This window comes from Streptomyces sp. ITFR-21 (assembly GCF_031844685.1).
Taxonomy (GTDB): domain Bacteria; phylum Actinomycetota; class Actinomycetes; order Streptomycetales; family Streptomycetaceae; genus Actinacidiphila.
On record NZ_CP134605.1, the window covers coordinates 6005507 to 6466879 of the forward strand.

The window sequence follows — 461373 nt, forward strand, 5'->3', positions numbered from 1 at the left end:
CGCTCCCCGCCTGCCCGCCCCCCCCTGAAACGAGGACCGGCCACCATGCGTACGCGTTGGCGTAGACGAGCTTCGATCACCGCCGTCGCCCTGACCTTCCTCGCCCTCGGGCTGTCCGGTGCCCCGGCATCCGCGCAGTCCAAGGCCCAAGCCCAGCCGACGGTGCGGATCAACGAGGTCGAGTCGAGCGGCGGCAGCCCGGGTGACTGGGTCGAGCTGGTCAGCACCGGGACCGCCGCGGTCGACGTGTCGAAATGGGTCGTGAAGGACAGCGACGACTCCCACTCGTACAAGATCGCCAAGAACACGTCGATCGCCCCGGGCGCTTTCCTGGCGTTGGACGTCGATCCGTCGTACGGGCTCGGCGACGAGGACTCGGCACGGCTGTTCGCCGCGGACGGTTCGCTGGTCGACTCCTACTCCTGGACCAACCACGCCGCGACCACGTACGGCCGTTGCCCCGACGTTACGGGCGCGTTACTCCCGGGTGCAGGCGGCGATGCACTCGGCGGCGCCGGCAATCAGCGGCTGCTCGTCGGCGCAGAGCTCGCACGGTGACGCGGCGGCGCGGGCGACTTCGACGTGCTCGGGTCCGGGGCGGTGGGGCGACAGCGCCGGGCCGGGTTCCGCTCCGCGACGCGGGAGCTCCGGCGGCGCGGACGCCGCCTTCGACGGCGGTCCGAGGGCAGCGGACCCGGCCGCCGGAACTCCCGCGTCGCGGAGGGTGAGGCGGCCGGAAACGTCGCCCGCGGGCGGGAGGCCGGGCCGCGGGGCAAGGTGTACCCGCGGGGGTGTTCCGTGGAGCGCAGGTGGCGGGCCGGTTCCCCGCGTTCCGCTCGAACGGGTGGCCGAAAGGCATCCCACGGATCCTGTGACTTTTCGAAACCCGGGGGCAAGGAGATATCCGATACATCCGGTTCGAGCCACCGCGTGTCGACCGCCGGAACATTACGGACAACTCGCGTGGTCGTGCCGACCCGTTCCCCGCGTGCTTTCGGGCGCGCGCCCCGAAGCCGGTCCTGACCTGTCCCGATAGCCCTTGCCGGCGGTCGGCGCAACGTGCGGCGGACACCCCCGGCCCGCTTCCCCGGCTGCGGTGCAATCGGGCCGCGCGGACCCGGAATTCACAACAGATCCGTTGGCTAAGGGGGCGCCCAACGTGTCCAAAAAAGGTCATTCTATTGACAGGTATATGTTGCGGGCGGTTGACTTGGGCTCCCTTCGAGGGAACGGCGAGGACGAGGTGCCCCAAAGCGCTATTCGTGACAGCGCGTTTACGACCGCCGCAAAAGGCGGTACGGTTCGATTCGTGCCATTGCAGTGGAGCAGGCGGACAATCGGCTGCACGGTAGCGGAAAGCGCCGGCGGCACGTAGCACAACCGGCTCCGGACGGCCGTATCCGGGGCAGTGGACAAGCACTGCGCGTCTCGCCGGTCGGCGACGCACTTCACCGCGAACCATCCGCGTACGGCATTTCACCACCGCGGAGCGCCATCTGCCGCCAGGAGAATCGCTTTCGCCTGCACGCGCTCTATCGAAGGTCGGCCGATGCCTTGTCGGGCATCAGTTTTCCCTGCCGTCTTCGGCTGCTCTCTCAGGTTCCCCGACCCGGACACAAGGAGACAGAGTTGCCTACCACAGAAGTTGCTCGCGGCGCATCTCGCGGCCGTGACTGGCTGCGCAGCAGCGACCTGCCCTACAGCGACGAGATCCCGCTCGTGGCCTCCACCAGTGAGTTCCAGGGCGGCGGCCAGTACGGCGTCGAGATCCCGGTGATCAACTCCTTCAAGGTCCTGGAGCAGACGCTCGAACTGCTCCAACGCGAAGGGCTTCCCGTCACCCGCTTCAACGAGACCCTGGGGGCCTTCCTTTTATCAGACAGCGAGGTCAGCGACATGCTGGACCTCTGCCGGGAGAACGGCGTGGGCATGGTGTTCGCCCTCGGCCCGCGTCCTGAGTACGACCGCAAGGCCGCCTTCTACCGGGGCGGCTTCGGCGGCTCCCAGGGCCGGCGCGTCAACAACAACGACGCGCTCGCCGTCTCGGCGGACGAGGCGATCCGGCTCACCGAGCTGGGCTGCCGCGGCCTGATCGCCTACGACCTCGGCGTCATGCGGATGCTCAAGACCATGCGCGACCAGGGCGTCATCCCCGCGGAGACGCAGTTCAAGGCGTCCTCGCACTGCATCGTGTCCAACCCCTTCACCTCGAAGATCTACGAGGAGAACGGCTCCGACAGCGTCACCACCATTCACGACCTCGGACTGCCGGTGTTCCAGGAGATGCGCAGGCAGTCTCCGGGCCTGGTCCTGGACATCCCGACGGACGTCTACGGCCAGAAGGGCGGCTTCATCCGCTTCACCGAGGTCCCCGAGCTGGTGCAGATCGGCGCGCCGATGATGCTCAAGATGGGCGCCAGCGCCCAGGGCCACCCGTCCGACCCGGTCACCCAGTCCACCGTCGAGAAGCGCGTCCAGCGGGTCGCCCTCGGGATGGAGTACCTCAACAAGTCGGGCATCGACGCCACGTACATCGGTGAGAGCTCGCTGCAGCGCGCCCTGCCCGTCAAGGTCTGACAACGCCCTCGGGCACCACGGCCTTCCGTCCCCGGGGCCTCGCGCCCCGGGGACGGAGGGCCCGGCCGCGTCCACCGTCCGCACCGCAGCGAAGGAGCCCGCTGTCGCCATGGAATTCACGTTGACCGAAGAGCAGCAGCAGTTGAGGAGCGAGGGCCTGAGTCTGGCCGAGCTGGTGCCCGCGCCCGTCGCGGGTCGGCCGGTCCGCGACGACGAGGTGGTGTTCGCGGCACTCGCCGGCAAGGGGGTGGCCGGCGCCCTGCTGCCGGCACAGGACGGCGGCCGCGGACTCGGCATTGCGGACGTCTGCGCCCTCTGGGAGGGCCTCGGCGAGGGCACCACCGACGCCTCCGCCCTGCTGGCACTCAGCGCCCACGCGCTGCTGACCGCCGTCCCGCTGTGGAAGCTCGGCACCGGGCAGCAGCGGCAGCGCTACCTCCCGCGGGTCGCCGACGGACAGTGGGTGGGGGCGCTGTCGCTGCACGAGCTGGCGGGCGGCTCCTCGCCCGCCAACCGTGCCGTGACGGCGCGCCCGGCCGAAGACGGCGGTTGGCTGCTCGACGGCGCCAAGTCCCAGGTCGTGAACGGTCGTCAGGCGCACCACGTGCTGATCACGGCCGCCACCGGCGACGGGACCGCGTCCGCGTTCGTCCTCGACCACGACCTGCCCGGACTGCGGTTCGAGCAGACGCCCGACGGCCTCGACCGGGTCGTGCTGGACGGCGCGTCCGTCCCCGCGCGGGCCCTGCTGGGGGCGCCCGACGCCGCCTACCGCGAACTGGTCCCGCTGGCGCTGGCACTGGACGCCACCGCCGTCCTGGCGCCCTGGCTGGGCATCATGCGCGCGCTGTCCGACCGGGCACTGGCCGCCGCGCTGGACGGCCGCCTCTTCGGCCGGCCGGTCGGCCGGTTCCAGAACGTCCGGTTCGCCGTCGCCGACATGCGCGCCCAACTCGAACTGAGCACCGGAGTGCTGTACCGGGCCGCGTGGGAGCTGGACGCGGTGGACCGCCCCGGGCGGCAGGACGCGGCGGTCTCCCGGCTGTTCGTCACCCGCGCCGCGCGCTCGGTCGTGGACGCGGCCACCGAGGTGCTCGCCCTGGCCGGCCGGTTCCCGGACCCGGTCGCCGAACAGGCGGCGCGCGACGTCGCCTGGCTGGAGCACGCGGGCGGCGGCGTCGACCAGGCGCGTTCCGCGGTCGCCGCCTCGCTGGCCGGCCTCGGCTGACGGCGGCGCCCGTCCGGCACCCGTCCGGACCTGACGGCACCTGACGAGAACCGACGGCGCCGGGCGGTGCCGGACGGGCGCCGGACGGCGTGGACGACGTTCACCGGGCACGACCCGACCAGGACCCACAATGACTCAAGGAGCAGGCATGGACTTCTCGCCCAGCGGCGTGGACGCCGGTCTGGTGGAGGATCTCGACCGGCGTTTCCAGTCCGGGATCGCGGTGCGCGCGGCCGAGGCCGACGCCACCGGCCGGCTGTCACCCGAGAGCTGGCAGGACATCGTGGACAGCGGCTACCTGCGCGTCTTCCACCCCAAGGAGATCGGCGGCCTGGGGGTGGACGGGGTCACCCAGGCGCAGGCGATGGAGACCCTGGCCCGCGCGTGCGCCGGCACGTACTGGTCGGCCACGATGTCGACGCTGCTGTGCGGCAAGCTGATCAGCACCTACGGCAACATCGCCGAGCACCAGCGGCTCCTCACCCCGATCCTCAGCGGCGAGCAGGTCGGCTGCTTCGCCGTGGTGGAGCGGACCTCCGGCAGCGACGCGGGCACCTACCGCACCCGCGTGTCGCGGGCGCCGCAGGGCGACGGCTACATCATCAACGGTGAGAAGGCGCGCATCACCAACGCGCCCAACGCCGACCTCGCCGTGGTGCTGGCCCGCTTCGACGGCGACGACTCCGAGCAGACCGGCGCGCAGGCCGGCCACGACTGGTGCTTCGCCTTCGTCGACCTGCGCCAGGCCGGCGTGGGCCGCTACGACATGCCGCACATGGGTCTGCGGGCAATGCCGTGGGGCGGCGTGACCTTCGAGAACGTGCCCATCCGGCGCGAGGACGTCGTACCCGTGCCGTACACGGAGTTCGCCCAGGGCATGGCCTGGGGATGGCTGTTCATCTCGGTGGCCGCGATCGCCACCGCGGAGAACGCGCTGCGGGAGACCGTCCGGCACGCCTCCCAGCAGGTCGCCTTCGGCCGCCCGCTGATCCACATGGAAGGCGTACAGGCGCAACTCGCCCAGGCGCGGGCCGAGATCGACGCCGCCCGGCTGCTGGCCTGGCGCACCTCCTGGCACCGGGCGGAGGGCCGGTCGGTGCACGAACTGATCGCCATACTCAAGGCGACCTCCACCGAGACGGCGGTCCGGGTGACCCAGGCCGCGGTCCAGATCCACGGCTCCTGGGCGCTCGGCCCCGGCCACCCGGTCGAACGGTACTACCGGGACGCGCCGATGAACGTGATCGGCGGATTCACCTCCAACCGGCTGCGGGAACTCGTCGCCGAGTCCCAGGGCATGGACATCCAGACCTACCAGGACTTCGACTGGCTCGCACCGGCCGGCCTGACCGCCGGCCCCGGCGAGGACCCGGCCACCTCGCTGGTCGCCGTCGGCGGGGAGGCGGGAGCGTGAGCCGGGAGCCGTACCGCATCGTGCTGCTCCCGGGCGACGGTATCGGCGCGGAGGTCACCGCGGACGCGGTCCGGGTGCTCACCGAGGCCGGGCGGCTGACCGGGACGCGGTTCGCGTTCGAGGAGATTCCCGCGGGCGCGGAGTACTACCGGCAGCACGGGCGCGACTGGCCCGAGGGAAGCGAGCAGCGCTGCGCCGACGCCGACGCCATCCTGCTCGGCGCCATCGGCCTGCCCGCCTCGGAGGACGCGCACGGCAGCCTGCTGCGGGCGGACGGCCGGATGGCGGGCTGGTCGGCGATCGTCGGCAACCGGCTGAAGCTGGACCTGTTCGCCAACGTACGTCCGGTCAGGCTCTTCCCCGGCGTCCAGCACCTCATCTCCGGCACGCACAAGCAGGTGTGGGAGCCGGAGAACGTCGACATGGTCTTCATCCGGGAGAACACCGAGGACCTGTACGCCGGTTCGGGCGGCCTCCTGGCACCGGGCGGTGTGGGCCAGGTCGCCACCGACACCCGTATCGTTACCCGGGCCTCATCCGAACGGGTGATTCGGCTCGCCTTCGAGACCGCGATGCGGCGCGAGGGCGCTCCGGAGGACAAGGCCCGCCGGGTGACCTGCGTCGTCAAGGACAACATCCTGCACGGCTGCCGGCTGTTCGTGTCGGTGTTCGACGAGATCGGCGCCGAGTACCCGGAGGTCCAGCGGGAGACCATCCTGGTGGACGCGTTCACCCAGTGGCTGCTGCGTCGTCCTGAGCACTATGATGTGGTGGTTACGACCAACATGTTCGGCGACATCGTCACCGAACTGGCCTCCGCCCTGCAGGGCGGCATGGGCATCTCGGTAGGGTGCAACGTGGGGACCAGGCACGGCATGTTCGAACCCATTCACGGCTCTGCCCCCAAGCATGTCGGGCACGACCGGGTGAACCCCCTCGCCGCCGTCCTCAGCGCCGCCGAGGCCGCCCGCTGGCTCGGCGCGCAGCACACCGACCCCGACGCGACCCGGGCCGGCGACCTCATCGAAGCGGCGGTGGCGAACCTGCTGGCCGCCGGTCGGCCGCTGACCTACGACATGGTCGGCTACGAGCACGCGGCGCCCCGGTCGGCGGTCACCGACGCGGTCGTCGAGCGGCTCGCGGCCGGCCGTACGCCCGCGGAGGCCGAGCCGCTCGGGGCGTCATGATCGTCGATGCCCAACTGCACCTGTGGGGAGCCGACAGTGCCGGGCGGCCGTGGCCGCCCGGCACGTCCGCGCTCGCCCACCGCGCCGAGCCCTACGGCGCCGAGGAACTGCTCGTCGCCATGGACGACGCGGGTGTGGAGCGGGCCGTGCTGGTGCCCCCCTCCTGGGAGGGCGACCGCAACGACCTCGCCCTCGGCGCGGCCCGGCGGTATCCGGACCGCTTCTCGGTGATGGGCCGGCTGTCGCTCGCCGATCCGCCGGCCGCCCTGGCCTGGTTAGCGGAGCAGTCCGCCGACCGGGGCCCCGCCGGGCGCTCCGGCCTGCTCGGACTGCGCTTCACCTTCCATCGGCCGCCGCTGTCCGACCAGCTCAAGGCGGGCCGGCTCGACTGGTTATGGCCGGCACTGGCCCGCGCGGGCCTGCCGGTCGCGCTGTATCCCCCGGGGGGCCTGCGCGCGCTCGGCGCGGTCGCCGAGCGGCACCCGGACCTGCGCCTGGCCGTCGACCACCTGGCGCTGCCGGTGAACGTGACCGGCCCCGCCGCCTTCGCCGAACTCGACGACCTGCTCGCCCTGGCCGACCTGCCCAACGTGGCGGTCAAGGCCACCTGCCTGCCGGCCGCTTCGGCCCGGCCCTACCCCTTCGCGGACCTGACGGCCGCGGTGCACCGGGTTTTCGACGCCTTCGGCCCCGACCGGATGTTCTGGGGCTCGGACCTCACCCGGCTGCCGTGCACCTACCGCGAGTGCGTGGAGCACTTCACGCACTCCCTTCCCTTCCTGACCGGACGCGATCGCGAACGCGTCATGGGCGGGGCGCTGCTGGACTGGGCCGGGTGGCCCGCCTGACCTGATCCGACACCGCGCGGCCACCGCCGGCGCGGGCGAACCACAGCGCTCCGAGCACCTGACCCATCATGAGAGGAACAGCAGAAACATGTCACTCACCGTGCGCTTCCACGAGTTCGGCGGACCGGACGTCCTCACCATCGAGGACCTGCCGGTGCCCGAGCCGGGGCCCGGCGAGGTCCTGGTCCGGGTCGAGACCATCGGGCTCAACCGCGCGGAGGTCAACTTCCGCAAGGGCCGCTACATCGAGCAGCCCCGCGAGCTTCCGTCGCTGATCGGCTACGAGTGCGCCGGAACGGTGGAGTCCGCCGGCCCCGGCGTGACCGGGCTCGCGGCCGGACAGCCGGTCAGCGTGGTGCCCGCCTTCTCCATGAGGGAGTACGGGGTCTACGGCGAGCGGGTGATCGTCCCGGCCGCGGCGGTCGTCGTCCGCCCCGAACGCGTCGACGCCACCACCGGCGCGGCGGCCTGGATGGCCCTGCTGACCGTCTACGGCGCGCTGGTGGACATCGGCGGCATCCGGGCCGGCGACGCGGTCGTCATCAACGCCGCCTCCAGCAGCGTGGGACTGTCCGCCATCCGGCTCGTCAACCACGTCGGCGGGCAGCCGATCGCGGTCACCCGCAGCAGCGCCAAAAGGGACGAACTGGCCGGCTTCGGCGCCGCCGCGGTCGTCGCCACCGACAAGGAGGACCTGGTGGAGGGGGTACTGGAGGCGACCGGCGGCGCCGGGGCCCGCTTCGTCTTCGACGCGGTCGCCGGGCCGGGCGTGCGGGACCTGGCCCGCACCGTGGCACCCGGCGGCCTCCACGTCATCCACGGCACGCTCAGCGGCCAGCCCACCCCGTTCCCCGGCGTGGAGAGGATGAGCGCCTACAGCATGCGCAGCTACACCCTCTTCGAGATCACCAAGGACCCGGCCCGGCTGGAGAAGGCGAAGGGTTTCATCACGGCCGGCCTGGTCTCGGGAGCGCTCGCCCCGGTGGTCGACCGGACGTTCCCGTTCTCCGGCATCGCCGACGCCCACCGCTACCTGGAGACCGGCACCCAGGTCGGCAAGGTGGTCGTCAACGTCGGCTGACGGCCGCCGCTCCTTCCGCCGCCCCGGCACTTTTCGTCTTTTCCTCTTTTTTCGTCTTTCTCGGCCGTATCTTCGTTTCCTTCCGCTAGCCACCCCAGGAGATCTCTCAACCATGAAGTTCGGATTCATCATGTTCCCGTCCAAGGACGCCATCCGCCCGGGCGACTTCGGCCGGTTGCTGGAGGACCGCGGGTACCACTCGCTGTTCTACCCCGACCACACGCACATCCCGGCCCACACTCCCGAGCGCTACGACGTGGCGGGACTGGCGGAGGAGTTCAAGATCGGCATGGATCCGTTCGTGGCCCTGGGCGCCGCGGCCGAGGCCACCACCACCCTGCAACTGGGCACCGCCGTCGTGCTGGTGCCCGAACGGGACCCGATCGTCACCGCGAAGCAGGTCGCCTCGGTGGACGTGCTGTCGGAGGGCCGGATGAACTTCGGCATCGGTCCGGGCTGGATCAACCAGGAGATGCGCAACCACGGCGTCGACCCCGACGACCGCTGGGAGGTCATGCGGGAACGCACCGAGGCGATGCGTGAGATCTGGACCAAGGACGTCGCCACGTACCACGGCAAGTTCGTGAACTTCGACGCCATCACCTCGTGGCCCAAGCCGGTGCAGCGGCCCTACCCGCCGATCCTCGTCGCGGGCAACGGCCCGAACGTCGCCCGGCGCGTGGTCGCCTACGGCGACGAGTGGATTCCGATGGTCCGGCCGACGGTGCTCCAGGACATCGTCACCTTCAAGCGCGAGGTCCGCAAGCCCGGCTCCGACCAGCCGATCCCGGTCACCCTGTTCGGCGGCATGCCCGAGGACGTCGCGGCCTACGAGCGCGCCGGTATCGACCGCGTCCTGTTCTGGACCCGGCCGCTCCCGTACGACGCGGCCGTCGAGATGACCGCCGACATCGCCGCCCTGCTCGGCGCCCGCCTCAAGGGGGAGTAGCGCGGGGGCCCGCCCCCACCGGTCGGTGGGGGCGGGCCGTCGGCACGGGCGGTGCCGGGGGAGTGCGCAAATCAGGCGTTGAAGAGCAGCGCGTACGCCCCCATCGCCAGAGCGATGTCCGCCTGCGCCCAGAAGCGGTGGTAGGTGAAGGACGGCGCCGTGCCTCCGTTCAGATACGCCTGGACCTTCGACCAGTTGGGGTCGTTCTTGTAGAAGGAGCGGAGCTCGGCGAAGGTGGACGCGGAGCTGATCTTGTCGCCGTTGGGCATGGTGCCGGTCCACCCGGACGGGACGTAGACCGGGTCGTTGAACCGGCTGTAGTCCGTACGGGTCTCCGGCGTGGCGATGCCCAGCGGGTCCTGGTAGTTGTTCCACATGCCGTCCAGGAGCGCCTTGGCCGTGCTCTGCGCCTCGGCGTTGCCGGACTTGGCGGCGTAGTAGGCCAGCGTCTTGGCGTAGGCCGCCGCGACGCCCAGGTCGTCACCGTACGCGGAGACGGTCACGTGCAGACCGGTGTTGGCCCCGGGGCTGGCGGCATCCCAGGTGTCGGGCGCGCCGGTCCACTGCAGTTCGGACGGGATCAGGAAGGTGCCGTCCGACTTGATAGTGGTCTGCGAGATCGCCCAGGTCACCCACTTGTCCAGGATCGCCTTGGCCTTGGCGTCCCCGGTCTGCTGGTAGTACTCCGCGACCCGCTCCATCGACCACGCCTGCATGCCGAACCACTGGTTCGACGGCGGGTCGTGGTAGACCGGCTCCCAGTCGTACGCCATCCCGTAGAAGGTCGGCGTGCCGGCCGGCGGCTGCTCGTAGGCCCCGTTCCAGCTGTTGGTGGCCCCGCCGGCGATCGCGCCCTCGCTCGACTGCAACCAGCGGTAGAACTCCAGCTGCCGGCTCAGACTGGTGCTCCAGTCCGCCTTGCCGGTCGCCGACTTGGGCGCCATGGCCGGGTCGGTGGTCAGCGCGTAGGCGGCCAGCGGGTTCTGGTAGCCGAAGTGCGAGGCGCCGTCGCCGATCCGCCAAGCCCATCCGGCCGAGGTGTCGCTCGCGCCGCCCCAGGCGTAGTACCAGGACAGCAGGTAGTGCTCGCTGTCCTTGCCGGTGCCCGCCGGGCAGGACGGACTCGTGCAGTTCCCGATCTTCTTGAAGTACTTGTCGAAGAACGAGTACCGCAGGTAGTCACCCATCTCGCCGGCCTTCGCCACGGTGGCCGCCACGTCCGCGCCCTTGCCCTGCGCCTTGGCCCAGGTGTCCGCCCAGTACGCGGCCTGCACGGCGCGGGCGTCGGCGTCGGGAGCGTCGGTGAACTTCCACTGCTTGGCGTAGTTCGAGTCGCCGGTGAACAGGTCGAGGTAACCGTTCTTGCCGCCGTAGGTGAAGGCGTCGCAGGTCGGCTGCGGCACGGTCTCCCACACCGACTCCTGCGCGCCGCGCTGGAAGGTGTTGATGAACGACGGCCCGGCCGCCGTCGGACCGGCCTCGCAGCCGCCGCCGGGGGTGTCACCGAAGCCGTAGACGTTGTCCACGTCCTCCAGCCAGTGCATGCCGTAGATGTCGGAGGTCCCGTAGGCCGACTTCAGCTCGGCCGCGATCGGGTCGACACCGACCGACACCCCGCCGTCCAGCTGCGACGGGTAGTCCGACGGCAGCGGGTGCTCCGGGGCGTAGGTGGCCGGCTTGCTCGGGTCGTAGAAGCTGCTCGTCGCCTGGTCGGCGTGCTGGGGGATCATGTACTTCTCCATGGTCGCCCAGGCCGCGTTGAACTCCGTCCAGTCGCCGGCTACCTGGCCGTACATCGCCTGCAGCCAGATCATGTACGAGTACGCCTCCGAGGTGGTCTCGTGACCGTAGTCCGGGGCCTCCACGATGAGCGTCTCCACCGAGTGGTACGGGATGCCCTCGGGGGAGAAGTAGCCGCTGGCCGGGTCGGTGATCTTCCCGTAAAGCGTCAGGAACCGGGCGTCGTAGTCACTGGTCGCGGCGATCTCGGTGACCGTGACACTGGCCGCCGCGTAGCCGGTGGCGGTCGCCGTGAAGGCGGCCGCCCCGGTGCCGGTGGCCGCGGCGGCGACCGTGACGGTCTGCGCGGTGTTCCAGTTGGCCGGGGTGAAGACCAGGCTCGCGCCGGACTGCACCGACAGCGAGCTGTTGCCCGACGCCCGCGCCACGGTGACCGTCACGTTGGCGGCGGGCGCCTCGGACAGCTGCACCGCGAACGTGCCCGTCTTGCCCTGCTGTACCGCGACCGAGGCGGGGCTGGCCACGATCGAGGGTCCGGCGGCCACGTGCAGGCCGACCGGGGTGGACTCGGCCGAGGCGTCGAGGCTGTCGTACGCCTTCGCGTAGACCGAGTAGTCGCCCGCCGGGACGGCCGACCAGTCGAAGGAGTACGGCGCGGTGGTGTCGGTGGCCAGCAGGGTGCTGTCGCTGTAGAACTCCACCTTGGTGATCGTGGCGCTGTCCGCCGCGACCGCGGTCGCGGCCAGCGGGACGGTGGCGCCCGCGCTGTAGGCCGCCCCGGCCACCGGGCTGGTCAGCACCGGCAGCGGCGGCTGGTGAGCGCCCCCGCAGACGGTGCCGTTCACCGCGAAGGCGGTGGGGGCGGTGTTGGTGCCGCTGTAGCCGAAGTTGGCGCTGGCGGTGACGTTACCACCGGCCGCGACGGTCTTGTTCCAGTCGGCCGCGACGACGGTGACGTTGTGGCCGGACTGCGACCAGGTGCCGTTCCAGCCGTTCTGCAGCGTCTGGTTGCCCGCGTACGTGTAGGTCAGCGTCCAGCCGCTGAGGGCGGTGGTGCCGAGGTTGGTGATCTTGGCGTTGGCGGTGAAGCCGGAGCCCCAGTCAGAGGTCGTGTAGTCGACGCTGCACTGGACGGCCGCGGCGTGCGCCACCGGGCCGCCTCCGGCGGCCGTCATGGCCAGGGGCAGGGCCAGCGCGGCGGCGAACGCCGTGGCCAGCCGTCGTATCCGCTTTCCGAACGGTCTTCCTCGAGGCATGCGAGAGGTCCTCCTCGCGGTTCGTGGTGGGGGGATGGATAACTGAACCAGTGGGAGCGCTCCCACGATCGATCCACGCGGTCATGCTGTCAAGGCGTCAGATGGACCGCTTTCCAGCCCAGTTGAAAGCATGTCTTCTCAAATGGGTCAACGCCTCACCCCTATCGGGCGCGTGGGCTTGCCGCTATGGTTCCGGCGGACCAGTGGGAGCGCGTCCATTCATCGATCCCCCCACTTTCTGAGGAGTCGCACATGCGACGACCAACGCGCGCCGCGGTACTCGCGATCGGCGCCATGACCACCGCAGCGGCCGCGGCGGCCCTGCTGCCGGCCCTGGGCACCACCGCCTCGGGCGCGGCGCCGGCCTGCGCGGTCTCCTATTCCGTGGTCAGCCAATGGGACTCGGGCTTCCAGGGTGATGTGACCATCACCAACAACGCGGCGGCCACCACCAGTTGGAATCTGACCTTCGACTTCCCCGGCAACCAGCACGTCACCCAGGGCTGGAACGGGGACTGGACGCAGTCCGGCGGCACGGTGACCGTGGCGAGCCTGTCCTACAACGGCACCATCGCCACCGGGGGCACGCTGAGCACGGGCTTCCTGGCGAACTGGTCCGGGAGCAACCCCGCGCCGACGTCGTTCCGGCTCAACGGGACGCTGTGCAACGCCGACTCGACCACCCCGCCGACCACCCCGCCGACGACACCCCCCACCACGCCGCCGACCACGCCTCCCACGACGCCTCCCACCACGTCGCCCGGCGGCGACCAGGCTCCGCCCCGACTCCACGTCTCCGGCAACAAGTTGGTCGACTCGACCGGCAAGCAGGTCGTGCTGCACGGCGTCAACCGCTCGGGCACCGAGTTCATGTGCGCCCAAGGGCGGGGCATCTTCGACGGCCCGGTGGACGACGCCTCGATCGACGCCATCAAGAGCTGGCAGGGCGTCACCGCGGTCCGGGTGCCGCTCAACGAGGACTGCTGGGAGGGGCTGTCGTACGTGCCGACCGCCGACGCCGGCGCCAACTACATCGCGGCGATCACCGATTACGTCGACCGCCTGGTCGCTCACGGCATCACGCCCATCCTCGAACTGCACTGGACGCACGGCACCTACACCGGCAACTCGGCGGGCTGCTCGGACGTCAACGCCACCTGCCAGAAGCCGATGCCGGACGCGCAGTACGCGATCCCGTTCTGGACCGGCGTGGCCGACGCCTTCAAGGCCGACTCCTCGGTGGTCTTCGAGATGTTCAACGAGCCGTATCCGGACCGGGCCACCTCCACCGCGGAGCAGGCCTGGACCTGCTGGCGGGACGGCGGCACCTGCCCCGGTATCGACTACCAGGTGGCGGGCATGCAGTCCCTGGTCGACGCGGTACGCGGCACCGGCGCGCAGAACGTGATCCTGCTCGGCGGCGTGGCCTACTCCAACGACCTGACCGGCTGGCTGACCCACAAGCCGGTCGACCCCACCGGCAACCTGGGCGCGGTCGTGCACGTGTACAACTTCAACACCTGCTCGTCCGCCTCTTGCTGGGACACCCAGCTGGCACCGGTCGCGGCCCAGGTGCCGCTGGCGGCCACCGAGATTGGTGAGAACACCTGCTCGCACGGCTTCACCGACCAGTTCATGAACTGGCTGGACGCACACCAGCTGTCCTACCTCGGCTGGACCTGGAACACCTGGGACTGCTCCTCCGGTCCCTCGCTGATCTCGTCCTACGACGGCACACCGACGGCGTACGGGATCGGGCTGCGCGACCACCTCGCGGCCCTGGGCTGACCGTCCGTCACGCCGGGGCGTTCCCGGCCGCGAACGACGTGGCCGGGAACGCCACCGCGCCGGTCGTCCGGCGGGGTTGGCGGGTGCGGCGGAGGGCGGTGGGCACCGGCCCGCCGGACGCCACGTGCGGGACATGACGGTGTTCTATCCGGTGCCGTCGGCCGGGGGAAGACTCCCCCTTCCTCCGGCCGGCGGCAGGCGGGCGACGGCCGGGCGACAGGGCGCTCGGCGCATCGAAAGTTTCGATGCTCATGCGAATGTTTCGGGAAACACAGGACCGCCCGGCGAGGGCGTCAAGGAATTCCGCAGCGTCGGCCGCAATGGCTGCTGCGGACGGGGAGGTTCGCCGATAGCCCGGGATTCCCTCATGGGGGCGGCTCCCAGGTGGCGAAGGGTGTGCGGTGAGTCGGGTGAGCCGAAGAGTGTGGTGATCGAAATGTCTCGACAACGGGGCCTTGACGTTTCGATGACCTGGGTTCATCGTTGCCAACGATCCACCTCCCGCCCAGCCACGCCGCACCCGCGGCTCCACCTCCCGTGGCTGCCGAGGCCCTCGCGAATGGCCCCCCACCTGTCCGGTCGGCGCGTACTGCGCCCCGCCGGACTGCCAGAGGAAGAGGTCGGAAGTGATCGAGCCATCCCCCCACGGCCGTATCCAGGCCACCCGACGCCGTCGCCACGGCGTACGGTTCGCTCTCGCCACCGCCGTGACCGGCGCGCTGGCCGCCGTCAGCCTGGTCGCGCTGACCGGCACCGCCCACGCGGCCGACACGCTGGGCGCGTCGGCCGCCGCCGACGGCCGGTACTTCGGCACCGCGGTCGCGGCGAACCACCTCGGCGAGGCGCCGTACGCGGCCACGCTGGACGCCGAGTTCAACGCGGTCACCCCGGAGAACGAGATGAAGTGGGACGCCGTGGAGGCGTCCCGCAACACCTTCACCTTCGGCTCCGCCGACCAGATCGTCGGCCACGCGCAGAGCCAGGGCATGAAGATCCGCGGCCACACGCTGGTGTGGCACTCCCAACTTCCGAGCTGGGTCGGCGGGCTGGGAGCCACCGACCTCAAGTCGGCAATGGACAACCACATCACCCAGGTCGTGCAGCACTACAAGGGCGAGATCTACTCCTGGGACGTGGTCAACGAGGCGTTCCAGGACGGCGGCAGCGGCGCCCGGCGCAGCTCCCCGTTCCAGGACGAGCTCGGCGACGGCTACATCGAGGAGGCGTTCCGCACCGCCCGTGCCGCCGACCCGGACGCCGAACTCTGCTACAACGACTACAACATCGACGGGGTCAACGCCAAGAGCAACGCCGTCTACGCCATGGTCGAGGACTTCAAGGCCCGCGGCGTGCCGATCGACTGCGTCGGCCTGCAAGGCCACTTCAACAGCCAGTCGCCGGTGCCCGGCGACTACCAGCAGAACCTGCAGCGCTTCGCCGACCTCGGCGTTGACGTGCAGATCACCGAACTGGACGTCGCCGGTTCCGGCACCGCCCAGGCCGACAGCTACACCTCGGTGGTCAACGCCTGCCTGGCCGTGTCCCGTTGCGCGGGGATCACGGTGTGGGGCATCACCGACAAGTACTCCTGGCGCAGCGGTGACACCCCGCTGCTCTTCGACGGCAACTACGCGAAGAAGCCGGCCTACGCGGCCGTGCTCACCGCGCTGAACGCGTCGTCGGGCGGGACGGTGGGTGGTACGTCCTCGGGTACGTCCGCCGGGACCTCGGCGGGTACGTCCGCCGGGACCTCGGCGGGCTCGTCGGGCGGTTCCGGCGGTGCGGGGTGTTCTGCGGTGTTCCGGTTGGTGGGTTCGTGGTCGGGGGGCTACCAGGTTGAGGTGTCGGTGGTGAACTCGGGTTCCGCGGCGTTGTCGGGGTGGACGGTCGGGTGGGCTCTGCCGGCGGGTCATTCGGTGGCGAGTTCGTGGAACGCGGTGCTGTCGGTGTCGGGTGAGCAGTTGTCGGGGGTGAACGAGCCGTACAACGGCCAGTTGGCGGTGGGTGCGTCGACGACGTTCGGTTTTGTGGCGTCCGGCGGGCCGGCCCCGACCACCCTTCCCCTCACCTGCCAACCCCGCTGAACCACCATCACGACCGGGCGGACGGACGACTGATCGGCCGCTGACCGGCCGCTGACCGGCGGCCCGGCGGCCGGCCGGCGGCGCAGCAACCGGCCGGCGGCGCGGCGGACCCCGCGCCGCCGGCCGACCCCGGGCAGCCGCCGCCGGCGCCGTCTGCTGCGGGCGCAGGGCCGGGAACCACTGCCGGTCCGGCACCCGCGGGGCCGGCCCCCGGTCCGCTGTCCGCCGGGCCCGTCACACCCGCGCGCCGTCCAGGCGGCGCAGGGTCGCCAGCAGGGCACGGGTGCCGGCGACAATCTGGGGGGTCAGGGTGAACTCCTCGGGGACGTGGCTGAGACCGCCGTGGCTGGGGACGAAGAGGAGGGCGGTGGGGATGATGCGGCCGATCTGCTGGGCGTCGTGGCTCGCGCCGCTGGGGAGGACGCGGTGGGGGAGGCCGAGGTCCGCGCAGGCGGCTCTGGCGTGGGCGGAGACCCGGTCGGGGAGGACGACCGGCGCGGTGTCGGCGATCGTCTCCGTGGCCAGCCGGACGCCGCGGGCGTCGGCCGCCCCGGCGAAGTCCGCGGCCAGGGCGCGGGCGGCGGCGCGTTGGCGGACGGGGTCGGTGTCGCGGATGTCGACGTAGAACTCGGCGGCGCCCGGCACCGTGGTGATCGAGCCGGGTTCCACGGTGAGGCGGCCGACGGTGACCCGGACGCCGTCGTGGGCCGGGTCGCGGGCCAGCCGGTCGCCGAGGAGGACGCACTCGGCGGCGGTGACGAGGGCGTCGCGGCGCAGGTGCATGGGGGTGCCGCCGGAGTGGGTGGCGCGGCCTTCGGCCCGGACCCGCAGTCGGGTGCTGCCGGAGATGACGTCGACCACGCCGAGGCCCACGCCGCTGGAGTGGAGCACCTCGCCCTGTTCGATGTGGAGTTCGACGAAGGCGGACCATTCCTCGGGCCGCCAGCGGGAGGCGTCCACCAGGTCGGGGCGCAGACCGGCCGCGGCCATCGCCGCCGCCATGGTCGTGCCGCCGGCGTCGGTGAAGCCGGCCAGGTCGGCGGCGCCGGTCAGCCCGGCGGCCATCCGGCTGCCGTTGCACGCCTGGCCGAAGCGGGCGCCCTCCTCGGCGGCGAAGGCCACGAACCGCCACGGCCTGCGGTGCGGTACGCCCTGCCGGACCATAACCTCGGCGACCTCCATCGCCGCGACGACGCCCACGATGCCGTCGAAGCCGCCGCCGGACGGCACGGTGTCGAGGTGGGAGCCGGTGCCGATGGCCCGGCTGTCCCCGCCCCCGTCCCCGTCTCCGCCGTCTCCGCGGTCCTTGCCGGCGCCGGCGCCGGGGAGCTCGGCCAGCGTGTTGCCCGCGTGGTCGGTGCGGACGCGCAGGCCCAGCGCCGCCATGTGGGCGGCGAACACGGCGTGCGCCGCGCGTTCCAGCGGGCTGTAGGCGAGCCGGGTGCAGCCGGGCCCCGGCTCGCTCAGCTCGGCGAAGGCGGCCAGGTGTGCGTCGATCCGGCCGCCGTCCACCGCCTGGTCGGCGGCCCCGGAGGCCCGGGTGGTCACGCGGCCCCCTGCGGGCTGATCATGTCCACGCTGGCAACGTCCGCGGGGCGCTGGGTGTCCGCCGGGGGCGCGGTGAGCGAGCAGACGGCGACGACCCGCCCGCCGTGGCCGTGCACCGCGCGGATCAGCGGCGTCAGGTCCCCGGCCCCGCCGGCCCCGGCGCCCCCGGTCACCACGACCGTCCGCTCGCCGGGCCGTACGTCCTCGATGATCAGCCGGCCGAGGTCCTCCACCAGCACCCGCCGGCGGGCCCGGAGCGTACGGGCGACCACGTGCGCGAGCAGGACGTCGGCGGTGCCGTTCCAGCTCACCACCGCGTCCGGCCGGTACGGGGCGGCCAGTTCGGCCAGTGCGGCACCGGCCCGCTCAACGGCCGACGGGTCGTCGCCGCGGAACGGGCCGCCGTCGGACGGGTGGTCGCCGCGGAACGGGCCGCCGCCTCCCACGCCGCCCGCACCGGGGGCCGGTGTCGCCGCCGGCCTCACGACCGCTCCCCGCCCGCGAACGACGCCCGCGCGGTGAAGGGATCCGGCGCCGCGTCGGCCGCCGTGAGGAGGGCGGTGAGCTGGTCCTGGGTCGGGTCCGGGTCGAAGGGGCCGTCGTAGCCCTGTTCCCGGGACAGCGCCTGCGCGGCGTCGAGGACTATGCGGGCCGCGTCCGCCCGGTCAGCGGGGTCGGCGACGCGGGACCAGGCCGCGCACACGGTGACGGCCGTGCTGACCCGCCCGGCCGGGCCGACCCGGACCGGCGCGGAGACCGCCCAGACGCCCTCGTCCAACTCGTTGTCGCAGACGTCGAAGCCGCGTTTGCGGACGACCGCCAGGTGGTCGATGAGCCGGTTGATCTCCCGTACCGTCCCGGACGTGAAGGAGGCCCGGGGGTAGGACGAGAGCAGCGTCTCCACGAACGCCGGGTCCTGGTAGGCGAGGATCGCGCGGGCCGAGGCCGCGGCGTGCAGCGGGACCTCCTGGCCGAGGCGGACGAAGAGCCGGAGCGGGCGCTTGGTGCCGGCGATGGAGACGGCGACCACCCGGCCGTCGATGAGCTGGGTGAGGACGACGCTCTCGCCACACCGCCGTTCGGCCTCGATCAGCGGCGCGGGCGGTTGGATGACGAACGGCTCGTAGTCCTCGACGTGCCCGAGGCTGACGGCGCTCGGCCCGAGGACGTACCGCTTGGTGGTGGGTGAGCGGCTGACGAAGCCGGTGTGCTCCAGGGTGCTCATCACCCGGTGCATGCTGCCGACGGGGATCTCCAGCTGCTGGTGGAGCTGCTGCAGGGTCAGGCCCTGCCGGTACGCGGACAGGTGGGTGAGCACCGACAGCGCCCGCACCACCACGTGCATCGGCTTGTCGGCGCTGCCCTTGTCCGCGCCGCCCCGGTCCGCAGCCACCCGCTCGGCGCCGGGCCGTTCGCCGCCGCTCTTGTCCATCGCGTGTCCTCATCCCGTTAGGTTTCGCCGTGGTTACGTCGGAACTTGTTTCCGTAATACGGAATCCATAATTCGGCTCTATACCTCAGGAGTATCGGATCCGGTTCGGCCGCTGTCAATGACGGCCCCTCATGCTGGGCCATTGGCTCAGCAATGTGCGAGGTCATCGAGCTCGGGGCCCTTGACGGCCAGCCCCGGGCATTCCAATACTGTCGAATCCGCTTTACGGAATGTGCGTTTCCGTCTCACGGAAACAAGGGAAGGAGGGGTGATGGTTGTAACTGATGTGGCGGCGGCCGGAGCGGCCGCCGATCCGCCCGGGGGACCGCCCGGCGGGCCGTCCCCCGCGGGAGGTTCCCACCAGCCGCCCGCCACCACCCGGCCGCACACCCCGTCCCATGGCCGACTGCCCCGCGGCGCCCTGCTCCTGGTCGCCCGCAAGCTGGGCGGCGCGCTGCTGGTGGTCTGGGGCGTGGTCACCTTCACGTTCGTCGTCGCACGTGTCGTGGCACCGGATCCGACGGGCCTGCTGGTGCCGCCGGGGGCCACAGCCGAGGCCCGTGCCCAGGTGCGTTCCTCGCTCGGCCTGGACCGCTCGGTGCCCCGGCAGTACCTCATCTATCTACGGGACCTGCTGCACGGCGACCTGGGCACGTCCTTCGGCACCGGCCGGCCGGTCGGCGCCGACCTGACCGGCCGGCTGCCCGCCACGCTCGAACTCGCCGTCCCCGCACTGGTCGTCGGCGTACTGCTGGGCACCGCGCTCGGTGTGCTCAGCGCGGTGCGCCGCGGCAAGGCCGCCGACCACGCGATCCGCGTCGTCACCGTGGCGGCGCTCGCCATGCCGCAGTTCTGGCTCGGCCTGGTGCTGCTGTCGCTGTTCTACGTGCGCCTCGGCTGGCTGCCCGGCCCCATCGGCCGGCTGCCGGCCGGCGTCCCGCCACCGCCCGGCGTCACCGGCAGCTACGTCCTCGACGCGCTGCTGTCCGGCCGCTGGCAGACCGCCCGCCAGGCCGTACTCCAACTCGTGCTGCCCTGCGCCGTCCTGACCTGCGGCATCTTCGCGCCGATCACCCGGGTCGCCCGGTCCGGGATGGTCGAGGCACTGCGCAGCGAGTACGTCAGGACCGCCCACGCCTACGGTTTCAGCCGGACCCGCGTCCATCGCACCCACGCACTGCGCAACGCGCTGCTCCCGGTGATCACCATGATCGCGGGCGGCGTCGCCTTCGCCTTCACCGGCGCGGTGCTGGTGGAGGGCGTCTTCGGCTGGCCCGGCATCGGGCAGTACGCGCTGACCGCCGTCCAGCAGTCCGACTTCCCCGCGCTCCAGGGGTTCGTGCTCTACGCCGCCGTCGTGTACGTCGCCCTGTACGCCCTCGTCGATCTCGCGTACTCGCTGGCCGACCCGAGGATCCGCTCATGACCGCACCCGCGCCGGCGCCCGTACCGCGGCCCGCCTCGGCCGCCGCCGCTCCCGGCGGCTCCTCCTCCGAACTGCCCGCCGAACCTTCCGCGGAGCTTTCCGCCGCGTCGTCCGCCGCGGGAGGCCCGCGGACCCGGACCCGCCCCCTGCTGCCCTTCGGCGGCCCGCCGACCGCCCGGCTCGGCGGCTGCCTGATGGCGCTGCTGGTGCTGGCCGCCGTGGTCGGCCGGATCTGGACACCGTTCGACCCGCAGGCGCCCGGCGTCGGCCTGCCCTACCTGCCGCCGGGCGGCCGGTACTGGTTCGGCACCGACCAGGCCGGCTCCGACGTCTTCTCCAAGACGGTCGCCGCGACCTGGACCGACCTGTGGCTCACCCTGGTCGCGGTGGCGATCGCCTTCGTGCTGGGCAGTCTGCTCGGCGCGATCGCCGGGTACTGGGGCGGCTGGGCGGACGCGGTGATCATGCGCGTCACCGAGGTGCTCCAGTCCTTCCCGGCGCTGCTGCTGGCGCTGCTGCTGGTCACCACCCTCGGCTCCGGGCTGCTCAACGTGATCGTGGTGGTCGCCTTCGTCGGCCTGCCCGGCTATCTGCGGCTGCTGCGGGCGGAGGTCAAGGGCCGCAGGACATGGGAGTTCACCGAGGCGGCCGTCCTGGCCGGCAACAGCGGACCCCGGGTGCTCGCCCGCCACCTGGTGCCCAACGGGCTGGCCCCGCTGGTGTCCTACGCCGCGGTCAACGCCGCGTGGGTGGCGATCGTGGTATCCAGCCTCGGCTTCGTCGGCGTCGGCATCGAACCGGGTAGCCCGGAGTGGGGCTCGATGATCGCCGGCGGCAAGGACGCCCCGGACGCCTACTGGATCTCGCTCTTCCCCGGGCTCGGCATCCTGCTGCTCGCCGCGGCCTTCTATCTGCTCGGCGACGGCCTGATCGAACGGGAGGACCACCGATGACCGCCGGCACGACCGCGGCCGGCCGGGCCGTACCGCCGCCCGCTGCCACCGAGGCTCCGCTGCTCACCGTCCGCGCCCTGTCCGGCGCCTTCCGCACCGCGCGGGGCGAGCGGACCCAGGTGCTGCGCGACGTGAGCTTCGAGCTGCCGGCCGGCGCCATCACCGCGGTGGTCGGCGAGACCGGCAGCGGCAAGTCGCTCACCGCGCTCTCCGTGCTGGGGCTGCTGCCGCCCGGTCTCACCGTCGAGGGGTCCATCACCTTCGACGGCCGCGAGCTGATCGGCCTGGACGAGGCCGGCTACCGCGAACTGCGCGGCCGGCAGATCGCCATGGTCTTCCAGGACGCCCGCTCCTCCCTCAACCCGGTGCTCACCGTCGGCCGCCAACTCACCGACGTGGCCCGGCTCCACCACGGACTGCGCAAACCGGCCGCCCGCGCGCTGGCCGCCGAGGCACTGGCCCGGGTCCGCATCCCCGACCCGGCCCGCCGGATGGCCCAGTACCCGCACCAGTTCTCCGGTGGCATGGCCCAGCGGGCGATGATCGCGATGGCCCTGCTCTGCCGTCCCCGGCTGCTGCTCCTGGACGAGCCGACCACCGGCCTCGACGTCACCACCCAGGCGGACGTGATGGACCTCGTGGTCGAACTCGCCCGCCAGGACGGCCTGACCGCGTGCCTGGTCACCCACGACCTGGGTGTGGTCGGCGAAACCTGCGACCGGGTGGTGGTGATGCGGCGGGGCACGGTGGTCGAACAGGCCACGGCGGAGGCGTTCTTCCGCGCACCGCGGGCCGACTACTCCCGTGCCCTGCTGGCGGCCAACCGGCTGGACGAGGCCGCGTCGCCCATCGCCGCGCCGCCCGCCGACCCCCGCGACGACGACGCCCCTGGGAGTACGTCATGATCCCGCCTGCCGAGCCCGTAGCCGAGCCCGTAGCCGAGCCCGTAGCCGAGCCCACCGCCGGCCGCCCGGCCGGCACCGCGCCCGCGGCGCAGCCCGGCTCCGTACCAGACCCCGCTCCCGCTCCGGATTCCGCCCCCGGCCCCGCCCCTGTCCTCGAAGTCCGCGCCCTGCAGGTTGAGTTCACCGTCCGTAGCCGCGGGCTGCGGCACACCCTGAGGGCCGTGGACGGGGTGGACCTCGTGCTGCGGACCGGGGAGACGCTCGCCGTCGTGGGGGAGAGCGGGTCGGGCAAGTCGACGCTGGCCCGGTCGATCCTGCGGCTGGTCGAGCCGGCCGCGGGCAGTGTCACGCTGGGCGGCCGTCCGGTCGGCTCGTTCCGGGACCGGCGCGAGGTGTACCGGGACGTGCAGATGGTCTTCCAGGACCCGCGCTCCTGCCTCGACCCCCGGCAGCGGGTCCGGTCCATCCTGGACGAGCCGCTGCGCCTGCACCTGCGCCTGCCCGCCGAGCAGCGCGAGCGCCGGGTACGGGAGCTGCTCGCCGACGTGGAACTGCCCGCGGCCGTGCTCGACCGGCGGCCGGCCGAACTGTCCGGCGGCCAGCGGCAGCGCGTCGGGATCGCCCGCGCGCTCGCCGTGCAGCCGAAGGCGGTCATCCTCGACGAGCCGACCGCCTCGCTGGACGCGTCCACCCGCGGCGTCGTACTGGACCTGCTCGCCCGGCTGCAGCGCGAGCATGGCATCGCCTACCTGCTGATCTCGCACGACCTCCAGGCGGTACGGCGGATCGCGCACCGGGTGCAGGTGATGTACGGGGGGCGGGTGGTCGAATCCGGCACGACCGAGGACGTGCTGCGGTGCCCCGCGCACCCAACACCCGCGCGCTGCTGGACGCCGCGCCGGTCGCCGCGTACGGCGGCCACACCAGGACCGTCCGGCTCAGCGGCGAGAACCCGGGCCCCTTCGACCTCCCGGTCGGCTGCGCGCTGGCTCCCCGCTGCCCGTTGGCGGAGGACTCCTGCACGGTCGCCCGACCCCCCCGACTGTCGTTCGGCGGCACGCACGAAGCCGCCTGCCCCATCACCCACCGGCAGGTCAGCGTCGACCTCTCGGCCGCGCGTAGAGAGAAGGAACACTCCGATGACCAGTGAATCTCCGCGCCGCGCCCGCCTGTTGGCGTGCGCCGCCGCGGTCGCCCTCGCCTCGCTGCTGGCTGGCTGCTCGTCGTCGGCCGGCGGCACCACCCGGCAGGGCGGCGCCAAGGCCCCCGCCTCGCTGGTGGCCGCCTGGCCGAGCGACATCTCCACCATGGACCCGGGCAACGTCAACACCGACCAGGACAAGGAGCTGGCGATGAACGTCTACCAGACCCTGGTGGGCTACAAGACCTCGGCGCAGGGCGGCCACACGGTCTCCGACGGCCTCGACGCCACCCCGGCGGTCGCCTCCTCCTGGACGCTGTCCGGCGACACCGCCACCTTCACCATCCGGCCGGGCCTGAGGTTCTACCCGAGCGGCAACCCGGTCACCGCCGCCGACGCGGTCTGGTCGCTCCAGCGCGCGCTCCAGCTCAACGGCGCGGTCGAGCTGAACAACAGCGGCGTGTTCACCGCCGACCAGATCACCGCCCCCGACGCCTCCCACGTCGCCATCCGCTACCAGGACGGCGACGGCAAGCCGGTCAACGCCAGCGACGTCAACGTGGCGACACTGCGCACCTGTTGGTACGGCATCGTGGACTCCGTCGCCGCCCGCGCGCACGCCACCGCGAGCGACCCGATCGCCGCCGACTGGCTGAAGGGCAACGCGGCCGGCAGCGGGCCGTACTACGTCAAGAGCCGCCAGGCCGGCCAGTCCCTCGACCTGGCCGCGGTGCCCGGCGCGGCCCTGGACGCGCCCAAGTTCGCCGCGGTGACCCTCCGGGTCGTCAACGACGGCAACGTGGCGGCCCTGCTGCGCGGCGGCAGCGTCAACGTCGCCCAGTACGGCCTGAGCCCGCGCGACACCAACGTGCTGAAGTCGGCCGGCTTCCGGGTCGAGCACGCCGACACCTCCAGCTACCTCTACCTGCAACTCGCCTCCGACGTCGGCCCGTTCAAGGACCCGCTGGTGCGGAAGGCGGTCGCCGAGGCGCTGCCGTACGACGCGCTGGTGAGGAACGTCTACTACGGCCAGGCGTCCCGCGCCGACTCGTACGTCACCGCCGGCGCCCCCGGCTACGCCCCGGCCTGGAAGTCCTACGGCGACCAGGCGAAGGCCACCGCGCTGATGGCGCAGGCCGGCCACCCGAAGATCTCCACCAAGCTCCGCTACCCCAGTGAGAACGCCGACTTCGCCACCGCCGCCCAGCTGATCAAGAGCGCGCTCAAGCCGCTCGGCATCGACGTCACCATCCAGCCGCAGACCTCGGCCGCGCTGATCACCTCCATCATCGGCCGCGCCACCGCCCGGTCCGCCGGCGGTCCCGACGACGGCATGGTGCTGAACACCCTGTCGACGTACGTGGAGGACGCCAAGACCCCGGTCAAGCTGTGGAGCGTGACCGGCGGCGTGGTCAACTTCTCCCGCACCAGCGTCCCGGAGATCGACCGGCTGCAGAACCGGTACGCGATGGCGGCGCCCGGCCCCGCCCGTGACCAGGCGTACCTGCGGATCCAGCAACTCGCCGCACAGGACGCCTCGTTCCTGCCGCTGGTGCTCACCGGCCGCACCCTCGTCGCCGCCTCCGGTGTCACCGGGCTGACCTTCACCCCGGAACCGGTCACCCTCTACTGGACGCTGGAGCCCGCCAAGTGACCGCCGGGCCCGCGGGGGAGCCCGGCGCCGGGTCCGGACCGGAGCCGCTGTGGCACCGGTCGGCCGGGCAGCTCGCCGCCGCCTACGCCGAGGGTTCGGCGACGCCCGCCGACGTGCTGGAGGCGGTGATCGAGCGTGCCGAGCAGGTCGACGAGCGGCTCAACGTCTTCGCCCACCGCGCCTTCGACGAAGCCCGCCGGGCCGCCGCCGCCAGCGGTGAACGGTGGCGGCGCGGCACCCCCGCGGGCCCCTACGACGGCGTGCCCGTCACCGTCAAGGACAACATCCCGGTCGCCGGAATGCCCTGTGCCTGGGGCAGCCGGGTCTTCGCCGCCCGGACGCCCGACCGGGACGAACTGTGCGTGACCCGGCTGCGGGCGGGCGGCTGGGTGATCCTCGGCAAGACCAACGTCTCGGAGTTCACCCTCGGCCTCGGCAACGTCGACACCCTGCTGCACGGCACCACCCGCAACCCGTGGGACCCCCGCCTCACCACCGGCGCCTCCACCGGCGGCGGTGCGGCGGCGGTCGCCGCGGGCGTCGGCCCGGTGGCGCTCGGCACCGACGGCGGCGGCTCCATCCGCTGGCCGGCCGCGTACTGCGGGCTGGTCGGCCTCAAGCCCACCGTGGGCCGGATCGCCCGCCACGACGGTCTGCCGGTGGTGCTGCACGACCTGGAAGTGGTCGCGCCCGCCGCCCGTACCGTCGCCGACCTGGCCGCGCTGCTGGACGCCGTGGCCGGCCCGGACCCGCGCGACCGCGCCTCGCTCGGCGTACCGGACCCGCCCGGGGCCGGCGGCCGGCCGCTGCGGATCAGGCTGGTCGGGCGGTTCGGCGACCATCCGGTGGAGCCGGCCGTGACCGCCTCGCTCACCGCCGCCGCCGACCGGCTCACCGCGCTGGGCCACGTGGTCACGGCGGGCCCGGTCCCCTTCGACTTCGCCCGCTTCGACCGGCACTGGCGGACCATCGGCACCACCGGGCTCGCCTGGCTGCTGCGCGACCACGACGGCTGGCGGCAGCAGGTCGGCGCCATCTACCCGCCGATGGTCGAGCACGGGCGGTCGCTCACCGCGGTCGACTACGTGGCCGCGCTCACCACCTTCCGCGAGTTGTTCGTCCAGCTCGCGGACTTCTTCACCGGCACCGACCTGCTGCTCACCCCGACGGCCGGCGCGATGCCCTGGCCCGCTGACCAGCTCGCACCGCCCTACCAGCGGGTTTTCACCGGCATCGCCAACGCCACCGGAGTCCCCGCGATCACCCTCCCCGGCCCGCCGTCCCCCGACGGCCTGCCCGTCGGCTTCCAGCTCCTCGCCCGCTACGGCGCGGACCGCCTGCTCCTGGACGTCGCCCGCGACTACGAGTCCGGCTTTCCCTGGGCCGACCGCCGGCCCGTCCCCCACCCCCCGAAAGGCGCCTGAGCATGCCCGTCAGGATCACTTCCTTCGACACCGCGTCCCCGGGCGACACCGCCGAACTCTCCTTCCGGCTGGCCGGATACGCTCCGCACCGGATCCGCCGGCTCGCCCTGCTGGTGAAGACCGAAGGCAGCGCCGACGTCAACGACTTCTCCCGTGAACTGGCGTCCTGGCGTGCCCGGGAGGCCGTACTCGCCCACGGGGGGCCGAAGCTGCTCGACCGTACGGTCTTCCTGCACTCGACGGGCGCGGAGGGGGCGATGACGCCGTTCGGATACCTGCTGGTCGACCTGCTGGAGGAGGGCCGGGGGGAGGGGCCGGGACAGGATCCGGACGGCGGGCCGGACGAGGCGGCGGCCGTCCGGCCCGCGGCGGGGGAGAGCGCCGCCGCCGCGGCGGCGGCCGAGGCACCGGGACGAAAGGCAGCCGGCGGCGGCACGCTGGCCCTGGGGGTCGGGCGGAGCCGGACGATCCGCGGCGGGGAGATCGGGTCCGCGCGGCATGTCGGGCTGGCCGAGCAGGCGGTCGCCGAAGCGGCGGCGGACGCCGGACTGGCCCCCGCCGACGTGGCGCTCGCCGTCGTCAAGACCCCGCTGACCGGCCACGACGAACCCGTCCGGGTCACCTCCGCCGAGGCGAAGGCGGTCGGGGCACTCGGCGCGGCGCTCGCGCTGGGCGAGGTGGCCCGCGCCGACGTCGTACCCGCCGCCTTCGGCCGCGACCTGTCGCTCCACTCCGCTCGCACGATGGTCTTCTCCAGCTCGGAGGCGGCCCGCGTCGAAGTCCTGGTGCTCGGCAACCGCCCCGGCGCGGGCGGCGACCTGCGGATAGTCTCCGGCCCGCTGGCCGACGTCCTCGACGCGCCCGGCATCCGCCGCGTCCTCGCCGCCGCGGGCGCCGACCTGACGCCCGACGGCACGGTCCGCGAACCGGCCCGCGTCGCCGCCCTGCTGATCAAGGTCGGCCACCGCCACGACGGCACCCTGCGCGGCGCCCGCACCACCGTCCTGACCAGCCAACTCGACCCCGACAAACACGTCAGGTCGGTGATGAGCGGAGTGGCCGGCTCGGTCCTGGGCACCGGCCGGCTCTTCATCTCCGCCAACTCCGTCCACCAGGCCCCGGACGGCGGCGGCCTGTGCGCGGCGATCACGACCGCGGCGCCGGCCCCGGCCGCGACCCCTGCTCCGGCGGCCGGTGCGGCGGTCGACACGGCAGGCGGCGGGGCGGACGCGGTCTCCGCCGGCGCGGCCCCCGGCGCGGCCGTGACGGGCGGCACCGTATGAGCCTGTCCGCCCTCCCCATGGTTTCCGACGCCGACGTGCGGTCGGTGATCACCGTCGGCGACGCGGTGGAGGTCGTCCAGCGGACCTACGCCGACTTCGGGCAGGCGCGGTTGTCGTTGTCCCGCCCGGCGATCACCCGGATCGGGGACGGCACCCGGGGATTCGGCCTGAAGGGCGCGCTGCTCGACCGGTACGGGGTCGCCGGGGTGCGGGTCACGCCGACGCACGCGAGCGGTGGCAACAGCTGGTGCCTGGTGCTGGAGAGCGAGTCGGGGCGGCCACTGGTCGCGGTCGAGGAGACGTGGCTGCACCGGTTGCGTACGGCGGCCTCCGCCGCGGTGGCCGCGCGGCTGCTGGCGCGGCCGGACAGCCGGGTGCTGACGCTGGTGGGGGCCGGGCGGATCGCCCGCTTCGTACCGGCCGCGTTCGCCGCGGCCTTCGAGCTGACCGAGATCCGGGTGGTGGCCACCAGCGCCGGGAGCGCCGCCTCGTTCGCCGCCGGGCAGTCCGTCCCCGGGGTGACCCTCACCTCGGGGACCGACCTGGACGCCGCCGCTCCCGGCTCGGACGTCGTCGTCGCGATCACCTCCGCGCGGCGGCCGGCGGTCCGGCCGCGCCATCTCCTCCCGGGCGGCACGCTGATCGGGCTGGGCGGCGGCGCGGAGATCGCCGCCGAGGTGCTGACCGCGACGGCCGACCGCTTCTTCGTCGACGACCTCGGCTACGCCCGCGAGACGGGTTCGGTCGCCTCCTGGCTCGGCGGCGGCCTCTCCCCTGACGCCGTGGACGGCCACCTCACCGGCACCCTCCCCGCCGTGGCCGCCGGCCTCCTGCCGGGCCGCGTCGCCCCCGCCGACCGCATCCTCGCCGTGGTCCAGGGCGTCGCCGCCTGCGACGTGGCCCTCGCCTGCCTGACCATGCGCCGCCTGGGTATCGCCTGACCGGCGCGTCGGCGCGCGGGCCCGGCACCGGCATCGCGCGCGGCCCGCGCCTTCGGCCGGGCCTGGGCGGGACCGCGCGGGCCGCGGCGCCGGGGCGGGCACGCCGGTACCGCGCCGGCCCGGCCCGCGCGGGCGGCGCCGTACCGCCGGGGTGGCGCAGAAAACGACGGGCAACGGCACGAATGTGCGTTGCCCGTCCGGCGGGCCGCGGCTGGGTTCTGCTCAGCGATCCGGCGGCACACCGTCGGGTGACCCGCAGCACGTCCGTTCCCGGCCCGCCCGGCGGCGGGAGCGGAGCAGGGCCCCTCGTTCCACCCACGTCGAGGAGTGCCCGGTGCGCCTGTTGCGTTCGCTTGTCGTTCTCGCCCTGACCCCGGCTCTCACGCTGGCGGGAACCGCCGCCGCGAGAGCCGCCTCCCCCTCCGCCTCCCCTTCCGCCGCCGGGTCCGGACCCCGCTCCGCGCCGGCCGGCCGGCCGGTCCCTGATCGGGTCCCGGCCCCTGGCCGCCGCGCCCGCGCCCGTCCGGCAGGCCGCCCGCCCCGGCGGCGTCGTCAACGGCAACCACGTATCCGGCAACTGGTCCGGCTACGCGCGGGGCACCGGCAACGACGGCGTCACAGCGGTGACGTCCAACTGGGTCCAGCCATGGGTGGACTGCCGGCCCGGCGGCGCGTGGCCGTCTGGGTCGGGATCGACAACCTCCAGGGTGCCCTCTTCTTCCCCAGCGTGGAGCAGACCGGCACACCGTCGACTGCCGCAGCGGCACCCCGCACTACCTCGCCTGGTACGCGATGTTCCCGAGCGCGCCGGTCTCCCACGGCGACTACGTCGCACCCATCGCCGCCGCGCCCGACGGCACCTTCGCGGTGGTTTTCCAGGCCGACAGCGGGCAGCTGTGGAAATGCACCCCGCAGACCGGCGGGACACCGCTCGGCTACGCGATGGCGGCGGGCACCGGCCCGAGCATCACCGCCTTGGCCCACGGCGGCTACGAGGTCGCCTTCCAGGCCGGTACCGGGCTGCTGTGGGAGATCGGCGACTACATCAACTTCAACACGCAGCCGGGCATGCGCGCCGGCACCAGCCGGAGCGTCACGGCGGTACCCGGCATCATCCTGCAGGTGGCGTTCCAGGCCAGCTCGGGCATTCTGTGGACCCAGGACCTCGCCCCCGGCGGCGTCTCGCAGGGGCAGGGCATGGCCCTGAACAGCAGCCCGGCGATCGCCACCTGACGCCGGGTCCCCCCACGGGCGGAGGGACAGCGGCCCGGGGCCGGGAGCGCTGAAGTGCTCCCGGCCCCGCCAGGTCGGCGTAAACCGTTCAGCAGTCGGGAACCGCCGGGTCCATGTACGGGGTTCCGACCAGGCTTCCCGAGGTCGCGCCGTTGTTGTAGAAGGCGTCGGCGGAGGCGTAGTAGGTATCGCTCCACGGGTAGGAACCGATGCGGTACCACCAGGTGTTGCCGTCCTGTACGGCGAATCCGGGGAGTTTGCAGGAGACGCGGACCGTGGTGCCGCCGCTCATGACCGGCCCCGGACGACCGCCGGCGTCGGTGTAGTCGGTCCAGGTGTGGGTCTCGCCTCCGGTGGTCTCGTCGCGGCCGGCGGGTGGCGGAGCCGGCGTCGGGGGCGGGGGAGGGGGAGGCGGGGGAGGGGCAGGGGCAGGGGTGGTCGGCGCGGCGGAGGGGCCGGGCGGCTGCGTACCGGGGGTCACGGTGGGCGTTCGGGGCGGTGTCGGGTCGCTGCTCCTGGCGAGCACCGAGAACCCGGATCCCAAACCGCCGGAGTCACCCACCACGTCATCGGCCCACAGGTCGGCCAGCCGCCACCAGATCCCGTAGATCTGCCACGCCTTTCCCACCACCGACGCGGTCTTGAGCCCGGCGAGCGTGGCGGCGAGCTGGTCGACGGGGGCGTGGTCGAGCTTCCCCGCGGCGACCTCCTGCCGGAAGGAGTCCTCCAGGCAGTCGCCGGCCGAGACGATGGTGTCGCGCAGTGCGCCGGCGGAGACGCTCGGGACCCACCCGGCCAGCAGGGAGCCGCACGCGCCGATGTCCGGGACCGCGCCCAGGACCTGGTCGGCGGCGTCGCTGAGGAAGTCGAGGAAGACCGATGCCGCCGTCGGCTTGATGACGAACTGCGCGACGGACGTGGCAGACGTACGGTAGACGCCGACCGACGCCCTGCCGAGCGGCGGAAGATAGAGCTGGTGCGGGCCCATGCGGGAGTCGGCCGCCGCGTACAGCGCCTTGTCCGCGGCGGTGTCGCCGGCCTGGTGCCATCCCCACTTCACCGCCGACCCGTAGCCGAGCACCATTCCGTAGGGGCGGTTGTTGACCAGTTCCACGTCGAGCACGTCGTTCTGCGCGGTGGCGCAGGACCGCACGGCGACCGCGGCGTCGCCGCTGATCCCGGCCAGCGACGCGACCCAGGACGGCGGACCGGACGTGCACGAGGGCGCCGCGGCCCGGCGGCCGACGAGTTGGCCGATGTCCTGGTTGGCGCGGGCGAAGATCCCGGCCCAGTCCCAGGAGAACGGGTTCCACCAGGAGAAGTGCGGAATCTGCGCGACCACCTTTCCGCGCGCCTCGTCGTACGTCGACCGGTACGGGGTCCAGCTGCCCGTGGCCTTGTCGAAGGTGGAGATGCCGTACAGGGCCGCGGGGTCCGCGCCGGGCGGCGGCTTGGGAACGGGGAACTCGAGCGTCAGCAGACCGTGGATCGCGTCGGGCGGGCTCGACACCAACTGCACGGGCGCGGACGTCGGTTTGATGCCGCCCCACGTGCCGTCGGGGGTGCCGGAGTAGGTGGCCCTGACGGTGGCCCCCGGCGTCATCGCCCCCGGCGGAATGATCAGGTCCGCGCCGTTGCCCAGGTCCACGGTCGTGGCCTGGCCGGCCTTGACGCTCACCGGCGCCGGGTCATGTGCCGGGGAGGCCGCGCCGGCGCTGTCGGGCTTCGGTGGACTTCCGCACCCGCCCAGCGTGAGGACCAGTGCCGCGGCCACCCCGGCGGCTGATCCCCACCACCCCCGTCGGGACCCGCGCATGTCCGCTGACATACATCCACCACCCCTGGCTCGCTCTGCGCGCGACCGCGGCAGAGTGCAAGCGTGCCAGCCGATCCGTGCCGGGGCGCGGGGTTTTCCGCGATCTGCGCCGTACACCCGCCCGGCGGGACCTCACGGCTCCCGGACGAGACCGCGGGGAGGCGTACGGCTCGTCGAGTGCCAGGCGGCGAAGGCCAATTCCAGTTGGCCGCCCGGGAGGGCGCACGCGGAGACCTCCGCCGCCTCGCAGTTCAGCCACCGGGGCTCGCTCGCCCGGTCGAACCGCCCGCGGTCCCCGGGGCCGAGCAGCGCGCGCAGCCCCTCGGTGAACAGACCGCCGTGGCCGACCACGACCGCCGCGCCGGCGCCGGGCTCGGACACGACGGCCCGCAGCGCGCCCGCCAGCCGGGCGGTGGCCTCGGTGTGGCTCTCGCCACCGGGGAAGCCGGTCCGGGCGGAGCCCGCGCGCCAGGCTCCGATCACCCGGTCGTAGGCGGCGCGGGCGTCCGGGCGCCCGGAGCCGTCGAGATCGCCCACGTCCAACTCGCGCAGCGCTTCGACGACCCGCACCGCGGTGCCGGGCGGCGCCAGCAGCTCGGCGGTGTGCCGGGCACGCCGCAGCGGCGAGGACCACCACGCCGCGTCGCCGACGCCGGGCAGCGCGCGCAGCAGCCGCCCCATGCCCTCGGCCTGTCCGACACCGTGGGCGGTGAGCCGGAAGTCGGCTTTGCGGTAGGAGAGGATGTGGTGCACGTTCGCCGGGTTCTCCCCGTGCCGCACCAGGTACAGGCGCATGTCGCACCGTCCTCTTCCCGCTCGTGTGATCGCGCGGCCGGGCCGGGAACCGGCCGCCGTTCCTCCCGGCCCGGCCACCCGATCTTCCCGCGGTCAGCCCAGGTGCGCCAGCGCGGCGTCGTTGTCGACCCGGCCCTCGGTCTCCAGCTGGCGGACGGCGTCCTCCAGGAAGAGCACCCCGTAGAGGTAGTGGCCGGCGGCGAGGTCCACCGGGTCGAGCTGGTCCTCGGAGTCCTCGCCGGTGCGCTTCTTGATGTCGGAGAGCCTGCAGGCCGCCTCGCCGAGCAAGTGGAAGGCGTGGCCGAGGAGATAGCGGCTCTCCCACCCGGGGTCGTGCTCGGTCAGCTCCTGGAAGGCGGGCAGACCGCGCATCAGGCCGAGGAGCCGGCGGGCCGCGGCGTCGTAGGACGGGTAGTTGCCGCCGTCGATCGCCACCTGCCATGCGGCGCCCTGGTTGTCCAGCCGGAATCCCTTGCGCAGACCGGCGTCCCAGACGGTGAAGCTGAAGAGAATCTTCGACAGGTCGTACGCCGGGTCCCAGTGGCCGAGCGTGCCGCGCGGGTCGATAATGCGGTACCCGCCGGTGCCGGCGGCGAGCTCCCGGTCATCGGTGACCAGGATGTTGCGCGTGTTGAGGTCGCCGTGCACCGGGTAGTACAGGCGTCTGGCGTCCACGTGGGCGGTGAGCCGCGGATCGTCCAGCAGCGTCTGGGCCAGCTTCAGCGGATTCCGGCACTCCACGCCGTTGACCACGATCGTGTCGGCGTCCACGAGCGCGCCGGGCAGATACCTCTGGAGCAGCCAGAAGCGCCGGACGAGCCGGTCCCCGTGGACGTCCGCGATGTTCCCGGGCCCGGTCTCCTCGTCGCTGTGCAGATAGCCCGCACCGATCAGGTCGGTGAGGATACGGCGCAACTGCGGCGCGTACCGCTTCTCGATGTCCTCGTTGTCGCGCAGCGGCGCGGCGATGTCCCGGTTGGGGTAGTAGGGCATGGTGTACGCCGCCCAGTTGTCGCCGTGGAACTCGTGCGAGAGGTCGGTGTAGACCCCGTGCAGCGCCGGCAGGTCGGTGCGGATCTTCTCGATCTGCCGGATCTTGACCCGGAAGGACTCCAGGTCGTGCCCGTCGACGGCGCCGGGTATGTCGACCAGCAGCTTGAGGACCTGCGGGTCGCGGCCGGGAAGTTCCAGGCGGGACAGCCGCGCCGGAGAACCCCCCTCGGTGAGTTCCTCCGCCAGGCTCCCGCCGAGTCGGCCCGCCAGTTCTTCCAGCAGTGTCTCTTCGACCGCGCCCACGTCTGCCGCGGGCGTCGGCTGGATCTCGTGCTGAGTGCTCATGGGGTGTCAACCTCGCGTAGGCGTACGGAAAGGGAGGAGATCAGCCGGCCAGCGCGGACGCGGACGCGGACGCCGTGCTGGGCAGGGCGGCGTCGGGAAGCGCGGCGGCGTAGTGGTCGATGGAGCGGGCGACCGCGTCCCGGAGCCGGGCGTCGATGTCGATGCCCCGCTTCGCCGCGGCGTTCGCCGCGACCTCCTTGAGCGCGTGGAAACCCTCGGTGGCGAAGGTGTAGTGCCCCGCGATCACCGCTCGGTCGGTGTCGCCCGCGGTGGTCGCCGGGTGCATCCACTTCTCCCAGGAACGGCTGGCGTAGGCCGCTTCGAGGAAGCGCTCGCGCAGGACGGGCAGACCGAGTTCGTCCAGCAGCGCCAGGAAGGCGCGCGTCTCCACGACGCCGAACTCGGGCGCCACGTTCAGCGCGTCCACACCGGCCGCGTTCAGGTAGCTCAACTGCTCGCCGCTGAGGTAGTCGCAGTTGTGCGCCTTCAGGGCGGTGCCGTGCCGGCGGGTGACGCGGACCAGGGAGCGCACCGCGGCCGCGACGGCGAACGGCGCGACGGTGAGCGCGCCCACGTTGCGGGTCTCCATGACCTTCGTCGCCGTCTGCGCGACGATGAAGGTCGGCTGGGGCAGCCCGACGCTCTCCAGCCGGCCCAGCGCGGTGGCCACCTGCTCCTCGAACTCGACGGGGTCGTTGGTGTCGGCGCCCTGGTCCTCGAAGCCGATCTCGAAGAGCGGCTCCTTGCCCAGCGACCTCGCCGTCTCGACGGCCTGGCCGTACAGCTCGACGGCCCGGTCGATGGCGGCCTCCAGCGGGGCGACACCGCCGAGGTCCACGGAGGTGTCGATGTGCAGGAGGTCGAAACCCTGCCGGATGTCGTCCTCGTACGACTGGGCCGCGGACTTCAGTGCCGCGCCGAGGGAGTAGCGCTGGCGCTTCTCCTCCGGGTTCTGGTAGGGGCCGCCGTGGTCCCGGCAGAGCAGCACCAGGCCGTCGGGGTCCTGGGAGTGGACGTAGTCCGCGAACGACTCGGTGGTCCAGCCCTCCACGTAGCCGCCGCCCTGGGCGGCCGTCTCCACCTGGCGGCGGCTGGGGATGAGCATGATCCGGCGCCGGCGCCGGTACGCCACATTGATCGCGGCGTCCACGGCGTTCTTCGACATGGGGCCCACACCCAACCGGGAGGGCACCGGAATTCCTTCAGGACGGGGAGAGTTGCTCACGCTGATTCCTCCGCGCTCGGGAAAGTCGTGCGCACCGCACGGTGTGCGTCACGGACTACGATGACGAAGGGCGCTTTCCTTGCACCTTCCTCCCCCTTTCGCGTAGTTCGGCCACACGGCGGCGGGTTCCGCCGCAGGCGCGGCCTTTCGCGCGGGCGCGCCGCGAAAGGCCGCGGTGACCGCTCCCGCGCGGCTACGTCCGGTCGGGTCCGCAGAACACCGGCAGCACGTACGCGGCGATCTCCTTCAGCGCGTCCTCCACCGGGCGCTCGCTGAACCGGAAGTTGAGCGCGACGTGGGCCACGCCGCACTTCTGCAGGCCGGTCAGGTAGTCGGTGAGCGCGTCCCGTCCGAGCCGGGCGCCGAAGCGGATCGGCCGGACGGGAGCGCCGGGGTCCTCCGCGAGGTCGACGAACATGGTGGTCAGCAGTGGGCGGGGAGTGTCCCCGCACACCTCCAGCCAGCGTTCGGCCACCGGCCGCATGTCGGCGGGCCGCCGGTGATAGGTGAAGTGACCGTCGAGATGGGCCGCCAGCCACTGCGGGGACTGCCGGCCGTGTCCGGCCATCAGCAGCGGAACGGTCGGCTGGGCGGGAGTGGGCAGTACCCGTACGGTGGGCCCGCCGTCCTGCTCCGGCACCGGCCGCCACGCCTCCCGCATGATCCGTACGGCGTCGCGTACCGCCTGGCCGCGCTCGGCGTAGTCCACGCCGAAGGCCGGGTATTCCAAGGGCCGGTCCCCGGAGGCGATGCCGAGGAGCAGCCGGCCGTCGCTGAGCCGGTCGACGCTGGCCGCCATCTTCGCCACGTGCAGCGGGTGGCGCAGGGGCAGGGCGATCGCGGCGGTACCCAGCAGGATCCGGCTGGTGGCCGCCGCGAGATGGCCGAGGTACGGGAAGGGGTCGTACACCTGTCCGGCGTCGCCGAAGCCGGGGTCCCACAGCGGGACGTCGCGCAACCACAGGGCGGTGTACCCGAGGCGGTCCGCGAGCGCGGCGCGTTCGCGGTGGTGGCGCAGGTCGGGTACGCCCGAGGGCCGGCCGGCCGCGCGGGTCCGCTGCCGGCCGGCCGTCGACCAGTCGTTGTCGAGGGGGAGTTCGACGCCGAGGGTGAGGGTTCCCGGCCCGGGGGCCAGGAGGGCGAGGGCGGACCCGCCCCCGGGTGCCGGCCCGCTCATCGGGCTTCGACCGACGGGGAGGCGAGGCCGGCCTCGAGCGCCTGTTCCGGGGCGGCGGGCACCGCGCGGTCGCCCGGTTTGCCGTGGGTGTCGAGCCAGCCGGAGTAGGCCGCGACGGCCAGGCCGACGAAGGACACCACGGCGGCGACCGGGCCCAAGGCGGGCAGTCCGAGGCCGGCCGCGATGACCCGGCCGCCGATGAAGGAGCCGCCGGCGTTGGCCACGTTGAACGCGGAGATGTTGAACGCGCTGGCCACGGCGGGCGCGTCGCTGGCCTTCTGCAGGACCCGGATCTGCAGCGGCGGTACGGTGCCGAACGCCGTGGCGCCCAGCAGGAGTACCGAGACGGCGGCGGCGGCCTTGTTGTGGCTGGTGTAGCCGAACACGAGCAGGACCAGGCTGAGCGCCGCCAGCACCACGTAGATGGTGGGCATCAGGTACCGGTCGGCGGCCTTGCCGGCCAGGAGGTTGCCGAGGAACAGGCCGGTGCCGAAGAGCACCAGCAGCCAGCTCACGGTGGACGGGGCGTAGCCGGTGACGTCGGTGAGCAGCGGTGTGATGAACGTGAAAAGGGTGAAGACGCCGCCGTAGCCGAACACGGTGATGAGCAGGGCCAGCAGTACCTGGCGGCGCTTGAGGACGTTCATCTCGGCGCGGAAGCTGGGCGGGTTCTGCCGCTGGATGGTCGGGACGAGCAGGGCGGTGCCGATGGTGGCCAGCAGCGCGATCACGGTCACCGCCCAGAAGGTCGAGCGCCAGCCGAAGTTCTGGCCGAGAAAGGTACCCAGGGGGACACCGAGCACGTTGGCCACGGTGGACCCGGTGAAGACCATCGCGATGGCGCTGGCCTGCTTTTCCCTGCTGACCAGGTCGGCCGCCACGACCGAGGCGATGCCGAAGAAGGCGCCGTGCGCGCAGGCGGTGAGGAAGCGGGCGGCCATTAGGGTGCCGTAGCTGGGGGCCACGGCGCACAGCAGGTTGCCGACCAGGAAGATGCCGCTCAGCAGCAGGATGGCGTTCTTGCGGGGGAGCCGTCCGAAGAAGGCGGTGAGGACGGGGGCCCCGATGACGACCCCGAGGGCGTAGCCGGTCACGAGTAGCCCGGCGGAGGTGATGCTGACGTGCAGGTCGTCGGCGACGTTGGGCAGCAGGCCCATGATCACGAATTCGGTGGTCCCGATGGCGAACGCGCTCAGCGCGAGCGCGAACAGGGCGATGGGCATCGCGGTGTCCTCTGGTGTCTTGCAGCCGGCGGGCTGCGTCCGGGGCCCGGGTGCGGGAGAGCACGCGGGCCCCAGTAATTATGCACAAGCATAAAGCGCTGATGCATCACATGCTTACACATGTCATGTTGGCGCATGCTATCCTGGTCTGTGGCCCTTGCGCGCTCCCGAGGAGAAGGAGGGAAACAGTGCCGCTCATCAACCAGGTGAGGCCCCTCATCGAGCTGCCGACCGCGCTCGAACACCGGTGGCAGACGCTGCGCCTCCTTGAAGCGCGTATCGAAGAGGCGCTCTCGCGGGCGCTCCAGACGGAGCACCAGCTGTCGGTGACCGAGTACGCCGCGCTGGCCGCGCTCGGCTTCTCCGACGACGGCGGGCACCTCAGACAGCAGTTCCTGGCCGACTCGATCCCGCTCAACCAGAGTTCCGTCAGCCGGCTGGTCGGTCGGCTGGAGAAGCTCGGGCTGACCGAGCGCTACCTGTGCCCGCAGGACCGCCGCGGTGTGTACACCCAGATCAGTGACAAGGGCCGGGAGCGGCTGGCGGCCGCCCGGGAGACCTGGGTCCGCGTGCTGCGGGAGGCACTGGGCCAGGCGGCCGAGGACCCGGAGCTCGCCCCGGCCGCCGTCTGGCTCAGTGAGGAAGCCGGTCTGTCGCAGAGCCGATGAGCCCGAGCAGCTCGGCCGGGCTCGCCACGGTCAGGTCCACGGCGCCGGCCGAGGCCCCCAGACCGTAGCCCGCGATCCCCACCACCCGGGTGCCCGCCGCCCTGGCCGCCCGGACGCCCGCGTCGGCGTCCTCCACCACCAGGCACTCCCCGGGCGGCACCCCCAGCCGCCGCGCCGCCGCCAGATAGCCCTCGGGATGCGGCTTTCCCAGCGTCACGTCGTCGGCCGTGACCAGCACCTCGGGCACCCGGAGCCCGGTCGCCCGCAGCCGGGTCGTCGCGGTGGCGCGGCTTCCGGAGGTCACGATCGCCCACGGAAACCCGGTCAGCTCGGCGAGCAGCGGTACGGCTCCCGGGCACGCGGAGACGCCCGCCAGGTCGGCGGACTGCACTCGTTCGAGTTCACGTCCCTCGGCGTCCGAGTCCAGTTCCGGCGCCAGCAGCGCGACCGTCTCGCTCGCGCGGCGGCCCGGCAGCAGCGGACGCACCGCCTCCCAGGCGATCGCGTGCCGGCCGGCCCAGTCGCGCCACACCCTGTCGATCACCGGCGAGGAGTCCACCAGGACCCCGTCCAGGTCGAACAGGACGGCACGCGCGGTCGTGACCGCGGACATTCCCCCGGGCAGGCCCTCGGGCAGATCAGACACAGACATGCGTTCCCCTCCTTCTCGGCGTGCGTGGCAGTCGGCTGATCGGGCGGGATCCCTGTCAGGCCGCCAGAAGCGTCTGGAACAGGCTCCGCAGCTGGGTTCCCGGTTCCACGCCCAGCTCGGTCGCGAACACCTCGCGGGCGGTGCTGAAGGCGGCGACCGCCTCCGCGCCGCGCCCGTCCGCCTCCAGCGCCTTCATCAGCAGGAACCAGGCGCTCTCGCGGAGCGGGTGGGCCGCGACGATGCGGCGCAGGCTCCGCACCGCGCTGGTGTACTCACCGGCCCGGATCTGCAGTTCGTGCAGTCGCTCGGTCAGATCCAGGTTGTACTCCTGCAGCTGGCGACGTCTGGCGGTGTACACCCGCCCGGTCGGCAGGTCCTCCAGCAGATCGCCCCGCCACAGCGCGATGGCCTCCTCGATGTGCCGGCGCTCCGCGGCGGCGTCCCCGCCGCGCCGACTCGCCTGGGCACTGGCGTACGCGCTGTGGTAGGCGGCCAGATCCACGTACAGCCCACCGCACACCAGGCGGTAGGAGTCGTTCTCGGTGCGGATGACGTCGGTCAGCCGCGGATCGGTCCACGCCAGGAGCCGGCGCAGCCGCGTCATGTGGATGTGCAGGGCGGCCCGTTCGTTGCCGGGGCGGCGGTTGTCCCACAGTTCCTGGATCAACAGCGGCGCGGGTACCCGACGTGGTGCCTCGGCGAGCAGGAGGGCCAGCAACATCCGCTGTCTGAGCGGCGGGACGGGCATGCGCTGCCCGTCGACGGTGACCCCGAACTCCCCGAGAAGGGTCGCCCGGATGAATGCGCCCACGTGATTCCTCGTTTCCTGAAATCCCCGACGGGTTGCGGGGATTTCCCATCCATCTGAGAGGGGGCAGAAGAAGCTACGGCGGATCCGCGCAGCGGATCGGGGCGGAGGTCAACGACATGCCCAGGCGATCCCCTGGCGCAGGAGACGGGCGGCGTCGGGCTGTTGCAGGTCCTTGGGGTAGTGGCCGACGGAGCTGTAGAAGACCCGGCCGGCGCCCCAGGTCCGTACCCAGGCGACCGGCATGCGCGAGCCCGCTATCCACGGCAGGTGCTCCCCGCTGAACTCGGTCTCCGCCAGCACGTGGTTGGTCGGGTCGACATGCATGTAGTACTGCTCGGAGGCGACCGGGAAGTCCGCCACCCGGTCGGTCACCTTGTGCGCGGGATCGACGATCCGCACCGTGTACGGGACCTCGACGCCCTCGCCACCGGGGTGGGAGACGCAGTTGCCGCCGATCAGCTGGTTGTAGCGCAGGCTCGCGCGGAACGAGGCGGCCATGCCGTGCCAGCCGGCCACCCCGGTCCCGTTCTCGACGGCGTGCAGCAGGCTGTCCTCCTGGCGTGTCGTGAGGTTCTCGGTGGTGTGGGCCTGGGTCCAGCCGATGATGATCAGGTCGTAGCCGGTCAGGTCCTGTTCGAGGCGGTAGGGATCGTTGACGGTGTCGACGTCCAGCCCGAGCTCCTTCGTTTCGGTCAGGACCCATTCCGCGACGTCGTAGGGCCGGTGACCGGGCCATCCTCCGTACAGGTACAGGGCGCGCGTCACGACTGCTCCTTCGGGTCAGAGGCCGAGGTTCCGGTAGACGGCCACGACCGGGTTGTCGGCCAGGAAGTAACCGGGTGTGTAGTAACCGGTGGTGGCGAAGTCCAGGGCTCCGTCGCCGTTGAAGTCGGCGACCGCGATCCGGGCCGCGGAGTCCTGCGACACCCGCTTCTTCGTCCACAGGCCCGCGGCCACGTCCACCGCCTTGTAGTAGAAGACGCCCTGCCAGGGCATCGGCCCGCGCAGGGCGACCAGGAACTCGTCCTCTCCGTCGCCGTCGAAGTCGGCGGCCACGACGTGGTGGCCCGGCCCCTCTCCCACGTCGTTCGGGTCGCCGTACACGTCGAGGACGGTCCGCCGCCACATCCCCGCGTCCGGGGACTCCACGTACACCGCGACCGTGTTGCCGTGGAACGGCTCGATCGTCGCCGCGTAGCGCGCGCCCTGGGCGGGCAGTCCGCCCAGCGCGACACTGCTGCTCCCGCGGAACCCCGTCCGGGCCTGCTGGCCGTCCTCCCCGCCGCCGAACCGGCGCGCGGTCCAGGCGTCCGCGCCGCCGTCCCACCCGTAGCTGCTCAGGCCCTCGCGGCTCGCCACGACGAACCTCTCCAGACCCGACCCGGACGTCCCGGCGGGCACGTAGTCGTGCAGGATCCGGAAGGAGGCGTCGTCCACGGCCGCCACCTCCCACTCGGGCGCCGCCAGCACGTCGTCCGGCCGGTTCAGCACGGTCACCACGGCCGGCTGCTCCATGCCGGCGCGTCCGCCGATTCCGCCCACCACCGGCAGGGCGAGGAGCTGGAGCCGCTCCGCGCTGGTGAAGTGCCCCAGCCGCAGGCGGTGCGCGGAGACCAGGCCGCCGATCCGGCGCACCTCCCAGGGGCTGCCGAGCAGGCCGGGGCCCGGGTTGCGCAACCAGGAGATGGATCCGTCGTCGGGCGTGTGCGCGTACATGCTCTTGCCGTAGTCGTGGCACACGGCGAGGTCGAGCGTTCCGTCGCCGGTGATGTCGGCTGCCGCCCAGGCCACCGGCTGACTCATCCGTGCGATGACGTGCGGGGTCCAGCCCGGGTTCTCGTACCAGCGGACCACGCCCTCGGCCAGACCCGACGTCAGCAGCCCCGGACGGCCGGAGCCGTTGAGGTCGACCGCCTGGATCCAATACCCGTCGGTGAGGCCGTCCGCCAGCACTTCGCGCTCGAAGTACGGAACCTGCACTCCGGTTCTCCTCTTGGACATATATGTGCACGAACATAAAATGTCCCAGCAGAGATTACTCGGGGGCGGGCCGCGCGAATATGACTCACCTCACCTAATATCTATATAGACTTATAAGTTGATTTGTGATACAAAGTCGGGGGTCAGGGCATGATCCACCGCGATACGCCGGATCGTGAACGCGTCCCCGCGGTCCGGCGTTCCGGCAGGTCACGGCAATCCCCCGGGTCGTATGCCAGCGGCCCTGCCCGGCGCCCGGCGTCCGGCACCCGTCCGGGCCGCATGCGCGGCCCTGATTGAGCCAATCTCCGGACACCCTTGCCTCGATCTTTCGTGGCGCCCCCGCGCCCCCGCGCCCTCTCCGCGGTGACGGCTCAGGCCGTACGGCCCGGCGGACCGGACCTGCCCGCCGCCCCGCGCCGGCTCGCAGGACCGGGCCACACCTCCATCACCCGCCCGAGCCACCCCACGATCATCAGCGAGAACGCCGAAAGTCGGCGGCCTGCCGGCGGGAGCGTTCGGGTGAGGCGTGCTGGGCGTTGAACAGCAGGACGCTGGCCTGGCCGGCGGAACCCGCCGGGTACGAGGCCGTGGCGGCCGTCAAGGAGAGCTGCCGGGCGGTGGTCATCGCGCCCCCTTCTCGTCGAGGAAGACCTCACCGTAGGCGTCCAGCGCTTGTTGGAGGCGACCTGCGGTCCGGCGGACGAAGGCGGACTCCCCGGCGGAGAGCGGGTCGTCCACGGCGGAGAGGTTCTCGGCTACCTGCTCGGGGCGGGTGAAGCCGACCAGGACGGCCGCGTTGTCCGCCGGCCGGGTCGCGGGTGATCGGGGAGTCCGTACGGGAGGCGAGGTCGGCGCGGTTGGCGGCGATCTGCGCGGCGATGGCGCCGGTGCCCTCGGCCAGTCCCCCGGCCAGGGTGACGATCTCGGCGGTCTTCTGCCGGGCGAAGGCGAGCCAGCGGCGGACCCGCGGGTCGATGTCCTGTTCGGCCGCCGCGTCGAGCGGCACCTACAGGAGGGAGCAGGACGCGGCGACATCGACCCGGCCGGCCAGGCCGGGGAGGGTGGCGAGGACGGACAGCGACTTCTCGTAGCCGTTGATCCAGATGTTGCGGCCGTTGACGACGCCCGCGACGAGCCGCTTGCCGGGCAGGCCGCCGACGGCCGCGAGGTCGTCGAGGTTGGCGGCGGCGGCATCGGTGAAGTCGAGGGCGAGGCCCTCGACCGGGGCCTTCGCCAGGACCGCGAGCGCCTCGCCGAGCCGGTCGAAGTACGAGGCGACGAGCAGCTTGGGCCGGCTGCCGTGGCCGCCGAGCCCGCGGTAAGCGTGGGCGGTGGCGGCCAGCTCGGCCGGAGTGCGGTCCTGGACCAGCGCGGGCTCGTCGAGCTGGACCCACTCGGCGCCGGCGGCCCGCAGGTCGGCGAGCACCTCGGCGTAGACGGGCAGCAGCCGGTCCAGCAGGGTCAGCGGGTCGGAGTCCGGGTCGGCGCCGGGGGCGGGCTTGGCGAGGAGGAGATAGGCGACGGGGCCGACGAGCACCGGGCGGGCGGCATGACCGAGGGCGAGGGCCTCGGTCAGTTCGGCCACCTGCCGGGTCGAGTCGGCGGTGAAGTCGGTGTCGGGGCCGGTTTCGGGGACGAGGTAGTGGTAGTTGGTGTCGAACCACTTGGTCATCTCCAGCGGGGCCGCGTCCTGCGTACCGCGGGCCATCGCGAAGTAGCCGTCCAAGGCGTCCTTCCCGACCGCCGCGCGGTGCCGGGCCGGGATCGCGCCGACCATCACACTGGTGTCCCGCACATGGTCGTAGTACGAGAAGTCGCCGGTCGGCACCTCGTGGACACCGGCGCCCGCCAACTGCTCCCAGTTGGTCCTGCGCAGGCCGGCCGCCGTCTCCCGGAGGGCATCGGCGGTGACACGGCCCTTCCCGTAGCCCTCGACGGCCTTCTTCAGCCCCCGGTTCCGCCCCTGCCGGGGGTAGCCGTACACGGTGGCCCGTGCTGCCGCGGCTGCGGACTTCGCCGTCACGGAAATCTCCTTCGCGAGACATCTCCCTGGATCCCGGGGCGGGACGCGAGCGCGAAGGTATGACGAACCCGACGGAACGGCCGTGCGCCACGCACACGTTCGCCCGTTCGGTGGATACGCCGACCCGCCCACGAGGTCACCGGGACTCCGTACGCGATCGGTCGCGTACGGGCAACGGGCAGGTCTTCGGACTCGCGGGCACGTCCGCCCGAGGCGGACACCTACTGGCCGTCGCTTCCCGGGCCCCACGGGCCCAGTGCGTATGACGGCGGTCGTTCCCCCTCACCGCTGCGGGGCAGTCCCGGAATCCCACCGGGTTCCCTCTTGCGACTCCCCGCCTGGCGGACGGGGTGAACCGGCTGCTCCGCCAGGCTAGGGCGTGTCCGGCTCCCCGGTCACCTCCGCCCGTATCCCGGGACGCGGGTGGGGCCGGCGGGGTGGCCCGGGGCGGCGGGGTGGTCCCGGGCGGCGGCACGCAGCCGCGGGCTCCCGGCGGGGGCAGCCGGCGGGGGCAGCCGGGGTCAGGACCGTCCCTCCGGGAGCCGCACAAGGCGGGAGTAGGCGTGCGCGGTGAAGAAGGCCGGCAGCTCCCTCGCCAGGGCGGTCCGCTCGAACAGCGCGCGGACCTCGCCGAGGTCGACCCCGGGAGACTCCGCGCCGAGCACGGCGAGTTCGGCCGCCAGCACCTCCGCGACCTTCGCCCGGTCGACGACGCGGTGCCGCAGCCACTGCCAGATCTGCGCCCTGGCGATCTCGGCGGTGGCGGCGTCAGCCATCAGCCCGTACAGGGGGACCGCTCCCCGCCCGTCCAGCCAGGCGGCGAAGTAGCGCAGGGCGACCGCGACGGTGGTGCGGACGCCCTCCGCCGAGGGCGGGGCGCCGGCGCGCCGCACCGACAGCAGGTCCGCGGCGGTCACCGCGACGTCGGCGCGGGTGCGTCCGAGCTGGTGCGGACGCTCGCCGAGAACGCCGTCGAAGACCTCCCGGCAGACGGGGACGAGGCCGGGGTGGGCGACCCAGGAGCCGTCGAAGCCGTCCTCGGCCTCGCGTTCCTTGTCCAGCCGCACCTCGGTGAGGGCGGCGCGGTCGGTGTCGACGCTCCCGCCGGGCACATGGGCGGCCATGCCGCCGATGGCGTGGGCGCCGCGCCGGTGGCAGGTGCGGACCAGCAGATCGGTGTAGGCGCGCAGGAACGGCGCGGACATGGTGATCCCGGCGCGGTCGGGCAGCAGGAAGTCCGCCCGGTGGCCGAACGTCTTGATCAGGCTGAAGAGGTAGTCCCAGCGGCCCGCGTTGAGCCCGGAACTGTGCTCGCGGAGCTCGTGGAGGATCTCCTCCATCTCGACGGCCGCGGTGACGGTCTCGATCAGGACGGTGGCCCGCACGGTGCCCCGCGGGATGCCGAGGAGGTCCTGGGCCAGGACGAACACGTCGTTCCACAGCCGTGCCTCGTGGCGGTTCTCCAGCTTCGGCAAGGAGAAGTACGGGCCGCGGCCCGCGTCGATCTGCCGCTGCGCGCAGTGGAAGAAGTACAGCCCGAAGTCCACAAGGGAGGCGGGCGAGGGGCGGCCGTCGACCCGCAGGTGGTCCTCGGCCAGGTGCCAGCCGCGGGGGCGGACGGCGATGGTCGCCGGATGCCCGCCGGGCCGGTACTCCCCGCTCTCCGGCGTGGTGAAGCCGATCCGTTGCCGGACGGCGTCGGCGAGGGTCAGCTGGCCGCCGACGATGTTGTGCCAGGTCGGAGAGGTGGCGTCCTCGAAGTCGGCCGTCCAGACGTTCGCGCCCGAAGTGAGGGCGTCGACGGCCGACCCGCGGTCCGCAGGGCCAATGATCTCCACCCGGCGGTCGACCAGCCCCGGCGCCGGGGCGGCGACCTGCCATGAGCCGTCCGCGCGGACGGCCGCGGTGGTCAGGGGGAAGTCCAGCACGGAGCCCGAGGCCAGCCGGTCCGCCACCCGCCTGCGCTCCTTGAGGACGCGGAGCCGGCGGTGCGCGAAGGCGTCGACGAGGCGGCCGACGAACTCCAGGGCTTCGGGGGTGAGGATCTCGTCGTGGCGGTCGCCGGGCGCGCCGAGGACCTGGACCCGGCCGGTGAGAGCGGTGGTGGACATGGGGGTTCTCCTCAGCGGGAGCGGCCGGAGGCCGGACGGGGGGAGCGGGGGGGCCCGGGCGGATCCCCGGCGCCGGGGGAACGGGGGCGACCCGTCCCCCCGGCGCGGACGCGGGACCGGCCGGGGGAGTGTCGCCGGAGGCGGTGGGCGGTGGGCGGTGGGCGGTGGGCGGTGGGTCGTGGACGGCGGACGGCGGACGGCGCGGTCGGCCGGTCGGGCGGTCCGGCGGCCGGGCGGCCGGGCGGCCGGGCGGGCGGGCGGGCGGCCGGGCGGCCGCGGCCTAGTGGAACTGCTCCTCCTCCGTGGAGCCGGTCAGCGCGGTGGTGGAGGAGGAGGGGTTGACGGCGGTGGACACCAGGTCGAAGTAGCCGGTGCCGACCTCGCGCTGGTGCCTGACCGCGGTGAAGCCCTGCTGCTGCGCGGCGAACTCCTTTTCCTGGAGGTCCACGTACGCGGTCATCCCGTGCTCGGCGTAACCGCGGGCCAGCTCGAACATGCCGTGGTTGAGGGAGTGGAAGCCGGCCAGGGTGATGAACTGGAAGCGGTACCCCATCGCGCCCAGCTCCCGCTGGAACTTCGCGATCTGGTCGTCATCCAGCGCGGCGCGCCAGTTGAAGGACGGCGAGCAGTTGTACGCCAGCATCCGCTCCGGGTGCCGCGCGTGGATCGCCTCGGCGAACCCGCGGGCCTGGGCCAGGTCCGGGGTGCCGGTCTCGACCCAGATGAGGTCGGCGTAGGGGGCGTACGCGAGTCCGCGGGCGATGACGGGCTCCATGCCGCCCCGCACCCGGTAGAAGCCCTCGGCGGTGCGCTCGCCGGTGACGAAGGGGGCGTCCCGCTCGTCGACGTCGCTGGTGAGCAGCGTCGCGGCGAGCGCGTCGGTGCGCGCCACGATCAGCGTCGGCACATCGGCGATGTCGGCCGCCAGCCGGGCCGCGTTGAGGGTGCGGATGTGCTGGCCGGTGGGGACCAGCACCTTGCCTCCGAGGTGGCCGCACTTCTTCTCCGCGGCCAACTGGTCCTCGTAGTGGATGCCGGCGGCGCCCGCGTCGATCATCGCCTTGGTCAGCTCGAAGGCGTTGAGCGGCCCGCCGAAGCCGGCCTCGGCGTCGGCGACGATCGGCGCGAGCCAGTCGGTGGTGTCCCCGGCGCCCTCGGCGGTCGCGATCTGGTCCGCGCGCAGCAGCGCGTTGTTGATCCGGCGGACCACCTGCGGCACCGAGTTGGCCGGGTAGAGCGACTGGTCGGGGTATGTCTGCCCGGCCTGGTTGGCGTCGGCGGCGACCTGCCAGCCGGACAGGTAGATCGCCTGCAGGCCGGCCTTGACCTGCTGCACCGCCTGGCCGCCGGTCAGGGCGCCGAGCGCGTGCACGTAGTCCCGCTCGTGCAGTTGGCGCCACAGGCGCTCGGCGCCGCGCCGGGCCAGGGTGTGCTCCTCGCGGACGCTGCCGGAGAGCCTGACCACGTCCTGCGCGGTGTACGTGCGCTCGATCCCCTTCCAGCGCCGGTCGGTCGCCCACCGCCGGGCCAGGTCCTCGGCTGCTGCTGTCGTCGTCCTCGTCGGTGCCATGAGCGTCTCCCGGGGTGTCGCGGACTGGGCGCGCGAACTGTGCGAATGATTGACACTCAGTGCCAAACTGAGTGCGAGTGCGGCCTGCTGGCTCCGGTGCGAGTAGGGAGAGACGACGTCGCCGAGCCAGGCGGAAGGCCGAAATCTCCCACGTCAGAGCGGATTCATGACCGATGCCGGGTGCGTGGCCGCCGCAGTCCGGCGGGCCGCACTACGACTGTGGCAGTGGCACGGAGTGCCATCAAGGCGGTATGATTGCCAACTTCGGCGGATCTTCCGGTGCCGATCGGCCAACGTTGCGAAGGGCCGGCACCGGGAGGCGCGGTGCGGATCACGAGCGGGTCCACGGCGGGCGGGACGGGAGTCCGGGATGAGCAAGACGTACGCGGGAGCGCGACTGCGGCGGCTGCGCGAGGAGCGGCGGCTGAGCCAGGCCGAGCTGGCCCGGGTCCTCGCCGTCTCCCCCAGCTACCTGAACCAGATGGAGCACGACTCCCGCCCGCTGACCGTGCCGGTGCTGCTGAGGCTGACCGAGGCGTTCGGCATCGACCCGGGCTTCTTCTCCGAGCGCGATACCGGCCGGCTGGTGGCCGACCTGCGCGAGGCTCTGTCGGACGAGGTGGCCGCGGGCCGGGTGTCGGCGTCCGACCTGTCCGATCTGGCCTCCCGGACACCGGCGGTGGCGGCGCTGTTCGTGGACCTCGGCCGACGCAACCAGCAGCTCACCGAGCGGCTCTCCGAGGCGGCGGAGGGCCGGGGGCGGAAGGCGGCGGCGGTGCCCCGCTCCGCGCACGAGGAGATCCGCGAGTTCTTCTACCGGCGGCAGAACTACCTGCACGACACCGACCTCGCGGCCGAACGCCTCGCCGCCGAGATCGGCGTGCGGCCGGGGGCGGTCCTCGCGGCGCTGGCCGCGCGGCTCGCCGACCGCCACGGGGTGCGGCTGGCCGCGGACTGCGAACTGCTCCACCGCTACGACCCCGCGACCCGGGTCCTCCACCTCTCCAGCCGGCTGCGCCCCGGCCAGCAGGCGTTCCGGATGGCCACCCAGCTCGCGCTGCTGGAGTACGCGGACGGCCTGTCCGCCCTGGCCGCCGAGGACTTCGCCCCCGACTCCGCCGCGTGGCCGCTGGCCCGTATCGGCGTGGCCACCTACTTCGCCGCCGCGCTGATCCTGCCGTACCGCCGCTTCCACCGGGCCGCGGAGGAGTTCCGCTACGACATCGAGCGACTGGCCGACCACTTCGGCCTCGGCTACGAGACCGTCTGCCACCGGCTCAGCACCCTTCAGCGCCCGAGGTCGCGCGGTGTGCCCTTCTCCTTCGTCCGTGTCGACCGGGCCGGCAACATGTCCAAACGCCAGTCCGCGACGGCGTTCCACTTCTCCCGCGCCGGCGGTACCTGCCCGCTGTGGAACGTCTACGAGGCGTTCGCCGTCCCGGGCCGGATCCAGGTCCAGATCGCCGCCATGCCCGACGGGCGACGCTATCTGTGGACCGCCCGCACGGTGACCCGGCACCGCGGCAGCTGGGGCGAGCCCGGCAAGACCTTCGCCATCGGGCTCGGCTGCGAGATCAGGCATGCCTCCCGGCTCGTCTACTCCGACGGCCTCGACCTCGGCAACACCTCCGCCGCCGTTCCCATCGGCATGGGGTGCCGGCTCTGCGAACGCACCGACTGCCCCCAGCGGGCCCAGCCGCCGCTGGACCGGCGGCTGGCGATCGACGAGAACACCAGCACCTTCGTGCCCTATCCCGTCGCCGACGAGGACTCTCGTACCGACTGACCGACTGACCGACTGACCGACTGACCGGGGCGCGGGCGCCGGACGCGCCGGACGCGCGGGGAGCGGGAAGCGGGGAGCAGCCGGCCGTCTTCGCGGCGGCCCGCCGCGCCTTCGAGGCGGCCCCGGACATCACCGGCAAGCAGCTCCACGCCGAGGTCGAGCGGCTCGCCGCCGACGCGGGCTGGGAGCTGGGCGGCTGGCACGCCGGCCACCTGGTGGGCGAGTTCCCGCCCGAGTACGACACCTGGGAGGACGTCGACTCCCACATCGTGCCCGCCAACGACAGACGGCTGCGGCGCACGGACGAGGCGGGGCGGCGGCTGCACTGGATCCTGGAGATCCACCTTGTCGACCGCGGCCGGGGCTTCGGCGGCTTCTACGAGGAGCTGCTCGACCTCTGACACCCGCGAGCGGGGGCCGGGGCGTGTCGCCCGGCCGGCGGCGGACCGGCGGCGGACCGGTGAGCGGCCCTGCCGGAGGCGGCGGCGCGCGCGGCCGGCGCAGCGCTTCACCGCCCCGGCCGCCGCGCACACCCCGCCGGGGGAGGTCCGCTGCCATGACTCGCCTTCGTCTCACCGACGGCCGGACGCTGGACTACACGGTGGCCGGCCCCGCCGACGGGATCCTCCTGGTGCTGCACAACGGCACGCCGTCGGCGGCGCGGCTCTACCGGTGGTCGCCACCGCCGCGCGGCACGGCTTGCGGGGGGTGGTCCACAGCCGGCCCGGCTACGCCGGTTCGACACCGATGCCGGCCGTACGGTCGCCTCGGTCGCCGCCGACGTCGCCGCGGTCCTGGACGTGTCGGGCGCCGACCGGTTCGTCAGCGCCGGCTGGTCCGGTGGCGCTCCGCACGCGCCGGCGTGCGCCGCCCTGCTGCCCGACCGGTGCCTGGCCGCGGCCACCGTGGCGGGCCCGGCGCCGTTCGCCGCCGAGGGCCTGGACTGGCTGGACGGCATGGGCCCGGAGAACATGGCGGAGTTCGGGGCGGCCGTGGCCGGAGCGGAGCCACTGACCGCCTTCCTGCACACGCAGCTCCCCGTCCTGGCCGAGGTGCGCGCCGACCAGATCGCGGCCGCGCTGGGCGGCCTGGTCTCGGACGTGGACCGCGCGGCGCTCACCGAGGAGTTCGCGGAGCACACGGCGGAGGCGTTCCGGACCGTGACGTCCGGCGGGATCGCCGGCTGGCGCGACGACGACCTGGCCTTCGTCGGCGACTGGGGCCTCGACCTCGGCGCCGTCCGGACACCCGTGTCCGTCCGGCACGGCGCGCAGGACCGGATGGTGCCCTTCGCCCACGGCCGCTGGCTGGCCGACCGGCTGCCCGCGGCCGCCGTCCACCTGGAACCCGCCGAAGGACACCTGAGCTTGCTGCTCAACGTGTTCGACGACAGCGTCGCCGAACTGACGACGCGCCTGAACTGACGACGCGTCCGGCCTGACGCGTCCCGGCAGGACCGGCGCCGCGGGCCGGCCGCCGCCGGAGCGGGACGCCGGCGCTCAGGAGACGGGGGCACCGTCGGGGTGCCGGCCGTCACGAAGCCGTCTGAGCCGGGCGGTCAGCACCCTGATCACCGGCGTACGGCTCCTGTGCGCGCGTTCGTACCGCAGGACGGTCTCCACCTCCTCTTTGGCCAAGTCGTGGGAGAACCCCTCGATCGCCAGCTTGGGAAGGTGGTTGTAGTCCACTATGGGAAGTTCCCTGGTGGCAGGGCTCGGGCCCTCGCCGTCGGACAGCTCCACTGAGATCACCTCGAAGGTCAACGGTTCGACTGCCCCGGCGCGAACGGGCAAAACCCCCGGAACGGCGACGCATCCGGCGGGATCGCGCGGCGCGGCCCGAACGGGGGCAACGGATGGATCGGGCCGGCCCCGGTGCGGTTGTCCGGGTCGGCCGCGGCCGACCCGTCGCCGACGGCGTAGCGGTGTTCCGGAGCGGCACAGGGGCCGCCGAAACCGGGTGGTGGTCCGCGGACACCGGTCAGCGGCCGCGGGTGCCGGGTGCGGTGTCGTGGGAGCGCGGTGGACGGATCGTCCGACCCCGACCCCGACCCCGACCCCGGTGCGGGGGCGCCGCGGGTCCGGCGGGGCGGTCATGCCGCCGTCCCCACGGCGAGGTGCGTGCGTTCGGCCTCCTTGGCTGCCGACCTCCCGGCCGCCCGCCTCCCACCGGCCCCGCACAGCCGTCCCACAGCCTCCGCACTGCCTCCGACCTGCGCCGACCCGGGTCCGGCCGACCGGCCAACGCAGCATGCGGGACGCCCTGTTATTGCCGTTGCACGCTTATTGACGCTGCATACCCGCGATGATTCACTTCGTCCCTGAGAGCGCTCTCTCGCGGTTGAGGACCAGCCGCGGTCCTTCCATCCACCACCTCCAGGGAGAGCCGTGTCCGTGATTCCCACTCGCCGTGCCGTGCTCCGCGGGGCGGCCGTCGCCGCCGCCGTGCCACTGGTCGGCGGCATCTCCGCAGGATCCGCCCTTGCGTCGGCGCCCGCGTCCGCGGCGTCCGCACACGGCCACGACGCCACCGGTCTCGGCCCGAACGTCCTGGTCTTCGAGCCGTCCATGGGCGACGCGGCGATCCAGGCCCGGGTCGACGCCGTCTTCGCCACCCAGCAGTCGAACCAGTTCGGCACCGAGCGGTACGCGCTGGCCTTCAAGCCGGGCACGTACCACGTCGACATCAACGTGGGGTTCTACACCCACGTCCTCGGACTCGGCGACAGTCCCGACGACGTCGTGATCAAGGGCCATGTCACGGTCGACGCCCAGTGGCTGGAGGGCAACGGCACGCAGAACTTCTGGCGGGCGGCGGAGAACCTGAGCATCGAGCCGCCCGACGGGCTGGAGCGCTGGGCAGTCGCCCAGGCCGGCCCGATGCGCCGCGTCCACGTCAAGGGCAACATGACCCTGTGGCCGAGCCCGCCCGGCAACCAGTGGTCCAGCGGCGGATTCCTGGCCGACAGCGTGGTGGACGGGCAGGTGGAGTCGGGCTCGCAGCAGCAGTGGCTGTCGCGCAACGACACCTTCGGCAGCTGGACCGGCGCCAACTGGAACATGGTCTTCGTCGGCGTCCAGGGCGCTCCGGCCCAGTCCTTCCCCACGCCCCCGTACACCACCGTCGACCGGACGCCCGTGGTGCGGGAGAAGCCGTTTCTGACCGTCGACCGGCACGGCTCGTACCAGGTCTTCGTGCCCGCGCTCCGCCGTCACAGCACCGGCACCACCTGGGCCCAGGGGCGGGCCAAGGGCCGCAGCATCCCGCTGTCCGGCTTCCACGTGGCCCGGCCGGGCGACTCGGCCGCCACCCTCAACCAGGCCCTGGCCCGCGGCAAGCACCTCCTGGTCACCCCCGGCGTCTACCGCGTCTCCGCGCCCCTGCGCGTGACCCGCCCGGGTACCGTCGTCCTGGGCCTCGGGCTCGCCACGCTCCAGTCCACGCACGGCGACACCGTGCTGGAGGTCGCCGACGTCAGCGGCGTCACCGTCGCCGGTGTGCTCTTCGAGGCCGCCTCGGCCCACACCCCCGTGCTGCTCCGCGTCGGCCACGGCACGAGCCGGCTGCGGCACACGGCCGACCCCACCGCGCTCTTCGACGTCTACGCCCGTATCGGCGGCGCGCTGCCCGGTGGCGCGGGCGTCAGCGTCCAGGTCGACAGCAACGACGTGATCTGCGACAACCTGTGGCTCTGGCGCGCCGACCACGGCCTGGACGGCAGCGTGGGCTGGTCGGTCAACCCGGCCGAGACCGGCATCCTCGTCAACGGCGACCACGTCACCGCGTACGCGCTGGCCGTTGAGCACTACCAGAAGTACGAGGTGCTCTGGAAGGGCAACCACGGCAGCACCTACTTCTTCCAGAACGAGCACCCCTACGACGTCCCCACCCAGAGCGCGTGGGCGCACGGCGCCACCAGGGGGTACGCCGCCTACAAGGTCGCCGACCACGTCACCGACCACCACGCCTGGGGCCTGGGCAGCTACTGCTTCTTCAACCTCAGCGCCGACATCTACACCGACCGCGCCTACGAGGTCCCCGACACCCGCGGCGTCGTCTTCACCGACCTGATGACCGTCTGCCTCAACGGCGCGGGCGGCGGCGGCATCCTGCACTGCATCAACGACACCGGCGACCCGGTCCAGAACGGCTTCGGCACGTTCAACATGAAGTCCTACGCGAACGGCACCGGCACCGTCTGATCCCCCCGCCTCCGCCGAGACCGGTCGGGTGGGTCCCGCGGGCCCCGCCCGACCGGCGCGCGCCCCACACCGCGCCGGGCCCGGTCCCGCGGGGCCGGCCGGCCGCCGCAGCGCTCCCGCCGGCCGTGCCCGCCCGGTCCACGGATCCACGCGCTGCGCTACGGTGGCCAGGTGAGTCGGGATAGCGAACCAACGAACCCGGGGGCGCCCCGGGTCTGCTCCATCGCCGACGCGCTCGAGGTCGTGGGCGAGCGGTGGATCCTGCTGGTACTCCGCAAGCTGGGCTTCGGCGTCAACCGGTTCAACGACATCCGGACCAACACCGGCGCGCCCCGCGAGACCCTCGCGCCGCGGCTGCGCAAGCTCGAGGCGGCCGGACTCGTCGAGCGCCGCCAGTACTCGCGGCACCCGCCCCGCGACGAGTACCTGCTCACCCCCGCGGGCGAGGAGATCGCCCCCGTCCTCGGGTCCCTGCGGCAGTGGGGCGAGCGCCATGTCACCCCGCTGCTCGGTAGGTCCTGAGCCACCCGGCCCGCACCCGCGCGCCCGCGTTCCGGGCGGCGCCCGGCCCCGGCCGCCGTCCGGTCAGGATCCGGGAACGAAGGGGACGCCGTCGGGCGCCGCCGGCGGGCCGCGAGGATCGTGTCGGCCGCCTCGCCGATCGGCAGCCGCAGCGGCGGCGCGTCCGGCTCCGCGGCGTCGGCGACGGCGGTGGCGACCTGCTCCGGGGTGATGGCGGCACCGCGGTCCAGGCTGTCGGCGGCCAGCGCGGTGTAGGGGTCGTCCGGCAGCCGGTGGACCAGCGGGGCGTCGAGTGCGCCCGAGCTCACCGAACCCGGCTCCAGCAGGGTGGCGTGGATTCCGAACCGGCCGGTCTCGATGGCGAGCGACTCGGCCAGCGACTCCAGGGCCCACTTGCTGGCCGTGGAGGCGGCGTTCCCCGAGAAGACGATGCGGCCCACCACGCTGGACACGAACAGCAAATGCCCGCTGCGGCGCTCGCGCATCTGCGGCAGCAGCGTCTGCGCGACCCGGATCGATCCGGCGGTGTTCCGCGCGAACAGCCGCTCGATCTCGGCCACCGGGCTGGTCTCGACCGCGCCCAGGAAGATCACGCCCGCGGCGGCCACCGGGACGTCGACCTCGCCCGCGGCGGCCACCGCGTCGTCGACGGTGGTTTGGTCGGTGACGTCGAGGCGCAGCCGCTGCGCCACGTCGAGGCCCGCCAGCGCGCGGGGGTCGCGGGCGGTGGCGACGACGTGGCGGCCGCGGGCGGCGAACTCGGTGGCGGTGGCGCGGCCGATGCCCTTGGAAGTCCCGGTGATCAGGACGGACGGCATGGACGCCCTGTCGGTTCGAGAACCGAACTTACATGACGCCGCCCACGCTAGTGCTGTGACCGGGATGGTTCACCGTGGTCGGGAGACGGCTCACGGGACGAGCGCGGTCCGCGAGGTGACTGGTATTACTGGTGCATGCAGGAAGAAACCGCCCGGTCCGCGATCGACACGTTCATCTCCGCGTTCAATGCCTCGGACGACGGCTATGTGACTGCGCTGCTCTCCCAGGCCCTCACCTCGGACGTGGTCTTCTGGGGACCGTTGGGCCGCAGTGAGGGGATCGAGGCGGTCGAGCGGTTCGTGCTGGACATCCGGCGCCACCCCGCGGGGACCGGCACGATGGTGCGCTGTTCGGCGGTGGACATGCCGGACGAGTGGGCCCGGTACCGGTGGGTCTTCACGACGCCGGACGGAGGCCCCCGCCTGGCGGGAACGGACGTCGTCCATCTGCGGCGGAGCCTCATCGACCAGGTCATCGTCTTCGCGGGGGAGATCGAGCCGTCCGCCTCCTGAGTCATTCTCCTCCGGCGCCGTCCTTCTCCTGAACCGGCCCCGTTCGGGGCTCCGGGTCTGCCCAGCCGAGATTATCCGCACAACGCTTCGGTCGTCCGCGCTTGGCCACGAGCGGACCGATTTCGCCCCTCGGCCGGGGTCGGGGTCGGGGCCGGAGTCGGGGTCGGGGTCGGTGGATTCCCCAGGTCTTGGTGTGCTGGAAGGTGACTCCACTTCGACCAGCGGTTTTCGTGTCCGCGGCTCGCCGTGGGGGGCGGTGGCGGGCGCGGTCCGCGGCGCCGCGCGCCGCCCGTCGGCGATCTTGCCGGGCCGGGCCCCGGAGGCGACGGCGGACAGGGCCGGCGCCCCGCCGGGCGGGACCTTCTTCGCGAGGTAGGGGTCGGCGGCGGCCGGGCCGCCCGGCGGATCGGCGAGCCCGGAGACGGAGGACCCGATCGCGCCCGCCGCACGGTAAAATGGCACGGCGTCCGCCGGCTTCCCGCGCACGGCGACCACGGGGACGCGCAGCCGCGGGGACGGTGGAGCCGCACGGATCCGGGCCGGGAAGGTCCCCTCGACTTCCGGTGCGGACGGGCGCCCGTCGGAAGAAGGGGACCGATCGTGTCTTCGAGGACCGGTGCCGACCGCCTGGTGCCGTCGCCCGTGTTCATCCTGAGCCCGATCCGTTCCGGGTCGACGCTCCTGCGGTGCATCCTGGACACGCACAGCAGGATCCGCGCGCCCCACGAACTGCATCTGGCCGACGTCGCGGTCCGGCTGTCCAGCCCGCACGCCGAGTTGGCGGTGAAGACCTCCGGGCTCACCGTCCCGGAGATCGAGCACCTGCTGTGGGACCGCATGCTCCACCGCGAACTGGTCCTCAGCGGCAAGGACGTCGTCGTCGACAAGACGCCCGACAACCTGATGCTGTGGCGCCGGCTCGCCGAGTGCTGGCCGCGGGCCCGGTACGTCTTCCTGGTCCGCCACCCGCTGCACATCCTGGAGTCGGCCCTGGCCGGAATACCCGACCAGAGCCCGGCCGAGATCGAGAAAATGGTGGCGGCGTACCTGCGGGAGCTCGCGGCGGCCCGCCGTGAACTGCCCGGACCCACTGTGCGGTACGAGGACCTGACGGCCGACACGGAGACCGTGGTCCGCCGGGTCTGCGCCCACCTGGACGTGCCGTGGGAGCCCGGGATGCTCGCCTACGGCACCGTGGACCACGGTCCGTTCGTGCCGGGGATCGGCGACTTCACCGAGAAGATCAGGAGCGGTGTGGTGCTCCCGGGCCGCGGACTGCCCGCCGACTCCGAGGTGCCGCCGGGCCTGATCGCCGCGTGCCGGGCGTTCGGGTACCTGGCGGCCCCCGGCTGACCGTCCGGCCGGCGGCGCGCCCGGCTCCGGCGAGGACGCGGGGCATCCGCCCCGAGGCCGCCGGCTCCCGGCCGGCGCCGGGGTGACCTTCCGATCCGACAGGGCCTGTGCGATGGAGGACGACCGGTGGATGCGAGCGCTGACGGCGTGGTCCTGTGCTTCGACTCCGCCTACGTCTGGCCGGCGTGCGTGGCCGTCCACTCGGTCGTCCGCACCTGGTCGTCCCCCGGGCCCCTGAACATCTACTGCCTGTGCGACTCCGGCGTCACCGCGGCGGACCGGCTCGCCGTCGAGTCGGTGGCGCGAGGGGCGAACACCCGGCTGCGGTTCATCGACGTGGAGATAGCGGTCCCGGAACTGCGCGTCGGGCACGTCAGCGCGATGACGTACGCGCGCCTCCTCGCCCCGGAACTGATCGACGCCGCCCGACTGGTGTACCTCGACTGCGACATCGTCGCCTGCGCCAGCGTCTCCGCGCTGCTGCGCCCGATCGCCGCGGACTATCCGATCGCCGCGGCCCGGGACGTCTACGGACCCGAACTCGACGCACCGCACATCGCCGCCGCCCGGTTCCCCTTCGGGCGCCGGTCGGGGGCGTTCCCCTACTTCAACGCGGGCGTGCTGGTGGTCGACGTCGAACGATGGCGGCGGCAGGGGATCACCCGGCGGGCCACGGCCCTCATGCGCGACCCGGACTGGCGTCCGGTGCTGGAGGACCAGGACACCCTCAACCACGTGGTCGACGGCCGGTTCGAGATGCTCGACCCGCGTTGGAACGTCGTACCGGTCGACTTCATCAAGCGGAGCTTCGGCCGGACGGCCATCCCGGGGGACCGCTATGTGCCGGCGGAGTACCAGCGCGATCTTGAGGACGCTCCGTGGATCGTCCACTACCTGACCGACCGCAAGCCGTGGCTGGTGGACTTCGGGGACGACCCGCTGGGCCGGCTGTGGCACGAGACCGCGGCCGGGACGGCGGACGTGCTCGCCGGGGCCCGCGTCCCGCATCCGGCGCCGCGGTCGCGTGAGCGGTGATGGTGTGACCGGTGACCGGTGACCGGTGACCGGTGACCGGTGACAGCCCGGACCGCCGGCCACCGCCGTATCGCCCCGTCGCCGTACTGCCGTACTGCCGTACTGCCGTACTGCCGTACTGCCGTACTGCCGTACTGCCGTACTGCCGTACTGCCGTACTGCCGTATCGCCGGGCGCCTCCGTGCCCGTCCCGGCGACGCGTGCCGCCCGGGGCCGGCGGTTCCCCCTTCGGAGGACGGTCGGCGCTGTCTCGGTCCGCACCGTGATGTGCGGTTCCGTCCCGCTCGCCACCATGGACGCGGGAGGTGCGGCGATGACTTTTCGCATCAGCAAGGAGTTCCACTTCTCGGCCAGCCACCGGCTCGACGGACTCGCCGACGGGCACCCGTGCAGCCGGCTGCACGGCCACAACTACGTCGTGGAGCTGGAACTCTCCGCGGCGGCGGACGCTCTGAACGACGTCGGCTTCGTACGCGACTACGGCGAGCTGGGCGAGTTCGGCGCATGGCTCGACCGCGAGGTCGACCACCGGCACCTCAACGACGTCCTGGCCGACCGCAACCCGTCGGCGGAGAACCTCTCGCGCTGGCTGTACGAGCGGTGGCAGCCGCGCTACCCCGAGCTGAGCTCCGTGCGGGTCTCCGAGACGCCGAAGACCTGGGCGGAGTACCGCCCGTGACGGCGCGCCCGGCGGCGAACAGCGCGGGAGGTGATGCCGCCGCAGGACCGAAGCTCGTGGTGAACGAGATCTTCGGCCCCACTTGACCGTCCAGGGAGAGGGCCCCTCGGCCGGGCAGCGCTGCGCGTTCGTACGCCTCGGCGGCTGCAACCTGTCCTGCCGGTGGTGCGACACCCCGTACACCTGGGACTGGACCGGCGTCGGCGACTCCGGCGTGGCCTACGACCCGCGCCGGGAACTCCACCCGCTGCCCTGGCGCGAGGTGTTCGGACGGCTGCTGGCCTACCGGGTGCCGATGGTCGTCGTCTCCGGCGGCGAACCGCTCAGCCAGCAGAGCCGGCTGGTCCCGCTGGTGCGCGCGCTCGCCGGGACCGGGCACCGGATCGAGATCGAGACCAACGGGACCATCGCGCCCCGGCCGGAACTCGTCGGCGCCGTACGGTTCAACGTCTCGCCCAAACTGGCCCACTCCGGCGACCCGCAGGCACGCCGGCTGGTCCCCGGGGCACTCGCCGCGCTGGCCGCCGCACCCGGTACCGCGTTCAAGTTCGTCTGCCGGACCGCGGCCGACCTCGACGAAGTGGCCTCGATCGTCGAACGCCACGGCATCGGCCCGGTGTGGATCATGCCCGAGGGGCGGGTACCGCAGGAGCTGGACCGCAACCTGCGCGCACTCGCCGACGAGGTGGTCGCCCGTGGCTGGAACCTGACGACCAGACTGCACATCGCCGCATGGGGAAACCGGAGGGGTATATGACAACGACGACGGGTGAGCCCGAGGAGGGGCGGCTGGCCCGCGACCCGCTGGAGGAGGTGGCCCGCCGACTCCTGGTGGAGATAGGCGAGGACCCGGACCGGGACGGCCTGAAGGAGACCCCCGGCAGGTTCGCCCGCTGGTGGCGGGAGTTCAGCCAGTACGACGCGGGCGCCGCCGACACCCGCTTCCCGCTGCACACCCAGGGGCAGATCGTCGTGGTCTCCGACATCAACGTCTGGTCGCTGTGCGAACACCACCTGCTGCCCTTCTCCTGCGCCCTCACCATCGCCTACAAACCGGACGGCGACGTGCTGGGCCTGTCCAAGTTCGCCCGTATCGCCCACCGCCACGCGCACCGGCTCCAGGTCCAGGAACGCCTCATCCAGGACATCGCCCAGGAGCTGACCGCCGTGACCGGCTCGCCCGATGTCGCGGTGATCGGCCAGGGCGAGCACCTGTGCATGAGCATGCGGGGCGTACGCACCCCGGCGCTGGTGACCTCCTCGGTGTTCAAGGGGATCTTCGAGGAGTACGGCCCGGCCCGCCAGGAACTCATCGCCACCGCCTTCCCGCGACGATGACGCGACAGGAGCGCCCGTGAAGCCCGTGACCATCGCCCTCGTCCTGCTGACCCACAACCCCGACGAACCCGCCGGGGTGGAGCGCGCCGTCGCCTCCCTCGCCGAGGGACTGCGCGAACTCGGCCACCGCGCGGTGATCGTCGCCGCCGGTCCGGCCACCGCCTCCGACGGCCCCGACCTGGTCCGCCTGACCACCCTGTCGCTGCCCAGGCCGATGCTCTTCGACGACCTGCCACGGCTGCTGGCCGACCCCGAGCCCGTCCGGCGCGAGGTCCTCGGCCTGCTCACCGGCATCGGCGCCGACGTGGCCTGCTGGACCGACGCGGTGGTGGGCCTGGGATACCTCAACCCCGCCCCGCCCGGGACGCGCACCGCGCTGATGCTCCACTTCCTGCGGGTCGACGAGCCCATCGCGCAGAGCCTGGCCCACCGTCCCGACACCGTCATCACCCCCAGCCCGTTCCTCACCGGGGAGGCGGCCCGCGCGGGACTGGACACCAACGGCTGGCACGCGCTGCCCAACGCCCTGCTGTGCCGTACCGCCCCGCCGGCCGCGGACGAGCGCGAACGGCTCCGGCGCACCGGCCCGGTACGGATCCTGGGGCGCGCCGACCCGTCGAAGGGCATCGCGGAACTGCTCAGGGCCTGCCCGCCGGACCTGGGGCGGCCGGTGGAGATCGTGCTCGCGGCGGCCGGATTCGAGCTGTGGCCCGGTATGCAGGACGAAGTGCTGCGCGAATGCCGGGCGCTGGCCGCGCGGCTGGCGAACGTCGAGATCCTGCCCGCCGTCCCGTGGTCCGAGGTGCAGCCCTTCCTCGCGGGCGCCGCCCTCGCCCTGGTCCCCTCCACCAGCCCGGAGACGTTCGGCAACGTCGCCGCCGAGGCGCTGTCGGTGGGCACCCCCGTCGTCGGCTACGGCTTCGGCCACCTCCCCGTGCTCACCGGCACGGCGGGACGTATGGTCCCCCTGGACGTGGCCGGCGGCTTCGGCCATCTGCCGCCGCTCACCGGCTCCACCCGGAAGGTGATCGACTTCGAGGAAGGCGCGGCCCGGCTGTGGCGGGCCACGACGGATCTGCTCGCCGACGCCGACGCCTACCACGCCGCCGCGCGGCAGGCGCCCCTGCAGGTCGCCGCGCACACACCCGCCGAGGTGGCGCGGGAGTTCCTCCGGATCACCCTCGGCCCGGAGGAACGGCCGGCCGCCGACGCGTGACCGGGGCGCCCGCTCGCCGCGGGTCCTCCCGCCCCCGGCGGGCCGCGGTCAGCGTGTCTCGCCGGGAGCGGTGAACACCGTCACGTCGTCGCGGTACTCCGTCGGATCGGTCAGCCCCGCCAGCTGGAAGGCCTCGCGCCGCTCGTAACAGGTCCCGCACACCCCGCAGTGCACCTCACCGCCCTTGTAGCACGACCAGCTGCGCTCCAGCGGCGCCCCCAGCCGGGTGCCGTGCGTGGCGATGTCGGCCTTGGACCAGTCCATGAACGGCGCCTGGACCAGCGGGGTGGCGAAGCCCTCGTTGGCCACCGCGACCAGCTCCCGCAGCGCGGCCACGAAGGGCGGGCGGCAGTCGGGGTAGATGAAGTGGTCACCGGAGTGCATCCCCAGCGCCACCGTGCCCGCCCGCACCGCGACCCCGACCGACACCGCGACGCTGGCCAGTACCGCGTTCCTGTTGGGTACGACCGTGGCCCGCATCGACTGCTCCGCGTAGTGCCCGTCGGGAACCGAGACGCTGTCGTCGGTCAGCGCCGATCCGCCGAGCAGCGCCCCGAACCCGCTGAAGTCGACGACATGGTGCGCGGCGCCGTAGTGCGCCGCGATCTGCCGGGCCGAGTCGATCTCCCGGCGGTGCCGCTGCCCGTAGTCCACGGTCACGGCGACGAGAGCGAACCGCAGTGCCGCGTAGTGCGCCATCAGCACGGTGGAGTCCATGCCTCCGGACAGGACCACCACAGCGGTGAACGGATCCGACGTACTGGTGTCGTGCTGCTCCATCACAGGCCTCCGGGGTGAGTTCCGGGTGGGTGCGGTGTCGGGGACGGCCGCCGGCCCGACGCGCGCGCCCAGTGTGCCGCCGGGCGTGCCGCCCGCACATCCCGGCCGGATGCCGAAGGATGCCGGGCGGCGGTCCGAAGCGCGGGCGCCCGGCCTCGGACCGCCGCCCGGCGGGCCGGCGTCACCGGGCGACCGGGGTCCCGTCGGTGAGCAGCGTCCACAGCCCCGGGTTGCGGAACGCCAGCGGGAAGTCGCCGCGTCCGCCGATGCCGAGCTTGCGGTACGCGCTGGACAGGTGCAGCTCGACCGTGCGGCGGGTGATCTGCCGGGTCGCGGCGATCCGCTTGTTGGTCAGGCCGCGCATCGCGTCGACCAGGATCTGCCGCTCGCGCGGGGTCAGCGCCAGCACACCGCGCAGCGAGACGTACTGCGGGGCGCGCTCGTCCGTGCTGAGCAGCTGCTGTCTGACCCGGGCGGCCAGGGCGCCGGCCCCGCACCGCTCGGCCAGCCGCGCGGCCCGGGTCAGGGCGGCCACCGCCTCCCGGGGCCGGTCCAGCGCGGTCAGCAGGCAGCCCAGGTCGCCCAGGGCGTGCGCCAGGTCGTACGGGCCCGGCACCGTTTCGAGCAGTTCGACCGCCTCGCGCAGCAGCCGCTCGCCCTCGGCGCCGCCCGACACGCCCCCCAGAACCCGCAGGGCCCGGCCGCGTTCGTACGCGGACTCCGTCGCCTCGGCGTACCGCAGCTGCTCTAAGGCCAGCCGCCGGGCCTCCTCGGCCCGGCCCACCTGGTCGAGCAGCTGGACCCCGTGCATCCGCCACGCCACGGTGCCGGTGGCCCGCAGCCCCGCCTCCTCGCCGCGGGCGCGCAGCTCGGCCAGATCCCGCCCGGCGGCCGGGAGGTCGCCGGCGGCGGCCCACAGCCGGGCCCTGGCCAGCAGCACGCTCCGGTAGTACCACCCGGCCGGCAGCTCACCCAGCTGCCGGTGGCGGCGCAGCAGCGCCTCGGCCCCAGGGGCGTCGCCCCGGCTGAGCAGGGTGTCGGCCAGCAGCCCCACGGCGCTCACCAGCAGCGGGTCGTGCGGGTGCGCCCCCCGGACTGCGGTGGTCTCCAGTGCTTCGGCCAGGAGCCGCTGGGCGGCGGGCAGACCTCCCTCGGCCAGTGCGATCCGCGCCCGCGCCAGCAGCAGCGCCGTGCGCCGGGGCTCGGGCCGGCCGTGCGCGGCGGCGCCGAGGCGGCGCGCCTGGGCGGCGGCCTCCGCATGCCGGCCGGCTTCCGCGAGTACGGTCAGCGCGGCCGGCAGCGCGGGCGGCTGCAGGTCCAGTTCGTCGATATCCCGGCCGAGCGCCCACCGCGCCCGGCGTACGGACTCCCGCGGGTCCTCGTCGACGAGCCAGTGACAGAAGGCACCGACGGCGGTCGCCGCCGCGTGCAGTTCACCGCCGCCGGCGGGAACGTGCCCGGTGCCGGTGCCGGTGCCGGTGCCGGTGGCGGTGGCGGTGGCGGGAGTGTGCCCGTCGGGCGGCGGGGGGAGCGCGGGCAGGTCCTCGACGAGCTTGGCGGTGGAGGCCGGCGGTGACTCGAACAGCCGCGAGACGACGTCGTGCAGCCGCGGCCAGCCGTGGAACCCCGTCCCCTCGACGACCGCCGCCACCCGGTCCAGTACCCGCTGCCCGTTCCCGGCCGGACCCACCCCGTACAGGGCGTCGCTGATCCGGCCCAGCAGACGGCGGCGCGTGGTGTCGTCGGTGGCGCGCGCGAGCATGGCGACGGCCGAGCCGAGTCCGGCCGCCGGGTCGATACAAATGTGGACGTCGGCGAGTTCGAGGGCGGCCCGCAGGTGCTCGGCGCCGGAGGCCGTCTGCACGGCGAGCCGGAGGCAGCGCAGCGCGCGGGCGTCGTCGCCGGCGGCCCGCGCGGACCCGGCGGCCCGCCGCAGCACCCCGGCGGCCCACGCGCCCTCCGGCGGGACGGTCGAGGCGACCAGGTGGTCGGCGATCCACTCCGCCGGCGCCTGGCGCTCGTACAGGTACGCGGCGGTGGCCAGGTGCGCCGCGTTGCGGGCCATCAGCGTCATGCCCCCGGTGAGGGCGTTGCGCAGCAGCGGGTGGCGCAGCCGCAGCGCGTTGTCGTCCTCCACCAGCCGCATCCGCACCAGCAGGTCGAGGGCGGCCAGCGTGCCGGTCAGCTCGACGCCGCTGAGCCGCGCGACCAGCGGGGTGTCCGCGCTGCCGTGGGTCTGCGCCACCGCGATCGTCCCGGCCAGTCGCGCGGCGGCCGGGTCCAGCCGGCCGGCCCGCCCGGTCATGAGGCCGGCCACGGCGGGCAGCACGGCCGTCTCCAGCCGCGCCGGGTCCCGGGCCTCGTGCGGGTGCTCCCGCATCCAGCCGGCCAGTTCGCCCAGCAGGAACGGGTTTCCGGCCGTCAGCCGGTGACACGCGGCGGCGAGTCCGGCCGCCGGTCCGCGCGGCAGCACGGTACGCAGCAGCAAAGCCGTCTCCCGCTCCGACAGCCCGCTGAGCGCCGCCTGATCCGCGTCCAGCAGCAACTCGGCCAGTTCCGCCGGTGCTTCTGGCGGCTCACCGAGCCGCAGCGACACCGCCAGCACCACCGGGTGCTGCGCGCACACCTCCACCACCCGCTGCAGGAAGGCCAGCGACCCCGCGTCCGCCCAGTCGGCGTCGTCCACGGTCAGAACCAGGGGCGCGCCGGACGTCAGCGCCGCGACCGCGCCGCCCACCGCCGCCAGCAGCCCGGGATCCGGCTCCGGGCGGGCGTCCGGGGTCCGCAGCCGGTCACGGGCGTGGCGCAGGCGCGCCTCCTGCGGGCTGCCCGGCGCAAGCCGGCCGGCGAGCGCCCCGGCCAGCTGGCCGACCAGCGCCGCCGGGGTGTGGCGGTCCTGCCTGCGGCACACCAGCGCGACAGTGGCGCTTCCCCGCTCGCGCGACGCGCGGGCGAAGGCGCCGAGCAGGGCGGTACGGCCCACCCCCGGCTCGCCCGTCACCACGTACCGGACCGGGCCGGCCTGGGTGCTCACCCGGCAGGCGTCGTGCAGCGCGCGCAGCTGTTCGAGCCGGCCCACGAACGGCGGCCTCGTCCCGGCGCGCGTCACGAGGCCGTGCCCGGACGGGCGACCAGCACCGTGCCCTGGTCGCCGACGGCGTGCGGGCGGTGCGCGAAGTGCCGGCGCAGCTCGGGCCGGAGCGCGTCGCGCATCTCCGCGACGCGGGGATGGTCCGCGTACCAGAAGTCGGCCATCATCGTGGCCGCGGCGTTGATCCTGGCGTCCGGCGAGACCTCGGGAAAGTGCAGAGCGGCCTCCGTCCGGTACAGCGAGAAACGACCGAACCCGTTTTCGGACAGTGTTGTCGCCGCGGCCGAGAGGAGATACCCCTGGTGGTCCTCGGGCTCGCCGGCGACCGGCACGCAGGCGCGGTTGAGCAGGCTCACCAGTTCGTTGCCGGGGCCGCCGCCGATCAGCAGGATCCTGGCCCGCGGGCTGGCGGCGTCGCACACCCGGGCCAGCTCGCGCACGGATGCCTCCAGGTCGTCCACGTAGGGCAGCACCCACGCCGCGAAGACCGCGTCGAACGACGCGTCGGGAAACGGCAGCGACTCGGCGTGGCCGGGGATGACGTCGATCGAGCCCGTTCCGCCGGTCTCCGCCCCGGTGGCCAGCGTGGCGACCCGGCTGCCGTGGGGCTCGATCGTCGTGCAGTGCCCCACCTCGGCCGCCACGGCGCGGGTCAGCTCGCCCGTCCCGCCGCCGACGTCCAGCACCCGGCGGTTGGCGGCGGTCGCGCCGCGCACCAGGGCGATCTCCTCGCGGCGCTCCAGCCGGCCGGTGAAGTTCAGCCACCCGTCGTGGCTCAGCCGGTGCGGCCCCCGGTACCGGGTGGGCATGCGGTCGGCCGGCCCGCATAACGGGTGGTTGCGCACCTGGAGTGCGTCGAGTGCCGGTGTGCCGTCGGTCGGGCTGGTTTTCCCTGTCACAGCGATGTCCTTAGGCGGGAGGGGTATGCCTGGCCGCGCTGCCGGGCGGGCCCGGCGCGAACGGTCAAGATGGCATGGTCATGACATGAATGGCGTCGGTCGGCACCGGGTCCCACGGGGCTGTTCGCGGCGCCCGGAACTTCGCCGCTCGACGCGTACGGGCGGGGCCTTCCCCGGTACCGGAGGGCGGCCTACGGGAGCCGGCGGGCCCGCGCGGCGCCCGGGAGGACGTCCGGCGTGCGGGGAGGGCCGGGCGGTACGGCGGCGCCTGCGGGACGTCCGGGGATTCTTCGTTGGCGGCGCAGACCGCCGCCGGGTGACCGCCGAGGAATCCGCATATCCACTTCCATTCCGCCTCTGCCGGCTCCACGGCTGAACCGGGCCGGGGCCCGGTTCGCAGCCCTGGCCCGGCAGCCGAACCGTCGCGGCACGTTCTCCCATGTCAGCGCCCTGATCAAGCGGGCTCGCGGGTGCGCCGACCCGCGAACGCGAACGAGGCACGGCGTACCCAATGGGAGCTACCCAGGCACCACGGCATCAAACTTCCATAACACCCGTCCCACGGCCACCCGCGGGACGGGCCGGCGGCGGGCGATCCGGTCCGCGGGCCGGACGCACCGGCCCCCGTGGCCCGCCCTCCGCACCGCCCGGCCCGGAGGACGGCCGGGCGCGGGCCGGGCGGCTGATCGGGCGTCAGGCCCCCTCGGACGGGCTCAACCCCCGTAGCGCGGACAAACGGTGTCGCGCCGAGATGGACCGTGGTGCCGCGGGCGGGCGTGACGGCCGTGGAGCCGTCGAGAGCGGACTTCCAGGTCGTGGTACCGGTGTCGGCCTTGCCGTTCAGCGCCGTGACGGTGCCGGTGCCGGACGCGGGGGTGACGGCGGTGACGCAGCCGCCCGGGGTCGCGGAGGCCGTGGCCGCGTCCGGCACCGCGCCCAGGGTCGTGGTGGCGCCGGTCGCGGTGACGGGCACGGAGCACACCTTCAGCGAGCCGCTGCCGTCGTCGACGACAAGCGCGAACTTGCCGGTGGTGCCGCTGGTGAGGCCGGTCGTGGTCACCCAGGCGGGCGCGCCGGGGGTGACCGGGACCGGGGGAGCGGCGGTGAAGCCGCCGCCGGTGACGGTGCGGAGGGCGTCGATGGAGGCGTACGCCGAGGGACCGGTGTCGGTGGGCAGGTAGCGCAAGCCGCCGCCGGGGCTGAACTGCTGGGCGATCAGGAAGTCGATCGGCGTCTTGTGCGCCGCGCTGGTGAAGTCGGTGCCCGGCGGGTTGAGTCCGCAGGCGTTCAGACCGGAGACGGCCCAGGCGTTGGAGTCGGTGTCGGCGCCCAACAGCGAGTTGAAGCGCTGGTGGCGTTGACCGGTTTGCCCTTGAGGAAGTTCTTTCCCGCCTCCACCGCCGGGTCGGTGCCCGGCACCCCGGCGGCGCACAGCGAGGTCAGGGTGGCGCCGGTCATGTCGATGCCGCCGGCAGCGGCGGGCTGGGTCGGGTTGCCCGCGGCCCGGGAGTAGTCCCAGCCGCCGTCGGTGTGCTCGTTGGCGCGCACCGCGGCGATGGAGGAGTCGGGCAGGGACTGGGGCACGCGCTGACCGCCGTCCTGGGTCTTCGCCCCCGCCAGGGCGAGCAGCGCGAAGACCGTGCCGTTGCAGTCGGCGGGCGGCCCGTAGCAGCCGGGGGAGGCGGGCTGCCAGTACGAGGCGATGTCCGCGATCAGGTTGCGGCCGGTGCCGACCCGGGCCGGGTCGATGCCGGCCGCGTAGGCGTTGAGCGTGCCGCGCTCGTAGTCGGTGACGACCGGGGAGGCGGACGGCCGGCCCGAGGAGGCCAGCAGGTCGCGGTAGACGGTGCGGGCGTTCTTGGCGGTGTCGCCGCCGGGGTGGACGTCGACGGCCGCGGTACCGGCGGCGGCGAAGGCGCTGAACGCCCATTCGCCGGACCGTCTGCCGCCCGTGTGAGAGCCGTCGGCCGCCTGAAGGGTCTTCAGGTAGGCGACACCGCTGGCCTTGGCGGTGGCGATCCGCGCCAGGGCCGAGGTCGCCCGCGCAAACGAGGTCGCGGCGAACAGCAGGGCGCCGGCGGCCAGGGGTACGGTCAGGGCCAGGGCCCGCCTGCGGTGGTTGCGTGCGGTCGGGGGTATCGAAGTCGCCGGGGGGGTCACGGGGGTCACGGGGGTCACGGGAATCACGGGACGAGGACTCTCCTCGGGTGGGACGGCTCGCGCCCCGGACCCCGGGTGTCCTGGTGACCGGTCCGTGCCGGAGCGGTCGCCGCCCGATCGCGTGCTCAGGCTTCCGCACGTGCTGTGTCGCCGAACCGGTGATCGGGCTCGGACCGCGGGGAAGGGCGGTCCACACCGTTGCGCGTCAGTCCCGGAAGCCCACCGGGTTCCCCGGTCGACGACATGGATGAGGCTGAGGTCCGTCGCTCCGGGATCCCCGGTCCACCGTCTACGGGAGATCCGAACGACCGACCCCAGCGCAGGACGCGAGTTCCGTAAGGGGCGCGCGCGAGTGGCGAAGGCAACTGCGCACGGCGTTGACGCCACGGCGGGTGACGTGGTGCCATGAACCCGCAATCCGACGCATTTCCGATTCAGCAGCCAGGGGAAGCCGGTCGAAGTCCGGCGCTGACCCGCAACCGTAGGCCCGCCGCCCGGCGGGCGAGCCGGACCGCCTGCGCTGAACGCGCAAGTCACGATCGCCGTCGAGGACTACGGCACGGACGACAGGACGGCCCGCGCCACCCGCCCGGCCGCCCCGACCTCCGCGGCCCGCCCTCCCCGCCGGCCGACCCGGGGGGCCACCCGTGCTTCGTCCCGCCCCGCGCCGCCGTCACCGACAGCCGCGCGCCGCCGCCCTGCTCACCGCCGCGGCTCTGGTCCTCGCCGGCCTCGCGGCGGGGCTGTTCCCGGTGGCGGCGCCGGCCCACGCGGACCCGATCGGCGCCTGTACGCCGACGACCGGGGCGATCGTCGCGGTGGACTTCGGCCACTGGGGCGGGCCCGTGCTGCGCGGCTGCGACGCGCACCCCACCACCGGGATGAACCTGCTGCACAACGCCGGGTTCACCACCACCGGCACCGTGCACGACGGCCCCGGCTTCGTCTGCCGGATCGGCGACGACGGCTTCGACGGCGGCACCCCGTACCCCACCACGGCCGACGAGGCGTGCGTACCGACCCCGTCGGCGGACGCCTACTGGTCCTTCTGGACAGCCCCCGCCGGCCAGGACACCTGGAGCCACAGCCCGCTCGGCGCGCAAGGCGACCAGCCGCGCGACGGCGAGGTCGAAGCCTGGACCTACGGCTCCACCGACGCCGGCGGCACCACCGGCGGCCCGGCCTTCACTCCCGGCTCGGTCCGCGCGCAGGGAACTCCCACCACGCCGCCCACCACGCCTGCCACCACCGGGCCGACGACCCCGCCCACCCCACCCGGCGGCGGACCGGCCGACGTGCCCGCGGCGGCGGCCCCGACCACCCCCGCGGACAGCGGCCCGCCGGAACCGGCCGCGACGACGCCCGACCTGGCCAAGGGCGTCGCCTACCTGATCAACCGCGGCAACCTGGTGGGCGGCCGCTACTACTCCGCCGCGGGGCAGCACACCGGCTTCGCCGACTTCGGCCTGACCGTCGACGGCCTCTTCGCCCTGGCCGCGACCGGCGGCGCGGACACCACCCTGGCCGCCGTCACCGACTTCCTCCAGCACGGCAAGGACGGCACCGGCCGTACCGCCGACGACTGGACCCTGATCGGGACCTCCTCCGCGCAGGGCGGCTCGCTGGCCAAGGAAGCGCTGGCGGCCGAGGTCACCGGCGGCGACCCGCGCTCCTTCGGCGGGCACGACCTCATCAGGGCGCTGGACGGCACGGTCTGCGCGGCGGCGGACACCGCCAAGGGATGCGCGGCCAAGGGCAACTACGCCTACGCGGGCTCGGTGTTCTCCCAGTCCCTCGGTGTCATAGCCCAACTGCGCGCCGCCGACTCCGCCGGGGCCGCAGGACCGCTCGCGTACCTGGAGAGCCTCCAGGACCCCGACGGCGCCTGGCCGAGCCTGATCCCCTCCGGCAAGGACCAGGACGTCGACAGCACCGCCATGGCGATGATGGCCCTCGACCTGGTGCCGGGCGACGCCGCCGCCCGCGCGGTGGCCAAGGGCGCGGCCTGGATCGCCGGCCGGCAGCTCGCCGACGGCGGCTTCCACGGCGCGGCCGGCGATTCCGTCACCTCCGCCGCCCTCGCCGTCCAGGGCCTCGGCCTGGACGCGGTGCGGTACCGGGACCGGATCGCCGCGGCACGCCGCTTCCTGGCGGAGCAGCAGAACCCCGACGGCGGCTTCCGCGTCGCCTCCGACAGCGACCAGACGCTGTCCGACGTCCGCGCCTCCGCCCAGGCCGTCGGCGGCAGCACCGGCACCTCCTTCGGCACGCTGCTGCGGGACCTCGCCGACCAGAAGGCCGCCGCCGCCGGATCCGCGTACCTGGTCGGTCGGCTCGCCGGCGGCGACCACCTGTCCAACGCCTACGGCCCGGACTACGGCCTGACCGCCGACCTCGCACTCGCGCTGGCCGCGACCGGCCGCCAGGACACCGCGCTGACGAAGGTGACCGGCTACCTCGCCGGACACACCGCCGACTACGCCGACCCGGCCGGCACCTCCGACTACCCCGGCCCGTACAGCGGCGCCACCGCCAAACTCGCCCTGCTCGCCGAGGTGATGGGCCAGGACCCGCACCGCTTCGGCGGCTTCGACCTGCTCGCGACCCTCACCGGCCACGTCTGCGCGACCGCCACCGACGACGGCGCCTGCACCGCGCCGGGCGACTTCAGCCAGGCGTACTCCACCGTCTCCCAGGCCCTGGGCGTCCTCGCCCTGGCACGGGCCGGCCAGACCCCGCCGCCCGCCGCCGTCGACCGGCTGCTCCATCTCCAGTGCGCCGACGGCGGCTTCTCCTCCACCCTCGCCGCCGCGGGCGCCGACTGCGCCTCGGACGTCGACACCACCGGCTACGCCCTCCAGGCCATCACCCTCGTCCCCGGCCACGCGGACGCCGTGGCCGCGGCCCGCGCCTATCTGGTCGGGGCCCAGCAGAAGAACGGCGGTTACCGGGGCGCGGCAGGCGTCAGCAGCAACTCCACCGCCCTGGCCGCCCAGGCCCTGCTGGCCACCGACCGGATCCGCCCCGCGGCGGCCCGCGGCGGACAGGAGTTCCTGCGCTCGGCGCAGAACAGGGACGGCGGCTTCCGGATCACCGACACGGCCGGCGCCTCCGACACCCGCTCCACCACCCAGGCCGTCCCGGCGCTGGCCGGCACCCCGCTGACGACCCTCACCCACGCACTCGCCCCCATCGCCCCGACCGGCAGCGGCGGCACCGGACCCTCCTCGGGCGGCTCGCCGGGCACCCCGCCGGGCGGTTCGGACTCCGGCGGCGGCTCGCTGGCCGCCACCGGCAGCGACGCGCTGACCGCGGCCGGTGGCGCCGTACTCCTGCTGGCCGCGGGCGGCGTGCTCACCGCGGCGCGGCGCCGCACCGGACAGGGCACCGGGAGGCACCAGTGACACGGCTCCTCCGGCTCACCGCCCGGCGCGCCGAACTCCCCCCGCCGGCCCGGTCCGCCGACCGGGCGGCCGGGCGGAGCAGGCGGTCGGCCGCCGGCCGCGCCGCCGCCGCGTCGGCCCTGCTGCTCGCCGCGGTGTGCGGCGGCCTCAGCACGGGCGCCGGCCGCGCCGCCGCCGCCCCGCAGCCGATGAGCGCGTGCACGACCACCTCCGGGGTCGTGCTCGCGGTGGACTTCAGCCACTGGGGCGGCCCGCTGCTGCGCTCCTGCGGCACCACGCCCACCACCGGCTACACCCTGCTCAACCAGGGCGGCTGGACCACCACCGGCACCCAGCACGACGGCCCGGCCTTCATCTGCCGCATCGGTTACGCCGGCTACCAGGGCGGCAGGCAGTACCCCGCGGCCAAGGACGAGCCCTGCGTGGTGACCCCGCCGACGACCGCGTACTGGTCGTACTGGCACGCGGACGCGGGGAAGAACACCTGGTCCTACAGCCAGCTCGGCGCCATGAGCTACCGCCCGAGGCCCGGCAGCGTGGACCTGTGGACCTTCGGCGCCACCGACGTCGCCGGCGGCCGGGGACGGCCGACCGTGTCCCCTGACACCGTCCGGGCCCGCAACACGGCCCCCGGCCCCGGCACCTCACCGCCGCTCAGGCACGGCGGGCCGAGCCCCCACAAGACGGCGGGCACGGCGCCGGGCACGCCCGCCCCCACCACGGCCCCGGGCGCCCCCGCCCCGGCGACGACGCCCCCCGCTCCCGCGACCCCCGCTCCCGCGACCACCGCTCCCGCGACCACCGCTCCGGCGACCACCGGGACACCGGCCGGCGCGGCCGCCACGACCGCGGCGCCGACATCGCCGGCCGCCGGGCCGACCGCCCAGGACGCCGAACCGGCCGCGGCCGCCGGCCACTCCTCGGGGTCGGTCCTCCCGTTCGCCGTCACCGCCGCCGTCCTCGCCGTCATCGCGGGACTGATCGTTCTGCGGGCCCGGCAGCGGCGACGTGCGGAGTAGGCCGGCGCCCACGGGTCCGCCCGGCACCGGCGGCGACACCCAGGGCGGCCCGCGCGGGCCCCGGCCGGGGCCCGCGCGCCGACCGCTCGGGAGCCCGGGGCGCGGGCTGCCGCGCACCCTGCACCCGGTCGCCTGGTGGATCTGGGGCATCGGCCTGGCCACCGCGGTCAGCCGCACCACCAACCCGCTGCTGCTCGCCCTGGTCCTGGCCGTCCTCGGCTACGTCGTCACCGAACGCCGCACCGACGCGCCCTGGGCCAAGGGCTTCACGTACTACCTGTGGCTCGCCCTGACCGTCGTCGCCGTCCGGGTCGTCTTCCGCTGCGTGTTCGCCTCCGGCATCACCCCCGCGGACCACATCCTGTTCTCCCTGCCGCGGATCCCCACCCCGCACTGGTACGCGGGGATCCGGCTCGGCGGCCCGGTCTCCCTGGAGGCGGCCCTGTCCGCCGCCGTCGACGGACTGCGGCTGGCCTGCCTGCTGTGCTGCGTCGGCGCCGCCAACACCCTCGCCAACCCCAAGCGGGCGCTGCGGGTGCTGCCCGGCGCGCTGTACGAACTCGGCGTCGCCGTCACCGTGTCCATGAGCGTCGCCCCCCAACTCGTCGAGAGCGTCCAGCGCGTCGCCCGCGCCCGGCGGCTGCGGGCGGACCGGGCCGCCGGGCCGCGGGCGGTACGGGCGCTGGGCGCTCCGCGGGCGCTGCGCAGCATCCTCGTCCCCGTCCTCGAAGACGCCCTGGAGCGCTCGCTCCACCTGGCCGCCGCCATGGACTCGCGCGGCTACGGCCGGGCGGGCACCGCCACCCGCGCCTCGCGCCGGACCACCGCGGCGCTGATGCTGGGCGGCATGCTCGGCCTGTGCACCGGCGTCTACGGACTGCTCGACGGCACCACCCCCCGCGCCCTCGGCCTGCCCGCCCTGCTCGGCGGATCGCTGCTGTGCTGCGCCGGGCTCGCCCTCGGCGGACGCCGGGTGCGGCGCACCAGCTACCGCCCCGACCCCTGGCGGGCCCCGGAGTGGGCGGTAGCGCTGTGCGGCGGCGTCACGGCCACCGTGTTCTTCCTGACCGCCGGCTACGACGCGGCCGACCTGAACCCCGGCCTGTATCCGCTGAGCTGGCCGTCCCTTCCGTGGCTGCCCGCCGCGGCGATCCTGCTGGCCGGCACGGCCGCCTTCGCCGCGCCGCCCCCGGTCCGTACCCCGGCACCCACCCCGGCACCCACCCCGGCACCCACCCCGGCACGCACGCCGGTCGCGCGGACGGCCGCGCCGCCGCGTGCCGCCGGGGCGGCCGGCGTGCGTGCCGGGGCCATCAGGGTCGCCGGGGCCGCCCGGGCAGCTGAGGTCACCGGGGCAGCTGAGACTGCCGGGGCTGCCGATGCCGCCGGGGCCGCCGACCAGCCCGGCGAGGTCCCGCCGTGATCCGACCCCGCCGGGCCGGCCTCCGCGGTGACGGCCCCGCCCCGGCCCGAGCCCGAGCCGGGCAGCCCGCCGACACCGGCCGGGCGTCCGGTCCGGCCGGCGCCGGCGCCGACCGCGGGACCCGGCGTGCCACCGCCGCCCGGATGCACGCCGCGGCCGTGGCCACCGTCGTGCTAGCCGCCTTCATCGGACTGGTCGCGTTCTTCTGGCCGTTCGTCGTCGCCCCCGGCCGCTTCGGTTCGTCCTACGCGCCCCCGCTGATCTTCGGCGTCCTGCTCGTCCTCGTCCTGGCCGTCGTCCTCGCCCAGATCGCCGACGGCGGCATCGACGCCAAGGCCCTGGCCATGCTCGGCGTCCTGTCCGCCGTCAACGCCGCCCTGCGCCCGCTCGGCGCCGGAACCGCCGGCATCGAGACCGTCTTCTTCGTCCTGGTGCTGGCCGGCCGCGTCTTCGGCCCCGGCTTCGGCTTCACCCTCGGCTGCACGTCCCTGTTCGCCTCCGGCCTGCTCACCGGCGGCGTCGGCCCCTGGATGCCGTACCAGATGTTCGGCTGCGCCTTCGTCGGCATGCTCGCCGGGCTGCTCCCGCGCGCCCGGGGCAAGGCCGAGATCCTGCTGCTGGCCGCCTACGGCTCCGCCTCCGGCTACCTCTTCGGCTTCCTGCTCAACCTCTCCTTCTGGCCCTTCTCCCTCGACCCGGGCAGCTCCATCGCCTACCTCCCCGGCCTCCCCTTCACCGAGCAGTGGCACCGCTACCTCGCCTTCGACGCCGCCACCTCCCTGGGCTGGGACACCGGCCGCGCCGTCACCAACTTCGCCGCCGTCCTCGTGGCCGGCCCCGCCGCCCTCACCACTTTCCGCCGCGCCGCCCGCCGCGCCAACTTCACCGCCCCCGTTGTCTTCACCCCCGCCGCCGGGCAGCCGGCGCAGCCCCGGAACAACCCCGACCCGCCGCGCTGAACCGGCCTCCGCGGCCACCCGCCTCCGCGCACCGCCGAGCCGGCTGCGGCGGGTGGCGGAGGTGGCGGGTTCGGCGCCGTTGCCCCCGGCCAACCGCCGGTGCCATGGTCTCATCAGCCCGCCCTCCGGCGGGCACCTGCGCCACCACAGCACGCCCAGCCCGCGAACGGTCCTATCCGATCGGCGACAAGGACGTCATCATGCGAAGCAGAATCCCCGGCCTCAGGGCCCTCGTGATCCCCGCAGCCATCGCTGCCGGCTTGTCCGGTCTGGCCACCGCCGGGCCGGCGCAGGCCGAGACCGCGGCGAACGCCGCCCCCTCGGTCTCGACGCGCGTGGCGGCGTACCAGACGGAACCGGGCGAGCCCGACGTGACCAGCCCGAACCTGTTGAGCGCAGGATCCTTCGAGCAGAGCATCGCCGGCTGGCAGCGGCTGGCCCCCTCCGGCGGGACCGTCAACTGGGCCGACTACAACACGGCGTTCGGCGCCCCGGCGCCGGCCTACGACGGCACCGGGTACCTGGCCGTCAACACCGACACCGCCGGCGGCTCCGTCTATCAGGATGTGCCGGCCTACGGCGCCGGCGGGGTGTACCAGGCTTCGGTGTGGCTCTCCTCGCAGTCCGGCTCCGCAAGCGGCGTCTTCTGCCTCTGGAGCCTGAGCAGCACCAATACCAGCCTCTGCAGCCCCTACAGCGTCGACTCCGCGACCGGCTACCAGAATTACGTGCTGATCTTCGGCGTGCCGCTGCAGGCGGGCACGCTGCGGTTCCAGGTCTACCCGACGGCGAACGGCGGGACCACCGACATGGACGCCGCGAGCCTCGTCCGGATCGCCTGACCCGTCGAGCGGCCGTGGTGCACCGCGCCACGGCCGCAGCCGCGCTCCGCAGCCGCGCTCCGCGGCCTCGCGGTGGCCGACCGGATCACCGGTGCCTCCGACTCCGTCGAACCGCTCGTCGAGCACGTCCGCATTTCCGTTCGCCTTTCCGTTGTCTTCCACCGAGCCGGCCGGCCGCCGCGCACCCCCGCACCGCCGTCCCGGGCGTCCGCGACTGCTCCGCCGGTCCCACCACCGGTCCGGCGCCGCCGCGTCTCCCGTGCGCCGACGGCAACAGCCGCCCACCGGGCCCCCGTTCGCGCGGGTTGTGGCACCGGCCGCTGGTTCTGCGCCGTCACCGGGGCCTTGCGGCAAGCCCCCCGCCGCGCTATAACGTGAAAGTGGCGAGGAGCGGATTCTCCTTGCCTCTGTCTTTTCGCCGCCCCGTCGAACCGACACCCTTCCCGCGAAGCGGTGGCGCGGTGGGACGCTTCGCCCTGGGGGCGAGCGCGCCCTGCGGCCCGGCCGGCCCTGCTCCCAGCGGGAACTCCTTGTCGCCGCGTGCCTCCAGCGGCTGCGGGTCTGGTCTTTCGCGTACCGGCGCGCCTTTGACACCATGGCTTGCCCGTACGTTCGAGCAGGCCGCCGAACACCATCGCACGGAGCCGGGAGACGCCGTTGCACGGATCCGAGTTCGCAACCGCCGGCGCGTCAGGCGGCGGTGACGGCTGATGGCCGTGTCGGCGGTGCTGGAAGCGGTGGCGGGGATCGCCACGCCGGGGGCCGTGGTGTGGCAGACACGGATCCAGGCCGCGGCGCGGCGCGGGCGCCTTCGGGACGCTTCGGCCGGCGGCCCGATGACATCGGTGGCACCGCCGGTCGGTGCGGTCCCGGAACTGGTGCGCGGCCGGGGCCAGGTGATGGGTCAACTGAAGCGGTGGCACCGCAGGCCGCCAAGCGCCGTGGTCGTACTCGCCGGCATGGGCGGTGCGGGGAAGCCGACCGTGGCGGCGGCGCTGGCCCGCCACACCGCGCGAAGGCGGAGGGTCTCACGCCCGCCGGGGCGTGTGTGGTGGATCTGGGCCGCCGACCGCCTCAGCCTTGCCGCGGGACTGGCTTCGGTGGCCCGGCAACTGGGCGCCGGACGCGTCGACCTGGAGGCGATCCCACCGGCGCCGCCGACGGCCCGGACCGCTTCTGGGAGCTTCTGGACAAGGCGCCGCCGGGCTGGCTGCTGGTCTTCGACAACGCCGACACCCTTGAGGTCCTGGCCGGCCCCCGCCGTGACGCCGACCAGAAGACGTGGGGATGGCACGCGCGGGTGGTGTACCTCAGACCCCTCGACCCGGCCGACGCCGCCCTCGTCCTGCGGGACCTCGCCCCCGGGGCGGGCGACGGGGCCAAGGCGCGCGCGCTCGCCCAGGACCTGGGCGGACTGCCGCTGGCACTCCACCTGGCCGGGATGTACCTGAGGTCCACCGTCGTCCGCCGGTCGACCTTCGCCGCCTACGGCGAGGCACTCGCCGGCGGCGGGCTGCACCTGCTCGACGAGCCGGGGGCACCGACCGGGCACTCGTGACGCGGACCTGGGAGATCTCGCTGGACGACCTGGTCCGGGACGGCATACCGCACGCGAGGACTGTGCTGCGCCTGCTGTCGTGCTACGCGGCCGACGCCGCGATCCCGCGGTACCTGCTCGACGACCACCGCCTCTCCGGGCTGCTGGCGCCATCACAGCCGTCGGAGTCGTCGGGCCGTACCGGCGGGCCACCCGGACCTCCTGCTGGACCACGCATTGCGGGGGCTGGAAAGGCTCGGCCTGATCGAGAGCCGGCCGGCCCGGAGCGGGCCGTCATACTCCACCCACTGGTGGTGGAGACGAACCGGATGTACCTGCGGGCGGGGACCGCGCGGCCCGCCGAACTCATGGTCGGCGCGCTGTCCGGTCTGCCCGTCGACTCGCACGCCGCCTGGCCGCGCTACCGGATGCTCGGCGTCCATCTGCACGCCCGGCTCGACACCGTGGCCGCCCACCTCGACCAGGACTGTCTGACGGCGCTCCGCGATCCGACGTGGATGACGGTTTGCGCCCTGGACGAGAGCGGAGCGTACGACGCCGCCGAACGCCTGTGCCGCGCCGCGCTGGCCCGCGTGCCCGGTCCGGACCACCGGGCCGGCCTCCGCCTGCGCCGCCAGCTCGCCTGGGAGCTCGCCGTGCAAGGCGAGTTCACGGGCGCCGAGGCGATGTTCGCCGAAGTGGCGGCGCGCCGCGCGCGACTACTGGGTGACGACCATCCGTCCGCCTGCTGGCCGAGCGCGGCGGCGCCGCCCTGCTGATCGGGGTCGGACTGAACCGGATGACCGCGCTGCACCACGCCGAGCAGCTGTCCGGCCGGCGGCTTCTCGTCCGGTGGGCACGGGACGCGGGCGGCCGGGTGTTGATGGTGAAGACAGGGTCGTGCTTCGAGGGGTTCCCACGGCTGGAGCCGGCGCTGCGGCCGCTGGTCCGCACCGCGCGGGTGGGGGAGTCCCGCTGGACGGCCTACCCGGTCGAGGAGGCGCTCTCGGCCGCGTGCGGGGCCATGTCCGCCGACCAGCCGGTGACCCACTGCGCCGACGAGGGCTGCCCGCGCTGCCGTGACTCGATAGCCGGCGGTCCGATCGGCCCCGCCCCGCTCCGCTGACCGGCCCGGTGCCGGGGGCGGCGCGTTCCCGGTCGGCGGTGGAATCCCTGCGGCGGTGTCCGGCCGGCCCGGTGCGGGATCGCGCTCGGCCCGGTGCGGCGCCGGGGAGGCGAAGGCGGTACGGTTTCGCGACGTTCACACCCCGGACACGGGTGACGCCCTGCGCGGACGCCGTTGTGTGCGATGGTGTGGACCGGACCGCCGGGCGCACCCGAAAGCGCGCCTACGCACGCGTGGTCCCGGTCGGTACGGCACCACGTCCGAAATGGCTTGAGCACCGGCGAGGAACCGATGAACCCGAGGGACGCCGACCGCCTCGAACAGGCGGCCACCACCAACGACGCCGACACCGCCGGCGGGATCAAACCGATGCTGGACGCGCCGCAGACGGCCGCCGCCGCGGCGACGATGTGGGCCTTCGTCGTCGGCCCACCGCTCGGCCTGATCGCCGCGGTGCCGTTCGTGTGGGGATGGGGCCTGTCCGCGTTGGACGTCGGCATGGCGGTGACCGCCTACCTCGTGTCCGGCTTCGGCCTCACGGTCGGCTACCACCGTCTCTTCACGCACCGCTCGTTCAAGGCGCGGCGGGGCCTGCGGATCGCGCTGGCCGTCGCGGGTTCGCTGGGCGTCGAGGGCTCCCCGGTCCAGTGGGTGGCCAACCACCGCCGGCACCACGCCTTCGCCGACCGCGAGGGCGACCCGCACTCGCCCTGGCGCTACGGGACCGACACCCGCGCGCTGCTCAAGGGGCTGCTGCACGCGCACGTGGGGTGGATGCTGAAGCGCGAGCTGAGCAACCGCGCCAGGTTCGCGCCCGACATCGCCGCCGATCCCGACCTGCGGCTCGTCGGCCGGCTCTTCGGGCCGCTGACGGCCGTCTCGCTGCTGTTCCCGGCGCTGGCCGGCGGCCTCGTCACCGGCAGTTGGGCCGGGGCGCTGACCGGGTTCTTCTGGGCCGGTGTGATCCGGATGGCGCTGCTGCACCACGTCACCTGGTCGGTGAACTCGGTCTGCCACGTCGCCGGCCGGCGCCCGTTCGCCAGCCGCGACAAGGCCACCAACTTCTGGCCGCTCGCGCTGCTGTCCTTCGGCGAGAGCTGGCACAACTCGCACCACGCCGACCCCACGGGCGCGCGCCACGGCGTGCTGCCGGGCCAGTTGGACCCGGCCGCCCGCCTCATCTGGGTGTTCGAGAGGCTGCGCTGGGTCCACGACGTGCGCTGGCCGAGTGCGGAGCGGCTCGTCGCCCGAGCGCTGCCCGAACCGGCCGCGTCGCAGGAGTCCGCCGCCTGACATGCCGGCCGGCGGCGGACCGCCGCGGGTCCCGCCGGCCGGCGGCGGCCTCAGCAGGCGCCGTTGTCGGCCCAGACCGCCCAGGACGCGGGATCGCCGGGTACGGCGCCGGTCGAGTAGTAGCTGGCGGTGTACCGGTGGCCTCCGTACGCCGCGGTGTCGCCCGGGACGTAGGACGTGGCGGCGTTCCAGGGGGCGGGGCAGCCCGTACCGCCCCCGCCGCCGGCGGTCGTCGCGGGGACGGCCGCCGAGGGCGCGCCGACCGTACCGGCGGAGTCGGCTGCGGCCACCGTGTAGCTGTAGGCGGTGCCCGCGGCGAGGCCGGTGTCGGTCAGCGAGGTGGCCGCGGTGGAGCCGACACGGGCGCCGCCCCGGTAGACGACGTACGACGCCGCGCCGCTGACGCCCGACCAGGACAGCGAGACCGAGGTCTGCGTGGTGCCGGTGGCCCGCAGACCGGTGGGCGCGGGCAGCGGCGGGGGTGTGCCGCCCGATCCGGTGAACTGCCAGCTGATACCGGTGACGACGCCGACGGTGAGCGGGGCGAACTCGGCGAAGGCCGGCTGGCTCAGGTCGATGTGGGTCGCGTCGCAGACGGGGCACTTGTCCACCACCGGCAGGGTGAGGGTCCTGCCGTTGTAGGTGACCTGGACAAAGGTCCCCTTGCACAGGTCGTCGTTGTTGGGGTTGGCGGCCGTCCACCACTGGTGGGACACCGCGACGAGATACTGCGTGGACGCGTCAATAGGGGTTCCGCACGCCCCGTAGCCGACGTCGTTGTAGTAGGTCATCTCGCCGGCCATGGGCCGGCCGATCGGAACGGCCGCGGCAGTCGGTCCGCCGGCGAGCAGGACGAGCGCCGACGCGCCCGCCGCACCGCCGATCCAGCGCCCGACACGTCGTGGGATGCGCACGGTGCCCCTCCTGTACGACAGCGCAGCGGGAATAACTGAGCAGGACGGTGCTGAGCAGGGCATGCGAAAATGACGGTACACGAACAAGTCTGCGTGAGTGAGGGGCGCGCGGGCCGTTCCCGGTCGATGGCCGGGAAGGCCCGGCCGGCGGTAGCCCGACGGGGGCGACGGAGGGGGCCGCGCGATGGTGCTCTGGAACGGCGTCAACTTCACCGCGGACGGCCGGGAGCCGGCCACGGCGGACGAGTTCTACCAGATCGGCCTGCGCTGCTGGAAGAGCTCGCAGTACCGCCCGGCGGCGCCGTTCTTCCTGGAGCACGCCGCGGTCGCCGGCCACGCCCTGGCGGCGGAGTTCCTCGGGCATGTGTGCTTCCTGCAGGGGGACCACGCCAAGGCCGTACCGTGGTTGCGGCGGAGCACCGCCTCGCCCAGGGCCGGGTACTACCTGGGATGCCTCTGCCAGCGGGGCTTCCCGGAGGCCGGCATCGCGCAGTCCTTCGACGCCGCAGCCCAGTGGTACCGGCACGCCGTCTCGCTCGGCGAACCGGAGGCGATGCTGGCGCTGGGCGACCTGTACCTGGAACGGCTGCTGCCGGTCAGCCGCGCCCCGATGGCGCACGCGCTGGAGTACTTCCTGCTGGCCGCCGGGCAGGGGCACTCCTACGGGGCAGTTCCGGGCCGCCGAGGTGTACCGGACGCTGTACGAGGACCTCGACCGTGCCGCGCTGTACTACGAGCAGTGCCTGGCCAACCCCGGCCGGCACAGCCACGCGCTGAACACCTTGATGACCCTGGAGAGCGAGGCGGCCCTCAGCCGGATCAGATGGACCCTGGCCCAGCGGAACCTGCACCTGCGGCGCGACACGGCCAACCCCCCGCCGCCGCACAACCCCGCCTACCAGGACCGGCCGCCGGCGCCGCCGTCAGCTGAGGGTCGGCTCGCGGAGGAGCTCCGACCGGTGGATCCTGATGACCCTGCACGCGGGCCCGACCCGGCTGATCCGCATGCCCGGGTCGCTGGCGACCCAGAGGGCCACCGTCCGGGTGGACGCCCCGTAGTGGTCGGCGAACTCCTGGAGCGTCAGCCACTCGGGCCGCGCCGCATCCTGCGGGTCCTGGAGATCCTGGCCCTGTTCCTCCACCAGCGTCCTTTCTGTGTCGGACCGGGTGACGGGACGGACCCGCTGGGGCCGGTGGGCAGCACGGGACGCCGTGTCCCGTGGACGACGGGCCCATGGGTGACGGGCCGGGGGACGAGGATCCGGGCAGACGGGTCCGGCCGCGCTCCGGCCGCACCGGCCGGCACCGGACGCGCCGCCGGCGTGCCACCGCCTGCGCCGCGGCGCGCTCAGAGCGCCGCGATGACCTCGGCCGACCCCATGGGCAGCGAGAACATCGGGTAGTCGTAGGTAATCGCGTTGTCGTGCTCCTCCTGGGAGGTGGCGGCGACGCAGTCCGGCACGGTGATGACGCGGAAGCCGTTCTCGTACCCCGTGCGCATCGTCGACTCCACGCAGCAGTTGGTGAGGAAGCCGCTGAGGACGATCGTGTCGATCCCTTTGCTCCGCAGGATGAAGTCGAGGTTCGTGCTCGCGAACGTGTCGAGGCCGCGCTTGCCCTCGATCACGATGTCGCCCTCGGCCGGGGCGAGTTCGTCCACGATCGCCGCACCCCAGGTGTTCTTGACGAAGGCCGAGCCCTCCACGACCCCCTTGAGGATGCCGTACGGGTGCCGTGTCAGTTCGCCGTAGCCGGGGGCGAAGGTGATGGGCGCGTGCATGACGGTGACGCCGGCAGCGCGGGCGGCGTCGGCCAGGGCCACGGTGTTCGCGAGCATTCCGGTCTTCGCCATCACCCCGGCCACGGCGCCGTGGAGCACTCCGCCCTCGCTGGCGAACTCGTTCTGGTACTCGATCAGGACGAGTGCGGTCTTCGCCGGATCGAGGCGGAAAGTCTCGGACATGGCGGCTCCTCGGTGAGCTGGGACACATCAACGGCATTGAACAGTCTGCCCGACAGGGGAGTCAATCGGCCGCCCGGAAACGGCAACACGCATGGTGACCACCGTGTCCGCGCGGGACAAACGGCAGGCGCGGACCGGTGGCGGGAACCCGCCGGGCGCGGATCAGTACGAAGCTGGGTTGCGGGGCCGGATTTCCGGACGCGACGGACGGCATAGGCGAGGGACCGGGTCCGGCGGCCGATAGCGCGAATGCGGGTGGCACGCACCACGCGATAACAGGGCACGGTCCCAGGACAGAACCCACCACCCCCCGGAGTGCACGCCGCTTTCGCTTTCCCGTTCACGATCCGGACACCCGGCCCGCCGAAACGCGGGGGAGAAGGCAACATCAAACTGCCGGTCGCCCGGGTCGCGCGCGCCGTTAGGCCGCTGCGCCGGTCGGCGCGAAGCGGCACACGTGAAGTGAACTCTGTGTCGCTGTCATCTGTCGCTGTCGGAAAGGCACAGGTCAGGGGCGCAGAAGAGAAAAAGTCGCGACGGGCGGCGACTTTGGCCGGTCAGGGTTCCGGGAGTGGTCGCGGGCGCGGTCGGCGGCAGCCGGCGGGACCGGCGCGTGCATCACATCTGGCCATGATCGCCACGGACGTCCCCGCTTCTCCGTGAAACTCCGCTGACCAGCACCGATACGGCCGGGAAAGCACATCGCGGCTGCTCGCAGCCCCGGCCCCGGCGACCTGGCGTATTCCCTGCGCCCCCAGAGGTCGCCTTCCTGAACTCGGGTAACATCCGCTTTCCCTCCCTTCCTGACCAGGTCACATGCCTCGGCTGGGGCTTTGGTGCATGATCGGGAAGGTTTGTGGCGGCTTTGTGACGCGGTTGCGACAGGGATTTACAGCGGGCCGCATCTGGCTTAGAGTCGCGGCCGGTGAGAGGTAGCTGGACCTATGTCGGCAGTCAGTGGCCTGTGCTTTCACCAGGCGTGGCTGTCCCGACGCAAGGCCAAACCGGCCGATAGAGAATCAGAGGCGTTGAAGGTGTACCTGCACGGGGAACGTCGGCCGCTCTGTTGCCGGATGCTCGCATGCCAAGAGTGTCCGTAGGACACTGTCCGGCGATGCGCAATTCATGAGGGACAACAGCCGCTCGGGTAACCGTCACGCGATTCCTGTCGTCTGCGCGTAAGATCCCTCTCATTATTCTGCTGTCCTGCTCGCCCATGTTCGCTGCCTTGCCGCGGTAAATGCGCGGCGGGCGGTCAGCTATGGTCGCTGCCTGTTGTGTCGGTCGGATCAGCGGTAAACCCTTACTGGCGATGCACTCGAAAAAAATGAATTCGAGGGGTGATGATGGCGAAATTCGTGGTGCCCGGCGACCTTGACTTAACCCTGTCGGACATGCTGCGCGCGGCCACGCTCGCCAGCCCGACCGGACCGCCGTCTCGTGCGGCACGGAGCGTCTGACCTTCCGCCAGCTCGACGAGCGCAGCACGGACATAGCCGACCACCTGCGGCGACTCGGGGTGCTGCCCGATGAGCCGGTCGGCATCTTCATGGAGCCGTCCGTCGATCTCATGACCGGGGTCTGGGGCGTCCTGCACGCGGGTGCCGCCTATCTGCCGCTGTCGCCCGAGTACCCGGAAGACCGCGTGCGCTACATGGTGCTGGACTCGCACGCCGCGGTCATCCTGGCCGACGAGGCCCTGGTGCCCCGGCTGGCCGCGATGACGCCACCGGAAACGCGCATCGTCACGCTCGCCCAGGCGCGCGCCCACCGGGCGGACACCCGCGGGGGACGGGCCCGCCGGGATACCGGGCAGGACGAGCGGCGCGGGCGGGCCGCCGACGGCGCACCGGCCCACGCCCGGTCGGACAGCCTCGCGTACGTCATCTACACCTCCGGGAGCACGGGCAACCCGAAGGGCATCGGCATCGAGCACCGCAGCATCGTCAACCAGATGCGCTGGCTGGCCGACGCGCAGGGGCTGGACCGGCGCCGGACGGTGCTGCAGAAGACACCGCTCAGTTTCGACGCCGCCCAGTGGGAGGTCCTCGCGCCGGCCGTCGGCAGCGGCGTCGTGATGAGCGAGCCGGGTGCCTACGGCGACCCCGGCCGGATCGTCGAACTGGTCGTGGCACACGAGGTGACCACCCTTCAGGGCGTGCCCACCTTGCTCCAAGCCCTCGTCGACACCGGCGAGTTGTCCCGCTGCACCTCGCTCACCCAGCTGTTCAGCGGTGGTGAGGCGCTCACCAGGAGCCTGGCGGTCGAGCTGCTGGCGGCCCTGCCCGGCTGCGAACTGGTCAACCTGTACGGCCCGAGCGAGTGCACGATCAACGCCTCGGCCCACCCGGTCGACCGGGACACCGTCGGGCAGGGACCGGACATCGTCCCGATCGGACGCCCGGTGCGGGAGACGAGCCTGCACATCCTCGACGCCGCCCTGCGGCCGGTCGCACCCGGCGAGTCCGGCGAGCTCCACATCGCCGGCCGCCAGGTCGCCCGCGGCTATCTGCACCGCCCCGACCTGACCGCCGAACGGTTCGTCGCCAACCCGTTCTCCACCGATCCCGGGCACGCCCGCCTCTACCGCACCGGCGACCTGGCCCGCTGGAACGAGGACGGCACCGCGCAGTTCCTCGGCCGTACCGACAGCCAGGTCAAGCTGCGCGGCTTCCGGGTCGAGCTGGACGAGATCAAGGTGGCCATCGAGGCCCGCGACTGGGTCAAGCGCGCCGCCGTCCTGGTCCGGGACGACCCGAGAACCGGCGCCAACCTGATCGCCTTCGTCGAACTCGATCCGAACGAGGCCGCGCTGATGGACCAGGGCAACCACGGCGCCCACCATCAGTCGAAGCAGAGCAAACTGCAACTACGGGCACAGCTGGCCAACCTGGGAGTGCGCGAGGAGGCCGGGCTGCCGGCCGTCGACCTGCCGGGACGGTCGCCGACCGCCGAGCAGCGGAGCACGGTGTTCGCCCGCAAGACGTACCGGTTCTTCGAGGGCGGCGAGGTCACCCGGGACGACATCCTGCGCCTGCTCGCCCAGCCCACCGGGCAACCGGCCGCGCCCCGCCGCCCGCAGACCCTGACCCGGGCCGAGCTCGGCTCACTGCTCCGCTACTTCGGCCAGTTTCCCAGCGCCGAGCGGCTGTTGCCCAAGTACGGTTACGCCTCGCCCGGTTCGCTGTACAGCACCCAGCTGTACCTGGAGCTGTCCGGTGTCGCGGACCTCGACCCCGGCTACTACTACTACCACCCGATCGGCCACCGGCTCACGCTGATCAGCCCCGCCCCGGCCGGCGCGCCCAGGCTCCGCATCCACTTCGTCGGGCGCAGGTCGGCCATCGAGCCGGTCTACCGCAACAACATCCGCGAGGTGCTGCAGTTCGAGGCCGGGCACATGGTCGGCCTGTTCGACGCGGTGCTGCCCCGGTACGGGCTGCGGATCGGCGCCCCCGTCCCGGCACCGGCGGCCAAGGACGCCCTGCGCTGCCCGGACGAGGACTACTACCTGGCCGCGTACGAGGTGGAGACCTCCGCCGCCCCGGCCCGGCCGGACCCGGTCGAGACGTACGTGCAGGCCCACCCGGGCCGGATCGCCGACCTGCCCGGCGGCCAGTACCGCTATACCGGCGCCGACCTGGTGCGCGTCTCCGACGAGCTGGTCCGCAAGCGGCACGTCATCGCCATCAACCAGGAGGTCTACCAGCGGGCGAGCTTCGGGATCAGCCTGATCGGCGGCGCGGCCGACCCGTGGCAGCGCTACACCGACCTCGGCCGGGAACTGCAACGCCTCCAGATGAACGACATCGGCCTCGGGCTGATGTCCTCCGGCTACAGCTCGGAGACCGGCAACGACCTGCCGTCGGCCCGGCGCATCGCGGAGATCGCCGCCCTCGGCCCCGGCACCGCCTCCTACTTCGCCGTCGGCGGCCGGACCAGCGCGGACCAGCGACTGAGCGAGGGCATGAAGGAGGACTCCGTCCACATGCGCGGCCCGGCCGAGATGATCAAGGACGACCTCGCCGACGGCCTGCCGCGCTACATGCTGCCCAACCGGATCGCCGTACTGGACTCCTTCCCGCTCACCCCCAACGGCAAGATCGACCACCAGGCGTTGCGGGCGATGGACGAGGCCACCGTGGACGACACCGAAACACCGGTCGTCGCGCCGCGCACGCCCACCGAGGAAGCGATCGCCGCGCTGTGGCAGAAGGCGCTGCGGCGGCCGACGGTCTCCACCCAGGAGGACTTCTTCGCCGTCGGCGGCCACTCGCTGACCGCGGTCAACCTGGTCAGCCGGATCAACCGGGAACTCGGCAGCTCCCTGCCGCTCCAGGTGCTGTTCGAGTCGCCGACCATCGCCGGGCTGGCCCGGCGCGTGGACCGCGAACCCACGACCGCGCTGTCCCGGCTGGTGCGGCTGCGCGGCGACGGCGGCGGCCGGCCGAGCTTCTGCTGGCCGGGGCTGGGCGGCTACCCGATGAGCCTGCGGCTGCTGGCCAGCAGGCTGCACCTGGAGCGGCCGTTCTTCGGCGTCCAGGCGCACGGCATCAACGCGGGCGAGGTGGCGTACCCGACCTTCGACGAGATGGTCGCCAGGGACATCGACATCATCAGACGGGTCCAGCCGGCCGGCCCCTACGTGCTGTGGGGGTATTCCTTCGGCGCCCGGGTCGCCTTCGAGGCGGCCTACCAACTGGAGCGCGCCGGCGAACAGGTCGAGGAAGTGGTCCTGATCGCGCCGGGCAAACCGCGGGTGGAGGTCCGCGAGGCCGGGCGGGCCGGCGCGGCGGTCAGTTTCGCCGACACCACCTTCGTGTCGATCCTGTACTCGGTGTTCGCCGGAAACCTCGCCCAGGAGGCGGTCGACGCCTGCCTGGAAGCCACCCACGACGAGGACTCCTTCGTCGACTTCGTCTGCGGCCGGTTCGAGCACCTGGACCGTGAACTGGTCCGCAGGATCGTCGGCGTGGTGTGGCGGACGTTCCTGTTCGAGTACGCGCCCGGCGAACTGGCCGAACGCAGCATCAAGGCACCGATCACCGTGTTCCGGGCCGCGGGGGACCAGGACTCCTTCCTCGACTCCGGCCACGCGCTGTCCCGTACGCCGCCCACGACCACCCGGCTCGCGGCCGACCACTACGGTCTGCTGCGCGCGTCCGGAATAGACGAACTCGTCACCGCCATCCAGTCCGCACGGCTCACCAGAAAGGCCACCGAAGTGCCGCACGTCAACATCAAGCATTTCCCGAGCGACCTCGACGCCGCCCAGATCTCCACCCTGGTCGACGCGATCACCAGCGCGGTCCGTACCGCCTTCTCCGTCGACGACGGGGCCGTGTCGATAGCCCTCGAACCGGTGGCCCAGGAGGTCTGGAATGAGCGGGTGTACATCCCGGAGATCGTCAAGGGCACCGGGAACCTGGTCAAGGTCCCCAACTACTGAGCCGGCCCACCGCATCCGACGGGGCCACCGGTCGACCACGCCGCCACAGAAGGAGGACCGCATGCGCAGGACGATCGCCAGGGCGAAGGAGGATCTCGCCATGATCGTCGCGCGAGACCCGTCCATCGGCAATCGCGCGGAGGCACTGCTGCACCCGGCGCTGCCGGCGCTGTGGACCCACCGGCTGGCCCACGGCCTGCACACCCGTGGCCACCGCCGGATCGCGCGGCTCCTGGCCTACCTGGCGCGCGCCGCGACCGGCGGCATCGAGATCCATCCGGGCGCGAGCCTGGGCCGCCGCGTGTTCATCGACCACGGGGCCGCGGTGGTGATCGGGGAGACCGCCGAGATCGGCGACGACGTCACGATCTTCCACCAGGTCACGCTCGGGGCGGTCGGCTGGTGGCGGGACAACCGGCGCGAGCCCGCCGCCCGCCGGCACCCCAGGGTCGGCGACCGGGTGGTGATCGGCACCAACGCGATCGTGCTCGGCCCGGTCACCGTCGGCGACGACGCGCTGGTCGGCGCCGGTTCGCTGGTCGTCACCGATGTCCCGGCCGGCGCCCGGGTGCTGGCCCCCGTCGCCGAGATCGTGCCGCGGCCGGCCCCCGAGGACCGCGTGGAGCCGGCGCCATCGCTCCGCGCCCTGGCCACCTTCGGGTGCTGGTAACGACCGCCCCGTCCCTAGTCCGTCGCAGCTCAGCCCGGCCGCGTGCCGGTACGCCATTGGAGATACAGATGATCCACGTCGGTGTCCTGGAGAGCAATCTCTCCGGTTCCGGGTTCGAAGGTCTGCAGATCATCAAGGAACTCGACTGCCGCGTCACCTTCTTCACCCGTGACCTGGACCGCTACCTCGAAGTGCCGGGCGGCCCGGCCTACTTCGACGCCTACGTCGACGAGATCGTGCACTGCGAGACGAACATCCTTGAGGAACTCCTCCCGCATGTACACGAGATCGCGGCCAAGCAGCCCTTCGACGCGTTCCTGACCCTGGCCGAGTACGACGTCGTGGTGGCCGCCGAGGTGGCGGTCCTGCTCGGACTGCCCACGGTCAGCGTCGACGGCGTCGCGCAGGCCCGCAACAAGGCCTTCATGCGCCGCCGCTGCGCCGCGGCCGGCGTGCCGATGCCGGCGTTCCGCGCGGTGCAGACCCCGGCCCAGGCGGAGTCGGCCGCGCTGGAGATCGGCCTGCCCTGCGTGGTGAAGCCGGCCGACGAGACCAGCAGCGCCGACGTCCGGCGGGTGGCGACCGCGGCGCAGGCCGCCGAGCACGTCGCGCTGATCCGGTCCCGAGTGGAGAACACCCGCGGCCAGAGCCGCTACCACGAGCTGCTGGTCGAGGAATACCTGAGCGGCCCCGAGGTCAGCGTCGAGGTGCTCGCCGAGGGCGACCGGTTCGAGGTGCTCGGCGTGACCGACAAGTCGGTGGGCGGCCAGGGCTACTTCGTCGAGATGGGCCACAGCTTCCCCTCCGGCCTGCCCGAGCCGGTCGTACGCGCCTGCGGCGAACTGGCGGTGGACGCGCTGCGCGCGGTCGGGTTCGACCTCGGCATGGCCCATGTCGAGATCAAGGTGACCGGGTCGGGACCCAAGCTCATCGAGATCAACCCGCGGCCCGCCGGCGGCAAGATCACCTACCTGGTCGACCGCGCCCTCGGCATCAGCTCGCTGGAGTTCGTGATCCGGCAGTACCTCGGCCAGCCGCTGCCGGCCGAGGTGGTGCCCGCCGAGCCGGTCGGCGGCGCCGCCATCCGCTACCTGACCGCCCCGCCCGGCCGGGTGGTGTCCGTCAGCGGCCAGGACCGGGCCGCCGCGCTGCCGGGCGTACTGGAGGTCACCCTCAAGCCCAAGCCGGGCGACGTGCTGCGGGAACTGCGGCGCAACGGCGACCGGGCCGGGCACGTGCTCGTGGTGGCCGAGACCGCCCAGCTGGCCCAGCGCACCGCGGAGGCCGCCGCGCACGAGATCGTCATCGCGACCGAGCCGGTCCGCCGGCGCCCGGTCGCCGACGCGCTGGTCGACCTGATCGGCGGTACGCCGCTGCTGCGGCTGCCGCTGGACCGGGTCCTGGACGAGGCACTCGGCGACGCCACCGTGCTGGCGAAGCTGGAGCTGTTCAACCCGTGGTCCAGCAGCAAGGACCGGGCCGCCCTGTCGATGCTGCGCGGCGCCGAGGAGAACGGGCTGCTCACCCCGGGCAGCGGCACCGTCATCGAGGCGACCTCGGGCAACACCGGTATCTCGCTCGCTGCGTTGGCGGCGGCCCGCGGCTACCGGTGCCTCATCGTGCTGCCGGACAACGCCACCCCCGAGCGGGTGGGCATCCTGCGCTCGCTCGGCGCCGAGGTGGTGCGGACACCGCACACCGGAGGGTACGCCGCCGCGGTCGAGAAGGCCGAGGAGATCCACCGGGAGACCCCCGGGTCGTGGTTCTGCCGCCAGCACGACAACCCGGACAACGTACGGGCGCACTACGAGTCGACCGGCCCGGAGATCTGGGCGGACGCCGAGGGGCGGATCGACGTGTTCGTCTGCGGGGTCGGTACCGGCGGCACGCTCAGCGGCGCGGGCCGGTTCCTGCGCGAGCGCAACCCCGCGGTCCGCATCGTGGCGGTCGAACCCGAGGGGTCGCCGCTGCTGTCCGGCGGCGACCCCGGCCCGCACGGCATCCCCGGGTTCAACGGCGGCTTCATCGCGCCGACCACCGACCGGGACCTCATTGACGAGGTGATCACGGTCTCCGACGCCGACGCGCTGCACACCACCCGGCGGCTCGCGCTGCGGGCCGGCCTCATGGTCGGTGTCTCGGCCGGCGCGGCCGTGCACGCGAGCGGTGTCGTGGCCGGCCGTCCCGAGTACCGGGGCAAGCGTGTGGTGACCCTGCTGCCCGACACCGGCGAGCGCTACCTGAGCCTGCTGGGCCGCGAGGCCGAGCCGGTGCTGACCGGCGCCACCGACAGCGGCGGCGCCCGGTGACCGCCTCCGCCCCCGCACCTGACTCCGCTCTCGCCCCCACACCTGCCCCCGTCCCCGCCCCGACCCCCGCCTCCGTCCCCGCCTCTGTCCCCGCCCCGACCCCCGCCTCCGTCACCGCCTCCGCCGACGACCGGCCCCGCCTGCTCATGGTGATGCCGTACCGGCAGTTCGTACGGAAGGCGAAGGCGGCGGGCTTCTGGGTCGGCGCGATCTGGGACACCCGACTGGAGACCCCCGACTACCTCGACGACGTACGCGAACTGGCGGACGTCTTCGTACTGACCGACTTCCGGGACGAGGAACTCCTGCGGGACACCGTCCGGACGGTGGCGACCGAGCACCACGCCTCGGTGATCTACCACATCGGCCGCGAGGAGACCATGGTCAGCGCCTACGAGGTCGCCGAGGAACTGCACGCCGAGCTCAACCCGTCCGCCGCGATCCGGCTGCTGGCCGACAAGCACGCCATGCGCGAACTCCTCGCCGAGCACGGCCTGTCCGCGGTGTCGTACGCGCTGGCGCCGACCCGGGACGAGGTGCCGGACGCCGTCCTGCGGGTCGGCTGCCCGGTCGTCGTCAAGCCCACCGCGCTCGCCGGCAGCCGCGGGGTGTTCCTGTGGCGGGGGCCGCAGGACCGCGCCGCCTGGACCGAACTGGTCGACCGGTACGGGTACGACGGCCCGTTCCTGGTCGAGGAGTACCTGCGCGGCCCCGAGTACAGTGTGGAGACGCTGAGCAGGGACGGCGGGCACCGGGTCGTCGGTATCACCGAGAAGCTGCTCGGACCGCCGCCGCTGTTCGTGGAGATCGGCCACGTCCATCCGGCGCCGCTGCCGGCCGACCGCGAGCGCGCCATCGCCGACCTGACGACCCGGTTCCTCACCGTGTGCGGGTACCGGTTCGGCCCCGCGCACACGGAGGTGATCTGGACGCCGCGGGGCCCGCGCATCGTCGAGTCGCAGGCCCGGCTCGGCGGGGACCGGATACCCAGGCTCGTCGAACTGGCCACCGGTCTTGACATCGAGCAGGCGATCTTCACCGGCCTGGCCGGCAGGCCCGCCGAGCCGCCCGCGCCGACGGCGACGGCCATCGTACGGTTCTTCACCTTCCCGCCCGGCCGGGTCGACGAGCTGCGCGGCCTGGAGGCGGCCGGTCGGCTCGGCTACGTCGACGAGCTGACCGTACGGCTGCGGCCCGGTGACACCGCGCCGGCGGTCGTCGACTCCAAGAGCAGGCACGGGCACGTCATCGTCTCCGGCGCCTCCGCGCAGGAGGCGCGGGCCCGCTGCGAGCAGGTGCTCACCACCATCGAGGCCGTCATCGACGGAACGCCCGCACGGGCGGACGGCCGGGCCGAGCCGCTCAGGACACCCGCGTAGGCCGTCAGCCGCGAGGTTCCCCACCACGGAGAAAGGCAGTGATCATGCAGTGGTCCGTCCCATCAACCAGGAGGTCGGCATGACCGCCCCCGGCACGGACGCACAGGTGCTGTTCGTCGGCTACAACGCGGCCTACCTGCGCGCGATCGACGGGAGGGTGCCCAGCGGATCCGTCGTGGTGATCGAGGAACCCGACATCATCCGCAAGCGGAACCTGCGCGACGCGCCGACCGGCTTCGACTGCCTGGAGCGGATCGTCCCGGCCCGGTACCAGCAGTCGGCCGAAGCCCTCGACACCGCCGTCGAACTGGCCGCCGTACGGCCGGTGGCCGCCGTCGTCCCGGGGCTGGAGTACGCGGTGCCGGCGACGGCCGCACTGGCCGCGAAGCTCGGGCTGCCCGGCGCGACCGAGCCGGCCGCGCAGGCGCTGCGGGACAAGGTGCGGCTGCGCGAGGTCGCCGGGGCCGGCGGTGTCCGCAACCCGCGCTGGCGGGAGGTGCACGGGCCCGAGGACATCCTCGCCTTCGCCGGCGACGGCCCGGTGGTGGTCAAGCCGGCCAACCGGCAGGCGAGCGTCGGCGTACAGCTGCTGGACTCCGTGGACGCCGAGACCGCCGCGCGGGCGTGGGCGCGGACCTCGACGGCCGCCGAGTACGAACAGGTGCCCGACCGGGAGCTGACGTGGCGGTTCCTGGCCGAGGAACGCCTGCGCGGCCCCGAGTACAGCGTCGAGGCACTGGTGCGGCGCGGCGAGATCATCTTCGAGAACGTCACGGCCAAGACGGTCATCGAGGGGCCGTACCCGGTCGAACTCGGCCATCTGCTGCCCGCCCCGCTCGACCGGGACGCGCAGGAGGCCTTCGGGACGGCCATCCGGGCGCTGGTCACCGCGATCGGCTTCCGGACCGGCATCCTGCACGCCGAGTGGATCCTGACCGACGCCGGCCCGACGCTGGTCGAATGCGCCGGCCGCTGCCCCGGCGACTACCTGATCGACCTGATCGACCTGGCCTACGACACCCGGATCAGGGTGGACCTGATCGACCTGCTCGCCGACCGCCCGGTCACGCTGCCCCGCTCGCCGCGGCGGACATCCGCGATCCGGTTCCTGGCCGCCGCGCCGGGCACGGTGACCGAGGTGGCCGGCGTGGACACCGCGCAGGCGCTGCCCGGGGTCCACGCCGCCGAGGTGGACGTCGAGGCCGGGCAGGAGGTCCGGCCGTGGGCGTCCTCCTGGGACCGGGCCGGCCACGTCATCGCGACCGGGCCGGACGCGGCCGCCACCCGGCAGCGCGTCCTGGACGCCGACGCGGCCATCCGCATCACCACCGGCTGAGGAGGACCTGTGTCTGCTCTGTGGCAGCGCGTCCGCGGTCTGCGCGGATCCATACCGGGCGGCCCGGTCGGACTGCGGCTGGCCGTCATGGCGATCATCGACGCGGTGGGCACGGGCGCCTTCCTGGCCGTCTCGGTGCCCTTCGTCACCACGTCGGTCCACCTGTCGTCGGGTGACCTCGGCGCCGGCCTGGCGCTGGCCGCCGCCATCGCCCTCGGCACCGCGATCCCGATCGGGATGGTGGCCGACCGGATCGGCCCGAAGAAGGTCCTGATCGGGGTGAGCCTGTGGCGCTGCGGCTGCTTCCTGGCGTACCCGTTCATCCGGAACCTGTGGCAGTTCCTGCTGGTGGTGTGCCTGCTCGGCCTGGTCGACAAGGCGGCGGCGCCGATGGAACAGGCCCTGGTCGGGCAGGCGGTGCCCACCACGGAACGGGTCAAGGTGATCGCGGTGCTGCGCTCGATGCGCAACGTCGGCTTCACCCTCGGCGCCCTGCTGGGCGGCGTCGGGCTGCTGATCGGCACCAGGACCGGGTACGCGGTGATCCTGCTGCTCAACGCGGCCTCGTTCGCCGTGCTCGCGACGCTGGCCTCCCGGCTGCCGCTGCTCAACGCCCCGGCGGCGAACCTGCGCCGGCGCTTCTCGGCCAGCGTGCTGCGCGACGGGTCGTTCCTGTCGTTCTCCGGGATCAACGCCGTACTCACCATGCACATGACCCTGCTCAGTATCGGCATCCCGCTGTGGATCGTCGGACACACCGACGTCTCGGCCGCGCTGATCGCCCCGCTGCTGGCGGTCAACACCGTGCTCGCGGTGGTCCTGCAGGTGCGGGCCAGCCGGGGGACCGAGACCATCCCCGGCGCCGCGCGGGCACTGGTGCGGGCCGGGGTCTCGCTGGCGGCCTGCTGCCTGCTGCTCGTCGCGGCGCCGAAACTGCCGGTCGCCGCCGCGGTCGGGGTGCTGCTGCTGGCCATGATCGCGCTGACCGGCGGCGAGCTGTGGCAGTCCGCCGGCGGCTGGGGCGGGTCCTATCTGCTCGCGGTGCCCGGCCAGGAGGGGGTGTACCTCTCGGTCTTCTGGCTCGGGGTGAGCGTGCAGCAGATCGCGGCACCGGTGGTGCTCAGCCTGGTGGTCACCGTCGGTACCACGGCGTGGATCGTGCTGGCCGCGGTGTTCGCCGCCAGCGGCCTGGTGGCGCCGGCCATCGGCCGGTGGGCGCAGGCACAGGAAGCCGGCCGGGCGGAGCAGGATCCGAGCCTGACGCCCGCCTCGTAACCGCCGGCGTACGCAGACCCGTCGCCGGCCGCCGCTTGTCAACAACCAAGGAGAGACATGTCGATTCCACTGTTCGTTCCGCCGGGCGAGGGCGAGTTCGTCAACATCCGCGACACCAAGCGGACCTACCTCAAGCTCACCACGCCCGACAGCGACGGCGAGTTCGGCTTCTTCGAGCACCACATGGCCCCGGAGGCGTCCGGCGCCAGCCCGCACGTGCACAAGAAGGCCACCGAGATGTTCTACGTGGTCCAGGGCGAGATCGAGTTCACCATCGGGGACCGCAAGGAGGTGGGCACGCCGGGCGCGTTCGCCTACGTCCCCAAGAACGCGCCGCACGGTTTCACGAACGTGGGCTCGGAGGCCGCGACGCTGCTCATCATGTTCTACCCGATGAACAACCGCGACGACTACTTCCGCGGTCTGGAGCGCCTCACCCGCAACGGGCGCAACCCGAGCCTGGAGGAGCTGCAGGAGCACATGGCCACGTACGACCAGTACATGGTCTGATCCGCCAGGGGCCTGATCCGCCGATCCGCGCCACCGCACGAACAGGGTCCGGGCCCGGCCGCGACAACCGCCGCCGGGCCCGGGTGCCGCGCGCTCGGCGCGGTCAGTCGGCCGTAACCGCCCCGGTACGGAACCGGCGGTGCAACGCACGGATTTCGTCGGCGAGTTCGGGGACGGGACCGGCCACATCGAGGCCGGGGGCGACCTCCTGGACGGACAGCGCGGCAACCGGCGAGCCGCCGGACACGCCCAGTTCGGCCAGCCAGCCGCGGGCCTGCCGGGACGAGCTCACGTACACGATCCGGCCCAGGCCCACCCATCCGTGCGCCGCCGCGCACATCGGGCAGTGCTCACCCGAGGTGTAGACGGTCGCCTGGGCCCGCTCCTTCGGGCCCAGGTTGGTCGCCGCCCACCGGGCGAGTTCGAACTCCGGGTGGCGGGTGGGGTCTCCGCTGGTACGTTCGCGGTTGCGCTCCTCGGCCAGGACCGTGCCGTCCGCGTCGACCAGCACGGAACCGAACGGCTCGTCCCCGGCGTCCACCGCCTCGGCCGCCAGCTCCACACAGCGGCGCAGATACGGCAGGTCGGCCTCGCTGACGGCGGCCGCGCGGTCGGCGTCGCCCTGGGAAAGGTCGTGGTCGTCGAGGGTCACTGCTGCTCCGTATCTCTGCGTGTCTCCGTGTGTCCCCGCGGATCCCGTCGGATCTGTGGGGCGCCGGCGCGCCCGGCGCTCGGCCGCGGCGGCAAGGCGCCCACCGGGCCGCCGCGGGAGCGCCGGTCGGGCCGTTCCGGGCCCGGGGGAGACTCTAGGGCCTGTCGCTCGGATTTGCGGGGGGCGGCGGAGCGGGGTCCGGTGCGTTCGGCTGCACGGTGGAGGAGGGCGGCGGTGTGGTGTGTCGCCGACCGGCGCGAACGCGGCGGACGCGCGGGCCGGGGCCCGCGACGCCGCGCGGATCCCGCCGGCAGACCCTGGGCCCCGCTTGCGGCCGGGGACCTGCTGTCGGCCGGGCTGCGGCCGGCCCCCGGGGCCGGGCCGCTCCGGCCCGCGGGACTCGGGCGACCGGAGCGGCTCCGCGGCGGGCCCGCGGGATCAGTGCGCCCGGCCGGCGTCGACCGGCGGAGCGGGGCGGAAGTCCGTCAGGTGCAGGGGGCCGTCACCCGTCAGCCGTTTGGCGAAGGGGAGCGGACCGCCCAGGGACTCCGGGTCGGCGGCGAGGTCGAACAGCGCGGTGTAACCGGTGGACAGGTACAGCGCCTTGGCCTCCGGCTGGCGCGGCCCGGTGGTCAGGAAGACCCGTGTGTATCCGGCCGCGGCGGCGGCCTGCTCCAACTCGGTGACGACCCGGCGGGCCAGACCGCCGCGGCGGTGCGCGCTGTGCGTCCAGATCCGCTTCAGCTCGGCGGTCTGCCCGTCGAACCGGCGGTACGCGCCGCCCGCGACCGGCTCGCCGTCCCGCAGCAGCAGGAGCAGCAGCCCGCCGCCCCGCGGCTCGAACTCCTCGGCGGGGTAGCGGGCCATCTCCCGGCCGACCCCGTCGAACGAGGGGTAGCGGGTGCTGTACTCGTATTCCAGTTCACGCAGCAGCGGCTGCGTCAGCGGATCGGTCAGCGTGGCCGTCCGCACCTCGTAGCGGGGGGTCGTGGTGGTCATCGGCGGGTTCCCTCCGCGTCGCGCTTGGCGACCTCCTCGCGGACCAGCGGGATGACGTGCCGGCCGAAGTCGATGGCGTCGCCCAGCAGGTCGTAGCCGCGGGCGGAGATGATGTCCACGCCCAGGTCGTAGTAGTCCAGCAGGGCCTGCGCCACCGTCTCGGGGGTGCCGACCAGGGCGTTGGAGTTGCCGGCGCCGCCGGTCGCCGCGGCGGTCGGGGTCCACAGCGCGCGGTCGTAGCGCTCGCCCCGCTCCGCGATGGCGATCAGCCGCTGCGAGCCGGTGTTCTCCGGCGCCGCGCCGGCCCGGCGCTTCCAGGCGCCGGACGCGCGGCGCTCCCCGATGGCGGCGACCGTGCGGTGCGCCTTCTCCCAGGCCAGTTCCTCGGTGGCGGCGATGATCGGCCGGAAGGCCACCTGGATACGCGGCGGGGTGTCGCGCCCGGCGGCGAGCGCCGCCGCCTTGACCGCCTCGATCTGCCGCGCGGTCTCGGCCAGCGGCTCGCCCCACAGCGCGTAGATGTCGGCCACGGCGCCGCCCGCCGCGTAGGCGGCGGGGGAGGAGCCGCCGAAGGAGATGTCCGGCCAGGGCTGCCGCACCGGGAAGACGTCGGACACGTAGTCGTTGAAGCGGTAGTGGGCGCCCTCGTGGTCGAAGGGCTCGTGCTCGGTCCACACCCGCTTGACGATCTCGATGTACTCCCGGGTGCGGGAGTAGCGCTCGTCCTTGGTCAGGAAGTCGCCCTCGCGCTGCTGCTCGTGGTCGTTGCCGCCGGTGATGAAGTGGACGGCGAGCCGGCCGTCGCTGATCCGGTCGAGGGTGGCGAACTCCCGTGCGGCGAACGTCGGATACGACACGTTCGGCCGGTGCGCCAGCAGGATCTGCAACCGTGCGGTGTGCGCGGCGATGTACGCGGCGGCGGTGCCCGGTTCGGGCGAGCCGGAACCGTAGGCGAACAGCACCCGGTCCCAGCCGTGGTCCTCGTGGGCGCGGGCGAGCTTGAGCGTGTACTCCTTGTCGAAGGACGCCCCGCTGCGGGGGCTGGTCTCCGAGCCGTCGTTGGTGGCGGCGATACCGAGGAACTCGATGGGCATGACGGGCCTTTCCGTGCGGAGACGGTGTCGGAAGCGCGGGTGGCGGGCTCGGGGCGGGGGCGGGCGTGCGGTGCGGTGGCGGACGGCGGGCGCGGCACGGTCACTCATGGCCGGCCCGCCGGGTCGGGAGCCGGTCGCCGCCGGGCGGCTCAGCCGCGGGCCGCTCGGCCGCAGCCCGGTCGCCCGCGACCGCACGGCCCACCGAAGCCGCCGGGGGCGCGGCGGTCCGGCCGGCCACCGCCCGTGGCGGCGACAGCGCCGGCAGCGGCCCGGCGGCGGGCCGGCGCCGCAGCCAGAGCGCCACGGCCAGGGCCGACAGCACCGCCGCGCCCCCGCCCGCCGCCAGCCCCCAGCGCACCCCCGCGTGCTGGCTGAGCCAGCCGATCACCGGGCCGCCGAGCGGCGTACCGCCCATGGAGATCACCGTGTAGACGGCCATCACCCGGCCCCGCACACCGTCGCGCACCTCCGTCTGGACGAAGGCGCTGACCGCCGTGTTGAGGATCATCAGGGTGAACCCGACCGGTACCAGCAGGGCCAGATACGTCAGGTAGGACGGCGACAGCGCGGTCAGCGCCTCGCTCGCCCCGAACAGCACCGCCCCGGCCACCACGGTCCGCACCCGCGGCGCGACCCGCCGGGTGGCCACGATCGTGCCGGCGATGGTGCCCACCGACAGGGCCGTCGACATCAGGCCGAGCCCGCCGGCCCCGACATCGAAGACCCGGCCGGCGAAGAGCGTCATCGTGGTCGGGAAGTTCACCGCGAAGGTCGAGACCATGCCGAAGATCGCGAACGCGCCGAGCAGTTCGGGCCGCTGGGCGACGTACCGCAGCCCGTCGGCGCCGGCCCCGGCCCACGGCGTCCGTACGGCGGGCGCCGGCCGCCGCCGCGGACGGATCGACAGCAGGCCGATCAGGACCACCAGGAAGGACACCGCGTTCACCGCGAACACCCAGCCGGTGCCGACCGCGCCGATCAGCACACCGGCGACGGCCGGCCCGACCAGCCGGGCCACGTTCAGCGACAGGATGTTCAGCCCGGCCGCCTTCGGGATCAGCCGGACGCCGACGAGTTCGGTCACGAAGGACAGCCGGGCCGGGTTCTCCACCGTGAACACGCAGCCCAGGCAGAACGCCAGGGTGTACAGCAGCCACAGCGGCGGGTGTCCTGCCAGTACCGCGACGGCGAGCACCAGCGCCTGCACCGCGTACAGCGACTGCGCCACCAGCAGCAGCCTGCGCCGGTCGCAGCGGTCGGCGAGCACACCGCCCCACAGGCCGAACAGCAGCACCGGAGCGAACTGCAGCCCCGCGGTCCAGCCGACCGCGGTCCCGCTGCCGGTGACGGTGAGCACCAGCCAGTCCAGCGCCACCCCCTGCATCGCGCTGCCGGTGTTGGAGACCAGGCCCGTACTCCAGTAGACCCGGTAGTCGCGCACCCGCAGCGCGGCGAACACCCCTTGCGGGGCGGTGCTCTCGAACACCGTACGTCCCCTCTCGTCGAGTTCCGCCGGACGCCGTCGAGCGGCGCCGGATCCGGGCGGGGCGGTGCGCCGCGGGGCGGGGATGCCCGGCGGGCGGTCCCCGCGGTCGCGGTGACCTGGTGGCAGGGGAGAGGGCACACCACCGGGCCGTCACGGCGACGGTGCGGCGATGAGCCGGGGGGAGGGTGCGGCGGGGGCGGGCGACCGGCCTCAGCGGGTCCGGCGCGCCCCGGGACACAGCGCGCTGCTCACCCGGAGCAGATCGACGTGGATCCGCGCGGCGCCCAGTTCGAAGGACCCGTACGGGCGACACGCGCTGCCGGAGCGTCGTACCCGCACGTACCCACCTCGCGCTCATCCGGTCCGGTGGGCCTGGTGTCCACCGGACGGTCCGTCCTGTCCTGTCGGGCCGTCACCTGGCGGACAGCGGCCACACCGGGGGCGGGGAACCGCCGGTCAGCGGGCCGGGGCCGGGCGTCGACACGCACAGCCGTCGATCACGCTAACCGCTCGGCGGATATTGGGCAATGCCTGCCGCGGGGTGGACGGGGGCGCCCCCGGTGTCGCCGGGGGCGCCCCCGCCGGGGCTCACGGGCGGTTCAGCGGCGCAGCGCCCGGCGCGCGAGCCAGTTGCCGAGGAACTGGCCGGCCTGCACGATCACCACGATCGTGGCGACGGTGATGTACACGACCGGCCAGTTGTACCGCTGGGAGCCGTAGGTGATGGCGAAGTCGCCGAGCCCGCCGCCGCCGAACAGGCCGGCCTGCGCGGACATGTCGACGACGGCGACGAAGATGAACGTGTAGCCGAGGATGATCGGGCCCAGCGCCTCGGGGATCAGCACGGTCACCAGGATGCCGAGCCGCCGGGCGCCGGCCGCGCGGGCCGCCTCGATGACCCCGGGGTCGACGGTGAGCAGGCTCTGCTCGACGATCCGGCTGACCGCGAAGGCGGCGGCCAGCGACAGCGCGAAGGTCACGGCGTTGGTGCCGATCGTGGTGCCGATGGTGTGCAGCATCACCGGCTGGATGGCGGTGAGGAAGATCACGAACGGCACCGGGCGCACCACGTTGACCAGGACGTTGACCGCGATGAACACCGCGCGGTTGGCCAGCAGGTTCCCCGGCCTGGTCGCGTACAGCACCAGGCCGAGGCCGAGACCGAGCACGCCGCCGGCCAGCACGGAGATGAGGACGATGTAGAACGTCTGCCGGATCGCCTCCCGGTAGACCGGCAGGTTGGTGACGAACTCGTGCATGTCAGGAGTCCTCCTCGATCAGGTCGACGCCGTCGGCGCGCAGCGCCGCCAGTGCCGCGTCCACGGCGGCGGCCGTGCCGACGAGGTCGAAGGTGAGACTGCCGACAGGCCGTTCCTGGAGTTCGCCGATGCCGCCGAAGACGATCTCGGCGGCCACCTTGTGGTCCAGGAACACCCGGGCGAGGTCGGTCTGGAACCCGGTACGGTCCTGGACCCGGACGGAGACGATCCGGCCGGTGTGCCGCTGGCGCAGCCGGGCCAGCGTCGCCGCGGAGGGGCGTTCGCGCAGAGCGGCGCCGATCAGCCGCGCGGCGGCGCCGCTCTGCGGATGGGCGAACACGTCGTAGACGCTGCCGTGCTCGACGACACGTCCGGCGTCGAGCACGGCCACCCGGTCGGCGACCGCCCGGATCACGTCCAGCTCGTGGGTGATGATCACCACCGTGACGCCGAGGTCGCGGTTGACCCGGCGCAGCAGCGCCAGCACCTCGCCGGTGGTCTGCGGATCCAGCGCGCTGGTCGCCTCGTCCACCAGCAGCAGCGAGGGCTCGGTGGCCAGCGCGCGGGCGATGCCCACCCGCTGCTTCTGCCCGCCGGACAGCTGTTCGGGGTGGTCGTGCGCCCGGTCGAGCAGGCCCACGAAGTCCAGCAGCACCGCGACCCTGCGGTCCCGCTCGGGCTGGCCGACCCCGGCCACCTTGAGCGGGTAGGCGACGTTGCCGGCCACCGTGCGGGACCGGAACAGGTTGAACTGCTGGAAGACCATCCCGATGTCGCGCCGCACCTGCCGGCGGTCCCGCTCGGCCAGCGCGGTGAGATCGTGGTCGCCCACCCGCACCGTGCCGGACGTCGGCGTCTCCAGGCCGTTGATGAGCCGCACCAGGGTGCTCTTGCCGGCGCCCGAGTGCCCGATGATCCCGAAGACCTCCCCCTTCCTGATCTCCAGGTCGACGCCGTCGAGCGCGACGAAGGGGGTGCCGCGCCGGCCCTTGCCGGGGAAGGTCTTGCGCACGCCGTCCAGCCGGACGTGCACCTTCCCCGGCGTGCCCGACGACTCGCTGCCGGCCATCGACTCCCTTTCCCGCACGGCTACTTCTTCGCCGCCTCGGCCTGCTTCTGCACCGTCGCCAGCTCGGCCTGCAACTCCGCGGGGGACACCGTGCGGAACACCGCGGTGCCGCTGTTGGAGGTCTGCACGCCCTTCTCCACCGAGGGGTCGTGGTAGAGCGCGGCGAGCTTGAGGTACGTCTCGTTGTCCTTGTCGGCGGCGCGGGAGACGAAGATGTTCACGTACGGCGCGGCGGCGGAGCTCGCCGGGTCGTCCTGGAAGATCGCGTTGGACTGGGCGAGCTTCGCGCTGGTGGCGTAGTTGTTGTTCACGATCGCGGCGGCGACCGAGCCGCTCTGCAGCGCGCCCGCGGTCTGCGAGGCGTCCAGGGTCACCACGTCGACCTTGTGCGTCTCGATGTCCGAGGTGCTGGAGAACGCCGTTCCGCCGTCCTTGAGCGTCAGCAGCTTCGCCGCCTGGAGCACCAGCAGGCCGCGGGCCTCGTTGATCGCGTCGTTCGGGATCGCCACCTTCACCCCGTCCGGCAGCGCCGACGGCGAGCTGTACTTGAGCGCGTACAGCGGCAGCGGGTAGACGGCGGTCGCGCCGATCGGCTGGAGGTCGTCGTGCGCCGTGACGTTGTAGTTCGCCAGGTACTGGATGTGCTGGAACTCGTTGAGGTCGAGCTGCTTCTCCTTCAGCGCCGGGTTCGGCTGGCTGTAGTCGTTGAAGTTGACGTACTTCACGGTCACGCCCAGCTTCTTCTTCGCCAGCGACGCGAACGTCTTCCAGTACGGCTGGGAGGCGTCGGTGACACCGATGCTCACCGTCTTGGCGTCCGACCCGCCGCCGAACGACAGCACCAGGCCGACGACCAGTCCGGCGACCAGGACCACCGCGACGGACGCCAGCCAGGTGACCCGCCGACGGTTCCAGCGGCGCGGCGGCAGCTGCGGCTCGTTCGACGGCTCATCCGCTACGGACGATTCGGACATGACAAAACCTCCAGAGAAACGCACTGGTGCGCAGAAGGGGGAAGGACGGGGAAAGGGCGGAGCGGAGGAACCGGACGGTGCGGATGGGGACGCCGACCGGACCACGGCGCCGGGCACGCGGGCGCGGGCCGGGACCGGGGCTGTCGGCTATGGGTTGCGGCGATCCGCGCACGCGGCGGCCGGGACCCCCTCAGGGGGTCGACGCCTCAGTGAGCGGTCCGCGGTGACTGCTCGTCAGTGACAGAGACAGCTGGCGACTCGCGCGTAGTCGATCGTGCGTCGACTCGTCAGATACGCGGTGTCCATGCCATCACCCTAACAGCCCAGCGACGTGGAACGGGACGCGTTGGGTAGCCGCGCGGTCACGGCGGGGCGGCAGAAACGCCGAAACAGGCAAGTAGCGGGTCCGGCCCGAGGTGCCGGGCGGCTCCGGGCGGCAGCCCGGATGGCTGGACCGGTGGCCGGACCGGTAACTAGACCGGTGCCCGGGTCAGGGGATCGGCGGGGGACCGGCGGGGGACCGGCGCCCGACCCGCCGGACCGCATCCCGGTGCCGGATCCCCGGCCCGGAGGTCTCCCGGAAGCCGGCTTCTGCCGAACGCATCGGGCGAGCCTGCGGGGCGGTGGCTCGGAAATCAGCTCGGGCCCTACTGCTTCACATCCGGTGTCCCACGGGGGGGCGCCGTGGAGTGATATCCAGGGAAGGCCCCGTATGAGCTCGCGTAAGGCTCTCAAAATGAGCCCAAGTGCCGTTCGCCGCCACCCAATCCGGGTCGACCCGAACGTGGGTGTGATATACCATTTTCATAGCCTATGTACGTCACATGATGATTCCTGTCCAGGTTCGTATCGGCCGGACGGCACGGCCCACGGCACTGATCGAATGAGTACCGCATGGACTCCTCTTCACCGGGCGGCACCCCCGGCACCCCCGGGCTCGACATGAACGCGGTCAGCGAGGCACTCGCCGGCCTGATCCCGAGGCCCGGCCGGGAGTCGGAGGACAAGGAGCAGATCCTGGGGGCGATCACCGTCGACCGGGACCTGCGGATCGTCAGCGCCAACCTCGCCCCCCGCTGCTTCGACGGGCTCAACGCCGTCCCGGGCACACCGTTCGTGGATTTGCTCCCGCCGAGCGACGTGCCCGCGGTCACCCGCCGGCTGCGCCGCGTCGTCCAGACCCGCGACCCGCATGTGGCCCGCCTCCAGCGGCTTCCCAGGTCGGACGGCTCGGAACTGCTCGTCTCGCTGAGCATCCTGCCGTCCCCGCCGCCCGACGAGGGCCTCACCATCTCCTTCATCGACATGGCACGGCGCTTCCACCTCTACGCCGCCGCCTCGTCCATCGGCACCACGCTCGACATCGGGGACACCGCCCGCGCGCTCGCGACCTCGCTGCTGCCGTGGGGCGACGTCGTGGCGGTCTCCCTGGACTACAACGTCTGGACCGGGGAGCAGGTCGAGGACCGTATGCGGCTGCGCCGCGCCGCGCTGGCCCCCGAGCGCGACTGGCCGCCGGGATTCCTGACCCCCGGCGAGGAGCTGCCGCAGCAGGCCCGGGTGTTCCTGGGCCAGAGCGAGGGAAGCCACGACGTGCAGGGCACCGTCGTGCTGCCCGACCGGGCCGCGATCGAGCGGGCCCTGGGCGGGGACGCCGAACTGGTACGGGCCCTGGTGCCCGAGGACGGCCCGCTGTGCATGGCCGGCGTCCCGCTGGTCGTGGACGGGCCGGACGGGGAGGGCCCGATCGTGCTGGGCGTGGCGGAGACCTGGCGGCGCCCGGACGGGCCGCTGGGCCCGTTCGCCGAGGACCTGATCGACATGCAGGAGCTGGTCTCCAGAACGGCCGGGAGCGTCGACAACGCGCGCCGGCACCAGCGCGAGCACGCCCAGGTGCTGGCTCTTCAGCCCCGGCTGCTGCCGCCGTCGACGACCGGCACGATAGAGGTCGCCAGCGCCTACGAGCCCACCGCTCCCGACAGCGCCGGGGTGGGCGGGGACTGGGTCTCCAGTTTCCCGCTGCCCGGCGGCCGTACCGCGCTGGTGGTCGGCGACGTGGTCGGGCACGGTCTCGGCGCGGCGGCGGCCATGGGCCAGCTCAGCATGGAGGCGCGCGCCCACCTGTCGGCCGGTCTGCCGCCGGACCAGGTGCTGGCCCGCCTGGACGAGACGGTGGCGCTCCTGGACGACTCCGAGGCGGGTCTGCCGGACGGCTACAGCGCGCTGAACAGCACGTGCTGCATCGTGTGCTACGACCCGGTGGCGCACCGGTGCGTCATGAGCAGCGCCGGGCACATGCCCCCGGTCCTCGTGCACCCCGACGGCCGGGTGGAGATCGTCAACCCCCGCCCGCACCCGGGGCTCGGCACCGCCTTCGTCTCCGAAGAGCCGTTCGAGGCCAGCGCGTTCACCGCGGAACCCGGTTCGCTGATGGCGCTGTACACCGACGGGCTGGTCGAGAGCGCCTCGGTGTCGATCGAGGAGGGCATCGGCGCGCTGGCGCGGGCGCTCGCCCGGATACGTCCCGGGGACGACCTCAAGGCGGCGGTCGCCCGCACCGTGGCCGGCCTCGACCCGCGGGGGCAGGGCCCGCGCGACGACGTGACGCTGATGATCGCCCGGCTGGTCGGCAGGCCCGTCCGGGACGTGGCCACGCTGCCGCTGTCCCAGGGCGACGTGCGCGGCGTCCGCCGCGCACGGTCCCTGGTGTCCGCCCGGCTGCGCGGCTGGGGGCAGCCCGGGCGGGTGGACGACGCCATGCTGGTGGCCGACGAGCTGGTCGCCAACGCCCTGCGCCACGGCGGCGGGCAGGTCACGCTGCGGCTGATCCGCACCGGACCCGGCAGCGTCGTGTGCGAGGTCGGCGACGGCGGCAACGCCCGGCCGTGGCGGCGCCGCACCGGCTCCCTGGACGAGCGCGGGCGCGGTCTGTCGGTCGTGGAGACGGTCGCCGACCGGTGGGGCGTCCGCTGGGAGGACGACGGCGGCAAGACCGTCTGGGCCGAACTGAACTCCTGACGCCGCCGCACACGGCGGCCGGAGGCGGGAACCCACCGGGAGGGGTGGGGAAGGGGCGGAGGGCGGCGGCAGGGAGGGCTACAGCCACTCCGCCTCCAGGGCCGTGGCCGTCAGTCCGGGCGCGGCCGCGTAGAGCACGGTACGGGAGCCGGCTTTGGGGCCGGAGCGGTGGGCCCGCTCGACGATGTCGAACACGGCGGCGCCGCCGCGGTTGCCGGTGCCGTAGCTGTCCCGGCTGTGCGCCAGCAGGCCGGCGGGCCAGCTTTCGGGCATGGTCTGCTGCATGTACTCCAGCACCCGGGTCCCGCCGGGGTGCGCGAGCAGCAGGTCGGGGTGCCAGTCCGGATCCGGGTGCCGGGCGCGCAGCCACTCCCACATGGCCAGGACCGTACGCTGCACGGCCCGCGGCCCGGACCGGTCCATCAGGAAGTGCACGCCGTCGTGGCGGGTCTCCAGCCGGTGCAGGCCCATGGTGTCGGGCAGCGTGTGGTGCCAGGCGGCGTCCAGCCGCAGGCACACGCCGGGGCGCGGGCGGCCGGTGACCACCGCGGCGACCGCGGTGTCCGCGAACAGCAGCCGGGTGATCAGCGACTCCAGGGTGTCGTCGGCCGACTGGTAGGTGGTGCTCAGCGCCTCGGATACGACCACCAGCACCTTGCGGTCGGGGTCCGCGGCCACCAGGTCGGCGGCCAGCGCGAGCGACCGGGTGCCGGCTATGCAGGCCCACTGGCTGGCCGGCAGCAGCAGGACGTCGTCCCTCAGCCGCAGCCGGTTGGACAGCGCCACGTCCAGGCCGGGCAGCGCGGGGGTGGTGGAGTGGCTGGTGATCAGGCAGTCCACGTCGGCCGGCGCCAGCCCGGCCACCTCCAGCGCCTGACGGGCCGCGCGTTCCCCGTACGCCTGCACCGCCTCCCACGCGGGGGCGTTGCGTTCCTCGATGGTGCGGGGCGCGGGTATGGCGCTCAGCGCGGCCACGGCCCGGTCGACGTCGCCGTCGGTGAAGCCGCCGGCGGCCAGCGCGTGCCGGGCCAGGGGCTCGTCCGGCATCCGCAGTCCGGTGGCGGCCGGTGCGGACGCCTCTTCCAGGCTGCGCATCCAGCGGCGGGTACGGATCCCGGTGGCGGCGGCGATCGATTCGATCCGCGACAGCCAGGGCGCGAGCGGGTGGCGGGCCCGCACCTCCGCGAGGATGTCGACGGTTTCCACGGTGTGTTCCCCGGCGACCACGGCCGGAGGAAAGAGATAAGCAGGCACAGAACCCTCCAGATTGCCCGGCCATGGTACGGCCGATGTGGGGCAGCGTAATACCGTATGACGCGATTGTTCCGCCGCGTGCGGGGTCGGGGCCCGGTGCCGGCGGACGCCCGGCGGCCGGGCCGGGCACCGGACGGGCCGGAACGGCGCGGACGCGGGCGCCGGACCGGCCCGTGCACCCGATCGGTCCCGCGGGGGTGGCATCGCCCGCCGCGGCGGGCACCGATCAGCTGTCCGCCGGCCGCCGGCACCGTCGCGGCCCGCCATCGCAGCAGCAGGAGGAGTACGCCGTGACCGCATGGACGAACGACGAGCTGTCCCGGATCGAGCACGCCGACGAACTGGAGATCGCCCCGCTGGGCGGTGACGGCACACCGGGCCGGCCGGTGCCGATCTGGGTGGTCCGTGACGGAGACCACCTCTATGTCCGCTCCTACCGGGGCGAGGGCGGCGCCTGGTTCCGCGCCGCGCGGGCGAGCCGCGCCGGCCGCATCCGGGCCGGCGGCGTCGCCAAGGACGTCGCCCTCGTCGAGGAGAACGACCCGGCCCTCGGCGACCGCCTGGACGCGGCCTATCGCACCAAGTACAGCCGCTACGACGCCACGTACGTGGACCCGATGGTCGCCGAGGGCGCCCGCCACGCCACCCTCAGGCTCCTCCCGCGCTGAACCGCTGCCGCGACCCGCCCGCCCGCGCGTGGGGGCGGGCGGGCGGTGGCCCGGGGCGAGGCCGGGACGGGGACGGAAGAAGGATCCGGGGGGACCCGGGAGGACCCGGGGGAGGGATGGAAAGCGGCCGGTACAGCCCCGCGGGTGCGGGGCCGCCGGCCGAGCGGGTGGACGAGGGGTCAGAGTGCGACGGCCGGGGGCTGGGCCGGCTCGACGACCTGGGGGGGCAGCTCCTTGAGCCGGGTGACCGGCGACAGGACGAGCGCCACGATGACGGCGGCCGAGAAGACCGCCGCCACGATCAGGGCGTTCCTGGCGCCGATGGCGCCGGCGATGAGGCCGGCGGCCAGACCGCCGAGCGAGCCGCCGCCGAAGAGCAGCGTGCGGAAGCACGCGGTCATCCGGCTCATCATCGACTGCGGGGTCGTGGTCTGCCGCAGGCTGACGATGATGACGTTGGCGATGCCCAGGCCCAGGTAGGTGGTGAAGAACGACACGACGGCCAGCACGACCGCCACCGCTTTGTGGGACGTGCCGGCCACCACGATGACCGTCGGGCCCAGCAGCAGCGCGGTCTGCGCCACGAAGTAGGTGCGGCCCAGGTGGAAGCGGGCGATCACCCGGTGCGAGAGCATCGCGCCGATCAGCCCGCCGATGGAGGACATCGCGAAGATGGCGCCCAGCGTGGACGAGCTCAGGTGCAGGTCGTGCGTCCCGTACAGCAGGAACATGGTCCACACGGTGATCATCGAGAAGTTGCAGCAGAAGCCGACCATGGCCAGCCAGCGCAGCACCGGGTTGCGGAACACCCAGTCCAGTCCCTGCCGCAGCTCGATCAGGATGTTCCGCTTGGGCGGCGTCGGCGGCAGCGGCTCGCGGGTGCGCACCAGCAGCAGCGAGACCACCGACGCGGCGTAGGAGAACGAGTCGACGAGCAGCGCCACCGGCGCGGTCAGCGCCGCCACGAGCACGCCGGCCAGCCCCGGGCCGGCCACGTCGGAGACCGAGGAGCTGACCCCCATCTTGGCGTTGGCCTCGACGTACTGGCGGGAGTCCTTCACCAGGGTGGGCACGTACGGCATCCAGCTGACGTCGAACAACACGGAGGAGACGCCGACGGCGCAGGCGATGACGAGCAGCGCGGCCATGTTGAGCGAATCGGTCCAGTTGAGCACAGTCACCAGCGCGATCAGCGCCATCCGCACCAGGTTGGTGCCCAGCATCACGCTGCGCCGCCGGTGCCGGTCCACCCACACGCCGAACAGCAGCGACAGCCCGATGTAGGGGACGAGTTGGAGGAAGCGAAGCAGTCCCACCTGCTCGTCGGTGGCGTTGAAGGCGTAGATCGCGGTGAGCGGCAGTGCCAGGTTGGTGACCTGGGTGCCGAGCAGGGACAGGGTCTCGCCGAGCCAGAACTTCAGGAAGTCCCGGTTGCCCCACAGGCTGGGCACGGCGGCGTCGGAGGCCGGTTCGGTCTCCGGTTCGGTGATGGACAACGTCTCTCCTAAGCCCGGCTGCTTGGCGCGCCGAGTTCCGTGCGGACGATCTGGGCCAGGGTGTCCAGGTGGTCTCCCGTCCAGATGGAGTGGTGGGTCGCTCCGGTGACGCCGAACTCCCGCAGGTCCGTCAGCAGCCGCCCCCAGCGCATGTCCTCCTGCGCCGAGAACTCGGCCAGGACGTGCACGGCGGGGCCGTCGTAAGGGCCCTGCAGACGGGTGGAGTAGAAGCCCTCGAGGTGCGCGCGGAAGACCCGGTACTGCTGGTCGAGCAGGTCGGCGTCGAACTCCTCGGGCAGGATCGCGGACTTCTCCACGGCGGGGAAGACGGCTTCCGGCCGTGCGTCCGGCGGCCACGGCGCGAACAGCCCGGTCAGCTCCGGCGGGGTGCTGTCGGACAGCCCCATCATGTCGCGCACGAAGCGCAGCAGGATGTCCCGCTCCGGCGGCAGCGGCATCACTTCCGGCAGCCCGGCGTCCACCAGGATCAGGTGCGCTACCCGCGCCCCGGCGCCGGTGAGCCGCTTGGCCATCTCGAAGGCGAGCAGCCCGCCCAGCGACCAGCCCAGCAGCTGGTAGGGGCCCTCCGGCTGCGCCTCGCGCAGGATCGCGGTGTACTCATCGGCCAGGGCCGGCAGGTCGCTCACCGGCGTGCGGTCGTTGTCGAAGCCCGGCGCCTCGAAGCCGTAGAGCGGCTGGTCGTCGCCGAGCTGCCGGGCCAGCCCCGCGTACGAGTACGCCGACCCGGACACCGCGTGCACGCAGTACAGCGGTGTCCGGGTGCCCTTCGGCTGGAGCGGTACCAGGCGGTCGAGATCCAGGGCCACCTCAGCCACGCGCCTTTTCGATCAGCTCGTCCACCACGGCGGAGATCTCGCTGAGCTTGGCGTTGCCGTACAGCAGCCGCACGCTGACCCGGATCTTGAAGGTCTTGTTGATCCGGCTGACCGCCCTCAGCGCCTGCAGCGAGTTGCCGCCGATGTCGAAGAAGCTGTCGTCGGCGCCCACCCGGTTCAGCGACAGCACCTCGGCGAACGCGGCGGCCAGGGTCTCCTCGGTCGCGGTGCGCGGCGCGACGTAGTCGCGGTCGTCGTCGCCGGCCGGCTCGGGCAGCGCGTTGCGGTTGATCTTCCAGCCGTCGTTGTTCATCGGGAAGGCGTCCAGCGCCACCCAGGCTGTGGGCACCATGTAGTCGGGCAGCGACGCGGCCAGGTGCCGGCGCAGTGCCTCCGGCGCCGGCACCCGGCCGACCGAGGTGTAGTAGCCGACGAGCTGGTTCTCGCCCTGTCGGTCCGGGCGCATCAGCACCACGGCCCGCAGCACGTCGGGGTGGCCCTGCAGGACGGTCTCGATCTCGCCGAGCTCGATGCGCAGGCCCCGGAGCTTGACCTGGTTGTCGATGCGGCCCAGGAACTCGATCTGCCCGTCGCTGCTCCAGCGCACCAGGTCACCGCTGCGGTAGACCCTGCTGTCGGGGTCGAACGGGTCCTGGACGAACTTCTGCGCCGTCATCTCCGGCTGGTTGAGGTAGCCGCGGGCCAGGCCGCCCTCGGCGCCGCCGATGAGCAGTTCGCCGGGCACGCCCTTGGGCACCAGGTTGTCCCACCGGTCCACGACGTAGACCTGCCGGTTCAGCTGCGGGCGACCGATGGGCGGCGGCGTGGTCCACTCCCGCTGCTCCACCACGTAGGAGGTCTGGCCGATGGCGCACTCGGTCGGGCCGTACAGGTTCAGGTAGGTGCGGCCCGGCAGGTTCCACTTGTTGACCAGTTCCGGAGGCAGCACCTCGGCGCCGCCCATCACGTACTTCAGGTCCGGGTAGGGCTCGGCCTCCATCACCGACTGCATCGCCGGCGGCAGGCCCGCGTAGGTGACCCGCTGGTCGCGCAGCAGCGCGGTGAGCGCCTCCGGTGACTGGGCGTCCTCCGGGGAGACCGCCACCACCCGGGCGCCGACGAGGAAGGCGGTCCAGATCTCGCCCTGCGACATGTCAAAGTTGAGAGCCGGCAGCTGCAGCAGCCGGTCGGCCGGCCCGAGGTCGAACGTGCGCCGGTACGCCTCGCAGAAGTAGGAGACCGCCCGGTGGGCGATCATCACCCCCTTGGGCGCGCCGGTCGAACCGGAGGTGTACAGGACGTAGGCGAGCGATTCGCGGGTGGTCCACTCCTCCAGCGGCTCGTCGGCCGGGTTCCGCTCGATCAGCGGCCAGTCGGTGTCGATCAGCAGCGGCTGCCAGCCCTGCGGCTCGGGCAACTGCCCGGCCAGGCCCGAGCGGGTGAGGACGACGGCCGCGCCGGTGTCGCGGATCATGTAGTCCAGCCGGCCGGCCGGCAGCTTCGGGTCCATCATGGCGAAGGCGCCGCCGGCCTTGAGGACGCCGGCCATGGCCACGTAGGCGTCCAGGTCGCGGTCGATGACCGTGGCGACGATGTCGCCGTGCTTCAGGCCCATGCCGCGCAGGTGGCGGGCGAGCAGGTCGGCGCGCCGGTCCAGTTCGCCGTAGCTGAGCTCGTTGCCCCGGCAGACCACGGCGACCGCGTCCGGGGTGCGGCGGGCCACCTCCGCGAGGCTGACGTGCAGCGGCTCCTCGGCGTACGCCGCCTCCTCGCCCTTGCCCAGCGCCAGCAGTTCGGCGCGCTCGGCGGAGCTGAGCAGCCGCAGCCGGGAGACGGTGCGCGAGCTGTCCTGGACGGCGTCGGTGAGCACCGACTCGACGTGGTCCAGCAACGCCCGCACCCGCCAGTCGTCGAACAGGTCGCGGGAGTACTCGACGTTGGCGCGCAGGGTGTCGCCGGACTCGATGAAGTCGATGGCCATGTCGAAGCGCGAGCCGGTGGACGCCGATGCGACCGGCTCGCTGCTGATGTGCGGCAGCGCCAGGCTGCCGCCGGAGTTGGCGTCGCCGAGCAGCTGCAGGGACACCTGGAACAGCGGGTTGCGGCCGGCCACCCGGACCGGCTGGAGCCGGTCGACGATCAGGTGGAACGGCACCTCCTGGTACTCGTACAGGTCGAGGTTGGCGTCCAGGGTGCGCGCCAGCACCTCCTCGAAGGTGGGGTCGCCGGACAGGTCGGAGCGCAGCACCACCATGTTCACGAAGAGGCCGACCACGCTCTCCAGGTCCTCGTCGGGCCGGCTGAGCATCGGCACGCCGATGGGGATGTCCTCCTGGCCGGTGTAGCGGCTGAGGACCACGTTGAGGGCCGCGGCGAGCACCATGTACAGCGAGACGCCGTGCTCCTTGGCCAGCGCGCGCGCCTGCCGCAGCAGTTCCGGCGAATACGGCCGTACCAGCGATGTCGCGCCCCGGACGGCCAGCGCGGGCCGGGGCCGGTCGGTGGGCATCTCCAGTGTCGGCAGGTCCGCCAGCTTGCCGGTCCAGAACTCCAGGCCCTCGCGGAGCGCGTCGCCGGCCAGCTGCTCGCGCTGCGCGGCGGCGTACTCCAGGTAGCCGGCGCCGGGCGTGCCGAACTCCGGCTCGCGCCCGTCCAGCAGCGCCGTGTACGCGGTGGCGAGTTCGGCGTTGACGATTCCCGAGGACCAGCCGTCGGTGACGATGTGGTGCAGGTTCTGGAAGAGCACATGGTCGTCGTCGGCGAGCCGCAGCACCCGGTAGCGGTAGAGCGGGCCCTGCTCGAGGTCGAACGGCAGCCCGGACAGCTCGTCCAGCACCTCCCGTACGGCCCGGTCCTGCGCGGCCGCGTCCAGCCCGGTCCGCTCGGTCACCGTCAGGTCGACCTCGCCGGGCGGCGACACCAGCTGGAAGGGGGTGCCCTCCTCGGCGTGGACGGTCACCCGCAGGGCCTCGTGCCGGGCCACGACGAGGGTCAGGGCGCGCTGGAGCAGGTCGACGCGGAGCGGCCCGCGCAGACGCGCGGCCAGGAGGATGTTGTACACCGTGGCGCCCGGGGTCAACTGGTCGAGGAACCAGAGTTGCTCCTGGCCGAAGGAGAGCGGCGCGCGGGTACGGGCTTCGGTGGACGTGGTCATGAGGCGACTTCCTGATCGGTTGGCTGGTCGGTGGGGCGGTGGTGGTAGGGGGGAGCGGCCGCCGTGGGCCCGTCTGCGCGGGACGGGCCCCGCCGCGGCCGGGCGCCGGCCGCGGCGGTGCGCTCACGCCTGCCGGGGGGTGACGAAGGTGTCGTTGATGACGTAGCCGTCCAGGCCGTGCTCCTCCCCGTAGGCGAGCAGGTCGCTGGTGGTGTTGATGAAGCCCCGGCCGTTGAAGTTCAGGGAGGTGTTGCACAGCACGCTGAACCCCGTCAGGTCCCGGAACGCCTCCAGCAGGTCGGCGATGCCGGCGTTGCGCTCACGGGTCACCGTCTGGGTGCGGGCCGACCCGTCCACGTGGGTGACGGCCTTCAGCTCCTCGGAGGTGACCCGGTTGAAGAACAGCATGTAGGGGTCCTGCACCGAGCCGACGAACCAGCGGTGCGCGTCCTCCTCCAGCGCGATCGGCGCGATCGGCCGGTAGTCCTCCCGGCCCTTGATCGTGTTGAGCCGCACCGTGGTCTCCTCGGTGAAGGGCGCCGCCAGGATCGAGCGGTTGCCCAGCGCCCGCGGCCCCATCTCGTACCGCCCGCGCGCCCAGCCGATGATGCGCCCCTGCTCCAGGTAGCGGGCCACCTCGGCGGCCACCAGCGGCCTGGTCTCGTACCGGGCGGCGTCGGGCACCACGTCCTCGACGAACTCCTCGCCGGAGTAGACGTCCCACTCGATCGCCGCGGACCCGGTGTGGAACCACTGGGCGTCGATCGCGGTGCCCAGCGCGGCGCCGCTGTCGTTGGGGCAGGGCGGCACAAAGACGTCCTCGAACAGGCCGCTCTCGCGCAGCTGGGCGTTCCAGTTGCAGTTCAGCCCGCAGCCGCCGGAGACCAGCAGCGGCAGTCCCTCGGTGAGGTTCTTGGCCGCGTAGCCGTAGAAGGCGTCGAAGATGGCGTCGGAGTGCCGCTTGGCCAGGTCGCGGTACACCTGCGACTCGACGCCGGCGTTGTACACCGGCGACCAGGACATCTCGTCCTTCGACAGGCCCAGCACGATGCCGTCCTGGGCCAGGATGAAGTTGATGGTCTCCTGCTCCTCCTTGCTGATGTTCCGGTCGGACGCGAAGGCGGTCAGCGCCATCTGCTTGCCGGCGTGGCTGTAGTTGAAGTAGCCCTTGCCGCCGGGGTGCTTGGGGTCGGCCAGCGCGAACAGGTAGGCGTACTTGTTGCCGGGGTCGGTCATCACGTGCTTGAGGTGGGTGATCCGGCCGCTCTCGTCGACCCGGTAGAAGTCGCCGATGTTGCCCTCCCACACCAGCGAGTAGTGCGGCCGGCCGGCCGCGCCCGGAGCCATCCCGTAGGCCGTCATGATGTGCGAGCGCTCGTGGGTGGAGGAGAAGATCCGGACGTCCTTGCCGAAGAACTTCCCCGCGTCGTCCTGGATCGAGCCGTCGCCGACGCCGAAGTAGCCGGCCCGCGACGGCGGTTCGACGGAGTGGAAGCCCTTGACCCAGCCGCTCAGCGACACCACGTCGGGCAGCCGCGGCAGCAGCCCGGCCGCCCGGGTGACGACCTCGGCGGTCAGCCGGTCGTACCGCGGGTAGTTGTCCTTCTCCGCCTCCAGGGCGAAGAGCAGCTTGCCGTCCTCGATGGCGACGACGCCGCCGTCGTGTCCCTCTTTGAAACCCAGGATCAACATCTCGTGGTGCCTTTCCGTGTGGTCGGCTCGGGGCATGGTGCGAGCGTGGATGGGGGCGGCCTGGTCAGCCGGTGGTCGCGGGGGCGCCGAGTACGGGCGCGAGCACCCGGTCGACGTCGGTGAGCGCACGGGAGCGGACACCGGGTGAGGGCACGTAGTGGTTGTAGTAGCTCGCGCCCTCGGCCGGCGGCCCGAGCACGGCGACCGTGCGGCCCGCCGCCCCCGCCCCCGGGCGCGGCACGACGAAGCCGTCGCGGTCCAGCCGCAGCGCCCCGCCCTGGCCGGGCGCGGCCCACTCCCTGAGCGCCTGCCCGAGCGGGTCGGTCAGCGGGTCGGGGGCCGGCCAGCCGAGGTTGGCCCGTACCACCAGGTCGACGGCCATCCGGTGCGGCCGGCGCAGCCTGGTGGAGCTGAGCGTCCAGCCGTCGCCGTCGCGGTCCAGCCGCGGGGCGGGGCCGGGGCCGGGCCGTACGACGCCGGCCGCCATCAGCCGCAGCACCTCGTCGACGCGCTCCTTCTGCGGGCCGATCACCGTCCGGTTGACCAGCGCCGCGTACTCGGTCATGAAGTACCGGTGGGACGCGTCGGTCAGGCCCGGCGGGTCGAGGGCGGCCCGCAGGCTGTCGCGGTGGTCGCGCAGCACCTCCAGCGCCTCCTTGACCGGGCTGGCGCCCAGACCCCGCCGCGCCTCGGCGAGGTCGGCGCGGGCCTGTTCGAGCAGCGCGGCGGTGTAGGCGGCGTAGTCCTCCGGGCGCTCGCCGCCGCCGGCCAGCGCCCGCTCGACGGTGGCCGCCGCGTCGGCTCCGGCGTCCGCGCCCAGCCGGGCCAGCGCCTCCCGCAGGATCAGCGGTTCCACGTCCCGGCGGAAGTCCAGCCGCCCGTCCGGGGTGCGCTCCCGCAGGGCGGCCACCGCCGCCGGGGTGAAGTGCGCGGCCGGCGCGGACCGGCGCTGGCGGGTGGTGTTCGGCCGGGCGCGGGGCAGCGGGCCGGCGCGGTTGGCGAGCACGATCCGCGGCTCCCGGCCCGAGGCCCGGTAGCCGTCGCCGGTGAACACCCCGCCGCGCCCCACCGTCAGGCAGGCCACGACGTCCATCGCGGTCAGGCCCGTCCCCAGCACGGCCACGGCGGCCCCGTCGGGGATGCCGTCGAGCTGGTCGGGCAGCGGGTACGGCGTCTCGATCCACCCGTCGGCGGGACCGGGCGGCCGGACGGCCAGGCCGTGGCCGGTGGTGACCACCGCCAGGTCGACCCGGTGCTCGGTGCCGTCAGCGAGGGTGACCGTCGCACCGTCGCCGCCGGGCCGTACCCGGGTGGCCACCGCGGGGATGTGCCGCACGGTCAGCCGCTCGGGCGCGGCGGCCAGCAGCTCGCCGGTCGCCCACTGGAGGTACTCCCCGAGCAGCCGGCGCGGCAGGAAGGCGTCGAAGGCGGCGGGAACGCCGCGCGCCGCGCACCACTCGTCGAAGGCCGGGCCCGGGGTGACCGGGGCGCCCGGGACCATCTCGGTGTCGGAGAACACCGTCAGCTGCGAGGCGATGGTGTTGAGCAGCAGGTAGTCCGGCTGCTTGGACCGGTGGACGCCGATGCCGGGCTCGTCCGGCTCGACCAGCAGCAGTTCCACCGGCGGCCCGGCCCGGCGGGTGTGGCTCACCACCCGCTCCAGGACGGACAGCCCGCGCGGACCGACGCCGATCACGGCTATGCGTAAGGGCTTCACCAGCGTCTCGTCTCGCCGAAGAAGTCCGGGACCTCCAGCGACAGGCCCTGCTCGCGGGCGGTGGCGAGCACGTGGTGCCCCACCGCCAGGTCGAGCACGCCCAGGCCGAAGGGTGAGAAGACCAGCCCGCGGCCGGCGTCCGGCCTCGCACTGCCGTTGAGCACGTCGGCGAGCGTACCGTCCACGAAGTCCCGCCCGCCGGTGGCCTGTTCGGCCAGGTGCGGAGAGGTGTCCGCCTTCATGCAGTGCTCGACGTCGTCGAAGTAGTTCTGCGCGCCCAGGATCACCTCGGGGGCGAAGTCGCGCAGCGAGATGTTGAGCGCCACCTGTCCGGGGCGCAGCGCGCGGTCGATGTACGGGGTCGCGGCGGTCGTCGCGGTGACCACCGTGCCCGCGCCGAGCACGTCCTCGATGTCCGCGGCCGGCCGGGCGGCCAGGCCGAGTTCGTCGGCGGCGAAGCGCACCAGGCTGCCGGCCGACGCCTGGTCCGGGTCCAGGACGCGCAGCTCCTCGATCGGGTAGCCGGTGGCCGCCAGGTACCGCAGGACGGTGCGGGCGATGACGCCGGCGCCGACCACCGCCAGCCGTCCGTCGGGGGGGAGGTGCCGGGCGAAGGCCCGCGCGGCGACCGCGGCGGAGGCCGCCGTGCGGGCCGCGCTGATGCCGGCCGCCTCCAGCAGCGCCACCGGGTAGCCGGTGGCGCCGTCGTTGAGGACCAGCACGGCCGAGGCGCGCGGTATCCCCGCCGTCACGTTGCCCGGGAAGCTGGAGATCCACTTGATGCCCACGGTCCGCTCGTCCGCCAGGTCGATGGCGGCCGGCAGCGCGATGATCCGGGCGTCGGGCCGGTCGGGGAAGCGCAGGAAGTAGCTGTCGGGGTTGACGGTGCGCCCGGCGTCGTGCCGCAGGTACGCGTCCTCGACCAGCGCCACGACCGCGTCGACCGACGTGTCGAGGATGTCCTTGGCGACCTTCCCCGACACCACGTCAAACGAGAACATGCAGTTCCTCCTCCAGAGGGTCGTTTCCGGCGGGGCGCGCCCGGTCCAGACCGTGGTCGGCCACCCAGCCGTCGTCGTAGACGGAGTCGAGATAGCGCTCACCCATGTCCGGGGCGATGGCCACGACGGTGGCGTCCTGCGGGATGGCCTCGGCCAGCCGGCGGACGGCCGCCAGCACGGTGCCGGTCGAGCCACCGGCGAGCAGCCCGGTGTGCCGGGCCAGCCAGCGGCATTCGCGTACCGTCTCCCACTCCGGCACCAGGACGACGTCGTCGGGCACCTGCTGGTCCAGCAGCGGCGGCCGTTTGCTGGTGCCGAGCCCCGGGATGTGCCGGGCGGCGGCGATCGGCGCGAAGTTCACCGAGCCCTCGGCGTCCACCCCGACGATGCGTGTCCGCGGGCTGCGGCGCCGGAAGTAGTCGACGCTGCCCATCAGGGTGCCGCCGGTGCCCACCCCGAGGAACAGGTAGTCGACCCGGCCGAACGCCTTGAGCACCGCGGGTCCGGTCGTCTGCTCGTGCGCGGCCGGATTGCTCGGGTTCTCGTACTGGTTGAGCCAGTGCAGGTCCGGTTCGGTGGACAGCCGCCGCTCGATGTACGCGACCCGGGTGCCGAGAAAGCCGCCGTTGGCGTCCCTCCGGGTGACCGTCACCACCTCGGCGCCGAGCGCCCGCATGATGGCCAGCGCCGCCGGGTTGGAGTTCGGGTCCGTGACACAGGTGAGCCGGTAGCCCTTCGCCGCGCAGATCGTGGCGAGCGCGATACCGAGGTTCCCCGACGTCGACTCGATCAGCCGCAGCCCGGACAGGTCCCTGCGGGTGTACTCCGCCGCCTGGATCAGGCTGCGCGCGGTTTTCATCTTGATCGAGCCGCCCGGGTTCAGACCCTCGACCTTGAGATAGAAGTCCTGCAAGGCGCCGACGCCGGAAACCCGGAGGAACACGTCGTCCTGAATCAGATCGTAAACATGATCGGCGATCAACGTCGTCTCCATGGTGGTGGAAGGTGTGCCCTGGACGGTGTGGTGGCCGCGGCTCCCGGCCCGGCCGCCCGGCGGGTTCCGGCAGCGGCGCCTCAGCCGGTGGGACCGCCGCGGCGGTCCCGGCCGTAGGTCTCCTGTAAGGAGGACACCTCGAAATCCGCCCGGTTCCTGGCGCGGATCGCCCGGATGCCGGCGATCAGGGCGGACGGTGTGGTCACATAGGCGGCCCGGTGCTGTGCCGCCGCGGTGCGGACGGCCCGCTGCCAGGGCCGGCCGCCGCCCTCGGACAGCACCACCAGGAAGGCGAAGTCGCCGTCACGGACGCGCTCGGCGACATCCGCGGCCGAGCAGGCGAGCACGGTGGCGGCGGTGAAGCCGGCGCCGGCCAGCAGCGCGGCCGTCTCCTCGTCGGCGACCAGCTCGAAGCCGAAGCCGTTCAGGGTGCGCACGGCCGGCACCAGCTGCCGGACGTAGCGCGCCGCGGACGACACCAGCACCCGCCCCGACAGCGGCACGTCGAGGCCGGCCGCCGCCTGCGCCTTGGCGAACGCCACGTCGAAGCTGGCGCCGATCCCCATCACCTCACCGGTCGAGCGCATCTCCGGGCCCAGCAGGCTGTCCACTCCGTCGCCGGCCGGGGTGCGGAAGCGGTGGAAGGGCAGGACCGCCTCCTTGACCGCGACGGGCGCGCCCGGCCGGGGGGAGGCCCCGTCGCCGACGGCCAACAGGACGCCCTCCGCCCGCAGCTCGGCGATGCCCGCGCCGAGGATGATCCGGGCCCCGGCCCTGGCCAGCGCGACGTCGGTGGCCTTGGACACGTACGGTACGGTCCTGCTGGCCCGCGGGTTGGCCTCCAGCACGTAAAAGGTGCCGTCCTTGAGGGCGAACTGCACGTTCAGCATGCCGCGCACCCCCAGACCGTGGGCTATCGCCTCGGTCTGCCGGCGCAGTTCGGCGATGTCCTGCCGGTCCAGGGTGATCGGCGGCAGTACGCAGGAGGAGTCGCCCGAGTGCACCCCGGCCTCCTCGGTGTGCTCCATGACGCCGCCGAGGTAGACCTCCCGCCCGTCGCAGAGGGCGTCGACGTCGATCTCGATCGCCTCCTGGAGGAACTCGTCCACCAGCAGCGGGTGGTCGGGGGTGACGGCCGCGGCCCGCCGCAAATAGTCGCCGAGCGCCGCCTCGTCGCCGGCGACCTCCATGCCCTGACCGCCCAGCACGTACGAGGGGCGCAGCAGCACCGGGTAGCCGATCCGGGCGGCCACCGCGACCGCCGCGCCCGGCGACTTGGCGATGCCGTGCCGGGGCGCGACCAGGCCGGCGGCGGCCAGCGTGGCGGAGAACGCCTCGCGGTCCTCGGCCAGGTGGATGGCCTCGGGCGAGGTGCCGCGGACCGGCAGGCCGGCCGCGGCCAGCCGCCGGGCGAGCCGGAGCGGGGTCTGGCCGCCCAGCTGCACCACCACCGACGCCACCTCGCCGCAGGCGCGCTCGGCCTCGTAGACCTCCAGCAGGTCCTCGAACGTCAGCGGCTCGAAGTACAGCCGGTCGGAGACGTCGTAGTCGGTGGAGACGGTCTCCGGGTTGCAGTTGACCATCACCGTCTCGTAGCCCGCCGCGCGCAGCCCGGCCGAGGCGTGCACGCAGGAGTAGTCGAACTCGATGCCCTGGCCGATCCGGTTCGGGCCGGACCCGATGATCAGCACCTTCGGCACCGGTACGGACTGCGGCGCGACCTCCGACTCCGCGTCCGGGTCGGACTCGTAGGTGGAGTAGTGGTACGGGGTGGCCGCGGCGAACTCCGCGGCGCAGGTGTCGACGGTCTTGAACACCGGCCGGACGCCGAGCCGGTGCCGGAGCCCGCGTACGCCGTCCTCGCCGCCCAGTTCCGGGCGCAGCGCGGCCAGCTGCCGGTCGGACAGCCCGCTGCGCTTGGCGTGGCGCAGCAGCGGCTCGTCCAGGCCGTCGGCCGCGGCGAGTTCGGCGCGCAGCTCCACCAGGGCGAGGACCTGGTCCACGAACCACGGGTCGATGCCGGAGGCGTCGTGCGCCTGCTCGGGACTGGCGCCCAGGCGCAGCGCCCGCTCCAGGGTGTAGAGCCGCGCCTCGTGCGGGGTGCGCAACTCCTCCAGCGCGGCGGCCGCCGCCTCGGCGCGCCCGGTGCCCGCCGCGGACCCCGACGGGTCGGGCACCGTCCAGAAGCCGGCCGCCGGGGTCTCCAGCGACCGCATGCCCTTGCCCAGCGCCTCGGCGAAGCTGCGACCGATGGCCATGGCCTCACCGACCGACTTCATCGTGGTGGTCAGGGCCGGGTCCGCCTGCGGGAACTTGTCGAAGGCGAAGCGCGGCAGCTTGACCACCACGTAGTCCAGGGCGGGCTCGAAACTGGCCGGCGTCCGGCCGGTGATGTCGTTGGTGATCTCGTCGAGGGTGTAGCCGATGGCGAGCTTGGCGGCGATCTTGGCGATCGGGAAGCCGGTCGCCTTCGACGCCAGGGCCGAGGACCGCGACACCCGCGGGTTCATCTCGATGACCACCAGCTCGCCGTTGCGCGGGTCGACCGCGAACTGGATGTTGCAGCCGCCGGTGTCGACGCCGACCGCGCGCAGCACCGCGATGCCCACGTCCCGCATCCGCTGGTACTCGCGGTCGGTGAGGGTCATCGCCGGGGCCACCGTGACGGAGTCGCCGGTGTGCACGCCCATCGGGTCGAGGTTCTCGATGGAGCAGACCACCACGACGTTGTCCTTGTGGTCCCGCATCAGTTCGAGCTCGTACTCCTTCCAGCCGAGCACGCTCTGCTCGACCAGCACCTGCCCCATCGGGCTCTCCGCCAGGCCGGACCGGGCGAGCCGCTCCAGCTCCGCCGCGGTGGTGGCCAGCCCCGAGCCGAGGCCGCCCATGGTGAACGACGGCCTGATCACCACCGGCAGGCCCAGCTCGGCGGCGCAGGCGCGGACCTCCTCCAGCGACCGGCACACCGCGCTCGCGGGGGTGCGGGCCCCGACCGAGGCGACGATCTCCTTGAACAGCTGCCGGTCCTCGCCGCGGGCGATCGCGGCGATGTCGGCGCCGATCAGCTCCACGCCGTACTTCTCCAGCACGTTGTTCTCGTGCAGCGCGACGGCGCAGTTCAGCGCGGTCTGCCCGCCGAGGGTGGCCAGGACGGCGTCCGGCCGCTCCCGCGCGATGACCTTCTCCACGAACTCCGGGGTGACGGGCTCGATGTAGGTGGCGTCGGCCAGCTCCGGGTCCGTCATGATCGTGGCCGGGTTGGAGTTGACCAGGCTGACCCGGATGCCCTCCTCGCGCAGCACCCGGCACGCCTGGGTGCCGGAGTAGTCGAACTCGCACGCCTGCCCGATGACGATCGGGCCGGAGCCGATGACCAGGACGTGGCCGATGTCGGTGCGTCGGGGCATCAGCGCCGCCCTCCGGGTCTCAGGGAGCCGACGAAGGCGCTGAAGAGCGCGGACGCGTCGTGCGGACCGGCCGCGGCCTCGGGGTGGTACTGCACGGAGAAGGCCGGTACCTCCAGGCAGCGCAGACCCTCGACCGTCCCGTCGTTGGGGCAGTGGTGGGACACCACCGCGGGCCCGTACGGGGTCTCGAACCGCTCGCCGGGCTCGCCGCGTACCGCGAAGCCGTGGTTGTGCGAGGTGATGGCGACCCGGCCGTCGGCGGCGTCCACCACCGGGACGTTGATCCCCCGGTGGCTGTAGCGCATCTTGTACGTGTCGCGGCCCAGGGCCCGCCCGAGGATCTGGTTGCCGAAGCAGATGCCGAACAGCGGCAGCCGGCGTTCCAGCACGCTCCGGGTCAGCGCCACCACATGGTCCATCGCCGCCGGGTCCCCGGGGCCGTTGGACAGCAGCACTCCGTCGGGCTCGGTCGCGAGCAGTCCGTCCGCCCCGGTGGCGTCGGGCAGAACGTGGGACTCGACGCCCAGCGCGGCCAGCATCCGCAGGGTGCCGGTCTTCAGGCCCAGGTCCACCACGGCCACCCGGAAGCGCCGGGGGCCGGCGGCGGGGTACACGTAAGGCCGCCGCGTGCTCACCCGCGAGGCGAGTTCGGCTCCGGTCATCGCCGGCCCGTTCAGCACCGCCGCGGTCATCCCGGCGGGGTCGGCGAGCGCGTCGCCGGAGAAGACGCCGGCGCGCATCACGCCGTGCTCGCGCAGGTGCCGGGTCAGGGACCGGGTGTCGACCCCGGCCAGTCCGACCACGCCCTGCCGCACCAGTTCCGCCTCGAGCGGCCGTACGGAGCGCCAGTGCGGAACGGCTCGGGAGGGGTCACGGACGACATAGCCGGCCACCTGGATGGCCGACGACTCGCCGTCCTCGTCGTTCCATCCCGTGTTACCGATCTGTGTCGCGGTCTGGACGACGATCTGCCCGCGGTAAGACGGGTCGGTCAACGTCTCCTGATACCCGGTCATTCCGGTCTGAAAGACGACCTCCCCGAGAGAGGTACCCGTCGCCCCGAATATTCGGCCAGGGAAGAACCTGCCGTTTTCCAGGGCCAGGACGGCAGGTATCGCTAATAGAGGCACGATTCCTCCGGTGCGAAGTCCAAAATGAATTGGAACCTGGATCGGCAGCCTGGGGCATCCCCTCCCCGCGCCGGAGAGGACAGTACGGGGCACGCCAGCCGGACGGCAAGGGGCGTCGCCGGCGGCCGCTGAGGGGCCGTCCGTGCCGGAATAAACATCGGCGCGGATATTTGTCCTGTTTTAGCGACTGAAGTGGCTTCCGGAAACGCTGTACACGCTCGGTTCCGGCGCGCGCCTCCGGAACGGGCACGCATTCTGTCGACGCGGGCCTGGCCGTTCGCGGGTAGGCGGCGCGTACGCGGGGCGTGTGCCGCGCGCCGCGTCGTATACCAACCGGAGTCGCCCCCCGGCCCCGGCGGACTCCGCCCCGACCATGATGGGCACGGGGGAGCGGACCGGGAAGACGCTTTCCGGGCTGTTGCGCGACCGGCTCGATCGTGGCACTTGACGCCGGGGCGGCGGACACCGGGGTGCCGGCCGCGGGAGGGGCGCCGGGGCGGCCCGGCGGACCGGGGCCGGTGGTCGGCGGCGGGCCGCGGCGCGGGCGGGCGCGGGCGGGCGCGGGCGGGCGCGGGCGGGCGCGGCGGATTCAGTACTGCCCGGCCACCCAGTCGTACCAGAGGTCCATCCCCTCGCCGGTGGTCGCGGAGACCGTCAGCACCCGGACGTCCGGATTGACCGAGCGGGCGTACGCGGTGCACCGGGCGACGTCGAAGTCCACATAGGGGAGCAGGTCGAGCTTGTTGATGACGACCAGATCGGCGCCGGCGAACATGTAGGGGTACTTCAGCGGCTTGTCGGTGCCCTCGGTGACGGAGATGATCACGACCTTGCTGCGCTCGCCCAGGTCGAACAGGGCGGGGCAGACGAGGTTGCCGACGTTCTCGACCAGGATCAGCGAACCGGCCGCCGGGGACAGGGCGGTGAGGGCGCCGTGCATCATCTCGGCGTCGAGGTGGCAGCCGGCGCCGGTGTTGACCTGCACCACGGGGGAGCCGGCCCGCTTGATCCGGTCGGCGTCGAGCATCGTCTCCTGGTCGCCCTCGACCACGCCGACGGGGCGGCGGCCGGCGAGGTCCCTGATGGTCCGTTCGAGCAGGGTGGTCTTGCCCGCGCCCGGTGAGCTCATCAGGTTGACGGCCACGATGCCGTGGGCGGCCAGCCAGCTCCGGTTGCGTGCGGCGAGGTCCTCGTTCTTGGCCAGGATCCGCTCCTCGACGCTGACCGTCACACCGCCGGCGGTGTCCGCGGGCACGTGGCCGCCGGGGCGTACGGGGCCCTCCGGAAACGCGCGGTCGGCCGGGAGCGGGGTGCGGTCGGCGGGGCCCGAGCCGTCCTCCTCGTACGGACTGCCGTACGGGTGGCCGCGCGGGCGGTCGAGATCGCCGGGGTGGACGTGCGCGTGGGGGCGGGGGTGGTCGTGGCCGTGCGCGCGGCCGTCGGTGCGGTCGTGGGCGTGGTCACGGGTGTGGCCGTCGGCCGGCGCTCCGTCGTCGGCCGACGGCACGGCGATCCGCGTCCCGCCGCCGCTGTCGCCCGCTCCGCCGCAACCGCAGGTACCGCACATGGTCAGCCCACTTTCATCGAGATGATCTGGAGTTCCTGCCCCGAGGTGACCGCCACATCCGCGCTGCCGCACGGACACAGCAGCACCAGATCGGTCGGCGCCACATCGCCGCCGCAGCTGCGGCAGTGCCCCGCGCCCGGCGGCCGGTCGATCTCCAGCCGGGCGCCTTCGGCGACCGTTCCCTCGGCGACCAGGTCGAAGCAGAAGCGCAGGGAGTCGGCCACCACCGCGGTCAACATGCCCACCCGCACCTGAACCGCGTACACCGGCCGGCCGGCCGCGCGTTCGCACACCGCGTCGACAATGCTCTGGGTGATCGACAGTTCGTGCATCGGCGCCCCGTCCTCGGGTGGAATCCCCGCTCGCAGGATCTCAACCGGTCCGTTCTCCCGTCCTGATCGCCGCCGCGACAGCCGGGCACCCGGCCCAGGATCACTCTCCCGGCCTATTCCGCGATATTGCCGATGTCCGCCGATCGGGCTGTGACGGCGCGGTCGGACGGCAATTCCCGTGTTGACGGCGTGCCGGGGCCGAGCCTAGATGGTAGCAATATGAGCGACACCACAATCGCGGCTCGAAAGCCGGGCCCCGGGAACTTCGGGACCGACCCTCGACCCCGAAAGGCGGCTGCACCATGCCGACGGAAAATGCGGTCAAAGCCGAGGACACACTGATCCACGTGCTCTGGATCAATGCCGGTCTCAGCTGCGACGGCGATTCGGTGGCGCTCACCGCCGCCACTCAGCCCAGTATCGAGGAGATCGCGCTCGGCGCGCTGCCCGGCCTTCCGCAGGTCGCCGTGCACTGGCCGCTGATCGACTTCGAGTGCGGCCCCACCGGCGGCGCCGACGACTTCCTCGAATGGTTCTTCAGGGCCGACCGGGGCGAGCTGGACCCGTTCGTCCTGGTCGTGGAGGGCTCGATCCCCAACGAGCGGCTCCACGACGAGGGCTACTGGTCCGGTTTCGGCAACGACCCGGCCACCGGCCAGCCGGTGACCACCAGCGAGTGGCTCGACCGGCTGGCGCCGAAGGCCACCGCGATCGTCGCGGTCGGCACCTGCGCCACCTACGGCGGCATCCACGCCATGGCCGGCAACCCGACCGGCGCCATGGGGGTGCCGGACTATCTGGGCTGGGACTGGAAGTCCAAGGCCGGCATCCCGATCGTCTGCGTGCCCGGCTGCCCGATCCAGCCGGACAACCTGTCGGAGACCCTGACCTACCTGCTCTACATGGCCACCGACCAGGCCCCCATGATCCCGCTGGACGAGGCACTGCGCCCGACCTGGCTGTTCGGCCGGACCGTGCACGAGGGCTGCGACCGGGCCGGCTACTACGAGCAGGCCGACTTCGCCACCGAGTACGGCTCGCCCAAGTGCATCGTCAAACTCGGCTGCTGGGGCCCCACCGTCAAGTGCAACGTGCCCAAGCGCGGCTGGATGAACGGCATCGGCGGCTGCCCCAACGTCGGCGGCATCTGCATCGGCTGCACCATGCCCGGCTTCCCGGACAAGTTCATGCCGTTCATGGACGAGCCGCCCGGCGGAAAGCTCTCCACGAACGCCGCGGCCGGCTACGGGTCCACCATGCGGCGGCTGCGCCGGATCACCACCCACACGCTCGACCGGGAACCGAAGTGGCGCAAGCGCGGAACGACCCTCACGACCGGTGCCACCCGCACCTGGTGACCCACACGACAGCACAGGAAGACGAGGCGGCGCAATGACGGCGACGCAGGCCAAGGGTGGCAGCCGCAGCCAGGGCGGCAAGCAGGAACTGGTGGAGATGGCGTGGGACCCCATCACCCGTATCGTCGGCAGCCTCGGCATCTACACGAAGATCGACTTCAAGCAGCGGGTGGTGGCCGAATGCCACAGCACCAGTTCCATCTTCCGCGGCTATTCGGTCTTCATGAAGGGCAAGGACCCGCGCGACGCGCATTTCATCACCAGTCGCATCTGCGGTATCTGCGGCGACAACCACGCCACCTGTTCGTGCTACGCGCAGAACATGGCGTACGGAGTGAAGCCGCCGCACATCGCCGAATGGATCGTCAACCTCGGTGAAGCCGCGGAGTACATGTTCGACCACAACATCTTCCAGGAGAACCTGGTCGGGGTCGACTACTGCGAGAAAATGGTCGCCGAGACCAATCCCGGGGTGCTGGAGAAGGCCAACCGCACCGCCTCTCCGCACGCGGACGCCCACGGATACCGGACCATCGGCGACATCATGCGTTCGCTGAACCCGTTCACCGGCGAGTTCTACCGCGAGGCACTCCAGGTCAGCCGGATGACCCGGGAGATGTTCTGCCTCATGGAGGGCCGGCACGTCCACCCCTCCACGCTCTACCCCGGTGGTGTGGGCACCGTCGCCACCATCCAGCTCATGACGGACTACATCACCCGCCTCCAGCGCTACGTGGAGTTCATGAAGAAGGTCGTGCCGATGCACGACGACCTCTTCGACTTCTTCTACGAGGCGCTGCCCGGCTACGAACTGGTCGGCAACCGGCGCATCCTGCTCGGCTGCTGGGGCTCCTTCCAGGATCCGGAGCACTGCAACTTCGCGTACAAGGACATGACCGCCTGGGGCCGCAAGATGTACGTCACCCCGGGCGTCGTCGTCGACGGGAAGCTGGTCACCACCGACCTGGTGAAGATCAACCTCGGCATCCGGATCCTGCTCGGCTCGTCGTACTACGGCGACTGGCAGGACCAGGAGACGTTCGTCACCCACGACCCGCTGGGCAACCCGGTGGACCGCCGCCACCCGTGGAACCAGCACACCAACCCCCGCCCCCAGAAGCGCGATCTGGACGACAAGTACAGCTGGGTGATGTCGCCGCGCTGGTACGACGGCAAGGACTACCTCGCGCTGGACACCGGCGGCGGCCCGCTGGCGCGGCTGTGGACGACCGCGCTGGCCGGCCTGGTCGACATCGGCTACATCAAGGCCACCGGCCACAGCGTGCAGATCAACCTGCCCAAGACCGCGCTCAGGGGACCGGTCGAGCTGGAGTGGCACATCCCGCAGTGGAGCAACACCCTGGAGCGCAACCGGGCCCGCACCTACTTCCAGGCCTACGCGGCAGCCTGCGCGCTGCACTTCGCGGAGAAGGCGCTGGTCGAGATCCGGGCCGGGCGCACCACGACCTGGGAGAAGTTCGAGGTCCCCGAGGAGGGCGTCGGCTGCGGCTTCACCGAGGCGGTACGCGGCGTGCTGTCCCATCACATGGTGATCCGCGACGGCAAGATCGCCAACTACCACCCCTACCCGCCGACCCCGTGGAACGCCAGCCCGCGCGACACCTACGGCACCCCAGGGCCGTACGAGGACGCGGTGCAGGGCCAGCCGATCTTCGAGGAGAACGACCGGGAGCACTTCAAGGGCATCGACATCATGCGCACGGTCCGCAGCTTCGACCCGTGCCTGCCGTGCGGTGTGCACATGTACCTCGGCGAAGGCCGGAAGCTGGAACTCCTGCACTCCCCGACGCAGTCGGCGGGTGCGTGAGGTGACCGGCCACCGCCACGCCGGCGGGCGCCCGCCCGCCGGCACCGGCCGCCCCGGGGCCACCGGCCCCGAGCAGCCCGCCGGCCGCCCGGCGCCCGCCGACTGGCGTACGACCGGTGAGCGGCTGGACACCCTGATCGCCGCCGGCGCCTCCGCCGGCCCCGCCGCCCGCGAACGCGGCGAGGAACTGGTCCGGCTGGTCACCGACTTCTACGGCGCCGGCCTGGAACGGCTGCTGGACACGCTGCACGAGCACGGCCGGCTGGACGACGGCGTGCTGGCCGCGCTCGCCGCCGACGAGCTGACGGCCGGCATGCTGCTGGTGCACGGGCTGCACCCGTACAGCGTGGAGACCCGGGTGGAGCAGGCGCTCGAAAGCGTCCGCCCCTACCTCGGCTCGCACGGCGGCGACGTGGAGCTGCTCGGCGTCAGCGACGACGGGGTCGTCGCACTGCGGCTGCTGGGCAGCTGCGACGGCTGTCCGTCGTCAGCGGCCACGCTGCAACTCGCCGTGCGCAGCGCTGTCGAGGCCGCCGCGCCGGAGACCACCGCGATCGAGGTGGACACGCGGTCCGAGGCGGCGTCCGGCCCGGTGGTCGCGGTCGACGCGCTGTTCTCCCGGCTGCGCCCGCCCGCCCCCGAACCGGCCGGCGGGTCGTGGCGGCCGGTGCCGGAACTGGCCGCGCTGGAGAACGGGGCCGTCACCCGCTTCACCGCCGGCGGTGTGCCGGTGCTGGCCTGCCGGATCGGCGCGGACCGGTTCGCCTTCCGGGACCGCTGCGCCCGCTGCGAGCGGCCGATGGCGGGCGCGGTGCTGGCCCGGCGGCTCGGCGGGGCGGCCGGCGGCGGACTGCTGACCTGCCCCGGCTGCCACGCGCACTACGACGTCCGGCGCGCGGGCGCCTGCGCCGACGAGGACGGCCCGCACCTGGACCCGCTGCCGCTGCTCGCCGACGGCGCGACCTGGTCGGTCGCCGTCCCGGCCCCGGTGGCGACGTGATCGGCCACGGCCGCCCGTCCTCTCCGGCGGCCGCCCTGCTGCGCATCGCCCGCACCCGCCCGCACGCCCCCGCCGGGGAACGCTGCGAGATGTGCGCCGCCCCGGTCGGGCCGGCCGAACACGCGCACGTGGTGGACCTGGACAGCCGCGCGCTGATGTGCGCGTGCCGCCCCTGCTACCTGCTGTTCGCCGACCAGGACGCGCGGCTGCGCTACCGGGCGGTGCCCGAACGGTATCTGCGCTTCGACGGCTTCACCCCGGACGAACGGACCTGGGACGAACTGCAGATCCCGGTCGGTTTGGTGTTCCTGTTCCGCAACTCCCCCCAGGGGCGCACCATCGCGTTCTACCCGGGGCCCGCCGGCGCCACCGAGTCCGAACTGCCGTTGGACGCCTGGGACACCATCGTCGCCGCCAACCCCGCGCTGGCGGTGCTGCTGCCGGACGTCGAGGCGCTGCTGGTGCGCCGCTCGCCCGGCCAGGACGGCTCCTGCCATCTGGTGCCCATCGACGCCTGCTACGAACTGGTCGGCCGGCTGCGCACGGTGTGGCGCGGCTTCGACGGCGGCCGGCAGGCGCACGACGCCATCGACGCGTTCTTCGCCCGGGTACGGCAGCTCAGCCGCCCCGCCGCCGCGGCCGGTGCGCCATGACCGGTCTCGCCTTCTCGGTCCTCGACGTCATCGCCGAGCCGTACACCGTGGCACCGCAGCTGACCGCCCGGCTGCGGATCGAGGAGGACAGCGGCGAGCGGATCCACGCGATCGTGCTGCGCTGCCAGGTCCGCATCGAGCCGCAGCGGCGCCCCTACGACGACGCCGAACAGCAGGGCCTGCGCGGGCTGTTCGGCGGGCGGGAGCGGTGGTCGCAGACGCTGCGGCCGTTCCAGTGGATGCAGTGCGGCACGACGGTACAGGGCTTCGCGGGCGCCACCGAGGTCGACCTGGCACTGCCGTGCACCTATGACTTCGACGTGATCGGCTCCCGCTACCTGCACGCCCTCGGCGACGGCGAGGTGCCGCTCACGCTGCTGTTCTCCGGCACCGTCTTCACCAGGGGCGCCGCCGGCTTCGGGGTGCGCCAGGTGCCCTGGGACTGCGAGGCCCGGTACCGGATGCCGGTCGCGGTCTGGCGCCGGATGATCGGCCACCACTACCCCAACTCCGGCTGGATCAGGCTCGATCAGGACGTGCTCGACACCATCGCGGACTTCCGCGCCCGGCGCGGGCTGATCAGCTGGGACGAGACGGTACGGACGCTGCTGGCCGACATGGGCGAGGTGGTCCCGTGAGCCGCGTCGAACCGGCGGAGCCGGCGGGCGCGTCGGACCTGGACCACGTCCGGGCCGTCGCCGACGCGGTGCTCTACGAGGGCTATCTGCTGTACCCGTACCGGGCCGGCTCGTCCAAGAACCGGTCGCGCTGGCAGTTCGGCGTGCTCGGCCCGCCGTCCGCCGCGCCGGCCGGCTTCGCGGAGGAGCCGGGCATGGCGATGCAGTGCCTGCTGACGGACCCCGGCCCCGGGCCGGCCACGGTCACGGTCCGGCTGCGCTTCCTCCAGGTGCAGGTCCGCGAGGTCCAGCGGCGTGAGCCGGACGGCGGCCACACCCCGGTCGGCGCGCTCACCGTGGCCGGCGTCCCCGTACTGAGCTGGGACGAGGCGGTCGAGCGGGAGATCACGCTGTCCGTGCCGGCACCGGCCGCCGCGTACGACCGGCTGCACACCGTCCCGGGCGGCGAGGAGGCCGAGCCGCTCACCGACGCCGGCGGCAGCCCGGTCGGCCGGGTGGTCCGGCGCCGCGAACCGCTCGCGGTCCGGATCCGGATCGGCGCGGCGGCCGACGACGGCTTCGTCCGGCTGACGGTGGCGGTGGACAACGAGCACCCCGATACCGCCGCCGACAAGGACGCCGCGGTCCGCGCCTCGCTCATCGGCGCGCATCTCGTCCTGCGGTGCCGCGGCGCCCGGTTCGTCTCGCTGCTCGAACCGCCGGCCGAGGCGGCGGGCGCGGCCGGCCGCTGCCGGCAGCGGCGCTGCTGGCCCGTGCTGGCCGGGCCGAAGGGGACGGCCGACACGGTACTGGGCGCGCCGATCATCCTGTACGACCACCCGGAGGTGGCCGAACAGAGCCCCGGCGCGCTGTTCGACTCCACCGAGATCGACGAGATCCTCACGCTGCGGGTGATGACCATGACGGACGTGGAGAAGGCGGAGGCACGCGCCACCGACCCCCGCGCCGCGGAGATCATCGACCGCTGCGACGGCATGTCCCCGGCGGATCTGCAACGGCTCCACGGCCTGCTGCGCGACCCGCACGGGCCGCGGGAGGACCCGGGGGCGCCCGCCTCCCCCGCCCCGCCCGCGCCCGCCCCGCCCGCGCCCGCCCCGCCCGCGCCCGCCCCGCACCCGCCCGCCCCGGGCGCCCGCCCCGGCCACGACCTGCCCGGCTACCCCGACTTCCCCGACTTCCCCGGTCCCGACGGCCGCACCGGCGTCACCGACCTGCGCGATGCCGAGCCGCCCTCCTTCGCCACCGGCGGCGCGCCCTGGTGGGACCCGGAGGCCGACGCCGCCGTGCGGCCGGGGTCCGACGCGGTGGTGATCGACGGGGTCCGGGTCGTCAAGGGCAGCCTGGTCCGGGTGCACCCCTCGCGCCGCGCGGACGCGCAGGACCTGTTCTTCGCCGGCCAGGTGGCGCGGGTGACGGCCGTGCTGGCCGACGTCGACGGCGCGACACACGTAGCGGTCGTCCTGGTCGACGACCCGGCGGCCGACTTGCACGACTGGTACGGCCGGTACTTCTACTTCGCACCCGAGGAGTTGGCACCGCTGCCCGCCGGCACGCCCGGCACGCCCGGCGCCGCCGGCGCCCCCGACCGTCTTGGCGGCCGTCAGAGCCGCCGGGGCCCCCGAGAGGAGAACCGACCATGAGGACCGTGGGTCTCATCACCACCGCCGTGGCCGCGGCCGCGGCGGCTGCCGCCCTGGCCGTCGGCGTGATCTCGATTCCCGACATCCGCCGCTATTTGAAGATGCGCTCGATGCGGTCGACGCGCTGCCTGTAGTAGCCCGCCGTACGCGAAAAAGTCGCATCCCATGACCGGCAGGCCGGGACCGGACGCCGGGGAGGAGCCGCAGGAGGCGCGCGGGCCCGAGCGGCCGCCCGCCGGACCGGCCGCCCGCCGGACCGGCCGCCCGCGGCGGCGGAGCCGTCGGCGAGACGTCCGGCGGCCCCGTCCGGACGCGCCCCACCCGCGCCCCGGCGACCGAGCGGCACCGTTCCCGGCGCATCCCGTGGCAGGAGCAGAGCGTGAGCAGTGAACCGACCAGCGCCGCCGCCGACGTCGGCACCGGGACCGGACCTGACACCGGCGACGCGCCGCCGCCGTCCGAGTGCCACCGTCCGCCGGTGGCGGGCCCGCCCCCGACTCCGGGAGTGACGGCGGCTCCGGGCCCGACTCCGGCTCCGGTGGTGGTTACGGGACCGGGACCGGGACGGGGACCGGCTCGGGTACCGCCGCTGTCCGACGTGCGGCGGACCGGCGTCGGCGCTGTGGCGGACGTGCTGGTCGCGGGCATCGGCAACCTCTTCCTCGGCGACGACGGCTTCGGCCCCGAGGTCGTCCGGCGGCTGGCCGCGGCCGGCGGACTGCCGCCACGGGTCCGGGTGGTCGACTACGGCATCCGCGGCGTGCACCTCGCCTACGACCTCCTCGACGGCTGCGCCGCGCTGATCCTGGTCGACGCGTACCCGGGCGGCGGCCCGCCCGGTGAGCTGACCCTGCTCGAAGTGGGGCCGGGCGACCTGGGCAGCGGCGAATTCGATGCACACGGGATGAATCCGGTCGCAGTACTGGCAAATCTGGACCAACTGGGCGGTACGCTTCCCCTGACCTACCTCGTGGGATGCACCCCCGCCGAGGTCGGCGAGGGGATCGGCCTCAGCGTGCCGGTCGCCGCCGCGGTGCCCGAAGCGGTCGCCGCGGTCCGCACCTTGGCCGCGCGGCTGGTGCCCGCGCAACCCGCAGCACCCAGGAGCCGTTGACCATGTGCCTTGGTATTCCCGGCCGGGTGGTGGAGACCGTGGCCGGATACGCCGGCCAGCTCGCGCTCGTCGACGTGGAGGGCGCGCGGCGGCGCGTCAACATCGGCATGCTGGAGACGCCCCCGGCCGCCGGTGACTGGGTGCTGCTGCACATGGGCTTCGCGCTGGAGGTCATCGACGAGGCCGCGGCCCGTACCGCGCTGTCCGGCCTGGAGATGATGGGACGCGCCCGCGACGGCCGGATCCGGCGCCGGTTCGAGGTGCGCGGTGTCGTCCAGGGTGTCGGCTTCCGGCCGTTCGTCTACGTCACCGCCTCGGAGCTGGCGCTGGCCGGCTCGGTGGTGAACACCGGCGGCGGCGTGGTCGCCGAGGTCGAGGGCGACCCCGACGCGGTGGCGGAGTTCGGCCGCCGGCTGCGCGCGGACCCGCCGCCGCTCGCCGTGGTGGAGTCCGTCCGGGAGTCGGAGCAGCCCACCGCGGGCGGCACCGGGTTCACCATCGCGGACTCCCGCGCGGGCGACCCGGCGGCCCGCACCCTGGTGTCGCCCGACATCGCCACCTGCCGGGACTGCCTGGCCGAGCTGGCCGACCCGGCCGACCGGCGCTACCGGCACCCCTTCGTCAGCTGCGCCCACTGCGGCCCCCGGTTCACCATCGTCACCGGCACGCCGTACGACCGGGCCGCCACCACGATGGCGGCCTTCCCGCTGTGCGACCGCTGCCGGGCGGAGTACGAGGACCCCGCAGACCGGCGCTTCCACGCCCAGCCGATCTCCTGCCACGACTGCGGGCCCCGGCTGGAACTGGTCGACGCGGCGGACCCGGCCGGCCGGGCCCCGGCGGCCGGCCAGGACGCGCTGCGGGCAGCGCGGGAGCTGCTCGCGGCTGGCCGGATCGTCGCGGTCAAGGGCCTGGGCGGCTACCACCTCGCCTGCGACGCCCGCGACGACGCCGCCGTCGCCGAACTGCGCCGACGCAAGCGCCGCGGCGGCAAGCCGTTCGCGGTGATGGTGGCGAGCCTCGACGTCGCCGCGGAACTGGTGACGCTGACCGCCGACGAGGAGCAGCTCCTCACCGGCGTCCGCCGGCCGATCGTGCTGCTTCCCCGGCGGCCGGCGGCCCCCGGGGCCGGGGTGTCCGACGCCGTGGCGCCGGGGAACCCCGACCTCGGCCTGATGCTCCCGTACACCCCGCTGCACGCCCTGCTGTTCGGGATCGGCGACGACCGGCCGGGGCCCGACGCGCTGGTCCTCACCTCCGGCAACCTGGCCGGTGAGCCGATCGTCACCGACGACGTACGCGCCCGGACCGTACTCGCCCCGCTCGCCGACGCGTGGCTGCGGCACGACCGGGAGATCCACGTTCCGTGCGACGACTCGGTCAGCCGCTTCGTCGCGGGCGCCGAACTGCCGGTCCGCAGGTCCCGCGGACACGCGCCGCTGCCGCTCGCGCTGCCCTTCGACGTACCGCCGACGCTCGCGGTGGGCGCGGACCTGAAGAACACCTGCGCGCTCGCCGAGGGCCGCTACGCCTGGGTCAGCCAGCACATCGGCGACATGGACGACCTCGCCACCGTCGAGGCGCTCACCCGTACCGAGGCACACCTGGAGCAGCTCACCGGCGTCGCCCCGCGGCAGCTGGTGGCCGACGCGCACCCGGCCTACCGGTCCGCCGGCTGGGCCCGCGCGCACGCGGCCGGCCGGGAGGTGCGCACGGTGCAGCACCACCACGCGCACATCGCCTCCGTGATGGGCGAGCACGGACTCGGCGCCGACGAGAGCGTCATCGGCATCGCCTTCGACGGCACCGGCCACGGGACCGACCGGGCGGCCTGGGGCGGCGAGGCACTGGTCGCCGGCTACAAGTCCTTCCGGCGGGCGGCGCACCTGGCGTACGTGCCGCTGGCCGGCGGCGACGCGAGCGTGCGGCGCCCGTACCGGATGGCCCTCGCCCACCTGCACGCCGCCGGCGTTCCCTGGGACGGGGCGCTGCCGGCCGTCCGCGCCTGCCCGGCCGGGGAACGGGACGTGCTCGCCCACCAGTTCGCCACGGGCTTCGGCTGCGTGCCCACCTCCAGCATGGGCCGGCTCTTCGACGCGGTCGCCTCGATCGCCGGGGTACGGCAGTCGGTGGACTACGAGGCGGAGGCCGCCGTCGCGCTGGAGGGACTGGCCCGGTCCGCCGGCCGCGGTCCCGTGGCGGGTGGATACGCGTTCCGGGTCGGCCGGGCGACGGACGGGGAACCGGCGGTCGCCGACCCCGGTCCTGTGGTCCGCGCGGTGGCCGCCGACGTGCGGGCCGGTGTCGGCGCCGAGTCGGTCGCCGCGCGGTTCCACACCGCCGTCGCGGTGCTGGTGGCCGACCTCGCGGAGCTCTGCCGGGCCGGTACCGGCCTGGACGTGGTGGCGCTCGGCGGCGGTGTCTTCCAGAACGCCCTCCTGCTCACCGCGGCCCAGCGCCTTCTGACCGAGCGGGGGTTCACCGTGCTGCGGCCCCGGCTGCTGCCGCCGAACGACGGCGGGATCGCGTTCGGGCAGCTGCTGATCGCCGCCGCGGGCTGACCGCGGGAACCCGGGCGGCGCGCCGGACCGGGCGGACGGTCCCGCGTCGGGCGCCACGGGCCGGGCGCCACGGGCCGGGCGCCACGGGCCGGGCGCCACGGGCCGCGCGACTCATCGAAGAGGGAACGAACAGGGAAGAGAGCCCATGTGTCTGGCAGTTCCGGGGCGGGTCCTCAGTACCGCCGTCGTCGACGGCGCCTTGATGGCCGAGGTGGACTTCGGCGGGGTGCGCAAAGAGGTGTGCCTCCAGTACATCCCCGACGCGGTGGCCGGTGAATACGTCATCGTGCACGTCGGGTTCGCCATCCAGCGGCTCGACGAACGGTCGGCGCTGGCCACCCTCGCCGACTTCGACCGGCTCGGCCTGCTCGCCGAGGAGTTCGGCGACGGATCCGAACCGGCGCCCCGGCAGGAGCGGCCCACCGAAGGAGCGGCCCGGTGAAGTACCTCGACGAGTTCAGCGACCCGCGGGCGGCGCGGCGGCTGCTGGCGGAGATCCACGCCGTGACCACGCGCCCGTGGGCGCTGATGGAGGTCTGCGGCGGCCAGACGCACTCGATCATCCGGCACGGCATCGACCAGCTCCTGCCGGCCGGCGTGGAGATGATCCACGGACCCGGCTGCCCGGTGTGCGTGACACCGCTGGAGACCATCGACCGGGCACTGGCGATCGCCGCCCGCCCCGGGGTCGTCTTCTGCTCGTTCGGCGACATGCTGCGGGTGCCGGGCAGCGGCCAGGACCTGTTCTCCGTCAAGAGCGCCGGCGGTGACGTCCGGGTGGTGTACTCGCCGCTCGACGCGCTGCGGCTGGCCCGGGAGAACCCCGACCGCGAAGTGGTCTTCTTCGGCATCGGGTTCGAGACCACCGCGCCCGCCAACGCGATGGCCGTCCACCAGGCCGCGCGGCTGGGCGTGCGGAACTTCTCGCTGCTGGTGTCGCATGTGCTGGTGCCGCCCGCGATGGCCGCGGTGATGGAGTCCGTCACCTGCCGGGTCCAGGCGTTCCTCGCCGCCGGGCACGTGTGCAGCGTGATGGGCACCTCGCAGTACCCGCCGCTGGCCGCCAGGTACCGGGTGCCCGTCGTGGTCACCGGCTTCGAGCCGCTGGACATCCTGGAGGGCGTCCGCCGCGCCGTCGTCCAACTGGAGGCGGGCCGCCACGAGGTGGAGAACGCCTACCCCCGCGCGGTGCGCGAGGAGGGCAACGTGCCGGCGCTGGAGATGCTGCGGGACGTCTTCGAGGTCACCGACCGGACCTGGCGCGGAATCGGCGTGATCCCGCGCAGCGGCTGGCGACTGGCGGACAGGTACCGGGAGTTCGACGCCGAGCAGCGCTTCGACGTGGCCGGCATCCGTACCGCCGAGTCGGAGCTGTGCCGCTCGGGCGAGGTGCTGCAGGGACTGATCAAGCCGTACGAGTGCGCGGCCTTCGGCAAGGAGTGCACCCCGCGCAGTCCGCTCGGCGCGACGATGGTCTCCTCCGAGGGTGCCTGCGCCGCCTATCACGCCTACCGCCGACTGGAACTGGCCGATGCGAAGTGACTGACGTGACACTGCCTCCCGACGACAGGGTGTCGCGGCCCGGCGGGACACCCGCCGGCGGCCTCGACTTCGACAGCTGGGTCTGCCCGGCGCCGCTGCGGGACACCCCGACGGTGGTGATGGGCCACGGCGGCGGCGGAGCCATGTCCGGCGAACTGGTCGAGCACCTGTTCCTGCCGGCCTTCGGCCCGGCCGCCGATGCCGCCGAACTCGGCGACAGCGCCGTGCTGCCGGTCGGTGGCGGCACCCGACTCGCCTTCTCCACCGACTCGTTCGTGGTCAAGCCGATGTTCTTCCCCGGCGGCTCGATCGGCGACCTGGCGGTGAACGGGACGGTCAACGACCTCGCGATGTCGGGGGCGGTCCCGCTGTTCCTGTCGACCGCGTTCATCCTCCAGGAGGGCACCGGACTGGCCGAACTCGGCCGTATCGCCCAGGCGATGGGCGCCGCCGCGCGGAACGCCGGGGTGCGGCTGGTCACCGGGGACACCAAGGTCGTCGACAGCGCGGCCGGTGACGGCGTCTACGTCAACACCTCCGGCATCGGCGTGGTGCCGGCCGGCGTCGACATCCACCCGCGGCGGGCGCGCCCCGGCGACGCCGTGCTGGTCAGCGGCGACATCGGCGCGCACGGCGTGGCCGTGCTGAGCTGCCGGGAGGGCCTGGAGTTCGGCACCGCGGTCGAGAGCGACACCGCGCCGCTGCACGGCCTGGTCGCCGCCATGACGGCCACCGGCGCCGATCTGCACGTACTGCGCGACCCCACCCGCGGCGGTGTCGCCGCCTCGCTCAACGAGATCGCCCGCGCCGCCGGCGTCGGCGTCGAACTGGTGGAGCGGCTGCTGCCCGTCCCGGAGACGGTCCGGGACGCGTGCAGCCTGCTCGGCCTCGACCCGCTCCAGGTGGCGAACGAGGGCAAGCTGCTGGTGTTCGTGCCCGCCGCCGACTGCGACCGGGTGCTGGCCGCGATGCGCGCGCACCCGCTCGGCCGCTCGTCGGCCCGGATCGGCACCTGCGTGGCCGACCACCCCGGGATGGTGGTCGCCAGGACCGCGCTGGGCGGCACCCGGGTGGTCGGCCTGCCGATCGGTGAACAGCTCCCGAGGATCTGCTGAATGAGCGCCGAGGGCGCGCTGCTGTTCGCGCGATACGCCTACCCGCCCAACGAGCTCGGCTACTGCGGCCCGCCGGACCCGGCCGCGCTGCTGCGGCCGGACGCGGCCGCCGGCCTCCGGGAGCGGGCCCGGCGGTTCGAGGGCGCCTGGTGCTACCTGGAGTTCCTCGCCGAGGCGGCCGGCCTTCCCGACCCGCTCGACGCGCGGGTCGTCGAGGCGTACTGGATCGGCAACGACCTGCTGGACCGGGTGGACCCCGCCGCTCTGGTGGACCGCTTGGCGGACCGCTTCCGCGGCCAGTGCGGCGGTACGTGGCGGGAGGCGGCCGGCCGCGCGCTGGCCCACCACAGCTTCCAGGTGTTCGAGGTCTACCCGTGGGCCCGGCTGCTGGGCGCCGGAGGCCATCCGACGGCGCTGTCCGTACTCGACCGGTGCCGTATCCGTACCGGCGTGGTGCTCGGCGTGGACGGCGGGACGGCGACCGTGGAGTCCCGCCCGCTGGCCTGGGACGGCGGTGCGCCGGCGCCAGGACCGGCCCGCCGGGAGACGGTCCGGTGGTCGGCCGGCGGCCTGGCGCTCATCGACGCGCCCGCGCCGGGCGACCGGGTCGCACTGCACTGGGACTGGGTGTGCGACGTCGTCACCGCGGAGCAGGCGGCCCGGCTGGAGGCGCTGGAGGCCGGCCAGCGGGCCCGGCTCGGCGGGCTGCCGTCCCCGGCGGGCTGAGGCGGCGAAGGCCCGGGGCCGCGCGGCGGGAAGCGGGCGGCGGCGCGGCCGGCCGGCGGGGTCCGCCCGGGTCGGACCGGGTCGGACGGAATAGGACGGGGCCGGGACGGGCCGGCTTGGTTGTCCGGCCGGAGGCGGCCGGGCGGGCCCGCGCGGGTGCCCGGTCGCGGACGACAGCCGCCCCCGGCCGGTCCGCTCCCGCCGTACCCGGAGCGGCCGGCCGGGGGCGGCCGCGCGGGTGGTCGCCGGGGCCGGACGCTCGGCCCCGTACGAGGGATCGCCGCCGGGTCAGCGGCGGTAGACCAGCGGACCGCCGAGCAGGTACTGCCCGACCGTCTCGAAGTGCGAGGAGGAGACGGTGATGTGCTTGGTCGAGGAGTTGACGTCCCGGAAGCACCTCTCCAGCCGGCTCTTGGCGAACAGCGAGCTCGACCCGGCCAGCTGGTAGAGGCCGTTGACGGCCGCCACCGCGTGCTCGGCGACGCTCGCGGCGGTCACCCGGACCAGGGCGCTGAGCGACTCGCCGCCGTTCTCGCCGTGCTCGCTGACCTCGTGCACGGCGTCGGCGAGCAGCAGCTCCGCGATGCGGACCTGCATCTCCAGCCGGGCGAGCTTCTCCTGGGTGGTGTGGCTGGCTGCCAGACCGGTGGCGGACCCGGTCGGCGTCTTCGCCGCGGCCAGTTCCTTGAACGAGGCCAGCGCGTCCTGGGCGATGCCCAGCGCGACAGCCGGCGCGCCGACGCCGAAGTCGTAGTAGGCCGCCGCGTGGGCGCGCGAGGGCCGGGCCGGCGGCGAGGCGAACAGGTCCGTGTTCGAGACGGTGAACTCCCGGGGCACGAACGTCTCGGGCACCGAGAAGTCGTTGCTGCCGGTGCCTTTCAGGCCGATGGTGTACCAGGTGTCGTACACCTGGGTCTCGGACTTGGGGATGAACAGCATCCGGATCTCGGGGACGCCGGCCGCCGAGACGACCCGCTCGCCGCCCTCGGTGACGAACGCCGTACAGATGATCCAGTCGGCGTGCGCGTAACCGCTGGCGTTGCTCCACCGGCCGCTCAGCCGGAACCCGCCGTCGACGATCTCGGCCGCGCCCGCCGGGTTGACCCCGCCGATGACCAGGCCGGAGCTCTCCTGGAAGAGCTTGCGGGAGGTGGGCTCCGGCAGGTAGTCCGAGATCCTGCTGATGGCGCCCTGGACGGCAATCTGCCAGGCGAGCGAGCCGTCGAGCCGGCCCAGGGCCTGGATCACGGCGGACCCGGTGGCGACGCTGACCTGGCCGCCGCCGAACTCGCGGGAGACCCACATCCGGTGGAGTCCGGCCGCGCGCAGCGCGTCCATCACCACGGGCGGGGTGAAGCGCTGTTCCTCGCCGGCCTTGCGGTGCTCTTCGACGAGCGGGGCGAGGGCGTCGACCCGGGCGACCCACTCGGTCGTCTCCGCGGTCTCGGGCGCGCGCAAAAGGGCGTGTTGCGGCTCCGTGGCGATTGACATCTGGCTCCCCAATTCGATGCCAGCTTGACGCTGGTGGTCCGAGGCTGGATGAACGATGTGCTGGGACGGGATCGTACAAGTGCGCCGTGTCGCGCCCGGCGGGTTTGCCGAAGATGGCCGGACGCGACGACGGATGGGGAAAGGGCGCGGTCAGGAAACCGGCAGACCCTCTTGGGGGGCCGCGAGACGGAAACGGAAGCCCTTGAACAATTCCGTCTCCTTCCGCTCGGCGCCGCGCAGGCGGAGGGCGTAGCTGATCAGGGCATGGTCGACCATGTTGATCCGGGTGCCCTCGGCGAGGGCGTTCTCGGAAAAGTGGTCGATGACCCAGGCGATCGCCGAACTGCCCTCGTAGCGGGCTCTGGGGGTGAAGAAGCGTTCCGAGGCGCCGATCTCCCCCAGAGCGTTCAGGCCGTAGCTCAGCGGATAGGCGCGATTGAGCCGGTCCTGCTCGGTCCGGTCCAGATACGGCAGGCAATCCGCCACCCGGTCGAGGATGTCGTCGCTGACCAGATCCAGTCGGCCGGTGATCATGGCGGTCTCGATCAGGTAGGGGAAGGAGACCCCGTTGATGAAGAAGTCCTCGGCCGGGTCCACGTGCTGCCACCGGCCCACCAGGTGCTCCACGAAGGCGTCCAGGTCAGGCAGCTGGTCCTGCAGCCGGCCCAGGTTGTGCAGGGCCACGATGTAGTACAGGCCCATGTGCGTTCTCTCCTCCGCGGAGATCCCGGCCATCAGCTCTTTCGCCTCGGCCAGCCGGTCTCCGCCGTGGTTCAGGTATTCGGGCCGGCCGGACACCGCGATGGCGTTCAGCAGCGTGAGGAGGGGATAGGTCTTCGGGAAGACCGCCGTCGCGGGCTGTGGAAAGGTGGGCGGTTCGTTGAGTTCGGTGTCCCGGTCCAGGTGGTCCAGGAGTTCCTTCATGTAGTCGCGGTCCCCGTCGAAGATCAGCGCGTCGTATCCCAGCAGCGAGATCACCGACAGGAGCGTGGAGCCGCCGCGGACCCGGAAGAAAGACGACGGGACCCGTTCCAACAGGTCCAGCGATTCGCGGAGGTAATTGCGCGGGCCGACGACCAGCCGGTCTTTCAGGCCCAGTTCGCCGAAGGCGAGGAAGACCGCGGAGCAGGCCGAGAGCCGCTCGTAGGCGCCGTGTCCCCCGCTGTATCCGTCCTTCACCTGGTCCGGCTCGATCTCGTCGGTCATGGCCAGGACCTCACCGGGGAAGTCCAGCTCCTCGTTGACCAACAGCGACAGATCCAGTTCCAGTTTGGCGAAGGCGTCCAGCAGAATGGAACCGGCTATGACCCGGTAGTACGGGTTCTTCTCCGACCGCACCGCGTCGGCGACGGGCCCGAGCGCCTGCTCGATCGCGGCGCGCGGCAGATCCGCGGCGGGATCCGCCACTTTCAGGATCAGATCCGTCAGCAGCCGGGAGAACAGGGTGTACGCGTTGGACGCCGGCACCTTGGCCGCCAGCAGGTCGAACGCGTGCCGGATCCGCGCGGCGACGATGGGGTCGTACTCCACCGGGTACTGGCCGAGGCCGATGCCGCGCACCATGCGGCTCCACGGCGTCGCGATCATACGGGACTCGTTCGACAGGTCCTGCAGCCCCGCCACGGGCACGGGGGTCGAAGCAGTGGCCATGAGTTGATCCTTCCGCTGGGACGATCACGGGATGGCTGACGACAAGGCGGCGTGCTCGGTCCGACCGGCTGATCGGGCGTGTACCGGTCGGCGGCCTGTCGGCCGCCTGGTTCCCGGACGGGTCCGTGGTCGCGGCGGTCGGCGGACCGAAGCCCGGGAGCGGCGCAACCGTGCGCCGGCATCGGGCCTATGACGTACTTCGCGTGCGGCTGGACTTCGGCAGGTGTACGTGGGTACGGGTTCTGACCGGTCTGCCGGTGGCGCCCGCGAAGGGCGCGCGGAGACCGGGGTGCGTATGCGGCGCCGACCGCCGGCTGGTCTCCCCGGCCCGGCCCGTGGACGCCGGCCGTTCCGGTCGGCAGCGGCCGGCCTTGGAGCCGCCGGCGGGGTTCCGCGCCCACCGGATCGGGACGCAGCGGGTGTCCGGGCGCCGGCGGGGCGGCCGACGCGTCGCCCGGTGGCTCGCGGGCTCAGAGGGCCGGGCTGAGCCGCGCGGCGCGCCGGACCGCCCATGGCCCGGGGCCTGGCCGGCGGAACCCGGCGGGCGGTTTCCGCGCGGATGGGAAGGCGGGTGGGAGAAAGGCCGGTCCGGTCGCGTCGCCGGGGCAGTGGCACGGATCCGGCCCCGACCGGATCCCCGCCGTGGGGGGCGCCGGTGGTGTGCCGTCGCGGTCCCCGTCCCGCGCGGCTGGGCCTGTGGAGTTGTCCGGCTGCGATCCGGCAGTCATGGGCTTTCCCGAATCCTCTCTCCGCATCACTGGTCCGCGACCGACATGAAGCCGTCGGACGGACGGAGACAGAACCGGCTCACCGTTCAGGGTGGGTGGGGCCCCGGGCGCTCGCGAAGGGAGTCCCGCGTACCGTTCTCACTGCGGTGGGCCGGAAATGGAGAAATACCTCGACGCTGAGGTACCGGTCGGTACGTATGCGAGCTGAAGAGCTGTGCGAGGCAGGTGGCTTAACTGTAGGAGGTAGACAAGAGTTCACTCAAGGGGGAACGCCTCGTATGGCTGGAAGCAGTCTAAACCTCTCCCCAGAGCTTGCGGGCACCCCAGCTCGGAGCGGTTGCGAGTGACTGATCACCAAGTGGCGAGTTGCCGAAAAATATTGGTCCCCCGGAGGTGTTCTGATCATTTCGGGCCGGCCCGATCTTGATTCTCGTTACTGCGGGAGTGGAGTTCCCCGGCTTTCCCCGGCGTTCTCCCCGCGCGGCTTTCACAGCAGCCCCATGCGTATACACGCAAGCTGATCTAGAAAAAGATTCCAGTGGATCAATGGGCCGACCGGTGGGGATGCCGTGAGGTGAGGGGAAGGAGGGGGTGCTACCGCTTTCCGCGCGGCGAGTGGCCACGCCATTGATCGAATTCACCGGCGCGCCGCCCGGCGGTGTCGCGCAACCGGCGCGGCGGCGGCCGGAAGCCGGCGGTCCGGCGCCGGACCGCCGGGTGCCGGGTCCCGTTCGGCGCGACGGTGCCGGGCGCCGTGGGCGGGGCGGCGGGGTGGCCGTGTCCGGGATCCGGCCGGTCGGTTTCGGCGGGGCGGTCCCGGCGTGGCCGGAAACCCCGGCTGTTGCGGGGGTGGTCGCAGATGCCGTCGTGGCCGGTCTTCGCCCATGCGGTCGGAGGTGCCTGTGGGGATACCGGGGCTTTGCTGATCAATTGTGATAAATGATACCTGAGTGGCTTGCGTTGATGGCTGAATGTACTTTCTTTGTGACCGACTGTTTCCGGGCGAGGCGCGCGTAACGGATTGCCTTGATCCGTATGCCCCCGCACCCTGGGGAATTGATCGCTGTGCCAAGGGGACTGACTCTTCACCGCGGAGGAAACGATCATGGGGGATGCGCCGAATCACCGGGCAGGTGACCGGCAGCGGGTCCGCTGCCCCGGCTGCCGCGACGATCGGGGGCGGTCGGCGGTCCGTGTCCGCTGCCGGGCCGCGTCCCCCGCCCGACGGGAGCCCGCGCGGCTTTGTCCGGTCCCTCCCGGCGGACGGGAGCACGGGCCCTGCGCCCGGCCGACGCTGCGCTGACCGCCCGCCCCGGCCGCCGAGCACGGCGCCCCCCGTCCGCACACCCCTGCCGTCCATGCTCCCGCCCGGCGCGGGCACCCGCCCCTGCCCGCGTGGACCCCGCGGGGGACATCCGTGCGCCGCGCCGCGGCCGGACCGCCAGGAAGCCGCACGCGTGAACCGGCCGATTCGCGCCGCTTCGCGGACGCAGTACCGCACGGCACCCGCACCACGTCAGCAATGTCGAGGCAGGAGGCACCATGAGCACGAGCGCGCAGCCCCGCCAGCACCCGGGTACGACCGGCGGCGTCCAGGCTCTGCTGTACCACGCCAGTCAGGTGAGCGAGATAGCCCGGTTCCTCAACGGCCAGCAAGGCGATCCGCGGCTCCAGAACACCGCGGCGGGCGCTGGCGTCACCGTCGACCAGCTCATCCAGCAGATACGCAGGCGGCCGGTCAGATCGCGGATCAGCCTGGACACGGCGCTCTCCGAAGTGCCGTCCGATCCGCTGGACGTCCTCTACAGCTTATTGCTGGAGACCCCCGGCCGGGCGCAACTTCTGGTCTCGCGCTCACTGCTCGACGACGACGCGGGCCAGCGGCAGGTCTCGGCGCACGCCGGCGAGGGCACGGCGGTGTACGTCGCGGGCGAGGCGATACCGCGGATGGCGCTGATCGACGGCGCGGTCGCCGTACTGGGCGACTTCTCGGCCCGCCCGACGGTGGTGCGGGACAGGTCGGTGGTCCGGACCCTGGAGGCGCTGTTCGACACGGTGTGGGAGGGCGCCGTCGACTCCGGCGTCTTCGCCCGCGCCGACACCTCACTGCGCTGGGACATCGAGCAGGGCGGCCCGCTGGCCCAGGTCCTGCCGCTGCTGGGGTCGGGCTGGACGGACACGGCCGCCGCCCGTGAGCTGGGCTGGTCGGTGCGCACCTACCGGCGGCACGTCGCCGACCTGATGAGGAGGGTCGAGGCCAGATCCCGCTTCCAGGCCGGGATGCGCACGGCCCTGCTACGGCTCGACCCGCGCAGCGACTGACCGGGCCGCGGCCGGCCGCACCGCGTCGGCCGGCGCCCGCCGGGTCCGCGGCACCGGCGCCGCGGACCCGCCCGTCGCCGGGCCGCCTCCGGAGCGCCCGCGCGCCGCCGCCGGCTCCCCCAGGACGGTGAACAGCGCGTCCAGGGCCGAGGAGTAGGCGTGGGCCGCGGGGGTCGCGTAGCCGACGACCAGGCGGGGGGCCGCGGCCGGGACCTGCGCCCTGCGGTAGGCGCTGAGCGGGTGCACCCGTACCGACGCGGCCGTCAGGGCCGCCATGACCTCTTCCTCCGGCGGCGTGCCCGGCGGGAGTTCGAGGATGGCGTGCAGACCCGCCGCGATGCCCGTGACGCGGGCGCCGGGCAGCCGGACGGCGGTCGCGGCGGTCAGCTCGTCCCGCCGCCGCCGGTAGCGCTGCCGCATGGTGCGCAGATGCCGGTCGTAGCCGCCCGAGGCGATCAGGCCCGCCAGCGCGAGCTGGTCCAGCGGGCTGGTCACCCGGTCGGCCAGGCTCTTGGCCTCGACCAGCGGTTCCAGCAGCCGCGGCGGGCAGGCGATCCAGCCGATCCGCACCCCGGGCCCCAGCGACTTGCTGGTCGTCCCGACGTAGACCACCCGCGCGGGGTTGTGCGCCTGGAGGGCGCCGACGGGCCGCCTGTCGTAGCGGAACTCGCCGTCGTAGTCGTCCTCGACGATCCAGCCGTCACGCTCCCGGGCCCAGGACAGCAGCGCCGCCCGGCGCGCGGGCGACAGGCTCACCCCGACCGGGAACTGGTGCGCCGGGGTGCAGGCCACCGCGTCGGCGGCGGACCGCGCCAGCGCCGACACGCGCATCCCCTCGCCGTCCACCGGCACGTCGACCACCGTGAGCCGCCGCCGGGCGACCGCGACGTGGTCGCCCAGCGCCGGGTCCTCCATGCCGACGCACCCGGCCCCGAGGTCGGCCAGGACCGCGGTGAGCAGTCCGAGGGCCTGGGTGTAGCCGGAGCACACCACGATGTGGGCCGGGTCGACGCGCACCCCGCGGGCCCGGCCCAGGTATCCGGCCAGCGCCGTCCGCAGTTCGGGCCGGCCTCGGGGGTCGCCGTACCCGAACGCCTCGGCGGGGGCGTCCCGCAGCGCCTGGCGGGTGGCCCTGAGCCACTCGGCCCGCGGGAACGAGGCGACGTCCGGGCGGCCGGGCGCCAGGTCGTGCCGGGGCTCCGGCCGTACCACCGCAGCGGGCGCGGGCGCGGCCGCCTCCGGGCGGGGCTGCTCCGCCACCCGGGTCCCGGCCCGCCCCGGGGCGGTCGTCAGCCAGCCCTCGCCGGCCAGTTGGGCGTACGCCTGGTTCACCGTGCCGCGGGACAGGCCGAGTTCGGCGGCCAGGCTCCGGGTGGGGGGCAGCCGGGTGCCGGCGGGCAGCCGCCCCTCGCGGATCGCCGTGCGCAGCGCCTCCTCCACCGCCCGCGCCCGGCTGCCCCGGGCGGGCAGCTCCAGCCACAGGTCGAGGCCGGACGCGGTACCCGTCATCTTTGGTCCAATCTCCCGTACCGTTCTTGGCCCATGCTTGCGGACGCCGCGCTTCCTAGTCTGATGACATGATCTCCCGCAGACCTCAGTTCGGTGGCTCCGCGTCCGGACCCGTACTGCCGGGGTCGGGCGTGTCCCGTGCACTGGTGCTGTTCCTGTCGCTCTCATGCGGCCTGGTGGTGGCCAACAACTACTACGCCCAGCCGCTGCTGCCGGAGCTGCGCACCAGCCTGCACGCCTCCTCCGGGCTCGTGGGGCTGTGCGTGACGCTCAACCAGCTCGGCTACGCGCTGGGGCTGGTCCTCCTGGTGCCGCTCGGCGACCTGCTGGCCCGGCGCCCGCTGATCGTCACCATGCTCACCCTCGACGCCGTGGCGCTGGCCGCGGCGGCCGCCGCTCCCGGCGTGTGGCCGCTGGTGGCGCTCCTGACGGTCGTGGGCGTCACCGGCACGGTGATCAACATCCTGATCCCGATGGCCACCACGCTCGCCAGGGAGGACCAGCGCGGGCAGGTCGTGGGCACCTTGATGACCGGACTGCTGCTCGGCATCCTGCTGGCCCGTACGGTGGCCGGGGCGCTGGACCAGCTCGCGAGCTGGCGGCTGGTGTACGCGGTGGCCGCCGTCCTCATCGCGGTGCTCGCGGTCATGGTCCGCCTGGTACTCCCCGACCTGCCCGCGACCCCCGGCCAGAGCTATCCGCGGCTGCTGGCCTCGGTGACCTCGCTGATCACCGGCGAACCGTTCCTGCGCCGCCGGATGGCGACCGGGGCACTCGGCTTCGGGGTCTTCCAGCTGCTGTGGACGGCGCTGCCGCTCATGCTGTCCGACGCTCCGTACGGCTACTCGCCGGCCGTCATCGGCCTGTTCGGCCTGCTCGGCGCCGCCGGGGCGGCCTGCGCCCGGCCCGCCGGCCGGCTCCAGGACAAGGGGGTGGCCCACGCGGCGACCGGGGTGCTGCTCGGCATCATCGCCGTCGCCTGGGCGCTGCTGACCGGCGGCACCGTACTGCCGCTGGTGATCGCCGGCATTCTGGTGCTCGACGTGGGAGTGCAGGGGGTCCACGTACTGAACCAGGCGCGGATCTACGCCTACCCGCCGCAGATCAGGTCGCGCATCACCACCGCGTACGTCTCCGCCTACTTCCTGGGCGGCTCGGCGGGCGGCGCGCTGGCCGTGCTGCTCTACCCGCGGTGGGGCTGGCCGGGGGTGTGCCTGGTCGGCGGGCTGCTCACCGCGGTGGCCCTCCTGCTGTGGGTCACCGACCGCACCCGCGGACCGGCGCCCGCCGCCGCCCCCGCCGCGGCACCGCGGCCCCTGGCCGCCGGGCCGGGCGTGCCGCAGCCCAGCACGCACGACTAGGGCCGGTCGTGCGGATCTCCGCGGCGTCGCGGGCCCCGGCCCGCACACCTGCCGCGTTCCCGCCGGTCGACGACACACCACGCCGCCCCCCTCCCGGCCGTGCACGCGCGCGCACCGGACCCCGCCCCGCCACCCACAAAGACCCCGACGACCGATCCCGGCACGCTCCGCGACCCGGCGGGCACGACCGACCCGCCCCCGGGCCCGGCCCGGGGCCCGTCCCCTTCCGGGGCGCCCCGATTTCCGCTGTCACGATCCTTACGAGTTTCACTTCCCGCGGCGTCCGCAGCGGACGCCGCGGGGGACTGGAGAACCCACCCATGACGCGCATCTTCGTCGCAGGAGCCACCGGAGCCGTCGGGCGGCTTCTGGTGCCGCTGCTGGTCGAGGCCGGCCACCAGGTCACGGCCGCCACCCGTACCGCCGAGGGGGTGGAACGACTGCGTGCCCAGGGCGCCGAGGGCGTCCGCCTCGACGTCTTCGACCGCGCCGCGGTGGCCGACGCGCTGGCCGCCGCCGCGCCCGAGGCGGTGGTCCACCAGCTCACCGCGCTGTCCGGCGGCAACCCGGTCGACAACGCCCGCATCCGCCGGGAGGGCACCCGCAACCTGGTGGACGCGGCGAAGAAGGCCGGCGTGCGCCGGATCGTCGCCCAGTCCATCTCCTGGGCGTACGAGGCCGGCGACGTCCCCGCCGACGAGGCGACCGCGCTGGACACCGGCGCGCCCGAGCCGCGCGCCACCAGCGTCGGCGGCGTCGTCGCGCTGGAGGAGGCGGTGGCGGAGATCGACGAGCACGTCGTGCTGCGCTACGGGACCTTCTACGGGCCGGGCACCTGGTACGCGCCGGGCGGCTTCATCGCCGGCAAGCTCGCCGACGGCGCGCTGCCCGCCAACTCCGGCGTCTCCTCGTTCGTGCACGTCGACGACGCCGCTCGGGCCGCCGTGCTGGCCCTCGGCTGGCCGAGCGGCCCGGTCAACATCGTCGACGACGAGCCGGCGCCGGCCCGTGCGTGGGTGCCGGTGCTGGCCGCCGCGCTGGACCGGCCCGCGCCCGAGCCGTCCGAGGGCGGCGCTGGCTGGGAGCGCGGGGCGGCCAACGGCAAGGCGGCGGGCCTGGGGTGGCAGCCCCGGCACCGCACCTGGCGCACCGGGTTCAGCGACCAGGGATGAGCCCGGCGCGCGGGGCCCGACGGCACGTCCCCCGTACACCGGGCCGGTGTACGGGGGACGGTCGGCGGCCATGCGGCGCGCTCAACCGCGCAGCAACTCGGCGACGGCGTCGGACAGCTCCAGCGCCTGGCCGCGGTTCAGCCGGGGGTCGCAGGCGGTCTCGTAACGCGACGGCAGGTCCGCCAGCCGCGGGCCGTCCGTACCGCCGACGCACTCGGTGACGTACTCGCCGGTGAACTCGATGTGCAGTCCGCCGGGATGGGTGCCGAGCGAGCGGTGCACCTCGAAGAAGCCCCGGACCTCGTCCAGGACCGTCCCGTAGGCGCGGGTCTTGTAACCGTTGGGCGCCTGGAAGGTGTTGCCGTGCATCGGGTCGCACACCCATCCCACCTGGGCGCCGCCCGCGGTCACCTTCTCCACCAGGTCGGGCAGCAGGTCGCGGACCCGGTCCGCCCCCATCCGGGTGATCAGGGTCAGCCGGCCCGGCTCGCGGTGCGGATCGACCCGGTCGACCAGGGCGAGGACCTCGTCGGCGGTGGTGGTGGGGCCGAGCTTGACGCCGATCGGGTTCGCGATCCGGGCGGCGAAGGCGACGTGGGCGCCGTCGAGTCCCCTGGTACGCTCACCGATCCACAGCATGTGTCCGGACAACCCGTAGGGGCGGCCGGTGCGCGGGTCGCGACGGGTCATGGCGTTCTCGTACTCCAGGAGCAGCGCCTCGTGGCTGGTGAAGAACTCCTGGGCGCCGGTCGAAGCGGTGCCGGTGCCGGAGCCGGCGGTGAGGGAGCGGATCAGCTCCACCGTGGCCGCCGAGGCGCGGTGGACGCGCCTGAGCCGCTCCGGGTCAGCGGCGCGGGCACGGGCGGTGAACTCCAGGCCGTTGACGGCGTCACCCCGGTAGGAGGGGAGGGTGACGCCGTCACGGGTCTCGGTGGGCCGGGAGCGGGGCTTGGCGTACTGCCCGGCGATCCGGCCCACCTCGACCACCGGCAGCGAGCCGGCCCGGCCGACCGCCGTGGCCATCCGGTGGAGGGTGTCGAGCTTGCCGCGCACCCGGTCGGCGCCGCTGCCCTCCAAGGTCTCCGCGCAGTCGCCGCCCTGGAGCAGGAACGCCTCGCCGCGGGCGACGGCGGCCAAACGGTCGAGGAGCCGGTCGCTCTCGGCGGGCAGCGTCAGGGGCGGTGCGGCCGACAGGTCGGCGAGGACGTGGCGCAGCGCGGTCGGGTCCGGCCACTGCGGTTGCTGTGCGGCCGGGACGACGTCCTGGCGGGCTGAGCCGAGTTCGGTGGCGGTCATGGCTTTCGTACGCGACGTCCGGCCGGTCATCGCGTTCCTTCCGTTAGCGGGGAGGAGTGGCCGAAGGGGGAGCCGCCGTCGGTGCGGCTCCCGCGGGGCGTGACGGGGACGCGCCGGACGCGAGAAGGGGCGGGGGAGGGGACACGGAAAGGGGTGCGGGACAGGTGGGCTGCCGGGGCCGCGGGGGATGCGGGGGCTACGGGCGGACCGGCGTACCGGGTACGGGTCCTGGCCGCGCTGCCGGCCGTGGTGCCGGCCGTGGTGCCGGCCGTGGTGCCGGTCACGCGGCCGGTCACGCGGCCGGTCACGGTGTCGGGGACCGTCGCCGGAGCGCGCGGTCCACCAGCGGACCGGCCGCGCCGGTGTAGCCGGCCGGGTCGAGCAGGGCGTCGAGTTCGGCGGCCGGCAGCCTGCCCTTCACCGCCGGGTCCTCGCCGAGCACCGCGCCCAGCGGACGCCCGTCCCTGGCGGCGCGCGCGGAGGCACGGGTGAGCAGCTGCCGGGCGGCCTGGCGGCCGAGCCGCCCGGTGAAGCGGGCGGCGAGCCGTTCGGCGACCACCTGGCCGCCGGTCGCGCCGAGGTTGTCCCGCATCCGGTCAACGCGGATCTCCAGCCCCTCCAGGAGTTCCACCGCGGTGTGCGCGGCACCGCCGGTCAGCCGCAGGCACTCGCGCAGCGGTTGCCACTCGGCGTGCCAGACGCCCGCCGAGCGCTCGTCCTCGGTGACCAGGGACTGCGTCAGCACCACGGCGTAGGCGGGCACCTGGAGCGCGGCGCTGCGGATGAGGGTGGTCAGGACGGGATTGCGCTTGTGCGGCATGGCCGAGGAGGCGCCGCGCCCGGCGGGCCCCGGCTCGGCGAGTTCCCCGACCTCGGTGCGGGCCAGGGTCTGGACGTCGATCGCGATCTTGCCCAGCGCGCCGGTGGTCGTGGACAGCGCCGCCGCGAGGTCGGCCATCGGGGTGCGCAGGGCGTGCCAGGGCAGCGCGGGGCGGCCCAGGCCCGTCTCGCGGGCGAACGCGTCGGCCAGCCGGTCGAGGTAGGCGCCGCCGTCCGCGCGCGGCCCCGGGCCGCGGTCGGCCGCGGGGGAGGCGCCGGCCGGTCCGGCGTACTCCAGGTCCGCGTACTCCAGATAGCCGGCGCAGGTGCCGGCCGCGCCGCCGAGCGCGACGGGCAGCCCGCCGTCCAGCAGTCGGTCGGTCCGCTCCAGCGCGTCCAGGACCAGCGCCCGCCAGCCCGCGGCCTTCAGGCCGAAGGTGGTGGGCACGGCGTGCAGCGCCAGCGTCCGGCCGGCCATCACGGTGTCGCGGTGGGCGGCCGCGAGCCGGGCCAGCGCCTCGGCCGCCCGCGCGAGGTCGGCCCGGATGACGCGCAGCGCCCCGGCGGCGACCAGCATGGCGCCGGTGTCGAAGATGTCCTGGCTGGTGGAGCCGCGGTGCACGTACTCGGCGGCCTCCGGCGTGTGGGCGGCGACGGCCAGGGTGAGTTCCCGGACCAGGCCGACCACGGGGTTGGCGGTCTCCCGCGCGGCCAGCGCGATCTGCCGCAGGTCCAGCCGGCCGGCCAGGGCGACCTCGGTGATCACCCGGGCCGCCGCCTCCGGTACGGTGCCCAGCCCCGCCTGCGCGCGGGCCAGCGCCGCCTCGGCCGCCAGCATCGCCCGCAGCCACGCGGCGTCGCTGACCGCCGCCTCGGCCGGCGTCCCGGCCCGCACCGGTGAGAGCAGCCCCGCGTCGAGCCCGCCGGCCAGGTCGCCGGCCACGTCGCCGCCCAGGCCGTCGCCCGGCCCGCCGCCCGGGTCGCCGCCGGGCCCGCCGTCCGCGCGCGCGCCGCCCTTCCCCGCCTCCGGCGCGCCCGCCCCCGTGTCCGTACCGTCGGCCGGGGCCGCGGGGCGTTCGGTCGGTCCGTTCATGCCCTCACTCCGCTCAGGTCGCTGTCCGCGAGGTCCTCGTCGGTGCCGTCGTGCGGGGAGGTACTGCCGGCCAGCACCGCGCGGGCGATGGCGTCGGAGTCGCCCAGGGTGACCGAGTCGACGCCGGGACGGATGCCTGCGGCGGTGACCCAGTGGACCGCCTCGGTCGGGATGCCGTAGGCGTAGCGGCGCGGGTGGGCCCGGCCGGCCGCGTCCAGCAGCCGGTACGGCCGCTCGGTGACGGCCAGCCCGCCGCTCTCGTACGGCTCGCCGGGGCCGGCCGCGATGGTGTACGGGCGGCACTGGCCCGCTGTCAGCAGGTGCCGCATCAGGGGGTCCTCGGTGCGGCGCAGGTCCGGCTCGGGCAGCCGCGCCTCGATCAGCACCCCGGCCCGCACCCGGCTGCCGGGCACGTCGGACTCGGCGACGAAGGCCGGGCCGTCAGCGTCCACCCGCACCCGGACGCCGGGACCGAGCACGGTCAGCACGCCCGCCTCGACCAGGGCCGCCATCTCCTCGATCCGGGAGGCGGGCGGCCCGATGGACAGGAAGGCGTTGAGCGGCGTGTACCAGCTCTGCAGCTCGGCCCGGTAGGAGTCGCCGTCGATACCCCCGTGGTCGACCGCCAGCCGCACTTCGTTGCGCAGGTCGCGCAGTACGTCCAGGGCGGCTTTGAGGGGGCTGCTGACGTTGCCGGCCCGCGCCTCGCGGGCGTCGCGCCGCAGCCGCTCCAGCAGCCAGCCGTGGAAGTCGTCGGGCCCGGTGAACGCGCGGCCGGCGTACGGGCGGGCCAGCAGCTCCCAGTCCCAGCGGTCGGCGGCGGCGATTCCGTAGGAGTCCAGCAGCTCCTCCCGGCCGGGCCCCGGCGGCGTCTCCAGGTAGCGCCGGACCAGCTCGGCCCGCTCCCCGTCGCGCCCCCGGGAGGTGAGCAGGGTGCCGTAGTAGACGCTCTCCACCTCGGCGGAGACCAGCGGCCACAGGTCCGTACCGAACGTGACCCGGGCGCCGCCGCGGGCCCGCTCCCGTAGCCGTTCGACGGCCTCGGCGGTCAGCAGCGCGGGGTGGTGGCGGCCGTGCGGGCCCTTCTCGTTCTCCCCCCGGGCGTGGTAGGGCACACCGCGCCGCGACCCGGCGTACAGCCGCGGTTCGCGGCCCGAGGCGCGGTAGACCAGGCGGCCGTCGCCGGCCGGCCGGAAGGAGCCGCCGCGGCCGACGGTGAACAGCGCCATGTAGTCGAAGAAGTTCAGGCCCAGGCCCCGCAGCAGCACCGCGGTCCCCGCGCCGATCCCGGAGACGTCCACGTCGGTGGGGTTGGCCGGCAGGATGTGCGGCAGCCCGGCCTGCCGGGACAGCGCCGACAGCGCCTGCTCCTCGGCGGTGGGACGGCACGGGACGTGGCCCTGGGCGAGCACCACCGCGTGCAGCCCGGCGATGCGGGTGCCGTCCTCCAGGGTGAGCACCTGGTGGCCCTCGTCGGTGCCGTCGTCGTCCAGCGCCAGCGCGCGCGTCCGGTGCGTGACGACGGTCAGATGGCCGGGGGCGCCGGTGACGACCTGCCGGTGGACGGCCTCCAGGTAGTGGCCGTAGAAGGCGCGGGTCGGGTAGTCGTCCGGGCCCAGGTCGCGGGCCTCGGCCAGCGTCTGGTCGTCGTAGCGCCACAGGGCGTCCCCGATCGGCGCCATCAGGGCCACCGTGCGGGCCCAATCGTACAGGCTGGGTCCGGTCTCGACCGGCCCCTCGATGCGGACGCTGTCGTCGGTGAAGAGGGTGATCTGCGAGGCGACGGTGTTCATCAGCAGGTGGCGGGACTGGTCGGTGCGCCACACCTGTCCGGGACCAGGCCGGTACGGGTCGACGATGTGGACGGTGACGGTCTCGTGGGAGGGCGACTTGCGTTCGTTGGCGCACAGCCGTTCCAGCGCGGAGAGCCCCCGCGGTCCCATGCCGACGAGCGCTATCCGCAGGTGCGGGCCGGTCATCCGAGCTCTCCTTTTCCCCAGCTCCCCGGGCCCGGCCTGGCCTGGGGCCGGGAGGTGGTCGACGTGGTGCGCGTACGCGTCACAGCCGGCCCGCCCCGGCCGGGCGGACCAGCGAGGTCACGGCGTTGGCGATGACCAGACGGCCGGCGCCGCCGCGGGTCGTCATGATCGATTCGGGGTGGAACTGGACCGCGGCCAGCGGCCGTTCGCGGTGCTCGACGACCATGGCCACGCCGTCCTCGGTCTGCGCGGTCACCCGCAGCTGCTCGGGCACGTCGCGGGCGGCGGTGTACAGCGAGTGGTAGCGGCCGACGTCGAAGTGCTCGGGCAGCCCGGCCAGCAGCGCGCTGTCGGGCGCGGTGACCCGTACCCGCGACGGCTTGCCGTGCACCGGGTGGTCCAGGACGGACAGCGCGCCGCCGCAGTACTCCACCAGCCCCTGCAGGCCCAGGCACACACCGAACACCGGGATGTCCCGCGCCTGCGCCTCGGCGATGGTGCCGGCCACGTCGAAGTCGGCCGGCCGGCCGGGGCCCGGTGACAGCACCACCAGGTCGGGCCGGTCGCGGGCCAGCATCGGCAGGTGGCTGCCGGCCCGGTAGGTGGTGACGCGGGCGCCGGTCTGCCGCAGGTAGTCGGCCAGGGTGTGGGCGAAGGAGTCGCGGTGGTCGACCATCAGCACCCGCAGTCCCTCGGCCGGCCGGGGATCGGCCGGGCCGGGGGCGGCCGGCCGGCGCGGCGCCGGGCCCGCGGCCGGCTCGTCGAGCACCCGCAGCAGCGCCTTCGCCTTCAGCTCGGTCTCGGCCTCCTCCGCCTGCGGCGACGAGTCGTACAGCAGGGTCGCGCCGACCCGCACGGTGGCCACGCCGTCGCGTACCTGGATGGTGCGCAGCGTCAGCACCGTGTCCAGCGTCCCGTCGAAGGCCAGTACGCCGGCCGCGCCGCCGTACCAGCGCCGCGGGGAGCGCTCGGCGCGCTCGATGAACTCCACCGCGGCCAGCTTGGGCGCGCCGGTGACGGTGACCGCCCACAGGTGGGCGAGGAAGCCGTCCAGCGCGTCCCGGCCGGCCGCGAGCACGCCCTCGACGCGGTCCACGGTGTGGATCAGCGTCGAGTACAGCTCGATCCGGCGGCGCGCGGTGACGCGGACCGTCCCGGGCACGCACACCCGGGCCTTGTCGTTGCGGTCGACGTCGGTGCACATGGTCAGCTCGGACTCGTCCTTGACGGACGCCAGCAGCTCACGGGTCCGCTCGGCGTCCTCCAGCGCGTCGGCGCCGCGGGCGATCGTGCCGCTGATCGGGGCGGACTCCACGACCAGGTGCTCGCCCCCGGCGCCGGCCGCGCCGCGCCGCACCCGGACGAACATCTCGGGGGAGGCGCCCACCAGGAACTCGCCCTCGCCGAGGTTGGCCAGCAGGTTGTACGGGGCCGGGTTGGACGCGCGCAGCCGCCGGAACAGCGCGGACGGCGGCTGGAGGCAGCCGCGCCGGAACACCTGCCCCGGCACGGCCTCGAACAGGTCGCCGGCCCGGAACAGCTCCCTGGCCCGCGTCACCACCTGCGCGTACTCGCCCGGCGCGTGGTCGCGCGGCTCGGCCGGGACGCCGGGGACGAAGGGGCGCGCGGCGGTGGCGCGGGGCAGGCCCTCGGTGGACTCGCCCCGCACCGCGAACTCGTAGCGGTGGCGCACCGCGCGGCCGCGGCGCAGGTCGAGTTCGACCAGCTCGTCCGGCAGGTGCAGGACCAGGTCGCGGTCGTCCTCGGCGCGCCGCCGGCGCAGCGGGACGGCTTCGAGCTGGAAGACCAGGTCGTAGCCGAACGCCCCGTACAGGCCGAGCAGTCCGTCCTCGTCGCCGGCCATCGCCGCGAGCAGGGCGCGGACCGCGGTGAACGCGCCCGCGTGGCGGGTGCGGTCCTCCTCGGCGAAGACCTCGCCGCCGCCGGCCACCCGGCCGTGGACGGCGTCGGGTCCCTCGCCGGTGACCATCACCGAACGGGCCAGCAGCGGGCCGAGAGCGCGCAGCAGCACCCGCCCGCGGGAGTTGAGGGCCGAGACGGCGACCCGGTCGCCGCGCACGGTGACCTCCAGCGGCGGGTCGACGTAGCCGAGGGCCCGGTCCTGGCCGCGGAAGAGCAGCATCCCGCGCCGCTGGTCGAGGGCGTTCTCCAGGCTGTCGCGGATCAGGTGGGCGTCGCCGGCCGGCTCGCTGGTGCGGTGGACGAGCACCCCGGCGGGAGTGGTCCACTGCCGCCGCGCGGGCAGGTCGGCGGACAGGGCGGGTGCTGCCTCCATCAGAGACATGTGAGCGGGCCTCCAGTGCACGGATGTCGGAAGGGGTCGGCGAGGGGCGGCGGGCGGCCGGGCAGCGGTCGCCGCCCGGCCGCCGCGGGCCGGGCGGTGGCACGGCAGACCGGTGCAGGCCGGTCGGTGGCGCGGCCGGCCGCCCGGTGCGGGCCCGGTCGGCGGCGTGGCGGGCCGGTGGAGCGGGCCGGCGGCGCCCGCCCCGCGGGCGGCGGGTCAGCCGGTCTCGGCCAGCACCGACTCCCGCAGCGCGTGGCGCTGCAGCTTCCCGGTGGCGCTGGCCGGAAGGGAGGAGACGAACTCCACCAGCCGGGGGTACTTGTAGGGCGCGATCGTCTGCTTGACGAACTCCTGGATCTGCGCGGCGAGCAGGTCGGAGGGGGTGTAGCCGGGGGCGAGCACCACATAGGACTTGACCAGCGCCCCGCGGGCGCCGTCGGGGACGCCGATGACTCCGCAGTCGGCCACCGCGGGGTGCCGGATGACGGCCTGCTCCACCTCGGGGGCGGCCACGTTGTAGCCGGAGGTGACGATCATGTCGTCGGCGCGCGCCTGGTACCAGAAGTAGCCGTCCGCGTCCCGCACGTAGACGTCCCCGGTGATGTTCCAGCCGTCCTGCACCTGCTGGAGCTGCCGGTCGTCGGACAGGTAGCGGCAGCCGGTCGGGCCCTGGACGGCGAGCCGGCCGGGCGTGCCGTCGGGCACCTCGGCGCCGTCGTCGTCCACGACCCGGGCCCGGAAGCCCGGCACGGGCCGGCCGGTGGCGCCCACCCGGATGTCGTCGTCCGCGGCGGAGATGAAGACGTGCAGCATCTCGGTGGAGCCGATGCCGTCGATCACCCGCTGCCCGGTGGCCTCGTGGAAGGCGTGCCACACCCACGCGGGCAGCGGCTCGCCCGCCGAGACGCAGCGGCGCAGCGAGGACAGGTCCCGCTCCCGCACGGTGTCCAGGGCCGCGCGGTACGCGGTGGGCGCGGTGAACAGCACCGTGGCCCGGTGCCGCTCCACGGCCCGGAAGAGCACGTCGGGCGCGGCCCGCTCCAGCAGTACGGCGGCGGCCCCGGCCCGCAGCGGGAAGACCAGCAGCCCGCCCAGGCCGAAGGTGAAGGCCAGCGGCGGGCTGCCGATGAACACGTCGTCCGGGCGGGGGCGCAGCACGTGCGCGCTGAAGGTGTCGGCGATGCTGAGCACGTCCCGGTGGAAGTGCAGGGTGGCCTTGGGCCGGCCGCTGGTGCCGGAGGTGAAGGCGATCAGCGCCACGTCGTCCGCCGCGGTCGCGACCGCCGTGAAGCGGTCCGGCTTGGCCGCCGCCAGCCGCAGCAGCTCGCTTTCGGCCCCCTGCCCGCCGGTGTAGGTCACGGTGCGCGCCGCGGGGAAGCCGGCCTCGGCCAGCTCGTCCACCAGCCCCCGCTCGCACACCGCGAGCTGCACCCGGGCCAGGTCGGTGATCTGCCGCAGCTCGGTGGCCCGCAGCAGCGGCATGGTGGTCACCACGACGGCGCCGGCCTTCAGCGCCGCCAGCCAGCAGGCTGCCAGCCACGGGGAGTTGGGACCGCGCAGCAGTACCCGGTTGCCGGGCACCAGCCCGTAGTCCGCCACCAGTACGTGCGCCAGGCGGTTCACGTGGTCGCGCAGTTCCGCGTAACTCCACCGCCACCCGTCCTGGTCGACGAGGGCGGGACGGTCGGCGCCGTACCGGGCGATGGCGCCGTCGAGCAGTTCCTCGGCGCAGTTGAGCCGCTCCGGGTAGCGCAGTTCCGGCAGGTCGGCGATCAGGGCGGGCCACTGCCCGGCGGGCGGCAGGCCGTCGCGGGCGAAGGTGTCCCGGTGGGCGGAAGGTGACAGCGGCGCCATGGGGTGGTGGTCTCCTCGGTCTCTCAGGCCCGCGAACGCACGCAGGTCATCCGGGCGCTGCACACCCGGCGGCCCTGTTCGTCCTCGATGGCGATCTCGTACGTGGCGTGGGTGCGGCCCAGTCGTACGGCGGTGGCCACGCCCCTGACCCGACCGGCGGACACCGGCCGGTGGTGGCTGGCGCTGATCTCGGTGCCCACCCCGATGCCGCCGTCCGCCCCGAAGTGCAGGCAGGCGCCGATCGAGGCCAGCGACTCGGCGAGCACGCACGAGGCCCCGCCGTGCAGCACGCCGAAGGGCTGGGTGTTGCCGTCCACGGGCATCGAGCCGACGACCCGGCCGGGCTCGGCCGACACCAGTTCGATCCCCAGGCGCGCGCCCAGCTCCCCGGCGCCCACCGGCACGGGGACGCCGCCGGCGGCCGGCGCGGTGGCCGCGGCGGCGGTCTCAGCCACGGATGCCGTCCTTTTCCAGCATCCTGATCAGGTCCGGGCGGCGTACCTTCCAGGTGGAGGTGCGCGGCACCCGGTCGAAGGGCAGCTCCACCACGCCGGCCAGCTCCGGCAGGCCCGACAGGGCCAGCTGCCAGCGCTCGGCGTCCAGCGGCTCGTCCCCGCGGGTGCACACCACCGGCACCGGCCTGGCGCCCAGGCCGCCGAGCACCACGACCTCGCGCAGCTCCGGCAGCCGCTCCATCAGGGTGTCCTCGATCTCCAGGTTGGAGCCGACGCTGTCGATGGAGTCGATCTCCCGGTCCAGCATGTGCAGCCGGCCCCACCGGTCCATGAAGCCCAGGTCGCCCATCCGCCACCAGGAGCCGTTCTGCTGCTCGGCGAAGCGGGCGTCCTCCTTGAGGTACGTCACGGCGCGGGTGCGGCTCCTGACCTCGATGTGGCCCACCGTGCCGGCCCGCACCGCCCGTCCGTCGTCGCCGGTGACGCGCATCCGGATCACCCCGGGCAGCGGCCAGCCCACGCACCGGCCGTCCATGCCGACCGCGCCGCGCGCGGTGTAGAACCGGCCGGCCACCGGGCCGGTCTCGGTCTGCCCGTACAGCTGGATGAACTTGGGGGAGCGGCGCACGGAGGCGCCCAGCAGGTTCTGGATGGTGCGCGGGTGCATCGCGTCGAAGGTGGCGCTGTAGTAGCGGACGCTGGACAGCGGCCGGCCGTCGGCCTCGGCCAGCGTCTCCCAGTCGATGAAGGTGTTCGGCTGGGTCTCCACCGCGCCGGGCCGGTGCCGGGCGAAGAACGGCCCGATGTTCTCCGGGCTGCCGTCCACCGCGACCAGCAGCGGGTTGCCGAAGGACATGCCCAGGTCCAGTGCGCTGTAGAACCGGGCGTGCACGAAGCTGACGCACAGCGCGACCGTCTCGCGCCGCCACACCCAGGAGGCGACCAGCCTCTGCAGCCGCAGCCGCTGGTAGAGGGCGTCGGGCGTCTGCACCACCAGCTTGGGCAGTCCGGTCGTCCCCGAGGTGTGGCTGATGAACGCCGGCGCGTCGGGCGCGGGCACCGAGGCGCCTCGCAGCGAGGCGACCGGGTGCCGGGACAGTGACTCGGTGCCGGGCAGTTCGTCACCGGCGACCAGCAGGATGCGGCGCGCGGCCGTGCCGTCGACGCCGGAGGCGGTGTACTTCTCGGCGTCGGTCAGCAGCCAGGGCGAGTCCAGCCGCGCCAGCAGCCCGGAGGCGGTCTCACCGGTCAGCATCGGCGAGAAGAGGGCCGGGACGGCGCCGACGCGCTGCACCGCGGCGGACACCAGCGCGATGTCGAAGTTGTTGGTCTTGTAGACCGCCACCCGGTCGCCGGGCCGCACACCGGCGGTCACCAGCCGGCCCGCCACCTCCCGTACCAGCTCCGAGAGTCGGCCGACCGTCACGCTGGTGCCGTCCTCGGGCGACAGCTGCAACGGGGTGTCCAGCACGACCGGTGCCGAACGGTGCCGGGCCGCGGCGTGATCGAACATCAGGCCTATGTAGAAGCCCTTCGTCGTGGGCACGTCGGCCACTCCTCTCATCCACTCTCACCGACTCCTTCGGTGCTCACATGCTGGGCAGCGTTCCGGGGCCGGCCCGGGGCGCTGACACCTTCCTGCCGCCCGTCCGCCCGGCGCTGACAGCTAGTGGACGACCCCGCCCGCCCCGCCCGGGGGCCGGCCATACAGTGCGGCCACTGGAGGAAGGAGACCGGTGGTGGCCGAACGACCAACCCAGACGCCCCCGATCCCGGGGAGCGCCCAGCTGCTGGCGGAGGTGGCGGCGGCCGAGTCGGCGCTGGCGGGAGCCCCGCGGCCCTCGCCGCAAAGCCCGTCAGCCGACCACGGTCCGTCAGCCGACGAGGACGCCCTGACAGCCCTGTTCGAAGCCGTCCTCGCGGCCGACGGGAAGATCGAACCGCGCGACTGGATGCCCGAGGCGTACCGCAGATCGCTGGTACGCCAGCTCGCCCAGCACGCCCACTCCGAGATCGTCGGCATGCAGCCGGAGGCGCACTGGATCAGCCGCGCCCCCTCCCTGCACCGCAAGACCGTCCTGCTGGCCAAGGTGCAGGACGAGGCCGGCCACGGCCTGTACCTCTACGCGGCCGCCGAGACGCTCGGCGTGCGGCGCGCGGACCTGCTCGACGCCCTGCACGAAGGCCGTCAGGGCTATCTGTCCTTCATCAACTACCCCACGCTGACCTGGGCGGACACCGGGGCACTGGCCTGGCTGACGGACGGCGCGGCGATCATCAACCAGGTCCCGCTGTGCCGCACCTCCTACGGGCCCTACGCACGGGCGATGGTGCGGGTGTGCAAGGAGGAGTCCTTCCACCACCGGCAGGGCTTCGACTCCCTGTGGGCGCTGACCCACGGCTCCCCGCGGCAGCGGGCGATGGCACAGGAGGCGGTGGACCGCTGGTGGTACCCGGCCCTGGCGATGTTCGGCCCGCCGCACGACTCCTCCACCCACTCCGCGCAGTCCATGGCCTGGCGGATCAAGCGGTTCACCAACGACGAGCTGCGGCAGCGCTTCGTGGACGTCTGCGTCCCGCAGGCCGAGGCGCTGGGCGTGACCCTGCCGGACCCGGACCTGCGGTGGAACGCCGAACGCGGCCACTACGACTTCACCGCGCCGGACTTCGAGGAACTGCGCCGCGTCATCAAGGGCGACGGCCCCTGCAACCGCGACCGGCTGGCCCACCGCCGGCGGGTCCACGAAGAGGGCGCCTGGGTGCGCGACGCCGCCTCCGCGTACGCCGCCAAACGACGGGCGGCGGCCGGCGGACCGGGCGACCCGACCGGCGCGGGACAGGAGGCGGCGGCATGAGCGAACGCGACTGGCCCCTGTGGGAGGTCTTCGTCCGCGCCCGGCGCGGGCTCGCGCACACCCACGCCGGCAGCCTGCACGCCCCCGACGCGCGGCTCGCCCTGCGCAACGCCCGCGACCTGTACACCCGGCGCGGCGAAGGAGTGTCGCTGTGGGTCGTGCCGGCCCACGCCGTCACCGCCTCCAGCCCCGACGAGAAGGACCCCTTCTTCGACCCGGCCGCCGACAAGACCTACCGCCACCCCACCTTCTTCACCCTGCCCGAGGGGGTCGAGCACCTGTGACGCCGTCCGCGCCGCCCACCGGGGCGGGTCCGGGACCCACCCGCGCCCGCACCCCGTACGCCTACGTGCTGCGGCTGGCCGACGACGCGCTGATCGCCGCCCAGCGGATGGCCGAATGGTGCGCCGGCGCACCCCAGTTGGAGGAGGACGTGGCCCTGGCCAACATCGCGCTGGACCTGCTCGGCCAGGCCCGCGCCCTGCTGACCCACGCCGGCGAGCTGGAGGGGCGCGGCCGGGACGAGGACGCGCTGGCCTTCCAACGCGAGGAGAGCGACTTCGGCAACGTCCAGCTGGTGGAACTGCCCAACGGCGACTTCGCGTACTCCATGGCCAAACTGCTGTTCCTGGCCGCCTACCAGGAACTGCTGTACGAGGGCCTGTCCGGCTCGCAGGACCCGACGCTCGCCGCCGTCGCCGCCAAGGCCGTCAAGGAGAGCGCGTACCACCTCGACCACGCCGCGACCTGGACCGAGCGACTGGGCGACGGCACCGAGGAGTCCCACCGGCGGATGCGGACGGCGGTCGCCGAGCTCTGGCCGTACACCCACGCGCTGTTCGCCGCCGACCCGCTGTCGGCCCGGGTGGCGGCCGACGGCGTCGGCGTGGACCCGGCGGCCCTGCGCCCGGCATGGCTGCGCACGGTCGGCCGGGTCCTGGAACGGGCCACGCTGGCCGTCCCGGACGACGGCTGGGCGCCGGCCGGCGGGCGCGAGGGCGTGCACACCGAGAGCTTCAGCCTGCTGCTGATGGAGATGCAGTCGCTGCACCGCGCCCATCCGGGGGTGGCCTGGTGACCGGGACGCCGAAGCGGCCCGCGGCCCCGGCCGCCGAGGCCGGACCCGGCGCCCCGGCCCGGCTGCGGACCGCCCCCGCGCGGCTGCGGGCCGCGCTGGCCACCGTTTGCGACCCGGAGATCCGCGTGCTGTCCCTGGAGGAGCTCGGCGTCCTGCGCTCGGCCCGGATCGCCGCCGACGGCACACCGGTGGTCACCGTCACCCCCACCTACGTCGGCTGCCCGGCCATGGACGTCATCCGCGCGGACATCGAGGCCGCCGTGCTGGCCGCCGGATACCGGGACGTCCGCGTCGAGACGGTGTGGTCGCCGGCCTGGAGCACCGACTGGATTGGCCCGCGGGCGCGCGCCAAGCTCGAAGCCGCGGGCATCGCCCCGCCCGCCCGCGGCCCCGCGCCCGCCGGCCACACCGCCGCGGCGCCGGCCGGCCGCCGCCTGCTGCCGCTGTCGACGGCCGCGCCGCGCTGCCCCCGGTGCGGCGCGGCGGACACCGAGGAGGTCACCCGCTTCGGCTCCACCGCCTGCAAGGCCCTGTGGCGCTGCCGGTCCTGCCTGGAACCCTTCGACCACCTCAAGGAGCACTGATGAGCGCCCCGACGGCCCCGACGGCGACCGCACCGCTGCGACCGCGCACCGGCTTCCACGCCCTGGAGGTCGCCGGGACCGCGCCCGCGGCGGACGACGGGAGCGCGGTGGCCGTCACCCTGCGGGTGCCCGACGGGCTGCTGGACCACTTCGCCTTCACCCCGGGCCAGCACGTCACCGTACGCGCCGACCTGGACGGCACCGAGGTCCGCCGCTCGTACTCGCTGTGCTCGACCCCGCGGGAGCTGCGCCGCGAGGGCCTGCTGCGGCTCGGCGTGCGGGCGGTGACCGGTGGCGTGTTCTCCGGCTACGCCCGCGAGCGGCTCTCGCCCGGCGACCTGCTGGAACTCGGCCCGCCCGAGGGCCGCTTCACCACCGCCGCGACCGCGGGCCGGAGCCGCCGGTACGCGGCGGCCGTCGCCGGGTCGGGCATCACCCCGGTGCTGTCCCTGGTGGGCCATGTCCTGGCGGAGGAGCCGGAGAGCCTCTTCACCGTGCTGTACGGCAACCGCACCGCGCGCTCGGCGATGTTCCTGGACGAGCTGGCCGACCTCAAGGACCGCCACGGCGCCCGGCTGCAACTACTGCACTTCTTCTCCCGCGACGCCCAGCGGATCGGCCCGGCCGGCCGCCGGCTGGACGCCGAGGTGCTCCGCGGAGTGCTCACCTCGCCGCTGCCGCCGACGCTGGTGGACGAGTGGTTCGTCTGCGGACCGCGGGAGATGGTGCGCGGCGCCCGGCAAGCCCTGGAGCTGGCGGGCGTCCCGGCCGCGGCGGTGCGCACCGAGCTGTTCCACACCGGGCCGCCGCCCGCCGCCACCGGGGATCCCGGCGCGGACGACACGGCGCCGGCCGGGGGCACCCGCCTGGAGGTGCGGCTGGCGGGCCGGACCTCCACGGTCCGGATGGCCCCCGGCCAGACGGTCCTCGACGCGGCCCTGTCGGTCCGCCCCGAGCTGCCGTTCTCCTGCCGCTCCGGGGTGTGCGCGACCTGCCGCGCCAAGGTCGTGTCCGGCGGCGCGTCCATGCGGACGAACTTCACCCTCACCGCCGAGGAGACCTCCGCGCGCTACGTCCTCACCTGCCAGGCCCACCCGACCACTCCCGCGGTCACCGTCGACTACGACGTCGCCTGAGGCGCGGGCCCGGTCCGTGCGCGGGCCCGGTCCGCGGACGGCCGCGCCCGGCGCCGGTGGCGGGTCGTGTCGGGCCAGTTCAGTTCAGCTCGGCTCAGGTCAAGGCGACTTTGGGCGCCGCTGCCGTTGCGATCCAGATCCGGAGCCGGGTGCCGTTCGCGGTGCTGGAGCCGTTGTCGCTGCGGAACATGCCGTTCTCCGGGTCGGCCTCGACCCACGGCCGGGGTGGGACGACGCCGGGGTCAGGCCCTGGCGGCCTCGGCCAGCGTGCCGAGCAGCGCCAGGTCGGCGTCCTCCAGGCTGGTCAGGATCCGGACGCCGGGGGAGGGCGTGATCGGCGCGGTGGACGGTACCGCCAGGACCGGGCAGCCGGCCGCCAGGGCGGAGGCCACCCCGACCGGGCTGTCCTCCACCGCGACACAGCTCTCCGGCCGGGCACCGAGCCGGGCCGCCGCCGCCAGGTAGGGGTCGGGCGCGGGCTTGCCGTGCGGGGTGTCCTCGCCCGCCACGGTCACCGTGAACCACTCGGCGCCGAGCATGCCCACCACCAGGTCGACGATCCGGCGCGGCGACGCCGACACCACCGCCGTCGGTACCCCGGCGTCCCGCAGCTCGGCCAGCAGCCGCGGCACACCGGGCCGGGGCCGTATCCCGGAGCCGATCCGGTCGCCGAACGCCCGGTCGAGGTCCCCTGCCAGCTCCCGCACGTCGCGGGAGCTGCCGGTGACGCGGCGCAGATACGCGGCGGCGTGGGCGATCGGGCGGCCGAGGATGTCCGGCAGATCGGCGTCGGTGAGCCGGCCGCCGAGCCCCTCGGCGACCTCGGAGGCGGCGTACCACCACAGCCGTTCGGTGTCGACGAGCGTGCCGTCCATGTCGAACAGCACGGCGGCGGGGCGGGCGGGGCGGGTGTTCGGCACGTGGGGATCCTTGGCGGGGAGAGGGACGGGCGGCGGCCGGTGGTCCGGACGGGTCGCCGCGCGGTCGGCGGGCGGGGCGGTGCCGGGCTGTTCCGCCGGGAGGTCCGGCGCGGCCCGAGGTGCTGCCCTCGGGCCGGCGGTCCTGCGGAGTGCCTCCGGACGTACCGGCGGGTCCGGGTTGCCTGCCGCGGGCGGCGCCCCGGCCGCCGGTCGCCTCCACCGCGTCGCGGCCGGCCCGGACCGCCGGGGTACGGCTCATCGTACCGGCGGACGCGGAGGTGAACGCGGCGGCGGACCCGGTTGCCGGCTGCGCCGGCCGAGGGCTCCGGGGCGGACGCAAGGGCGCCCCATCACCCCCCTCCGCGTGATGGGACGCCCATGCCTCCGCCCCGGAGCCCTCGGCTTCCTTTCTGCGTGCCGCCGACGCCTTGACGTTCTCGATTCCACCGGCTGCGGCGTTGGATGACAGCCCGTTCCGATCGGGCGGATCAACGATTTCGCCACCGTCCGCCGTTCCGAACCGCGTCCTGCGCCGTCACCACCGGGACGGCCCCCCGGTCCTGCGGGGCCCGTCGTCCGGCATCCACAGACTAGGTCGCGCCCGCGGCCCACCGCCTTAGCACCGAGTGCCTTGCTTCTTGGCACTGAGTACCCTTCTTGTGCCGCCTTCTCGCCTCCGGGCCCACCTCCTTGTGCCGCCTTCTCGCCTCCGGGCCCACCTCCTTGTGCCGCCTTCTCGCCTCCGGGCGCTTCGGTCCGGTGTCGACGGTCGACCGTGCTCACTCGCTCGTTCCTCGCTCACTGCGCGCGCTCTCCCTTTCGACACCGGCGCGCCCTTCGGCTCACCGGCTACACGACCGGACGTCGGGCGTGAGGTGGACGCGGGGGTGGGGCGTCGGACGCAGGGGCACCGTGGAATGGGGGTACCCACGGGGGGTGCTGTTGGGTGTCAGGTGGGGAGGGGCTGGTTCGGCGGGTTGTGGCGGTAGTCCTTGGGGGCGGTGCCGTAGGCCGTGCGGAAGGCGCGGGTGAAGGTGGGGTGGTCACGGAAACCCCAGCGGGCGGCGATCCGGTGGACCGGGACGCCGTGCAGCGCCGGGTCGGTGAGCTCGCGGCGCGCGTGTTCGAGGCGCTGGTGGCGGATCCAGGCCGCGACGGTGGTGTCACGGGTCACGAAAAGCCGGTGCAGGTGGCCGACGGAGATGTGGTGGGCGGCGGCTATGGTCGCCGGCGACAGGTCCGGGTCGTGCAGGTGCTGCCGCACGAAGCTGTCGATCCGCATCAGCAGCGTGCGTCGGCGGGAGTCGTCCGGCACCGCGCTGTCGGCGTCGAGGTGGTGGGCCACCAGCGCCGTCAGCAGATCGCGGGCGACGGTGCCCAGCCGGGGGAGGTCGGGCGGCCGGTAGGCGGCCGAACCGGCGGTCGCGCTGACGAGGAACTGGCTCAGCAGTCCCCCCACGCCCGCCGCCCCCGGCAGCGACCTCCCCAGCAGCGGCTCGACGTGGTCGGCGGACAGCCCCAGGAACTCCCGGGGCATGTGCGCGCGCACCATCGTCATCGCCTCGCCGCCCGCCGCGAGCCCCAGCCGGAAGGGCCGCGAACTGTCGTACAGGGCGAGTTCCCCCGCGTTCAGCACGGCGTCCCGACCTGACTGGCTCACGGCGAACCCGCCCTGGACCGCCATGACGACGCAGAGCAGTTCAGGGTCGTACCGCCGGATCAGCCGGGGCGTGCGCAGCACCTCGGACGTCGAGCACGTCAGCTCCACCACGTCCACCGCCGCCAGATCCAGCCCCCGCGCCGTCGCCCGGAAGTCCTCGGGCTCCGCGCTGAGGATCCGCATCGGATGCACACTGTTGACGAAGATCTCGTTGAGGGACGCCAACCGGTCCTGCGGCGGCAGGTCCTCGCTGCGGAACATGGTCTGGATCATTCTTCTCCCTGACGTAACTCTAACGGCCGCCGGCCACACCCGGTCCGCGCACCGGCCACTTCCGGTCAGCACCCGAAACCCCGGCACGTGTCGGCGGGGCGGCCCGCGGTGGCCTGTGTGCTTCGTGGAACCCGATCGCGGCCCGTTGGTGCCGGGGCGCGCTGCGTAATTACCCTTGCCCACCGTGCCCTCACGCCCTACGTCCGGCCGGGTAGCCGGTGAGCCGAAGGGCGCGCCGGTGTCGAAAGGGAGAGCGCGCGGAGCGAGCGAGGTACGAGCGAGTGAGCACGGTCGACCGTCGACACCGGACCCAAGCGCCCGGAGGCGAGAAGGCGGCAAAAAAAGGGGGCCCGGAGGCGAGAAGGCGGCAAAAAAAGGGGCGTGCGGTGCCGGGATGTGCGCGGGGTGAGCTTCCGGGAGCCGGGGGGAGGGCGGCTTGGGGGTGGGGGCCGGTGGGGAGGCTGGGGTCGGGCGTGGGGGTGCGGCCGGACGGGTCGGGGGACGCGGTCCGCGGCCCCACGCACGGAGTCGCCGATCGCGAGGGGACAGAGCCCATGAATCCGCTTCACCGCAGGGCACGCCGCCGGGTGGCCGGGACCGCGGCGGTGCTGGCCGCGCTGGCCGCCGCCGTCCTGGCCGGGCCGGCCGCGCCGATACCGGCCGCGGCGAACGCGCCCGGCGACGCGGGTACGCCCGCCGCGCCCGTGACCGTGTTCGCCGAAAACTTCGAGAACGGCCAGGGCGCCCGGCCCACCCTGCTCACCGACTACACCGGCGCCCCACCCGTGCATGAGACGTACACCGCGGACCCGGCGTGGCTGCGCTACTGCAACGGCTATGTGACGTCGCGCGCCGCGCCCGGCACGGAACCGGCGGGCAGCAACTGCGGGGCCGCCGCCTGGTCGACCGTGAAGAACCTCGCCGCGACCCTCGGCACCTGGTCCGGCGCCGACCCGGCCACCAACCACGCCGTCACCGCGTACACCCAGAGCGACCCCGGCGCCGGAAAGGTGCAGCTGGAGACGGCCGAACCGATTCCGCTGACCGCCGCCGACCGGTTCCTGACCTTCTCGGTGGACGTCGCCGCGACCAGTTGCTGGGCCACCCACCCGCTGCTGTCCTTCTATCTGCTCGACGGACAGACCGCGCGGCCCACCTCCACCTCGCCGATCGACGCCTGCGCCCATCCCGGGGCCGTGGTCGACGGTGTCTCGGTCGGCACCTACGCCAGCAACGGATCGGTGCTGTTCAGCGGCTCGTCGGCCGGCATCCGGCTGGTCAACGACCAGGCGAGCGGCTACGGCAACGACGGCGCCTTTGACAACGTCCGTCTGCTGGACGCCACTCCGCAGCTCGACCTGGGCTTCAGCCCGGCCACGGTGCCGGTCGGCGCGCCCGCCACCCTGACCTTCACCCTCACCAACACCGCCGAACTGGCCGCCAAGAACGGCTGGTCGTTCACCACCCGACTGCCCCCGGGGCTGCGACTGGCGGCCGGCGCGACCACCACGACCTGCGGCAACGGCACTCTGACCGTCGGCAGCGGCAACACCCTGGCGGTCGGTGGCGACCTCGCCGCCGGGCAGCCGTCCTGCACGGTGACCGCCGACGTCACGTCTGTGGCCGGCGGGTCGTACCGGCTGTGCGCCGCGGACGTCACCGACCGCGTCGGCGTCGACCCGCCCGGCTGCGCGTCGGTCACCTTCACCGCCCCGGTCTTCGACGCGCGCGCCGACGCCGCACGGGCGGTGACGCCGCCGCTGGTCCTCGGGCCGATCGCGCCGTCCGCCCACTCCTGCACCACCGAGCCCGGCACCGACGGCCACGGTGTGGCGGACTCCCTGCTCGGCGGCCTGGGTTCGCTCGGCCTGCTCACCACCGACGCCTCCGGCGCCGTCGCGTCCGACGGCGCCCGTACGGCGTCCGCGCACGCCGGCATCGCCGGGGTCAGCCTGCTCGGCGGCCTGGTCACCGCCGACGCGGTCGACACCGCAGCGCGGGCCACGTCCGCGCTCACCCCGACCGGTCCGGGACCCGTCGTGGTGCGGGGGGCGAGCGTCCTCACCGGGTTGCGGGTGGCCGGTGTCGCGATCGCGGCCGACCCCGCGCCCAACACCACCGTCTCCGTACCTCTGGTCGGCTCCGTGGTGCTCAACGAGCAGCGCTCCGTCGCCGGCGGCAGGGGGATCACCGTCAACGCCCTCCACATCACCTTGCTGACCGGCGTCCACATCACCCTGGGCAGCGCGACCGCGGCCCTGCTGACCGGTACCGAGCCCTGCCCGGCCGGCTGACCCGCCTCCGGCACCGCGGAGGCCCGGCGCCCGGTCGCCGGCTCCGGCGGCCCGCCGCGTCCACCCGGTCCGGGTGCACGCGGCGGGCCCGTCCGGCACCCCGGGGGGCGTACGCGGGCGGCCCGCGGCGCGCCGGAGCACGTTCCCGCGCACGGTGCCGCATTGTGTTCGTATACGTGGGTAGCATCGCGCTGGCTCCCGGACAGGCGTATGCCCGGGCCCGCCGTCCGGCGACGAAGCCGGTCGTAACCTGCCGAGGAGGGGGAGCATGTTTCGTCAGCCCAACCGACGCACTGTCCTGCACGGTCTGGCGGCGGGAGCGGGGGTGATCGCCTTCGACCCGCTGACCCGGTCCTGGGTCACCGGCCCGGCCCGTCCGCACACCGGGTCCGGGGCGTCCGACGGGTCCGACGCCGGGAACGGGTCCGGCCCGTCCGACAGCCGGGCCCGTATTCCGAGGCTGGACGGCACCCTGCTGACCGACCCCGCCTCGCTCACCGCCGCCGCGGACGACTTCGGCCACATCGTGCACCGCCGCCCGGTCGCCGTGCTGCGTCCGGGCTCGGTCGCCGACATCGTGGCCATGGTCCGGTTCAGCGGCATCCACCGCATCCAGGTCGCCGCCCGCGGCCAGGGCCACGCCACCAACGGCCAGGCGCAGGTGAGCGGCGGACTGATCATCGAGACCACCCCGTTGGACACCATCGGAACGGTCGGCCCCGACACCGTGACGGTCGGCGCCGGGGCGGTGTGGAGCGCGGTCGTGCAGGCCACCCTCGCGCACGGCCTCACCCCGCCGGTCTTCACCGACTACCTGGAGCTGTCCGTCGGTGGCACCCTCTCGGTCGGCGGCCTCGGCGGCCAGTCGCACCGCCGCGGCGCCCAGGTGGACAACGTCACCGCGCTCCAGGTCGTCACCGGTACCGGAGAGCTGGTCACCTGCTCGGCCACCCGCCGCGCCGACCTCTTCCGGGCCGTTCTGGCCGGGCTCGGCCAGTGCGCGGTCATCGTCTCGGCGACCCTGCGGCTGGTGCCCGCGCCCACCTCCGTACGGCACTTCCTGCTGCCGTACGGCGACCTGGCCACCTTCCTCGACGACCAGCGGCGGCTGGCCCTGGACGGACGCTTCGACTATGTGGAGGGCCAGGCCGTCCCCGACGCCGAGGGCGCTTTCACCGGCTACGTCCTCGAAGCGGTGGCCTACGGGCCGCCCGCCGGACCCGAGCCGGACGACACCGCGCTGCTCAGCGGCCTGCGCTACGACCGTTCGGGCCCGGTCACCGCCGAGACCCTCGGCTACTTCGACTTCCTCGACCGTTTGGCCGCGGGTGTGGCGGCCCTGCAGGAAGCCGGCCTGTGGTCGTGGACGCACCCGTGGCTGAACCTGCTGCTGCCCGGCGACCGCGCCGCCGAGCTGTCCCGGGCCCTGCTGGACCAGCTGGATGGCCAGGACCTCGGCCCCGGCGGAGTCGCCCTGCTCTACCCGTTGACGCACCGCCGGCTGCACACCCCGCTGCTGCGGGTACCGGACGATCCGGTGCCGTACCTGCTGGCCGTCCTGTGGACGCTGGACCCGGCCGATCCGGCGGCCGTGGCGGCCCGGGTGGCCGTCAACCGGACGATGTTCGCGACCGTACGGGCGGCGGGCGGCACGCAGTACCCGGTGGGCACCATCCCGATGACCCCCGCCGACTGGCACCGCCAGTACGGCCGGGCCTGGGACGAGTTCGCCGCCGCCAAGCGCCGCTACGACCCGCACGGTCTGCTGGCCCCCGGCCAGAACGTCTTCCCCGGCTGACCGGGAGCCGCCGGGCACGGATCCGCCCGCCCGCCGGATCCGCGCCGGACCCTGGGCGGCACCTGGTCCTGATCCCTGCCGCGCCCTGACCCGGTCCCGCCCCGCCCCGGAGCCCGGCCGGCCTCTGCCCGCACCCCCGCCTCGGCAACGGCGGCAGCTACGACGACACGGAGACCGGCGACTCCCTGTACTGAGTCGGCGCGCCCGGCACGGGGACCCGCTCCCGTACCGGGCCTTCCGCCGCCTTCCACTGCCCCCGCCGGGAGACCCCACTGCCCCCACCGGGAGCACCCGCGGACCATACCGGGGGCTCCCGGCGTCGAAGCGGGCGGGCGGCGACGGGGGAGGCTCCGCCGCCGCCAGGCGTTGGTGGTGCGGTCCCGGATCTGCGGGCGGGCGGCGTTCGCGCTGCCGCCGCCCGGGTCACCGCGACGCCTGCCTTCGTGCCGCCGGAGCCGGGCCCGCCGGGGTGCTCCGCGCGGCCGGGCGGGGTGGGCAGGGCGGGCCTACGGAGGCCACGATCGCCTCGGAGATCCGGCCGAGGTCCTGGAGCTGCTCGGGGCCGATCGCGTCCAGGACGAGGCGGCGGACGGTGTCGACATGGCCGGGCGCGGTGGCGACGAGCTTGGCGTGGCCGTCGTCGGTGAGGCTCGCGACGGTGACCCGGCGGTTGCCCGGACAGGGGCCGCGCCGGACCCAGCCGCGCTTCTCCAGCACCGTCACGGCGTGCGAGAGCCGGGACAGCGACCCGTTGGCCAGCACCGCCAGGTCGCTCATCGGCAGGGTGCGGTCGGGTGCGTCGGACAGCCCGGCCATCACCAGATAGCCGAACAGGCTCAGCTTGGCGTCGCGCTGGAGTTGCGCGTCCAGCGCGCTGACGACGCTGAGCAGCATTCCGCTGAACGGCATCCACGCGTCGAGTTCGGTACTGCTCAGCCACCGGGTGCCGCCGGTCGGCTCGGTCCGCTCCGTCATGACACCCCATAGTAGGCGCTTCACTTGAGACTTCACGTGTGAGCACGATGCCTGGCTCTCGACACCACTCCCGACCAGGTGGCCGGCGCTTCGCCGCGCTGCGCACGGTCCGGGTGGGCGCCTGACCCGGGCCGGGGCGGACAGCGGACGGCCGTGCCCGGTACGCCGGTTCGGCGTACCGGGCACGGCCCGAGGAATGACGCGCGTAGCTAGGCCGCGCTCGTGTGGTGCTCCGGCACCGCGACCAGCATGTCCCAGCCGAGGTGGTCGTCGGTGGCGTCGAGGGCGACCAGGACGTTTATCAGCATGCCGCAGGACATGAACTCGGTGATCACCGACTCCGGGACCCCGGTCAGCCGGCCGAGCAGGGCCCACAGCTCGTGCCACCACTGGATGACCTCGCGCCGGATCTCCTCGTCGGAGCTCGCGGCCACGTAGAGCTGCATCTGCATCAGCAGCAGCTCGCGGTCCTCGGCGAACTGCTGGTACGCCTGCCGCATCGCGTCGAGCGCCTCGTGGCCGTCCAGCCCCTGCGCCGCGATCCGGAAGGCTTCGTAGGTCCGCTGGAAGCAGTGGTGCCCGGCCGCGATGAAGATGTCCCGTTTTGTAGGGTACAACCTGAACAAGTAAGGCTGTGAGACGCCCACAGCACGGGCGATGGTGTCGGTCGATGTTCCGTACAGTCCGAACCGAGAGAATTCCTTCAGAGCCGCGCGCACTACGTCGGCTCTCCGCTGATCAGCGGTTTTCCTCATGGCGTCACCCTTTGGTGAGGGGCGGGCAGGCAGCGAACGGAAGGGCGGCAGACCTGGGTGCAGGTCGGCCGAGCCGTGGAGAAGCCGGACCGCGCGGCCACGCCCCCGGGAAGGTGTGGGGGCGGCGCGCGGCCCGGAGCCGGGGTCAGGTGCCGACGGCGGCCGAGTGCTGGTGGTCCTGGTCCGCGCTGGACGTCGGCCCGGCGGATTTCACCGGGCCGGGGATGGCCAGCGCCGCGACCGCACCGACCAGGACGATGGCGACGCCCACCCAGATCGCGGGATGCAGGCCGGCCACGAACTCGGTGGGGCCGCGGTCGCTGCCGTGGGCCACGAAGACGCTGCTCAGCACGGCGATGCCGAGGGCGCCGCCGATCTCCCGGACGGTGGTGTTGGCCCCTGACGCCTTGCCCGCGTGTTCTCTGCTGACCGCGCCGAGCACCACCGCGGCGGTGGGCGCGAAGACCAGCCCCATACCGGCACCCGCGATCACCATCGGGCCGGCCAGGTGGCTGTAGGGGGTGTTGGAGGTGGCCTCCAGGTTGATCCAGGCCAGGCCGATCGCCTGGAGGAAGAGGCCGCCGGCCATCAGCCGGCCGCCGCCGACCCGGTCGGTGAGCGCACCGGCCACGGGGGCGACGAACATGGGCACCAGGGTCCATGTCAGGGTCAGGACGCCGGCCCGCAGCGGGGTGCGCTCGGGGGCGATCTGCAGGAACTGGGCCAGCAGGAAGATCGAGCCGAAGACGCCGAAGTACATGCTGGCGGAAACGATGTTGCTGAGGGTGAAGGCGCGCTTGCGGTAGAAGGACAGCGGCAGCAGCGGGTGCGTGCTGCGCCGCTCCCACAGCACGAAGGCGGTGAGCAGGACCACGCCGACCGCGAAGGCGCCGAGCACCTGCGCGGAGCTCCAGCCGTCGGTGTCGCCGTGCACGATGCCCCAGACGACGGCGAGCAGGCCGCCGGCCGCCAGCACCATGCCCACCAGGTCCAGCGAACCCTCGGGCAGCCGGCTCTCGTCGAGCGTCAGCAGTACCAGCGGCACCGCGATGATGCCGACCGGCACGTTGATCCAGAAGATCCATTCCCAGGCCAGGCCGCCGACCACGGCGCCGCCGACCACCGGGCCGCAGGCGATGGCCGCGCCGCTGACCGCGGACCACAGGCCGAGTGCGAGGCTGCGCATACGGTCCGGCACCGCCTGCGACAGCAGGGTCAGCGACAGCGGCATGACCGCCGCCGCGCCGAAGCCCTGGACCACCCGGGCGGTGATCAGCTGGCTGCTGGTGTCGGACAGCCCGCAGCCGATCGAGGCCAGCGTGAACAGGATGATGCCGAGGACGAAGACCCGGCGGCGGCCGAAGCGGTCGCCGAGCGCCGCGCCGGTCAGCAGCAGGCAGGCGAAGCTCAGCACGTAGGCGTTGACGAACCACTGCAACTGCTGGGTGTCGGCGTGCAGGTCCCCGGCGAGGGTGCGCAGCGCCGTGGAGACCACCAGGTTGTCGAGCGCGACCATGAACATCGGGAGGCTGCACGCCACGATGGCCAGCCACAGCGGGGCCCTGCGCCCTCCGGAAGCCGCGGGTGGAGCACCGGTCAGGCCCGGTGCGGCGTCTGGCGTTGTCATCGTTGCTCTTCCTTGCTCGGGGGGCGAGAGGAGGGGGAACGCACTGCTGGTGGCCTAGTGGCTGTTCGCCTGACCGTCGTTCTCGGCCTGTTCGGCGAGCCGGCGCCTGGCGTCGTCCCAGGTGATCGGCAGCTCCTCGGCGGGGACCTCCCAGAAGGTGAAGGTCGAATCCCGCATGGTGGGCCGCAGACCGTTCATGATGCCGCGGTGCGGTTCGGTGCCCGCGTACACGTAGAGGGCGTCCCTGCTCTCCCAGGCGGACAGCGTCCAGAAGGTGCGCTTCAGCGGCTGGGCGATGAGTGAGGCGCCGAAGGCGCCGGGGGCCTTGCGTACCTGGCTCCAGGCGGCCAGGGACTTGACGAAGAAGCGGGGTACGTCCTTGAACGAGCGCACTTCGAGCCTGGACGCCATGACCAGCGCCTGGGTATGCGGGGTGGCTGGATTCGGTACGGTCCAGGGCAGCGTTGGCACAGGGGGCCTTCTTCGGAGTGCACGAACTGAGGAAATACCGGACAAAAACGGTCGATACGGCAAGGAATCAGGAAAGTGGTCGGCGGGACACTTCCCATTCCCTCAACTGGCGAGTTCTACTATCCATAATAGACAGTGGCACTCTCCAATGCCAGTGGTGAAGGGCGGGAAGTCAAGCGCGATGCGCATCTCCGAACTCAGTCGCCTCAGCGGCGTGTCCGTTGCGACGATCAAGTACTACATCCGCGAAGGTCTTCTGCCGGTGGGGCGCCCGACGGGCGTCAAGCAGGCGGAGTACGACGAGGACCACGTCCGGCGGCTGCGCCTGGTGCGGGCCCTGATCAGCGTGCGCGGATTGTCGGTGCACACCACGGCGGAGATCCTGCGCGCGATCGCCGACAGCGACGCGAACATCCACCGCACCCTGGGGCTGGTGCTGGGCGCGCTCGACGCCGGCGCCAGGGAGCAGCGCGGGATGCCACCGCCCAAGGAGGGCGAGGTGGACCGGCTCATCGAGGAGATGGGCTGGCGGGTGCACGCCTCCTCCACCGCGCCGCGCACCCTCGGCGACGCCCTGACCAGCCTTCAGCAGCTCGGCGTCGACCTGGACTGGCAGACGCTGCTGCCCTACGCCCGACTGGCCGAGCAGATCGCCGAGGTGGACCTCGGGCAGCTCGGCGACTCCGACGAACCGCTGGAGCTGGCCGAGCGCGCGGTCCTGATGACCGTGCTGCTGGAGCCGGCCCTGATGGCCCTGCGCCGGATGGCCCAGGAGCACCTGTCCGCGGCGAAGCACCGCCTCTGACGAGGAATTTCCCCCCGCAGAGGCGGTGCCATGGTCCGCACCCGGCCGGCGGGCCGGGTTCCCGACCCCGGTCCGCTACGCGCCGGGCAGCTCCCGCAGCAGCTGGGCGGCCGCCTCCATACCGGAGGAGAAGCCGGCCTCGTGGGAGCCGATCTGGTCGTAGTGCAGCTGCTTGGAGTGGAAGTAGGAGCCGGCCAGCTTCAGCCGGGTGCCCTCGTTGACGGAGTAGATGTCCTTCTGCACGTTGCGCAGGTCCATGTCGATGACCGGGTGGTGGTAGGTCATCTCCCGGATGATCGACTCCTCCTGCAGCGGGAGCGGGTAGTCCATCGTGACGAAGTAGTCGCGGCGGGCGTTGAGCCGGTGCAGCCGGTTCATGTAGTACGCCACGTACGGCCGCAGCTCGCCGTCCACCGCGACCTTGCCGTAGTTCCAGTTCTCCCAGCGCTCCCGGTCGGCCGGCATCACCGAGCGGTCGGTGTGCAGCACGACCGACGCGGGGTTGTACCGCATCCGGCTCAGGATCCGCTGCTGTACCGGGTTGGGGTTGTCGAGCAGCTCACGGGCCTGGTCGCCGTGCACCGCCAGCACCGCGTAGTCGAAGCGCTCCGGGCCGGACGCGGTGGCCACCACCACGCCGTCGTCCTCCTGCCGGACGCCGGTCACCTTCTCGCCCAGCCGCAGCTTGGGGCTGATCGCGTCGAGCGCCTTGCGCACGTACGAGATCGAACCGCCGGTCACCGTGCGCCACTCCACCTGCTCGCCGCCCAGGCCGCCCTCGTCGTGGGCCATGAAGAAGGCGATCACCGTGGTGGCCGGCATCTCCCACACCAGGTGGGCCGGCACCGACCAGACCGCCGTGGACAGCAGGATCACGTAGCCGTTGCGGAACTCCTCGCTGTAGCCGCCCCGGTCCAGGTACTCGCCGAGCGGCATGTCGGTGCGCTTGCGCAGGAAGTCGTGCCGGCCCTCGGCGTGGAAGCGGCGCGCCTCGGCCCGGATCCGCAGGAACTCCGGCGGGAGTCCGGCCGCGCTGGCCTCCTCGTCCGACATCGCCATCTCCCGGGTGCTGAACTGCAGCCCGCTGTCGACGTCGAAGAAGGTGAAGCCGCCGCTGTGGCGGAGCGTGTCGACCTGCAACTCGTCGAAGAAGCGCGACATGTTGGGGTAGCTGGGCCGGTTGAACACCACGAACGCGGTGTCGATGCCCAGGACCTCCCCGTCCTCCTCCTCGACGGTGATGGTGTTGGCGTGTCCGCCAACCCGGCCCTCCTCGTCGAAGAGGGTGATGTCGGCGTGCTGCCGGAGGTGGTAGGCGGCGGACACGCCGGACACGCCGGCGCCGATGATGGCGACGGAGGGCAGCGGACCGGCGTTGGGGGTCTGAGCGGACATGACAGTCCCTTCGGTTCAGAGGTGGTGACGGCGACGGGTGACGGGGGGTACGGGCGGGGGAGGGCCCCGGTCTCAGGTACGGGCCGCGGGCAGGTCCCCCCGTTCCGCCAGGGGCAGCTGCCAGTGGGAGAAGAGCCGGTTGTCGTAGTGGAGCCGGCGCAGGACCCGCATCACCTCGTCGACCACCGCCTGGTCCGTGACCTGTTCCGTCGGCCGGGTCCAGCGGCGCAGCCGCTCCAGCTGGAGCAGCAGCAGGGCGCCGCTGGGCAGCGGGTCCTCCATGACGCCGTGCGAGTGCACGAAGGTGTGCAGGCACGCGGCCGTCGCGTGCAGCACGGAGTACTCCTTGGCCAGCTCGAAGAGCTCGGCCGACTGTGCGTAGGCCCGGCCCAGCCGCTCACGCAGCTGCGAGGTCCTGGCCAGCAGCGGCTCGGCCTGCGCCAGCAGTTCGGCGCCGACGGCGACCGCGCGGGTCAGCCAGTCGTGCTCCTCCTCCTTGGCCGCCGACGCCAGTTCGCGCAGCTTCGCCAGCGCCTGCGGGGCCGCCAGCACCGCGTCGTCCAGACCGCGGCTGTGCAGCTCCTGCCGCCACGGCTGGAACATCGGCAGCTCCCGGCCCATACCGAAGAGCACCGGCGCCCGCTCCTCGGCCGCCGCCCGCGGCTCGGGCCGGTCACCGGTCGCGGTGGTGAGCAGCCCCTCCAGTTGGGAGGCGAGCGCCTTGAGGTTGACCACGGTGTTGCCGTCGGCGAAGTTCGCCACCGGCAGGTCCCGCAGCATCTTCTGGTGGATGCCGAAGTGCGGGTGGTCCCGCAGGTAGAACCGCGCCCCCAGCACCACGTTGAGCTGGGAGACGGTGCGCTCCAGCAGCGTCGGCACGAAGTACTTGACCGCCGAGGACCAGGTGCCGGACTGCTCGGGCACCACCTGGAGGCTGCGGACCGCGCCCAGGCACATCGCGTCGGCCACCATCAGGTCCGCGAAGCACTCGGTGATCTGGCGGCGGGAGTACGGGATGTCGCTGACCGTCTTGTCGAAGACCGTCCGGTGCTCGGTGAAGTCGAGGGTGACCCGCAGCGCGGTGTCGGTGGCCGACAGCGCGATGGCGTTGATCAGCGCCCGAGCCACCTGCGAGCTCTTCAGCGCGATCTCCAGGCCCTGACCCTCGTGGCCCAGCCGGGCCGACTCCGGCACGAAGACCCGCTCCAGCCGGAAGCCGCTCATGTCCAGCGCGCGCAGCCCGTGCAGCCGCTCCCGCGGGAGCTCGTCCACCGTGCCCGCCGGCACGCTCCGCTTGTCCAGTACGAACACCGAGTAACCCGCGGGACCGCCCTTGGGGTTGGTCCTGGCCAGTACGGTCAGCCCGTCGGCGACCCGGCCGTTGCCGATCAGCCACTTCTCGCCGCTGAGCAGGTAGCCGCCGTCGGCCGGTTCCGCGACGGTCTCGTTGTTGAGCAGGTCGCTGCCGTGCATGCGCTCGGACAGGCCCCAGGCGTAGCGGGTGCCCAGCCGGATCGCGTCCACCATGACCTGCCGCTGGGCGTCGCTGCCGGCGATCCAGGCCGGCATGAAGCTGAGGTTGGTGATGATCAGCGCGGTGGCGGTGGTCGGGTCGCGCCGCGCGATCAGCCGCAGCAGGTTGAAGCCCACCTCCACGTCACCGGCCCTGCCGCCCTGGGCGCGCGGCACGGCGTACTCGTGCACACCCCAGCGCTGGAGCAGGTTGATGAAGGGGTACGGATACTCCTCGCGCTCGTCGAAGTCCAGGACCCGAGCGAACGACATCGGGACGGACGGGTCGTGCGGGTCGCCCAAGTGGCGTTCGAGCCGGTCGGCCAGCTCGGTCAGATCGGTTTTCGGCACGGCTCCTCCTCCTGTTGCGGTGTCGGGTGGCTCATCGGCCGTCGGCGGGCAGCGGTGTACCCGGGCTTCCGGCCAGCCGGACCGGCAGGGCGGAGAACAGCTGGTGTGCGGCGTGCAGATTGGCCGTGACGTCCAGCGCCGGGTACAGCGCCCCGGCCTCGCGCCGGGGGTCGATGCCCTCGGCCCGGCACAGCAGATAGGCCAGGCACGCGCCCAGCCAGCCGGTGGAGCCGGGCTTGTCCCCGTACAGCGGCGTGTCCGGGTTGGCCCACCACAGCAGCAGGCAGCAGCCGGCGGCGTGCAGCCAGGCGAACCGCTCGGCCAGGTCGGCCGGTTCGGGCCGGCCCGCCGCGGGCTGCCCGCCGGCGCCGACCGCCTCTTCGGCCAGCTCGGTCAGCGCCGCGGCCAGCCGGGAGGCCCACGAGGCCGCCTCCGCGGCGCCGGGCCGTTCGCCGGTGCCGGCGGCCAGTTCGGCGGCCACGGCCAGCGCGCCGGTGGTCGCCAGGTCGCGGCCGCGGGCGTTGAGGTCCAGCCGGGACGGCTCGTACGGGGGCAGCTCGGCGTCCAGGGCGAACACCGTCCGCAGCGCGGCAAAGTCCGCGGCGGCGGGGCCGGAGCCGGCCGCGCCGGGGGCGGTCAGCGCCTTGGCCAGCGCCGGGAGCTGCCCGGCGAAGGAGCGCAGGTTGGCCAGCGCGCTGGTGTCCACCACCCGGACCAGCTCGGCGTCCCGGCGCACCTTCTGGAACATGCCCGCGCCCGGACCCTCGCCGCGCAGCACCGACCGGGTGGCCAGCACCCCGCCCAGCCGCCCGATCAGGTCCTCGGTGGCCTCGGCCACCACGTGCTTGGCGGCGCAGCCCCACACGCTGTAGGTCTCCGGCGCCACGTGCAGCCCGCGGGCGGCGACCAGGGCCACGGCGTCGGCGGCCAGCAGCGCCGCCGAGGCCAGGGCCACCTCCCGGCGCGGGTAGGACGCCTGGAGCAGCGGGGTGCGGCCGACCGCGCGGCCGGCCGCGAAGTCCAGGGTGACCCGCAGCGCGGTGTCCGCGCAGCCGAGACTGCCGGCCGTGCTCATCACCCGGACGATCTGCTGCGCCCGTACCGCCGCCTCCAGCGCCTGCCCGGTGTGCCCGACCAGGGCGTCGGCCGGCACCGGGAACCCCGCGAAGTCCAGGTGGGCGAAGTCGATGCCGCGCATTCCGGTGGTCCGCACCGGTGCCCCGCGGTCCAGACCGGAGCCCTCGGCGCCGTCCCGGTCCGGCAGGTCGAGCAGCACCGCGGAGAAGGCGGCGGGACCGCGCTCACCGGTCCTGGCCGCGACATAGGCCAGTTCGCAGCGCTGCCCGAGCCCGACCATCCACTTGCGGCCGGTCAGCGACCAGCCCCCGCCGTCCGCCGCCGGGGTCAGCCGGGCGGTGTTGGCGAGCAGGTCGCTGCCGTGGTCGGCCTCCGACAGCGCGAAGCCGATCGAGCCGCCGCGCCGCAGCACCGCCGCCGCCTTCTGCTGCTGCTCGGCCGAGCCGTGCAGCAGCAGACAGGTCAGCGCGGTGATGCTGAACATCGTGGCCGGCATGACGTTGAGGTCGCGCCGGGCCGCGGTGCGCACCAGCGTCAGACTGTCCGCGAAACCGGTGAACCCGCCACCCAGCTCCTCGGGCAGGTAGTTGAGGTGGAAGCCGGTCTCCCGCAGGGTCGCGGCCAGCTCGGTGGGGAACACGTCGTGCTCGTCGCGGGCGACGGCCGCGGCGAAACCCGCCGGGCCGTCGCCGGCGGTGCTGCCCAGCAGCCGCTCCAGCTCCTCGGCCGCGGCGACCCCGTTCACAGCGTCACCTCGGAGGAGCCGACCGTGGCCGCCGGCTCCAGGGGGGCCGGCCGGTAGTCCGACGCGGTGGCCGGGATGTGCACCCCGGCGGTGGCCAGCTGCGCCACCCGGGTGTGGAAGGCGGCCCCGGCCATCAGGTGATGGGCCACGTCCGCCACCCGGCGGTTGCCGGGCGCCTTCAGGTAGCTGGCCGTCACCCAGTCGTTGAAGCTGCCCATCGCCGGGCCGCACCAGATCTGGTAGTCGCCGGTGCGGTCGGCCGCGCCGGTCGCCGCCCAGCGCGAGGCCAGGCCCAGGTACGAGCGGAAGACCAGCGCCATCCGCCGCTTGGGGTTCTCCGCCGCACGGACCAGCTGCTCCGGGTCACGCCGTTCGAAGTACTCCACGCAGTCCTGCCAGACCTCCTCCAGCGGCTTGCGGAAGATCCGGGCCTCCAGCTGCTGCCGTTCGGCGGCCGGGATCGCGTCGAGGCCGGGGTACCGCTGGTACAGCTCGTACAGCCGCTTGGCCCGCATCGCGAACAGGGTGCCCTTCTTGAGCACCTGGAGTTCCACGCCCATCTCGAACATGTCCGCGGCCGGCGCCATCTCGCAGTCCGCGATACCGGCCTCGGCGAGCATCGCCTTGGCCTCCTTGGACGTGCCCGACTCCACGCAGGACTGGTTGACCGACCCGGTCACCACGTACGCGGCGCCCATCGCGAAGGCGGCGGACACCGCCAGCGGCGTACCGAGGCCGCCGGCCGCGCCGACCCGGATCGTGTTCGGGTAGCGGTGCTCGTTCTGCACCAGGTCGCGCAGCCGCAGCACGCTCGGCAGCAGCGCCGGCAGCGGGCGCCGGTCGGTGTGGCCGCCGGAGTCGGCCTCCACGGTGATGTCGTCGGCCATCGGCAGGTACTTGGCCAGGTCCGCCTGCTCGGGGGTGATGAGCCCCTGGGCGAGCAGCGAGCTGACCAGGGTGGCCGGCGCGGGCCGCATGAAGCGCTCGGCGGTCTCGGTCCTGGACACCTTCGCGATGACCCGGTTGCCGGCCACCGGGCGGCCCGCGGCGTCCCGGGTCAGGCCGCTCAGCCGGTAGCGCACCACGTGCGGCGTGAGGTCCATGAAGGCGGACGCCTCCACGCAGCGCACCTGGTAGCGCAGGAAGAGGTTGACGGCCTCGCGCTCCAGCCGCTCCTCGCTCGGGCTGTGGATCAGGTTGACGGCGTACGGCAGGCCGGGGATCTCGGCGGCGAACCGCCGGAGCGCCTCCTCGATGGACTCCGGCAGCTGGCCGCCGGCGCCGTACGACGCCAGGAAGCCGGCTCGGGCCAGCGAGATCACCATGTCGGCGGAGGCGATGCCGCCGGCCATGGCGCCGGCCAGGTAGGCGTGCCGCACACCGTGCGCGGCGCGGAAGGCGGGGGAGCCGAGGCGGTCGGGCGGCAGCGCCGGCACGGCGGCCAGCAGCGGCAGCCCGGGGGAGGCGGACGGGCTGCCGGTGACCGACACCCGGCCGCCGCTGACCGCGGCGATGCCCTCAGGGGTGCGGACGACGAAGCAGGGCTGCCGCAGGTCGGCCAGCGCCTGGTAGATGCCGGCCGGGGTGGCTTCCGGGTAGTGCTCTCCCCGCCACTGGAGCGGGGTGGTTGCGGTGTTCATGCTGTTGACGTCTCCTAGGGCGTCGCGGGAGCTGACGGTCGGTACACCGGAAGGTCACGGGGCAGGGCGGACCTCGATCGCCACGTCGGTGAGTTCGTAGATCCGCAGGCCCGGCTTCGCCAGGAAGGCGTCCGCGACCAGGACCAGCCGTCCTTCGGTGCGGCGCACGTCCTTGACGTGCACGTCGAACCGGAGTTCGCCGTCGCCGCGCAGGATCTGGCCGCGGTACTTCCAGCCCATCCGCACGTCGGTGGCCAGGGCGAAGCGGGGCCGCTCGATGCCCTCGGCCAGGTTCTGGTCCAGGACGAACAGCCGCATGGCCTGGAGGATGGCCTCCACACCGAGCGAGCCGGGCATCACCGGGTCGCGGTGGAAGTGGCAGTCGAAGTACCACTCGTCGTCGCGGACCTCGCGGTAGCCGTGCAGGTAGCCGGCGCCGTGCAGGCCGCCGTCGGCCACCAGGTCCACCCAGTCGACCAGGTCGAAGTGGTCGCCGGGCAGCCGCAGCAGCCCGCCGGCCGGGTCGGTGAACGCCGCGGCGCCCGCGCCCAGTTCGATCCGCCGCACCCGGGAGGGGTCGGGCTTCTCGCTCTCCAGCCAGGACGGCACGTAGGTGCCGTTGTCCAGGCCGACCTGGTTGGCCAGCGCCGCGTCGCTGAAGTAGCCGAACAGCGACTCGCCGACGTAGAACACCTCGCCGTCGGCCGACAGCTCGTAGGAGAACCGCTGCAGGACCGCGCCGGACACCGCGCTGGTCATCAGCAGTTTGGAGTGGTGGCGGATGGTCTTGTCCCGCAGGTCCACGTCCTTGACGACGGTGGCGTGCCCGTCGAGGTTGCGGATGCGGTACTCGGTGGTGGGCTGCGCCAGCGTGGCGCCCAGGTAGTAGCCGAGCAGGATGGCGGCCTGCAGCGAGGTCTCCATCAGCACGGCGTTCGGCAGGTGCGGGTACGGCGTCTGCCGGTAGTACCAGGCGTCGGCCGGCGAGTCGTACTCGGTGACCATCTCCGACCCGGGCGACAGGTCGCCGCGGGTGCCGGACAGGCTCATGATCCGGTCCACGAACTGGAAGTCGCCGTTGGGGATGTACGGGGCGCGCACGTTGCGGTAGATGTCGAACTCCGGGCCCATCGCGGTGCCCAGGTCGCCCTTGGCGGCGTGCGCCAGGTGCAGTTCGTTGATCATCGCCGGCTCGCCCAGCCGGTTGCGCCGGCCGAGGAAGACCGGTATCCCGCCGACACCCGGGCGGTACGGCGCGCCCTCCCGCTCACGGATCTGGATGCCGAAGTTCCGCATCCGGATGACCGCCTTGATGCCCAGGTACACCAGCACGTCCGCGACCACCGACGGGCGCGGCAGCATCGTCAGCTCCATCACCTCGATCTCGTAGCGGATCGAGGAGTGCTCGGGGGTGATCTGCCCGCGGACCTGCACCTCGGTCTGCAGACCGATGATGGTCTGGAACCGCGCGTCCGGCAGCACCAGGTGCATGCCCTGGTGCAGCAGGTACGTCTGGAGCGCCTGCACGGCGCCCTCGGCGACCATGGAGCCGGCCAGGACCGGGTCGTCGGAGAAGTGGCACTCGAAGTACCACGCCTGCGGGTCGAGGTTCTTGACCGCGGTGATCAGGCCGATGCCGCGCGGGCCGCCGGTGCGGTCCACGTCGACCTCGTCGATCATCCGCAGCTTCGCGTCCGGCATCCGCAGGGCCGAGTTCATGCCCGGGTCCTGGGCGTGCTCCGGGCCGAACACCTCGGCCACCCGGCCCTGGGCCAGCAGCTCCAGGTCCTCGGCGGTCAGGTGGTTGCGGTCGGTGCGGGCCAGCGGCTTGAACCAGGTGCGGGTCAGTTTCGCGCGCTGCGCCTTCTCCCGCTCGCTCTCCACCACGCCCAGCGGCGTGGCCAGTTCCTCGGCGTTGAAGAACCCGGCGCAGGCGTCCTTGAGCTCCAGGATCAGCTCGCCGTCGGCGTAGCAGAGGTAGCTGAAGAAGAACAGCGTGACCTCGCCCTGCCGGACGAAGCGGTTGATCGAGATGTCGTAGCGCAGCGTCTGACCGGTCTTCGGCAGGTCGCCGTGGAAGACCAGGGTGCTGTCCAGCAGGCGGTACATCCGCTTGCCCTGGTTGCGGAAGTCGATGCCCAGGTAGCTGATCAGCAGCAGGTCGCACTGCCCGGCCTCGATCGCCACGGCCGGCGGCACCCCGCCGTCCACCGCGTACCAGGCGTCCTCGGGGACGTCGTACTCGGTACGGATGAAGGACGGCCGGTAGTTGCCGGTCTCGGCGTCCAGCGCGGTGACGCGGGTGACGAAGTGGTACGGCGGCGCGGGCAGCCGGACCCGCTTGGCGTAGCCGTCGATCTCGGCGAACTCCGGGCCGAAGACGGCCGCGAGGCTGCCGGTGGCGAACTCCAGCAGGTCCTGCTGGTCCCACAGCACACCGTCCGGCTTGGCCCGTCCGACGATCTGCCCGGTGATCGGCTCGGCGGGGGGCGCGGCAGTAGGCGCGGCAGAAGGCGCGACGGGAGAGGCGATCGGAGGTGCGGCGGGCGGGGCGGGCGGCGCGGCCGGCGGCAGCGCCGCGACGGGTGGCGGCGGCTGGATCGCGGGGACGGCCGGTACCGGCGCTGCCGGCAGCGGGGCCGCCGGTACGGGCGCGGCGGGCGTGGGCGCGGCCGGCGCGGCGGCCGGGCCGAGCAGCGAACGCACCGCGGACAGCGCGCTGTCCTGGAGGACCTGCTGGGTCTCCATCACCACCAGATGGGTGTCGATCATCTGCCGCCGCATGTCGCGGACCAGGTCGGCGACGGCCGACGGCACCTCGCCCGGCGCGGCCGGCGTGGGCACGGCCGGCGTGGGCGCGGCCGGCGGCCGGGCGGCGGCCGGGTTCACCGCGGGACCGGCGAGCGGGGCGGCGGGAGCCGGTACGGGGGCGGGCGCCGCCGCGGGCGACCCGGCGGCGGGCGCCGCGGGGAGCGGTGCCGGCGCGACGGGCTCGTGCACCGCCCACGGCAGGAAGGAGACCGGCTCACCGTCGAAGACGATGGCCTCGGGCTCGGCGAGCGAGGGGTCGGCGGGCATCTGCTCTGGTTCCTCCCTGGAGGCGGCGGGCCGCTGGGGTACCGGCGGCGGGTCGAAGCGGTCGCCGCCGCCCGCCGGGCCGAGGGCGGCGGAGGTCAGGACCGGCGCGGCGCTGCGGCCGGCCGGCGCCGTGCGCGGTGCGGCGGCGGCCGCCGCGAGCAGCGGCCGGGCGCGTTCGGCGATCCGCTCCGGGATCGACTCGCCGCCGCCGACCGCGAAGGCCGGGCGGGCCGGCGCGGCGGCGGTCTGCGGCGCCTGGTCGAACAGCGCGGACAGGTCGACGGGCAGCCCGTGCGCGACGAGCCGGGCGACGAGCCCGGCGAGGCTGCGGGTGGACGACACACCGCGGCGGTCCACCCCCATCGCCACGTGCGCCCGCTCGCCCAGGGTGTCGTGCACCCAGCGCGTGCAGGTGGCGCCGGGGCCGACCTCGATGAAGTAGCGGTAGCCGCGGTCGTAGGCGGTCTCCACCAGCCGGGGAAAGTCGATGGTGTCCCGCAGCGTCCGGGCGATCCGCTCCGCCACGGTGGCCCGGTCCAGCGAACCGATCCGCCGGTAGTCGTACGCGCTGAACAGTTCGAGGTCGCCGGTGGAGCCGACCGGGTGGTCGTTGAGCTCGGCCAGGCCGGCCAGTTCGCCGTCCACCACCGAGCAGTGCATCACCGAGTTGACCGGCGAGCGGGCCGCCGGGCAGTCCAACTCCTTGATCAGCGCCCGGCACTGGCCGGGATCGCCCGCGATCACCACCTCGGCGGGGGTGTTGACGTGGGTGAGGAACACCCGCTCGTACCGGTCCACCGCCTCGCGCGCCCGGACCGGGTCGGTGAGCAGCACATGGCAGGCCCACACCGCGTCGTCGGGAGTGTCCTCCGGCAGCTCCCACAGCTCGCGGACGGTACGCCGCGGGCCCAGCAGCCGGTCGCGGAACAGCGGGGTGCTGCTGATCCGGTCGTCGCGGCGGGCGGCGCGCTCCCAGCCGCCGGTGGCGAAGAGCATGCTGCTCTCGCCGAGGCTGTAGCCGAACGCGCCGTGCGCGCGCACGCCCAGGATGTCGCGGACCAGGTCGGTGTAGAGGTTGGCGAAGGTGGTGCCGGTGGCCAGCATGAACGGCAGGTCGTCGCCGAGCCTGGCCTCCAGCTGCATCAGGTCGCGGCGCCCGGGGGTGACCTGGGTGCGCGGGTAGAGGTCGGCGGCCCGGAAGGTCCGGTCCGGTTCCGCCGCCTCCTCCTCGAAGCGGGCCAGCAGCTCGGGGAAGGCCCGGAACAGGTCCTGGCCGAGGCCGGGATAGGTGTTGAACGCTCCCGGGTAGACCAGCGCCACCTTGGCATCCGGTCCGATCGGCTGCCCGGTGAAGAAGCTCCCGGCCGGGGTGCTCCACTCCTTGCCCGCGGCGTGCGCCGCGGCCAGCCCGCCGACCGCCAGTTCCGCCTGCCGCAGCAGCTCGTCGCGGCCGGCGCCCACCAGCACGACCCGCAGCGCGGACCCGCCGCCGGCCGGCAGCCGGCGCACCGCTTCCAGCGAAAGCTGCCGGGCGTCCGCGCCGGCCGTCAACTCCTCGACGTGACGCCGGAGCTCGCCCAGCAACTGGTCCACGGACCCGCCGGCGAGCGGCAGCAGCAGCGGCCCGTCGGCCCGCTCCCAGGCCGGGTGGTACGGCTGCTGCCGGGTCTGCTCGGCGGAGACGACCAGCTGGCCGTGCGCCCCGCTGTCACCGACGAAGGTGACGGCCGCGAACCGCCGGGTGTCGCGGGTGCGGCGCAGCCACGGCCGGGAGGCGTCCGGTATGTACAGCGAGGAGGCGGCCAGCAGCGGCGCCGCCTCGTCGCTCGGGCGCTGCCAGGACGGGGTGCCCGGCAGGTAGCCGAGGTGCGCGCTGAGCACGGCGCGCAGCAGGCCGGCCATCTCGGCGGCGCCGCCGGCGTGCCCGATGTGCGCCTTGGCGCTGCCCAGCGCGACACTGCCGGAGCCGGCCGGGTACACCTCGGCCAGCGCGGTGAGTTCGGCCAGGTCGGTCGGCGTGTGGCCGGTGGCGCCCGCCTCGAGGTAGCCGATGTCGGCCGCGGTGATGCCGGCCTGGGCCAGCGACTCGGCCGCGGCGGCGGCCAGCAGCTTGGCGTCGGGCTGCGGCAGCCCCCCGGCCGCGGCGGCACCGTACCGTACGGCGACCGACTCCAGCCGGGCGTAGGCGGTGCGTTCGCCGCTGCCCGGCCGGGTGACGACCACAGCTCCGGCGCCCTCGCCGACCCGGGTGGCGGCCTGGCCGGCGCCGAAGGCGAGGCCGCTTTCGGCCGGGGTTGCCCGGCCGCCGTCGCGGGCGGCGCGCAGCAGCAGGTTCTCCGGCGAGCCGGCCAGGTCGACCGAGCCGACCAGGACGGCCTCCACGGTGTCGTCCAGCAGCAGCAGCCGGGCCACCCGCAGCGCCTCCGCGGTACCGGCGCCGTCGGCGGAGATGGTGAACGACGGGCCGGTGAAGTTCCACAGCGAGGAGATCCGGCTGGTCATGATGTTGCCGATGTAGCTCAGCACCTCGTTGGCGACGATCGGCTGGTGCACACCGTCGCGGGCGATCCGGAACAGCTCGGCGCGCTGCTCGTCGGTCAGCGTCAGACCGGAGCCGTCGTACGCCGCGCGCAGGAAGGAGTCCAGTCCGTAGCGCGCCAGGTGCAGATGGGCGCTGGGCTCGATCTCCATGGCGATGACCACCGCGATCCGGCGCGGGGCCGGCGAGGTGCGGCCGGCGGCCGGGGCGCGGGAGTACCCCGCGTCGCGCAGCGCCTCGTCGGCCACCTGGGAGACCAGGGCGTGCTGGAGGTTGTAGTTGCGCAGGTCGGCCGGCGGGATGCGGTGGTCGATCGGGTCGAGCGGGACGGTGTCGGTGAACGCCCCGGTCGGCACCGTGGCACCCGCGAGCGAGGCCGCGGCCAGCACACCGTCGCCGGTCCGCTCCAGACCCCGCCAGCGGCGGGCCGGCAGCGGGCCGTACGCGTCACGCCCGTCGAACAGCGCCCGCTCGAAGGCGTCGGCGCTGTCCAGTGGCCCGAAGTGGGCGCCGATCCCGACCACGTCGAGAGCCGCGGGGGCCGGCTCGCCGCCGTCCCCGGCCGCCAGGGCGGTGCCGGGGTCCGCCGGGGGAGAGGAGAGCACCACGTGCGCGTTGGTGCCGCCGAAGCCGAACGCGGAGACCGCGGCCCGGCGGACCTCGCCGCGCTGCGGCCAGTCCCGGCCGCTGCGCACCATGATGTCGTCGCCGACCCCGCCGCTGGGCGCCAGCGGCTTGGCGACGCCGGGCGTGGGCGGGATGTAGCCGTGCTGCATGGCCAGGATGACCTTGATCATGCTGCTCAGCCCGGCGACGGTCAGCAGGTGGCCGATGTTGCCCTTGACCGAGCCGATCGGCGGCACCTGGCCGTGGGCGCCGAAGAAGTCCACCACCGAGTCCAGCTCGGTGCGGTCGCCGACCGGGGTGCCGGTGGCGTGGCACTCCAGGTAGTCGATGTCGGACGGCGCGACACCGGCCTGGGCGTAGGCGTGTTCGTACGCCCGGCGCTGGCCGTCCGGGTTGGGGAGCAGCAGATGGCGGCCGGCGCCGTCGTTGGACAGCCCGATGCCGTCGACGATCGCGTAGATCCGGTCGCCGTCGGCGACCGCGTCGGCCAGTCGGCGGACCGCCAGCATGCCGGCGCCCTGGCCGGTGAGGATGCCGCCGGAGGCGGCGTCGAAGGGCTGGCTGAAACCGTTCTCCGGGTACGCGTGCAGGTCGGAGAACGACAGGTGGATGAGGGTCGGGTCCGGGGCGCACACCCCGCCGGCCAGTGCCAGGTCGGCCTGCCCGGACTCCAGGTGGTCGCAGGCCAGCTTCAGCGCGTACAGCGCGGAGGAGCAGGCGGCGTCCAGCGCGTACCGGGGGCCGCCCAGGCCCAGCGCGGCGGCGGCGACCGCCGCCGGGGCGCCGCTGACCCGGATGTCCTCGGCGGCCGGTCCGGCCGCCGCCCAGTCCGGGTCGGCGGGCACCGGCCCGGAGCCGGGCAGCCCGGCGGTCCGCAGCCCGTGCAGCACGGCCTGTTCGACCAGCGGCAGGCTGACCCGGGCCGAGGCGGGCGTCGGGAAGGAGTAGTTGCCGAAGACCAGCGCGGTACGGTCCAGCAGGTCCGTCCGCTCGGCGTGGCCGCTGTCGCGCAGCGCCTCGCGCCCGGTGTGCAGGGTCCAGTGGTAGAGGCGGTCGAGCCGGCTCAGGTAGTCCGCGTCGAGCCGGTAGCCGGCGGGGTCGAAGGCGAAGTCGGTGACGAAGCCGCCCCGCGCGCAGTAGATCCGGTGGTCCGGGTCGGCGTCGCCCGGCGGGGGCGGCGGTCCGAAGACCTCTTCGCCGCCCTCACGGCGGCTGTCGGTTCCGGCCCGCAGGTTCTCCCAGAAGCTGGCCGGGGAGGTCGCACCAGGGAAAAGGCAGGAAAGGCCGACGATGGCGAACTTGCTCATGCGGACTGTGGTTCCCTCCATGCTGGGTGCCGGGGCCGGGCGCGGCAGCGCCCGGCCCCGGCGGGGCGACATCGTCAGCTGTTCACGAACTTGGCGGCCAGCTGCGGAGCCGCGGCCACCGACACACCGCCGAACCGGGCGAGGACCTGCCCGTCGGGAGCGCACGCGGTCACCGTGAGCTTGGTGATCGCGGAGTTCGGGTCGGCTGCGGGGTCCACGGGCTCGACCACCACCAGGAAGGGGCCACCGTCGGGCAGCACCTCGTACAGCTCGGCCTCGGCCACCGCCAGCGGCAGGCTCGCCGTGCCGCGGTGCAGCCGGGTCCAGACCAGTGCGGCCTGGAGCAGCAGGTCGGCCGTGCCGGGGCCGTACAGCGTGCCGGCGAACGCGCCGCCGGCCGCGGCCGGTTCGGCCAGCTCGCACTCCAGCACCAGACGGTTGCCGTCCTCGGCCGCCACCTTGCGGATGCCGCGCAGCGCGGGCCCGTGGAACAGCGTCCCGTCCTGGTACAGCCCCGCCGCGTCGCGGCCGGAGCCCAGGGCGGGCAGCCCGGTCAGCCGGGGCCGGTCGGGACCGGCCGCGGACAGCTCCACCTTCGCCGAGTACCGCGGCCGGGCCGCGCCCTCGCCGTCACCGGACTCGATGAGCACCTCGGCGCCCGAGCCGTCGGCGGTGGCCTGGGCCCGCAGCCGCAGCCGGTCGTGCTCGTCGGTGCCGAGCACGACGCCCTTGAGGACGGCGAAGTCCCGTACCCGGCCGACGCTCGCGCCGGTGACGCGCTCCACCGCGCCGATCGCCCAGCCGAGGGCGAGGGCCGCCGGCAGCACCGGCGTGTCACCGATGACGTGGTCGGTCACCAGCGGGGTGTCGGCCAGCGTGGACAGCTCCCGCTGCACCACGACCGGGGTCGGCGGGACCACCACCGGCCGGGATGACAGCGGGGTGGTCGGCCCGAGCACGGTCACCACGTCGCCGCCGCGGTCCGCCGCGAACTGCTCGGTGAACAGGCGCGGGCCGGTCCGGGCGCCGATCAGCGCGATGCCCCGCTCGGCGAACACCTCCTTGATCTGCGGTGACACCATGCCGCTGTCCCAGGCACCCCAGTTCACCGAGGTGACCCGGCTGTCGGGGTGGCGCAGCTTGAAGGACGACGCCCAGGTGTTCAGCACCTCGTTGGCCATGGCGTAGTCCGACTGCCCGCGGTTGCCGAAGAAGCCGGCCACCGAGGAGAACAGCACCACGTGCCGCAGCCGCTCCTCGGGCAGCGCCTGCACGACGGCCCGCAGACCGTCCAGCTTCGGCGCGAACACCCGCTCGATCTCGGCGGCCTTCTTCTGCTCGATGAGCTGGTCGGCCAGCACCCCGGCGCCGTGCACCAGACCGGTGACCCGGTCGGCGTACGGGGCCAGCGCCGCCTTCAGCGCCGCGCCGTCGGTGATGTCCACCGCCAGGTACTCGGCGGTGCCGCCGGCCGCGTGCACCTCGTCGAGGGTGTGCCGGATCTCGCGAACCGCGACCACCGACTGGTACAGCTGCTCCACGCGCTTGGGCACCGGCTTCTCGCCCTGCTCGCGCAGGTGGCCGACGGCGGCGGCCTTCAGGTCGGCCGGGCCGTACAGGCCGGCCGCCCAACCGGGCTCCTCCGCCAGCGGGGTGCGGCCGAGCAGCAGCAGCCCCGTGTGGTAGCGGCCGGCCAGGTCCACCACGCAGCTCGCCGTGATGCCCCGGCCGCCACCGGTGACCACCAGCAGGTCGTCGGCGGTCGGTTCGGGCGGCAGCGCGCCGGCGTGCCCGGCCCGCTCGGCGAACGGGGTGCCGGCCAGCGACAGGGCCGCGCGTCCGACGCCGTCCCGGGCGACCTGCACCGGGCCGACCGCCGCGTCGAGGAGTTCCGCGATCACCAGGGCGGCGGCCTCGGCCGGGTCCAGACCCGGCGCGAGGTCGACACCTCGGGTGAACACCTCGGGCGCCTCGATGGCGAGCGTCTTGACCAGGCCGCCGTATCCGCCGGCCGGGGCCAGCTGCTCGGCGACACCGCGCAGGCCGAAGGCGCCGTCCAGGGCGGTGACGGTGACGAAGGCGGTCCGACCGGTCGCGGCGGCCTCGCGCAGCGGCGCCACCACGTGCTTGGCGATCAGCAGGCCGTGCGCCAGCCGGCGTACGCCCTCCCGCCAGTCCAGGTCCTGCCGGGTGGCGGGCAGCAGCACCAGGCGCGGCTGCCGGTCGGTGATCTCCTTGGTCCGGGCGGCCAGTTCTGCCGTGCCCCAGCCGGACAGCGCGTGGTCCGTGCCGTCCGTCAGCCGCGCGGTCACCTCGGGCAGCCGCAGTACGGCGATCTGCCAGCCGTCGGCGGTCAGCCGCTGGGCGAGCGCCGGTACGAGGTCGCTCCCGTCGTCCACCAGCAGCGCCGTGGAGCCCTCGGGGAAGGCCCCGACCAGCTGGTCCGGCTCGGGCAGCGGCGTCAGCACCGCCTGGCCCCGGCCGATCCCCGCCTGGTCCGCGGACCCGTCGGGCGTGACCGCCGTCTCCGGCGCGGCCGTGGCCGGCTCGGCGGCCGCGGCACCGCTCAGGTCGGCGATGAAATTGGTGATGTCGCTCAGCGTGCGGAGCTCGGCGAGCTGCTCGGGACCGGCCGACGAGGAGGTCGGGAAGCGTTCTTGGAGGGTGCCCATGATTTCGACGCGCTTGATGGAGTCGATGCCGAGGTCGGCTTCGATGTCCATGCCGAGGTCGAGCATGTCGGTGGGGTAGCCGGTTTTCTCGGCGACGACTTCGAGCAGTGCGGCCTGTACGGCGGCCGGGTCGACGGCCCCACCGGGCGCCGTCGGAGCGGCTTCCGGAGCGCCGCCGGCGGCGGCACCGGTGCTGTTGCTGATGAAGTTGGTGATGTCGCTGAGGGTGCGGAGTTCGGCGAGTGCTTCGGGGCCGGCGTGGGAGTCGGTGGGGAAGCGTTCTTGGAGGGTGCCCATGATTTCGACGCGCTTGATGGAGTCGATGCCGAGGTCGGCTTCGATGTCCATGCCGGGGTCGAGCATGTCGGTGGGGTAGCCGGTTTTCTCGGCGACGACTTCGAGCAGTGCGGCCTGTACGGCGGCCGGGTCGATCGCCGCGGTTGCCGTCGCCGTCGCCGTTGCCGCCACGGTGGGTGCGGCGCTCGGGACGGCTGCGGTGGTGGGGGCGGAGCTGGTCTGGCTGCTGATGAAGTTGGTGATGTCGCTGAGGGTGCGGAGTTCGGCGAGTGCTTCGGGGCCGGCGTGCGATTCGGTCGGGAAGCGTTCTTGGAGGGTGCCCATGATTTCGACGCGCTTGATGGAGTCGATGCCGAGGTCGGCTTCGATGTCCATGCCGGGGTCGAGCATGTCGGTGGGGTAGCCGGTTTTCTCGGCGACGACTTCGAGCAGCGCGGCCTGTACGGCGGCCGGGTCGATCGCCGCGGTTGCCGTCGCCGTCGCCGCCGCGGGCGCGGTGGCGGGGGCGGAGCTGGTCTGGCTGCTGATGAAGTTGGTGATGTCGCTGAGGGTGCGGAGTTCGGCGAGTGCTTCGGGGCCGGCGTGCGATTCGGTCGGGAACCGCTCCTGGAGGGTGCCCATGATTTCGACGCGCTTGATGGAGTCGATGCCGAGGTCGGCTTCGATGTCCATGCCGGGGTCGAGCATGTCGGTGGGGTAGCCGGTTTTCTCGGCGACGACTTCGAGCAGTGCGGCCTGTACGGCGGCCGGGTCGATCGCCGCGGTTGCCGTCGCCGTCGCCGTTGCCGCCACGGTGGGTGCGGCGCTCGGGACGGCTGCGGTGGTGGGGGCGGAGCTGGTCCGGCTGCTGATGAAGTTGGTGATGTCGCTGAGGGTGCGGAGTTCGGCGAGTGCTTCGGGGCCGGCGTGCGATTCGGTCGGGAACCGCTCCTGGAGGGTGCCCATGATTTCGACGCGCTTGATGGAGTCGATGCCGAGGTCGGCTTCGATGTCCATGCCCGGTTCCAGCATGTCGGTCGGGTAGCCGGTCTTCTCCGAGACCACTTCGAGCAGCGCCGCCTGCACCGCCGCCGGGTCCACGGACGGACCCGCGGCGGTGGCGGGTGCCGGAGCGGGCACCACGGCCGGCGCCGCCGGAGCGGGAACCGGAGCCGGGGCGAACGCCGGAGCCGCGACGGGCGCGGGAGCCGGCGCCGCCGGAGCGGCGGGCAGTGCCAGGGCCGGCGTGGCCGGGGCCGCAGGGAGGGCCGGGGCGGGCGCCGGGGTGTACGGCGGCAGCGCGGCGGGCGCCGGCGGGACGAACGCGGCGGGCGCGATCGGCGCCGCCGGTGCGGCGGGGGCGGCCGGTGCGGCGGCAGGCGCCGCCCCGTACTCGAAGCCGGCCAGCTCCCGCAGGATCTCGTTGGCCCGCAGGTGCGTCCGGCCGATCGCCAGCCCGTGCTCCTTGACCGCCGAGACACCCGGCAGGACCTCGTTGACCCGGCCCTGGCCCGCTGCCTGGGTCAGCAGCTCGGTCAGCTGCCGGACGCTGTCGAGCTGTCCGTTCAAATACTGGTCGTGCAGTGACAGATGGTCGGCGACCAGGCTGTCCAGCCGCCCGGGGGCCGCGGGAGCGGCCGGCTGGACGGAGGGTGTCTCCTCGGTCACGGTGAGCCTGTCTGAGAGATCGGCCGATGGCGCGGGGGCCACGGCGTCCGGCGTCCGCGGCAGCGGCACGCCCGCAGGACCGGCCGACGAGGCGACCGCCGCGGGCACCTGGGCCGGTACGGGGGCAGGGGCGGGGGCAGGCGCGGGCGTCACCACCGGCGCGGGCGCAGGCGGCGTGGGCGCGGGAAGCGCCGGGGCGGCGGCCTCGGCCGACCGCGCGCCGACACCGGCGGCGACCGGCACGGCGACCGGCGCCGCGGGCGCCGGAAGCACCACGCGGTAGCCGTTGTCCAAGGCGTCGCGGTACTTGGCCTTGCGCGCGTCCGAGACGTAGTTGATGCCGTTGAGGGGAATCGTCATCCCCTTGACCGGCTTCTCGGCCACGACGGGCGCGGTGTAGCGGTCGGCGGTCCCCAGCGGCAGGCCCAGTACGGCGAGCTGCGCCACCGCGCGCTTGAGCGCGAGGTCCGCGTCCTGGTTCGGTCCGGCGTCCAGGGACAGCACGGTGTGCTCGCGCTCCCCGAGGATGTCGCGCACCAGCCGGGCCAGCACGCCCCGGGGGCCGAACTCCACGAAGGTGCGGAAGCCCGCCGCGTACATCTCCTCCACCCGGTCGGCGAACGCCACCGGGTTGACCAGCTGCTCGGCCAGCACCCGGCGGTTGTCCTCGACGCTGTCGCCGTACGCGGCGCCCGGCGTGTTGGCGAACACCGGTCCGCGCGGGGCGCGGATCTCGGCGCCGTCCACGCTGCCCCGGAACGCCTCCAGTGCGTGGGCGACGAACGGGGTGTGGAACGCGGCCGACACGGGCAGCCGCTTGGCGCGCACGCCCGCCTGCTCGGCGGCGGCCAGCAGCCGGACCACCGACTCGGTGGAGCCGCCGACCACGGTCTGCTCGGGGGCGTTGCGGTTGCAGACTGCCAGATCCTCGATGCCGGCCATCAGCGCGAGGGTGGCCTGCTCGGAGGCGGTCACCGCGACCATCGCGCCCGCGTCGAAGCCCTCGGTGTCCGGCGGCGCCATCGCGGCGCCCCGGGCCCGGGCCAGCGACAGGAACGTCGCGTCGTCCACGGCGTCGGCCGCCCACAGCGCGGTCAGCTCGCCGAAGCTGTGGCCGAGGAACCCGTCCGCGGCGAAGCCCAGTTCCCGCAGGTAGCGGTAGTGGCCCATGGACAGCGCGCCGATCGCCGGCTGGGCGTACTCGGTGCGGCGCAGCGACTCCTCCTGCACCTGCCGCTGCCCGTCGTTGAAGGCCGGCGGCGGGAAGGCGACCCGGGACAGCGTCTCGGTGCCCTGGAAGTACTGGTTGGCCTGGTCGAACGCGGTCCGCAGCGGCGGCAGCGCCATGACGGCGGTGCGCCCGGCGTCCACGTACTGGCTGCCCTGGCCGGCGAAGAGCGCGCCGATCTTGCCGGGGTCGGCCGCCTGCGCGCGGAAGAAGACACCCTTCGGGTGCGTCCAGTGCGCGGCGTCCGGCCGGGCCCGCAGGCCGTCGAGGGCGAGCCCGCGCAGCTCCTCCAGCTGCTCCCCGCCGTTGGCGGCCAGCGCGATCCGGGCGTGGCCGGCGGGCGCCGGGCCCTGCGCGGCGGGGGCGCCGGAGGCCAGCAGGGCCGTGAGCGCGGCGGTGTCCGGGGCGTGCCACAGGTGCACGGCCGCCACCGGGGCGACCGTCTGCACCTCGCTGTCGTCGCCGTACTCCTGGAGCACGACGTGGAAGTTGGTGCCGCCGAAGCCGAACGAGGAGATGGCCGCGCGGCGCTGCGGGCGCTCCGGGTCGCGGATCCACGGCCGGCTGACGGTGTTGACGTAGAACGGGCTGTCGCCGAAGCCGATCGCCGGGCTGGGCGTGCTCACGTTGATGGTGGGCGGCAGTACCCGCTGGTGCAGGGCCAGCGACAGCTTGATCAGTCCGGCGGCGCCGGCGGCGGCCTTGGTGTGGCCGATCTGGGACTTGACGCTGCCGACCGCCGCGTACTGGCGCTGCTTGGTGCTGTCGCCGACCACCTCGGCGAGCGCCGACAGCTCGGTGGCGTCGCCGACCGCCGTACCGGTGCCGTGCGCCTCGAACAGCTCCACCGAGCTGGGCGAGCAGTCCGCGTCCTCGTAGGCGCGGCGCAGGGCGACGGTCTGGCCCTCCTTGCGGGGGGCGTAGATGGACTTGAAGCGCCCGTCGCTGGAGGAGCCCAGGCCCCGCAGCACCGCGTAGATCCGGTTGCCGTCGCGCTCGGCGTCGGCCAGCCGGCGCAGCGCCAGCATGCCGATGCCCTCGCCGATCAGCGTGCCGTCCGCGTTCTCGTCGAACGGGCGGATGTTGCCGGTCTTGGAGAAGGCCGGGGTCTTGCTGAAGCACAGGTACATGAAGATGGTGTTCTCGGCGTCGCAGCCGCCGGTCAGCATCATGTCGGCGCGGCCTTCGAGCAGTTCGCTGGCCGCGGCCTTGAGCGCGCCCAGCGAGCTGGCGCACGCCGCGTCGATGGTCATGTTGGTGCCGCCGAGGTCGAGCCGGTTGGCGATCCGGCCGGCCACCACGTTCCCCAGCATGCCGGGGAAGGAGTTCTCCTCCCACGGCGCGAAGGCGAGCTTGAACTTCTCCGCGATCTCCTCGGCGTCCCGCTCGGACAGGCCGCAGCTGCGGACCACTTCCTTGAGCACCGGTGTCTGGAGCCGGGCGGACAGCGGCTGGGTGAGCTGGTTGGCGCCGGTGATGCCGAGGATGACACCGGTCCGGGTCGGGTCGTACCAGGACTTGCCGGCGTCGGCGTCCTTCAGCGCGTCACGGGCCACGACCAGGCTCAGCAGCTGGAGGACGTCGGTGACCTCCAGGGTGTTCGGCGGCAGGCCGAACTCCAGCGGGTTGAACGGCACGGTCGGCATGAAGCCGCCGCGCTTGGCGTAGGTCTTGTCCGGTGCCGACGGGTCGGGGTCGTAGTACTCGTTGACGTCCCAGTGGCCGGCCGGCACATCTTCGATGCAGTCGGCCGCCGAGACCACGTTGCCCCAGAACTGCCGCAGGTTGGCGGACTTGGGGTAGAGCGCGGACAGACCGACGATGGCTATGGGATCGCGCGCGAGCCGACGGTCGAGGTCGGCTCCCTGGTTACGGTTCACTGAGAAGCTCTCCTGCTTTCGGAAGCGGGGACCGGATCACGGACGGGCGGCCGACAGCTCCTCGCCGGGCGCCGGGCGCTCCGGGATGCCGTCGGATGCGTCGGCGAGCAGCGCGTGCGCGATGGCCGCCGCCGAGTCGGAGCGGGTGAGCATGGTGTAGTGGTCGCCGGGGCACGGCAGTACGGACAGGCCGTGCGCCGCGAGTTCCGGCCAGCCCAGGTCCGGGTCGCCGTGGATCAGGCTGCGGTCGGCCTTGAGCAGTACCAGCGGCAGTACGGCCGGCTGGGGCCGGTACGCCGCCGTCAGCCGGTTGTTGCGCAGCAGCCCGTCGACGTACGTGTCGTAGAGCTTGCGCAGCCCCGGCAGCGAGGTGTCGGCCGGCAGGGCTCCGGCGGTGACGCATGCCTGGAGTACGGCTGCCAGCCCGGACTCCAGGTCGTGGCCCGCGTATCGGTCGGGCGGGCCGGGCAGTACCCGGTCGCGTTTGGCGCCCAGGTACATGGCGAACCAGTCCAGCAGCATCGGCTGGTCCAGGTCGCTGTCCGCGGGGGTGTACGCCTCGGTGGGTGCGATGCTGTCCAGCAGCACCAGCCGGTCCGGCAGTGCGGCGGCGGGCAGCCGCCCCGTCATGGTGTGCGCCACCACGCCGCCGAACGACCAGCCCACCAGGACCGACGGGCCCTGCGGGGACTCCGTGAGCAGCAGGTCCAGCAGCCGGGCGGCCAGGTCCTCCACCGTGGTGGAGGGCCGGTCCCCGGTCAGCGCGGGCTCCCAGTACTCGGGGAGCACGCTCAGGTCCAGTACCGTCAGCCCGCTGCCCTCGGGCAGCGCCGCGGCGAGCGTCCGGTGGACGGTCGCCGGCAGCGCTCCCGGGTGGACCACGAAGACGGTGCGTCCGCCGGCGTCGGCGGTACGGTACCGGTTGACGACCTGCGGGGTGCTCCTAGGCCGCGTTGGCACGCTGTGCGCTCTCTTCCGCTATGAACTCGGCCAGCTCCTTGATCGTCGGGTGGTACCACAGCGCAGTGGTGCCGAGCTCGAACCCGAGCCAGTTCTCCAGCTCGCCTGCCAGGATCAGGGCCTCGGTGGAGTCCAGGTCAAGTTCGTCGAAGAACCGTTCCGGGGCAACTTCACTCGGATCCACGCCAAGGCGATGGGCGATCTTGTCGATCAGCCAGTCCTGTGCGTCCTTCGCTGCGACAACGGCCATCGTCCGGACCTCCGGGGAATATCGGCTGGTGGTCGGCCGCAAGCCCGCGGCCTATGTGTGATTCGGAGCCGATACTAGAGGAGAAAAAGAAGAAAGCCAGTGACGTGCGCCTCCTTGTGACACTTATTAACCTGGAGTTGCCGAAATTAAAATATAGCAGTTAGTGGTCACTTAGTTCGCGGGGCATTATTGCCGACATGTTAATCGCCAGGTCAATAGTTATGCCACCGGCGTATGGCCTCCTCCGGGCCGGCCGCGGAGGCTCCGGAACCGCCGATCCCACCGGCAGGACACCGGCAGCCCGCAAGATCCGCGAGGGAAATCGGGGCCTGCCGCGTAGGTGTCCGAATGTATGCCACTGCCGTACCGATCGGTGAAATCCGGACGCGGCAATCCGCCGCTCCGCGCGCTCTCGTGCCCCGCTTATGCGCCCGCGTGCGGACGCGCCGCCCCTGCGACGGCGCCTGCGGCACGCCGTCGCGGGGCGGCCGGCGGACGTGGTGCGGGTGCGGACGCCCGCGGCGGTACCGGATCGCGGCTCGGCCGCGCGCCGCCCGGTTGGAACCGCGTCCGCAGGCCGACGCCCAACACGGGCGTCGCCGCGTGGCGGTCCGAGCGAGCCGGTCCCGGGTGGCCGCGACCGCTCCTCCGCCCCGTGTCCGGCGGGCGACGAGCGCTTCGGTGTCGAAGGCGCCCGGCGGCGCGGCGGTCTTCCCGGCGGCGGCCTACGGGACCGCGGTGGTCCGCTCGCCCCGGGGAAACAGCGCCGCTTCCTCGCGGGCTCGGCGGGGTCCGGCCGAGCCCCCGCCGCCCCCGTTGCCCTCTCCGCCCTTGGCGTTTTCTCTGCCGCCGCCGCCCTCGTCTTCGGCGTCCTGGTCGGCGGCGGGGAAAACCCACCCGGCGGGCGGGATCCCGGCGCGGCGGTCGGTCGGCCGGCGTGCGGCGGCTCGTCAGCGGGGACGGCCGTGCGGGGCGGCTGCCGCGGGACCGAAGGGGGCGGGCGGACCGGGCGAGGCCGGCCGAACGGGTTCAGTGGGAGCCGGGGGCGGCCCACCGTCGACCGTCCGGTTGAGGAACGGGGGTGCGGCGCCGACCCGCCGCCGGCCGGCCGCGCTCCGGTGCGCCGGGCGGCTCCTCCCCGGACCGGGCCGGTGACACGGCGCTACCGCCCGGCCTGCACGTCTGGCCGTACCTGGCGACTCCGCCTGATGCGCCCAGCCCGCACGAACTGCCGTACCTGCGCGGCCCGCGCGGCCCGCGCGGCCCGGCGTACCCGGTACACCGCCGTACCCGCCCGGTCTGCGGGACCTGCCGCACTCGGTGAACTGGCGTATCTGTCCGGCCTGTCCGGCCTGCGCGGCCCGGCGCACTCGGCGACCTGCCTACCCGCCCGGCCTGCGCGGCCCGGCGTACCCGGTACACCTCCGTACCCGCCCGGTCTGCGGGACCTGCCGCACTCGGTGAACTGGCGTATCTGTCCGGCCTGTCCGGCCTGCCGTACCCGGCGAACCGCCCGACCCGCGGCGAGTGGCGGACGAAGGCGTCTTTGGCACCCGGTGGCCGCCGCGCCGTCACCCGCGGCGCGGCTCCTCCAAGACGGCGAACGCTAAGAAGGTGTCGGCGTTCCCCGCCGGGGGCCGCGCTACCGGCTCCGCGTCGCACCGGCGGAAGGTGCCGAGCACGGCGCTCCAGGCGCGGGGCTGTCGCGAGGATCTCCGCGGCGCCGCCCGGCCCGGCACCCGCATCTGCCGCGTTCCCGCCGGTCGGCGACACACCACGCCGGCCCCTCCTCCGCCGTGCCGCCCGCAGCGCACCGGATCCCGCCCCGCCACCCGCGCGGATCCACACGACAGACCCCGGCTGTCCGGTGAAGGCGCCCCCCTGCGGGGTGACGCGCGGCCGGAGCCGCCGGTCCGCCGGGCGATCCCGGTCGGCCCCCGCAGGGCCGTGTCGGGCGCCCGGGTGGGAGCGCCGGTCACCTGCGCTATGCCGCCTCCGCGCCGGTCAGCCGCGGTGCGCCGCCTCTCCGCCGGCCGGCGGCGGCGCCGTGCCCTCGTCCTCCGTGCTCCAGCACCCGTCGGTGGCCGTCGGTCGGCCGCCCGGCCCCCCAGCCGTGCCGGACGACCCAGGACAGCCGTGCCCGCGCGGCGCCGGCTGTCCCTGATTCGTACGCGGACTGTATATCTCGACATCGTAGGCTGCGCAGGCGGCGAACACCCGGTGGCATGTGCATCCCACGCGCCCGAAGGGACTCTGGCCGGGTGGTGAACCCGCGGGTCCCGAATTACCCGAATACGCCGGCGCACTACTGGGGGAAACCGCGGAACTCCTCGTAGCGCAGTACTTCGGCGATCTTGAACATCGCGTAGAACCTGACCAGCCGAAGCCGCGCCTCGGCGGAGATCGAACCGGCCGCCGCGCCCAGCAGCGCCGCGTCCAGCTCGTCGACGGTGGCGGTCGGTGACGACCGCACCTGGGCGATGACGGCGTCGTACGCGTCCTGGTCGGCCATGTGCAGCCAGTCCAGTTGTCGATGATCGCTCCGTTGCTCATCCCGCGCAGTACCAAGGCCGCCGTGGTGAGTATTTCGTCGAGACCCATCGCTCCTCGATTGCCCGTGGTCCTTGCCGATCCCCGTCGGGCCCTGTCGTTCCCGCCCGCCCCCGGCCGCTCCGGCCTGCCTCCGGCTGATCCCGGCTGATCCCGGCCGGGCCCGTGTACGCCCGGCCGGCGCCGGCCCGTCCCCTCCCCGGATCAGTCCGGACCGATGCACAACGAAGTCGTCCGCGGCGCTTTCCGGCGGCCCGCGGCCGGGGGGAAGGCACCATGCGCGGCGACGGGCGGGCCCGTCCGCCGGCGCGACCGGGGCGACCCGCGCGCGCCGCCTGGGGCTGGCCGGCGCGGAGCCTGCTCGCCTCCCTCGGCGACCAGTCGCGCAAGCGACTGCTGGCGATCGGGACGCTGTGTCAGTTCGCCCCATCCGGACGGCCGCTGATGCGCGAGGGCGACACCAGCACCTTCGTTCTGATCCTGCTCGACGGAGTGGTGAAGGCGACCGGCCGGTCCCAGGACGGCAAGGACGCGCTGCTGGCCGTACGGGTGGGCGGCGACCTGGTCGGGGAGCTCGCGGCGATCGACGGGCAGCCGCGGTCGGCCACCGTGACCACCAGCGGCACCGTGCTGGCCCGCGTGGTCAAACAGGCGGACTTCCTCGACTGCCTGCGCCGCGAGCCGGAGGTCGCCGCCATGGTCAACCGGTCGGTCGTCGGCAAACTGCGGGCCGCCAACGCCCGCCGGATCGACCTCACCGGCTGCGACGTGCCCACCCGGGTGGCCAGGGTGCTGCACGACGTCGTGGTGCGCTACGGCGAGCGGACCGCGGAGGGCGCCGTTCTGCGCTGGCCGCTCACCCAGCCGGAGTTGGCGGGCCTGGCGGGCGCCGCCGTGGTGACCGTCAACAAGGTGCTGCGCCAACTGCGGGCGGACGGCGTGGTGTCGACCGGCTACCGCTCCGTCACGGTACTCGACCTGGACGGGGCCGCCGCCGTCACCTATCCCTGAACGGCCGACCGTCCCCCGCGGCCCCGCCTGCCGCCGAGCCGCCGCCTGCCGCCGAGCCGCCGCCTGCCGCCGAGCCGCCGCCTGCCGCCGGACCGTCGGCTTCCACCCGTACGGCGGCCGCCACCGGTCGCCCGCCCCCGGGGAGACGGCGAGCGGGGACCGGCGCGCGCCGGGCCGCGTCCGCGGGATGCGCAGCCTTCTCCTGCGTCCTGGCGGCGGCCGGTCCGTCGGCCGTCAGACCGGCGGCGGTCAGCGTCAGGTGCCGGGCCAGCACCTCGGCCGCGGTGTCGGCGTCGCGGGCCAGGGCCGCCTTCTCCAGCCGGCGGTGCTCGCCGGCGAAGTCGCGGTCCGGGGTGCGCCGCACTGACCAGCGGCGGCCCAGCTCGCTGGCGGTCCACATCCGGTCGAAGGTGTCCAGCAGTACGGCGTTGCCGCAGCCGTCCAGCAGCGCCCGGTGGAAGGCGTGGTGGGCCTCGGACCAGGCGCCGCTGACGTGCTCGCCCTCCTCCGGCGCGTACACCGGGGTACGCGCCAGCCGGTGGTGGGCCGCCCGTATCCGCGCCTCCCAGTCCAGGTCGCCGCGTTCGACGGCCATGCGCAGGACGACCGGTTCGACGGCTCGGCGGGCCTCGGCGATCTCCTGCCAGCGCCGGTCGGAGAAGGCCGGGACCGCGAAGCCGCGGTTGGGCAGCCGGTCGGCGATGCCGTCGCCGACCGCCCGGACCAGTGCCTCGCGCACCACCGCCAGGCTCACATGGTGCTCCTTGGCCAGCTCCTGCGGCCTGAGCGCCTCGCCCGGGGCGAACTCGCCGCGCATGACCGCCTCCCGCAGCCGGGCGTACACCCGCTCCGACAGCATCTGCTTCGCCGAGGTGCCGGCCGTCTCCGTCATACGCTCACGATAGACGATCCGCCAGATAATCGATTATCTGTACTATCGTCGATGACGGGCGGGCATCGCCGACGCGGAACGGGTAAGGATGTCCGCCTGCCTCCACGAAAGGAATGACGCGATGAGCGGCAACGACCCCTTCGCCCGCCTCCCCGAGGCGGCGACCTTCACGGTCACCAGCACCACGGTGACCGACGGCGAGCCCTGGGCCGCCGAGCAGATGTCCGGGCTCTTCGGTGTCCCGGGCGGCAAGGACCTCTCGCCGCAGCTGTCCTGGAGCGGTGCCCCCGAGGGCACCAGGAGCTACGCCGTGACGGTGTACGACCCGGACGCCCCGACCGGATCCGGCTTCTGGCACTGGGCCGTGGCCGACATCCCGGCCACTGTCACCGAACTGCCGGAGGGCGCGGGCGACGACACCGGCTCGGGCCTTCCCGAGGGTGCCTACCAACTGCCCAACGACGCCCGCTCGGCGCGCTTCCTCGGCGCGGCGCCGCCGGCCGGGCACGGCGCGCACCGGTACTTCGTCGTGGTGCACGCCCTCGACGTGGAGAACATCGGCGTCCCGGCGGAGGCCACTCCCGCGTTCCTCGGCTTCACCATCGCAGGTCACATCCTCGGCCGCGCGGTCCTGACCGCGACCGCCGAGATCCCGGCCTGACGGCCGGCCGCCGGGACGGCCCGGCGGGATCCGGGAGAACGCGGGGGGGGCACGGGAGGACCCGGGGGGAGCGGCCGCGGCCGCTCCCCCCGAACTTCTGCCCGCTCCGCGAACGGCGCCGGCCGCCCGCGGGCCCGGCGGCGGGGGAGTCGCCCGCCGACGGTGGAACAGCGAGCCTCCAGCCGAGCCTCTCCGTGAGCAGCGGCCCGCGACGGCCGCCCGGCTCCCGAGGGTCCGACGGGGGCGGGGCCTTGACGGGGCCATGCGAGTAAGGCAAGGCTTACCTAAGTAAGCCGTGTGGTGTGTCGAGTCCTGTGCGCCGCCTCCGCATGCCCGCGCCCCGCCTTCTTCTGGAGGACCGTCATGGCCCTGGAGTACACGGATCTGTTCGCCCGGCTCGCCGCGGGAGACGCCAACGGCGTCGTCAAGGCCTTCGCGGCGAACCCCGCGTTCCGCGCCGCGGAGTGGGAGGAGCTGACCACCGAGGACAACCCGTACCGCCGCCCGGTGCGCCCGGACGACCTGGCGTGGCTCGACTACGGCAAGCCGATGCCCGTCGCCAAGGCGCTCAAACTCAGCGCGCTGCTGGGCCACCGGATGCTGCGCAACGTCTACGACAGCGGGCTGCTCCACCTGCCGCCGGCCGCGGGACCGGCCGCAGCCGCGGACGGCGCGCTGTTCTACGACGAGCGCAACCGCGTCCTGGGCGCGATGGCCGCGCCCGTCCTGGAGCGCCACCTGTTCACCCTGCTGGAGTCGGAGCGCAAGCCGCTCGCCGGGTACGCGCCGGAGCAGGTCGCGGCGGCCGTCGGCGCTTACCACGAGCAGCGGCTCGCCGAGCCCGGGCGGGCGTTCGCCGCCGCGCTGTCCACCAAGGACCGCAAGGCGTCGGCGACCTTCGTCCTGCTCCAGCTCAGCGCCTACCTGCCGGCCTCCCGGGCGGCCGTCGGCCGCGCCGCGCTCGGCGAGTACGACATCGCGCACCCCGGTGCCCGGATCGCGCTGCTGGACGACTACCGCACCTGGGCCGGACTGCACGGGCAGTACCGCGCCCTGCTGGAGGGCGCGGGCCTGAAGACCACCACCGGCGCCTACTGGCAGCTCTACCTCGGCACCTCGCTGGCCCGCGGCAACCACCTGCACCGGCTGTCGCGCGACCGGGAGAAGTACCCCGAGTTCCTCGGCGCGCTGCTACACCACGGCATCGACCAGGCGGTCACCGCGGCCGGGTTCGCCGACGTCTTCGAGGACGGATTCGGCACCCGCCCCGCGCTCTTCGACCACTTCGGCCTCGAACCCGGCCACCTCGGCGACCTGACCGGCCGCTGGGTGGAGCCGCTGCTGCGGCTGTACGGCCCGAGCGGCGTGGAGCGTTTCCACCACGGCTTCGCCGACGCCGCCTGGCTGGCCGGGCTGTGGGACGAGGACCTCGCGCGGCAGCTCGCCTGGGCCGACAGCATCCCGGAGCACCAGGACAAGGCCGAGCGGATCAGCAGGTACATCCAGGACAACGGCATCACGGTGGACCTCGACACCTTCGTCGAGAGCCATGAGGAGACCTCGACGACTCACGTGCACGACGAGCACCGGCTGGTGATGGTCGAGCGGGGCCAGATGCACTTCTGGAACAACGTCACCCACAAGATAGCGCTGCACGAGGGCGACAAGGTGCTCATCCCGGTCTCCCGGCTGCACGGGTCGACCGTGCTGTCCGGCGAGTGCACCTACCACCAGCCGATCATCCCCGAGGACATGTACGCGCGGTTCTGACGACGGCCCGCCCCGGGGCGCCGCCGGCCCGTGCCGGGCGCCCCGCGCCGCCTCGCCGTCCACCCCCTGCCGCGCGCCTCCCCGCCGTGCGGCCCTCCGCCGAGCCGACCTCTCCCGTGACGGAGTACTCCCCGTGCCTGTGCCCCCCAACCGACCCCCCGCCGCGGCGCAACCGCCCGCGGCGCATCTCCCCACCGCGCATCTCCCCACCGCGCATCTCCCCACCGCGCATCTCCCCACTGCGGACGCCGCCGCCGCCCGGACGCTGGCCGCGTGCACCATCGGCGCCACCCCGGACTGGGGACCGGACGCCGCCCGTGAACTGGTGGAGACCCTGCTCGACACCGACCGGCCGTTCCCCTGCACCTTCGCCGTGGCCGCAGCCAAGAAGCAGTCGCTGCGCTTCGGCTTCGTCGAGAGCCCGCACGACGAGAGCACCTGGGCGCCGCTCGCCGGCATCCTCGACGACTACCTGGCCACGTACAAGCAACTGGGCAAAGACACCTCCCTGGTGGTCCTGTTCCGGCCCGACGAGCGGCCCGGCACGCTCGACCACTACTTCCGGCAGTTCTGGTCGGTCCTTCAGTTTCTGCACGACGGCGACCCGCAGCCCTGGCCGGCGTCGACGCCGCTGGACCCCGAGGAGCTCTGGTGGGAGTTCAGCTTCGGCGGCACCGAGATCTTCGTCGTCTGCAACACCCCGGCCCACGTCACCCGGCACAGCCGGCACAACCGCGGCTTCATGATCACCTTTCAGCCGCGCTGGGTGTTCGAGGGGCTGGAGGCCGACACCCCGCGCGGCGCCAAGGCCCGCCAGGTGATCCGCAACCGCATCCGCCGGTTCGACGGCATGGAGCCCGCCGCCGCCCTCGGCAACCACGGCCAGGAGGGCAACCGGGAGTGGCGCCAGTACTTCCTGCCGGACACCGCCGACGGAAAGGTGCCCGACTGCCCGTTCCTGGCCAGGAGCGGCGCCCGTGAGCCGGTGGCGGCGGCCCCGGACCACGCCCGCGAGGGCCGCGCCGCCCGCGACCGGGCGGCCCTGGCACGCGTCCTGGCCGCCGCCGGACCGGCCGCCGGGCCCCGCTACACGGTCCTGGTCAACGACCACCGCCAGTACTCGCTGTGGCCGGCCGCCCTTCCGGTTCCCGACCGCTGGCGTGACACCGGCGTCCGCGGCGCCCGGGACACCTGCCTGGCGCATGTCGGCCGGGTCTGGACCGACATGCGCCCGGCCCGCACGGCGCAGCGCCGCCCGGACCGGGTGGTGTGAGCCGGTGGGTGCGGGCGCCCTGCCGGGGCCACGCGCCGGACGATCCGGCCCGGGCGGTCCGCCGGGCGGTCCCGCACCCGCCGTCACCCGCCGGGCGCCAGCCCGCCGAGGCCGTCGAGCAGCACGTCGAGCTTGCGGGCGAACCAGTCGCCGGGGCTGCCGGTGACGATGCCGGCCAGCGCCTCGCGCAGCCGGGGGTCCACCTTCGGCAGCGCGTCCGGCAGCATCTCCCGCCGCATGCGCGCCGCCTCGTCGGGGGTCCTGGCGGGCTCGCCCCGGCGCTGCCCGGCCAGGAAGAACATCAGCACCTGCTCGTGCACCAGGTCGTAGGCGAGTATCGCGTCCTCGGGCGCGAACCCCAGGTCCACCAGGGCGGTCACCGTCCGGTGGCTGACCTCGCCGTAGGCCGCGGAGTCCACGCTGAGCGAGACGATCTGCGCGGCCAGCCCCGAGTGCCGCTCCAGCAGCCGGAACGTCGCCCAGGCGTGGTCGCTCAACTGGCGGCGCCACTGGTCGCCCGGCTCCGGCCAGTCGGCCTCGGCCACCACCGCGTCGACGGCCGCCGAGACGAGCGCGTCGCGGGTGGCGAAGTAGCGGTAGAGCGTGGAGTGCTTGATACCCAGGTGCTGCGCGACGCTCGTCATCCCGATCTGGCCGAAGCCAACGGCGACCGCCGCCCGGACGATCGCCTCCCGGTCCACCTGGGGCGGACGGCCGAGCCGCGGAGTGCGCATCCCGCGCCCTGCCCCCGGCCGCTCGACGAGTCGACGCGGCTTGATCGGCTCGCTGCTGCTGGTCATGGCCCCATTGTCTCCCAGCGCCGTCCGCCGGCACCTGCGGCGTCTCCCGGCGGCGGCCGCCGGGTGGGTCGGCGGCCCTCTTTAACAACATGATGTTGTCAATAACTTTGGTAAGGCATACCTTCATTGTGTTCGCCGGGTCGGCGGCACCGCGTCCACCGACATGGCCGGTACGCCGCCGGCCCGGCGGCCGCGAACCCCTCGACACCGGTGACACCAGGAGTGCACATGCCCCCGATCCAGGAGGAACTGCGCCGGCGCACCCGCCTGACGCGCCCGCAGGTCCGGATCCGTACCGCCCACGTGGTGCGGACGGCCGAGGTGACCGCGCGGATCCGCCGGATCGTCCTCGGCGGCGACGACCTGGCGGGCTGCGCCGACGGACTGCCCGCCGACGCCTGGAAGTTCCTGCTGCCGCCGGCCGGCCGCGACCGGGTGGACCTGCCGGTGGTCGGCCCCGACGGCGTACCGGGATACCCGCCCGGCGCGGTGCCGCCGGTCATGCGCGCGTTCACCACCCGCTGGTTCGACCCGGCGGCCGGAGAGCTGGCGGTGGACGTCCTGCTGCACGGCGACACCCCCGCGAGCGGCTGGGCGCGTACCGCCGTGCCCGGCGGCACGGTCGGTCTGGCCGGGCCGCGGCACGAGTTCTTCGCCTCCCCGGAGGCCGGCTGGCACCTGCTGGCCGGCGACGAGAGCGCGCTGCCGGCCATCGCGGCCATCCTTGAGGCGCTCCCGGCCAGGACCCGGGTGGTCGCCTTCGTCGAGGCCGAGGACGAGGAGGACCGCGTCGACCTCGCCGCACCCGGCGGCGCCGAGGTGGTCTGGCTGTACCGGCGCGGCGCCCCGGCGGCAGGCGGCGGCCTGCTGGAGAAGGCGGTACGCGGCCTGGACCGGCCCTTCGCCGCCGCGCAGGCGTGGCTCGGCGCCGAGGCGGGCACCGTCCGGTCGATCCGCCGCCACCTGCTCGACGAGCGCGGACTGCCCCGCCCGCAGCTCCAGGCCGCCGCCTACTGGAAGCAGGACCGCACCAGCGACCAGCGCGACGCCGAGGTGTTCGCGGCCTACCAGGCCGCGGTCGCGGCCGGCGGCGACCCGGACGACCCCGCCCTCACCACGGCGGCCGACCTCGCGTAGCGCCGCCAGGCCGGCCACTCGCCCGCCGGGCCGGCCACCCGCCCGCCGGGCTGGCCACTCGCCCGCCGGGCGGGCCACCCGCCCGCCGGGCCGGCCGGTCCCACCGCCGGGCCGGCGCCCCCTTTGTGCGCGGGCCCGGCCGTCCCTCGCGGGCCGGCCGCTCGGGCCGCCCGCGAGGCGCCGACGGCCCGGTCAGCCCCCCGCCGGCCGGGCCGCCAGCGCCTTGCGGTCCACCTTGCCGATCGCCGTCAGAGGGAGGGACCCGATGGTCACCAGCCGGTCCGGCACCTTGTACCCGGCCAGGCCGAGCCCGCGCAGGAACTCCCCGGCCTCGGCGGCGGTGGGGCAGTCCCGGCCGGACTCCACCACGACGAACGCGGTGATCCGCTCGCCCAGCGCCGGGTCGGGCTCGCCGACGACCGCGCACTGGCGGAGCGCCGGGTGCAGCGCGAGCTGCTCTTCGACCTCCTCGGCGGACACCTTCTCGCCCGCCCGGTTGATGACCTCTTTGATCCGCCCCTCCACCACCAGGTGTCCGCTGGGCAGCGCGCGGACCAGGTCTCCGGTGCGGTACCAGCCGCCGGTGAAGGCGAGGGCGTTGTGGTCCGGCAGCCGGTAGTAGCCGCGCAGCGTGTATGGGCCGCGGGTGAGCAGCTGCCCGACCGCGCCCGGCGGGACGGCGTGCCCCTCGTCGTCCACGATCCGCACCTCGTCGCCGCCGCTGAGCGGGCGCCCCTGACTGCCCAGCACCAGCTCCTCGGGGTCGTCGAGCCGGGTGAGGTTGAGCAGCCCCTCGGCCATCCCGAACACCTGCTGGAGCGCGCAGCCGAGCACCGGTCGGACCCGCGCCGCGGTCGCTGCGTCCGGCTTGGCCCCTCCGACCTGCACCAGCCGCAGGCTGGAGACGTCCTCGGGCAGCCAGGTCAGCGCGTCCAGCCACAGCCCCAGCAGCGACGGTACGAGCGCGGTCGCGGTGACCCGCTCCTCAGCGATCAGCCGCAGCGACTCGTCGGGGCTCGGGTCGCCCGGCAGCACCACGGTGCCGCCCACCGCCAGGGTGCCGAGCACCCCCGGGCAGGCCAGGGCGAAGTTGTGGGCGGCGGGCAGTGCGGCGAGGTAGACGGTGTCCGGGCCGAAGCCGCACACCTCGGCGCTGGCCCGCGCGTTGTAGCCGTAGTCGTTGTGGGTGCGCGGGATGAGCTTCGGCAGCCCGGTGGTGCCGCCCGACAGCAGGAACAGCGCCACGTCGCCCGCCGGACCGGGCGGCGGCAGCGGGGTGCCCCGGCGGGCGCGCCCGGCCGCCTCCACCGCGGCCAGCGCGGTGAACTCCTGCGCGTCGCCCGCCACCAGGACGTGCCGCAGCGCCACGTCCGGCCGCTCCAGCAGGGCTCTGGCCGGCTCGCGGTAGTCATGGCCGAGGTACCGGTCGGCGATCACGTACCCGGTGGCGCCGGAGAACGCGCACAGGTGCGAGATCTCCCGCTCCCGGTGGGCGGGCAGTGCGTACACCGGCAGTGCCCCGATCCGCAGCAGCGCGAAGGTGGCCAGCACGAACTCGGGGCGGTTGGGCAGGTGGACCACCACCCGGTCGCCGGCGGCCAGACCGAGGCCGAGCAGCCCGCGGGCGAGGTCGTCGGCGCGCTCGTCGAGCTCGGCGTAGCCGATCCTGACCCCGTCGCCCACCACCGCCGTGCGGTCGCCGTGCTCGGCGGCCGAGCGCCGCAGCAGCTCGCCGAGCGGCTCGTCCGTCCAGTAGCCGTCCCGGCGGTGCCGGTCGGCTTCCTCAGGGGGCCACGGAACGCATCCGGGCAGCATCCGGATCATCCTCTCCTCATGTGCGGACGCGCTTCCTTACGCCTGACGGGGCGTCAGGTATGGAGCGACGCTGGCGAGTTTCTCGCAGGTCTCGCGGTACTCCCGGGCCGGGTCGGAGACCCCGACCACGCCCGCCCCGGCACGTACCCAGGTACGGCCCTGGTGGGTGTGGACGGTGCGCAGCGCGAGTGCCGCGTCCAGGTCGCCTTCGGCGGTGGCGCGCAGCACCGCGCCCGCGTACAGGCCGCGGCTGCCGGGTTCGCCGGCGTCGATGACCCGGTACGCGGCGGCCTTGGGTATACCGGACGCCGTCACTGCGGGGAAGAGGGCGGCGAGCGCGTCCCAGCGGTTGCGGTCGGCCCGGAGCCGGCCGCGTACCCGCGACCCCAGGTGCCGTACGCTGCCGCGCTCCTTGACCGCCATGAACTCGTCCACCGCGACGGATCCGGGCGCGCACAGGGCGCGCATCTCGGTGTCGGCCAGCAGTACCGAGACCGCGTGCTCGTAGACCTCCTTGACGTCCGTGCGCAGTTCGGCCCTGGCCCTGGCGTCCTGCTCGGGGTCGTCGCCGTGCCGGGCCCGGGTGCCGGCCAGCGGCTGCGAGGTCACCCAGCCGTCCGGGGAGACCTCGGCGACGGTCTCCGGGCTGAAGCCGGCCGCCCGCAGCTCCGGCAGGTCCAGCAGGAAGGACCTGGCCGGGGTGTTGGCGCGGCGCCCCGCGGCGTAGGTGGCGGCGAAGTCGAGCTCGAAGGGGACCTCGACCCGCCGGGACAGGATCACCTTTTCCAGCTCGCCGCGGCCGATGCGGGCCACCGCGTCCGCGACCGCCGCCAGGTACGGGCCGGGGTCGTCCGCCTCGACGTCCAGCGGCCTGGGGGCCGGCTCCGGCCCGCCGTCCCGGGCGCCGGCCGCCGCGAGCACGCGGTGCAGCAGCCCGGCGTCGGCGCAGCGCAGGTCCAGCCCGCCACCGCCGATCTCCACCTCCACCCGGGGCACGAAGACATGGGCCAGGGGCTGCCGGGGATCGGCCGGGGGGCGGCCCGCCGCGGCCGGCGCGCACTCGAAGGCGGCCCATCCGTAGCCGCGCCAGTCGGCGACCGGCGCGTCGGCGAGCGCGGCGCCCAGCTCCCGTACCGCGTGTCCGGTGGTGCGCGCGGTGACGTGCCGTACGCCGTTCCAGTCGGTGGCCACCTCGTCCTGGCGGACCGTCACCGAGCCGAGCGCGCCGCCGGCGAACCACCACCGGCCGGCCTGCTCGTAGACGGCGTGCCGGTCGAACAGGCCGGACCGGGCCAGTCGGAGCGCCGTCGCGAGCGGGTCGTACGTCGCGGCGATCCGGGTGTGCAGGTAGCGCAGCGGGGCGGTGGCGCCGGGCCGGTGCGGGCCGGCCGGGGAGGGGGCGTGCGTGGTCACGTGGAAACCGTCCTGAGGTCGTCGGCGGGATGTCCGCGGCGCTGGGCCTGGGGCGGACCGCGGCGGTCGGGGGGGCGCTGAAAACGACGGAGCCCTACATGGAAGTTAGGATAGCCTTGCCTAACCAGGGTGAGCCTAGCTAGCATCCGCCGGTGTGTCCACGTGTGATCCGAAGCCGGCACCGCCCCCGGGGGCTGACGCACCGTCAGCCCCCGGAGGCAGTGCCCACGTCATCTCGCGAGGTGAACAGTGACGCCGAATCCAGCGGGACCGGCCGCGACCGCGGACGGCCCGCCCCCGCCCTCCGCGCCGGCCGGCGAACCGCCCGCCGCCCTGGACCTGGAGGCCCTGCGCCGTACCGTCGCCGACGTGCTCGGCATCGCGCCCGAACGGATCGGGGACGACGACAACCTCGTCGCCCTCGGGGTCGACTCGGTCAAGGTGATGACGATCTCCGCCCGGCTGCGCGCCTACCGGGTACGGGCCGGGTTCGCCCGGATGATCGAGGAGCCCTCGCTCCGGGCGTGGTGGCGGCTCGCCGCCGAGTCCCCCCGGGGCGGCCGGCGCCCGGCGCCCGGCGACAACGGTGCGCAGCGGCCGGAGTCCGGTGGCGGGGCGCGGTCGCAGCCGCAGCCGCGGGCCGATGGCGGGAAGCCACCCGGAGCTCATGGCGAGGGGCGGCCCGCATGACGTCCGCCGGCACCACCGGCTCCCCGTGGCTGCGCGCCTTCCGCGCCGCCGCCCCGGGCACGCCCACCCTGGTCGTCTTCCCGCACGCCGGCGGCGGCGCGGGGTTCTACCGGCCGCTGGCCGAACGTTTCCCCGCCGGTGTCGACGTACGCGCGGTGCAGTACCCCGGGCGCGAGGTCCGGGCCGGCGAACCGCTGGTCGACGACATGGCCGCGCTCGCCGACCGGGCCGCCGCCGCGCTGCTCCCGCTGCTCGACCGGCCGCTGGCGATCCTCGGCCACAGCATGGGCGCCATCGTCGCCTACGAGGTGACCAGGCGGCTGGAGGCCGAAGGCGGTGTCCTGGAACGGCTGTTCGTCTCCGCCCGGCACCCGCCGGCCGCCCACCGCCCGGGCCGGCACCGCGTCCACCTGCTGGACGAGGACCGCTTCGCCCGGATGCTGCGGGACACCGGCGGCACCCCGGCCGCCCTGCTGGACGACCCCGAGATGCGCGCCTACCTGCTGCCCATCGTCCGCAACGACTACCGGCTCATCGAGACCTACGCGCCCGCCCCCGGGCCGCCGCTGCGCACCGGCATCGTCTCCATCGCCGCGACCGACGACGGCACGGTCTCGGCCGCGCAGGTCGAGGGCTGGCGCCGGGCCACCGGCGGCGACTTCGAACACCTCACCTTCCCCGGCGGGCACTTCTACCTGCTCGAACAGCCGGCCGAGCTCACCGCCGCGGTCCTCCGCAGGCTGCGCTGGGCTCCCGGCGGAAGAGCCGCGCGGTAGCGGCGGCGGGGCGCGGGACCGCGCGGACCGGCCCCCGCAGACCGGCCCCCGCAGACCGGGCCCGCAGACCGGGCCCGTCGGCCGGGCCCACGGGCCGGAGCCGCCGGCCGGATTCCGCGCGCCGCAGAAGGACCGGACGCATCCAACCGCACAAGGGAGTTGACTGTCGTGGGCACTGGCATACCCCTGCCGCCCCAAGCCCCGGATCCCGTCGCCGTCGTCGGCATGGCGGTCAGACTGCCCGGCGCCGACACGCCGGACGCCTTCTGGCGCAACCTGCGCGACGGCGTCGAGTCGGTCACCGCCTTCACCGACGAGGACCTGATCGCCGCCGGACTGCCCGCCACCGCGCTGGAGGACCCGACCCGGGTACGGGCCCGGCCGGTGATCGACGGCCCGGACCTCTTCGACGCCGCGTTCTTCGGCTACAGCCCCGGGGAGGCGGCGGTCACCGACCCGCAGCACCGGCTCTTCCTGGAGTGCGCCTGGGAGGCGCTGGAATCGGCCGGGCACGACCCGCGCGGGCTCGCCGCGGACGCGGTCAGCGTGTTCGCCGGCACCGGCCCGGACAGCTACTTCCTGCACCACCTGCACCCGCACCAGGCGGCGGCCGGCCCCGGCGCCGGCTCCTTCCAGAACCTGCTCGGCAACAGCGGCGACTTCCTCGCGTCCCGGGTCTCGTTCAAACTCGACCTGACCGGACCCAGCGTCACCGTGCAGGCCGGCTGCTCCACCTCGCTCGTCGCCGTCCACCTGGCGGTGCAGAGCCTGCTCGGCGGCGAGTCCGACCTGGCGCTGGCCGGCGGCGCCACGGTCTACTTCCCGCAGCGGGCCGGATACCTGTACCGGCAGGGAGGGGTCAACTCGCCCGACGGCCACTGCCGGGCCTTCGACGCCCGCGCCGCCGGCACCACCCCCGGCGACGGCGTGGCGGTGCTGGCGCTGCGCCGGCTCTCCGACGCGCTGGAAGCGGGCGACCCCGTCCTCGGCCTGATCCGCGGCACCGCCGTCAACAACGACGGCGCGGCCAAGGCGGGGTTCACCGCGCCCGCGGTGGACCCGCAGAGCGACGCCGCCGCGGAGGCGCTCGCCGTGGCCCGGCTCACCCCCGCCGACATCGACTACGTGGAGGCGCACGGCACCGGCACCCCCATGGGCGACGCCCTGGAGGTCACCGCGCTCGCCGAGGGCTACGCCGGCGCGCCCGCCGGCAGCCTCCGGCTCGGCACCGCCAAGCCCAACGTGGGCGACACCTGGGCGGCGGCCGGCGCGGTCGGCCTGGTCAAGGTGCTGCTGGCGCTGGAACACGAGGAACTGCCGCCGCTGATCAACTGCACCGACCCGAACCCGGCGATCGACTTCGCGGCGAGCCCGTTCCGGCTCAACACCGAAGCCACGCAGTGGAAGCGGGGGGACCGGCCGCGCCGGGCCGCCGTGCACACCTTCGGCATCGGCGGCACCAACGCGCACGTCGTGGTCGAGGAGGCGCCCGACCTGCCCGCGCCCGCGTCGGCAACCGCGCCGGTGTCCGGGTCCGGGTCGGCGTCCCCGTCCGCCCCCGCCTCGTCGCCCGCGTCCGTGCCCGCGCCGAGCGCCGCGGGTGACTGGTTCGCCCTGCCGCTGTCGGCCCGTACCGGCACCGCGCTGCGGTCGCAGGCCGCCCGCCTGGCCGCCCACCTCCGGCACCGCCCCGGCCTCCCGCTCGACGGCGTCGCCCACACCCTGCTGACCGGCCGGGCCCGCTTCGCCCGGCGCGCGGTCGTCCTCGCCCGCGGCCGTTCCGAGGCCCTGCTCGCGCTGCGGGCCCTCGCGGACACCGTGCCGGGGGCGCCGCCCGCTCCGTACGGCCCCGGCTGGACCCTCGTCCTGCCCGGCGGCGCCGCACCCGGGGCCGGGGACCCGGACGGGGGCGGCGCGTCGGACTCCGCGCCGCCGGACCGGCGGCCTCAAGCGGGGCCCGGCAGCGGCGACGGGCGGGTCCCGGGCGGATTTTCGGCGCCTCCGGGCGGCCCGGCGGACACCGGCGCCGACGGCGGCCCGGACGGCACCGCGGCGGGGCGCGTCCCTGCCGCCGGGGAGGCGGACGCCGGTGCGGACCCGGGTCCGGGCGGCGCCCCCCGGCCCGCGGTCGAGCGGGCCCGGGACTGGGTGGACGGCGGGGCGGGGGAGCCCGCGGCCGCGGCCGGGCCCGCGCCGCGCAGAGTCGTGCTGCCCACATATCCGTTCGAGCGGGTCCGGCACTGGGTGGCTCCGCCCGCCTTCGCCGGGAGCGGCGGCCCGGTGGCGGCCGGGCCCGCTCTCACACCGCACCCCCGGCCGGCGCTGGAGACCCCGTACGCCCCGCCCGCCGACCAGCTGGAGGGAATGGTCGCCGAGGCGTGGGGGAGCGCCCTCGGCATCGAGGGAGTCGGCCGCGACGACAACTTCTTCGACCTGGGCGGCCACTCGCTGCTCGCCGCCCGGGTCACGACGGCGCTGCGGGCCGTGCTGCCGGTCCCCACGGACGTGACCGACCTGCTCGACGCCCCGCCGACGGCCGCCGGACACGCCGACCGGCTCAGACGGCGCCTGCACGAAAAGCTGAGCGGCCTCACCGACGAGGAGGCCGCCGCGCTGGCGGCCGATCTCGGCCGGGGCACCTCCGGCGGCTAGGACCTGTCGTGGGCATCTCCGTGGCGCCGCGGGGCCCGGCACGCAGGTCCGCCGCGTTCCCGCCGGTCGGCGACGCACCGCGCCGCCTTCCTCCTCCGCCGTGCGGCCGCGACGCGCCGGACCCCGCTCCGCCACCCCCGCGGATCCCCACGACGGGCCCTGGACCGTGTCCGACCGGCCCCGCCCGGCCCGTGGCGCCCGGCACGCGCGTGCGCCGCGCCGCCGGAGCCGTCCGAGCCGGCCCACCGGGCGGGGACGTCCTCCCCGGCGGCCGGCGGGGCCCCGCCGCCTCGCGGTCCGGGTCTCCCCCCGGTCGGCCGACCGCACCCGTCCGACCGGGCCCGGTGCGCAGGGCGCCGCAGCCGGCCGGGCACGGTGCGCGGGGCCCCGCACTCCTCTCGGCCCGTGCCCCGGAGGCGTCTTCCGGGCCGCCCGGCGGCGGGAAGGGCGCCGGCCCGGCACCGGTCCGCCGTACGGCCGGACCCACCGCGGGTCCGGCACCCCCGCCCCTGCCCCCGCCCCACCCGCCGCAACGCCCCCGCACGGCACACCGTAGCCAACCCCCCAGGAAGCCGGGAGTTCCCATGACTGACGCCCTACCGCGGACCCGCGACACCGAGGAGTCCGCGTCCCGCCCGGACGGGCTGTCCGAGGCCAAACGGCAGCTGCTGGACCGGTGGCTGGCCGGCGCGGCCCGGCCGCAGGCCATCCCCCGCCGCCCGGCCGGCGGCCCGGTGGCCGCCACCCGCCCGCAGCGCCGGATGTGGGTCCACGCGAAGCTGCACCCCGGCACCGCCGCCTACAACATCGGGCAGGCGGTCCGGCTGACCGGCCCGCTGGACCGGGACGCGCTGCGCGCCACGCTCGCCGAACTCCTGCGCCGCCACGACGCGTTGCGTACCACCTTCACCGAGATCGACGGGCTGCCCCACCAGGTGGTCGCCGACCGTCTCGAACCGCCCCTGGCCTACGCCGACTCGGGCGGCGACCGGGCCGTGGAGACGGGCTGGCTGGCCGCCCTCGACACCGCTCCCTTCGACCTGGGCGACGGCCCGCTGATCCGCTTCGGGCTGCTGCGGCACACCGACGACGAGCACCTGCTGATGACCGTCGTGCACCACGCGGTGGCCGACGGCCTGTCCCTCGGTATCCTGCTGCGCGAACTGCGCGGCCTGTACACCGCGTTCAGCGCCGGCCGGCCGAGCCCGCTGCCAGAACCGCGGCTCGCCTTCGCCGACTACGCCCACTGGCGGGACGCCCGCGAGGCCGGCCCGGAGCACGCCGAGCAGGTGGCCGCCTGGCGCCGCGCGCTGGGCGACGAGCAGCCCCGCCTGGACCTGCCCACCGACCGGCCGAGGCCGGCCGTGCCCGGCTCCCGGGGCGTCTCGCACCGCTTCACCCTCGCCCCGGCCGCCTGGAGCGCGGTCCGCGCGCTGGCCAGGCGGCACGAGGCCACCCCGTACATGGCCGCGGTGACCGCCCTGACCGCCCTGCTGCACCGCTACACCGGGCAGCGGGACATCGCCGTCGGCTCCGTCGTGCACGGCCGGGAACGCCCGGAACTGGAGGAGTGCGTCGGCTGCTTCGCCGACACCGTGGTGCTGCGGACCGCCGTGGACGGCGACACCGCGTTCGGCGAGCTGCTCGACCGGGTCCGCGCCACCTGCCACGACGCGTACGCCCGCCAGGACGTGTCCCTGGACGTCCTCGCCGCCGAACTGCGCTGGGACCGCTCACCGGGCGCCGGGCCCGTACCGCAGGTGCTGGCCGTGATGCAGAACCCGCCGGAGGCCGCCGACTTCGCCGGGCTGCGGGCCGAACCCGTGGAGCAGGAGGTCGACTCGGCGCGCTTCGACCTGGTGCTCAACTGCTGGGAGGCCGACGGCACCCTGCACGGCGCGATCACCGGCAACACCGACCTGTACGACGCCGGCACGGTGGCCCGCTACGCCGCCCACCTGGTCCGGCTGCTGGAGTCCGTCGCCGCCGACGGGGCGGCCGCCACGGTGGCGGACCTGGAGATCCTGCCCGCCGAGGAGCGGGAGCTGCTGCGGCGGTGGGGCCGGCCGGCCGAGGGCGACGACCCGCTCGTCGGGCGTGACCTCGCGGGCCTGGTACGCGACGCCGCCCGGCGCGACCCCGCCGCCGTGGCCGTCGAGTGCGGCACGGCCACCCTGACGTACGCCGGGCTCGAAGCCCGCGCCGAGGCGCTCGCGGCCCGGCTGCGCGGCGCCGGTGTCGGTCCGGAAACCCTGGTCGGGGTGCTGCTGGACCGCTCGGTGGAACTGGTCGTGGCGCTGCTGGCGGTGCTCAAGGCCGAGGGCGCGTTCGTCCCGCTGGAGGTCTCCTGGCCGGCCGCCCGGGTCTGGGACATCGCCGACCGCTGCGGACTGCGCCTGGTGGTGGGGGAGGAGGCGGCCGAACTGCTGCTGGCGGGCAGCGACATCGAGGTCCTGCGGCCCGGCGGAGCCGGTTCGGCCGGCGGTACGGAGCCCGCAGGGCCGGCGGGAGCCGCCGGCGCGACCGGGGCCGTGACCGCCGTCACCGGCACCGCCGCCGCGCCCGCCGAAGTGCCGGACGCCCCCGTGGACATGGAGCGCCTCGCCTACGTGATCCACACCTCCGGCTCCACCGGCACCCCGAAGGGCGTGATGATCCGCCAGCAGGCCGTCTGCAACCGCATGCTGTGGCAGATCGGCAAGCTCGGCCTGCGCGCCGACGACGCCGTGCTCCACAAGGCGCCGCTCGGCTTCGACATCTCGGTCAACGAGATCTTCCTGCCGCTGGTGGCCGGCGCCCGCCTGGTCGTCGCCGAACCCGGCGGCGACGGCGACGTCGACCGGCTGCTGACCACGATCCAGCGGCACCGCGTCACCTTCCTCTACATCGTCGCCTCCATGCTCGACGTCCTGCTGGAACGCGACGACGCGGCGGCCCGGATCGGCTCGCTGCGGCACCTGTGGTGCGGCGGCGAGGCCCTGACCCCCGACCTGTACGGGCGGTTCCGCCGGGTGTCCGACGCCCGCATGTACCACGGCTACGGCCCGGCCGAGACGACCATCGGGGTCAGCTGCCGGGTCTTCGAACCCGGCGAGCCGGCCGAGCACATCACCATCGGCCGACCCAACCCGAACACCCGGCTGTACGTGCTGGACGCGGCGTTCCGCCCGGTGCCGATCGGGGTACGCGGCGAACTCCACGTCGGAGGGCTGCCGTTGGCCCGCGGGTACCTCGGCGACCCGGAGCGTACGGCGGAGAGCTTCGTCGCCGACCCCTACGCCGACAGCGCCGACGGGCGGATGTACCGCACCGGTGACCTCGCGAGGTTCCGCGCCGACGGCGAGATCGAGTTCCTGGGCCGGCTCGACGACCAGGTGAAGATCCGCGGCTTCCGGGTCGAGCCGGGAGAGGTCGCCGCGGTACTGGCCCGGCACCCCCGGGTCCGGCAGTCGTCGGTGGTGGCCAGGGCCGCCGCGGGCGGCGGCCACGAACTGATCGGCTACTGCTCGGTGACCTCCGGCCCGGCCCAGGACCCGGCGGAGGCCGAGGGCGAGGCGCTGCGCGGCTGGCTGGGAGGACTGCTGCCCGCGCACGCCGTGCCCCGCGCGGTCGTGGTGCTGCCGGACCTGCCGCTGACCGGCGCGGGCAAGGTGGACCGCAAGGCGCTCGCCGCCGTCCCGCTGCCCGCCCCCGACGGCGCGGGCGCCTACACCGTCCCGGCGCCGGGCATCCAGGACGGCGTCGCCCGGATCTGGGCGGAGGTGCTGGAGACCGGGCAGGTCGGGGCGCACGACAACTTCTTCGACCTCGGCGGCCACTCGCTCCTCGTCATCCGGGTGCAGACCCTGATCAGGCAGCGGCTCGGGCACGAGGTGCCGCTGCTGGCCCTGTTCGGCAACGCCACCGTGGCCCGCCTCGCCGCCTACATCGAGTCCGCCGGCGGCGCGGGCACCGACCGGGCCGCCCCGGCCGTGGCCGCCGAGTCCGACGCCCGCGCCCGGGCGCTGCGCGGCCGGGAGGCCCTGTCCCGCCGCAGGTCCCGCCGACCGGGCCCGCCGGCGACCGGACCGGAACCGGCGGATCGGCCGGCCGCGGAGCAACCGGCCGGCGGCCGGTTCACGGCGGACGATCCGCTGCCGGACCGGCCCCTCGCGGACCGGACCAACGCCGACCGGCCCCCGGCGGACCCGCTGGCCCCGGACCGACTCCGCCAGGACCGGGAGGCCGCGGACCGGCCGCCGGCTGAGCCGCCCAGCGCGGCCGACGCGCCCCCCGGACGGCCTCCGGAGGACCGGGCGCCCTTGGACCCGTCCCTTCCGGACCACCGCACCCCGACCGACGAGGAGTCCGCGCGATGACCCCCGCACCGGACCGCGCCCCCGCTCAGCGCCCGCCCGGCGGGCCCGGCCCCTTCCCGCTGACCGACACCCAGCAGGCGTACCTCGTCGGGCGCGGCGACCTCTACCCGCTGGGCAACGTCAGCACGCACGCCTACCTGGAACTCGAAGGCCCGCTGGACGTCGGCCGGTTCGTCCGCGCCTGGCGGCTGCTGGTGGACCGGCATCCGATGCTGCGTGCGGTCGTCGACCCGGACCGGCAGGAGCAGCGGGTGCTGCCCGAGGTGCCCGATCCGCCGATCGAGATCGTCGACCTGCGCGACCGGACCCGGCAGGAGGCGCACGCCGCCCTCGCCGGCCTGCGGGAGCGGCTGTCGCACGAGGTGCGGCCCGCCGACCGCTGGCCGCTGTTCTCGGTCGCGGTCTGCCTGCTGGGCGACGGCCTCTGCCGGGTGCATGTGGGCTTCGACGGGCTGACCGTGGACTGGGCCAGCTGGCACGTCATGTACCGGGACCTGTCCGCGTACTACGAGGACCCGGACACCCGGCTGCCCGCGCCGCAGGCCACGTTCGAGGAGTACCTGCGGGCGTCCGCCGAACCGGGCGACGACCAAGCCGCCGCCGAGGCCGAGGAGTTCTGGCGCGAGCGGCTGCGCGACCTGCCGGCCGCCCCCGCGCTGCCGCTGCGGGTCGATCCCGACTCGGTGGACCGGCCCCGGTTCGTCCGCCGCGAGGCACTGCTGGACCGCGACACCTGGACCCGGCTGCGGCAGCGCGCGGCGGCCAACGGCCTGACGCCCACCGGGGTGGTGCTCGCCGCGTACGCGGAGGTGATCGCCCGGTGGAGCACGACCGACCGCTTCACCCTCAACGTGCCCAGCATGAACCGCGACCCGCTGGTGCCCGGTGTCGCGGACCTGGTCGGCGAGTTCGCCTCCTTCACGCTCGTCGAGGCCGACCACCGCGGCCCCGGTACCTTCACCGCCCGCGCCAGGGCCCTGCAACGCCGCCTCCTGGAGGGACTGGAGCACCGGGAACCGGGCGGGGTACGGCTGCTGCGCGAGCTCACCCGGGCCGGCGACGGCGAGCAGGCCCGGATGCCGATCGTCCTGACCAGCACCCTCGCCCTCGGCACCCCGCGGCCGCACGCGCTGGAACGCGCCCTCACCCAGGTCCACGGCATCACCCAGACCCCCCAAGTCCACCTGGACGCCCAGGTGGAGGACCGCAGGGGCGCCCTCGCCTGCAACTGGGACGCGGTGGAGGAGCTCTTCCCGCCCGGCGTGCTGGACGCCATGTTCGGCGCCTGGACCGCGCTGCTCGGCCGGCTCGCCGACGACCCCGCGGTCTGGGAGCTGGAGGAGACGGTGCCGCTGCCGCCCGGCCAACTGGCCCGCCGGCAAGCGGCGCAGGGCCGAGGCCGCCCGATCCCCGACGAGCTGGTGCAGGACGCGTTCCTGCGGCAGGCCGCCGCCCGTCCGGACGCCCCGGCGCTGGTCGGCTCCGCCGGCACCCTCGGCTACGGCGCGCTGCTGGGACGCGCCGCCGCGCTCGCCCACCGGCTGCGCGAGGAACCCGGCACGGCGCCGGGCGCCCTCGTCGCGCTTCTGCTCGACAAGAGCGAGGAGCAGGTGGTCGCGGCCCTCGCGGTGCTGCTCGCGGGCTGCGCGTACGTACCGCTGGACCCCGAGTCGCCGCCCGAGCGGCTGCGGTCGCTGCTCGGCGCGGCCGGCCCGGCCGTGGTGCTCACCCACGCGCCGCTGGCCGGCGCGGTACCGGCCGGGCCGTGGCGGGTGCTGCGGGCGGACACCGGGCCGACGGTCGCGGCGGCCCCGCCGCCGCCCGCCCAGGGGCCCGGCGACCTGGCCTACGTGCTGTTCACCTCCGGTACGACCGGCACGCCCAAGGGGGTGATGATCGAGCACCGGGGAGTGGTCAACTGCCTGCGGGAGACCGTCGAACGCTTCGGGATCGGCCCCGGCGACCGGTGCCTCGGGCTGACCGCGCTGCACCACGACATGTCGCTCTTCGACGTCTTCGGTGTGCTCGGCGCGGGCGGCACGCTCGTGCTGCCCGACGCGGCCCGCCGCACCGAGCCCGCGCACTGGCTGGAGCTGATGGACCGTCACCGGGTGACCGTGTGGAACTCGGTACCGGCCATGATGGAGATGCTGCTCGACCGGCTGGCGGACGGCGGCCCGGCCGGGGCCGGCACGCTGCGGCTCGCCTTCCTCGGCGGTGACTGGATCGCGCCGCGTACCGCCCGGGACCTGGCCCGGCGCCTCCCGGCGGTCCGGCTGGTCTCGGTCGGCGGTCCGACCGAGACCACCCTGTGGAACATCTGGTACCCGGTCGAGCGGGCCGACGCCGAGCCGCACTCGATCCCGTACGGCACACCGATCGCCAACACCCGCTACCACGTGCTCGATCCGGCGCTGCGGGACTGCCCCGACGGCGTCACCGGCGAGCTGTACTGCGCCGGGCCCGGCCTCGCCCGCGGCTACCTCGGCGATCCGCGGGCCACCGAGGCCGCGTTCGTCACCCACCCCCGCAGCGGCGAACGGCTCTACCGGACCGGCGACCTCGGACGCTACCGCCCCGACGGGGTGATCGAGTTCGCCGGCCGCCGCGACGGCCAGGTGCAGATCGCCGGACGGCGGGTCGAACCCGCCGAGGTGGAGGCCGCGTTGACCGCACACCCCGCGGTCGCGCGGGCGGCCGTGGTGCCGGTACGGCGGACCGGCGCGGCCGGCCACCGGGGACTCGCCGCCTTCGTCGTCCCGGTGCCCGGCCGGCCGGCGCCCGAGCCGGCGGAGCTGCGCGCCCACCTCGGCGCGCTGCTGCCCGGCCACCTGGTGCCGGGCAGCCTGACGGTCGGCGGGAGCCTGCCGCTGACCCGCAACGGGAAGGTCGACCGCGACGCCCTGGAACGCACCGCCGCGGCCGTGCCCGTACCGGCCGCCGCGGATCCGGCCGAGCGCGCCGACCCGCTGGCCGAGCTGATCGCCAGGACCTGGGCCGCGGCCCTCGGCCTGCCCCGGGTCGGGCCGCGCGACAACTTCTTCGCGCTCGGCGGCGACTCGCTGGTCGGCGCCCGCATCCTCGCCCGGCTGCGCGAGGTGTTCCCCGACGAGGACCTCTCGCCGCGCGCCCTGATGGCCACCTCGGACGTGGCCGGCATGGCGGCCGTCCTGACCCAGGAGGAGGCCGAGCCCGGCCGCATGGCGCAGATCGCCGCCGTCCACCTCTACGTCGCCGACCTGACCCCGGACCGCCTCGACGCGGAACTGTCCGCCGCACCCTCGGAGCCGGCGTCGTGAGCCGCCCGGAGCCGGCCCAGGCCCTCGGCACGCGGTGCCGCGCGGCCCGCGCGGACCGGGCGCGCGGCTTTGCCGGCCGTGCTTTCGGGGCCGGTGCCGGGAGGAGTGCGGGGACGGTCCCGGCCGTCGTCGTGCGGTTGCGGCCGGTGTGCCGGGACCGGGCGCGCGGCCCGGCCTGCCGTGCCTTCGGGGGCGGGGCCGTAAGAGGTGCGGAGCCGGGTCCGTTCGCTGCCGTGCGGTGGTGCGCCGGGGGCGGCGGTCGGAGGCGGGGGCGGGCGGTCGCGTCCTCGGAGGTGGCGTCGTGAGCGGGGACGAGGCGACGGTGGGGGAGCGCAGGCGGGAGCTGCTGCGGCGGATGCTGGCCGGGCGGGGGCTCGCTCCCACGGGGCCGGCCGCTCCCACGGGGCCGGCCGCTCCCACGGGGCCGGCCGCGGCCACCGGGGCGGCGGGGCCGCGGCTGCCCGCGCCGCTTTCGCACGCGCAGCGCCGTATGTGGTTCCTGCACCGGCTGGCGCCCGCCGACCCGGCGTACCACCTCACCGTCGGGGTGCGGCTGACGGGCCCGTTGGACGCGGCGCGGCTGCGGCGGGCGTTCGCCGCGGCGGCCGGGCGGCACGGGGTGCTGCGGACGCTCTACCGCGGCGACCCGCCGGGCGACCCCGTCCAGGTCGCCGCCCCGGAGACGGCCGACGTCCCGTTCGAGGTCCGCGACCTGCCGCCCGGTGAGGACCCCGAGCCTGCCGTACGCGCCTGGTCCGACGTGCCGTTCGACCTCGCCGCCGACCTGCCGCTGCGCCTGCTGCTGCTGCGCCGGGGGCCGGCCGAGCACCTGCTGTTCCTGACCGTCCACCACATCGCCTGCGACGACCTGTCCTGGGAGATCCTGCTCGGCGAGGTGTCCGCCGCCTACCGGGACCGGCCGGCGCCGCCCCCCGCGGCCCGCCAGTACGCCGACTTCGCCCGCTGGGAGGCCGCGCAGCCGCGCGGCGCCGCCTTCGAGCGCTCCCGCGCCTACTGGCGGCAGCTGCTGGCCGGGCCCGGCGGTGCGGTGCGGCTGCCCGCCGACCAGCCGCGACCGGGCCGGCCGCCCGGCCGCGGGGTGCGGCGCAGGTCCGCGGTGTCCCGGCACGCCGCCGAAGGCGTCCGGGCGCTGGCCAGGACCGAGCAGGCGTCGCCGTACATGGTGCTGCTGGCCGCAGCCGCCCTGCTGCTGCGCCGGCACGGCAGCACCGGGCGGATCCCCTTCGGCACGCCCGTGGTCAGCCGGCCCCGGCCGGAGTTCGAGCCGGTGATCGGCAACTTCGGCAACGTCATCGTGCTGCCGGTCGACGCTGGACCGCCGGGCGAGGACCCCGCCTTCCCCGAACTGGTCGCGCGGGTGCGGGAGTTGTGCGCCGAGGCGTACGCGCACCAGGACGTGCCGTTCGAGACCGTGGTGGAGGACGCCCGCCCGGACCGGGGCGGCGGCACGCCACGGCTGTTCGACGTGATGTTCTCCCACCGGTCCAGCCTGCTGCGCGGCCTGGACCTGCCCGGCGTGCGCTGTGCCGAGTACCCGCTCGACCCCGGGACGGCCCGCTTCGACCTCGTCCTGGACGTGGCCGACGACGCGGACGGCGGGGGCGGGATGACCGTCACCGTCACCGCCCGCACCGACATGTTCACCGCCTCCACCACCCAGCACCTCGCCGACCGGTTCGCCGCGCTGATCGAGGAGCTGGCCGCGCGTCCGGGGCCCCCGGCGCAGTCCGCCCACCCCGCCCACCCCGCCCACCCCACCGGTGCCGACCGCCCACCCGGGCCGCGTCAGGAAGAGACGACCGCCATGCCAGAACGCACCCTTCAGCCCGCCCCCCTCTCCGACCCCGTGCCCGACCCCGTGCCCGACCCCGTGCCCGACCCCAAACCGGCCCACGACCCGAACCACGACCCGGACTACGACCCGGAGCTCGACATCGCCATCGTCGGCATGGCCGGCCGCTTCCCCGGCGCACCCACCCTGGACGGCTTCTGGGAGGTGCTCGCCGAGGGCCGGGAGACCGCCGTGCCCTTCACCGACGAGGAGTTCGTCGCGGCCGGCCACGACCCGCGCGAGCTGGCCGACCCGGGACTGGTCAAGGTCGAGGCGGCCGTGGAGGGCATCGACCTGTTCGACGCGGCCTTCTTCGGCTACCGGCCGACCGAGGCCGAACTCCTCGATCCGCAGCAGCGGTTGTTCCTCGAATGCGCCCACCACGCCCTGGAGCAGGCCGGCTGCGCGCCGCGCGAGTACCCGGGACCGGTCGGGGTCTACGCGGGCGCGAGCCAGAGCCGCTACTTCCTCAACCAGGTCCACCCGCACATCGCCGGCGCCCCCAACTCGATGGCGCTGCTGCCCGCCGTCTCGGCCAACTCGCCCAGCTCCTTCGCCACCCGGGTCTGCTACGAACTGGGCCTCACCGGACCGGGCATCACCGTCGCGACCGCCTGCTCCACCTCGCTGGTGGCCCTGCACCTGGCCTGCCGGGACCTGCTGGACCACCAGTGCGACGTCGCGCTGGCCGGCGGCGCCTCTCTCAACCCGTCGCCCAAGATGGGCTACCACTACCTGCCGGACGGTCCGCTGTCCCCCGACGGGCGCTGCCGTTCGTTCGACGCGGCGGCCGACGGCATGTTCCCCGGTGACGGGGTCGGCGTGGTCGTGCTCAAGCGGCTCGCGGACGCGCTCGCCGACGGCGACACCATCCGGGCGGTGGTGAAGGGGTCGGCGGTCAACAACGACGGCGACCGCAAGGCCGGTTTCTCCGCGCCCAGCGCCGAGGGCCAGACCGAGGTCATCCTCGCCGCCCACGCGGCGGCCGGCGTGGCGGCGGGCTCCATCTCGTACGTCGAGGCGCACGGCACCGGCACCCCGGTGGGCGACCCGATCGAACTCCAGGCCCTCGTCGACGCCTTCTCCACCGACCCGGACACCGCCGACCGCCCCGGGTTCTGCGCCATTGGCTCGGTCAAGACCAACATCGGGCACCTGGACGCCGCCGCCGGGATCGCCGGGGTGATCAAGACGGTGCTCGCCCTGGAGCACGAACTCATCCCGCCCAGCCTGCACTTCGAGCGGCCCAACCCGCTGATCCCGCTGGACGGCGGCCCGTTCCGGGTCGCCACCGGCCGCACCCCGTGGCAGCGCACCCCGGGCGTCCCGCGCCGGGCCGGGGTCAGCGCCTTCGGCATCGGCGGCACCAACGCGCACGTCGTCCTCCAGGAGGCACCGGCCCGGTCCGCGCTCCCCACCGGCGGCGCCCCGGCCACCGACTCCCGCCACCACCTGGTGACCGTCTCCGCCAAGTCCCCGCAGGCCCTTGCCGAAGGAGCGGCGGCGCTGGCCGACCACCTCGACGCCCACCCGTGGCTGGAGCTGCGCGACGTCGCCCACACCCTGCGCTCCGGACGCGAGGAGTTCCCGTACCGCCGGGCGGTCGCCGCCGCCGGCACCGCCGCCGCGGCGCGGGCGCTGCGCGGCAGCGGCGGCAGCACCGACCGGGCGACCGACGGCAGACCGGTGGCCTTCCTGCTGCCGGGCGGCGGCACCCAGTTCGCCGGCATGGGCGCCGAACTCCACCGCGGTGAACCGGTCTTCCGCGCCGAACTCGACCGGTGCGCCGCGATCATGGACGGCCACGGCCGGGACCTGCACGCCGAACTCGCCCGCGACGGCGCCGGGTTCGCCGGCGTGGTCGCCACCGGCTACGCGGTCGCCCGCCAACTGGAGGCGTACGGGGTGCGCCCGGCCGCGCTGCTCGGCCACAGCCTCGGGGAGTACACCGCCGCGTGCCTGGCCGGTGTCATCTCGCTGGAGGACGTGCTGCCGCTGGTCGCCGAACGGGAGCGGCTGATGCTGCTGGCCGGCGGCGCCACCATCAGCGTGCTGCTCGCCGAGGAGCAGCTGCGCGACCGGCTCACCGGCGGACTCGGCGTCGCCGCCGTCAACGGGCCGCTGCACTGCTCGGTCTCCGGGCCGGTCGCCGAGATCGAGGCGCTGGAGGCCCGGCTGACCGAGCAGGGCGTGGACCACTCGCGGCTGCGGCTGGCCACCGCCGTCCACTCCGCGCTGCTGGAGCCCATCCTGCCGCAGTACGCCGAGGCGCTGGCCCGGGTCGCCCTGCACGCCCCCCGCGTCCCGCTGATCTCCAACGTGACCGGCGTCCCGCTCACCCCCGAGCAGGCCACCGACCCGGGCTACTGGCTGCGGCACACCCGGCAGACCGTGCGGTTCGCCGACGGCCTCACCACGCTGCACGACGCGCGCCGCCCGGTGCTGGTCGAGACCGGCCCCGGGCGGGGCCTGACCCGGTTGGCCGGGCTCCAGCTGGGCCGCGAGGCCACCGCCGTACCGGCCATGCGGCACCCGCGCGACGGCCACGGCGACAGCGAGGCCCTGGTGGGCGCGCTCGGCGCGGTGTGGGCGGCCGGCGGCACGATCGGCCGGCACGCCCCCTACGACGACCGCCCCCGCCGCCGCGTGCCGCTGCCCGGCTACGCCTTCCAGCGCCGCCGCTACTGGGTCGACGCGCCCCGGCCCGCCGCCGAGCCCGGCACCTACCTGATCCCGGACGGCCTGCGCGACCCCGCCTTCGCCCGCGCCCTGGACCTGGCCGCCGCCGGCAGCCGACTCCTGCTCACCGACCCGGCGGAGCCGGTGGACCCGGCGACGCCGTCGGGCCCGGCCCTGCCGGACCCCTTGGACCCGTCGGGCCCGCTTGCCGGGCCGACCCGCGCGGCGGTCGCGCACATCGACCCGGTGCGGGAGGCGGGCCTGCTCACCGAGGACGACGAGCTGCTGCGCCAGCGGATCACCGTCGTACATCCCCCCGCCGACCTCCAGCGCGACCTGGACCGGCTGTGCGCCCGCTACACGCTGCGCTTCCTGCACGACGCGGGCGTGCGTACCGCGCCCGGCAGCACCACCACCGCCGACCGCGTCGCCGCCGACATCGGCGTCGTCCCCGGCTACCGGCCCTTCCTGGACGCCATGCTCGCCATGCTGGCCGCCGACGGGCACCTGACCGCGGGCGCCGCCGGCGCGCTGACCTTCCAGGCGCCGCCCGGCCAGGACGGCGACCTCGGCGCCGACCCCGGCATCGACGCGCTGAGCGCCGCCGTACTGGCCCGCCACCCCGACCGCGCCGACGAACTCGACCTGCTGGAACGCTGCGCCGCCCGCTACCCCGAGGTCTTCACCGGCGCGGTGGAAGGCCACCAGGTGCTGCTGCCGGACGGCGCCGGCGACATCTCCCAGGACGTGGTGGACCAGCGGGTCGGCACCAGCGACGTGGCCGTGCACACCCGGCTCGTCGCGCAGGCGGTGGCCCGGCTGGCCCGGCAGGCCCGCGGCGGGCGGCTGCGGGTGCTGGAGGTCGGCGCCGGACGCGGCTACCTGACCTGGGACGTGGCCGACGCCCTCAAGGGCATCCCCGGCGTGGAGTACCACTTCACCGACCTCGGCAGGTCCTTCGTCCTGGCCGGCCAGCGCACCGCCGCCGACAAGGACCTCGACTTCATGCGGTTCGGCGTCCTCGACATCTCCGCCGACCCGGGCCCGCAGGGCTACCCCGCCGGCGGCTTCGACGTGGTCCTCGCCTTCAACGTGCTGCACGCGACCCCCGACCTGCACCGGACCGTGGCCAACGTCCGGTCGCTGCTCGGCGACGGCGGACGGCTGTTCCTGCTGGAGGCGACCACGCAGCGGCGCCCGTCCATGATGACGGCCGGCCTCTTCGCCGGCTGGTGGTACTTCGCCGACGACCTGCGCGAGCACTCCCCGCTGCTGCCGCCCGCCGGCTGGCGGACACTGCTCGAAGCGGCGGGCTACGACGAGGTACGCGTCCACCCGCGGGACACCGGGCTGCTGCGGGACGCCGACCACGCCCTGCTGGTCGCCCGCCGGGCGCTACCGGACGGGGCCGCCGAACGCAGCGCGCGCATCGGGCGGTTGGAGGAAGCCGGGGCGAGCGTGGAGATCCTGCCGCACCGGACCGCCACCGCGCTGGCCGCAGCCCTCGGCGCGCTCTCCGACGGCGGCGGACCGCTGGTCCTCAAACTCGTCGACGACGCGGCCCGGCCGGCCACGCCCACCCCCACCGCCGTCGGCACCACCTCCACGCCCACCACCGCCGGAACCGCCCCCGAACCGCAGACCCCATCCGGCGGCCTGTACGGAGGCGGTTCCGCCTTCAACCTGCGGCCGGACCTGGACACCCCGTACACCGAGCCGCGCACCGAACTGGAACGGACGGTGGCCCGTACCTGGCAGACCGTCCTCGGCGTCGACCGGGTCGGGGCGCACGACGACTTCTTCGACCTCGGCGGCGAGTCGCTGCTCGCCATGCAACTGGTCACCCGGCTGCGGGAGCAGCTGGGCGTGGCGCTGTCGGTCCGGGCGTTCTTCGACGCGGGCAACCCCACCGTCGCCGTACTGGCCGACCTCATCGAGGCGTCCCGCCGCGACGGCGCCCCCGTCGCCGCGGCCATCGCCCCCAGCCCCCGCAGGGCCGCCGCCCGGACCACCGTGGAGGACTGACCGATGCCGTCCGACATCACCCCCGCCCCGCTGGAGTTCCCGGCCTCCTACGACCAGGAGCGCATGTGGTTCTTCCACCGCCTCGACCCCGGCAACCCCTCCTACAACGTGCCGCTCGTCCTGCGGCTGCGCGGACCGCTCGACCCCGGCCGGCTGGCCCGCGCGCTGGACCGGGTGGTGGCCCGCCAGGAGATCCTGCGCACCACCTATGCGACCGGTCCGGACGGCGCCCTGAGCCAGTTCGTCCACGAGCGGGCGGCCGTACCGCTGGAGACGCACGCCCTGGACACGCCGCCCGCGGAACCCGCGGAAGCCGACCCCCGGGTCCGGGCGAGCGTGCGCGAAGTGGTCCGCGAGCCGTTCGACCTCACCGCCCGTCCACCGGTCCGCGCCCGGCTGCTGCGGCTGGCCGCCGACGACCACCTCCTGGTGTTCTGCCTGCACCACATCGCCACCGACGGCTGGTCGCTCGGCCTGCTCGTCGGCGAACTCGACGCCTTCTACCGGGCGGACCGCGACGGCCACCGGCCACGGCTGCCCGAACTGACCGTCCAGTACGCCGACTACGCCGAATGGCAGCGCGCCACCCTGACCCCCGAGGCCCTCACCGCCCGGCTCGACCACTGGCGCGGGATACTCGGCGAGCAGCCGCCGCGGCTCACCCTCCCCACCGACCGGCCCCGCCCCGCCCGGCCGTCCTTCCGCGGCGCCCGGCTCGACTTCGAACTGCCGCCCGCGGCCCACCGGGAGCTGCGCGACGTCGCCGGACGGCACGGCGTCACCCTGCACATGACGCTGCTGGCCGCCTGGAACGCGCTGCTGCACCGCTACGGCGCCGGTGAGCGCATCGTCGTCGGCACCTTGCTCGCCAACCGGGACAACGCCCAACTGACGCCGCTGATGGGGCTGTTCGTCAACACCCTGCCGGTGCGGGTGGATGTGGCCGGGACACTGACGTTCGCCGGGCTGCTGGGCCGGGTACGTGCCGCGTCGCTGGACGTGCTGGCCCACCAGGACACCCCCGTCGACAGCATCGTCCGCTCACTCGGCGCGGGCCGCGACGGCGGCGGCAACCCGCTGTTCGACACCCTCTTCGCTTTGCAGAACTTCGCCGACCAGCGGCTCGAACTCGGCGGCCTGGACGTCGAACGGCTCGACGACGAGGAGGAGTCGACCCGCTTCGACCTCGAACTGCACGTGTGGGAGCACCCGGACCGGCTGCGCGGCTCGCTCGTCTTCGACACCGACCTGTTCGACCGAGCCACCGCCGAACGCCTCGTCGCCCACTACCGCGCCCTGCTGGCCGCCGCGGTCCGCGACCCCGCGGCCCGGCTCCGCGACCTGCCGCTGCGCGACGACGAGGAGGAGCGCCGCCTGCGCGCACGCATGGCGGCCCACGGCCCGCTGCTGGTGCTGGACGACGGCGGCCGGGTGCCACCCGAGGGCGCCCCGGGCGACGTGCGGACGGCCGCGGGCGCCAGGACCGGGCAGCGCGCCCTGGTCCGGCCCGACGGCACGGTCCGGGTGCTGTCCGCCGTCGGCCCGGACGGGCGGGTGCCCGGCGTCGTCGAGATCGGCGGCCGGCCGGTCGACATCGCCGCCCTGGAGGAGCGGCTGCTGGAGGCCGCCGCCGGCCTCGCCGACATCGCCGTCCTGCCGCGGATCCCGGTGGGCGCCGACGACGCCGCGGCCGAACTGATCGCCTACGCCGTCCCGGCCGGCCCCCTGGACCTCGCCGCGCTCGCCGCCCGGCTGCCGGCCCCCGGCTCCGTCGTCCCCGTCAGCCGGCTTCCGCTGACCCCGGACGGCGCGGTGGACGTCGCCGCGCTGCTGCGGCTGCCGGTGCCCGACCCGGCCGAGGCCCGCCGCCTGGAGGCCCGCCTGCGCGACCGGCACCCCGGTGAGCCGATCGCCGTCGTACCCACCCCCGTCGAACCCGCGCCGCTGCGCCGGGTGCCCGTCCCCCTCCCGCCGCCCGGCGCCGACGGCCCGCACCCGGTCGGGGACGGCGGCAGCGCTTCCGCCCCCGGCCCGGCGGACCCGCCGGCCGGCCGCCCCGCCGCGCTCGTCGACGGCGGCCCGCCCACCGCGACCGAGGACCGTACGCTCCTCGACAGCCTGCTACGGGCCGCCGCGTCCGGCACCGGGGACCTGGTGGTGATCGGCGCCGACGGCGCCGAGACCCGGCTGACCTACGGCGAGCTGCGCGACCGGGCGCTGCGCGCGCTGGCCGGGCTGCGCGCGCTGGGCCTGTCCGCCGGGGACCGGGTGCTCCTGCAACTGGAGGACCACACCGACTTCACGACCGTCCTGTGGGCCTGCCTGCTCGGCGGCCAGATCGCCGTACCGCTGGCCGTACCCGCCGACTACCGGGCCCGCGACGCCGCCACCGACCGGCTGTGGGGCGCCTGGGAACTCCTCGGCCAGCCGCTCGTCGTCACCGCCGCCGGACGGCTCGCCGAACTGCGCACGGCCGCCGCGGCGGACCGGCCGCGGCTGCGCGCGGTCGGCGCCGACGACCTCGCCGCGGCGGCCGAGCCGGCCGAGCCGCGCCCCGCCGACCCGGACGACCCCGTGCTGCTCATGCTCACCTCCGGCAGCACCGGCCGCCCCAAGGCCGTGGTGCTCCGCCACCGCAACATCCTGGCCCGCAGCGCCGCCACCGCCGCCGCGGGCGGCCTCCGCGCGGACGACGTCACCCTCAACTGGCTGCCGCTGGACCACGTCGGCGGGGTGGTGATGTTCCACCTGCGGGACGTCTTCCTCGGCTGCCGGCAGGTGCACGCCCCCACCCGCTGGGTGCTCCAGGACCCGCTGCGCTGGCTGGACGCCGCCGACCGCTTCCGCGCCACCGTCACCTGGGCCCCCAACTTCGCCTTCGGCCTGGTCAACGACCGCGCCGCGGAGCTGGACCGGCGCGGCGCCGGGTGGGACCTGTCCCGGCTGGGGTTCGTGATGAACGCCGGCGAGGCGATCGTGGCCAGGACCGCCCGCCGCTGGCTGCGGCTGCTCGCCCCGTACGGCCTGCCGCAGAGCGCGCTGCGGCCCGCCTGGGGGATGTCGGAGACGTCCTCCGCGATGGTCTACTCCGACCGCTTCCGGCTCGCGGACACCACCGACGACGACGCGTTCGTGGAGGTCGGCGCCCCGCTGCCCGGCTGTGCGGTGCGGATCGTCGGCGGTGAGCCGGGCGCCGCCGGCCTGCCCCGGGTGCTGGCCGAGGGGGAGACCGGCCGGCTCCAGGTCCGCGGGTCCACCGTCACCACCGGCTACCTCGCCGCTCCGGAGCAGAACGCCGCCGCGTTCACCGCGGACGGCTGGTTCGACACCGGTGACCTCGGGCGGATCAGGGACGGCCGGCTCACCCTCACCGGCCGCGCCAAGGACGTGGTGATCCTCAACGGCGTCAACCACCACAGCCACGAGATCGAGTCCGTGGTCGAGGAACTGGACTGCGTGGAGCCGTCGTTCACCGCGGCGGTCGCGGTCAGGACCGCCGCCGCCACCACCGACGAGCTGGCCGTCTTCTTCCACCCGCGGGGCGCGGCCGCGGCGGACGAGGCCGTCCGCCGGGTCCGTCAGGCGGTCCGTGACCGCGTCGGCGTCAACCCCCGCCACGTGCTCGCCGTCGAACGCGCGGAGGTGCCCAAGACCGAGATCGGCAAGATCCAGCGCGCCGCGCTCCGCGCCCGGTTCGAAGCCGGCGGCTTCGCGGCGCGCACCGGCACCGATACCGGCACCGTCCCCGACCACTTCCACCGCCCCGAGTGGCGCCCGCGCGCCCTGCCCCCGGTCCCGGCCGGGGCCCCGCACACCGGCACCGTGGTGGTCCTGCCCGACCCCGGGGGCCTCGCCGAGCCGCTCGCCCGCGCCCTGGAGGCGGCCGGCCGCCGGTGCGTCGTGCTCGGCGGCGCCGCCCCCGCCGCGCTGGCCGGCCCGCCCGCCGCGGTGGTCGACCTGCGCGCGTACGGCGGGCCGCCGCGGACCGACCCCGCGCTCGCCCGCGCCGAGCTGCACGGCCTGCCGCGGCTGACACGGGAAGGTGCCGGGGCCGCCGCGGTGTACGTGGTCACCAGCCACGCCCGGCACGTTCTGCCGCACGATCCGCCCGCGTACGAACGGGCGCCGCTGGCCGGGGCGGTGGCCACGCTCGGACACGAGCGGACGGACACCCGGGTCGTGCACCTGGACATCCCGCCGGACGACCCCGAAGGAACCGTACGGGTGCTTCTCGCCGAGCTGGCCCGGCTGCCCCGGGAAGGCGCCGTCGCCTACCGCGCCGGACGCCGGCTGGTCCGCCGGCTGGCCCCCGCCGAACGCCGGGCGCCGTCCGTGCCCGCCGCCCCGTCCACCGTGCCCGCCTCCCCCGCCCCCGCCGCCGCGTCCGCCCAGCCGACCGCCCGGCCCGCCCGCCGGGGGGCGCCTTTCCGGCACGGCGGCCGGTACCTGGTAACCGGCGGCTCCGGCGGCGTCGGCCGGCTGCTGGTGGCGGAGCTGACCGGGACCTACGGCGCCCGGGTGCTGTGCCTGGGCCGCGCCCCGGAGCCGGGGCACCGCGACCCGCGGGCCGAGTACGCGGTCGCCGACATCCGGGACGCCGACGCCGTCGGCCGCGTGCTGCGGGACGCCGAGCAGCGCTGGGGAGCCCCGCTCGACGGGGTGCTGCACCTGGCCGGGACCTACCGGGAGATCCCGCTGGAGCGGTGCGGCGCCGCCGACCTCGACGAGGCGATGGCCGCCAAGACCGAGGGCGCCCGGATCCTGCACCACCTGCTGCGGGACCGGCCCGGCACGCTCTTCGTCTCCTTCTCCTCGGTCAACGGCTTCTTCGGCGGCGCCTCGGTCGCCGGATACGCCGCCGCCAACGCCTACCTCGACGCGCTCGCGGTCCACCAGCGGGAGGCCTACGGCCTGGACGCGTACAGCCTGGCGTGGACCATGTGGGACGAGACCGGGATGAGCGCCGGCTACCCGCTCAAGGGGCTGACCCGGGCGCGCGGCTACCGCGTCCTGCCGCCCGCCGAGGCACTGGCCGCACTGGCCGTCGCGCTGGAGCGGGCCGCCCCGCACCAGCTGGTCGGACTCGATCCGGCCCGCCCCTGGATCGCCGCGCAGCTGACCGGGCCGCCCGAGGCGCTCCAGGAACTGACCGCGTACGGGGAGTCGGCGGCGGCGCTGGGGGAGCCGGGGTCCGACCGGTTCGGCACGCCGTTCGCGCACCGCGCGGCGGTGCTCGACGCGCTGCCGGTGGATCCGGTCTCCGGGGACGTCGTACGCGACCGGCTCGCCGGGACCGGCCGGGACGCGGGCGGCGCCGACGGTGTGCCCCGGCCCGGTGTCGAGGCCGTCATCGCCGCGACCTGGGCCGAGGTGCTGGGGGTCGGCGACATCACCCGCGGCTCCAACTTCTTCGATCTGGGCGGAGGTTCGCTCCAGGCTACCCGGGTGCACGGCCTGCTCCAGGAGCGGCTCGGCCGGGAGCTGGCGATGGTGGAGCTGTTCCGCCGCCCGACGGTCCGCGCGCTGGCCGAGGCGCTGGAGCCCGGCGGCGCGGCCCCCGCCGCGGGCGGCCGGGGCCGATCCCGGGCCGAGCGGCGGCTGCGGGCCGCGACCGGGCGGGGCCGCTGACCGGGCCGACCGGTACGCGTGAGCGGCGGTGCCCGGGACCTCGGTCCCGGGCACCGCCGCTCACGTCGCCCGCGCGGGCGCGGGGATCAGCCGGCGGCCTTGGCGAGGGCCGGCGCGAGCCGGTCGAGCACCCACGGCAGCCCCAGCGTCGAGGGGTTGCGCAGCAAGGTGATGGTGGTCAGGTCGACGACCTGGAAGGTGTGCCCGGTGGCGGCCGACCGCATCAGCGCCGACTCGCCGACCTTCTTCTCCAGGTCGGGCGTCTGGTACGCGCTGATCATCAGATCGGCCGAGAGCACGTCCAGCCGCTCCTGGCTCACCGTGCCGACCCCCACGCTGTTCTTGGCCAGTTCGGTGAGCGCGGGGGCCTGCCGCAGCCCGAGGGACTGCAGGAACCCCACGGCGAAGTCGTGCGGCGAGGACAGGGTGACGATCTGGTCCACGGCGGCGGCGTAGGTGACGCTGAAGGTCTTCCCGGCCAGACCCGGGTACGTCGCCTTGGCCGCGGTGACCGCGTCCTGCGCCTGCCGCACCGCCCGGTCGGACTCGGCCTGCCGGCCCAGCGCCTTGCCGACCAGCCGCTGCCGGTCCTGCCAGGAGTCGGTGGCGGCCGAGGTCAGCGGGGCCACGGTCGGTGCGATCTGCGACAGCTTGGCGTAGTTGTCCTTCGCCGTGTAGTCGCCGGTGTCCAGGATGAGATCCGGCTGGAGCGCGGCGATCCGCTCGAACGGCAGCGCGCTGATCGTGGAGACCAGCTCGGTGTCCTTGGTCAGCCTGCCCTGGAGCCAGGGGTAGGTGCCGTCGGCGGTGAAGACGTTCTTCGGCGCGAGCACCGGCACCACGCCCGCCGCCAGCGCCGCGTCGAGGTCGACCGAGCTGAGCACGACGACCCGCTGGGGCGCGGCGGGGATCCGGACGCTGCCCAGCGAGTCCTGGAGCGTCAGCGGGAAGTCGGACGACGAAGCGCCGGCGGTCGCCGCCGGTGTGGTCGCCCCGGTGGGGGCCTTGGCGTCGTCGGACGGGTCCGAGCCGCAGGCGCTCACGGCGAGCAGCAGTCCGCCGACGGCCGCGGCGGCGGCGAGCGAACGGAACGGGCGTCTGATGGTGCGGAACACAGGGTGCCTCCGGTCGAGGTGGAACGAACGAGATGGACGGGTCCGCGGGCGTCACCGCCGCGGTGCGGGGGGTCGGGGGGAGTAAGGCGGCAGGGCCGCCGCCGGGTGGGGCGGCGGGGCCGCCGTCAGGGGGTACGTCACCGGGCGCGTACGTCAGGGGCGTCCACGGCGCAGGGCGCGTACGTCGTCGGGCGCGCCGGTCGGGCGTGGCGGTACGTCGGGTGGCCGGTCGAGCGGTGGACCGGGCGGTACGGGGCGCCGGGGCCGGGCGCCGTTCATGGGTCGAGTCGTCCGCGCTCCCGTGTCACGTCCCGTTGTGCCGGGCCGGCGCGGACAGTCCGCGTACGGCCACGGCGCCGAACACGGCGGCCAGGCCGACCGTCCAGGCGAGGACGCCCAGCAGCGGCCTACCGATCGCCCCGGCGCCGGCCAGGCCGCGCATCGCGTCCGCCCCGCAGCTCAGCGGCAGCGCGCGCACCAGCGGGCGCAGCGGCCCCGGGTAGGAGTCGATCGGCGCGAACCCGGTGTTGAAGAACAGCATCAGCGTGAAGAGCAGGGACAGCCCGCTCAGCGCGGCGACACTGCGCGCGTGCGCGGCCACCGCGCACACCAGCGCCGAGAAACCGGACCCGAGCAGGACCGGGACCGCCACGAACAGCGGCAGCGCCGCCGCGCCGCCGGCGCCGGCCGCCCGGAACCCCAGCACGTAGCCGACCGCGAGGAACACCACCGCCGTCAGCAGCGCCCGGACCAGCTCCGCCGCCAGCCGCCCGAGCAGCAGCGAGGAGCGGTGCACCGGCAGCGCCCGGAACCGGTCGAGCAGCCCGGACCGCCGTTCCAGCACCAGTGACGCGCCGCTGCCGACCCCGCCGAACACCGTCCCGACCAGGGTCGCCAGGGGCAGGAAGCGGTTGAGGCTGTTCCCGCCGGAGGACGCGGCGACGGTGTCGCCGAACACCAGCCGGAAGACCAGCAGCAGGCACACCGGGAAGACCAGCGCCTGCACGAAGACGATCGGCGACCGCGACCACCGCCGCAGCAGCCGCCCGGCCTGCAACCCGCTCTGCGCCAGGGCGGTCCCGGTCGGCGCCGGGGTGCTCGGGACACTCATCGCCGGCCGCCCTTCGTCCGGCCCAGGGCCCGCCCGGCCAGCAGGCCGAACACGGCCAGCAGCACCAGCAGCCACGCCGCCGTGACCAGCACCGGGCGGGCCGCCGGGCCGCCGGAGGCCAGCGCCCGCAGCGCGTCCGCCGCCTGTGAGACCGGCTGGTTGCGGACGAACGGCCTGATCCAGCCGGGGAAGCCGGTCACCGGGGTGAAGCCGGTCGACAGCATGGTCAGCAGCAGCTGCGGGACCAGCATCGCCGAGGCGGTGTGCTCGGGGTTGCCCACCGCGAGGCCGAGCGCGACGCACCCGACGGACAGGCACAGCGCGAACGCCACGGCCAGCGCCACGAACCCGACCGCGTCCGCCGCCCCGGCCCGGAACCGGAAGCCGAAGGCGGCGGCCGTCCCGATCGCGGCGGCCGAGGCCACCAGCGCCCGGCACAGGTCCGCGCCCAGCCGCCCGACGACCGGCGCGAGCCGTACCAGCGGCATCGTACGGAACCGGTCGAACATGCCCCGCTGGACGTCGGCGGCGATCGCGTCCGCCGAACTCATCGCCACGAACAGCATCGACTGCAGCACGACGATCGGCGGCAGCCACTGGACGTAGTCGACGCCGCGCTGCTCCATCACGCCGCGCAGCGGCACGTAGAAGCCGGTGAAGAACACCAGCGGCGCGACGACCGCTCCGGAGATCTCGGCGGTGTCCCGCCTGAGCAGGGTGACCGCCCGCAGGGCCAGCACCCACCCCTGCGCCAGCGGCGAGGCGGCGGAGGGGACCGGTGCCGGGCTCGTCCGGGTCACCTCGCCGCCCCGTTCCGGCCGGCGCGGGAGGACGCCGTGGTGCCGCCCGCGCCCGACGGGCCGGCGGCGCCGTCCGCGCCGGCCGGGTCCGTGCCGCCTGCGCTGCCCGTCCCGGCGGCCCCTTCGGCGGGGCGGCCGGTCAGCGCGAGGAACACCTCGTCGAGCGAGGGGCGGCGCAGCGCGATGTCCGTCAGCGCGACACCGGCCGCCTCCACCCTCCCGACCACCTCGGCCAGCGTCGCCGGCCCGTCGGGCGCGGGCAGCACCACGGCGTCCTCCCGCCGGGCCGCGTCCAGTCCGGCCAGCGCCGCCAGCACCCGCCCGGTGTCCGCCGGGTCGGCCGGCGTCACCGCGCAGAACGTGCCGCCGACCTGCTGCTTCAGCTGCTGTGGGGTGCCGGTGGCGATCACCCGGCCCCGGTCGACGACCACGATCCGGTCCGCCAGCCGGTCCGCCTCCTCCAGGTACTGCGTGGTCAGCAGGACCGCCACACCCCGGGCCCGCAGGCCGCGGACGGCGTCCCACAGCGCGAGCCGGCTGCGCGGGTCGAGCCCGGTGGTCGGCTCGTCCAGGAAGACCACCGCGGGGTCGCGGACGAGCCCGGCGGCCAGGTCGAGCCGCCTGCGCATGCCGCCCGAGTACGTCGCCGCCCGCCGGTCGGCTGCCTCGGCGAGGTCGAACTCCGCCAGGAGCGCGGCGGCCCGCTCTCTCGCCGCGCCCTTGCGCAGCCCCAGCAGCCGGGCGAACAGCACCAGGTTCTCCCGGCCGGTCAGCTCCTCGTCGACCGCCGCGTACTGCCCGGTCAGCGCGATGACCCCGCGCACCGCGGCCGGCGCGGCGCGTACGTCGTGGCCCGCGACCCGCGCGGACCCCGAATCCGGCCGCTCCAGCGTCGACAGGATGTTGACGGTGGTGGTCTTGCCGGCCCCGTTGGGGCCGAGCAGCCCGACGATCTCGCCCGCGCCGACCGTCAGCGACAGCCCGTCCAGCGCGGTATGGGTGCCATACGACAGCCGCAGGTCCTCCGCCACGACGACGGCCGGCGCCGCGGCCCGGTCCGCGCGGGCGCCGTCCGGCTCCCCGGCGCCCGCGGTGCCCGCCGCGTCGCCGCCGCTGTTCCCGAGCCGGGTCACGGTGTCCGCACCTCCTCCGGTTCCGGGGCGTCCGCGGGCGCGGCGTCCAGCCGCCAGCCGCCGACACCCGCACGTTCGCGCCAGAAGGCCGCGTACCGGCCGTCCTCCTTGGCCAGCAGCTCCTGGTGGGTGCCGGTCTCGGCGACCCGGCCGCCGTCGAGCACCACGATCAGGTCGGCGCCGACGACCGTCTCCAGCCGGTGCGCCACGACCAGCAGCGTGCGACGGCCGGACAGTTCGGCCAGCGTGCGCTGGACCGCGGCCTGGTTCTCCGCGTCCAGCCAGGCGGTCGCCTCGTCGAGCAGCACGACCGGCGCGTCCTTCAGCAGCGCCCGGGCCAGCGACACCCGCTGGCGCTCCCCGCCGGACAGTGCCGCGCCGCCCTCGCCGACCCGGGTCCGCGGGCCGTCCGGCAGCCGGGCCACGATGTCGTCCACCCGGGCCAGCCGCGCCGCCCGCTCGACCTCGGCGTCGGTGGCGCCGGGCCGGCCGGCCCGGATGTTCTCGTACACGGTGTCGTCGAAGAGGTAGACGTCCTGGAAGACCACCGCGAGCATCCCGGCGAGCTGGCCCGCCGTCAGGTCGCGTACGTCGTGGCCGCCGACCCGCACCGAGCCGCCGGCCACGTCGAAGAACCGCGCCACCAGCCGGGTCACCGTGGTCTTGCCGGAGCCGGACGCGCCCACCAGGGCGACCACCGTTCCCGGTTCGGCCCGGAACGTCACACCGTCCAGGACGGGCGGCCGGTCCGCCTCGTAGCCGAACCGCACGTCGCGGAACTCCACCGCCAGGGCCTGCCGCCCCTCCGCCGGGCCGTCGATGACGGCGGGTTCGGCCGGCTCCGGCAGCGGACGGGCCGCGAGCACCTCGGCCACCCCTTCCAGCGCGGCCACCGAGGTGCGCAGCGCGGTGGACAGGCCGGCCACCGCCGCCACCGGCTCGGCGAACCGGACCGTGAGCACCAGCAGCGCCACCAGTGTGCCGGCGTCCGCCCCGTCCAGCAGCCGGGCGGCGCCCACCACCAGCGCGGCGGCCACCCCCAGCTGCACGGTGACGCCGAACAGCAGCCGGGCCGGCGCGTCGGCCCGGGAGCGGCGCCGGGTCTCGCGGTCCTGGGCGGCCAGGCTGTCGTCCAGCAGCGCGGAACCGAGCCCGTCGGGACCGCCGGCCCGCAGCACGCTCTGCGCCCGCGCGAACTCCACCACCCGGCCGTTCGCCTCGGCGGCGGCCTCGTCCAGCTGGTCGTCGACCTTGGCGGCGAGTACGGCGCTCCACCGGTGGACCGCGTACAGCACCGGGGCGCACACCAGCAGCGTCAGCCCGAGCCGCCAGTCCCAGGCGAAGACCCCCACCAGCACGACGGCGGGGGTCAGCACGCCGGTCAGCAGCGGCTCCAGCAGGTGCGCGACGATGCCGCTGGCGTCCTTGGTGCCCTGGCCCACCAGCCGGGTCAGCCGGTCGCCGCGCCGCGCGGAGAACCAGCCCAGCGGCAGTGTCACCATGTGATCGCCGAGCCGGTGGTGCAGCGCGTTGATGGTGGCCAGGCCGACCCGGAAGCCGCCCATCGCCTGCGCGTGCCGCGCCACCAGCGTGAGCGCGGCGCAGGCCGCGACCGCCCCGGCCCACCACCAGGCGGCCGTCCGGTCGCCGTCCAGCAGGGCGCGCAGCGCCGGCGCCGCGAGGACGAACGTCACACCCTGCAGTACGGAGTAGGCGGCCACCCGGACGACCTGCCGGCGCAGTTCGGGCGCCAGCCGGGGGCCGACGACGGTGAAGAGCCGGCCGAGCACCGAGCGGGACCGGGCGGCCGGGCCGGCCGGGGCGGCGGCCCCGGCCGCCGGCCGGGAGATCGCGGGAGAACTCATCGGGACACCTCCGTCGTCCGGGCCGCGCCGGCCGCGGCCGGGGTACGGCCGTCCGTCCCGGTCGCCGGGTCCTGCCGTCGCTGCGCGTCCCACATCCGCCGGTAGACCCCGCCGGCCGCGAGCAGTTCGCCGTGCGTGCCGCGCTCCACGATCCGGCCGCCCTCCAGCACCAGGATCCGGTCGGCCGCGGTGACCGTGGCGAGCCGGTGCGCGACCACCAGCACCGTGCGGCCGGCGGCCAGCCGGGACAGGCTCCGCTGCACGGCGGCCTCCGAGCCGGGATCGGCGTACGCGGTCGCCTCGTCCAGGATCAGCACCCGCGGATCGGCGAGCAGCAGCCGGGCCACCGCGAGGCGTTGCGCCTCGCCGCCGCTGAGCCGGGCGTCCTCGCCGACGACCGAGGCGTAGCCGCGGGGCAGCGCGCCGACCACCTCGTCGATCCCGGCGGCCCGCGCAGCCCGGCGCACCTCCTGCGCGGAGGCGTCCGGCCGGCCCAGCCGGATGTTGTCCTCGACGGTCGTCCGCAGCAGCGGCGCGTCCTGGAACACGAAGCCGACCTGCCGGTACAGCACGGCCGGGGCGATCTCCCGTACGTCCACGCCGCCGATCCGCACCGCGCCGGCGTCCACGTCGAAGAACCGGGCGGTGAGCGCGGCCAGCGTCGACTTCCCCGCGCCGGACGGTCCGACCAGGGCGGTGAGCGTGCCCGGTTCGAGCGCCGCGTGCACGTCGTGCAGCACCGGTGTCCCGGGCGTGTGGGCGAAGGTGACGTGGTCGAACTCGACCCGCCCGCCGTCCGGGACCTTCGGCAGTTCGGGCTCGGCCAGCTCCGGCGCGGCCAGCAGCTCCCGCACCCGCCCGGCGGCGGCCTCGGCGGAGCGCATACCGCCCGCCGCCTGACCGAGGGCCTGCACCGGCGCGGCGAGTCCCAGCCCGAGCAGGACGAACGGCAGTACGTCGACCGGGTCGACGACGTCCGCGGCGACCAGCCCCGTCCCGCCCAGCAGCACGACGGCCAGTACCGTCACCGGCGCCACCGCGGCGGTGCCGAGCGAGATCAGCCGCAGCACCGGCGCGTTGAGGCCGCTGAACGTGCGGTGGTAGTCGTCGACGGCCTCGGCGAAGCGGTGGTGCGCCTGCCGGGTGCGGCCGAAGAGCTTCACCACCGCGATGCCCTGGACGAACTCGACCACCGCCGAGTGCACCGCCCGCATCGCCGCGGCGACTTCGTGCCGCCCGCCGCCGGCCCGCGCCAGGACGACCTTCTGCATCGCGACGAAGACCGCCGTCGGAAGGAGGGTGAGCAGGGTCAGCTGCCAGCTCACCGTGAACAGCCAGGCCAGCGCCGCGACCGGGGCCACCGTGGCGGCCGTCAGATCCAGCCGGGCGTGCGCGACCGCGTAGTGCATCTCTTCCAGGTCGTCCTGCAACGCGGCCTGCACGGTTCCGCTGGTGCCCCGGGTGAACCAGCCGAGCGGCGCCCTGCGCAGCCGGTCGGCGATGCGCCGGCGCAGGTCGAGCGCCAGGTCGGCGTCCGCGCGGTGGCTGACCGCCACCGCCGCGCTGCCGACCAGGAACTGCGCCACGGCGGCGCCGCCCGCCACGGCCGCGATCGTCCAGGCCCGGCCCGCGCCGCCCGAGCCGCGCAGGAAGTGGTCGGCGAGCTCGTACACCGCGGCGAACGGCACCAGCGCGAGCACCGCCGCGACCGCTTGCAGCGCGCCGGCCGTGAACAGGGCCGCCCGGACGGGTTCGGTGAGGACGCGGAAGTCCTTGGTTCCGGCAGTGGCCGGTGCACGGCTCATGGCCGACTCCTCAGTGGTGCCGCTGGAGACCGGCCAGACTTTACAACAGGCCGTAACTATCAAGCAAGGTAAGGCATACTTAACTTGAATCCCTCCGAGCCTGCTTCAGCCCGCTTGGGGATACTTCACACCGTTTCGGGCCGTCGCGATCGCTTCAGGCGGACCGCCTGAGGACGTGCGGAAGCGCGGCCGGGCGGTCTCGCGCCCGGTGTGGGCCGGCGCATGCGGGCGGAACCCGGTGGCCGGTCGGGGAACGGACGCTGAAGGCGGGCGGCGGCCGGACGGCGGATCCGGCGGGGGAGGGGCCGGCCGGGCGGTGCGGAGCCCGTCAGAGGGCGGCGAGCATCGGGAGCAGCCCGGCCGCCGCGGTGACGTCCGCGGTGAGCGGGCGGTCCTCGGCCAGTGGCGGCAGGTCCGCGTCGAGTACGGTGAACACCGGGGCGGCCGGGGGCGGCGCCGGGTGCTGGCGCAGCGCGCCCACCGCGGCGACGAGTTCGCAGGCCAGCACGACCCGGTAGGCGTCGACCGCGCGGAGCGCCTGCCGGACGGCCTGGGAGGCGAAGCTGGCGGCCTCCTCCAGACCGCGGGAGAGCACGGCGTGTCCCACGGAGGCGGGCATGGCGCTCGCCCGCACCTCGGCCAGCGCGGAGTTGGCACTGTATTCGAGGATCATCATCCCGGAGCTGCCGGCCGGCCCCCGCGCCAGGTACGACCGGAGGCCGGTGATGTCGGGGTCGCCGAAGGCGGCCAACCGCGCCGTGGAGAGCTGGCCCGTCTGCAGCAGGGCCAGGCACAGCTGGTCCAGCGCCAGGCCGAGCGGTGTGGCGAAGAAGCCGCCGTGGTGGTAGGCGATCGGGGCGCCGTCCGGGCCTTCATCACTGATCAGCGGGTTCTCCGGCGGCGCGTTGAGCTCGACGGCCAGCACCCGGCGCAGCGTGCCGGCCGCGTCCAGCGCCGGCCCGTGCACCTGTGGGAAGACCCGGAAGCCGAACGGGTCCTGTATACGGCCGCCGGTTGCCCGCGACCGTTCCGGCGCGCCGAGCAGCCGGCGGACCTCGGCCGCCGCGCGGACCGCGCCGGGATGCGGCCGGACCGCGTGCACCGGAGCCGCGTACGCCTCCAGCGAACCGGAGACGGCGGCCAGCGAGAGCGCCGCCACCGCGTGCGAGGCGCGCAGCAGTATGTCCACGTCGTGGCAGACCAGTGCCGCCTGGCCGAGGACCAGCGCGTTGCTGCTCATGAACGCCAGCGCGTCGCCGTGCTCCGGCGCCACCGGCGCCGGAACCGCCCGGGACGGCCGCCGCGCCTGTGCCTGTGCCTGTGCCTGTGCCTGCGGCGGGACCGTGCCCGGGACCGTGCCCGGGACGGCGTCCGTGCCCCCGACCGGCCGCGCCGCCTCGTCGCCCGACAGCCAGGGCCGTTCACCGATGACGGTGAGGCCGGTCTGGGCCAGCGCGGTCAGATCGGCGGTGCCGACGCCGCCGTACTCGTTGACGGCCGGGCGGACACCCAGCCGCAGCGCCTCGACGAGCGCTTCGGCCAGCGCGGGCTGGACCTGCGAACCGCCCGCGAACACCTGGTTGGCCCGCACGGCGAGCATCGCCCGGACGTGCCGGGCGGGCAGCTCGGCGCCGGCGCCGGCCGCGTGGCTGCGCAGCAGCCGCAACTCCTGCCCGCTCTGGTCCGTACCGCTGAGGAACACCGTCCGGTTGGCGCCGACGCCGGTGTCGAGCCCGTACACCCGGCCGGTCGCCGCCAGCCGGCGCGCGACGCGGTACGAGTGCGCCGCCCGTTCCAGTGCCTCGGGCGGTACGGCGGGCACGGCCGCGCGGTCGGCGAGCCGGGCCACCGCGTCGGCGTCCAGACCGGTGCCGTCGAGCAGCACGCGGTCCGTACCGGCCGACGACGGCGCCACGGAGGCCCCCTCCGCCGAGGGTGCCTCCGTGCGGTGCGAGGGGATCTCCGGTGGCGTTCCCATCACGCTGCCCCGGCCATCGGCCGACGGCTCAGGACAGGCCGACCGACGTCAGCCACGCCTTGGCGACCGCGAGCGGGTCCTTGCTGTCGTTCTGCACCTGGGCGTCCATGTCGAGCAGCGACGCGGTGTCGAGCTTGGCGGACAGCGCGTTGAGCGCGTCCACCCCGGCCTGCGGGAGCCCCGACTTGTAGACCAGCGGGATCACGTTCTCGAACCCGAACAGGTTCTTCGGGTCCTGCAGGACGACGAACTTCTCCTTGGTGACGGTGGCGTCGGTGGTGAAGACGTCGCCGGCCTGGATGTTGTTGTTCTTCAGCGCCGCGTCGGTCAGCGGGCCGCCCGCGTCCAGCGCCTTGAACGACTTGGGTACCAGGCCGTAGACCGACTTCAGACCGACCAGGCCCTGCTGGCGGGTCTGGAACTCCGGAGAGGCGCCGATGGTGATCTCCGACCCGTACTTGGCGAGGTCGGCGATGGAGGAGTCCGAGGTCAGGTGGTACTTCGCGGCGGTGACCGCGTTGACCGTGATGGAGTCCTTGTCCTGCGCCGGAGCCGGGTCGAGCAGGGTCAGCTTCGGGTCGAGCTTGGCGGTGACCGCCGCGTCGGTGGCGGTCTCCGAGGTCGGGGCGGCCTTGGCGTCGAGGTAGGCCAGCAGGGCGCCGTTGTACTCCGGCAGCACGGTGAGGGTGCCGTTCTTGAGCATGCCGTAGGTGGTCTCGCGGCTGCCGATGTTCGGCTTGTACTCGACCTTGATTCCCTTGGCCTTGAGTGCTTCGCCGTAGAGGTCCCCGATCAGGATGCTCTCGGCGAAGTTGTTGGAGCCGACGATGACGGTGCCGCCGCTCGCCTGGGTGCCGGCCAGCGGATCCTTGGGGGTGTCGTTGCTGGAGGAGGACGAGGAACAGCTGGTCAGCGACGCTGCCGCTGCGACAGCAGCGACTGCCACCCCGGCCAGGCGGAGACGTCTCGGGCTGGACCAGGCGCTCTTCACGTTAGGAATCACGGTTTCCGCTTCCGGGTTCGGAGAGTAATCGGAGGGTTCGGACGGTGAACGTGCGTATGTATGGCTGGTGCTACCAGCAGATCCAATCCAGCCGGTTCGATCTCCGTCAAGTTCGGTCGGATCACGATCGGTGTCATGGCCGGTTCCTGGCGTCATTACGCCACGTCGACACGCCCTCGGCCGCCGCTCGTAACAGAGTCTTGATGATCCGGTCAGCTCACAGCGTCGAAGACGAGGTAGTCTCCCGGACGTTGGTCACGGGGCTCAGACAACTGCCATGCCTTTTCGGTCATTCCGGTTCGGTAGTAGGCGGATGTAGTCAACGCGCACCTCAGCCGTGCCAGGTTGTCGGTGACGTCACGCAGGAGGCTTGGTAACCGTGGACGAGGTGCTCGCTCCGGCACGGCCGGTTCCCGGGCCGCGTACCCGGAGCGGTGTGCGCAGTTTCGCCGAGAAGTGGCCGTTCCGCCGCAAGCTCAACGTGCTTGTCGGGGTGCCGCTGGTGGTGATCCTGCTGCTGCTCGCGTACGTGATCACCGGTCTGACCGGCCAGGCCAGGGACGCGGCCACCGGCGCCCGGCTGGTCCGGGACAGCCGGCAGATCGCCGAACTCATCGACCGGGTCGAGACCGAGCACCAGCAGGCGGTGCTGCTGTCGGTGCGCTACGAGTCGGCCACCAGCGGCAGACGCCCCTCGCTCGCCGCCTACGCCAAGGCCAGGGCCGCGGTCGACGCCCAGGTCGGCCAGGTCCGCGCGGCCTTCGGCGACCGGCTGCCGCCCGCCGAGGCGCAGGTGCTCAAGGAGATCAGCGGTCTCAGCAGCCTGCGGTCCACCATCGAGCAGAGCTACCTGCCCGCCGACAACATCGACCCGGCCTACACCGCCATCGTCGACGAGCTGATCGACGGCCTCGGACTCGACCAGCGCTCCACGCTGGCCTCCACCGTCACCGGCAGCCTGCTGGACTCGCTGCTGCGCGCGGAGGCCGCCCACAGCTCGCTGGAGACCAGCGTGTTCTCCGCGCAGACCGGTGACACCAACGCGCTCATCGAGTTCGTCGGCGCGGTCGGCTACGCCGAGCAGTACGCCTACCAGGCGAGCCGCTTCGGGCGGTTCGCCAGCGACGACCAGCGCAGCCGGCTGGCCGGCATCGAGCAGAACCCCTCCTGGAACGCCATCGCCCTGCAGTACGCGGGCCTGCAGATCGACCCCAGCGCGCTGGCCAAGCCCCCCACCGAGGTGCAGGCGGCCTTCGACTCCGCGCTCCAGGAGTACCCGACCTACCAGAAGCAGGCACAGACCCGGCTGCGGATCACCGGCGCGCTGATCGACCAGGTCGCCGACCGGGCCGACCGGGCCTCCGACGCGGCATGGTGGCGGGCGGCCGGGCTGCTGGCCGGCGCGCTGCTGGGGTTCGTGCTGTGGCTGGGCTTCTCGGTGGCGATCCGCCGCTCGGTGGTGCGCCCGGTGCAGGCGCTCACCGACGCCGCCACCCAGGTCGCCGAGGTGGCGGGCGACGAACTCGCCCGGGTCGCCGACGACGACGCGGTCGACGCCGGGCCGCTGCGGCTGCGCGAGGTGCCGGTCCCGGTACGCGACGAGCTCGGCGACCTGGCCGAGGCGTTCAACCGGGTGCAGAACACCGCGGCGGCGCTGCTGGAACGCCAGGTGCTCAGCCGCCGCAACGTCGCCGAGATGTTCGGCAACGTCGGCCGCCGGGTGAGCAACCTCACGGCCCGCCAGCTCGCCCTGATCGACGCCCTAGAACGCGGCGAGACCGACCCGGCGCTGCTGGACCGGCTCTACCGGATCGACCATCTCGCGGTCCGCCTCCAGCGCAACGCCGACAGCCTGATGCTGCTGGCCGGCATCCGCGAGGCCGGGCTCGACGCCAGCCCGACCGCGCTCACCAACGTCGTACGGGCCGCGCTCGGCCAGATCGAGGGCTACCAGCGGGTCTCGCTGATCGCCGAGACCTCCGTGACGGTGGCGCCGGACATCATCGCGGACCTGACGCTGATGCTCGCCGAACTGCTGGAGAACGCGGTGGCGTTCTCACCGGTCCGCAGCCCTGTCGAGGTGTCGGTGCGCAACGGGGTCGACGGCGCGCTGATCGAGATCTCCGACCACGGCCTGGGCATGAGCGCCGAACGGCTCGCCGAGGAGAACGCCCGGCTGATCCGCCGCGAGCGGCTCGACCTGGCGCCCACCAAGGTGCTCGGCCTGTTCGTGGTCGGCAGCCTGGCCCGCCGCTGGGGCATCAGGGTCACCCTGAGCCGTACCCCGGGCGGCGGTGTCACCAGCCGGGTGACGATCCCGGCCGCGCTGATGCTGCTCATGAGCCCGTTCGCGGCGCCCGAGGGGCAGGACGCCCGGGGCACCGGCGCGGAGACCGGCGGCCGGGGCGGTTACGGGCGCGAGGCCAAGATCCCGCTGCCCGAACCCCGCACCGAACTGCCGCCCGTCGCCGAGCCGCTGCCCGAGCCCCGTACCGCGCTGCCACCGGCCGAGGCGCCGCCGCGGTACGCACCGGAGCCGTACCAGCGGCCGGAGCAGCCCTTCCCCGAGCAGCCGCGGCCCGCCGCGGCGCCCTACGGCTACCGGCCGGACCCCGTGCCGGAGCCGTACCGCCGCCCGCCGGAGCCGTACTACCGGCCGGAGCCGGACCGGCGGGAGTCGCTGCGCCAGGAGCCGCCGCCGCTGCCCCGGCGCGAGTCGCCGCGGGGCGGGGGCGAGCCGGCGGGCCCGCGCCACGCGGCCCCCGTACCGCCGCCCGCCGAGCGGCGGCCGGACGTCTCGCCGCTGCCCCGCCGGGTGCCGCAGGCGCAGACCCCCGGTGGCACGACCCCCCGGCCGTCGGCGGCCCGCGAGCCCGAGCCGGTGACCCACGAGACGGCCCCGGCCGCCGCCGGCGGGTCGCGGGGCGAGGACACGGCGGCCCGCCCGCTGCGCCGCCGGGTGCGCGGGGCCACACTCGGGTCGACGCTGTCCTACGCCCAACGCCACGCGGCCAGAGCGCCGCGCCCCCCGGTCGACGCGGAGGAAGTCCGGTCCGAGCTCGACGAGTTCGAAGCCGCGGTGGAGCGTGCCCAGCGGGACAGCGCGCCCGGGGCTTCTGGTAGAACGACCAACGGTGCTGGGCCCCTGGAAGGAGCGGAACAGTGACAACGCCGACAGGTGACACTTCGGCCGAGCAGGCGGCGCCCGCCGATCTGCGTGCCGCCGCAGCCGACTTCACCTGGCTGCTGAATCGATTCGCCACCGAGACCGCGGGAGTCGTCGACGCCATCGCCGTCTCCTCCGACGGACTGCTGATCGCCGTCTCACAGCTGCGCCAGCCGGCCGACTCCGAGCGGCTCGCGGCGATCGTCTCCGGAATCACCAGCCTGGCGGCCGGTGCTTCGGGGAACTATGGCCTCGGCGGTCTCAACAAGGTGATCATCGACCTGGCGCACGGCCATGTGCTGGTCTCCGCGATCGGCAGCGGCGCCGTGCTGGGCGTGGTCACCTCCAAGGAGGCGAAGCTCGGCAACATCGCCTACGAGATGACCGTCTTCGCCAACCGGGCCGGTGCCGCGCTCAGCCCGCAGCTCGTCCTCGAACTAAAGAACAGCGTCGGTTCCGCGCGGACCAGGTGACGGGCCAGGGGCTGAGGGGTCGAGGAAGGAATTCCCATGACTGCCGGTGACCCGCCGGTCGGCGACGGCGCGTTCCCCGAGGCGCCCGCCGGCCAGGCCGGACGCGCGCCCGCCATCCGGCCGTTCCTGGTCACCTCGGGCCGGGTGGCGGGCGCCAGGTCGGGGCTGCCGATGCCGGTCGAGACCCAGGTCGTCACGACCTCGGCGGGTATCGGGGTGCTCGACCGGCTCTCCTTCGAGCGGTACGACATCGTCGCCCTGTGCCGGGTGCCGCAGTCGCTCGCGGAGGTCGCGGCCAAGCTGAAGCTCCATCTCAATGTGGTCCGCGTGCTGGCCGAGGACCTCGAGTCCAGCGGACAGCTGGCGGTGTACGTGCCCAGCACCGAAACCGCCCACGACGCCTCAGTATTGCGAAGGGTGATTGATGGTCTCCGCGCCATCCCCGATTCCCGGGGGACACTCCGTGGCACCGACTGAACCGCCGGCCGGCCTGGCCGCAGGACCGGCCGCCGGGCGTCCGCCGCTGCCGGTCAAGATGGTGATCGCGGGCGGCTTCGGCGTCGGCAAGACCACCACGGTCCGGTCGATCTCCGAGATCGACCCGCTCACCACCGAGGCCGACATCACCGAGGTCGCGGCCGGTGTGGACGACCTCAGCCACACCCCGGACAAGACGACCACCACGGTCGCCATGGACTTCGGCTGCATCACCATCGACGAGGCCCTCAAGCTCTACCTGTTCGGCACCCCGGGCCAGGAGCGGTTCGGCTTCATGTGGGACGACCTGGTGGAGGGGGCGCTCGGCGGCCTGGTCATCGTCGACACCCGGCGGCTGGAGGACTGCCACGCGGCCGTCGACTACTTCGAGCACAAGCGGATCCCGTTCGCCGTCGCGGTCAACGCCTTCGACGGCCGGATCGAGCACCGGCTGGCCGACGTCCGCTGGGCCCTCGACGTCGCCGACCAGGTGCCGGTCATCGCCTTCGACGCCCGGGAGCGCGGTTCGGTCCGCGACGCCCTGCTGTGCGTCCTGGAAGTGGCGCTGAGCCGGGTCGGCGGCTGAGCCGGCCGACCCGGTACGACCCCGGAGGGGGCCGGCCGGACCGTCATCCCCCGACGGTCCGCCCGGCCCCCGCCGCGCTTATCAGCGGCGCCGCACCCCCGGCGACACCGCGAGCCGGGCGACCGCCCAGAACACGCCGATGGTCACCAGCGCCAGCGCCGCGATCAGGGTCGCGCCGCCCACCACCTTGTCGTAGTGGCGCTGGTAGAGGCCGTCCACGACGAAGCGGCCGAGGCCGCCGAGGCTCACATAGGCGGCGATGGACGCCGTGGAGACGACCTGGATCGCCGCCGAGCGCAGACCGCTGAGGATCAGGGGCAGCGCGACCGGCAGCTCGACCTGGAAGAGCACTCGCGCCGGCGGCATGCCCATCCCGCGGGCGGCGTCCACCGGCGAGGGGTCGACGGTCCGCATGGCCTCGTACGTGGTCACCAGGATCGGCGGTACGGCGAGGGCGACCAGCGGGATCATCACCGGCACCAGGCCGAGCCCGAACAGCAGGAACATCAGTACCAGCAGACCGAAGCTCGGCAGTGCCCGCGCCGCGGTGGCGATCAGGGCCAGCGCGTTGCCGCCGCGCCCGGTGTGGCCGGTGACCAGGCCGACCGGCAGCGCGACGGCGGCGGCGATGCCGAGCGCCATCAGGGTGTACTCGACGTGCTCCAGCAGGCGGTGCGGGATGCCGTACTGGCCGTGCCAGTTCGCGCCGTCGCTGAAGAAGACGTGGATGAAGTGCAGGACGTTCATCGGGCGGCGTCCTCCAGAGCGGTTGCCACGGGCTCGGGCCGGGGGCCGGCCGCCCTGCCGCGGCCCCGGGCACGGGCGGCCCGCGGCATCCACGGGGTGAGCAGGACACGCAGCAGGACGAGCAGACCGTCCAGCACGATCGCCAGCACCGCCGTGGTGACCACCGAGTTCACCGCGAGTTCGGTGCGGTGGTAGAAGAGCGAGTCGGCGAGCAGGTTGCCCAGCGCGCCCTGGTTGCCGATCAGCGCGCCGACACTGACCAGGCTGATGCTGGAGACCACCGCGAGCCGCAGCCCGGCGATGATCGCGGGCACCGCGATGGGCAGCTGGACGAAGACGTACCGCCGCAGCGGGTTCATCCCCATCGCGGTGGCCGCCGCCAGCGTCTCCGGCGGCACCGAGCGGACGCCGTCCACAATGGCCGGCACCAGCAGCACCAGGCTGTAGACGGCCAGCGGGATCATCACGGTGGTCTCGGTGGCGCCGGTGTAGTCGATGAGCACCACGAAGAACGCCAGCGACGGAATCGCGTAGAGCACCGTGGTCACCCACAGCACCGGCGGATACAGCCATCTGAAGCGGACGCACAGCTGTCCCAGCGGCAGCGCGACCACCAGCCCGCCGAGCACCGGCAGCAGGGCCTCCTTCAGGTGCAGGCCGATCAGGCCCGGATAGGAGTGCTGGAGATCGCTCGGGATGTCGAAGAAGCCGCTCATCGGGCGGCCCGGGTGCTCTTGCCGGTGGCCCCGGCGGCCGGCCCGGCCTGCACGGTCTCCGCGGCGGGCACGGCGTGCGGGCCGCGCTCGGCGTGGGCGCTGCGGACGGCGTCGGCGATCGACTCCTGCGAGGTGACGCCCACCACCCGTCCCTCGCCGTCCACCGCGACCGCCCAGCCGGTGGGGGAGAGCACCGCGCAGTCCAGCGCGTCCCGCAGCGAGTCCCGGCCGAACACGAACGGCCGCCCGGGGGACAGCAGCCCCTCGGTCGGGACCCCGCCGCCGCCCGCCACCGCGGTCGGCTCCGCCCAGCCGAGCGGCCTGCCGTCGGTGTCGGTGACCAGCAGGTACGCCGCGTCCGGCGTGGTGCGCTCGGCGATCTGCTGGGCGGTGGAGTCGGTCGCGACGATCGGCGAGGTGGTCAGCTCAAGGCCGGCGGAGGTGAAGAAGGACAGCCGCCGGATGCCGCGGTCGGTACCGAGGAAGTCCTCGATGAACGCGTCGGCCGGCGCCGACAGCAGCTCGTCCGGCGGCGCGAACTGGACCAGCCGGCCGCCGGTGCGCATCACCGCGATCATGTCCCCGATCCGGATCGCCTCGTCGATGTCGTGGGTGACGAAGACGATGGTCTTGCCCAGCTCGGCCTGGATCCGCAGCAGCTCCGCCTGCAGCCCCTTGCGCACGATGGGGTCCACCGCGGAGAACGGCTCGTCCATCAGCAGCACCGGCGGGTCCGCCGCGAGCGCCCTGGCCACCCCGACGCGCTGCTGCTGCCCGCCGGAGAGCTGGTACGGGTAGCGGGTGGCGAGCGAGGCGTCCAGACCGACCCGCTCCATCAGGTCGGTGGCCCGCTTGCGGGCCCGGGTGCGGTCCCAGCCAAGCATCCGGGGCACCGTGGCGATGTTGTCCACGATGGTGCGGTGCTGGAAGAGGCCGGCGTTCTGGATGACGTAGCCCATCGACCGGCGCAGCGCGTTGACCGGCTGGTCGCGGATGTCCGCCCCGTCGAGCAGGATCCTGCCCTCGCTCAGCTCCACCATCCGGTTGATCATGCGCAGGGTCGTGGTCTTCCCGCAGCCGGAGGGCCCGACCAGCACGGTGATGGAGCCGTCCGGGATTTCCATCGACAGGCGGTCGACCGCCGTCGTGCCGTCGGGGTACCGCTTGGTAACTGACTCGATGCTTATCAAAGTGCCGAATACCCTTCGGGATTGGGCATGAGTAGGCTTGTTTTCGGACACCTCGTACAAGCCGTTGCGGACGAAGTTTAGACCGCCCGTGTTGCGGTCTGTCATCGGCCGAGGCACGGCGCGGGGCCCGCCGGTGTGACGGGCCCCGCGTACCGTGCCCCACTCAGCGGGGGCGGCGCCCCCGGCGCTCACCAGACCGCGGGGAACGCCTTGATGGTGGTCAGCAGCTCCCCCTTGGAGAAGCGCAGCTGCCGCGGGTCCACCGCGAGGTCCAGCGCCGGGAAGCGCTCCATCAGACTCTGCAGGCCGATCTGCAGCTGCGCCTTGGCCAGGTGGATGCCCACGCAGTAGTGCGCGCCGCCGCCGAACATCAGGGTGCGCGGTGGCGAGACCCGGTCGAAGTGCAGCTGGTGCGGGTCGGGGTACGCCTTCGGGTCCAGACCGGCCGCCGACAGCGGCAACGCCAGCGTCTCGCCGGCCCTGACCGTGCCCGACGGCAGCTCGACGTCCTCCAGCGCGACCCGCAGCATCGCGCCGTTGCCCTGCTGGACGAAGCGCAGCAGCTCCTCCAGTACCGCCGTGGACACCCCGCCCGCGTCGGCGACCTGCTGCCACTTGGCCCGGTCGTCGCGCAGCAGGGTCAGCGTGATCCGGCTGAGGACGTTGGTGATGGTGTCGGTACCGGCCGCGATCACGCCGACCAGCACGTAGAACAGCTCCTCGTCGGAGAGCTTGCCGTCCACGTAGCAGGCGCTGACCAGTTGGCCCATCAGGTTGTCGGTGGGGCGCGCCCGCTGCTCCTCGACCAGGCCGCGGGTGTAGTCCATGAACTCCCTGATGGCCTGCTCCCGCTCGTCCTCGGTGACGACCACGGTGGACATGAATGCGTTGGACCAGCCGCAGAACGTGTCCTGGTCCGCCAGCGGCACCCCCAGCAGCCGGCAGATGATCCGGATCGGCAGCGGCTTGAAGTAGCCCTCCATCAGCTCCCCGGGCCGGCCGCCGGCCTCCACCGAGTCCAGCAGTCGCCCGGTCGTCTCGGCGATCAGCGGCCGCCAGGCCCGTACCCGGGCCGGGGTGAGCGAGGCCGCCAGCGTCTGGCGCTGCCGCATGTGGTCCGGGCCGTCCTGGTTCACCAGGGATATCGGGTCGGTGAAGATGTTCGACGCCTTGGTCCAGCGCGGGGCGCCCGGCTTGGTCAGCGCGTTCCTGGACAGCCGGGTGTCCCCGATGGCGGCGGCGATGTCCGCGTAGTCCAGCGCGAGGATCGCCTCGTGGCCGCTGCGCAGGCTGACCCTGCCGAACGGGCACTGCTCGCGCCGCTGCGCGAACTCGCGCGGCTCGCCGCCGAAGGGTCCCGGCGGCCAGGGGAAGCGCGGCGCTGGACCACCTGTCTCAACGGGCATGTCGAGCTCTCCTCTGCTGTCGCGCCGCATCCGGGAATTCGGCTGCGGTCGGCTGTCCGGTCAGCCACAGGCTAAGCGCACCGGAGTCGTACCGGACGCCTCGGAAAACAAGATTCCGGTTCTTCCGGGCGTCCTTCCACCGAATGTTCCGGGCCATGTGCCGGTCGAACTTCCTGGGCCGTGCACCGGTCCGGGCTGTTCACTGATCCCAGTTCGGAAGCAAGCCGCTGCCGGACCGACCAACAAAGAGAATGAGGTGTTCATCATGGCGAAGGCTGCCGCGAAGTCCGCTGTCAAGGCCGCGTCGAAGGCCGCGTCCAAGGCTGCGTCCAAGGCCGCGTCGAAGGCCGCCGTCAAGGCTGCCGTCAAGGCCGCGTCCAAGGTCGCCGTCAAGGCCGCTGTCAAGGCCGCCTGAATCTAAGGCCGGTGACATGGCGCCGGTGGACACTCTCCGCCGGCGCCATGGCAGCCCCGGGTAACAGCCCGACCTTGTCTCCCCTGCAGATTGCGAGAGAACTGTGTTCTATCTCGAACGGGTTGGCGCTTTCGTGCCGGAGGCGAGTATTTCTGTGCAGGAACTGAGCGAGCCGCTCGCTCTGACATCGAGCCAGGTACTCCTCTTCACCCGCTTTCTCGGCCTCAACCGGGTCGCCGTCGCCCCCGGTGTCGAACTGGCCGACATGCTCACCTCGGCCGGCGAGGACGCGCTCGACGGAGTCGACCGGGACTCGGTGCGGTACCTGGTCCACGCGCACACCATGCAGCACGCCGCCCCGCCGTCCCAGCACATGCTGGAGGACGTACGGCGGCGGCTGGGCCTGCGCAACGCCTCGGTCTTCGGCCTGTCCCACATGAACTGCGTGGTCGGCCTGTACGCGCTGCAGATCGCCCGCTTCCTGCTCGACGGCGCCCACCCGGACGAGAAAGTACTGGTCGTCACCGGCGACAAGATCCTCTCGCACCAGATCCACCTCATCCCCGAGACCACGGTCATGGGCGAGGCCGCCGCCGCCGCGCTGGTGGGCCGCGACCCGTCCGGCGACCGGATCGTCGGCCGCGCGGTGGACGTACTGGGCCGCTTCTACCAGTGCCTGAGCTGCCCGGAGGACCTGCGGATGGAGTACAAGCAGATCTACGCCGACCGGCTCAGCTCCGTCATGCGGAAAGCGGTCGAGGACGCGGGCTGCGATCCGCTGGACATTGCCGCGGTCCTGCCGCACAACGTGAACCGGCTGTCCTGGAAAAGGATCTGCGCCGAACTGGGTATCCCGGTCGAACGGGTCTACCTCGATAATGTCCCGAAGCTCGGCCACTGCTTCAGCTCCGATCCTTTCATCAATCTGGCAGCGGCCCGGGAAAGTGCACGTGTAAAACCCGGAGATCTTGTGCTGATGGCCTCGGCCGGCCTCGGCGCGGCGTTCGCGGCAACGGTCGTCCAGGTTGGAGAAGGGAGAGATCAGTGAATTTCGTCGAACGGCTCAAGAAAGACCTCACCGGGGACCCCGGCGCCCGCTTCGTGTTCGTCAACAACTTCGAGGTGGAACGCAGCTGGGCGGCCGGCGAGCCCAAACTCCCCGGTGCCGGAATAGCGTTCGCCGGCGCCACGGTGAACCGTATGGAGGAAATGGGCGTCCTGCTGGCCGACGAGGGCGACGTGGTCGTCCTCAAGGCGCCGATGGACCGCGCGTTCGCCGCGTACCTCACCTCGCTCGGTGCCGCCGCCGGCCGCACCGTGTGGGCGGAGAACAGCGACCCGGCCCGGATGGTCACCGAGGACGCCCTGGTCTCCCCGCTGCTGCTGGAGGAGCTGCGGTCGCTCGACGACGGGCGCACCTACCTGATGCCGCTGGGCATCTCGGCCGCCGAGGAGGAGCTCTCCAAGGAGACCGGCCTCCCGCTGGCCGGCCCGACCGCCCAGATCTGCAAAGCCGTCAACGGCAAGATCTTCAGCCACCGGCTGGTCGACGAGCTCGGCCTGACCGCGGTGCCCGGCACCGTCGCCGAGACCGTCGGCGAGCTGCGGGGCGCGCTGACCGCGCAACTGGCCCGCGGCGGCCGGGCCGTGGTCAAGGAGTCGCTGGGTGTCTCCGGCCGCGGCATGGTCGTGGTCGAGGACGAGCGGGGCGCGAACCGGCTGCTGCGGCTGATCGAGCGGCGCGGCGGGCAGGCCCCGGCCAACCTGGTGGTCGAGTCGTGGATCGAGCGGGCCCAGGACCTCAACTACCAGTTCGTGGTGGGCCGCACCGGCGAGGTGCGGTTCGAGACGGTCAAGGCCGCCGTACTGAAGAACAACGTCCACCAGGGGCACCGCTTCCCCGTCGAGCTGCCGCCGGCGGCCGTCGAGGAGCTGCACCACGCGACGCAGGCGATCGGCAAGGCGCTGCACGCCGAGGGCTACACCGGCATGGTCGGCGTCGACGCGATGCTCGGCCCGGACGGCACCCTCTACCCGTGCCTGGAGATCAACGCCAGGTTCAACATGTCCACCTACCAGAGCCGGATCGCCGAGCGCTTCATCCCCGAGGGCGCCCACGCGATCGCCGCCACGTTCGGCTTGCGGCCGACCAGGGTGCACGGCTTCAGCGACGTGGCCGAGGCCCTCGGCGAGCTGCTCTTCGACGGCTCGGGCCGGCCCGGAGTGCTGATCAACAACTTCGCGACGCTGAACGCGGCGGCGACCGACGACGGCGACTTCCACGGGCGGCTCTACGCCGTCTGCGTCGCCGGGTCCGCCGACGACGCGCTGGCCCTGCGCGAAGAGGCGGAACGCCGCCTGACGGAAATGGCCCGGCGATGAGCCGGGCGACGAGCCCCGCGGCGAACGGAAGGAGCGGACCGCGATGAAGATCCAGGGCATCGAGTACAGGGAACTGGCCGAACGCTTCGGCACCCCCTTGTACGTCTACGACGCGGAAGTCCTCACCAGCACGATCACCGAGCTGCGCGGGGTGCTGCACCCGGCGATCGAGGTCTTCTTCTCGCTGAAGTCGAACCCGAACGTGAGCGTGTTCAACACCCTGCGGGCCGGCGGCGCACGCGCCGAGGTCTCCTCGCTGGTGGAGCTGCGCACCGCGCTGCTGGCCGGCGCGCAGCCGCACGACATCATCTTCCTCGGCCCCGGCAAGAGCGACCGCGAGCTGATCGCCTGCCTGGAGACCGGCATCTACGCGATCGTCTGCGAGTCCTTCGCCGAACTGGACCGGATCGAGCTGCTGGCCGCCGAACGCGACCTGTACCAGCGGGTGCTGCTGCGGATCAACCCGGCCGTCGCGGTCCAGGGGTCGCGGCTGACCATGGGCGGCAAGCCCCGCCAGTTCGGCATCGACGAGGCGGAGGTGCTGGCGGCGGGCGACCTGGCGTCGAAGTACCGGCACGCCGACGTCGCCGGGGTGCACGTCTACATGGGCACCCGCATCCTCGACGCCGACGTGGTCGCCAAGAACACCCGCTACATCCTCGACCTGGCCGAGCGGGTGGTGAGCAGCACCGGCATCCGGCTCGACGCGGTCGACATCGGCGGCGGCCTGGGCGTGGCGTACTTCGACGGCGAGGAGGACATCGACGCCAAGTCGGTCGCCGAGGTGCTCAACCCGATGCTGGAGGAGTTCGTCTCGCTGCACCCGGGCACCCGCCTGATCATGGAGTCCGGCCGCTACCTGGCCGGCCGGGCCGGGGTGTACGTGCTCGGCGTCCGGTACGTCAAGGAGTCCATGGGCGAGCGGTTCGCCGTCGCGGACGGCGGCACCCATCACCACATGGCCGCGGTCGGCATCGGCTCCTTCGTCAAGCGCAACTTCCCCGCCGTCGCGCTCGACCGCGACGAGGACGCCGACCCCGGTGAGCTCCAGTCCTGGAACGTCACCGGCCCGCTGTGCACCCCCAACGACACCCTCCTCAAGCACGCCCAGCTGCCGGCGCTCGAACCCGGCGACCTGATCGGCGTACTGCGCTCGGGCGCCTACGGGCCCTCCGCGTCGCCCGGCCTCTTCCTCAGCCACGGCTTCCCGGCCGAGGTCCTGGTCCACGACGGCCAGGCGCACCTGGTACGGGACCGCGACCAGCCGGAGGACCTGCTGCGCCCCCAGCACCTGCTCGACCTGACCGCCACCACCGCCACCACGACGTCCGGAAAGTGAGACCGATGAACCGCTCGCAGATCATCAACCACGTCAGCATCGCCCTGTCCACCGTCCTCAACCGCGAGGTGCCGCAGCTGACCGAGGAGTCCCGGCTCTTCGAGGACCTGGCCCTGGACTCCACCAGCGTCATCGAGCTGCTGATGGGCCTGGAGGACACCATCGCGCTGGAGATCGACCCGGACGAGCTGGAGCCGGAGGTGTTCCGTACCGTCGGCAGCCTCACGGACTACATCGAGGCCGGATTCGCCAAGACCGCGGCGGTCTGACGCCATGACCCCGCTGAAGACGCTGACGCGCCCGGACACGGATGGCACGCCGCCGAGGACAGCCGGGGTCCGCTTGTCCGGCATCGTCCACGAGGTGTTCGGGGAGCGTACCCAACCGCTGATCGGCGGGGACGTCCAGCTCGCCCACGACATGCTCAAGGCGTACGGCCGGGGCGACGAGTTCGAGTCCTTCCTCGCGCGCAGCGGCAACGGCTTCATCGCGATGAGCGACGCGCTCCTGGCGAAGCTGCCGGAGCCGCTGCCCGAGCTGGACGCGGTACTCCTCGCCTACCAGTCGCCGGACCTCTACTACTCCGACGTGGCCGGCTGCTACCTCGCGCAGCTGCCCGGCTCCCCGGTGCCGTGTTCGGTCGCCGAGCAGGGTCCGGGCGCGGTCTTCACCGCGCTGCGGATCGCGGCCGGCATGACCGCGCTCGGCGAACTGCGGCACGGCGCGCTGTTCGTCTACGACCAGAACGGCGCGGTGTGGGAGGCCGACGAGGAGGTGCAGGCCCGCCCGGACGCGGCGGTCATGATCCGGCTGGACGCCGAGGGCGACCTGCTGGTCACCGAGCTGACCGAGGTGCGCACCCGCGAGGCCGGCGACCTGTCACCGGCGCAGGCCCTGGAGCGGGCCCTGGCCGGGCACGCCGGGGTCAGGGCGCTGATCGGCCCGGTGCTGGCCGCCGAGGTGGCCGGCTCACCGGTCGCCGACCGTGTCGAGGCGGCCTCGCCGGACGCCTGGTGCACCGGGGTGTGGGCGGAGCTCGGCCGGGTATGGCCGGTCGCGGAACCGGTACTGATCGCCGACTACGACCGGGCGGGCGGCCGCTTCCACAGCTGCCTGCTGGTGCCGGACGGCCGGCCGGACCCCGAGCAGGGGCAGCTGTCATGACCACCGGCCTGTCCCGTATCGCGGTCCGGCTGCCCAGCCGGATGGAGCCGGTCGACGACGTCCTGACCCGGCTCGACCGCGGCGTCACCGAACGCAAGATGTTCGCCAAGGTCTACGGACTCCAGCAGAGCCCGACCCTCGCCGACGGCGAGCGGACTGAGGATTTGCTGGCCGAGGCCGGCCGTGCCGCCCTCGACGGCGGCACGGCGGGACTCGTCCTGTACGGGCACACCCTGCTCACCCAGGAGTTCGGCTACCGGGGCGGCTTCCCCGACCGGCTCCGCGCCGAACTGGGCCTGCCCGGCGCCCGCTTCTACGGGCTCTCGCACATCAACTGCACCTCCGTACTGCGCTCCATCGAGCTGGGCCGCCGCTTCCTGGCCCGGCCCGGGGCCGACCCCGACGACCGGGTACTGGTACTCGGCGGCGACCACGGCAGCATCAACGACCGGTCCCGGTTCGTACCGGGCATGACGGTCGGCGGGGACGGGGTGGTGGCCTTCATGGTGCACCGCACCGGTCCCGGCCGCCCGGCCCGGTTCCGGTACCTCAGCGGCGCGGCCGGCCGTGACGCCCGCTTCCACAGCAACCTGCGGATGACGGCGGAGGAGTTCGCGCTGTTCGGCAAGGTCTGCGCCGAGCAGGCGGTCGTCACCGTACGCCGCGCCGCGCACGAGGCCGGCCTCGGCCTCGGCGACATCGACTGGGTGATGCCGCACCTGTCCAACCGGATGTTCTGGCGCACCTTCAGCAGCGAGTCGGGCATCCCCAAGGACCGGATCTGCCTGGACCTGATCCCCCGGCAGGGCCACAACTTCGGCGCGGACGCGCTGATGGCGCTCGACCACGCCGACCGAACGGGACGGCTGCGCCCCGGCGACCGCTGCGCGCTCGTCTCACTCGGACAGGGCGCCTACTTCCAGGCGTTCATCTTCGAAGTCGCGGAGGACTGAATGAGCACCGCCATGCAGGAATGCGAGAGGACAGCGAGAGACGAGGGACTCGCGGCGGGTCTCGACGCCGCCCTGTCCGGGATCGAGGTGACCGGTACGGCGCCCGGCCGCTATGCCGCGGTCAGTATCCGGCAGGTGCCGGCCGGGAGCAGCGTACGCACCCACAGCATCGCCGACCGCGAGGACGTGGTCTTCGTGGAGTGCCCGGGGGAGCGACCCGGCGGCCCCCGGGTGGCCGAGGTCGGCCGGCTGCTGGCCGCGGTCCGGCTGGGCCTGGCCCGCCGGCTGCTCGACCAGGCCGTCGAGCACCTGACGGAGCGCACCGGCGGCGGCGAGCCGCTGATCCGCAAGCAGATGGTCACCGGCAACATCGCCGACATCATCGGCGAGGTGGAGCTGCTGCGGGCCTACGCGCAGTCGCGGACCGACCCGGCGGCGGTCGGCGACCTGCACAACCGGATCGACGACCTGGGACGGCAGGTGGCCAAGCTCTTCGGCGCCATCGGCTACATCGCAGACCACCCGGCACGGGCGCTGTACGTCTCGTCGCTGGTGGCCAACACGTGGATCGGCAGACAGGGGGCAGAGGAATGATCGACTTCGACGCGAGGCTGCGCGCGATACGGGACGCCACCCGTGAGGCGGCCGAGGACCTGCGGGCCCGGGCGCTGTCGGTGGACGCCGACCCGGACGCGATGGAGCAGCACTTCGACTCCCCGACCTTCGCCCTGATGCGGCGGGCCGGCACCCCGGAGGCGTACCGCGAGCCGGTGCCCGGTCTCACCGACGACCTGCTGGACGAGTCCTCCTGCCTGGAGACCGTGGTCGGCACGCTGGAACTCGCCCGCGGCGACGCCGGGATGATCCTGGCCGCGCCCGGCCCCGCGCTGGCCGGCGTCATCGTCCGGCTGCTGGGCGACGACGAGCAGCAGAAGCGGTTCTTCACCAAGCTGCACGGCGGCCGGGTGCACACCTTCTTCGCGATGACCGAACCCGGCCGCGGCAACGACGCGACCGCCATGGAGACCCGGCTGGAGCGCGACGGCGGCGACGGCTGGCTGCTGCACGGCAAGAAGCGCTACATCGGCAACGGCGCCCGCGGCGGCATCGGCGTGGTCTTCGCCCGCACCGGCCCGTCCGCGCTGTCCATCCGCGCCGCCCTGGTCGAGCCCGGCGGGCCCGGCTGGTACGGCGAGCGCCTCGACATGATCGGCCTGCGCGGCGCCTACCTGAGCGAACTGCGCTTCGACGGCGTACCGGTGGCCGGCGACATGCTGCTCGGCCGGCACCTGCCGGTCACCCGGCGCGGCATGTGGGGCGCGATCAAGACCTTCAACAACATGCGCATCCAGGTGGCCGCCGCCGCGGTCGGCACCGCACTGGCCATGACCGAGTACGTCGCGGAGTACCGCAAGAACGCCCCCGGCATCCACCAGGCCACCAACAGGGCCGAGGCCGCCCGCGAGCTCATCTACGAGGCCGCCGCGCGGATCGACCGCGACCCGGAGCGCGGCTACCTGTCGAACGTCGCCAAGGTCGGCGCCACCGGGATGGCCGAGCAGATCTCCCGCTGGGCGTGCGGCGCGCTCGGCCCGGCCGGCCTGCTGGAGCACCCGCTGCTGGAGAAGTGGAGCCGGGACGTGTGCGCCTTCGAGTTCATGGAGGGCACCGGCAACATCCAGCGGCTGCACGTGGCCAAGGGCTACCAGGCGGGGGACGCGGATGTCTGACACCGGCCCCGCGCGCAAGACCCCCGGGGAGACCGCCCTCCTGGAGACGCCCGCCCCGGACCCCGCCCTGCACGCCGCCCCGGACTCCGCGCCGGACCCCGCCGTCTCGATCGCCTCCGCGACCGGCCTCAGCGTCACCGCGGTCGGCGTCGCCGTCCAGGAGCAGCCCGACTACCGGCCGGTGGCCGGGCTCGCCGCGGACGACGACCTGCTGCCGCTGGTGCGGGCGGTCGCCGACCTCAACGACATACCGCTGGACCGGCTGGAGATGCTCACCGACTCCGGCGACACCAAGAACGTCAGCGCCATGGCGCTGGCCGCCCTCGGCCGCCCCGACCGGCCGCAGCCGCTGTACTACGTACGGTCCGGGCCGCTGCCCGACCCGTACGTGGCCACCCTGGCCCGGCTGGTGCACGAGGCGGACTGGGCCGGCGAGGACACCGGCATCACCCACCTCGACGAACTGGGCGGCACCGCCGTCTTCGACCTGCTCGACTGGGCGGTCGGTGAAGGGCCCGGCGCGACCGCGCTGGTCTGCGACGAAGTCCTCTTCGCCGACTCCCGGCTCGGCCCGGTGCCGGCCGCCGCGGTCGCCCTGCGGGTGCGGCGCGGCCCCGGCCCGCTGGAGGTCCTCGCCGTCGGCGAGGGCACGCCCGGCGCCTGGCCCCGCAACGCCGCCGACCACCGTTTCACCGGCCGCCGCGCCTGCGACGGCTGGATCGCGCTCGGCCGGGCGCTGGCCGACGGCCGGATCGCCGACGGCGACCGGCTGCTGCTGCACACCCGCGGCGAACACCGGGAGGGCTGGCTGCTGCTGCGCGCGGCGGACACCGCCGGCCTCGAACTGGCCGACGCGCACAACGGCCCGAGGAGCGCCGGAGCATGAGCAACGACACGCTGAACGGCGAGGCAGTGGAGGAACAGGCCGCGGCGCCGCCCGCCGCCCCGGACGGCTCGGCCGTCTCCTACCGGCGGATCCTGCGGATGGCACTGCCCATGGTGCTCTCCACCGCCACCGGCATCGGCTCGCAGGTGGTGGTCACCGGACTCATCGGCCGGATCGGCGGCGACGCGCTGTACGTCCGCTCGGTCTACACGCCCATCGCGTACCTCTTCCTGGCGGTGACCACCGGCCTCGCGGTCACCTTGCAGGTGTGCGTCGCCCAGGCGTGGGGCCGCGGCGAGCCGTCGCTGATCTCCCGCCACCTCGGCAGCGTCGCCCGCGCCGGGACGGTGGTGTTCGTGCTGCTCGGCGCGCTGCTGGTGGCGCTGAGCGGCCCGCTGGGCGACGCCGTGGAGATCGCCCGCGACCGCAGCGGCACCTTCCACACCTTCCTGGCGGCCATGGCCGGCGCCGCCCTGCTCGGCATGCTCGGCGAACTGACCTCGTCGGTGCTGCGCGGCCTGGGCCGTACCGGCGTGGCCGCCGTCATCACCGCCCTGTACGTGGCGCTCAACCTCGGCATCATCATCGTCGCCGGGCCGGTGCTCGGCGGCGGCCTGATGGTCGTCCCGTTCGCCGCGGGCGCCGCCGGGCTGGTGGAGATCGCGCTCGGCACGGTCGTGCTGGCCCGCGCCGGGGTGCTCACCCCCGGCACCCTGCGCGGCTGGCTGCCGCAGACGCCGCGGACGCTGCTGCGGATCGGCCTGCCGGTCGGCGCCTCGTCGGTCGTGCTGGCCGTGGTCAACCTGGTGCTGCTGCGGATCGTGGCACCGGCCGGCCAGCAGGCGGTGGCCGGATTCACCGTGGGCTACACCGTGCAGACCGCCGTCATCGTCCCCGCGATCGGCCTCGGCTCGGCGGTCTCGGTGCTGATGAACCAGAACCTGGCCGGCGGCGGCCTGGCCGAGGCCCGCACGGTGTTCCGGCGCGGGCTGCTGCTGGCCGCCGCCGGGTACGCGCTGGTGACCGTGGTGATGCTGGTGGCCGGCGGCCCGCTGGCCGACCTGCTCTCCGGCGACCCCGCCGTCGCCCACCAGGCACGGCACTTCCTGGCCATCGTCGGCCCGGTGTTCGGCTGCACCGGCCTGATGCTCACCGTGCTCACCGTCATGGAACAGGTCGGCCACGGCCTGCTGGCGGTGATCCTCAACAGCAGCTACTTCGCCGCGATCCTGGTGGTCGGCTGGATCGCCGTCCACGTCCGGCACGACGTCACCGCCCTGTACTGGACGATGGCCATCGCCGCCGCCGCCAGCCTGATCACCGGACTGCCGGCCGCCAGCCGCGCCGCCCTGCGACCGCGCGTACTGCCGCGCGGCCCCGAACCCGTACAGGAGCAGGCATGACCACCCTGTCCACCGCCGGGCCGGCGACCGCCTGGGCCGGCCGCCCCGTCACGGGCGCCGACCTCCCGGCGGTACTGGACCTGTTCGCCCGACCGGACTTCTTCTTCCGCACCGCGCAGCCCGACACCCTCTCCCAGGCCGAGATCACCGAACTGGCCGGCGACGGCACCCACCTGATCACCGCGGACGGCCTGCCGGCCGGCCTGTGGGCGGCCGAGCCGACCGGCGGCGAGCACGCCTGCCACTACTCGCTGGACCTGAGGCTGAGCGCCGCCCTGTCCGACGAGCAGTGGCAGGACGCCTACCGCCAGGTCGTGGCGGCGCTGCGGCTGCGGACCGAGGTGGTCCGGCTGACCGTGCGGGCCGGCGAGTTCGACGAGCGCTGGACCCGGACACTGCACGAACTCGGCCTGCGCTACGAGGGGCTGCTCGACGGCGTGGTCCTGCACGACGGACACCGCTACGGCTACCACTACTTCTCGCAGATCTGGATGGACCGGCCATGAGACTGAGCGGATACCGCGACACCGACCGCGACCTGCTGCACGGCCACTGGCTGCGCGGCGAGCTGCTCGGCCTGCCGCTCGGCCCGCGCCCCGCCCTGGCCGAACCGGTCAGCGTGCCGCCGCCCGGCGGGCGGGGGGACGAGCGGCTGTACGTGATCCGCGACACCGCGTTCGTCCGGATCACCGGCATCGACTGGATCGCCCGCCGCGGACGGCTGGAGACCGGTCTGCGCGAGGAGGCGGCGGCCGACGCCAAGACGGTGCTGGCCCAGGCCGTGGCCCACGCCTTCGACGTACTGGGCCTGCGGCGGGTCCACGGCACCTTCACCCCGCTGGCCGGCGCGTCCACCGAGCCGCTGGAGGCGGCCGGGTTCGTCCGCGAGGCCCGCTGGCCGCAGGCGCTGTGGCACGACGGCGGCACCGTCGACCGCGAGGTCTGGGGGGTGCTGCGCGATGTCTGACACCCGGACCGCCCCGGCCGCCCCCGCGCCGGCGGACACCCCCGCCCCGGCCGGCCAGGTCACCGCGCTCGCCCCGCTCGCCCCCGCAGAGGCCGCCGCCCGGCTGCGGACCGGCGGCACCCGCGGCTTCCTCGACCTGGACCCGGTCACCCAGAACGACGCGCTGATCGTCCGGCTGCTCGCCGAGCAGGACGCGACGGTCTTCGCCCATGGCGACGCCCTGGTCGGCGCCCGGCCGAACCCCGGCAACCCCCGGCAGGCGGTGGTCGCCACCACCTCCGCCGACCCCGAACCGCTCGCCGCACTCGCCGAGTTCCTGCGGGTCTACCGGCGGCACACCTCCCTGGTCGCGGTCACCGGCGCGGACGAGCCGGCCAGGACCGCGCTGGCCGCGTCCGGCTTCACCGAGGTCGGGGTGCTGCGCGGGCACTGGTACCGGTCCGGCGCCTACCACGACGCACACCTCCACCATCTGCCGCTGGAGCCGCAATGAAGATCCTGATCCGGCACTTCACCGAGCAGGACGTGCCGCTGCGCACCGCACTGCTGCACGAGGACAGCTTCCAGGCCAACCTCACCGACTTCGCCGTCACCACGGGGGACGACGAACTGACCCGCGGCCAGCTGCGGACCATCGCCGAGCAGCAGGACACCAAGCGGATCTACACCGCCACCCGCGCCGACGGCCAGGTGATCGGCTTCCTGTGGGTGACCGACCTGGACTGGCGCAGCCAGTGCTGCGAGCTCTCCTTCGCGCTGCTGCCGCGCTACCGGGGCGGCTTCGGCCCGCCCACCATCAACGCCGCCCGCGGCTATCTGTACGACGAGCTGAACATGCAGGTCGTCATCGACCAGGTGCTGGAGCACAACACCATGCTGCACTCCAGCGACGAGATGCAGGAGCTCAGCCGGGTGCGCTGCGCCTACGACTCCTACACCGTCGGCAGCTGGCGCACCGCCCGCTTCTGGACCCGGCGGGTGGCGGCGTTCCGTGAGTGGCGCGCCGCCGAGCAGCGCAGGCGTGTCGACCTCAGCGCCCGGATCCGCAGCGCGATCGAGGAGGGCACATGAGGATCGGTGTGGACCTGATGTCGGTGTCCCGCTTCTCCCGGGTGGCCAACCACCACCGTTACCCGCAAGTGCTGTTCACCGAGACCGAGCTGACGCAGGCCAGGGCGCTGGGGCCGGAGCGGTACGAGGAGCGGCTGGCCGGCCGGTTCTGCGTCAAGGAGGCGACCTGCAAGCTGCTGGGCCGCGGCTTCGGCCAGGGCCTGCGCTGGCGGGACATCGAGGTGACCAGCGACCGCTGGGGAGCGCCGGCGGTGGTCCTGCACGGCGGCGCCCGGCAGCTGGCGGACGAGGCCGGGGTGGGCGAGATCGTCGTCTCCCTCACCCACCAGGTCGACCTGGTGGTCGCCGTGGCCGCGGCGGCCCTCACCCGACCCGCCCCGCCGCGGCGGGACGAGCGGTCCGGCGGCTACGACCGGCACGGCACGCAGGAGCGGCACGACCCGCACGACCTGAACGACCTGAACGGCCACGTCGACCCCGGCCGGCCCGGGCCCCACGCCCCGCACGGCCTTCCCCGACGTCTCGATCTTCCGGACCCTCCCGACCCTCACGATCCTCACGATCCTCACGACAAGGAGCGCGCCATGGAACAGACCGTCACCGAGACCGAGGAAACCCGGCTCGACGAAATAGCGGCGATGGCCGCCGACCTCTTCTCGGTCTCCACCGAGGAGGTCGTCGCCGCCGAGTCCTTCCTGGACGACCTCGGCACCGACTCGCTGCTGGCGATCGAACTGCTCACCCACCTGGAGAAGCGCTACGACATCCGGATCGCGGAGTCGGAGTCGAGCCGGATGACCAGCTTGCGCGGGACCTACGAGGTCGTCGCCGAGGCAGCGGGCTGGTGACCAGGTCATGAACCGACGCGTCGTCATCACGGGCATCGGACCCGTCTCGGAGATCGGGGTGGGCGTCCACGCCTTCGGCGAGGGACTGCGGGCCGGCCGCTCCGGCGTGGGCCCGATCACCTCCTTCGACACCACCGGGTTCGAACGGGTCGTGGCGGGCGAGGTACGCGACTTCCGGCCCCAGGACATCCTGCGGCGGCTGTCGCCGGCCGACTGGGGACGGTCCTCGCTGTTCGCCGCCGCCGCGGCCCGGCTCGCGGTCGAGGACGCCGGGATCGACCCGCCCCCGACCCGGACCGCCGCGGTCGTGGGCACCACCACCGGTGAGCTGCTGCCGCTGGTCGACATCACCGCGTCCTGGCACGAGAACGGCATCGGCGTCCCGGACCGGGAGGCGGCGGCCAAACTGCCGACCTCCCGGCTGGGACTCGCGGTGGCCGAGGAACTCGGCCTGCGCGGCGAGGCGGTGACCCTGGGCACCGCGTGCGCGGCCGGCAACTACGCGATCGGCCACGCCTACGACCTGATCACCCTCGGCGAGGCCGACGTCGCGGTGGCCGGCGGCGCCGACTCGGTGAACCGCTTCCTGCACGCCGGCTTCCACCGGCTGGGCGCGCTGACCGCCGAGCGGTGCAGCCCCTTCGACCGGGACCGCAGCGGCATCCTCACCGCCGAGGGCGGGGTCGCGCTGGTCCTGGAGACCCTCGACAGCGCCCGCGACCGCGGCGCCCGGATCTACGCCGAGATCCTCGGCTGGGCGATGACCTGCGACGCCCGCCATCCGGTCGCCCCGGACGCGGACAGCATCGCCCGCTGCGTACGGCTGGCCCACAAGCGGGCCGGGGTCAGCCCCGACCAGGTCGACTACATCTGCGCGCACGGCACCGGCACCCGTACCAACGACCTGGTGGAGAGCACCGCCATCCGCTCGGTGTTCGGCGAGCAGCCGCCGCCGATGAGCTCCATCAAGTCCATGCTCGGCCACACCATGGGCGCGGCCAGCGGCTTCGGCGCCGCGGCGTGCGCGCTCAGCATCCACGACGGCTTCCTGCCGCCGACCGTCAACCACGTCACCCACGACCCCCAACTCGCCGGGGTCGACCCGGTGCCGAACCGGTCCCGGTCCACCGAGGTGCGGGTCGCCCAGAACAACGGCTTCGCCTTCGGCGGCAACAACGCCATCGTCATGCTCGGGAGCGCGCAATGAGTGCCCTGGTCGTCACCGGTACCGGATACGTCGGCCCGCGCGGCCCGCGGCCCGTGGACGAGGACCACCCGGGGAGGCGGGCGTTCGTCGTCCAGGACTTCGACCCGGTCGCCTCGCTCGGCCGCAGGACCGCCCGGTTCAACCACCGCAGCACCCTGCTGGCCATGGAGGCGTGCGGGGTCGCCCTCAAGGACGCCGGACTCGACATCACCGACAACAACCAGGACGCGGTCGGCGTCACGCTCGGCACGTTCTGCGGCAGTGTGAGCGGCACCGTCACTTTCGGCAGCGAGACCTTCGAGCAGCCCCGCCCGTACAACGTCGACCCGGCGGCCTTCCCGAACCTGGTGATCAACACCGCCGCCGGGGCGGTCGCCATCCAGCACGGCCTGCGCGGCGCCAACTCCACGGTGGCCGGCGGCCCGGTGGCCGGCATCAACGCCCTGCGGCACGCCGAACTGACCCTGCGCGCCGGCCACGTGGACACCATGCTGGTCGGCGCATCGGAGGAGTACGGCCGGTACGAGGCATGGCTGGCCGCCGCCGTCCGCCCCGAGGCGGTGCTCGGCGAGGCGGCCGCGGTCCTGGTCGTCGAACGCGAGGACGTGGCGGTCACCGGGCAGCGGCCCGCGCTCGGCCGGATCGCCGCCGTCGTCACCGGCACCCTGGACGCGGCCAGTACGGACGACCTGCGCGGACTGCTCGCCGACGCCCTGGACCGGGCCGGCGTGCCGGCCGGCCGGGTCCGCCGGATCGCGCTCCGCCGCACCGGCGACCCCCGGGTCGACGCGGCGGCGCGCGCCGCCGTCGCCGCCCTGCTGCCCGTCGAACCGGTGCTCAACGAGGACCGGACCGGCGACTGCTACACCGCGCACGCCGCCGTCCAGCTCGCCGAGACCGCGGTCGCCGCCCGCGACCGGTCCTGGGGCCCGGACGACGCCGGGCTGGTCCTGGCCGTGGACACCGACGGCCTGGCCGGCGTCGCCGTCCTCACCGGCCCCACCCCGTCATGACCGCCCCGGCCACCGGCCGCGGGCTCGGCCGGGCCGCCCGCCGCGGGCCCGGTCCGGCCCGCGGCCGGCGACCCGAACCCAGTCCCGTGAGCGGCGCCGCCCGCCGGGCCCTGCGGCTGGCGGTGCTGATGACCGCACGCGTGGGCCGGCACCGCCCCGCCGCCGCACTCGTCCCAGCGCAGCGCCCGACCGGAGGACCGCGATGAACACACCCACCGACACCCTGGCCCCCGTGACCGCGGAAGGATGCCTGCACGGCTGGTTCCTGCGCGGCGCCGCCCGCGACCCGGACGCGGAGGCGCTGCGGATCGGCGCCAAGAGCTTCAGCTACGGCCAGCTTCACGAACGCGCCCTCGCGCTGGCCGGCACCCTGGTGCGCGCCACCGACGGCGGCCCGCGCCGGGTCGGCCTGCTGGCGGCCCGCAGCGAGCAGGCGTACGCGGGTGTGCTGGCCGCCGGATACGTCGGCGCCACCGTCGTGCCGCTCAACCCCGACTTCCCCGCCGAACGGACCCGGCGGATGATCGCCGCGGCCGACCTGGACGCGCTGCTGGTGGACGACTCGGGCATCCCGCTGCTGCCCGAACTCGCCGACGAACTCGGCAGCGCCCCGGTGGTCGGCGAGCCCAGCGGCGCCCCGCTGGCGCAGCCGCGCACCCCGTCCCCCGACGACGTGGCGTACATCCTGTTCACCTCCGGCTCCACCGGCCGCCCCAAGGGCGTCCCGGTGCTGCACCGCAACGTCACCTCCTACCTGCGGCACGTCCACGACCGCTACGGCTTCACCTCCGACGACGTGTTCTCGCAGACCTTCGACCTCACCTTCGACCTGGCGATGTTCGACCTGTTCTGCGCCTGGGGGAGCGGCGGCACGCTGGTCAGCGTGCCGCCGACCGCCTTCGTGTCGCTGCCGGACTTCGTCGCCCACCACGGCATCACCGTCTGGTTCTCCTCCCCGAGCGCGATCTCCCTGGTCCGCCGGCTGCGCCGGCTGGTCCCCGGCGCGCTGAGCGGCCTGCGCCACAGCCTGTTCTGCGGCGAGCCGCTGCTGCGGCACGACGCCGCCGACTGGCAGGCCGCCGCCCCGCAGTCCCGGCTGGAGAACCTCTACGGGCCGACCGAGCTGACCATCTCCTGCAGCGCCCACCGCTGGGACGACGCCACCTCGCCCGACGCCTGCGTCAACGACGTGGTGCCGATCGGCACCATGCACCCCGGCTCGCGCTACCTGCTGGCCGACGCCGACGGCCGCCCGCACCCCGAGACCGGCGAACTGTGCGTCAGCGGTCCGCAGATGTTCCCGGGGTACCTCGACCCGGGCGACGACGAGGGCCGCTTCCTGCACCACGACGGACAGCGCTGGTACCGCACCGGCGACCTGGCCCGGGTGCGGCCCGACGGCGAACTGCTCTACCTCGGGCGGCGCGACCACCAGGTGAAGATCCGCGGCGTCCGGGTGGAACTCGCCGAGGTCGAGTGGGGCCTGCGCCGCTGCGCCGGCGTGCAGGACGCGGTGGCCGTGGTCGCCGGCGACGAACTGGTCGCCTTCTACCTCGGCCGGCACCGCCCCGCCGCCGACCTCATCGACGAACTGTCGACCTTCTTCCCGCGCTACATGATCCCGCTGTTCTTCGAGCACCTGGAGGAGTTCCCGCTCAACGCCAACCGCAAGACCGACCGCGGCGTGCTGAAGACCCGCGCCGCCCGGCTGCTGCCCGGCGGTGCGGCATGACCGCCACCGCCGCGGCTTCCGCCACCACCGCCGGGTACCTGCGCCAGCCGTCCCTGGCCGCCGGCCTGATCGCCTTCGTCTGCGAGGACGACCTGTGGCTGGTCCCCGCGGCCGGCGGCGCCGCCGGCCGGGTCACCGCGGGCGCCGGCGAGTCCAGCCACCCGCGGCTGTCCCCCGACGGCCGGCGACTGGCCTACACCGGCACCCAGGACGGGCCCGCCGAGGTCTACGTCCAGCCCGTTCCCGGCGGCCCGGCCCGGCGGCTGACCTTCCAGGCCGCCGCCCGCTGCACCGTACTGGGCTGGCACCCGGCCACCGGCGAGATCCTCTACGCCTCCACCGCCGAGCAGCCCAAGGGCTTCGGGCAGCGCCTGTTCGCCGTCGACCCGGCCGGCGGGCTGCCCCGCCCGCTGCCCTACGGACCCGCCACCGCCATCGACCACGGCCCCGGCGGCCGGCTGGTGATCGGCCGCAACACCACCGACCCGGCCCGCTGGAAGCGGTACCGCGGCGGCACCGCGGGCGAGCTGTGGACCGGCGGCGAGCAGGACGGCACGGTCTTCCACCGGCTGCTGGACCTGCCCGGCACCCTCGCCTTCCCCTGCTGGACCGGCGAGCGGGTCTTCTTCGTCTCCGACCACGAGGGCACCGGCAACGTCTACTCCTGCCTGCCCGACGGCACGGGGCTGACCCGGCACACCGACCACCGCGACTTCTACGTCCGCGCGCTGGCCGGCGACGGCTCCCGGCTGGTGTACCAGTGCGGCGCCCGGCTGTACGTGCTCGACCCGGCCGAGGGCGGCCCGCCGCGGCCGGTCGAGGTGTCCGCGCCGCTCACCCGCGCCCAGCACGAACGGCGGTTCGTTGACGCGGAGAGCTACCTCGACGGGCAGCGGCTGTCCGCCGACGGCTCCCGGCTGGCGATCACCACCCGCGGTCGGCTGTTCACCCTGGACCCCTGGGCCGGCCCGGTCCGCGCCCACGGCGACCAGCGCGCCACCCGCTACCGGCTGCCGGAGTGGCTGCCGGGCGGCGACCGCCTGGTGGCCGCGGGCGCGGACGACCGGCCGACGGAGCACCTGGCGGTGCTGGACGCCGACCGGCCAGGGAAGCCGCGCGAGCTGCCGCTGCCCGACCTCGGCCGGATCGGCGAGCTCACCGCGTCCCCGGCGGGCGGCTGGCTCGCCCTGGCCACCAACCGCCACGAACTCCACCTGGTCGCGGTGGACCCGCGGCCCGACCCGGAGGCCGGAGCCCGGCCGGACACCCCGTCGGACCCGGAGGCCGGAGCCCGGCCGGACACCCCGCCGGACCCCGCGACGAGCCCCCGGCCCGGCACCCGGGCAGGCGCGGAGCCCGGCCCGCGGACCGGCCCCCTGGACAGCGCCGCCCACCGCACCCTCCAGGACGCCGCCCGCGGGCCGCTCGACCACAGTCCGTACGGACCCATCACGGACCTGGCCTGGTCCGCTGACGGGCGCTGGCTGGCCTACACCTGGCCGAGCGGCCCGCACACCTCGGCGATCAAGGTCGCCGACGCGGCCACCGGACGCACCCGCACCGTCACCGAGCCGGTGCTGCGCGACCGGGCCCCCTCCTTCGATCCGGACGGGCGCTACCTGTACTTCATCGGGCAGCGCGACCTCAGCCCGGTCCAGGACCGGCTGAGCCTCGACTTCGGGTTCCCGCGGGCCGGCCACCCCTACGCCGTGGCGCTGCTGCCCGGCACCGCGCTGCCCTGGTCGCCGGCCCACCAGCCGCCGCCCGCGCCCGAGGAGCGGCCGCTGGCCACCGTGATCGACTTCGCCGGCCTCGACCAGCGGGTCGCCGCGCTCCCGGTGCCGGCCGGCGACTACCGCCGGGCACTGGGCACGCACGGCGGGGTGCTGCTGCTGTCCGCCCCGCCGGAGTTCCTCGCGGACGCCTCCGGCGCGGCGGAGGAGGACGCCGGGCCGACCGGCGTGGTGGACGCCTACGACCTGGCGGACGGCGCCCTGGTCCGGTACGTCGAGGGCGTCGACGACATCCACCTCGACGCCTCCCGGCGGACCCTGCTGTGCGAGGCCGGCGCCCGGCTGCGGGTGCTGCCGGCCACGCCCGGCGACGAGGACGAGCCCAAGGACGCCGCCGGCGAGCCCGGCCGGGACTCCGGCTGGGCCGCCCTGGACCGGGTCCTGGTGCCCGTCCACCCGCGCGCGGAGTGGCGGCAGATGTTCCGCGAGGCGTGGCGGCTGCAGCGCGAGCACTACTGGGACCCGGGCATGTCCGGGGTGGACTGGGACGCGGTCTACCGCCGGTACCTGCCGCTGCTCGACCTGGTGGGCAGCCGCGCCGAGCTGTCCGACCTGATCTGGGAGATGCAGGCCGAGCTGGGCGCCTCGCACGCCTACGAGACCGGTGGGGAGTACCGGCGCCCGACCTCGTACGAACAGGGTTTCCTGGGCGCCGAGTTCGTGCCGGACGGCGCGGGCTTCCGGATCACCCGGGTGCCGGCCGGCGACCCCTGGAACCCGCGCGCGGCCAGCCCGCTCACCGCCCCCGGGACCGACATCCGGCCCGGGGACCTGATCACCGCCGTCGACGGGGTGCCCACCGGCCCGGCCGGACCCGGTGAGCTCCTCGTCGGGCGGGCCGGCCGGGACGTCGAACTGACCGTGGTCCGTCCCGGGCGGCCGCCGCGCCTGGCCGCGGTCCGCGCCCTCGCCGACGAGTCGGTGCTGCGCTACCGCGCCTGGGCCCGGGACAACCGCGCCCACGTCCACGAGTGCACCGGCGGCCGGGTCGGCTATCTGCACGTCCCCGACATGTTCGAAAGCGGCTGGGCGGAGTTCCTGCGCGGCTTCCTCGTCGAGTACGACCGCGAGGCGCTGATCGTGGACGTGCGCTTCAACGGCGGCGGCTTCATCTCCCCGCTGGTACTCGAACGGCTCTCCCGGCGCCGCCGCGGCTACGAGTTCGGCCGCTGGAACGGCGCCCTGCCCTACCCCGCCGAGGCACCCCGCGGGCCGATGGTGGCGCTGGTCAACGAGCACACCGGCTCCGACGGCGACATCTTCGCCCACATGTTCCGGCAGACCGGGCTCGGCCCGCTGGTCGGCTCCCGCACCTGGGGCGGCGTCATCGCGGCCGAACCCCGCTTCCCGCTGGCCGACGGCACCCTCACCACCCAGCCCGAGTACGTCTACGACTTCGACGGGGTCGGCGGCGGCCTGGAGAACCGCGGCGTCGAGCCCGACGTCCCGGTCGGCATCGCCCCGCACGACCACCTGCTGGGTCTGGACACCCAGCTCGCGCGGGCGGTCGAGGTCGCGCTCGACGAGCTCACCGCCCGCCCGCCGCACACCCCCCGAACCCCGCTGCAGCCAACAGGAGAGCGACGCCATGTATGACGCCATCGTGGTGGGTGCCCGGTGCGCGGGCTCCGCCACCGCCCTGCTGCTCGCCAGAGCCGGCCACCGGGTGCTGCTGGTGGACCGGGCCGCCTTCCCCCGCGACACCCTGTCCACCCTCTACATCCAGCAGCGCGGCGGCGCCCACCTGCGCCGCTGGGGCCTGCTGGACCGGGTCGCCGCCCTGTGCCCGGCCCTGGACCACGTCAGCTACACCGTCGGCGACGTACGACTGGAGGGCCGCTCCCGGCCGGTCGACTCCGTCGCCGCCGCCTACGCGCCCCGCCGCCACACCCTGGACACGCTGCTGGCGCAGGCCGCGGTGGAGGCGGGAGCCGAGTTCCGCCAGTCGTGCACCGTGGAGGACCTGCTCCGCGACGCCGACGGCCGGGTCACCGGCGTCCGGCTGCGGACCCGCGGCGGCCGTACCGAGGAGCGCGCCCACCTGGTGATCGGCGCGGACGGCATGCGCTCCACCGTCGCCGAGCTGGCCGGCGCCGCCACCCTCGTCGAGGACGCCCCCAAGACGTGCGTGTACTACACCTTCTGGGCCGGCGCCGCCGACCACTTCGAGCTGTACGAGGCCGAGGGCCGCTGGATCGGGGCGGTGCCGACCAACGACGGGCAGACCCTGGTGCAGGCGTACTTCCCGCAGCGCGAGTTCGACCGGGTGCGCGCCGACGCGATGACCGCCTACCTGGACAACGTCCGCGCCGCCGCCCCCGGCCTGCACGAGCGGATGCTGGCCGGCGGCCGTACCGAACGGCTGATGGGCACCGGCGACCAGCGCAACTTCTTCCGCGAGGCGGCCGGCCCCGGCTGGGCTCTGGTCGGCGACGCCGGCCACCAGCGGGACTCCATCACCGCCCGCGGCATCACCCACGCCTTCATCCAGGCGCAGCTGCTGGCCGACAGGACCGCGGGTGTGCTCGACGACCGCCCGCGGCTGACCGCGGCCCTCCAGGCGTACGCCCGCGAGCGGTACGACGCGCTCATCGACGACTACCACGACACGCTGGCCATGGCCCGGCTGTCGGTGCCGGAGCACCGGATGCTGATGCTGCGGGAGGTGGCCGACGACCCGGCCCGTACCGAGGACTTCTTCTCCGCCATGGGCGGCGCGCCCCAGTCCGCGACGGCGGACCGGGGCGCGCAGTCGGCGGCCCAGGCGATCAGATGGATGAAGGCCCAGCGGGAGGCCCGGCGGGTACGGACGTGAGGGCCGGCCCGGTGGATTCCGGCCAGGGCAGCTCGGTCTCCACCGGGGCGGTGTAGTCCACGCCCGGCACCTCGAACCCGTAGAGCCGGAGCAGTTCGGTGCGCAGCCACTGCGTGTCGGCGTACTCCTCCAGGTTCGCCGGGCCCACCCGGTGCCAGGCGTCCGCCACCTCGGCCTGCACCTGCGGCAGCAGCTCCCAGTCGTCCAGCCGCAGCCGGCCCGTCGCGTCGGTGGCCGGCGCCGCGTCGTCGGCCAGCAGGTCCCACAGCCGCACCATCTGCCGCAGCGGCGACTGCATCCGCTCGCCCAGTACCCGCCGCAGCAGCGCGCTGTACAGCGCGATCCCGGGGATGGCCATCGAGGCGGGTGTGACGGCCACCCCGTTCACGGAGGTCAGCGCGGCGCCGCCGCGCTCGGCCAGCAGCCCTTCGGTCAGCTGCCTGGCGGTCGCCTCCAGGTCGTCCTTGGCCGCGCCGATCGTGCCGCGCCGGTAGATCGGCGCGGTCAGCTCCGAGCCGACGTACGACAGGGCCACCGTCCGGAAGCGCGGGCCGAGCAGGTTCCGTCCGGCCAGCGCCGTCACCCACGCCGCCCAGTCGCCGCCGCCCATGACGTGCACGGTGGCCCGCCGTTGCTCCTCGGTGGCCGGCTCCACCGAGGTGTCCACCAGCCGCGGCGCGCCCGCGTCGTCGAAACCCAGCATCCGGGCCGGGTAGGGCGCGCCCAGCGGCTTGATCACCGAGGTCAGCGACCGGCCGGTCAGCGGGTCGGGCCGGCGGGGCGCCGCGACACTGTAGATCAGGTGGTCCACCCGGCCGAACCGCTCCTCGACCAGCGACAGCACCCGCTCCCGGGTGCTGTCCTGGAAGCAGTCCGCGTTGACGAACTCGAGCCGGCTGCCGCGGTGCTCGGCGAGCTGGGCGACCCGCCGGGACCGGTACCAGCCGGCGGTGGCGGTCCGGCGGGCCGCGGCCGGCTTCTCGAAGCACACCGCGACGCCGTGCATGCCGTGCCGGACCACACCGGCGAGCGTCGCGGCCAGCCCGTACCCGGCGCTGGACCCGATGACCACCGCCACCGGACGGTCGGCCGCCGCCCGCCCGGCGGCCGGCAGCGGCGGTCCCGCCTCCGCAGCCAGGTCGTCGACCAGCCGGGCGCACCCGGCCGGATGCGCGTCGAACAGCAGAAAGCCGCGCCCGTCGGGGCGGACCACACGTGAACTCATGGGGCACCGTCTCTGTGAGGAGGGGAAAAGCCGTGCCGAGGAGACCGGGGGGATCCCGCGGGGCGGGGACCGGTGGGGTCGGTCGGGTCGTAACGGGGACCGCCCGGCGGGCCGGTCGGGTTGTCGGAGGAGTCCCGCCGGCCGGCTGGGCCGGGGTGCGTTGCCGGGCCGCGCGGCGGCGGGGGAGCGGCGGGTGTGTGCGGGCGGCGCGCCCGCCAGCACACACCCGCCGCGCGGCCCGGTCCCGCGAAGCGTTCAGTACGCGCCGCCCGCCGCCGCCCAGCTGGCGTACAGGCGGACGGAGTCGTGCAGCTGGTAGCGGAACAGCCCCTCGGACGTCGGGCCGCTCAGCCATATCATCTGATGGTGGGTCAGGTCATCGATGAGGTCGGCGGCCGTGGCGCGGGAGACCCCGAGCGCGGTCGCCGCGTCGCCCACGTCGAAGTAGCCTCGCAGCGCGCCGAGCCGGTGCAGTGCCTCCTGCTCGGCCGGGGCCAGCCGGCGGAAGTACGCGGCGACGCTGGCCCGCAGCGACAGGTCGCCGACCCGCAGGGTGTCCAGCCGGTCCTTCTCGTCCACCAGCCGGTCGGCCAGCTCGCGCAGCCGCCGGTGCGGCCGAGCCGCGATCCACAGCCCCGCGACGTGCAGCGACAGCGGCAGATGGCCGCACGACAGGGCGATGCTCTGCACCGCCGACGGCTCGGTTGCCGTACGGTCCCGGCCGAGCAGGTTCTCCAGCACCAGCACCGCCTCCTCCGGCGACAGCGGATCCAGCTCCACCGCGTAGCTCTGCGGCAGCGCCCACAACTGGCGGCGGGCCGCCACCAGCACCGCGCTGCCCGGCGAACCCGTCAGCAGCGGGCGGATCTGCGCCTCGCTGTCGGCGTTGTCCGCCACCACCAGCACCCGCCGGTCGGCGAGCAGCGCCCGCAGCGCCGCCGCCCGCTCCTCACCGGTCTCGCTCGGCTCGCCGCCGCGCAGCGACCGCAGCAGCCGCAGGACGACCGCGGCCGGCGACAGCGGCTCGTGCGAGGAGTCGTCCAGGTCGATGAAGATCTGGCCGTCGGGGAACTCCTCGCGCAGCAGCTGGGCGGCGTGCGCGACGAGTGCGGTCTTGCCCGATCCGGGCGGGCCGGTGACGACGGCCAGCCGTCCGCCGCCGGCCGGGTAGGTGCTGCCGTCCCCTGACAGGTAGCGGCACACCCCGGCCAGGATCTCCTGCCGCCCCACCAGGCCCGGCGCGGTCAGGGGCAGTTCGGAGCGCGGCTGCGGCAGCTCGGTCAGCGGTACGGAACGCGACCGCACTCCCCAGCCGGCCGCGGCCAGCAGGCTGCGGGTCTCGGTGTCCGACAGGTCCAGCGCGTGGGCGAGCAGCTCACAGGTCTTCTTCCGGGGGCGCTCGGTGTGCCCGTTCTCCAGATTACGAATGGTCCGCACACTGAGTCCGGAGTTCTCCGACAGCTCCTCCTGGGTCAGCCCCACCAGCACCCGTAAGGTGCTGAGGGCGACCCCGAACTCATGCTGCTGTCGGGTCCGCTCCGGTGGCTCACCCGGTGTGTTCGGTGCCGCGATGGTCCACGCTGAGGACTTCATGGTGTCTCCCAGGTTCTTCCGCACGACGGGTCCCGGCTGGCCCCGAGAACGACGCTGCCATGGCCATGACGCTAGGGACCCGGGGTTACCCGGAGCAATGACAGTTTCCCGTGCCCCCGCCCCCGCCCCCTCCCACCTCGCGCTTCCCCCGCGGCACCCCCCGTTTCCTGCCGTGTCCGCCGCCCTGCCTGACAGCTCCGCCCGGCTTCGGGCCACCGGCCTGCCCCCGCCGTCCGGCGGCGGGCCCACCGCCGGACGCGCGGCGGGCGCCCCGTACCGGCGGACGTCAGCCCAGCAGTTCGGCCAGCCGGTCGAGGAACACCCGCTGGCCCGAGACGATCTTCTCCCGGGCCTCGGGCAGGGCCGGCCAGGCCGCCCGGTCGATCTCCGGGAACTCCTGAAGCCTGCGGGACCCCCTCGGCCACTCCATCGTGAAGGTGCCGGGGACCACCAGCGCCGGGTCGAGGTCGCCCTCGAGCGCCCACACCGTGACGGTCTTGCCGTTGGGCTGCTTCGCCTCGCCCAGCCAGATCAGCTCGCCGGGCGGCACCGGCAGGCCCAGCTCCTCCCGGAACTCCCGCCGGGCCGCGGCCTGCGCCGGCTCGTCGGGTTCGTACTCACCCTTGATCACACTCCACGCGCCCACGTCACGACGGGCCCAGAACGGCCCGCCCATGTGCCCGAGGAGCACCTCGATGTCACCGTCCGCGCCGCCTGTCCTGCGGAACAGCAGGATCCCGGCACTGTGTTTCGCCGCCACACCGCCCAGTGTGCCCGCCCCGCCGGCCGCCGCCCCGGCGCCACGGGGGCCGGCGTCCGCCGAAAAGGACCGTCCCGCCCGCCGCGACGCGTACCCCGGCGGTACGCGCGACGGGCGCCGCACCGTCCGTGCCGCCGATCCCGGCGCGCGGGGGACCCCGTCGCGCGGGGCCGTGACGGAGCGGAGCGGCAACGAGCGCCGGCCGCCCCGCCCCGCTCTCGCGGCGGCCCCGCCTCCCGCCTCCCGCCTCCCGCCTTCCGGGCCCCGAGGCGCCGGGGGCGGCGACCGGCGGGCCGACCGGGCCGGCGGGGTCACCCGCAGGGGCCCGGCCGGCTGCACGGTCCCGGGCCGGTCTTCGCCGCCACGGTCTCGGAGGCGCTGGCGGACTGACGGGTCCGGCCGCCGCGGGACGCCCGCCGGACCCCGCCGGGTGCGGCGCGAGGTGCATGGCGGGCCCGCTTCGGGGCACGAAGGGCCCAAGAGCCCAGACGGCAGCTCCTTCTTCCGGACGGCCCCATGGACGACAGCGAGACGGCACAGCGGGCGGGCGCCGCCGGCCGGCCGGCGGCGGAGGCCGTGGGCCCGGCGGCGGCCGCGGCGGCCCTGCTGGCCCTGTGGGAGTACGCCGAGATCCGGGCGGACTCCCGTCTCGCCCCGGCGGGGCTGCGGGCCCTGGTCGTGGTCGAGTGGTCCGCCCCGCTCTCGCTCACCGAGCTGAGCCGGGCGCTCGACATCGGTACGGCGGCGGCCGGTCGGCTGTGCGGACGGCTGGAGAGCGCCGGACTCCTGCTGCGCCGCCCGGACGCCGGCGACGGACGCCGCAGTCTGCTGGCGCTCACCGCCGCCGGCGGCGAGACGCTCCGTTCCCAGCGGGAGCGGCGGACACGCGCCATCGCGGAGCGGCTGAGCGGCCCCGCCGGGCAGCACCGGGCACTGCGGGCCGCGCTGGAGCGGGTACGGGCCCACCTGCGCGGACGGGCCGCCGGCACCCCGGCCGCGTTCCGGCCGGTCGACGGCACACCACGCCGCCTCCCTCCCCGGACGCGCACGCACCGGATCCCGCTCCTCGACCCGCGGGAATCCGCACGGCAGGCCCTAGGCGGACTCGGCCGCCCCGGTGCGCGGCCCGCTCTCGGCGGGCGCCGGCCCGGTGACCGCACTCCGGAAGCCGTTCAGGCCGGCCACCAGCGCCGCGCGGTCGGCGGGGCTCATGGCCGAGATGAAGTGCAGCAGGCTGGCCTCGCGCCGGGCCCGCAGCTCGGCGAGATAGCTCTCCCCGCGCCCCGACAGGCGCAGCTCCAGCTCCCTGCGGCTGGCGGTGCTCAGCGACCGCTCGATGAAGCCCAGCGCGTGCAGCCGGTCGCACATCCGGCTGACCGAGGACGGCGCCGACCCCAGCACCTCGCCCAGGGTGCGCAGATTGATCCCCTCGTCGCGGTCCAGGACGTACAGCACCTTCAGCTGCGACGACGACACCGGCGCGGTCGAGGTCATGTCACGATCCTGCGTCCACAGCACCTCGAGTAGCTCGACGACCTCGCGGGCCGCGAAGGCGGCGCCGTCTCTGTCGGAGGAGGCGCCGGTAAGCATGCCCCCAACTGTGACACTTCTCACCAGCCCTGTCAGTCGCTGAGGCATGAGACCTCATCCGCTCCTTTTATCTGGCTCTTGTTGTGTTGCTCTTCACGAACAGGCGGTATCGACCGGTGGACAGACTCATGGCTGTGGAACGCGCCCTGCGCCGCGCCACGCCGCACGCTCTCCTGGACGCGACGCGGGACGCCCTCGCCACGCACTACGCGGCCCTCGACGCCGAGCTGCTGATGGCCGACTACGCCCTGACCATACTGCAACCGGTCAGCGGGCTCCTTTACACAGCGGAGTCCGTCCACGTCCACTCCAGCGCCCCCGGCCGCGCCTTCGGCGCCCAGCGCACCCACACCGTCGCCGACCCGCGCGGCGACGTGGTCACCGCCCACCTGCCGATCAGCGTCCGCGGCGACCGCATCGGCGTGCTGTCGGTCCGGCTGCCCGCCGCCGCGTACGATCCGGCCGCCGAAAGCGAGCTGGAGGAGATCGCCGAGATACTCGGCCACGAGATCTTCGTCGCGGCCCGGGACACCGACCTGTACGTCCAGGCGCGCCGGGCCGACCGCCTCACCCTGGCCGCGGAAATGTAGTGGGAACTGCTGCCCGGCAGCTCCTGCGCCCGCCCCGAGTACGAGATCGGCGCGCAGCCCGAACCCGCCTACGCCATCCACGGCGACAACGTCGACTGGTCCGCCTCCGCCGACCACCTCATCCTCACCGTCACCAACGGGATGGGCGAGTGCGTCGAGGCCGCGCTGCTGACCAGCCTCGCCGTGGGCGCGCTGCGCAACGGCCGCCGCGCCGGCCTCTCCCTGGCCGACCAGGCGTTCCTCGGCGACCAGGCCGTCTACGGGCACTACCGGGGCGCCGCGTACCTCGCCGCCCTGCTGCTGCGCTTCGACCTCGTCAGCGGGGAGACCGAGGTGATCGACGCCGGGTCCCCGCAGCTGTGGCGGCTGCGCGGCGGCAAGGTCGAACCGCTGGGGTTGGAGCCGCAGCTGCCGCTGGGGATGTTCGAGGACACCCTGTACACCGCCCAGACCCATCGGATGGAGAAGGGCGACCGGCTGCTGTTCGTCAGCGACGGGGTGTACGACGCGGCCTCGCCCAGCGGCGAGCGCTACAGCGAGCAGGCACTGGCCCGGGCCATCGCCGGCACCCGCCTGCTGCCCCCGTCCCAGGTCCCGCAGGCCGTACTGCGGGAGCTGACCACCCACCGCGGCACTCCCGAGCCGGAGGACGACGCGATGGTGGTCTGCCTGGACGGGCGAGGCCGCGAGGCCGACGTTGGGTAGCGGGCCGCGGGGCTGCCGCCGCCCGTCCGCCGATGCTGCCCCGGGCCGGCCGGGACCCCGGCCCGCGGGCGGCTCCGGCGGGCGCGCGGCGGCGGCCCCGCCTCAGGCACGGACGCCCTCCGTCACGTTCCCGCCCGCCGCCGCGGGTGGGGCGGGCGCGGCGCCGGATCCGCCGGAAAAGTGCGCGGTCGGCCGCGGGTGCATGAGGAAGTCGTGGTGCGAGATGTTCCAGGCGTACGCGCCGGCCAGGGCGAAGACCACCCGGTCACCGGCCCGCAGACCCGGCGCCGGGACCCGGCGGGCCAGTACGTCCTTGGGGGTGCACAGCTGGCCGGCCAGCGTGACCGGGCCCGCCCCGCCGGCGGGCCGCGGCCACGGATGCGGCCAGTCGGCGACGGGGAGCACGGCGCACGGCTGGTCGTGCCCCTTGGCGGCCGGAGTGCGCAGGTGGTGGGTGCCGCCCCTGACCACCGCGAACTCCTCGCCGTGGCTGCGCTTCACATCGAGCACGTCGGTGGCGTACCAGCCGCAGTACGCCGTCAGCGCCCGGCCGGGTTCGACGCGGAGCAGCAGCCCGGGGTGGGCCGCGGTGAGCCGGGCGAGGCCGGCGCCGTAGGCCGCCCAGTCGAAGCGGGCGGCGGGGTCGGCGTAGTCGACGTGCATGCCGCCGCCGACGTTCACCTCCCGCAGCGCGACGCGGTGCCGGGCGGCCAGCGCCGCCGCCCAGCCGACCACCGACCCGGCGACGGCGAGCAGTTCGGGCGCCGCCAGACCGCTGGCCAGATGGGCGTGCACGCCCAGCAGCTCCACCTGCGGGCAGCTGCCGTCGGTGAGCGCCGCGACCGCGGCGTCGGCCCGTAACGGGTCGATGCCGAAGGGCGTCGGCCGGCCGCCCATGGCCAGCCCGCCCGCCGTCAACGCCCCAGTCCGCACCGCGAGGTTGAAGCGCAGCAGCACCCCGGCACGCACCCCGGCGCCGGCGGCAAGCCACGCCAGCGTCCGCAGCTCGTGCTCGCTCTCGACGTGGAAGCGGCGCACGCCCGCAGCCAGGGCCGCCGTGATCTCCGCCGGGGTCTTCCCCGGACCGCCGAAGGCCACCGGGCGGCCCGGCACCGCCCCCGCCACATGGGCGAGTTCACCGCCCGAGGCCACCTCGTACCCGTCGACGAACGGCGCGAGCGCGGCCAGGATCCGCGGCTCGGGGTTGGCCTTGGCCGCGTAGTACAGCTCGACCCGTTCCGGCAGCGCGGCCCTGACGGCGGCGGCGTGTTCCCGCAGCGCGTCCAGGTCGTAGATGTAGGCCGGGAGCTGCCCGGTCGGCAGCGACAGGGCGAGGTCGCGGACGGCCCCGGTGGGCCGGACCCGCGCGGTCACCGGTCGCCCCCGGCGGGCAGCACGTCCGCCGCCAGCGGCGAGGGCAGCCGTACGTAGCCGGCCTCCCGGTCGGCGGCCCGCTGCCAGCGGGTGAGCAGATTGGCCTTGGCCGGCAGCGGCTCCCCGGCCAGCAGCGCGTCCAGGCGGGGCGTCCGGCCGTGCTCGGCGGCGTGGTCCCGGATCGTGTCGCGCACCTCGGACCACAGCGCGGGCTCGGCGGCGGGGTGCAGGTCGGCCAGCGCCGACAGCAGTTCCGCGATGTGGTTGACCAGCAGGCAGTAGACGAGGCGGTCCCAGCCCTGGTCGGCGTCGTAGGTCAGCGGGCCCGCCACCTGCGCCGGGAGGGCGGCGAGCGCGGCGGCGTGGTGGCCGGGGAGCAGCTTGGTGCCCTCCAGGTCGCGGAAGAGCACCTGCACCGGCATCCCCTCGGCGTCCACGCACACCAGGACGTTCTGCAGGTGCGGTTCGAGGACGATGCCGTGATCGCAGTAGGCGGCCAGCACGGGCGGGACCAGCAGCCGCAGGTAGCGCCGCCACCAGCGCAGCGCCGTCGCCCGGTCCGCCGCGGGCAGCAGCCGGGAGATGTGCCCGGGGCCGGTCGGGTACTGGTCGGCGACCGCGGCGGCGAGCAGCGCGGTGGCGCCGGGCCGCAGCCGCTGTCCGAGCCCCTCCCGGACGATCACCCCGAAGCCCTCCAGCAGTGGCAGGTCCGGCCGCCCGTCCGGCCCCGGCAGGCCCAGGCTGCGGAAGGCGGGCTCGCGGAGCATGTCGCTGCCCGGGAACCGGCCGGCCAGCTCGGTGAACGCGCAGTCGAGCAGCCGGGTCAGCGCGACCGCGCCGGCCAACTCGTAACTGGCGTTCTTGCGGAGGCAGTTGGTAATGCGGACATTCAGGCTGAACTTGAGGAAGGTGTCGCCGTCGTAGACGGTCCGCACCGAGGCGGTGGCGGCGAAGCGGCGCCGGCCGGGCCCCAGGTCCAGTACGTCGCCGCGGTCGAGGGCGGTCCGCAACCCGGGGTGCCGGCGCAGCAGTTCGTACTGCCAGGGGTGCGCGGGCAGCAGCCGGTAGCCCGCCGGCACCGCGGCCAGCCGGTCCAGCGGGTCGGCCGCGCCGGGCGCGGCGCTCTCCTGGACCACCAGCCGGTCCCGTACCGCCAGCAGCCGCAGGGGGAAGGCGGCGGAGGCCTCGGGGGCGTACGCGGTCCAGGACCCGGGGTCCCCGCTGCGGGCCTTGGGCGTCGGGTGGAAGCGGTGGCCGTAGACCAGCGACCGCTCCGAGGCGAGATAGCGGTCCAGCGGATCCCGGCCGGCCGCCGGCCGCGGCGCGGCCAGCCCGGCGGCGACCCCCTGGTGGCTGGAGACCACCTGCTCCAGGAACTCCTCGTTGGGCACCCCGGTCCGCGCCGACAGCTCCGCGTGCGTGTGCTCGGCGAGCCGCAGCCAGCCGATCGCGGCCCAGCCGCCGCCGGTGTCCTCGCTCACCGGCCCGGTGAAGCGGTGGCCGCCCAGCAGGGAGGTGCGGCGCAGCGCCACCCGCAGCCGCACTCCGCTGCGCGGCAGCCGCAGCAGCAGGTGGCCGCCGATGACGGCGGTCTGGTGGTCGGGCCCGGAGACCTCGCGGAGCAGGCAGTTGAGCAGGGTGTGGGCCACCGCCTCGTCCGCGCCGGCCAGCGGGGCGGGGGCGGTCCGGTCGGCGCGGCCGGCCGGGCCGGTGACGCAGGACAGTGCCATCAACGGCTCCGCAGAAGGTAGTTGGGACCGGTGGTGTAGTACTTGTTGATGTCGGACGCTCCTGAACGGTTCTTGGTGAGCAGCGTGCCCGCGGTGACCATCGCCTTGACCGGCAGCCGCCCGGCGTCCAGCACCCGGGCGCGCAGGGCGGCCCCGGGTGTGCCGGGCCCGTCCCCGAGCCGCCGCGCGCCCTCCTCCAGCCGGTCGCGTACCAGGCCGAGCAGCCGGTCCAGGGGAGCACGGCCGTGCCGGGCGAGGGTGAACGCGAAGGCGCCGGCGCACAGATGGACGGTGACGGTGGTGAACAGGTCGAGCACCGGTCCGTCCCGGTCGGTGAGGATCCGCGGGTCGGCGAAGTCGCCCGGACCCGGGGCGTCCGCCCCGAGCGCCTCGCGCAGCCGGCCGCGGTTGATCCGGGGGCCGTCGTCGTCCTTGAACAGCAGCCGGACCCGGGGCGCGCCCGCGGGCCCGTCCAGCAGCAGCGAGATGTTCTGCTGGTGCGACTCCAGGGCGATGCCGTAGCCCAGCAGCGTGGTCTGCCAGTCCAGCAGGAGGGTGAGCACCGCGTCCAGCAGGGCGAGCGGCTCACCGCCGAACCAGTGGTCGGCGAGGTGGTCGATCACCAGCCGGCCGCCGGGGGCCGGGGCGGTGAGTGCGGCCAGCGGCAGGACCAGGCAGTCGTCGAGCCCGGCGGGGAGCCGGCGGACCAGGACGGCGAGCAGGTCATGGCCGGCGTGCGCGTAACGTGTCTCGTCGGCGTGCAGCACCCGGCCCTGGAAGCGGGGTTCGCGGGCGGTGACGGCCGTTAGCAGGCGCTGTCCCGCGGCGCCGTCGACCAGGCTGCCGGGTGTGACGCTGCGCCGGTTGAGCAGCCCCAGGGTCGAGACGGCCAGCGGGAGTTTGAGGTGGACGCCCGGGTGCGCGGTCAGCGCGACGGTCCGCGTCGACAAGGTGGGCGCCGCTTGGAGGAACGGCTGCTCCGCCGGTACGGCGCCGGCGGCCGGCCCGTCGGCGCCCACCGCCTCGCGCAGCGGCCCGCCCGCCGTCAGCGGGTGTACGGGCAGCGCCAGATGGGTCGCGTCCAGCCCCGGCAGGCCGAGCCCGGACGGCGCCGGCCAGAACGCACCGAGGCCCGCGGCCCCCTCCGCGCCGGCCACGGTGACCGCCGCCCGGGGCACGGCGACCCAGCGCAGCGCGAATCGCGGCGCGAACTCGGGCGCGTGACCGAGGAGTTGGTCAGGAGACAGGCCGGTGCGGGCGGCGCCGGTCGGATAGAGCGGGTGGCCGGCGCGGGCGGCCAGGGTGTCGAAGGCCAGGCCCGCCAGCGGTCCCCGCCACCGCAGCGGGTCGGCGCCGAGCCGCGCGACGACCTCCTCCCGGGTCGCCGCCTGGAGCCGCAGCGCCGCCAGCGCGTCGGCGTACTCCGCCGCGAAGGCGCCGAAACCCGCCCGGTCCTCGGGCGCCGCGAGCGCGCCGAGCGCGGCCAGCACCTGCTGGCCGGTGGTCAGCTCCCCGCCGCCGGGCTCCACCCGCAGCAGCGGCAGCCGGGCCGTGTACTCGCACTGGAAACCGTCCTCCGCCACCGGCAGCGCCAGCGCGCCCCGGCCCGCGGCCAGGTGCAGCCAGCGCCCGTCCGGCCGGTCCCGTACGGTGCTCCGGGTGCGCAGGCCCACCACGTCCTCGCGCAGCAGGGTGCTCAGCACCCGCAGCAGCAGGCCCTCCTCGACCGTGCCGGCGGCGGAGCCGGCCACCGTCACGGGGTGATCTCCCAGGTCCGCGCGGCCAGGAAGCCGTCCACCGCCCGGTCCACGGCGTCCTGCCCGGGGCCGAACGCCCGCACCACACCCAGCAGATCGCGGTTGGTGTGGTGCAGCGGACGCCGTTCACCGACCGCGCGCAGCGGACGGTACGTCAGACGCACCCCGCCCACGGTCAGTTCGGCCGCCTCCGGCGCGGCGGTCAGCGTTCCGGCGCTGCGGGCGTACGGATAGTCCAGCCGGGCGGCCCGGCCGGTACGCGCGCCCAGGTCGGCCGGCAGGCGCTCGCCGAGATGGACGCGGAGGATGTGCTCGAACAGCGGGACCTCCAGCAGTTCGGCGAGCAACAGGTCGCACTGGTCTCCGATGGCACGGTAGTTGACCTCGATCAGCCGCGCCTGCCCTTCGGACACCACGAATTCGGTGTGGCAGGCCCCGAAACCGACACCGAGGGCGTCCAGTTGGTCCAGCACCTGCGCCTGGACCCGCGCCGGGCGGTCGGCGACGAACGACAGCCGCTCCTCGATGAAGTACGGCGGCGGCGAGAGCCGGGTGTGGAACCCGCCCAGCACATGGCGGGTCCGGCCGTCGCCGAGCGTCTCCAGGGTGAACAGCTCGCCGGGCAGGAACTCCTCGACGACCAGCGCCTCCCCCGGCCGGCGGGCCTGGATCCGCGCACAGCGCCGCACCAGTTCGGCGCGGTCCGCCACCCGTACCACGTCCTCGCTCGCCACCCCCTCGCGCGGCTTGACCACGCAGGGGAACGGCACCGCGAGCCCGGCCAGCGCGGTGGCCGGGTCCGCCCCCGCGGGCAGTTCCGCCGACCAGACGGCGTCGGCCCCGGCGGCAGCCAGCCGGCGGCGCATCTCCGCCTTGTCCTTGGTCCGCAGCGCCGCCCGCCAGTCCTTCGCCGGCAGGCCGAAGTACCCGGCGGCCAGCGCCGTCTGCGTCTGCAGGTGGTCGCTGTTGCTGAAGACCGCGCCGGGCGCGCGGTGCGCCGAGATCCGGCTGACGACCGCGTGGACGTCCCGGACCTCGCAGCCGAGCACCTCGACGGCCCCCACCGCGGCGGCCTGCCCGTACGCGGCGCGGTGCGCCTGCGGCCGGTCGGTGAGCACGGTCGTGTCCAGGCCGAGCCTGCGGGCGGCGGGAAGGAACCCCTCGGTGACCGAATCGGTCGGATTCAGGGCCAGCAGGTACAGCTGCATGCAGGGATCACTTCCGCGTACCGGGTCGTTCGGCCGGCCGTCGCGCTGCGTCGGCCGGCCGGAGGTGGCACGAGCCTAGGTTAGGCATGCCTAAGCCTGTCAATTCGGTTCGGCGTGGCATCGATTGGCGCGGCCGATCTCTGCCATGATTAGGTCAGGCTTACCTAAACGCGCCATTCCCTGGAGTTGAGGAGTACCCGTGCCCCCGGCCCCGACGTCCTGCTCCAGCGCTCCGACCCTGCCGGCCCAGGTGTACCGGCGGCTTGTCGCGCTCTGCCCCGCGCTGGAGCTCGACGTGGCCGCGGCCGGCGCCCGGCCATCACCCCGATGGGTGAACGCCGAGGCGCTGGCGGCCGGCGGCGAGGCCCTCGACGCCTGGCTCGAAGCCGAGGCGTCCCGGATCCACGGCCGCCACGGCAGCGCCGCCCGCCCGCACGTGGTCGCCTCCCGGGCCCTGCACGGCTACCTCTGGTCGGTGTGCCTGATGATGAGCGGGCCCTGGTACCTCCAGCACCGGGTACCGCGCGTCCACCCGCGCGACCTGCGGATCGACCTGACCAGCGGGAGGTTCCGCCTGGTGCCCGGCGCCTTCGCCTGCCTGCCCGGCGACCCGGCGGCGGCGCTCCCCGGGGTGCGGGTGCTGCCGCACGAACAGGCGCTGCGGGACGAACTGCGGTCGGCGGTGGCCGAGCACGTACGGCCGCTGCTCACCGCGCTCGGACCGCGGCTGCGCCGGGGCGCCCGCGCGCTGTGGGGTATGGCGGGCGACGACCTGGTCTCCGGTGTATGGCACCTCGGCCGGGCCCTCGGCGAGGAGGAGCGGGCGGTGCGGGCGGCCGGCGAGCTGCTCCCCGGGCCGGTGGCGCCGTTCCCCGGCGGCGCCGACTTCCGCCGGCTGACCGGCCGTGACGGGCGCGCCCAGCTGACCCGTACCCGGCTCGGCTGCTGCCTGCACTACACGATCCGGCCCGCCGAGACCTGCGGCACCTGCCCCCGGCTGTGCGACGCCGAACGGCTGGACGCGAGCGGCACCGCGCCCGACTGAGCCGGCCCGCGGCCCGGCGCCTGTCGCTGCGCCCTCCGCGGCGGAGCGGGGTCCGGTCCGCCCGCCCGCCGCGTTCCGGCCGGCCGACGACGGCCCCCGCGGCTGCGACGGTGGCGAAGGCCCCCACGCCGCCTTCCTCCGCCGCCTCGCGGGCGCACGCGCCGGGCCTCGCTCCGCCCCCCCCGCGGAGAGCCGGACGACAGGCCCTAGGTGTCGCGGGAGCCGCGTACCCGGCGGTAGCTCCAGACCAGCAGCGCGAACAGGACGGCGCCGGACAGGATCAGGCTCGACCCGGTGCTCCAACCGGTGAACGGCAGCCAGGACAGCGCCCGGGTGCCCCAGACGACGCCGGCCGCGACGAGCCCGAGACCGGCCAGTACCGAGCCGGCGATCCGCCACCGGGAGTTCACGCTCGCCTCGGCGGCCTGCATCGCCCGGTCGCGGACCGGCTCGACGAACCGGGCCACCGGCGGGACGGCGCGGGACAGCAGGATCAGCCCGGCCAGCACCAGCAGCAGCCCGGGGCCGGGCAGTACCAGCAGCGCCGCGCCGACCAGCAGCAGTATGCCGCCCGCCACCCCCAGGGCCAGCCGTTTCGCCGGGTGCAGCCGGACCTGTCCGGGCGACCCGGATCCCGGCTCCGCCCCGGCCTCCTCGTCCGGTGTCAGTGCCTCGGCCTCGGCCCGTCGCGCTCCGTTCACCCGTCCACCGTAACCGGGGCGGCACCGGGACCGGGCCGCGACACCGCGCGGACGCCGTCCGGCCGGCCGCGGCCGGGGAAGGCCCGGCCGCGGCCGGCCGGGGTCCGGGGGCCCCGGCCGGACGGTCAGCCGGTGAGGCCCGCCAGCCGGGCCTCTTCGAAGATGCGCTCGCGGCTGCGCCACCAGGAGTAGTAGGCGCCCTTGTAACCCAGCGCGACGGCGTACTTCAGGAACGGGTTGTCGGCGTAGTTGTTGTCGTCCTGGCCGTTGCCGCCGAGCGTGGGCAGCGCCACCCGGTAGTGCTCGGACGCCGGGACGTAGTCCTGGAGCCACTCGATGGTCTTCACCCACCTGCCGTCGGGCCGCCCGACCGTCGCCGGGTCTTCGGGGAGGTCCGGCGAGAAGTAGAAGACCGGGCGGATCCGGCCCTGCCCGTCGAACCAGAACTGCCGCTCGTACTCGGTCATCGTCGCGCAGCGGTCGAGGGGCTTGAGGAGGATCGGGCTCCTCGCGGTGTTGGACTGCAGGCCGCGTACGACGGTGTCGCCGCCGGACTCCGCGGCCAGCCGGATGCCGAGCGGGGCGTGCGGGAAGACCTGGAGGCCGAGGGTGTAGCCGACCACCGTGGTCGGCAGCGCCAGGGAGGCGTCCACGGCCCGCTTGAGGGTGTCGAGGTTTTCACCCGGAAGGCCCAGCAGCAGCTCGGTGGTGATGATGATGCCGCGGTCCGACAGCAGCTTCGTCACCTTGCGCACGTCGTCCAGCGTGTAGGCCAGCCCGACCCGGCCGCTCGGCGCGTCCCAGACCGCGAGGTCCTCGCGGCCCATGTGCTCGGCCGACAGCGACACCCCCTTGCAGCCCGCCTCGGCGAGCAGGTCGGCGAGTTCCTCGTCGAAGGGCACCGGGTGCGCGTAGATCCACAGCCGCAGCCTGTGCAGCGGACTGCCGGCGCGGCCGCGGCGCTGGATGATCTCGCGCAGGATCTCCTTGCTGTGCATCGGATTGATGTTGAACTCGCTGTCGGTGGTGTGGATGTCGTAGATCCCCTGCCCCATCATCGACTCGATCTCGTCGACGACGACGGCCGGAGTGCGCCGCGAGACGACCGCGCCCTTGGCGTCCGGCTCCACGCAGTGGTTGCAGGCGAAGGGGCAGCCGTTCTTGGTGAGCAGGTTGCCCAGCCCGCCCTTGTCGTAGTACTCGCGGTTGTCGATCCGGTACGGCACACCCGAATGCCGCTGGTAGCGCGCCGAGATGTGGCGGCCGAGCGTGCTGCCCGCCACCGGGAACCCGACGGTGAGGCCGGCCGCCCGTACGGTCTGCCCGTCGTACGTCAGGAGTCCCTGCACCGAGTCGGGGCGCCGGCCCGACGCCAGCGCGTCGGCCAGGTCGCAGATGACCACCTCGCCGGGCCCCTTCACTCCGTAGGGCACCCGGAAGTACTCCATCGCCGCGTACGGCATCGAGGAGAACCCCGCGCCGCCCAGCACGATGGGAGCGCCGGTCAGCGCCCGTACGGCGTCGATCACCCGTAAGTGGTCGGGTAGGAAGACCCGCTGCTCCTGGGGCTGCACACTTCCCGCGTTGCGCAGGGTGATCCCCACCATCAGGGGGTCGCGGGTGGCGAAGTACTCGGCGAGCCGCCAGTCGCTCTCCCGGAACGTCAGGTCCAGCACCTCCACCTCGAACCCGGCTACTTCCAGGTGCGAGCAGAGGATGTCCAGGGCGTACGGAGTGACGCCCGGTTTGACGAAGTTGGGGTTGATCAGGGTGACCAGGCCCTTTGACGCGCTGGGTGCGAGGTGCATGGTTCCTCCTAGCCGTGATGGTCGAAGAGGTGCCGAGCCGTTCGCTTGCTCTGCTGCCGGCCCGAGACCGGGGCGCGGACGGTCAGCCGCCGCCCACGTCACGCCTGCGCCGGGCGCCGTGCCGGGTGCCTGCCCCCGGACCTCCGCCCGCCGCGCGCCCCGCCCGTGTGTCGACTGTAGAAGCCCGAGGCGGATCGGCGCTCGACAACCGGTGACACCGGTGGCGTCCGCTCCTCCCGGGCTCGGCCAGCCGGCCGGGGTGGTGGTCGTGGGCGTCAGTCCGCTGGTGCTGGTGCTGGTGCTGGTGCTGGTGCTGGTGCCGTGCGTGCCCGGTTCGACCCGTTCTGCCGTTCTGATTCAGATGATGGCGATCTGCGTCCCCGGGGTCGACCACGGGTGTGCACTCCGGGAGTGCCGTAGCGGTCGTGAACGGCCCCATACGACCGATGCCCCACGGTACGGGCGTGTTCGCCGCGCATCCTCCTCGAATCGGTGGTGCTGATCGGCTGCGAAGACCTTCGCCAGGAGGCGGGGTCCGCCGCAAGCCCACTCCGATCGGCTGCCGAGCGGCGACCCGTGACCGGGTCGGGCGACCCGTCCTCGGCCGCCCCTCAAAGGAACGGCACGGGGGTGTCCGGGTGGTCCCGCCCATCCGCGACAGGGGACGTGCGTCCTGCGCGTTCGGGGGCCCGGTGCGCCGCGCCGCGGCGAGCCGCACGGGGTATTTACGATAGGACTAATATAGTAAGAGCTAATACAGAGGTGGAGCGGAAGGACCTCCCCGGGTGGACCTGCGGCGGCTGTTCGACGATCTGGTGCGGTTCGAGACCGACCTGTGGAACGCGATGGACGCCCGGGTCCGGCAGGACTGCGGGCTGTCCCTGGGCAGCTTCGACGTGATGTCCGTCGTCGCCCGCACACCGGCGTGCCGGGTCAACGACATAGCCGCGGCCCTGTCGATCACGGTCGGCGGGGCCAGTCAGGCAGTCGACAGGATCGTCGCGCGCGGCGGTCTCGTACGCCGTCCGAACCCGGCCGACCGGCGTTCCTCGGTCGTCGAACTCACCCCGGACGGCGCGGAGTCGGTCGAAAGGGCCGGCCGCGTCGTCGACCGGGAACTCCGGCGGCGGCTGCGCGGCCCGCTGCCCGCGGCCGAACTCGACCGGCTCGGGGCCGCGCTCGCCGCCCTCCGCGCGGCCAACACACCACGCACCGGCGACTCCTAGGGTCTGTCGCCGGGACCTCCGCGGCGCCGCGGGTCCGGCGCGTACACCCGCCGCGTTCCCGCCGGCCGACGACACGCCACGGCGCGCCCTCCTCCACCGCGCACCCGCACCCACGGACATCCCGGCGCCAGGCCCCAGCGGCCGGCGCCGCACCTCCCGAAGGAGAGACAGATGAACGACACCACGGCCCGAGCGGTCCGCTTCGACCGCTACGGCTCCACCGACGTCCTCTATGTCGCCGACGTGCCCATGCCGGAACCGGCGGCGGGCGAGGTGGTCGTCGCCGTCAAGGCGGCGGCCGTCAACCCGGGCGAGGCCGCCATCCGCACCGGTGCCCTCCACGACCGGCTGCCCGCCACCTTCCCCTCCGGGGAGGGCAGCGACCTCGCCGGCGTGGTCACCGCGGTCGGCGACGGCGTCGGCGAGTTCGCCGTCGGCGACGAGGTGCTGGGCTACTCCTGGACCCGCTCCAGCCACGCCACCCACACCGCCGTACCGGCCGGCCAGCTGATCCGCAAGCCGCCGGAGCTCAGCTGGCCGGTCGCCGGCTCCCTCTACGTCGTCGGCTGCACCGCGTACGCGGCGGTCCGGGCCGTCGACCCGAAACCGGGGGAGACGGTGGCGGTCTCCGCGGCGGCCGGCGGCGTCGGTACGGTCGTCGTACAGCTCCTGGGCGTGCGCGGCGCGCGGGTGCTCGGCATCGCCTCGTCCGCCAACGCCGACTGGCTCACCGCGCACGGCGCCACCCACGTCCCGTACGGCGAGGGGCTCGCCGAGCGGCTGACCGCGGCGGCGCCGGACGGTATCGACGCCTTCATCGACCTGTTCGGCCCCGAGTACGTGCAGCTCGCGGCCGACCTCGGCATCGCACCCGACCGGATCGAGACCATCATCTCCTACGCGAAGGCGCGAGAACTCGGCGCCAAGGCCGCAGGGAGCGCCGACGCCTCCACCCGCGAGGTGCTGACCGAGGTGGCCGGCCTCGTCGCCTCCGGCCGGATCGGGATCCCGGTCGCCGCCGCCTACCCGCTCGACAAGGTCGCCGAGGCCTTCGAGGAACTGGAGCGGCGGCACACCCGCGGCAAGATCGTGCTCGTCCCCTGAGCCGGGGCCCGCTGCCGGGATCCCGCTCCTCCACCGCGCGGATCCGGGCGACGGATCCCCGCCGAGTCTCCCGAGCGCACTGAGCGCGCCGAGCACTCGGAGCAGGCCGACCCGCCCGGGGGCGAAAGACGGCTTCGGCCTGCTCCACGCTTGTGCCAAGTCTTGGTATCCGCGACCTTGACTGCGTGAAGGGCCGGAGAGTTCACCGCGGTGGGAGAGCGCTCTCCAAGTGGTCGTCGCCCCGACGGTGCCGGCGTCCCGCGGACCCGCGGGCCGGGGCCCGCGATCCCCCCGCACCCGTCGTCACACGCCCCCACCGTGAGAGAGCCATGCCCTTCAGCCATCGAGCGACCACGCGCGGTCCCAGCGGATCCCGCTCCATGGGGGCGGTCGCGGCCGCCGTCCTGGCCTGCTCGCCTCGCTGTCCTGCGCCGGCGGCCCGGCGCACGCCGCCGGGCCTGTCGCAGGGCAGGCCCGCCACCGCCTCCTCCACGGAGAACGCCGGCACCTTGGCGTCCGCGGCGGTCGACGGCAACGCGGGCACCCGATGGTCCAGTGCCGCGGCCGACCAGCAGTGGCTCCAGGTCGACCTCGGCGCCGGCGCCTCGGTGACGCAGGTCGTCCTCCAGCGGGAGGCCGCGTACGCCTCCGGCTTGCAGATCCAGGTCTCCGACAACGGCACGACGTGGAACCCGGTTTACTTCACCACCACCACCACCACCGGCACGGGCGGCAAGCAGACCCTCACCGTCTCCGGCACCGGCCGCACATCCGGATGTACGGCACCACGCGGGCCACCGGATACGGCTACGCCCGGTGGGAGTTCCAGGTCTACACGGTCGGCGGCGTGACCGCGACCGTTCCGCCGCCGCCGTCCCGGCCGGCGCCCGGCAACCGCCTCTGGCTCAACTCGACCGCGGCGACCAGCACCCGCGTGGCCCAGCTGACGGGACAGATGACACCGGCCCAGAAGGTCTCGATGCTGCACGGCACCGACGCCTCCTTCTGCATCGGCGAGATCATCGGCATCCCGTCGCTCTGCGTCCCGGACGTCGACTTCGGGGACGGCCCGGCCGGCGTCGGCGACAGCCTCGGCGGAGTCACCCAGATGCCGTCCGGCCTGGTCTCCGCGGCCACCTTCGACACCCAGTACGAGCAGTGGTACGGCGTCGCGGTCGGCCGGGAGTTCGCCGCCAAGGGGGTGATCGTCGCCCTCGGCCCGACCGTCAACATCGTCCGCGACCCGCGCTGGGGCCGCGCCTACGAGACCTTCGGCGAGGACCCCTACCCGTCGGGGCAGACGGGCGCCGCCGACCCAGATCCTGGTCGGCGACTCCTCCCGCAACCTGCCGCTGACCGGCGGCCCGGACCTGAGCGGCGTGGCCACCGCCAACGCCCGGCCGTAGCACCCGCCGGCGCGGGGGACGGCCGAGCAGGCCGCCCCCCGCGCCGGGCCCGCCGCCCGGCCCCGGCGTCGCGGCCGCCGCCGAGGCCGGTCAGTTGTCGGGCAGCCGCCAGCCGCGGTCGCCGGCCAGCTCCTCGGCCGCCTTGGGGCCCCAGGAGCCGCGGGCGTAGGGGAGCGGCTCGGGGCGGTCGCGCTGGACCGGGTCGCAGACCTGCCACAGCCGCTCGATCTCGGCCGCGCCGGTGAACAGCGTCTGGTCGCCGTGCATCGCGTCCAGCAGCAGCTTCTCGTACGCCTCCAGCGGCTGGACGCCGGGGAAGGCGTCGTCGAACCGCAGTTCAAGGCGCGCGTCGGAGACCAGCAGCTCCGGCCCCGGCTTCTTGGCGCGCAGGATGACGGACACCTCGGGCTCGTCGGTGAGCTCCAGGACGAGTTCGTTGGGCTCGTTCGGGCGGCAGTCGGCCAGGCCGAACAGCTCCTGCGGCGGGTTGCGGAAGCCGACGGTCACCACCCGGCGCGACTGCCCCATGGCCTTGCCGGTGCGCAGCAGGAACGGCACGCCCTGCCAGCGCCAGTTGTCGATCCAGGCCCGGACCGCGACGAACGTCTCGACCGTGGAGCGCGGGTCGACGCCCTCCTCGTCGCGGTAGCCCTCGTACTGCCCGAAGACGACCTCCTGCGGGTCGAAGGGCCGCACCGATTCGTACAGCTTGTACTTCTCGGCGCGCAGCTCCTGCGCGCCGATCCGCACCGGCGGCTCCAGTGCGACGAACCCGAGGATCTGGCACAGGTGGGTGGAGACCATGTCACGGAAGGTGCCGGTGCCCTCCATGAAGGACGCGCGGCCCTCGATGCCGATGTCCTCGGGCACGTCGATCTGCACGTAGGCGATGTGGTCGCGGTTCCAGGCGGGCTCGAACAGGCCGTTGGCGAAGCGCATCGCCAGGATGTTCTGGACCGCCTCCTTGCCGAGGAAGTGGTCGATGCGGAAGACCCGTTCCTCCGGTACGACCCGGTGGACGGCCGCGTTCAGCGCGCGGGCGCTCGCCTCGTCGCTGCCGAAGGGCTTCTCCATGATGATCGAGGCGTCGGCGGCGATGCCGGTGTCGCCGAGCATCCCGATCATGGACTCCATGGTGGCCGGGGGCACCGACATGTACACCAGGGTGCGCACGTCGGCCGAGCTGTCCCGCTGCGCCGCCCGTACGGCCGCGGCCAGCTCCGTACCGTCCTCCGCCGACGAGGTCCGGAAGGTGATGTGTTCGGCGAACGCGGCCCAGGCGTCCTTCTCGAACGCCGCCGCCGCGTGCTCGCGCACCCGCTCGGCCAGCCGGGCGCGGAACTCCCCGTCGGTGCCGGGGGAGTGCCGTCCGGAGCCGATGACGGCGAACCGCTCCGGCAGCATCCCGGCGCGGAAGAGCCGGTAGAGCCCGGGGAAGAGCTTGCGGCCGGCCAGGTCGCCCGTGGCGCCGAACAGGACGAGGACCTGCGGGTCGGTGAGGGCGGGGGGGATCCGGTCGGCAGAGGTCATGTACGTCTTCTCGCTCTCGGGAGGTTCGCACCGCCGTCGGCGCAGTGCGGCGCGGTCCTGTCCTGCCGGCGAGTCTAGGTTTCCCGGACCCCGATATCGGTGAGGCGGCGCGCGTGCCGTGTGAGTCCGCCCGGACGACGCCGCCTTCCACGACGGTGAGAACGCCGGCACGGACCTCCGGCTCGCCAACGGCGGCGACGCCGGGACCATCGGCCGCGTCCACGCCACCGTGACCGGCGGCGGCGTCCTGGCGCTGCACCTCTGCCCCGGCGACGGCTGACGGCCGCGGGGCTCCGGGCGCCCGCGACGGCCCCCGGAGCCCCGGCCGGCCCCGAACCGCCGGCCGCCGGCGGGGCGGCGGGCCGCGCCCCGGCCGGCGCGGCGGCCCCGGAGCGGGGCCCGCGGGACCTGCCGGTCCCGGCCGGTCCTGCCGGGTCCGGGATCCGTCGCGGACGCCCGGGTCTGCGGCGTTCGTTCATATGATGAGCGCTTCGCCGGGCCCGATTTTTTGGGGGGTGCCCGGCCTGATGCGCAAGGGATGCCGATGACCCGTTCACGCACATTCGCCGGTGCCGCCGTGGCGGCCGCACTGGCGGGAGCCGCGCTGCTGCCGACCCAGGCGGACGCGGCCGCCGGCTCGGTCCACCTGTACCGGATCTACTACGACAGCCCCGGCGTGGACCGCGGCTCGAACGCCAGCCTGAACGCCGAGTGGGTGCAGATAGCCAACACCACCGCGAAGTCCGTGAGCCTCAAGGGGTGGGTGCTGGCGGACGCCTCGAACCACAAGTACACCTTCGGCACGTACGCCATCGGGGCCCACCGGATCCTGGCCGTGCACACCGGGAAGGGCAAGGACACCTCGGTGAACCGGTACCAGAACCGGGCGGCCTACGTGTGGAACAACGACAAGGACACCGCCACGCTGAAGAAGGCGAACGGCGCGAAGGTCGACACCTGCTCGTACAACTCCACCAAGGTCGACTACAAGGCGTGCTGAGCCGACCGCTCCGCCCCGCCTCCGTGCCACGGAGGCGGGGCGCGGCCCTGCGGTCGGGTACGCGCTACCACAAAGGCCGGGAACGGACGGGGTGTTCGCGGGCGATTCGGCGCGGCTTCGTCCTGGCCCTGTCTCACACCGCCGGGCATGGTCATAATGCGGTTCATGGGGTCGGTGATCACCGTGGTGTCCGTCGCGTCGGTGATCGCCGGTGCCGCCGGCGCGCTGCTCTGGCCGATGCGGGGCCGCCGGGACCTCGGCACCCCCACCGACCGGGCCGCCTTCGCCACCCTGCACGCCGCCTCGCTGGCGGCCCCGCCGCTGCGCGAGGGGCTCACCGCCGCGTCGGCCCGGCGGGCGGCCCGGCACCTGCGGGACCTGCTCGGCACACCCGCGCTCGCCCTGGTCGGCGACGGCGAACTGCTCGCCTGGGAAGGGCCGGGCAGACGGCACGCCGCGCGGGCGGTGGCGCACGCCGGGGACGCGATGCGCGCCGGGCGGCCCTGGGTGGTGCCCGCGGAGGTCGTCGACTGCGGCGACCCCGACTGCCCGGTCCGCAGCGCCGTCGTGGTGCCGCTGGTGGTGGACGGCCTGGTGGTCGGGGCGCTGTCGGTGTACGCGCGGCAGGTGTCCGCCGGGCTGGTCAGGGCCGCGGGCGAGGTCGCCCACTGGGTCATCTCCCAGCTGGAACTCGCCGAACTCGACCGCTCCCGCACCCGGATGATGGAGGCCGAACTGCGCGCGCTGCGGGCCCAGATCTCCCCGCACTTCGTCTACAACTCGCTCACCGCCATCGCTTCCTTCGTCCGTACCGACCCCGACCAGGCCCGCGAGCTGCTGCTGGAGTTCGCCGAGCTGACCCGCTACAGCCTGCGCAGCCACGGCCAGTTCAGCACGCTGGCCGAGGAACTGCACTCCGTCGACAGCTACTTGCGGCTGGAGCGGGCCCGCTTCGGCGCCCGGCTGCGGGTCGACCTGCTGATCGCCCCCGAGGTGCTGCCGGTCGCGGTGCCGTTCCTGTGCCTTCAGCCGATCGTGGAGAACGCCGTACGGCACGGCCTCGGCCCCAAGCCGGCGCCGGGCCGGATCACCATCCGGGCCGAGGACGCGGGCGCGGAGTGCCGGATCAGCGTGGAGGACGACGGCGTGGGCATGGACCCTGACAAACTGCGCGCGCTGCTGGCGGGGGAGGCCGACGGGGACTCGCTCGGCCTCGGCAACGTCGACGTGCGGCTGCGCACGGTCTTCGGCGACGACTACGGCCTGGTGGTGGAGACCGCACCGGGCGCCGGCACCAAGGTCAACGTGCGGGTGCCCAAGTACCGGAACGGAGTGCACCCGTCATGAAGCCGCTGCGGATCCTGGCCGTCGACGACGAACCGCCCGCCCTGGAGGACCTGACGTACCTGCTGCGCGGCGACCGGCGGATCGGCCGGGTGCTCGCCGCCGGCAGCAGTGACGCGGCGCTGCGGCTGCTGGAGCGCGAGACGGTCGACGCGGTCTTCCTCGACATCCGGATGCCCGGCCTGGACGGGCTGGACCTGGTGCGGGTGCTCGGCCGGTTCGCGGACCGGCCCGCCGTCGTCCTCGTCACCGCCCACGACGACTTCGCGGCGGACGCCTTCACCCTCAAAGTGTGCGACTACCTGCTCAAACCGGTACGGCGGGAACGCCTGGCCGAGGCGGTCCGCCGGGTGGCCGCGCTGAACGGCGGGCCGCCGGGCGCCCCGGTCCCGGAGCGGTCCGCCGAGCGGATACCGGTCGACCTCGGCGGCGTGATCCGGTTCGTCTCCCGGGACGAGGTGGCGTACGCCGAGGCACAGGGCGACTACGTGCGCCTGCACACCGACGGCGAGGCGCCGCTGGTGCGGACCTCCCTCGCGGTGCTGGAGGAGCGCTGGGCGCCGCACGGATTCCTGCGCATCCACCGGCGGTTCCTGGTCTCGCTGCGGCGGGTGGAGGAACTGCGCTCGGACGCCGGGCACTGGACGGTACGGGTGGCCGGCGGCGACCTCCCGGTCAGCCGGCGGCACGCCCGCGAACTGCGGGACCTGCTGACCCGGTGGGCGCGGCAGCCCGGCCCCGGTCCCTCGTGAGCGGGCCGCAGCACCCCCGGCAGCCCCCGCCGCGCGTCGCGGTCACCGCTCCGCGCCGCGACCGGACGGGCGGCTACTCCGCGCGCGCCGGGGCGCGGGACCTGCACGCCCAGCCGCCGCTCGGCCGGGTCTACGTGCGCTCGCTGGTCCGCGACCAACTGCGGCCGGCACTCGGGGTGCTGGCCGTCCTGGCTGCGGTGCTCGGCGCGACCCCGGCGGCGTTCGCGCTGTCACCGGGGCTGCGGACGGCGCAGATCTGCGGACTCCGGCCGGCCTGGCTGCTCCCGGCCGTCGTCGCCTACCCGGTGCTGGTGGCTGTCGCCTGGCTCCACGTCCGCCACGCGGAACGGGTGGAGCGCGACTTCGCCGAACTCCTCAACGCCCCCGGCCCGCCGGCCGGCCCGGGCGCCGCTTCCGCGCCCGCTTCCGCGCCCGCTTCCGCGCCCGGATCCGCCGCCGGTCGGGAACCCGGCGGCGGCTTTCCGCCCGTGCCCGGACCCTGGGGCCGATGAACGCCGGGCTCGGCTTCGGCGCGCTGGCGGTCGTCCTCGCCGCGACCGCCGGCTTCGGCGTGTACGGGCTGCGGCTGTCCCGGGCCACCTCGGACTTCTACGTCGCCTCGCGCGAGGTCTCACCCCTGATGAACGCCTCGGCGATCGGCGGCGAGTACCTGTCGGCGGCGTCGTTCCTGGGCGTGGCCGGGCTCCTCATGGCGTACGGGGTGGACATGCTCGCCTACCCGGTGGGCTACACCGCCGGGTACCTGGTGCTGTTGCTGCTGGTCGCGGCCCCGCTGCGGCGCTCGGGCGCGTACACGCTGCCGGACTTCGCCGAGGAGCGGCTCAACTCCGCGGCGGTGCGGCGGGTGGCGGGCGTGCTGGTCGTCGTCATCGGCTGGCTGTACCTGGTGCCGCAGCTCCAGGGCGCCGGCCTGACGCTCCAGACGGTGACCGGCGCCCCGCGCTGGGCCGGCGCGCTGGTCGTGGCGGCGGCGGTGGTCGGCGTCGCCACCGCGGGCGGCATGCGCAGCGTCACCCTGGTGCAGGGCTTCCACTTCTGGCTGAAACTGACCGCCATCGCGGTGCCCGCGCTCTTCCTGGTACTGGCCTGGCGGTCCGCCGGGGCGCCCGCGCTGACCGGTCCCGACGTGCCGAGGTTCCCGCGCACCACGGTGGTGCGCCTCCAGGACCCGGTCCGCTTCGACGTGCGCTCGCCCGTGACCGCGGTGGTCCGCGGCCGCCTCGACGGGACGGTGCACCGCCCGCCGGGCGAGCCGGTCCGGCTCGGCGGCGGCGAGCACGCGGCGGAGGCCGGCACCGAACTGACGTTCCCGGCGGGCGCCGTGGTGCCGCACGCGGCGGGCCTGGCCCCCGCCACCGGCGACCGCTGGGCCGCGCCGCTGTCCGGCGCGGGCGGCCGGCCGCACCCGCTGTACGCGGTGTACTCGATCCTGCTGGCCACCTGCCTGGGCACCATGGGCCTGCCGCACGTCCTGGTCCGCTTCTACACCAACCCCGACGGGCACGCGGCCCGGCGCACCACCGTACTGGTCTTGGTGCTGCTGAGTGTCTTCTACCTGCTGCCGACCGTCTACGGGGCGCTCGGCCGGGTGCTCGCCCCGCAACTGCTGCTCACCGGGCAGACCGACACCGCGGTGCTGGTGATGCCGCAGATCGCGCAGGCGGGCGAGGCCGGGCGGCTGCTCGCGGCGCTGGCCACCGCCGGGGCCTTCGCGGCCTTCGTGTCCACCGCCTCGGGGCTGACCGTCTCGGTGGCCGGGGTGGTCGCGCAGGACCTGCTGCGCGGCTCGACCCGCGGCTTCCGCCGGGCCTCGCTGGCCGCGACCGTACCGCCGCTGGTGATGGCGGCGGCGACCCCCGGGCTGCCGGTTGCCGACGCCATCGGGCTGGCCTTCGCGGTCGCCGCGTCCTCGTTCTGCCCGCTGCTGGTGCTCGGCATCTGGTGGCGCGGACTGACCGACCTCGGTGCCCTGGCCGGCCTGGTGGCCGGCGGCGGTCTCGCCGCGCTCGCCGTGGTGGTGACCGGCGTCCGCGGATCCGGCCGGGGCTGGACCGCGGCCCTGCTCGACCAGCCCGCGGCCTGGACCGTCCCCACGGCGTTCACCGTGATGGTCTCCGTGTCGCTGCTGACCCGGCGCCGGATCTCCACGGCGGCCGTGGACCGGGTGATGCTGCGCATGCACCTGCCCGAGGAGGTCGGCGCCGTCCCCCCGGCCCCGGGATCCGGCACCCTCCCGCCGGCCGCCGACCCGGCCCCTGCGGCGCGGTCACTGCCCGAACCGCCGACCGCTGGGCGCGGCTGACGGGCCGTCCGGCGAGCGGACCGCACCGCTGGGCGACCCGCGCCGTCCGCCGGCGGGCCGCGCGGCCGGGGCCCGCCTAGCGTGGCGGAGGCACCGGAACCGCTTCCGGCGTTCCGCCGCCGTTCCTCGACGAGGAGGGGAAGAGCAGATGAGCACTCCCACGACCACCACGACGCCTCCCGCGGCCCCGGAGACGATCGCCGACCCCGGACCGCTCGGCCTGGCCGGCTTCGCCGCCACCACCTTCGTCCTCAGCTCCTTCAACGCCGACCTGATAGACGCCGGTCTGCTGACGGTGGTCCTGCCGCTCGCGCTGTTCTACGGCGGTATCGTCCAACTCCTCGCGGGCATGTGGGAGTTCAGGAAGGGCAACACCTTCGGGGCCACCGCCTTCGGCTCGTACGGCGCCTTCTGGCTGTCGTACGCGGGCTATGCGAAGTACGTCGCCGGTGGCCTGCCGCCCGCGACCGAGCACCAGGCCACCGGGCTCTTTCTGCTGATCTGGGCGGTGTTCACCGTCTACATGACGGTCGCCGCGCTGCGTACCTCAGGCGCCCTGCTGGCGGTCTTCGCCACCTTGGCGGCGACCTTCGTCCTGCTGACCGTCGGCGCGTTCGCCCAGTCCGCCGACACCACCAAGGCGGGCGGCTGGCTGGGCCTGGTGACCGCGGTCGTCGCCTGGTACGCCTCCTTCGCGGGAGTCACCAACGCCACCTGGAAGCGGCCCGTCGTCCCGGTCTTCGCCGGGGCCGGCGCCCGCGTGTCCCTCGGCCGCCGCGGCGGGCCGGTGGAGGAAGCGCACCGGTAACCGCGCCGCCGAGGCGCGCCGCCGCGCTGACCGGTACCGCCACCGGCCCGCGCGGCACCGGCCGCGGCGCACCCGGGCTCCCCTGCCGGCCGGCGCCGCCGTCGCAGGGCCGCGGCGCCAGCCGGGTGCCGTTGACGTTGCCCGCCGCCTGGTCACCGCGGGTGACGTCCGGGCACAGCCCCGACCGCACACCGGTGACGGTCCCGTCCGGGTTGAGCCGCCGCTGCCGGTCGGCGCCGCCGTCGCAGGGCCGCGGCGCCAGCTCGGTGCCGGCCGCGGACCGGTTGCCGTACCCGTCCAGGCACCGCGTCCCGCCGCGGAGCCGCGGTTCACCGGCCGAGGTGCCGGTCACCGCCCGCGGCGCCGCCGCCGCAGGGCCGGATCCCGATCGTGGTGCCGGGGGCGGTCAGGCCGCCCTCCGCGTCCGGTGCGTACCGGGGACGCGTCGATCCCGGCCGAGCCGAACGCGCCGACGGCCGGCTGACAGCCGGTCAGCTCCAGGGGAGCCGGGACCTGTGGGCCCAGTACGCGGCGGGGGTCTCGGCCAGCGCGGCGAGGGCGGCCGTCTGGGCGGGGGCGAGTGCGACGGAGGCGGCCCGCAGGTTCGCGTCGAGCTGGGCGGTGGTCGCGGCGCCGGACAGCACCCGGCCCGCCCACGGCTGGTGCAGGGCGGCGGCCAGCGCGACGGCGTCGTAGGCGACGCCGGCCGCCTCGGCGACCGGTCCCAGCACGGGGTCGAGCGCCGGATCGGCCGTGGCGAGGCGGCCGTTGGCGAGCGCCTCCTTGACGATGACCGCGCATCCCGCCCGGTGCGCCTCGGCCAGGGCCGGGCCGGCCGACGGCTCCAGGATGTTCCAGGTGGCCTGGACGCTGCGGAACAGGGGCGCGCCGTCGACGCTGACCGTCAGGGCGGCGCGGATCGCCTCGCCCTGGGCGGGCCCGCTGGTCGACAGCCCCACGGTGACGCCGGTCGCGGCCAGACCGGCGAGCCGGCGGTGCAGCACGGGGTCGGTGAGGGCGGGGCTGTCCGGGGTGACCGAGTGCACCTGGTAGACGTCCAGCCGGTCGCCGAGCAGCCGCCGGGTCTCGGCGAGCTGCCGGTCGTACGTGGCGACGCCGTGGTCCTTGACCTCGTGCGTCCCGGCCGCCACCCGCCAGTTCGCGGTGTAGGTGTAGCCCCACTTGCTGGAGACGACCAGTCCCGGCCGCTCCCCGCCGTCGCTCAGCCACTCGGCGAGGAACTCCTCGGCGCGGCCGTACGAACGGGCGGTGTCGATGTGCCGGACGCCGCTCGCCCAGGCGTGGTCGAGCAGTTCGCGCACCCGCCGGCGCATCGCGTCCACCCCTCGCCCCGGCGGCAGGTCCCGGTCGCGGTCCGGCGTGATGTAGCCGGGGCGGCCGACCGCGGCCAGCCCGAGTCCGATCCGCCGGACGGGAACCTGGGTCGGCACGGGAGACTCCTTCCGGACGTGCGCTGCATGACGGACGGTCACGGGTACCGCTCCGCCCCCTCGTGTGATCACGGTAGCGCCGCGGGCCCGTGCCGCAGCGGCGACCCGGCCGCGCCACCCGGGTGGGCGATGGCCGGCCGCGACCGGCAAGGCGTGATATTGCAAATGCATGGTCAAGAATTGAGACCCGAAGGCCGGTTGCGCGGCTATGCGAGGGGAGTGCGGTGCGCGAGGGGTGCGCCGCGGTCCCGATATCGGGTGGGTGGCCTCATAATGGACCGGGCCTCACGGTGGTCGACCGACGCGAGTCCAACACCTTCTCCGCAGGTCATGTACGGGTTCGTCGAACCGGCTGGATGTCGCCGATCGTCGTAAACGGTCGTGCCGGACTATCGTCATGTTGCGATATCTGGTCGATATCTTGTGCACATCTGATCCCGGTGGTTGAGTGACGGCCGCCACGTTGTGGTGTTCATGATCGGCCACGGGCCCCCGTGCCGATCGGTCGTCACCCTCCGAGGAGCGCACGTGCTCCCATGCCGGACCCGCGCCGCACGACGTGCCCTGTCCCGAGCCGTCCCAGCGGCGCGACGACTGGTCACGGGCCCCACCGCCACGGCCGTGACCGCCGCGGTCCCGCTGCCGGCACTGCCCGCCGCCCCGGCGACGGCGGCCACCCCCGCGTGGCCGTGCCCTTCACCGAGTACCTGGCCGGCGCCACCACCAACAGCGGCAACAAATGCGTCCGCACCGGCCAGTTCGACCCGGGGTGGGACTACGGCGTCGGCACCATGTGGCCCTTCGCGCCGCATGTGGTGCCAGGTCGACGTCTCCTGCACCGCCCCGCCACCGACGGCGCCACCTGGACCACGCTGAAGGCCGCGACGGGCTGCACCTTCGACCCGGCCACCGGCAACCCGGTCACCGTCACCGTGCCCACCACCCCCGTCCGCTACCCGCGGCTGAACGTGACCGCCGACACCGGCTGGCCCGCCGCCCAGCTGTCCGAACTCCAGATCTTCTCCTGACCCGCGGCGCTCCCGTCGATCCGGCCGGCCGTGTTCCCCACCGCAACCGCGGTGGGGAACACGGCCGTTCACGTGGTGCCGGCACACCCGTGACGCGTCGCGAGGCGGACGGATCCGGTTCGTCATCTTGACGTGTACGCGACGCTCGCTGAGACTCCATCTCGATCCCCGGGTGGGAGCGCTTTCACGCGCTACCGGCGTGGAAGCCTCTCAAAGGGGCGGCGACCCATCCTCCCGTTCGCTGCACGAACTCAGAAGGGACCACGTCTCACATGCGCAGATCCCCCCTTCCGCGCCGCGCGCTGCCCCGTCCGCACCGGCGCCGCGGCGCCGCTGCCGTCCTGTCCGCCGCCCTGCTGGTCGTCCTCGGACTGCTCGGCCTCACGTCCGTCGCCGGGCCCGCGGCGGCCGACGCGTCCGACTACACCCAGAGCGTCACGGCCACCGGTTCCAGCCAGGCGCTGATCACCTTCAGGCCGACCACGCCCGCGAGTTACGTCGACGTCCACTACCTGGTGAACGGCGCGGGCCAGCAGAACCTCCGGATGGCGGTCAGCGGCGGCACCTGGACCCAGACGGTCGGCCAGCTCTCCACCGGCACGGTGCTCACCTACTGGTTCACCTACGAGAAGAACGGCCCCCAGTACGACACCCCGCAGTTCACCTACACCCAGGGCGGCGGCGGTACGACCGGCGGCACGACCGGTGGCGGCGGCACCCAGCCCGTACCGGGCACCATCCCGCTGACGATCACCAACAACTCGGGCCGCGCCGACAGCGTCTACCTCTACGACCTGGGCACCGAACTGGCGAGCGGCCGGCAGGGCTGGGCGGACGCCGACGGCGCCTTCCACGCCTGGCCGGCCGGCGGCAACCCGCCGACCCCCGCCCCCGACGCCTCGATCGCCGGCCCCGCGAGCGGGCAGTCGGTGACGATCCGGATCCCGAAGTTCTCCGGCCGGGTGTACTTCTCCTACGGCCGCAAGCTGGTCTTCCAGCTGGCCACCGGCGGCCTGGTGCAGCCCGCGGTGCAGAACCCGGCCGACCCGAACCGCGGCATCCTGTTCAACTGGTCGGAGTACACCCTCAACGACAGCGGCCTGTGGCTCAACAGCACGCAGGTGGACATGTTCTCGGCGCCCTACGCGGTCGGCGTGCGCTCCACCACCGGCGCCGCCCAGACCACCGGCCACCTCAAGTCCGGCGGCTACAACGCGGTCCTCAACGCGCTGCGCAGCCAGCCCGGTTGGGGCGGCCTCATCCAGACGGCCGCGGACGGCTCGGTGCTGCGCGCGCTGGCCCCGGGACACGCGGTGGAGGCCGGCGGGCTGTCCGGCGGCGTCCTGGACGACTACATCAACCGGGTCTGGCAGAAGTACACCACGGCCACGCTGACCGTGACGCCCTTCACCGACCAGCCGAACACCAGGTACTTCGGCCGCGTCTCGGGGAACGTCATGAACTTCACCGACTCCTCCGGCGCGGTCGTCACCAGCTTCCAGAAGCCCGACGCCGACAGCGTCTTCGGCTGCTACAAGCTGCTGGACGCGCCCAACGACCTGGTCCGGGGGCCGATCTCACGCACCCTGTGCGCCGGCTACAACCGCTCCACGCTGCTGGTCAACCCCAACCAGCCCGACACCGGTGCCGGGAGCTTCTACCAGGACGCGGTGACCAACCAGTACGCCCGCGCCATCCACGCGCAGATGGCGGACGGCAATGCCTACGCGTTCGCCTTCGACGACGTCGGCCACCACGAGTCCCTCGTCCACGACGGCAGCCCGCAGCAGGCGTCGCTCATCCTCGACCCCTTCAACTGACCGCGGTCCCCGGGGACCCGCGTCCCCGGGCAACGGCGCGCAGGCGCCGCGAACGATCCCGCGACACACACCCACGCGAAGGGCCACCACCGCTCATGACAGGAAACGCGAACCCCGCCGCGGCACCCGGCGGCAGGCGCCGGAGGCGGCGGACTCCGCTCGCCGCCCTCGGCGCCCTGCTCCTGCTGGCCGCCGGCGCCCTGGGCCTCACCGTCACCGGCGGATCGGCCGCCGCGGCGGTACCCGGCGCGCCGACCGGCTGGACCACCGTCTTCAGCGACGACTTCAACGGCGCCTCGGGGACCGGACTGAACCGCGACAACTGGCTCTACGACACCGGAATCGGTTACAACTACCCGGGCGCCGCCACCAACTGGGGCACCGGCGAACTGGAGACGGCGACCGACTCGACGGCCAACGTCTACCAGGACGGCGCCGGACACCTGGTGATCAAGCCGCTCAAGGACGCCGCCGGGCACTGGACCTCGGGCCGGATCGAGACCCAGCGCACCGACTTCGCCGCCCCGCCCGGCGGCCAGTTGCAGATCAGTGCGTCCATCCAGCAGCCCAACCCGCAGCACGGCCTCGGCTACTGGCCGGCGTTCTGGGCGATGGGCGCCGCGGCCCGGCCGGTCGGCGCCACCAACTGGCCCGGCATCGGCGAACTGGACATCTTCGAGGACGTCAACGCGCTGAGCCAGCACTCGACCACCTTCCACTGCGGTGTGTGGGCGGGGGAGTGCCACGACCCCGACGGCATCAGCAGCGGCCTGCAACCCTGTGAAGGCTGCCAGACCGGTTTCCACACCTACTCGGTGATCGTCGACCGCACCAACACCTCCGCCGAGCAGCTGCGCTTCTACCTCGACGGCGCCCTCACCTACACGGTCAACGAGAACCAGGTGTCCGTCGCCACCTGGCAGGCCGCCGTCGACCACGGCTTCTTCGCCATCTTCGACGTCGCGATCGGCGGTTCCTACCCCGACAAGGTCTGCGGCTGCACCTCGCCCTCCGCCGACATCACCTCCGGCGCCGGCATGTCCGTGGACTGGATGGCCGTCTACCAGACCGGCAACGGCAGCGGCACCACGGACGGCGGTACGACCACGGGCACCACGGACGGCGGTACGACCACGGGCACCACCACCAACGGGGGCACGACCACGGGCACCACCACGGACGGGGGCACGACCACGGGCACCACCACGGACGGGGGCACGACCACGGGCACCACCACGGACGGGGGCACGACCACGGGCACCACCACGGACGGCGGTACGACCACCGGCACCACGGACGGGGGCACGACCGGCGGGACCACGACGCCGGACTACGCGCAGAACGCCACCTCGGTCGGCGCCGGCCAGGCCCGGATCTCCTTCACCCCGACCACACCCGCCCAGTACGTCGACGTCCACTACCTGGTGAACGGCGCGGGCCAGCAGAACTTCCGGATGGCGGTCAGCGGCGGCACCTGGACCCAGACGGTGAGCGGGCTGTCCGCGGGTTCGGTCCTCACCTACTGGTTCACCTACGAGAAGAGCGGCCCCCAGTACGACACCCCGCATTTCACCTACACCCAGAGCAGCTAGGACCCGCCGGAACCGGTCCCGCCGCCGACCCGCCGGGCCGGGGCAGGGGCCGGTTCCCCGGAGCAGGTCCGGACCGGCGCCGCCGCGGTACGCGGCGCGCCGCCGTCCAGCCGAGGGGATGGTCCGTGCACTGTGGACGGCGAAGGGGAAAGGAGGCGGAGTACTCACTCCTCGCCGGTCCAAACGTACAGCGTGCCGGGGGGCTTGCGGCAAGGCCCCGGTCATGCCGCACAATCGCGTGCCGAGGAGTCCGCCGAGCGGCCGGCCGGCGGCCCGCACGGGACCGCCGGGCCGGCGAAGACGCCCGCCGCCCTCCTCAGCCGTCCGGTCGACCGAGAGTCCTGATCCAGTGGAGCCAGCTTTGGTCCCTCCCCCACCGTTCCCGCCCGAACTACCGTCAGCCGACCGCGCCGCAGGCGCGCACGGAGCCGGTGGCGGGACGCACCCGGGCCGCGGCGCCGCCCGGCCCACCGACGACTGGCGGGCCGGCGAGCTGCGAGCGGAGAACGCGTACGTCGGCGCCCTGTACGACCGCTTCGAAGCCCAGCGCGGACTCGCCGCGGACCGGCTGCGCGAACTCCATCTCCAGGACAGGGGCGGCACGTTCCAGTCCCGTATGGAGCGCGACACGCTGGAGATCCACCACACCCGCCGGCTGGCCGAACTGCACGCCGCCGAGTACGGGCTCTGCTTCGGCCGGATCGAAGACGCCGACGGCGAGCGGCGCTACATCGGCCGGATCGCCCTGGCGGACGACGACCACGAGCCGCTCCTCACCGACTGGCGGGCGCCGGCCGCGGAGCCGTTCTACCGGGCGACGCCCGCCGCGCCCGGCGGCGTGGTGGCGCGGCGCCACCTGCGGAGCAAGGGCCGGGCCGTCGTCGACTTCGACGACGACGCCTTCGGTGTCGGCGCCGTCGAGGGCCGCGACAGCTCCGAGCTCAGCGGCGAGGCCGCCCTGCTCGCCTCGCTGACGGCGGCCCGCACCGGGCGGATGGGCGACATCGTCTCCACCATCCAGGCCGAGCAGGACCGGGTCATCCGCTCCGAACTCGGCGGTGTGCTGGTCGTGCAGGGCGGTCCGGGTACCGGCAAGACCGTGGTCGCCCTGCACCGCGCCGCGTACCTGCTCTACACCCACCGCGACCGGCTGGCCAGGAGCGGCGTGCTGGTCATCGGGCCGAACACGACGTTCCTGCGCTACATCGACCAGGTACTGCCCGCGCTCGGCGAGAGCGAGGTCGTGCTGAGCAGCATCGGCGCGCTCTACCCGGGCGTCACGCCGACCGGCACGGAGACGGCCGAGGCCGCCGCCGTCAAGGGCGACGCGCGGATGGCCGGGGTGCTCGCCGCCGCGCTGGAGGGCCTGCGGCAGCTGCCGGAGACGGCGTGGACCGTCACCGTGGGCCGCGGGTCGCACCGGGAGGAGGAGGTGCGGGTCGGCAGGGCCCTGTGCGAGCGGGCGCAGGCCGTCGCGCGCAGGACCGGCGGGCCCCACAACGCGGCCCGGCCCGAGCTGGTCGAGCGGCTCTCCGCCGAGCTGGCCCTGCGGCTGGCCAGGGACCGCGGCGGGGACATGGACCTGGACGGCGTGGCGGACCTCGCCGACGCGCTCGTCCGCGAGCCCGGGTTCCAGGCCGTGGTCGAGCGGCTGTGGCCGCTGCTGAGCCCGGAGCAGCTGCTCACGGCGCTGTTCGGCTCCCCGGAGCTGCTGACCGCCGCCATGCCGGACTTCTCCGCGGCCGAACGCGCCGCGCTGCTGCGCGCGCGCCCGGCCCAGGGCGGGCCGGCCGCCTCCTGGACCACCGACGACGTCCCGCTGCTGGACGAGGCCGCCGAGCTGCTCGGCCCGCCGCCCGGCGGCGGCGCGTCCCGCCGGGCGGCGGCCGCCGCGCGGGCCGCGGACCTGGAATACGCGAAGGTCGTCCTTGAGGACTTCGGCGAGGGGCTGGTCGAACCGGAGCTGCTGGCCCGGCAGTACCGCGGCGAGGACGCGCTCCGCCCGCTGGCCGAGCGCGCCGCCGAGGACCGGACCTGGGGCTTCGGGCACGTGATCGTGGACGAGGCGCAGGAACTGTCCCCCATGGCCTGGCGGCTGCTGACCCGCCGCTGCCCCGGCCGTTCCATGACGATCGTGGGCGACCTGGCGCAGACCGGCGCGCCGGCCGGGCTGACCTCCTGGGGCGAGGCGCTCGACACCTACACGGCGGGACGCTGGCGTACGGTCGAACTCACCGTCAACTACCGGACCCCGGCCGAGATCATGCGCGTCACCGAGGGCGTCCTGCGGGCGCTCGACCCGGCGCTCACCGCTCCCGGCGCGGTGCGCAGCGGCGGGATCCGCCCGTGGAGCCTGCGGATCCCGCGCGACGACCGGGGACCGGCGCTGCGCGCCGCGGTCGGGAAGGAGATCGCGGCGGCGCCGGACGGCGGCAGGACGGCGGTCATCCACCCCCCAAAGTGGCCGGCCGAACTGATCGGCGCGCTGGCCGGACTGGACGGCGTCGCCGTCTTCGACGGCCCGTCGGCGCTGGACGCGCGCGTCGTCCTGTTGACGCCCGCCCAGGCCAAGGGGCTGGAGTTCGACGCGGTCCTGGTCGTGGAGCCCGCGCAGATCCTCGCGGCGCACAGCCGCGGCGTGAACGACCTCTACGTCGCGCTCACGCGTGCCACCAGGAGCCTCGGGGTCATCCACCGCGGGGAACTGCCGGACATGCTGGCCGGCCTGGACCCCCGCTGACCGGAGGGCGGGCGCGGGCCGCCGGGCTCAGGAGCCGGCCAGGGCGGCCCGCAGGCTCTCCCGGTGGGCCCGCGCCGCCGCCATCAGGCCGTCGAGGGCGTCGCGGGTGCGGACGAGGTCGTCGATGTGCCCGGAGAGGCGGTCGCGCTCCTGCGCCATCCGCTCCAGCGCGGTGCCGGTGTTGCCCTCGCTGGGCGAGTCGACGCAGGGCAGCAGCTCGACGATGGTGCGGCTGGACAGCCCCGCGGCGTACAACCGCCGGATGAACGTGACCCGCTCGACGTCGTCCTCCGCGAAGTACCGCTGCCCGCTGCCGCTGCGGGTGCTGCTGAGCAGGCCCTGCTCCTCGTAGTAGCGCAGCGACCGGACGCTGACCCCGGCCCGCGACGCGAGTTCCCCGATGCGCATGCCGCGCCCTCCCGGCTGTGCCGTGCGGTACAGAGCTTGCCCTTGACGTCGGTGTCAGGTTCTAGCGTAGCCGCTGTGCCCGGGGACCCGGGCGCTCCGTACCACGAAGGAGTACCGCGGTGACCACCCTCTTCCACAGCCACCGGCTCGGCGACCTGACGCTGCCGAACCGGGTGGTGATGGCGCCGATGACGCGGGTGCGGGCCGCCGCCGGCGGTCTGGCGACGGCGTCGATGGCAACGTACTACGCCCAGCGGGCGACGGCCGGCCTGATCGTCAGCGAGGGCGTGCAGCCGAGCCTGATCGGGCAGTCCAACCCCGGTACGCCGGGGCTGCACACCGACGAGCAGGTCGCCTCGTGGCGGCCGGTGACCGCTGCCGTGCACACCAACGGCGGACGGATCTTCGCCCAGATCATGCACGGCGGGCGGGTCTCGCACCCCGACACCAACGGCCTGCGTCCGGTCGGGCCCTCGGCGGTCCCCGCCGTCGGCGACGTCTTCACCCCGACCGGACCGCGGCCCGCGCCCGTACCGCGTGCCCTGGAGACCGCCGAAGTGCCCGAGCACGCCCTGTCGTACGCCGAGGCCGCCCGCCGGGCCGTCGACGCCGGCTTCGACGGCGTGGAGCTGCACGGCGCCAACGGCTATCTGATCTCGCAGTTCCTCTCCACCAACGCCAACCTGCGAACGGACCGCTACGGAGGCCCGGTCGCCAACCGGATCCGGTTCGCCGTCGAGGCGGTGTCCGCCACGGTCGAGGCCGTGGGCAAGGCCAGGACCGGTATCCGCCTCTCCCCGGGCGCGACGATCTGGGGCGTCCGGGAGAGCGACGTCCCCGAGCTCTACGCCGCCCTGCTGGCCGAACTCGCCCGCCTGGAGGTGGCCTACGTCCACCTCGAGGCCACCGCCGAGGAGCGGATACTGCTCGGGCTGCGCCGCGCGTGGCCCGGCACCCTCATCGTGAACCCGGTGCCTCCGATGGGCCCGAAGCAGACCGGCCGGGCCGACGCCGACCACTGGCTCGGGCTGGGGGCCGACCTCATCAGCTTCGGCCGCGCCTTCGTCGCCAACCCCGACCTGGTCGAGCGGCTGCGGACCGGACTGCCGATCGCCCCCGTCGACGAGGCCACGTACTACCAGGGCGGTGACGCGGGCTACCTCACCTACCCGGCGTACCGGCACACGGTCTGACCCCGCCGGTCCCCGCCCGGCCGGGCCGTCGCCCGGCGCCGCGCCTTCGGTGCCACGCGCCGCATGCCGTACCGGGGCCCGTACGGCGCCCCACGCCGCGCGCTGTGGCGTCCCGTCGGGGCGGCGCGTGCCCGACGGCCGCGGCCTGCGTCGCCGGGGTTCCCCTGCCCTCGTTCCCGCCCCCGGACCGCCGCACGCGGGGACGCGGCGGCCGTCGCCCCCGGACGGACGGCTGCTCGAACGGGTGGACAGACGCGCCCGTGGTGGCCCGGCGGTTGCCGCTAGCATCGGGCGATGCCGTCCAAGCGCGTGGTCCTGTACGCGGTGAGCTGTCTGGCCACCGGCGCCCTCCTGTCCGGCTGCGGCGCGTCCGGCGGCCCGGCCGGCGCGAGCGGGCAGGTGACAACGCCCGCCGCCATGACCACCGCGGCCGTACCGCCGACCGGCCGCGTACCGGACCCGACCGGTACGGCGACCACCGCGCGGCCGACCCGTCCGCCCCGGCACGAAGGCGCGCCCATGTCCCGCGCGCCGCGGCCCACAGCGCCGCCGGCGGCGTTCGAGGCCGGGAACCCGCGGGGGAACGCGCCGGTGCCGGCCGCCGCGCGGGCCGTGGACACCTCGCACCCGACCCGGACGATCGGCGACGGCACACCGGCCGGCTGCACTTCGGCGGCCGTGGTGGCGGCGGTCGCCGCCGGGGGAGTCATCACCTTCTCCTGCGGGCCGGCCCCCGTGGTGATCACCATGAAGGCCACCGCCAAGGTGCGCAACGCCAGTGCGCGGGTCGTCCTGGACGGCGGCGGGAAGGTGACGCTGAGCGGCGCGGGACAGCGGCGCATCCTTTACATGGACACCTGCGACCAGGCCCAGGGCTGGACCACGTCGCACTGCCAGGACCAGAGCGCTCCCGAACTCACCGTGCAGAACCTGACCTTCGCCGACGGCGACTCCACCGGGGACACCGCGGAGGGCGGGGGCGGCGGCGCGGTGCTGGTCCGCGGCGGCCGGTTCAAGGTGGCCGACTCCCGCTTCGTCCGCAACCGCTGCGACGGGACCGGGCCGGACCTCGGCGGCGCGGCGATCCGCGTGCTCGACCAGTACCAGGACCTGCCGGTCTACGTCACCGGCAGCACCTTCGGCGGCGCACCCGGGCAGGGCGGCTCCTGCTCCAACGGCGGGGCGCTCAGCAGCATCGGCGTGTCCTGGGTCGTGCTCAACAGCGTCCTGACCTACAACTCCGCGGTCGGCCACGGCGCGAACCCCGCCCGCGGCGGCACCCCCGGCGGCGGCAGCGGCGGGGCGGTCTACACCGACGGCAACCAGTACACCGTGCGCGTCGAGGGCTCGCTCATCGCCCACAACGACGCCAAGGAGGGCGGCGGCGCCTTCTTCTACGTGAGCAACGACCGCACCGGCACGCTCGCCGTCCACTCCTCGACCCTGCGGGCGAACCCCAGCCACGGCTTCGAGACGGCCGGCTTCCCCGGTGTCTTCTTCATCGGCGCGGGGAAGCCGGACGTCTCCGGCGCCGCGCTGAGTTGAGCTGACACCCCCAGGAGCGCGGCCCGCCCGAACCGTCGCCCGCGCCGCGCCGGCCGTTCCCCGGCACCGCCCGCCCCGGCGCCGGGACCACCCGCCGGCACCCTGCCCGACCTGTTGAAAAGCCGCCTGAGCGGGTCGGCGGGGATCCGCCGCCGCGCCAACCCGAACCTTTCGGTACGTACCACTCGCGCCGCGGACGTCGAGCCTGGCCCGCCCGGCGGATCCCGCGCACTGTTGCCTGAGGCGAAAGGGCGGGACGGGCGCGGGGGGCGCCCGGTCGCAGGGCAGGGCAGGCGGTGCCGGAGGTGCTGGGACTCGGCCACTGGCAGGCCGGCGCTATGTGGCGGACGGGCTCACCGAGAGCGGGGCGGCCGTGGTCCGCCGCGCCCGCCGCGGCGGCACCGCCGGAGGAGGGACTTTTGGAAGGGGGCGGACGGGGCAACCGCCCTGAAGGACGGGAATCGCCGAGCGGGTGTTCGAGTGACATCCCCAGCAGCCGTCCGACGGAAGGAAGTTCCCATGTACATCGGTCTCGGCACCATCGTTCTCGTCATCGTCATCGTGGCCGTCGTGATGATGCTGCGGCGCGGCTGACCGGCGGGGGCGTGCGGCCCCGCCGGCCGCACCCCGCCCCGCCCGCACCGCGCCGACCGCGCGCCTGCGCCCTGTTGAGGACGATCTCCTCCGGCGGCCGGCGCCGACCGAGCCGGCCGGCAGGGAACCCGCGAACGGCGGCGTGGCACCGGGTCCCGGGTGCGCCGCCGCGAAGAGCCCGCGGCTGAGCCGTACGTCCACGCGCGCCGGCCTCTCGCCGCGGCCACTGCCGCCGCCCGCCCTCCACGGCTACCGAGCAGGCCGAGGGCCCCCGCCCAGCTTCCGCGGACTCCGCCCCGACCGCGCTTCCGCGTCTCCACCGGGTCCCCGGCCCCGGCCCGGCCTCCTACCGAGCCGAGCGTCCTGCGCCACCCTCCGTGCCCGCCGCGCCGCAGGTCCGGTTTTGCCGGCCGAGCCCGGCCCGCTTCCCCCGCCGCCGGCCGAGCCCGCCCCGCCCCGCTTCGCCGCCGTCGGCCGCCGCCCGGCCAGCCGCCGCGGGTCGGCCCCGCTTCCCCCACGGGCACCATTTGTGCCCTGTACACCAGCCTTCTCGGGACAGCTCAGCAAAACCACTCCCGCTCTTCTTGCGGGCGGAATTCCAGCCCACCGGGGAGAGGCTCCGACCGGCCCATCAACGGTGTTTGTTCCACTGGTGGAACAGTGTCGGCGCGACTTTCCGCTCCGGTCGGGTTCACCCGGTCCGCAGTCTTGACACATGGCTGAAACCGGATGGACTCTGGCTCTACTTGTCCCACTGGAGGACCGGAGTACCACATATGGAACAGGGCCACAGCCCGTCCGTCGACTCGGCGTCCCGAATCCTGAAGCTGCTCTCGCGTTACAGAACGGCGCACGCATCGCTCACCCAGATATGCACCGAACTGCAACTTCCGAAATCCAGCTGCTCGCGTATTCTCAGGACGCTGGAATCGCACGGGCTGCTCAGATACGACTCGCTGACGCATCTGTACTCCCTCGGTCCGTACGCCATCGTGCTCGGCGCGCGGGCCGAGGAGAACACGGACTACTTCGCGGACCTGAAACCGGTCATGCGCGAGGCCGCCGAGCGGACGAACATGACCGCGGCCTGGATCCAGCAGGTGGACGCACGGCGGATGATGTACGTCGCCAAGCACGAGGGCGCGGCCCTGCACCGGGTGACCATCTCCATCGGCAACCGCTTCCCGATCACCGAGGTCTCCTACGGCCAGTGGGTGGTGGCCTTCGCCGACCAGGCACAACGCCAGTGTTTACTGGGCGGCGGGCTGCGCGCGATGACGCCGGCCACCATCACGGACACCGAGCTGTACCGCGAGCACCTGGAGCGGATCCAGGAGGCGGGCGTGCTGGTCAGCCGGGGCGAGTACGTCCCCGGGGTGTGCGCCGTCTCCTGCCCGGTCCTCAATCCGCGCGGCGAACTGCTCGGCGTGCTCGCGGTACTCGGGCTGATGCCCACGATGACGGAGTCCGACTATTCCCTGGCCATCAAGGTGATGGTCGAGATCGGCGCCCGCACCCAATTCCACCCGGACCACAGGGCCCGGACCGAGCGGACCCACTGAACCGGCGGCGGTCGCCTCCGCCGAATTCCCGCACAGGACAGGGAGGAGTAATCAGCAATGGCAGAAACCGTTGTCTACCGGCGTGACGGCCGTATCGGCCTGATCGGACTCAACCGCCCCGAGAAACTGAACGCCATCAATGGCCAACTCATCGCCGACTACCATGCCGCACTGGATGAGTTCACCCGGGACGAAGAAGCCCGGGTGGGAATCCTGTACGGCGAGGGGCGCGCTTTCTGCGTCGGAATGGACCTCAGTCCCGACGGCGGTTACGTCCGCGCCGACGCCGCCGAAGACCGCACCCACATCGAGGAGTTGGCGAAGGGCTGGCTGCGGCTGTGGGACTGTCCGAAGCCGATTATCGCCCAGGTCCACGGCTATTGTTTCGCCGGCGGAACACAGCTCCCGGTCTGCTGCGACGTCGTCGCGGTGGCCGAGGAGACCCGGCTCGGCTGGCCCAAGATGCCGGTCGGCGCGGGCTGGATCTCGCCCATGTGGAGTTTCCTGGTCGGGACGCAGCGCGCGAAGCTCATGTCGTACCAGGTGGGCAGCACCATCACCGGCCGGGAGGCGTACGAGTGGGGCTACGCGGGACTGGTCTTCCCGCAGGACCGGCTCGCCGAGGAGGTCCGCAAGATCGCCGAGAACATGGCGAAGCTGCCCTCGGACATGCTGCGGATCAAGAAGTACGCCAACAACCGGGTGCTCGAAGGGCAGGGGTTCAGGACCGCGGTGCTGGCCGGCGCCGAGTGGGACGCCGTCGCGCACACCACGCGGACGGTGGCGGACGCCCGCGGCTGGATCAAGGAGCACACCCTCAAAGGCGCGATAGCCAAGTTCGCCCGGGAGGGAATGTGAACGCCGTCCAGGAATCCCCCGGGGCCGAGCGGCTCGCGTACTTCACCCCGCCGGACACCTTGCAGCGCCGTGCGGCGCTGGCGTCGATGCTGACCCGTGAGCTGGACTTCGACAACGTCCGGCCGCAGCTGCTCGGCGACCAGCCGTACGACACAAGGCTGTGGAAGACCCTGATCGGCGAGGTCGGGCTGGGCGGAGTCCTGGCACCCGAGTCGGCCGGTGGACTCCAACTCCGGTTCGAGGATTTCGCGACGACCACCGCCGAACTCGGCCGGCGGCTGTACCCCGGCCCGCACTTCGGCAGCGTCACGCTGGCGCTCGGCGCGCTGACACCGCTGCTGGAGACGGCGGCCGGTGAGCGGCCGGCGGCCGGGACCGTACCGGAGCTCGCCGCCTCGGTCGTCTCCGGGGACGTAATCGCCGCCCTCGCCTTCATGGACGACGCCGGCTCCTGGCCACCCGACGGCGCCGGCGTCACCGCGGCCCGCGGTCCGGACGGCGGATGGACGCTCACCGGCACCCGCGGCCTGGTGGTCAACGCCTCCCAGGCCGGCACCCTCGTCGTACTGGCCGACGCCGACGGGGAGCCCGCGCTCCTCGCGGTAAACACCTCCGCCGCGCGGCTCACCGACCTCGACAGCATCGACCCGACCCGCCCGCTGGCCCGGGTCGCCCTCGACGCCGCCCCGGGCGTCCTGCTCGCCTCCGGCCCGCAGGCGGTCCGCGCCGTCGAGCACGCCGTCACCGTGGCCCGCGTCGCCATCGCCGCCGAGGCCGTCGGCGGCGCGGAGGCCGCCCTGCACGAAGCGGTCGACTACTCCCTGCAACGCCGCCAGTTCAACCGGCCCATCGGCGGCTTCCAGTCGATCAAGCACCTGTGCGCCGACGGGCTGATCGCCACCCAGGCGGCCATCGCCGCGCTCTCCTACGCCACCTGGGCGCTGGACGACGGCTCGGCGGAGGCGCCCGCCGCGCTCCTGGCGGCCAAGATCGCCGCCACCGACACCTACCTCAAGGTCGCCGCCGACTGCATCCACATCCATGGGACGTACGGCTACACGCGCGACCTCGTGAGCCAGTGCCACTACCGGCGGGCCAAGTGGCTCTCGCTGTTCCTCGGGACGAACAGCGAAGACCGCCGCCGCCTGGCCGCACTGCTGGAGGTCTGACCGATGACCGAGCCGCACCCGCTCACCACGCACGGCGCCCGGCCGCGCGGCGAGTCCACCACCTTGTTCAACGTCCGCCTGCCCGGCGACGACGACCCCCGCCGGCAGGCCGTGCGCCGCTGGCTCCAGGAGCACCCGCGGCCGAGCGGCCCCGAACTGCTCGACGCCGGCTACATGGTCCCGCACTGGCCGCGGCCGTGGGGCATCGACGCCTCCGGCGGCCACGTACTGGTCATCGACGAGGAGCTGCGCCGGGCCGGCGTCACCCGCCCCGACTTCCCGCTGTCCCGCGGCTACGTGGGTCCGCTGGTGCTCGAAGTCGGCACCCCGGCGCAGATCGACCGCTACCTGCGCCCGATGCTGACCGGCGAGGAGGTCTGGTGCCAGCTGTTCAGCGAGCCGGAGGCCGGCTCCGACCTCGCCTCCCTCACCACCCGGGCCGAACGGGACGGCACCGACTACGTGGTCAACGGCACCAAGATCTGGACCACTCACGGCCACCTGTCCCAGTACGGCCTGCTGCTGGCCCGCACCAGCGCCGAGGGCGCCAAGCACCAGGGCATCTCGGTCTTCATCTGCCCGATGGACCACCCCGCGGTGACGCTGCACCCCATCCACAACATGGAGGGGGAGCACAAATGGAACATGGTCTACTTCAACGACCTGCGGCTGCCCGCGGAGAACCTGCTCGGTGTGGAGAACGACGGCTGGCCGATGGCCCGCCGGGTGCTGGCCAATGAGCGGATGCAGATGTCGAGCCTGGACGGGCTCGCCTGGGGGCACGGGCCGTCGTACACCGACCTGCTCCGCTACGCCCGCGCCGCGTACGGCGGGAAGCCGCTGCCCGACGACCTCAGGCAGCGGATCACCGACGGCTACACGCAGGCGCTGTCGCTGCACGTGATGCGCGTCCAGGCGCTCGGCCGGGTCGGGTACCGGCCGGAGACCGGCGTCGTGCCCGAGGTCCGCAGGACGCTCGCCGACGACCACGGGCAGCGGATGCTCGAACTCTGGCGTGACCTGCACGGAGCCGCCGGCGTGGTCCTCGCGCCCGGCGACGACCCGGCCGGGCTGCCCTTCGCCGAGAACTACTTCTACGCCCGCGCCCTGACGATCGGCGGCGGCACGGCCCAGATCCAGCGCAACGTCCTGGCCGAGCGGGTCCTCGGCATGCCCCGCGGCTGACCCGCCGCCCGGCCCGCCCCGCCGGTGCCCCGCGGCACACCACACGCAGCCCAGCACACCCACCTGTCAACGTCGCTAGGGGATGAGCAGATGAACACAACCATGCGCGGACGCGTCGGCCCACGGTCCAGACGCAGCCGCCTGATGTACACGGTGGCGGCCCCGGCGCTGGCCCTCGTGGTCCTCACCGCGTGCGGCGGCTCCGGGTCCGGCTCCGGGTCCGGCTCCGCCAGCAGCTCCGGTTCGGGCGGCGGATCCGGCACCATACCGCTCGGCCTGGTCGCTCCCAGGTCCGGCTCACTCGCGGAGTTCGGCACCAACCTGGACCAGGGCGCGCAGATCGCCGTCGACGAGATCAACGCCAAGGGCGGGGTGCTCGGCAAGAAGCTGTCCATCGACTGGCGCGACGACCAGAGCACCGCCCCCGGCATGACCTCCGCGGTCCGCTCGCTGGCGTCGGCCGGACACAAGCTGATGTTCGGCTTCACCAACAGCGCCGCCTGTCTGTCCGCGCTGCCGATCGCCGACTCGCTCGGCGCCTCGATGGTCGGCGTCTGCGCCGCCGCCGGCCTGACCGGCCCGGACCGCGTCGCCAAGAACTACTACAACATCTCCAACACCACCCACGCGTACGCAGTGGCGGAGGCGCAGGTCATCGCCAAGAAGGTGCCGACGGCCTCCGACTGGTACGAGTTCGGCTTCGACTACGTCACGGGACACGACGAGGCGGACAGCTTCTTCGGCGAACTCAAGGCGCAAGGCCAGCAGTTCACCCTCAAGGGGTCCACCTATGTGCCGCTGCTCCAGCAGGACTACACCACGCAGGTCAACGCCCTCGCGCAGAAGCTGACCCCGGCCGGCGCCGACCACCGCGCGCTGTTCCTGGGCACCTACGGCGCCGGCACCATCGCCTTCATGCAGGAGGCCCGGCAGGTCGGCCTGCTGAAGGACTTCTCCACCATCGTCACCGGCGGCAACTACTGGTCCAGCGCGACCACTCTCAAGGAGAACGCGCCGCAGGCGTGGAACGCGTACGACTTCTACTACGACATGCCGGGCAACACCCCCGCCGCCGCGACCTTCGTCGCGTCGTTCCAGGCGAAGTTCCACAAGCTGCCGTTCTCCTGGAACTCCGAGGGCTACCAGAGCGTGTACGCCTACGCCTCGGCGATCAAGGCGGCCGGCTCCGCCGACGCCGCGAAGGTGACGGCCGCGCTCGCCGACGTGAAGGTCGACGGACTGACCGGCACCTACGGCTTCGACCCCACCACGCACACCCCCAACCAGGCCATCGCGGTGACCCTCACCGGCGGCGACAAGTCCGCCCCCGAAGGCGTCAAGCTGCTCGACTCCGCCCTCGTCCCGGCCGCCACGTACAACGACCCGAAGGCGAAGCTCTGACCCGGTAGCCGGTCTCCACGGCGACGCCCGCGACGCCGCCGTGGACCCCGGGCCCGGAGTTCGAGCAAATCCTGATCGGGTCCTGACACGAGAGGAGGTGGATCGGTGTCCACCCTCGTCGGAGCACTGCTGAACGGCATCCTGACCGCGGTACCCATCTTCCTGGTGGCGAGCGGGCTGACCATCGTCTACGGGACGATGCGGGTGCTGAACTTCGCCCACGGAGCCCTGTTCATGGTGGGCGCGTTCCTGCTCAGCCAGTTTCTCGGGGCGAAAGCGGTGAGCTGGTACGCCTTCCTGCTCGCCGCCCTGCTCTGCGGACTGTGCGTCGCGGTTCTGGCGGCCGTCATCGAGGTGGGGGTGTTCCGGCGGCTGTACGCCAAACCCCACATCGTCGGGCTGCTCGCCTCCTTCGCCATCCTGTTCGCCGCCCAGGGCGCCGCCCAGCTCATCTGGGGCCTGGTGCCGCTGTCCCAGCAGCCGCCCAGGGGCGTCACCGGACCGGTGCACCTGCTCGGCACGGTGATCAGCCGCTACAGCATCGCCGAAGCCGTCGTCGGCGCCGTCGTCGCGGTCGGGCTGTGGCTGCTGCTCAAACGCAGCCGGCTGGGCCGCCTGCTGCGCGCGGTCGCCGACGACCGGGAGATGGCCGAGGCGCTCGGCATCCGGGCCGACCGGATGGGGCTGACCGCCTTCGCGCTCAGCGGCTTCCTGGCCGGGATCGCCGGCAGCCTGCTCGCGCCCGTCTCGTCCATCGACATCTCGCTGGCGCAGACGTACCTGATCCTGAGCTTCGCCGTGATCATCCTCGGCCGGCCCGGTTCACTGCGCGGCGCACTCCTCGCCGCCCTCGGGCTCGGCGTCTTCAACAGCCTGCTCTCCAGCTACGTGCCGGACCTGCTGGCCTTCGGCACGTACATCGGCCTCGCCGCGGGCCTGCTCATCCGACGCAGAGAGGCGATCACGGCATGAAGAAGCACATGACGCCGGTCCGCCCGGCGCGGGTCCGCCCCGCACCGCGGCCGCCCGGCCACCGCGGCCGCTGGACCCGGCCCGCGCTCACCGCGACCCCGCTGGTGTGCTGCGTGCTGCTGGCACTGGTGCTCTACCAGGGGCGTAGCTCCTCCGGCCTGTTCGTCTGGGAGATCGCCGCCACCTACGTGCTGTTCGCGGCCGGCACCAAGTTCGTCTTCGCCGTCGCCGGGGTGTTCACCTTCGGCCAGGCGGCGGCCTTCGGCACCGGCGCGTACACCGTCGCGCTGCTCGGCCGGATCCCCGTCAGCGGCCTGCAGGCGGTGCTGCTCGCCGGCTGCGCGGCGGCCCTGGTCTGCCTGGCGGTGTCCACCGCGATGCTGCGCACCACCGGAATCGGCTTCGCCATGGTGACCCTCGCCAGCGGCCAGGTACTGAACCAGCTCACCTACAAGGTGCACACCTTCGGCGGCGAGAACGGCCTGCCCGGGATCGTCCCCGGCCGGCTCTTCGGCCTCGACCTGACACTCCAGCGGCACCTGTGGTGGTATGTCTTCCTCGTCGTCGGCGTCTGCCTGGCCCTGCTCGCGGCCCTGGAGCGCAGCCAGTTCGGCGCCACCCTGCGCGGCCTGCGGGACAACCCGGTACTGGCCGAGGCCACCGGCGTCCCGGTGGTGCGGGCCCGGATGACCGCCTTCGCGGTGGCCGGCTTCTTCGGCGGCGTGGCCGGCGGGCTGCTGGCCCAGGTCCAGCTGAGCGTCACCCCCGACCTGCTGGACTTCAGCGTCTCGGGAACCGTGATCGTGATGTGCCTGCTCGGCGGCACCCCCTGGTTCGTCGGCGCGCCGCTCGGCGCGGTGATCTACATCTGGGGCCAGCAGCGCCTGGCCGACGGCGGCCAGAACGTCCTGCTCTGGACCGGGCTCGCCTTCCTCGCCGTGGTGCTGTTCGCCCCCGACGGCCTGACCGGCCTCGCCGTCCAAGGGGCCCGCGGCGCCGGCGCGCGCCGGGACCGGCGCGGGCGCCCGCGACAGCCCCGCGACGACGCGGAAGGGGACCCGTCATGAGCGCCGCAACCACCGCGGCCGAGCACGCGGAAGGCTTCACCATGCCCGGCGCCCAACTCGAACTGACCGGCGTCAGCAAGCGGTTCGGCCCGATACGGGCCGTCGACCGGGTGTCCTTCGGCGTCGCGCCCGGCGAACTGCTCGCGCTGCTCGGCGCGAACGGCGCCGGAAAGTCCACCCTCTTCGAGGTCATCGGCGGCCAACAGCGCGCCACCGAGGGGCGGATCGTGCTCGGCGGCACCGACATCACCCGCCGCAGCGCCCACGCCATCGCCCGCATGGGGCTGCTGCGCAGCTTCCAGGTGGCCAAGGTCTTCGACACCTACACCGTGCGGCAGAACATCGTGCTGTCCCTGCTCGGCGCCAGCTCCCGCGCGTTCGGACTGCGCGGGGCGCTGCGGATCTCGGCCGCCGAGCGGGCCGGCGTCGACTCCGCGCTGGAGCGCGCCGGACTGGGCGCCCACGCCGACCGTCCCTGCGCCGGCATCAGCGAGAGCGACCGCAAACGGCTCGACATCGCCCGGGTGCTGGTGCGGCCCGCGAAGGTCGTCCTGCTCGACGAGCCGACCGCCGGCCTGAGCACCGAGGACATCGACCGGATGATCACGCTGATCCGGCAGCTGCGCCGGGACCAGCCCGATCTGAGCATCGTGCTGACCGCGCACGACATGAACGTGGTCCGGCAGCTCGCCGACCGGGCGCTGCTGCTGGTCGGCGGCCGCGGCCGGGTCGCCGGACCGGTCGTGGACGTCCTGCGCCACCCGGAGACCATCAGCACCTATCTGGGAGAGTCCGATGGCGAGTGAGCCACTGCTCGACGTGGACGGCCTCGACGCCCACTACGGCAAGACGCAGGCGCTCTTCGGGGTGTCCCTCCAGGTCCGGCCCGGCGAGCGGGTCGCGCTGCTCGGCCGCAACGGCGCCGGCAAGACCACCACGCTGCTGTCGGTCATGGGTGTCGCGGTCCGCCGCAGCGGCCGGGTCCGGGTGGACGGCCGGGACGTGGTCCGGATGCGGACCCCGGAGATCAGCCGGCTCGGCATCGCCTGGGTCCCCGACACCCGCCGGGTCTTCAAGAGCATGTCGGTCCGGGAGAACATCCAGGTCGCCGCCCGCGGCAACCCGGCCCAGGTGCTCGACCAGGTCGTCGCGGAGTTCCCGCTGCTGGAGCCCCTGCTGGCGCGGGACGCCGGCAACCTGTCCGGCGGCGAGCAGCAGGTACTGGCGATCGGCCGGGCGCTGGCCACCCGGCCGCGGGTGCTGCTGCTGGACGAACCCACCGAGGGCCTGGCCCCCGTGGTGACCGAACAGCTGCGGGAGTCGCTGGTCCGGCTCGGCGGCGGTGACATGGCGATCGTGCTCGCCGAGCAGAGCGTCAGCTTCGCCCTGGGGTTCTGCAGCCGGGTCTACATCTTCGAGGTCGGCCGGGTCGTCTACGGCGGTACCTCCCGCGAGGTGACCGAGAACCGCGAGCAGTGGCAGCGCTACATCGTCGAGGGCGGTGCCATCCCGGCGGCCGGCCGCCCCGCTCAGAACGACAACGACAGGAACGAGGTGCCACGGTGACCCCATCGGCGTCAGCATCCGCATCGCCCGCGTCCGGGCCGGCCGGACCGGAACCGGCCCCGCCCGCACCCGCCCCGCCCGGGACCGCCCGGCCGCCGTTCGACCGGCTGCCCCGGCTGCCCGGCTCCGGACTGCCCCACGCCTGGGACGTCTACGGCCCGGACGACGAGTCGGGGACCGTCAACCTGCTCGACGGGCCCACCGTGGCCGCCGCGCTGGCCCGGCCCCGGTCCGGCCGCCGGATCGCGCTCAGCCTGCCCGTCACCCTCCCCGACCCGCCGCTGTTCAAGCGCCGCCCGGTCCGGCACGAGGTCTTCCCCACCGGGCGCAACACCTGGGACGACCGGCTCGACGGCCTGTACCTCCAGGCGTCCAGCCAGTGGGACAGCCTGCGGCACGTCCGGGCCCGCGAGGACGGCTTCTACGGCGGCTGGCAGGGCGACCCGGACCAGCACCCCACCCGGCTCGGCATCCAGAACTGGGCGTCCGGCATCGTCGGCAGGGGCGTCCTGGTCGACATCGCCGCCGAGCTGGCCGACGAGCCCGGCTACGACCCGTTCGACCGGTTCCGGATCGAAACCGACCACCTCAAGGCGGCGCTCGCCCGCCAGGGCACCGAGCTGGTACCCGGCGACATCCTGTGCCTGCGCACCGGCTGGATGGACCGCTACCTGGCCATGGACACCGACGACCGTACGGCCCACGCGCGCCTCTACGAGGACGTCGACAGCCGCCGCTGGGCCGGGCTGTCGGGCGGCGAGGACATGAGCCGCTACCTGTGGGACTCCGGCGTGTCCGCCGTCGTCGCCGACAACCCCGCCGTCGAGTACTCGCCCGGCGAGCCCTGGCTCGGCTCGCTGCACCGCCGGCTCATCCCCTGCCTCGGCTTCGCGCTGGGCGAGCTGTTCACCCTCGGCGAGCTGGCCGCCGCCTGCCGGGCGGCCGGCGCGTACGACTTCCTCTTCGTCGCGGTCCCGCTCAACCTGCCGGGCGGTGTCGGCTCGCCGGCCAACGCCATGGCCGTCGTCTGAGGGTCCCCCGAGGACTCCCGCCGCGGGCCGTGCCCTCCCGGCCCGTACCGTCGAAAGGAACACCCCCATGAAGCACGGCATCGCGGTCGTCGGCGCCTCCGACCACAACTTCTGGTCGGGCCACGTACGCAGCAACGTCGGCCAGTCCGGCTACACCGGCCAGGTCTGGCCGGTCAACCCGAACTACGAGACGGTGGGCGGCGTCCCCGCCTTCGCCTCGCTGTCCCGGATCGACGGCGTGATCGACGCGGTCGTGGTGGCGGTGGCCGCCCACCGCTGCCCGGACATCGTCCGGGAGGCCGTCGGCCTCGGCGTCGCCGACATCGTCGTGGTCTCCGACGGCTTCGCCGAGCGCGGCCCCGACGGCCCCGGCGCCGCCCTGCAACGGCAGCTGGTCGACGCCTGCCAGGACGGCACCCGCCTCTACGGGCCGAACTGCGTCGGCTTCGCCGACTTCCGGCGCGACCTGCGGCTGATCGCCGAGCCGATCCCGGCCGTCACCGAACCCGGCGCGATCAGCATCGTGTCGCAGAGCGGCGCCCTGCTGTCCACCCTGATGGCCGCGGTCGTCGAGGACGGCGGCTCGTTCGACTGGTGCGCCTCGCTCGGCAACGCCGCGCGGTTCGACGTGGCCCGCGCCATCGACTACGTCTGCGAGCGCGGCACCACCCGCTCGCTCATCGTCTACGCCGAGACGCTCGGCGAGGACATCCCCCGGCTGCGGGCCGCGCTCACCCGGGCCAGGGACGAGAACGTGGCGGTGGTCATGCTCAAGGCCGGCCGGTCCGCGGTCGCCACCAAGATCGCGTACTCGCACACCGCGAGCGTCGCCGGGGACGACGCCGAGATCGACGCCTTCCTCAGCTCCTTCGGCGTGCTGCGCGTGGACTCGCTGGAGGAGATGGCCCGCGTCGCGGTCCTGGCGCCGCTGGTCCGCCGCGACCGCGGCGACGGCGTCGCCGTCATCGGCAGCTCCGGCGGGCAGGCGGCGATCGCCGGCGACCTCGCCCAGCGCGACCGGATGAAGCTGGCCCGGCTGACCGGCGACACCATGACGCTGCTGCGGGCCTCGGCCGCGTCGGGCTCGTTCATCGAGAACCCCTTCGACCTGGTCGGCCGCCCCGGCGCGAGGACGACCACCGACGAGATATTCGAGGCCGTCTGGAGCGACCCGACCGTGGGCTTCACGCTCTCGCCCTGGTCGGTGATCTTCCCCGACGACTCGCCGGGACGGCAGGTGCACCGGGACTCGATCTCGCTCGCCGTCCGCACCGCGCGCCGGACCGGCACCCCCACGGTGATCTCCGCGCTGGTCAACGTCCCCTGGACGGACTGGGTGCTGGAGACCCGCCGCGCCAACCCCGGGGTCGCCGTCGTGCGCGGCCTGGAGAACACCATCCGGGCGCTGTCCCGGCTCTTCCCCGACCACCGCCCGGCCGCCGGCCACGCCGAGCCCGCCGCCGGACCGGTGGCTCCGGCCGCCGCGGTCACCGGCGAGATCGAGGGCCGCCGGGTGCTGGCCGCACTCGGGCTGCCGGTCGTCGCCGGCGAGGTCTGCGGCTCCGCCGAGGAGGCCGGCGCGGCGACACTGCGGCTGACCGGCCCCTACGTCGTCAAGGCGGACGTGGCGGGCGTGGCCCACAAGGCGCGCCTGGGCCTGGTCGTGGTCGGCTGCGAGGACCGGGCAGCGGTCGAGGCCGCGGTCAAGGGGTTCGAGGAGACCTTCAAGGAGCACGGCATCCCCGCCTCGGCGCTGGCCGGCTACCTGGTGGAGGAGATGGCGACCGGCACCGAGCTGCTGGTCGGCCTCACCCGCTCCGCGCTCGGGTCGTTCCTCACCGTCGCGCTCGGCGGCGTCGCGGCCGGCGCCGGGACCGCGGCCGGCACCGTCCTGCTGCCCGCCGGGGAGGCGCGGATCATGGAGCTCCTCGGCCGGCACCTTCCGCTGCCACCGCAGGCACCCGGATTCCGGGCCGCGGCCGAGGCGGTGGCCAGGCTGTGCGCCGCGTTCGACACGGCGCCGCTCGACGCGTACCGCGACATCGAGGTCAACCCGATGATGGTCGCCGCCGACCGCGCCGCCGTCGTCGACGCCCTCCTCGTGGCAAGGGAGGCGTGAGCTCATGGACACCACCGTTCCCGGCGCCCCGGCGACCCTGATCACCCGCGAGGCGATCCGCCGGTTCGCGGTCACACTCGGCACCCTCAACCCGATCCACCACGACGTGGCGACCGCCCGCCGGCGCGGCTTCCGCGACCTGGTGGCACCGCCGTTCTTCTTCACCACCGTCGGCATGTCGATGGGCCGGCTCACCACCTCCGACCGGTTGCGCGCGGACGGCATGCCGCTGGAGGACGAGCTCACCGGCCGGGTGGTGGCGGGCGAGACCAGCGTCCGCTGGTACGGGCCCATCGTCGCCGGCGACGAGGTCTCGGCCCACCAGGAGCTGCGGAGCGAGCAGCGCAAGACCGGCCGCAGCGGGCCGCTGACCCTCTTCACGTACTCCAAAACCTACTTCGTCGACGACCGGCTCGTCGTCGCCGAGACGCTCGTCAGGATCGGCCGGTGACGGCCGGCGCGCCGGACTCCGAGCCGGCCCCGCAGATCGCCCGCACCCTGCTGGTCTCCCGCACCTGGCGGCCCGACGAGGTCGACCTGTTCATGTACAGCGCGGTGACCTGGCTGACCCACCGGATCCACTTCGACCAGCGCTACGCCCGCAGCGAGGGCTACGACGGCGTGCTGGTGCACGGCCCGCTCCAGGGCTCGTACCTCGGCCAGATGCTGTTCGACTACGCCGACCCGCGCGGCGGTTCGCTGACCGGCATCTCCTACCGCCACCACCGGCCGGTGTACTGCAACGACACGCTGACCTGTTTGGCGCACGCGGTCGCCGCGGAGACCGGCCCCGACGGCTGCGTCCTGCGGGTCGAGCTGGAGATCCGCGACGGCCGCGGCACGCCGGCCACCTCCGGCACCGCGACGCTCGACCTGCCGGGCGGCTGGGACCCCGCCGAGGCGCCGGCCAACCCGCCCCGGCCGGCCGTCGTCGAATCGCCGGAGGCCGGCTGATGGTCGCGGTGACAGGCGTGGGGGAATCCGCCTACTCCCGGCGCAGCGGCCGGTCGGTCCAGGCGCTGGCCGCCGCGGCCGGCCGGGCGGCACTGCGGGACGCCGGACTGACGGCCGAGGACGTCGACGGGGTGATCCCGCTGGGCGGCTCGCTGTTCACCGAGGACCTGATCGCCGCGCTCGGGCTGCCGCTCCAGCTCACCGACGCGACGCCGCCGCCCGGCGGCAACGCCGCGGTCACCGCGCTGCGGCTGGCCACCGCCCTGATCGAGGCCGGCCGGGCCACCGTCGTCCTGGTCATCCTGGCCAGGAACGGGTCCTCCGCCAAACGCATCGACCAGCGGGTCGGCGAACTGCCGGGCCCCCAGTTCCGCCGGCAGCTGGAGCACCCGCACGGCTGGAGCACCCCCGCCGAGTGGTACGCGATGATCTGCCGGCGCCACATGCTGGAGTACGGCACCACCAAGCGGCAGCTGGCCGCGGTCGCGCTGGCCGCCAACCGCTACGCGCAGCTCAACCCGCGGGCGATGCGCTTCGGCCGGCCACTGTCGTACGAGGACTACCGGCGGGCGCCGATGATCGCCGAGCCGTACCAGCTCTACGACTGCTGCCTGGAGACCGACGGCGCCGCCGCCGTGCTGGTCACCGACGAGGAGCATGCGCTGCGTGCCGGCCCGCGGGCGGTACGGCTGCTGGCGGTGGAGACCGCGCGGCCGGAGAGCCCGGACGACCTGACCAACCGCCAGGACTGGCAGCGGGTGGGGCTGTCCCACGCGGCCCCGGCCGCCTACGAGAGCGCCGGGCTCGGGCCGCGGGACATGGACGCGGCCATGGTCTACGACTGCTTCTCCTTCGAGGTGATCCACCAGCTCGAAGCGGCCGGGTTCTGCCCGCCGGGGGAGGGCGGCCGGTTCGTGGCGTCGGGCGCGCTGGAACCGGACGGCGCGCTCCCGCTCAACACCCACGGCGGCCTGCTCGCCGAGGGCCATCTCGGCGGCCTCAACCACGTCATCGAGGCCGTCCGGCAGCTGCGTGGCGAGGCGGGCGCCGCCCAGCTGGCAAAGGCCCGTCACATCGCGGTGACCGGCTGGGGCGACTGGGGCGACGGCTCGCTGGCGATCCTCGGAGGTACCAGGTGAGCGCCCTCGTGCCGCCCCCCGGCACCCCGCTGCCCAACGTCGACGAGCCGGACTTCGCCCCGTTCTGGGCAGGCTGCCGGCTGGGCCGGCTGCTGCTGCCCCGGTGCGCCGAGGGGCATCTGAACTGGCCGCCGCGGCCGGTGTGCCGCACCTGCCGGGCCGACATCACCGACTGGACGCAGGTGCCGGGCCGCGGCCGGCTCTTCTCCTGGACCGTGGTCCACCGCACCCGGCTGCGCGGATACGCGGACCTGACGCCGTACACCGTCGTCATCGTCGCCCTCGACCAGGACCCCGCCATCCGGCTGCTCGGCCGCTGCGTCCGCCCGCCGGCCCGGCCGGCCCAGGGCATGCCGATGGAGACCGAGTACGTGCCGGCCGCGGAGGGCGTCGTGCTGCCGTTCTGGCGGCCCGCCGCCGAGAGCGCCCCCGGGGCCGGCGAACCCGCGTCCGCCGAGCCGCCCGCGCCCGCCGGCGAACCCGCGCCCGCCGCCCCGCCCGCGCGCACCGACCACTGAGAGGACTGATCCGATGCAGCTGTCCGTCGTACTGCCCGGCCCGGTGAGCGACCGCCTGCCGGAAGCGGCCCAGGAGAGCGAGAAGGCCGGCCTGTACCGGCTGTGGACCACCGAGTCGCCCGGCCGGGACGCGGTGCTGCGGGCCAGCGTGCTGCTGGGCGCCACCCGTACGCTCGCCGCCGGCACCGGTATCAGCTTCGCCTTCGCCCGGCAGCCGCTGGCGGCGGCCGGACTGGCCGCCGACGCCTACGAGCTGTCCGGCGGCCGGTTCAGCCTGGGCCTCGGCGCCGGCACCCGCGGCCAACGCCGCTGGTACGGGGTGGACTTCGACCACCCCGCGGCCCGGATGGCCGACTACGTGCGGGCGCTGCGGGCGATCTGGGCCGGCGACGGCCGGGCCCGCTACCAGGGGCCCTTCTACGACATCGACGTGCCGCGCGTGCAGTTGGCGGGCACCCCCGCCTCACGCGCCGGCCTGAAGGTGTACGGCGGCGGCCTGCACCCGCGGATGCTCCGCGCCGTCGCGGACAGCTGCGACGGCGTCGTGCTGCACCCGCTGGCCGGCGGGCCGCGCTACCTCGACGACGTGGTGCTGCCCGCGATCGCGGCCGCGCCGGACCGGGCGCCCGGTTTCCGGCTGGTGGTCTGGTGCCCGCTCAGCGTCGACTTTGACGCGGAGCTCGCCCGGCGGCGGGCGGCCGAACAACTGGCCTTCTACTTCGCCACCCCCAGCTACCGGGACGTCGCCGGCAGCGCCGGGTACGGCGCGGTGGCCGACGAGTTGGTCGACCGGTTCAACAACGGCGGGGCGGGCTTCGCGGAACTCGCCCCGCTGATCCCCGACGGCATGCTGGACCACTTCGTGGTGCACGGCACCCCGGCGCAGGTCGCCGACCGGCTCGCCGCCCGCCGCACCGCGTGGGCCGAGCGGGGGGTGGACGAGGTCGCCCTCCAGATACCGGCCCAGTCCGTCACCTCCGACAGCCTGCTCGACAGCATCGGGCAGCTCGCCGCGACCGTCCTGCCGAGGTTCGCGTGAGCGGCGGCGCCGGCAGCGCGACCAGCAGGCACGACTGGACGCTGCCCGGCCTGTACGAGGTCGCCGACGGCGTCTTCCGGATCCCGCTGCCGCTGCCGAACGACGGTCTGCGGGCGGTCAACGTCTACGTGGTCGTGGACGGCGGACAGCTCGTCCTGGTCGACTCCGGATGGGCGCTCGACGCGGCCGTCACCGAACTCGAACTGCGCCTGAAACAGCTCGGCTTCAGCGGCGAGGCGATCACCCGGGTCCTGGTCACGCACGCCCACCGCGACCACTACACGCTGGCGACCAGGCTGCGCCGCCGCTACGGCTCCGCCCTGGCGCTCGGCGCCGGCGAACGGCACTACCTGCGGGCCGTCCGCGACGGCAGCGCCCAGGCCACCCGCGCCGCCCGGCTGCGCGCCCACGGCGCAACCGACCTCGCCGACCGCGCCGCCCGCCCGGCCCCCCGCCCGGACCTCGCCGAATGGGCCGACCCCGACGACTGGCTGACCGCCCCCGGCACGGTGGCGCTGCGGGAGCGCGAGCTGGCCGTCGTCGCCACCCCCGGGCACACCCGCGGCCACGTGGTCTTCGCCGACCACCGGCACGGGCTGCTCTTCGCCGGCGACCACGTGCTGCCGCACATCACCCCTTCGCTGTCGGTGGAGCCCGAACCCGCCGCGCTGCCGCTGCGCGACTACCTGCGCTCGCTGCGGCTGACGAAGACCCTGCCCGAGATGCGGCTGCTGCCCGGACACGGTCCGGTCACCGCCGGCTTCCACGACCGGGTCGACGAACTGCTCGCCCACCACGACCGCCGGCTGCGCGCCGCCCTGGACGTCGTCCGCGACCGGGCGGGCGCCACCACGGCCAACACCGTCGCCACGCTGCTGCCGTGGACCCGCCACAACCGGACCTTCGCCCAACTCGACCCGGGCAACCGGACCCTGGCGGTGCTGGAGACGGCCGTGCACCTCGACGTACTGGTCGAGGACGGTCTGCTCACCACGGCCGACCGGCTCGGCGTCCGGTACTACGAGCCAGCCGGCCCGCACCGGCCGACGACCGGGGAGGACTGACCCCATGGATCTCAGCTACGCACCCGCCACCACCGAACTCGCCGCCAGGACCCGGGCGTTCGTTGCCGAGGTGGTCCTCCCGGCAGAGGACCGGCACGCGGGCGCGGCACCGGACGGCGACCGGTGGCGTACCGAACTGCAGGCCGCAGCCAAGGCCGCCGGGGTCTTCGGGCCCCAACTGCCCGCCGAATACGGCGGACACGGCCTGGGCATGGTCGAGCGGGCACCGGTCTTCGAGGAGGCCGGCTACTCCCTGTTCGGCCCGATCGCGGTCAACTGCGCGGCGCCCGACGAGGGCAACCTCCACCTGCTCGCCGAAGTCGCCGACGAGGAGCAGAAGCACCGCTACCTCGGCCCGCTGGCCCGCGGTGAGATCCGCTCGGCGTTCGCGATGACCGAACCGGCCCCCGGTGCCGGCTCCGACCCGAGGGCGCTGGCCACCACGGCCGTCCGGGCCGGCGGCGGCTGGCGCATCGACGGCCGCAAGCGGTTCATCACCGGCGCCGACGGAGCCGCCTTCCTCATCGTGATGGCCCGCACCTGCGGCGCGCCCGGGGACGCGGGCGGCGCGACGATGTTCCTGGTCGACGCGGACAACCCCGGGGTGCGGATCGAGCGCCACATCCCGACGATGGACCGCAGCATGGCCGGCGGCCACTGCGAGGTGCGCTTCGACCGCTGTACGGTCCCGGACGCGGCCGTGCTCGGCGCGGCCGACCAGGGCTTCTCGTTCGCCCAGGTCCGGCTGGGACCGGCCCGCACCACCCACTGCATGCGCTGGCTGGGCGCCGCCCGCCGGGCCCACGAGGTCGCGGTGGGCTACGCGGTCGGGCGCGGGATGTTCACCACCCGGCTCGCCGACCTGGGCATGGCCCAGCAGATGGTCGCCGACTCCGAGATCGACCTCGCGGCCTGCCGCGCGCTGATCCTGCGGGCCTGCTGGGACCTGGACACCGGGGCGCCGAGCGCCGACTCGACCTCCATCGCGAAGACCTTCGTGTCGGAGGCGGTCGGCCGGATCGTCGACCGGTCGGTGCAGATCTGCGGCGGCCTCGGCGTCAGCGAGGACCTGCCGCTGGCCCGGATCCACCGCGAGGTGCGGCCGTTCCGGATCTACGACGGCCCCTCCGAGACCCACCGCTGGGCGCTCGCCCGCCGCGCCGCCCGCCGGGCGCAGGGGGCCCGGTGACCACGGCCGGCCGGCCCAGCGCGTTGATCACCGGCGGCTCGCGCGGCATCGGCCTCGGCGTCGCCTCCGCCCTCGCGGCCCGCGGCTGGGGGCTGACCCTCTGCGCCCGCGACCCCGCCCGGCTGGCCGCCGCCGGCGCCGAACTGCGCTCCCTGGGCGGCCGGGTGGAGAGCGTGGCCGGCGACGCGGCGGACGAGGCGTGCCTGGCCGCGGCCGTCGACCGGCACGAAGCAGCCTACGGGTCGATGAACGCGCTGGTGCTGGCGGCCGGCGTCGGCTCCGCCGGACCGCTGGCCGGATACCCGGTGCGCCGGATCGACAAGCAGTTCGCGGTCAACGTACGGGCGCCGTTCGTGCTGGTCGGCCGGGCGCTGCCGCTGCTGCGGGCCGGCGCGCGCGACGACCCCGCCCGCGGCGGCCGGATCGTCGCCCTCACCTCAATCGAGGGCGTCCATCCCGAACCGGGTCTGGCCGTCTACGGCGCCTCCAAGGCGGCGCTGATCTCGCTCGTACGGTCGGTCAACGCCGAGGAGGCGGCCCGCGGGGTGACCGCCTCGGCCATCTCGCCCGGCTACGTCGACACCGACATGAGCGCCTGGGTCGCCGACCGGATCCCGCCGGGCTCGATGATCACCGTCGCGGACATCGTGCGGACCGTCGACCTCGTCCTCTCGCTCTCCCCGTCGGCCGTCATCCCGCACCTGGTCATCAACCGGGTCGGCGGCGGCCCCTACCGCGCGTGACCGACAGCGGTCCGCCTCAAGGAGGTTCAACGCCATGGACAAGGTGGTCAGCAGTGTCGCCGAGGCCCTCGACGGTATCGGTGACGGAGCCACCCTCGCGGTCGGGGGGTTCGGCCTGTGCGGCATCCCCAGCGTCCTCATCGCGGGGCTGCTGGCGAAAGGGGTGACCGGCCTGGAGGCGGTCTCCAACAACTGCGGGGTCGACGACTGGGGACTGGGACTGCTGCTGAAGCAGAAGCGGATCCGCCGGATGGTGGCCAGCTACGTGGGCGAGAACAAGGAGTTCGAGCGCCAGTACCTCAGGGGCGAACTGGAGGTGGAGCTGGTGCCGCAGGGCACCCTCGCGGAGAAGCTGCGGGCGGGCGGCTGCGGGATCCCCGCCTTCTACACCGCCACCGGCGTCGGCAGCCAGGTCGCGGAAGGCGGCCTGCCTCGGCGGTTCGCCGCCGACGGAAGCGTCGCCCTGGCCAGCCCGGCCAAGGACACCGCGCTGTTCACGTTCGACGGCCGGGAGCGTACGTACGTCCTGGAGAAGGCGATCACCTGCGAGTTCGGACTCGTCCGGGCCTGGAGGGGCGACCGGCACGGCAACCTGGTCTTCCGCGAGTCGGCCCGCAACTTCAACCCGCTCGCCGCCATGGCCGCCCGCCTGACGGTCGCGGAGGTCGAGGAACTGGTCGAGCCCGGCGAGATCGACCCGGCCCAGGTGCACCTGCCCGGGATCTACGTGCACCGGGTGCTGGCGCTGACACCGCGGCAGGCGGCGGACAAGCGGATCGAGAAGCTGACCACCCGCAGCCGCAGGCCGCCCGCCGACGGCGGACAGCCGATGCCCGCCGGCCCGCCGGAGCCGGAACCGCTACCCGCGGACGGCGCCCCGCCGGGACGCCTCGGGCTGACCCGGCGCCAGATGGCGGCCCGCGCCGCCCGCGAGCTGTCCGACGGCGACTACGTCAACCTGGGCATCGGCCTGCCCACGCTGGTACCGGAGTTCGTGCCGGACGACGTGGAGATCGTGCTGCAGTCGGAGAACGGGGTGCTGGGCACCGGCCAGTACCCGTACGAGGGCGAGGAGGACGCCGACCTGGTGAACGCCGGCAAGGCCACCGTCACGGTCCGGCCCGGCGCCTCGATCTTCGACTCCGCCGCCAGCTTCGGCATGATCAGGGGCGGCCGGATCGACACCGCGATCCTCGGCGCGATGCAGGTCTCCGCCGCCGGGGACATCGCGAACTGGATGATCCCCGGCAGAATGATCAAGGGCATGGGCGGCGGCATGGACCTGGTGGCCGGCGCCCGGCGGGTGGTGGTCCTCATGGAGCACGTCGCCAGGGACGGCAGCCTCAAGATCGTCGACGCCTGCTCGCTGCCGATCACCGGCCTGGGCGTGGTGCACCGGATCATCACCGACCTGTGCGTCCTCGACGTCACCGGACAGGGCCTGGTCCTGCGGGAATTGGCGCCCGGCGTGACCGAGGAGCAGGTACGGGCCAGGACCGGCCCCGACCTCACCGTGGCGCTGCGGGCGCCGGCGGACCCGTCGTGACCGCCGTGCTCCAGGGCCTGGACCTGCCCGCGCTCCAGCGCTGGTTCGACCGGCAGGTGCCCGAGGCCGCCGGGCCGATCCGCGCCGAGCCGCTGCACGGCGGCCGGTCCAACCTCACCTACCGCGTCACCGACGGCACCGCCTGCTGGGTGCTGCGCCGCCCGCCACTGGGCGGACTCACCCCGTCCGCGCACGACATGGGCCGCGAGTACCGGGTGGTGGCCGCCCTCCAGGGCACCGGGGTGCCCGTCGCCCGCACGGTGGCGCTGTGCGAGGACCCCGCTGTGCTCGGCGTGCCCTTCTCGGTCGTCGCCCACGTGGACGGCACGGTGATCCGCACCCGGGAGGACCTGGCGCGCCTGTCCCCGGAACAGGCCGCACAGCGCGCGTACGGCCTGGTGGACGCCATGGCCGCGTTGCACGCGGTGCCCTACCGGGACGTCGGCCTGGGCGGCTTCGGCCGTCCGGCCGGCTACCTCGGCCGACAGGTGCGCCGCTGGCACGACCAGTGGCACCGGGTCGCCACCCGCGAACTCCCCGACATCCGGCGGCTGCACGCCGCCCTGGCGGCGGACGTCCCGGCCGAGTCGGGGGCCTCGGTCGTACACGGCGACGTCAGGATCGACAACGCCATCCTCGCGCCCGAGGACCCCGGCCGGGTGCGGGCCCTGGTCGACTGGGAGATGGCCGCGCTCGGCGACCCGCTGGCAGACCTCGGCCTGCACCTGGTCTACCGTGACCCCGCGTTCGAACCCGTGCTGGCCGGATCCGCCGCGTCGGTGAGCGACCGGTACCCGCCGGCCGCCGCGCTGGCCGAGCGGTACGCCCGCGCCAGCGGGCACGACCTGGGGCGCCTGGACTTCTACCTGGGCCTGGGCTACTTCAAGATCGCGGTCATCGCCGAGGGCATCCACGCCCGCCACACGGGCGGCCTCACGGTCGGCCCCGGCTTCGACACGGTGGGCGAGGCGGTCCCCCGGCTGGCCGCGGCCGGCCTCGCGGCACTGGCGTCCGGCTGAGGGGGCGCCCGGCCGGGCCGGCGGCCGGGGGCGGCCGGGGCCCCGGGCGCCGGCGGACCGGGGCGGGCCCGCGCTCAGGGTTTGACGGCGACGCGGCCCTCGTCCATGCGCAGCAGCAGCAGACGCGCGCCGGTCTTCTCCAGGAACTCGTCCACCGCCTCCCGCGAGCCCTGCCACCAGCCGTAGTCGTCGATCAGCAGGACACCGCCGGGCGCCAGCCGCGGGTACAGGTGCTCCAGCTCGTGCTTGGTCGAGGCATACCAGTCGGTGTCCAGCCGCAGGATCGCGATCTGCTCCGGCGCCCGGCCGGGGATGGTCTCCTCGACCAGGCCCTGGACGTAGTGGACGCGCTCCTTGGGGTACGGGACGTGCGAGAAGCCCTCCTGGACGTCCTCCAGACCGGCGACCGCCCAGATCGGGCGGTCCCTCTCCTGGCGGGCCAGCAGGTCCGCCGCGCTCTCCCCGTCGCGCCTCCTGTCCCGGTCGGTGGGCGGCGGCATGCCCTCGAAGGTGTCGAACAGGTACAGGTCCCGCCCGGTGTCGCCGACCGACAGCAGGGTGCGGGCGGCGGCCTGCATGCTGCCCCCGCGCCAGACCCCGCACTCGACCACGGCGCCGGGTATTCGGTGCTTGACGACGTACCGGACCGCCAGGATGAAGGCGTTCAGCCGTTCGGGCGAGGTCATCGTGTACGGGCGGACCGCCTGGATGACCTCGCGCGCCTCTTCGTCGTAGTCGGCCGGCAGCTTGAGGGGACGCGGCTCGGCCGGCGCGGTGCCCGCCGCCGCGGCGGCGACGGCGGGGCGCGGCACCGGCGGCTTGGACTTGCGCAGCTCGTAGCCGGTCAGCTTCGTCAAAAGTTCGTTGAGAGTTCGTTTCCAGGCCATGGGGGGGAAACTACCCCGGTTGGCCGACCCCCGCATGGGTGTGCGCCACAGTCACCGGTGCGGTCCCGCCTCCGGATCGGTGCGGCGGTGGGCCGCCAGCGCGGTGGCGAACAGGTGGGAGTCCAGGAGGGTGCCGTCCATGAAGCGGCCGGCCTTCGCGTAGGCGTTCAGCATGAGCTTGGCCAGCCGCAGCGCCTCGGGCGGGCGGCGGACGAGCGGTTTGACCCAGTTCTCGACGGTGGTGTCGAGTTCGGCGGCCAGTACCACCCGGTGCACGATCGACAGCGTGAACGCGGTGGACGCGTCGAAGGTGGCGCCGGTGATGACCAGCTCCCGGACCCTGGCGGCGCCCACCTCCGCCAGCAGCCGGGGCAGCATCCCGCCCCAGGCCGGGGGGAGGCCGAGGGCCAGTTCCGGCAGCCGGAAGCGGCTGCTGTCCGCCGCGGCGCGCAGGTCGCAGAACAGGGCCAGTCCGACACCGGCGCCGATCACCCTGCCGTGCAGCCGGGCGATGGTGACGGCGTGGGTGTTCTCCAGCGCCTCGCAGACCCGGCGGGCCTTCTCGCCGAGGCCGCGCAGCTGCGCGCCGCGCGGATCGGTGTCCAGCGCCGACTCCAGGTCGACCCGGTCGGCACCGACGCAGAAGTCGTCGCCCGCGCCGGACAGGACCAGCACCCGCACCTCGGGGGACTCGCGCAGCCCGTCGAGGAGGGCGAGCAGCTCGTCCAGTGTGGTGCCGGTGAGCGCGTTGCCGGTGCCGGGGCTGTTCAGTTCGGCCCGCAGCACCGGCCCCGAACGGGTCACCCGCAGCTCTTTGTAGGGGACTTGCGGGAATTCCGTGATGTCTGTGGTCACACGCACCTCATGCTGGGGTTACGACGACAGGGAGGGTCATGACGCGGCGGAAGGCGACCCGGGGCGCCCACTCGGGGTCGCGGGCCAAGGAGAGGTACGGCAGCCGGTTCAGCAGCCCGTGCAGCAGCGACTGGGCTTCCAGCCGGGCCAGCGGCGCGCCGAGGCAGTAGTGGATGCCGTTGCTGAAGCTGAGGTGGGTGGCCTTGCGGCGTACGTCGAAGAGGTGGGCGTCCAGGTGCTTGTCGGGGTCGTGGTTGGCCGCCCCCACCATCAGGTGCACCATCTCGTCGGCCCCCACCGGCCAGTCGGCGATCGCGGTGTCGGTCTTCGCCACGCGGCTGATCACATGGGTGGGGGAGTCGTAGCGCAGTACCTCCTCGACGGCCCCGGGCACGTGGTCGGGGTGGGCGCGCAGCCAGTCCCACTGCCGGGGGTGCTTGAGCAGCAGCCACATCATCGTGGACAGCAGCGTCGAGGTCGTCTCCAGGGCGGCCAGCAGGACGAACAGGGCCAGGAAGTAGACCGCCTCGTCGGCGGCCTCGCGGTCGGACTCCATCGTGTCCCAGACCCGGATCCAGCCGGAGACCGGGTCGGCGCCGGGGGCGGCCCTGCGTTCCCGGACCAGGGCGATGAAATAGTCGCGGAGCTGCCTCGTCGCGGCGTCCGAGCGGGCGAGCTGACTGGCGGACGGCAGCAATTCCTGCGCGAACACCTGTTCATGGGTCAGCTCCCGTAAATACGGGTAATCGGCGGGCGGAAGTCCCAGCCAGCGCCCGATGGTGAGGACCGGGAGTTCCTCGCTGACCAGGTCGTGGAAATCCGCCTCACCGTCGTGCAGCCGTTCGGTGAGCCGGTCCACAAGGCCGCTGGTGATATCGGTTATCGACGTGCGCAGCGCCGACAGCGCCGTCCGGTCGAACATGTTGCCCACGGAACGGCGCACCCGGGTGTGGTCGGGCGGGTTGAGCCCGGCCAGCGTCCTGCCCATCTCCTGGGAGGAAACGGCACTCCAGCGTGTCGCCTCCCCCTGCCGTGCGCGCCACTGCGTGTCGGGCTCCAACCAGTCCCTGCTGCGCAGAATCCGGTCGCAGAGATCGAAGGAGGTGACGAGGCGACCGCCCCAGGGCGCCGGCACGACACCGCCCATCGACCGGAGCTCACGGTAAAGCTGGGAAGGATTCGTCTGCCCTTTTGCGGTCCGAAGCCGGGAGAAGATCGATACCACTGAACGCCGATCGATGTGCGGAGTTATCGCGGGCTCCACGACGTAAGGCTCCTTCACGGGATCAAGGGGGGGATGGGCTGGACGTTCCTACCCCTCTGGTTGAACACTCACGCGGTGGTGCCCGGGTGCATCCTTGTCGTCTGGGTCACACGCCTCCGTTGAGCCAGGTGAGGAACTTGCTCCAGCGGGTGTTCTTGGCCGGCTGGGCAGGCCCAGCGGACCTCGCCGCGGACCCGCCCTGGGCGGACGCGAGCGGCGGCTGCACGGGCTGCGCCTTGGGCGTGAAGCGCACCGGAAGCGTGATGAGCGAGCGGCTCCACGGCGCCGGCACCCAGCTCAGGTCCTTGAGGTCGATCCGCAGCTCGATGTCCGGCAGCCGGTTCAGCAGCGTCTCGATGGCGGTGATCGCGATCACCAGCGCCGGGTCCTTGGCCGGGCAGACGTGTGGTCCCGCGCCGAACGCGAGGTGCGCCCGCCCGCCGGTCAGCGACCGGTCCTGCGCCATCGCGGGGTCGGTGTTCGCCGCCGCGAAGCTGATCACCACCGGGTCGTCGGCCCGCAGCACCTTGCCGTCCACCTCCACGTCGTGCACCGGGTAGTGCACCGCGTAGTTGGCGATCGGGGCGTAGTTCCACAGCACTTCGCTGACCGCGTCCTCGACCAGCAGGCCCGACGAGTGCTGGGTCTGCGCATAGCGGTCGTCGCCGAGCATCAGCGCCGAGCCGACGCTGATCAGCGACTGCAGCGGCGCGGTGCCGCCGGAGAGCAGCGTCACCAGCTGGTTGGCCATCTCGGCGTCGGACAGTCCCGACGGGTGCTGCATCATCCGGGACGTCACATCGTCGCCCGGGTGCCGCCGCTTGAGCGCGATCAGCTCCATCAGGGCGCCGCCGAGAATCTCGTTGGCGCCGTCGGCGCCCTCGAAGATGCCGCTGATGCCGAGGATGATCCGGTCGCCGATGTCCGCGGGGCAGCCGAACAGGTCGCTGTAGACCAGCAGCGGCAGCTGCTGGGCGTAGTCGGCCACCAGGTCGGCGTTGCCGATCCGCCGGCCGCTGAACTGGCTGATCAGGTACTCGGCGACCCGCTGGACCAGCCGGGTCAACCGGTGCTCGTCCACGGTCGCCAGACTGTCCGTCACCGCGTTCCGCAGCCGGGCGTGGGCCGCGCCGTCGGAGAACAGCGCGTTGGGCCGGTAGCCCATCATGGGCAGCGCCGGGCTGTCGGCGGGTATCCGGCCCTCGTTCAGGTCACGCCAGCGGCGCGAGTCCCGGACGAAGGTGCTCGGGTTCTGCAGGATGCGCAGGGCCGTGGAGTAACTGGTGACGAGCTCCACGGGGACGCCGGGCGCGATCTCGACCGGCGCCGTCGGCCCGAAACTCCGCAGGTACGCGTAGTGGGCATCCGGGTCGGCGCCGAACTCCGGACCGTACAGCGGGGTCCTGCCGTGCGCGGGGCATCCGGGCGGCGGTTCTTGGTCGCCGGCGTGCTGGGGCATTCGGGTGACTCCTAATCGAGGCGGGACTGAAGGTAGGTCACGAGGGTGATCAGAGCTTGGACCGCGGAGTTCCGGTCACGTACATCGCAGGGCACTATGGGCGTTTCCGCCGGAAGGTTCAAGGCCTCGCGGACCTCGTCTATGGGATAGGGCTCGCTGCCCTCGAAGTGGTTCACCCCGACGGCACACGGCAGTGCGTACTGCTCGATCAGATCCAGTACCGGGAAGGACTCGCCCAGTCGCTTGGGGTCGACCAGTACCAGCGCCCCCAGGGCGCCAATGGACAGGTCCTCCCACAGTTCCTTGAAACGCTCCTGCCCCGGCGTGCCGAACAGATAGAGCACCAGGTTGTCGCTGAGTGTGAGCCGCCCGAAGTCCATGGCGACCGTGGTTGTCTTCTTGTCGGGCGTACCGGAGAGGTCGTCGATACCCGTACTCGCCTGGGTGATGACCTCTTCGGTGCGCAGCGGTTCGATCTCCGAGATCTTCCCGATGTAGGTCGTCTTCCCGACGCCGAAATGGCCGACGACGAGCACTTTGACGAGAGTGTGGACCTGCGACCCTACGTACACGCCATCACGCTCCGAAACGATCCTTGAGGCCATTGAGTACATCCTCGAGAAGTTTTCTGTCGGTGCGCTGGGCGAGGGGGACCGCTGCACGCGTATTGATAAGGCGCCGCTCCGCCAGTTGGGCCAGCACGATCCTGACCACGCCCAGGGGCAGGCCGGTGTGGCCTGCCACCTCCACGACCGAGAGGTAACCCCCGGCGCACAGATCCAGGATGTGCTGGCTCTCCGGGGCGAGGATCCGGCTCCCCGGCGCGTCCTCGGTCGCCATGACCAGGGTGGTCATCGAGAACTGCTCGTCGGAGGGCAGGTCCTGCCCGTTGGTGATGACGTAGGGCCTGACTAACGCGCCGGTCAGATCCAGATCCAGATCCGGTTCGTCCGTCACGTGTTGTCAGCCATCTCGCGAGGGAGCGTCATCAGTTCCTTGCCCAGCCTCGACACCAACTGGTGCATACGGAAGGTGATCTCCTGCATGTCGATGTCGGGAGCGGCGGCGACGGCGAGGTAGGCGCCCTGGCCCGCGGCGATCAGGAAGATCCAGCCGTGCTTGAACTCGATGACCGTCTGCTGCCACTTCGGGGCGTCGTCGGGGCCCGCGAAGCGCGCGGTGGCGCGGCTGAGGGACTGCATACCGCTCATGGCGGCGGAGATCGTGTCCGCCAGGTCGGCGCTCATGCCATTCGTCGTACCGCGGCGCAGACCGTCGGCCGACAGGAGAATGGCGTGCCGCGCCCCTGACACGTTGGAAACGATGTCCTCAAGCATCCACGACAGATCTTGTGTGGTCACTTTGGCTCGGACCCCTCACGGTTTGCGGCGGTGGGCTGACGTCCCGACCGGGTGCCTTGCTGGAGCGCCGCCATGCGCGCGGCGGCGATCGCACTGTCGTCCTCGGACGGCGCGTCGTGTCCGGCGTTCGCGGGCACCCGGACGATCGACATGGGCGCCTGCCGGGCGGCCCGCTTGGGCAGGCCGTTCGCGGTGCGCCCGGCGGGCTCCGACAGGTCGGGAGCCGGGGCCACGGGGCTGATCACGGACGGGGCGGACGCGCCGGGCTCCACGATCTGCTCGGTCAGAAGATCCTCCGGAAGCCGGACCACGGCCCGTACCCCCCCATAAGGAGACGTGCTGCTGACATCGACGCTGAACCCGTAACGTCGGGAAAGTTCCGCGATCACCGGGAAGCCGAACTGCGGCGGGTTTCCGAGCTCCGACATCGCCGGTATGTACTCGCCCGACAGCATTTTGCCGGCCTTCTGCTTCTGTTCGTCACTCATACCGACGCCGAAGTCGTCGACGATGACGCAGAGCCCGTTGTGCACGGGCTGGATGTTGACCTCGATCGCCGTGTCGGGGCGCGAGTAATTGGCGGCGTTGGCGAGCAGTTCCGCCAGTGCCAGCGAAATACCGCTGATCGCCTTCGCCTCGATACCGAAACCGCTCTGCGACCGGATCTGCACCCGCTCGAAGTTGCGGATCTGGCCCTGCGCGCTGCGGATGACGTCGTAGACGCTCGCCGCGTCCTTGCGGCGTCCCAGGAACCCGCCGCAGATCACCGCGATGGCCTGCGCGCGGCGTGCGAACTGCGCGTTGGCGTGGTTCACCTCCAGCAGCTCGTGCAGCACCGGGTGACCGCCGTACTTGCGCTGCAGGTCCTCGATCACCACCTGCTGCTCGCCGGCCAGGCTCTGCAGCGTACGGGTGGCGGATTTCAGCACCGTCTTCGTCCGCTCCTCGGCCGCCGCCTCGGCGTCACCGATGGACCTCTCGTGCTGCACCGCCTGCTCGGCCAGCCGGTCCTCCCATTGTGCTAACTGCTCGCCCTGTACCGAAATGACTCTCCTGTTTCTACGAATTATCGCGGCGCCGATCAGCACAGCCGCGATCACGCACCAAAACGCTGGATCCTGCAGAAGGTTGGTCATGAGTCTCTTTCCTGGCTTTTACCTGCCCGGCCGAAGGTGAACCCGGAGTTATGCACACAACACGTTTAGACCAAGGAAGCAGGCGCGACGATGTTACCACCGGAGCTGAGGCTGTCCCTGCGGTCGGTCTGTCCTATTCCGGGGGGATTCTGATCTTTAATTCGCGGAATTGGCTTCTTTGCCCCGGATATGCCCGGGGCATGACGGCCGCCCGCTGCGGCCGTCCGGCCGGCGCGCGCGGCGGGCCGCGTGCCAGCGCCATGAGGCAGGGAACGAGGAGGTACCGGGTGAGCACCCAGAGCGGCACACCCGCAGGGCCGCGGCTGTCCCCCGGGGGAGCGGGCCGCCCGGGGGAAGGCGGCGCGGACCGGGGCGCCCAGATCCAGCCACGAGGAGTTCGAGCCGGTGCCGGGGCGCTTCGACCCGGTGAACCTCATCGAGGACCAGTCGGCCGACCGGGTCCCGGAGCTGGTGCCGATCCGGTACGCCCGGATGTCGGAGTCCCCGTTCCGCTGCTACCGGGGCGCCCCCGGCGTCATGGCGGCCGATCTCGCGGCCACCCCCGTCTCCGGGCCGCGGGTCCAACTCTGCGGCGACGCCCACATGCTGAACTCCCGGCTGCCGGCCTCCCCGGAACGGCACCTGCTCTTCGACATCAACGACTTCGACGAGACGCTGCCCGGCCCGTGGGAGTGGGACGTCAAGCGGCTGGCCACCAGCCTGGTCATCGCCGGACGCGAGAACGGCTACACCGACCGCGAGCGCGCCCGCGTCGTGCGCGCCGCCGTCCGCTGCCACCGCGAGCAGATGCGCCGCTTCGCCGGGATGCGCGACCTCGACGTCTGGTACGCCCGCCAGGACGTGGACCCGTTGCGGGCCGTCGGGTCCGGCGCGCTGCGCGCCCGGGGCCGCAGGCAGGTCGCCGCGGCGCTGGCCAAGGCGCGTACCCGCGGCAGCCTCCAGGCGAAGGCGGCCGGCGCGTCGGTGCTGGCCGCCCACGTGGGCGCCGGCGGACACGCGACCGATGGGGAACGGGTGGTCGCCGGACAGCGGCTGATGCAGGCCGCCAGCGACATCTTCCTCGGCTGGCAGCGCACCCAGGGCCTCGACGGCCGGGAACGGGACTTCTACGTACGGCAGCTGCGTGACTGGAAGGGCGTCGCCGAGCCGTCGCTGATGGTGCCGCCGGGCAAGGGGAAGTTCGGCGAACTGTGCGGCGCCACCCTCGCCCGCGCGCAACCCAGGCCCGGCGACCGGATCGCCCTGGCCGCCCACCTGGGCCGCGGTGCCGTGCTCGACTGGGCCGTGACCCGCTTCGCCGAGAGCTACGCCGACCAGAACGAGCGCGATCACCGGGCCCTGCTCGACGCGGCCGGAACCGGCCGGGTGCGAACCGCCCGGGCGGCGTGAGCGGTTCGGGCGGCTCGCACCCGCGGCGGCGGGGACGCGCGCCGGCGCGCCGGCCGGATCAGGACGGAGCGCCGCCCATCGTCCGCGCGAAGGTGTTCGGGTCGGCGTCGAAGCCGCGCACGAACGGGTGGAACTCCCACTCGCCGCCCCCGTACCGGACGAACTCGGCGACGGTCGCGGCGGTCGACCCGGCCACCTCGCCGAAGTCGCCAGCGGACAGCTCCGTGTAGCCCTCGACGATCCGGAACTCGGGGTTCAGTATGTCGCCGAACACCATCCGCCCGTTGTGCTGCTGGATCGCGACACCGACGACGACCCGGCCGTAGCCGTCGCCGAGCCGGTTCAGCTCCAGGGTCATCGACTCGTCGATGCCGAAGCCCCTGCCGTTCGTACTGTCCCGGTTGAGAGTGATGGTGCCGTCCGGCGACCTGCTGTCGAAGTACACCAGGTACGCGGGCGCACCGTGCGTGTCGCCCGTCGTGTAGGTGGCGGCGATGATGTCCAGATCGCTGTCCGGCGCGCCCAGCGGGCTCGGGTCCCATTTGAGCTGCACTTCCACTTTCCCGGTCCCCTTGTTGAAGCTGTGCACCGAGCTGTTCCCCCTGCCTGACCGTGTCCCTGACCACCGGTCAGGGTCTCACGACGATTAACCACGTCACCGCTCCCGCTGTCCACACCGATCCGGCGGCGCCGCGCCGCGGGGGGCGGCTTCCGGCCACACCGGGAGCGTCGGCCGGACGGGGCGCCGGGCGCCCGGCGCCCCGTCCGGGGGGAGTGCTCCGCCGCTCGGACCGGCCGCCGCCGCGGGCGGCCGAGCCGTCCCGGCCGGCCTGCCGCGGCCCCGGACGCCGGGCCGAAGGGCCGGACGCGGCGGCCGTTCCGCCCAAACGGAACACCCGGCCGGGCGGAACGGGACGGGCGAAGGGGTTCCCGTGACCGCTCCGAACGCTGCCACCGGCGCCGCCGCGCCGCGGATCGCGATCGTCACCGGGGCGGACGGTGGCGGGCGGGCCGGCCGCGGGCGGCCGGCGGTGTGCGGGTCGTCGCGCTACACCGGCCGGGCGTCGCAGGCGGCCCGCGCTCAGCGCTCGGTGAGCATGCCCGCGCGCAGCCGGGCCAGCGTGCGGGAGAGGATGCGCGAGACGTGCATCTGGGAGTAGCCGAGTTCCTCGCCGATCCGGGCCTGCGTCATCTCCTGGCCGAAACGCATCTCCAGGATGACGCGCTCCCGGCGGTCCAGCCGCTCCAGCAGGGGCGCCAGGGAGTGGAAGTCCTCGACGAGTTCCATGGCCGGGTCGCAGGCACCGATGGTGTCGGCGTAGGAGCGGCCGGAGTCGGCCCCGGCGTCCTCGTTGTCGCCGGTCAGCAGGTCGATGGAGCCGGCGGTGTAGCCGTTGGAGGCCACCAGCCCGTCGATGACCTCTTCCTCGCTGAGCCCCAGGTAGACGGCCAGTTCCCGCACGGTGGGCTGGGCGTCCAGCACGGCGGCCAGGTGGTCGCGGGCCTTGGCAAGTTCCACCCGCAGCTCCTGGAGCCGGCGCGGAACGTGCACCGCCCAGGTCGTGTCGCGGAAGAACCGCTTCATCTCGCCGACGATGTACGGGACGGCGAAGGTGGTGAACTCCACCTCGCGGCTCAGGTCGAACCGGTCGATGGCCTTGATCAGCCCGATGGTGCCGACCTGGAGGATGTCCTCCATCTCCTCGGGGCCGCGGCCGCGGAAGCGGCGGGCGCTGAAGCGCACCAGCGACATGTTCATCTCGATCAGCGTGTTGCGCGCGTAGCTGTACTCGGGGGTGCCCTCTTCCAGGGTCGCCAGCCGGTCGAAGAACAGCTTCGACAGGATCCGCGCGTTCGCCGGGGTGACCTTGCCGGTGTCCGCGATCCACGGCAGTTCGCCGGCGTGCGCCGCCTCGCCGCTCGCGCCGACGGGCGCCCGACCGGTCCGGGCGGACTGGACGGACGTTCTCGCGTAGTGCGTGGATACCGTCACGTCATTCACCTTAAATTAGCGGGTCTGCCAAGCCCCTCGTACCCTGCTTCCGGCATCTCACGCATTCTGTGCCCCTTCGCCCCGCAGGCCGGCCGCGGCGGACCCGGCGGTACCCGGGGCGGGCGGCCCCGTGGGGGTGACGGTCGTGGGACCGCTTCCCGTCGCACTGCTTCCCGCGCTGGTCCCGTTCGGCGCCGCTTCGGGCTGAACGCGGCGTGGGCGGGTCGCCGTCGTGGCGCGCTGCCGTGGCGGCTCGGCTTCGCCGCCGCCCCCGCGCCGCGGCCCGGCGTCGGCCCGCCGGTGCCGGTGGTACCTCTGGCAGCGGGTCCGCCGAGCCGGGGCGGCGCGTATCGCTCGTACCGCTGGTGCGGCTGGTGCGGCGCCCGGCCGGGACGAACCGGCCGGGCGCCGCCGCGTCCGGCCGCCCGGCGGCCGGCCCGGCGGCCAGGGACGGCTCCACCGGCCGTTCGGCCACCCCGCGGACGCCGGGAACACCCCCGCGGACACGGCGGGACCGGCGACCCTGCGTAACGTATCCGCCGGGCCGCCCCGGCGTCCCTGGTCCCGGCGTCCCTCGGCCCCGCGCCGCGGCGGTTCCCGGGCACGCGGATGCGTACGCCCCGGATGTGGGCGAAGGTGAGAGCGGAGAACGAGCCGGCCGCGCGCCAAGGAGCACCACTGATGCACAGCGCCACGCACCAGAACCGGCCGGCCCCGCCGGCCACGGGAGACGCCGTGACCGGGGACGCCGGAACCGGGACCGAATCCCCCGTGACCGCGACCGCCGCCGGGGACCCGAACCCCCGCGTGGTGGAAGCCGGGGGAGCCGGAGCGGAAGCGGCGCACTCCTCCGAGGAGGACGCCGGCGCCGAAACCGAGGGCTTCCGCGCCGCGGCGGCCCGCCGGCGGACCGCCGCCCGCTTCGCCCGGCAGGTGGCCGAGCTGTCCGCCGGCGCCTTCGACTGCCCGCTTCCGGGCTCGGGGCGGACCGCTGAGCGGTTCGCCGCGCTCACCGCGGTGGCCGAACAGGACCTGTGCCTGGCGCGGCTGGTGGAGGGCCACGTGGACGCGGTGGCGATCCTGGCCGAACTCGGCGGCCCGCCGCCGGGACCCGGGGAACGCTGGGGCGTGTGGGCCGCGGAATCGCCGGGGGAGGGGCTCACCGCCACCCGCACCGACCGGGGCTGGACGCTCAGCGGCCTCAAGCCCTACTGCTCGGGCGCGCACAGCTGCACCCACGCCCTGGTCACCGCGAACGCCGGGGACGGCCGCCGGCTCTTCGCCGTCCGGACCGGGGCGGCCGGCGACGGCACCGGCTGCCGGCCGGTCGCGGGCAGCTGGCAGGCCCTCGGCATGGCCGGCAGCGACACCCCCGACGTGCGCTTCCACACCGTGCCCGCCGAACCCGTCGGCGCCGTGGCGCGGTATCTGACCAGGCCCGGCTTCCAGCACGGCGGCATCGGCGTGGCCGCGTGCTGGTACGGCGGGGCCCGCGCCGTGGCCGCCGTACTGGTCGAGACGGCGTCCCGCCGCGGCCCCGATCCGCTCACCGACGCCCACCTGGGCGCCGTCGACATGCGGCTGCACGCGGCGGGCGCCGTCCTGCGGCAGGCCGCCGCGGAGATCGACCGCGACCCGTACGACACCGAGGGCGCCGCCCGGGTCCGCGGCCTGCGGGTGCGCGCCTTCGTCGAGTCGGTCTGCGCCGACGTCCTGACCCACGTCGGGCGCGCCACCGGGGCCGGGCCGCTCTGCCACGACGAGCGGCACGCCCGCAACACGGCCGACCTGGCCGTCTACATCCGCCAGCACCACGCCGAACGCAGCCTCGCCGAGCTGGGCGGCCTCGCCGTGCGCAAGGAGTCATCGTGACCGAGCGCCCCGGGCCCCGGCAGCCCGTCTACGCCAACCCCATCCAGGCCCCCGGCACCGACGAGAGCCACTGGCGGGCCTGGGACGGCTGGGAGAAACTCCCCGTCGTACGGCTGCCCGGCTCGGGACGGGTCGTGGTCGTGGCCGCCCACCCGGACGACGAGGTGCTGGGCGCCGGCGGCGTGATCGCGATGCTCGCCGAGGCGGGGGTGTCCGTCACCGTCGTGTCCGTCACCGACGGCGAGCGCTCCCACGAAGCCGGCAGGAGCGTCACTCCCGGCCGGCTGGCCGACATCCGGGCCGCGGAACTGCGCGACGCGCTCGCCGAACTGGGCGCGGGCGAGGCCGCCGTGGTCCGGCTGAAGGTGCCCGACACCGAGGTCGCCTTCCACGAGGACGCCGTGATCGCCGACCTCGGCAACCTGCTGCGCGGTGCCCGGCTGTGCCTGGCGCCCTGGATCGGCGACATCCACGGCGACCACGAGGCCGCCGGCCGGTCCGCGCTCGCCGCCTGCCGGGAGGCCGACGTGCCCTGCCTGATGTACCCGGTGTGGATGTGGCACTGGGCCCGGCCCGACGACCCCCGCGTCCCGTGGTCGTCCGCCCGCCGCATCCTCCTCACCGAGACCGCGCGGGCCCGGAAACGGACCGCCGCCGAACGTTTTACCAGCCAGATCCGGCCACTGGGACCGGACCCGGAGGACGCGGCGGTCCTGCCGCCCGGCGAGCTCGCCCACCACCTGCGCGACATCGAGGTGGTCTTCGCGTGAGCGCGGCGGATCCGGACGCGGCGGATCCGGACGGCGGTACGGGCCCGGGGAGTACGGACACCGGCGGCGCCGCGGGCCCAAACGGCACGGGGCCGGACCGCCGTCCGGGAGCGCGCCGCGGCCCGGACCCGGGTGGCGCGGGTACGCCCGCCTCGTACTTCGACGGCATGTACGAGCGCGCCGACGACCCCTGGCACCTGGCCGAACGCTGGTATGAGCGGCGCAAGTACGACCTGACGGTGGCCGCGCTGCCGCTGCCCCGCTACCGACGGGCCTTCGAGCCGGCCTGCTCGGTCGGCGAACTGACCCGGCGGCTGGCCGGCCGCTGCGAGGAGCTGCTCGCCTGCGACCGGGTCGGGTCCGCCGTGGCGACCGCCCGGCGGCGTACGGCCGGACTGCCGCAGGTCACCGTCCGCCGGCTGACCCTGCCCGACGAGTGGCCCGACGGCACCTTCGACCTGATCGCGCTCTGCGAGCTGCTCTACTACTTCGACGGCCAGGACCTGGACCGGCTGCTGGCCCGCGCGGTGGCCGCGCTGGAACCCGGCGGCACCCTGGTCACCGCGCACTGGAACCACCCGGTGCCCGAGCACCTGCGCACCGGCGCCGACATCGCCGAGAGGCTCGCCGCCGTGGCCGGCCTCGGCCTGCTCACCGACCACCGCGAGGACGACTTCGTGCTCCAGACCCACGCGCGGCTCCTGCCCGACGGACGCCGGCCGCCGAGCCCCGCCGGACGGGATGGCCTGGTGTGAGCGTCAGGGCCGTCGCCGTCGTCATACCCGCCCACAACGAGGAGGCGCTGCTGCCCGCGGCGCTGGACGGCGTCGCCCTGGCCGCCCGGCACCCGGACCTCGCGGGCGTCCGGGTGCTCACCGTGGTGGTCGCCGACTCCTGCCGGGACCGCACGGCCGACGTGGCCGGCCGGGCGGGCGCCCTCGTCGTCGCGGCGGACTGCCGCAACCCGGGCCGGGCCCGCGCGGCCGGCACCGAACGGGCGCTGCGCGAACTCGGCGCCGGCGGTACCTGGATCGCGGCCACCGACGCCGACAGCGTCGTCCCCCCGTCCTGGCTCGCCTACCACCGCGCCCGCGCCCGCGAGGGCTGGGAAGCGGTCGTCGGCACCGTCACCCTTCCCGCCACCACCCCGGTCCCACTCGGTGCCCGCCACCGGGCCCACTACGAGGCCACCCGGCCGGCCGACGGCGCCTTCTGGCACCACCCGCACATCCACGGCGCCAACCTCGGGCTGACCGGCGACGCCTACCGCGCGGCGGGCGGCTTCCCGCCCCTCGGCGTCGGCGAGGACCGGGCGCTGGTCGACGCCCTGGAACGGCTCGGCCACCGCGTCCTGCGCACCCCCGACTGCCCCGTCGTCACCTCCGACCGCCTGCGCGCCCGCGCCCGCGGCGGCTTCGCCGACCACCTGGCGGCGCTCACCGAACCGCCCGCCTAGGACGCGCCCAGGACATGCCGTACCGGGCGGGTCACTCCGCTATGCCCCGGGTCAGCAGCACCGCCGTGACGAACGTCCGGTACAGGCGGATCGGGTCCTCGTCCGTCATGTGGACGGTCAGCGGGTCGGCCGGGTCGGCCTCGATCCCGCTGATCCAGGTGGCCATCTCGGCCAGGTCCGGGTTCCGCATCCGTACCGAGAGGGTGGCCGGCAGCTCGATCCGCGGCGGCGCGGCGGACGGCAGCGCCTCGACCGCCCGGCGGGCCGCGTCGTGGATCAGCTCGCGGGCCTCGGCCGGGTGCAGGCTGTCGGCGGCGAACCGGGAGACCGACGACTTCACGACCGCGCCGACCGCGGCCGGGCTGAACGGCCGCAGCTCGGCGGCCGTGGTCTCGTCGCCGGTGATCAGCAGCACCGGCACGCCGTGGCCGAGCGCCACCAGCGCGTTGACGCCGCTCTCTCCGGCCACCACGCCGTTCAGCCGCACCTCGCCGATCGCCGCCGGGTTGTAGGTGTGCGAGAGCGTCGCGTGCGGGCCGGACATCGAGCCGTGGTAGGAGACGAGGAAGACGCCGTCGAAGGAGGCGTCCAGACCCTGCATCATGTACAGCGGCTTGTGCCGGCCCGACAGGTAGCGCGCCCGGCCGGACAGCGCGTCGGGGCGCAGGTTGGCCATCGTGGAGTGCGAGTCGTTGACCAGGAACCGGGTGGCCCCGGCGGCCATCGCGCCCTCGATGGCCGCGTTGACCTCCTTCTGCAGCAGGAGGCGGTAGTACTCGTACTCGGGCTGGCCCTGGCGGCACTGCGACCAGTCGACCACACCCGCGGTGCCCTCCATATCGGAGGAGACGAAGATCTTCACAGCACGCTCCGCGGCCGGAACTCCGGCTCGGTGGAGGCGTCGGTCATCAGCGCGTAGACACTGCCCTGCTGGCCGGCCGCCCCGCCGTGCCGGCCGTCCGGGGTGAGGGCCAGCGCCCGCAGCTCGGCGCGGAAGTCGTCCGGCAGTGTCGCCGCGTCGGCCAGCGCCGCCCGGCAGGCGTCCGACGGGTCCTGCCCGGCCGCCAGCAGGTCGACGATCGTCCGGGCGGTGCCGCCGCGCATGCTCAGCTCGCCGCGGCCGGTGCAGGCGGCGCCGCCGGCCCGCAGGTCGCACCAGTTGCCGGCGCCCGGCAGCGCCGAGTCGCCCACCCGGCCGGGGTACTTGTACGGGTAGCCGGAGGTGGAGACCCCGACGCACATCTCGCCGGAGGCGTCCAGCGCGATGATGTTGATGGTCCCCCACGGCCCCTCGTGCGGCGCCAGCCGGCGGATCAGCTCGAGCGCGCTCTCCCGGTACCGCGCGTCGCCGTCGGTGGCGGCGGTGTTCTCGCCCTCCACCGACTCCCGGGACTGGGTGACCTGTTTGCGCCACAGCTCCCGCGACGCGTCGGTGAGCAGCTCGGCGGTGGTGAAGCCGTTCTCCGCGGCGAAGAGCGCTGCGCCCTCGCCCACCAGCAGGCTGTGCTGCGGCAGCCTCTCCAGCACCGCCCTGGCCACCGAGATCGGGTTCGGGTAGCCGCGCAGCGCGGCCACCGCCCCGAACTGCCGCCCGGAGCCCAGCATCAAGGAGGCGTCCAGCTCCACCACGCCCTGCGCGTTGGGCAGTCCTGCGGTGCCGACGTAGTGGTCGGCCGGGTTGTCCTCGCAGCGGCGCATGGCGGCCTCCACCGCGTCCAGCGCCGAGCCGCCGCGCCGCAGCACGTCCATCCCGGTCGGCAGCCCGACCTCGCTGCGCTCACTGCCGATGATCACCGCTTCCGGCATGATCCTCCTGTCCGGTGCCCAGCCGTCCGGCCGTGTCCGCGGCGCGGCCCGTCGGTCGGGCCGCGGCCCGCGTGGCCGCTTACGTGTACATGGGCGCAGTCTCCCATCCACCGGTGACAACCGGGCACCCCGCCCCCGCCGACCTGCCGGAACGCACCGCCGCCCGGGGTGGCGGCGGCCCCGCGGCGGCGGGCCGGCCCGCCGCCGCGGGGCCGGGCGCGGGTCAGGAGGCGAAGGCGTCGAGCCCGGTCCGCTCCGCGGACAGCGCCCACAGCCGGGCGGCCTGCTCGGGATCGGTCGCCCAGGAGCGCACCCCGCTCATCGTCGTGGTGTCGGAGTCCGCGATGGGCTCGGCGATATCGCAGTCCTCGCAGTACACCCCGCCCAGGCCCGCCAGCCGCGGCGAGGTGGCGGCCCACACCTGGGTGGCGGCGCCCTGCTCGGGGGACTTGAAGCCGGCGTTCAGCAGGTTGCCGTCGGCGTCGATCCAGCCGAGGTCGACCATCTCCTGCCGGGACAGGTGCCGCTGCAGCGGGGTGAGGATGCCGCCGGGGTGCACCGAGAAGGCCCGTACCCCGAAGCCCTCGGCCAGGGTGTCCAGGTGCCGGGCGAACAGCGCGTTGGCGGTCTTGGCCTGCCCGTACGCCGCCCACTTGTCGTAGCCGCCGGCGAAGTCGATGTCGTCCCAGCGGACGGGGGAGCGGCGGTGGCCGCCGGAGGAGACGGCCACCACCCGGCCGCGGCCGCGGGCGATGGCCGGCCACAGCCGGTTCACCAGCGCGTAGTGCCCCAGGTGGTTGATGCCGAACTGGGACTCCCAGCCGGGGCCGACGGTCGCGTACGGGGCGGCCATGACCGCCGCGCAGTTGATCGTGACGTCGATGTCCCGGCCGGTGGCCAGGAACCGGTCGGCGAAGGCGGCGATCGAGTCCTGGTCGGCCAGGTCCAGCTCGTCCACCTCCACCCGGTCGATCCCGGCCAGCGCCTGCCGGGCGGTCTCCGGGCGGCGGGCCGGCACCACCACCCGGGCGCCGGCCGCGGTCAGCGCCCGGGTGGTCTCCAGGCCGATGCCGGAGTAGCCGCCGGTCAGCAGGACCAGCCTGCCGGTCAGGTCGACGCCGGCCAGGACGTCGGCCGCGGTGCTGCGGGCCCCGAACCCGGAGCCGATGCTGTGCTGCTTGGTCGTAGGTGAGCTCATACCGGCACGCTACGAACTGGAGCGCACTCGAAGGCAAGTCCCACCGGGCGCGGCGCGCCGCGCCGCAGCGGTTCGCGGCGTGAATCCCGCCCAGCTTCTTGACTGCTCGCCACGACGACTTGACACTGCCTTACGGATCCGGGATTCCCAGATCCGCAGAGTGAGAGCGTTTTCAACTCATTGAATAAAAGGGCTACACCGGGACTGTTGCCCAGAAAGCATAGTGCAGAGCGCGAACCACCCCCACAAATTCCGCGCTTACCTGGCGTTCACTTCACGAATCCAGGTGAAAGGACCCCACACTGATGCGACGCACCATCTCCGAGGCCCGCAGCGGGCCCCATCGGCCGACCCGGAAGCGGGCCATCGCACTGCTCGGGGCGCTGCTGCTCGCCCTGGTCGGACTGCTGGGCCTGACCCAGACCGTCGGCACCGCCTCGGCGGACGCGTCCGACTACACCCAGAGCGTCACCCAGGTGAGCACGACGCAGGCACAGATCACCTTCGTCCCGACCACCCCCGCCGCCTACGTCGACGCGCACTACCTGGTGAACGGCACGAACCAGCAGAACGTGCGGATGACCAACACCGCGGGCACCTGGACCTGGACGGTCAGCACCCTGACCACCGGCGCGGTGCTCGAGTACTGGTTCACCTACGAGAAGAGCGGCCCGCAGTACGACACACCGCACTTCACGTACACCCAGGGCGGCGGCGGGGGCACCACCACGGCGCCCCCGCCGGGAACCGTGGCCACTCCCACCTTCAGTCCGGCCGGCGGCTCGTTCACCTCGGCGCAGACCGTCACCATCGCCGACGCCACCGCTGGCGCGGCCATCCACTACACCCTGGACGGCTCGACGCCGACCGCGACATCGCCCACCTACGGCGCCGCGCTCACCGTCAGCGCGACCACCACGGTTAAGGCGCTGGCCACCAAGGCCGGCTCCACCAACTCCGCCGTGGCCAGCGCGACCTTCACCATCACCGCGCCGTCGGCCGGCTGCCCCGCGCAGTCCGACACCCCCGACTTCGGTCCGAACGTGCACATCTTCGACCCGTCCATGGGCAACGCCGCCATCCAGGCGCAGCTCGACGCGCAGTTCAACCAGATGAAGGACACCAACACCGCCCAGTTCAGCGAGAACCGGGTGGCGGATCTGTACAAGCCGGGCACGTACAACGTCGAGGACAACGTCGGCTTCTACACCTCGGTGGCGGGCCTGGGCCAGAACCCGGACGACGTGACCATCAACGGTGACGTCACCGTCGACGCCTTCAACGCCTCCGACGCCGGCAACGCCACGCAGAACTTCTGGCGCAGCGCGGAGAACCTGGCCATCAACCCCTCCGGCGGCACCGACCGCTGGGCGGTGGCGCAGGCCGCCCCGTTCCGCCGGATCGACGTGCACGGCGGCCTCGCCCTCTACCCGGCCAGCTACGGCTACGCCAGCGGCGGCTACATCGCGGACACCAAGGTCAGCGGCCAGGCGGCGACCGTCTCGCAGCAGCAGTGGTACTCCCGGGACAGCAGCTTCGGCAGCTGGAGCGGCGGCGTGTGGAACATGGTCTTCTCCGGCGTGGACGGCGCCCCGGCGAACACCTTCCCCAACCCACCGGAGACGACTCTGGCCACCACCCCGGTCTCCCGCGACGTGCCGTACCTGTACGTCGACACCACGGGCAAGTACCGGGTGTTCCTGCCCTCGCTGCGGACCAACGCCTCCGGCCCGAGCTGGGCGAACGGCAGCACCCCCGGCTCCTCGCTGCCGATGAGCCAGTTCTACGTGGTCAAGGCCGGCGACACCGCGGCGACGATCAACAACGCCCTCTCCCAGGGCTGCAACCTGTTCGTCACCCCGGGCGTGTACCACCTGAACCAGACGCTCAACGTCACCAAGGCCAACACCGTGGTGCTCGGCATCGGCTACGCGACGTTCGTCCCGGACAACGGGGTCAACGCGATGCAGGTCGCCGACGTGGACGGCGTGCGCGTCAAGGGTGTGCTGTTCGACGCCGGCACCACCAACTCGGCGGCGCTGCTGACCGTCGGCCCGTCCGGCTCGACCGCGAGCCACGCGGCCAACCCGACCACGATCCAGGACGTGTTCTTCCGGATCGGCGGCGAGATCGCCGGCAAGGCCACCAACAGCCTGGTCGTCAACAGCAGCAACACGATCATCGACCACGTCTGGGCCTGGCGTGCCGACCACGGCAACGCGGGCACGGTCGGCTGGACCACCAACACCGCCGACACCGGTCTGACGGTCAACGGCGCCAACGTGCTGGCCACCGGCCTGTTCGTCGAGCACTACCAGAAGTACGAGGTGGTGTGGAACGGCCAGGGCGGCAAGACGATCTTCTTCCAGAACGAGAACCCGTACGACCCGCCCAACCAGGCCGCCTGGAAGAGCTCGGCCTCGGTCAACGGCTACGCCGCCTACAAGGTGGGTGCCGGCGTCACCACCCACGAGGCGTGGGGACTCGGCAGCTACTGCTACTTCAACGTCAACCCGGCCGTGAACAACTACCACGCGTTCGAGGTGCCGAACACCCCGGGCGTGAAGTTCCACGACACCCTGACGGTGTCGCTGGGCGGCGTCGGCACCATCACCCACGTCATCAACGACACCGGTGCGGTCACCGCGGCCAACACCACCCCGAGCAACGTGGTCAACTTCCCGTAACGGGACGGCCCGTGGCGCGGTGAGCCGACCGGCGCCGGCAGCGGGACGGCAGGAGACAGCAGAGACGGCAGAAACGGGCCGCCGGAGGCCGATCGGCCTCCGGCGGCCCCGCCGCTTCCGCGGCTCCCCGCCCGGCCGGCTACTTGCGGCCGGCCGCCGCGCAGGCCTTGGCGAACTCGGCGGTGCACACCTGGGCGACGGTGTAGTAGTGGTACTTGGTGACGATGTCCGCCACGTTCGACTGGGTCAGCGAGGCCGCCGTCAGCAGCTTCGACGGCACGCTCTGGCCGGATCCGGTGGTGACAGTAGTGACAGTAGTGACAGTGGTGACAGTGGTGACAGTGGTGACGGTGAGCGCGGCACGTTGATGCCGGCGCCCTTGAGCGCGGTGGCGATACCGCCGGCCATGGTGTCGTTGGCCGAGTAGACGGCGGCGATGTTCTTCGCGCCGATCTGGGTGATCGCCGCGGTCACCTTCTGGCTGGCGACGTTGTCCTTCCACAGGCCGCTCTGCTCGTAGGCGATGTCCACCTTGCCGTCGAGGACGGAGTGGGCGCCGGCCTTGAACTCCGCCGCGTTCGGGTCGGCGTCGTCACCGTTGGCCGGTCTTGCCGCACGCGGCCATCGCGCAAGCCGGCGACACCACGGCCGTGCCCACGACTACTCGACGCGTCATCGCGTTCATAGAACGTCGCCTCCCTGGACAGGGCCGCCACCGCGGGGCCCAAGTGACGGCGAGTCAACTTGGCCGGTGTGCGCCGCGTCAACAAGTGAATGCGGGAGTGTCCGTTGTGTCACCGAACTGGTCCCTGCGCCAATTGAACGCGCTCTCAGATTCGAGTTCAGACCAGCAGTATGCGCACTAGGTCAACATATGACCTGTTGGTTTCGGGTAATAGGGCAAAACCCGATCAAACGCGGGGTCGGAGGCGGGCGCCGCGGCGGAACCGCGGCGCCCGCCGCGACCGGACCGGCCCGGGACGCGACGACCGGAACCGGTGGCGCCCCGCGCCCCGGTTCCGGTTCGGACCCCGGGATCAGCCCTTGCTCGACCCCAGCGACAGACCCGCGATGAACTGCTTCTGCAGCAGCACGTACACGACGAGCGTCGGCACCGCCGCGATCATCGCCGCCGCCGCGATCATGTTCTGGTTGCTGACGAACTGCCCCTGGAGGTTGGCCAGCGCGGACGTCACCGGCCGCTTGTCACCCGACGACATCAAGGTGATCGCCCAGAAGAAGTCGTTGTAGATCCACGTGGTCAGCAGCGTGGCCAGCGCCGCCAGGGCCGGCCGGCACAGCGGCACGGTCAGCCGCCAGAACCGCGTCCACAGGCTCGCCCCGTCCACCAGCGCGGCCTCGTACATCTCACCGGGGATCGACTTCATGTAGTTGCTCAGCACGAAGACGCAAAAGCCCAGCTGGAACGTCACGTTGATGACGATCAGACCGATGATCGAGTTGTACATCAGACCGCTGCCGGCAAGGAACGTCGGCAGCGGGATCCTGAGGTAGATCCGGTACAGCGGGGTGATGATGACCTGCTGCGGCAGCAGGTTGCCGGCCGTGAAGAGGATCAGCAGCGCGATGTTGACCCTGAGGTTCACCCGGGTGAGGACGAACGCCACCCCGGACGCCAGCGCCAGCACGATCACCACCGCGGGCACCGTGATCAGCACCGAGTTCCAGAAGAAGTGCCCCATGTCCGACTGGGTCCAGGCGTCGCTGAAGTTCCTGAAGGTCAGGTGGTGCGGCATCGAGACGTAGCCGTACTTGCGGGTGTCGGAGTACGGCCGGACCGCCACGTACAGCGCGAAGGCGATCGGCAGGATCCACAGCACGCAGGAGACGATCAGGAACAGCTGCGAGGCGGCCTGGCCCCACGGCCGGCGGCGCCGCGCTGGGCCGCCGCCGGCCGGGACCGAGGCCCGCAGCCGGGGAAGGGTTTCGGCGCTCACTGCGATTCCTCTCGCCGGAAGGTCTGGTACAGGAAGATCGAGATGGGCACCAGCGAGATCACCAGCAGCACCACGCCCAGCGCCGAGCCGAAGCCCACCCGTTGGGTCTCGCCGACGATGTTCGACGTGACCAGCACCGACAGCAGTTCCAGGCCGTTGATGCCCTTGTTGGTGATGTAGACCAGGTCGAAGGCGCGCAGCGACTCGATGACGGTGACGACCATGATGACGATGTTGATCGGCCGCATCACCGGGAAGACCACCCGCCAGAACGTCTGCCACGCGTTGGCCCCGTCCATCAGCGCGGCCTCCCGCAGCGTCGGGTCGACCGCCTTGAGCCCGGCCAGGTACAGCACCATGACATAGCCGGCCTGCCGCCAGGTGGCCTCCAGCAGCACCGCCCACAGGTTGAGGTGCGGATTGCCCAGCCAGTCGACGGAGTCGCCGTTGTGGTTGCGGCCGATGACGGTGTTGATCAGGCCGTAGTCCTGCGAGTAGACGAACTCCCAGATGATGCCGACCAGCGCCAGCGACAGCATCACCGGCAGGAACAGGATGCTCTGGTACATCCGGCTGCCCTTGATGCCGCGGTCGATGACCACCGCGAAGAGCATGCCGAGCGGGGTGGCGATCAGCACGAACACGGCCAGCCAGATCACGTTGTGCCGGACGGCCGGCCAGAACTCCGGGTAGATGGTGACGGCCTGGTGGTAGTTCTGGATGCCGTACACGCAGCCGTTGTTGAGGATCGACGGCAGGTTCGGCTTGCAGGTCGTGGTGTGCAGGCCGCCGACGCCGTTCCACTTGGTGAACGACAGCAGCACCGTACCGATGGCCGGGAACCAGACGAAGGCCAGGTCCAGCAGCAGGGGTATCCCGAGCAGCAGGGCCACCACGACACGGTCTCGGGCGCTCATCGTGCGCACGCCGCGGCGGCGGCGGACCGGGGCCCCTGTTTCGGGCCCGGCCGTCGCCGCCGCCGGGTTGCGCACCTGGGAGGCGGAACTCATCAGGAATAGATCGCCTTCGCCTGGGCCTCCGCGCTCTTCTGCAGGGACGCGATGCTTCCGGTGCCCGGGTCGTCGATGAACTTCTGGATGATCGAGATCATCGCGGTGGCCATCGCCGGGTCGGCGTCGCGGTCCATGAACTGCGCGACCGCCTTGCACTTGCCGATCTCCTCGACCGACTTCTTCTGGATCGCGTTGTACGTCGGCACCTGCAGGCCGTTCACCAGTCCCACGTCCCACTGGTCGGACCTGAGGTACTCCGACTCGGCCGGCCCGGTGCCGATGTACTCCAGCAGCGCCTTGGCGGCGTCGGTGTTCCTGGCCTTCTTGCTGAGCATGAAGCCGTCGGTGGGGGCGTCCATGTAGTCCTGTCCCCACTGCGGGTTGATCGCGGGGAAGGTGAAGAAGTCCAGGTCGTCCAGGTCCGCCTTGTCCGACACGTACTGCGCGGCGACCTGGTTGGTGCCCTGGAACATCATGCCGGCCTGCTTGGTCTCCAGCGCCTTGGAGGCGTCCTGCCAGATCCGGCCGTTCGCGCCGCTCTGCAAATAGGGCATCAGCTCCGCCCAGTGCTGGAAGACGGTGTGGACGCCCTGGTCGGTCCACGGGATCTCGTGCTTCATCAGCTTGCTGTGGTAGTCGTAACCGTTGATCCGCATGTTGAGGATGTCGAACGTCCCCAGCCCCGGCCAGCCGTCCTTGTCGGCGAAGGCGATCGGGATGATCCCGTCGGCCTTCATCTTCTTGGCCAGCGCGATGTAGTCGTCCCAGGTGGTGGGGACGGCGTAGCCCTTGGCCGCGAACTGGCTCTTGTTGTAGAAGACGACCCACGGGTAGTTGTAGATCGGGACCAGGTACTGGTGCCCGTCCACGCCGGTGGACAGTGCCTTGGCGGCGGGGCTGAAACTGCCGCCGATCTTCTCCCACACGTCGTCGATCGGCTGGGCCAGACCCTGCGCGGCGAAGTACTGCATGCGGTAGCCGGCGAACCAGGTGAACAGGTCGTCCGGCGTGCCCTGCAGATAGCTGGTGATGTTCTGCTGGAAGGTGTTGTGGTCGACCGTGTTGATCTTGACCTTCACCCGGGTGGAGGCCGTGGCCGCCGTGGTGAGCGCGGCGAACGCCGCCTTAGGGGCCGCGTCGGAGTAGTTCGATCCGAAGGTCACCGTCGCTCCCGCGACGGAGGCGGATCCGCCCGACGCGCTCGTGCTGTTGTCGTTGTTGTCCGAGCTCGACCCGCCGCAGGCGGTCAGCAGCCCTCCGGAGACGACGGCCAGTCCGGCACCGGCGGCCACGCCCCTGAGCAGGTTCCTGCGGGTCGGGGGCAGGCCGGTTCCGGTGCTGCTGCCCGACGACTCGACGTCCGACATGGTGCCTCCATGTGTGTGTGGGCGTATCCAAGGGACAGAAGGCGAAAATGTTGGCGGAGCGGAGTGTTTCAGCGGCTCTTGCGCCGGTCCGTTTCCAACAGAAGTCACCAAGAAGAAACGCCATCGCAACTGCAGGGTAGTTCTACGCCACATGCACAGGGGCGTCAACGTTCTGATCCGGATGCGTTGTCGGACCGTGATGTCCCACCGGTGTTGGAACATGTTTGCTTCCGGTCGGAGCTGCCCGGTGGCCGCCTCCGCCGAAGCGAAGTGGGCGGGCGACGGTGCCCGACCCGGCGCCGGACTCCCCGTCTTCGGTCCTCCGCAGGTCCGTGCGCTGCGACGACCCTCACATCCGGGACGGTGGGACCGCAAGGGAAAGCACCCGGGAACGGGTGGGCTTGCGGCGGTATGTCGGCGCAGCCGCGGTGGAGTCGGTACGGGGCCGGCGCGGGGCCGTACGGGATCGGGGGAGCGGGCGATGGCCGCGGGAGCAGAGGGGAAGGCGGTGGCGCGGCTTGCCGCTATATAGGGGAGCCGGGACTTGGACCCGGCGGCCTCCCAACCGCGCGGCGCGGCGCGGCCGGTGGACCGGGACAGGGCCGGCGGGCGCCGCCGCCCGGCCGGCCGGGCCGTGATCACCCACCCCGGTTTCCGTACGTGCTCGGTCGGTGTCAGGCTGTCGCCATGAAGGGCAACATTCCGCAGGAGACAACGAGTTTCGTGGGGCGCAGACCGGAACTCACCCGGCTCGGCGCCGCGCTGGCCACCCACCGGCTGATCACCCTGACCGGCGCGGGCGGCGTGGGCAAGACCAGGCTCGCCCAACGCGCGGCCGCCGGGGCCGGGTTCGAGACGGCGTCCGGCGCCGCGCCCACCGCCGGCCGCCCTGCGGACTCTGAACCGACCGCGGGTTCCGGCCCCGCCGCGGGCTTTGACGGGGCCGCTGCGGACCGTCCTTTCGTCGCGGCCCGTTTTCCCGACGGGACCTGGTGGGCCGACCTCGCCACCCTCGACAGCCCCGACCTGCTGCTCGCCACCGTCAGCGACGCCGTCGACCTCGCCGACCACTCCCCGCGGATGCCGGTGGAGGCGCTGTGCGAATGGCTGGCCGACAAGCGGCTGCTGCTCGTCCTCGATTCCTGCGAGCACCTGGCCGACGAGTGCGGCCACCTGGTGGCGGAGCTGCTCGCCGCCGCCCCCGGCCTGACCGTGCTGGCCACCAGCAGGCGCCCGCTGGGCTCGCACGGCGAGCAGGTCTTCGACGTGGCGCCGCTGTCGGCCGGCGGCGAGGACGCGCGCGCCCTGTTCACCGCGCGGGTCACCGCGCGGCTCGGCCCGGCCGCGCTCGCCGGACCCGGCGCCGCGGGGGCCGCCGAGTCCATCTGCCGCCGGCTGGAGGGCATTCCGCTGGCCATCGAACTGGCCGCCGCCCAGGTCGGCCCGGCCGACGTCACCGAGGTGGCCGCCCGGCTCGGCTCCCGGTTCGAGGTGCTGGCCCGCTCCGGTTTCGTCTGGCCGCGGCGGCACCAGACACTGCGGACCGCCATCGGCTGGAGCCACGAGCTGTGCGCGCCGCTGGAACGTTTGCTCTGGGCCCGGCTCAGCGTCTTCCGCGGCGCCTTCGACCTGGCCGCGGCACAGGCCGTCACCGCCGGCGGCCCGCTGGCCGCCGAGGACGTGGCACCGACCCTGGAACGGCTGGTCGCCCAGTCCGTGGTCGGGAAGGCCGGCTCCGGCGACCGCTACCGCATGCTCGACACCATCCGCGAGTACGGCCACGAGTGGCTGCTCGAACTCGGCGAGACCGGCCCCACCGCCGACCGGCACGCCACGTACTTCGCCGGGCTCGCCCGCTGGGCCGACGACGTCTGGGCGGGCACCGGCCAGCTGCCCGGCTACCGCGCGGTCGAGGACGCCCACCCCGACCTGCGTACCGCTCTCGACCACTGGCTGGTCCGCGACCCCGCCAAGGCCGCCGAACTCGCTGGGCTGCTGGTCTACTTCTGGACCTGCTGCGGCCACATCAAGGAGGCCCGCGGCTATCTCGACCGCGCCCTGGCCGCGCACACCGCGCCGGGACCGGCCCGCACCCGCGCCCTGACCGGGCTCGGTATCACCGTCACCCTCCAGGGGGACTACGACCTTGCCACCCGGCTCAGCGCCGAGGTCCGGGACGCGGCCGAGGCGGACGGCGTCCTGGCGGAGCGGCTGGGCGCCGCCGCGCTGACCGGGCTGCTGGGCATGCTCATGGGCCGCCCGCAGACCGCTCTGGACGCCGTGCAGGAAGCGCTCAAGCAGGCGCCGGACCTCGCCCTGGACTCCCCGGACCGGCTGCGCTGCGACCTGGTCGAGGTGCTCTCGCTCACCGCTCTCGGGTCCCTCGCCGAAGGCCGGGCCCGCGCTCTGGCGCTGCGGGAGCACTGCGTACGGACCGGCGAGGTCTGGACCCGCTCCTATCTGGACTACCAGCTGTCCATCGTCGCCCTGCTCTCCGGCGAGCCCGCCGAAGCCGTCGACTACGCCCGCACCATGCTGGAGAGCAAGCGGATGCTCGGCGACGCCTTCGGCATCGCGCTCGGCCTGGACCTGCTGGCCGCCGCACTGGCCGCCGACGGCCGGGCGGAGCAGGCGGCGTCCGTCTACGGCACCGGCGAGGCGTACTGGCGCAGCGTCGGGCACCCGCAGCGCGGCGCGCCGGAACTGCGCGTCCTGCGCGAGCAGTGCGAGGCGACCGCCCGCGCCGCGCTCGGCGACACCGGGTACACCGCCGCGTACACCCGCGGCGCTCTGGGCGACGGCCGTGCGGCGCTGGCCGAGATCCTCAAGGCCGGGCCCCCCGGCCTTCACTGAGCCTTCGACGGGGTGCCGCCCCCGTTTCCACCACCGGGGCGAGATCATGCCTGAGTGCGGAAGTCCGCGCGCCCCGGCGGGTCACCCACCACGACGGGCGCGGCGGGGCAAGTCCGCCACCAGGCCCGACCCGAACCGGCCGCCGGCCGGCGACGGTCTGAAAGGTTTCCATGAATGGCTGCCATGACTGCTGAGATCACCGTGCCCGAGGGCGCCCGGCACACCCGGATCCTCGGCGTCGGCGCGTACCGCCCGCGGCGGATCGTCGACAACGCCGAGGTATGCCGGTACATCGACTCCTCGGACGAGTGGATCCGGTCCAGAACCGGGATCAGAACGCGCCGCTGGGCCGGCCCCGACGAGACGCTCGGCGCCATGGCGGAACAGGCCGCGAACAAGGCCGTGGCGGCGGCCGGTCTCACCCCGGCCGACATCACCTGCGTGATCGCGGCCACCTTCACCCATCTGATGCAGACGCCGGCGGTCGCCACCGAGATCGCCCACCGGATCGGCGCGACCCGCGCGGCCGGCTTCGACATCTCCGCGGGCTGCGCCGGTTTCGTGCACGGCGTGGTGCTCGCCTCCGACGCGGTCCGCGCCCGCGGCGGGCACGTCCTGGTGGTCGGCGTCGAGCGGATGACCGACATCCTCGACCTGACCGACCGCTCCACCGCGTTCATCTTCGGCGACGGCGCGGGCGCGGTGGTCGTCGGCCCGTCCGAGACCCCGGGCATCGGCCCGGCCGTCTGGGGCGCGGACGGCGGGCAGGCCGACGTGATCAGCCAGAGCGCGCCCTGGGACGTGCTGAAGAAGGACCCAGGGCACCCGTTCCCGGCGCTGCGGCAGGACGGGCAGCGGGTGTTCCGCTGGGCGGTGTACGAGATGGCCAAGGTCGCCCGGCAGGCGCTGGACGAGGCCGGGATCAGGCCCGAGCAGCTGGACGCGTTCATCCCCCACCAGGCCAACGAGCGGATCATCGACAGCATGACCCGCTCGATGGGGCTGCCGGACGAGGTGACCGTCGCCAAGGACATCATCACCAACGGCAACACCTCGGGCGCGTCCATCCCGCTCGCCATGGAGGCGGTGCTTTCCGCCGGGGCCGCGCCCTCGGGCGGTACCGCGCTGCTGCTCGGCTACGGTGCCGGGCTCTCCTACGCGGCGGTCGTCGCCACCCTGCCGTAGCGGGAGGCCGGCGAGGCCCAAGTGCCCGGTCCCGGACGGCACGAAACGGCGGAGGTCCGCACCCCGCCGCCGTTTCGTGTCATCGCCCCGCCGTTCCGGGTCTCCGCCGGCGGCCGGGCCTGTCAGGGCGGCCGGCGCCGCCGGGGACGGCCGGGCGGGGAGCTCGCTCCACCGGTCGGCCGGGTGCTGGTGATCCTTTCAGAGCCCGTGCCGCCGCTGACCAGAACCGGCCACCCGGGGTACGCCGTTCGGCCTGCCGTGAACCGGCCGGGCCCGTACACACCACCGGCCGGCCACTGCCGGACGCCCCCGCTCGCGATGGCCGAAACGCGTTGGTCCCAAGGGCACCATGTCCCTCTCCGGACCCGCCCCGCCCCGCGGGCGCCCGCGCCGGACCTACTCGGTCACCCGGGTGTTTCCGCGGCCCGAAGCGGTTAACGCGCCCGATAGCCGGTCATAAGCTCACAAAGTCGGCCAAGCAGGAAATGCGACGAGCCGAGGGTCCGGGATCGCGCGCCGCACGACCGGAGCACCCGGGCGGTCGGAAGGAGCACCATGAGCCAGGGCGGGATCGCGCAGCGGCAGTCGGACCCGGAGGCCGAGGAGCCGGCCGACGGCCCCGCGCACGCCCGCCGCCGCAGAAGACTGCTGCCCTGGAAGCACCGACGGGATCTGACCCCGGCCCAGCTGCGCCGCCGCAGGCTCACCGTCCGCGGCGCGCTCGGCGTCTGCGTGCTCTGCGCCGGCGCCCTCGGCTGGTCCGTCGGCCGGGCCCTGACCTACCCCGGCCGGGACAGCACCGCGGCCCGCCTCGCCGAATGGGCCCGCGACCACGAACTCGGCTTCGTGGTCGACCGGTTGGAGGACTGGCAGTACCGGGTGGACCCGCCCCGGGTCGGTGGCCGGCTGCCCGCCGACGCGCTGGCCCGGATGAGGGCCACCGGCCCGGCCCCCGCCCATGTGGCCGCCCGGCCGCTGGTTCCGCGGCACGCCCCGATGCGGCCCCTGGTCAGCCCGGCGCTGCCCGGCGAAGGCGTCTACCGCACCCTCGCCGCCGCCCACGGCGAACCCATCGTGCAGGGCACCTACGTCCGCCCCGACGCCGACCACACCTCGTACGAGGCGGCCGTCGCCTGGATCAGCGGCACCTACGCGCGCTTCCAGCTGCACCCCGGCTTCCGCGAGCCCGGCGAGACCTTCGACGTGCCCCCGACCATCCCCGAGGGCCGGCGCACCGGCCTGGTCGCCACCTGGAACGGCGGCTTCCGGATCACCGACGGCGGCTCACGGGGCGGCTTCTACCTCGACGGCAGGACCGCGGGCCGGCTGCGCGACGGCGCCGCCTCCGAGGTCTTCTACCGCGACGGCTCCATCAAGATCGGCGTCTGGGGCCGCGACGCCGGCATGACGCCGGAGGTGGTCGGCGTCCGCCAGTGCCTGGAGCTGATGGTCGACGACGGCAAGGTCGTCCCGGACATCGGCGACGACTCCAAGTGGGGCGTCAGCGACCAGAGCCGGATGTACGTACCCAGGTCCGGCGTCGGCGTCACCGCCCGGGGCGACATCGTCATGGTGGTCGGCCAGGCGCTGTCCGCGCAGAGCCTGGCCCGGCTCATGCAGCACGCCGGGGCGGTCCGCGCGATGCCGCTGGACATGAACAGGGCCTGGCCGTCCTTCATGTCCTACGACGGGACAACCGACCCGGCCAATCCCAAGCCCACCAACATCCTCGACTTCGAGGACCCGCCGGACCGCTACTACGCGCAGGCCACCCGTGACTTCGTCGCGGTCTACGGCCGCTGAACCCGCGACGGGGGCAGCGGCCGGTACGGCGACGCCGGCCGGCCCGCCACCGCCCGGCACCCGGGGCTGTCCGCGGCTGCCGCCCCACGGCGGATCCCGCACGTCGCCGGCGGTACGGCGCCCGGCGCCTTCCGGGTGCTGCGCACCCCGGCGCCGAATCCGCACGTCGCCGGCGGTACGCGCCGGGCGTGTCGGCGCCCTGGGGGCCGGCCCGGCAGCGCGCGGGCAGCCCCGGGCGGACACCCTTCCGGGCGGGGCCCGCGGGGGCGGCCGGTGGTCGCCGCTCCCGTCCGCCCGGCCGCGTCGCGGCCCGCGCCACTCCTTCGGCGGTCTGCCGGGCGGCCCCCCGCAGGCCGTACCCTCGGGGACATGGCGGGAGCGGAAGAGGGACAGGGCCCGGACGGCGCCGAGCGGGAGCGTCCGCCGCGCGGCGCCGGGAACGTACTGGCGAGCGGAGGCAGCGTCCGGGTGGACAGCTGGATCTGGTGCGCGCGGCTGACCAAGACCAGGTCACTGGCCGCCACCGCCTGCCGGGCCGGCCACGTCAGGGTCAACGGCGAGCGGGTCAAGCCCGCGCAGGCGGTGCGGGTCGGCGACGAGGTACGCCTCTTCCACGCCGGCCGTGAGCGCGTCGTCGTCGTCTCCAAACTGCTCGGCAAGCGGGTCGGGGCCCCGGTCGCCGCCGAGTCCTACGTCGACAACAGCCCGCCCCCGCCGCCGCGCGAGGCGGTACTCGCCCTCGGCATCCGCGACCGCGGCACCGGCCGCCCCACCAAGCGCGACCGCCGCGAACTGGAACGCCTGCGGCTGCTGGGCCCCTCCCGGCGCCTGAGCGACTGACGCCCCCCGGGCCGGACGGCGGCCTTCGCGCGCGGGCCCGGAGCGGCCTGGTTCCGGGCTGTCCGGACCCGGCGGGCGCGGCCGAGCGTCCCGCACCCCGCGGGGACCCGCTCCCTCGCCTTCTTAAACTTGCAGTGCTAGTTTCGACGGGCGCGGCTCCGTCACGGCCACGCCGGAACACGCCCTGCGAGGAGTCCGCGATGCGCCCAGTCCACTTCGCCGCCGCCCGCCGTACTCCGATCGGGCGACTTCGGGGAGCGCTCTCCACGGTGCGGCCGGACGACCTCGCGGCGACCGTGCTGCGGGCCCTGCTCGACGGTGTACCGGCGCTCGACCCGGCCAGGATCGACGACGTCTACTGGGGGGCCGCCAACCAGGCCGGCGAGGACAACCGCAACGTCGCCCGGATGGCGGTCCTGCTCGCCGGGCTCCCCGAGACGGTCCCCGGCGCCACCGTCAACCGGCTGTGCGCGTCCGGCATGGAGGCGGTCACCAGCGCGGCCCGGATGATCGCGGCCGGCGAGGCGGAGATCGTGGTCGCGGGCGGCTCGGAGTCGATGAGCCGGGCCCCCTTCGTCCTGCCCCGCCCCGACGAGGCGCTGCCGCGGGCCATCGAGACGCACGACACCCGCCTCGGCTGGCGGCTGACCAACCCCCGGATGCGCGAACTGCACGGCGTGCTGTCCATGGGCGAGACCGCGGAAGAAGTCGCCGGCCGCTACCGGGTCGACCGCGCCGACCAGGACGCGTTCGCGCTGCGCAGCCACCGCAACGCCGCCGAGGCCCGCAAGGACGGCCTGTTCGACGCCGAGATCGTGCCCGTCACCCGCCCCGACGCGGTCGTCGTCACCGAGGACGAGTCCATCCGCGAGGACACCACCGCCGCGCGACTCGCCGAGCTGCGCCCGGTGTTCCGCGACGGCGGCAGCGTCACCGCCGGCAACTCCTCACCCATGAACGACGGCGCCGCCGCCCTGCTGCTGGTCAGCGAGGACGCGCTGCGCGACCTCGGCCTGGAATCCCTGGGCCGGTACGCGGCCGGCGCCAGCGCTGGCGTCCACCCCGACGTCATGGGCATCGGCCCGGTGCCGGCCACCCGGCGTGTGCTGGACCGGCTCGGCCGCGGCGTCGACTCCATCGAGGAGGCCGAGCTCAACGAGGCGTTCGCCGCCCAGGCCCTGGCCTCCGTCCGGCTCCTGGGTATCGACCCGGACCTGGTCAACCCCACCGGCGGCGCCATCGCCCTCGGGCACCCGCTCGGCTGCTCCGGCGCCCGCATCCTCACCACGCTCCTGCACCGGATGAACCGCACCGGCGCCCACCGCGGCCTCGCCACCATGTGTGTCGGCGTCGGCCAGGGCGCGGCCGTGCTGGTGGACCGCGACTGACGCCCGGCCCCGGGCGGCCGGCGAAGCCCCCCGGGAAAAGACGGGGTTGGCCACTCGGCCTCGCTCTGTAACACTCTTCGGGTGCATACACCGACACGCGGACGGACGGCAACCACATGACCGGCCCCGGCGGACCGCAACTCCTCGCGATCAGCGACCTGCACGTCGGATACGACGCCAACCGCGCCATCGTGGAACGGATGCGGCCCACCACGGACGAGGACTGGCTGATCGTCGCCGGCGACGTCGGCGAGCGCTTCGCCGACATCAACTGGGCGCTGACCACCCTCAAGCAGAACTTCGGCACCGTCATCTGGCTGCCCGGCAACCACGAGTTGTGGACCCCGCCCGGCGATCCGGTCACCCTGCGCGGCGAAGCCCGCTACCAGCACCTGGTGCGCACCGCCCGCGACCTCGGCGTGATCACCCCCGAGGACCCGTACCCGATCTGGGAGGGCGAGCGCGGCCCGGTCGCGGTGTGCCCGCTGTTCCTGCTCTACGACTACACCTGGCGCGCCGGCACCCCCGGCGCCACCACCAAGGAAGAGGCCGTCGCCCACTCCACCCGGCTCGGCGTGGTCTGCACCGACGAGATGATGCTGCACCCCGAACCGCTGTCCGGCATCGACGACTGGTGCCGCGCCCGCGTCGCCCTGACCGAACGCCGGCTGTCGGAGCTCGACCCGAGCCTGCCGACGGTGCTCGCCAACCACTGGCCGCTGCAGCGCGATCCGACCGCCATCCTGCGCTACTCCTCCTTCGCGCTGTGGTGCGGGACCGAACTCACCGAGGACTGGCACCGCCGCTTCCGGGCCACCGAGGTCGTCTACGGCCACCTGCACATTCCGCGCGTCACCTCGCTGGACGGGGTGCGCTTCACCGAGGTCTCCCTCGGCTACCCCCGCGAATGGGGCAGCCGCGCGAGCGGCCCCCTGGAGCCCCGCCGCATCCTGGCCGGACGCGAGGGGGCCCGCCGGTGATCGAGCACCTGGTGCCGCCCGCGGTGCGCTCGCGGGTGGCATACGGCGACGAACTCGATCACGCCCCGCTGTTCCCGGAAGAGGCCGAGGCCATCACCAAGGCGGTCGCCAAGCGCCGCGCGGAGTACACCGCCGGCCGGGCCTGCGCCCGCGCCGCCCTCGCCGCGTTCGGCGCGCCGTCCGGGCCGATCCTGCGCGACGCGCGGCGCGGCGCGCCGGTCTGGCCGGCCGGATTCGTCGGCAGCATCACCCACACCGAGGGCTACCGCGCCGCTGCCGTCGCTCGCGCCGGCGACATCCTCACCCTCGGCATCGACGCCGAACCGCACGGCCCGCTGCCCGACGGCGTGCTCGACGTCATCCTCGCCACCCCCGCCGAACAGGCCGCCCTGGACCGCCTCACCGCCGAACACCCCGCGTTCCGCTGGGACCGGCTGCTGTTCAGCGCCAAGGAGACCGTCTACAAGGCGTGGTACCCCTTCCACCGCCGGATGCTCGGCTTCAAGGAGGCCGAACTCCTCTTCACCCGCGACCCGGACACCGCCGCGGGCCCCGCCGGCGGCCCCGCGGCGGGCCCGCGCACCGCCGCCGGCACGCCGGGCGCCCCCGGCGGCCTCGCGGACGGCAGCGGTACGTACACCGCGCGGCTGCTGATCCCGGGCCCGCTGCTCGCCGAAGGCGTCGGACCTGACGTGTTCACCGGCCGCTGGATCGTCCGCGACGGATACCTGGCCACCGCCATCGTGGTTCCCAACGAGTAGCCGCCGCATCCGGCGGGCGCCGGCCCGGGGGAGATCAGGCCGAGGCGCGCCGCACCAGCGTGGTCTTGAAGATCACCGAGCGGGTTTCGGCCGCCGGGTCGTCGATCAGCGCCATCAGCAGCGCGGCCATCTCCGCGGCCATGTCCTCCACCGGCTGCCGTACCGTCGTCAGCAGCGGACGCGACGCCAGGGCCGCGCTGCTGTCGTCGAAGCCCACCACCGCCACGTCCTCCGGCACCCGGCGGCCGTGGTCGCGCAGGACCAGCAGCGCGCCCTGGGCCATCAGGTCGTTGGCGACGAACACCCCGTCGGTGTCCGGCTGTTCCTGCAACAGCTGCCGCATGGCACGCTCCCCGCCCTCCTGCGTGAAGCTGCCCTCGACGCTCGGCACGAACGCGTACCCGTGCTCGGCCATCGCGTCGCGGAAACCCGCCAGCCGGTCCTGGCCGGCGGGGGAGTCGAACGGCCCCGCGATGGTGGTGATCCGGCGGCAGCCGCGGGACAGCAGCAGCTCGGCGGCCAGCCGGGCCCCCGCCTGCTGCGCCACGTCCACGTAGCTGATCGGGATCGGCGTCTGCGGCCGGGCGAAGAGGACCGTCGGCACGCCCGCCTCGGTCAGCAGGAACGGCAGCGAGTCGCCGGGCGCTATCGACACCAGCGCGACCCCGTCGATGTGCTCCTGCCGCAGGTTGGCGGCCAGGTCGTGCCGGGCGTCCTCGGAGTCGGCCAGCATCAGCACCGGGTGCACCCCGCGCGGGCGCAGCACCGTGAGCAGCCCGCCCATCACCCGCCCGAAGAACGGGTCGCTGAAGACCCGCCCCAGGAACGGGTCGTCGGCCGTGGTGTGGTTCGGCACCGAGAAGACCAGGGCGACGGAGTCGGTGCGGCGGGTGACCAGCGTCCTGGCCGCCCGGTTGGGCACGTAGCCGGTCTCGGCCACCGCCTGCTGGACGACCCGCTGGATCTCCGGGTCCACGTTGCGCGTCCCGTTGACCACGCGCGACACCGTGGCACGCGACACCCCGGCGGTCCGCGCGACGTCTTCCAGCGTGGGCTGGTGGGGCCGCCCGGGACGGCTGCTCGTCATGGTCCAAGTTATACCACGCCGGAGAGCGCTCTCCGGGTCGAGTCGCAGATGGGGCGGGGTGCGGCGACCCCCCACAGGCCACCCGCACACCGCCCCTCCGTGTCCCCCGGGTGCCCCGCCTCCACTACGAGGGCGGGGCACCCGGGGGACGGCTCAGGCGTACACGCCGAACTCGCACAGCGAGTAGCCGTACGCCGTACCGCGCGTCCCCATCGTCACCCGCACGTACCGGCCCGACCCGCTGACGTCGAAGGTGTCCACGCCCCCGGTCCCGGCGGACGTGGTGTACACCGTCGTCCAGTTGGTGCCGTCGTTGGACACCTGCACCTGGTACGCCTTCCCGTACGCGGCCTCCCAGCCCAGCTGGACGTGCTTGACGGCCGTCACCTGGCCCAGGTCCACCTGGATCCACTGCGGATCGGCCCACTCGCTCGCCCAACGGGTCTCCCAGCGGCCGTCCGTGGCGTTCGACGGCGGGAACGGCGCCCCGTCACCGGTCTGCTGGTACGTCGACGCCGTGGTCGGCCGTCCCAGCGCCACGTTCGTACCGCCCACCGGCGGCGCCACCACCCGGAACGACCGCGTCTCGACACCGACGTTGCCGTGCCCGTCGTAGGCGTACACGTACACCTTCCACACACCGAGCGCCTTCGGCGCCGTCGCCGTGAACCGCCCGTTGCCGGTCTGCGTGAAGTCCACCTGGCGCAGCCCGGTGCCGCCGTCGACGTACTTGGAGGTGTACATCAGCTGGTACCTGATCGCGTCGCCGTCCGGATCGGTCGCCGACGCGGTCACGTCGAAGGTGCCGCCGGCCGGGACCGACGCGGTGTTGCCCAGCGTCATCGACCCGATCACCGGCGGGGTGTCGGCCTGCGGCGTACCACCGTAGTCCTTCGCCACCGAGTAGTACGACAGCCGCTTCCAGCCGCTGGGACGCAGGTTGAACCAGATGCCGCCGAAGTCGTTCTCCTCGCCGTAGTTGAAGAGCGTCGCGCCCAGCGCCACCCCGGTGTGCCCGGTGACGCAGCCCCAGGCCGAGAGGTAGCCGTCCCGCTTCTGGACGTCGGTCGGCTCCGTCGGCACCCCGTTGGCGTCGTTCGGCACCTCCCACTCGCCGGCCTCGCCGGACTCGGTCACGATGTACGGCTTGGTGTACCCGCCGTTGACCCAGTCCTGCTTCACACTGCACACCGCGCCGTAGGAGTTGACCGCGTACAGGTCCAGCGACGGCGTGTACTGCCTGTAGTACGGCCACGCCCCGGTCCACGCGTCCGTCGACGTCACCGGGTGGTTCGGGTCGATGGCGTGGATCGCCTGCGCCACCTGCTCCACGAACTGCGCGTACGCGATGCGCTGCTGCTCGATCGCCGCGCCGGTGTAGTGGTCCTGCGTGGTGAGGATGACCTCGTTGCCGACGTCCCACATCAGCACGCCCGGATGGTTCTTGTAGGTCGTCACCCAGTTCTTGATGTCGTTGAGGGTGCTGGTCTTGTACGCGGTGTCGTTCACGTAGTCCGCGCCCTGGTTGAGCCAGAAGCCGCTGACCACCTTCAGCCCGTACGCGGCGGCCGAGTCCAGCAGCGGCTTGCTGCTCGCGTCGGTGCCCCAGGTCCGCAGCGTGTTGACGCCCAGTGCCTTCAGGTCGCGCATGTGCGCGTCGGCGGTACCCGTCGCCGGACCCCACGTCACCCCCTTGACCTGCCACGGCTTTCCGTCCACGGTCAGCTGCCAGTCGCCCTGGCCCCCCGTCACATGGACCGTGCTCGACGCGGTGGGCACCGGCGGATCGGTCAGCGGCGCCGGGGCGCTGCCGGTGGTCTGCGACACCGTCACGTTGTCCAGGCTCAGGACGCCGCCCGAGGAGGTGTCGGCGCCCGGCGAGGTGCAGCCGCACACCGCGTCCGGGTACGAACCGCCGATCCGCAGGCTGAAGTCCAGGTACAGCCCGTGGTGCACCGCCGCGTTCCAGGTGGCCACGCCCACCTGCGACTCGCTGACCTGCCACACCTGGCTGCCGTCCAGGTAGAACCGGATCTGCTCGTCGGAGGTGGTGCGGTCGATGATCTCGGAGTACGTGTGGTAACCGGTCTGGCAGCCGGTGCAGGTCGCCAGGCCGCTGGTCAGCCCGTTGTACTCGGCGCAGTTGCCGCCTGGCGCGGTCCCGCAGTGCAGCGTCGCCGACAACTGGCTGCGGCCGTTGACGTCTTCCATGATGTCGCTCTCACCCACCGCCGGCCAGGCGGCCGGGTTGCCCCGGTAGGCGGCGCCCATCGCCCGGAACGACGGCCAGTAGCCGAGCGCCTTGGCCGGGTCGGGCTGCTTGAGCGTCGCGGAGATCTGCAACCGGCCGCCGGCCGGCGCGGTGAAGTCGCTGCGCCGGGTCTCGATCCGGCTCGACGTCCACGACGAACCCGACTTGACGGCGGTCAGGTTGAGGTGCCCGCTACCGTCCAGACCCAGGTTCGCCGGATCCGCGGTGGCGGTCTCCACCTCCCCGGTGCCCCAGCCGGCCGTGCCGCCCGGATAGGCGGTGCCGGTGTCGACGATCCAGTCGCCCGAGGCCGGCGGCGCGCCGCTCGCCCCGTTGAAGTCGTCGCTCCACAGCGTGGTCCAGTTGCCGGGCGGCGGGGTGGTGCTGCCCCCGGTCGTGCCGCCGGTCGTACCGCCGGCACTCCCGGTCCCGGCCGTGCCGTAGACCTGGAACTCCCACAGCGAGTAGCCGTAGCCGTTGACCCGCGCGGTCCCGTACAGCCGGACATAGCGGCCGGAGCCGCTGACGGTCAGGTTCTGCGTGCCGCCGGTGCCGGCGGTCGTGGAGTACACCGTCGTCCACTGCGCGGCGTCGTCCGAGACCTGGATCTGGTACGCGGTCGCGTAGTTCTCCCAGTTCAGCACCACCTTGCTGAGCGTCGAGGACGCGCCGAGGTCGATCTGCACCCACTGCGGGTCGCTCCAGGCGCTGGCCCAGCGGGTGGTGGCGCTGCCGTCCACGGCGGCCGACGCCGGGTACCCGGCGCCCTCGGTGCTGGAGGCGGTGGCCGGCCTGCCCTGCGAGAGCAGTGCGTCGGCGGCGTGCGCGGACGTGGCGGGTACGGCCAGCGCGTACAGCGCGAGCCCCGTGGCCAGCAGGGTGAGCAGCAGCACACGAAGGGGCGGGGGAAGCGAACCGAGCCGGGCGATGGCTGAGGGTGAGGCTCTCATGCCGGTCTCCTGCGATGCGAGGGGGGAAGGAGGGGAGGGCGCCGCCCCAACGACGGCAAGAGGCTTGGGAGAGCGCTCTCTCAGTGGCCCCGATGGTTGCCGCTGCGTTTCCGGGGTGTCAAGGGATCGAACCGCACGGGTCGGCCGCGCGCCGGGCGCCCGCGGTCCCTCCCGTCCGCCCGGAGCGGCCCGGCAACAGGCTGGGGCAAGGCGGCCCGGTAACGGGAAACAGCAGGCCGGAGGCCCTGGGGGAGGGAAACCGACGGGGTCCGTGCGACCGGTGGTCCGCCTGGTCCGCGCGGCGGGCGGGTCGGTCGGCGACCCGGGAAGTTTCCTGCGCCGCCGTGGTCCGCGGGGCCGCCCCGGCGCGGGAACGGGTCCGGACCACGGCTGCCCTGCGGCCCGCCGGAGACCGGCCGACCGGGCGGCCCGACGCGTGGGCGCGGGCGGTGAGGGCGGCTGTGCGTGGGTCTTCGCAGGTGGGACACCGTGGCAGCCGGTCCGTTCGGCCGACCGGCAACCGTGCGCGACGGCGGTGCGGCCGGTCGGCCGGAGGCGGGCCGGCCGGGGCGGGGGTGCCGGGGTTGACAGAGGGTGCCGGGGGAGCTGATGGTACGGGGGTGGGAGAGCGCTCTCCCACTTTGCGGCGGGCGACAACTCCTCCCGGCACCATGATCCCACCGCTCCACCGCTCCACCGCTCCACCGCCCTTCAGCTCCACCGTCCCCGGGCTCACCGTTCCACCGCCCTCACCCTCGGCCCGTCCCGCGCAGTCCTCCGGCCCGACCCCGACTCCACCGCCCGCAGCGCCGCCCCGCTCAGCGCCCGGCCCCGCCCACCGACCACGCGGCCCCCCGTCGCCGACGCACCGTCACCGACCGGCGGCGGCACGGGTACGGGCCATGAAGGGATGACCATGATCACCCCCGCGTCCCCGCCGCCCCCGCACCCCGCGCCCCCCGCCGCCACCACCCGGGAGCAGGCCGCCGGCCCGGTGGAGCCGACCGCGGCGGAACTGGACGCGCTCGTCGCCGCGCTCGACCTCCCCGCCAAGGTGCGGCTGCTGTCCGGCGCCGCCGCCTTCCGCCTGCAGGCCGAACCGGCCGTCGGACTGCGGGCCATCGGCGTCTCCGACGGCCCGGCCGGGGTGCGCGGCGAACGCTGGGACGAACGCGACACCTCCCTCGCGCTGCCCTCCCCGACCGCGCTCGCCGCGAGCTGGGACGACGGACTGGTCACCGAACTCGGCGGGCTGCTCGCCGCCGAGGCCCGCCGCAAGGGTGTCGGCGTGCTGCTCGCGCCCACCCTCAACCTGCACCGCAGCCCCGGCGCCGGACGCCACTTCGAGTGCTACTCCGAGGACCCGCTGCTCACCGGGCGCACGGCGGCGGCGTACATCCGGGGGGTGCAGGCCGGCGGGGTCGCCGCCACCGCCAAGCACTACGTCGCCAACGACTCGGAGACCGAACGCCTCACCCTGGACGCCCGGTTGGACCAGCGGACGCTGCGCGAGCTGTACCTCGCGCCCTTCGAGGCGGCGGTACGGGCCGGGGTGTGGACCGTGATGTCCGCGTACAACGGGGTCAACGGCGCCACCATGTCCGAGAGCCCGTTGCTGGCCGAACCGCTCAAGGGCGAGTGGGGGTTCGACGGCGTGGTGGTCTCCGACTGGGGCGCGGTCCGCTCCACCGAGGCCGCCGCCCTCGCCGCACAGGACCTCGCCATGCCGGGACCGGAACCGCGGTGGGGCGAGCCGCTGCTGGCGGCCGTACGCGAGGGCAGGGTGCCGGAGAAGGCGATCGACGACAAGGTCCGGCGGATCCTGTTGCTGGCCGCCCGGGTCGGCGCGCTCGACAGCGGGCCGGCGCCGCGGGACTTCCCCACACCCGGCGACGCCCGCGGCCTGCTGCGGCGGGCGGTCGCGGCCGGCTGCGTGCTGCTGCGCAACGAGGGTGGACTGCTGCCGCTGGCCGCCGGCGATCCGGTGGCTCCGCGCCGGATCGCGGTGATCGGCCCGAACGCCGCCGCGGCCCGCTTCCAGGGCGGCGGCAGCGCGGCGGTCTTCCCCGAAGCGGTCGTCTCGCCGCTCGACGGCATTCGGGGAGCGCTCTCCGACACCGGTACGACCGTCATACACGCCGAGGGTGCCGTCCTCACCACCCGCCCGACCCCCCTCCACACCGGAAACGCCCGCGACCCGCGCACCGGGACCCCCGGCGTCCTCGTCCGCTACCTTGCCGCCGACGGCACCGAGATCCACACCGAGCACCGGCTCAGCGGCCGCATCCTGGAGTCCGGCGACGCGCCCGAACTGGCCGACACCGCCGCGGCCGTCGAGGTCAGCGCCCTGGTCACGGTCGACACGCCGGGGGAGTGGCGGTTCTCGGTGGTCGGCCTCGACGCCGTCGTGCTGACCGCGGGCGGCGAGGTGCTGCTCGACACCTACGTCACCCCGGAGTCGCAGGACCCCACCTATCTGCACGTCACCCCCGCCTTCCGCACCGCCGTCCGGCGGGTCGACGCCGGCCGGGAACTGCTGCTGACCGCCACCCGGCACTGGGCCGACGGGCACGGCCACGCCGTGGCGCTGGCCATGGACCCGCCGCGGCGCGACGAGGACGCGCTGATCGCCGAGGCGGTCGAGGCGGCCCGCGCCGCCGACACCGCGATCGTCGTGGTCGGCACCACCGACGAGATCGAGAGCGAGGGCTTCGACCGGCCCTCGCTCGCGCTCCCCGGCCGCCAGGACGAACTGGTCGCCGCGGTCGTCGCCGCCAACCCGCGCACCGTGGTGATCGTCAACTCCGGCGGCCCGGTCGAACTGCCCTGGCGGGAGAGCGCTCCCGCGGTGCTGCTGTGCTGGTTCCCCGGCCAGGAGGCCGGACACGGCCTCGCCGACGTGCTCTTCGGCCGCGCCGAGCCCGGCGGCCGGCTCCCTACCACCTGGGGAGCGCTCTCCCACGGCGCTCCCCCGCCGCATCCCTCCACCACCCCCACCGGCGGTGTGCTCCGCTACGACGAGGGCCCGTACCTCGGCCACCGCGCCTGGCGGCGGGCCGGCGCCGAGCCCGCCTACTGGTTCGGCCACGGCCTCGGCTACACCACCTGGGCCTACGAGCAACTGGACGTCACCGGGTTGGACATCGCGACGTCCGGCGGTGCGGCGCGGGACGTCGCGGCGCCGGACGGCGCCGGGCCGGCCGCCCTCGCCACCCCCGTCACCGCCCGGGTCACCGTCCGCAACACCGGCGGCCGGCCCGGCCGGGAGGTCGTCCAGCTGTACCTGACCACCGGCCCCGACCCGTACGACGACGGCGGCCTCCGACTGGCCGGTTACGCCGCCGTCACCGCCGGGCCGGGCGAGCAAGTCGTCGCCGAGATCCCGGTCGCCCCCCGCGTCTTCGAGCGCTGGTCGCCCGAGCACGGGCGCTGGGAGCCGCGCCCCGGCCCGTACACCCTGCACGCCGGCCCCTCCGCCGCCCGGCAACCGCTCTCCCGGCCGCCCGCCCCCTGACCCGCCGGCCCGCGGCACGTCGCCCCGAGACCGGGCGCCCCTCGACACCTGACCGCGAGGGGCGCCCGCCCGACCCGTACCAGGCCGGAAGTGCGCTCCCTTCATGGCGGCGGCGCGCCCGCGTTCTGGCAGTATGTGGCATGTACTGCGATCTCCCGGGGGTGCCGTGCGCCACTACGGCACCGCTGCGCCGCGTCCGGCCGGTTCCCTTCGGTCGCACCGGCCCGGCCGCCGGCACCGACATCGTGAGGGGGGCCCGGTGAAGCGCGACGTGGGTCGGACCACCAGGGATCTCCGCCGGCACAACCGTACGTCCGTGCTGACGAAGCTCTATCTGCACGGCCCGGCCAGCCGCTTCGACCTGATGGGCGCCACCGGCCTCAGCTCCGCGACGGTCAGCAACGTCGTCACCGACCTCGTCGCGGACGGCCTGGTCGCCGAGGCGGGACTGCTGGACTCCGACGGCGGTCGGCCCCGCACCCTGCTGGAGGTCAGACCCGGCTACGCGCGGGTCGTCGGCGTGGACATCGGCGAGACGCACGTCCAGGTCGGCCTGTTCGACTGGACCCTCGACACCCTCGCCACCGCCACCTACCGGATGGACGAGGGCCGGCCCGAACCCGCCGTGCTCGCCGGGCTGGTGACCGCCGGCATCGAGGAGGTCACCGCCAAGGCCGGCGCCGACCCCGCCGCGCTCCTGGGCGTCGGCGTGGGAATCCCCGGCACGGTGCTGCCCGACGGCCTGGTGCACGCCCCCACCTTCGGCTGGTCCGGCGTGCCCTTCGACGCGCTGCTCCGCCCGCACGTCGCCGCGCCCCTGCACCTGGACAACTGCGCCCGCACCCTCGGCCAGGCCGAGATGTGGCGCGGCGCGGGCCGGGGCGCACAGCGGGCGATCGTCGCGCTGCTCGCGGTCGGCGTCGGCGCCGCGGTGGCCACCGGCTCGCCCGGCGGAGTCACCAGCACGACCAGCGAGTGGGGCCACACCGTGGTCGAGGCCGGCGGCGCGCCCTGCCGCTGCGGTTCGTACGGCTGCCTGGAGGCGTACGTCGGCGCCGAGGCGATCCTGCGGCACTACCGGCAGATCCCCGGCGCGCCCGCGCCGGCGTCGACCGGCGTCGAGGAGCGGATCACCGACCTGGTCACCGAGGCGGCGCGGCCGGGGCCCGCCGCCGACACCGTGCGCTGGGCGGCCGAGTACCTGGGCATCGGCATCGCCAACCTCGTCAACCTGCTCAGCCCGGACCGGGTGATCCTCTCCGGCTGGCTCAGCATGGCCCTCGGTCCCGCGATGCTCCCCGCCGTCCACGACGCGATGCGCCGCCACAGCCTCGACTACATGGCCGCCGGCACCCGACTCGAACTCGGGCGGCTCGGCCAGGAGGCGGTCGCCCTCGGCGCGGCGACGCTGCCCGTCCACGAACTGCTCACGGACGGCGGGCGATAGGCAGGGTCCCTCGCGGCCGCGCCGTGCGCCCGCGAGGGGAACCCTCCGGCGCCCCGGGCCCCTCCTGCCGTAGCCGTAGCCGTAGCCGTAGCCGTAGCCGTAGCCGTAGCCGTAGCCGCCCGGCCGGGCCGCCGCGTCCGGCCCCCGAGGGCCCGCGGGGCCGGTGAGGACGGCCGACCGCGAGCGGAACGCCGGGGCCCGCTTCGAGGCCGGCGGTCCGCACCCGCGCGGGCGGCAGGCGGTTGGCGGTGGGCGGCCACCTGGCCGTACCGCCCCGCCATCCGCCATCATCGAAGTGATGAGCACACGAGTGGACCTGGAACCGGCCGCGGAGAGGGTGGCCCAGTGCGCGGCCCAGTGGACCGCCGACGGGCTGTGGACCGCGTCGACACTGCTCGGACCCGAACCCGCCGCACCGGGCGGCGACGGCGAGCCGCCCGCGGAGCACCTGGTGGTCGAGGTCACCGGGCCGGACTGGAAGGTCGGGCTCGTCGTGGACCTCAGCCCCGGCGGCCGGGTCCGGATCGGCTTCGTCTCGGAGACCGACGCGGTGTGGGAGCGCCGCCGGGTCCGCTCGCTGGACGCCTGGGACGCGATGCTGGAGCGCGCGGTCGGCCGGGCGTCCCGGATGCGACTGGAACACGGCCAGTTGGTGGCCCGCACCTGCACCACCGGCCGGCTGGACTGGGTGCACGGCAACCTGTGGGTGATGCCGGCCTGCCTGCTGCGGACCCGCAGCGGCTGGCTGGAGACGGTGGTGAACACCTACGCCACGGGTACGTCGGCCCGCAGGTCCGGCCACAGCGTCGGCTACGACCCGGCCGCCATCCTGTCCGCCCACCGGACCAACAAGATCATCCCGTTCCGGGACATCGTCCACGCCCGGCTGCGCCGCGGCATCGCCACCTCCAGTCTCACCGTGCAGATGGCCGACGGCACCCGGCACAAGCTGCGCTGGCGCTCCTCCGATCCGGCCCACCGCCTGCTGGCCGACCGGCTGCTGCCGGTCCTCGGTCCGCGGCTGACGATCTGAGGCCGCGACGGGCGGTCGCGGCGGTGCCCCTGGGCCGGGTGTGACGTTTTCACGGCGGTGGGCGCTGTGAGGTGTAGGACCGCGTCCTGGACCGACGGCTCCGGCGGCCCGGCGGACGACCCGGGGAGGCAGGTGGTGGACACGTCGGCGGAGCGGCCCGAACCCGCACCGGAGCGAGTCGAGCGGCTGCTGGAGGGTGCTGCCGCCGAGCCCGGCGCGCCCGCGGAGGCGCGGCTGGCCGCCGTGGTCCGGGCGCTCACCGACCCGGCCGCCCGCCGGCCCGGCGACCCGTTGCGGGAGGAGGCCGCGTTGGCGGCCTTCCGCGCGGCGCGGGCAGCGGCCGGGGCCCGGGCGTGCACCCGGGGCCCCGGGCGGGCCCGGCCCGGCTGGTCCGCGCGGGCGGTGCTCGGAAGCCTCGCGGCCATGTGCGCGTTCGGCCTGCTCACCGTCGTGACCTGCGCCGGGGCGCTGCCCACGCCGTTCCGGGACGGGGTGGTGCACAGCGGTCCGCCGACGCCGGTCCCCGACGACGGCCGTCCGGCCACCGGTACCGGCCGCACCGACACGCCAGGACCGGACGGCGGCGCGCGGCGCCGCACCCCGGAGCACGCCACGCCGTCATTCCCCGCACCCGCCACAAAGACCGCCACCGCGCGCCCGACCGCCGACCAGCGGACACCGTACGGCCGGTGCGCGCCCGCCGTGCGCCGGGGCGCGGCACCGGGCGTCCGGCGCACCGGGCAGCCGCGGGGGACAGAGCGGCCGCGGCGGGGCGGGCGGCCGCGGCGGGCCGCGACCGGCCCGGTGGAGCGCGCCGCCGCGCGGCCTCACCGGCCCCACCGGGGATCCGCGGCGGCGGCGCCCGGCCCCGCGCCGGAGCGCCGCGGCCGAGTCTCCGGGGGCTCCGTTCCGACGGGCACCCGTATGCCGCCGACCATGTGAAACGGCCTGGAAACCGCCGGCCGGAGCTCTCTCGCCGCGCGGCGATCCGGCACAGTGAACGGCATGCAGCCAGAGGTCCCCGCCCCGGACGATCCGCACCTGCGCCCCCTGCGCCGGCTGTTCCTCGTCGTCGTGACCGGCAGTCTCCTCTTCCTGGTCCCCTGGATCGCCTACCTCTCGGCGAGCCTGCCAGCCCGTCACGAGGTCGACCAGTGGCGCCTGGCCTGAGTCGGTTTCGACGCCGCCCTGATCGCCGCGAACGGCGTCACCGCGCTGAGCGCGTGGCGGCGGCTGCGGATCTTCGTGCCGTCCGCGGTGGCGACCGCCACCCTGCTGTGCTGCGACGCCTGGTTCGACATCGTGCTGGACTGGAACGGCGGCGCCCCGACCGGATCGGTGCTCACCGCCGCGTTCGCCGAGCTCCCGCTCGCCGCGCTGCTGCTGTACGCGGCCGGGAAGACGGTCCGGCTGACCGTGGCCATCGCCTGGCGCCGCGCGGGACGGACCGGCCCGGTGCCGCCGCTGTCCCGGCTGTCGCTGACCGCCTTCACCGTGGAGGAGGAGCGGCGCCCCCGAGCGGACCCGCGGCCGCGCCGCGGCTGACTCCGGCCCCGTCTCCGCCCCCGTCTCCGCCCCCGTCTCCGCCCCCGTCTCCGCCCCCGTCTCCGCCGGCAGCCGGACCGCCCGCCACCGACCGGAAGATACGGCGCCGGGCCGGTCGCCCGGATCCACCGGGCCGTCCGACCACCGGGCCGTCCGACCACCCGGGCCGGTGGGCTCCTGGACGGGCCCCGCGCGGGCTACTGGCCGCCCGCCCGCTCGTACGGGATCTTCTCGCCCGCCTCGACCGCGACCGGGAGCCTGTTCCCGGCCGGGGGGAGCGGGCAGGTGGCGAGGTCGGTGTAGGCGCAGGGCAGGTTGGACGCGCGGTTGAAGTCGACGACCACGGTGCCCTCCGCGTCGGGGGTGCCGACGGACAGCGACCGGTTGGCCGCGTACGTCGTCACGCCGGAGGTGGCGTCGGTGAACAGCACGAGCAGACTGCCGGGGGCGTGGCCGTTGAAGGCGGTCAGCCGGTAGGTGGCGCCGTCCAGGTCGAACTCCACCTGGCCCGGGGCGTCGTAGACGTGCTGGAGCCCCTCGACGGCCGCGCCGACCGTCACCGGCCGCGGCACGTCGAACGGCACGAAGCGGCCGGTGCGGGCCCAGCGCGGGTCGGGCTCGTACGCGGGGGTGGCGGAGAAGCCGACCCGCAGTCCGTTCTCCGGGTGGCGGGGGCGCAGGATGTCGTGGCCGCCGCGCTTGGCGATCTCGATCACCGCGTCCCCCGCCGCGGGGTACAGGCTCGCCCGCTCGGCGATCTCACCGAAACCGTGCCGGCCGCGCAGCGTCCGCCCGTCCAGGGTCAGCTCCTCGCCCTCGGCCAGCTCCACCACCACGCCCTCCTCGGTGGTGGACCAGGCACCGGGTGCGTCGGGGAAACGGGTAGGAGTGGCGTCGAGCCAGTTCAGGCTGGTGATGGCGAGGAAGCCGTGCGGGTCGCCCAGCACGCGCTCGCGCCCGGCCTGCCACTCCTGCCACTGCTGGACGAAGTCCGCCCGGTCGAGTTCCTGGGTCTGCGCGGTCATGTCGACTACTCCTTCGGAGGGTGGGCCCGGTCGGCGGCCTCTTCGAGACGCCGGAAACGGCTGGCGTGGAAGACCAGGGGCGCGACGGCGTGGTCGGCGCCCAGTTCGTGGATCCGCAGCAGCACGATGTCGTGGTCGCCGGCCCGTATGTGCTGCTCGACGGCGCAGTCGAACCAGGCGCTGGCGCCGGCCAGCAGTACCGCGCCGTCGTCGGTGGCGTGCCAGTCCAGGCCCGCGAACCGGTCGCCGCCGCGGCCCGCGAGCTGCGCGCAGGCGCGCTCCTGGTGGGCGCCGAGCACACTGACGCCGAGCCGGGCGCGGTCCCTGAGCACCGGCCAGGTGGTCGAGGTGTGCGCCACGCAGACGGACACCAGCGGCGGGTCGAGGGACACCGAGGTGAAGGAGTTGGCGGCCAGGCCCACGGGCACCCCGTCGACCAGCGCGGCGACAGCGGTGACACCGGTCGGGAAGGTCCCGAACACCCGCCGCAACTCCGCCGGCTCCAGCGTACGCCCGTCCGCCCGGACGCCCTGGCCGTCCCCCGGACCGTGCGTCTGCGGCTTCGGCGGCCGACCCGCCGGCCGTAGGCCGAGGCGTTCGTGGCGGTCTTCCCTGTGCTGCGCTCGGGCCGCGGTCATCGCTTGCTCCACTCCTTGGCCTGCGGCTGGTACGAACGCACCCGGTCGGCGTGCTCGTCGGTGCTGGTGGTGACGGTGGGGGCGGCTGCCGCCGGAGCGCCGGCCGCCCTGAGACCCAGGTGGTCCCGGAGGGTGTCGCCCGTGTACTCGGTGCGGAAGACGCCGCGTTCCTGGAGCAGCGGGACGACGGTGTCGGCGAACTCGTCGAGCCCGCCGGGCGTCAGGTGCGGCGCGAGGATGAAGCCGTCACCCGCGTCGGCCTGCACGAACTCGTCGAGGGTTCGTGCCACCTGCTCCGGGGTGCCGACGTAGACCTGCCGCCTGGTCAGCTCGACGACTAGTTCCCGGATCGAGAGCTTCTTCTCCTCGGCCAGCGCCCGCCACTGCGCCGCGATCGGCAGCGGGTCGCGCTTGCCCACGCCGGCCCGGCCCCGCGCGATGGTGTTCTCGCCGACCAGCGGATCGACCGCGGGCAGCGGCCCGTCGGGGTCGTACGCGCTCAGGTCGCGGTTCCACAGCTGCTCCAGGAACTTGATCGCGGTCTGCCCGCTGACCTGCTGGTGCCGGACCACATCCGCCCTCTCGTGCGCCTCCGCCTCGGTGTCGCCCAGGACGAAGGTGATGCCCGGCAGTACCAGCAGCTCCTCGGGGGAGCGCCCGTACTTCGCCAGCCGGCCCTTGACGTCGGCGTAGAACGCCTTTCCCGCCTCCAGGGTGCCGTGCCGGGTGAAGATGACGTCCGCAGCCGACGCCGCGAACTCCCGGCCCTGCTCGGAGTCGCCGGCCTGGAAGACCACCGGGCGGCCCTGCGGGCTGCGCGGCACGTTGAAGTGGCCGGAGACGTCGAAGTGGTCGGCGTGATGGTCGAAGCGCCCGGGACCCGGCGCGGCCAGGAACCGGCCGGACTCCTTGTCGGCGATGATCTCGTCACCGCGCCAGGAGTCGAACAGCTTCCACGTCGCCTCCAGGAACTGCCGGGCCCGCTCGTAGCGGTCGTCCTGGGCGAGGAAGCCGCCGCGGCGGAAGTTCTCGCCGGTGAAGGCGTCCCAGGAGGTGACGACGTTCCAGGCGGCGCGTCCGGCCGACAGGTGGTCCAGGGAGGCGAACTGGCGGGCCACCTCGTACGGTTCGTTGAAGGTGGAGTTGATCGTCCCGGCCAGTCCCAGCCGGTCGGTGACGGCGGCCAGCGCGGCGAGGACGGTGAAGGTGTCGGGGCGTCCCACCACGTCCAGGTCGTAGATCTCGCCGCCCTGCTCGCGCAGCCGCAGGCCCTCGGCCAGGAACAGGAAGTCGAACCTGGCCCGCTCGGCGGTACGGGCCAGGTGCGCGAAGGAGCTGAACTCGATCTGGCTGCCGGCCGCCGGGTCGCTCCACACCGTGGTGTTGTTGACGCCGGGGAAGTGGGCCGCGAGGTGGATCTGCTTGCGGGGTCTGCTCATGCGGGCGGGCCTCCTTGGGGCTTCGCGCGGGGCGCTCGGGCCGCGGCGTGGCAGTGGGCGGGGCAGGGCGGGGCGGTCGAAGTGGCCCGCGCGGGTGCCGGCCTCACCGTCGGCGCCGGGGGTCCGGTGCCGCGTCCGGCGGGCCGAGCGGGTCGGGGTCGGGGTTCCGGCCGCCCCCGACCGGCGGGGGCTAGGAGCGCCGAAGGCAGCGGGGAAGCGGCGCGGGCGGGGATGCGGTGGGCCGCAGGGCGGCCGTCGGCTGACCCGGACACAGCGCGCCGGCGACGCGCTGGAGGTCGATGTGACGCCGTGAGTACATGGCAACGGTGGTCATGAACCGCCCAGGGTTTTCCCGCACCACGTCACCTCCGCCTCGATCGGCTCGCACCCGCTCGAGCCCGCGCTTGCGGAGCCGTCTTCGGTCCCGCCCGGTCGTCACCTGGAGCACCCCGCCGCGGAGGAGGGTTGCCGTTCAGCGAGCCAGGGCTTGTCGCTGACACTCATGACCTGCCAGCACCGTAACTCCGCGACGCCGCCGGACACAATCCCCCACCGGCCGAACACCGGCCGCCCCACGACCGTTTCCCCGGTGCGGCGGCCGGTACGCGTGCCCCGGGGGGCCCGGACAGTGACGTTCGTCGCTCCCGCGGGGATTGTCCGAAAGTCGCCGGGCGGTTAACGTGACCCCTGGTTACGAGCGTCAGCGCGCAGCCCTGGCTGGCTGACCAGCAACCCTCCTCCGCGGCGGGGTGCTCCAGGTGACGACCCGACGGGACACGGACGTCCCGTAAGCGCGGTGCCCCCAAGGGCCCGACGGGACCGAGGGGAACGAGGGGACGGACATGGACATACGGCACTGCCGGCACGCGGCACGCCCGCGTGGTGCGTTCCCGGTCCTTGTGGTCCGCCGCCATGTCGACCTGCTGCGGGTCAGCAGCGCCCTGTGTCCGGGTACCGAGACGTCCCCGGGCCCGCTGACCGTCTGAGGACCCGCCCGCGACCGGCCCGGTTTGGTCCGGTCCGGTCCCGGCGCTCCGGCTCCGTACCGCTCCCGTTCCTTCCCGCCCGCCGTCGCCGCGCGGCCGGCCGGGGCCCGCTCCGGCGGCCCCTCGTGGTGCTGCGGGCAGTCGCGCGACCGGATCCCCGCCCGGCCGCCCCCCTTTTCTCTTCTCTTCCCCCGTCCCGGTGCCCGCCACGTCCCGCACCGGGACCGACCACCGTGCGAGAGGCAATCCCGTGACCACCGAAAGACGCTCCAGCCGCCGCGTACCGCGCCTGGCCGCGGCCACCGCCGCGGCAGCCGTGGGACTGACCCTGCTGGTCGCCTGCGGCAGCTCCTCCGACGACTCCGGCTCGGCCGCGCCCTCCGGTACCGGCGCCACGACCGCCGCCGCCCCGGCCACGTCGGCCGCCTCCACCGCCATCCCGGACCAGGACGTCGTCTCCGCCGTCGCCACCGACCCGACGCTGAACGCGGAGCTGCCCGCCAAGATCCGCGCCGCCGGCAAGCTGACCCTCGGCACCACCCAGACGCCCGGCGTCTCCGGCCTGCCGCACGGCGGCGAGAACTCCGACGGCGACCCCATCGGCCTCGACGTCGACCTGCGCAACGCCGTCGCCAAGGTGCTCGGCGTCACCTGGAACGTGGAGTACGGCACCTTCCCCACGGTGATCCCCGGCGTCCAGAACGCCAAGTACGACGTCGGCCAGGACAACTTCGGCGTCACCAAGGCCCGCGAGGAGGTGGTCGACTTCGCGACCTACCTCAACGACGGCCAGTCCTTCCTGGGCGCCAAGGACGTACCGATCGACTCCGCCACGCAGCTCACCGACCTGTGCGGGCTGACGATCGCCACCAGCCCGGGGTCGACCTTCCAGCAGATCCTCACCGACGGCGCCTCCAAGTGCGCCGGGGTCGGCAAGAAGCCGTACAAGGTCCAGTACTTCACCGACAGCGCGCCGATCTTCCTCGGCCTGGCCAACGGCAAGGTGGACATCTACTTCGGCCCGACGCTCAGCCTGAAGTACGACGCGACCCACGTGCCGAACACCAAGTACCTCGGCCAGATCAGCACCACGCCGGTCGGGTTCGTCACCGCCAAGGGCTCGCCGATCGCCAAGGCACTGTCCGACGCGGTCAACAAGCTGATCGCGTCCGGCGACTACGCGAAGATCTTCGCCAAGTGGGACGTGGCCGGTACCGGCGTCACCGCCTCGCAGGTCAACCCGCCCGCCACCTTCTGACCGCCGCGGCGGCGTGACGCCGCGGGGGCGGCCGGCCCCCGCGGCGTCACCCGGCCGGCGGCCCGCCGCTACCCGCCGGCCCCGCCCGCCTCGATCCGGCGGACCGCGGTGTCCAGGGCGGCGTCCCGGGACGGGTAGACCTCGCACACCGGGTGGCCGTCCGGGGTACGGGTGTGGTCGATCTCCCACAGGCTCAGCTCGCCGCCGTCCAGCAGCAGGAAGGCGTGCTCGTACAGTGCCCAGGAGACCAGTCGGCCCCCGATCACCGAACTGCGCCGGGTGACGATGCTGATGTCGTGCGCGATGGCCGCGTGCAGCTGCAGCAGCACGTCCTCGCCGGGCGCGTTGGCGTTGCTGGCCCGGCGCAGCAGCCGCCGGGCGTGCTCGGGCGACCGGTTCTCGGTGTACGCGCGGCGGTAGGCCTCCCGGCCCGGGACCGGTGGTTCGTCGGCCGGGTCCGGTTCGCCGGGGACCGCCGGCCCGGCCGTCCCACCGGGCAACGGCCAGGGGTCCGACGGCAGTTCGGCCGGGCCGCCGGCGCCGCCGAAGGCTGTGTCCACCGCCCACTCGGCGAGCGCCATGTCGTCGCGGTCGGCGAACACCGCGTGCCGCACCCGGCCGTCGGGGCCGGTGTTGTGCTCCAGCTCCCACAGCACCAGGACCTCGCCGTCGGGCAGCAGGAAACTATGGCGGTACGTCCTGCGGTCCAGCCCGCGCGGCGGCCCCTTGGCGTGCCGGCAGGACTGGAGACCGCAGTAGTGCATCAACGCGAACCGCGCCTCAGCGAGTTGCCGCGCGATCCGGGTGCCGTTCTCGGCGCGGGCCAGTAACCGGGCCAGCTGCTCCCCCGGCCGACCGCCTGACCGTACGACTTCCGCCGTCTGTGCGGGCTCTGGGTCCATCCGGCCCTCCAGGCTCCGACGTCACCGACCCTGCTGGCGACTCAGGCTAGTGGCACCGTTGCCTTCCGTCCTCCCGAACGCCGGGATTTCAGGCGCGCGGAACCGCGACGCGCGCCCCCGCGGCCGGGCCGGACCAGGTCAGCCGATACCCGGGTCCGCGCCGGGGTGCCCCTCGGCGTCCCAGCGGCGCATCGCGCGCCGCAGCGAACGCGGTTCGGCGAAGCCCAGCCGGCTCGCGAGCTGGGCCGGACCGCCGCCCTCACGGCGCAGTCCGGCGGACTGCTCGCGCCGTACCGCGTCCACCTCGGCCCGCCAGGTGGTGCCGACCTCGCCCAAGCGGCGCTGCAGGGTCCGCTGGCTGATCGCCAGCCGGCCGGCCGCCGTCGCCAACGAGGGTCGGCCGCCCGGAAGTTGCGCGGCTATCACGTCCCGCAGGCCGGGTACCGCGGCCTCCGCCGCGAGCAGCGTCCGGGCGGCCGGGCGGGACGGCGGGCGCAGCGCGGCGGCGTTGCGGCGGATGATCGCGGCGAGCGAGGCGTCCGCGGTGACCAGCGGCACCGCGAGATCGCGGCGGTGGAGCGTCAGCGAGTCCGTGGCCGCGCCGAACTCGATCCGGGCCGAGCCGAAGGCGTCGGCGTAGCGGTGCAGCCCGTGCGGCGGCTTGTGGGTGAAGGTGATCCGGCTCGGGGACAGCGCGCTCGCGGTGGCGTGCCGCAGCAGCGAGGTGAACACCGCGAAGGAGAACTCGGCGACCACACCGCGCAGCCGCCGGTCGCCGTCCCGCACGCCGTAGTCGGCGGTCAGCTCGTCGGCGGACTCCTCGACGGTCATCACGGAGTTGGTGCTCAGTACGTGGATGCCGCCGATCACGTCGGCCAGGCCTGCGCCGACGGTGGGCGCGGTGCTGAAGAGGTAGTCGAACAGGTCGAGCCGCCCCGGCCGGTAGCGGGTGGCGGCCAGCAACCCGACGTCCGGCCGTCCGGTACGGGCCAGCACCGCGTCCCACAACCGGTAGGTGGACGACGAGGGGACGCGGGCGGCCTCCGGTCCGCGCAGGACCGCCGGCACCCCGGCGGCCCGCGCCAGCGCCTCGGCCTCCCGGGTCCCGCGGGAGGCCGCGGTGGCGATGAACCGCGGCAGGGCGACGCTCTCGGTGAGCGCGGCGGCCGGCGCGAAGGCGTCCGCGGCGCCGGCCGGCCCGGGAACGGGGGCCGGCAGGGCGGGCGTCGGCAGGGCGGCGGTCGGGTCTGCTGGCGGCACTCCTGCTCCCTCCGGCGATCGGCGGACAACAGCCCTCCCACGGGCCCCGGTGGTTCCGCGGCGGGCGTCCTCGCAGCCTACCCGCGGTATGGCGCGTTGGGTCCGCCGGCCGGCACGTTGCGTCCTCCTCTTCCGCGGCCCGCCGGTCCATGATGGCCGGACCGGTGCCCCAAGCACTGGGGATCCGCGCAGGGGGGAACGGATCCGGCGGGGGGAGGTCTGGTGCGGGCCCGCCACGGCCCGCACCAACCTCGCGCCTCCCGCGGTGACGCCCGGCCGCCCGTGCCGCCCGCGGCCTGCGGTGCCCGCGTCCGCGCCGCCGTCGCCGCCGGTGCGAGCACAGCGGGTCCGGAGAGCCGGCAGGCCCGGCCGTCACGTCTCCGGAACCGGCCAGTGCTCGCGCCCGGTGTTGATGATGCGCATCCGCAGCCCCGCCGTGTGGGCGACCCGCTCGCGCCGCGCGTCGTCGCCCGGGGCCACGTCGAGGAAGGCCGTCGCCGTCATCACCGTGTGGTCGACGTAGAGCTCCGCCAGCACCCGCACGTCGTCCGCCGGCCACCCGGCGGAGAGCGGCTGCCCGGCCAGGCCGACCGCCACCTCGTCGGCGAAGCGCCGCAGCTCGCCGGCGATCGCCTCGCGGACCGGCCGGACGCCGCCGAAGCGCTCCCGGGCGATGAAGCGGACGTGCGGCCGGTGCCGGTCCACGTACTCCGCGGTGATCGCCACCGTACGGTCGATGCGCGCGGCCGAGTCCGCCGAGCCGTCGGCCATCACCGCCCGGATGGCGGTGTGCAGGCTGCCCAGCGCCTCGCCGACCAGTGCGACGCCGAGGCCGGCCATGTCCGGGAAGTGCCGGTAGAAGGCGGCGGGGGAGACTCCGACCTCCCGGGTGAGCTCGCGCAGGCCCAGGCTGCTGAGGTTCTGGTGCTCCAGCAGCCGCAGTCCGGCGTCCAGCAGAGCCTGGCGGGTGTGCTGCTTCTGGGTCCGGCGGACCCCGGCGGACGTGTGACCCATGTCATTCAGTAAACAGCTGTTCTCCCGGTTTCTCCAGTTCCGGCCGGGGCTAGACTCAAGGAGTCAGTGAACAACTGTAAGCTGAAAATCCCGACTCCTCGGAGGTGCAGCGGACATGAGCCTCGTCGTCCTTCTGCTGGGCATGGGCATCCTGATGGGCGCCGCCGCCCACACCTCGCTCACCGCCTTCACCGTGGCGGCCGTCGCCATCGTGCTCTGGCTGGCCGGCTTCGCGGTCCGCGAACGCCTCGGCCGCCACCGCGGTTGACGCCTGACATCGGCCGGCGCCTGACATCGGCCATCCAGCCCCGGGCACCCGCCCGGCCACGGCGCCGCGGCACCCCGGGGCCCCGCCAACCCCACGACAGCTTCCGGAGGGAACACCGTGCACACCGCAGCCACCCCGGTCGCGACCGGTACCCCGGCCGCGCGCGACCGCAACCGCGACGCCGACGGCATGGCCGTGGCGTCCTTCCTGCTGGGCCTGCCGGGCCTGCTGGTCCTCAACCTGGTGCTCGGCCCGGCCGCCGTCGTGCTGGCCCTGGCCGCGCTGGCCCGGGGCACCGGCCGTCGCGGGCGCGCCCTGCTCGGCCTCGCCCTCGGTATCGCCGACCTGGCGGTCCTGGTCGGGCTGACCGTGGCCGACCACGGCGTCATCTGGTCCTTCACCTGAGTCGGCGGCCCGCCGCCCCGGCCCGCCGCGCGCCGCGTCGAGCGGCGCCCTCAAACGTGCCGGGACGTGGGAGGGGCCGGGCCGCCGCCGGCCCGACAGGACGTCAGCTCAGGTCGATGCCAGGGTAGAGCGGGAAGCCCGTCAACAGGTCCGCCGCACGGTCCGCGACCTGCTCGGCCACCGCCGTGTCCAGCGCGTGGTGCGCCTTGGACAGACCGCCCTTGGGCGCGGGCGCCGCACTCGTCCCGGCCAGTACCGTGTCGATCAGTCCGGCGATCTCGTCCATCTCGGGCGCGCCCAGGCCCCGGGTGGTGAGCGCCGGGGTGCCGATCCTGATGCCCGAGGTGTACCAGGCGCCGTTCGGGTCCTGCGGCACCGAGTTGCGGTTGGTGACGATGCCCGACTCCAGCAGCGCCGCCTCCGCCTGACGGCCCGTCAGGCCGTAGCCGGAGACGTCGATCAGCACCAGGTGGTTGTCGGTGCCGCCGGTGACCAGCTTCGCGCCCCGCTTGAGCAGGCCCTCGGCCAGCGCCCGCGCGTTGTCCACCACGGCCTGCGCGTAGTCGCCGAACTCCGGCCGGGACGCCTCGGCCAGCGCGACCGCCTTGGCCGCCATCACATGCGGCAGCGGGCCGCCGAGCACCATCGGGCAGCCGCGGTCCACGTGCTCGGCCAGCCCCTCGTCGCACAGCACCATGCCCCCGCGCGGGCCGCGCAGCGACTTGTGGGTGGTGGTGGTGACGATGTTCGCGTGCGGTACCGGGTCGAAGTCGCCGGTCAGCACCTTGCCGGCCACCAGGCCCGCGAAGTGCGCCATGTCCACCATCAAGGTGGCCCCGACCTCGTCGGCGATCTCCCGCATGATGCGGAAGTTGACCAGCCGGGGATAGGCGGAGTAGCCCGCGACCAGGATCAGCGGCCGGAACTCCCGGGCCGTGGCGCGCAGCGCGTCGTAGTCCAGCAGCCCGGTCACCGGGTCGGTGCCGTAGCTGCGCTGCTCGAACATCTTGCCGGAGATGTTCGGCCGGAAGCCGTGGGTGAGGTGGCCGCCCGCGTCCAGCGACATGCCGAGCATCCGCTGGTTGCCGAACGCGGCGCGCAACTCGGCCCAGTCCTCCTCGGACAGGTCGTTGACCTGCCGCACCCCGGCCCTGGCCAGCGCCGGGCTCTCCACCCGCTGCGACAGCACCGCCCAGAAGGCGACCAGGTTGGCGTCGATGCCCGAGTGCGGCTGCGCGTAGGCGTGCGCGGCGCCGAAGACGTTGCGGGCGTGCTCGGCGGCCAGCTCCTCCACCGTGTCCACGTTGCGGCAGCCCGCGTAGAAGCGCCGGCCGACAGTGCCCTCGGCGTACTTGTCGCTGAGCCAGTTGCCCATGGTCAGCAGGACGGCCGGGGAGGCGTAGTTCTCACTCGCGATCAGCTTGAGCATCTCGCGCTGGTCGGTGAGCTCGCGGCCGATGGCGTCCGCGATCCGCGGCTCCACCGCCCGGATCACGTCGAGTGCGTTGCGGTAGGCGATCGATTCGGGGGTGTACGCGGTGCCGGTCGGCGCGGCGGACGACTGCTCGGCCATGGGGGTCCTCGGGTTCGAAGCGGATCCGGAAACGGGACGGCCCAGGCGCACGGCACTCGGTGGAGTTGCGTACGGGCCGCTCCCTGATGGTTGACCCCATCCCAGCGCGCCAGTCACGGCCCGCGGTGAGCCTACCAACGCCGTGCCCCGGGCGGCGACCGGTACCGCCCGCCGGGCCGCCCGGACGGGCCGGTCCCGGCGGGTGTTTGGATGGAGGCGCCCCCGGGCCCCGGGCCGTGGCCGAGAAGGCCCGCCGGGCCCCGGGCGGCGGCCGCCGCCCGGCCGCCCCCGTGACCGTACGACCGACTGGAGCCCCATGGACACCGCCGCCCCGCCCGTCACCAGCCGCGTCAGCGCCGGCACCGCGGTGATCGATCTCGACCGGCCCGCGGCGCTCAACGCGCTGGACCTGACCATGGTCCGGCTGATCACGAAGGCCCTGGAGGAGTGGCGGGACGACCCGGCCGTACGGTCGGTGGTGATCCGCAGCACCTCGCCCAAGGCGTTCTGCGCCGGCGGTGACATCAGGGCGGTGCGCGACGCCGGGGTACGCGGCGACGACGCGGCCGTGCACACCTACTTCGCCGCCGAATACGCGCTCAACGCGCTGATCGCCGGCTACCCCAAGCCGTACACCGCGCTCATCGACGGCTACGCGATGGGCGGCGGTCTCGGCATCTCGGTGCACGGCTCGGCCCGGGTGGTCACCGAGCGGGCGGTGCTCGCCATGCCGGAGACCGCCATCGGGTTCTTCCCCGACATCGGCGCCAGCCACTTCCTGCCCCGGCTGCCCGGCGCGACCGGCTGGTACCTCGGCCTGACCGGTCTGCGGATCGGCGGCGCGGCGGCCGTGGAGTGCGGCCTGGCCACCCACTACGTGCCCGCCGCCGAACTGCCCGCGCTGGAGGCCGCGCTGCTGGCCGGCGAGCCGCCCGCCGCGGCACTGGACCGGTACGCCGCCGCCGCGCCGCCGTCCGCCCTCGCCGCGCACCGGCCGGCCGTCGAGCGCTGCTTCACCGCCCCGGACCTCGGCGAACTGCGCGGCCGGCTCGCCGCCGAGGACGCGGACCGGGAGTGGGCCGACGAGACCCTCGCGCTGCTGGCGGCGGCCTCGCCGATGAGCCTCGCCGTCACCTTCGGCCTGCTGCGGGCCGGCGCCGGATCGAGCCTGGCCGACTGCCTGGCCCGGGAGCTCGGCCTGGCCCGCCGGATCGCCCACGCCCCCGACTTCCACGAGGGCGTGCGGGCCGCGCTGATCGACAAGGACCGCGCGCCGGCCTGGTCGCCGTACCCGTGGACCGGCCTGTCGGACGCGGGACGCGGGCACCGCCCGTGACCCCGGGTGCCGGTGGGGCGTGAGGAGCCGTGCTCCGGCGATCGGGGCGGAGCGGGCCGGGACCGGCACCCGGGGCCACGGGCGGCGGCACCCGGCCGCGTCGGGGCGCCGCGGCGGCCGGGCCGGTCCGGCCGCCCCTTCCGCGTTGTTAGGGTGTGGCCGGTCATCCGTCACCAGCTCGCCGCGCGGGCCCCGCCACCTCCGAGGACGTGCAGGACCTATGAGCCCGTTGAAGCGTCCCACCATCGCCGACATCGCCGAGGCCGCGGGGGTCTCGAAGGGCGCGGTGTCGTACGCGCTCAACGGCAAGGCGGGCGTCTCGGAACAGACCCGCGAGCGGATCGTGGGGATCGCCGCCCGGATGGGCTGGCACCCCAGCAGCGCCGCCCGCGCGCTGTCCGAGGGGCGGGCCGGCGCGATCGGGCTGGTGGTGGACCGGCCGGCCTGGGTGCTCGGCATCGAGCCGTTCTTCATGCGGCTGATCTCCGGGGTCGAGGCCGGGCTCGCCGCCAGCGGCACCGCGCTGCTCCTCCAGGTCACCGAGGACGCGGCGGCCGAGGAGGCCGCGTACCGCCGCTGGTGGGCCGAGCAGCGAGTGGACGGGGTGCTGCTGGTCGATCTGCGCGAGGACGACCGGCGGCTCGCGCTGCTCGCCGAACTCGGCCTGCCGGCCGTGCTGGTGGGCCACGCGGCCGGCGTCTCCAGCGCGCCCTCGCTGTGGTTCGACGACGCCTCGGCGGTACGTGAGACGCTGGCGTACCTGGCCGCGATGGGACACCGCAGGATCGCCCGGGTGGCCGGCCCGGCGCGGTTCGTGCACACCCGGGAGCGCGGCGAGGTCTTCGACCGGTGCGCCGCCGAGCTCTCGCTGCCCGGCATACTCTCGGTGCACACCGACTACTCCGGCGAGGACGGCGCCCGCGCCACCCGCCGCCTGCTGTCCGGCTCGACCCGGCCCACTGCGATCGTCTACGACAACGACGTGATGGCGGTCGCCGCGCTGGGCGTCACCCAGGAGATGGGCGTCTCGGTGCCGGGCGAACTGTCCGTCGTGGCCTGGGACGACAGCGAGCTGTGCCGGCTGGTGCACCCGGCGCTCACCGCGGTCAGCCGCCAGGTGCCGGAGTACGGGGAGCGGGCCGCCGCCGCGCTGCTGGCGCTGATCAACGGCGAGGACGTCGCCGATGTCCTGCTGGACGCGCTGGAGCTGGTGCCGCGCGGCAGTACCGCACCGGCCCCCCGCTGATCCGGAATCGCTGATTCCGCGACCGTTTTCCGTACTCCACCGGTCTGGACCAATGCATCGCAGGTCATCGGCCCGATAGGCGCCGACTCAGCCGTGTTTCATGGTGTTCCAGGGGCTCGGGCGCTGTCGGATGCCTTGACGCCCTTGAGGTCGGCTAGTTAAATCACGACGCGATATAAGTCGTGAAACAAGTGATGAAACAAGCGTGCAGACCCCCACGCTGCACGGTCGTTCGTGTCAGGCCCATGCCACTGCCGAAAGGGCAACGACCATGAGCTCAGCAACCCGCCCCCGTGCGGGCCGGTTCACCCTGCGCCGTACTCTCGTCGGAATACTGGCCGCCGCCGCGGCGGCCGTCACCCCCACCCTGGTCCTGCCCTCCAGTGCGCACGCCGCGGGCGAGAGCGTGCAGGTCTATCTGACCACCACCAGCGACTCCGGCGGCCGTACCGTCTCCAAGGGCCTCCAGCAGCAGACCCCGGTCTCCTTCGCCGCCGGCACCGGCGGCGCCGGGCAGCAGATCACGGTGGACGAGAACACCAAGTACCAGCAGTTCACCGGCGGCGGCGCATCCTTCACCGACACCGCCGCCTATCTGCTCAACTCCAGCGGCGCGCTGTCCGCGGCCACCCGCACCTCGGTGATGCAAAAGCTCTTCGACCCGGTCAACGGCATCGGGCTGGACTTCCTGCGCAACCCGATCGGCGCCTCCGACCTGGCCCGCGACAACTACACCTTCGACGACATGCCGGCCGGCCAGACCGACCCGACCCTCGCGCACTTCTCCATCGCGCACGACCTCACTGACGTGCTGCCGCTCACCAAGCAGGCCCGCCAGCTCAATCCGGCGGTCACCGTGATGGCCACCCCCTGGACCCCGCCGCCGTGGATGAAGGACAACGGCGCCTACAGCCAGGGCTGGCTCCAGTCGCAGTACTACGCCGCATACGCCCAGTACTTCGTGAAGTACATCCAGGCGTACCAGGCGCAGGGCGTGCCGATCAACTACATCACCGTGCAGAACGAGCCCACCTGTTGCGGCGGATACCCGTCCGCGCAGTGGAACGGCTCCGGTCTGGCGTACTTCACCAAGACCAACCTGCTGCCGGCCCTGCACGCGGCCGGGCTGTCCACCAAGGTGCTGGCCCTGGACTGGAACTGGGACTCCTACGCGGGCTACGCCGCCCCGACCGTGGACGACGCCACGATCCGCAACGACCCCAACTTCGGCGGCATCGCCTGGCACGGGTACGAGGGCGACGTGGGCCAGCAGACCACGATCCACAACCAGTACCCGAACGTCCCCGCCTTCGACACCGAGCACTCCGGCGGCACCTGGATCGGCAACCAGGAGAAGGAGGACATGGAGAACCTGATCGACTACACCCGCAACTACGGGCAGAGCTGGGTCAAGTGGAGCCTGGCGGTCGACCAGAACATGGGTCCGCACAACGGCGGCTGCGGCACCTGCACCGGCCTGGTCACCGTGCACAACGGCGACAGCCGCAGCGGGCAGGTCGACTACACCGTCGAGTACTACACGATGGGCCACCTGACGAAGTTCGTGCAGCCCGGCGCCAGCCGGATCGCCTCCACCGACAACTCCACCGTCCGCAACGTCGCCTGGAAGAACCCCGACGGCTCCAAGGCGCTCATCGCCTACAACGAGTCGGCCTCGGCGCAGACCGTGCGGGTCAACTGGGGCAACGAGAACTTCTCGTACTCGCTGCCCGGCGGCGCCGCGGCCACCTTCACCTGGGCCGGTACCCAGGGCAGTGGCGGCGCCACCGGCGCCATCACCGGCTACGGCGGCAAGTGCGTGGACGTGGCCGCGGGCAGCAGCGCCAACGGCACCGCGGTGCAGCTCTACGACTGCAACGGCACCACCGCCCAGCAGTGGACCTCCACCGGCGGCACTCTGCGGGCGCTGGGCAAGTGCCTGGACGTCGCCGCGGCCGGTACCGCCAACGGCACCCAGGTGCAGTTGTACGACTGCAACGGCACCGGGTCGCAGGCGTGGACCAAGGGCGCCAACAACACCCTGGTCAACCCGCAGTCCGGGCGCTGCCTGGACGCCACGGGACCGAGCTCGGCCAACGGCACCCGGCTGCAGATCTGGGACTGCACGGGCGCGGCCAACCAGCAGTGGACGGTACCCTCCTGATCCACTGACCCCTGATCGGCTCCCGGCGGACCTCTCACCGCCGCGAGCCGCGCTGAAGGAAGCAGCCGCCGGTCCGCGCGTCGTCGCGGACCGGCGGCTCGGCGCGTTCGAGGGCCCGCGCGGGGTTCCCGCCGGCCGTCCGCGGCGGGTGTCCGCGATGTGCCTTGCACACAACGGTGACGCGCCGTACTGGGGGCGCTCATCGAACGGGGGAATCGCGGCCGGTCCGGGAGGGGCGCCGCAACCGGACCCGCGGGGCGCCGCACGGCCGGGAAGCACCTGTTCGTTGCGCCGGTTTCACTGAGTGTGTTGACCCGTGTGGCCCTGCACGGGTAGGTCGGCGGGCGGGGAGCGGCCTAGTCTGGACGGGCCGTTCACCGTTCCGTCCGGTCCCCGTATGCCCCGTCCCGCCCTGTGCCGCACCCTTCGCCACGCAGAGTCCCGCTCACGGCGGCCCCCCACCGCCGAACCTCCCCGCGACGAGGAGTCCCCGTGACCGTCACCCGTACCGAGGACACCCTCTGGCAGCGTGTTCCCGGTCGGTCGGCCTGGCAGCGCACCGCCGTCCGGTCGGCGGCGGTGGTGGTGCCGATCGTGCTCGTCGGGCTGTTCCTGTTCCGGCAGTGGCCGCTGATCGACTCCAGCGCGGGACGGCTGAGCACCGCCGACCGCGACTGGCTCGCCGCCGCCGCCTTCGCCGCGTTCATGACCTGGGTGTGCTCCGCGACCGCGCTCCAGGGCGCGGTCGTCGAGAAGCTGCCGCCGCTGCTGCTGCTGGCCTCGCAGTTCGCGGCCTCGGCCGCCAACCACGTGCTGCCGGCGGGCGTCGGCGGCAACGCGGTCAGCCTGCGCTTCCTGATCCGCCGCGGACTGACCCCGACCCGGTCGGTGACCTCGCTCGCCGTACGGTCCGGCGCCGCCGTGCTCGCCCGGTTCGTGCTGCTGACGACCGTGCTGCTGATGTTCCCGACCGCGCTGCACTTCCACCGGCTCGCCCCGGGCGGTCTGGTGATGCCCGGCCGCCCGCTGCTGATCGCCGGTGTCGCGGCGGCGCTGGTGGTGTTCGCGCTGCTGTTGCCGCGCTGCGCCCGGCTGCTGCGATCGCGGCTGCGCGGCTTCCTGATGTCGGTGGCCTGCGACCTGCGCGCGCTGCACCGGGACCGGGTGCGGGTGGCGGGGCTGTGGGGCGGCTCGGTGGCGTTCCCGATGATGCACGCGTCCGTGATGATCGCGGTGATCCGCGCGGTGCACGCGCCGGTGCCGGTCAGCGGCGTGCTGGTGGCGTACCTCTTCGCGAGCACGGCGGCCGGCTGGCTGCCGACGCCCGCCGGGCTCGGATCGCTGGACGCGGCCCTCGGCCTCGCCCTGGTGACCGCGGGGGCCTCGGCGGTGGCCGCCACCTCCGCCGTGCTCGGCTACCGGCTGTTCACCGCCTGGCTGCCGCTGATCCCCGGCGTGCTGGTGCTGGCCGCCCTGGTGAAGCGCCGGGAACTTTAAGGTACAGACCTTTGCCGGAGGTATTGACGGCAGTTGGTTCAGACCATTTAAATCACGTCCTGAACTAAGACGTGATGGAAGTTGCCCGCGCTGCACTGTGCCTTCCCGTCTGTCAGGGTCATGATCACCCTTCGGTGTTCTGGCCCTCCCGACCGAGGAGTCCGTCCCATGTCGGCATCACCCCCCACCCGACGCATACGCCCTCTCGCGGTGATCGCCGCCGCCGCCCTGCTGTTCGGCGGCTGGCTCCAGACCTCCGCGTCCACCGGGCAGGCCGCCACGATCGCCGCCGCACCCGCCGCCGCCACCGCGACCTTCACCGACGACTTCGACGGCGCGGCGGGCAGTGCCGTCGACAGCTCCAAGTGGGGCTACGAGACCGGTGACAACGTCGACAACCACGAACGCGAGTACTACACCAGCGGCAACCACAACGCCGCGCTCGACGGGCAGGGCGACCTGGTCATCATCGCCCGCAAGGAGAACCCGGCCGACTACCAGTGCTGGTACGGCACCTGCCAGTACACCTCGGCCCGGCTGTCCACCCCGCAGAAGTTCACCCAGGCGTACGGCCACTTCGAGACGCGGATGAAACTCCCGCGCGGCCAGGGCATGTGGCCCGCCTTCTGGATGCTGGGCAACGACATCGGCTCGGTCGGCTGGCCCACCAGCGGTGAGATCGACATCATGGAGAACGTCGGCTTCGAGCCCGGCAGCGTGCACGGCACCATCCACGGCCCCGGCTACTCCGGTTCGGCCGGCATCGGCGCCGGATACACCCTGCCGAACGGCGCGAGCTTCTCCGACGCCTTCCACACCTTCGCCGTCGACTGGACGCCTGGTTCCATCGCCTGGTCGGTCGACGGCCATGTCTACGAGACCCGTACCCCGGCCGACCTGAACGGCAGCCGCTGGGTCTTCGACCACCCCTTCTACCTCCTGCTCAACCTCGCGGTCGGCGGCTACTGGCCCGGTGACCCCGACGGCGGCACCACCTTCCCGCAGCAGCTCGTCGTGGACTACGTGCACGTCACCACCAGCGACTCCGGCAGCCCCGGCGGCGGCCACGCCATCACCGGCATCGGCGGCAAGTGCGTGGACGTCGCCGCCGCGAGCAGCGCCAACGGCACCGCGATCCAGCTCTACGACTGCAACGGCACCACCGCCCAGCAGTGGACCTCCACCGACGGCACCCTGCGGGCGCTGGGCAAGTGCCTGGACGTCACCGCGGCCGGTACCGCCAACGGCACCGCCGTCCAGCTCTACGACTGCAACGGCACGGCCGCCCAGCAATGGGTCGTCACCGCGGCGCACGACATCGTCAACCCGGCCGCGAACAAGTGCCTCGACGCGACCGGCCAGAGCTCCGCGAACGGCACCCGGCTGCAGATCTGGACCTGCACCGGCTCCGCCAACCAGAAGTGGACGGTGACCGGCTGATGCGGCTCATGAGGAAGTACAGCGGCGTGCTCGCCGCGGCCGCCGTCCTGGCCGCGGGAACCCTCGGCGCCCTGGGCGTCGCCCAGACCGCCCAGGCGGCCACCGGCGCCATCACCGGCTACGGCGGCAAGTGCGTGGACGTCGCCGCCGCGAGCAGCGCCAACGGCACCGCGATCCAGCTCTACGACTGCAACGGCACCACCGCGCAGAGCTGGACCGTCGGCTCGGACCTCTCGCTCCAGGCGCTGGGCAAGTGCCTGGACGTGACCGCGGCCGGTACCGCCAACGGCACCCCGGTCCAGCTCTACGACTGCAACGGCACCAACGCCCAGAAGTGGACCCGCAGCGGCGGCACCCTGGTCAACGCCGGTTCCGGCAAGTGCCTGGACGCCACCGGTCCCAGCTCCGCCAACGGCACCCGGCTGCAGATCTGGACCTGCGGCACCGGCGCCAACCAGCAGTGGACGCTGCCCACCGGCACCACGCCGCCGCCGACCAGCCCGCCGCCGCCCGCCGGCGGTGTGCAGGCCGTGGCGCCGTACCTCTACAACGGCTGGGGCAACCCGCCGGACCCGACGACCGTCATGAACGCCACCGGCGTCAAGTGGTTCACCCTCGCCTTCGTGCTCAGCAACGGCACCTGCAACCCGCAGTGGGACGGTGGCCGGGCACTGACCGGCGGTGTCGACCAGACCACCGTCAACAAGATCAGGGCGGCCGGCGGCGACGTCGTCCCCTCCTTCGGCGGCTACAGCGGCAACAAGCTGGAGCAGTCCTGCACCAGTGCGAGCGCGCTGGCCGGCGCCTATCAGAAGGTGATCAGCGCCTACGGGCTCAAGGCCGTCGACATCGACATCGAGGCCGACGCCTACAGCAGCGGCACCGTCCAGCAGCGCACCGTGGACGCGCTCAAGACCGTCAAGGCCAACAATCCCGGCCTCGCCGTCTACGTCACCATCGGCACCGGGCAGAGCGGCCCCGACACCGGGCTGATCAACAAGGCGGCGGCCTCCGGGCTGACCGTCGACGCCTGGACGATCATGCCGTTCGACTTCGGCGGCACCGGGCAGAACATGGGCAACCTCACCGCCCAGGCGGCCGACGGCCTGAAGAACGCCCTCAAGAACGCCTACGGCTACAGCGATGACCAGGCGTACCGGCACAGCGGCATCTCGTCCATGAACGGCATCACCGACAACAACGAGACCGTCACCGTCGCCGACTTCCGCACCATCCTGGGCTACGCGCAGACCCACCACCTGGCCCGGCTGACCTTCTGGTCCGCCAACCGGGACCGCCCCTGCTCCGGTGCCTACCCGAACGACGACACCTGCTCCGGAGTCTCGCAGCAGGCGTGGGACTTCACCCGCACCTTCGCCCAGTACCAGGGCTGACCCCGGACGCACGAACTCTCCGCTCCCCGCCGCACGGCCACGGTTCCCGCGATGCAACCGTGTCCGCCGGCCGGGGAGCGGAGTCACGTCCGACCCCTCCTGCCCTGCCTCGCGCCTGGCGCCGCCGCCGGACCCGCGGCCCCTGCCGGCGCCGCCGCCGGCAGGGGCGCCGATCCCGTCGCGCATCCCGGCCGGCGGACGGCCGGGGGGCCTACTTGGCGTCCGCGTAGCACTTGACCGTGTGCGTGTGCAGGGGGAACGGCACTCCGGTGGGGCCGAAGACCAGCCGGCTGGCCTCCTCCGCCGCCGCCTCGACCGCGGCGGACACCTGCGGCGCGAGCGCGGTGGGCGTGTGGACGATCACCTCGTCGTGCTGGAAGAACACCAGCCGCGGCTGCGTGCCGATCGCGGCGAGCCGGCGCCGCAGCGCGGCCAGCATCGCCAGCGCCCAGTCCGAAGCACTCGCCTGGATCACGAAGTTGCGGGTGAACCGTCCCCGGGAGCGGGCCGCCCGCCGGTCCGGCGAGGAACCGTCACCGGGGTCGGCCGCCTCGTCCGGGAAACGGTCGGCGGACGGCGCGGGAGACGTCCGGCCCAGCTGCGACCGTACGACGCCGCCCGCCTCGCCGGTGCGGGCCGCGTCCTCCAGCAGGGCCAGCGCGGCGGGGAAACTGCGCCGCATCACCGCCAGCGGCTGGCCGGCCGCGCCACCGGTCTGCCCGTACATCGCCGCGAGCAGGCCGATCTTGGCCCGCGGCCGATCACCGTCGAAGGCGTCCTCGGCCAGCGCCGCGTACAGGTCGCCGGCCGCCGCCGCCCGGGTCAGACCGGGGTCGCCGGACATCGCGGCCAGCACCCGCGGCTCCAACTGGCCGGCGTCGGCGACCACCAGCCGGTGGCCCGGATCGGCGACCACCGCCGCCCGCAGCAGCCGGGGGATCTGCAGGGCGCCGCCGCCCCGGGTCGCCCAGCGGCCGGTGACGACGCCGCCGGCCACGTACTCGGGGCGGAAGCGGCCGGCCGGCGCCCAGCGCTCCCGCCAGGCCCAGCCGTGCGCGACGTGGATCCGGGACAGCTCCTTGTACCGCAGCAGCAAGGCGGCGGCCGGATGGCCGACCTGCTTCAGCTCGTAGGAGCGGGTGGAGGCCAGGTGCACCCCGATCCGGGCGAACGCGGGCAGCACCTGGGCGGGGGAGTCGGGGTTGACCGGCCGGCCCAGCTCCTCCTGGAGGCGCCCGGCGAGCTCGACGAGCCGGGCGGGCCGGGCACCGCCGGCCGGGCGCGGCCCGAGCAGGGCCGTCAGCAGCTCGTCGTGCGCGGCGGCGCTCCACGGCAGCCCGTCCCGGCCCATCTCCACGGCGGCCAGCGCCCCGGCGGACTCCGCGGCGCACAGCAGCCGCATCCGCTCCGGGTGGCCGCCCGCGGCGATCCGGCGCTGCTGGGCCGCGTGCACGGCGACCAGGGCGGCCAGCGGGTCCGTGTCCCGCGGCAGACGATGCCGGTCGGCGGCGAACAGCACGGGCCGCCCGTCCGCGCCGGACTCGGGCGCGTCGGGCGGTTCGGGCAGCCCGCGCAGCCGCGCCCACGCGCCGCCCAGCGACCTCGGCCGCCCGTGCCGCCCCTCCTGCCCGAGCAGCAGCGCCTCCACCAGCTTCACGTCATGGCAGCGCGCCACCCGCGGCAGCGCCGGGTAGACCTCGTCCGTCACCGCCCACACCCACCGCGGTGCCCGCGCCGCCTCCAGCCTCCCCACCTCGGCGGCCAGATCCGCCACCGCCACCTCGTCCCCGGCCGGTTCCCCGTCATCGCCGACCGGCCGGAGCCGGCCGCCCGCTCCGACGGCGTCCGCCATCACGGCCACCCGCGTCCCGCGCCCGCCGTCTCCCTCCACCCCACCGACCATAGGCGCACCCTCCGACAACGGTGCCCCGCGCGGGTCCTGACAGCGCGAAGCCGCCCGGACCACCGGTAGGCGACCGGCTGTCCGGGCGGTTTCGCGCACCGGGTCGTACGGGTTTTCAGCTGTTCTGCCGGGCCTCCGCCACGGACTTGTGCACCTCGTCCATGTCGAGGGCACGCGCCTGGGCGATGACGTCTTCGAGCGCGGCCCCGGGCAGGGCGCCGGGCTGGGCGAAGATGGCCACCTTGTCGCGCACGATCATCAGCGTCGGGATCGACTGGATCTGGAAGGCCGCGGCCAGTTCCGGCTGTGCCTCCGTGTCGACCTTCGCGAAGACCAGGTCCTGATGCTCGCCCGAAGCCCTGTCGTACACCGGGCCGAACATCTTGCACGGACCGCACCAGTCGGCCCAGAAGTCGATGAGGACGAAGTCGTTCGTAGACACGACCTCGTCGAAGTTCTCCTTGGTCAGCTCCACAGTGCTCATGCAGGCGCCAACGAGCGCCGTCGCACGGAAATTCCTTGCCCGCGCGGGCGCCCGCGCCGACCGCCGTTCACCCGTCCGAGTGATGCGGACCGCCCGGGATCAGGGCAGCGGCTGGTCCGGCCGCGGGCCGTCGTACGACCCGCTCGGCCGCATCCGCAGTGGCCGCTCCCCGTACTCCTCCAGCGCGTGCGCGATCCACCCCGCGGTACGGGCCACCGCGAACACCGTCTCGCCCGCCTCCACCGGCATCCCGGAGGACACCGACAGCACACCGAGCGCCAGGTCCACATTGGCGTGCAGCGGGGAGTGCCGGGCGGTGGTCGCCACCACGTCGCGGGCCGCGGCCAGCGCGTCCGCCGCGGCCGGCACCCGCCCCAGCAGGGTGAGGAGCAGCCGGGCCCGCGGGTCCTCGCCGCGGTAGACACGGTGGCCGAGCCCCGGGATGAGCTGCCCGGCCCGCTGGTGCTCGGCGACGACCGGGCCGGCGCTGCCGCGCTCCAGCACCTCCGCCAGCATGCGGTGGGCCAGCGCGCTGGCCTGCCCGTGCAGTGGGCCGTCGAGCGCCCCGAGCCCTGCCGACACCACCGCGTACGGATGCGCGCGGGCCGAGGCGGCGACCCGGGCGGCCAGTGTGGAGGCGGCCAGGTCGTGGTCGATGAGCAGCGCGAGCGCCGCGTCCAACACCCGCAGCGACGCCTCGTCCGGGGCCCGTACGGTCAGCCGCGACCACAGCCGCGCGGCGAGCGGGCCGCCGCCGCGGTGCGGTACCCCGGCCGGCGGCAGCGCGTCCACCAGCGTCGGGATGAGGGAGCGGGCCGAGCCGAGCACGGCCTCCTGCGACAGGTCGAAGCGCAGCGGGTCGGCGGTGGCCGCCGCGATCACCGCGATCCGCAGCCGGTCCATCGGACCGCAGTCGGCGGACAGCGAGCCGGCCGCCCTGCGGGCCGCGGCCAGTTGCTGCGGGGGAGCGGTGAAGCGCACCCCGCGCCGCAGCACCCCGGTCCACAGCCACTCGGCGACCTCCTCGTAGGCGTACGCCTCGGCCAGCGCGACGGCGTCCACCCCCCGGAAGTAGTAGCGGTCGGGGTCGATCAGGGTGATTCCGGTCCGCACCTGGGCCCAGCCCGCCGCGACGCCGCCGGCCGGTCCCGCCGGCGACTCCGGCGGCCCGGGGCGGCCGCGCCGCGCCAGCGCCGCGACCTCGGCGGGGTCGAAGGTACTGCCCCGGCCGCCCACCGCCCGTCTGCTGCCCAGCAGGCCGCGGCTGACGTACGCGTACAGCGTCTCGGGCTTGACGCCGAGCCGCCGGGCCGCCTCCCGGGTGGAGATCCGGCCGTCGCCGCTGTCCACGCCCGTGATCACCGGGTCCGCCGATCCTTCCGCCATGCGCTCACCGTACCCGGACCCGGCCACCGATCTATGTTGATTCAATCAATGTTGACAGTGGATTAATCAATCATGGACAGTCACGTCAATAGCCAAGGAGGAAGCCGATGCCCACCACCGGACGCAACGCTCCGATCGACGTACCCCGAGGTCTCAAGGGTGTGATCGTCACCGAGACATCCCTCGGTGACGTCCGCGGCACCGAGGGCTTCTACCACTACCGGGAGTTCTCAGCCGTCGAACTGGCCGAAACCCGTACGTTCGAGGACGTCTGGCATCTGATGTTCCACGGCACGCTGCCGGACGCCTCCCGGCGCGCCGCCTTCACCGCCGAGACCGCGGCGCTCCGGCACCTGCCCGCCGAGGTGACCGCCGCGCTGCCCGCCGTCGCCCGCGCCACCGCGCTCGCCGGCCCGCTGGCGGGACTGCGGACAGCGCTGTCGCTGGCCGGTGCCGCCGCCGGCTTCCGCCCGCTGTACGACGTCGACCCCGAACGCCGCCGGGCCGACGCGCTGGCCGCCTGCGCCGCCGTACCCACCCTGCTCGCCGCGCTGCACCGGCTCGGGCAGGGGCTCGAACCGGTCGCACCCCGCGACGACCTGCCGCACGCGGCGAACTACCTCTACATGCTCACCGGACAGCAGCCGGATCCGAACAGGGCGCGGGCGGTGGAGCGGTATCTGATCTCCACCGTCGACCACGGCTTCAACGCCTCCACCTTCACCGCCCGGGTGATCGCGTCCACCGGCGCCGACCTGGCCGCCTGCCTGGTGGGCGCGATCGGCGCGCTGTCCGGGCCGCTGCACGGCGGTGCGCCGAGCCGGGCGCTGGACACCCTCGACGCCATCGGCACCCCGGACCGGATCGACGGATGGCTGCGCGAGCACATCCTGGCCGGCGACCGGATCATGGGCTTCGGCCACCCCGTCTACACCACCGAGGACCCGCGCTCACGGCTGCTCAAGGGCATCGCCCGGAGCTTCGGCGGCGAACTGGTGGACTTCGCGGTCCGGGTCGAGGAGCGGGCCGAGGCGATACTCGCCGAACTGAAGCCGGGCCGGAACCTGCACATCAACGTGGAGTTCTTCGCCGGAGTGGTGATGGAGCTGTGCGGCCTGCCGCGGGAGATGTTCACCCCGACCTTCGCCGCCGCCCGGGTGGCCGGCTGGAGCGCCAACGTCCTGGAGCAGGCAGGCGACAGCAAGATCATCCGCCCGGCGGCCCGCTACGTCGGCCCGCCGCCCGGCCGCCCGGTACCGGCCGCCTGACGTACAGGCCCCGCCGCGGTCCGCGCGGCGGTCCGCCGGGCGCCGGGCGGCGGGCATGTACGGCATACCGACTAGTCGGTAGTCTCTGCGGGAGCGCCCTACCGGCCGGTAGGACCATGTGACCGCGGAGGAGCCGATTGTGCGTGCCATCCAGATCACCCAGTTCGGCGGCCCCGAGGTGCTCAGCGAGGCCGAGCTCCCGGACCCGGTGGCCGGCCCCGGCCTGCTGCTGGTCGACGTCACCTCGGCTGGCGTCAACTACGCCGACACGCACACCGTGGAGAACTCCTACCTCGCCCGCGCCACGCTCCCCCTGGTGCCCGGCGCCGAGGTCGTCGGCCGCACCCCGGACGGCCGCCGGGTGGTCGCCGTCACCCAGAACGGCGGCTACGCGCAGAAGGCCGTCGCCGAGGAGCATCTCGCCCTCGACGTGCCGGACGCCGTCACCGACGCGCAGGCGCTGGCCGTCGTCGTCCAGGGCCTCACCGCCTGGCACCTGCTGCGCACCTGTGCCCGCCTGGCCGCGGGCGAGAGCGTCGTGGTGCACGCGGCGGCCGGCGGCACCGGCTCGCTCGCCGTGCAGCTCGCCAAGGCGTACGGCGCCGGGCGGGTGATCGCCACCGCCTCCTCCAAGGAGAAGCGCGACCTGGCCCTGGAACTCGGCGCCGACACGGCGGTCGACGGGAACCCCGACGGGCTCAAGGAGCGCCTGATCGAGGCGAACGGCGGCAGGAAGGCGGACATCGTGCTGGAAATGGCCGGCGGTCCGGTCTTCGACGCCTCACTGGCCGCCCTGGCTCCCTTCGGGCGCCTGGTCACCTACGGCATGGCCTCCAGGGTGCCGGCGACCCCGCTCGCGGCCGCGCAGCTGATGGGGCGGTCGCGGGCGGTCGTCGGCTTCTGGCTCGCGCACTGCCTGGACCGCCCGGGGATGTACCGCGAACCCGTCGCGGAACTGCTCGCCATGACCGCGGAGGGACGGCTGAAGCCGCAGGTCGGCGGGATATACCCGCTGTCCGAGGCGGCCCGCGCGCACCAGGACCTGCGGGCCCGGCGGACCTTCGGCAAACTGGTGCTCGACGTCACCCGGTGACCGCGGCGCGAGGCACGGCGGGCGGAGGCGGGAGAAACGGCAGGAGAAGGGGGCGACCGTCCCGCGGCCCTCCCGCGGCCGTCCGGGCGGCCGAACCGTAAAGCTCCGGTAAGCCGCCCCGGGAGCGGAACCGATCGGGACGTGCTGGTCGTTGCATCGACGGGTAGAAACGCCCTACCGGCTGTATCCACTCACGGAGCACGTCGGGCCGCGGCTCGCGACCCGCGCCCCGCACGACTCGGGAGGGGCCACTTTGAACCGTAACCGCTTCACGCCGGACCGGGGGCTGACGACCAGGATGGTCGTCACGATGTTCCTGATCGGGCTGCTCTATGTCGTCTTCGTGGGCGCACTGCTCGCCCTGCTGCGCGGCTCCTGGCCGCTGATCCTGGTCATCGCCGGCGCACTGTTCATCGCCCAGTTCTGGTTCAGCGACCGCATCGCCGCCTTCAGCATGGGCGCCCGTGAGGTCACTGCCGAACAGGCGCCGGAACTGCACGGCGTGGTGGACCGGATCTGCGCGCTGGGCGACCTCCCCAAGCCCAGGGTCGCCATCGCCGACTCCGACGTGCCCAACGCCTTCGCCACCGGCCGCAGCCAGAAGAACACCCTGGTGTGCGCCACCACCGGCCTGCTGCGCCGGCTGGAGCCCGATGAGCTGGAAGGCGTCATCGCGCACGAGCTGTCCCACGTCGCGCACAAGGACGTGGCCGTGATGACGATCGCCTCCTTCCTCGGCATCCTGGCCGGCATCGTCACCCGGATCGGGCTGTGGGGCGGCTTCCGCCGCGCCCGCGACCCCGGCACCGCCGCCCTGGCCATCCTCATCCCGCTGGTCAGCGCCGTCGTCTACGTCATCAGCTTCCTGCTCACCCGGATGCTGTCGCGCTACCGTGAGCTGTCGGCCGACCGCAGCGCGGCGCTGCTCACCGGCCGGCCCTCCTCGCTGGCTTCGGCGCTCACCAAGGTCAGCGGGCAGATCGCCGCCATCCCCACCCGGGACCTGCGCAAGGTGGAGCCCTTCAACGCCTTCTTCTTCGCGCCCGCGCTCAGCGGCGGCGCGTCCTTCTCCCGGCTGCTGTCCACCCACCCCACCCTCGAACAGCGCCTTGAGCAGCTGGGCCGGATCACCCAGGAACTGGACCGCCGCTGATGGGCCTGCTGGACGTACTGCTGGGCCGCACGAAACCGGTCCGCCCCGACCTCGACCAGCTCTTCGGCCTCAGCTCCGCCGCCATCACCCTGCAGGCGGCCGGCGAACTGCGGCCCACCGGGCTGGGCTCGGTGTGCTTCGCCGCCGTCGAGGGCGGCGCCTTCGCCGAGATGCGGCAGGACCTGGACGCGCTGCTGTCGGTGGAGGCCACCCAGGACTCCTACGGCTACACCTGGCTGCTGGCCCGGCACGACCCGGAAGCGGTCACCGACCTCGTCACCGACCTGCACGCGATCAACTCGGCTCTGGAGGAGCGCGGCTTCGGCCCGCAGCTGCTCTGCTCCCTGGTCGGCTTCAAGGACCCCGCCGGCCGCTCGCTCGCGCTGGTCTACCTCTACAAGCGCGGCTCCTTTTACCCGTTCGCGCCGCTGCCCGGCGAGAAGCGGGACAGCGCGCTGGAACTGCAGGTCAAGGCCCTGGTCGTCAACGACCTCCGGCTGGAGAACGACCTGTCCCGCTGGTTCCCGGTCTGGGGTGCGCCGGGCCTGTGACCCCGGCGGAACGGGGCAGACGAGCCTATGGTGGTGATCAGCCCGACGTATGACGCCCTGGAGGCACCGTATGACCGCATACGACCCGTCCGCCGTGAAGCTCAGCCCCGCGCAGTGGGTGGCCGACCAGGCCCGCCGCTACGAGGAGTCCGACGGCACCGAGGCCACCGACATGAACGGCTCGCCGTGCCTGTTGCTCGACTACCTCGGCCGGCGCAGCGGCGACTGGCTCCGTACGGTGCTCATCTACGCCCGCGACGGCGACGACTATTTGATCGTGGCGTCCAAGGGCGGCGCCCCCGAGCACCCCCAGTGGTTCCTGAGCGTGCGGGAGAACCCCGACGTCCACCTCCGGGTGCTCGGCGAGCGGTTCGCCGCCCGCGCGGAGGTGCTCTCCCCGGAGGAGAAGGCCCGTGTCTGGCCCCTCCTGCTGGAGGTGTACGCGTCGTACGAGGACTACCAGAAGAAGACCGACCGCGACATCCCGGTGGTCAGGCTCAGCCGCGTCTGAGGCTGCCGCGGCCCGGACGGCTCCCGCGCTCCCGGGAGCGCCGGAGCCGTCCCCAGCCGACCGGGTGGGGGGGAGCCCACCCCGGGTGCGCGCCATCCCACCCGGTCCCGGGCACCGGCCCCCCGCCGCGAGCCTGTCCGCCTCGCGTCCCAGCCGCGTCCGGCGCGGGGACCCGAGGCGGCGGGGTCAGCCGCGGAGGTCGAGGTGGGGCTTGAGGGCGTCCAGCGCGGCGGCAAGGCGCGGTGAGCCGCACTGGCGGGAGAAGCCGGCGGCTTCACGGCCCAGCGCGCGGGCGCCGTCGATGTCGCCGACCAGCGCGCGGGCCTCGGCGGCTCGGGCGGAGTACAGGCTGCGGTCGCGCAGGAAGGCCGGGTCCTGCGCCGCCAGCGCCTGTTCGAGCAGTGGCACGGCCTCCTGCGCCCTGCCGAGGTCCAGCAGCGACTGCCCGGTCTGCGCGGCGAGCTCGGCCGCGTCGAACCAGTACAGCCAGGCCGGCCCCGGGTCCGCCGCGGCCGCGGCGAGCCGGCGTTCGGCCTCCGCGGCGGCCCGCCGGAACGCTCCCTCGGCGCCCAGCGCCGCGTGCGCCCGGCCCAGCCGGCTGGCGGCCAGCGCGCGGACCACCGGGGGAGCGCCGCCCGCCGCGCGCACCGCCGCCTCCGCCGCCGCGACCGCGTCCCGGGGCCTGCCCGCGATCACCTCCTGCAACGCCAGCCCGCCCCACAGCGCCACGGCCATACCGCGGTCGCCGGCGGTGTGCGCCAGCCGCAGCCCGGTCAGGTAGTGCCGCTGCGCGGCGCTGTTGCGCCCGGTGTCGGTGGCCGCCCAGCCGCCGAGCTGGGCCAGGTCGGCGGCCACCCGCAGCAGCCGGGCCTGGACGGCGCGCGGCTGCGTACCGCAGCTCAGCAGCCGCAGTACGAGGCGCAGATCGGCCGTCACCCGGTGCCACACCGCGCCGCCGCCCAGCCGGTCGTCCACCTGCCGCAGTCCCAGCACGCCGGACTCCAGCCAGGCCAGGACCGTGTCGTCGACCACCGCCGGGCCGTCGCCGTACACGGGTGTCCGCTCCACCGCGTGCCTCGTCGACGCGTCGGCGAGCACCGGGCCGCCCGGCGGCGGGCCGGTCGGCGCCGCCTCCGCGGCCGCGGCGTCCCAGTCGGCGATCGCCTCCAGGAGGGTCCGTTCGTCGGCGATCGGGAAGCCGCGCGGATCGGAACCGCCGTCGGCCACCAGCGACCCGAGGGCGTTCAGACCGCCCTCACGGGTCCAGGGCAGGCCGTCGGGCATCCCGCCGTGCGCCGGGAGCCAACGTGGCCAGGGGTGCGTCTCCAGCTCCTTGGGGGGGATACCGAGCGCCCTGGCCAGCGCCCGCTGGCTGTCGGCTTCCGGGACCACCCCCCAGTGCTCCCACCGCCACACCTTCTCGCGGCGGGCCGCCATCGGGACCCCGAGCGCGCGGGCGTGCTCGGCGATGACCCGGGCCACGTCCTGGTAGCTCCAGCCGTGTCTTCGCCGCACATAGGCGAGCGGGTGCGTGGACGCGGCGGCGTCTTCTCCTGCCGCTCCTGCCACGTAGCTGCCGTCCATTCCCATCCGGTCCCCGGTACGCCGGGGCGCCCCGCCGCGCCACCGCGTGCCCCGGCCGTACTTGCGATCAGGCATTCGAATATCAGGAACTCGGCCGCCGGCGCCACCCGGGAGCCGCCACCAGCGCCGTTCCGACGCTCAAACCCCTGCCACGATACGGGACTACAACGAGACAACAGGTCCGGCCTTGTAGCAGACTGCCGCCTACCGGTTGGCTGTTCGCGATCACTCGACGTAACGCGCTGCCGTGGAGGGCTGCCCGCGGATGACCCCACCGCCGCCACCCTTCCGCTTCACGCGGGGCAAGGACGACGTGGCTTTCGACCCCGCACTCGGCGACGAGGAACTCATCGCCGCCCGGCTGGCCCTGACCCAGGGTCGCTGGACGGAGGTGCGCTCACTCCTGGCCCGCACCGGTGACGACTGGGACAGCCGCGGCCACCGCCTGGTCGTCCTCGGAGAGGGCAAGTCCGCCGCCGCGTGGGCCCAGGAGTGGCAGCTCGCCGAGCCGGAGAGCGCGGACGCCGCCGCGCTGGCCGCCGCCGCGGCCGTCTTCCGCGCGGCCACCGGCAAGCAGAGCGCGGAGTCCGCGCGCGAGGCGTGCCTGCGGGTGGCGCGTATGACGCCCGGTGACCCGACGCCCTGGCTCGGCCTGTTGATCCTGGCCCGCCGCACCGGCACCGACGACGAGCAGGTGCGCGCCTTCGACCAGGTCCGCGGCCGGCACCGCGGCCACCACCACGCGCACTACCTGATGACCCAGTGTCTGGCCGAGCGTCAGAAGACCGACGGGGACGACCCGTTCCACGAGGTCTACGAGTTCGCCGAGTGGGCCGCGGGCGAGGCCGTTCCCGGATCGCCGCTGGCCGTCCTGCCGCTGATCGCCCTCGTCGAGCGCTACCGGGCGCTGGCCGCGGCCGGCGCGATGCCCGCCGACCCGGCCCGGCTGCCGTACTGGACCAGCCCGCGGGCCCGCACCGGTCTGCGGGCCGCCTTCGACTGGTGGCTGGACTGGGACAACAGAACTCATCCGCGCCTGGCTCTGGACTTGAACTACCTGGCGTTCGCTAAATTCCACTCCGGGGACACGGTTGCCGCCGCCGCCCTGTTCAACCGGATCGGGCCGCTGGCGACCCGCGTCCCGTGGTCGTACCTGGACCGCGACCCCAAGAAGACATTCCGCGCCGCGCGCAACTACGCGCTCGGTTTCGGTACGTCGTAAGTCCCGAACTCGCACCGCCCCACCGGAAGGATCCGCAGCCATGCTGACGGGCAGTACCACCGAGATCAGCACGTTCAAGGGGGAGGACCGCGCGCTGCGCGCGGACCGCATCGGTACCCCGGGCCTCCTGCTGTCGGTCCTCGCGGCCACGGCTCCCCTCATGGTGGTGGCGGGCGTGGTGCCCACCACCTTCGCCGCGGTCGGCGTCGTCGGGGTCCCGCTGATCTTCCTCATCCTCGGCGTCGTACTGGTCCTGTTCAGCTTCGGCTACGCCGAGATGAGCCGGCACGTGCACAACGCGGGCGCCTTCTACGCCTACATAGCCCGTGGCCTGGGCGGCACCATCGGCGCCGCGGCCTCCTACGTCGCGCTGGTCTCGTACAGCATCCTGCAGTGCGGCATCTACGGCATCTTCGGCTTCGAGATCTCCAGCCAGATCGCAGTGCACTGGAACCACGACGTCGACTGGTGGTGGCCGGCGCTCGGCGGCGTCGTGGTCGCCGGCGTCTTCGGCGCGCTGAAGATCGACGTCAACGCCAAAGTGCTCGGGGTGCTGCTGCTCGTCGAGACCGTGCTCATCGTGGTCTTCGACATCAGCTTCCTGTCCGACCCGGGCCCCCAGGGCGTCTCCCTGCACGCCTTCAACCCCGACACCCTCACCGGCGCCGGCTTCGGTACCGCGCTGTGCTTCTGCATCGCCGGCTTCACCGGCTTCGAACAGGCCCCGGTCTACGCCGAGGAGACCGCCAGGCCGCAGCGCGTGGTGGCCCGGGTGATGTTCCTGGCCGTCGGCTTCGCCACCCTGTTCTTCGCGTTCAGCGCGTGGGCGATCACTGTGGCAGCCGGCCCGTCGGGCGTCGTCGGCGCCGCGCAGAAGAGCCCGACCATGATCTTCGACCTCAACGAGGCGCGGATCGGGAACACCTTCACCGACATCCTCAACGTCTTCTTCATCACCGGCATCTTCGCCTCGCTGCTCAGCTTCCACAACGTGGTCGCCCGCTACGCCTTCGCCATGGGCCGGGACGGCCTGCTGCCCGCCAAGGTCAGCCACACCACCCGCTCCGGCGGCGCCCCGGTCGTCGGCTCGCTGATCCAGACCGTCGTCGCGCTGGTCGTCGTCATCGCCTTCGCGGTCACCGACGACAAGCCGGGCGGCGACCCGTCCTTCGCGCCGATGATGCGGCTGTTCACCTGGGCCGGCAACGTGGGCGCGCTCGGCGTGGTGGTGCTGATGGCGGTCGCCTCGATCGCTATCATCGTGTTCTTCATCAAGCGCGGCGCGGCCCGGGTGCAGGCCTGGCGGCTCGTCACCTCCGCCGTCGCCGCCGTCGCGCTGCTGGGCATCACGTTCTACGCGGTGAAGGACTTCAAGGTGCTGCTCGGTGTCGACCCCGGCCACGGCCTGCGCTGGCTGCTGCCCGGCATCATCGGGATCGCCGCCGTCCTCGGCCTGCTCTACGGCGCCGTGCTGCGGGTCAAGAACCCGGCCGCGCACGCCCGGATCGGCCAGGGCAACGAGGCGTTCCAACTGGACAAGGCCGCCAGCGCGGCCGAGGCGTCCGTCTGACCGCGCCACCCGACGGCCCGCCCGCCCCCACCCGGGCGCGGGCGGGCCGTCCGCTTTCCGGCCCCGGCCGCCATGCCCGATGATGATCCGCTCACCGGTTCACCCGCTCACCTGATCGCCCACTCTCCTCGCCCGTTCGCCCGTTCGCCCGCCCCGCTTCCGCCCGGCTCTCCCATCCCCGGGCGTCAGGACACGCCATGACCCGCTGTTCCACGGTCCACGCCCACCCCGACGAGCCCGCAGGCCGCACCGTCCCGGCCGCCCCCACCCCCTCGACCCGCTGACCGCCGACGAGATCACCGCCGCCCGCGCCGCGCTGGAAGCCGAGGGCAAGGCCACCGGACCCACCCGCTTCCCCCTGGTGCTGCCCGACGAGCCGGACCGGCACGCGGTGTACGCCCACAAGGAGGGCGACGCCTTCTCCCGCCGGGTCCGGGTCACCCTGCTGGACACCGCGACCGTCCGGTGCTGCACCGCGCCCCCATCGCCGAGATGGCCGTGCCGTACGCCGAACCCGACGCCTCCCGCAACTGGGTCTGCTACCTGGACGCCGGGGAGTACCTGCTGGGCCGCAACGCCAACCCGCTGCGCCTGGGCTGCGACTGCCTCGGCGAGATCGCCTACGTCGACGCGATGCTCACCGACGACCACGGCCGGCCCGAGCCGCTGCCCAACGCGGTCTGCGTCCACGAGGAAAACGTCGGCCTGCTCTGGAAGCACACCAACATCTTCGACGGCTTCGCGGTGCACAGCCGCCGGTCGCGCCGCCTGGTGATCTCGTACATCACCACACTGGGGAACTACGACTACGGCTTCTACTGGCACCTCTACCAGGACGGCACGATCTCCTTCGAGGCCAAGGCCACCGGTCTGCTGCAGACCTCGGCGGCCGAGCCCGGCGCCGGCTCGCCGTACGCCACCGAGATCGCCCCCGGCCTGCTCGCGCCCAACCACCAGCACCTTTCTGCGCCCGGCTGGACGTGGCGGTGGACGGCCCGGCCAACACCGTCGAGGAGGTGGACGTGGTACGGCTGCCGATGGGCCCGGACAACCCCAACGGCAACGCCTTCACCAGCCGGGCCACCCCCGTCGCGGACAGCGGCGACGGCGGCCGGGTCGCGGACGCCTCGGTGGGACGGCGCTGGCGGATCAGCAACCCCGGCTCGCTCAACCGGACGGGCCGGCCGGTCGCGTACAGTCTGCTGCCCGATCAGGGGCCGCTGCTGCTCGCCCAGCCCGGTTCGCCGGTCGCCGAACGGGTCGCCTTCGGGACCAGGAGCCTGTGGGTGACCCGCTACCGGCCCGAGCGGCATCACCCGGACGGCGACTACCCCAACCAGCACCCGGGCCGGACGGGAGTCGCCGAGTGGTCGCGGCCGGGCGAGTCGCTGGAGGACACCGACCTCACCCTGTGGCACTCCTTCGGCCCCACCCACCTGCCGCGGCTGGAGGACTGGCCGGTGATGCCGGTCGACGTGTGCGGCTTCAGCCTCAAGCCCACCGGCTTCTTCGACCGCAACCCGGCGCTGGACCTGCCCGAGGAGCCGGGGCACCACGCCGCGGACCACTGCCACACCTGACGGTCCGCCACCCGCGCCGGCCCGCGACGGGCTGACTGAGCGAGCGCTCAGTCAGCCCTTGCCAAGACCGGAACACGTTCCTAGCATCACTGATGTGACATCAGAAGTGTCGAACCGGCCCCCCGCCGCCCCGGCACCAGGCCCGCTGGCGGGCGTCCGGGTGGTGGAGCTGGCCGGCATCGGCCCCGGCCCCTTCGCCGCCATGCTGCTCGCCGACCTCGGCGCCGACGTCGTCCGCGTCGACCGGCCCGCGGGTCCGGGCCTCGGCATCGACCCGGCCCACGACGTCACCAACCGCAACAAGCGCTCGGTGCTGGTCGACCTCAAGACCGCAGCCGGACCCGGCACCGTGCTCGACCTCGCCGCACGCGCGGACATCCTGATCGAGGGCTACCGCCCCGGCGTCGCCGAGCGCCTCGGCGTGGGACCGCGGGCCTGCCTGGACCGCAACCCGCGGCTGGTCTACGGCCGGATGACCGGCTGGGGCCAGCACGGCCCGCTCGCCGCCACCGCCGGACACGACATCGGCTACGTCGCGGTCACCGGCGCCCTCGCCCTCACCGGAGCGGCCGGCGTCCCGCCCGCCGCCCCGGCCAACCTGCTCGGCGACTACGCCGGCGGTTCCCTCTATCTGGTCACCGGCGTCCTCGCCGCCCTCCACCACGCCCGCGCACACGGGCAGGGCCAGGTCGTGGACGCCGCCATCGTGGACGGCACCGCCCACCTGACCGCGATGATCCACGGGATGCGCGCGGCCGGCGTCTGGCAGGACCGCCGGGGCGGCAACCTGCTGGACGGCGGCGCCCCCTTCTACGGCGTGTACGAGACCGCGGACGGCGCCCATATGGCGGTCGGCGCCCTGGAGCAGCGCTTCTACGACGAGTTCGCCGCGCTGCTCGGCCTGTCCGCCCAGGAGGCCGGACTCCGGGCCGACCCGGCGCGCTGGGGCGAGCTGCGGGCCGCGATCACCGCCCGGTTCCGTACCGGCACCCGCGAGCAGTGGACCGCCGTGTTCGACGGCACCGACGCGTGCGTGGCGCCCGTCCTGTCCCTCGCCGAGGCACCGGACCACCCGCACCTGGCCGCCCGCGGCACCTTCACCGAGGCGGCCGGGACCCGCCAGCCGGCCCCGGCGCCGCGCTTCTCCGCCACGCCCACCGCCGTCCGCCGCCCGCCCGCGCGGCCCGGCGCGCACACCGCGGCCGTCGCCGGAGACTGGGACGTACCGGCCCTGCTCGACAGCCCGGCCCCGTAGCCCGACGAACCGACCGCCCCCTCACCGAAAGGCACGACGTTGACCACCGACGCCTACGTCTACGACGCCGTACGCACCCCACGGGGGCGCGGAAAGGCGAACGGATCCCTGCACGGCACCAAGCCGATCGACCTCGTGGTCGGCCTCATCCACGAACTCCGCCGCCGCTTCCCCGGCCTGGACCCGGCCGCCGTCGACGACGTGGTGCTCGGCGTCGTCAGCCCGATCGGCGACCAGGGCTCCGACATCGCCCGGATCGCGGCCGTCGCCGCCGGGCTGCCCGACACCGTGGCCGGCGTCCAGGAGAACCGCTTCTGCGCCTCCGGGCTCGAAGCGGTCAACCTGGCCGCCGCGAAGATCCGCTCCGGCTGGGAGGACCTCGTGCTGGCCGGCGGTGTCGAGTCCATGTCGCGGGTCGCGATGGGCTCCGACGGCGGCGCGTGGGCGATGGACCCCATGACGTCCCTGCGCACCGGCTTCGTTCCCCAGGGCATCGGCGCCGACCTGATCGCCACCCTGGGCGGCTGGACCAGGCACGACGTCGACTCCTACGCCGCCCTGTCCCAGGAACGCGCCGCGCAGGCCTGGAAGGACGGCCGCTTCGCCCGCTCGGTCGTCCCCGTCCTGGACGGCAACGGCCTGACCGTCCTGGACCACGACGAGCACATGCGGCCCGGCACCACCCCCGAGACGCTGGCCAACCTCAAGCCGTCCTTCGCGGCGGTCGGCGACGCCGGCGGCTTCGACGCGGTGGCCCTGCAGAAGTACCACTGGGTGGAGCGGATCGACCACGTCCACCACGCCGGCAACTCCTCCGGCATCGTCGACGGCGCCGCGCTGGTCGCCGTCGGCAGCCGGGACATCGGCGAGCGCTACGGACTGACGCCCAGAGCCCGTATCGTCTCCGCGGCCGTCTCCGGCTCCGAGCCCACCATCATGCTCACCGGCCCCGCCCCCGCCTCCCGCAAGGCGCTGGCCAAGGCCGGACTGACCATCGACGACATCGACCTGATCGAGATGAACGAGGCGTTCGCCGCGGTCGTGCTGCGCTTCGCCGCCGACATGGGCGTCGGCCTCGACAAGGTCAACGTCAACGGCGGCGCCATCGCGCTCGGCCACCCCCTCGGCGCGACCGGCGCGATGCTGCTCGGCACGCTGCTGGACGAACTGGAACGCCGGGACCTGCGGTACGGACTCGCCACCCTCTGCGTCGGCGGCGGCATGGGCGTCGCCACCGTCGTCGAACGCGTCTGACCCCCCTCACGGAGCCTACGGAGCCCCTGACATGAGCGAGTCCACCACCATCCGCTGGGAGCGGGACGCCGACGGCGTCGTCACCCTCGTCCTGGACGACCCCGACCAGTCGGCCAACACCATGAACGCCGCCTTCGCCGACTCCCTGGACGCCGTGCTCGACCGGCTCGAAGCCGAGCTCGACCAGGTCACCGGCGTCATCGTCACCTCCGCGAAGAAGACCTTCTTCGCCGGCGGCGACCTGCGGGACCTGATCCGCGCCACCCCGGCCGACGCCGAGCGGGTCTTCACCGGCTCGATGCGGATCAAACGCCTCCTGCGCCGCCTGGAGACCCTCGGCAGGCCCGTCGTCGCCGCCATCAACGGCGCGGCCCTCGGCGGCGGCTACGAGATCGCCCTGGCCTGTCACCACCGCATCGCCCTCGACACGCCCGGCACCAGGATCGGCTGCCCCGAGGTCACCCTCGGCCTGCTGCCCGGCGGAGGCGGCGTGGTCCGCACCGTACGGCTGCTCGGTATCGCCGACGCCCTGCTCAAGGTGCTCCTCCAAGGCCGCCAGTACGCCCCGCGGCCCGCCCGGGAGGCCGGTCTGATCCACGAGGTGGCCGCCGACCGCGACGCTATGCTGGCGGCCGCCCGCGCCTACATCCGCGCCCGCCCCGGCGCCCGGCAGCCCTGGGACGCCGACGGCTACAAGATCCCCGGCGGCACCCCCAAGAGCCCCTCCTTCGCCGCCAACCTGCCGGCCTTCCCCGCCAACCTCAGCAAGCAGCTGGCCGGCGCCCCCTACCCCGCGCCGCGCGCCATCCTGGCCGCCGCGGTCGAGAGCGCCCAGGTGGACATCGACACCGCCTTCACCGTCGAGGCGCGCTACTTCACCGAACTGGCCTGCGGCCCCGTCTCGAAGAACATGATCCAGGCGTTCTTCTTCGACATGCAGGCCGTCAACTCCGGCGCCGGCCGCCCCAAGGACGTGCCCGCCCGCCAGGTCGCCAAGGTGGCCGTGCTCGGCGCCGGCATGATGGGCGCCGGCATCGCCTACTCCTGCGCCAGGGCCGGCATCGAGGTCGTCCTCAAGGACGTCACCCGGGAGGCCGCCGACCGCGGCAAGGCGTACTCCGCGGGCCTGCTGGACAAGGCACTGGCCAAGGGCCGCACCACCCCGGAGAAGCGGGACGCGCTGCTCGCCCGGATCACCCCCACCGCCGACCCCGCCGATCTCGCGGGCTGCGACGCCGTGATCGAGGCGGTCTTCGAGGACGCGGCACTCAAGCACAAGGTGTTCCAGGAGATCGAGGGCGTCCTGGCGCCCGACGCCCTGCTGTGCTCCAACACCTCGACCCTGCCCATCACCGCGCTCGCCGAAGGCGTCCAGAGGCAGCGGGACTTCATCGGCCTGCACTTCTTCTCGCCGGTCGACAAGATGCCGCTGGTGGAGATCGTCCGCGGCGAGCGGACCGGAGACGAGGCCCTGGCCCGCGCCTTCGACCTGGTCCGGCAGATCCGCAAGACCCCGATCGTGGTCAACGACTCGCGCGGCTTCTTCACCTCCCGCGTCATCGGCCACTTCATCAACGAAGGCGTCGCCATGGTCGGCGAGGGCGTCCCCGCCGCCTCCGTCGAACAGGCCGCCGCCCAGGCCGGCTACCCCGCCAAGGTGCTGTCCCTGCTGGACGAGCTGACCCTGACCCTGCCGCGCCGCATCCGCCGCGAGGCCCGCGAGGCGGTGGAGGCGGCCGGCGGCCACTGGGCGGAGCACCCCGCCGAACGCGTCATCGACCGCATGGTGGACGAGTTCGGCCGCCAGGGGCGCGCCGCCGGCGCCGGCTTCTACGACTACGAGGACGGGCGCCGCACGCGGCTGTGGCCGGGCCTGGCCGAGCACTTCGGGGTGCCCGCCGCTCCGGGGGACCGCAGCGGCACCCCGGCGGTGCGGATCCCGTTCCACGACCTGCAGGAGCGGATGCTGTTCGCCGAGTCGCTGGACACCGTGCGGCTGTTGGAAGAGGGCGTCCTCACCTCCGTCGCCGACGCCAACATCGGCTCCGTGCTCGGCATCGGCTTCCCGGCCTGGACCGGCGGCGTGCTCCAGTACATCAACGGCTACCAGGGCGGCGCCGCCGGCTTCACCGCCCGCGCCAGGGAGCTGGCGGCGGCGTACGGGGAACGGTTCGAGCCCCCGGCGCTGCTGGTGGCGAAAGCGGCGGCGGGGGAGCGCTTCACGGACTGAGGCGCCGGGCGGGTGCGGGCGGGCACGGGTGGCCGGCACGCCGTGCGGTCCGAGGCGCGTACGGGCCCGGAGGCGGCCGCGTCCGGTCGCCGCGCGGAGCACGGCGGCGTACGGGCCGACGGGCCGTCAGGAGGGCCGCGGGCCGGGCCGGTGCTCCGGCCAGACCCGCACCTCTTCCCGCAGCGCGCGCTGAAACGCCGTCACCAGCGCCTGCACCACCAGCGGCTGCATCTGCGCGGACAGCGACCGCGTCGCCGACACCCGCTCCGGCCGCCGCACCTCGTCGCGGAAGATCCGGCCGATCTCCCGGACCGCCGCTCGGGCGTGCTCCAGCATCACCTCGCGGGCGGCAAGGATCGCCTCGACCGGGACCGGCACGTCCAGCAGCCGAATCCCCAGGTGCAGGGTCCCGGGGTCGACCCGGAAGGAGTCCGGGTCGGCGGTGCGCTCCAGCACGTTCATCGCCGCCAGCCGGTCCAGGTCGGTGTCGGCCAGCGGCCGCCCGGCCCGGCGCTCCAGCATGTCCCGGCCGATCTCCTCGACGCCCTCAGGCAGCCAGGACGCCACCAGCGCGCGGTGGATCGCCAGGTCGTGGGCACTGATGTCGTCCGGCAGCTGCTGCAGATAGCGCTCGATCGCGGCCAGCGTCAGCCCTTGGCGCCGCAACTCCCCGATCAGCGTCAGCCGGGACAGGTGTCCGGGCCCGTACCGGCCGACCCGGCGCGCACCGATGGCGGGCGGCGGCAGCAGACCCCGGGCGCTGTAGAAGCGGACGGTACGCACCGTCACCCCGGCGCGGGCGGCCAGCTCGTCGATGGTGAGACCGGTCTCGGGCACCGGAACAGTATCGCTGTGCCACCAGTGCTGTGAAAGGCCCCGCGGGGCCGTACCGGCGGCTGCGGCAGGCGCGAGGAGTCAGCGCGGGAGCGCGCGTGCGGTGTCCGCCCGCGCCGGGACGCCATAGGACGCCGCGGACCGCGGACCGGCGGGCGCGCGGCCAAAGGGCGCGCGGCGCGCGGACCGGGCAGCACCAACCGGCCGCCACCCGGACCGTACGCTGACCAAATGCGTCCTCGTCCGCCGCGGGCCCCGCTGCGGGCCGCCCTGCCCCTGCTGCTCGCCTGCTGCCTGTCCTGCTCGGGAGCTCCGAGGGCGGCGCCGTCGGAACCGCCGCCCGGTTCCCCGGCAGGTGCCTCCGGCGCCGGCGACCCGCTCTTCCCCCAGGCGGGCAACGGCGGTTACGACGTCGCGCACTACGGGCTCGACCTGTCCTACGACCCCGGCTCAGGACAGCTCACCGGTACCGCCGTCATCACCGCCACCGCCACCGCCGACCTCGGGCGCTTCAACCTGGACCTCGCCGGGCTCACCGTCGGCCGGGTCACCGTCGACGGGCGCCCCGCGGCCACCGCACGGTCCGGTACCGAGCTGACGGTACGCCCGGCGCGCCCGGTCGCCCCCGGCGCCCGCTTCGAGGCCACCGTCGCCTACGCGGGCGTACCGGAGCTGCTCACCGACCCGGACGGCTCGCGCGAGGGATGGTTCCGCACCGACGACGGCGCGGTGGCGCTCGGCGAACCGGTCGGGTCCATGGCGTGGTTCCCCGGCGACGACCACCCGTCGGACAAGGCCGCCTACGACATCACCGTCTCCGTCCCCGACGGCCTCACCGCGGTGTCCAACGGCGAGCTCAACGCCCGCACCGGCGCAGGCGGCCGTACCGTCTTCCGCTGGCACACCGGCGAGCCGATGGCCACCTACCTGGCCACCCTCGCGATCGGCCACTACACCGTCACCCGCTCCCGCACCCCCGCCGGACTTCCGCTCTACGTCGCCGTGGACCCGCGCTCCGACGACCCGCGGACCGCCGCCGCGCTGCGCCGCATCCCGGAGATCCTGGCCTGGGAGAGCGGCCTGTTCGGGCCGTACCCCTTCACGTCGGCGGGCGCGATCGTCGCCCACCTGCCCAAGGGCGAGGGCGGTTACGCCCTGGAGGCCCAGAACCGCCCGGTCTTCCCCGGCGACGGCGTCCCGCCCGCCGTCGACGCGGGCACCTTGGTGCACGAGCTGGCCCACCAGTGGTTCGGCGACGAGGCCACCCCGAGCCGCTGGCAGGACGTCTGGCTCAACGAGGGCTTCGCGACCTACGCCCAGTGGCTCTGGCAGGAGCACGAAGGCGGCGAATCCGTGGACCGCAGCGCCGCCGCGGCCTTCGCCGACCCCGCCGCCTGGGCCTTCCCGCCCGCCTCGCCGACCGCCGCACAGCTCTTCGCGCCCCCCGTCTACCAGCGCGGCGCCCTCGTCCTGTACGAACTGCGCCGCGCCCTGGGCGGCCCGCTGTTCTCAAAGCTGCTGCGGGCCTGGCCCGCCGCCCACCCGCACGGCAACGCCTCCACCGCCGACTTCACCGCCTTCTGCCGGCGGCTCACCGGCAAGGATTTGACGGCGCTGTTCGCCGAGTGGCTCTACGGCAGGGCCAGGCCCGCCCGTCTGTGACGCCCGGCAGGGCGCGCGGCGATCCGGCGGGCCCCGGGGACCCGGCCGGCGGTCCCCGGGGCCCGCGTCCTGTATGCCGGGCGCGGACGCACCGGGAAACCCCCGCGACAACGACGACCCGGCCGACCGCTGGTTCGAGAAGAAGCCGGACCGACCTGGATAATGCTGCGGGCAGGAGTCCAGCGAAGAGAGCGGGTTCAGCATCGTGACGACGTCGGTTGTGCGGTCGGTCGAGGCCAGGATCGCCGAGGAGCTCGGCGTACGCGAGGGGCAGGTGCGCGCGGCCGTCGACCTGCTCGACGGCGGGGCGACGGTGCCGTTCATCGCCCGCTACCGCAAGGAGGCCACCGGCACCCTCGACGACGAGCAGCTGCGCAATCTGGAGGAGCGGCTGCGCTACCTGAGAGAGCTGGACGAGCGGCGCGCGGCCGTACTGGAGTCCATCGGGTCGCAGGGCAGACTGGACGACGCCCTCAGGGCGCAGATCATGGCCGCCGACTCCAAGGCGCGCCTTGAGGACATCTACCTGCCCTACAAGCCCAAGCGCCGCACCAAGGCGCAGATCGCCCGCGAGGCCGGCCTCGAACCGCTGGCCGACGCGCTGCTCGCCGACCCCGGTGTCGACCCGCAGGACCGGGCGGCCGGGTACGTCGACGCGGACAAGGGCGTCGCGGACTCGGCGGCGGCCCTGGAGGGCGCGCGGGCCATCCTCACCGAGCGCTTTTCCGAGGACGCCGACCTGGTGGGCGAGCTGCGTACCCGGATGTGGACCAAAGGCCGCCTGACGGCCGCGGTGCGCGCGGGCAAGGAGGAGTCCGGCGCCAAGTTCTCCGACTACTTCGACTTCGCCGAGCCCTTCGCCAAGCTGCCCTCGCACCGGGTGCTGGCGATGCTGCGCGGTGAGAAGGAGGAGGTGCTCGACCTCACCCTGGAGCCGGAGGAGCCCACCGAGGGGCCGACCAGCTTCGAGCGGCGCATCGCCCAGCGGTTCGACATCGCCGACCGCGGCCGGCCCGCCGACAAGTGGCTCCTCGACACCGTCCGCTGGGCCTGGCGCACCCGCTTCCTGGTGCGGCTCGGCATCGACCTGCGGGTGCAGCTGCGCCAGGAGGCCGAGGACGAGGCGGTCCGGGTGTTCGCCGCCAACCTGCGCGACCTGCTGCTCGCCGCGCCGGCCGGCACCCGTGCCACCATGGGCCTGGACCCGGGCCTGCGGACCGGCGTCAAGGTCGCGGTGGTCGACGGCACCGGCAAGGTGGTGGCCACCGACACCGTCTACCCGCACGCGCCCCGCAACCGCTGGGACGACTCGCTGGCCACGCTCGCCCGGCTCGCCGCCGCCCACCGGGTGGACCTGATCGCGATCGGCAACGGCACCGCGTCCCGCGAGACCGACAAGCTCGCCGGCGACCTGATCAAGGCGCACCCCGAACTGAACCTCACCAAGGCCGTCGTCTCCGAGGCCGGCGCCTCGGTCTACTCGGCCTCCGCCTACGCCTCCGCCGAACTCCCCGGCATGGACGTCTCGCTGCGCGGCGCGGTCTCCATCGCCCGCCGGCTTCAGGACCCGCTGGCCGAACTGGTCAAGATCGACCCGCGGTCGATCGGCGTCGGCCAGTACCAGCACGACCTGTCCGAGGTGAAGCTTTCCCGCTCGCTGGACGCCGTCGTCGAGGACTGCGTCAACGGTGTCGGCGTGGACGTCAACACCGCGTCGGTGCCGCTGCTGCGCCGGGTCTCCGGCATCACCGAGAGCCTGGCGGCCAACATCGTCGCCCACCGCGACGCCAACGGCCGCTTCCGCACCCGCAAGGACCTCAAGGAGGTCGCCAGGCTCGGGCCCAAGGCGTACGAGCAGTGCGCCGGCTTCCTGCGCATCCAGGGCGGCGACGACCCGCTCGACGCGTCCAGCGTGCACCCGGAGGCGTACCCCGTGGTGCGGCGGATGAGCGCCGGAGCGGGCACCGCGATCACCGACCTGATCGGCAACGGGGCGGTGCTGCGGAAGCTGCGGCCGGAGGACTACGTGGACGAGTCCTTCGGCCTGCCGACGGTCACCGACATCCTCACCGAGCTGGAGAAGCCCGGCCGCGACCCCCGGCCCGCCTTCAAGACCGCCGCCTTCAAAGAGGGCGTCGAGGAGATGAAGGACCTGCGGCCCGGGATGCTGCTGGAGGGCGTGGTCACCAATGTGGCCGCCTTCGGCGCCTTCGTGGACGTCGGCGTCCACCAGGACGGCCTGGTCCACGTCTCAGCGCTGTCCGACTCCTATGTGTCCGACCCGCGCGAGGTCGTCAAGTCCGGTGACATCGTGCGGGTGAAGGTGATGGACGTCGACCTGCCGCGCAAGCGGATCTCGCTGACGCTGCGCCTCGACGACGAGATCACGGCAGGCGGCGGCGGCAGGCAGCGCGGCGGCGAGCGCCAGGGCGGCACCCCGCCGCGGCAGGCCAACCGCGGGGGCGGCCAGGGCGGCAACCGGGGCAGCCAGGGCGGGCAGGCCGGCCAAGGCGGCCAGGCCGGCCAAGGCGGCCAGGGCGGCGGCAGGCGGGGCGGCGGCCCGGGTTCCGGGACGCCCGCGCCGGGCGGGGCGATGGCGGACGCGCTGCGCCGGGCGGGGCTGACGGGAGGCAAGTGAGCGCAGGCAAGCGGCGGGTCCTCTGTTGACGTGACCTGGACAGGCGCTAGCCTCCCCGGGTGATCTCAAAGACGCGGGCACTCCGCACTCCGTGGATCTCCGTGCCGGTGGCGCTGGTCGCCGCCCTGGCCGCCGTGCTCACCGCCCCCGGTGCCGCCCACGCGGCCGGCACCGGGGGCGGAACCGTGCGGCACGGCCTCAGCCGACCCGACTACTCGTACGCCGACGCCATCCGCGAGGCCGTCTGGGTGGACACCGGGCTCGACGGCGACGGCGACGGCCGTACCGACCGGGTGGCCGTCGACATCGTGCGGCCCAGGGAACCGGCCGAGGCAGGCCGCAAGGTCCCCGTCATCATGGACGCCAGCCCGTACTACTCCTGCTGCGGGCGCGGCAACGAGAGCCAGGTCAAGACGTACGACGCGGCTGGGAACATCGTCCAGGCGCCGCTGTTCTACGACAACTACTTCGTCCCCCGCGGCTACGCGACCGTCCTGGTCGACCTCGCCGGCACCGACCGCTCCGACGGCTGCGTGGATGTCGGCGGCCCCTCCGACATCCAGTCCGCCAAGGCCGTCGTGGACTGGCTCAACGGCCGTGCCAAGGGCTACAGCGCCCGCTCCGGCGGCCGGGGTGTCAAGGCCGCCTGGACCACGGGCGACGTCGGCATGATCGGCAAGAGCTGGGACGGCACCATCGCCAACGGCGTCGCCGCCACCGGGGTGCGCGGCCTGAAGACCATCGTGCCGATCAGCTCCATCTCCTCCTGGTACGACTACTACTTCCACCAGGGCGCCCCGCTCCAGGACGGCCCCGAGTGGCTGTCGGACTACGTGGAGAGCGATGGCGCGCACGCCGCCTGCGCCGCCGAGCAGCAGCAGATCATCGACGGCTCTCCGCGTACCGGCGACTGGACCCCCTTCTGGACCGACCGGGACTACGTCAAGGACGCGGGCAAGGTCCGCGCCAGCGTCTTCGCGGTGCAGGGCATGCAGGACCTCAACGTCCGCACCAAGAACTTCGGCCAGTGGTGGCAGGCGCTGTCCGCGCAAGGCGTCGAGCGCAAGGTGTGGCTGTCGCAGACCGGCCACGTCGACCCCTTCGACTACCGGCGTGCGGCCTGGGTGCCCACCCTCCAGCGCTGGTTCGACCACTACCTGCTCGGCGTGGACAACGGCGTCCAGCGCGAGCCCATGGCCGACGTCGAGCGGGCCGTTGACCACTGGACCACCGACCCGGTGTGGCCCGCCCCCGGCACCCGCGACACCGCGCTGACTCTCGGCCCCGCCGCCACCGACGGTCCGGGCACCCTGGGCACGGGACCGGCCGTCGCGGGCACCGCGTCCTTCACCGACGACCCCGGCCTCTGGGAGGAGGACTGGGCCGCCGCGGCCGACACCGCCACGCCGGACAAGACCGTCTTCACCACCGGTGTGCTCGCCGAGGACCTGCGGATCTCCGGCGGCGGCACCGTCACGGTCACCGCCTCCTCGTCCACCACCAGCGCACACCTGTCCGCCGTTCTGGTCGACCTCGGTCCCGAGACCGTCCGCGACCACCTCGGCGCCGGCGAGGGCGTCACCACCCTGGACACCCGCTCCTGCTACGGCCGGAGCACCCCGGGCGACAGCGCCTGCTACCTGGACACCGCGGCCGACGCCGAGAGCGTGGACCACAACGTGTTCAGCCGCGGCTGGGCCGACCTCGGCCACTACCGGACGCTCGCCCACGGGGTGCCGCTCACGCCGGGCAAGGCGTACACCATGACGATCCAGCTGGCCGCCACCGACCACGTGGTGCCCGCCGGGCACCGGCTCGCGCTGATCGTCGCCGGCACGGACGCCGGCCTGATCCTGCCGCCCGACACCACCCCCACGGTCGGCGTCGACCTGAAGCGGTCGGTCCTGCGGCTGCCGGTGGTCGGCGGGGCGGACGCGCTGCGGCCGGTACCGGGCGCCACCGCGCCGCGTCTGCCGTCCACCCCCCGGCCGGCGGCACCGGCACCGTCCCTCAGGGCGGCGGCCGAACTGGGCTGACCGGGGGACCCACGGGAACCAGGGCGGCCCGCGGCGCGTTTCACTGAACAGAACGGTCGGACGCGGCGCGGGCCGCCGTGAGATGGAGGCGGGGACATGTCGAGTCGAGCGAAACTCGCAGTCGGTGGCGCGGTGGTGGGGCTGATCCTGCTCATCTGGGTACCGTGGTGGGTCACTTTCCTGATCGTCGTCGGCGTGCCGGTGGCCGCCTACCTGACCCTCGACTCCTCCCAGCGGCGTCGGCTGCGTCGGGTGAGCCGCCGGCAAATAGGTCGCTGACCTGGCGGGATCCCGGATAGGGTGCGTGCGCGGTCAGGGCACTCGATCGAGGGGACGAAGCTCCATGAGCATCGGCACGGGCACAGTGGTCGCGGTGAGCCGCGACGCCGCGCACCGCTTCAGCAAGCCCACCCGGGACAGCGTCAGGCTGCTGGCCGGCCTCGGCGTGGAGGGCGACGCGCATCTGGGCGTCACCGTCCAGCACCGGTCCCGGGTGGCCCAGGACCCCACGCAGCCCAACCTGCGGCAGGTCCACCTCATCCATGACGAGTTGTTCGCCGAGCTGCGCGCCGCCGGATACGACATCGCCCCCGGCGACCTCGGGGAGAACGTGACGACGCACGGCGTGGACCTGCTCGCCCTGCCCGTCGGCACCCGGCTGCGCCTCGGACCCGACGCGGTGGTCGAGATCACCGGCCTGCGCAACCCCTGCCGCCAGATCGACCGCTTCCGCAGCGGTCTGCTCAAGCACGTCGTGAGCAGGGACGGGAGCGGCCGGATCGCCCGCAAAGGCGGCGTGATGGGCGTCGTCCTGACCACGGGCGACATCCGTCCGGGCGACCCCGTCCGCGTTTGCCTCCCCGCCACCCCGCACCGCCCGCTGGAAAGGGTCTGACGGATGCGGCCCGACAGTCCGGCGCCGGCGGCCGATGCCCGTTCGGTGGAAGAACTCCTCGCCCTCACCGCCTCCGGCGCCCGCGTCAGGTACCTGCACTTCTGGGGGCACCGCCCCCAGCGCGACGGCGCCCCCGGGCCGGGCTGTCTCAGCCAGTGGTGGCCGTCCCCCTTCACCGTGGACGGCGTCACCTACCGCACCGCCGAGCACTGGATGATGGCCGGCAAGGCCCGCCTGTTCGGCGACGCGGACGCCGAGCACCGCGTGCTGAGCGCCGTCCACCCCAAGTCCGCCAAGGACGCCGGCCGCGCGGTCCGCGGCTTCGACGAGACACTCTAGGTGGGTGAACGGTCCGCCCTGGTCGCCGAGGGCACCGTCCACAAGTTCGGCCAGCACCCCGACCTGCGCGCCTTCCTCGTCGCCACCCGTGACCGCGTTTTGGCCGAGGCCAGCCCCCTCGACCGGGTCTGGGGTATCGGCTTGTCCGCCGACGACCCCGACGCCGCGCACCCGGGCGCCTGGCGCGGCCTCAGCCTGCTGGGCTTCGCCCTCATGGAGGCGCGGTCCCGCCTGACACCGCGCGCCGACTGAGCCGCGCGGGTGACGCGGAGCGGCAGCGGCCCCGCGGAGGTGTCCGAAGCCCGTGCGGGGGAAAGGGCACACCACACCCACCGACGTGAGGCGCGCACCGAGAGCCCTACCGCCGTACCGAAGGGGACACACCGAAGATGACGGAACGTCTGGTCGTGGTCGGCGGCGACGCCACCGGCATGTCCGCGGCCTCGCAGGCGCGGCGCCGCAGACCCGCCGCCGACCTGGAGATCGTCGCCTTCGAACGCGGTCGGCACACCTCGTACTCCGCCTGCGGCATCCCCTACTGGATCGGCGGCGACACCGCCGGCCCAGACGCCCTGATCGCCAGGACCCCGCAGCAGCACCGGGCCCGGGACATCGACGTGCGGCTCGGAACCGAGGTGACCGAGTTGGACCTGCCGGCGGGCCGGGTACGCAGCCGGGACCCCGAAGGCCACGAGGAGTGGACCGGCTACGACCACCTGGTGATCGCGACCGGTGCCGTACCCGTACGCCCGGACATTGCCGGTATCGACGCGCCCGGCGTCTACGGAGTGCAGACACTGGACGACGGCGAGGCCGTACTGAAAGGCCTGGACCGAGCCGGGGTCCGGCAGGCCGTGGTGGTCGGCGGCGGCTACATCGGCGTCGAGATGGCCGAGGCGATGCTGCGCCACGGCCTGGACGTCACCCTGGTGGACCGGGCCGAGCAGCCGATGACCACCCTCGACCCCGACATGGGCCGGCTGGTCCGCGACGCCCTGGAGGGCCTCGGTGTGGCGGTCGTGTCGGGCGCCGTCGTCCGCGAGGTGCTGACCGGCGACGGCGGCCGGGTGCGCGCCGTCGCCACCGACCGCGGCGAGTTCCCCGCTGACATCGTGGTGCTGGGCCTCGGCGTCCGCCCCTGCACCGCGCTGGCCCGCGCGGCGGGGCTGCCACTGGGACCGCACGGCGGCCTGCTCACCGACCGCTCTATGCGGGTCCGCGGGACCGAACGGGTGTGGGCGGGCGGCGACTGTGTGGAGGTGCGCAACCTGGTCTCCGGGGCCCTCCAGCACATCGCGCTCGGCACCCACGCCAACAAGCACGGTCGGATCATCGGCACCAACATCGGCGGCGGCTACGCCACCTTCCCGGGTGTCGTCGGCACCGCCGTCAGCAAGGTGTGCGACGTGGAGCTGGCCCGTACCGGTCTGAAGGAGTCCCAGGCGCGCGGCGCCGGGCTGGAGTTCGTCACCGCCGTCATCGAGTCGACCAGCCGGGCCGGCTACTACCCGGACGCGGCCCCGATGACCGTCAAGATGATCGCCGAACGCGGCACCGGCCGGCTGCTCGGTGTGCAGATCGTCGGCCGCGAGGGCGCGGCGAAACGCGTCGACGTCGCGGCGGTCGCGCTCACCGCGGGCATGACCGTCGGGCAGATGGTCGACCTGGACCTCGGCTACGCACCGCCCTTCTCACCGGTGTGGGACCCGGTGCTGGTCGCGGCGCGCAAGGCGGCGGACGCGGTCGCGGCGGACATCAGGAAGGCGTGACGGCTTCCTGCCGGACGGCCTCATCGGTCGCGGCCTCCCTGAGCGCGGTCCGCTGAGCCGCCGCGTCGGGGATTCCGGCCAGCCTGCCCAGCGCCTCCAGCAGCGCCGGCAGCGAAGGCCCGCGCCCGACCGGCAGCACCTCGCCGGGCGCCTCGTCCAGCAGTACGAACGCCATGTCGCCGGTCCGCGCCACCAGGCTCCAGCCGGGACCGTCGGCCCGCACCGCGCCGTGCGCGGCACGCACCCTGCCCGCAGGCGGCGTGTCCCGCAGGTAGCCCTCGGCATCGGCCAGGGCGCCGCGCACGCCGCCATGAGAGGGGCCGGCGGGTGCCGCCGCCGCCCCGGCGCTCCCGGCGATGCCGTCCTCGCCTCCGTCCTGCCCCCCGCCCCCGCCCGCGGCGGAGCCGGGAACGGCGGCGTTCTCCTCGGCGGGGAACTGATCACGCCACTCACGCCAGCGGACCGCGATCTCGTCCGCGCCCGCCCGCCGCTGGGCCGGCCCCCAGGCCGAGGCGTCCGGCGGCGCCAGCGGCGGGCGGCCACCGGTGTCCTCGTCCGGGTCGTACGGGTCCGGTACGCCGGGTACGGCGACCGCCACGGGGAGCGGCCAGCCCGGCAGCGACGCGGCCACGCTGTTCCCGTCGGGGGAGAGGTCGTACTCCAGCCCGCAGTCCCAGGCGGCCAGCGCGCACGCCACCGCGGCCACGTCGGTCGTGGCCACCGTCCACCGGGCGCCGGTCCCGTCCTGGCCGAACACCAGACCGTAGCCCGCCTCGAGCGGTTCGAGGCCCAGCTCCCCGCACGCGGCCGGGTAGTCGTCCCCGAGCACGCCGGGGAAGCAGCCGGGCGTCAGCATCGCGGCGGTCAGTACGAACAGCGCGTCCTCGGCGCCCTGCAGCTCCTGTGCGGCCATCAGCCCTCCCCGCTCGTCCCGGTCCGCGCACCATAACCAGCCGGTAACCTCCGCGTCGAGAGGCGGCGCTCCGGGAGATCCCGGCCCGGTGCGGCCGATGACGTCCGGGCGGGCCGGGGGCCGACGGCGGGCCGATCAGCTCCGCCGTCTCGCCGCGACCGCGAGATAGCGCTCAGCGGAGTCCTCCAGCAGCGCCAGTTCCCAGCCCGTGGCGTCCAGCAGGCGGCCCAGCTGCGGCTGCGCGGGTTCGTCCGCGGTCGGCGGTTCGTGGCCGTGGTGCCCGTGGCGGGCGGCGAAGGCGGTCCGGCCCAGGGGGCGGAAGAGCGCCAGCCGGCCGCCCCGGCCGGGTCACCCTCGCCGACTCCCGCAGTCCGGCGGTGGGGTCGGGCGGGTGATGCACGAGGCCGGCGGTGAACACGGCGTCGAAGCCGGCGTCCCGCAGCGGCAGCCGCGCGCTGTCCGCCTCGACCAGTGCGCCCACCTCCCTGCGCCCGAGGTGCGCCGCCTCGCGCAGCGTCTCCGGAGTCAGATCCACCCCGACGACCGTGCCGGCGGCGCCGACCGCCGCACGCAGCAACGGCAGCGTCCGGCCCGTTCCGCAGCCGGCGTCGAGCGCCCGGTCGCCGGGCCGCAGTCCCAGCCCGCCGACCGCGGTCGCGTAGGCGGGGGTGTCGTCGGGGTGGCGCTCCTCCCAGCCGACCGCCCGCGGCCCGAAGAACCCCGCGACCTGCCGGCGTCCGTCGTGCTCACTGCGACCGAGGGGCCCGGTCTCCGGGGGGTCGTTGATGGCCATGCATCATGGTCGCATGATCACACTGCGATCTGTCGGTCTCTTCGTCCTCGCCGCGATCCTGGAGATCGGCGGCGCCTGGCTGATCTGGCAGGGCGTGCGCGAACACCGGGGGTACGGGTGGATGGGCGCCGGGATCGTCGCCCTCGGGCTCTACGGTTTCGTCGCCACGCTCCAGCCCGACGCCGCATTCGGACGGATTCTCGCCGCGTACGGCGGGGTTTTCGTGGCCGGGTCGCTGGTGTGGGCCGCGGTCGCGGACGGCTACCGGCCGGACCGGTTCGACATCGCCGGCGCACTGATCTGCCTGGTGGGCGTGGGGGTCATCATGTACGCGCCGCGCGGCGGCTGACGCCCGGTCCGGCCCGCTCGATCTCCCCCGCGCCCCACGGGTCTCCGTGGCCCCGCTGCTCCCGGGCGGGCCGGTGGCGGTTGATCACGGCCAACCGGCGGTGCGGGGTTGCCGTCCCGCGCAGTCCGTACCAGGCTGCGTAGCGCAGCGGAGAATGGGAGATGGGCGATGACGGTGAGCAACGGGCTCGCGTGGTTGCTGGACGATCTGACGCAGCGGGTGCCGCACGTCCAGCACGCGCTCGTCCTGTCCAGCGACGGGCTGGTCACAAGTGCCAGCGGCGATCTGGACCGCCCGACCGCCGAGCATCTGGCCGCTGTCTCGTCCGGCTTCCACAGCCTGGCGAAGGGCGCCGGGCGGCAGTTCGGAACGGGCGGGGTACGCCAGACCATGATCGAGTTCGACGAGGGGTTCCTCTTCGTCACGGCGGCGGGCGACGGCAGCTGCCTGTCCGTGCTGAGCGGGATGGAGGCGGACGTCGGGCAGGTGGCGTACGAGATGACGCTGCTGGTGCACCGGGTCGGCGAGCATCTGTCGGTGCCGCCGCGGCAGTCCTGAGCGCCGCTCTGGGGGTTGGACCGCGGGCGCTCCCGGGCCCGGGACGGCGGGTCGGACCGGCCTCAGCGGTCGGCCGCGGCGGCCGGCCGACAGGGCTCGGCGGGCCCGGGGTCCTGAGCCGGGCGTTCTCGGGGTCGGCGAAGTTATCCACAGGGCCGGAGACGATTGTTCGCGCCCCGCGCTAGATTGGTCACTGTCAGTGATCGAAGTCTGCGGGGGAGTGATGGCAGTGAAGACACTCAAGCCGGCGCGAAACGCGAAGGCGACGAAGTCGGGCAGGCCGGCGCGCGAGCCGAAGGCGGCCAGGACCACCGGGGCCGAACGGGCGGCGAAAGGCTCGGCGCGGGAGATGCGGCGGGAGCGGGCGGCGCCGAAGACCGCTCCCGGGGTGGGGCGGAGCCCCCGGCGGGTGTGGACCTCGGGGGTCGTGGCGCCGCCGCCGACCGACACCGGGCCGACCACGTCCGAGCTGTTGCCACTGGGCCGGGCCCGGGACGAACTGAACTTGCGGTACGACGAGTTCGACGTGGCGCTGCAGATCGGCGAAGTGCCCTGCGTGGCCTGCGGCCCCGGCCTGCGGAAGGTGCCGGCCGAGGCCGTCGCCCGGCTGCGCGCGGAGGATGGCCACCCCGGCCCGCTGCGCGCCCGGCTGCTGCTCGTCAGCAGCGACGAGGCGGCGAAGCTCCTCGGGGTCGGCCGGGGCCGCTTCGTCCGGCTGGCCAGAGCGGGACACCTGTGCCCTGTCCGCTGGTACGTGAACCGGTACCAGGCGGTGGTGTGGATGTACCTGGCCGGCGAAGTCTCGGAGTTCGCCGACCGGAACCCGGCGCTGTTGCACGGGCCGCTGCCCGCGCAACTTCGAGAGGCGGTGGCGGCCGGCCGGGACCGGCGGGCGTGCGGATGGCGTGTGCGCCGCGCCGGGCAACTCGTGCGGGACGCCTACGACTCCTGGGAGGAAGCCGCGGTCTGGGCCGCGCTCCTCGGCCCCGAGGTCGTCGCCGGCGCGGTGCCCGACGCCTACGAACGCGCCCACCTGCGCCGACTGCGCGCAGGGTTGCCACCGAGCCGGTTCGGGCGAGCCTCGGCCGAGCGCATCAGGGGGCTGACCACCGCCGACCAACCGGAGGAGGTCGCGGCGGGGCTGCTCGCCCTGGCCGAGGCGCTCGGCAGAGCCCGCGCCGTGCGGCCGGCGCCCCGGCCGGGTCCGCCGCTCGTATCGGGACCACCGGCCCCGCCGCCTCAGCTGCCCCCGGACGCGTCCGCACAGCCGCTCGAACTGCACGGGCCGCCGACGCTCCCGCTTCCGCGGCGCGGACCGGCGCTTGCGGTACCCGGGGTCGTGCTTGGCCCTACCGTGCCTGTGCCCGGGCCCACGGTGTCCGGCCGTGCGGCGGCCGCGGACCTGCCACCGGCGCCGCTGCTCGGACCGTTCCCGGCCATCCCCGTCCCCGCGGTCCCGCCGCCCGCGCCGACGCCCTCGGACTCCCTGCCGCCGCGGCAGGCAGCCGGGTACGCACGCTTCGGGCCGGCCCCCGCGCTGCCGCGCGCCACGTCTTCGCGGCGGGTGGCGCGCGGGACCGCCGGGCCGGGGCGGCGGCTGGGGCTGCGCGTACTGCTGCGCGGCCGGCGGTCAGCCCCCGACCTTGCGGAACAGCCCTTCCTGCATGACCGAGACCAGCAACCGCCCCTGCCGGTCGAAGATCTGACCGCGCGCCAGACCCAGGGCTCCGGTCGCGATGGGTGACTCCTGCTGGTAGAGAAACCACTCGTCGGTCCGGAACCGCCGGTGGAACCACATGGCGTGGTCCAGCGACGCCGTGTCGAAACCGCGCGGTCCCCACAGCGGCTCGACCGGCACCCGGACCGCGTCCAGCAGCATCATGTCGCTGGCATAGGTGAGGGCGCAGGTGTGAACGAGCGGGTCGTCGCCGAGCGGCCCCAGCGCGCGCATCCACACCGCGCTGCGCGGCTCGGCGCCCTCGATCTCCCCTGGGGTCCAGCGCAGCCGCTCCACATAACGGATGTCGAAGGCGACCCTGCGGTCCATCCGTTGCAGGGTCTCCGGCAACACCCCCAGGTGAGCGCGGAGTTCGTCGCCGAGTCTCGGTAGGTCCTCCGGCCCGGGTACCTCGGGCATCGGCAGTTGGTGTTCGAAGCCCGGTTCGGGCTGATGGAAGGAGGCGGTCAAATTGAAGATTGTCCGACCCTCCTGGACGGCCACCACCCGGCGGGTCGTGAAGGAGCGGCCGTCACGGACCCGCTCGACCTGGTACACGATGGGCACTCCCGGCCGCCCTGGGCGCAGGAAGTACGCGTGCAGCGAGTGCACCGGCCGGGCGCCTTCGGTGGTGCGGCCGGCCGCGACCAGTGCCTGCCCGGCGACCTGGCCGCCGAACACCCGCTGCAGCCGTTCCTGCGGGCTGCGGCCGCGGAAGATGTCCTCCTCGATCCGCTCCAGGTCGAGCAGCTCGACCAGCCCCTCGGCCGGATTGCCCATCGGGTCCTCCTCGCGTTCCTCGTATACCCCGGGCCCCTCGTCCGCGGCGCCGCCCGTGTCCGCCGTGCCGCTCGGGCGACCCGTGCCGCCCGCGGCGGCCGGCCCGCCGGTCGGCACGTCAGAGCTCGCCGACGCCGGTCAGCCGGATCACCGCGCGGCCCTCCTCGTCGGAGGCCGCCAGGTCGACCTCGGCGGAGATGCCCCAGCCGTGGTCGCCGTTGGGGTCGGCGAAGGTCTGCCGGACCCGCCACAGGCCGTGCTGCGGCTGCTCCTCGATCTGCAGCAGCTTGGGGCCGCGGGCGTCCGGTCCGGTGCCCAGGTCGTCGTACTCGTCCCAGTACGCGTCCATGGCGTCCGCCCAGGTGTCGGCGTCCCAGCCGGAGTCCGCGTCGAGCTCGGCGAGCTGGTCGTACTTCTCCAGCGCGGCCAGCTCCACCCGGCGGAAGAGGGCGTTGCGGACCAGCACCCGGAAGGCCCGGGAGTTGGCGGTGACCGGCTTGACCTGGTCGGCGCGCTCCGCGGCCTGCTCAGCGGTCTCCACCTCCGGGTTGGCCAGCTGCTCCCACTCGTCGAGCAGGCTGGAGTCCACCTGCCGGACGAGTTCGCCCAGCCATGCCGTCAGATCCTGGAAGTCCTCCGACTTCAGGTCGTCCGGCACGGTGTGCTCCAGCGCCTTGTAAGCGCCGGCCAGGTAGCGCAACACGATGCCCTCGGTCCTGGCGAGTTCGTAGGAGGAGACGAACTCCGAGAAGGTCATGGCCCGTTCGTACATGTCACGGACCACCGACTTGGGGGACAGCGGGTGGTCGCCGACCCAGGGATGGCTCTTGCGGTACACGCCGTAGGCGTGCAGCAGCAGCTCCTCCAGCGGCTTGGGGTAGCTGACGTCCTGGAGCCGCTCCATGCGCTCCTCGTACTCCACCCCGTCGGCCTTCATCGCGTTGACGGCGTCGCCGCGCGCCTTGTTCTGCTGGGCGGCCAGGATCTGCCGCGGGTCGTCGAGTGTGGACTCCACGACCGACACCATGTCCAGGGCGTAGGAGGGCGAGTCGGGGTCGAGAAGGTCGAAGGAGGCGAGCGCGAAGGTGGACAGCGGCTGGTTGAGCGCGAAGTCCTGCTGGAGGTCGACGGTGAGCCGGACGATACGGCCCTCGGCGTCCGGCTGCGCCAGCCGCTCCACCACACCGCCGTCCAGCAGCGAGCGGTAGATCGCGATGGCCCGCCGGATGTGCCGCAGCTGGGCCCGCCGGTCCTCGTGGTTGTCCTCCAGCAGCCGGCGCATGGCCTCGAAGGCGTTGCCCGGCCGGGCGATGACGGACAGCAGCATCGTGTGCGTCACGCGGAAGCGCGAGGTCAGCGGCTCCGGCTCGGCGGCGATCAGCTTCTCGAAGGTCGCCTCCGACCAGTTCACGAAGCCTTCGGGCGCCTTCTTGCGGACCACCTTGCGGCGTTTCTTCGGATCGTCGCCGGCCTTCGCCAGCGCCTTCTCGTTCTCGATCACGTGCTCGGGGGCCTGCGCCACCACGAAGCCGGCGGTGTCGAACCCGGCCCGTCCGGCACGGCCGGCGATCTGGTGGAACTCGCGGGCCCGCAGCACCCGCACCCGCTGGCCGTCGTACTTGGCGAGGGCGGTGAAGAGCACCGTGCGGATCGGTACGTTGACGCCCACCCCGAGGGTGTCGGTCCCGCAGATCACCTTCAGCAGGCCGGCCTGCGCCAGCTTCTCCACCAGCCGCCGGTACTTGGGCAGCATGCCCGCGTGGTGGACGCCGATGCCGTGCCGCACGTAGCGGGAGAGGTTGCGGCCGAAGGCGGTGGTGAAGCGGAAGTTGCCGATCACCTCGGCGATCGCGTCCTTCTCCGCCCGGCTGGACATGTTGATGCTCATCAGCGCCTGCGCCCGCTCCACGGCGGCGGCCTGGGTGAAGTGCACGATGTAGACCGGGGACTGACGGGTCTCCAGCAGTTCGGTGATCGTCTCGGTCATCGGCGTGGTGCGGTACTCGTAGCTGAGCGGCACCGGCCGGGTCGCGGACCGCACCACCGAGGTGGGCCGGCCGGTGCGGCGGGTCAGGTCCTCCTCGAACCGGGACACGTCGCCGAGCGTCGCCGACATCAGCAGGAACTGCGCCTGCGGCAGCTCCAGCAGCGGGATCTGCCAGGCCCAGCCCCGGTCCGGCTCGGCGTAGAAGTGGAACTCGTCCATCACGACCTGGCCGACGTCGGCGGCGCTGCCGTCGCGCAGCGCGATGGACGCCAGCACCTCGGCGGTGCAGCAGATCACCGGCGCGTCCGGGTTGACCGATGCGTCGCCGGTCAGCATCCCCACGTTCTCGGTGCCGAAGAGTTTGCACAGGTCGAAGAACTTCTCCGACACCAGCGCCTTGATCGGCGCGGTGTAGAAGGTGACCTCGTCACGGGCCAGCGCGGCGAAGTGGGCACCCGCGGCGACCAGGCTCTTCCCGGAGCCGGTGGGGGTGGAAAGGATGACGTTCGCCCCCGAGACCACCTCGATGAGCGCCTCCTCCTGGGCCGGGTAGAGGGTGAGGCCCTGCCCCTCGGCCCACGTCGAGAAAGCCTCGAAGAGGGCGTCGGGATCGGAGTCGGAAGGCAGCTGATCGATAAGGGTCACCCCTCCATCTTGCCCGTCCCGGGCCCCCGGGGCGCAGCCGCCGGAACGGGAGGGGTGATCAACACCGGTATGGTGTGCCCTCGACGATGCGTCAAGTCCGCCTGCAGGCGGCCGAACAGGGGGCTGAGCAGCACCATGATGGGACCCGCGCACTCACTTTCCGGAGCGACGGCCTGGCTGGTGGTGGGGGCCGTCACCGCGGGGCTCGGCCACCCGATGCCCTGGCCGACCCTCGTGGTCGGTGCGCTGATCTGTGCGGGCGCGGCACTCGCTCCCGACCTCGACCACCACGCCGCGACCATCTCGCGCGCCTTCGGGCCGGTCTCGCGCAACCTGTGCAAGATCGTCGACGTGGTGGGCTACACGACGTACAAGGCGACCAGGAAGCCGGGCGACCCGAGGCGCAACGGCGGGCACCGCACACTGACTCACACCTGGGTATGGGCGGCGCTGCTGGGGACGGGCTGCTCGGCCGCCGCCGTGTTCGGCGGGCGCTGGGCGGTGCTGGCGATCCTCTTCGTCCACATGGTGCTGGCCGTGGAGGGCCTGCTGTGGCGGCAGGCGAGGACGTCGAGCGACGTGCTGGTGTGGCTGCTCGGCGCCACCAGCGCCTGGGTGCTGACCGATGTGCTGGACGACCCGGGCAACGGCAAGGAGTGGCTGTTCACCGCCCCCGGCGAGCACTACATGTGGATCGGGCTGCCGATCCTGCTGGGCGCGCTGGTGCACTGCGTGGGCGACGCGCTGACCGTCTCCGGGTGCCCGATCCTGTGGCCGATACCGATAGGCCGCAAGCGCTGGTACCCGCTGGGGCCGCCGAAGTTCATGCGGTTCCGCGCGGGGAGCTGGGTGGAGATCAAGGTACTCACCCCGGCGTTCTTCGTGGTCGGCGGGGTGAGCGCGCTCGGCGCCCTGGGCGTCTTCGGCTGACCCCGGCGGGCGGCCGGCCCTCCTTCGTCGTCCGCCCGTCCGCCCGTCCGCCGGCTACCCGTGCCAGGACCGCCACAGGGCCGCGTAGGCGCCGCCGGCGGCGACCAGCTGGTGGTGGCTGCCCAGCTCGCTGATCCGGCCGTCCTCGATCACCGCGATGACGTCCGCGTCGTGGGCGGTGTGCAACCGGTGCGCGATGGCGACGACCGTACGGCCGTCGAGCACCCGGGCCAGTGAGCGCTCCAGGCGCCGGGCCGCCCGCGGGTCCAGCAGCGAGGTGGCCTCGTCCAGCACCAGGGTGTGCGGGTCGGCCAGCACCAGCCGGGCCAGGGCCAGCTGCTGGGCCTGCGCCGGGGTGAGCACCGCCCCACCCGAGCCCATCTCGGTGTCGAGGCCGTCGGCCAGTGCCAGCGCCCAGCCCCCGGCGTCCACCGCGCGCAGCGCGCTCCACAGCTCCGCGTCGTTCGCCCGGCCCCGGGCCAGCCGCAGGTTGTCGCGGAGGCTGCCGACGAACACGTGGTGCTCCTGGTTGACCAGCGCGACATGCTCACGTACCCGTTCGGCGGGCATCCGGGCCAGCTCCGCGCCGCCGAGGGTGATCTCGCCGGAACGCGGCGCGTAGATCCCGGCCAGCAGCCGGCCCAGCGTGGACTTGCCCGCGCCCGACGGTCCCACCAGGGCCAGCCGGGTGCCCGGCGGGACGGTCAGGGTCACCCCGTGCAGTACGTCGGCGCCCGCCCGGTAGCCGAACCGCACCTGGTCGGCGGCCACCTCGCGACCCCGCGGCGAGATCCCCTCGTCGCCCTCCGCCTCGGCGACCTCCCGTACGCCGACCAGCCGGGCCAGCGACACCTGGGCGACCTGCAGCTCGTCGTACCAGCGCAGCATCAGGTTGACCGGGTCGACCAGCATCTGGGCGTACAGCGCGCCGGTGGTCAGCTCTCCCGCGGTCACCCAGCCGTGCAGCGCGAAGGTCCCCCCGATCATCAGAACCGAGGTAAGGATCAGCGCCTGCGTCAGGTTGACCACCGGGAACAGCACGCTGCGCAGCCACATCGTGTAGCGCGCCCACGCCACCCACTGCCGGAGACGCAGCCGGGACAGCTCCTCGCGGCGGTCGCCGAGGCCGTGCGCCTCGATGGTGCGGCCGGCGTCCACGGACTCGGCGAGCACCGCGGCGACGGCCGCGTAGCCCGCCGCCTCCGACCGGTACGCCTCCGGGGCGCGCTTGAAGTACCAGCGGCACCCCGCCAGCAGCAGCGGCACCGCGACCAGCATCGACAGGGCCAGCGGCGGGGACGTCACGGTGAGCGCCCCGAGCAGCAGCAGGGCCCACACGACCGCAATGGCCAGCTGCGGTACGGCCTCGCGCATCGCGTTGGACAGCCGGTCGATGTCCGTGGTGATCCGGGACAGCAGATCACCGGTGCCGGCCCGCTCCAGCACGCCCGGCGGCAGCGCCACCGACCGCACCAGGAAGTCCTCGCGCAGATCGGCCAGCATCCGCTCGCCGAGGTCCGCCCCGCGCAGCCGTACCGTCCGCACGAAGAACGCCTGCACCGCCAGTGCGGCCAGGAACAGGGCGACGGTCCGCCCGAGCTCGATGTGCCGGTCCCCGGAGGACAGGTCCTGCACCAGGCCGCCCAAGAGGTAGGGACCCACCATCGAGGCCAGCACCGCGACCGTGTTGACCGCCAGCAGCAGCGTGAACGCGCTCCGGTGCCGCCGCGCCAGCTCGCGCACGTAGGCCCGGACGGTGGCGGGCGAGCCCACCGGGAGGGTGGCGCTCTGCTGCGGCGCGGCCGGATCGTACGCGGGCGGCCGTACCCCGATCACGCGGACTCCTCCATCGGCACCGGCGGCACCGGCGACTCCGGCGACTCCGGCGACTCCGGCGGCTCCGGCGGCACCGGCGGCTCCGGCGGCACCGGCGGCACCGGCGGCACCGGCGGCACCGCGGAATCCTGCGGCCGTGCGGTCGCCTCGTGCTCCGGTGCCCGGACGCCGGGGGTGCCCTTTCGGCGCTCCCCGCCCTCTCGGCCGGCCCCGCCATCCTGGTCCTCCCGGGTGACGACCGCGCGGTACCGCGGGTCGGTGCGCAGCAGGTCGTGGTGGCGGCCCGCCGCGGTGGCGGTGCCCTCGTCGACGAACACCACCCGGTCGGCCCGGTCCAGCACCAGCGGGCTGGAGGTGAGGACCACGGTGGTGCGTCCGCCACGGATCTCCTTCAGGCTCGCGGCGATCCGCGCCTCGGTGTGCGCGTCCACCGCCGACGTCGGCTCGTCGAGCACCAGCACCTGCGGGTCGGCCACCAGCGAACGGGCCAGGGCGAGCCGCTGGCGCTGGCCGCCGGACAGCGACCGGCCGCGTTCGGTGATCCGGGCCCGCATCGGGTCGCCGCGGTGCGCGCCCGTGCCGGCCGTGGACTGCGCGAGGGCGTCCAGCACGTCACCGCACTGCGCCGCGGCCAGTGCCTGCGCCGCGCCGACCCGGCCGGAGGAGGGCACGTCGAGCAGTTCGGCCAGGGTGCCGGACAGCAGCACCGGGTCCTTGTCCTGGACGAGCACCGCGGCGCGCGCCGCGGCCAGCGGCAGGGCGTCCAGCGCCTGTCCGCCGAGCAGCGCCGACACCTCACCGGCCACCGCGTCGGGGCTGTGCCCGCCGAGCCGGTCGGCCAGCAGCCCGGCCGCGTCCGGGTCGCCGCACACCACCGCCGTGAACAGCCCGGCCGGCGCCCGCAGCCCCGTGGCGGGGTCGTACAGCTCCCCGGCGAGCTCCCCGGCGGACTCGGCGGGGGGTGCCGGGCCCGCCGGCGCGGCCGGCCCCGGGCGGGCCAGGGCCAGCACCCGGGCGGCGCGTCCGGCCGACGGCCGGGAGAAGGACCAGGCCATGGCGATCTCCTCGAAGTTCTGCAGCGGGACCATCAGGAAGACCACCGAGCCGTACACCGTGACCAGTTCGCCCACCGAGATCCGGCCCTCCAGCGCGAGGCGGGCCCCGTACCAGGCCACCGCCACCAGCAGCAGGCCCGGCAGCACCACCTGGACGGCCGAGATCAGCGCCCACATCCGGGCGCTGTGCACGGCCGCGGCGCGTAGCTGCTGGGATGCGCGGCGGTACCGGTCGAGGAACAGTTCCTCGCCGCCGATGCCGCGCAGTACCCGCAGCCCCGCCACCGTGTCCGCCGCCAGCTCGGTGGCCCGGCCGGCCTTCTCCCGCTGGAGGTCGGCCCGCCGGGTCGCGGCCGGCAGCAGCGGCAGCACCGCGACGGCCAGAACGGGCACGGCCGCGGCCACGATCACCCCGAGCGCCGGCCGGTACACCAACAGCGCGATCGCCAGGCCGACGGTGGCCACCAGCGCCGAGGTGAAGCGGGCCAGCGCCTCCACGAACCAGCCGATCTTCTCCACGTCGCCGGTGCTGACCGCCACCACCTCGCCCGCCGCGACCCGCCGGGTCAGCACCGAGCCCAGTTCGACGGTCCTGCCGATCAGCAGCTGCTGGACCCGGGTGGCAGCGGCGATCCAGTTGGTGACCGCGCTGCGGTGCAGCATCGTGTCGCCCAGCGCGGTCAGCAGCCCGAGCGCCAGCATCATCGCGCCGGACAGCGCCAGCCGGTCGCCGGAGCGGTCCACGACGGCCTGTACCGCCGTCCCGACGGCCGCCGGGAAGGACGCCACCGCGGCCATGTCCAGGGTGCCCCACGCGGCGGCCACCAACTGTCCGCGCCATTGGCGTAGTTCCAGCCAGAGCAGGAAGCGGAAGCCGGAGCGGGCGTCGGGCACGCCCGGGTCGGCGGACGGAAGACTGCGCAGGGACGGCATGATGTCCTGGTGTCGGTGCGAACGTGGCGGAGCGGGACCGGTCGGGCCTTTCCGGAGCAATCGTGCCGGGAGCGGTCAGGAGCCGTGCAAGGGTCGCGTCGCGGCCCGCGCCGGGTCAACCGGTTTTCCGGTGGCGGGCGGGAACGGGCCACGGCCGCCTGGACGTCCCAGGACGAGAGTGGAAGGTTGGGGTGTCATGCGAGGAACGGCGACCATCCGTACGGCGGCGCTGGCGGCGACCGGCGCGCTGCTGCTCACCGGCTGCGGCGGAACCGGCGGCTCGAACGCGGCGGGCGGCCCGCAGCCGCCGGGACCGGCCACTGCCGCCGCCGACACCACGGCGAAAGCGAAGGCGGAGGCATCGGCCGACCCGCGTACCCTGCCCGGCGTCGGCCCCGCGATGACCGCGAAGGTGCCCCCGTCGGCCCGGCAGGCGGTCGTGGTCTACGGCGCCGGCCCGACCACCTCGAAGTCCACGGTCGCGCTGTTCACCAGGACCGCCGACGGCCGCTGGCGTCCCGGACCGAGCTGGCCCTCGCACAACGCCGTCCACGGCTGGACTGCGGAGCACCACGAGGGCGACCTCAAGAGCCCGATCGGCGTGTTCACCCTGCACGACGCGGGCGGCCTGCTCGCCGATCCCGGCGCGAAACTGCCGTACCACCGGTCGGCGGCCTTCACCACGCCCGCGTCCTGGCCCGCGGGGTACCACCACGACTTCGACTACGTGATCGCCATCGACTACAACCGGGTCGTCGGCACCTCGCCCGCGGACCCGACCCGCCCGCAGGGCCGGTCCAGGGGCGGCGGCATCTGGCTCCACATGGACCACGGGGTCGGCACCTCCGCCTGTGTCACCGTCTCCGAGGACGCCATGCGCTATCTGCTGCGCACCCTCGCCCCGGCGGACCACCCGGTGATCGTGATGGGCGACCGGGCGCACCTGGCGGGCTGACCGGCCGCCCGGCGCCCGCGGGCCGCCCCGGCCGCCCGCCGCCCAGGCCCACTTGATCCGGCCCACGGACCGGTTGGCCCCCCGGCCGCGGGACACGGCACACTGTGGCTCCTCGCACCCGATCGAACCTGATCGCAGAACCGAACCACAGAACCTGAACCACAGAACCTGAACCACAGAGGGGACCCCCACCCATGAAGGGCTTCCGCGCCTTCCTGCTCCGCGGCAACGTCGTCGACCTCGCGGTCGGCATCGTCGTCGGCGCCGCCTTCACCAGCCTGGTCAACGGCTTCGTCAAGGCGTTCCTGACCCCGATCGTCGGCCTGGTGTCCGGGGCCTCGGGCGACTTCAGCGCCAAGGACTTCAAGGCGTCCGGCGTCGACTTCCCGTACGGCGTGTTCATCGACGCGGTGATCGGCTTCGTGATCGTCGCCGCGGTGATCTACTTTTTGGTCGTCCTGCCGATGAACCGCCTGCAGGACCGGTTCTTCCCGAAGGCCGCCGCCGCCCCGATGCGCGAGTGCCCGGAGTGCCTGACCCCCATCCCGGCCGCCGCCAAGCGCTGCAGCTCCTGCACCGCCCAGGTGGGCCCGCACATAGTCGAGCAGCCGGGCGGCGGTGTCGCCGGCAGCGGCAACACCAAGTAGCGGCAGCGGCTACGAAGCCCCCGGCTCCCGCCCGTCCGCCCCGCCGACGGCGGGTGCCACGGGGGTGCGGGGCCGCGGGGGCTGGGAGCGAGGGCCCGCCGGGTGGGCGTCCTGCTCGTCCAGCACGGACAGCAGCGCCGTCAGCTCCGCCCGCTGGCCGTCGCTCAGCGGCCCGAGCAGCTCGGCGGCGGCGGTGCGGCGGGCCTGCCGCAGGTCGAGCAGCGCCTGCCCGCCCCGCTCCCGCAGCTCGATCCGGATCACCCGCCGGTTGTGCGGGTCGGGCACCCGCCGCAGGAGTTCCCGCTCCTCCAGCGCGTCCACCAGCGTGGTCACCGCCCGCGGAACCACGTCGAGGCGCTGGGCGAGATCGGCCATCCGGGGCGGCTCGTCGTACAGCGCCAGCGCCCGCAGCAGCCGGGCCTGCGCCAGGGTGATGCCCAGCGGCTCCATCAGCTCCCGCTGCGAGCGGTGCAGCCGCCGGCTCAGCCGCAGCAGCTGATCGGCCAGCCGCCCGGTGACCTCGTCGGGGGTGGCCGCCGGCGCGGCCGCGGCGGTGCGCGTCTCCATGGTTCCAGGGTATCAGGACCATATTCATTGTGAGTATAGGTAACAATGACCTATACTCCCTATGTCAGTGGTCCCCTGTACCCCAAGGAGTCCTTTGCGTCCCGAAGCCGATCTCGCGAACCGGTGGACGCCACCGAAGAAGAATCCCGGTGCCGCCACCGATGTCCGCCGCATCGTGCGGCTCTTCCGCCCCTACCGCGCCCGGCTCGCCGTCGTCGGCCTGCTGGTCGCCCTCTCCTCCCTCGTCTCGGTCGCCTCGCCCTTCCTGCTGCGCGCGATCCTCGACACCGCCATCCCGCAGGGCCGCACCGGGCTGCTCGCCCTGCTCGCCCTCGGTATGATCGCCACCGCCGTCGCCAACGGCGTCTTCGGCGTCGCGCAGACGCTGATCTCCACCACCGTCGGCCAGCGCGTCATGCACGACCTGCGCACGGCGGTCTACGAGCGGCTGCAGCGCATGTCGCTGGCCTTCTTCACCCGCACCCGCACCGGCGAGGTGCAGTCCAGGATCGCGAACGACATCGGCGGCATGCAGGCGACCGTCACCTCGACGGCGACCTCCCTGGTCTCCAACGCCACCGCCGTGATCGCCTCGGTCGTCGCCATGCTCGCCCTGGACTGGCGGCTGACCGTGGTGTCGCTGCTGCTGCTCCCGGTGTTCGTCGGGGTCGCCCGCAAGGTCGGCCGCGAACGCAAGAAGATCGCCACCGACCGGCAGAAGCAGATGGCCGCGATGTCCGCGATCGTCACCGAGTCGCTGTCGGTCAGCGGCATCCTGCTCGGCCGCACCATGGGCCGCGGCGCATCCCTCACCCGCGACTTCGGCGCCGAGTCCGAGCGCCTGGTCGGCCTGGAAGTGCGCTCCAACATGCAGGGCCGCTGGCGGATGGCGGTGATAGGGATCGTGATGTCGGCGATGCCCGCGCTCCTGTACTGGGCGGCCGGCCTCACCACCGGCCACGGCGGCCCCGCCGTCTCCATCGGCACGCTGGTCGCCTTCGTCTCGCTCCAGCAGGGCATGTTCCGGCCCACCGTCTCGCTGCTCGCCACCGGCGTGCAGGTGCAGACCTCGCTCGCGCTCTTCCAGCGCATCTTCGAGTACCTCGACCTGCCGATCGACATCACCGAGCGGCCGGACCCGGTCCGGCTCGACCCGGTGCGCGGCGACATCCGGTTCGAGGACGTCGACTTCGCCTACCAACCCGGCGACGAGCCCACCCTGCACGGCATCGACCTCGAACTCCCCGCCGGCGGCAGCCTCGCCGTGGTCGGCGCCACCGGCTCGGGCAAGAGCACCCTCAGCTACCTGGTGCCCCGGCTCTACGACGTCACCGGCGGCCGGGTCACGCTCGACGGCGTCGACGTACGCGACCTGGGCTTCGACACCCTGGCCACCGCGATCGGCGTGGTCTCCCAGGAGACGTACCTCTTCCACGCCTCCGTCGCCGACAACCTGCGCTTCGCCAAGCCGGACGCGACCGACGAGGAGATCCGGGCCGCCGCCGAGGCCGCCCAGATCCACGACCACATCGCCGGCCTGCCCGACGGCTACGACACCCTCGTCGGCGAGCGCGGCTACCGTTTCTCGGGTGGCGAGAAGCAGCGGCTCGCCATCGCCAGGACGATCCTGCGCGACCCGCCGGTGCTCATCCTGGACGAGGCCACCAGCGCGCTCGACACCCGTACCGAAGGCGCCGTGCAGGACGCCATCGACGCGCTGTCCGCCGGCCGTACCACCATCACCATCGCCCATCGGCTGTCCACCATCCGCGACGCCGACCAGATCGCGGTCCTCGACGCCGGCCGGATCGTGGAACGCGGCACCCACGACGAACTCGTCGCCCTCGACGGCCGCTACGCCGCCCTGCTGCGGCGCGACACGCACCTCGCGACCACCGGCGCCATGGCGACGCCGTGACCGCGCCGTGCCCCGCGACGGGCGGGGACGCGCGGGGCAGGGACTGCCCGGCGGACGTTACTCACCGGTAGGGTGAGGGTTCGGCGGGAAGCGCCCGCCCCGTTCAGGGAGGTTCCCGGTGCCCGCACCCTCTGCCCTGCTGCTCGCCGGCCTGCTCGCCGCGGCCGGCGTCACCCACTTCGCACGGCCCGAGCCGTACGACGCGATCGTGCCGCGGTCGCTGCCCGGCGACCCGCGCCGGTGGACCCGGGCCAGCGGCGTCGCCGAACTCGCGGTGGCCGCCGCCGTCGCGCTCCCCGCCACCCGGCGGGCCGGCGGCCTGGCCGCGGCCGGCCTGTTCGTCGCGGTCTTCCCGGCCAACGTCAAGATGGCCCGCGACTGGCGCCGCCGCCCCACCCCGTACCGGGCCGCCGCCTACGGTCGCCTCCCCCTCCAGGTCCCGCTGGTCCTGTGGGCGCTGAGGGTCAGCCGGTCCGCCGCGCGGGCCTCAGCCTGACACCGCCAAGCCCGGCGCCCCGCGGCCCGACGCCACGATGACGACGTCCAGGGTGCGCGGGCCGTGGACGCCCTCGACCCGGTCGAGCTCGATGTCGCTGGTGGCGGAGGGCCCGGAGATCCAGGTCAGCGGCCGGGTCGGGTCGAGCCGGGGCATCGCCTCCGGCACCGAGTCCACCACCTGGCGGGGCGCGTGGACGACACAGACGTGGTGGTCGGGCACCAGCGTGATACGGCGGTGCCCCTGGTCGGGCGAGGCGTCCAGCACGATGGTGCCGGTCTCGGCGATGGCCAGCGCGCAGCCGGTCACCACGCTGTCGACGGCGTCCAGCTCCTGAGCGGTGGTCAGCGCGGAGCCGGGGAGCAGCTCGACGCCCTCGACCTGCGCCAGCCAGTCGTTCGGCAGCCCCGGCGGCACGACGGCCCGCCGCGTTCCGTGCTCGGCCAGCAGCCGCGCCACCGTCGAGGGCAGCCCGGCGTCGTCCGTGCGGTGCACCCTGGCCCGGTAGTCGGCCAGGTTCCCGGCGAGCAGTTCCGCGCTCTGGTACGGGGTCCGGTCGGCGTGGACGGTCAGGTAGTCGCGGGTGAGCGCGGCGGCTTCCGCCGCGGGGTCGGACACCGGGCCGCCGCCGGAGCCGTCCGGCCGGCCGAGGGCGTTGCGGATACGGCGCAGGACCTCGTCGCGGCCGCCGCCGGCCCCGGTCACCGCGAGCCCCCTTCCCCGACGCCCGGACCGGTCGTCCCCGCCCCGCCGGCCGCGGGGCCCTTGCCGGTGTCCTTGCCGGCGGAAGCGGCTCGTTCCCGCTGCTGCCACCAGTCGCGGAAGGACTGGGCGGGCAGCTCGGGCAGATCGCGGCTGTCGGACCACGCTTTGCCGGTGTGGCCGGGGGCGTGCCGGGGGTGGAGCGCACGGGTGCGGGTGGCGAGTTTCTGGGTGGTGCGCCAGGCGGCGGGATGGTCCAGGGTCCAGCGGGCCGCCCGCATGGCGGCGCGCTCGGTGGCGTGGCCCTTGGCGGGCTTGATGGTGGTACGGGAGCCGCGGAGGGTGACCTGGCCGCCTTGGACGACGCGTTCGCGCAGGTGGACGAGGATCTGCGGGATGTCGATGGCCACCGGGCAGACGTCGTAGCAGGCCCCGCACAGGCTGGAGGCGTAGGGCAGCGACGCGTCGAGTTCGGTGGCGGTGCCGCGCAGCTGGGGGGTGAGGATGGCGCCGATCGGGCCCGGGTAGGCGGAGCCGTAGGCGTGGCCGCCGGCACGCTCGTAGACCGGGCAGACGTTGAGGCAGGCGGAGCAGCGGATGCAGCGCAGGGCGGCGCGGCCGGTGGGGTCGGCGAGGGTGTCGGTGCGTCCGTTGTCGAGCAGGACGAGGTGGAAGGTCCGGGGGCCGTCGTCGTCGGTGGTACCGGTCCACATGGACGTATAGGGGTTCATGCGCTCGGCGGTGGAGGACCGGGGGAGGGTCTGGAGGAACACCTCGAGGTCGCGGAAGGAGGGGACGGTCTTCTCGATGCCGACCACGGAGATGAGCGTCTCGGGCAGGGTGAGGCACATGCGGCCGTTGCCCTCGGACTCCAGGACGACCATGGTGCCGGTCTCGGCGACCATGAAGTTGGCGCCGGAGACGGCGACCTTGGCCCGCAAAAACTTCTCCCGCAGGTGGAGGCGGGCGGCCTCGGCCAGCTCGGCGGGGGAGTCGGAGAGGTCCTGCGGGGCCGGGCGGCCCCAGCGCCCCATGGCGTCGGTGAAGATGTCCCGGATCTCGCGGCGGTTCTTGTGGATGGCGGGGACGAGGATGTGGGACGGCCGGTCGTCGCCGAGCTGGACGATGAGCTCGGCCAGGTCGGTCTCGTAGGCGTGGATGCCGGCCTCGGCGAGGGCCTCGTTGAGGCCGATCTCCTGGGTGGCCATCGACTTGACCTTGACGACCTCGGTCTCGCCGGTGGCGCGGACGAGTTCGGTGACGATGCGGTTGGCGTCGTCGGCGTCGGCGGCCCAGTGGACGGTGCCGCCGGCCGCGGTGACCGCCTCCTCCAGCTGCAGGAGGTAGTGGTCGAGGTGGCGCAGGGTGTGGTCCTTGATGGCGGCCCCGGCCGCGCGCAGGGCCGGCCAGTCGGCCAGCTCGCCGACGGCCGCGGCCCGCTTGGCGCGGATGGTGTGGGTGGCGTGGGTGAGGTTGGCCCGCAGCCGGGTGTCCTTGGTGGAGTCCTGGGCGGCCCGCGGGAAGGACGGCAGCCCCACATACGTACCGCTCATCGGATCTTTCCTGTCGTCACGGGCGGGTCTTTCCTGTCGTCACGGGCGGGAGGGGGCGGGCCGGCCGGTAGGGCTCCTCTTGTGTCGAGGCCAGGATCTCGGCGAGGTGCACGGCCCGCAGCGGGGCCTCCCGGCGGCGCAGGATGCCGTCGAGGTGCATCAGGCAGGAGTTGTCCGCGCCGCACAGCACCTGGGCGCCGCTGTCCAGCGCGTGCCGGACCTTGTCCTCGCCCATCGCGGCCGAGACGTCCGCATTCTTCACCGAGAAGGTGCCGCCGAACCCGCAGCACTCCTCGGCGCCCTCCAACTCCCGCAGCTCCAGGCCCCGTACGGCCTCCAGCAGCCGCCGGGGCCGCTCGCCGAGCCCCAGCAGCCGCAGCCCGTGGCAGGAGGGGTGGTAAGTGACGGTGTGCGGGAAGTGCGCGCCCACGTCCGTCACCCCCAGTACGTCCACCAGGAACTCGGTCAGCTCGTACGTCTTCGGCACCGCGGCCGCCGCGGCCTCCGCCAGCCCGTCGTCACGCCCCTCGTCGGCGGCCCGTTCGGCGATCCGCGGGTAGTTGTCGCGGACCATCGCCGCGCAGGAGCCGGACGGGGTGACCACGTAGTCGTAGTCGTCGAACGCGGCGGCGTACCGGCGCACCAGCGGTTCGGTCTCGTGCCGGTAGCCGGTGTTGAACTGCGGCTGCCCGCAGCAGGACTGCGCCGCCGGGAAGCCGACCTCCACGCCGAGCCGCTCCAGCAGGGTGACGACCGCCCGCCCGGTGTCCGGGTACAGCAGGTCGTTGACGCAGGTCACGAAGAGGGCTACACGCACGGGGACTCCCCGTCGCCGGCGGTCCGGCCGGGCGGATGACGATCACACATGGGTCCATCCTGCCGCAACCGTGGGTCGTAGGGAAGCAGACATCCGATGTTTCTGCGGCCCCCTGACCGCCTACTGATGCCGCCCCTCCGGACGGCGCCGGGCCCGCCGGTCCGCGACCGGGTCCGCCAGCAGCGCCGGCACCGCGCAGAGCACGGCCACCACGGCCGCGACGACGACGGGCGACCAGCCGGCGTCGCCCAGCAGCGCCGCGGCCATCAGTACCACCGCGGCCAGGGCGGCGACCGCGGACACCCCGGACAGCGCCGTCCTCCAGTTCTGTGTCCCCATCCCCACAACCTAAAGGGTGGCCGCCTCCCGCGCCGCGGCAACGGGAGGACTTACCCTGCCGGAGGACAGCAGCGCCCGGATGTCGTGAACCGCGCCGCGCCCGGCCCGGTTGGCGCCTATCGTGCTCGCCGAGGGCCCGTAGCCGATCAGGTGGATCCGCGGGTCCTTCACCGCCCGGGTGCCCTCCACCCGGATGCCGCCGCCCGGTTCCCGCAGCCGCAGCGGTGCCAGATGGTCCAGCGCCGCCCGGAAGCCGGTCGCCCACAGGATCACGTCGGCGTCCAGGGTGCGGCCGTCGGCCCAGGCCACGCCGTGCGGGGTGATCCGCTCGAACATCGGCTGCCGGCGCAGGACGCCGCGCTCCTGAGCGGCGCGGACCGCCTCCGTCGCCGCCAGCCCGGTGACGCCGACCACGCTCTGCGGCGGCAGTCCCCGCCGGACCCGCTCCTCCACCAGCGCGACGACGGACCGGCCCCACTCCTCGTCGAAGGGGGCGTCGCGGAAGACGGGCGGCCTGCGGGTCACCCAGGTGGTGCGCGCCACCTCGGCCAGTTCGATCAGCAGCTGTACGGCGGAGGTGCCACCGCCGACCACCACCACGTGCCGGCCCGCGAACCCGGCCGCGCCCCGGTAGCCCGCGGTGTGCAGCTGCCGTCCCAGGAAGGTCTCCTGCCCCGGGTAGTACGGTACGAACGGCCGGTCCCAGGTGCCGGTGGCGTTGATCAGCGCCCGGGCGGCCCAGACGCCCGCGTCGGTCTCCACCCGCAGCCGGCCGCCGGCCCCCTCGCGTACCGCCCGCACGTCCACCGGCCGGCGCACCTGGAGGTCGAAGGCCCTCTCGTACCGCGCGAAGTAGGCCCCGACCACCTCGGACGAGGGCCGCCCCGGATCGGCGTCCCCCATCGGCAGTCCGGGCAGGTCGTGCACCCGGTGCGCCTTGCCGTAGGTCAACGACGGCCAGCGGTACTGCCAGGCGCCCCCGGGCGCGGGGGAGTGGTCCAGGGCGACGAAGCCGGGGCCGGGCTCGTAGCCCGCCCGGCGCAGGAAGTAGCCCGCCGACAGGCCCGCCTGGCCGGCGCCGACCACAGCCACCTCGGTGGTCCGCACGTCACCCGAGTCGTTCATGCCTGTACCAACTTCCCCCGGAAGGGAAAGCTTCCCGCCCTCCGGCGTCCTCCGGCGCCGGGCCGGGCGCCATCGGGCCGCCCGTGGCGGGGGAACCGGCCGCGCGCCGCTCGGAAACGGGGCCCGGCGGCCCCGCAGCGGCCGACCGCCGGCCCGTCTCCGTGCGGACGGGCGCTCCAGAGCGGGCGCGCCCCGGCCGGCGCCCGGCGGCGCGTCTTGAGCGGACCGCGACGACGGCTGGGCGCCGCCACCCCCGGCACCCTCGCCCCGGTGCCGCCGGGGTGTCCGCGGGCCTGTGCCGCCTGCGGCGTCCCGGACGCCGGAGCACGCACCGTCCGGCGCAGGGCGCCCGGGGCCCGGGGCGTTCTCGCTGCCGGCGTCAGCCGGTTCAGGCCCGCGGCGAGCGCGCGGCCGGGCCCGACGAGGCCGCGCCCGGCCACCGGCCCGCAGGGGCAGCCGCGCCGTGGCCGGCCGGCGGGGCTCCCGCCCGGGAGGCGGCCGGGAGCGCGGCGGCCCCGTGAAACACCCGGTCGGGCGCAGCCGCGGCTCAGCGGTCTCCGCGCGTCGCGATCGGGCCGGTCGGCATGCGCGGCTCGCAGGCCCAGCGGCGCAGCCGCGCGACCCGTTCGGCGGCCTCCTCCAGGCGGGACACCGGCAGGTCGCCGTCGAAGACGGCACGCGCGGCGGCGGTGTGGATGGCCTCGCGTACGCCTTCCCCGCTGGCCGGGCCGAGCCGCAGCAGGTCGACGCCGGCGATCCAGGCCAGGACGGCGGCGCCGGGCACGCCCCAGCTGTCGACGATCGCCGGGGCGTCCAGGGCGTCGCTGACCACGACGCCGCCGTAGCCGAGTTCGCCGCGCAGGATGCCGGTGATGGCGGGGGCGCTGAGGGCGGCGGGGACGCCGTCGGCGTCCGGCACCGGGGTATGGCCCGCGGTGATCGCCCGGACGCCCGCCGCCGCTCCCTCGGCGAAGGGCCGCAGACTGCCGGCGCCGGTGAAGGGCCCGAGCGCACCGGCGACGCCGTGGGTCTGGAGGTCGGTGACGAAGACCCGGGTCTCGTCGGCGCGCAGTCCCGGCCGTACCCCCAGATGCAGATTGGCGCCCGCAGTGACGAGTTCGGCCGCCGCGGCGCTGCCGCCGCCCGGCCGGCGGGGGCCGGGGTGCCCGGTGAGCGCGTCCGGCAGGGCCGCCCGTACGGCGTCGGTGGTGGCGCGGGCGGCCGGACCGTAAGCGTGTACGGCGGCGCCTGGCGTACCGCGTTCCAGGCCGCGCAGCAGCCAGTCGGGCAGTGTGCCGTGGCGGCCCTCGATGGAGGGCAGGAGGCATGAGTCGACCAGCGTGGCGAGCCGGTGCAGCGCGTTCACGTCGGTGTCCCCCTTCGGGGCGCGGCGGGCAGGGTCCCAGGGCCTGCTGAATGGTACAGACCAATCAAGGTCATCGGCAATCGCGCCACACCAATCCCATCAACCCCCATGACCTGAAGGCCCGTTGCGCCCGAGCCGGCGCGCCCGCGAACGTCCGGTCCCCGGCCCTCCGGGGTCCGTGGTCCGGATGCCCGTCGGTGAGGGAGCGGGACCGGCCGCGTCGCGGTCGTGAGGCGGAGGAGGGAGGCCGCGGTGTGTCGTCGGCCGGCGGGAACGCGGCGGGCGTGCGTACCGGGCCCCGCTCCGCCGCGCAGATCCCGACGGCAGGCCCTAGCGTCCCCCCGCGAGCGGCAGCGGCACCCCGCCGCCCGCGGCGGCCGGCACCCCGCCGGGCGGTGACGGCTGCGGCGCCAGCAGGCCGCGGGCGGCCAGCTCGGGCATGACGCCCTCGCCGAACCGGTACGCCTCCTCCAGGTGCGGGTAGCCGGACAGCACGAAGTGCTCCACGCCCAGCGCGTGGTACTCCTCGATGCGGTCCGCGATGTCCGCGTGGTCGCCGACCAGCGCCGTACCGGCGCCGCCGCGGACCAGACCGACGCCCGCCCACAGGTTCGGCGCGATCTCCAGCCGGTCGCGCCGTCCGCCGTGCAGCGCCAGCATCCGCTGCTGGCCCACCGACTCGCTGCGGCCCAGCGCCTGCTGCGCCGCCGCCACCGTGTCCTCGTCGAGTTCGGCGAGCAGCCGGTCCGCGGCCGCCCACGCCTGCGCCGCCGAGTCCCGCGCGATCACGTGCAGCCGGATGCCGAACCGGACCGTGCGGCCCTCGGCCCGCGCCAGCGAGCGGATCCAGTCCAGCTTCCCGCGCACCTGCTCGGGCGGCTCCCCCCAGGTCAGGTACACGTCACTGTACCTGGCGGCGACCGGCCCCGCGGCCGGCGAGGAGCCGCCGAAGAAGATCTCCGGCAGCGGGTCCGGCGGCAGCGCGGTCAGCCCGCCCCGCACCTGGTAGTGCTCGCCCTCGAAGTCGAACGGCCGGCCCTCCCACACCCCGCGCACCACCGACAGGAACTCCGCCGTGCGCGCGTACCGGCTGTCGTGGTCCAGGTGGTCGCCGAACCGCTGCTGCTCGGTGGCGTCACCGCCGGTCACCACGTTGAGCATCAGCCGCCCCCGGGCGATCCGCTGGAAGGTGGCCGCCATCTGCGCCGCGAGGACCGGCGAGACCAGTCCCGGCCGGAAGGCCACCAGGAACTTCAGTCGGCGGGTGTGCTGCGACAGCGCAGTCGTCGTCAGCCAGGCGTCCTCGCACCACGTGCCGGTCGGCGTCAGAACGCCCTCGAAGCCCAGTTGGTCGGCGGCGCGCGCGATCTGGGCGAGGTAGTCGATGTCGGGGGCGCGCACGCCGGCCGCAGGGGTGATCCGGGACCGCTCCACGCCGCCGCCGGTGTAGGCGTGCCGGTCGACCAGCGTGCGGCCGTCGCCCCCGGTGGGCAGGAACCAGTGCAGGTGTACGGACATGGGGCAGGAGCCTTTCCCTGGGTACGGGCGGGGGTGCCGGGTCACCCGCGCGGGACGCGCGCTCCCGGCGGCGGCGCGGGTCCCGGCGCGCGGCGGCTCCGGGGGCGGGGCGGCCGGACGGTCGCCCGAAGGTTCACGGTCGCCCGACGGTCCACCGCGGCAGCAGAGGACCGGGCGTCAACGGCAGCCGCGACACGCCGCGGACGTCACCCGCAGCAGGTCTATGTGACCGCGCGTGGTGAGCAGGCGGGGACGCGACATGCCGCGAACGTAGCGAGAGGTCCGTCAGCAGGTCAATGGCGCCTCGGCGCCCGTGCGGTGGACGGCCGCGGATGCACGATCATGGAGCAATGGCCGACACCTTCACCACGCGCGTCATCGACGTCACCACCGGATCCACCGAGACGGTGCACGATCTGACCGGCGCCTGCGCGTCCTTCCTGCACGACGCGGCACGGGGCCGCGACGGACTGCTCAGCGTCTTCGTCCCGCACGCCACCGCCGGGATCGCCCTCATCGAGACCGGCTCCGGCAGCGACGGGGACCTGCTCGCCGCGCTGCGCGACCTGCTGCCCGCCGACGACCGCTACCAGCACCGCCACGGTCACCGCGGCCACGGCCGCGACCACGTACTGCCCGCGTTCGTACCGCCGCACGCCACCCTGCCGGTGGTCGGCGGCCGGCTCGAACTCGGCACCTGGCAGTCCGTCGTCCTGGTCGACACCAACGTCGACAACGCCCGCCGCCAGGTCCGGCTCAGCTTCCTCGGCTGAACGGCCCCTCAGCCACCGCCCAGCACCTCCGCGAGGTCGTAGCCGGCCGGTTCCTCCAGCTGCGCGTACGTGCACTCCCCGGGCTCCCGGTCACCCCGCCAGCGGCGGAACCGGGCGGTGTGCCGGAAGCGGTCGCCCTGCATGTGGTCGTAGGCGACCTCCGCCACCAGCTCGGGGCGCAGCGGCAGCCACGACAGGTCCTTCGTGCCGGTCCACCGGCTCGGCCCGCCGGGCAGCCGGTCGGCGGACTGCGCCTCCTCGCTGGCCCAGCGCTCCCACGGATGGCCCCGCACGCCGTCCATCCGCAGCGGCGCCAGCTCCGCCATCAGCGCCCGGCGCCCGGCCATCGGGAAGGACGCGCAGACCCCGACGTGCTGGAGGCGTCCGGCGCCGTCGTACAGGCCGAGCAGCAGCGAGCCGACCACCGGGCCGCTCTTGTGCAGCCGCAGGCCCGCCACCACGCAGTCCGCGGTCCGCTCGTGCTTGACCTTGACCATCACCCGTTCGCCCGGCCGGTACGG

The 461373-nt window shown here is 74.0% G+C and carries 343 protein-coding genes, 20 pseudogenes and 4 riboswitches (1 of these 367 running past the window's edge); of the genes and pseudogenes, 213 read left to right on the forward strand and 150 right to left on the reverse strand.

Annotation, left to right across the window (positions count from 1 at the left end):
* Positions 1-45 precede the first annotated feature (45 nt).
* From RLT57_RS26835 to RLT57_RS26870, 8 genes are all read left to right on the forward strand, one after another.
* A complete protein-coding gene (locus RLT57_RS26835) occupies positions 46-558 on the forward strand; it encodes a lamin tail domain-containing protein (protein WP_311299818.1) in 513 nt (170 codons plus the stop codon).
* A 1071-nt stretch (positions 559-1629) separates the two neighbouring features.
* Positions 1630-2577 (forward strand): hypothetical protein, encoded by a 948-nt coding sequence (locus RLT57_RS26840; protein WP_311299819.1) that lies wholly within the window; start codon positions 1630-1632, stop codon positions 2575-2577.
* Positions 2578-2686: 109 nt separating this feature from the next.
* Positions 2687-3805, forward strand: coding sequence for an acyl-CoA dehydrogenase family protein (locus RLT57_RS26845; protein WP_311299820.1), 1119 nt, complete (start codon positions 2687-2689; stop codon positions 3803-3805).
* Positions 3806-3953: 148 nt separating this feature from the next.
* Complete coding sequence (locus tag RLT57_RS26850) at positions 3954-5219, forward strand: acyl-CoA dehydrogenase family protein (RefSeq protein WP_311299821.1); 1266 nt, start codon at positions 3954-3956, stop codon at positions 5217-5219.
* Positions 5216-6406, forward strand: a complete 1191-nt coding sequence (locus RLT57_RS26855) for an isocitrate/isopropylmalate dehydrogenase family protein (RefSeq protein ID WP_311299822.1) — start codon at positions 5216-5218, stop codon at positions 6404-6406. Before RLT57_RS26850 ends, RLT57_RS26855 begins: the two co-directional genes overlap by 4 nt.
* On the forward strand, positions 6403-7254 hold the full coding sequence (locus RLT57_RS26860; RefSeq protein WP_311299823.1) for an amidohydrolase family protein: 852 nt from the start codon (positions 6403-6405) through the stop codon (positions 7252-7254). Before RLT57_RS26855 ends, RLT57_RS26860 begins: the two co-directional genes overlap by 4 nt.
* Before the next feature lie 88 nt (positions 7255-7342).
* Entirely contained in the window at positions 7343-8335 is a 993-nt protein-coding gene (locus tag RLT57_RS26865; protein WP_311299824.1) for a zinc-dependent alcohol dehydrogenase family protein, read from the forward strand.
* 112 nt (positions 8336-8447) lie between these two features.
* Positions 8448-9284 (forward strand): LLM class F420-dependent oxidoreductase, encoded by an 837-nt coding sequence (locus RLT57_RS26870; RefSeq protein ID WP_311299825.1) that lies wholly within the window; start codon positions 8448-8450, stop codon positions 9282-9284.
* 71 nt (positions 9285-9355) lie between these two features.
* On the opposite strand, the gene RLT57_RS26875 is transcribed toward RLT57_RS26870, so the two are convergent.
* A complete protein-coding gene (locus tag RLT57_RS26875; RefSeq protein ID WP_311299826.1) occupies positions 9356-12280 on the reverse strand; it encodes a glycoside hydrolase family 48 protein in 2925 nt (974 codons plus the stop codon).
* A gap of 252 nt (positions 12281-12532) precedes the next feature.
* On the opposite strand from RLT57_RS26875, the gene RLT57_RS26880 reads away from it, so the two are divergent.
* Both RLT57_RS26880 and RLT57_RS26885 read left to right on the forward strand, forming a co-directional pair.
* On the forward strand, positions 12533-14068 hold the full coding sequence (locus tag RLT57_RS26880; RefSeq protein ID WP_311299827.1) for a cellulose binding domain-containing protein: 1536 nt from the start codon (positions 12533-12535) through the stop codon (positions 14066-14068).
* Positions 14069-14694: 626 nt separating this feature from the next.
* Complete coding sequence (locus RLT57_RS26885; RefSeq protein ID WP_399129476.1) at positions 14695-16152, forward strand: endo-1,4-beta-xylanase; 1458 nt, start codon at positions 14695-14697, stop codon at positions 16150-16152.
* Positions 16153-16386: 234 nt separating this feature from the next.
* Here RLT57_RS26885 and RLT57_RS26890 read toward each other — a convergent pair whose 3' ends face one another.
* The 3 genes from RLT57_RS26890 to RLT57_RS26900 are packed head-to-tail and all read right to left on the reverse strand — an operon-like array spanning position 16387 to position 19132.
* Complete coding sequence (locus tag RLT57_RS26890) at positions 16387-17700, reverse strand: Zn-dependent hydrolase (RefSeq protein WP_311299828.1); 1314 nt, start codon at positions 17698-17700, stop codon at positions 16387-16389.
* Positions 17697-18185 carry a hypothetical protein gene (locus RLT57_RS26895; RefSeq protein WP_311299829.1) on the reverse strand — a complete coding sequence of 163 codons (489 nt, stop codon included), beginning with the start codon at positions 18183-18185 and terminating at the stop codon, positions 17697-17699. The genes RLT57_RS26890 and RLT57_RS26895 overlap by 4 nt, the downstream gene beginning before the upstream one ends.
* Positions 18182-19132 carry an IclR family transcriptional regulator gene (locus RLT57_RS26900; protein ID WP_311299830.1) on the reverse strand — a complete coding sequence of 317 codons (951 nt, stop codon included), beginning with the start codon at positions 19130-19132 and terminating at the stop codon, positions 18182-18184. The genes RLT57_RS26895 and RLT57_RS26900 overlap by 4 nt, the downstream gene beginning before the upstream one ends.
* A 271-nt stretch (positions 19133-19403) precedes the next feature.
* Between RLT57_RS26900 and RLT57_RS26905 the strand changes: the two genes are divergently transcribed.
* From RLT57_RS26905 to RLT57_RS26940, 10 genes and pseudogenes are all read left to right on the forward strand, one after another.
* The gene (locus RLT57_RS26905) at positions 19404-20558 is read left to right on the forward strand and encodes an ABC transporter permease (RefSeq protein ID WP_311299831.1); all 1155 of its coding nucleotides are present in this window, start codon (positions 19404-19406) and stop codon (positions 20556-20558) included.
* Complete coding sequence (locus RLT57_RS26910) at positions 20555-21511, forward strand: ABC transporter permease (RefSeq protein WP_311299832.1); 957 nt, start codon at positions 20555-20557, stop codon at positions 21509-21511. The genes RLT57_RS26905 and RLT57_RS26910 overlap by 4 nt, the downstream gene beginning before the upstream one ends.
* Entirely contained in the window at positions 21508-22416 is a 909-nt protein-coding gene (locus tag RLT57_RS26915; RefSeq protein ID WP_311299833.1) for an ABC transporter ATP-binding protein, read from the forward strand. The genes RLT57_RS26910 and RLT57_RS26915 overlap by 4 nt, the downstream gene beginning before the upstream one ends.
* A pseudogene (locus tag RLT57_RS33520) lies at positions 22413-23030 on the forward strand (ATP-binding cassette domain-containing protein); the annotation flags it as partial. The gene RLT57_RS26915 and the pseudogene RLT57_RS33520, both read left to right, overlap by 4 nt.
* Before the next feature lie 242 nt (positions 23031-23272).
* Positions 23273-23566, forward strand: coding sequence for an oligopeptide/dipeptide ABC transporter ATP-binding protein (locus tag RLT57_RS33525; RefSeq protein ID WP_399129949.1), 294 nt, complete (start codon positions 23273-23275; stop codon positions 23564-23566).
* Positions 23567-23858: 292 nt separating this feature from the next.
* Positions 23859-25211 (forward strand): annotated as a pseudogene (locus tag RLT57_RS33530) (ABC transporter substrate-binding protein); the annotation flags it as partial.
* Positions 25208-26635, forward strand: a complete 1428-nt coding sequence (locus RLT57_RS26925; RefSeq protein WP_311299835.1) for an amidase — start codon at positions 25208-25210, stop codon at positions 26633-26635. The pseudogene RLT57_RS33530 and the gene RLT57_RS26925, both read left to right, overlap by 4 nt.
* A 2-nt stretch (positions 26636-26637) precedes the next feature.
* Positions 26638-27918: a ring-opening amidohydrolase gene (locus RLT57_RS26930; RefSeq protein WP_311299836.1), complete on the forward strand. Its 1281-nt coding sequence runs from the start codon at positions 26638-26640 to the stop codon at positions 27916-27918.
* Complete coding sequence (locus RLT57_RS26935) at positions 27915-28859, forward strand: hypothetical protein (protein WP_311299837.1); 945 nt, start codon at positions 27915-27917, stop codon at positions 28857-28859. Before RLT57_RS26930 ends, RLT57_RS26935 begins: the two co-directional genes overlap by 4 nt.
* A gap of 792 nt (positions 28860-29651) precedes the next feature.
* Entirely contained in the window at positions 29652-30092 is a 441-nt protein-coding gene (locus tag RLT57_RS26940) for a hypothetical protein (RefSeq protein ID WP_311299838.1), read from the forward strand.
* An 88-nt stretch (positions 30093-30180) separates the two neighbouring features.
* On the opposite strand, the gene RLT57_RS26945 is transcribed toward RLT57_RS26940, so the two are convergent.
* The 6 genes from RLT57_RS26945 to RLT57_RS26970 all read right to left on the reverse strand — a co-directional run bounded on the left by RLT57_RS26945 (position 30181) and on the right by RLT57_RS26970 (position 37666).
* Positions 30181-31770, reverse strand: coding sequence for a hypothetical protein (locus RLT57_RS26945; protein ID WP_311299839.1), 1590 nt, complete (start codon positions 31768-31770; stop codon positions 30181-30183).
* Positions 31771-32040: 270 nt separating this feature from the next.
* Positions 32041-32703 (reverse strand): histidine phosphatase family protein, encoded by a 663-nt coding sequence (locus RLT57_RS26950; protein ID WP_311299840.1) that lies wholly within the window; start codon positions 32701-32703, stop codon positions 32041-32043.
* 93 nt (positions 32704-32796) lie between these two features.
* On the reverse strand, positions 32797-34041 hold the full coding sequence (locus RLT57_RS26955; RefSeq protein WP_311299841.1) for a hypothetical protein: 1245 nt from the start codon (positions 34039-34041) through the stop codon (positions 32797-32799).
* A 40-nt stretch (positions 34042-34081) separates the two neighbouring features.
* On the reverse strand, positions 34082-35206 hold the full coding sequence (locus RLT57_RS26960) for a class II D-tagatose-bisphosphate aldolase non-catalytic subunit (RefSeq protein ID WP_311299842.1): 1125 nt from the start codon (positions 35204-35206) through the stop codon (positions 34082-34084).
* Between the two features lie 253 nt (positions 35207-35459).
* Positions 35460-36443, reverse strand: coding sequence for an LLM class oxidoreductase (locus tag RLT57_RS26965; protein WP_311299843.1), 984 nt, complete (start codon positions 36441-36443; stop codon positions 35460-35462).
* On the reverse strand, positions 36440-37666 hold the full coding sequence (locus RLT57_RS26970; protein WP_311299844.1) for an MFS transporter: 1227 nt from the start codon (positions 37664-37666) through the stop codon (positions 36440-36442). Before RLT57_RS26970 ends, RLT57_RS26965 begins: the two co-directional genes overlap by 4 nt.
* Before the next feature lie 188 nt (positions 37667-37854).
* Between RLT57_RS26970 and RLT57_RS26975 the strand changes: the two genes are divergently transcribed.
* A complete protein-coding gene (locus RLT57_RS26975; RefSeq protein ID WP_311299845.1) occupies positions 37855-38334 on the forward strand; it encodes a MarR family winged helix-turn-helix transcriptional regulator in 480 nt (159 codons plus the stop codon).
* Here RLT57_RS26975 and RLT57_RS26980 read toward each other — a convergent pair.
* The 8 genes and pseudogenes from RLT57_RS26980 to aceA form a co-directional block, all read right to left on the reverse strand.
* A complete protein-coding gene (locus tag RLT57_RS26980) occupies positions 38300-38986 on the reverse strand; it encodes an HAD-IA family hydrolase (protein WP_311299846.1) in 687 nt (228 codons plus the stop codon). The genes RLT57_RS26975 and RLT57_RS26980 overlap by 35 nt on opposite strands.
* Before the next feature lie 55 nt (positions 38987-39041).
* Positions 39042-39797, reverse strand: a complete 756-nt coding sequence (locus RLT57_RS26985; RefSeq protein WP_311299847.1) for an AfsR/SARP family transcriptional regulator — start codon at positions 39795-39797, stop codon at positions 39042-39044.
* Positions 39798-39905: 108 nt separating this feature from the next.
* Positions 39906-40562: a ThuA domain-containing protein gene (locus RLT57_RS26990; protein WP_311299848.1), complete on the reverse strand. Its 657-nt coding sequence runs from the start codon at positions 40560-40562 to the stop codon at positions 39906-39908.
* A gap of 15 nt (positions 40563-40577) precedes the next feature.
* Entirely contained in the window at positions 40578-41777 is a 1200-nt protein-coding gene (locus tag RLT57_RS26995) for an FG-GAP repeat domain-containing protein (protein WP_311299849.1), read from the reverse strand.
* Between the two features lie 475 nt (positions 41778-42252).
* Entirely contained in the window at positions 42253-42405 is a 153-nt protein-coding gene (locus RLT57_RS27000; protein WP_311299850.1) for a hypothetical protein, read from the reverse strand.
* Positions 42406-42578: 173 nt separating this feature from the next.
* A pseudogene (locus RLT57_RS27005) lies at positions 42579-43803 on the reverse strand (5-methyltetrahydropteroyltriglutamate--homocysteine S-methyltransferase); the annotation flags it as partial.
* 160 nt (positions 43804-43963) lie between these two features.
* A riboswitch (cobalamin riboswitch) is annotated at positions 43964-44178 on the reverse strand.
* A 146-nt stretch (positions 44179-44324) separates the two neighbouring features.
* Positions 44325-45914, reverse strand: a complete 1590-nt coding sequence (aceB, locus tag RLT57_RS27010; protein WP_311299851.1) for a malate synthase A — start codon at positions 45912-45914, stop codon at positions 44325-44327.
* A 280-nt stretch (positions 45915-46194) separates the two neighbouring features.
* Positions 46195-47484, reverse strand: coding sequence for an isocitrate lyase (gene aceA / locus RLT57_RS27015; RefSeq protein WP_311299852.1), 1290 nt, complete (start codon positions 47482-47484; stop codon positions 46195-46197).
* A gap of 370 nt (positions 47485-47854) precedes the next feature.
* On the opposite strand from aceA, the gene RLT57_RS27020 reads away from it, so the two are divergent.
* The 3 genes and pseudogenes from RLT57_RS27020 to RLT57_RS27030 all read left to right on the forward strand — a co-directional run.
* Positions 47855-49270: a short-chain fatty acyl-CoA regulator family protein gene (locus RLT57_RS27020; protein WP_311299853.1), complete on the forward strand. Its 1416-nt coding sequence runs from the start codon at positions 47855-47857 to the stop codon at positions 49268-49270.
* 80 nt (positions 49271-49350) lie between these two features.
* Positions 49351-49671 (forward strand): annotated as a pseudogene (locus tag RLT57_RS27025) (M24 family metallopeptidase); the annotation flags it as partial.
* A gap of 369 nt (positions 49672-50040) precedes the next feature.
* Positions 50041-50694 (forward strand): annotated as a pseudogene (locus tag RLT57_RS27030) (alpha/beta fold hydrolase); the annotation flags it as partial.
* 75 nt (positions 50695-50769) lie between these two features.
* On the opposite strand, the gene RLT57_RS27035 reads toward RLT57_RS27030, so the two are convergent.
* On the reverse strand, positions 50770-51033 hold the full coding sequence (locus RLT57_RS27035; RefSeq protein ID WP_311299854.1) for a hypothetical protein: 264 nt from the start codon (positions 51031-51033) through the stop codon (positions 50770-50772).
* Between the two features lie 630 nt (positions 51034-51663).
* On the opposite strand from RLT57_RS27035, the gene RLT57_RS27040 reads away from it, so the two are divergent.
* Both RLT57_RS27040 and RLT57_RS33535 read left to right on the forward strand, forming a co-directional pair.
* On the forward strand, positions 51664-53472 hold the full coding sequence (locus RLT57_RS27040; protein ID WP_311299855.1) for an adenylyl cyclase: 1809 nt from the start codon (positions 51664-51666) through the stop codon (positions 53470-53472).
* Positions 53473-53715: 243 nt separating this feature from the next.
* Positions 53716-53994 carry a winged helix-turn-helix transcriptional regulator gene (locus RLT57_RS33535; protein WP_399129951.1) on the forward strand — a complete coding sequence of 93 codons (279 nt, stop codon included), beginning with the start codon at positions 53716-53718 and terminating at the stop codon, positions 53992-53994.
* Positions 53995-54182: 188 nt separating this feature from the next.
* Here the strand turns inward: RLT57_RS33535 and RLT57_RS33540 are convergent.
* Positions 54183-54812: pseudogene (locus tag RLT57_RS33540) on the reverse strand (SDR family NAD(P)-dependent oxidoreductase); the annotation flags it as partial.
* 135 nt (positions 54813-54947) lie between these two features.
* Here RLT57_RS33540 and RLT57_RS27050 point away from each other — a divergent pair.
* From RLT57_RS27050 to RLT57_RS27080, 7 genes are all read left to right on the forward strand, one after another.
* Positions 54948-55325, forward strand: coding sequence for a nuclear transport factor 2 family protein (locus tag RLT57_RS27050; RefSeq protein ID WP_311299857.1), 378 nt, complete (start codon positions 54948-54950; stop codon positions 55323-55325).
* A 600-nt stretch (positions 55326-55925) separates the two neighbouring features.
* Positions 55926-56678 carry a sulfotransferase family protein gene (locus RLT57_RS27055; RefSeq protein WP_311299858.1) on the forward strand — a complete coding sequence of 251 codons (753 nt, stop codon included), beginning with the start codon at positions 55926-55928 and terminating at the stop codon, positions 56676-56678.
* A gap of 126 nt (positions 56679-56804) precedes the next feature.
* On the forward strand, positions 56805-57713 hold the full coding sequence (locus tag RLT57_RS27060; protein ID WP_311299859.1) for a glycosyltransferase family 8 protein: 909 nt from the start codon (positions 56805-56807) through the stop codon (positions 57711-57713).
* 313 nt (positions 57714-58026) lie between these two features.
* Entirely contained in the window at positions 58027-58392 is a 366-nt protein-coding gene (locus tag RLT57_RS27065; RefSeq protein ID WP_311299860.1) for a 6-pyruvoyl trahydropterin synthase family protein, read from the forward strand.
* A gap of 82 nt (positions 58393-58474) precedes the next feature.
* Positions 58475-59149 carry a 7-carboxy-7-deazaguanine synthase QueE gene (locus RLT57_RS27070; RefSeq protein ID WP_311299861.1) on the forward strand — a complete coding sequence of 225 codons (675 nt, stop codon included), beginning with the start codon at positions 58475-58477 and terminating at the stop codon, positions 59147-59149.
* A complete protein-coding gene (gene folE / locus RLT57_RS27075) occupies positions 59146-59730 on the forward strand; it encodes a GTP cyclohydrolase I (protein WP_311299862.1) in 585 nt (194 codons plus the stop codon). Before RLT57_RS27070 ends, folE begins: the two co-directional genes overlap by 4 nt.
* Positions 59731-59746: 16 nt before the next feature.
* Entirely contained in the window at positions 59747-60946 is a 1200-nt protein-coding gene (locus RLT57_RS27080) for a glycosyltransferase family 4 protein (protein ID WP_311299863.1), read from the forward strand.
* A gap of 48 nt (positions 60947-60994) precedes the next feature.
* Here RLT57_RS27080 and queC read toward each other — a convergent pair whose 3' ends face one another.
* From queC to RLT57_RS33550, 5 genes are all read right to left on the reverse strand, one after another.
* Positions 60995-61726 (reverse strand): 7-cyano-7-deazaguanine synthase QueC, encoded by a 732-nt coding sequence (gene queC / locus RLT57_RS27085; protein ID WP_311299864.1) that lies wholly within the window; start codon positions 61724-61726, stop codon positions 60995-60997.
* 181 nt (positions 61727-61907) lie between these two features.
* Positions 61908-64805, reverse strand: coding sequence for an AAA family ATPase (locus tag RLT57_RS27090; RefSeq protein ID WP_311299865.1), 2898 nt, complete (start codon positions 64803-64805; stop codon positions 61908-61910).
* Between the two features lie 26 nt (positions 64806-64831).
* Positions 64832-65716, reverse strand: coding sequence for a class I SAM-dependent methyltransferase (locus RLT57_RS27095; protein ID WP_311299866.1), 885 nt, complete (start codon positions 65714-65716; stop codon positions 64832-64834).
* 454 nt (positions 65717-66170) lie between these two features.
* A complete protein-coding gene (locus tag RLT57_RS33545; RefSeq protein WP_399129488.1) occupies positions 66171-67049 on the reverse strand; it encodes a hypothetical protein in 879 nt (292 codons plus the stop codon).
* Positions 67004-67885: a hypothetical protein gene (locus RLT57_RS33550; RefSeq protein ID WP_399129490.1), complete on the reverse strand. Its 882-nt coding sequence runs from the start codon at positions 67883-67885 to the stop codon at positions 67004-67006. Before RLT57_RS33550 ends, RLT57_RS33545 begins: the two co-directional genes overlap by 46 nt.
* Before the next feature lie 638 nt (positions 67886-68523).
* Between RLT57_RS33550 and RLT57_RS27105 the strand changes: the two genes are divergently transcribed.
* The 9 genes from RLT57_RS27105 to RLT57_RS27145 all read left to right on the forward strand — a co-directional run bounded on the left by RLT57_RS27105 (position 68524) and on the right by RLT57_RS27145 (position 79479).
* Positions 68524-71280 carry a prenyltransferase/squalene oxidase repeat-containing protein gene (locus RLT57_RS27105; RefSeq protein WP_311299867.1) on the forward strand — a complete coding sequence of 919 codons (2757 nt, stop codon included), beginning with the start codon at positions 68524-68526 and terminating at the stop codon, positions 71278-71280.
* Positions 71277-72299 (forward strand): hypothetical protein, encoded by a 1023-nt coding sequence (locus tag RLT57_RS27110; protein WP_311299868.1) that lies wholly within the window; start codon positions 71277-71279, stop codon positions 72297-72299. Before RLT57_RS27105 ends, RLT57_RS27110 begins: the two co-directional genes overlap by 4 nt.
* A 106-nt stretch (positions 72300-72405) precedes the next feature.
* On the forward strand, positions 72406-73722 hold the full coding sequence (locus RLT57_RS27115; RefSeq protein WP_311300885.1) for a CbiQ family ECF transporter T component: 1317 nt from the start codon (positions 72406-72408) through the stop codon (positions 73720-73722).
* Between the two features lie 143 nt (positions 73723-73865).
* Entirely contained in the window at positions 73866-74681 is an 816-nt protein-coding gene (locus tag RLT57_RS27120; RefSeq protein ID WP_311300886.1) for an ECF transporter S component, read from the forward strand.
* Positions 74682-74881: 200 nt separating this feature from the next.
* On the forward strand, positions 74882-75523 hold the full coding sequence (locus tag RLT57_RS27125; RefSeq protein ID WP_311299869.1) for a hypothetical protein: 642 nt from the start codon (positions 74882-74884) through the stop codon (positions 75521-75523).
* A gap of 1048 nt (positions 75524-76571) precedes the next feature.
* Positions 76572-77081: a hypothetical protein gene (locus RLT57_RS27130; RefSeq protein ID WP_311299870.1), complete on the forward strand. Its 510-nt coding sequence runs from the start codon at positions 76572-76574 to the stop codon at positions 77079-77081.
* Positions 77078-77839, forward strand: coding sequence for a tetratricopeptide repeat protein (locus RLT57_RS27135; RefSeq protein WP_311299871.1), 762 nt, complete (start codon positions 77078-77080; stop codon positions 77837-77839). The genes RLT57_RS27130 and RLT57_RS27135 overlap by 4 nt, the downstream gene beginning before the upstream one ends.
* 20 nt (positions 77840-77859) lie before the next feature.
* Complete coding sequence (locus tag RLT57_RS27140) at positions 77860-78186, forward strand: hypothetical protein (RefSeq protein ID WP_311299872.1); 327 nt, start codon at positions 77860-77862, stop codon at positions 78184-78186.
* Positions 78187-78477: 291 nt separating this feature from the next.
* Positions 78478-79479: an acyl-CoA desaturase gene (locus tag RLT57_RS27145; RefSeq protein WP_311299873.1), complete on the forward strand. Its 1002-nt coding sequence runs from the start codon at positions 78478-78480 to the stop codon at positions 79477-79479.
* A gap of 50 nt (positions 79480-79529) precedes the next feature.
* Here the strand turns inward: RLT57_RS27145 and RLT57_RS27150 are convergent, their stop codons facing one another.
* Positions 79530-80393 carry a cysteine/serine endopeptidase inhibitor gene (locus RLT57_RS27150; protein WP_311299874.1) on the reverse strand — a complete coding sequence of 288 codons (864 nt, stop codon included), beginning with the start codon at positions 80391-80393 and terminating at the stop codon, positions 79530-79532.
* Positions 80394-80577: 184 nt separating this feature from the next.
* Between RLT57_RS27150 and RLT57_RS27155 the strand changes: the two genes are divergently transcribed.
* The gene (locus RLT57_RS27155) at positions 80578-81324 is read left to right on the forward strand and encodes a tetratricopeptide repeat protein (RefSeq protein ID WP_311299875.1); all 747 of its coding nucleotides are present in this window, start codon (positions 80578-80580) and stop codon (positions 81322-81324) included.
* Here the strand turns inward: RLT57_RS27155 and RLT57_RS27160 are convergent.
* Positions 81317-81535: a hypothetical protein gene (locus RLT57_RS27160; protein ID WP_311299876.1), complete on the reverse strand. Its 219-nt coding sequence runs from the start codon at positions 81533-81535 to the stop codon at positions 81317-81319. The genes RLT57_RS27155 and RLT57_RS27160 overlap by 8 nt on opposite strands.
* Positions 81536-81741: 206 nt before the next feature.
* Entirely contained in the window at positions 81742-82356 is a 615-nt protein-coding gene (locus RLT57_RS27165; RefSeq protein ID WP_311299877.1) for a cysteine hydrolase, read from the reverse strand.
* Positions 82357-83812: 1456 nt separating this feature from the next.
* Here RLT57_RS27165 and RLT57_RS33555 point away from each other — a divergent pair.
* The 8 genes and pseudogenes from RLT57_RS33555 to RLT57_RS27210 all read left to right on the forward strand — a co-directional run bounded on the left by RLT57_RS33555 (position 83813) and on the right by RLT57_RS27210 (position 95284).
* A complete protein-coding gene (locus RLT57_RS33555) occupies positions 83813-87805 on the forward strand; it encodes an amino acid adenylation domain-containing protein (RefSeq protein ID WP_399129954.1) in 3993 nt (1330 codons plus the stop codon).
* 61 nt (positions 87806-87866) lie between these two features.
* Positions 87867-88475 (forward strand): serine O-acetyltransferase EpsC, encoded by a 609-nt coding sequence (gene epsC, locus RLT57_RS27180; protein WP_311299878.1) that lies wholly within the window; start codon positions 87867-87869, stop codon positions 88473-88475.
* A 68-nt stretch (positions 88476-88543) separates the two neighbouring features.
* A pseudogene (locus RLT57_RS27185) lies at positions 88544-89428 on the forward strand (ATP-grasp domain-containing protein); the annotation flags it as partial.
* A gap of 99 nt (positions 89429-89527) precedes the next feature.
* The gene (locus RLT57_RS27190) at positions 89528-90784 is read left to right on the forward strand and encodes a pyridoxal-phosphate dependent enzyme (RefSeq protein ID WP_399129956.1); all 1257 of its coding nucleotides are present in this window, start codon (positions 89528-89530) and stop codon (positions 90782-90784) included.
* Positions 90781-92163: an ATP-grasp domain-containing protein gene (locus tag RLT57_RS27195; RefSeq protein ID WP_311299879.1), complete on the forward strand. Its 1383-nt coding sequence runs from the start codon at positions 90781-90783 to the stop codon at positions 92161-92163. The genes RLT57_RS27190 and RLT57_RS27195 overlap by 4 nt, the downstream gene beginning before the upstream one ends.
* A 49-nt stretch (positions 92164-92212) precedes the next feature.
* Positions 92213-93499 carry an ATP-grasp domain-containing protein gene (locus RLT57_RS27200; RefSeq protein WP_311299880.1) on the forward strand — a complete coding sequence of 429 codons (1287 nt, stop codon included), beginning with the start codon at positions 92213-92215 and terminating at the stop codon, positions 93497-93499.
* 9 nt (positions 93500-93508) lie between these two features.
* On the forward strand, positions 93509-94774 hold the full coding sequence (locus tag RLT57_RS27205; RefSeq protein WP_311299881.1) for an MFS transporter: 1266 nt from the start codon (positions 93509-93511) through the stop codon (positions 94772-94774).
* Between the two features lie 57 nt (positions 94775-94831).
* Positions 94832-95284 (forward strand): cupin domain-containing protein, encoded by a 453-nt coding sequence (locus RLT57_RS27210; RefSeq protein WP_311299882.1) that lies wholly within the window; start codon positions 94832-94834, stop codon positions 95282-95284.
* Positions 95285-95387: 103 nt separating this feature from the next.
* Here RLT57_RS27210 and RLT57_RS27215 read toward each other — a convergent pair whose 3' ends face one another.
* From RLT57_RS27215 to RLT57_RS27250, 8 genes are all read right to left on the reverse strand, one after another.
* Positions 95388-95936 carry a nucleoside deaminase gene (locus RLT57_RS27215; protein WP_311299883.1) on the reverse strand — a complete coding sequence of 183 codons (549 nt, stop codon included), beginning with the start codon at positions 95934-95936 and terminating at the stop codon, positions 95388-95390.
* Between the two features lie 438 nt (positions 95937-96374).
* Positions 96375-96935 carry a GNAT family N-acetyltransferase gene (locus tag RLT57_RS27220; protein ID WP_311299884.1) on the reverse strand — a complete coding sequence of 187 codons (561 nt, stop codon included), beginning with the start codon at positions 96933-96935 and terminating at the stop codon, positions 96375-96377.
* Positions 96932-98029, reverse strand: a complete 1098-nt coding sequence (locus RLT57_RS27225) for an LLM class flavin-dependent oxidoreductase (RefSeq protein ID WP_311299885.1) — start codon at positions 98027-98029, stop codon at positions 96932-96934. The genes RLT57_RS27220 and RLT57_RS27225 overlap by 4 nt, the downstream gene beginning before the upstream one ends.
* A gap of 100 nt (positions 98030-98129) precedes the next feature.
* The gene (locus RLT57_RS27230; RefSeq protein ID WP_311299886.1) at positions 98130-99515 is read right to left on the reverse strand and encodes an MFS transporter; all 1386 of its coding nucleotides are present in this window, start codon (positions 99513-99515) and stop codon (positions 98130-98132) included.
* Between the two features lie 210 nt (positions 99516-99725).
* Entirely contained in the window at positions 99726-99854 is a 129-nt protein-coding gene (locus RLT57_RS27235) for a putative leader peptide (RefSeq protein WP_311299887.1), read from the reverse strand.
* 260 nt (positions 99855-100114) lie between these two features.
* Positions 100115-100774, reverse strand: a complete 660-nt coding sequence (locus RLT57_RS27240) for a methionine ABC transporter permease (RefSeq protein ID WP_311299888.1) — start codon at positions 100772-100774, stop codon at positions 100115-100117.
* Position 100775: 1 nt separating this feature from the next.
* Positions 100776-101861 carry a methionine ABC transporter ATP-binding protein gene (locus RLT57_RS27245; protein WP_311299889.1) on the reverse strand — a complete coding sequence of 362 codons (1086 nt, stop codon included), beginning with the start codon at positions 101859-101861 and terminating at the stop codon, positions 100776-100778.
* 2 nt (positions 101862-101863) lie between these two features.
* On the reverse strand, positions 101864-102817 hold the full coding sequence (locus tag RLT57_RS27250; RefSeq protein ID WP_311299890.1) for a MetQ/NlpA family ABC transporter substrate-binding protein: 954 nt from the start codon (positions 102815-102817) through the stop codon (positions 101864-101866).
* Positions 102818-103711: 894 nt separating this feature from the next.
* Here RLT57_RS27250 and RLT57_RS27255 point away from each other — a divergent pair.
* Positions 103712-105835: an ATP-binding SpoIIE family protein phosphatase gene (locus RLT57_RS27255; protein ID WP_311299891.1), complete on the forward strand. Its 2124-nt coding sequence runs from the start codon at positions 103712-103714 to the stop codon at positions 105833-105835.
* Positions 105836-105913: 78 nt separating this feature from the next.
* Here RLT57_RS27255 and RLT57_RS27260 read toward each other — a convergent pair whose 3' ends face one another.
* Positions 105914-107089 (reverse strand): type III polyketide synthase, encoded by a 1176-nt coding sequence (locus tag RLT57_RS27260; RefSeq protein ID WP_311299892.1) that lies wholly within the window; start codon positions 107087-107089, stop codon positions 105914-105916.
* A 290-nt stretch (positions 107090-107379) separates the two neighbouring features.
* On the opposite strand from RLT57_RS27260, the gene RLT57_RS27265 reads away from it, so the two are divergent.
* Complete coding sequence (locus tag RLT57_RS27265) at positions 107380-107757, forward strand: DUF2255 family protein (protein WP_311299893.1); 378 nt, start codon at positions 107380-107382, stop codon at positions 107755-107757.
* Positions 107758-107936: 179 nt separating this feature from the next.
* Here the strand turns inward: RLT57_RS27265 and RLT57_RS27270 are convergent, their stop codons facing one another.
* The 11 genes from RLT57_RS27270 to RLT57_RS27320 all read right to left on the reverse strand — a co-directional run bounded on the left by RLT57_RS27270 (position 107937) and on the right by RLT57_RS27320 (position 125083).
* Positions 107937-109253, reverse strand: coding sequence for an MFS transporter (locus tag RLT57_RS27270; protein WP_311299894.1), 1317 nt, complete (start codon positions 109251-109253; stop codon positions 107937-107939).
* 8 nt (positions 109254-109261) lie between these two features.
* Positions 109262-110089, reverse strand: a complete 828-nt coding sequence (locus tag RLT57_RS27275) for an alpha/beta fold hydrolase (RefSeq protein WP_311299895.1) — start codon at positions 110087-110089, stop codon at positions 109262-109264.
* A complete protein-coding gene (locus RLT57_RS27280; protein ID WP_311299896.1) occupies positions 110082-113243 on the reverse strand; it encodes a non-ribosomal peptide synthetase in 3162 nt (1053 codons plus the stop codon). The genes RLT57_RS27275 and RLT57_RS27280 overlap by 8 nt, the downstream gene beginning before the upstream one ends.
* A 123-nt stretch (positions 113244-113366) precedes the next feature.
* On the reverse strand, positions 113367-114935 hold the full coding sequence (locus RLT57_RS27285; RefSeq protein WP_311299897.1) for a carbamoyltransferase C-terminal domain-containing protein: 1569 nt from the start codon (positions 114933-114935) through the stop codon (positions 113367-113369).
* A 64-nt stretch (positions 114936-114999) separates the two neighbouring features.
* Complete coding sequence (locus tag RLT57_RS27290; RefSeq protein ID WP_311299898.1) at positions 115000-116652, reverse strand: FAD/NAD(P)-binding protein; 1653 nt, start codon at positions 116650-116652, stop codon at positions 115000-115002.
* The gene (sbnB, locus tag RLT57_RS27295) at positions 116649-117653 is read right to left on the reverse strand and encodes a 2,3-diaminopropionate biosynthesis protein SbnB (RefSeq protein WP_311299899.1); all 1005 of its coding nucleotides are present in this window, start codon (positions 117651-117653) and stop codon (positions 116649-116651) included. Before sbnB ends, RLT57_RS27290 begins: the two co-directional genes overlap by 4 nt.
* The gene (sbnA, locus tag RLT57_RS27300; protein WP_311299900.1) at positions 117640-118647 is read right to left on the reverse strand and encodes a 2,3-diaminopropionate biosynthesis protein SbnA; all 1008 of its coding nucleotides are present in this window, start codon (positions 118645-118647) and stop codon (positions 117640-117642) included. Before sbnA ends, sbnB begins: the two co-directional genes overlap by 14 nt.
* A gap of 80 nt (positions 118648-118727) precedes the next feature.
* Positions 118728-122054 (reverse strand): carbamoyl-phosphate synthase large subunit, encoded by a 3327-nt coding sequence (gene carB, locus RLT57_RS27305; RefSeq protein WP_311299901.1) that lies wholly within the window; start codon positions 122052-122054, stop codon positions 118728-118730.
* On the reverse strand, positions 122054-123187 hold the full coding sequence (carA, locus tag RLT57_RS27310) for a glutamine-hydrolyzing carbamoyl-phosphate synthase small subunit (protein ID WP_311300889.1): 1134 nt from the start codon (positions 123185-123187) through the stop codon (positions 122054-122056). Before carA ends, carB begins: the two co-directional genes overlap by 1 nt.
* Before the next feature lie 586 nt (positions 123188-123773).
* Positions 123774-124751: a hydrogenase nickel incorporation protein HypB gene (gene hypB / locus RLT57_RS27315; protein WP_311299902.1), complete on the reverse strand. Its 978-nt coding sequence runs from the start codon at positions 124749-124751 to the stop codon at positions 123774-123776.
* A 2-nt stretch (positions 124752-124753) separates the two neighbouring features.
* The gene (locus tag RLT57_RS27320) at positions 124754-125083 is read right to left on the reverse strand and encodes a hydrogenase maturation nickel metallochaperone HypA (protein WP_311299903.1); all 330 of its coding nucleotides are present in this window, start codon (positions 125081-125083) and stop codon (positions 124754-124756) included.
* Positions 125084-125385: 302 nt separating this feature from the next.
* Between RLT57_RS27320 and RLT57_RS27325 the strand changes: the two genes are divergently transcribed.
* The 13 genes from RLT57_RS27325 (at position 125386) to RLT57_RS27385 (ending at position 139258) form a co-directional block, all read left to right on the forward strand.
* Positions 125386-126441 (forward strand): hydrogenase expression protein HypE, encoded by a 1056-nt coding sequence (locus RLT57_RS27325; protein ID WP_311299904.1) that lies wholly within the window; start codon positions 125386-125388, stop codon positions 126439-126441.
* A gap of 34 nt (positions 126442-126475) precedes the next feature.
* Positions 126476-128269 (forward strand): nickel-dependent hydrogenase large subunit, encoded by a 1794-nt coding sequence (locus RLT57_RS27330; protein WP_311299905.1) that lies wholly within the window; start codon positions 126476-126478, stop codon positions 128267-128269.
* Entirely contained in the window at positions 128262-129269 is a 1008-nt protein-coding gene (locus RLT57_RS27335) for a NifU family protein (RefSeq protein WP_311299906.1), read from the forward strand. The genes RLT57_RS27330 and RLT57_RS27335 overlap by 8 nt, the downstream gene beginning before the upstream one ends.
* The gene (locus tag RLT57_RS27340; RefSeq protein ID WP_311299907.1) at positions 129266-129922 is read left to right on the forward strand and encodes a DUF5947 family protein; all 657 of its coding nucleotides are present in this window, start codon (positions 129266-129268) and stop codon (positions 129920-129922) included. Before RLT57_RS27335 ends, RLT57_RS27340 begins: the two co-directional genes overlap by 4 nt.
* Complete coding sequence (locus RLT57_RS27345) at positions 129919-130560, forward strand: DUF6084 family protein (RefSeq protein ID WP_311299908.1); 642 nt, start codon at positions 129919-129921, stop codon at positions 130558-130560. Before RLT57_RS27340 ends, RLT57_RS27345 begins: the two co-directional genes overlap by 4 nt.
* Positions 130557-132200 carry a hypothetical protein gene (locus tag RLT57_RS27350; RefSeq protein ID WP_311299909.1) on the forward strand — a complete coding sequence of 548 codons (1644 nt, stop codon included), beginning with the start codon at positions 130557-130559 and terminating at the stop codon, positions 132198-132200. The genes RLT57_RS27345 and RLT57_RS27350 overlap by 4 nt, the downstream gene beginning before the upstream one ends.
* Positions 132197-132334, forward strand: a complete 138-nt coding sequence (locus RLT57_RS27355; RefSeq protein ID WP_311299910.1) for a DUF6893 family small protein — start codon at positions 132197-132199, stop codon at positions 132332-132334. The genes RLT57_RS27350 and RLT57_RS27355 overlap by 4 nt, the downstream gene beginning before the upstream one ends.
* A 464-nt stretch (positions 132335-132798) precedes the next feature.
* The gene (locus RLT57_RS27360) at positions 132799-133314 is read left to right on the forward strand and encodes a hydrogenase maturation protease (RefSeq protein ID WP_311299911.1); all 516 of its coding nucleotides are present in this window, start codon (positions 132799-132801) and stop codon (positions 133312-133314) included.
* A gap of 2 nt (positions 133315-133316) precedes the next feature.
* A complete protein-coding gene (gene hypF, locus RLT57_RS27365) occupies positions 133317-135875 on the forward strand; it encodes a carbamoyltransferase HypF (RefSeq protein ID WP_311299912.1) in 2559 nt (852 codons plus the stop codon).
* Between the two features lie 145 nt (positions 135876-136020).
* Positions 136021-136317: a HypC/HybG/HupF family hydrogenase formation chaperone gene (locus RLT57_RS27370; protein ID WP_311299913.1), complete on the forward strand. Its 297-nt coding sequence runs from the start codon at positions 136021-136023 to the stop codon at positions 136315-136317.
* Positions 136314-137417, forward strand: a complete 1104-nt coding sequence (gene hypD / locus RLT57_RS27375) for a hydrogenase formation protein HypD (RefSeq protein ID WP_311299914.1) — start codon at positions 136314-136316, stop codon at positions 137415-137417. The genes RLT57_RS27370 and hypD overlap by 4 nt, the downstream gene beginning before the upstream one ends.
* Positions 137418-137536: 119 nt before the next feature.
* Positions 137537-138532 (forward strand): hydrogenase expression/formation protein HypE, encoded by a 996-nt coding sequence (hypE, locus tag RLT57_RS27380; protein ID WP_311300890.1) that lies wholly within the window; start codon positions 137537-137539, stop codon positions 138530-138532.
* Positions 138533-139258, forward strand: coding sequence for a DUF6390 family protein (locus RLT57_RS27385; protein WP_311299915.1), 726 nt, complete (start codon positions 138533-138535; stop codon positions 139256-139258).
* A 288-nt stretch (positions 139259-139546) separates the two neighbouring features.
* On the opposite strand, the gene RLT57_RS27390 is transcribed toward RLT57_RS27385, so the two are convergent.
* Positions 139547-140749, reverse strand: a complete 1203-nt coding sequence (locus RLT57_RS27390; protein ID WP_311299916.1) for an acyl-CoA dehydrogenase family protein — start codon at positions 140747-140749, stop codon at positions 139547-139549.
* 150 nt (positions 140750-140899) lie between these two features.
* Positions 140900-142399, reverse strand: a complete 1500-nt coding sequence (locus RLT57_RS27395; RefSeq protein WP_311299917.1) for a hypothetical protein — start codon at positions 142397-142399, stop codon at positions 140900-140902.
* A 2270-nt stretch (positions 142400-144669) separates the two neighbouring features.
* Here RLT57_RS27395 and RLT57_RS27400 point away from each other — a divergent pair.
* A complete protein-coding gene (locus tag RLT57_RS27400) occupies positions 144670-145449 on the forward strand; it encodes a helix-turn-helix transcriptional regulator (RefSeq protein ID WP_311299918.1) in 780 nt (259 codons plus the stop codon).
* On the opposite strand, the gene RLT57_RS27405 is transcribed toward RLT57_RS27400, so the two are convergent.
* Positions 145423-146958, reverse strand: a complete 1536-nt coding sequence (locus RLT57_RS27405; RefSeq protein WP_311299919.1) for a PLP-dependent aminotransferase family protein — start codon at positions 146956-146958, stop codon at positions 145423-145425. The two genes, RLT57_RS27400 and RLT57_RS27405, sit on opposite strands and share 27 nt — an antisense overlap.
* A 68-nt stretch (positions 146959-147026) precedes the next feature.
* Between RLT57_RS27405 and RLT57_RS27410 the strand changes: the two genes are divergently transcribed.
* Together RLT57_RS27410 and RLT57_RS27415 are read left to right on the forward strand one after the other, a co-directional pair.
* Positions 147027-148319 carry an MFS transporter gene (locus RLT57_RS27410; protein ID WP_311299920.1) on the forward strand — a complete coding sequence of 431 codons (1293 nt, stop codon included), beginning with the start codon at positions 147027-147029 and terminating at the stop codon, positions 148317-148319.
* 320 nt (positions 148320-148639) lie between these two features.
* Positions 148640-149491, forward strand: coding sequence for an NAD-dependent epimerase/dehydratase family protein (locus tag RLT57_RS27415; RefSeq protein WP_311299921.1), 852 nt, complete (start codon positions 148640-148642; stop codon positions 149489-149491).
* Positions 149492-149572: 81 nt separating this feature from the next.
* Here the strand turns inward: RLT57_RS27415 and RLT57_RS27420 are convergent, their stop codons facing one another.
* The 7 genes from RLT57_RS27420 to RLT57_RS27450 all read right to left on the reverse strand — a co-directional run bounded on the left by RLT57_RS27420 (position 149573) and on the right by RLT57_RS27450 (position 160838).
* Complete coding sequence (locus RLT57_RS27420) at positions 149573-150787, reverse strand: 3-deoxy-7-phosphoheptulonate synthase class II (protein WP_311300891.1); 1215 nt, start codon at positions 150785-150787, stop codon at positions 149573-149575.
* A gap of 304 nt (positions 150788-151091) precedes the next feature.
* Positions 151092-152699: a lyase family protein gene (locus tag RLT57_RS27425; RefSeq protein WP_311299922.1), complete on the reverse strand. Its 1608-nt coding sequence runs from the start codon at positions 152697-152699 to the stop codon at positions 151092-151094.
* Positions 152696-154678: an FAD/NAD(P)-binding protein gene (locus RLT57_RS27430; protein WP_311299923.1), complete on the reverse strand. Its 1983-nt coding sequence runs from the start codon at positions 154676-154678 to the stop codon at positions 152696-152698. Before RLT57_RS27430 ends, RLT57_RS27425 begins: the two co-directional genes overlap by 4 nt.
* Before the next feature lie 79 nt (positions 154679-154757).
* Entirely contained in the window at positions 154758-156974 is a 2217-nt protein-coding gene (locus RLT57_RS27435) for an anthranilate synthase component I (protein WP_311299924.1), read from the reverse strand.
* 225 nt (positions 156975-157199) lie between these two features.
* Positions 157200-158837: a benzoate-CoA ligase family protein gene (locus tag RLT57_RS27440; protein WP_311299925.1), complete on the reverse strand. Its 1638-nt coding sequence runs from the start codon at positions 158835-158837 to the stop codon at positions 157200-157202.
* A 23-nt stretch (positions 158838-158860) separates the two neighbouring features.
* The gene (locus RLT57_RS27445; RefSeq protein WP_311299926.1) at positions 158861-159292 is read right to left on the reverse strand and encodes a hotdog fold thioesterase; all 432 of its coding nucleotides are present in this window, start codon (positions 159290-159292) and stop codon (positions 158861-158863) included.
* Entirely contained in the window at positions 159285-160838 is a 1554-nt protein-coding gene (locus tag RLT57_RS27450) for a class I adenylate-forming enzyme family protein (RefSeq protein WP_311299927.1), read from the reverse strand. The genes RLT57_RS27445 and RLT57_RS27450 overlap by 8 nt, the downstream gene beginning before the upstream one ends.
* A 346-nt stretch (positions 160839-161184) precedes the next feature.
* Between RLT57_RS27450 and paaA the strand changes: the two genes are divergently transcribed.
* From paaA to RLT57_RS27475, 5 genes are read left to right on the forward strand one after another with little or no spacing between them, the layout of a single operon-like run.
* Positions 161185-162147 carry a 1,2-phenylacetyl-CoA epoxidase subunit PaaA gene (gene paaA, locus RLT57_RS27455; protein WP_311300892.1) on the forward strand — a complete coding sequence of 321 codons (963 nt, stop codon included), beginning with the start codon at positions 161185-161187 and terminating at the stop codon, positions 162145-162147.
* The gene (gene paaB / locus RLT57_RS27460; protein ID WP_311299928.1) at positions 162144-162431 is read left to right on the forward strand and encodes a 1,2-phenylacetyl-CoA epoxidase subunit PaaB; all 288 of its coding nucleotides are present in this window, start codon (positions 162144-162146) and stop codon (positions 162429-162431) included. Before paaA ends, paaB begins: the two co-directional genes overlap by 4 nt.
* Positions 162428-163225: a 1,2-phenylacetyl-CoA epoxidase subunit PaaC gene (gene paaC, locus RLT57_RS27465; RefSeq protein WP_311299929.1), complete on the forward strand. Its 798-nt coding sequence runs from the start codon at positions 162428-162430 to the stop codon at positions 163223-163225. The genes paaB and paaC overlap by 4 nt, the downstream gene beginning before the upstream one ends.
* Positions 163222-163809, forward strand: coding sequence for a 1,2-phenylacetyl-CoA epoxidase subunit PaaD (gene paaD, locus RLT57_RS27470; RefSeq protein ID WP_311299930.1), 588 nt, complete (start codon positions 163222-163224; stop codon positions 163807-163809). The genes paaC and paaD overlap by 4 nt, the downstream gene beginning before the upstream one ends.
* Positions 163809-164945: a 2Fe-2S iron-sulfur cluster-binding protein gene (locus tag RLT57_RS27475; protein ID WP_311299931.1), complete on the forward strand. Its 1137-nt coding sequence runs from the start codon at positions 163809-163811 to the stop codon at positions 164943-164945. The genes paaD and RLT57_RS27475 overlap by 1 nt, the downstream gene beginning before the upstream one ends.
* A 242-nt stretch (positions 164946-165187) precedes the next feature.
* Here RLT57_RS27475 and RLT57_RS27480 read toward each other — a convergent pair whose 3' ends face one another.
* Positions 165188-165865 carry an HAD family hydrolase gene (locus tag RLT57_RS27480; RefSeq protein ID WP_311299932.1) on the reverse strand — a complete coding sequence of 226 codons (678 nt, stop codon included), beginning with the start codon at positions 165863-165865 and terminating at the stop codon, positions 165188-165190.
* 949 nt (positions 165866-166814) lie between these two features.
* A complete protein-coding gene (locus RLT57_RS27485) occupies positions 166815-167798 on the reverse strand; it encodes a helix-turn-helix domain-containing protein (RefSeq protein WP_311299933.1) in 984 nt (327 codons plus the stop codon).
* A gap of 554 nt (positions 167799-168352) precedes the next feature.
* Here RLT57_RS27485 and RLT57_RS27490 point away from each other — a divergent pair.
* Both RLT57_RS27490 and RLT57_RS27495 read left to right on the forward strand, forming a co-directional pair.
* A complete protein-coding gene (locus RLT57_RS27490) occupies positions 168353-170092 on the forward strand; it encodes a choice-of-anchor P family protein (protein WP_311299934.1) in 1740 nt (579 codons plus the stop codon).
* Positions 170093-170360: 268 nt separating this feature from the next.
* Positions 170361-171890 carry an FAD-binding protein gene (locus RLT57_RS27495; RefSeq protein WP_311299935.1) on the forward strand — a complete coding sequence of 510 codons (1530 nt, stop codon included), beginning with the start codon at positions 170361-170363 and terminating at the stop codon, positions 171888-171890.
* Positions 171891-172313: 423 nt separating this feature from the next.
* Here the strand turns inward: RLT57_RS27495 and RLT57_RS27500 are convergent, their stop codons facing one another.
* From RLT57_RS27500 to RLT57_RS27515, 4 genes are all read right to left on the reverse strand, one after another.
* Positions 172314-172865, reverse strand: coding sequence for a MarR family winged helix-turn-helix transcriptional regulator (locus RLT57_RS27500; protein WP_311299936.1), 552 nt, complete (start codon positions 172863-172865; stop codon positions 172314-172316).
* Between the two features lie 209 nt (positions 172866-173074).
* Positions 173075-173620 (reverse strand): TetR/AcrR family transcriptional regulator, encoded by a 546-nt coding sequence (locus RLT57_RS27505; protein WP_311299937.1) that lies wholly within the window; start codon positions 173618-173620, stop codon positions 173075-173077.
* Positions 173621-173765: 145 nt separating this feature from the next.
* Complete coding sequence (locus RLT57_RS27510) at positions 173766-175247, reverse strand: DHA2 family efflux MFS transporter permease subunit (RefSeq protein ID WP_311299938.1); 1482 nt, start codon at positions 175245-175247, stop codon at positions 173766-173768.
* 54 nt (positions 175248-175301) lie between these two features.
* Positions 175302-175718, reverse strand: coding sequence for a DUF3291 domain-containing protein (locus RLT57_RS27515; protein WP_311299939.1), 417 nt, complete (start codon positions 175716-175718; stop codon positions 175302-175304).
* A 181-nt stretch (positions 175719-175899) separates the two neighbouring features.
* Between RLT57_RS27515 and RLT57_RS27520 the strand changes: the two genes are divergently transcribed.
* Positions 175900-176523, forward strand: a complete 624-nt coding sequence (locus RLT57_RS27520; RefSeq protein ID WP_311299940.1) for a MerR family transcriptional regulator — start codon at positions 175900-175902, stop codon at positions 176521-176523.
* Between the two features lie 75 nt (positions 176524-176598).
* On the opposite strand, the gene RLT57_RS27525 is transcribed toward RLT57_RS27520, so the two are convergent.
* From RLT57_RS27525 to RLT57_RS27565, 9 genes are all read right to left on the reverse strand, one after another.
* Positions 176599-177918: an NAD(P)/FAD-dependent oxidoreductase gene (locus tag RLT57_RS27525; protein WP_311299941.1), complete on the reverse strand. Its 1320-nt coding sequence runs from the start codon at positions 177916-177918 to the stop codon at positions 176599-176601.
* Positions 177919-177990: 72 nt separating this feature from the next.
* Positions 177991-179781 (reverse strand): acyl-CoA dehydrogenase, encoded by a 1791-nt coding sequence (locus RLT57_RS27530; RefSeq protein ID WP_311299942.1) that lies wholly within the window; start codon positions 179779-179781, stop codon positions 177991-177993.
* 31 nt (positions 179782-179812) lie between these two features.
* A complete protein-coding gene (locus tag RLT57_RS27535) occupies positions 179813-181603 on the reverse strand; it encodes an acyl-CoA dehydrogenase family protein (RefSeq protein ID WP_311299943.1) in 1791 nt (596 codons plus the stop codon).
* Positions 181600-183243 (reverse strand): PfaD family polyunsaturated fatty acid/polyketide biosynthesis protein, encoded by a 1644-nt coding sequence (locus tag RLT57_RS27540; RefSeq protein WP_311299944.1) that lies wholly within the window; start codon positions 183241-183243, stop codon positions 181600-181602. The genes RLT57_RS27535 and RLT57_RS27540 overlap by 4 nt, the downstream gene beginning before the upstream one ends.
* A 54-nt stretch (positions 183244-183297) precedes the next feature.
* Positions 183298-190794 (reverse strand): beta-ketoacyl synthase N-terminal-like domain-containing protein, encoded by a 7497-nt coding sequence (locus RLT57_RS27545; RefSeq protein WP_311299945.1) that lies wholly within the window; start codon positions 190792-190794, stop codon positions 183298-183300.
* A gap of 74 nt (positions 190795-190868) precedes the next feature.
* The gene (locus tag RLT57_RS27550) at positions 190869-198518 is read right to left on the reverse strand and encodes an SDR family NAD(P)-dependent oxidoreductase (protein WP_311299946.1); all 7650 of its coding nucleotides are present in this window, start codon (positions 198516-198518) and stop codon (positions 190869-190871) included.
* A 36-nt stretch (positions 198519-198554) separates the two neighbouring features.
* The gene (locus RLT57_RS27555; RefSeq protein WP_311299947.1) at positions 198555-199478 is read right to left on the reverse strand and encodes an alpha/beta fold hydrolase; all 924 of its coding nucleotides are present in this window, start codon (positions 199476-199478) and stop codon (positions 198555-198557) included.
* Complete coding sequence (locus tag RLT57_RS27560) at positions 199462-199728, reverse strand: acyl carrier protein (RefSeq protein ID WP_311299948.1); 267 nt, start codon at positions 199726-199728, stop codon at positions 199462-199464. The genes RLT57_RS27555 and RLT57_RS27560 overlap by 17 nt, the downstream gene beginning before the upstream one ends.
* Before the next feature lie 2305 nt (positions 199729-202033).
* Positions 202034-202240: a hypothetical protein gene (locus RLT57_RS27565; RefSeq protein WP_311299949.1), complete on the reverse strand. Its 207-nt coding sequence runs from the start codon at positions 202238-202240 to the stop codon at positions 202034-202036.
* Positions 202241-202554: 314 nt separating this feature from the next.
* Between RLT57_RS27565 and RLT57_RS27570 the strand changes: the two genes are divergently transcribed.
* Positions 202555-203289 (forward strand): Crp/Fnr family transcriptional regulator, encoded by a 735-nt coding sequence (locus RLT57_RS27570; protein WP_311299950.1) that lies wholly within the window; start codon positions 202555-202557, stop codon positions 203287-203289.
* A gap of 223 nt (positions 203290-203512) precedes the next feature.
* On the opposite strand, the pseudogene RLT57_RS27575 reads toward RLT57_RS27570, so the two are convergent.
* Positions 203513-204181 (reverse strand): annotated as a pseudogene (locus RLT57_RS27575) (GntR family transcriptional regulator); the annotation flags it as partial.
* A 121-nt stretch (positions 204182-204302) separates the two neighbouring features.
* On the opposite strand from RLT57_RS27575, the gene RLT57_RS27580 reads away from it, so the two are divergent.
* The 3 genes from RLT57_RS27580 (at position 204303) to RLT57_RS27590 (ending at position 207885) form a co-directional block, all read left to right on the forward strand.
* The gene (locus tag RLT57_RS27580; protein WP_311299951.1) at positions 204303-204842 is read left to right on the forward strand and encodes a YbhB/YbcL family Raf kinase inhibitor-like protein; all 540 of its coding nucleotides are present in this window, start codon (positions 204303-204305) and stop codon (positions 204840-204842) included.
* 363 nt (positions 204843-205205) lie between these two features.
* Positions 205206-206612 carry a hypothetical protein gene (locus RLT57_RS27585; RefSeq protein ID WP_311299952.1) on the forward strand — a complete coding sequence of 469 codons (1407 nt, stop codon included), beginning with the start codon at positions 205206-205208 and terminating at the stop codon, positions 206610-206612.
* A gap of 133 nt (positions 206613-206745) precedes the next feature.
* On the forward strand, positions 206746-207885 hold the full coding sequence (locus RLT57_RS27590; protein ID WP_311299953.1) for a YqcI/YcgG family protein: 1140 nt from the start codon (positions 206746-206748) through the stop codon (positions 207883-207885).
* Positions 207886-207968: 83 nt separating this feature from the next.
* Here RLT57_RS27590 and RLT57_RS27595 read toward each other — a convergent pair whose 3' ends face one another.
* Entirely contained in the window at positions 207969-208685 is a 717-nt protein-coding gene (locus RLT57_RS27595) for a TetR/AcrR family transcriptional regulator (RefSeq protein WP_311299954.1), read from the reverse strand.
* Positions 208686-208913: 228 nt separating this feature from the next.
* Here RLT57_RS27595 and RLT57_RS27600 point away from each other — a divergent pair, with 228 nt between their 5' ends.
* Positions 208914-209822, forward strand: a complete 909-nt coding sequence (locus RLT57_RS27600) for a siderophore-interacting protein (protein ID WP_311299955.1) — start codon at positions 208914-208916, stop codon at positions 209820-209822.
* A gap of 192 nt (positions 209823-210014) precedes the next feature.
* Here RLT57_RS27600 and RLT57_RS27605 read toward each other — a convergent pair whose 3' ends face one another.
* Positions 210015-211646, reverse strand: coding sequence for a (2,3-dihydroxybenzoyl)adenylate synthase (locus tag RLT57_RS27605; protein ID WP_311299956.1), 1632 nt, complete (start codon positions 211644-211646; stop codon positions 210015-210017).
* 27 nt (positions 211647-211673) lie between these two features.
* Positions 211674-213050, reverse strand: coding sequence for a salicylate synthase (locus RLT57_RS27610; protein ID WP_311299957.1), 1377 nt, complete (start codon positions 213048-213050; stop codon positions 211674-211676).
* A gap of 249 nt (positions 213051-213299) precedes the next feature.
* Between RLT57_RS27610 and RLT57_RS27615 the strand changes: the two genes are divergently transcribed.
* The 7 genes from RLT57_RS27615 to RLT57_RS27645 all read left to right on the forward strand — a co-directional run bounded on the left by RLT57_RS27615 (position 213300) and on the right by RLT57_RS27645 (position 237009).
* A complete protein-coding gene (locus RLT57_RS27615; RefSeq protein WP_311299958.1) occupies positions 213300-213740 on the forward strand; it encodes a phosphopantetheine-binding protein in 441 nt (146 codons plus the stop codon).
* Positions 213737-214516: a thioesterase II family protein gene (locus RLT57_RS27620; RefSeq protein ID WP_311299959.1), complete on the forward strand. Its 780-nt coding sequence runs from the start codon at positions 213737-213739 to the stop codon at positions 214514-214516. The genes RLT57_RS27615 and RLT57_RS27620 overlap by 4 nt, the downstream gene beginning before the upstream one ends.
* A 168-nt stretch (positions 214517-214684) precedes the next feature.
* On the forward strand, positions 214685-217168 hold the full coding sequence (locus tag RLT57_RS27625) for a beta-ketoacyl synthase N-terminal-like domain-containing protein (RefSeq protein WP_311299960.1): 2484 nt from the start codon (positions 214685-214687) through the stop codon (positions 217166-217168).
* 584 nt (positions 217169-217752) lie between these two features.
* Positions 217753-221526, forward strand: coding sequence for a non-ribosomal peptide synthetase (locus RLT57_RS27630; RefSeq protein WP_311299961.1), 3774 nt, complete (start codon positions 217753-217755; stop codon positions 221524-221526).
* A complete protein-coding gene (locus tag RLT57_RS27635; RefSeq protein WP_311299962.1) occupies positions 221523-224825 on the forward strand; it encodes a non-ribosomal peptide synthetase in 3303 nt (1100 codons plus the stop codon). Before RLT57_RS27630 ends, RLT57_RS27635 begins: the two co-directional genes overlap by 4 nt.
* A gap of 301 nt (positions 224826-225126) precedes the next feature.
* Positions 225127-231381 (forward strand): polyketide synthase, encoded by a 6255-nt coding sequence (locus tag RLT57_RS27640; RefSeq protein ID WP_311299963.1) that lies wholly within the window; start codon positions 225127-225129, stop codon positions 231379-231381.
* Between the two features lie 3 nt (positions 231382-231384).
* Positions 231385-237009, forward strand: a complete 5625-nt coding sequence (locus tag RLT57_RS27645; protein ID WP_311299964.1) for an SDR family NAD(P)-dependent oxidoreductase — start codon at positions 231385-231387, stop codon at positions 237007-237009.
* 86 nt (positions 237010-237095) lie between these two features.
* Here the strand turns inward: RLT57_RS27645 and RLT57_RS27650 are convergent, their stop codons facing one another.
* The 8 genes from RLT57_RS27650 to RLT57_RS27685 all read right to left on the reverse strand — a co-directional run bounded on the left by RLT57_RS27650 (position 237096) and on the right by RLT57_RS27685 (position 247762).
* Entirely contained in the window at positions 237096-238124 is a 1029-nt protein-coding gene (locus tag RLT57_RS27650) for an ABC transporter substrate-binding protein (RefSeq protein WP_311299965.1), read from the reverse strand.
* 304 nt (positions 238125-238428) lie between these two features.
* Positions 238429-239235, reverse strand: a complete 807-nt coding sequence (locus tag RLT57_RS27655) for an ABC transporter permease (RefSeq protein ID WP_311299966.1) — start codon at positions 239233-239235, stop codon at positions 238429-238431.
* A complete protein-coding gene (locus tag RLT57_RS27660) occupies positions 239232-240035 on the reverse strand; it encodes an ABC transporter permease (protein WP_311299967.1) in 804 nt (267 codons plus the stop codon). The genes RLT57_RS27655 and RLT57_RS27660 overlap by 4 nt, the downstream gene beginning before the upstream one ends.
* Complete coding sequence (locus tag RLT57_RS27665; protein ID WP_399129960.1) at positions 240032-241066, reverse strand: ATP-binding cassette domain-containing protein; 1035 nt, start codon at positions 241064-241066, stop codon at positions 240032-240034. The genes RLT57_RS27660 and RLT57_RS27665 overlap by 4 nt, the downstream gene beginning before the upstream one ends.
* A gap of 98 nt (positions 241067-241164) precedes the next feature.
* Positions 241165-243033, reverse strand: a complete 1869-nt coding sequence (locus RLT57_RS27670; RefSeq protein ID WP_311299969.1) for an ABC transporter ATP-binding protein — start codon at positions 243031-243033, stop codon at positions 241165-241167.
* Positions 243030-244838 (reverse strand): ABC transporter ATP-binding protein, encoded by a 1809-nt coding sequence (locus RLT57_RS27675; protein ID WP_311299970.1) that lies wholly within the window; start codon positions 244836-244838, stop codon positions 243030-243032. The genes RLT57_RS27670 and RLT57_RS27675 overlap by 4 nt, the downstream gene beginning before the upstream one ends.
* Before the next feature lie 328 nt (positions 244839-245166).
* Positions 245167-246816 (reverse strand): aromatic amino acid ammonia-lyase, encoded by a 1650-nt coding sequence (locus RLT57_RS27680; RefSeq protein ID WP_311299971.1) that lies wholly within the window; start codon positions 246814-246816, stop codon positions 245167-245169.
* Positions 246817-246844: 28 nt separating this feature from the next.
* Positions 246845-247762, reverse strand: a complete 918-nt coding sequence (locus tag RLT57_RS27685) for an ABC transporter substrate-binding protein (protein WP_311299972.1) — start codon at positions 247760-247762, stop codon at positions 246845-246847.
* 493 nt (positions 247763-248255) lie between these two features.
* Here RLT57_RS27685 and RLT57_RS27690 point away from each other — a divergent pair, with 493 nt between their 5' ends.
* The 4 genes from RLT57_RS27690 to RLT57_RS27705 are packed head-to-tail and all read left to right on the forward strand — an operon-like array spanning position 248256 to position 252521.
* Positions 248256-250985, forward strand: a complete 2730-nt coding sequence (locus RLT57_RS27690) for an ATP-binding protein (protein WP_311299973.1) — start codon at positions 248256-248258, stop codon at positions 250983-250985.
* Positions 250982-251458, forward strand: a complete 477-nt coding sequence (locus tag RLT57_RS27695; RefSeq protein ID WP_311299974.1) for a roadblock/LC7 domain-containing protein — start codon at positions 250982-250984, stop codon at positions 251456-251458. Before RLT57_RS27690 ends, RLT57_RS27695 begins: the two co-directional genes overlap by 4 nt.
* Positions 251459-251494: 36 nt before the next feature.
* A complete protein-coding gene (locus RLT57_RS27700; protein WP_311299975.1) occupies positions 251495-251935 on the forward strand; it encodes a DUF742 domain-containing protein in 441 nt (146 codons plus the stop codon).
* On the forward strand, positions 251922-252521 hold the full coding sequence (locus RLT57_RS27705) for a GTP-binding protein (protein WP_311299976.1): 600 nt from the start codon (positions 251922-251924) through the stop codon (positions 252519-252521). The genes RLT57_RS27700 and RLT57_RS27705 overlap by 14 nt, the downstream gene beginning before the upstream one ends.
* Positions 252522-252602: 81 nt before the next feature.
* Here RLT57_RS27705 and RLT57_RS27710 read toward each other — a convergent pair whose 3' ends face one another.
* The 4 genes from RLT57_RS27710 to RLT57_RS27725 form a co-directional block, all read right to left on the reverse strand.
* Positions 252603-253268 carry an ABC transporter permease gene (locus RLT57_RS27710; protein ID WP_311299977.1) on the reverse strand — a complete coding sequence of 222 codons (666 nt, stop codon included), beginning with the start codon at positions 253266-253268 and terminating at the stop codon, positions 252603-252605.
* On the reverse strand, positions 253265-253984 hold the full coding sequence (locus tag RLT57_RS27715) for an ABC transporter permease (protein WP_311299978.1): 720 nt from the start codon (positions 253982-253984) through the stop codon (positions 253265-253267). Before RLT57_RS27715 ends, RLT57_RS27710 begins: the two co-directional genes overlap by 4 nt.
* Positions 253981-255174 carry an ABC transporter ATP-binding protein gene (locus RLT57_RS27720; RefSeq protein WP_311299979.1) on the reverse strand — a complete coding sequence of 398 codons (1194 nt, stop codon included), beginning with the start codon at positions 255172-255174 and terminating at the stop codon, positions 253981-253983. Before RLT57_RS27720 ends, RLT57_RS27715 begins: the two co-directional genes overlap by 4 nt.
* Positions 255175-255362: 188 nt before the next feature.
* Complete coding sequence (locus tag RLT57_RS27725; protein WP_311299980.1) at positions 255363-256580, reverse strand: cytochrome P450; 1218 nt, start codon at positions 256578-256580, stop codon at positions 255363-255365.
* 265 nt (positions 256581-256845) lie between these two features.
* Here RLT57_RS27725 and RLT57_RS27730 point away from each other — a divergent pair, with 265 nt between their 5' ends.
* The 21 genes from RLT57_RS27730 (at position 256846) to RLT57_RS27830 (ending at position 278298) form a co-directional block, all read left to right on the forward strand.
* Entirely contained in the window at positions 256846-256995 is a 150-nt protein-coding gene (locus RLT57_RS27730) for a hypothetical protein (protein ID WP_311299981.1), read from the forward strand.
* 154 nt (positions 256996-257149) lie between these two features.
* Positions 257150-258043: a 3-oxoacyl-ACP synthase III family protein gene (locus RLT57_RS27735; protein ID WP_311299982.1), complete on the forward strand. Its 894-nt coding sequence runs from the start codon at positions 257150-257152 to the stop codon at positions 258041-258043.
* Entirely contained in the window at positions 258040-259377 is a 1338-nt protein-coding gene (locus tag RLT57_RS27740; protein ID WP_311299983.1) for an ATP-grasp domain-containing protein, read from the forward strand. Before RLT57_RS27735 ends, RLT57_RS27740 begins: the two co-directional genes overlap by 4 nt.
* A 43-nt stretch (positions 259378-259420) precedes the next feature.
* Positions 259421-260716: a type III PLP-dependent enzyme gene (locus tag RLT57_RS27745; protein WP_311299984.1), complete on the forward strand. Its 1296-nt coding sequence runs from the start codon at positions 259421-259423 to the stop codon at positions 260714-260716.
* Positions 260717-260721: 5 nt separating this feature from the next.
* The gene (locus RLT57_RS27750) at positions 260722-260985 is read left to right on the forward strand and encodes an acyl carrier protein (RefSeq protein ID WP_311299985.1); all 264 of its coding nucleotides are present in this window, start codon (positions 260722-260724) and stop codon (positions 260983-260985) included.
* A gap of 73 nt (positions 260986-261058) precedes the next feature.
* The gene (locus tag RLT57_RS27755) at positions 261059-261880 is read left to right on the forward strand and encodes a hypothetical protein (protein ID WP_311299986.1); all 822 of its coding nucleotides are present in this window, start codon (positions 261059-261061) and stop codon (positions 261878-261880) included.
* Positions 261877-262833: a 3-oxoacyl-[acyl-carrier-protein] synthase III C-terminal domain-containing protein gene (locus tag RLT57_RS27760; protein WP_311299987.1), complete on the forward strand. Its 957-nt coding sequence runs from the start codon at positions 261877-261879 to the stop codon at positions 262831-262833. The genes RLT57_RS27755 and RLT57_RS27760 overlap by 4 nt, the downstream gene beginning before the upstream one ends.
* The gene (locus RLT57_RS27765; protein WP_311299988.1) at positions 262834-263427 is read left to right on the forward strand and encodes an acyl-CoA dehydrogenase family protein; all 594 of its coding nucleotides are present in this window, start codon (positions 262834-262836) and stop codon (positions 263425-263427) included.
* Positions 263424-264563, forward strand: coding sequence for an acyl-CoA dehydrogenase family protein (locus tag RLT57_RS27770; protein WP_311299989.1), 1140 nt, complete (start codon positions 263424-263426; stop codon positions 264561-264563). The genes RLT57_RS27765 and RLT57_RS27770 overlap by 4 nt, the downstream gene beginning before the upstream one ends.
* Positions 264556-265449 (forward strand): hypothetical protein, encoded by an 894-nt coding sequence (locus tag RLT57_RS27775; protein WP_311299990.1) that lies wholly within the window; start codon positions 264556-264558, stop codon positions 265447-265449. Before RLT57_RS27770 ends, RLT57_RS27775 begins: the two co-directional genes overlap by 8 nt.
* Positions 265446-266852 carry an MATE family efflux transporter gene (locus tag RLT57_RS27780; RefSeq protein WP_311299991.1) on the forward strand — a complete coding sequence of 469 codons (1407 nt, stop codon included), beginning with the start codon at positions 265446-265448 and terminating at the stop codon, positions 266850-266852. The genes RLT57_RS27775 and RLT57_RS27780 overlap by 4 nt, the downstream gene beginning before the upstream one ends.
* Positions 266849-267358 carry a hypothetical protein gene (locus RLT57_RS27785; protein ID WP_311299992.1) on the forward strand — a complete coding sequence of 170 codons (510 nt, stop codon included), beginning with the start codon at positions 266849-266851 and terminating at the stop codon, positions 267356-267358. The genes RLT57_RS27780 and RLT57_RS27785 overlap by 4 nt, the downstream gene beginning before the upstream one ends.
* Positions 267355-267819, forward strand: coding sequence for a GNAT family N-acetyltransferase (locus tag RLT57_RS27790; RefSeq protein WP_311299993.1), 465 nt, complete (start codon positions 267355-267357; stop codon positions 267817-267819). The genes RLT57_RS27785 and RLT57_RS27790 overlap by 4 nt, the downstream gene beginning before the upstream one ends.
* Positions 267812-268312, forward strand: a complete 501-nt coding sequence (locus RLT57_RS27795; RefSeq protein ID WP_311299994.1) for a hypothetical protein — start codon at positions 267812-267814, stop codon at positions 268310-268312. Before RLT57_RS27790 ends, RLT57_RS27795 begins: the two co-directional genes overlap by 8 nt.
* On the forward strand, positions 268309-268890 hold the full coding sequence (locus RLT57_RS27800; protein ID WP_311299995.1) for a GNAT family N-acetyltransferase: 582 nt from the start codon (positions 268309-268311) through the stop codon (positions 268888-268890). The genes RLT57_RS27795 and RLT57_RS27800 overlap by 4 nt, the downstream gene beginning before the upstream one ends.
* Positions 268887-269738 (forward strand): 4'-phosphopantetheinyl transferase superfamily protein, encoded by an 852-nt coding sequence (locus tag RLT57_RS27805; protein ID WP_311299996.1) that lies wholly within the window; start codon positions 268887-268889, stop codon positions 269736-269738. The genes RLT57_RS27800 and RLT57_RS27805 overlap by 4 nt, the downstream gene beginning before the upstream one ends.
* A gap of 7 nt (positions 269739-269745) precedes the next feature.
* On the forward strand, positions 269746-270945 hold the full coding sequence (locus tag RLT57_RS27810; RefSeq protein WP_311299997.1) for a beta-ketoacyl-[acyl-carrier-protein] synthase family protein: 1200 nt from the start codon (positions 269746-269748) through the stop codon (positions 270943-270945).
* Positions 270942-271958: a beta-ketoacyl synthase N-terminal-like domain-containing protein gene (locus tag RLT57_RS27815; protein ID WP_311299998.1), complete on the forward strand. Its 1017-nt coding sequence runs from the start codon at positions 270942-270944 to the stop codon at positions 271956-271958. Before RLT57_RS27810 ends, RLT57_RS27815 begins: the two co-directional genes overlap by 4 nt.
* 202 nt (positions 271959-272160) lie before the next feature.
* On the forward strand, positions 272161-273690 hold the full coding sequence (locus tag RLT57_RS27820) for an amino acid adenylation domain-containing protein (RefSeq protein WP_311299999.1): 1530 nt from the start codon (positions 272161-272163) through the stop codon (positions 273688-273690).
* Positions 273687-277079 carry a S41 family peptidase gene (locus tag RLT57_RS27825; protein ID WP_311300000.1) on the forward strand — a complete coding sequence of 1131 codons (3393 nt, stop codon included), beginning with the start codon at positions 273687-273689 and terminating at the stop codon, positions 277077-277079. The genes RLT57_RS27820 and RLT57_RS27825 overlap by 4 nt, the downstream gene beginning before the upstream one ends.
* Positions 277072-278298, forward strand: a complete 1227-nt coding sequence (locus tag RLT57_RS27830) for an NAD(P)/FAD-dependent oxidoreductase (protein WP_311300001.1) — start codon at positions 277072-277074, stop codon at positions 278296-278298. The genes RLT57_RS27825 and RLT57_RS27830 overlap by 8 nt, the downstream gene beginning before the upstream one ends.
* Here RLT57_RS27830 and RLT57_RS27835 read toward each other — a convergent pair.
* From RLT57_RS27835 to RLT57_RS27845, 3 genes are all read right to left on the reverse strand, one after another.
* Complete coding sequence (locus tag RLT57_RS27835; RefSeq protein WP_311300002.1) at positions 278252-279523, reverse strand: enoyl-[acyl-carrier-protein] reductase FabV; 1272 nt, start codon at positions 279521-279523, stop codon at positions 278252-278254. The genes RLT57_RS27830 and RLT57_RS27835 overlap by 47 nt on opposite strands.
* A 255-nt stretch (positions 279524-279778) precedes the next feature.
* Complete coding sequence (locus RLT57_RS27840) at positions 279779-281116, reverse strand: helix-turn-helix domain-containing protein (protein WP_311300003.1); 1338 nt, start codon at positions 281114-281116, stop codon at positions 279779-279781.
* Between the two features lie 286 nt (positions 281117-281402).
* A complete protein-coding gene (locus RLT57_RS27845; protein WP_311300004.1) occupies positions 281403-281876 on the reverse strand; it encodes an NUDIX domain-containing protein in 474 nt (157 codons plus the stop codon).
* Between the two features lie 516 nt (positions 281877-282392).
* On the opposite strand from RLT57_RS27845, the pseudogene RLT57_RS27850 reads away from it, so the two are divergent.
* A pseudogene (locus tag RLT57_RS27850) lies at positions 282393-282686 on the forward strand (MarR family transcriptional regulator); the annotation flags it as partial.
* Positions 282687-282971: 285 nt separating this feature from the next.
* On the opposite strand, the gene RLT57_RS27855 reads toward RLT57_RS27850, so the two are convergent.
* Entirely contained in the window at positions 282972-283466 is a 495-nt protein-coding gene (locus RLT57_RS27855; protein WP_311300005.1) for a MarR family winged helix-turn-helix transcriptional regulator, read from the reverse strand.
* Positions 283467-283594: 128 nt separating this feature from the next.
* Between RLT57_RS27855 and RLT57_RS27860 the strand changes: the two are divergent.
* Positions 283595-284761 (forward strand): annotated as a pseudogene (locus RLT57_RS27860) (PP2C family protein-serine/threonine phosphatase).
* A gap of 102 nt (positions 284762-284863) precedes the next feature.
* On the opposite strand, the gene RLT57_RS27865 reads toward RLT57_RS27860, so the two are convergent.
* From RLT57_RS27865 to RLT57_RS27880, 4 genes are read right to left on the reverse strand one after another with little or no spacing between them, the layout of a single operon-like run.
* Positions 284864-286135: a type III PLP-dependent enzyme gene (locus RLT57_RS27865; RefSeq protein WP_311300006.1), complete on the reverse strand. Its 1272-nt coding sequence runs from the start codon at positions 286133-286135 to the stop codon at positions 284864-284866.
* Complete coding sequence (locus tag RLT57_RS27870) at positions 286132-287865, reverse strand: IucA/IucC family protein (RefSeq protein WP_311300007.1); 1734 nt, start codon at positions 287863-287865, stop codon at positions 286132-286134. Before RLT57_RS27870 ends, RLT57_RS27865 begins: the two co-directional genes overlap by 4 nt.
* Positions 287865-289622 (reverse strand): IucA/IucC family siderophore biosynthesis protein, encoded by a 1758-nt coding sequence (locus tag RLT57_RS27875; RefSeq protein WP_311300008.1) that lies wholly within the window; start codon positions 289620-289622, stop codon positions 287865-287867. The genes RLT57_RS27870 and RLT57_RS27875 overlap by 1 nt, the downstream gene beginning before the upstream one ends.
* Positions 289619-290830, reverse strand: a complete 1212-nt coding sequence (locus tag RLT57_RS27880) for an ATP-grasp domain-containing protein (protein ID WP_311300009.1) — start codon at positions 290828-290830, stop codon at positions 289619-289621. The genes RLT57_RS27875 and RLT57_RS27880 overlap by 4 nt, the downstream gene beginning before the upstream one ends.
* Positions 290831-291029: 199 nt before the next feature.
* Here RLT57_RS27880 and RLT57_RS27885 point away from each other — a divergent pair, with 199 nt between their 5' ends.
* Positions 291030-291875, forward strand: a complete 846-nt coding sequence (locus RLT57_RS27885; RefSeq protein WP_311300010.1) for a (2Fe-2S)-binding protein — start codon at positions 291030-291032, stop codon at positions 291873-291875.
* Positions 291876-292081: 206 nt separating this feature from the next.
* On the opposite strand, the gene RLT57_RS27890 is transcribed toward RLT57_RS27885, so the two are convergent.
* The gene (locus RLT57_RS27890) at positions 292082-292576 is read right to left on the reverse strand and encodes a PGPGW domain-containing protein (protein ID WP_432759755.1); all 495 of its coding nucleotides are present in this window, start codon (positions 292574-292576) and stop codon (positions 292082-292084) included.
* A gap of 125 nt (positions 292577-292701) precedes the next feature.
* Positions 292702-294384 carry a tryptophan 2-C-methyltransferase gene (gene tsrT / locus RLT57_RS27895; RefSeq protein ID WP_311300011.1) on the reverse strand — a complete coding sequence of 561 codons (1683 nt, stop codon included), beginning with the start codon at positions 294382-294384 and terminating at the stop codon, positions 292702-292704.
* 785 nt (positions 294385-295169) lie between these two features.
* Here tsrT and RLT57_RS27900 point away from each other — a divergent pair.
* The 4 genes and pseudogenes from RLT57_RS27900 to RLT57_RS33560 all read left to right on the forward strand — a co-directional run.
* Positions 295170-295610: a MarR family winged helix-turn-helix transcriptional regulator gene (locus RLT57_RS27900; protein WP_311300012.1), complete on the forward strand. Its 441-nt coding sequence runs from the start codon at positions 295170-295172 to the stop codon at positions 295608-295610.
* A gap of 171 nt (positions 295611-295781) precedes the next feature.
* Positions 295782-296714, forward strand: a complete 933-nt coding sequence (locus tag RLT57_RS27905; protein WP_311300013.1) for an NADP-dependent oxidoreductase — start codon at positions 295782-295784, stop codon at positions 296712-296714.
* A gap of 380 nt (positions 296715-297094) precedes the next feature.
* Positions 297095-297565, forward strand: coding sequence for a discoidin domain-containing protein (locus RLT57_RS27910; protein WP_311300014.1), 471 nt, complete (start codon positions 297095-297097; stop codon positions 297563-297565).
* Between the two features lie 257 nt (positions 297566-297822).
* Positions 297823-297948 (forward strand): annotated as a pseudogene (locus RLT57_RS33560) (hypothetical protein); the annotation flags it as partial.
* A gap of 262 nt (positions 297949-298210) precedes the next feature.
* Here RLT57_RS33560 and zwf read toward each other — a convergent pair.
* Positions 298211-299650, reverse strand: coding sequence for a glucose-6-phosphate dehydrogenase (gene zwf / locus RLT57_RS27920; protein WP_311300016.1), 1440 nt, complete (start codon positions 299648-299650; stop codon positions 298211-298213).
* 544 nt (positions 299651-300194) lie between these two features.
* Here zwf and RLT57_RS27925 point away from each other — a divergent pair.
* The 6 genes from RLT57_RS27925 (at position 300195) to RLT57_RS27950 (ending at position 305877) form a co-directional block, all read left to right on the forward strand.
* Positions 300195-300650: a lamin tail domain-containing protein gene (locus RLT57_RS27925; RefSeq protein WP_311300017.1), complete on the forward strand. Its 456-nt coding sequence runs from the start codon at positions 300195-300197 to the stop codon at positions 300648-300650.
* Positions 300651-300815: 165 nt separating this feature from the next.
* On the forward strand, positions 300816-301997 hold the full coding sequence (locus RLT57_RS27930; protein WP_311300018.1) for a sensor histidine kinase: 1182 nt from the start codon (positions 300816-300818) through the stop codon (positions 301995-301997).
* Entirely contained in the window at positions 301994-302746 is a 753-nt protein-coding gene (locus tag RLT57_RS27935; protein WP_311300019.1) for a LytR/AlgR family response regulator transcription factor, read from the forward strand. The genes RLT57_RS27930 and RLT57_RS27935 overlap by 4 nt, the downstream gene beginning before the upstream one ends.
* The gene (locus RLT57_RS27940) at positions 302743-303258 is read left to right on the forward strand and encodes a hypothetical protein (protein ID WP_311300020.1); all 516 of its coding nucleotides are present in this window, start codon (positions 302743-302745) and stop codon (positions 303256-303258) included. Before RLT57_RS27935 ends, RLT57_RS27940 begins: the two co-directional genes overlap by 4 nt.
* The gene (locus RLT57_RS27945; protein WP_311300021.1) at positions 303255-305069 is read left to right on the forward strand and encodes a cation acetate symporter; all 1815 of its coding nucleotides are present in this window, start codon (positions 303255-303257) and stop codon (positions 305067-305069) included. The genes RLT57_RS27940 and RLT57_RS27945 overlap by 4 nt, the downstream gene beginning before the upstream one ends.
* Positions 305070-305217: 148 nt before the next feature.
* A complete protein-coding gene (locus RLT57_RS27950; protein ID WP_311300022.1) occupies positions 305218-305877 on the forward strand; it encodes an acetate uptake transporter in 660 nt (219 codons plus the stop codon).
* A 491-nt stretch (positions 305878-306368) separates the two neighbouring features.
* Here the strand turns inward: RLT57_RS27950 and RLT57_RS27955 are convergent, their stop codons facing one another.
* Positions 306369-307328, reverse strand: coding sequence for an aldo/keto reductase (locus RLT57_RS27955; protein WP_311300023.1), 960 nt, complete (start codon positions 307326-307328; stop codon positions 306369-306371).
* A 683-nt stretch (positions 307329-308011) separates the two neighbouring features.
* Here RLT57_RS27955 and RLT57_RS27960 point away from each other — a divergent pair.
* The 5 genes and pseudogenes from RLT57_RS27960 to RLT57_RS27975 all read left to right on the forward strand — a co-directional run bounded on the left by RLT57_RS27960 (position 308012) and on the right by RLT57_RS27975 (position 314508).
* A complete protein-coding gene (locus tag RLT57_RS27960) occupies positions 308012-308356 on the forward strand; it encodes a hypothetical protein (RefSeq protein WP_311300024.1) in 345 nt (114 codons plus the stop codon).
* Positions 308357-308628: 272 nt separating this feature from the next.
* Positions 308629-308949 (forward strand): annotated as a pseudogene (locus RLT57_RS33565) (hypothetical protein); the annotation flags it as partial.
* Positions 308950-309081: 132 nt separating this feature from the next.
* A pseudogene (locus RLT57_RS27965) lies at positions 309082-310176 on the forward strand (glycoside hydrolase family 64 protein); the annotation flags it as partial.
* Between the two features lie 200 nt (positions 310177-310376).
* Complete coding sequence (locus RLT57_RS27970; protein ID WP_399129962.1) at positions 310377-311768, forward strand: glycoside hydrolase family 16 protein; 1392 nt, start codon at positions 310377-310379, stop codon at positions 311766-311768.
* A gap of 361 nt (positions 311769-312129) precedes the next feature.
* Positions 312130-314508, forward strand: a complete 2379-nt coding sequence (locus tag RLT57_RS27975) for a HelD family protein (protein WP_311300026.1) — start codon at positions 312130-312132, stop codon at positions 314506-314508.
* 27 nt (positions 314509-314535) lie between these two features.
* Here RLT57_RS27975 and RLT57_RS27980 read toward each other — a convergent pair whose 3' ends face one another.
* Positions 314536-314916, reverse strand: coding sequence for a MerR family transcriptional regulator (locus RLT57_RS27980; RefSeq protein ID WP_311300027.1), 381 nt, complete (start codon positions 314914-314916; stop codon positions 314536-314538).
* A 119-nt stretch (positions 314917-315035) separates the two neighbouring features.
* On the opposite strand from RLT57_RS27980, the gene RLT57_RS27985 reads away from it, so the two are divergent.
* The 24 genes and pseudogenes from RLT57_RS27985 to RLT57_RS28100 all read left to right on the forward strand — a co-directional run bounded on the left by RLT57_RS27985 (position 315036) and on the right by RLT57_RS28100 (position 340389).
* On the forward strand, positions 315036-316109 hold the full coding sequence (locus tag RLT57_RS27985) for an alkene reductase (RefSeq protein WP_311300028.1): 1074 nt from the start codon (positions 315036-315038) through the stop codon (positions 316107-316109).
* Positions 316110-316403: 294 nt separating this feature from the next.
* The gene (locus tag RLT57_RS27990; RefSeq protein WP_311300029.1) at positions 316404-317654 is read left to right on the forward strand and encodes a hypothetical protein; all 1251 of its coding nucleotides are present in this window, start codon (positions 316404-316406) and stop codon (positions 317652-317654) included.
* Between the two features lie 1370 nt (positions 317655-319024).
* The gene (locus RLT57_RS27995) at positions 319025-319810 is read left to right on the forward strand and encodes an IclR family transcriptional regulator (RefSeq protein ID WP_311300030.1); all 786 of its coding nucleotides are present in this window, start codon (positions 319025-319027) and stop codon (positions 319808-319810) included.
* A gap of 57 nt (positions 319811-319867) precedes the next feature.
* Positions 319868-320668 (forward strand): enoyl-CoA hydratase-related protein, encoded by an 801-nt coding sequence (locus RLT57_RS28000; RefSeq protein ID WP_311300031.1) that lies wholly within the window; start codon positions 319868-319870, stop codon positions 320666-320668.
* The gene (locus RLT57_RS28005; RefSeq protein WP_311300032.1) at positions 320665-321837 is read left to right on the forward strand and encodes an acyl-CoA dehydrogenase family protein; all 1173 of its coding nucleotides are present in this window, start codon (positions 320665-320667) and stop codon (positions 321835-321837) included. The genes RLT57_RS28000 and RLT57_RS28005 overlap by 4 nt, the downstream gene beginning before the upstream one ends.
* Before the next feature lie 3 nt (positions 321838-321840).
* Entirely contained in the window at positions 321841-323022 is a 1182-nt protein-coding gene (locus tag RLT57_RS28010) for an acyl-CoA dehydrogenase family protein (RefSeq protein ID WP_311300033.1), read from the forward strand.
* A 90-nt stretch (positions 323023-323112) separates the two neighbouring features.
* Positions 323113-324423, forward strand: a complete 1311-nt coding sequence (locus RLT57_RS28015; RefSeq protein WP_311300034.1) for an ABC transporter substrate-binding protein — start codon at positions 323113-323115, stop codon at positions 324421-324423.
* Positions 324424-324528: 105 nt separating this feature from the next.
* Positions 324529-325395, forward strand: a complete 867-nt coding sequence (locus RLT57_RS28020) for a branched-chain amino acid ABC transporter permease (RefSeq protein ID WP_311300035.1) — start codon at positions 324529-324531, stop codon at positions 325393-325395.
* The gene (locus RLT57_RS28025; RefSeq protein WP_311300036.1) at positions 325392-326462 is read left to right on the forward strand and encodes a branched-chain amino acid ABC transporter permease; all 1071 of its coding nucleotides are present in this window, start codon (positions 325392-325394) and stop codon (positions 326460-326462) included. The genes RLT57_RS28020 and RLT57_RS28025 overlap by 4 nt, the downstream gene beginning before the upstream one ends.
* The gene (locus tag RLT57_RS28030; RefSeq protein ID WP_311300037.1) at positions 326459-327268 is read left to right on the forward strand and encodes an ABC transporter ATP-binding protein; all 810 of its coding nucleotides are present in this window, start codon (positions 326459-326461) and stop codon (positions 327266-327268) included. Before RLT57_RS28025 ends, RLT57_RS28030 begins: the two co-directional genes overlap by 4 nt.
* Positions 327258-328028 carry an ABC transporter ATP-binding protein gene (locus tag RLT57_RS28035; protein WP_311300038.1) on the forward strand — a complete coding sequence of 257 codons (771 nt, stop codon included), beginning with the start codon at positions 327258-327260 and terminating at the stop codon, positions 328026-328028. Before RLT57_RS28030 ends, RLT57_RS28035 begins: the two co-directional genes overlap by 11 nt.
* Positions 328025-329059: a cyclase family protein gene (locus RLT57_RS28040; protein WP_311300039.1), complete on the forward strand. Its 1035-nt coding sequence runs from the start codon at positions 328025-328027 to the stop codon at positions 329057-329059. The genes RLT57_RS28035 and RLT57_RS28040 overlap by 4 nt, the downstream gene beginning before the upstream one ends.
* Before the next feature lie 67 nt (positions 329060-329126).
* Entirely contained in the window at positions 329127-331178 is a 2052-nt protein-coding gene (locus RLT57_RS28045; RefSeq protein ID WP_311300040.1) for an acetate--CoA ligase family protein, read from the forward strand.
* A 4-nt stretch (positions 331179-331182) separates the two neighbouring features.
* Positions 331183-331629: an FAS1-like dehydratase domain-containing protein gene (locus RLT57_RS28050; RefSeq protein WP_311300041.1), complete on the forward strand. Its 447-nt coding sequence runs from the start codon at positions 331183-331185 to the stop codon at positions 331627-331629.
* A complete protein-coding gene (locus RLT57_RS28055; RefSeq protein ID WP_311300042.1) occupies positions 331626-332132 on the forward strand; it encodes a MaoC/PaaZ C-terminal domain-containing protein in 507 nt (168 codons plus the stop codon). The genes RLT57_RS28050 and RLT57_RS28055 overlap by 4 nt, the downstream gene beginning before the upstream one ends.
* A complete protein-coding gene (locus tag RLT57_RS28060; protein WP_311300043.1) occupies positions 332132-333271 on the forward strand; it encodes a thiolase family protein in 1140 nt (379 codons plus the stop codon). Before RLT57_RS28055 ends, RLT57_RS28060 begins: the two co-directional genes overlap by 1 nt.
* A complete protein-coding gene (locus tag RLT57_RS28065) occupies positions 333268-333789 on the forward strand; it encodes a Zn-ribbon domain-containing OB-fold protein (RefSeq protein ID WP_311300044.1) in 522 nt (173 codons plus the stop codon). Before RLT57_RS28060 ends, RLT57_RS28065 begins: the two co-directional genes overlap by 4 nt.
* Positions 333790-333802: 13 nt before the next feature.
* Positions 333803-334828 (forward strand): LLM class flavin-dependent oxidoreductase, encoded by a 1026-nt coding sequence (locus RLT57_RS28070; RefSeq protein ID WP_311300045.1) that lies wholly within the window; start codon positions 333803-333805, stop codon positions 334826-334828.
* Complete coding sequence (locus RLT57_RS28075; protein ID WP_311300046.1) at positions 334825-335892, forward strand: MBL fold metallo-hydrolase; 1068 nt, start codon at positions 334825-334827, stop codon at positions 335890-335892. Before RLT57_RS28070 ends, RLT57_RS28075 begins: the two co-directional genes overlap by 4 nt.
* A gap of 4 nt (positions 335893-335896) precedes the next feature.
* Positions 335897-337081, forward strand: coding sequence for an acyl-CoA dehydrogenase family protein (locus RLT57_RS28080; protein WP_311300047.1), 1185 nt, complete (start codon positions 335897-335899; stop codon positions 337079-337081).
* On the forward strand, positions 337078-337824 hold the full coding sequence (locus tag RLT57_RS28085) for an SDR family NAD(P)-dependent oxidoreductase (RefSeq protein ID WP_311300048.1): 747 nt from the start codon (positions 337078-337080) through the stop codon (positions 337822-337824). Before RLT57_RS28080 ends, RLT57_RS28085 begins: the two co-directional genes overlap by 4 nt.
* A gap of 34 nt (positions 337825-337858) precedes the next feature.
* Positions 337859-338620: pseudogene (locus RLT57_RS28090) on the forward strand (CoA transferase subunit A); the annotation flags it as partial.
* 162 nt (positions 338621-338782) lie between these two features.
* A pseudogene (locus tag RLT57_RS28095) lies at positions 338783-339370 on the forward strand (3-oxoacid CoA-transferase subunit B); the annotation flags it as partial.
* The gene (locus tag RLT57_RS28100) at positions 339367-340389 is read left to right on the forward strand and encodes a phosphotransferase family protein (protein WP_311300049.1); all 1023 of its coding nucleotides are present in this window, start codon (positions 339367-339369) and stop codon (positions 340387-340389) included. The pseudogene RLT57_RS28095 and the gene RLT57_RS28100, both read left to right, overlap by 4 nt.
* Positions 340390-340463: 74 nt before the next feature.
* On the opposite strand, the gene RLT57_RS28105 is transcribed toward RLT57_RS28100, so the two are convergent.
* The 8 genes from RLT57_RS28105 to RLT57_RS28140 all read right to left on the reverse strand — a co-directional run bounded on the left by RLT57_RS28105 (position 340464) and on the right by RLT57_RS28140 (position 347351).
* On the reverse strand, positions 340464-341276 hold the full coding sequence (locus RLT57_RS28105; RefSeq protein ID WP_311300050.1) for a TylF/MycF/NovP-related O-methyltransferase: 813 nt from the start codon (positions 341274-341276) through the stop codon (positions 340464-340466).
* Between the two features lie 51 nt (positions 341277-341327).
* Positions 341328-342131, reverse strand: a complete 804-nt coding sequence (locus RLT57_RS28110; RefSeq protein ID WP_311300051.1) for an enoyl-CoA hydratase/isomerase family protein — start codon at positions 342129-342131, stop codon at positions 341328-341330.
* Positions 342132-342138: 7 nt separating this feature from the next.
* Entirely contained in the window at positions 342139-343395 is a 1257-nt protein-coding gene (locus RLT57_RS28115) for a cytochrome P450 (RefSeq protein WP_399129553.1), read from the reverse strand.
* 106 nt (positions 343396-343501) lie between these two features.
* Positions 343502-344854 carry a cytochrome P450 gene (locus tag RLT57_RS28120; RefSeq protein WP_311300053.1) on the reverse strand — a complete coding sequence of 451 codons (1353 nt, stop codon included), beginning with the start codon at positions 344852-344854 and terminating at the stop codon, positions 343502-343504.
* A gap of 11 nt (positions 344855-344865) precedes the next feature.
* Positions 344866-345459 (reverse strand): GTP-binding protein, encoded by a 594-nt coding sequence (locus RLT57_RS28125; protein WP_311300054.1) that lies wholly within the window; start codon positions 345457-345459, stop codon positions 344866-344868.
* Positions 345431-345811, reverse strand: coding sequence for a DUF742 domain-containing protein (locus RLT57_RS28130; protein WP_311300055.1), 381 nt, complete (start codon positions 345809-345811; stop codon positions 345431-345433). The genes RLT57_RS28125 and RLT57_RS28130 overlap by 29 nt, the downstream gene beginning before the upstream one ends.
* Positions 345808-346215: a roadblock/LC7 domain-containing protein gene (locus RLT57_RS28135; RefSeq protein WP_311300056.1), complete on the reverse strand. Its 408-nt coding sequence runs from the start codon at positions 346213-346215 to the stop codon at positions 345808-345810. Before RLT57_RS28135 ends, RLT57_RS28130 begins: the two co-directional genes overlap by 4 nt.
* Positions 346212-347351, reverse strand: a complete 1140-nt coding sequence (locus RLT57_RS28140; protein WP_311300057.1) for an ATP-binding protein — start codon at positions 347349-347351, stop codon at positions 346212-346214. Before RLT57_RS28140 ends, RLT57_RS28135 begins: the two co-directional genes overlap by 4 nt.
* A gap of 405 nt (positions 347352-347756) precedes the next feature.
* Between RLT57_RS28140 and RLT57_RS28145 the strand changes: the two genes are divergently transcribed.
* Complete coding sequence (locus RLT57_RS28145; protein ID WP_311300058.1) at positions 347757-348761, forward strand: DUF2252 domain-containing protein; 1005 nt, start codon at positions 347757-347759, stop codon at positions 348759-348761.
* A 58-nt stretch (positions 348762-348819) separates the two neighbouring features.
* On the opposite strand, the gene RLT57_RS28150 is transcribed toward RLT57_RS28145, so the two are convergent.
* Positions 348820-349350, reverse strand: coding sequence for a TerD family protein (locus RLT57_RS28150; protein ID WP_311300059.1), 531 nt, complete (start codon positions 349348-349350; stop codon positions 348820-348822).
* A gap of 492 nt (positions 349351-349842) precedes the next feature.
* Positions 349843-350754, reverse strand: a complete 912-nt coding sequence (locus RLT57_RS28155) for a SigB/SigF/SigG family RNA polymerase sigma factor (RefSeq protein ID WP_399129558.1) — start codon at positions 350752-350754, stop codon at positions 349843-349845.
* 681 nt (positions 350755-351435) lie between these two features.
* Here RLT57_RS28155 and RLT57_RS28160 point away from each other — a divergent pair.
* From RLT57_RS28160 to RLT57_RS28175, 4 genes are all read left to right on the forward strand, one after another.
* The gene (locus RLT57_RS28160) at positions 351436-352626 is read left to right on the forward strand and encodes an acyl-CoA dehydrogenase (protein ID WP_311300060.1); all 1191 of its coding nucleotides are present in this window, start codon (positions 351436-351438) and stop codon (positions 352624-352626) included.
* The gene (locus tag RLT57_RS28165; protein ID WP_311300061.1) at positions 352623-353396 is read left to right on the forward strand and encodes a PIG-L deacetylase family protein; all 774 of its coding nucleotides are present in this window, start codon (positions 352623-352625) and stop codon (positions 353394-353396) included. Before RLT57_RS28160 ends, RLT57_RS28165 begins: the two co-directional genes overlap by 4 nt.
* A gap of 167 nt (positions 353397-353563) precedes the next feature.
* Entirely contained in the window at positions 353564-354151 is a 588-nt protein-coding gene (locus RLT57_RS28170; protein WP_311300896.1) for a class I SAM-dependent methyltransferase, read from the forward strand.
* Positions 354148-354852, forward strand: a complete 705-nt coding sequence (locus tag RLT57_RS28175) for a glycosyltransferase (protein ID WP_311300062.1) — start codon at positions 354148-354150, stop codon at positions 354850-354852. The genes RLT57_RS28170 and RLT57_RS28175 overlap by 4 nt, the downstream gene beginning before the upstream one ends.
* 31 nt (positions 354853-354883) lie before the next feature.
* Here RLT57_RS28175 and RLT57_RS28180 read toward each other — a convergent pair whose 3' ends face one another.
* The 3 genes from RLT57_RS28180 to RLT57_RS28190 all read right to left on the reverse strand — a co-directional run bounded on the left by RLT57_RS28180 (position 354884) and on the right by RLT57_RS28190 (position 357856).
* Positions 354884-355714 (reverse strand): M55 family metallopeptidase, encoded by an 831-nt coding sequence (locus tag RLT57_RS28180; RefSeq protein ID WP_311300063.1) that lies wholly within the window; start codon positions 355712-355714, stop codon positions 354884-354886.
* A complete protein-coding gene (locus tag RLT57_RS28185; protein WP_311300064.1) occupies positions 355711-356658 on the reverse strand; it encodes a N(4)-(beta-N-acetylglucosaminyl)-L-asparaginase in 948 nt (315 codons plus the stop codon). Before RLT57_RS28185 ends, RLT57_RS28180 begins: the two co-directional genes overlap by 4 nt.
* A 223-nt stretch (positions 356659-356881) precedes the next feature.
* Positions 356882-357856, reverse strand: a complete 975-nt coding sequence (locus RLT57_RS28190; protein ID WP_311300065.1) for an SDR family NAD(P)-dependent oxidoreductase — start codon at positions 357854-357856, stop codon at positions 356882-356884.
* Positions 357857-358161: 305 nt separating this feature from the next.
* Here RLT57_RS28190 and RLT57_RS28200 point away from each other — a divergent pair, with 305 nt between their 5' ends.
* The gene (locus tag RLT57_RS28200) at positions 358162-360543 is read left to right on the forward strand and encodes a chitobiase/beta-hexosaminidase C-terminal domain-containing protein (protein WP_399129562.1); all 2382 of its coding nucleotides are present in this window, start codon (positions 358162-358164) and stop codon (positions 360541-360543) included.
* 139 nt (positions 360544-360682) lie between these two features.
* Here the strand turns inward: RLT57_RS28200 and RLT57_RS28205 are convergent.
* The 4 genes and pseudogenes from RLT57_RS28205 to RLT57_RS28220 form a co-directional block, all read right to left on the reverse strand.
* Positions 360683-361143: pseudogene (locus tag RLT57_RS28205) on the reverse strand (substrate-binding domain-containing protein); the annotation flags it as partial.
* Positions 361144-361580: 437 nt separating this feature from the next.
* Positions 361581-362501 carry a carbohydrate ABC transporter permease gene (locus RLT57_RS28210; RefSeq protein WP_311300066.1) on the reverse strand — a complete coding sequence of 307 codons (921 nt, stop codon included), beginning with the start codon at positions 362499-362501 and terminating at the stop codon, positions 361581-361583.
* Positions 362498-363511 carry a carbohydrate ABC transporter permease gene (locus tag RLT57_RS28215; RefSeq protein WP_311300067.1) on the reverse strand — a complete coding sequence of 338 codons (1014 nt, stop codon included), beginning with the start codon at positions 363509-363511 and terminating at the stop codon, positions 362498-362500. Before RLT57_RS28215 ends, RLT57_RS28210 begins: the two co-directional genes overlap by 4 nt.
* Positions 363511-364881, reverse strand: coding sequence for an ABC transporter substrate-binding protein (locus tag RLT57_RS28220; protein ID WP_399129565.1), 1371 nt, complete (start codon positions 364879-364881; stop codon positions 363511-363513). Before RLT57_RS28220 ends, RLT57_RS28215 begins: the two co-directional genes overlap by 1 nt.
* A 687-nt stretch (positions 364882-365568) precedes the next feature.
* Between RLT57_RS28220 and RLT57_RS28225 the strand changes: the two genes are divergently transcribed.
* The 7 genes from RLT57_RS28225 (at position 365569) to RLT57_RS28255 (ending at position 374691) form a co-directional block, all read left to right on the forward strand.
* Positions 365569-367734: an ATP-binding protein gene (locus RLT57_RS28225; protein ID WP_311300068.1), complete on the forward strand. Its 2166-nt coding sequence runs from the start codon at positions 365569-365571 to the stop codon at positions 367732-367734.
* A 183-nt stretch (positions 367735-367917) separates the two neighbouring features.
* Positions 367918-368919 (forward strand): beta-ketoacyl-ACP synthase III, encoded by a 1002-nt coding sequence (locus RLT57_RS28230; RefSeq protein ID WP_311300899.1) that lies wholly within the window; start codon positions 367918-367920, stop codon positions 368917-368919.
* Between the two features lie 555 nt (positions 368920-369474).
* Positions 369475-370722, forward strand: a complete 1248-nt coding sequence (locus RLT57_RS28235) for a phosphodiester glycosidase family protein (protein ID WP_311300069.1) — start codon at positions 369475-369477, stop codon at positions 370720-370722.
* A 369-nt stretch (positions 370723-371091) separates the two neighbouring features.
* A complete protein-coding gene (locus tag RLT57_RS28240) occupies positions 371092-371562 on the forward strand; it encodes an RNA-binding S4 domain-containing protein (protein ID WP_311300070.1) in 471 nt (156 codons plus the stop codon).
* Between the two features lie 200 nt (positions 371563-371762).
* Positions 371763-372950: an acetyl-CoA C-acyltransferase gene (locus RLT57_RS28245; RefSeq protein ID WP_311300071.1), complete on the forward strand. Its 1188-nt coding sequence runs from the start codon at positions 371763-371765 to the stop codon at positions 372948-372950.
* Between the two features lie 116 nt (positions 372951-373066).
* The gene (locus RLT57_RS28250; protein ID WP_311300072.1) at positions 373067-373930 is read left to right on the forward strand and encodes a metallophosphoesterase family protein; all 864 of its coding nucleotides are present in this window, start codon (positions 373067-373069) and stop codon (positions 373928-373930) included.
* A complete protein-coding gene (locus tag RLT57_RS28255; RefSeq protein WP_311300073.1) occupies positions 373927-374691 on the forward strand; it encodes a 4'-phosphopantetheinyl transferase family protein in 765 nt (254 codons plus the stop codon). Before RLT57_RS28250 ends, RLT57_RS28255 begins: the two co-directional genes overlap by 4 nt.
* Positions 374692-374725: 34 nt before the next feature.
* On the opposite strand, the gene RLT57_RS28260 is transcribed toward RLT57_RS28255, so the two are convergent.
* Together RLT57_RS28260 and RLT57_RS33745 are read right to left on the reverse strand one after the other, a co-directional pair.
* Positions 374726-375778, reverse strand: coding sequence for a LacI family DNA-binding transcriptional regulator (locus RLT57_RS28260; protein ID WP_311300074.1), 1053 nt, complete (start codon positions 375776-375778; stop codon positions 374726-374728).
* A gap of 153 nt (positions 375779-375931) precedes the next feature.
* The gene (locus tag RLT57_RS33745) at positions 375932-378979 is read right to left on the reverse strand and encodes a discoidin domain-containing protein (protein ID WP_311300075.1); all 3048 of its coding nucleotides are present in this window, start codon (positions 378977-378979) and stop codon (positions 375932-375934) included.
* Positions 378980-379889: 910 nt separating this feature from the next.
* Between RLT57_RS33745 and RLT57_RS28270 the strand changes: the two genes are divergently transcribed.
* The 6 genes from RLT57_RS28270 to RLT57_RS28295 all read left to right on the forward strand — a co-directional run bounded on the left by RLT57_RS28270 (position 379890) and on the right by RLT57_RS28295 (position 386518).
* Positions 379890-382493, forward strand: a complete 2604-nt coding sequence (locus tag RLT57_RS28270; RefSeq protein ID WP_311300076.1) for a glycoside hydrolase family 3 C-terminal domain-containing protein — start codon at positions 379890-379892, stop codon at positions 382491-382493.
* 316 nt (positions 382494-382809) lie between these two features.
* On the forward strand, positions 382810-383940 hold the full coding sequence (locus RLT57_RS28275; RefSeq protein ID WP_311300077.1) for an ROK family transcriptional regulator: 1131 nt from the start codon (positions 382810-382812) through the stop codon (positions 383938-383940).
* Positions 383941-384238: 298 nt separating this feature from the next.
* Positions 384239-384973, forward strand: coding sequence for a hypothetical protein (locus tag RLT57_RS28280; protein WP_311300078.1), 735 nt, complete (start codon positions 384239-384241; stop codon positions 384971-384973).
* A 66-nt stretch (positions 384974-385039) separates the two neighbouring features.
* Positions 385040-385915 (forward strand): hypothetical protein, encoded by an 876-nt coding sequence (locus tag RLT57_RS28285; protein WP_311300079.1) that lies wholly within the window; start codon positions 385040-385042, stop codon positions 385913-385915.
* A gap of 63 nt (positions 385916-385978) precedes the next feature.
* Entirely contained in the window at positions 385979-386143 is a 165-nt protein-coding gene (locus RLT57_RS28290; protein ID WP_311300080.1) for a hypothetical protein, read from the forward strand.
* Between the two features lie 75 nt (positions 386144-386218).
* Positions 386219-386518 (forward strand): hypothetical protein, encoded by a 300-nt coding sequence (locus RLT57_RS28295; protein WP_311300081.1) that lies wholly within the window; start codon positions 386219-386221, stop codon positions 386516-386518.
* Positions 386519-386715: 197 nt separating this feature from the next.
* On the opposite strand, the gene RLT57_RS28300 is transcribed toward RLT57_RS28295, so the two are convergent.
* From RLT57_RS28300 to RLT57_RS33580, 4 genes are all read right to left on the reverse strand, one after another.
* On the reverse strand, positions 386716-387543 hold the full coding sequence (locus RLT57_RS28300; RefSeq protein ID WP_311300082.1) for a DUF1684 domain-containing protein: 828 nt from the start codon (positions 387541-387543) through the stop codon (positions 386716-386718).
* 5 nt (positions 387544-387548) lie between these two features.
* The gene (locus tag RLT57_RS28305) at positions 387549-388181 is read right to left on the reverse strand and encodes a flavin reductase family protein (protein ID WP_311300083.1); all 633 of its coding nucleotides are present in this window, start codon (positions 388179-388181) and stop codon (positions 387549-387551) included.
* Complete coding sequence (locus RLT57_RS28310; protein WP_311300084.1) at positions 388178-389620, reverse strand: NtaA/DmoA family FMN-dependent monooxygenase; 1443 nt, start codon at positions 389618-389620, stop codon at positions 388178-388180. The genes RLT57_RS28305 and RLT57_RS28310 overlap by 4 nt, the downstream gene beginning before the upstream one ends.
* A 190-nt stretch (positions 389621-389810) precedes the next feature.
* Entirely contained in the window at positions 389811-389954 is a 144-nt protein-coding gene (locus RLT57_RS33580) for a putative leader peptide (protein ID WP_399129573.1), read from the reverse strand.
* Between the two features lie 61 nt (positions 389955-390015).
* Positions 390016-390128: riboswitch (SAM riboswitch) on the reverse strand.
* Positions 390129-390309: 181 nt separating this feature from the next.
* Positions 390310-390420, forward strand: a riboswitch (SAM riboswitch).
* Between the two features lie 42 nt (positions 390421-390462).
* Between RLT57_RS33580 and RLT57_RS33585 the strand changes: the two genes are divergently transcribed.
* Both RLT57_RS33585 and RLT57_RS28315 read left to right on the forward strand, forming a co-directional pair.
* Positions 390463-390606, forward strand: coding sequence for a putative leader peptide (locus RLT57_RS33585; RefSeq protein ID WP_399129575.1), 144 nt, complete (start codon positions 390463-390465; stop codon positions 390604-390606).
* A 250-nt stretch (positions 390607-390856) separates the two neighbouring features.
* Positions 390857-391864, forward strand: coding sequence for an ABC transporter substrate-binding protein (locus RLT57_RS28315; RefSeq protein ID WP_311300085.1), 1008 nt, complete (start codon positions 390857-390859; stop codon positions 391862-391864).
* 68 nt (positions 391865-391932) lie between these two features.
* Here the strand turns inward: RLT57_RS28315 and RLT57_RS28320 are convergent, their stop codons facing one another.
* From RLT57_RS28320 to RLT57_RS28330, 3 genes are all read right to left on the reverse strand, one after another.
* Positions 391933-392766, reverse strand: a complete 834-nt coding sequence (locus tag RLT57_RS28320) for a DUF6227 family protein (protein ID WP_311300086.1) — start codon at positions 392764-392766, stop codon at positions 391933-391935.
* A 138-nt stretch (positions 392767-392904) separates the two neighbouring features.
* Complete coding sequence (locus RLT57_RS28325; RefSeq protein WP_311300087.1) at positions 392905-394026, reverse strand: AraC family transcriptional regulator; 1122 nt, start codon at positions 394024-394026, stop codon at positions 392905-392907.
* A gap of 372 nt (positions 394027-394398) precedes the next feature.
* Positions 394399-395040, reverse strand: coding sequence for a TetR family transcriptional regulator (locus RLT57_RS28330; protein ID WP_311300088.1), 642 nt, complete (start codon positions 395038-395040; stop codon positions 394399-394401).
* 115 nt (positions 395041-395155) lie between these two features.
* Between RLT57_RS28330 and RLT57_RS28335 the strand changes: the two genes are divergently transcribed.
* Positions 395156-395308, forward strand: coding sequence for a hypothetical protein (locus RLT57_RS28335; protein WP_311300089.1), 153 nt, complete (start codon positions 395156-395158; stop codon positions 395306-395308).
* Between the two features lie 189 nt (positions 395309-395497).
* A complete protein-coding gene (locus tag RLT57_RS28340) occupies positions 395498-395713 on the forward strand; it encodes a DUF4190 domain-containing protein (RefSeq protein ID WP_311300900.1) in 216 nt (71 codons plus the stop codon).
* A 103-nt stretch (positions 395714-395816) separates the two neighbouring features.
* Here RLT57_RS28340 and RLT57_RS28345 read toward each other — a convergent pair whose 3' ends face one another.
* A complete protein-coding gene (locus RLT57_RS28345; RefSeq protein WP_311300090.1) occupies positions 395817-397286 on the reverse strand; it encodes a glycine hydroxymethyltransferase in 1470 nt (489 codons plus the stop codon).
* A gap of 32 nt (positions 397287-397318) precedes the next feature.
* Positions 397319-397413, reverse strand: a riboswitch (ZMP/ZTP riboswitch).
* A 189-nt stretch (positions 397414-397602) separates the two neighbouring features.
* On the opposite strand from RLT57_RS28345, the gene RLT57_RS28350 reads away from it, so the two are divergent.
* The 6 genes from RLT57_RS28350 to RLT57_RS28375 all read left to right on the forward strand — a co-directional run bounded on the left by RLT57_RS28350 (position 397603) and on the right by RLT57_RS28375 (position 406363).
* Complete coding sequence (locus tag RLT57_RS28350) at positions 397603-398622, forward strand: enoyl-CoA hydratase/isomerase family protein (protein ID WP_311300091.1); 1020 nt, start codon at positions 397603-397605, stop codon at positions 398620-398622.
* Positions 398623-398842: 220 nt separating this feature from the next.
* Positions 398843-399868 (forward strand): LacI family DNA-binding transcriptional regulator, encoded by a 1026-nt coding sequence (locus tag RLT57_RS28355; RefSeq protein WP_311300092.1) that lies wholly within the window; start codon positions 398843-398845, stop codon positions 399866-399868.
* 271 nt (positions 399869-400139) lie between these two features.
* Complete coding sequence (locus RLT57_RS28360) at positions 400140-402032, forward strand: ricin-type beta-trefoil lectin domain protein (protein WP_311300093.1); 1893 nt, start codon at positions 400140-400142, stop codon at positions 402030-402032.
* Positions 402033-402524: 492 nt separating this feature from the next.
* Positions 402525-403529: a lysylphosphatidylglycerol synthase transmembrane domain-containing protein gene (locus RLT57_RS28365; RefSeq protein WP_311300094.1), complete on the forward strand. Its 1005-nt coding sequence runs from the start codon at positions 402525-402527 to the stop codon at positions 403527-403529.
* Between the two features lie 168 nt (positions 403530-403697).
* A complete protein-coding gene (locus RLT57_RS28370) occupies positions 403698-404969 on the forward strand; it encodes a ricin-type beta-trefoil lectin domain protein (protein WP_311300095.1) in 1272 nt (423 codons plus the stop codon).
* A gap of 8 nt (positions 404970-404977) precedes the next feature.
* Complete coding sequence (locus RLT57_RS28375) at positions 404978-406363, forward strand: ricin-type beta-trefoil lectin domain protein (protein WP_311300096.1); 1386 nt, start codon at positions 404978-404980, stop codon at positions 406361-406363.
* Between the two features lie 211 nt (positions 406364-406574).
* Here the strand turns inward: RLT57_RS28375 and RLT57_RS28380 are convergent, their stop codons facing one another.
* From RLT57_RS28380 to RLT57_RS28390, 3 genes are all read right to left on the reverse strand, one after another.
* Positions 406575-408215 (reverse strand): bifunctional 3'-5' exonuclease/DNA polymerase, encoded by a 1641-nt coding sequence (locus RLT57_RS28380; RefSeq protein ID WP_311300901.1) that lies wholly within the window; start codon positions 408213-408215, stop codon positions 406575-406577.
* A 166-nt stretch (positions 408216-408381) separates the two neighbouring features.
* Positions 408382-408750 carry a thioredoxin gene (gene trxA, locus RLT57_RS28385; protein ID WP_311300097.1) on the reverse strand — a complete coding sequence of 123 codons (369 nt, stop codon included), beginning with the start codon at positions 408748-408750 and terminating at the stop codon, positions 408382-408384.
* A 99-nt stretch (positions 408751-408849) separates the two neighbouring features.
* A complete protein-coding gene (locus RLT57_RS28390; protein ID WP_311300098.1) occupies positions 408850-410136 on the reverse strand; it encodes a citrate/2-methylcitrate synthase in 1287 nt (428 codons plus the stop codon).
* 107 nt (positions 410137-410243) lie between these two features.
* On the opposite strand from RLT57_RS28390, the gene RLT57_RS28395 reads away from it, so the two are divergent.
* From RLT57_RS28395 to RLT57_RS28415, 5 genes are all read left to right on the forward strand, one after another.
* Positions 410244-411404, forward strand: coding sequence for a citrate synthase (locus RLT57_RS28395; protein WP_311300099.1), 1161 nt, complete (start codon positions 410244-410246; stop codon positions 411402-411404).
* Positions 411405-411543: 139 nt separating this feature from the next.
* On the forward strand, positions 411544-412497 hold the full coding sequence (locus tag RLT57_RS28400) for a quinone oxidoreductase family protein (RefSeq protein WP_311300100.1): 954 nt from the start codon (positions 411544-411546) through the stop codon (positions 412495-412497).
* A gap of 253 nt (positions 412498-412750) precedes the next feature.
* A complete protein-coding gene (gene htpX, locus RLT57_RS28405) occupies positions 412751-413650 on the forward strand; it encodes a zinc metalloprotease HtpX (protein WP_311300101.1) in 900 nt (299 codons plus the stop codon).
* Complete coding sequence (gene pspAB, locus RLT57_RS28410) at positions 413650-414201, forward strand: PspA-associated protein PspAB (RefSeq protein WP_311300102.1); 552 nt, start codon at positions 413650-413652, stop codon at positions 414199-414201. The genes htpX and pspAB overlap by 1 nt, the downstream gene beginning before the upstream one ends.
* A gap of 70 nt (positions 414202-414271) precedes the next feature.
* Positions 414272-414712 (forward strand): nitroreductase family deazaflavin-dependent oxidoreductase, encoded by a 441-nt coding sequence (locus RLT57_RS28415; protein ID WP_311300103.1) that lies wholly within the window; start codon positions 414272-414274, stop codon positions 414710-414712.
* A 186-nt stretch (positions 414713-414898) separates the two neighbouring features.
* On the opposite strand, the gene RLT57_RS28420 is transcribed toward RLT57_RS28415, so the two are convergent.
* The gene (locus tag RLT57_RS28420; RefSeq protein ID WP_311300104.1) at positions 414899-416371 is read right to left on the reverse strand and encodes a hypothetical protein; all 1473 of its coding nucleotides are present in this window, start codon (positions 416369-416371) and stop codon (positions 414899-414901) included.
* A 190-nt stretch (positions 416372-416561) separates the two neighbouring features.
* On the opposite strand from RLT57_RS28420, the gene RLT57_RS28425 reads away from it, so the two are divergent.
* The 7 genes and pseudogenes from RLT57_RS28425 to RLT57_RS28455 all read left to right on the forward strand — a co-directional run bounded on the left by RLT57_RS28425 (position 416562) and on the right by RLT57_RS28455 (position 425407).
* On the forward strand, positions 416562-417518 hold the full coding sequence (locus RLT57_RS28425) for a hypothetical protein (RefSeq protein ID WP_311300105.1): 957 nt from the start codon (positions 416562-416564) through the stop codon (positions 417516-417518).
* Positions 417519-417558: 40 nt separating this feature from the next.
* Entirely contained in the window at positions 417559-419088 is a 1530-nt protein-coding gene (locus RLT57_RS28430) for an APC family permease (RefSeq protein WP_311300106.1), read from the forward strand.
* 205 nt (positions 419089-419293) lie between these two features.
* A pseudogene (locus RLT57_RS33750) lies at positions 419294-419506 on the forward strand (primary-amine oxidase); the annotation flags it as partial.
* 74 nt (positions 419507-419580) lie between these two features.
* Positions 419581-420668: pseudogene (locus RLT57_RS28440) on the forward strand (hypothetical protein).
* Positions 420669-420762: 94 nt separating this feature from the next.
* A complete protein-coding gene (locus RLT57_RS28445) occupies positions 420763-421923 on the forward strand; it encodes a CaiB/BaiF CoA transferase family protein (protein ID WP_311300107.1) in 1161 nt (386 codons plus the stop codon).
* A 39-nt stretch (positions 421924-421962) separates the two neighbouring features.
* Positions 421963-423177, forward strand: a complete 1215-nt coding sequence (locus RLT57_RS28450; protein WP_311300108.1) for an acetyl-CoA C-acetyltransferase — start codon at positions 421963-421965, stop codon at positions 423175-423177.
* A 31-nt stretch (positions 423178-423208) separates the two neighbouring features.
* Positions 423209-425407 carry a 3-hydroxyacyl-CoA dehydrogenase NAD-binding domain-containing protein gene (locus RLT57_RS28455; RefSeq protein ID WP_311300109.1) on the forward strand — a complete coding sequence of 733 codons (2199 nt, stop codon included), beginning with the start codon at positions 423209-423211 and terminating at the stop codon, positions 425405-425407.
* 126 nt (positions 425408-425533) lie between these two features.
* Here the strand turns inward: RLT57_RS28455 and RLT57_RS28460 are convergent, their stop codons facing one another.
* Positions 425534-426244 carry a MerR family transcriptional regulator gene (locus RLT57_RS28460; RefSeq protein WP_311300110.1) on the reverse strand — a complete coding sequence of 237 codons (711 nt, stop codon included), beginning with the start codon at positions 426242-426244 and terminating at the stop codon, positions 425534-425536.
* Positions 426245-426472: 228 nt separating this feature from the next.
* Between RLT57_RS28460 and RLT57_RS28465 the strand changes: the two genes are divergently transcribed.
* The 7 genes and pseudogenes from RLT57_RS28465 (at position 426473) to RLT57_RS28495 (ending at position 435580) form a co-directional block, all read left to right on the forward strand.
* The gene (locus RLT57_RS28465) at positions 426473-427903 is read left to right on the forward strand and encodes a M1 family metallopeptidase (RefSeq protein WP_311300111.1); all 1431 of its coding nucleotides are present in this window, start codon (positions 426473-426475) and stop codon (positions 427901-427903) included.
* 205 nt (positions 427904-428108) lie between these two features.
* Positions 428109-430541: a Tex family protein gene (locus tag RLT57_RS28470; protein ID WP_311300112.1), complete on the forward strand. Its 2433-nt coding sequence runs from the start codon at positions 428109-428111 to the stop codon at positions 430539-430541.
* Between the two features lie 59 nt (positions 430542-430600).
* On the forward strand, positions 430601-432577 hold the full coding sequence (locus RLT57_RS28475) for a Xaa-Pro dipeptidyl-peptidase (RefSeq protein ID WP_311300113.1): 1977 nt from the start codon (positions 430601-430603) through the stop codon (positions 432575-432577).
* A gap of 96 nt (positions 432578-432673) precedes the next feature.
* Positions 432674-432856, forward strand: coding sequence for a hypothetical protein (locus RLT57_RS28480; RefSeq protein ID WP_311300114.1), 183 nt, complete (start codon positions 432674-432676; stop codon positions 432854-432856).
* Positions 432857-432920: 64 nt separating this feature from the next.
* Positions 432921-433472: an MOSC domain-containing protein gene (locus RLT57_RS28485; protein WP_311300115.1), complete on the forward strand. Its 552-nt coding sequence runs from the start codon at positions 432921-432923 to the stop codon at positions 433470-433472.
* Positions 433473-433475: 3 nt separating this feature from the next.
* Positions 433476-434063: pseudogene (locus tag RLT57_RS28490) on the forward strand (NADAR family protein).
* A 137-nt stretch (positions 434064-434200) separates the two neighbouring features.
* A complete protein-coding gene (locus tag RLT57_RS28495) occupies positions 434201-435580 on the forward strand; it encodes an FAD-dependent oxidoreductase (protein ID WP_311300116.1) in 1380 nt (459 codons plus the stop codon).
* Here RLT57_RS28495 and RLT57_RS28500 read toward each other — a convergent pair.
* The gene (locus RLT57_RS28500) at positions 435567-436493 is read right to left on the reverse strand and encodes a hypothetical protein (protein ID WP_311300117.1); all 927 of its coding nucleotides are present in this window, start codon (positions 436491-436493) and stop codon (positions 435567-435569) included. The two genes, RLT57_RS28495 and RLT57_RS28500, sit on opposite strands and share 14 nt — an antisense overlap.
* Before the next feature lie 135 nt (positions 436494-436628).
* A pseudogene (locus RLT57_RS28505) lies at positions 436629-437286 on the reverse strand (class I SAM-dependent methyltransferase).
* 13 nt (positions 437287-437299) lie between these two features.
* On the opposite strand from RLT57_RS28505, the gene RLT57_RS28510 reads away from it, so the two are divergent.
* The 3 genes from RLT57_RS28510 (at position 437300) to RLT57_RS28520 (ending at position 439937) form a co-directional block, all read left to right on the forward strand.
* On the forward strand, positions 437300-437635 hold the full coding sequence (locus RLT57_RS28510; RefSeq protein WP_311300118.1) for a YnfA family protein: 336 nt from the start codon (positions 437300-437302) through the stop codon (positions 437633-437635).
* A 168-nt stretch (positions 437636-437803) separates the two neighbouring features.
* A complete protein-coding gene (locus tag RLT57_RS28515) occupies positions 437804-438193 on the forward strand; it encodes a roadblock/LC7 domain-containing protein (protein WP_311300119.1) in 390 nt (129 codons plus the stop codon).
* Between the two features lie 223 nt (positions 438194-438416).
* Positions 438417-439937, forward strand: a complete 1521-nt coding sequence (locus RLT57_RS28520; RefSeq protein WP_311300120.1) for a DUF6397 family protein — start codon at positions 438417-438419, stop codon at positions 439935-439937.
* Here RLT57_RS28520 and RLT57_RS28525 read toward each other — a convergent pair.
* Positions 439824-440690 carry an acyl-CoA thioesterase gene (locus RLT57_RS28525; protein ID WP_311300121.1) on the reverse strand — a complete coding sequence of 289 codons (867 nt, stop codon included), beginning with the start codon at positions 440688-440690 and terminating at the stop codon, positions 439824-439826. The two genes, RLT57_RS28520 and RLT57_RS28525, sit on opposite strands and share 114 nt — an antisense overlap.
* Before the next feature lie 118 nt (positions 440691-440808).
* Complete coding sequence (locus tag RLT57_RS28530; RefSeq protein WP_311300122.1) at positions 440809-443322, reverse strand: DEAD/DEAH box helicase; 2514 nt, start codon at positions 443320-443322, stop codon at positions 440809-440811.
* 135 nt (positions 443323-443457) lie between these two features.
* Here RLT57_RS28530 and RLT57_RS28535 point away from each other — a divergent pair, with 135 nt between their 5' ends.
* The gene (locus tag RLT57_RS28535) at positions 443458-444252 is read left to right on the forward strand and encodes a metal-dependent hydrolase (protein WP_311300123.1); all 795 of its coding nucleotides are present in this window, start codon (positions 443458-443460) and stop codon (positions 444250-444252) included.
* A gap of 54 nt (positions 444253-444306) precedes the next feature.
* Here RLT57_RS28535 and RLT57_RS28540 read toward each other — a convergent pair whose 3' ends face one another.
* Positions 444307-446088, reverse strand: coding sequence for an ABC transporter ATP-binding protein (locus tag RLT57_RS28540; RefSeq protein WP_311300124.1), 1782 nt, complete (start codon positions 446086-446088; stop codon positions 444307-444309).
* Positions 446085-448076 (reverse strand): ABC transporter ATP-binding protein, encoded by a 1992-nt coding sequence (locus tag RLT57_RS28545; RefSeq protein WP_311300125.1) that lies wholly within the window; start codon positions 448074-448076, stop codon positions 446085-446087. Before RLT57_RS28545 ends, RLT57_RS28540 begins: the two co-directional genes overlap by 4 nt.
* 196 nt (positions 448077-448272) lie before the next feature.
* Between RLT57_RS28545 and RLT57_RS28550 the strand changes: the two genes are divergently transcribed.
* A complete protein-coding gene (locus tag RLT57_RS28550) occupies positions 448273-449031 on the forward strand; it encodes a hypothetical protein (RefSeq protein ID WP_311300126.1) in 759 nt (252 codons plus the stop codon).
* Positions 449032-449225: 194 nt separating this feature from the next.
* On the forward strand, positions 449226-449678 hold the full coding sequence (gene mscL / locus RLT57_RS28555; RefSeq protein ID WP_311300127.1) for a large conductance mechanosensitive channel protein MscL: 453 nt from the start codon (positions 449226-449228) through the stop codon (positions 449676-449678).
* 9 nt (positions 449679-449687) lie between these two features.
* Here mscL and RLT57_RS28560 read toward each other — a convergent pair whose 3' ends face one another.
* Positions 449688-450245 (reverse strand): MarR family winged helix-turn-helix transcriptional regulator, encoded by a 558-nt coding sequence (locus RLT57_RS28560; RefSeq protein ID WP_311300128.1) that lies wholly within the window; start codon positions 450243-450245, stop codon positions 449688-449690.
* Positions 450246-450339: 94 nt separating this feature from the next.
* Between RLT57_RS28560 and RLT57_RS28565 the strand changes: the two genes are divergently transcribed.
* Positions 450340-452163: an ABC transporter ATP-binding protein gene (locus RLT57_RS28565; RefSeq protein WP_311300129.1), complete on the forward strand. Its 1824-nt coding sequence runs from the start codon at positions 450340-450342 to the stop codon at positions 452161-452163.
* 118 nt (positions 452164-452281) lie between these two features.
* Positions 452282-452659: a DoxX family protein gene (locus RLT57_RS28570; RefSeq protein ID WP_311300130.1), complete on the forward strand. Its 378-nt coding sequence runs from the start codon at positions 452282-452284 to the stop codon at positions 452657-452659.
* Here RLT57_RS28570 and RLT57_RS28575 read toward each other — a convergent pair.
* The 8 genes from RLT57_RS28575 to RLT57_RS33595 form a co-directional block, all read right to left on the reverse strand.
* Positions 452651-453364, reverse strand: a complete 714-nt coding sequence (locus tag RLT57_RS28575) for a LutC/YkgG family protein (protein ID WP_399129592.1) — start codon at positions 453362-453364, stop codon at positions 452651-452653. The genes RLT57_RS28570 and RLT57_RS28575 overlap by 9 nt on opposite strands.
* Entirely contained in the window at positions 453361-454914 is a 1554-nt protein-coding gene (locus RLT57_RS28580) for a lactate utilization protein B (protein ID WP_311300131.1), read from the reverse strand. The genes RLT57_RS28575 and RLT57_RS28580 overlap by 4 nt, the downstream gene beginning before the upstream one ends.
* 16 nt (positions 454915-454930) lie before the next feature.
* The gene (locus RLT57_RS28585; RefSeq protein ID WP_311300132.1) at positions 454931-455731 is read right to left on the reverse strand and encodes a (Fe-S)-binding protein; all 801 of its coding nucleotides are present in this window, start codon (positions 455729-455731) and stop codon (positions 454931-454933) included.
* A gap of 120 nt (positions 455732-455851) precedes the next feature.
* A complete protein-coding gene (locus RLT57_RS28590) occupies positions 455852-456070 on the reverse strand; it encodes a hypothetical protein (protein ID WP_311300133.1) in 219 nt (72 codons plus the stop codon).
* 9 nt (positions 456071-456079) lie between these two features.
* Positions 456080-457195, reverse strand: a complete 1116-nt coding sequence (locus RLT57_RS28595; RefSeq protein WP_311300134.1) for an NAD(P)-binding domain-containing protein — start codon at positions 457193-457195, stop codon at positions 456080-456082.
* Positions 457196-457742: 547 nt separating this feature from the next.
* The gene (locus tag RLT57_RS28600) at positions 457743-458561 is read right to left on the reverse strand and encodes a glycoside hydrolase family 3 N-terminal domain-containing protein (RefSeq protein ID WP_311300135.1); all 819 of its coding nucleotides are present in this window, start codon (positions 458559-458561) and stop codon (positions 457743-457745) included.
* Positions 458562-458891: 330 nt separating this feature from the next.
* Positions 458892-460079, reverse strand: a complete 1188-nt coding sequence (locus RLT57_RS28605) for an LLM class flavin-dependent oxidoreductase (RefSeq protein WP_311300136.1) — start codon at positions 460077-460079, stop codon at positions 458892-458894.
* A gap of 177 nt (positions 460080-460256) precedes the next feature.
* Positions 460257-460340, reverse strand: coding sequence for a putative leader peptide (locus RLT57_RS33595; RefSeq protein ID WP_399129968.1), 84 nt, complete (start codon positions 460338-460340; stop codon positions 460257-460259).
* An 89-nt stretch (positions 460341-460429) separates the two neighbouring features.
* Between RLT57_RS33595 and RLT57_RS28610 the strand changes: the two genes are divergently transcribed.
* Complete coding sequence (locus RLT57_RS28610) at positions 460430-460852, forward strand: secondary thiamine-phosphate synthase enzyme YjbQ (RefSeq protein ID WP_311300137.1); 423 nt, start codon at positions 460430-460432, stop codon at positions 460850-460852.
* Between the two features lie 8 nt (positions 460853-460860).
* Here the strand turns inward: RLT57_RS28610 and RLT57_RS28615 are convergent, their stop codons facing one another.
* Positions 460861-461373: the 3' end of an ATP-dependent DNA ligase gene (locus RLT57_RS28615; protein ID WP_311300138.1), read on the reverse strand. Its footprint extends 552 nt past the window's final position; only the last 513 of its 1065 coding nucleotides appear in the window; its start codon lies beyond the right edge, outside the window — the gene reads right to left on this strand; it ends in the stop codon at positions 460861-460863.

Excerpts from the sequence above, each read along its gene's own strand:
- RLT57_RS26835 (WP_311299818.1), top strand. The coding sequence starts at position 46 with ATGCGTACGCGTTGGCGTAGACGAGCTTCGATCACCGCCGTCGCCCTG.
- RLT57_RS26845 (WP_311299820.1), top strand. The coding sequence starts at position 2,687 with ATGGAATTCACGTTGACCGAAGAGCAGCAGCAGTTGAGGAGCGAGGGC.
- RLT57_RS26850 (WP_311299821.1), top strand. The coding sequence starts at position 3,954 with ATGGACTTCTCGCCCAGCGGCGTGGACGCCGGTCTGGTGGAGGATCTC.
- RLT57_RS26860 (WP_311299823.1), top strand. The coding sequence starts at position 6,403 with ATGATCGTCGATGCCCAACTGCACCTGTGGGGAGCCGACAGTGCCGGG.
- RLT57_RS26865 (WP_311299824.1), top strand. The coding sequence starts at position 7,343 with ATGTCACTCACCGTGCGCTTCCACGAGTTCGGCGGACCGGACGTCCTC.
- RLT57_RS26870 (WP_311299825.1), top strand. The coding sequence starts at position 8,448 with ATGAAGTTCGGATTCATCATGTTCCCGTCCAAGGACGCCATCCGCCCG.
- RLT57_RS26875 (WP_311299826.1), bottom strand. The coding sequence starts at position 12,280 with ATGCCTCGAGGAAGACCGTTCGGAAAGCGGATACGACGGCTGGCCACG.
- RLT57_RS26880 (WP_311299827.1), top strand. The coding sequence starts at position 12,533 with ATGCGACGACCAACGCGCGCCGCGGTACTCGCGATCGGCGCCATGACC.
- RLT57_RS26900 (WP_311299830.1), bottom strand. The coding sequence starts at position 19,132 with ATGGACAAGAGCGGCGGCGAACGGCCCGGCGCCGAGCGGGTGGCTGCG.
- RLT57_RS26905 (WP_311299831.1), top strand. The coding sequence starts at position 19,404 with ATGGTTGTAACTGATGTGGCGGCGGCCGGAGCGGCCGCCGATCCGCCC.
- RLT57_RS26910 (WP_311299832.1), top strand. The coding sequence starts at position 20,555 with ATGACCGCACCCGCGCCGGCGCCCGTACCGCGGCCCGCCTCGGCCGCC.
- RLT57_RS26915 (WP_311299833.1), top strand. The coding sequence starts at position 21,508 with ATGACCGCCGGCACGACCGCGGCCGGCCGGGCCGTACCGCCGCCCGCT.
- RLT57_RS26930 (WP_311299836.1), top strand. The coding sequence starts at position 26,638 with ATGCCCGTCAGGATCACTTCCTTCGACACCGCGTCCCCGGGCGACACC.
- RLT57_RS26935 (WP_311299837.1), top strand. The coding sequence starts at position 27,915 with ATGAGCCTGTCCGCCCTCCCCATGGTTTCCGACGCCGACGTGCGGTCG.
- RLT57_RS26940 (WP_311299838.1), top strand. The coding sequence starts at position 29,652 with ATGTTCCCGAGCGCGCCGGTCTCCCACGGCGACTACGTCGCACCCATC.
- RLT57_RS26950 (WP_311299840.1), bottom strand. The coding sequence starts at position 32,703 with ATGCGCCTGTACCTGGTGCGGCACGGGGAGAACCCGGCGAACGTGCAC.
- RLT57_RS26955 (WP_311299841.1), bottom strand. The coding sequence starts at position 34,041 with ATGAGCACTCAGCACGAGATCCAGCCGACGCCCGCGGCAGACGTGGGC.
- RLT57_RS26960 (WP_311299842.1), bottom strand. The coding sequence starts at position 35,206 with ATGTCGAAGAACGCCGTGGACGCCGCGATCAATGTGGCGTACCGGCGC.
- RLT57_RS26965 (WP_311299843.1), bottom strand. The coding sequence starts at position 36,443 with ATGAGCGGGCCGGCACCCGGGGGCGGGTCCGCCCTCGCCCTCCTGGCC.
- RLT57_RS26970 (WP_311299844.1), bottom strand. The coding sequence starts at position 37,666 with ATGCCCATCGCCCTGTTCGCGCTCGCGCTGAGCGCGTTCGCCATCGGG.
- RLT57_RS26980 (WP_311299846.1), bottom strand. The coding sequence starts at position 38,986 with ATGTCTGTGTCTGATCTGCCCGAGGGCCTGCCCGGGGGAATGTCCGCG.
- RLT57_RS27000 (WP_311299850.1), bottom strand. The coding sequence starts at position 42,405 with ATGACCACCGCCCGGCAGCTCTCCTTGACGGCCGCCACGGCCTCGTAC.
- aceB (WP_311299851.1), bottom strand. The coding sequence starts at position 45,914 with ATGTCCACCACCGCTCTCACCGGCCGGGTCCAGGTCCTCGGCGCGCCC.
- aceA (WP_311299852.1), bottom strand. The coding sequence starts at position 47,484 with ATGGCACCGACGAGGACGACGACAGCAGCAGCCGAGGACCTGGCCCGG.
- RLT57_RS27020 (WP_311299853.1), top strand. The coding sequence starts at position 47,855 with ATGAGCAAGACGTACGCGGGAGCGCGACTGCGGCGGCTGCGCGAGGAG.
- RLT57_RS27050 (WP_311299857.1), top strand. The coding sequence starts at position 54,948 with ATGCAGGAAGAAACCGCCCGGTCCGCGATCGACACGTTCATCTCCGCG.
- RLT57_RS27065 (WP_311299860.1), top strand. The coding sequence starts at position 58,027 with ATGACTTTTCGCATCAGCAAGGAGTTCCACTTCTCGGCCAGCCACCGG.
- folE (WP_311299862.1), top strand. The coding sequence starts at position 59,146 with ATGACAACGACGACGGGTGAGCCCGAGGAGGGGCGGCTGGCCCGCGAC.
- queC (WP_311299864.1), bottom strand. The coding sequence starts at position 61,726 with ATGGAGCAGCACGACACCAGTACGTCGGATCCGTTCACCGCTGTGGTG.
- RLT57_RS27120 (WP_311300886.1), top strand. The coding sequence starts at position 73,866 with ATGCACGCCGCGGCCGTGGCCACCGTCGTGCTAGCCGCCTTCATCGGA.
- RLT57_RS27125 (WP_311299869.1), top strand. The coding sequence starts at position 74,882 with ATGCGAAGCAGAATCCCCGGCCTCAGGGCCCTCGTGATCCCCGCAGCC.
- RLT57_RS27140 (WP_311299872.1), top strand. The coding sequence starts at position 77,860 with ATGACCGCGCTGCACCACGCCGAGCAGCTGTCCGGCCGGCGGCTTCTC.
- RLT57_RS27145 (WP_311299873.1), top strand. The coding sequence starts at position 78,478 with ATGAACCCGAGGGACGCCGACCGCCTCGAACAGGCGGCCACCACCAAC.
- RLT57_RS27155 (WP_311299875.1), top strand. The coding sequence starts at position 80,578 with ATGGTGCTCTGGAACGGCGTCAACTTCACCGCGGACGGCCGGGAGCCG.
- RLT57_RS27165 (WP_311299877.1), bottom strand. The coding sequence starts at position 82,356 with ATGTCCGAGACTTTCCGCCTCGATCCGGCGAAGACCGCACTCGTCCTG.
- epsC (WP_311299878.1), top strand. The coding sequence starts at position 87,867 with ATGCGCAGGACGATCGCCAGGGCGAAGGAGGATCTCGCCATGATCGTC.
- RLT57_RS27210 (WP_311299882.1), top strand. The coding sequence starts at position 94,832 with ATGTCGATTCCACTGTTCGTTCCGCCGGGCGAGGGCGAGTTCGTCAAC.
- RLT57_RS27220 (WP_311299884.1), bottom strand. The coding sequence starts at position 96,935 with ATGACCACCACGACCCCCCGCTACGAGGTGCGGACGGCCACGCTGACC.
- RLT57_RS27225 (WP_311299885.1), bottom strand. The coding sequence starts at position 98,029 with ATGCCCATCGAGTTCCTCGGTATCGCCGCCACCAACGACGGCTCGGAG.
- RLT57_RS27240 (WP_311299888.1), bottom strand. The coding sequence starts at position 100,774 with ATGCACGAGTTCGTCACCAACCTGCCGGTCTACCGGGAGGCGATCCGG.
- RLT57_RS27250 (WP_311299890.1), bottom strand. The coding sequence starts at position 102,817 with ATGTCCGAATCGTCCGTAGCGGATGAGCCGTCGAACGAGCCGCAGCTG.
- RLT57_RS27255 (WP_311299891.1), top strand. The coding sequence starts at position 103,712 with ATGGACTCCTCTTCACCGGGCGGCACCCCCGGCACCCCCGGGCTCGAC.
- RLT57_RS27280 (WP_311299896.1), bottom strand. The coding sequence starts at position 113,243 with ATGACCACGTCCACCGAAGCCCGTACCCGCGCGCCGCTCTCCTTCGGC.
- RLT57_RS27285 (WP_311299897.1), bottom strand. The coding sequence starts at position 114,935 with ATGTTGATCCTGGGTTTCAAAGAGGGACACGACGGCGGCGTCGTCGCC.
- sbnB (WP_311299899.1), bottom strand. The coding sequence starts at position 117,653 with ATGTTCTCGTTTGACGTGGTGTCGGGGAAGGTCGCCAAGGACATCCTC.
- sbnA (WP_311299900.1), bottom strand. The coding sequence starts at position 118,647 with ATGGAGACGACGTTGATCGCCGATCATGTTTACGATCTGATTCAGGAC.
- carB (WP_311299901.1), bottom strand. The coding sequence starts at position 122,054 with ATGCCCCGACGCACCGACATCGGCCACGTCCTGGTCATCGGCTCCGGC.
- hypB (WP_311299902.1), bottom strand. The coding sequence starts at position 124,751 with ATGTGCGGTACCTGCGGTTGCGGCGGAGCGGGCGACAGCGGCGGCGGG.
- RLT57_RS27320 (WP_311299903.1), bottom strand. The coding sequence starts at position 125,083 with ATGCACGAACTGTCGATCACCCAGAGCATTGTCGACGCGGTGTGCGAA.
- RLT57_RS27325 (WP_311299904.1), top strand. The coding sequence starts at position 125,386 with ATGCCGACGGAAAATGCGGTCAAAGCCGAGGACACACTGATCCACGTG.
- RLT57_RS27330 (WP_311299905.1), top strand. The coding sequence starts at position 126,476 with ATGACGGCGACGCAGGCCAAGGGTGGCAGCCGCAGCCAGGGCGGCAAG.
- RLT57_RS27345 (WP_311299908.1), top strand. The coding sequence starts at position 129,919 with ATGACCGGTCTCGCCTTCTCGGTCCTCGACGTCATCGCCGAGCCGTAC.
- RLT57_RS27355 (WP_311299910.1), top strand. The coding sequence starts at position 132,197 with ATGAGGACCGTGGGTCTCATCACCACCGCCGTGGCCGCGGCCGCGGCG.
- hypF (WP_311299912.1), top strand. The coding sequence starts at position 133,317 with ATGTGCCTTGGTATTCCCGGCCGGGTGGTGGAGACCGTGGCCGGATAC.
- RLT57_RS27370 (WP_311299913.1), top strand. The coding sequence starts at position 136,021 with ATGTGTCTGGCAGTTCCGGGGCGGGTCCTCAGTACCGCCGTCGTCGAC.
- hypE (WP_311300890.1), top strand. The coding sequence starts at position 137,537 with ATGGGCCACGGCGGCGGCGGAGCCATGTCCGGCGAACTGGTCGAGCAC.
- RLT57_RS27385 (WP_311299915.1), top strand. The coding sequence starts at position 138,533 with ATGAGCGCCGAGGGCGCGCTGCTGTTCGCGCGATACGCCTACCCGCCC.
- RLT57_RS27390 (WP_311299916.1), bottom strand. The coding sequence starts at position 140,749 with ATGTCAATCGCCACGGAGCCGCAACACGCCCTTTTGCGCGCGCCCGAG.
- RLT57_RS27395 (WP_311299917.1), bottom strand. The coding sequence starts at position 142,399 with ATGGCCACTGCTTCGACCCCCGTGCCCGTGGCGGGGCTGCAGGACCTG.
- RLT57_RS27400 (WP_311299918.1), top strand. The coding sequence starts at position 144,670 with ATGAGCACGAGCGCGCAGCCCCGCCAGCACCCGGGTACGACCGGCGGC.
- RLT57_RS27405 (WP_311299919.1), bottom strand. The coding sequence starts at position 146,958 with ATGACGGGTACCGCGTCCGGCCTCGACCTGTGGCTGGAGCTGCCCGCC.
- RLT57_RS27410 (WP_311299920.1), top strand. The coding sequence starts at position 147,027 with ATGATCTCCCGCAGACCTCAGTTCGGTGGCTCCGCGTCCGGACCCGTA.
- RLT57_RS27415 (WP_311299921.1), top strand. The coding sequence starts at position 148,640 with ATGACGCGCATCTTCGTCGCAGGAGCCACCGGAGCCGTCGGGCGGCTT.
- RLT57_RS27420 (WP_311300891.1), bottom strand. The coding sequence starts at position 150,787 with ATGACCGCCACCGAACTCGGCTCAGCCCGCCAGGACGTCGTCCCGGCC.
- RLT57_RS27425 (WP_311299922.1), bottom strand. The coding sequence starts at position 152,699 with ATGAACGGACCGACCGAACGCCCCGCGGCCCCGGCCGACGGTACGGAC.
- RLT57_RS27430 (WP_311299923.1), bottom strand. The coding sequence starts at position 154,678 with ATGACCGGCCCGCACCTGCGGATAGCGCTCGTCGGCATGGGACCGCGG.
- RLT57_RS27435 (WP_311299924.1), bottom strand. The coding sequence starts at position 156,974 with ATGGAGGCAGCACCCGCCCTGTCCGCCGACCTGCCCGCGCGGCGGCAG.
- RLT57_RS27440 (WP_311299925.1), bottom strand. The coding sequence starts at position 158,837 with ATGGCGCCGCTGTCACCTTCCGCCCACCGGGACACCTTCGCCCGCGAC.
- paaB (WP_311299928.1), top strand. The coding sequence starts at position 162,144 with ATGAGCGAACGCGACTGGCCCCTGTGGGAGGTCTTCGTCCGCGCCCGG.
- RLT57_RS27475 (WP_311299931.1), top strand. The coding sequence starts at position 163,809 with ATGAGCGCCCCGACGGCCCCGACGGCGACCGCACCGCTGCGACCGCGC.
- RLT57_RS27485 (WP_311299933.1), bottom strand. The coding sequence starts at position 167,798 with ATGATCCAGACCATGTTCCGCAGCGAGGACCTGCCGCCGCAGGACCGG.
- RLT57_RS27490 (WP_311299934.1), top strand. The coding sequence starts at position 168,353 with ATGAATCCGCTTCACCGCAGGGCACGCCGCCGGGTGGCCGGGACCGCG.
- RLT57_RS27495 (WP_311299935.1), top strand. The coding sequence starts at position 170,361 with ATGTTTCGTCAGCCCAACCGACGCACTGTCCTGCACGGTCTGGCGGCG.
- RLT57_RS27500 (WP_311299936.1), bottom strand. The coding sequence starts at position 172,865 with ATGACGGAGCGGACCGAGCCGACCGGCGGCACCCGGTGGCTGAGCAGT.
- RLT57_RS27505 (WP_311299937.1), bottom strand. The coding sequence starts at position 173,620 with ATGAGGAAAACCGCTGATCAGCGGAGAGCCGACGTAGTGCGCGCGGCT.
- RLT57_RS27510 (WP_311299938.1), bottom strand. The coding sequence starts at position 175,247 with ATGACAACGCCAGACGCCGCACCGGGCCTGACCGGTGCTCCACCCGCG.
- RLT57_RS27520 (WP_311299940.1), top strand. The coding sequence starts at position 175,900 with ATGCGCATCTCCGAACTCAGTCGCCTCAGCGGCGTGTCCGTTGCGACG.
- RLT57_RS27525 (WP_311299941.1), bottom strand. The coding sequence starts at position 177,918 with ATGTCCGCTCAGACCCCCAACGCCGGTCCGCTGCCCTCCGTCGCCATC.
- RLT57_RS27540 (WP_311299944.1), bottom strand. The coding sequence starts at position 183,243 with ATGAACACCGCAACCACCCCGCTCCAGTGGCGGGGAGAGCACTACCCG.
- RLT57_RS27545 (WP_311299945.1), bottom strand. The coding sequence starts at position 190,794 with ATGAGCAAGTTCGCCATCGTCGGCCTTTCCTGCCTTTTCCCTGGTGCG.
- RLT57_RS27560 (WP_311299948.1), bottom strand. The coding sequence starts at position 199,728 with ATGGCCGTTGTCGCAGCGAAGGACGCACAGGACTGGCTGATCGACAAG.
- RLT57_RS27565 (WP_311299949.1), bottom strand. The coding sequence starts at position 202,240 with ATGGCCGACCAGGACGCGTACGACGCCGTCATCGCCCAGGTGCGGTCG.
- RLT57_RS27570 (WP_311299950.1), top strand. The coding sequence starts at position 202,555 with ATGCGCGGCGACGGGCGGGCCCGTCCGCCGGCGCGACCGGGGCGACCC.
- RLT57_RS27580 (WP_311299951.1), top strand. The coding sequence starts at position 204,303 with ATGAGCGGCAACGACCCCTTCGCCCGCCTCCCCGAGGCGGCGACCTTC.
- RLT57_RS27585 (WP_311299952.1), top strand. The coding sequence starts at position 205,206 with ATGGCCCTGGAGTACACGGATCTGTTCGCCCGGCTCGCCGCGGGAGAC.
- RLT57_RS27595 (WP_311299954.1), bottom strand. The coding sequence starts at position 208,685 with ATGACCAGCAGCAGCGAGCCGATCAAGCCGCGTCGACTCGTCGAGCGG.
- RLT57_RS27600 (WP_311299955.1), top strand. The coding sequence starts at position 208,914 with ATGCCCCCGATCCAGGAGGAACTGCGCCGGCGCACCCGCCTGACGCGC.
- RLT57_RS27605 (WP_311299956.1), bottom strand. The coding sequence starts at position 211,646 with ATGATCCGGATGCTGCCCGGATGCGTTCCGTGGCCCCCTGAGGAAGCC.
- RLT57_RS27620 (WP_311299959.1), top strand. The coding sequence starts at position 213,737 with ATGACGTCCGCCGGCACCACCGGCTCCCCGTGGCTGCGCGCCTTCCGC.
- RLT57_RS27630 (WP_311299961.1), top strand. The coding sequence starts at position 217,753 with ATGACTGACGCCCTACCGCGGACCCGCGACACCGAGGAGTCCGCGTCC.
- RLT57_RS27635 (WP_311299962.1), top strand. The coding sequence starts at position 221,523 with ATGACCCCCGCACCGGACCGCGCCCCCGCTCAGCGCCCGCCCGGCGGG.
- RLT57_RS27645 (WP_311299964.1), top strand. The coding sequence starts at position 231,385 with ATGCCGTCCGACATCACCCCCGCCCCGCTGGAGTTCCCGGCCTCCTAC.
- RLT57_RS27655 (WP_311299966.1), bottom strand. The coding sequence starts at position 239,235 with ATGAGTGTCCCGAGCACCCCGGCGCCGACCGGGACCGCCCTGGCGCAG.
- RLT57_RS27670 (WP_311299969.1), bottom strand. The coding sequence starts at position 243,033 with ATGAGTTCTCCCGCGATCTCCCGGCCGGCGGCCGGGGCCGCCGCCCCG.
- RLT57_RS27675 (WP_311299970.1), bottom strand. The coding sequence starts at position 244,838 with ATGAGCCGTGCACCGGCCACTGCCGGAACCAAGGACTTCCGCGTCCTC.
- RLT57_RS27680 (WP_311299971.1), bottom strand. The coding sequence starts at position 246,816 with ATGGGAACGCCACCGGAGATCCCCTCGCACCGCACGGAGGCACCCTCG.
- RLT57_RS27700 (WP_311299975.1), top strand. The coding sequence starts at position 251,495 with ATGACTGCCGGTGACCCGCCGGTCGGCGACGGCGCGTTCCCCGAGGCG.
- RLT57_RS27710 (WP_311299977.1), bottom strand. The coding sequence starts at position 253,268 with ATGAACGTCCTGCACTTCATCCACGTCTTCTTCAGCGACGGCGCGAAC.
- RLT57_RS27715 (WP_311299978.1), bottom strand. The coding sequence starts at position 253,984 with ATGAGCGGCTTCTTCGACATCCCGAGCGATCTCCAGCACTCCTATCCG.
- RLT57_RS27725 (WP_311299980.1), bottom strand. The coding sequence starts at position 256,580 with ATGCCCGTTGAGACAGGTGGTCCAGCGCCGCGCTTCCCCTGGCCGCCG.
- RLT57_RS27730 (WP_311299981.1), top strand. The coding sequence starts at position 256,846 with ATGGCGAAGGCTGCCGCGAAGTCCGCTGTCAAGGCCGCGTCGAAGGCC.
- RLT57_RS27745 (WP_311299984.1), top strand. The coding sequence starts at position 259,421 with ATGAAGATCCAGGGCATCGAGTACAGGGAACTGGCCGAACGCTTCGGC.
- RLT57_RS27750 (WP_311299985.1), top strand. The coding sequence starts at position 260,722 with ATGAACCGCTCGCAGATCATCAACCACGTCAGCATCGCCCTGTCCACC.
- RLT57_RS27760 (WP_311299987.1), top strand. The coding sequence starts at position 261,877 with ATGACCACCGGCCTGTCCCGTATCGCGGTCCGGCTGCCCAGCCGGATG.
- RLT57_RS27765 (WP_311299988.1), top strand. The coding sequence starts at position 262,834 with ATGAGCACCGCCATGCAGGAATGCGAGAGGACAGCGAGAGACGAGGGA.
- RLT57_RS27770 (WP_311299989.1), top strand. The coding sequence starts at position 263,424 with ATGATCGACTTCGACGCGAGGCTGCGCGCGATACGGGACGCCACCCGT.
- RLT57_RS27775 (WP_311299990.1), top strand. The coding sequence starts at position 264,556 with ATGTCTGACACCGGCCCCGCGCGCAAGACCCCCGGGGAGACCGCCCTC.
- RLT57_RS27780 (WP_311299991.1), top strand. The coding sequence starts at position 265,446 with ATGAGCAACGACACGCTGAACGGCGAGGCAGTGGAGGAACAGGCCGCG.
- RLT57_RS27785 (WP_311299992.1), top strand. The coding sequence starts at position 266,849 with ATGACCACCCTGTCCACCGCCGGGCCGGCGACCGCCTGGGCCGGCCGC.
- RLT57_RS27790 (WP_311299993.1), top strand. The coding sequence starts at position 267,355 with ATGAGACTGAGCGGATACCGCGACACCGACCGCGACCTGCTGCACGGC.
- RLT57_RS27795 (WP_311299994.1), top strand. The coding sequence starts at position 267,812 with ATGTCTGACACCCGGACCGCCCCGGCCGCCCCCGCGCCGGCGGACACC.
- RLT57_RS27800 (WP_311299995.1), top strand. The coding sequence starts at position 268,309 with ATGAAGATCCTGATCCGGCACTTCACCGAGCAGGACGTGCCGCTGCGC.
- RLT57_RS27805 (WP_311299996.1), top strand. The coding sequence starts at position 268,887 with ATGAGGATCGGTGTGGACCTGATGTCGGTGTCCCGCTTCTCCCGGGTG.
- RLT57_RS27810 (WP_311299997.1), top strand. The coding sequence starts at position 269,746 with ATGAACCGACGCGTCGTCATCACGGGCATCGGACCCGTCTCGGAGATC.
- RLT57_RS27815 (WP_311299998.1), top strand. The coding sequence starts at position 270,942 with ATGAGTGCCCTGGTCGTCACCGGTACCGGATACGTCGGCCCGCGCGGC.
- RLT57_RS27820 (WP_311299999.1), top strand. The coding sequence starts at position 272,161 with ATGAACACACCCACCGACACCCTGGCCCCCGTGACCGCGGAAGGATGC.
- RLT57_RS27825 (WP_311300000.1), top strand. The coding sequence starts at position 273,687 with ATGACCGCCACCGCCGCGGCTTCCGCCACCACCGCCGGGTACCTGCGC.
- RLT57_RS27830 (WP_311300001.1), top strand. The coding sequence starts at position 277,072 with ATGTATGACGCCATCGTGGTGGGTGCCCGGTGCGCGGGCTCCGCCACC.
- RLT57_RS27835 (WP_311300002.1), bottom strand. The coding sequence starts at position 279,523 with ATGAGTTCACGTGTGGTCCGCCCCGACGGGCGCGGCTTTCTGCTGTTC.
- RLT57_RS27840 (WP_311300003.1), bottom strand. The coding sequence starts at position 281,116 with ATGAAGTCCTCAGCGTGGACCATCGCGGCACCGAACACACCGGGTGAG.
- RLT57_RS27855 (WP_311300005.1), bottom strand. The coding sequence starts at position 283,466 with ATGCTTACCGGCGCCTCCTCCGACAGAGACGGCGCCGCCTTCGCGGCC.
- RLT57_RS27870 (WP_311300007.1), bottom strand. The coding sequence starts at position 287,865 with ATGGCACTGTCCTGCGTCACCGGCCCGGCCGGCCGCGCCGACCGGACC.
- RLT57_RS27880 (WP_311300009.1), bottom strand. The coding sequence starts at position 290,830 with ATGCAGCTGTACCTGCTGGCCCTGAATCCGACCGATTCGGTCACCGAG.
- tsrT (WP_311300011.1), bottom strand. The coding sequence starts at position 294,384 with ATGCACCTCGCACCCAGCGCGTCAAAGGGCCTGGTCACCCTGATCAAC.
- RLT57_RS27905 (WP_311300013.1), top strand. The coding sequence starts at position 295,782 with ATGAACGACACCACGGCCCGAGCGGTCCGCTTCGACCGCTACGGCTCC.
- RLT57_RS27910 (WP_311300014.1), top strand. The coding sequence starts at position 297,095 with ATGGGGGCGGTCGCGGCCGCCGTCCTGGCCTGCTCGCCTCGCTGTCCT.
- zwf (WP_311300016.1), bottom strand. The coding sequence starts at position 299,650 with ATGACCTCTGCCGACCGGATCCCCCCCGCCCTCACCGACCCGCAGGTC.
- RLT57_RS27925 (WP_311300017.1), top strand. The coding sequence starts at position 300,195 with ATGACCCGTTCACGCACATTCGCCGGTGCCGCCGTGGCGGCCGCACTG.
- RLT57_RS27930 (WP_311300018.1), top strand. The coding sequence starts at position 300,816 with ATGGGGTCGGTGATCACCGTGGTGTCCGTCGCGTCGGTGATCGCCGGT.
- RLT57_RS27935 (WP_311300019.1), top strand. The coding sequence starts at position 301,994 with ATGAAGCCGCTGCGGATCCTGGCCGTCGACGACGAACCGCCCGCCCTG.
- RLT57_RS27945 (WP_311300021.1), top strand. The coding sequence starts at position 303,255 with ATGAACGCCGGGCTCGGCTTCGGCGCGCTGGCGGTCGTCCTCGCCGCG.
- RLT57_RS27950 (WP_311300022.1), top strand. The coding sequence starts at position 305,218 with ATGAGCACTCCCACGACCACCACGACGCCTCCCGCGGCCCCGGAGACG.
- RLT57_RS27980 (WP_311300027.1), bottom strand. The coding sequence starts at position 314,916 with ATGCGCATCGGGGAACTCGCGTCGCGGGCCGGGGTCAGCGTCCGGTCG.
- RLT57_RS27990 (WP_311300029.1), top strand. The coding sequence starts at position 316,404 with ATGCCGTCCAAGCGCGTGGTCCTGTACGCGGTGAGCTGTCTGGCCACC.
- RLT57_RS27995 (WP_311300030.1), top strand. The coding sequence starts at position 319,025 with ATGGAACAGGGCCACAGCCCGTCCGTCGACTCGGCGTCCCGAATCCTG.
- RLT57_RS28000 (WP_311300031.1), top strand. The coding sequence starts at position 319,868 with ATGGCAGAAACCGTTGTCTACCGGCGTGACGGCCGTATCGGCCTGATC.
- RLT57_RS28010 (WP_311300033.1), top strand. The coding sequence starts at position 321,841 with ATGACCGAGCCGCACCCGCTCACCACGCACGGCGCCCGGCCGCGCGGC.
- RLT57_RS28015 (WP_311300034.1), top strand. The coding sequence starts at position 323,113 with ATGAACACAACCATGCGCGGACGCGTCGGCCCACGGTCCAGACGCAGC.
- RLT57_RS28025 (WP_311300036.1), top strand. The coding sequence starts at position 325,392 with ATGAAGAAGCACATGACGCCGGTCCGCCCGGCGCGGGTCCGCCCCGCA.
- RLT57_RS28030 (WP_311300037.1), top strand. The coding sequence starts at position 326,459 with ATGAGCGCCGCAACCACCGCGGCCGAGCACGCGGAAGGCTTCACCATG.
- RLT57_RS28035 (WP_311300038.1), top strand. The coding sequence starts at position 327,258 with ATGGCGAGTGAGCCACTGCTCGACGTGGACGGCCTCGACGCCCACTAC.
- RLT57_RS28045 (WP_311300040.1), top strand. The coding sequence starts at position 329,127 with ATGAAGCACGGCATCGCGGTCGTCGGCGCCTCCGACCACAACTTCTGG.
- RLT57_RS28050 (WP_311300041.1), top strand. The coding sequence starts at position 331,183 with ATGGACACCACCGTTCCCGGCGCCCCGGCGACCCTGATCACCCGCGAG.
- RLT57_RS28060 (WP_311300043.1), top strand. The coding sequence starts at position 332,132 with ATGGTCGCGGTGACAGGCGTGGGGGAATCCGCCTACTCCCGGCGCAGC.
- RLT57_RS28070 (WP_311300045.1), top strand. The coding sequence starts at position 333,803 with ATGCAGCTGTCCGTCGTACTGCCCGGCCCGGTGAGCGACCGCCTGCCG.
- RLT57_RS28080 (WP_311300047.1), top strand. The coding sequence starts at position 335,897 with ATGGATCTCAGCTACGCACCCGCCACCACCGAACTCGCCGCCAGGACC.
- RLT57_RS28105 (WP_311300050.1), bottom strand. The coding sequence starts at position 341,276 with ATGGCCTGGAAACGAACTCTCAACGAACTTTTGACGAAGCTGACCGGC.
- RLT57_RS28120 (WP_311300053.1), bottom strand. The coding sequence starts at position 344,854 with ATGCCCCAGCACGCCGGCGACCAAGAACCGCCGCCCGGATGCCCCGCG.
- RLT57_RS28125 (WP_311300054.1), bottom strand. The coding sequence starts at position 345,459 with ATGGCCTCAAGGATCGTTTCGGAGCGTGATGGCGTGTACGTAGGGTCG.
- RLT57_RS28140 (WP_311300057.1), bottom strand. The coding sequence starts at position 347,351 with ATGACCAACCTTCTGCAGGATCCAGCGTTTTGGTGCGTGATCGCGGCT.
- RLT57_RS28160 (WP_311300060.1), top strand. The coding sequence starts at position 351,436 with ATGCACAGCGCCACGCACCAGAACCGGCCGGCCCCGCCGGCCACGGGA.
- RLT57_RS28170 (WP_311300896.1), top strand. The coding sequence starts at position 353,564 with ATGTACGAGCGCGCCGACGACCCCTGGCACCTGGCCGAACGCTGGTAT.
- RLT57_RS28185 (WP_311300064.1), bottom strand. The coding sequence starts at position 356,658 with ATGCCGGAAGCGGTGATCATCGGCAGTGAGCGCAGCGAGGTCGGGCTG.
- RLT57_RS28190 (WP_311300065.1), bottom strand. The coding sequence starts at position 357,856 with ATGAGCTCACCTACGACCAAGCAGCACAGCATCGGCTCCGGGTTCGGG.
- RLT57_RS28200 (WP_399129562.1), top strand. The coding sequence starts at position 358,162 with ATGCGACGCACCATCTCCGAGGCCCGCAGCGGGCCCCATCGGCCGACC.
- RLT57_RS28215 (WP_311300067.1), bottom strand. The coding sequence starts at position 363,511 with ATGAGTTCCGCCTCCCAGGTGCGCAACCCGGCGGCGGCGACGGCCGGG.
- RLT57_RS28220 (WP_399129565.1), bottom strand. The coding sequence starts at position 364,881 with ATGTCGGACGTCGAGTCGTCGGGCAGCAGCACCGGAACCGGCCTGCCC.
- RLT57_RS28225 (WP_311300068.1), top strand. The coding sequence starts at position 365,569 with ATGAAGGGCAACATTCCGCAGGAGACAACGAGTTTCGTGGGGCGCAGA.
- RLT57_RS28230 (WP_311300899.1), top strand. The coding sequence starts at position 367,918 with ATGACTGCTGAGATCACCGTGCCCGAGGGCGCCCGGCACACCCGGATC.
- RLT57_RS28235 (WP_311300069.1), top strand. The coding sequence starts at position 369,475 with ATGAGCCAGGGCGGGATCGCGCAGCGGCAGTCGGACCCGGAGGCCGAG.
- RLT57_RS28240 (WP_311300070.1), top strand. The coding sequence starts at position 371,092 with ATGGCGGGAGCGGAAGAGGGACAGGGCCCGGACGGCGCCGAGCGGGAG.
- RLT57_RS28245 (WP_311300071.1), top strand. The coding sequence starts at position 371,763 with ATGCGCCCAGTCCACTTCGCCGCCGCCCGCCGTACTCCGATCGGGCGA.
- RLT57_RS28250 (WP_311300072.1), top strand. The coding sequence starts at position 373,067 with ATGACCGGCCCCGGCGGACCGCAACTCCTCGCGATCAGCGACCTGCAC.
- RLT57_RS28260 (WP_311300074.1), bottom strand. The coding sequence starts at position 375,778 with ATGACGAGCAGCCGTCCCGGGCGGCCCCACCAGCCCACGCTGGAAGAC.
- RLT57_RS33745 (WP_311300075.1), bottom strand. The coding sequence starts at position 378,979 with ATGAGAGCCTCACCCTCAGCCATCGCCCGGCTCGGTTCGCTTCCCCCG.
- RLT57_RS28270 (WP_311300076.1), top strand. The coding sequence starts at position 379,890 with ATGACCATGATCACCCCCGCGTCCCCGCCGCCCCCGCACCCCGCGCCC.
- RLT57_RS28280 (WP_311300078.1), top strand. The coding sequence starts at position 384,239 with ATGAGCACACGAGTGGACCTGGAACCGGCCGCGGAGAGGGTGGCCCAG.
- RLT57_RS28290 (WP_311300080.1), top strand. The coding sequence starts at position 385,979 with ATGCAGCCAGAGGTCCCCGCCCCGGACGATCCGCACCTGCGCCCCCTG.
- RLT57_RS28300 (WP_311300082.1), bottom strand. The coding sequence starts at position 387,543 with ATGACCGCGCAGACCCAGGAACTCGACCGGGCGGACTTCGTCCAGCAG.
- RLT57_RS28305 (WP_311300083.1), bottom strand. The coding sequence starts at position 388,181 with ATGACCGCGGCCCGAGCGCAGCACAGGGAAGACCGCCACGAACGCCTC.
- RLT57_RS28310 (WP_311300084.1), bottom strand. The coding sequence starts at position 389,620 with ATGAGCAGACCCCGCAAGCAGATCCACCTCGCGGCCCACTTCCCCGGC.
- RLT57_RS33580 (WP_399129573.1), bottom strand. The coding sequence starts at position 389,954 with ATGACCACCGTTGCCATGTACTCACGGCGTCACATCGACCTCCAGCGC.
- RLT57_RS33585 (WP_399129575.1), top strand. The coding sequence starts at position 390,463 with ATGGACATACGGCACTGCCGGCACGCGGCACGCCCGCGTGGTGCGTTC.
- RLT57_RS28320 (WP_311300086.1), bottom strand. The coding sequence starts at position 392,766 with ATGGACCCAGAGCCCGCACAGACGGCGGAAGTCGTACGGTCAGGCGGT.
- RLT57_RS28330 (WP_311300088.1), bottom strand. The coding sequence starts at position 395,040 with ATGGGTCACACGTCCGCCGGGGTCCGCCGGACCCAGAAGCAGCACACC.
- RLT57_RS28335 (WP_311300089.1), top strand. The coding sequence starts at position 395,156 with ATGAGCCTCGTCGTCCTTCTGCTGGGCATGGGCATCCTGATGGGCGCC.
- RLT57_RS28340 (WP_311300900.1), top strand. The coding sequence starts at position 395,498 with ATGGCCGTGGCGTCCTTCCTGCTGGGCCTGCCGGGCCTGCTGGTCCTC.
- RLT57_RS28345 (WP_311300090.1), bottom strand. The coding sequence starts at position 397,286 with ATGGCCGAGCAGTCGTCCGCCGCGCCGACCGGCACCGCGTACACCCCC.
- RLT57_RS28350 (WP_311300091.1), top strand. The coding sequence starts at position 397,603 with ATGGACACCGCCGCCCCGCCCGTCACCAGCCGCGTCAGCGCCGGCACC.
- RLT57_RS28355 (WP_311300092.1), top strand. The coding sequence starts at position 398,843 with ATGAGCCCGTTGAAGCGTCCCACCATCGCCGACATCGCCGAGGCCGCG.
- RLT57_RS28360 (WP_311300093.1), top strand. The coding sequence starts at position 400,140 with ATGAGCTCAGCAACCCGCCCCCGTGCGGGCCGGTTCACCCTGCGCCGT.
- RLT57_RS28370 (WP_311300095.1), top strand. The coding sequence starts at position 403,698 with ATGTCGGCATCACCCCCCACCCGACGCATACGCCCTCTCGCGGTGATC.
- RLT57_RS28375 (WP_311300096.1), top strand. The coding sequence starts at position 404,978 with ATGAGGAAGTACAGCGGCGTGCTCGCCGCGGCCGCCGTCCTGGCCGCG.
- RLT57_RS28380 (WP_311300901.1), bottom strand. The coding sequence starts at position 408,215 with ATGGCGGACGCCGTCGGAGCGGGCGGCCGGCTCCGGCCGGTCGGCGAT.
- trxA (WP_311300097.1), bottom strand. The coding sequence starts at position 408,750 with ATGAGCACTGTGGAGCTGACCAAGGAGAACTTCGACGAGGTCGTGTCT.
- RLT57_RS28390 (WP_311300098.1), bottom strand. The coding sequence starts at position 410,136 with ATGGCGGAAGGATCGGCGGACCCGGTGATCACGGGCGTGGACAGCGGC.
- RLT57_RS28395 (WP_311300099.1), top strand. The coding sequence starts at position 410,244 with ATGCCCACCACCGGACGCAACGCTCCGATCGACGTACCCCGAGGTCTC.
- pspAB (WP_311300102.1), top strand. The coding sequence starts at position 413,650 with ATGGGCCTGCTGGACGTACTGCTGGGCCGCACGAAACCGGTCCGCCCC.
- RLT57_RS28415 (WP_311300103.1), top strand. The coding sequence starts at position 414,272 with ATGACCGCATACGACCCGTCCGCCGTGAAGCTCAGCCCCGCGCAGTGG.
- RLT57_RS28420 (WP_311300104.1), bottom strand. The coding sequence starts at position 416,371 with ATGCCTGATCGCAAGTACGGCCGGGGCACGCGGTGGCGCGGCGGGGCG.
- RLT57_RS28425 (WP_311300105.1), top strand. The coding sequence starts at position 416,562 with ATGACCCCACCGCCGCCACCCTTCCGCTTCACGCGGGGCAAGGACGAC.
- RLT57_RS28430 (WP_311300106.1), top strand. The coding sequence starts at position 417,559 with ATGCTGACGGGCAGTACCACCGAGATCAGCACGTTCAAGGGGGAGGAC.
- RLT57_RS28455 (WP_311300109.1), top strand. The coding sequence starts at position 423,209 with ATGAGCGAGTCCACCACCATCCGCTGGGAGCGGGACGCCGACGGCGTC.
- RLT57_RS28465 (WP_311300111.1), top strand. The coding sequence starts at position 426,473 with ATGCGTCCTCGTCCGCCGCGGGCCCCGCTGCGGGCCGCCCTGCCCCTG.
- RLT57_RS28480 (WP_311300114.1), top strand. The coding sequence starts at position 432,674 with ATGTCGAGTCGAGCGAAACTCGCAGTCGGTGGCGCGGTGGTGGGGCTG.
- RLT57_RS28485 (WP_311300115.1), top strand. The coding sequence starts at position 432,921 with ATGAGCATCGGCACGGGCACAGTGGTCGCGGTGAGCCGCGACGCCGCG.
- RLT57_RS28495 (WP_311300116.1), top strand. The coding sequence starts at position 434,201 with ATGACGGAACGTCTGGTCGTGGTCGGCGGCGACGCCACCGGCATGTCC.
- RLT57_RS28500 (WP_311300117.1), bottom strand. The coding sequence starts at position 436,493 with ATGGCCGCACAGGAGCTGCAGGGCGCCGAGGACGCGCTGTTCGTACTG.
- RLT57_RS28510 (WP_311300118.1), top strand. The coding sequence starts at position 437,300 with ATGATCACACTGCGATCTGTCGGTCTCTTCGTCCTCGCCGCGATCCTG.
- RLT57_RS28515 (WP_311300119.1), top strand. The coding sequence starts at position 437,804 with ATGACGGTGAGCAACGGGCTCGCGTGGTTGCTGGACGATCTGACGCAG.
- RLT57_RS28520 (WP_311300120.1), top strand. The coding sequence starts at position 438,417 with ATGGCAGTGAAGACACTCAAGCCGGCGCGAAACGCGAAGGCGACGAAG.
- RLT57_RS28525 (WP_311300121.1), bottom strand. The coding sequence starts at position 440,690 with ATGGGCAATCCGGCCGAGGGGCTGGTCGAGCTGCTCGACCTGGAGCGG.
- RLT57_RS28535 (WP_311300123.1), top strand. The coding sequence starts at position 443,458 with ATGATGGGACCCGCGCACTCACTTTCCGGAGCGACGGCCTGGCTGGTG.
- RLT57_RS28545 (WP_311300125.1), bottom strand. The coding sequence starts at position 448,076 with ATGCCGTCCCTGCGCAGTCTTCCGTCCGCCGACCCGGGCGTGCCCGAC.
- RLT57_RS28550 (WP_311300126.1), top strand. The coding sequence starts at position 448,273 with ATGCGAGGAACGGCGACCATCCGTACGGCGGCGCTGGCGGCGACCGGC.
- mscL (WP_311300127.1), top strand. The coding sequence starts at position 449,226 with ATGAAGGGCTTCCGCGCCTTCCTGCTCCGCGGCAACGTCGTCGACCTC.
- RLT57_RS28560 (WP_311300128.1), bottom strand. The coding sequence starts at position 450,245 with ATGGAGACGCGCACCGCCGCGGCCGCGCCGGCGGCCACCCCCGACGAG.
- RLT57_RS28580 (WP_311300131.1), bottom strand. The coding sequence starts at position 454,914 with ATGAGCGGTACGTATGTGGGGCTGCCGTCCTTCCCGCGGGCCGCCCAG.
- RLT57_RS28590 (WP_311300133.1), bottom strand. The coding sequence starts at position 456,070 with ATGGGGACACAGAACTGGAGGACGGCGCTGTCCGGGGTGTCCGCGGTC.
- RLT57_RS28595 (WP_311300134.1), bottom strand. The coding sequence starts at position 457,195 with ATGAACGACTCGGGTGACGTGCGGACCACCGAGGTGGCTGTGGTCGGC.
- RLT57_RS28605 (WP_311300136.1), bottom strand. The coding sequence starts at position 460,079 with ATGTCCGTACACCTGCACTGGTTCCTGCCCACCGGGGGCGACGGCCGC.
- RLT57_RS33595 (WP_399129968.1), bottom strand. The coding sequence starts at position 460,340 with ATGTCGCGTCCCCGCCTGCTCACCACGCGCGGTCACATAGACCTGCTG.
- RLT57_RS28610 (WP_311300137.1), top strand. The coding sequence starts at position 460,430 with ATGGCCGACACCTTCACCACGCGCGTCATCGACGTCACCACCGGATCC.